The 461373-nt window shown below is 34.3% G+C and carries 414 protein-coding genes, 4 tRNA genes, 1 other RNA gene, 9 pseudogenes, 5 riboswitches and 1 other annotated feature (1 of these 434 cut by a window edge); of the genes and pseudogenes, 332 read left to right on the top strand and 96 right to left on the bottom strand.

Features of this window, described 5'->3' with window-relative positions; all coding sequences use genetic code 11:
- A protein-coding gene (locus AMD00_RS11545) for a YpoC family protein (RefSeq protein ID WP_053417218.1) crosses the window boundary here: on the top strand, positions 1–10 show its final stretch. 344 nt of this gene lie to the left of the window's left edge; only the last 10 of its 354 coding nucleotides appear in the window; its start codon lies beyond the left edge, outside the window; the stop codon is at positions 8–10.
- A gap of 62 nt (positions 11–72) precedes the next feature.
- Here AMD00_RS11545 and AMD00_RS11540 read toward each other — a convergent pair whose 3' ends face one another.
- Together AMD00_RS11540 and recU are read right to left on the bottom strand one after the other, a co-directional pair.
- The gene (locus AMD00_RS11540) at positions 73–2694 is read right to left on the bottom strand and encodes a transglycosylase domain-containing protein (protein ID WP_053417217.1); all 2622 of its coding nucleotides are present in this window, start codon (positions 2692–2694) and stop codon (positions 73–75) included.
- A 35-nt stretch (positions 2695–2729) separates the two neighbouring features.
- Entirely contained in the window at positions 2730–3332 is a 603-nt protein-coding gene (gene recU, locus AMD00_RS11535) for a Holliday junction resolvase RecU (RefSeq protein WP_053417216.1), read from the bottom strand.
- A gap of 160 nt (positions 3333–3492) precedes the next feature.
- Here recU and AMD00_RS23245 point away from each other — a divergent pair, with 160 nt between their 5' ends.
- The 12 genes from AMD00_RS23245 to AMD00_RS11485 all read left to right on the top strand — a co-directional run bounded on the left by AMD00_RS23245 (position 3493) and on the right by AMD00_RS11485 (position 17171).
- Positions 3493–3672 carry a hypothetical protein gene (locus AMD00_RS23245; protein ID WP_157059239.1) on the top strand — a complete coding sequence of 60 codons (180 nt, stop codon included), beginning with the start codon at positions 3493–3495 and terminating at the stop codon, positions 3670–3672.
- A gap of 79 nt (positions 3673–3751) precedes the next feature.
- Positions 3752–4132: a YppE family protein gene (locus AMD00_RS11530; protein ID WP_053417215.1), complete on the top strand. Its 381-nt coding sequence runs from the start codon at positions 3752–3754 to the stop codon at positions 4130–4132.
- Positions 4110–6389 carry a DEAD/DEAH box helicase gene (locus AMD00_RS11525; RefSeq protein WP_053417214.1) on the top strand — a complete coding sequence of 760 codons (2280 nt, stop codon included), beginning with the start codon at positions 4110–4112 and terminating at the stop codon, positions 6387–6389. The genes AMD00_RS11530 and AMD00_RS11525 overlap by 23 nt, the downstream gene beginning before the upstream one ends.
- A gap of 28 nt (positions 6390–6417) precedes the next feature.
- Entirely contained in the window at positions 6418–7635 is a 1218-nt protein-coding gene (locus tag AMD00_RS11520) for a ribonuclease H-like domain-containing protein (RefSeq protein ID WP_245639506.1), read from the top strand.
- A gap of 112 nt (positions 7636–7747) precedes the next feature.
- Positions 7748–8074, top strand: a complete 327-nt coding sequence (gene gpsB / locus AMD00_RS11515; RefSeq protein WP_053417213.1) for a cell division regulator GpsB — start codon at positions 7748–7750, stop codon at positions 8072–8074.
- Positions 8075–8139: 65 nt separating this feature from the next.
- An RNA gene (gene rnpB, locus AMD00_RS22900) (RNase P RNA component class B) lies at positions 8140–8529 on the top strand.
- Between the two features lie 67 nt (positions 8530–8596).
- Positions 8597–10348, top strand: a complete 1752-nt coding sequence (locus AMD00_RS11510; protein ID WP_083446214.1) for an EAL domain-containing protein — start codon at positions 8597–8599, stop codon at positions 10346–10348.
- 2 nt (positions 10349–10350) lie between these two features.
- Entirely contained in the window at positions 10351–11487 is a 1137-nt protein-coding gene (locus tag AMD00_RS11505; protein WP_053417212.1) for a THUMP domain-containing class I SAM-dependent RNA methyltransferase, read from the top strand.
- Positions 11488–11776: 289 nt separating this feature from the next.
- Positions 11777–12832, top strand: coding sequence for an AI-2E family transporter (locus AMD00_RS11500; protein WP_053417211.1), 1056 nt, complete (start codon positions 11777–11779; stop codon positions 12830–12832).
- A gap of 567 nt (positions 12833–13399) precedes the next feature.
- Positions 13400–15298 (top strand): ATP-dependent DNA helicase, encoded by a 1899-nt coding sequence (locus AMD00_RS11495; RefSeq protein ID WP_053417210.1) that lies wholly within the window; start codon positions 13400–13402, stop codon positions 15296–15298.
- A 159-nt stretch (positions 15299–15457) separates the two neighbouring features.
- On the top strand, positions 15458–15640 hold the full coding sequence (locus AMD00_RS11490) for a hypothetical protein (protein WP_053417209.1): 183 nt from the start codon (positions 15458–15460) through the stop codon (positions 15638–15640).
- A gap of 31 nt (positions 15641–15671) precedes the next feature.
- Positions 15672–17171 (top strand): carboxypeptidase M32, encoded by a 1500-nt coding sequence (locus AMD00_RS11485; RefSeq protein ID WP_053417208.1) that lies wholly within the window; start codon positions 15672–15674, stop codon positions 17169–17171.
- A 77-nt stretch (positions 17172–17248) separates the two neighbouring features.
- Here AMD00_RS11485 and AMD00_RS11480 read toward each other — a convergent pair whose 3' ends face one another.
- Entirely contained in the window at positions 17249–17839 is a 591-nt protein-coding gene (locus AMD00_RS11480) for a peroxidase-related enzyme (protein WP_053417207.1), read from the bottom strand.
- Positions 17840–18224: 385 nt separating this feature from the next.
- Here AMD00_RS11480 and AMD00_RS11475 point away from each other — a divergent pair, with 385 nt between their 5' ends.
- The 3 genes from AMD00_RS11475 to AMD00_RS11465 all read left to right on the top strand — a co-directional run bounded on the left by AMD00_RS11475 (position 18225) and on the right by AMD00_RS11465 (position 23255).
- Positions 18225–21023 (top strand): response regulator, encoded by a 2799-nt coding sequence (locus AMD00_RS11475; protein ID WP_053417206.1) that lies wholly within the window; start codon positions 18225–18227, stop codon positions 21021–21023.
- Between the two features lie 27 nt (positions 21024–21050).
- A complete protein-coding gene (locus tag AMD00_RS11470; RefSeq protein WP_053417205.1) occupies positions 21051–21887 on the top strand; it encodes a CheR family methyltransferase in 837 nt (278 codons plus the stop codon).
- 213 nt (positions 21888–22100) lie between these two features.
- Complete coding sequence (locus AMD00_RS11465; protein ID WP_053417204.1) at positions 22101–23255, top strand: PP2C family protein-serine/threonine phosphatase; 1155 nt, start codon at positions 22101–22103, stop codon at positions 23253–23255.
- A 203-nt stretch (positions 23256–23458) separates the two neighbouring features.
- Here AMD00_RS11465 and AMD00_RS11460 read toward each other — a convergent pair whose 3' ends face one another.
- The 4 genes from AMD00_RS11460 to AMD00_RS11450 all read right to left on the bottom strand — a co-directional run bounded on the left by AMD00_RS11460 (position 23459) and on the right by AMD00_RS11450 (position 26491).
- A complete protein-coding gene (locus AMD00_RS11460; protein WP_053418272.1) occupies positions 23459–25093 on the bottom strand; it encodes a b(o/a)3-type cytochrome-c oxidase subunit 1 in 1635 nt (544 codons plus the stop codon).
- 83 nt (positions 25094–25176) lie between these two features.
- Positions 25177–25659: a cupredoxin domain-containing protein gene (locus AMD00_RS11455; RefSeq protein ID WP_053417203.1), complete on the bottom strand. Its 483-nt coding sequence runs from the start codon at positions 25657–25659 to the stop codon at positions 25177–25179.
- Between the two features lie 23 nt (positions 25660–25682).
- Complete coding sequence (locus AMD00_RS24165; protein ID WP_268746475.1) at positions 25683–25805, bottom strand: hypothetical protein; 123 nt, start codon at positions 25803–25805, stop codon at positions 25683–25685.
- Between the two features lie 227 nt (positions 25806–26032).
- On the bottom strand, positions 26033–26491 hold the full coding sequence (locus AMD00_RS11450; protein WP_053417202.1) for a chemotaxis protein CheX: 459 nt from the start codon (positions 26489–26491) through the stop codon (positions 26033–26035).
- Between the two features lie 356 nt (positions 26492–26847).
- Between AMD00_RS11450 and AMD00_RS11445 the strand changes: the two genes are divergently transcribed.
- The 14 genes from AMD00_RS11445 (at position 26848) to AMD00_RS11380 (ending at position 44047) form a co-directional block, all read left to right on the top strand.
- On the top strand, positions 26848–30468 hold the full coding sequence (locus tag AMD00_RS11445) for a dynamin family protein (protein ID WP_053417201.1): 3621 nt from the start codon (positions 26848–26850) through the stop codon (positions 30466–30468).
- The gene (locus tag AMD00_RS11440) at positions 30468–31289 is read left to right on the top strand and encodes a sulfurtransferase (protein WP_053417200.1); all 822 of its coding nucleotides are present in this window, start codon (positions 30468–30470) and stop codon (positions 31287–31289) included. Before AMD00_RS11445 ends, AMD00_RS11440 begins: the two co-directional genes overlap by 1 nt.
- A gap of 189 nt (positions 31290–31478) precedes the next feature.
- Complete coding sequence (locus AMD00_RS11435) at positions 31479–32153, top strand: TerC family protein (RefSeq protein ID WP_053417199.1); 675 nt, start codon at positions 31479–31481, stop codon at positions 32151–32153.
- A 565-nt stretch (positions 32154–32718) separates the two neighbouring features.
- Positions 32719–33351: a sugar transferase gene (locus tag AMD00_RS11430; RefSeq protein ID WP_053417198.1), complete on the top strand. Its 633-nt coding sequence runs from the start codon at positions 32719–32721 to the stop codon at positions 33349–33351.
- 18 nt (positions 33352–33369) lie between these two features.
- Positions 33370–34650 carry a polysaccharide biosynthesis tyrosine autokinase gene (locus tag AMD00_RS11425; RefSeq protein ID WP_053417197.1) on the top strand — a complete coding sequence of 427 codons (1281 nt, stop codon included), beginning with the start codon at positions 33370–33372 and terminating at the stop codon, positions 34648–34650.
- The gene (locus tag AMD00_RS11420; protein WP_053417196.1) at positions 34640–35956 is read left to right on the top strand and encodes a lipopolysaccharide biosynthesis protein; all 1317 of its coding nucleotides are present in this window, start codon (positions 34640–34642) and stop codon (positions 35954–35956) included. The genes AMD00_RS11425 and AMD00_RS11420 overlap by 11 nt, the downstream gene beginning before the upstream one ends.
- A complete protein-coding gene (locus AMD00_RS11415) occupies positions 35949–37091 on the top strand; it encodes an O-antigen ligase family protein (RefSeq protein WP_053417195.1) in 1143 nt (380 codons plus the stop codon). The genes AMD00_RS11420 and AMD00_RS11415 overlap by 8 nt, the downstream gene beginning before the upstream one ends.
- Positions 37092–37095: 4 nt before the next feature.
- Positions 37096–38232 carry a glycosyltransferase family 4 protein gene (locus AMD00_RS11410; protein WP_053417194.1) on the top strand — a complete coding sequence of 379 codons (1137 nt, stop codon included), beginning with the start codon at positions 37096–37098 and terminating at the stop codon, positions 38230–38232.
- Positions 38201–39829: a GNAT family N-acetyltransferase gene (locus AMD00_RS11405; protein ID WP_053417193.1), complete on the top strand. Its 1629-nt coding sequence runs from the start codon at positions 38201–38203 to the stop codon at positions 39827–39829. The genes AMD00_RS11410 and AMD00_RS11405 overlap by 32 nt, the downstream gene beginning before the upstream one ends.
- A 16-nt stretch (positions 39830–39845) precedes the next feature.
- Complete coding sequence (locus AMD00_RS11400; RefSeq protein WP_053417192.1) at positions 39846–40574, top strand: hypothetical protein; 729 nt, start codon at positions 39846–39848, stop codon at positions 40572–40574.
- A complete protein-coding gene (locus AMD00_RS11395) occupies positions 40571–41605 on the top strand; it encodes a polysaccharide deacetylase family protein (RefSeq protein ID WP_083446212.1) in 1035 nt (344 codons plus the stop codon). The genes AMD00_RS11400 and AMD00_RS11395 overlap by 4 nt, the downstream gene beginning before the upstream one ends.
- Positions 41602–42156 carry a hypothetical protein gene (locus AMD00_RS11390; RefSeq protein WP_053417191.1) on the top strand — a complete coding sequence of 185 codons (555 nt, stop codon included), beginning with the start codon at positions 41602–41604 and terminating at the stop codon, positions 42154–42156. Before AMD00_RS11395 ends, AMD00_RS11390 begins: the two co-directional genes overlap by 4 nt.
- Positions 42157–42181: 25 nt before the next feature.
- Positions 42182–43228, top strand: coding sequence for a UDP-glucose 4-epimerase GalE (gene galE, locus AMD00_RS11385; protein ID WP_053417190.1), 1047 nt, complete (start codon positions 42182–42184; stop codon positions 43226–43228).
- A 114-nt stretch (positions 43229–43342) separates the two neighbouring features.
- Positions 43343–44047: a response regulator transcription factor gene (locus AMD00_RS11380; RefSeq protein ID WP_053417189.1), complete on the top strand. Its 705-nt coding sequence runs from the start codon at positions 43343–43345 to the stop codon at positions 44045–44047.
- A 25-nt stretch (positions 44048–44072) separates the two neighbouring features.
- On the opposite strand, the gene AMD00_RS11375 is transcribed toward AMD00_RS11380, so the two are convergent.
- From AMD00_RS11375 to gdhA, 4 genes are all read right to left on the bottom strand, one after another.
- Positions 44073–49232, bottom strand: coding sequence for a sensor histidine kinase (locus AMD00_RS11375; RefSeq protein WP_053417188.1), 5160 nt, complete (start codon positions 49230–49232; stop codon positions 44073–44075).
- A gap of 182 nt (positions 49233–49414) precedes the next feature.
- On the bottom strand, positions 49415–51238 hold the full coding sequence (gene pepF, locus AMD00_RS11370) for an oligoendopeptidase F (protein ID WP_053417187.1): 1824 nt from the start codon (positions 51236–51238) through the stop codon (positions 49415–49417).
- 143 nt (positions 51239–51381) lie between these two features.
- The gene (locus tag AMD00_RS11365; RefSeq protein WP_053417186.1) at positions 51382–52068 is read right to left on the bottom strand and encodes a phosphoribosylaminoimidazolesuccinocarboxamide synthase; all 687 of its coding nucleotides are present in this window, start codon (positions 52066–52068) and stop codon (positions 51382–51384) included.
- Between the two features lie 166 nt (positions 52069–52234).
- The gene (gene gdhA, locus AMD00_RS11360; protein WP_053417185.1) at positions 52235–53608 is read right to left on the bottom strand and encodes an NADP-specific glutamate dehydrogenase; all 1374 of its coding nucleotides are present in this window, start codon (positions 53606–53608) and stop codon (positions 52235–52237) included.
- A gap of 194 nt (positions 53609–53802) precedes the next feature.
- Between gdhA and AMD00_RS11355 the strand changes: the two genes are divergently transcribed.
- From AMD00_RS11355 to AMD00_RS11340, 4 genes are read left to right on the top strand one after another with little or no spacing between them, the layout of a single operon-like run.
- Positions 53803–54252 carry a YaiI/YqxD family protein gene (locus tag AMD00_RS11355; RefSeq protein ID WP_053417184.1) on the top strand — a complete coding sequence of 150 codons (450 nt, stop codon included), beginning with the start codon at positions 53803–53805 and terminating at the stop codon, positions 54250–54252.
- Between the two features lie 40 nt (positions 54253–54292).
- Complete coding sequence (locus AMD00_RS24000; protein ID WP_053417183.1) at positions 54293–54490, top strand: hypothetical protein; 198 nt, start codon at positions 54293–54295, stop codon at positions 54488–54490.
- Positions 54491–54511: 21 nt separating this feature from the next.
- Positions 54512–54958 (top strand): PALP domain-containing protein, encoded by a 447-nt coding sequence (locus AMD00_RS11345; RefSeq protein ID WP_053417182.1) that lies wholly within the window; start codon positions 54512–54514, stop codon positions 54956–54958.
- Positions 54858–55889, top strand: a complete 1032-nt coding sequence (locus tag AMD00_RS11340) for a serine hydrolase domain-containing protein (RefSeq protein WP_053417181.1) — start codon at positions 54858–54860, stop codon at positions 55887–55889. The genes AMD00_RS11345 and AMD00_RS11340 overlap by 101 nt, the downstream gene beginning before the upstream one ends.
- An 84-nt stretch (positions 55890–55973) precedes the next feature.
- On the opposite strand, the gene AMD00_RS11335 is transcribed toward AMD00_RS11340, so the two are convergent.
- On the bottom strand, positions 55974–56795 hold the full coding sequence (locus AMD00_RS11335; protein WP_053417180.1) for a squalene/phytoene synthase family protein: 822 nt from the start codon (positions 56793–56795) through the stop codon (positions 55974–55976).
- 218 nt (positions 56796–57013) lie between these two features.
- On the opposite strand from AMD00_RS11335, the gene AMD00_RS11330 reads away from it, so the two are divergent.
- The 7 genes from AMD00_RS11330 to AMD00_RS11305 all read left to right on the top strand — a co-directional run bounded on the left by AMD00_RS11330 (position 57014) and on the right by AMD00_RS11305 (position 63142).
- Positions 57014–57748 carry an SDR family NAD(P)-dependent oxidoreductase gene (locus tag AMD00_RS11330; protein ID WP_053417179.1) on the top strand — a complete coding sequence of 245 codons (735 nt, stop codon included), beginning with the start codon at positions 57014–57016 and terminating at the stop codon, positions 57746–57748.
- 24 nt (positions 57749–57772) lie between these two features.
- On the top strand, positions 57773–58192 hold the full coding sequence (locus AMD00_RS11325) for a MarR family winged helix-turn-helix transcriptional regulator (protein WP_245639505.1): 420 nt from the start codon (positions 57773–57775) through the stop codon (positions 58190–58192).
- A 285-nt stretch (positions 58193–58477) separates the two neighbouring features.
- Entirely contained in the window at positions 58478–60046 is a 1569-nt protein-coding gene (locus tag AMD00_RS11320; protein ID WP_053417177.1) for an amidohydrolase, read from the top strand.
- Positions 60047–60147: 101 nt separating this feature from the next.
- Positions 60148–60984 (top strand): type II pantothenate kinase, encoded by an 837-nt coding sequence (gene coaW / locus AMD00_RS11315; protein WP_053417176.1) that lies wholly within the window; start codon positions 60148–60150, stop codon positions 60982–60984.
- 168 nt (positions 60985–61152) lie between these two features.
- On the top strand, positions 61153–61317 hold the full coding sequence (locus AMD00_RS23240; RefSeq protein ID WP_157059237.1) for a DUF3309 family protein: 165 nt from the start codon (positions 61153–61155) through the stop codon (positions 61315–61317).
- A gap of 239 nt (positions 61318–61556) precedes the next feature.
- On the top strand, positions 61557–61976 hold the full coding sequence (locus AMD00_RS11310) for a MarR family winged helix-turn-helix transcriptional regulator (protein WP_053417175.1): 420 nt from the start codon (positions 61557–61559) through the stop codon (positions 61974–61976).
- Complete coding sequence (locus AMD00_RS11305) at positions 61964–63142, top strand: MFS transporter (protein ID WP_053417174.1); 1179 nt, start codon at positions 61964–61966, stop codon at positions 63140–63142. Before AMD00_RS11310 ends, AMD00_RS11305 begins: the two co-directional genes overlap by 13 nt.
- 17 nt (positions 63143–63159) lie before the next feature.
- On the opposite strand, the gene AMD00_RS11300 is transcribed toward AMD00_RS11305, so the two are convergent.
- On the bottom strand, positions 63160–63564 hold the full coding sequence (locus AMD00_RS11300) for a ribonuclease HI family protein (RefSeq protein ID WP_053417173.1): 405 nt from the start codon (positions 63562–63564) through the stop codon (positions 63160–63162).
- A 190-nt stretch (positions 63565–63754) separates the two neighbouring features.
- Here AMD00_RS11300 and AMD00_RS11295 point away from each other — a divergent pair, with 190 nt between their 5' ends.
- The 3 genes from AMD00_RS11295 to AMD00_RS11285 all read left to right on the top strand — a co-directional run bounded on the left by AMD00_RS11295 (position 63755) and on the right by AMD00_RS11285 (position 67194).
- Positions 63755–63946: a zinc-finger domain-containing protein gene (locus AMD00_RS11295; RefSeq protein WP_053417172.1), complete on the top strand. Its 192-nt coding sequence runs from the start codon at positions 63755–63757 to the stop codon at positions 63944–63946.
- Positions 63947–64196: 250 nt separating this feature from the next.
- Positions 64197–65576, top strand: coding sequence for an aspartate kinase (locus AMD00_RS11290; protein ID WP_053417171.1), 1380 nt, complete (start codon positions 64197–64199; stop codon positions 65574–65576).
- Positions 65577–65886: 310 nt separating this feature from the next.
- Positions 65887–67194, top strand: a complete 1308-nt coding sequence (locus AMD00_RS11285) for a hemolysin family protein (protein ID WP_053417170.1) — start codon at positions 65887–65889, stop codon at positions 67192–67194.
- A 227-nt stretch (positions 67195–67421) separates the two neighbouring features.
- On the opposite strand, the gene AMD00_RS11280 is transcribed toward AMD00_RS11285, so the two are convergent.
- On the bottom strand, positions 67422–67622 hold the full coding sequence (locus AMD00_RS11280; protein ID WP_053417169.1) for a cold-shock protein: 201 nt from the start codon (positions 67620–67622) through the stop codon (positions 67422–67424).
- Between the two features lie 1318 nt (positions 67623–68940).
- Between AMD00_RS11280 and AMD00_RS11275 the strand changes: the two genes are divergently transcribed.
- Complete coding sequence (locus AMD00_RS11275) at positions 68941–69924, top strand: tRNA dihydrouridine synthase (protein ID WP_053417168.1); 984 nt, start codon at positions 68941–68943, stop codon at positions 69922–69924.
- A gap of 152 nt (positions 69925–70076) precedes the next feature.
- On the opposite strand, the gene AMD00_RS11270 is transcribed toward AMD00_RS11275, so the two are convergent.
- Positions 70077–70415, bottom strand: coding sequence for a tyrosine-type recombinase/integrase (locus AMD00_RS11270; protein WP_053417167.1), 339 nt, complete (start codon positions 70413–70415; stop codon positions 70077–70079).
- A gap of 872 nt (positions 70416–71287) precedes the next feature.
- On the opposite strand from AMD00_RS11270, the gene AMD00_RS11265 reads away from it, so the two are divergent.
- The 7 genes from AMD00_RS11265 (at position 71288) to AMD00_RS11235 (ending at position 80041) form a co-directional block, all read left to right on the top strand.
- Complete coding sequence (locus tag AMD00_RS11265; protein WP_053417166.1) at positions 71288–72931, top strand: type 2 periplasmic-binding domain-containing protein; 1644 nt, start codon at positions 71288–71290, stop codon at positions 72929–72931.
- Between the two features lie 84 nt (positions 72932–73015).
- Positions 73016–73996 carry an ABC transporter permease gene (locus AMD00_RS11260; protein ID WP_245639504.1) on the top strand — a complete coding sequence of 327 codons (981 nt, stop codon included), beginning with the start codon at positions 73016–73018 and terminating at the stop codon, positions 73994–73996.
- Between the two features lie 16 nt (positions 73997–74012).
- Positions 74013–74909, top strand: a complete 897-nt coding sequence (locus tag AMD00_RS11255; RefSeq protein WP_053417165.1) for a carbohydrate ABC transporter permease — start codon at positions 74013–74015, stop codon at positions 74907–74909.
- Positions 74910–74984: 75 nt separating this feature from the next.
- Positions 74985–76751 carry a glycoside hydrolase family 36 protein gene (locus AMD00_RS11250; RefSeq protein WP_053417164.1) on the top strand — a complete coding sequence of 589 codons (1767 nt, stop codon included), beginning with the start codon at positions 74985–74987 and terminating at the stop codon, positions 76749–76751.
- Positions 76752–76843: 92 nt separating this feature from the next.
- Entirely contained in the window at positions 76844–77887 is a 1044-nt protein-coding gene (locus AMD00_RS11245; RefSeq protein ID WP_053417163.1) for a LacI family DNA-binding transcriptional regulator, read from the top strand.
- Positions 77888–77969: 82 nt separating this feature from the next.
- Complete coding sequence (locus AMD00_RS11240) at positions 77970–79340, top strand: MGH1-like glycoside hydrolase domain-containing protein (RefSeq protein ID WP_053417162.1); 1371 nt, start codon at positions 77970–77972, stop codon at positions 79338–79340.
- A gap of 71 nt (positions 79341–79411) precedes the next feature.
- Positions 79412–80041 carry a YesL family protein gene (locus tag AMD00_RS11235; protein ID WP_053417161.1) on the top strand — a complete coding sequence of 210 codons (630 nt, stop codon included), beginning with the start codon at positions 79412–79414 and terminating at the stop codon, positions 80039–80041.
- Positions 80042–80497: 456 nt separating this feature from the next.
- Here AMD00_RS11235 and AMD00_RS11230 read toward each other — a convergent pair whose 3' ends face one another.
- Complete coding sequence (locus AMD00_RS11230) at positions 80498–81403, bottom strand: AraC family transcriptional regulator (protein ID WP_053417160.1); 906 nt, start codon at positions 81401–81403, stop codon at positions 80498–80500.
- 179 nt (positions 81404–81582) lie between these two features.
- Between AMD00_RS11230 and melA the strand changes: the two genes are divergently transcribed.
- Complete coding sequence (gene melA / locus AMD00_RS11225; protein WP_053417159.1) at positions 81583–82908, top strand: alpha-glucosidase/alpha-galactosidase; 1326 nt, start codon at positions 81583–81585, stop codon at positions 82906–82908.
- Positions 82909–83292: 384 nt separating this feature from the next.
- Here the strand turns inward: melA and AMD00_RS23230 are convergent.
- Positions 83293–83361, bottom strand: a pseudogene (locus tag AMD00_RS23230) (YvrJ family protein); the annotation flags it as partial.
- A 565-nt stretch (positions 83362–83926) separates the two neighbouring features.
- Positions 83927–84751, bottom strand: coding sequence for a non-homologous end joining protein Ku (gene ku, locus AMD00_RS11215; RefSeq protein WP_053417157.1), 825 nt, complete (start codon positions 84749–84751; stop codon positions 83927–83929).
- Positions 84752–84842: 91 nt separating this feature from the next.
- Here ku and AMD00_RS11210 point away from each other — a divergent pair, with 91 nt between their 5' ends.
- The 3 genes from AMD00_RS11210 (at position 84843) to AMD00_RS11200 (ending at position 88236) form a co-directional block, all read left to right on the top strand.
- Complete coding sequence (locus AMD00_RS11210) at positions 84843–86699, top strand: DNA ligase D (RefSeq protein ID WP_245639503.1); 1857 nt, start codon at positions 84843–84845, stop codon at positions 86697–86699.
- A 170-nt stretch (positions 86700–86869) separates the two neighbouring features.
- Entirely contained in the window at positions 86870–87532 is a 663-nt protein-coding gene (locus AMD00_RS11205) for a hypothetical protein (RefSeq protein WP_053417156.1), read from the top strand.
- A gap of 197 nt (positions 87533–87729) precedes the next feature.
- The gene (locus AMD00_RS11200; protein WP_053417155.1) at positions 87730–88236 is read left to right on the top strand and encodes a helix-turn-helix domain-containing protein; all 507 of its coding nucleotides are present in this window, start codon (positions 87730–87732) and stop codon (positions 88234–88236) included.
- A gap of 27 nt (positions 88237–88263) precedes the next feature.
- Here the strand turns inward: AMD00_RS11200 and AMD00_RS11195 are convergent, their stop codons facing one another.
- Positions 88264–88686: a helix-turn-helix domain-containing protein gene (locus tag AMD00_RS11195; protein ID WP_053417154.1), complete on the bottom strand. Its 423-nt coding sequence runs from the start codon at positions 88684–88686 to the stop codon at positions 88264–88266.
- 231 nt (positions 88687–88917) lie between these two features.
- Between AMD00_RS11195 and AMD00_RS11190 the strand changes: the two genes are divergently transcribed.
- The 10 genes from AMD00_RS11190 (at position 88918) to AMD00_RS11145 (ending at position 99503) form a co-directional block, all read left to right on the top strand.
- The gene (locus AMD00_RS11190; RefSeq protein WP_083446211.1) at positions 88918–90597 is read left to right on the top strand and encodes a formate--tetrahydrofolate ligase; all 1680 of its coding nucleotides are present in this window, start codon (positions 88918–88920) and stop codon (positions 90595–90597) included.
- Between the two features lie 208 nt (positions 90598–90805).
- Entirely contained in the window at positions 90806–91444 is a 639-nt protein-coding gene (locus AMD00_RS11185; protein WP_053417153.1) for a class I SAM-dependent methyltransferase, read from the top strand.
- Positions 91445–91476: 32 nt separating this feature from the next.
- Positions 91477–92412, top strand: a complete 936-nt coding sequence (locus tag AMD00_RS11180; protein ID WP_053417152.1) for a PLP-dependent cysteine synthase family protein — start codon at positions 91477–91479, stop codon at positions 92410–92412.
- The gene (locus tag AMD00_RS11175; RefSeq protein ID WP_053417151.1) at positions 92413–93543 is read left to right on the top strand and encodes a bifunctional cystathionine gamma-lyase/homocysteine desulfhydrase; all 1131 of its coding nucleotides are present in this window, start codon (positions 92413–92415) and stop codon (positions 93541–93543) included.
- 73 nt (positions 93544–93616) lie between these two features.
- Positions 93617–94246, top strand: a complete 630-nt coding sequence (locus tag AMD00_RS11170; RefSeq protein WP_053417150.1) for an HD domain-containing protein — start codon at positions 93617–93619, stop codon at positions 94244–94246.
- Entirely contained in the window at positions 94243–96126 is a 1884-nt protein-coding gene (locus AMD00_RS11165) for an ABC-F family ATP-binding cassette domain-containing protein (RefSeq protein WP_053417149.1), read from the top strand. The genes AMD00_RS11170 and AMD00_RS11165 overlap by 4 nt, the downstream gene beginning before the upstream one ends.
- Before the next feature lie 14 nt (positions 96127–96140).
- Positions 96141–97265 carry a conserved virulence factor C family protein gene (locus tag AMD00_RS11160; protein WP_053417148.1) on the top strand — a complete coding sequence of 375 codons (1125 nt, stop codon included), beginning with the start codon at positions 96141–96143 and terminating at the stop codon, positions 97263–97265.
- 245 nt (positions 97266–97510) lie between these two features.
- Positions 97511–97726 (top strand): hypothetical protein, encoded by a 216-nt coding sequence (locus AMD00_RS11155; protein ID WP_053417147.1) that lies wholly within the window; start codon positions 97511–97513, stop codon positions 97724–97726.
- A gap of 642 nt (positions 97727–98368) precedes the next feature.
- Positions 98369–98944 (top strand): GNAT family N-acetyltransferase, encoded by a 576-nt coding sequence (locus AMD00_RS11150; protein WP_053417146.1) that lies wholly within the window; start codon positions 98369–98371, stop codon positions 98942–98944.
- Between the two features lie 139 nt (positions 98945–99083).
- Positions 99084–99503, top strand: coding sequence for a PH domain-containing protein (locus AMD00_RS11145; protein WP_053417145.1), 420 nt, complete (start codon positions 99084–99086; stop codon positions 99501–99503).
- A 45-nt stretch (positions 99504–99548) separates the two neighbouring features.
- On the opposite strand, the gene AMD00_RS11140 is transcribed toward AMD00_RS11145, so the two are convergent.
- Complete coding sequence (locus tag AMD00_RS11140) at positions 99549–100517, bottom strand: carbohydrate kinase family protein (RefSeq protein WP_053417144.1); 969 nt, start codon at positions 100515–100517, stop codon at positions 99549–99551.
- Between the two features lie 300 nt (positions 100518–100817).
- Here AMD00_RS11140 and AMD00_RS11135 point away from each other — a divergent pair, with 300 nt between their 5' ends.
- The 3 genes from AMD00_RS11135 to AMD00_RS11125 all read left to right on the top strand — a co-directional run bounded on the left by AMD00_RS11135 (position 100818) and on the right by AMD00_RS11125 (position 103604).
- Entirely contained in the window at positions 100818–102008 is a 1191-nt protein-coding gene (locus tag AMD00_RS11135) for a hypothetical protein (protein WP_053417143.1), read from the top strand.
- 318 nt (positions 102009–102326) lie between these two features.
- Positions 102327–103049: an N-acetylmuramoyl-L-alanine amidase gene (locus AMD00_RS11130; RefSeq protein WP_053417142.1), complete on the top strand. Its 723-nt coding sequence runs from the start codon at positions 102327–102329 to the stop codon at positions 103047–103049.
- A 60-nt stretch (positions 103050–103109) separates the two neighbouring features.
- Positions 103110–103604, top strand: a complete 495-nt coding sequence (locus AMD00_RS11125) for a hypothetical protein (protein WP_053417141.1) — start codon at positions 103110–103112, stop codon at positions 103602–103604.
- 152 nt (positions 103605–103756) lie between these two features.
- Here AMD00_RS11125 and AMD00_RS11120 read toward each other — a convergent pair whose 3' ends face one another.
- Positions 103757–104035 carry a hypothetical protein gene (locus AMD00_RS11120; protein WP_053417140.1) on the bottom strand — a complete coding sequence of 93 codons (279 nt, stop codon included), beginning with the start codon at positions 104033–104035 and terminating at the stop codon, positions 103757–103759.
- Positions 104036–104147: 112 nt separating this feature from the next.
- Positions 104148–104426 carry a hypothetical protein gene (locus tag AMD00_RS11115; RefSeq protein WP_053417139.1) on the bottom strand — a complete coding sequence of 93 codons (279 nt, stop codon included), beginning with the start codon at positions 104424–104426 and terminating at the stop codon, positions 104148–104150.
- Positions 104427–105010: 584 nt separating this feature from the next.
- On the opposite strand from AMD00_RS11115, the gene AMD00_RS11110 reads away from it, so the two are divergent.
- The 8 genes from AMD00_RS11110 (at position 105011) to AMD00_RS24160 (ending at position 111288) form a co-directional block, all read left to right on the top strand.
- The gene (locus tag AMD00_RS11110) at positions 105011–106216 is read left to right on the top strand and encodes an EAL domain-containing protein (RefSeq protein WP_053417138.1); all 1206 of its coding nucleotides are present in this window, start codon (positions 105011–105013) and stop codon (positions 106214–106216) included.
- Positions 106217–106564: 348 nt separating this feature from the next.
- Complete coding sequence (locus AMD00_RS11105) at positions 106565–107359, top strand: VLRF1 family aeRF1-type release factor (protein WP_053417137.1); 795 nt, start codon at positions 106565–106567, stop codon at positions 107357–107359.
- 476 nt (positions 107360–107835) lie between these two features.
- Positions 107836–108867, top strand: a complete 1032-nt coding sequence (locus AMD00_RS11100; RefSeq protein ID WP_053417136.1) for a tRNA dihydrouridine synthase — start codon at positions 107836–107838, stop codon at positions 108865–108867.
- Positions 108868–109349: 482 nt separating this feature from the next.
- Positions 109350–109580 carry a hypothetical protein gene (locus tag AMD00_RS11095; protein ID WP_053417135.1) on the top strand — a complete coding sequence of 77 codons (231 nt, stop codon included), beginning with the start codon at positions 109350–109352 and terminating at the stop codon, positions 109578–109580.
- A gap of 307 nt (positions 109581–109887) precedes the next feature.
- Positions 109888–110286 carry a hypothetical protein gene (locus AMD00_RS11090; protein ID WP_053417134.1) on the top strand — a complete coding sequence of 133 codons (399 nt, stop codon included), beginning with the start codon at positions 109888–109890 and terminating at the stop codon, positions 110284–110286.
- A 12-nt stretch (positions 110287–110298) separates the two neighbouring features.
- A complete protein-coding gene (locus AMD00_RS11085) occupies positions 110299–110502 on the top strand; it encodes a helix-turn-helix transcriptional regulator (RefSeq protein WP_053417133.1) in 204 nt (67 codons plus the stop codon).
- A gap of 48 nt (positions 110503–110550) precedes the next feature.
- A complete protein-coding gene (locus AMD00_RS11080; protein WP_053417132.1) occupies positions 110551–110757 on the top strand; it encodes a hypothetical protein in 207 nt (68 codons plus the stop codon).
- Positions 110758–111159: 402 nt separating this feature from the next.
- Positions 111160–111288: a hypothetical protein gene (locus AMD00_RS24160; protein WP_281173059.1), complete on the top strand. Its 129-nt coding sequence runs from the start codon at positions 111160–111162 to the stop codon at positions 111286–111288.
- A 282-nt stretch (positions 111289–111570) separates the two neighbouring features.
- Here AMD00_RS24160 and AMD00_RS11075 read toward each other — a convergent pair whose 3' ends face one another.
- Positions 111571–111990 (bottom strand): hypothetical protein, encoded by a 420-nt coding sequence (locus tag AMD00_RS11075; protein WP_053417131.1) that lies wholly within the window; start codon positions 111988–111990, stop codon positions 111571–111573.
- Between the two features lie 259 nt (positions 111991–112249).
- On the opposite strand from AMD00_RS11075, the gene AMD00_RS11070 reads away from it, so the two are divergent.
- The 10 genes from AMD00_RS11070 (at position 112250) to AMD00_RS11040 (ending at position 120513) form a co-directional block, all read left to right on the top strand.
- Positions 112250–112855 (top strand): alpha/beta fold hydrolase, encoded by a 606-nt coding sequence (locus AMD00_RS11070; RefSeq protein ID WP_211258644.1) that lies wholly within the window; start codon positions 112250–112252, stop codon positions 112853–112855.
- 113 nt (positions 112856–112968) lie between these two features.
- On the top strand, positions 112969–113154 hold the full coding sequence (locus AMD00_RS23705; RefSeq protein ID WP_211258643.1) for a hypothetical protein: 186 nt from the start codon (positions 112969–112971) through the stop codon (positions 113152–113154).
- A gap of 207 nt (positions 113155–113361) precedes the next feature.
- Positions 113362–113661, top strand: a complete 300-nt coding sequence (locus tag AMD00_RS24300; protein WP_083446210.1) for a TIGR04104 family putative zinc finger protein — start codon at positions 113362–113364, stop codon at positions 113659–113661.
- A 229-nt stretch (positions 113662–113890) separates the two neighbouring features.
- Positions 113891–114061: a hypothetical protein gene (locus tag AMD00_RS22890; RefSeq protein ID WP_245639502.1), complete on the top strand. Its 171-nt coding sequence runs from the start codon at positions 113891–113893 to the stop codon at positions 114059–114061.
- A gap of 532 nt (positions 114062–114593) precedes the next feature.
- Positions 114594–115379: a PhzF family phenazine biosynthesis protein gene (locus AMD00_RS11065; protein WP_053417129.1), complete on the top strand. Its 786-nt coding sequence runs from the start codon at positions 114594–114596 to the stop codon at positions 115377–115379.
- 217 nt (positions 115380–115596) lie between these two features.
- Positions 115597–117570 (top strand): S9 family peptidase, encoded by a 1974-nt coding sequence (locus tag AMD00_RS11060; RefSeq protein ID WP_053417128.1) that lies wholly within the window; start codon positions 115597–115599, stop codon positions 117568–117570.
- A 231-nt stretch (positions 117571–117801) separates the two neighbouring features.
- Positions 117802–117999 carry a helix-turn-helix transcriptional regulator gene (locus tag AMD00_RS11055; protein WP_407701121.1) on the top strand — a complete coding sequence of 66 codons (198 nt, stop codon included), beginning with the start codon at positions 117802–117804 and terminating at the stop codon, positions 117997–117999.
- Positions 117983–118366 carry a hypothetical protein gene (locus AMD00_RS11050; RefSeq protein WP_053417126.1) on the top strand — a complete coding sequence of 128 codons (384 nt, stop codon included), beginning with the start codon at positions 117983–117985 and terminating at the stop codon, positions 118364–118366. The genes AMD00_RS11055 and AMD00_RS11050 overlap by 17 nt, the downstream gene beginning before the upstream one ends.
- A gap of 331 nt (positions 118367–118697) precedes the next feature.
- Complete coding sequence (locus AMD00_RS11045) at positions 118698–119333, top strand: GDSL-type esterase/lipase family protein (RefSeq protein WP_053417125.1); 636 nt, start codon at positions 118698–118700, stop codon at positions 119331–119333.
- Between the two features lie 409 nt (positions 119334–119742).
- Positions 119743–120513, top strand: coding sequence for a sporulation protein (locus AMD00_RS11040; RefSeq protein ID WP_053417124.1), 771 nt, complete (start codon positions 119743–119745; stop codon positions 120511–120513).
- Positions 120514–120735: 222 nt separating this feature from the next.
- Here the strand turns inward: AMD00_RS11040 and AMD00_RS11035 are convergent, their stop codons facing one another.
- The 3 genes from AMD00_RS11035 to AMD00_RS11025 form a co-directional block, all read right to left on the bottom strand.
- Positions 120736–121500 (bottom strand): SDR family NAD(P)-dependent oxidoreductase, encoded by a 765-nt coding sequence (locus AMD00_RS11035; protein WP_053417123.1) that lies wholly within the window; start codon positions 121498–121500, stop codon positions 120736–120738.
- Between the two features lie 116 nt (positions 121501–121616).
- On the bottom strand, positions 121617–122963 hold the full coding sequence (locus tag AMD00_RS11030) for an APC family permease (protein ID WP_245639501.1): 1347 nt from the start codon (positions 122961–122963) through the stop codon (positions 121617–121619).
- 1150 nt (positions 122964–124113) lie between these two features.
- The gene (locus AMD00_RS11025; protein ID WP_053417122.1) at positions 124114–125238 is read right to left on the bottom strand and encodes an amidohydrolase; all 1125 of its coding nucleotides are present in this window, start codon (positions 125236–125238) and stop codon (positions 124114–124116) included.
- Between the two features lie 181 nt (positions 125239–125419).
- Between AMD00_RS11025 and AMD00_RS11020 the strand changes: the two genes are divergently transcribed.
- The 11 genes from AMD00_RS11020 (at position 125420) to AMD00_RS10970 (ending at position 137739) form a co-directional block, all read left to right on the top strand.
- On the top strand, positions 125420–125869 hold the full coding sequence (locus AMD00_RS11020) for an Lrp/AsnC family transcriptional regulator (RefSeq protein WP_053417121.1): 450 nt from the start codon (positions 125420–125422) through the stop codon (positions 125867–125869).
- Between the two features lie 97 nt (positions 125870–125966).
- Complete coding sequence (locus AMD00_RS11015) at positions 125967–126815, top strand: M55 family metallopeptidase (RefSeq protein WP_053417120.1); 849 nt, start codon at positions 125967–125969, stop codon at positions 126813–126815.
- Between the two features lie 36 nt (positions 126816–126851).
- Positions 126852–127778, top strand: coding sequence for an ABC transporter permease (locus AMD00_RS11010; RefSeq protein WP_053417119.1), 927 nt, complete (start codon positions 126852–126854; stop codon positions 127776–127778).
- 3 nt (positions 127779–127781) lie between these two features.
- Positions 127782–128723, top strand: a complete 942-nt coding sequence (locus AMD00_RS11005) for an ABC transporter permease (RefSeq protein ID WP_053417118.1) — start codon at positions 127782–127784, stop codon at positions 128721–128723.
- A 13-nt stretch (positions 128724–128736) separates the two neighbouring features.
- Complete coding sequence (locus tag AMD00_RS11000; RefSeq protein WP_053417117.1) at positions 128737–129783, top strand: ABC transporter ATP-binding protein; 1047 nt, start codon at positions 128737–128739, stop codon at positions 129781–129783.
- Positions 129776–130726, top strand: a complete 951-nt coding sequence (locus AMD00_RS10995) for an ABC transporter ATP-binding protein (RefSeq protein ID WP_053417116.1) — start codon at positions 129776–129778, stop codon at positions 130724–130726. The genes AMD00_RS11000 and AMD00_RS10995 overlap by 8 nt, the downstream gene beginning before the upstream one ends.
- Before the next feature lie 27 nt (positions 130727–130753).
- Complete coding sequence (locus AMD00_RS10990) at positions 130754–132382, top strand: peptide ABC transporter substrate-binding protein (RefSeq protein WP_053417115.1); 1629 nt, start codon at positions 130754–130756, stop codon at positions 132380–132382.
- Between the two features lie 215 nt (positions 132383–132597).
- Complete coding sequence (locus AMD00_RS10985) at positions 132598–132921, top strand: DUF3899 domain-containing protein (protein WP_169786351.1); 324 nt, start codon at positions 132598–132600, stop codon at positions 132919–132921.
- Positions 132922–132970: 49 nt separating this feature from the next.
- Positions 132971–134785, top strand: a complete 1815-nt coding sequence (locus AMD00_RS10980) for a S9 family peptidase (RefSeq protein WP_322787045.1) — start codon at positions 132971–132973, stop codon at positions 134783–134785.
- 38 nt (positions 134786–134823) lie between these two features.
- Positions 134824–136128 (top strand): amidohydrolase, encoded by a 1305-nt coding sequence (locus tag AMD00_RS10975; RefSeq protein WP_053417113.1) that lies wholly within the window; start codon positions 134824–134826, stop codon positions 136126–136128.
- 399 nt (positions 136129–136527) lie between these two features.
- The gene (locus AMD00_RS10970; RefSeq protein ID WP_053417112.1) at positions 136528–137739 is read left to right on the top strand and encodes a NupC/NupG family nucleoside CNT transporter; all 1212 of its coding nucleotides are present in this window, start codon (positions 136528–136530) and stop codon (positions 137737–137739) included.
- 123 nt (positions 137740–137862) lie between these two features.
- Here the strand turns inward: AMD00_RS10970 and AMD00_RS10965 are convergent, their stop codons facing one another.
- The gene (locus tag AMD00_RS10965; RefSeq protein WP_053417111.1) at positions 137863–138651 is read right to left on the bottom strand and encodes an EcsC family protein; all 789 of its coding nucleotides are present in this window, start codon (positions 138649–138651) and stop codon (positions 137863–137865) included.
- 152 nt (positions 138652–138803) lie between these two features.
- Positions 138804–139997, bottom strand: a complete 1194-nt coding sequence (locus tag AMD00_RS10960) for a M20 family metallopeptidase (protein ID WP_053417110.1) — start codon at positions 139995–139997, stop codon at positions 138804–138806.
- Between the two features lie 411 nt (positions 139998–140408).
- Here AMD00_RS10960 and AMD00_RS10955 point away from each other — a divergent pair, with 411 nt between their 5' ends.
- From AMD00_RS10955 to AMD00_RS10885, 15 genes are all read left to right on the top strand, one after another.
- On the top strand, positions 140409–140939 hold the full coding sequence (locus tag AMD00_RS10955) for a PadR family transcriptional regulator (RefSeq protein ID WP_053417109.1): 531 nt from the start codon (positions 140409–140411) through the stop codon (positions 140937–140939).
- A gap of 51 nt (positions 140940–140990) precedes the next feature.
- Positions 140991–142709: an MFS transporter gene (locus AMD00_RS10950; RefSeq protein WP_053417108.1), complete on the top strand. Its 1719-nt coding sequence runs from the start codon at positions 140991–140993 to the stop codon at positions 142707–142709.
- 365 nt (positions 142710–143074) lie between these two features.
- A complete protein-coding gene (locus AMD00_RS10945) occupies positions 143075–144340 on the top strand; it encodes a M48 family metallopeptidase (protein WP_053418266.1) in 1266 nt (421 codons plus the stop codon).
- A gap of 260 nt (positions 144341–144600) precedes the next feature.
- On the top strand, positions 144601–145410 hold the full coding sequence (locus AMD00_RS10940; protein ID WP_053417107.1) for a YitT family protein: 810 nt from the start codon (positions 144601–144603) through the stop codon (positions 145408–145410).
- A 489-nt stretch (positions 145411–145899) separates the two neighbouring features.
- A complete protein-coding gene (locus AMD00_RS10935; protein ID WP_053417106.1) occupies positions 145900–146748 on the top strand; it encodes a MurR/RpiR family transcriptional regulator in 849 nt (282 codons plus the stop codon).
- A gap of 47 nt (positions 146749–146795) precedes the next feature.
- The gene (locus AMD00_RS10930) at positions 146796–147614 is read left to right on the top strand and encodes a GNAT family N-acetyltransferase (protein WP_053417105.1); all 819 of its coding nucleotides are present in this window, start codon (positions 146796–146798) and stop codon (positions 147612–147614) included.
- A gap of 11 nt (positions 147615–147625) precedes the next feature.
- Entirely contained in the window at positions 147626–148774 is a 1149-nt protein-coding gene (menC, locus tag AMD00_RS10925; protein ID WP_245639500.1) for an o-succinylbenzoate synthase, read from the top strand.
- 195 nt (positions 148775–148969) lie between these two features.
- The gene (locus AMD00_RS10920) at positions 148970–149995 is read left to right on the top strand and encodes a dipeptidase (RefSeq protein ID WP_157059236.1); all 1026 of its coding nucleotides are present in this window, start codon (positions 148970–148972) and stop codon (positions 149993–149995) included.
- 111 nt (positions 149996–150106) lie between these two features.
- Positions 150107–151525, top strand: a complete 1419-nt coding sequence (locus tag AMD00_RS10915) for a serine hydrolase domain-containing protein (protein WP_053417103.1) — start codon at positions 150107–150109, stop codon at positions 151523–151525.
- 12 nt (positions 151526–151537) lie between these two features.
- Positions 151538–153175, top strand: a complete 1638-nt coding sequence (locus tag AMD00_RS10910; protein ID WP_053417102.1) for an ABC transporter substrate-binding protein — start codon at positions 151538–151540, stop codon at positions 153173–153175.
- Entirely contained in the window at positions 153175–154110 is a 936-nt protein-coding gene (gene nikB / locus AMD00_RS10905) for a nickel ABC transporter permease (RefSeq protein ID WP_053417101.1), read from the top strand. The genes AMD00_RS10910 and nikB (AMD00_RS10905) overlap by 1 nt, the downstream gene beginning before the upstream one ends.
- Positions 154110–155009, top strand: coding sequence for an ABC transporter permease (locus AMD00_RS10900; protein WP_053417100.1), 900 nt, complete (start codon positions 154110–154112; stop codon positions 155007–155009). Before nikB (AMD00_RS10905) ends, AMD00_RS10900 begins: the two co-directional genes overlap by 1 nt.
- Before the next feature lie 21 nt (positions 155010–155030).
- Positions 155031–156011 carry an ABC transporter ATP-binding protein gene (locus AMD00_RS10895; protein WP_053417099.1) on the top strand — a complete coding sequence of 327 codons (981 nt, stop codon included), beginning with the start codon at positions 155031–155033 and terminating at the stop codon, positions 156009–156011.
- Positions 156008–156967, top strand: a complete 960-nt coding sequence (locus AMD00_RS10890) for an ABC transporter ATP-binding protein (RefSeq protein WP_053417098.1) — start codon at positions 156008–156010, stop codon at positions 156965–156967. Before AMD00_RS10895 ends, AMD00_RS10890 begins: the two co-directional genes overlap by 4 nt.
- A gap of 35 nt (positions 156968–157002) precedes the next feature.
- Entirely contained in the window at positions 157003–159117 is a 2115-nt protein-coding gene (locus AMD00_RS10885; protein ID WP_053417097.1) for a S9 family peptidase, read from the top strand.
- 218 nt (positions 159118–159335) lie between these two features.
- On the opposite strand, the gene AMD00_RS10880 is transcribed toward AMD00_RS10885, so the two are convergent.
- A complete protein-coding gene (locus AMD00_RS10880) occupies positions 159336–159662 on the bottom strand; it encodes a YnfA family protein (protein WP_053417096.1) in 327 nt (108 codons plus the stop codon).
- A 602-nt stretch (positions 159663–160264) separates the two neighbouring features.
- Here AMD00_RS10880 and AMD00_RS10875 point away from each other — a divergent pair.
- Positions 160265–162556 (top strand): bifunctional metallophosphatase/5'-nucleotidase, encoded by a 2292-nt coding sequence (locus AMD00_RS10875; protein ID WP_053417095.1) that lies wholly within the window; start codon positions 160265–160267, stop codon positions 162554–162556.
- Between the two features lie 379 nt (positions 162557–162935).
- On the opposite strand, the gene AMD00_RS10870 is transcribed toward AMD00_RS10875, so the two are convergent.
- Entirely contained in the window at positions 162936–164195 is a 1260-nt protein-coding gene (locus AMD00_RS10870; protein WP_053417094.1) for an MFS transporter, read from the bottom strand.
- A 332-nt stretch (positions 164196–164527) separates the two neighbouring features.
- On the opposite strand from AMD00_RS10870, the gene AMD00_RS10865 reads away from it, so the two are divergent.
- Together AMD00_RS10865 and AMD00_RS10860 are read left to right on the top strand one after the other, a co-directional pair.
- Complete coding sequence (locus AMD00_RS10865) at positions 164528–165136, top strand: histidine phosphatase family protein (RefSeq protein WP_053417093.1); 609 nt, start codon at positions 164528–164530, stop codon at positions 165134–165136.
- A 269-nt stretch (positions 165137–165405) separates the two neighbouring features.
- Complete coding sequence (locus AMD00_RS10860) at positions 165406–166056, top strand: SIMPL domain-containing protein (protein ID WP_053417092.1); 651 nt, start codon at positions 165406–165408, stop codon at positions 166054–166056.
- A 176-nt stretch (positions 166057–166232) separates the two neighbouring features.
- Here AMD00_RS10860 and AMD00_RS10855 read toward each other — a convergent pair whose 3' ends face one another.
- Positions 166233–167066: an aldo/keto reductase gene (locus tag AMD00_RS10855; protein WP_053417091.1), complete on the bottom strand. Its 834-nt coding sequence runs from the start codon at positions 167064–167066 to the stop codon at positions 166233–166235.
- Positions 167038–168255 carry an MFS transporter gene (locus tag AMD00_RS10850; protein WP_053417090.1) on the bottom strand — a complete coding sequence of 406 codons (1218 nt, stop codon included), beginning with the start codon at positions 168253–168255 and terminating at the stop codon, positions 167038–167040. The genes AMD00_RS10855 and AMD00_RS10850 overlap by 29 nt, the downstream gene beginning before the upstream one ends.
- Before the next feature lie 167 nt (positions 168256–168422).
- Here AMD00_RS10850 and AMD00_RS10845 point away from each other — a divergent pair, with 167 nt between their 5' ends.
- The 5 genes from AMD00_RS10845 to AMD00_RS10820 all read left to right on the top strand — a co-directional run bounded on the left by AMD00_RS10845 (position 168423) and on the right by AMD00_RS10820 (position 174466).
- Complete coding sequence (locus AMD00_RS10845; RefSeq protein ID WP_053418264.1) at positions 168423–168788, top strand: winged helix-turn-helix transcriptional regulator; 366 nt, start codon at positions 168423–168425, stop codon at positions 168786–168788.
- Positions 168789–168966: 178 nt separating this feature from the next.
- A riboswitch (ZMP/ZTP riboswitch) is annotated at positions 168967–169044 on the top strand.
- Between the two features lie 65 nt (positions 169045–169109).
- Positions 169110–170165 (top strand): permease family protein, encoded by a 1056-nt coding sequence (locus AMD00_RS10840; RefSeq protein ID WP_053417089.1) that lies wholly within the window; start codon positions 169110–169112, stop codon positions 170163–170165.
- A 17-nt stretch (positions 170166–170182) separates the two neighbouring features.
- Complete coding sequence (locus AMD00_RS10835; RefSeq protein WP_053417088.1) at positions 170183–170722, top strand: phosphoribosyltransferase family protein; 540 nt, start codon at positions 170183–170185, stop codon at positions 170720–170722.
- 89 nt (positions 170723–170811) lie between these two features.
- Positions 170812–171051: a binding site (T-box leader), on the top strand.
- A 612-nt stretch (positions 171052–171663) separates the two neighbouring features.
- Positions 171664–173604 (top strand): threonine--tRNA ligase, encoded by a 1941-nt coding sequence (thrS, locus tag AMD00_RS10825; RefSeq protein ID WP_053417086.1) that lies wholly within the window; start codon positions 171664–171666, stop codon positions 173602–173604.
- Between the two features lie 112 nt (positions 173605–173716).
- On the top strand, positions 173717–174466 hold the full coding sequence (locus tag AMD00_RS10820; RefSeq protein WP_053417085.1) for an amidohydrolase family protein: 750 nt from the start codon (positions 173717–173719) through the stop codon (positions 174464–174466).
- Positions 174467–174597: 131 nt separating this feature from the next.
- Here the strand turns inward: AMD00_RS10820 and AMD00_RS10815 are convergent, their stop codons facing one another.
- Positions 174598–174855, bottom strand: coding sequence for a hypothetical protein (locus tag AMD00_RS10815; RefSeq protein ID WP_053417084.1), 258 nt, complete (start codon positions 174853–174855; stop codon positions 174598–174600).
- A 430-nt stretch (positions 174856–175285) separates the two neighbouring features.
- Here AMD00_RS10815 and AMD00_RS23550 point away from each other — a divergent pair, with 430 nt between their 5' ends.
- The 4 genes from AMD00_RS23550 to AMD00_RS10800 all read left to right on the top strand — a co-directional run bounded on the left by AMD00_RS23550 (position 175286) and on the right by AMD00_RS10800 (position 177086).
- Complete coding sequence (locus AMD00_RS23550) at positions 175286–175456, top strand: hypothetical protein (protein WP_169786350.1); 171 nt, start codon at positions 175286–175288, stop codon at positions 175454–175456.
- 27 nt (positions 175457–175483) lie between these two features.
- Positions 175484–175858: a DUF2178 domain-containing protein gene (locus AMD00_RS10810; protein ID WP_053417083.1), complete on the top strand. Its 375-nt coding sequence runs from the start codon at positions 175484–175486 to the stop codon at positions 175856–175858.
- 118 nt (positions 175859–175976) lie between these two features.
- Entirely contained in the window at positions 175977–176603 is a 627-nt protein-coding gene (locus AMD00_RS10805; protein ID WP_083446209.1) for a DUF2812 domain-containing protein, read from the top strand.
- A 30-nt stretch (positions 176604–176633) separates the two neighbouring features.
- A complete protein-coding gene (locus AMD00_RS10800; RefSeq protein ID WP_053417081.1) occupies positions 176634–177086 on the top strand; it encodes an NUDIX hydrolase in 453 nt (150 codons plus the stop codon).
- Between the two features lie 60 nt (positions 177087–177146).
- Here the strand turns inward: AMD00_RS10800 and AMD00_RS10795 are convergent, their stop codons facing one another.
- Positions 177147–179930 carry a dynamin family protein gene (locus AMD00_RS10795; protein ID WP_053417080.1) on the bottom strand — a complete coding sequence of 928 codons (2784 nt, stop codon included), beginning with the start codon at positions 179928–179930 and terminating at the stop codon, positions 177147–177149.
- Positions 179931–180319: 389 nt separating this feature from the next.
- On the opposite strand from AMD00_RS10795, the gene AMD00_RS10790 reads away from it, so the two are divergent.
- The 4 genes from AMD00_RS10790 (at position 180320) to AMD00_RS10780 (ending at position 186542) form a co-directional block, all read left to right on the top strand.
- On the top strand, positions 180320–181549 hold the full coding sequence (locus tag AMD00_RS10790; protein WP_245639499.1) for a right-handed parallel beta-helix repeat-containing protein: 1230 nt from the start codon (positions 180320–180322) through the stop codon (positions 181547–181549).
- An 864-nt stretch (positions 181550–182413) separates the two neighbouring features.
- Positions 182414–182947 carry a serine/threonine protein kinase gene (locus tag AMD00_RS10785; RefSeq protein ID WP_245639498.1) on the top strand — a complete coding sequence of 178 codons (534 nt, stop codon included), beginning with the start codon at positions 182414–182416 and terminating at the stop codon, positions 182945–182947.
- Entirely contained in the window at positions 182937–183311 is a 375-nt protein-coding gene (locus AMD00_RS23995) for a hypothetical protein (RefSeq protein ID WP_245639497.1), read from the top strand. The genes AMD00_RS10785 and AMD00_RS23995 overlap by 11 nt, the downstream gene beginning before the upstream one ends.
- Before the next feature lie 36 nt (positions 183312–183347).
- Positions 183348–186542, top strand: a complete 3195-nt coding sequence (locus tag AMD00_RS10780) for a BTAD domain-containing putative transcriptional regulator (protein ID WP_053417079.1) — start codon at positions 183348–183350, stop codon at positions 186540–186542.
- Positions 186543–186840: 298 nt separating this feature from the next.
- Here the strand turns inward: AMD00_RS10780 and AMD00_RS10775 are convergent, their stop codons facing one another.
- Positions 186841–187305 (bottom strand): site-2 protease family protein, encoded by a 465-nt coding sequence (locus tag AMD00_RS10775; protein WP_053417078.1) that lies wholly within the window; start codon positions 187303–187305, stop codon positions 186841–186843.
- A 500-nt stretch (positions 187306–187805) separates the two neighbouring features.
- On the opposite strand from AMD00_RS10775, the gene AMD00_RS10765 reads away from it, so the two are divergent.
- The 9 genes from AMD00_RS10765 to AMD00_RS10725 all read left to right on the top strand — a co-directional run bounded on the left by AMD00_RS10765 (position 187806) and on the right by AMD00_RS10725 (position 196648).
- Positions 187806–189026 carry a substrate-binding domain-containing protein gene (locus AMD00_RS10765; protein WP_053417076.1) on the top strand — a complete coding sequence of 407 codons (1221 nt, stop codon included), beginning with the start codon at positions 187806–187808 and terminating at the stop codon, positions 189024–189026.
- Between the two features lie 98 nt (positions 189027–189124).
- Entirely contained in the window at positions 189125–189898 is a 774-nt protein-coding gene (locus AMD00_RS10760; RefSeq protein WP_038190185.1) for an ABC transporter ATP-binding protein, read from the top strand.
- Positions 189876–190583 carry an ABC transporter ATP-binding protein gene (locus AMD00_RS10755; RefSeq protein WP_053417075.1) on the top strand — a complete coding sequence of 236 codons (708 nt, stop codon included), beginning with the start codon at positions 189876–189878 and terminating at the stop codon, positions 190581–190583. Before AMD00_RS10760 ends, AMD00_RS10755 begins: the two co-directional genes overlap by 23 nt.
- A gap of 12 nt (positions 190584–190595) precedes the next feature.
- Positions 190596–191462, top strand: coding sequence for a branched-chain amino acid ABC transporter permease (locus tag AMD00_RS10750; protein ID WP_053417074.1), 867 nt, complete (start codon positions 190596–190598; stop codon positions 191460–191462).
- A gap of 2 nt (positions 191463–191464) precedes the next feature.
- A complete protein-coding gene (locus tag AMD00_RS10745; RefSeq protein ID WP_053417073.1) occupies positions 191465–192496 on the top strand; it encodes a branched-chain amino acid ABC transporter permease in 1032 nt (343 codons plus the stop codon).
- Entirely contained in the window at positions 192493–193518 is a 1026-nt protein-coding gene (locus AMD00_RS10740) for a 3-oxoacyl-ACP synthase (protein ID WP_053417072.1), read from the top strand. Before AMD00_RS10745 ends, AMD00_RS10740 begins: the two co-directional genes overlap by 4 nt.
- Positions 193515–194411, top strand: coding sequence for an intracellular short-chain-length polyhydroxyalkanoate depolymerase (phaZ, locus tag AMD00_RS10735; protein ID WP_053417071.1), 897 nt, complete (start codon positions 193515–193517; stop codon positions 194409–194411). Before AMD00_RS10740 ends, phaZ begins: the two co-directional genes overlap by 4 nt.
- 13 nt (positions 194412–194424) lie before the next feature.
- Positions 194425–195165 (top strand): 3-oxoacyl-ACP reductase FabG, encoded by a 741-nt coding sequence (gene fabG, locus AMD00_RS10730; RefSeq protein ID WP_053417070.1) that lies wholly within the window; start codon positions 194425–194427, stop codon positions 195163–195165.
- A gap of 13 nt (positions 195166–195178) precedes the next feature.
- Positions 195179–196648, top strand: a complete 1470-nt coding sequence (locus AMD00_RS10725; protein WP_053417069.1) for a class I adenylate-forming enzyme family protein — start codon at positions 195179–195181, stop codon at positions 196646–196648.
- Positions 196649–197031: 383 nt separating this feature from the next.
- On the opposite strand, the pseudogene AMD00_RS23990 reads toward AMD00_RS10725, so the two are convergent.
- Positions 197032–197232: pseudogene (locus AMD00_RS23990) on the bottom strand (hypothetical protein).
- Between the two features lie 662 nt (positions 197233–197894).
- Positions 197895–198080, top strand: a riboswitch (cobalamin riboswitch).
- A 153-nt stretch (positions 198081–198233) separates the two neighbouring features.
- Between AMD00_RS23990 and nikA the strand changes: the two are divergent.
- From nikA to AMD00_RS10685, 7 genes are all read left to right on the top strand, one after another.
- Positions 198234–199865, top strand: coding sequence for a nickel ABC transporter substrate-binding protein (gene nikA, locus AMD00_RS10715; protein ID WP_053417067.1), 1632 nt, complete (start codon positions 198234–198236; stop codon positions 199863–199865).
- A 36-nt stretch (positions 199866–199901) separates the two neighbouring features.
- Positions 199902–200840, top strand: coding sequence for a nickel ABC transporter permease (nikB, locus tag AMD00_RS10710; RefSeq protein ID WP_053417066.1), 939 nt, complete (start codon positions 199902–199904; stop codon positions 200838–200840).
- On the top strand, positions 200837–201688 hold the full coding sequence (gene nikC, locus AMD00_RS10705) for a nickel transporter permease (protein WP_053417065.1): 852 nt from the start codon (positions 200837–200839) through the stop codon (positions 201686–201688). Before nikB (AMD00_RS10710) ends, nikC begins: the two co-directional genes overlap by 4 nt.
- The gene (locus AMD00_RS10700; RefSeq protein WP_053417064.1) at positions 201685–202662 is read left to right on the top strand and encodes an ABC transporter ATP-binding protein; all 978 of its coding nucleotides are present in this window, start codon (positions 201685–201687) and stop codon (positions 202660–202662) included. The genes nikC and AMD00_RS10700 overlap by 4 nt, the downstream gene beginning before the upstream one ends.
- Positions 202663–202665: 3 nt before the next feature.
- Positions 202666–203460, top strand: coding sequence for an ABC transporter ATP-binding protein (locus tag AMD00_RS10695; RefSeq protein ID WP_053417063.1), 795 nt, complete (start codon positions 202666–202668; stop codon positions 203458–203460).
- Positions 203461–204077: 617 nt separating this feature from the next.
- Positions 204078–204824, top strand: coding sequence for an SDR family NAD(P)-dependent oxidoreductase (locus tag AMD00_RS10690; RefSeq protein WP_053417062.1), 747 nt, complete (start codon positions 204078–204080; stop codon positions 204822–204824).
- A 93-nt stretch (positions 204825–204917) separates the two neighbouring features.
- On the top strand, positions 204918–205862 hold the full coding sequence (locus AMD00_RS10685; protein ID WP_053417061.1) for a DMT family transporter: 945 nt from the start codon (positions 204918–204920) through the stop codon (positions 205860–205862).
- Between the two features lie 109 nt (positions 205863–205971).
- Here the strand turns inward: AMD00_RS10685 and AMD00_RS10680 are convergent, their stop codons facing one another.
- The gene (locus AMD00_RS10680; RefSeq protein WP_053417060.1) at positions 205972–206289 is read right to left on the bottom strand and encodes a hypothetical protein; all 318 of its coding nucleotides are present in this window, start codon (positions 206287–206289) and stop codon (positions 205972–205974) included.
- 79 nt (positions 206290–206368) lie between these two features.
- Here AMD00_RS10680 and AMD00_RS10675 point away from each other — a divergent pair, with 79 nt between their 5' ends.
- The 18 genes from AMD00_RS10675 (at position 206369) to AMD00_RS10595 (ending at position 219869) form a co-directional block, all read left to right on the top strand.
- The gene (locus tag AMD00_RS10675) at positions 206369–206893 is read left to right on the top strand and encodes a DUF6886 family protein (protein WP_053417059.1); all 525 of its coding nucleotides are present in this window, start codon (positions 206369–206371) and stop codon (positions 206891–206893) included.
- A 26-nt stretch (positions 206894–206919) separates the two neighbouring features.
- Positions 206920–207618, top strand: coding sequence for a Type 1 glutamine amidotransferase-like domain-containing protein (locus AMD00_RS10670; RefSeq protein ID WP_053417058.1), 699 nt, complete (start codon positions 206920–206922; stop codon positions 207616–207618).
- A gap of 35 nt (positions 207619–207653) precedes the next feature.
- Positions 207654–208151, top strand: a complete 498-nt coding sequence (locus tag AMD00_RS10665; RefSeq protein ID WP_053417057.1) for an NUDIX domain-containing protein — start codon at positions 207654–207656, stop codon at positions 208149–208151.
- A 32-nt stretch (positions 208152–208183) separates the two neighbouring features.
- A complete protein-coding gene (locus AMD00_RS10660; protein WP_211258641.1) occupies positions 208184–208666 on the top strand; it encodes a DinB family protein in 483 nt (160 codons plus the stop codon).
- 38 nt (positions 208667–208704) lie between these two features.
- The gene (locus AMD00_RS10655) at positions 208705–209124 is read left to right on the top strand and encodes a GNAT family N-acetyltransferase (protein ID WP_053417055.1); all 420 of its coding nucleotides are present in this window, start codon (positions 208705–208707) and stop codon (positions 209122–209124) included.
- Positions 209125–209191: 67 nt separating this feature from the next.
- Positions 209192–209761, top strand: a complete 570-nt coding sequence (locus AMD00_RS10650; RefSeq protein ID WP_053417054.1) for a DUF1697 domain-containing protein — start codon at positions 209192–209194, stop codon at positions 209759–209761.
- Positions 209762–209795: 34 nt separating this feature from the next.
- On the top strand, positions 209796–210203 hold the full coding sequence (locus AMD00_RS10645) for an NUDIX hydrolase (RefSeq protein WP_053417053.1): 408 nt from the start codon (positions 209796–209798) through the stop codon (positions 210201–210203).
- 452 nt (positions 210204–210655) lie between these two features.
- Entirely contained in the window at positions 210656–212194 is a 1539-nt protein-coding gene (locus AMD00_RS10640; protein ID WP_053417052.1) for a thiol-activated cytolysin family protein, read from the top strand.
- Between the two features lie 110 nt (positions 212195–212304).
- On the top strand, positions 212305–212445 hold the full coding sequence (locus AMD00_RS23225) for a GNAT family N-acetyltransferase (RefSeq protein ID WP_157059235.1): 141 nt from the start codon (positions 212305–212307) through the stop codon (positions 212443–212445).
- Between the two features lie 158 nt (positions 212446–212603).
- The gene (locus AMD00_RS10635) at positions 212604–213491 is read left to right on the top strand and encodes a hypothetical protein (RefSeq protein WP_053417051.1); all 888 of its coding nucleotides are present in this window, start codon (positions 212604–212606) and stop codon (positions 213489–213491) included.
- 92 nt (positions 213492–213583) lie between these two features.
- Positions 213584–214273, top strand: a complete 690-nt coding sequence (locus tag AMD00_RS10630; RefSeq protein WP_053417050.1) for an aspartate/glutamate racemase family protein — start codon at positions 213584–213586, stop codon at positions 214271–214273.
- Positions 214274–214341: 68 nt separating this feature from the next.
- Complete coding sequence (locus AMD00_RS10625) at positions 214342–214872, top strand: GNAT family N-acetyltransferase (protein WP_211258640.1); 531 nt, start codon at positions 214342–214344, stop codon at positions 214870–214872.
- Between the two features lie 182 nt (positions 214873–215054).
- Entirely contained in the window at positions 215055–216194 is a 1140-nt protein-coding gene (locus AMD00_RS10620) for an MFS transporter (protein ID WP_053417049.1), read from the top strand.
- A gap of 358 nt (positions 216195–216552) precedes the next feature.
- The gene (locus AMD00_RS10615) at positions 216553–216918 is read left to right on the top strand and encodes an NAD(P)-binding domain-containing protein (protein ID WP_083446207.1); all 366 of its coding nucleotides are present in this window, start codon (positions 216553–216555) and stop codon (positions 216916–216918) included.
- Positions 216919–217355: 437 nt separating this feature from the next.
- On the top strand, positions 217356–218165 hold the full coding sequence (locus AMD00_RS10610) for a DUF3100 domain-containing protein (RefSeq protein WP_053417047.1): 810 nt from the start codon (positions 217356–217358) through the stop codon (positions 218163–218165).
- 29 nt (positions 218166–218194) lie between these two features.
- Complete coding sequence (locus tag AMD00_RS10605; RefSeq protein ID WP_053418261.1) at positions 218195–218638, top strand: hypothetical protein; 444 nt, start codon at positions 218195–218197, stop codon at positions 218636–218638.
- 146 nt (positions 218639–218784) lie between these two features.
- Positions 218785–219270: a GNAT family N-acetyltransferase gene (locus AMD00_RS10600; protein WP_053417046.1), complete on the top strand. Its 486-nt coding sequence runs from the start codon at positions 218785–218787 to the stop codon at positions 219268–219270.
- A 152-nt stretch (positions 219271–219422) separates the two neighbouring features.
- A complete protein-coding gene (locus AMD00_RS10595) occupies positions 219423–219869 on the top strand; it encodes a hypothetical protein (protein WP_053417045.1) in 447 nt (148 codons plus the stop codon).
- Between the two features lie 136 nt (positions 219870–220005).
- Here AMD00_RS10595 and AMD00_RS10590 read toward each other — a convergent pair whose 3' ends face one another.
- Both AMD00_RS10590 and AMD00_RS10585 read right to left on the bottom strand, forming a co-directional pair.
- Positions 220006–221511, bottom strand: a complete 1506-nt coding sequence (locus tag AMD00_RS10590; protein WP_053417044.1) for a succinate CoA transferase — start codon at positions 221509–221511, stop codon at positions 220006–220008.
- A 593-nt stretch (positions 221512–222104) separates the two neighbouring features.
- A complete protein-coding gene (locus AMD00_RS10585) occupies positions 222105–222356 on the bottom strand; it encodes a GlsB/YeaQ/YmgE family stress response membrane protein (RefSeq protein WP_053417043.1) in 252 nt (83 codons plus the stop codon).
- Positions 222357–222943: 587 nt separating this feature from the next.
- On the opposite strand from AMD00_RS10585, the gene AMD00_RS10580 reads away from it, so the two are divergent.
- The 3 genes from AMD00_RS10580 (at position 222944) to AMD00_RS23220 (ending at position 225356) form a co-directional block, all read left to right on the top strand.
- A complete protein-coding gene (locus AMD00_RS10580; RefSeq protein WP_053417042.1) occupies positions 222944–223525 on the top strand; it encodes a TetR/AcrR family transcriptional regulator in 582 nt (193 codons plus the stop codon).
- Between the two features lie 25 nt (positions 223526–223550).
- The gene (locus AMD00_RS10575; protein WP_053417041.1) at positions 223551–224753 is read left to right on the top strand and encodes an MFS transporter; all 1203 of its coding nucleotides are present in this window, start codon (positions 223551–223553) and stop codon (positions 224751–224753) included.
- A 438-nt stretch (positions 224754–225191) separates the two neighbouring features.
- Positions 225192–225356, top strand: coding sequence for a hypothetical protein (locus tag AMD00_RS23220; protein ID WP_157059234.1), 165 nt, complete (start codon positions 225192–225194; stop codon positions 225354–225356).
- A 465-nt stretch (positions 225357–225821) separates the two neighbouring features.
- On the opposite strand, the gene AMD00_RS10570 is transcribed toward AMD00_RS23220, so the two are convergent.
- Together AMD00_RS10570 and AMD00_RS10565 are read right to left on the bottom strand one after the other, a co-directional pair.
- Positions 225822–227618 (bottom strand): ABC transporter ATP-binding protein/permease, encoded by a 1797-nt coding sequence (locus AMD00_RS10570; RefSeq protein WP_053417040.1) that lies wholly within the window; start codon positions 227616–227618, stop codon positions 225822–225824.
- The gene (locus AMD00_RS10565) at positions 227618–229540 is read right to left on the bottom strand and encodes an ABC transporter ATP-binding protein (protein WP_053417039.1); all 1923 of its coding nucleotides are present in this window, start codon (positions 229538–229540) and stop codon (positions 227618–227620) included. The genes AMD00_RS10570 and AMD00_RS10565 overlap by 1 nt, the downstream gene beginning before the upstream one ends.
- A gap of 208 nt (positions 229541–229748) precedes the next feature.
- Between AMD00_RS10565 and AMD00_RS10560 the strand changes: the two genes are divergently transcribed.
- From AMD00_RS10560 to AMD00_RS10495, 15 genes are all read left to right on the top strand, one after another.
- Positions 229749–230438: a response regulator transcription factor gene (locus AMD00_RS10560; protein WP_053417038.1), complete on the top strand. Its 690-nt coding sequence runs from the start codon at positions 229749–229751 to the stop codon at positions 230436–230438.
- 4 nt (positions 230439–230442) lie between these two features.
- Positions 230443–231606 (top strand): sensor histidine kinase, encoded by a 1164-nt coding sequence (locus AMD00_RS10555; RefSeq protein WP_245639495.1) that lies wholly within the window; start codon positions 230443–230445, stop codon positions 231604–231606.
- A gap of 290 nt (positions 231607–231896) precedes the next feature.
- A complete protein-coding gene (locus tag AMD00_RS23215) occupies positions 231897–232094 on the top strand; it encodes a hypothetical protein (protein ID WP_157059233.1) in 198 nt (65 codons plus the stop codon).
- Positions 232095–232307: a hypothetical protein gene (locus AMD00_RS10550; RefSeq protein ID WP_053417037.1), complete on the top strand. Its 213-nt coding sequence runs from the start codon at positions 232095–232097 to the stop codon at positions 232305–232307.
- Positions 232308–232671: 364 nt separating this feature from the next.
- Positions 232672–232875: a hypothetical protein gene (locus tag AMD00_RS10545; protein ID WP_053417036.1), complete on the top strand. Its 204-nt coding sequence runs from the start codon at positions 232672–232674 to the stop codon at positions 232873–232875.
- A gap of 401 nt (positions 232876–233276) precedes the next feature.
- Positions 233277–233468 carry a hypothetical protein gene (locus AMD00_RS10535; protein ID WP_053417034.1) on the top strand — a complete coding sequence of 64 codons (192 nt, stop codon included), beginning with the start codon at positions 233277–233279 and terminating at the stop codon, positions 233466–233468.
- A 263-nt stretch (positions 233469–233731) separates the two neighbouring features.
- Positions 233732–234028, top strand: coding sequence for a hypothetical protein (locus tag AMD00_RS10530; protein WP_053417033.1), 297 nt, complete (start codon positions 233732–233734; stop codon positions 234026–234028).
- Between the two features lie 493 nt (positions 234029–234521).
- Positions 234522–234959 (top strand): BrxA/BrxB family bacilliredoxin, encoded by a 438-nt coding sequence (locus AMD00_RS10525; protein WP_053417032.1) that lies wholly within the window; start codon positions 234522–234524, stop codon positions 234957–234959.
- Positions 234947–235738, top strand: a complete 792-nt coding sequence (locus AMD00_RS10520; protein WP_053417031.1) for a class I SAM-dependent methyltransferase — start codon at positions 234947–234949, stop codon at positions 235736–235738. Before AMD00_RS10525 ends, AMD00_RS10520 begins: the two co-directional genes overlap by 13 nt.
- Positions 235739–236004: 266 nt before the next feature.
- Positions 236005–237273: a helix-turn-helix domain-containing protein gene (locus AMD00_RS10515; protein WP_169786348.1), complete on the top strand. Its 1269-nt coding sequence runs from the start codon at positions 236005–236007 to the stop codon at positions 237271–237273.
- 2 nt (positions 237274–237275) lie between these two features.
- Complete coding sequence (locus tag AMD00_RS24155) at positions 237276–237407, top strand: hypothetical protein (RefSeq protein ID WP_281173055.1); 132 nt, start codon at positions 237276–237278, stop codon at positions 237405–237407.
- Positions 237408–237480: 73 nt separating this feature from the next.
- A complete protein-coding gene (locus AMD00_RS10510) occupies positions 237481–238278 on the top strand; it encodes a PhzF family phenazine biosynthesis protein (protein WP_053417029.1) in 798 nt (265 codons plus the stop codon).
- Between the two features lie 686 nt (positions 238279–238964).
- Positions 238965–239567, top strand: coding sequence for a YpjP family protein (locus tag AMD00_RS10505; protein WP_053417028.1), 603 nt, complete (start codon positions 238965–238967; stop codon positions 239565–239567).
- 382 nt (positions 239568–239949) lie between these two features.
- Positions 239950–240894 carry a thymidylate synthase gene (locus tag AMD00_RS10500; protein ID WP_053417027.1) on the top strand — a complete coding sequence of 315 codons (945 nt, stop codon included), beginning with the start codon at positions 239950–239952 and terminating at the stop codon, positions 240892–240894.
- Between the two features lie 12 nt (positions 240895–240906).
- On the top strand, positions 240907–241386 hold the full coding sequence (locus AMD00_RS10495; RefSeq protein ID WP_053417026.1) for a dihydrofolate reductase: 480 nt from the start codon (positions 240907–240909) through the stop codon (positions 241384–241386).
- Between the two features lie 115 nt (positions 241387–241501).
- On the opposite strand, the gene trhA is transcribed toward AMD00_RS10495, so the two are convergent.
- Complete coding sequence (gene trhA, locus AMD00_RS10490) at positions 241502–242137, bottom strand: PAQR family membrane homeostasis protein TrhA (RefSeq protein ID WP_053417025.1); 636 nt, start codon at positions 242135–242137, stop codon at positions 241502–241504.
- 191 nt (positions 242138–242328) lie between these two features.
- On the opposite strand from trhA, the gene AMD00_RS10485 reads away from it, so the two are divergent.
- The 6 genes from AMD00_RS10485 to AMD00_RS10460 all read left to right on the top strand — a co-directional run bounded on the left by AMD00_RS10485 (position 242329) and on the right by AMD00_RS10460 (position 246816).
- Positions 242329–243168 (top strand): DegV family protein, encoded by an 840-nt coding sequence (locus tag AMD00_RS10485; RefSeq protein ID WP_053417024.1) that lies wholly within the window; start codon positions 242329–242331, stop codon positions 243166–243168.
- 74 nt (positions 243169–243242) lie between these two features.
- Positions 243243–244013, top strand: a complete 771-nt coding sequence (locus AMD00_RS10480; RefSeq protein ID WP_227752024.1) for a GDSL-type esterase/lipase family protein — start codon at positions 243243–243245, stop codon at positions 244011–244013.
- A 7-nt stretch (positions 244014–244020) separates the two neighbouring features.
- The gene (locus tag AMD00_RS10475) at positions 244021–244596 is read left to right on the top strand and encodes a YpmS family protein (protein ID WP_053417023.1); all 576 of its coding nucleotides are present in this window, start codon (positions 244021–244023) and stop codon (positions 244594–244596) included.
- Between the two features lie 12 nt (positions 244597–244608).
- Entirely contained in the window at positions 244609–245133 is a 525-nt protein-coding gene (msrA, locus tag AMD00_RS10470) for a peptide-methionine (S)-S-oxide reductase MsrA (RefSeq protein ID WP_053417022.1), read from the top strand.
- On the top strand, positions 245130–245555 hold the full coding sequence (gene msrB, locus AMD00_RS10465; RefSeq protein WP_053417021.1) for a peptide-methionine (R)-S-oxide reductase MsrB: 426 nt from the start codon (positions 245130–245132) through the stop codon (positions 245553–245555). The genes msrA and msrB overlap by 4 nt, the downstream gene beginning before the upstream one ends.
- A 286-nt stretch (positions 245556–245841) precedes the next feature.
- Entirely contained in the window at positions 245842–246816 is a 975-nt protein-coding gene (locus AMD00_RS10460) for a hypothetical protein (protein ID WP_053417020.1), read from the top strand.
- 29 nt (positions 246817–246845) lie between these two features.
- On the opposite strand, the gene AMD00_RS10455 is transcribed toward AMD00_RS10460, so the two are convergent.
- The 3 genes from AMD00_RS10455 to AMD00_RS10445 all read right to left on the bottom strand — a co-directional run bounded on the left by AMD00_RS10455 (position 246846) and on the right by AMD00_RS10445 (position 250055).
- Positions 246846–247535, bottom strand: a complete 690-nt coding sequence (locus tag AMD00_RS10455) for a YoaK family protein (protein ID WP_053417019.1) — start codon at positions 247533–247535, stop codon at positions 246846–246848.
- Positions 247536–247750: 215 nt separating this feature from the next.
- Positions 247751–248929 (bottom strand): cystathionine beta-lyase, encoded by a 1179-nt coding sequence (gene metC, locus AMD00_RS10450; protein WP_053418258.1) that lies wholly within the window; start codon positions 248927–248929, stop codon positions 247751–247753.
- Positions 248925–250055 carry a methionine biosynthesis PLP-dependent protein gene (locus AMD00_RS10445; RefSeq protein WP_053417018.1) on the bottom strand — a complete coding sequence of 377 codons (1131 nt, stop codon included), beginning with the start codon at positions 250053–250055 and terminating at the stop codon, positions 248925–248927. Before AMD00_RS10445 ends, metC begins: the two co-directional genes overlap by 5 nt.
- A gap of 71 nt (positions 250056–250126) precedes the next feature.
- Positions 250127–250231: riboswitch (SAM riboswitch) on the bottom strand.
- A gap of 171 nt (positions 250232–250402) precedes the next feature.
- Here AMD00_RS10445 and AMD00_RS10440 point away from each other — a divergent pair.
- Positions 250403–251332, top strand: a complete 930-nt coding sequence (locus AMD00_RS10440; protein WP_053417017.1) for a tetratricopeptide repeat protein — start codon at positions 250403–250405, stop codon at positions 251330–251332.
- A gap of 172 nt (positions 251333–251504) precedes the next feature.
- Here the strand turns inward: AMD00_RS10440 and AMD00_RS10435 are convergent, their stop codons facing one another.
- On the bottom strand, positions 251505–253352 hold the full coding sequence (locus tag AMD00_RS10435) for a methyl-accepting chemotaxis protein (protein ID WP_053417016.1): 1848 nt from the start codon (positions 253350–253352) through the stop codon (positions 251505–251507).
- A gap of 120 nt (positions 253353–253472) precedes the next feature.
- Between AMD00_RS10435 and AMD00_RS10430 the strand changes: the two genes are divergently transcribed.
- From AMD00_RS10430 to AMD00_RS10365, 15 genes are all read left to right on the top strand, one after another.
- Positions 253473–253694 carry a YozE family protein gene (locus AMD00_RS10430; protein ID WP_053417015.1) on the top strand — a complete coding sequence of 74 codons (222 nt, stop codon included), beginning with the start codon at positions 253473–253475 and terminating at the stop codon, positions 253692–253694.
- A gap of 171 nt (positions 253695–253865) precedes the next feature.
- Positions 253866–254570: a purine-nucleoside phosphorylase gene (deoD, locus tag AMD00_RS10425; protein ID WP_053417014.1), complete on the top strand. Its 705-nt coding sequence runs from the start codon at positions 253866–253868 to the stop codon at positions 254568–254570.
- A 576-nt stretch (positions 254571–255146) separates the two neighbouring features.
- Positions 255147–255794 carry a peptidylprolyl isomerase gene (locus tag AMD00_RS10420; protein WP_053417013.1) on the top strand — a complete coding sequence of 216 codons (648 nt, stop codon included), beginning with the start codon at positions 255147–255149 and terminating at the stop codon, positions 255792–255794.
- 59 nt (positions 255795–255853) lie between these two features.
- Complete coding sequence (locus AMD00_RS24150; RefSeq protein WP_281173054.1) at positions 255854–255988, top strand: hypothetical protein; 135 nt, start codon at positions 255854–255856, stop codon at positions 255986–255988.
- A 1386-nt stretch (positions 255989–257374) separates the two neighbouring features.
- Positions 257375–258283 carry an alpha/beta hydrolase gene (locus AMD00_RS10415; RefSeq protein WP_245639494.1) on the top strand — a complete coding sequence of 303 codons (909 nt, stop codon included), beginning with the start codon at positions 257375–257377 and terminating at the stop codon, positions 258281–258283.
- A 158-nt stretch (positions 258284–258441) separates the two neighbouring features.
- Positions 258442–260217 carry an aminopeptidase P family protein gene (locus AMD00_RS10410; protein WP_053417012.1) on the top strand — a complete coding sequence of 592 codons (1776 nt, stop codon included), beginning with the start codon at positions 258442–258444 and terminating at the stop codon, positions 260215–260217.
- Between the two features lie 29 nt (positions 260218–260246).
- Positions 260247–260693 (top strand): YtoQ family protein, encoded by a 447-nt coding sequence (locus AMD00_RS10405; protein WP_053417011.1) that lies wholly within the window; start codon positions 260247–260249, stop codon positions 260691–260693.
- A gap of 667 nt (positions 260694–261360) precedes the next feature.
- A complete protein-coding gene (locus AMD00_RS10400; protein ID WP_053417010.1) occupies positions 261361–262107 on the top strand; it encodes a helix-turn-helix transcriptional regulator in 747 nt (248 codons plus the stop codon).
- 110 nt (positions 262108–262217) lie between these two features.
- Positions 262218–263099, top strand: a complete 882-nt coding sequence (locus AMD00_RS10395) for a DMT family transporter (protein WP_053417009.1) — start codon at positions 262218–262220, stop codon at positions 263097–263099.
- A 275-nt stretch (positions 263100–263374) separates the two neighbouring features.
- The gene (locus AMD00_RS10390; RefSeq protein ID WP_053417008.1) at positions 263375–264886 is read left to right on the top strand and encodes a lmo1851 family serine protease; all 1512 of its coding nucleotides are present in this window, start codon (positions 263375–263377) and stop codon (positions 264884–264886) included.
- 100 nt (positions 264887–264986) lie between these two features.
- The gene (locus AMD00_RS10385) at positions 264987–265880 is read left to right on the top strand and encodes a CobW family GTP-binding protein (RefSeq protein ID WP_053418256.1); all 894 of its coding nucleotides are present in this window, start codon (positions 264987–264989) and stop codon (positions 265878–265880) included.
- Positions 265881–266079: 199 nt separating this feature from the next.
- A complete protein-coding gene (locus AMD00_RS10380) occupies positions 266080–266808 on the top strand; it encodes a CAP domain-containing protein (protein WP_053417007.1) in 729 nt (242 codons plus the stop codon).
- A 122-nt stretch (positions 266809–266930) separates the two neighbouring features.
- Complete coding sequence (locus AMD00_RS10375; RefSeq protein WP_053417006.1) at positions 266931–268349, top strand: spore germination protein; 1419 nt, start codon at positions 266931–266933, stop codon at positions 268347–268349.
- Positions 268346–269398: a GerAB/ArcD/ProY family transporter gene (locus AMD00_RS10370; RefSeq protein ID WP_053417005.1), complete on the top strand. Its 1053-nt coding sequence runs from the start codon at positions 268346–268348 to the stop codon at positions 269396–269398. The genes AMD00_RS10375 and AMD00_RS10370 overlap by 4 nt, the downstream gene beginning before the upstream one ends.
- Positions 269365–270453, top strand: coding sequence for a Ger(x)C family spore germination protein (locus tag AMD00_RS10365; RefSeq protein WP_053417004.1), 1089 nt, complete (start codon positions 269365–269367; stop codon positions 270451–270453). The genes AMD00_RS10370 and AMD00_RS10365 overlap by 34 nt, the downstream gene beginning before the upstream one ends.
- A gap of 30 nt (positions 270454–270483) precedes the next feature.
- Here the strand turns inward: AMD00_RS10365 and AMD00_RS10360 are convergent, their stop codons facing one another.
- Positions 270484–271860 carry an MATE family efflux transporter gene (locus AMD00_RS10360; RefSeq protein WP_053417003.1) on the bottom strand — a complete coding sequence of 459 codons (1377 nt, stop codon included), beginning with the start codon at positions 271858–271860 and terminating at the stop codon, positions 270484–270486.
- 123 nt (positions 271861–271983) lie between these two features.
- Here AMD00_RS10360 and AMD00_RS10355 point away from each other — a divergent pair, with 123 nt between their 5' ends.
- Both AMD00_RS10355 and AMD00_RS10350 read left to right on the top strand, forming a co-directional pair.
- Positions 271984–273060 carry an undecaprenyldiphospho-muramoylpentapeptide beta-N-acetylglucosaminyltransferase gene (locus AMD00_RS10355; RefSeq protein ID WP_053417002.1) on the top strand — a complete coding sequence of 359 codons (1077 nt, stop codon included), beginning with the start codon at positions 271984–271986 and terminating at the stop codon, positions 273058–273060.
- 472 nt (positions 273061–273532) lie between these two features.
- Positions 273533–274102 (top strand): dihydrofolate reductase family protein, encoded by a 570-nt coding sequence (locus AMD00_RS10350; RefSeq protein WP_053417001.1) that lies wholly within the window; start codon positions 273533–273535, stop codon positions 274100–274102.
- Between the two features lie 272 nt (positions 274103–274374).
- On the opposite strand, the gene AMD00_RS23700 is transcribed toward AMD00_RS10350, so the two are convergent.
- The 5 genes and pseudogenes from AMD00_RS23700 to AMD00_RS10335 all read right to left on the bottom strand — a co-directional run bounded on the left by AMD00_RS23700 (position 274375) and on the right by AMD00_RS10335 (position 276717).
- Entirely contained in the window at positions 274375–274584 is a 210-nt protein-coding gene (locus AMD00_RS23700; RefSeq protein WP_053417000.1) for a transposase, read from the bottom strand.
- Positions 274561–274810 (bottom strand): annotated as a pseudogene (locus tag AMD00_RS22870) (transposase); the annotation flags it as partial. The pseudogene AMD00_RS22870 and the gene AMD00_RS23700, both read right to left, overlap by 24 nt.
- On the bottom strand, positions 274785–274958 hold the full coding sequence (locus tag AMD00_RS23540; protein ID WP_169786347.1) for a hypothetical protein: 174 nt from the start codon (positions 274956–274958) through the stop codon (positions 274785–274787). The pseudogene AMD00_RS22870 and the gene AMD00_RS23540, both read right to left, overlap by 26 nt.
- Complete coding sequence (locus AMD00_RS10340; RefSeq protein WP_053416999.1) at positions 274939–275796, bottom strand: PhzF family phenazine biosynthesis protein; 858 nt, start codon at positions 275794–275796, stop codon at positions 274939–274941. The genes AMD00_RS23540 and AMD00_RS10340 overlap by 20 nt, the downstream gene beginning before the upstream one ends.
- Positions 275797–276168: 372 nt before the next feature.
- Entirely contained in the window at positions 276169–276717 is a 549-nt protein-coding gene (locus tag AMD00_RS10335) for a GNAT family N-acetyltransferase (RefSeq protein ID WP_053416998.1), read from the bottom strand.
- Between the two features lie 350 nt (positions 276718–277067).
- On the opposite strand from AMD00_RS10335, the gene dapF reads away from it, so the two are divergent.
- The 6 genes from dapF to odhB all read left to right on the top strand — a co-directional run bounded on the left by dapF (position 277068) and on the right by odhB (position 286499).
- Complete coding sequence (dapF, locus tag AMD00_RS10330; protein WP_053416997.1) at positions 277068–278036, top strand: diaminopimelate epimerase; 969 nt, start codon at positions 277068–277070, stop codon at positions 278034–278036.
- Positions 278037–278121: 85 nt separating this feature from the next.
- Positions 278122–280083, top strand: coding sequence for a PAS domain S-box protein (locus tag AMD00_RS10325; protein WP_211258639.1), 1962 nt, complete (start codon positions 278122–278124; stop codon positions 280081–280083).
- A gap of 19 nt (positions 280084–280102) precedes the next feature.
- Positions 280103–280777, top strand: a complete 675-nt coding sequence (locus tag AMD00_RS10320; protein WP_053416995.1) for a response regulator transcription factor — start codon at positions 280103–280105, stop codon at positions 280775–280777.
- Positions 280774–282180, top strand: coding sequence for a HAMP domain-containing sensor histidine kinase (locus AMD00_RS10315; protein ID WP_053416994.1), 1407 nt, complete (start codon positions 280774–280776; stop codon positions 282178–282180). The genes AMD00_RS10320 and AMD00_RS10315 overlap by 4 nt, the downstream gene beginning before the upstream one ends.
- Before the next feature lie 245 nt (positions 282181–282425).
- Positions 282426–285224: a 2-oxoglutarate dehydrogenase E1 component gene (locus AMD00_RS10310; RefSeq protein WP_053416993.1), complete on the top strand. Its 2799-nt coding sequence runs from the start codon at positions 282426–282428 to the stop codon at positions 285222–285224.
- Between the two features lie 30 nt (positions 285225–285254).
- Positions 285255–286499: a 2-oxoglutarate dehydrogenase complex dihydrolipoyllysine-residue succinyltransferase gene (gene odhB, locus AMD00_RS10305; protein WP_053416992.1), complete on the top strand. Its 1245-nt coding sequence runs from the start codon at positions 285255–285257 to the stop codon at positions 286497–286499.
- A 540-nt stretch (positions 286500–287039) separates the two neighbouring features.
- Here the strand turns inward: odhB and AMD00_RS24145 are convergent.
- Both AMD00_RS24145 and AMD00_RS10295 read right to left on the bottom strand, forming a co-directional pair.
- Positions 287040–287861: a methyl-accepting chemotaxis protein gene (locus AMD00_RS24145; protein WP_053416991.1), complete on the bottom strand. Its 822-nt coding sequence runs from the start codon at positions 287859–287861 to the stop codon at positions 287040–287042.
- Between the two features lie 233 nt (positions 287862–288094).
- On the bottom strand, positions 288095–288457 hold the full coding sequence (locus AMD00_RS10295) for a potassium channel family protein (protein ID WP_053416990.1): 363 nt from the start codon (positions 288455–288457) through the stop codon (positions 288095–288097).
- Positions 288458–288776: 319 nt separating this feature from the next.
- Between AMD00_RS10295 and AMD00_RS10290 the strand changes: the two genes are divergently transcribed.
- Both AMD00_RS10290 and AMD00_RS10285 read left to right on the top strand, forming a co-directional pair.
- Positions 288777–289619 carry a CAP domain-containing protein gene (locus AMD00_RS10290; protein WP_245639548.1) on the top strand — a complete coding sequence of 281 codons (843 nt, stop codon included), beginning with the start codon at positions 288777–288779 and terminating at the stop codon, positions 289617–289619.
- Positions 289620–289757: 138 nt separating this feature from the next.
- Positions 289758–290547, top strand: a pseudogene (locus AMD00_RS10285) (ABC transporter ATP-binding protein).
- 69 nt (positions 290548–290616) lie between these two features.
- Here AMD00_RS10285 and AMD00_RS10280 read toward each other — a convergent pair.
- Positions 290617–290799 (bottom strand): DUF4083 family protein, encoded by a 183-nt coding sequence (locus tag AMD00_RS10280; RefSeq protein ID WP_053416988.1) that lies wholly within the window; start codon positions 290797–290799, stop codon positions 290617–290619.
- A gap of 244 nt (positions 290800–291043) precedes the next feature.
- Positions 291044–291221: riboswitch (cobalamin riboswitch) on the top strand.
- A gap of 221 nt (positions 291222–291442) precedes the next feature.
- Between AMD00_RS10280 and AMD00_RS10275 the strand changes: the two genes are divergently transcribed.
- Positions 291443–293251: an Ig-like domain-containing protein gene (locus tag AMD00_RS10275; protein ID WP_053416987.1), complete on the top strand. Its 1809-nt coding sequence runs from the start codon at positions 291443–291445 to the stop codon at positions 293249–293251.
- A gap of 458 nt (positions 293252–293709) precedes the next feature.
- Positions 293710–294567 carry a patatin-like phospholipase family protein gene (locus tag AMD00_RS10270; RefSeq protein WP_053416986.1) on the top strand — a complete coding sequence of 286 codons (858 nt, stop codon included), beginning with the start codon at positions 293710–293712 and terminating at the stop codon, positions 294565–294567.
- A 134-nt stretch (positions 294568–294701) separates the two neighbouring features.
- On the opposite strand, the gene AMD00_RS10265 is transcribed toward AMD00_RS10270, so the two are convergent.
- Positions 294702–295793 carry a DNA alkylation repair protein gene (locus tag AMD00_RS10265; RefSeq protein WP_053416985.1) on the bottom strand — a complete coding sequence of 364 codons (1092 nt, stop codon included), beginning with the start codon at positions 295791–295793 and terminating at the stop codon, positions 294702–294704.
- A gap of 132 nt (positions 295794–295925) precedes the next feature.
- Positions 295926–297344 carry a GGDEF domain-containing protein gene (locus AMD00_RS10260; protein ID WP_053416984.1) on the bottom strand — a complete coding sequence of 473 codons (1419 nt, stop codon included), beginning with the start codon at positions 297342–297344 and terminating at the stop codon, positions 295926–295928.
- Positions 297345–297587: 243 nt separating this feature from the next.
- Between AMD00_RS10260 and AMD00_RS10255 the strand changes: the two genes are divergently transcribed.
- The 3 genes from AMD00_RS10255 to AMD00_RS10250 all read left to right on the top strand — a co-directional run bounded on the left by AMD00_RS10255 (position 297588) and on the right by AMD00_RS10250 (position 300477).
- A complete protein-coding gene (locus AMD00_RS10255; RefSeq protein WP_053416983.1) occupies positions 297588–299570 on the top strand; it encodes a site-specific DNA-methyltransferase in 1983 nt (660 codons plus the stop codon).
- A 73-nt stretch (positions 299571–299643) separates the two neighbouring features.
- Positions 299644–299799: a hypothetical protein gene (locus AMD00_RS23535; protein ID WP_169786346.1), complete on the top strand. Its 156-nt coding sequence runs from the start codon at positions 299644–299646 to the stop codon at positions 299797–299799.
- A gap of 195 nt (positions 299800–299994) precedes the next feature.
- Entirely contained in the window at positions 299995–300477 is a 483-nt protein-coding gene (locus AMD00_RS10250; RefSeq protein WP_053416982.1) for a GNAT family N-acetyltransferase, read from the top strand.
- A 144-nt stretch (positions 300478–300621) separates the two neighbouring features.
- Here AMD00_RS10250 and AMD00_RS10245 read toward each other — a convergent pair whose 3' ends face one another.
- The 3 genes from AMD00_RS10245 to AMD00_RS10235 all read right to left on the bottom strand — a co-directional run bounded on the left by AMD00_RS10245 (position 300622) and on the right by AMD00_RS10235 (position 302971).
- Complete coding sequence (locus AMD00_RS10245) at positions 300622–301350, bottom strand: amino acid ABC transporter ATP-binding protein (protein ID WP_053416981.1); 729 nt, start codon at positions 301348–301350, stop codon at positions 300622–300624.
- 15 nt (positions 301351–301365) lie between these two features.
- Positions 301366–302028, bottom strand: coding sequence for an amino acid ABC transporter permease (locus tag AMD00_RS10240; protein WP_053416980.1), 663 nt, complete (start codon positions 302026–302028; stop codon positions 301366–301368).
- Between the two features lie 109 nt (positions 302029–302137).
- Positions 302138–302971 carry a transporter substrate-binding domain-containing protein gene (locus tag AMD00_RS10235; protein WP_083446204.1) on the bottom strand — a complete coding sequence of 278 codons (834 nt, stop codon included), beginning with the start codon at positions 302969–302971 and terminating at the stop codon, positions 302138–302140.
- A 235-nt stretch (positions 302972–303206) separates the two neighbouring features.
- Between AMD00_RS10235 and AMD00_RS10230 the strand changes: the two genes are divergently transcribed.
- On the top strand, positions 303207–303941 hold the full coding sequence (locus tag AMD00_RS10230) for an SH3 domain-containing protein (protein WP_053416979.1): 735 nt from the start codon (positions 303207–303209) through the stop codon (positions 303939–303941).
- A gap of 53 nt (positions 303942–303994) precedes the next feature.
- On the opposite strand, the gene AMD00_RS10225 is transcribed toward AMD00_RS10230, so the two are convergent.
- Entirely contained in the window at positions 303995–304489 is a 495-nt protein-coding gene (locus AMD00_RS10225) for a DUF1648 domain-containing protein (RefSeq protein WP_053416978.1), read from the bottom strand.
- Positions 304490–304644: 155 nt separating this feature from the next.
- On the opposite strand from AMD00_RS10225, the gene ade reads away from it, so the two are divergent.
- Together ade and AMD00_RS10215 are read left to right on the top strand one after the other, a co-directional pair.
- The gene (gene ade / locus AMD00_RS10220) at positions 304645–306396 is read left to right on the top strand and encodes an adenine deaminase (protein WP_053416977.1); all 1752 of its coding nucleotides are present in this window, start codon (positions 304645–304647) and stop codon (positions 306394–306396) included.
- Positions 306397–306777: 381 nt separating this feature from the next.
- The gene (locus tag AMD00_RS10215; protein ID WP_053416976.1) at positions 306778–307281 is read left to right on the top strand and encodes a GNAT family N-acetyltransferase; all 504 of its coding nucleotides are present in this window, start codon (positions 306778–306780) and stop codon (positions 307279–307281) included.
- Positions 307282–307401: 120 nt separating this feature from the next.
- Here the strand turns inward: AMD00_RS10215 and AMD00_RS10210 are convergent, their stop codons facing one another.
- Positions 307402–308223: an exonuclease domain-containing protein gene (locus AMD00_RS10210; RefSeq protein WP_053416975.1), complete on the bottom strand. Its 822-nt coding sequence runs from the start codon at positions 308221–308223 to the stop codon at positions 307402–307404.
- Positions 308224–308352: 129 nt separating this feature from the next.
- Positions 308353–308826, bottom strand: a complete 474-nt coding sequence (locus AMD00_RS10205; RefSeq protein ID WP_053416974.1) for a low molecular weight protein-tyrosine-phosphatase — start codon at positions 308824–308826, stop codon at positions 308353–308355.
- Positions 308827–309374: 548 nt separating this feature from the next.
- Between AMD00_RS10205 and AMD00_RS10200 the strand changes: the two genes are divergently transcribed.
- Both AMD00_RS10200 and AMD00_RS10195 read left to right on the top strand, forming a co-directional pair.
- On the top strand, positions 309375–309929 hold the full coding sequence (locus AMD00_RS10200) for a DUF402 domain-containing protein (protein ID WP_053416973.1): 555 nt from the start codon (positions 309375–309377) through the stop codon (positions 309927–309929).
- Positions 309930–310279: 350 nt separating this feature from the next.
- Complete coding sequence (locus tag AMD00_RS10195; protein WP_157059230.1) at positions 310280–310606, top strand: hypothetical protein; 327 nt, start codon at positions 310280–310282, stop codon at positions 310604–310606.
- A 134-nt stretch (positions 310607–310740) separates the two neighbouring features.
- On the opposite strand, the gene AMD00_RS10190 is transcribed toward AMD00_RS10195, so the two are convergent.
- Both AMD00_RS10190 and AMD00_RS10185 read right to left on the bottom strand, forming a co-directional pair.
- Complete coding sequence (locus tag AMD00_RS10190) at positions 310741–311691, bottom strand: MBL fold metallo-hydrolase (protein ID WP_053416971.1); 951 nt, start codon at positions 311689–311691, stop codon at positions 310741–310743.
- Positions 311692–311935: 244 nt separating this feature from the next.
- The gene (locus AMD00_RS10185; protein ID WP_157059229.1) at positions 311936–313621 is read right to left on the bottom strand and encodes a methyl-accepting chemotaxis protein; all 1686 of its coding nucleotides are present in this window, start codon (positions 313619–313621) and stop codon (positions 311936–311938) included.
- Positions 313622–313838: 217 nt separating this feature from the next.
- Between AMD00_RS10185 and AMD00_RS10180 the strand changes: the two genes are divergently transcribed.
- Entirely contained in the window at positions 313839–314318 is a 480-nt protein-coding gene (locus AMD00_RS10180) for a GNAT family N-acetyltransferase (protein ID WP_053416969.1), read from the top strand.
- A gap of 59 nt (positions 314319–314377) precedes the next feature.
- On the opposite strand, the gene AMD00_RS10175 is transcribed toward AMD00_RS10180, so the two are convergent.
- Positions 314378–315145 carry a glucosaminidase domain-containing protein gene (locus tag AMD00_RS10175; protein WP_053416968.1) on the bottom strand — a complete coding sequence of 256 codons (768 nt, stop codon included), beginning with the start codon at positions 315143–315145 and terminating at the stop codon, positions 314378–314380.
- A gap of 546 nt (positions 315146–315691) precedes the next feature.
- A complete protein-coding gene (locus AMD00_RS10170; RefSeq protein ID WP_053416967.1) occupies positions 315692–316657 on the bottom strand; it encodes a DMT family transporter in 966 nt (321 codons plus the stop codon).
- A gap of 170 nt (positions 316658–316827) precedes the next feature.
- Here AMD00_RS10170 and AMD00_RS10165 point away from each other — a divergent pair, with 170 nt between their 5' ends.
- Both AMD00_RS10165 and AMD00_RS10160 read left to right on the top strand, forming a co-directional pair.
- Entirely contained in the window at positions 316828–317394 is a 567-nt protein-coding gene (locus AMD00_RS10165) for a helix-turn-helix domain-containing protein (RefSeq protein ID WP_053416966.1), read from the top strand.
- A gap of 102 nt (positions 317395–317496) precedes the next feature.
- Positions 317497–318189, top strand: coding sequence for a PdaC/SigV domain-containing protein (locus tag AMD00_RS10160; RefSeq protein WP_053416965.1), 693 nt, complete (start codon positions 317497–317499; stop codon positions 318187–318189).
- 83 nt (positions 318190–318272) lie between these two features.
- On the opposite strand, the gene AMD00_RS10155 is transcribed toward AMD00_RS10160, so the two are convergent.
- Positions 318273–319163 (bottom strand): LysR family transcriptional regulator, encoded by an 891-nt coding sequence (locus tag AMD00_RS10155; protein WP_053416964.1) that lies wholly within the window; start codon positions 319161–319163, stop codon positions 318273–318275.
- A 123-nt stretch (positions 319164–319286) separates the two neighbouring features.
- Between AMD00_RS10155 and AMD00_RS10150 the strand changes: the two genes are divergently transcribed.
- Complete coding sequence (locus AMD00_RS10150) at positions 319287–320030, top strand: SDR family NAD(P)-dependent oxidoreductase (protein WP_038189773.1); 744 nt, start codon at positions 319287–319289, stop codon at positions 320028–320030.
- A 746-nt stretch (positions 320031–320776) separates the two neighbouring features.
- A complete protein-coding gene (locus AMD00_RS10140; RefSeq protein WP_245639493.1) occupies positions 320777–322957 on the top strand; it encodes a penicillin-binding protein in 2181 nt (726 codons plus the stop codon).
- A 319-nt stretch (positions 322958–323276) separates the two neighbouring features.
- Here the strand turns inward: AMD00_RS10140 and AMD00_RS10135 are convergent, their stop codons facing one another.
- From AMD00_RS10135 to AMD00_RS10125, 3 genes are all read right to left on the bottom strand, one after another.
- Positions 323277–324446 carry a site-specific integrase gene (locus tag AMD00_RS10135; protein WP_053416961.1) on the bottom strand — a complete coding sequence of 390 codons (1170 nt, stop codon included), beginning with the start codon at positions 324444–324446 and terminating at the stop codon, positions 323277–323279.
- 105 nt (positions 324447–324551) lie between these two features.
- Positions 324552–324773 (bottom strand): helix-turn-helix domain-containing protein, encoded by a 222-nt coding sequence (locus AMD00_RS10130; RefSeq protein WP_245639492.1) that lies wholly within the window; start codon positions 324771–324773, stop codon positions 324552–324554.
- Positions 324763–325182 carry a phage antirepressor KilAC domain-containing protein gene (locus AMD00_RS10125; RefSeq protein WP_053416959.1) on the bottom strand — a complete coding sequence of 140 codons (420 nt, stop codon included), beginning with the start codon at positions 325180–325182 and terminating at the stop codon, positions 324763–324765. The genes AMD00_RS10130 and AMD00_RS10125 overlap by 11 nt, the downstream gene beginning before the upstream one ends.
- Before the next feature lie 199 nt (positions 325183–325381).
- Here AMD00_RS10125 and AMD00_RS10120 point away from each other — a divergent pair, with 199 nt between their 5' ends.
- From AMD00_RS10120 to AMD00_RS10065, 13 genes and pseudogenes are all read left to right on the top strand, one after another.
- A complete protein-coding gene (locus AMD00_RS10120) occupies positions 325382–326917 on the top strand; it encodes a DEAD/DEAH box helicase family protein (protein WP_169786345.1) in 1536 nt (511 codons plus the stop codon).
- An 82-nt stretch (positions 326918–326999) separates the two neighbouring features.
- Positions 327000–327530 (top strand): hypothetical protein, encoded by a 531-nt coding sequence (locus AMD00_RS10115; RefSeq protein ID WP_053416957.1) that lies wholly within the window; start codon positions 327000–327002, stop codon positions 327528–327530.
- 155 nt (positions 327531–327685) lie between these two features.
- Positions 327686–328621: a Kiwa anti-phage protein KwaB-like domain-containing protein gene (locus AMD00_RS10110; protein WP_053416956.1), complete on the top strand. Its 936-nt coding sequence runs from the start codon at positions 327686–327688 to the stop codon at positions 328619–328621.
- 7 nt (positions 328622–328628) lie between these two features.
- Positions 328629–329300 carry a hypothetical protein gene (locus AMD00_RS10105; protein ID WP_211258638.1) on the top strand — a complete coding sequence of 224 codons (672 nt, stop codon included), beginning with the start codon at positions 328629–328631 and terminating at the stop codon, positions 329298–329300.
- 129 nt (positions 329301–329429) lie between these two features.
- The gene (locus tag AMD00_RS10100) at positions 329430–329951 is read left to right on the top strand and encodes a hypothetical protein (RefSeq protein WP_053416954.1); all 522 of its coding nucleotides are present in this window, start codon (positions 329430–329432) and stop codon (positions 329949–329951) included.
- Between the two features lie 6 nt (positions 329952–329957).
- Positions 329958–330806 carry an SEC-C domain-containing protein gene (locus AMD00_RS10095; RefSeq protein WP_053416953.1) on the top strand — a complete coding sequence of 283 codons (849 nt, stop codon included), beginning with the start codon at positions 329958–329960 and terminating at the stop codon, positions 330804–330806.
- Positions 330807–331255: 449 nt separating this feature from the next.
- Positions 331256–331411, top strand: coding sequence for a hypothetical protein (locus AMD00_RS23530; protein WP_169786341.1), 156 nt, complete (start codon positions 331256–331258; stop codon positions 331409–331411).
- Positions 331412–331655: 244 nt separating this feature from the next.
- The gene (locus tag AMD00_RS10090; RefSeq protein WP_053416952.1) at positions 331656–332840 is read left to right on the top strand and encodes a sensor histidine kinase; all 1185 of its coding nucleotides are present in this window, start codon (positions 331656–331658) and stop codon (positions 332838–332840) included.
- On the top strand, positions 332837–333511 hold the full coding sequence (locus AMD00_RS10085; RefSeq protein WP_053416951.1) for a response regulator transcription factor: 675 nt from the start codon (positions 332837–332839) through the stop codon (positions 333509–333511). The genes AMD00_RS10090 and AMD00_RS10085 overlap by 4 nt, the downstream gene beginning before the upstream one ends.
- A gap of 441 nt (positions 333512–333952) precedes the next feature.
- Positions 333953–334984 carry an alpha/beta hydrolase gene (locus AMD00_RS10080; RefSeq protein WP_053416950.1) on the top strand — a complete coding sequence of 344 codons (1032 nt, stop codon included), beginning with the start codon at positions 333953–333955 and terminating at the stop codon, positions 334982–334984.
- A 661-nt stretch (positions 334985–335645) separates the two neighbouring features.
- Entirely contained in the window at positions 335646–335795 is a 150-nt protein-coding gene (locus AMD00_RS23525) for a hypothetical protein (RefSeq protein WP_038189766.1), read from the top strand.
- 751 nt (positions 335796–336546) lie between these two features.
- Positions 336547–336873, top strand: a pseudogene (locus tag AMD00_RS10070) (carbohydrate ABC transporter permease); the annotation flags it as partial.
- Between the two features lie 33 nt (positions 336874–336906).
- Complete coding sequence (locus tag AMD00_RS10065; protein WP_053416949.1) at positions 336907–338523, top strand: extracellular solute-binding protein; 1617 nt, start codon at positions 336907–336909, stop codon at positions 338521–338523.
- A gap of 369 nt (positions 338524–338892) precedes the next feature.
- Here the strand turns inward: AMD00_RS10065 and AMD00_RS23520 are convergent.
- Positions 338893–339021, bottom strand: a pseudogene (locus AMD00_RS23520) (cytochrome aa3 quinol oxidase subunit II); the annotation flags it as partial.
- A gap of 322 nt (positions 339022–339343) precedes the next feature.
- Here AMD00_RS23520 and pdxR point away from each other — a divergent pair.
- The 7 genes from pdxR (at position 339344) to AMD00_RS10030 (ending at position 346939) form a co-directional block, all read left to right on the top strand.
- A complete protein-coding gene (pdxR, locus tag AMD00_RS10060; protein ID WP_053416948.1) occupies positions 339344–340774 on the top strand; it encodes a MocR-like pyridoxine biosynthesis transcription factor PdxR in 1431 nt (476 codons plus the stop codon).
- 298 nt (positions 340775–341072) lie between these two features.
- On the top strand, positions 341073–341501 hold the full coding sequence (locus AMD00_RS10055) for a YfmQ family protein (protein WP_053416947.1): 429 nt from the start codon (positions 341073–341075) through the stop codon (positions 341499–341501).
- Positions 341502–341737: 236 nt separating this feature from the next.
- Positions 341738–341917 (top strand): MarR family transcriptional regulator, encoded by a 180-nt coding sequence (locus AMD00_RS10050; protein ID WP_053416946.1) that lies wholly within the window; start codon positions 341738–341740, stop codon positions 341915–341917.
- A gap of 570 nt (positions 341918–342487) precedes the next feature.
- Positions 342488–342574, top strand: a riboswitch (cyclic di-GMP riboswitch).
- Positions 342575–342702: 128 nt separating this feature from the next.
- A complete protein-coding gene (locus tag AMD00_RS10045; protein ID WP_053416945.1) occupies positions 342703–343071 on the top strand; it encodes a hypothetical protein in 369 nt (122 codons plus the stop codon).
- Positions 343072–343128: 57 nt separating this feature from the next.
- The gene (locus AMD00_RS10040) at positions 343129–343839 is read left to right on the top strand and encodes a hypothetical protein (protein ID WP_053416944.1); all 711 of its coding nucleotides are present in this window, start codon (positions 343129–343131) and stop codon (positions 343837–343839) included.
- Between the two features lie 57 nt (positions 343840–343896).
- Positions 343897–345021, top strand: coding sequence for a methyl-accepting chemotaxis protein (locus tag AMD00_RS10035; protein WP_245639491.1), 1125 nt, complete (start codon positions 343897–343899; stop codon positions 345019–345021).
- A 268-nt stretch (positions 345022–345289) separates the two neighbouring features.
- The gene (locus AMD00_RS10030; protein WP_053416943.1) at positions 345290–346939 is read left to right on the top strand and encodes a pyridoxal phosphate-dependent decarboxylase family protein; all 1650 of its coding nucleotides are present in this window, start codon (positions 345290–345292) and stop codon (positions 346937–346939) included.
- Positions 346940–347706: 767 nt separating this feature from the next.
- On the opposite strand, the pseudogene AMD00_RS22865 reads toward AMD00_RS10030, so the two are convergent.
- Positions 347707–349060 (bottom strand): annotated as a pseudogene (locus AMD00_RS22865) (IS3 family transposase).
- 525 nt (positions 349061–349585) lie between these two features.
- Here AMD00_RS22865 and AMD00_RS10015 point away from each other — a divergent pair.
- The 3 genes from AMD00_RS10015 (at position 349586) to AMD00_RS10005 (ending at position 351682) form a co-directional block, all read left to right on the top strand.
- A complete protein-coding gene (locus AMD00_RS10015) occupies positions 349586–350182 on the top strand; it encodes an AmiS/UreI family transporter (RefSeq protein ID WP_053416940.1) in 597 nt (198 codons plus the stop codon).
- A 206-nt stretch (positions 350183–350388) separates the two neighbouring features.
- A complete protein-coding gene (locus AMD00_RS10010) occupies positions 350389–350715 on the top strand; it encodes a nucleoside triphosphate pyrophosphohydrolase (protein WP_053416939.1) in 327 nt (108 codons plus the stop codon).
- A 322-nt stretch (positions 350716–351037) separates the two neighbouring features.
- Positions 351038–351682, top strand: a complete 645-nt coding sequence (locus AMD00_RS10005) for a copper amine oxidase N-terminal domain-containing protein (protein ID WP_053416938.1) — start codon at positions 351038–351040, stop codon at positions 351680–351682.
- 266 nt (positions 351683–351948) lie between these two features.
- On the opposite strand, the gene AMD00_RS09995 is transcribed toward AMD00_RS10005, so the two are convergent.
- Complete coding sequence (locus tag AMD00_RS09995) at positions 351949–353187, bottom strand: sensor histidine kinase (RefSeq protein WP_053416936.1); 1239 nt, start codon at positions 353185–353187, stop codon at positions 351949–351951.
- On the bottom strand, positions 353180–353857 hold the full coding sequence (locus AMD00_RS09990; RefSeq protein WP_053416935.1) for a response regulator transcription factor: 678 nt from the start codon (positions 353855–353857) through the stop codon (positions 353180–353182). Before AMD00_RS09990 ends, AMD00_RS09995 begins: the two co-directional genes overlap by 8 nt.
- Positions 353858–354178: 321 nt before the next feature.
- On the opposite strand from AMD00_RS09990, the gene AMD00_RS09985 reads away from it, so the two are divergent.
- Both AMD00_RS09985 and AMD00_RS09980 read left to right on the top strand, forming a co-directional pair.
- Positions 354179–354652, top strand: a complete 474-nt coding sequence (locus tag AMD00_RS09985) for a DUF2231 domain-containing protein (RefSeq protein ID WP_053416934.1) — start codon at positions 354179–354181, stop codon at positions 354650–354652.
- Positions 354653–355003: 351 nt separating this feature from the next.
- The gene (locus AMD00_RS09980) at positions 355004–355303 is read left to right on the top strand and encodes a DUF3817 domain-containing protein (RefSeq protein WP_053416933.1); all 300 of its coding nucleotides are present in this window, start codon (positions 355004–355006) and stop codon (positions 355301–355303) included.
- A 101-nt stretch (positions 355304–355404) separates the two neighbouring features.
- Here AMD00_RS09980 and AMD00_RS23980 read toward each other — a convergent pair.
- Positions 355405–355645 (bottom strand): annotated as a pseudogene (locus tag AMD00_RS23980) (transposase); the annotation flags it as partial.
- A 316-nt stretch (positions 355646–355961) separates the two neighbouring features.
- A complete protein-coding gene (locus AMD00_RS09975) occupies positions 355962–356693 on the bottom strand; it encodes an IclR family transcriptional regulator (RefSeq protein WP_053416932.1) in 732 nt (243 codons plus the stop codon).
- Positions 356694–356828: 135 nt separating this feature from the next.
- Between AMD00_RS09975 and AMD00_RS09970 the strand changes: the two genes are divergently transcribed.
- From AMD00_RS09970 to AMD00_RS09935, 8 genes are all read left to right on the top strand, one after another.
- Positions 356829–357698 (top strand): dimethylarginine dimethylaminohydrolase family protein, encoded by an 870-nt coding sequence (locus AMD00_RS09970; RefSeq protein WP_053416931.1) that lies wholly within the window; start codon positions 356829–356831, stop codon positions 357696–357698.
- A gap of 13 nt (positions 357699–357711) precedes the next feature.
- Complete coding sequence (locus AMD00_RS09965) at positions 357712–358473, top strand: dimethylarginine dimethylaminohydrolase family protein (protein ID WP_053416930.1); 762 nt, start codon at positions 357712–357714, stop codon at positions 358471–358473.
- 24 nt (positions 358474–358497) lie between these two features.
- Positions 358498–359928 (top strand): amino acid permease, encoded by a 1431-nt coding sequence (locus tag AMD00_RS09960; protein WP_053416929.1) that lies wholly within the window; start codon positions 358498–358500, stop codon positions 359926–359928.
- Positions 359925–361532 carry a M20/M25/M40 family metallo-hydrolase gene (locus AMD00_RS09955; RefSeq protein ID WP_053416928.1) on the top strand — a complete coding sequence of 536 codons (1608 nt, stop codon included), beginning with the start codon at positions 359925–359927 and terminating at the stop codon, positions 361530–361532. The genes AMD00_RS09960 and AMD00_RS09955 overlap by 4 nt, the downstream gene beginning before the upstream one ends.
- 625 nt (positions 361533–362157) lie before the next feature.
- Positions 362158–362232 (top strand) — tRNA-Gly (locus AMD00_RS09950).
- A gap of 6 nt (positions 362233–362238) precedes the next feature.
- Positions 362239–362331, top strand: a tRNA-Ser gene (locus AMD00_RS09945).
- Positions 362332–362361: 30 nt separating this feature from the next.
- Positions 362362–362438 (top strand) — tRNA-Met (locus AMD00_RS09940).
- A gap of 3 nt (positions 362439–362441) precedes the next feature.
- A tRNA-Phe gene (locus AMD00_RS09935) sits at positions 362442–362514 on the top strand.
- A gap of 175 nt (positions 362515–362689) precedes the next feature.
- Here AMD00_RS09935 and AMD00_RS09930 read toward each other — a convergent pair.
- The gene (locus AMD00_RS09930) at positions 362690–363289 is read right to left on the bottom strand and encodes a TetR family transcriptional regulator (protein ID WP_053416927.1); all 600 of its coding nucleotides are present in this window, start codon (positions 363287–363289) and stop codon (positions 362690–362692) included.
- A 219-nt stretch (positions 363290–363508) separates the two neighbouring features.
- Here AMD00_RS09930 and AMD00_RS09925 point away from each other — a divergent pair, with 219 nt between their 5' ends.
- From AMD00_RS09925 to AMD00_RS09900, 6 genes are all read left to right on the top strand, one after another.
- Positions 363509–365062, top strand: coding sequence for an AMP-binding protein (locus AMD00_RS09925; RefSeq protein WP_245639547.1), 1554 nt, complete (start codon positions 363509–363511; stop codon positions 365060–365062).
- 24 nt (positions 365063–365086) lie between these two features.
- Entirely contained in the window at positions 365087–366424 is a 1338-nt protein-coding gene (locus AMD00_RS09920; RefSeq protein WP_053416925.1) for an MFS transporter, read from the top strand.
- A gap of 211 nt (positions 366425–366635) precedes the next feature.
- On the top strand, positions 366636–368741 hold the full coding sequence (locus AMD00_RS09915; protein ID WP_053416924.1) for a bZIP transcription factor: 2106 nt from the start codon (positions 366636–366638) through the stop codon (positions 368739–368741).
- Between the two features lie 343 nt (positions 368742–369084).
- Positions 369085–370788 (top strand): methyl-accepting chemotaxis protein, encoded by a 1704-nt coding sequence (locus AMD00_RS09910; protein ID WP_245639490.1) that lies wholly within the window; start codon positions 369085–369087, stop codon positions 370786–370788.
- Between the two features lie 531 nt (positions 370789–371319).
- Positions 371320–371865 carry an AbrB/MazE/SpoVT family DNA-binding domain-containing protein gene (locus tag AMD00_RS09905; protein ID WP_053416923.1) on the top strand — a complete coding sequence of 182 codons (546 nt, stop codon included), beginning with the start codon at positions 371320–371322 and terminating at the stop codon, positions 371863–371865.
- Positions 371855–372427, top strand: a complete 573-nt coding sequence (locus tag AMD00_RS09900; RefSeq protein WP_053416922.1) for a hypothetical protein — start codon at positions 371855–371857, stop codon at positions 372425–372427. The genes AMD00_RS09905 and AMD00_RS09900 overlap by 11 nt, the downstream gene beginning before the upstream one ends.
- 314 nt (positions 372428–372741) lie before the next feature.
- Here AMD00_RS09900 and AMD00_RS09895 read toward each other — a convergent pair whose 3' ends face one another.
- Positions 372742–373656 (bottom strand): LysR family transcriptional regulator, encoded by a 915-nt coding sequence (locus tag AMD00_RS09895; RefSeq protein WP_053416921.1) that lies wholly within the window; start codon positions 373654–373656, stop codon positions 372742–372744.
- A gap of 322 nt (positions 373657–373978) precedes the next feature.
- Here AMD00_RS09895 and AMD00_RS09890 point away from each other — a divergent pair, with 322 nt between their 5' ends.
- Together AMD00_RS09890 and AMD00_RS09885 are read left to right on the top strand one after the other, a co-directional pair.
- Positions 373979–374773 carry a MerR family transcriptional regulator gene (locus AMD00_RS09890; RefSeq protein WP_053416920.1) on the top strand — a complete coding sequence of 265 codons (795 nt, stop codon included), beginning with the start codon at positions 373979–373981 and terminating at the stop codon, positions 374771–374773.
- Positions 374774–374882: 109 nt separating this feature from the next.
- Positions 374883–375716 (top strand): CPBP family intramembrane glutamic endopeptidase, encoded by an 834-nt coding sequence (locus AMD00_RS09885; RefSeq protein WP_053416919.1) that lies wholly within the window; start codon positions 374883–374885, stop codon positions 375714–375716.
- 184 nt (positions 375717–375900) lie between these two features.
- Here the strand turns inward: AMD00_RS09885 and AMD00_RS09880 are convergent, their stop codons facing one another.
- The gene (locus AMD00_RS09880; RefSeq protein ID WP_053416918.1) at positions 375901–377136 is read right to left on the bottom strand and encodes a YhgE/Pip domain-containing protein; all 1236 of its coding nucleotides are present in this window, start codon (positions 377134–377136) and stop codon (positions 375901–375903) included.
- A gap of 211 nt (positions 377137–377347) precedes the next feature.
- Between AMD00_RS09880 and AMD00_RS09875 the strand changes: the two genes are divergently transcribed.
- From AMD00_RS09875 to AMD00_RS09825, 11 genes are all read left to right on the top strand, one after another.
- Positions 377348–377998 carry a TetR/AcrR family transcriptional regulator gene (locus AMD00_RS09875; RefSeq protein ID WP_053416917.1) on the top strand — a complete coding sequence of 217 codons (651 nt, stop codon included), beginning with the start codon at positions 377348–377350 and terminating at the stop codon, positions 377996–377998.
- A 300-nt stretch (positions 377999–378298) separates the two neighbouring features.
- Positions 378299–379534 (top strand): M20 family metallopeptidase, encoded by a 1236-nt coding sequence (locus AMD00_RS09870; protein WP_053416916.1) that lies wholly within the window; start codon positions 378299–378301, stop codon positions 379532–379534.
- Positions 379527–380633, top strand: coding sequence for a tartrate dehydrogenase (locus AMD00_RS09865; protein ID WP_053416915.1), 1107 nt, complete (start codon positions 379527–379529; stop codon positions 380631–380633). Before AMD00_RS09870 ends, AMD00_RS09865 begins: the two co-directional genes overlap by 8 nt.
- Positions 380624–381370 carry an SDR family NAD(P)-dependent oxidoreductase gene (locus tag AMD00_RS09860; RefSeq protein WP_053416914.1) on the top strand — a complete coding sequence of 249 codons (747 nt, stop codon included), beginning with the start codon at positions 380624–380626 and terminating at the stop codon, positions 381368–381370. The genes AMD00_RS09865 and AMD00_RS09860 overlap by 10 nt, the downstream gene beginning before the upstream one ends.
- A 21-nt stretch (positions 381371–381391) precedes the next feature.
- Positions 381392–382837, top strand: a complete 1446-nt coding sequence (locus AMD00_RS09855; protein WP_053416913.1) for an aldehyde dehydrogenase family protein — start codon at positions 381392–381394, stop codon at positions 382835–382837.
- Positions 382838–382858: 21 nt separating this feature from the next.
- The gene (locus tag AMD00_RS09850) at positions 382859–383890 is read left to right on the top strand and encodes an ABC transporter ATP-binding protein (RefSeq protein WP_053416912.1); all 1032 of its coding nucleotides are present in this window, start codon (positions 382859–382861) and stop codon (positions 383888–383890) included.
- On the top strand, positions 383887–384924 hold the full coding sequence (locus AMD00_RS09845; RefSeq protein ID WP_053416911.1) for an ABC transporter ATP-binding protein: 1038 nt from the start codon (positions 383887–383889) through the stop codon (positions 384922–384924). The genes AMD00_RS09850 and AMD00_RS09845 overlap by 4 nt, the downstream gene beginning before the upstream one ends.
- Before the next feature lie 31 nt (positions 384925–384955).
- The gene (locus AMD00_RS09840) at positions 384956–385945 is read left to right on the top strand and encodes a P1 family peptidase (protein WP_053416910.1); all 990 of its coding nucleotides are present in this window, start codon (positions 384956–384958) and stop codon (positions 385943–385945) included.
- 34 nt (positions 385946–385979) lie between these two features.
- The gene (locus AMD00_RS09835; RefSeq protein WP_053416909.1) at positions 385980–387518 is read left to right on the top strand and encodes an ABC transporter substrate-binding protein; all 1539 of its coding nucleotides are present in this window, start codon (positions 385980–385982) and stop codon (positions 387516–387518) included.
- 15 nt (positions 387519–387533) lie between these two features.
- A complete protein-coding gene (locus AMD00_RS09830; protein ID WP_053416908.1) occupies positions 387534–388475 on the top strand; it encodes an ABC transporter permease in 942 nt (313 codons plus the stop codon).
- A gap of 10 nt (positions 388476–388485) precedes the next feature.
- On the top strand, positions 388486–389310 hold the full coding sequence (locus AMD00_RS09825) for an ABC transporter permease (RefSeq protein WP_053416907.1): 825 nt from the start codon (positions 388486–388488) through the stop codon (positions 389308–389310).
- A gap of 29 nt (positions 389311–389339) precedes the next feature.
- Here the strand turns inward: AMD00_RS09825 and AMD00_RS09820 are convergent, their stop codons facing one another.
- Positions 389340–390995, bottom strand: a complete 1656-nt coding sequence (locus AMD00_RS09820) for a PucR family transcriptional regulator (RefSeq protein WP_053416906.1) — start codon at positions 390993–390995, stop codon at positions 389340–389342.
- 147 nt (positions 390996–391142) lie between these two features.
- Here AMD00_RS09820 and AMD00_RS09815 point away from each other — a divergent pair, with 147 nt between their 5' ends.
- Together AMD00_RS09815 and AMD00_RS09810 are read left to right on the top strand one after the other, a co-directional pair.
- Positions 391143–392609, top strand: a complete 1467-nt coding sequence (locus tag AMD00_RS09815; protein WP_053416905.1) for a CoA-acylating methylmalonate-semialdehyde dehydrogenase — start codon at positions 391143–391145, stop codon at positions 392607–392609.
- A 20-nt stretch (positions 392610–392629) separates the two neighbouring features.
- Complete coding sequence (locus AMD00_RS09810) at positions 392630–393988, top strand: aspartate aminotransferase family protein (RefSeq protein WP_053416904.1); 1359 nt, start codon at positions 392630–392632, stop codon at positions 393986–393988.
- A 591-nt stretch (positions 393989–394579) separates the two neighbouring features.
- Here the strand turns inward: AMD00_RS09810 and AMD00_RS09800 are convergent.
- A complete protein-coding gene (locus AMD00_RS09800; RefSeq protein WP_053416902.1) occupies positions 394580–395614 on the bottom strand; it encodes a PTS transporter subunit IIC in 1035 nt (344 codons plus the stop codon).
- A 206-nt stretch (positions 395615–395820) separates the two neighbouring features.
- Between AMD00_RS09800 and AMD00_RS09795 the strand changes: the two genes are divergently transcribed.
- A complete protein-coding gene (locus AMD00_RS09795; RefSeq protein WP_053416901.1) occupies positions 395821–396261 on the top strand; it encodes a hypothetical protein in 441 nt (146 codons plus the stop codon).
- Between the two features lie 51 nt (positions 396262–396312).
- On the opposite strand, the gene AMD00_RS09790 is transcribed toward AMD00_RS09795, so the two are convergent.
- A complete protein-coding gene (locus tag AMD00_RS09790) occupies positions 396313–397218 on the bottom strand; it encodes an EamA family transporter (protein WP_053416900.1) in 906 nt (301 codons plus the stop codon).
- 281 nt (positions 397219–397499) lie between these two features.
- Here AMD00_RS09790 and AMD00_RS09785 point away from each other — a divergent pair, with 281 nt between their 5' ends.
- Entirely contained in the window at positions 397500–397832 is a 333-nt protein-coding gene (locus tag AMD00_RS09785; protein ID WP_053416899.1) for a hypothetical protein, read from the top strand.
- Between the two features lie 146 nt (positions 397833–397978).
- On the opposite strand, the gene AMD00_RS09780 is transcribed toward AMD00_RS09785, so the two are convergent.
- Positions 397979–398425, bottom strand: a complete 447-nt coding sequence (locus tag AMD00_RS09780) for a MarR family winged helix-turn-helix transcriptional regulator (RefSeq protein WP_157059281.1) — start codon at positions 398423–398425, stop codon at positions 397979–397981.
- Between the two features lie 190 nt (positions 398426–398615).
- Between AMD00_RS09780 and AMD00_RS09775 the strand changes: the two genes are divergently transcribed.
- The 3 genes from AMD00_RS09775 to AMD00_RS09765 all read left to right on the top strand — a co-directional run bounded on the left by AMD00_RS09775 (position 398616) and on the right by AMD00_RS09765 (position 403310).
- Positions 398616–400139: an MDR family MFS transporter gene (locus AMD00_RS09775; RefSeq protein WP_053416897.1), complete on the top strand. Its 1524-nt coding sequence runs from the start codon at positions 398616–398618 to the stop codon at positions 400137–400139.
- Between the two features lie 100 nt (positions 400140–400239).
- Complete coding sequence (gene uvrA, locus AMD00_RS09770; RefSeq protein ID WP_053416896.1) at positions 400240–402744, top strand: excinuclease ABC subunit UvrA; 2505 nt, start codon at positions 400240–400242, stop codon at positions 402742–402744.
- Positions 402745–403115: 371 nt separating this feature from the next.
- Complete coding sequence (locus AMD00_RS09765; RefSeq protein WP_053416895.1) at positions 403116–403310, top strand: hypothetical protein; 195 nt, start codon at positions 403116–403118, stop codon at positions 403308–403310.
- Between the two features lie 24 nt (positions 403311–403334).
- Here the strand turns inward: AMD00_RS09765 and AMD00_RS09760 are convergent.
- Positions 403335–404346: pseudogene (locus AMD00_RS09760) on the bottom strand (IS1595 family transposase).
- A gap of 22 nt (positions 404347–404368) precedes the next feature.
- Positions 404369–404704 carry a hypothetical protein gene (locus tag AMD00_RS23515; protein ID WP_169786343.1) on the bottom strand — a complete coding sequence of 112 codons (336 nt, stop codon included), beginning with the start codon at positions 404702–404704 and terminating at the stop codon, positions 404369–404371.
- A gap of 29 nt (positions 404705–404733) precedes the next feature.
- On the opposite strand from AMD00_RS23515, the gene AMD00_RS09750 reads away from it, so the two are divergent.
- Positions 404734–405267, top strand: coding sequence for a hypothetical protein (locus tag AMD00_RS09750; RefSeq protein ID WP_053416893.1), 534 nt, complete (start codon positions 404734–404736; stop codon positions 405265–405267).
- A gap of 776 nt (positions 405268–406043) precedes the next feature.
- Here the strand turns inward: AMD00_RS09750 and AMD00_RS09745 are convergent.
- Together AMD00_RS09745 and AMD00_RS09740 are read right to left on the bottom strand one after the other, a co-directional pair.
- Positions 406044–406490, bottom strand: a complete 447-nt coding sequence (locus AMD00_RS09745; RefSeq protein WP_053416892.1) for a DinB family protein — start codon at positions 406488–406490, stop codon at positions 406044–406046.
- 104 nt (positions 406491–406594) lie between these two features.
- On the bottom strand, positions 406595–407110 hold the full coding sequence (locus AMD00_RS09740) for a nucleoside 2-deoxyribosyltransferase (RefSeq protein ID WP_083446201.1): 516 nt from the start codon (positions 407108–407110) through the stop codon (positions 406595–406597).
- Positions 407111–407639: 529 nt separating this feature from the next.
- Here AMD00_RS09740 and AMD00_RS23205 point away from each other — a divergent pair.
- From AMD00_RS23205 to AMD00_RS09660, 16 genes are all read left to right on the top strand, one after another.
- Positions 407640–407795: a hypothetical protein gene (locus AMD00_RS23205; RefSeq protein WP_157059227.1), complete on the top strand. Its 156-nt coding sequence runs from the start codon at positions 407640–407642 to the stop codon at positions 407793–407795.
- 235 nt (positions 407796–408030) lie between these two features.
- The gene (locus tag AMD00_RS09730; protein ID WP_053416890.1) at positions 408031–408465 is read left to right on the top strand and encodes a hypothetical protein; all 435 of its coding nucleotides are present in this window, start codon (positions 408031–408033) and stop codon (positions 408463–408465) included.
- Between the two features lie 122 nt (positions 408466–408587).
- On the top strand, positions 408588–409142 hold the full coding sequence (locus tag AMD00_RS09725; RefSeq protein WP_053416889.1) for a hypothetical protein: 555 nt from the start codon (positions 408588–408590) through the stop codon (positions 409140–409142).
- 155 nt (positions 409143–409297) lie between these two features.
- Positions 409298–409873 carry a DUF3841 domain-containing protein gene (locus AMD00_RS09720; protein WP_322787044.1) on the top strand — a complete coding sequence of 192 codons (576 nt, stop codon included), beginning with the start codon at positions 409298–409300 and terminating at the stop codon, positions 409871–409873.
- Between the two features lie 259 nt (positions 409874–410132).
- Positions 410133–411902, top strand: coding sequence for a DNA helicase RecQ (gene recQ, locus AMD00_RS09715; protein ID WP_053416887.1), 1770 nt, complete (start codon positions 410133–410135; stop codon positions 411900–411902).
- A gap of 239 nt (positions 411903–412141) precedes the next feature.
- Entirely contained in the window at positions 412142–412327 is a 186-nt protein-coding gene (locus AMD00_RS09710) for a hypothetical protein (protein ID WP_053416886.1), read from the top strand.
- Between the two features lie 677 nt (positions 412328–413004).
- Positions 413005–414591 carry a glutathione ABC transporter substrate-binding protein gene (locus tag AMD00_RS09705; protein ID WP_053416885.1) on the top strand — a complete coding sequence of 529 codons (1587 nt, stop codon included), beginning with the start codon at positions 413005–413007 and terminating at the stop codon, positions 414589–414591.
- A 120-nt stretch (positions 414592–414711) separates the two neighbouring features.
- The gene (gene nikB / locus AMD00_RS09700) at positions 414712–415635 is read left to right on the top strand and encodes a nickel ABC transporter permease (protein WP_053416884.1); all 924 of its coding nucleotides are present in this window, start codon (positions 414712–414714) and stop codon (positions 415633–415635) included.
- A 54-nt stretch (positions 415636–415689) separates the two neighbouring features.
- On the top strand, positions 415690–416544 hold the full coding sequence (locus AMD00_RS09695) for an ABC transporter permease (RefSeq protein WP_053418252.1): 855 nt from the start codon (positions 415690–415692) through the stop codon (positions 416542–416544).
- Positions 416545–416557: 13 nt separating this feature from the next.
- Positions 416558–417538: an ABC transporter ATP-binding protein gene (locus tag AMD00_RS09690; protein WP_053416883.1), complete on the top strand. Its 981-nt coding sequence runs from the start codon at positions 416558–416560 to the stop codon at positions 417536–417538.
- A gap of 5 nt (positions 417539–417543) precedes the next feature.
- Positions 417544–418515 (top strand): ABC transporter ATP-binding protein, encoded by a 972-nt coding sequence (locus AMD00_RS09685; RefSeq protein ID WP_053416882.1) that lies wholly within the window; start codon positions 417544–417546, stop codon positions 418513–418515.
- An 18-nt stretch (positions 418516–418533) separates the two neighbouring features.
- The gene (locus tag AMD00_RS09680) at positions 418534–419412 is read left to right on the top strand and encodes a sugar phosphate isomerase/epimerase family protein (protein WP_053416881.1); all 879 of its coding nucleotides are present in this window, start codon (positions 418534–418536) and stop codon (positions 419410–419412) included.
- A 31-nt stretch (positions 419413–419443) separates the two neighbouring features.
- Positions 419444–420502, top strand: a complete 1059-nt coding sequence (locus AMD00_RS09675) for a Gfo/Idh/MocA family protein (protein ID WP_053416880.1) — start codon at positions 419444–419446, stop codon at positions 420500–420502.
- A 1-nt stretch (position 420503) separates the two neighbouring features.
- Entirely contained in the window at positions 420504–421394 is an 891-nt protein-coding gene (locus AMD00_RS09670) for a sugar phosphate isomerase/epimerase family protein (RefSeq protein ID WP_053416879.1), read from the top strand.
- A gap of 87 nt (positions 421395–421481) precedes the next feature.
- Positions 421482–422633: an ROK family transcriptional regulator gene (locus tag AMD00_RS09665; RefSeq protein ID WP_053416878.1), complete on the top strand. Its 1152-nt coding sequence runs from the start codon at positions 421482–421484 to the stop codon at positions 422631–422633.
- 35 nt (positions 422634–422668) lie between these two features.
- Positions 422669–423685 carry an asparaginase gene (locus tag AMD00_RS09660; RefSeq protein WP_053416877.1) on the top strand — a complete coding sequence of 339 codons (1017 nt, stop codon included), beginning with the start codon at positions 422669–422671 and terminating at the stop codon, positions 423683–423685.
- A 320-nt stretch (positions 423686–424005) separates the two neighbouring features.
- Here the strand turns inward: AMD00_RS09660 and AMD00_RS09655 are convergent, their stop codons facing one another.
- Entirely contained in the window at positions 424006–424416 is a 411-nt protein-coding gene (locus AMD00_RS09655; RefSeq protein WP_053416876.1) for a GNAT family N-acetyltransferase, read from the bottom strand.
- A gap of 267 nt (positions 424417–424683) precedes the next feature.
- On the bottom strand, positions 424684–425538 hold the full coding sequence (locus AMD00_RS09650; protein ID WP_053416875.1) for an MraY family glycosyltransferase: 855 nt from the start codon (positions 425536–425538) through the stop codon (positions 424684–424686).
- A gap of 320 nt (positions 425539–425858) precedes the next feature.
- On the opposite strand from AMD00_RS09650, the gene AMD00_RS09645 reads away from it, so the two are divergent.
- From AMD00_RS09645 to AMD00_RS09615, 6 genes are all read left to right on the top strand, one after another.
- The gene (locus tag AMD00_RS09645) at positions 425859–426056 is read left to right on the top strand and encodes a DUF6501 family protein (protein ID WP_053416874.1); all 198 of its coding nucleotides are present in this window, start codon (positions 425859–425861) and stop codon (positions 426054–426056) included.
- 87 nt (positions 426057–426143) lie between these two features.
- Entirely contained in the window at positions 426144–427007 is an 864-nt protein-coding gene (locus tag AMD00_RS09640; RefSeq protein WP_053416873.1) for an ATP-binding protein, read from the top strand.
- A gap of 10 nt (positions 427008–427017) precedes the next feature.
- Positions 427018–428916 (top strand): vWA domain-containing protein, encoded by a 1899-nt coding sequence (locus AMD00_RS09635; protein ID WP_053416872.1) that lies wholly within the window; start codon positions 427018–427020, stop codon positions 428914–428916.
- Positions 428917–428996: 80 nt separating this feature from the next.
- Positions 428997–429308 carry a hypothetical protein gene (locus tag AMD00_RS09630; RefSeq protein WP_053416871.1) on the top strand — a complete coding sequence of 104 codons (312 nt, stop codon included), beginning with the start codon at positions 428997–428999 and terminating at the stop codon, positions 429306–429308.
- A gap of 1344 nt (positions 429309–430652) precedes the next feature.
- Positions 430653–431402, top strand: a complete 750-nt coding sequence (locus AMD00_RS09620; protein WP_053416870.1) for an IclR family transcriptional regulator — start codon at positions 430653–430655, stop codon at positions 431400–431402.
- Positions 431403–431423: 21 nt separating this feature from the next.
- Positions 431424–432356, top strand: a complete 933-nt coding sequence (locus AMD00_RS09615; protein WP_053416869.1) for an aldo/keto reductase — start codon at positions 431424–431426, stop codon at positions 432354–432356.
- Positions 432357–432525: 169 nt separating this feature from the next.
- On the opposite strand, the gene AMD00_RS09610 is transcribed toward AMD00_RS09615, so the two are convergent.
- The gene (locus tag AMD00_RS09610) at positions 432526–432978 is read right to left on the bottom strand and encodes a hypothetical protein (protein WP_053416868.1); all 453 of its coding nucleotides are present in this window, start codon (positions 432976–432978) and stop codon (positions 432526–432528) included.
- A gap of 231 nt (positions 432979–433209) precedes the next feature.
- Between AMD00_RS09610 and AMD00_RS09605 the strand changes: the two genes are divergently transcribed.
- The 9 genes from AMD00_RS09605 to AMD00_RS09565 all read left to right on the top strand — a co-directional run bounded on the left by AMD00_RS09605 (position 433210) and on the right by AMD00_RS09565 (position 441098).
- On the top strand, positions 433210–433590 hold the full coding sequence (locus AMD00_RS09605; protein WP_053416867.1) for a hypothetical protein: 381 nt from the start codon (positions 433210–433212) through the stop codon (positions 433588–433590).
- A 434-nt stretch (positions 433591–434024) separates the two neighbouring features.
- Positions 434025–434720, top strand: coding sequence for a response regulator transcription factor (locus tag AMD00_RS09600; RefSeq protein ID WP_053416866.1), 696 nt, complete (start codon positions 434025–434027; stop codon positions 434718–434720).
- Between the two features lies 1 nt (position 434721).
- A complete protein-coding gene (locus tag AMD00_RS09595) occupies positions 434722–435657 on the top strand; it encodes a sensor histidine kinase (protein WP_053416865.1) in 936 nt (311 codons plus the stop codon).
- 161 nt (positions 435658–435818) lie between these two features.
- A complete protein-coding gene (locus AMD00_RS09590) occupies positions 435819–436742 on the top strand; it encodes an ABC transporter ATP-binding protein (protein WP_053416864.1) in 924 nt (307 codons plus the stop codon).
- The gene (locus AMD00_RS09585) at positions 436735–437427 is read left to right on the top strand and encodes an ABC transporter permease (RefSeq protein ID WP_053416863.1); all 693 of its coding nucleotides are present in this window, start codon (positions 436735–436737) and stop codon (positions 437425–437427) included. Before AMD00_RS09590 ends, AMD00_RS09585 begins: the two co-directional genes overlap by 8 nt.
- A gap of 77 nt (positions 437428–437504) precedes the next feature.
- Positions 437505–438209 (top strand): ABC transporter permease, encoded by a 705-nt coding sequence (locus AMD00_RS09580; protein ID WP_053416862.1) that lies wholly within the window; start codon positions 437505–437507, stop codon positions 438207–438209.
- Positions 438210–438227: 18 nt separating this feature from the next.
- Positions 438228–439097 (top strand): DUF4097 family beta strand repeat-containing protein, encoded by an 870-nt coding sequence (locus AMD00_RS09575; protein ID WP_053416861.1) that lies wholly within the window; start codon positions 438228–438230, stop codon positions 439095–439097.
- A gap of 428 nt (positions 439098–439525) precedes the next feature.
- Positions 439526–439690 carry a hypothetical protein gene (locus tag AMD00_RS09570; RefSeq protein ID WP_245639489.1) on the top strand — a complete coding sequence of 55 codons (165 nt, stop codon included), beginning with the start codon at positions 439526–439528 and terminating at the stop codon, positions 439688–439690.
- Entirely contained in the window at positions 439683–441098 is a 1416-nt protein-coding gene (locus AMD00_RS09565) for an amidase (RefSeq protein ID WP_053418250.1), read from the top strand. The genes AMD00_RS09570 and AMD00_RS09565 overlap by 8 nt, the downstream gene beginning before the upstream one ends.
- Positions 441099–441238: 140 nt before the next feature.
- Here AMD00_RS09565 and AMD00_RS09560 read toward each other — a convergent pair whose 3' ends face one another.
- Positions 441239–442180: a helix-turn-helix transcriptional regulator gene (locus tag AMD00_RS09560; protein ID WP_053416859.1), complete on the bottom strand. Its 942-nt coding sequence runs from the start codon at positions 442178–442180 to the stop codon at positions 441239–441241.
- Positions 442181–442296: 116 nt separating this feature from the next.
- On the opposite strand from AMD00_RS09560, the gene AMD00_RS09555 reads away from it, so the two are divergent.
- Positions 442297–442818, top strand: coding sequence for a dihydrofolate reductase family protein (locus tag AMD00_RS09555; RefSeq protein WP_053416858.1), 522 nt, complete (start codon positions 442297–442299; stop codon positions 442816–442818).
- Between the two features lie 523 nt (positions 442819–443341).
- The gene (locus tag AMD00_RS09550) at positions 443342–443536 is read left to right on the top strand and encodes a YwbE family protein (RefSeq protein ID WP_038189444.1); all 195 of its coding nucleotides are present in this window, start codon (positions 443342–443344) and stop codon (positions 443534–443536) included.
- Positions 443537–443623: 87 nt separating this feature from the next.
- Here the strand turns inward: AMD00_RS09550 and AMD00_RS09545 are convergent, their stop codons facing one another.
- From AMD00_RS09545 to AMD00_RS09530, 4 genes are all read right to left on the bottom strand, one after another.
- The gene (locus AMD00_RS09545) at positions 443624–444622 is read right to left on the bottom strand and encodes a sensor histidine kinase (RefSeq protein ID WP_053416857.1); all 999 of its coding nucleotides are present in this window, start codon (positions 444620–444622) and stop codon (positions 443624–443626) included.
- A complete protein-coding gene (locus AMD00_RS09540; RefSeq protein WP_053416856.1) occupies positions 444619–445290 on the bottom strand; it encodes a response regulator transcription factor in 672 nt (223 codons plus the stop codon). Before AMD00_RS09540 ends, AMD00_RS09545 begins: the two co-directional genes overlap by 4 nt.
- A 33-nt stretch (positions 445291–445323) precedes the next feature.
- Positions 445324–446310, bottom strand: coding sequence for an alpha/beta fold hydrolase (locus AMD00_RS09535; protein WP_053416855.1), 987 nt, complete (start codon positions 446308–446310; stop codon positions 445324–445326).
- 276 nt (positions 446311–446586) lie between these two features.
- Positions 446587–447117 carry a GNAT family N-acetyltransferase gene (locus tag AMD00_RS09530; protein WP_053416854.1) on the bottom strand — a complete coding sequence of 177 codons (531 nt, stop codon included), beginning with the start codon at positions 447115–447117 and terminating at the stop codon, positions 446587–446589.
- A gap of 262 nt (positions 447118–447379) precedes the next feature.
- Here AMD00_RS09530 and AMD00_RS09525 point away from each other — a divergent pair, with 262 nt between their 5' ends.
- The 11 genes from AMD00_RS09525 (at position 447380) to AMD00_RS09475 (ending at position 460680) form a co-directional block, all read left to right on the top strand.
- Positions 447380–448843 carry a UDP-N-acetylmuramoyl-L-alanyl-D-glutamate--2,6-diaminopimelate ligase gene (locus AMD00_RS09525; RefSeq protein WP_053416853.1) on the top strand — a complete coding sequence of 488 codons (1464 nt, stop codon included), beginning with the start codon at positions 447380–447382 and terminating at the stop codon, positions 448841–448843.
- 353 nt (positions 448844–449196) lie between these two features.
- Positions 449197–449631, top strand: a complete 435-nt coding sequence (locus AMD00_RS09520; RefSeq protein WP_053416852.1) for a MarR family winged helix-turn-helix transcriptional regulator — start codon at positions 449197–449199, stop codon at positions 449629–449631.
- Positions 449632–449647: 16 nt separating this feature from the next.
- Complete coding sequence (locus AMD00_RS09515) at positions 449648–451198, top strand: ABC transporter substrate-binding protein (protein WP_053416851.1); 1551 nt, start codon at positions 449648–449650, stop codon at positions 451196–451198.
- A 98-nt stretch (positions 451199–451296) separates the two neighbouring features.
- On the top strand, positions 451297–452214 hold the full coding sequence (locus tag AMD00_RS09510) for an ABC transporter permease (RefSeq protein WP_053416850.1): 918 nt from the start codon (positions 451297–451299) through the stop codon (positions 452212–452214).
- 8 nt (positions 452215–452222) lie between these two features.
- Positions 452223–453131: an ABC transporter permease gene (locus AMD00_RS09505; RefSeq protein ID WP_053416849.1), complete on the top strand. Its 909-nt coding sequence runs from the start codon at positions 452223–452225 to the stop codon at positions 453129–453131.
- Between the two features lie 18 nt (positions 453132–453149).
- On the top strand, positions 453150–454163 hold the full coding sequence (locus AMD00_RS09500; RefSeq protein WP_053416848.1) for an ABC transporter ATP-binding protein: 1014 nt from the start codon (positions 453150–453152) through the stop codon (positions 454161–454163).
- A gap of 34 nt (positions 454164–454197) precedes the next feature.
- Positions 454198–455142 (top strand): ABC transporter ATP-binding protein, encoded by a 945-nt coding sequence (locus AMD00_RS09495; protein WP_053418249.1) that lies wholly within the window; start codon positions 454198–454200, stop codon positions 455140–455142.
- Entirely contained in the window at positions 455123–456301 is a 1179-nt protein-coding gene (locus AMD00_RS09490) for a M24 family metallopeptidase (protein ID WP_053416847.1), read from the top strand. The genes AMD00_RS09495 and AMD00_RS09490 overlap by 20 nt, the downstream gene beginning before the upstream one ends.
- A gap of 593 nt (positions 456302–456894) precedes the next feature.
- On the top strand, positions 456895–457212 hold the full coding sequence (locus tag AMD00_RS09485) for a hypothetical protein (protein ID WP_053416846.1): 318 nt from the start codon (positions 456895–456897) through the stop codon (positions 457210–457212).
- 368 nt (positions 457213–457580) lie between these two features.
- A complete protein-coding gene (locus AMD00_RS09480) occupies positions 457581–458285 on the top strand; it encodes an ABC transporter ATP-binding protein (protein WP_053416845.1) in 705 nt (234 codons plus the stop codon).
- Complete coding sequence (locus AMD00_RS09475) at positions 458254–460680, top strand: ABC transporter permease family protein (protein WP_053416844.1); 2427 nt, start codon at positions 458254–458256, stop codon at positions 460678–460680. The genes AMD00_RS09480 and AMD00_RS09475 overlap by 32 nt, the downstream gene beginning before the upstream one ends.
- The last annotated feature ends 693 nt before the right edge of the window (positions 460681–461373 follow it).

Below are 461373 nucleotides of genomic sequence, written 5' to 3'. Positions count from 1 at the left end.
AAAGGATTGACAGTTAAATTTATATAAAAGAAAGAGCAGCAATCTCAAATGGAGATTGCTGCTCTTTTCATATTATTGATGTTGATCGGTACTGTTGGTAGCTTGTTTATTATCATTACTAGTGTCATCGTTAGTTCCACTCGTATCGACTTCTTCTTGATCTTCATCAGGTTTTATTCCATCGTTATTATCTACAGGTGGTGTACCTGTACCGTTATCAGGATTGTTATTACCATTATCACCTTCATTAGGTTCCTCTGGTTCTACAGGTACTTCAGGCACTTCAGGTTGCTCATTTTCATCAGGAGGTGTTACTTCCTCTTCAGGAGGTGCAGCCTGTATCTGAATAGATGTTGAAGCTGCCTCACTCTTCTCATCATCTGCAATTGCTCTTACATAGAAGACATATGTTTTACCATCCTGAGGTGTGCCATATGTGTACGTCTTTTCACTAGTTTGAGTTAGTTTTTGTTCACCACCGTTATCTACCGACACTGAAACTTCAAAGCTAACACTCTTATCTTTAGGTTCTTTATGTGCCCAAGTTAAGTTAATTGCATTGGCTTCTCCGTCGAATGTTGCTTTTAAGTCAGTAGGAGCATCTAACTTCTCAACTTCTTCTACAGGAGCAGTTTTTGTAGGGAGTGTTCCTTTAACGAATAATTCAGTTGACGTTCTATCTGCTGGTGTACTTGAACTTGCTAATTGTAACGGTTTCGAACCTTTCACAATTTTAGCTTCCACAACTGAATTTGGTTTCTTGAAGTTAGGCGTTGTTGTATTCGCTGAAATTTGACTCATTACAGTTTTAAATAATCTTTGTGGTAATAAACGCTCATCACTTGTAGTAATTGGATCTTTTCGGTTTGTATAGCCACTCCATACAGAAATAGAATACTTACTTGAATATCCTGCGAACCAAGAATCTGGAACTGCCGATTCAGGTAGATTATATTTTTGGAATTCATCTGCACCGTAGTTTGTCGTACCTGTTTTACCGGCAATATCTAAGCCTGGAATAGCTGCTGCAGTTCCAGATGCACCGTATTTTGGACCAAGTACATCACGTAGCATATCAGTAACCATATATGCAGTGTAATCATTCATAGCAGGTGTTGGATCTGGTGTATATGATTTTGCGGTTTTACCATCTCGATAGACAATTTTCTTTATTGAGTGTGGTGTAGTATAAATACCGTTATTCCCAAACGCTGCATATGCTCCTGCCATTTCTATTGGAGATAAGCTGATTTTACCACCACCGATTGCATCAGATTCATAAATTTCGTCTGCTTCAATACCTAGATTATTAATAAATTTCTTCGTTTTTTCTACACCCACTTCTTTAAAAAGTTTTACAGCAGGTACGTTACGAGAATTATAAAGGGCTTCGCGAAGAGTCATATCACCTTTATATAAATTATCAAAGTTATTAATTTGTTTAGAAGTACCCGTGTAGAACATTTTTTCGTCGGTAATAGTTTGTCCTGTCGAGTATTTTAAGTTTTCAATAGCAGGACCATAATCCATAATTGGTTTCATAGTCGAACCTGGTTGGTTTTTAATAGCTTCAGCATAGTTTAAACCGCGTTCAGGTCCATAATTACGGCCACCTCCGATAGCTACAATCGCACCAGTTTCAGTGTCAACTACTGCCATCCCTGATTGAATCTCTTTTGTAGGGAATATATCTGAATTCATAGTAGATTCAACAACTTTTTGAGCAGAAGAATCTAATGTCGTATAGACGTTAATACCTTCTTCTAACGACTTGCCATCCCCATTTTCAGCTAGCTCTTTTAAGACTACATCGATAAACGCATCGTATTTTGACGTTGAGACTGTTTTACGTTTGTTTTCAGGTAATAGTCCAACTTCAACATCGACTTTTTTTGCTTCTTCCATTTGTTCTTTTGTTATCTTTTTGTGTTGATACATTAAACCTAAAACGGTATTACGACGTTTTTCAGCATTTTCTGGATATTTGAACGGATTATACGCGTTCGGTAGCTGTGACATACCCGCTAGAAGAGCCATTTCTTCTAATTTTAGATCTTTTAACTCTTTCCCATAGAAGTACTTTGAGGCAGTTCCGTATCCATAAATACGGCCGGACATTAATACTTTGTTAAAGTACATTTCGAAGATCTCTTCTTTAGTGTACTCACGCTCTAATTGGATAGCTAGATAAGCTTCTTGTGCTTTACGCTTAAGCGTTTTTTCATTTTGTAAAAATGAGTTTTTAATAACTTGTTGTGTTAATGTACTCGCACCCTGTGCACCAAAGCCGTGTCGTAAATTGGCTAAAATAGCACCGCCAAGGCGATAAAAGTCAATTCCGTGGTGACTAAAGAATCGAACATCTTCCGTCGCCAATATAGCATCTCTCATATCTTTAGGAATGTCTTCATAAGCTACATGTTCCCGCTTTTCTAAGCCCATCGTATAAAAGACTTTTCCGTCAGAATCATAGAATTTAGATGATACTGGATCCTTTAGTAACTCTTCATCTAAGTCAGGTGCTGTAGCTGCATAATATGCAAATAGGCCAGCTCCTGCAATAAATAGAACAATACCTACGGATACTATTGCTATTAAAAGACGTTTAAGCCAAACTTTCATTGGTTTTTTTTGCTTTTTTTGTTGTTCTCGTAATTTTCTTCTTTGTCCCCGAGAATTAATTTCTTGCCCCATTAAATTCTCCTCACTTTCTAACAAACATTCAAAATTTATGGCAGCATCTTACGTACTGCTTGTAAATAATCGATACGTGGACTATAAGTTGGTGTTACTTCAATTGCTTGTTCCTCAAATTCTACTAAAGAAATTGATTTGCGACCACCTGTTAGCATTCTAGTCCAAGCATTTTGCAGCATTTCTAAAGGTACTACAAAATAACGTTCCATGGAAGAGAAACGTATTAATAGAAAACAAATACCTCGCTGCTTTGCAACAACTGTCATATGTTCAACCTGATGTGGATGCACGTTTTTTAAAGGGAAAGATGTTTTACTTTCCGTTTCCTTGGCGTCAAAGTCGATGTGGTAACCTTCATATATACCATTGTAGTCCGTCGTAGAAGGTGTTCTAAAATATGCTTCCCGTATAACAGCAGCACTTCTTGAAGGATACTCTACTTTGACGATTTGTATCGGAACAGGTTTCTTATGAATGACTGCTATTTGTCGTTGTAAATAAAAATCATTTGCTTCATCAATTTCATCTTCTAAAGTTTTGCCCCGATTGCTATAGGAATAATCCTTAATACTTCTTTTTTTTACTTCAGAAGTTGGTGGAGTATACTTTTTTCCGTTTGGATAGCGAATTGCCATTTGACCACCTCATCAACAATAATAATAACATATTTTTATGAACAAAAATTATAGCAGAAATGACAGAGATTTTTTCTATTTATATCGAACTCGCACTTGTTTTGTCTTGTGGAAAGGATTATTTCAATTTATAAGGAAATCATAACGCTAGGAGGCGATTATGATGCAAAGAATATCTCATTTACTTACTCAACTTGAATTGATCGATCAGTTACTACAAACACAAATGTCTGTGGAACGTCACACCGGAATTCAAAAACATATGAATGACATTGCAACAGTTCAACACCGCCTAAGCAATCTCGAAAAACTATCTAAAGGAATATTTGTTCGTGCATAAGTAGTTTCTTTTACGATATTTTGATACACTGAATTTATATGAATACTTAATATGAAAATGAAAATGGAGGTGTGTATAAATGCTATTATCTACCACAGAAAAATTATTAGAAGAATGTGATGCATGTTGGCAACGATTTTTACGTATGAGAGAAGAAGACACATCTCCGGATTTCTTTCTTGAAGTGAAGCCGCATGCTGATACTTGGCATGCTATATTAGTAACTTGGCAGTCAGAGTCTGAGAAATGGATACTATTAAATAGACCTAAATATATGCACAAAACACAAATTGATAATGCGCTAGATGCGATGGATCAATTTGTGGTGCAGTCTTTTTATAAAACAACGAGTAAAAAACGATTTTATCAATCAATACAATCGGTGAAATTTACATTAGAGACTTTTTTACGCTATTTGCGTGAGGATGGTGAACAACATGTTGCAGAAAAAAACGATTGATGAGCTTTTAGCAGAGTGGCAACAGTATCCGGAAATGATGGAGAGAATTGAGCACCAACATACAATTGATGCAATGCCAGCAAAGCTCGTTCCTTTTCCCGACAAATTACACCCTTCTTTAGTAAAAGCTTTACAAAAGCGTGGTATTAGTCAGCTTTACTCGCATCAAAGACAAGCATTCGATTATGCGACTACTGGGCAATCTTTTACGGCCGTCACACCAACTGCCTCTGGAAAATCCCTCTGCTATCATTTACCCGTTTTACAAGCTGTTTTAGAAAATAAAACCTCACGTGCCCTGTATCTATTCCCAACCAAAGCTCTTGCACAAGATCAAAAAAGTGATTTGAATGAGTTGATAGAGCAAAGTGGAGAGGAAGTTCTAAGCTACACATATGATGGAGATACTTCACCTGGCATTCGACAGAAGGTTCGTAAGGCTGGTCATATTGTTATGACTAATCCCGATATGTTACATTCAGGGATTTTACCTCATCATACGAAATGGGTTTCGCTATTTGAAAATTTGCAGTATATTGTCCTGGATGAGTTGCATACATATAAAGGAGTATTTGGAAGTCATGTTGCTCATGTTATCCGACGTTTGCAACGTATTTGCCGTTTTTACGGAAGTAATCCCATCTTTATATGTACATCAGCGACAATCAAAAATCCGAAAGAGCTGGCAGAGACTTTAACGAATACAACACACCAACTAATTTCTGATAATGGTGCACCTGTAGGAAAAAAAACATTCTTATTTTATAATCCACCAATTATTCATCCAACTTTCGGTGTTCGAAGAAGTGCTATTTTAGAAGTGAGAGATTTAGCTAGAAAATTATATGAAGCACAAATTCAAACAATTATATTTGCTAAAAGTCGTGTGCGAGTAGAAATGCTTGTTACGTATATGAAGGAATTGACGAAAAAGAAAATCCAAGATGAATCGATTCGAGGTTATCGAGGAGGATATCTACCTTCAGAGCGAAGGTTAATTGAAAAAGGTTTGCGTGATGGCACCATTCAAACAGTTGTGAGTACGAACGCATTAGAACTCGGAGTTGATATTGGTCAATTACAAGCTTGTATTATGACCGGATACCCTGGAAATATTGCGAGTGCATGGCAACAAGCAGGGCGTGCTGGTAGAAGGCAAGATGCAGCGCTAATTATTTATGTGGCACAATCTACAGCATTGGATCAATATATTATAAATCATCCAAATTATTTATTAGGGAGTTCTCCAGAAGAAGCCCGTATTTATCCAGACAATATGCTCATTTTAATGGATCATTTAAAATGTGCTTCTTTTGAGTTGCCTTTTAAAACGACAGATATGTACGGAGAGTTCGAGATTCAAGAGTTATTGGAATACTTACAGCAAGAAGGCGTTCTTATAAAAACGTCTGAGCAGTGGCATTGGATGAGTGATAGTTTCCCAGCGCACGAAATTAGTTTGCGATCAGCATCGCAAGAAAATGTCGTCATCATTGATCAGTCTATTCCTGCAAACACTCGTGTGATTGGGGAAATGGATCGATATAGCGCACTTACATTACTTCATGAAGAAGCTATATATTTACATCAAGGTGTGCAGTTCCAGGTAGAAAAACTTGATTGGGAAGAAAAGAAAGCTTATGTCCGTGAAGTAGATGTTGATTATTTTACAGATGCCAACCTAGCTGTTGAATTAAAAGTTATGAGTGAAGATAAGCAAAAGCATCTCGGCCAAGCAGAAGCAGCATTTGGTGATGTTATGATATTGGCTACTGCAACTATATTTAAGAAAATTAGATTTGATTCACATGATAATATCGGCTCTGGCCCAATACATCTACCACCTGAAGAACTTCATACAAGTTCTACTTGGTTATCATTTGAGCAGCCTGTTAACTGGACAGAAGATGATTTAACAAGTGCTATGACAGGTGTGGCGTTTGCGATGAACAGTTTTATTCCATTATTCATTCAAAGTGACCGAAGTGATGTCCATGTCATCCCTCAAGTGAAGGCGGTGCATTCAGAGAAACCAACATTCTTTGTTTATGATCGTTACCCGGGTGGTATTGGATTGAGCGAAAGAGTGTATGATATTTGGGAACCTCTTATTCAGCATGTGTTTGAACATGTTGATGCATGTCCGTGTCAAAATGGTTGTCCTTCTTGTATTGGGGCGCAAGATATAAGTGATAAAGGTAAAAAACAAGTATTGAATTTTTTGAAATCATTTCTATTAGAAGAGTTGGATGATTAATATGTCGTATGAAAATAAAATACTTCAAATGAAAAAACTATTAAAGAAAAATAATACACAACATGTAATAGAAAAAGAACCAATTCTAAAGCCGGACGTTCCTAATTATGCTGGGATATGGCAAGATGCTGGTTTAAAGATGATAGAAAATGATTTTGGTGTAGTCTTTTTATTAGAGAAACATTATCCTCTTGATTATAAACACGGGGCTATTTATCTAAGGGAGTTGTATGATGCTTTTGAAAAGTGGCAACATACACAAAACTCCCACCCTATATCTTTAACGGACGCTAATAATCTTATATTCTACGATACAGAAACAACAGGATTAAAGGGTGTAGGTACGCATATCTTCTTGAATGGTTTGCTTGAGGAGTCCGAAGATGGCTTTACATTAAAGCAATATGTACTAGCAGATCCGAGTAATGAGGTTGCATTTTTGTTTGAATCGAAATTTTGGCAAGGCAGGAAAACTATTATTACGTATAATGGTAAAAGTTTCGATTGGCCACAGTTACAAACTCGCTGGACATTAAACAAAAAAGACTTACCACCATTAAAAGAGCATGATCATCTAGATTTATTTCATGGCTCAAAACGTATTTGGAAAAATGACATTGCACGTATGAAACTTACTCAAGTAGAAGAAGAAAAATTAGGCTTCACTCGTCTTGACGATGTGCCGGGTTATTTAGCGCCGATTATTTATTTGGACGCGGTCAAAAGTGGACAGCCGGATGCCTTACTAAAAGTACTTAAACATAATGAATGGGATTTATTATCATTATTGACGTTGTATGTACAGGCGACCAATTTACTTTGTGAAGATATTGCAGAAGAATCAGCTACAACGTATACGAACATTGGTAAATGGTATGCTGATTTAAGAGAAATAGATCGTAGTGAGGAACTTTTACAACAAGTAACGAATCAATATACGAGTGAAGAAGCTGCCAATGCGTATTTCCACCTTGGCTTTCAGCAAAAAAAACAACAGAATTATATAGAAGCACGAAAGTCATTTCAGCAAGCCTTGCCGTATTTACAAGGAAGACAGCAAATTATTGCGCTCATTGAGCTAGCGAAAATTTTTGAACACCGTGATAAAAACTATGAGTTTGCACTAGCAATGACAAAGCAAGCATTGAAGCTTGTAACCGAAAGCTCACTGTGGACTAAGGACTCTAAATCTTTAAGACTTGCGGATATACAAAAACGGAAAAATCGGCTTGAAAGAAAGAAATAATTTCCTGGGAAATCACAGTTTTCGACAAAATACGTTAGGAAATGGCTGTAAGTAAGCATTGTCTTTAAGAAATATGCTATACTAAGAACACTTATGTTGCGATGGAAGGGCGATGTATATGGATACAAAATTAACAGCAAAAAAGATTTTAGATAAAGATTTTAAAACTGGTTTAAGAGGTTATAGTCAAGATGATGTAGACCAATTTTTAGATGAAATTATTCAAGATTATGAGAACTTTGAAAAAATTCTAGCTAAGAAGCAAGAAGAGATTAACATGTTGAAACAAGAACTTGAGGCTGCTCAAAATGCTAAGCGCCACTCACCAGCACAAGTTCAAACACAGCAACCACAACATACTGCTAATACAAATTTTGATATTTTGAAAAGAATTTCAAACTTGGAAAAACATGTTTTCGGAGATAAACTATACGACTGAATATAGGTCTTTAGTTATATTGGGTTATATATGTTTTTATATTATAATAAAAAACATCATCATGAATTTTCGGGTAATCGCTGCAATGCTTGACATTGTCGAGGAAAGTCCATGCTCGCACGGTTCTGAGATGACCGTAGTGTTCGTGCTTAGTGAATAAATAAGCTAAGGCAGTCTTTTGGCTGACGGCGGGAGGAAAACCTAAGTCCTTTATAGGATATGGTTGAAACTCTCTGAAAGTGCCACAGTGACGAAGCTGGTGCGGAAACGTAACAGGTGGAACGAGGTAAACCCCACGAGTGAGAAACCCAAATTATGGTAGGGGCACTCTCCTGAAGGAAATGAATGGATGGAGAGACGTGAATGCTTGCATCTCACGTAGATAGATGATTACTACCCGGTTGTACGAGATGAAAATCGTTTGAGTACTCGGGCACAAAACATGGCTTATTGAACTTTCAATGATGTTTAAACATGAACAGTCAGGCTCTCCAGTTCCTGGAGGGCCTTTCTTTTGGGAATATGGTGAAGAATATGGAAAAAATATCTATAAAAGAGATTATTAACCAAAACACTATTTCTAGCTATTCTGATGAATTAATACAAAAAGTATTTGAAACAATTTCTGAAGGAATCATGATAACTGATCCAAAAAAGAAAATAATAAATGTGAATCCAGCTTTTGAGTTTGTTACGGGCTACAAAAAAGAAGAAGTTGTTGGACATAGCCCTGCTATCTTACAATCAGGCATTCATGACAGTGATTTTTATAAAAGCATGTGGAACGAGCTATACTCAAAAGGTGAATGGCAAGGTGAGATATGGAATCGCCGTAAAACCGGTGATGCCTATCCAGAATGGCTATCAATCATGGAAGTTCGTAATAAGCAAGGTGAAGTTACGAATTATTGCGGTGTTTTCTCCGACCTCACAGAACAAAAGGGCGTTGAAGACGAGCTTGAAAAACGTGCAATGACCGATTCATTAACAGGTGTTTCAAATAGATTTGCCTATACTGAGCGCATGAGAGTTTTACTAGAATCATCCTCTACACGCTCATATCAACATGCTGTTTTATTTTTAGATTTAGATCGCTTTAAGCAAATTAATGATACACTTGGTCATGCAGTTGGTGACTATTTGTTAGTGGAAGTAGTAAAAAGGATTCAATCACTATTGAAAAATAAAGATATTTTAGCTAGATATGGCGGTGATGAATTTGTTATTACATTAACAAATATCCATCATCCTAGAGAAGCTGTACATTTGGCTGAAATGATTATCCAATTATTGGAGCAACCTTTTGCGGTTGAAGACCAGAATTTATATGTGTCCACTAGTATAGGAATTAGCATTTATCCGCATGATGGAGATGATACGGAAGTATTATTAACCAAAGCTGATAAGGCAATGTATTTTGCAAAGCAAAATGGAAGAGGTCAATTTTCTTTTTATTTTGACGAACTACAAACAGATAGCAAACGTGTATTGCTCCTAGATAATGAATTACGAAAAGCTATAGAAAATGACAGCTTCGAATTACATTATCAACCGAAAGTTTCCGTTACAACAGGTGCAATTGTAGGAGTAGAAGCTTTAGTACGCTGGCATAATGAAAAGTTAGGCTTCGTCTCACCAGGAGAATTTATCCCCTATGCGGAGGAAACAGGTTTAATTATTCCGATTAGTGAATGTATTATTAATCGTGCTTGCCAGGACTATTTAAAATTAAAATCACTAAATATAAAAAATATGCCTATAGCATTGAATATATCGAGTATTCACTTTCACCAAAGTAATTTCATTGAATCTATTATGCAAATATTGGAAAAAAATAATTGCCCTGCGCATTATTTTGAAATTGAGCTAACAGAGCGCACGGTTATGAACAGTGAAAAAGAAACTATTCGAAAACTAGTACTCTTAAAGCAATTAGGTTTTAAACTTTCAATAGATGATTTTGGGACAGGCTATTCTTCTCTTAGCTATTTAGTGCAGTTTCCATTAAATTATTTAAAAATTGATCGTAGTTTTATACAACATATATGTTCGTTAGATGATAAACAAGCAGTAGTAGATGCCATTATTCAAATGGCGCATCGTTTACATATGAAGGTAATTGCTGAGGGAGTAGAGCAAAGAGAACAGGTTCAGCTATTACGTAAAATGGGCTGTGATATGATCCAAGGATACTATTACTCAAAGCCATTACCTTTAGATGAATTTACCGAGTTCCTAGAATTTTGGGAATTAGAACAGTTAGAAGGGAAATAACAATGACAACATTTCGATTAGTAGCAACCGCAGCAATGGGGTTAGAAGGAATTGTCGCACAAGAGCTTCAGGACCTAGGATTTGAAACAACAACAGAAAACGGGAAAGTTTACTTTGAAGGTGACGAGAAAGCAATTGCAAAAACCAATCTTTGGTTACGCGTAGCGGACCGAGTGAAAATTATTGCAGGTGAGTTTCCGGCTCGCACATTTGATGAATTGTTTGAGGGAGTAAAGGCGATCAATTGGGAGAAATTCTTACCAGTAGATGCAGAATTCCCTGTAACAGGTAAATCCGTTAAATCAAAATTATTCAGTGTACCTGATTGTCAAGCAATTACAAAAAAGGCAATCGTTGAACGTATGAAATACCACTATAAACGTTTAGGTTTCTTAGAAGAAACTGGACCAAAATTTAAAATTGAAATTTCAATTTTAAAAGATGTGGCTACACTTACAATTGACACTAGTGGAGCAGGCCTACACAAACGTGGGTATAGACTAGATCAAGGTGAAGCACCACTAAAAGAAACGTTAGCAGCAGCGCTTGTCCAAATCTCTAAATGGAATCCAAATCGTCCCTTCGTAGATCCTTTCTGTGGTTCAGGTACAATTGCACTTGAAGCGGCAATGATTGGCCAAAATATGGCTCCTGGTTACAACCGTGAGTTCATTTCTGAAGCATGGCCTTGGATGAAACAACAAATTTGGGATGATATTCGTATGGAAGCAGAAGACCTTGCCAACTACGATCAGCCGTTAGAAATCATTGGCTCAGACATTGACCATCGTATGGTTCAAATTGCAAAAAATAATGCTGTTGAAGCAGGTTTTGCGGACTTGATTACTTGGAAACAAATGCAAGTAAAGGACTTTACTACATTATCAACTGATGGCGTAATGATTGGTAACCCTCCTTATGGTGAACGTATTGGTGATATAGAAATGGTAGAACAAATGATCCGTGAGATGGGCGACAATATGGCGAAATATCCATCTTGGTCAGTCTACATGCTATCATCAATGGAAAACTTTGAAACACTTTACGGCAGAAAAGCGACAAAAAAACGCAAATTATTCAACGGATTCATCAGAACGGATTTTTATCAATTCTGGGGTCAACGTACACCGAGAAACTAAATATTAAATGGAATGGGATATCCCATTCCATTTTTTAGGTTTGATTTTGGATAAAAGCAAACTCGTATCTAAAGATTACCCCTATGTAGTAGCACTAGATGTTCAATAGCATATAATATAGAAGGTGCAGATGAGTTTTTCTGTGCTTTTTGTTTTATGCATAAACCAACAAGAAGCCAACTTATATAAATTAATAGAGGTTAAACAGGTTTTGGCTATTAATATTTACATATATGTGTAAGATTAAATATGAATGATTATTTAAAATAACAAACAAAGGAGGAGTTTAATGAATAGATTTAGAGAATTATGGTCACAAATTTGGTTTAAAAAGGTGATAGCGATACTTGTATTTATTATTGTAGTATTTTTAACTAAACCGATTTGGAACATAGTTCTATTAACGTTTATTTTGGGTTATATATTTTACTTAGTAGAACAATGGCTTTATCGTAAAATAAATCCCAAAATACCGATAACTGAAAAAATGTTGTCGATGACATTGTATTTACTGGCTCTAATAGCAATTGTTTTAGCTTCTGTTAAATATGTGCCGGCAATTATTAAGCAATGCCAAATACTATTAAAGCAAATAAGCTCTTTCAATGTTGAAACCTTAATTGGTGACAAGTATCCTCAGATAACATCTCTTTTAGAAAACCTCAATCTTCCAAACTATCTGTCTTCTGCTAGTGAATGGACATTTACTTCTGTGATTAGTTTCAGTGAATACGGTATTCAGTTTGTATTAGCTTTACTATTAAGCTTTTTCTTTAACGTAGAACGTGTTGAAATTAAGAAGTTTATGAATCGTTTAGAAAAAAGTGGTATTTCATGGTTAATTGAGATTTACGCTTATTATGGTAAGAATTTCGTTAATTCATTTGGGAAAGTTCTTCAAGTTCAGATTGTAATTTCAATCATCAATTCATTACTTTCCATGATAATGTTGTACATTATGGGTTTTGATAACCTATTGATTTTAGGGATAATGATATTTGTACTAGGATTGATACCAGTAGCAGGGGTTATTATTTCATTCATTCCATTAAGCATATTAGCTTTCCAATTAGGCGGTATAACACATGTACTGTTGCTTGTAGTTATGGTTCTTATCATTCATGCGCTTGAAAGTTATATATTGAACCCTAAATTAATGAGTTCAAAAACGAATTTACCGGTATTTTTAACATTTGTGACATTGATTGTATCTGAGAAAATAATGGGGTTATGGGGGTTGCTTATCGGTATCCCACTTCTGATGTTCTTCTTGGAAATTATCAAATTACCATCTGAAGAGAATTTAAAGCAAGAGAAAGATTCAGAAGAGTTTAAAAAAGAATGACAGTCTTTAAATAATATAGAGCAACTGTCATTTTACCTCTTTTTTTATTGGTATAGTGGGTGGGTGTAGATATATTTTCTGAAACATGGCTATTCGCCAATTTACTGATTACAGGAAACATCTTGGTTAATTTGTTGAATCATTGTACGAATTTGATGGTAAGTCCTATGATTCAACAATTCGAATTATCACATTACTATTGGAACTACACTGTATTAGCAAATAACGTGCATATAGCAAGCTTTTCTATGCTAGGAATGTTAATAGACCGACTTCAAATAAAACACGCTACAGGCGATTTATATGAGCGCAAATTTCATATACATTTAACAGAGTATCTTCTATTATATAAAGTGCACCAATTACGGTGTGTTTAATTTCCTTTTTTCTGGGTAACACTACGAAAGCCGTGATATGACCACAAATTGAACATATAAACTGAAAAAAAATTAAATCATATACATGCATTTAACAAGGTAGTTAAGAATAATGCTATAATAGCAAAGGTTTCAATTACCGTTTAGTTGTAAATAATTTTATTTTCGTTGACGTACGAGGGGGAACAAGATGAGACAAGCAATACCATTTGCTCTATCAAAAGAAAAATCATTCTTCGACTCGTTGGGTGATTGGATGGGCGATATGCTTTATGATGAATTACCTGAAAAGGGTCTAGAATGTCGTGATGAGCAAATCTTTATGGCTTATCAAATTGAAAAAGTTTTACGCGAAAAATCAGTGCTATTTGCTGAAGCAGGTGTAGGTACAGGGAAAACCATCGCATACTTATTACCAGCTATTTCTTATGCTCGTTATACTGGACGTCCAGCATTGATTGCATGTGCAGACGAAACTTTAATCGACCAGCTCGTTAAAGATGGTGGCGATATTCATAAATTACAGCAATATCTTGATTTAAATATTGATGTGCGTTTAGCAAAATCACGTGATCAATACTTATGTTTAAAACGCTTTGAAGAGGCTGAAAAGTTTCATGACGGCGAATATATAGATGATATCGTAGAAACGATACCAGATGGCGTCTTTGGCCAGGGAACATTATCTTTATATGGTCAACGTAGTGACTATCCAAATGTTAGCGATGCTGATTGGCAAAAGGTCAACTACAACTCGATTCAACAATGCTCGGTTTGCGATCTTCGCAATCGCTGTGGGCAAACGCTACACCGTGCAGATTACCGCCAAGCAACGGATTTAATCATCTGTTCACAAGATTTCTTGATGGAGCATATTGCTACAAAAGAATCACGTGAGCGCGAAGGACAATTAGCACTTCTTCCTGAAGTATCTATGATTGTACTTGATGAAGGTCACTTACTTGAGTACGCAGCACAAAAAGCGATGACTTACAAAGTGCAAGATTATACAATAGTAAAACTTCTAGATATGTTAATGGTTGATGGTTTACGAGAAAAAACGCTTTATACAATGGAAAAATTACAAGATGGTCATGAATTATTCTTTGACCAGCTTCGTGATGATGTCATTGAATCGGATGAAGATCGTAAACGCATTAACAAATCTCCGCTGCTTCTAAAACTTGGTCAAAAAGTAATTGATACAGTGGAATCTTTACTTGAAGAGTTTGTTTTCGAATCAGAAATGTATGTCATTCCTGAATATGAGCTACGTATGGTTGAGGAGTTCTTAGAGCAATACGAAGCTGCAATGCGTATATTTATCGCGCAAGGAGATGCTGTAGACTGGTTAGAGGAAACAGATGGTGAAGAGACACTTGTCATCATGCCACGACTTATTACAGAAGTACTTGAAGAAAAATTGTTCTCGAAAAAAATACCTTATGTATTTTCTTCAGCAACTCTATCAATCAATAAAGACTTCTCATATATCGCAAACAGTTTAGGAATTAACAAATTCCAATCATTCTCTGTCTCTTCTCCATTTGAATATGAAGAAGTTATGAAGATTCAATTGCACAAAGTAGCTCAAGAAGAGAAACTTTCGTCAGTTGAGAAGTTATTACAAGATGACGAAAAAACATTAATCTTATTTAAATCAAAACAAGCAATGCAGAAATTTAAAGGACAATTAGCCGAAGAACTACGTGCAGATGTAGCGTTTGAAGGGGATCGTGAACTATCGTCTCTTATCCGTGATTTCCAAGCGGACGAAGTAAAAGTACTATGCTCATATCATTTATGGGAAGGCTTAGATTTACCTGAGGAATCATTAACGCGTGTGATAATTTTCGATTTACCTTTCCCACCAAATGATCCATTGTTTGATGCAAAACGTTCATTTGCTACTGATGCATTTGAAGAAGTTGATCTACCATTCATGCTGTTAAGATTACAGCAGGGTATGGGTCGATTAATCCGTACTTCAAAAGACCACGGAGACATTCATATTTTATTGAATGAAGAAGAATATAAACATAAAGAGAAAATACAACCTATTTTCGCAGTCGAAGCAACAGAAGTTTAATAAGGAAAAGCCAGTTCACAATATAGTGAGCTGGCTTTTTTCATGTGATAGGAATTATTAGCGCTTTTTATGATTATATGACGTGAATATTCTGCTAAATAACAAACAGTGGAGATAGCGCAACAAACAACCTGCTTAGCGCAACAAAGAGCCAAGATAGTGCAACAAACAACCTGCTTAGCGCAACAAAGAGCCAAGATAGCGCAACAAACAACCGGCTTAGCACAACAAAGAGCCAAGATAGCGCAACAAACAACCAAGTTAACACAACAAACAGCTAAGATAGTGCAACAAACAAATACTAAACAATACCTTTCAACTGATTTACTTCGGTATTCGTGATAAAATAGAAGGAACATAAGGGGGTAATAAAATGTCAGTAGAACAACGCTTTCTAAATTACATAAAAAAAATTGATAATTATGAAGAAGCTCTTTCAGTAATTTATTGGGATATGCGTACTGGAGCACCAAAAAAAGGGCTAGAGCAACGAGCGGAAGTAGTAGGAACGATTTCATCAGAACTTTTCCGTTTGCAAACATCAGATGAATTAGCTGAAATACTTCAAGAGCTTTCAACAAAAAAAGAAGAACTATCAGAAATTGTTCGTCGTTCATATGAAGAAACGCAAAAAGCTTTTGATTTAAATAAGAAAATCCCAGCAGACGAATACAAAGAATATGTTGTACTCCAATCAAAAGCAGAAGCTGTCTGGGAAAAAGCAAAAGATAAATCAGATTTTAGTCTATTCTTACCGTATTTAAAAGGTATTATTGAAGCGCAACAAAAGTTTGTTACGTATTGGGGTATCAAGGACAATAATCCATACAACACATTATTGGACCAATATGAACCTGATATGACAACGGATATATTGGACCGCGTTTTTGGAGAGTTGAAGGAAACCATCGTCCCACTTGTTCAAAGAATTGTTGAATCAAACAATCAACCAGATACGAGCTTCATATTTGATTTCTTTCCAAAAGAAGGGCAAAAGGCAGCTTGTTTAGAAATTTTACAACAACTAGATTACGACTTTGAAGCAGGTCGTTTAGATGAAACAGTTCATCCGTTTATGATCGGATTAAACCGTGGTGATATTCGTGTAACTACAAAATATGACGAACACGATTTCCGATCTGCACTTCTTGGTACAGTGCATGAATGCGGACACGCTTTATATGAACAAAATATTATGCCGGAATTAGATGGTTTACCACTAAGTACAGGAACTTCAATGGGTATTCATGAATCTCAGTCATTGTTTTTCGAGAATTTTGTAGGACGCAATAAAAACTTTTGGTCTCACAATTTTGAGATGTTGAAAAAACACTCTCCGAAACAATTTGAAAATGTTTCATTAGAAATGTTTTTACGTGCGATTAACGCAGCACAACCTTCTTTAATTCGAATTGAAGCTGATGAATTAACATATCCACTTCATATTATGATTCGTTATGAAATTGAAAAAGAATTATTCAATGGAAACTTACAAGCAGAGGACTTACCAAAAGTATGGAATGCAAAATACGAAGAGTATTTAGGTATTACACCAGAAAATGATGCAGAAGGAATCTTACAAGATATGCATTGGTCTGGTGGTAGTTTCGGATATTTCCCATCTTATGCACTTGGTTTTATGTATGCAGCTCAATTTAAACATACGATGGATCAAGATATTCCAAACTTTGATGAACTTCTGGCAGAAGGTAACCTTACACCAATTCGCGAATGGTTAACAGAAAAAGTACATCAATATGGTGCACTTAAAAAACCTTTTGAACTATTAAATGGAGCTACAGGTGAAGGTTTAAATGCCAAATATTTAGCGGATTATTTAAGAGAAAAGTATACACGAATTTATAACTTGTAAAAGGTTCTAGACACCAAGCAATTCAATCTTGATAAAAGCCAAAGGGCGCTTATAATAAGCTGCTCTTTGGCTTTTGATTATCTATTATGATTATAATGCCCTGGATTTGGTATAGCACCAATTGTACTTACCCAACGATTTGTAAAATTAAAGAATCCAGCAATAAATGAAGCTTCCAAAATTTCGTGGTCGTTAAAGCCAGCTAAACGTAACAGGTCTACTTGTTGTTGTGTAGTCTCTTGAGGATAAGTAGTAACATTATATGCATAATCGCATAGAGCGCGTTGTTTCTTTGTTAATGTTGCAGAGCGATAGTTATAAGTGAGCTGGTCAACCCAAGTAGCATCTCCTGTTAAACCACGTAATGCATCACTGTGTGTTGTTAAACAATAAGCGCAGCAATTAGTAGAAGATACAACTAGTCCCATCATTTCCTTATCTATATTATTCAAATAGCATGTGTTTTCGTCAAACATAGTATTTTTGAAATCCAAAAAACCTTTATATTGTAGTGGATTTAATGGAAGTATTTTAAATAAATTATTGATAAAGCCCCAATTCTCTTGTTGAAAATCTACATGTTGGTCAAACTCTGTCTGTAATTCAACAGGAATATTCTTTTCATTAGGCGTTTGTAAATATGATAGTTGTTCGGGATATTTTGTCATAATAATAACACTCCTTTAATTTATTGGAAAAATCAAATTATTCAATATCTATAACTTTACAACTTTTGGAGTTGAAATAACAGTCCCCAAACAATTGAAGGTTCATCAGAAATTTTATAGTTTAAGATTTATACTTTCTGACAAGGGTAAAAGATATAAGCTAACCCTCTTAGTAGATATTTGGTATTATATGCATTAACATTCAATTAAATTAGAAAATATAAGTAGGGTAATTTTGAAACTATTGTAATAGACTTTTAATCTCTCAATTCGCTTAAAAATGATAAAATATTAATAGAGATATTTTGAGGACATTGCTAGAATTCGACAGCTATTTTTTTGTAGCTTCCAGCTTCCTTAATATGATTAAAAGGGGGAAGAGAATATGAGTTTTAAGAAAAGGCAAATTATCGGATTTGGTTTAATCTTGCTTTTTTTAATCGTTTTATTATCAATAATGGTATTTACCTTAAATAAATTAAAAACAAATATGACTGAAATTGTAGAGGATCGTTATTATAAAGTTCAAACTGTGATGGATATCCGTCAGTTATTTTCACGATCAGATAGAGAAATTTTATATGTAGCAATTGATGCAGATGAGAAGGATATTGACACAAGTTTGCAAACGATTAATGACAATCACGCATCTATATCAGAAAATATTATTAAATTATCCACTATTGCAAATCAAACACAGTCACAGCAACTATTAAAAAAATTAGATAAGCAATATACATCATATACCGATACAGAGTCTAAAATCATTCAACTGATTAAGGCAAACGGTTCGAGTGCAGAATTAAATGAATTGATGGAAGAACAAAGAACTAAGAGATTAGAAGTGTTATCTACACTTGATGAATTTAAAGAATATCAAGAGGGTATTATGATTGATACGTTGAAAAGTTCTCAACAAACGTACAATGATATGATTAAATTTACTATATTTGCTGTGTTCTTTAGTATTCTGGTTATTTCTACCATACTTAGTTGGATGATTAGAAGTACGTCCAAGGAGCTTCAATCTATTACAAAAGTGATTCAAAAGATAAATTTTAAAAATTTATCTGCTATTCCTAGAATCACGATTCAGACAAAAGATGAAATTGGAGAAATTGCTAGTTCATTCAATGAAATGGCCGGATCATTAGAAGAGTATAATCAGAAAGAAAAAGATTTCACTCAAAAAATTAGTGAACAGAACTGGATGCAAACAGGTCTTGCAGAAATTGCAACGATGTATCAACGTATAGTGGATATAGAAGAGTTAGGTAAACGATTGATTACAAGACTAGCACCTATGGTCGGCGCATCCTTCGGTGTATTTTATATCCGCCGTGGTCAAGGAGAAGATACACGTTTTGTTAAAACTGCTTCCTACGCTGGTGAAGGCAATGATGCTGGTAGAAGCGAGTTTCAAATTGGTGAAGGTTTAATTGGACAATGTGCCATAGAAAAAAAATCACAGATTATCACTGATATACCAGATAATTATCAATTGATTACAACTGGATTAGGTAATGTAAATCCTAAAAGTATTATTATAATGCCAGTTATTTTTGAAGATGAAGTCGTAGGTATATTGGAAATGGCAAGTATAGTACCGTTCACTAGCCTTCAGCAAAACTTCTTACAACGTGTTTTAGAGACACTTGGTATAACTATTAATAGTGTGCAAGGTCGAATGGAGATTGAGCGATTATTAAAAGAATCACAAGCTCAAACAGAGGAGCTTCAAGCTCAGTCAGAAGAATTGCAATCGCAGTCCGAAGAGTTACAAGCACAATCAGAAGAATTGCAATCTCAAGCAGAAGAATTACGAATGATCAATGAACAGTTATCTGAGAGAACACACGATGCTGAAGAAAAATCTCGGGAGCTTGAAGAAGCAAAAATCAACCTAGAGGAACACGCTGAAGAACTAAGAAAAAGTTCAAAATACAAATCAGAATTTATGGCCAATATGTCGCATGAATTAAGAACACCATTAAATAGTATTTTAATTTTATCTGAAATGTTGGAAACCCCAGATGATAACAGCTTGGATGAGGAAAAACAAGAGTTTGCGCGAATCATCCACTCATCAGGACAAGACCTATTGAAATTAATCAATGATATATTGGATTTATCAAAAGTTGAAGTTGGAAAATTAAAAGTCCAATTTGATGAAATGAATATGAGTGAAGTTCCAGAGTTGCTACATCAAAACTTTGATCATGTAGCACTTAAAAAGGGTTTGAATTTTACCGTTGAAAAGGATGAAAATGTAACAAATATATTCTTTACTGACCAACAGCGTTTTCAACAGATTCTGAAAAACTTATTATCCAATGCCTTTAAATTTACGCATGAAGGTACTATTTCAGTTCATATTAAAAATGCTGAAAAGGAAAATATTAAGAAGTTGGCACATACCGAAATTACGGACGAATGGGTTGAAATTAGTGTAATAGATACCGGAATAGGTATTTCTAATGAAAAACAAAAAATAATTTTTGACGCATTTCAACAAGGTGATGGAGCAACAGAGAGAAAATATGGCGGGACTGGCTTAGGCTTATCTATTAGCCAAGAATTCGCTAAATTACTTGGAGGGTGGGTTTTTGTCGATAGTGAAGAAGGCAAAGGTAGTAACTTTACTTTATTATTACCAAATTTACCCAGTGGCATCGACTTACCTTTAGATGAAGAAGTGGACTCTTCAGTGTTAACTGTAGCAACAAGTGAAAATGTAGTTACAGAAAAAATAGAACCAGATCAAGTAAATCAGGAAATACAACAACTAACACAAGCGAACAAAAATATGTTATCAAATAAAACGGTACTTATTGTGGATGATGACCATCGAAATATCTTTGCTCTAAGAAATGCTCTAGAATCTCAAGGGATGGAGATTATTTCAGCTGAAAATGGATTCGAATGTTTAGAAATTCTAAAAGAAAATAATTCTGTAGATGCTGTATTAATGGATATAATGATGCCTGTTATGGATGGTTATGAAACTATGCGCAATATTCGTAGCCAAGAAATTTATCAAGAGCTTCCAATTATCGCTCTTACTGCAAAAGCGATGAAAGGCGATAGAGAAAAATGCTTAAAAGCCGGTGCATCAGATTACATCAGTAAGCCATTGAAAATAGATCAGTTATTATCTGTTCTTCGTGTATGGTTGGCTAAGTAATTAATCGAACAGGCTTAGAAAGGGATTATTGTGAAAGACTTATTAACTACCGAAGAAAAAGAGAATATTGAAATTGATTTGTTACTTCAAGCTGTTTATAGTGTTTCGGGTTTTGACTTTCAAAAGTATATGCGTTCTTCGATTAAAAGAAGAATTATCAATCGAATGAGACAAGAGAAGATGGAGAAAATTAGCTCTTTGATAGAAAAGGTTTTATATGAAAAAGGGTTTGTCGAAAAGTTAATAGATGACTTTTCTATACATGTTACTGAAATGTTTCGAGACCCAGAATTTTTCAATGCTTTTCGATTAAAAGTTGTACCGTTTCTTAAAGAATTTCCTACAATACGTATTTGGCATGCAGGTTGTTCAACTGGTGAAGAAGTTTTTTCTATGGCCATATTGCTAAAAGAGGAAGGGCTTTATGATCGTACAAAAATATATGCCACAGACATAAATGAAAAAGTGATATTACAAGCTAAAGAAGGCATTTTACCATTAAATCAGATGCAATCATATACCAAAAATTATTTGGCTGCAGGTGGTAAACAAGAGTTTTCGAAGTATTATTCGACTGATTATCAAAATGCCTACTTAGATGCAAATTTATTGAAAAATATTGTATTCTTTCAACATAATTTGGTTACAGACGGCTCATTTAATGAATTTCATGTTATTATTTGCCGTAATGTCATGATATATTTTACGGGTGAACTACAAAATAGTGTGAATCAGTTGTTTTACGATAGCCTTTGCCACGATGGTTTTATCGGTATAGGCAGTAAAGAAACATTACGTTCATCTGTTTTCTCCGAAAAATATAAGGAGATAGCAAGTCAAGAGAATATTTATCGAAAAATATAACAACTCAGGGTCGCAGAAGCGGCCCTTGTTTGTTGAGAAAATGTTTAGCGGAGCCGAATAAAAGGTAAAATATATTATAATTAAAACAATTGATTATAAGTAAACAACAATAGAAACTCCCCCAAACAAAAGCAAGATTTAGATTGATATAAATCATGAATTGTTAAGTACTTATGGGCGGAGTAGGATTCATAAGCTAAAGGGGCTAAAAGAATGACGATTTTAATCGTGGATGATAACCAAGTAAACCTTTTTTTAGTTGAAAATATACTAAAACGCGCAGGGTATAACGATTTCCGTTCACTTTCATCAGCCCAAGAAATGTTTGACTATTTAGGGGCTGATCAAGAATATCCAAAAGAAACAGAAGTAGACATTATACTTCTTGATATAATGATGCCGGAAATGGATGGCATTGAAGCTTGCCGACGCTTGCAGAATATTCCCCATTTGAAGGATATCCCAGTTATTTTTGTGACTGCATTGGAAGACTCGAATAAGGTAGCGGAGGCACTCGGTGTAGGTGGAATAGATTACATAATGAAACCCATCAATAAAATTGATTTACTTGCAAGAATACGAGTTGGTCTTCGTTTAAAGTATGAGAAAGATTGGCATAAAGAACAAGATAAAAAGCTCAGAGACGAACTGGATTTATCGATGCAAGTACAAAGTAGTTTATTAAGTGAGCCAATTATCAATGAACAACTAATGATAAAAGCATCATATCTACCTGCAAACAAGCTTGCAGGTGATATGTATTATTGGCAACGGATAGATGAAAATCGGTATGGGGTAATTATTTTAGATATGATGGGACACGGTATTTCAGCTTCTCTTGTTTGTATGTATATTTCTTCTGTACTACGAGATGCCATTCGTAAGAATACTGATCCAGAAGCAATTATCGTTGAGTTAAACAGGTGGATGAACATACTTAATAAAAAAGAAAACCCTGTGCATTATTATTTTACAGCCATTTATATGATTATTGACACGAAGGAAAAGACAGTAGAGTACGTTAACGCAGGTCACCCACCTGGCTTTGCCTATGTTGATGATGAAAAAGTGGTATCTCTTTCGAAAGGATCTTGTCCAGTTGGTTTTTTTAATGAAATGAAAATAAGTAAAGATATTGTTCATTACAATGAGAGAGTTCAGCTTCTGATTTTTACTGATGGTGTGATGGAATCTCTTGATAATGAAGAGAATGACGGGTTGGATGCAATAAAAGAAGCCATTTCGGAGCGCTGGGTAGATTGTGAAGTAATAGAACCAATTGATATTGTAATGCCTAAAGCATTACAACATGATCAACCGGATGATATGTGTGTTGTTTTAATTCAGGCAGTTAGTCCGTTATGTTAATTTGGTCTTGGTAATATATAAGGGAAAATGGTTTTTATATCTTTGTTAGGTTAAATTAGATTTGCTAATAACTGATTTTATGGATGCTCTAATTATCTGAACTATTTATATAAAAAACATAGAACCCCCGTAAAGTGGACTAGTAAGTGTCCGTTTTACGGGGGTATTTTTTATCCTTATATCGGGTATTGTGATTAATATATTTACCAGAGTTTATATCCCTTAGATCCCAACGGTGCATTTGAGATAATATCAAAGATTGGGAAGCTGTACGCGATTAATACTAGTGCAACAAGAATCACTATCCAAAGTTTAAAGTTCTCTAAAATTGCTGGAGTTTTTTCTGCGTTTGGAGCGACTTCTGCTATCGGGAATTCTTCTTGACCTTTAGGTGCGAACCAGCAAAGTTTCACAAAAATATAAAGGAATAACAGAATACCGATGAATAGAAGCGTGCCACCTACAGCTTGTGCAATTTGATAAGATACCCATGTACTAGCAATATCAGCACCGCCGTAATCAGAGAATGCAGAACGTCGTGGTGCGCCGAGTAAACCAGCTACGTGCATTGCACTTGACATGATACCCATACCAACTACCCAAACGATTGCTTGAATAATACCTAATCTATTCATTTCTTTAGTTAATGTACGACCAGTTAAGTGAGGTACTAACCAATAACAAGCGCCAAAGAAAGTTAATACAACGGCTGTAGCAACTGTTAAATGGAAGTGACCTGTTACCCAAATTGTATTGTGGATTAACTGGTTCATCTGGTAAGAAGCATTGACGATACCGCCTGCTCCTCCTGGGATGAATACTAACATACCTAGGAATGGTACAAAGAATCGAGCATCTCCCCAAGGTAATTGTTTCAACCAACCGAATACGCCTTTACCACCTAATGCTCTACCACGTATTTCAAATGTAGCGAATAGAGAAAAAGCAGTTAATAGTGAAGGGATAACAACCATCATAGTTAAAATTACTTGTAAGAATTTCCATGATCCGTCAACACCAGGTTCAGTTAATTGGTGATGAAGACCTACAGGAACTGAGAACAATACGAACATAATAAATGATAAACGAGATAATGCATCAGAGAAAATTTTGCCACCAATTACTTTAGGAACAACTACATACCAAATCATATAGGCAGGTAATAACCAGAAGTAAACAAGTGCATGACCAAATGACCAGAAAAGAGTACGGGATAAGAGAATATCAACACGTTCTACTAAACCTAATGACCATGGAAGTAGTTGGAATAGTACTTCTGAAGCTACACCAATTGTTGCTACAAACCACATTAAGTTGTTACAAACGACCATAAATGATAGTAAAGGAGAAGTTTGACCTTTGTTTTCTTTTCGCCATTGCATCCATCGTAGTGCTTGGCCAAGACCTCCAATCCAAGAACCTACAACTACTAATGTTAAGCCTAAATAGAAAATCCAGTGCGCTTGCAACGGCGCATAGAACGTATAAAGAACTGATGCTTCATTTAATAGCACCATAGCTGATGCCATTGCAGTACCAGTAGTCATAGTCCAGAAGCCGATCCAGCAAAGTAGACGTTGTTTTGCTGATAATGCACCTGAAGTACGACTAACAGCAGCAATTTGGAATCCATATATGAAGAATGTCGTTAATATTAAGCCCAATAAAACACCGTGGACAGTTAGAACTTGGTAATAACCAATGCCCCATGGTAATTTAAATTCGCCAGATCGAACAAGTACTTGTAAAAGACCAGCAGTTCCACCTAATAAAAGAGCGATCATAGCTACATAAATATGAGCCATGGCTATTTTTGAATCTTTACGATTTACTTGCATTAAATCATTAACTTTATTGGAAACCTTCCCAACAATGTTTTGTTTATTTACAGCTGCTTTGGATTTATTAGCTAATGCTTGACTCATTTTGGTTCCACCACCTTAAGCATAGAATGCATTTGAGCATGACCTACACCACAATACTCATTACAAACGATTAAATACTCGCCAACTTTATCAACGGTTGTTACATATTCTGAAATGTATCCAGGTTCTAACATCATATTAATATTTGTACCAGCAACCTCGAAACCATGTACAACATCCTTTGAAGTTGCGATGAATTTAACTTTAGCGCCAACAGGTACTTCTAAAATAGGAGGATCATAGTAAAATGCTGAAGCAACTACAACGGCTTCATAATCCCAATCTTTTCCCTCCACTTTATGGACACCTGGGTTATTGAATGGAGCGATTTCATCTACTTTTTCGTAATTAATCGTATTTTTTGCACTTGGTGGGTGGCTGCCGTTATGAAAGGCCATGATACCAGTAATTAATAAGAACACTATAAGTGAGCCAACACCGAATGCAAGCCAATACTTTTCGTATTTATGAAGATGCATAATTTTCCCTTCCTTCTTTCAGTTTAAAAGCGATCAAGAAATAGTCCAAAACAAAGACCCCAAACTACAACTATAAAGACCCCTAATGCCATAACTAAGTAAAAAGTTCCTTTTAAATCGCCGTCGGAATGATTTTTGTTAGCCATATTGAACCCTCCCTTATCAATTGAATAAATCTTTAATACCATGTGTTCATCATATAAAAATAAGCTTTAGTGGGATGTGATAAATATCACACTAAAACACGTGAAATGTGAATGAAGTGTGAAAAGACATAAAATATTGTAGAAATTTTGAAGGAAAAATAGGTATGCTAATATATTGGGGCAAAAAAAAGCGTCTAGCTCAATTCATTGAACAAGACACTTAAATACTATTCATTTGTATCTATAGTTAATAAGATGATTAGTTTACCAATGTTATCAATTGTTACAGGTAGCTTAAAAGCATGTTGGAAACCGTATAATTTTGTATGTCCGACCATAACAGTTGGAGGTGTAATATCTAAATCCAATTCTTTTTCTGCAGCAAACGTACATAAGTTACCAGCAATCATATTACCGAATTCACCTGTAAAGGATTCTAGCATGGCGCCTTCTAATGTCATCCCATACATACCTCCGCCGATTGCACTAAATGTTTCAGGTGTTGAATCGATTATGATTCGTCCTTTCAAATCACCAACCATGCCTATTAGCACACCAATTTCATTTTGTTCGTAAGGGTCTGATGTAATAGTTGGAGATGATACTTGAATTTTATAAGGAATAACTGATTTTAGTGCGTTTATAGTACCGTTCAAGACGGCTTGTATTTGAATAGAAGTACTCATTTAAACACTCCCGATACGTGACTTTATTTCTATAATAACATGCGAGTTTAAAAAATTGAATTAATACTTGACGAAGAGGATGATTTTCATTATCATTAAGATAGATGAGAATGATTTTCATATTCATTACATATACTTAACGATCAAATAAAAGGGAGCGGTCAAAGTGATATTTGCATTTATTGGAGCTACAGTATTAATCTACGGTGCAGTTAGTAAATATGTTTTCACTCAAACAACCGCACATTTAAAATAACGACAAAATCCTCCCGTAATTGGGAGGATTTTTTTGTTTGTCGTTTTCCTTCTACATGTTAGAATGAGTTTATTACATATTAAAGGAGTTAAAGCCTTTCATGACAGTATTTGATCAGCAACTTCAACAATTATTAAAGCAAACAGCAATGCAATATTTGATTTACAAAAATAACGCAGATGAGGAGCGTTTGCAAAAAACGACGCTTTTTGCAAATAAACTATTAAATAAAGAATATATGATTGGCTTTGCTGGCCATTTCTCTGCAGGGAAATCGAGCATGATTAACGCATTAACAGGAGATCAGCTATTACCCTCTAGTCCAATACCTACGAGTGCAAACGTTGTTAAAGTACATAAATCTGAAAGCGATTACGCAATTGCCTATTTAACAGGACAAGATCCAGTGAAATTCACTGGGGATTATGATATTAAAACAGTCAAGGCCTTCGCTAAAAATGGAGCGCTCGTATCGCAAATTGAAATCGGCCATTCAAAATCAGTTCTACCTGATGGCGTAACAGTAATGGATACTCCAGGAGTAGACTCGACGGATGATGCTCATCGTATGTCAACTGAATCAGCACTTCATTTAGCAGATATCGTGTTTTATGTTATGGACTATAACCATGTTCAATCTGAGTTGAATTTTCAATTTACAAAACAATTAATGAAATTTAATCCAAATGTTTATCTAATCGTCAATCAAATTGATAAACACAAAGATAATGAACTTGATTTCACAGAATTTGAGCAGTCTGTTCATACTTCTTTTGCAAATTGGGGAGTTGTTCCAAAAGGTATCTTCTTTACTTCTCTACGAGAACTTGAGCATCCACATAATGATTTCCAAACAGTCAAGGGAATTGTCATGAGTAGCATGGATGGTTGGCAAGAGCAGTTAGTTGAGACGGCTAAAAAGACTTTACAACAATTGAATAAAGAGCATGAAGAATATTTACAAGATACAAAACAAGAAATCTTCGATATAAATGAAGAAATTCTGCCATTTTCAGATTGGGAAAATCGCCAAGAGTTAAAAGATCAATACGCCAATATCCAGCGTCAATTAGAACTTTACTCTGTTGAAAAATGGAAAAAATCCTTTGAACAACAACGTGAAGAGTTACTCAATAATGCTGGTATTATGCCTTATGAGCTACGTGATAAGCTAAAACTCTACTTAGAAAGTATGCAAGAGGACTTTAAGGTAGGGATGTTCTTTTCCGCAAAGAAAACTGCTGCTGAAAAAGAATTACGTAAAGAAGAGCTTTACAAACTCTATCAGTCGATTATTACATCACAAATTTCAGGTCATATGCTGTCATTGATGAAAAATTCATTGAAAGACGTTGGCGCATTAACTGATGATGTATCTCTAGAAATTGATACAATTGAATTCAACGTACCTTTTGAAACAATTCAAGATCAAGTAAAAAAAGATGCTTTAGCAACTGGTGACGGGTTGTTGAATTTTGCTAACCGTGTATCAGAAGCAACAAAGCGTTGGTTTATTAGAACAACTGATGAATGGAAAGATGACAAGGCAATTTTTGTAGAGCAATTATCTTTTGGCTCTGTTGAACCGTTGAAGAAAAAACAAGAGGTACTTTCTGAAAAAGTAACAGTTATTAAAGAACTTGAGCATGTTGAAGAGCAGGAGCAGTTTTATGCGAAAAAATCAGCAGCTGCTACAACAGTATTAAATAAGGATGCAGATAATTGTGTTGAAATGTGGACAAAGGAGCATTCAGAAGCTTTTGCGCAAATACGATTATTCGACCCTACGATGTTACAACAAGAGGAAGATATTCTTATAGAAGAAAAACCTACTGAAGATGCAGACAATGTGGAGACTATACAAACAGCTATTGCAGTTAAGCAAGCATTACATACAGCTAATGCTGTGGCGAATGTCCAAGGATTTAAAGAGGTATCAAATTATCTTAAAAATAAAGTAGAACGCCTTAAGAAAAAGGATTTTACAATTGCTTTATTTGGAGCATTTAGTGCTGGTAAATCATCATTTTCTAATGCGCTAATGGGTCAACAAGTTTTACCTGTTTCACCAAATCCAACGACAGCAGCAATTAACAAAATTCGACCTGTCTCACCAGAACATCCTCACGAAACGGCTGATGTTCGATTAAAAACAACTGATCAATTACAAGCTGACATTATCTCGTCTTACGAGGCGATTGGTATGCATGTGACAACTTTAGAAGAAGCATTCAATAAAGCTACTGAAGGATTGCAAATGGAGTTAGAAGATGAGAGATTACATGTCCATAAGTCTTTCATCCGTGCCTTCGCACAAGGATATGAAGAATTTAAAGAGCAGTTAGGAACGACTTTACGTACAAATCGAGAGGATTTTGAAAAATTTGTCGCAGAAGAAAAACGTAGCTGTTTTGTTGATTCCATTGATTTCTATTTTGATTGTGAATTAACAAGAATGGGTGTCACATTAGTAGATACCCCGGGGGCAGACTCTATTAACGCCCGTCATACTGGTGTTGCATTTGATTACATTAGAAATGCTGATGCCATTCTATTTATTACGTATTATAATCATGCATTCGCTCGAGCAGACCGTGAATTCTTGATTCAATTAGGTCGTGTAAAAGATGCTTTTGAGCTTGATAAGATGTTCTTCATCGTAAATGCTATTGATCTTGCATCAAATAAGGAAGAAGAGGGAGAAGTTAAAACTTATGTACAGCAAGAGTTGCAACGCTTCGGTATTCGAAAACCTCGATTATTTGGTGTGTCTAGTTTACTTGCATTAAAAGAAAAAGTAGAAAAAAATGATTTCGAATCAGGAATGCAGCCGTTTGAAGATGCATTCCATCATTTCTTATCTGAAGAGTTGAGCTCTTTAGCAGTTCAAGCTTTAGTAGAAGAAACGGACAAAACACAAAACCGTCTCGCTTCACTTATTAAGCAAACCGAAGACAATATGCAGCGTAAAGACGAACGTCTTGTGGAACTGACGAAACTTGAGCAATTTATTCATACTCGTTTTGAAAAATCAGGTGCAGCCGTTATTAAAAAAGATGTTGAGCAAGAATTATCAGAGCTAATGTACTATGTATTACAGCGAGTTTATTATCGTTTTGCAGATTTTTATAATGAAGCATATAATCCAGCAACATTCGCAGGTAAATCATCAGCAACGGCATTACAATTAGCATTAAAAGAATTATTACAAAGCTTAAGCTTTGATTTAGAACAGGAAATGCGTGTTACAAACTTCCGTATTGCGAAGTTTATCCATAAAAAGGTGACTGAGCGTTATATCGAAGATGTAAGAAAATTAAAAGATGTGAATGATAGCTTCTCATTTACGCCATTTGAACCAGAAGAGCCAGCAATACTTGAATTTGTAGGCCCATTTGAACAAACTGCACCGTATGAATCTGTTAAATCTCATTTTAAAAATAATAAAGCATTTTTTGAAAAAGGCGATCGCTTGAAATTAAGAGAAGCATTAGAACAATTAACAAAACCCGACGCTCAACACTATTTGAACACGGAAGCAAAACGTTTAAATAATTGGTCAGAATCACTTATAACTACTGAAGCGGAAAGTTTACGTCATCATTTAAGTGCTCAAGCAACAGAGCAAATTGCAACAGAACGTGAGCTTTTGCAAGAAGAAAGCAAGCTTGCTGAATGGAAAAAAATCTACGCATCACTATTTGAGGGAGTTGTAAAGTAATGGGAAACGTGTTTATTTCAATTAAGGATATAGACGTGAACAATGTCATTTGGATCGATGCACGATTTAATTTGCAAAATGCCGAAGAAGGGCGAAAACTATATGGTCTAGAGCATATTAAAGGCGCAGTATACTGGGATTTAGAAAAAGACCTTTCAGACATGACAAAAGACGAGGGTCGTCATCCAATGCCTGAAAAAGAACAATTACAGTCTCTGTTTGAAAGAAGCGGTTTACAATACGATACGGACAAAACAATCGCAGTCTACGATCAAGGGGCTTCACCCTTTGCAACACGTGCATGGTGGATGCTTCAATATGGTGGTTTTAAAAATGCCAAAATAGTAAAAGAAGGATACACTGCCATAAAAGAAGCGGGTATTGCTGTTCAATCAGGTGAAGAAGCATTGACAACAACTACTCTTATACCAAGATGGCAAGATGACCTTTATGTAAATCGTACAGGTGTCAAAGAGATAGTTGATGGGAAAGTAAAAAAAGTGCTACTAGATGCGCGTGCTGAAGCGAGATATTTAGGGCAAATAGAGCCGATGGATAAAGTAGCGGGTCATATTCCGGGAGCACGTAATTTTGATTGGGAGCAATTAAAAGCAGATGGAGTATTAACAACAAATCAGAAACTTCATGATGTTGTAAAGCAAGATGAGCAAATAGTTGTTTATTGTGGTAGTGGAGTAACGGCATCACCATTATTCGCTATTTTAAAAGAAGACGGGTATTCAAACGTACAATTGTACACAGGTAGTTATAGTGATTGGATTACAGAATATGCACCTGAAAAAGGAATTTCAAAGAAATAATTGATTCAATTATAAAAGCAAAATAAAAAAGCGAGCAAATGTATGATTTTGCTCGCTTTTTGCGCATTCATAACATAATTTTCTCCATTTTCACATATGCTAGTAGAGTCTGTCCTAAGTTTTTACTTTCCATTTATTTATATAAGAGTAGAATAGTAAACGATATCTAACTAGAAAGAAGGAGAAAAAATGGATGCAGTTTTCATAACAAAAATCTTATCCATTATTTTACTAGACATTGTTTTAAGTGGTGATAACGCTGTCGTCATTGCATTAGCATGTCGAAACTTACCAAAAAGACAACGGAAAAAAGCCATATTCATTGGTACTGCAGGAGCCATTATTTTACGCGTAGTACTTACATTCGCTGCTGTATGGTTATTACAAATTCCATTAGTTAAATTAGTTGGTGGTTTATTATTATTCTATATTGCACTGGATTTATTAAAATCTGAAGGCGAAGATCCTGATTTGAAAAGTGGTAGCTCAATATTTGCAGCTATCCGTACGATTATCATCGCGGATTTCGTTATGAGTTTAGATAATGTATTAGCAGTAGCTGGTGTTGCAGATGGACATATGGGTTTAGTTATACTTGGACTTGCTGTAAGTATTCCACTCATTGTATTTGGTAGTCAGTTAATCATAAAATTAATGGAAAAATTCCCGATACTTATTTGGATAGGTGCTTTAATGATTGCTTATACAGCGGGACATATGATAGTTGCGGACAAGTACGGTGCACAATTTGTAGATCGAACGTTTCCTCAAATGGCCATTATCATCCCAATTATGAGTATGATCTTATTAGTCATTTTGGGCATTTGGATCAAAAACCGACAAACACAATATACTTCTAGATAAGCCTGTATAATAAAATAATTACATAGGCAATAGACGCGACTTTTTAATTTTTATTAAAAAGTCGCGTTTTTATTTGCAGAAATGCTGTCTGTGACATATTACCTGTTTTTGAAAATGGATGAGGATTACAACTTTTATTACATAGTAATATTTTGTTGTAATTCTATTTAGAATAATATAATCGTTACAAAAAAATGAATGAAAAAATGATTTTTTATTAGTGAAATCATTAAAAACGTGTAATTTCTTAAAATATTATAAGTTCTAATATATTAATTTTTATAGATTTTGTCATAATACACATAACTTTTATGCTATTTCCGAAGTGGTTTAAAAGTCATATAAACGGTCGATTTACGGGAGTATATAACTAGTGGGGTGGATTTTGCTTTTTGTAAAAAAACAAAAACGATTTTTTAACCTTTTTTTAACCTTTAACAATTAATCTAATGATGTAAACAGAGTAAACATATTTGTATCATTCAAATTTTTCGACTGATAATTTGAGTAATTAAGTAGAAAATGTTTGCTCATATTGAATGCGTTTTAATATAGGAGGAGTCACATGCAAGTAAATGTAATGGAAAGAACTACTTTTTACTTGAAGTATGGAAAAAGATTGTTGGATTTAATTGTTGCTAGTATTCTTTTACCAATTATTTCAATATTAATTCTGGTTATATCTTTTTTATTGTTAGTTTTCTCAGGAAGACCAATCTTCTTTAAACAGTATCGGTCAGGTGTGCATTTTGAAGAATTTAAAATTTGGAAATTTCGAACGATGAAATGTCATCAATTAGGAAAAGAAGAAAAGGACTGGCAGGAAGGCGTTCCAGATGATTTCATATTTAAAGGTGCTCTAGATTCACGTATCACAACAATTGGAAAGTTATTGAGGAAATGGAGCTTAGATGAATTACCACAAATAATTAATGTATTAAAAGGTGAAATGAGTTTAGTAGGACCAAGACCTGAAGTACCTGATATTACTTCTTTTTATAATGCCGATCAGTCAAGAAGATTATATTTGAAGCCAGGTATTACCGGATTAGCACAAATAAATGGGCGTTCCGATATATCACATGGTCAGAAAGTTGAGTATGACATTGATTATGTAGAAAACTGCTCTTTTGTACTAGATATCAAAATATTAATACGTACAATTCGTGTTGTTTTCAATGGGGAAGGGGCGTATTAAAAATAATCGGAGGATGTCATGAATAAAGAAATCACAATTTACGAATTATGGTATTTAATCGCTCGCTATAAATGGAAAATATTCATTTTCACCTTGTTGGGTCTAATAATAGGAGCAGGAATTTGCATCAATATTCCACAAAAATATGAAGCACGAACAGATTTGTTGATTAAACCGATTACTAATAATTCAAATCAGTCTCTTACTTCTTTAGAAATCGATACAACATTGCGTCTAATGAATACCTATAAAGAACTACTCACAAGTAATCTTATGCTGGATTTATTAAATGAAAAATTAGATAAGAAAATGTCAAAATCTGATTTCATGAATAATATTTCCATAGTTTCAGAAGAAAATTCACAGATTATTTCCATTGTTGTAATGGAAAACCAACCACAAAGAGCAACAATAATTGCAAATACATTTGCTACTCTTTTTAAAGAACAAATAGGTGTTTTATTTCACCTTAATAATATCCAATTGCTTCATATTGCAGCTTTAGGTGAAGCTCCAAATATTGTTTCGCAATATAGTTTGTATAGTGGAATAGGTGCTTTGTTTGGGTTGTTCATTTCATTAATATTGATTTTTATTAGAGAAGTATATAAACCTAAGTTGGATGGGCAAAAGAAACTTGAGAATGTTGAGCAAACGTATTTAAGCGATGTCCCACGAATGAAATGGTGGTGGAAATCAGAACGTAAAAGGGAGGTATTGGCAGACCATATTCACTTTGTTGGTTCGCTTCTGGAAAATCAGATATGTGCTTCAAATACTAAAACGTTCGTTGTCACAAGTAATGGAAAAAAGGAAGGAAAAACACTAATCGCAACCGAGCTTGCCAAACACTTTGCAGATGACAATAAAAAAACAATTTATGTTGATGCGAACTTGCGTCAAGGAGCAAATACGACAAGTTTATGTGCAAGAAGTTCAACGAAAGGTTTAGCGCATTACCTTGCTGAGGACATCGGAATTGAAGAAATAACACAACCAACTGTAAATCAGTATTTACAGGTTATATGTGCAGGGCAACATTTAAAAAATCCAATTGCCCCTTTAAGCTCGAAAAAAATGTCAAACGTAATTGCTAAACTAGAACAAATCTATGATGTCGTTATAATTGATACCGCTTCACTTCAAGTATCTGATGCCTTATTACTCACAAAAATCGTAGATGGTTATGTATATGTAGCAAATACAAGAAAAACATTTGTACGACAAGCATCTACTGATTTTGAAAAGTTGAAAAATTTACAAGGAAGGTTAATAGGGGTTGTCTTGAATGAAGCATGAAAGAGGGGGTTTCATGAAAAAATGGCTTCAAACACAGATACAAAACCGCTTTATTAAAAGCTTGTGGGTACTAATTGCAGGAGCGGCCGTTTCTAATATTGTCGTTTTAATCATGACGCCTATTTTAACAAGAATTTATAAGCCAGAAGATTTTGGCGTATTATCTGTATTCACCGCTTTGTTATATTTGTCCATGATTATTGTATCGATGCGTTATGAAAGTGCATTAATGCTACCAAAAGAGGAAAAAGACGCGCTTCCTTTATTATGTATATCATTATTCTCTGTATTTATCGTTAGTACATTAGTGTGCTTAATTTTACTATTACTACCTATTGCAACATGGTTAAATATTGAAAGTGCGGAGCCGTATTTTTGGATTTTAGCTATAAGCTTACTATTTGTCGGGATTTATCAAGCACTAAATATTTGGGCACTAAGATTAGAAAAGTACAGTGAAATTTCATATGCTAAGCTCGCAATGAATGGTGGACAAGCAAGTAGCCAATTAGGATTTGGTCTAATCAAGTTCGGTGTTGTTGGTTTACTTATTGGTGAGGTTATCGGTCGAGTGATTGGATCAATATATTATATTTGGAAGTTTCGAAAAGATATAATTCATTCATTTCGTAATAACCCAGACACACTTTGGCAAGTGATGAAACGATACAAGAACTTTCCTCTAATTTCAAGTTGGAGTGGATTGATGTATAGCCTAGGTACCCACCTCCCTACTTTATTTTTAGCTGCCTATTTTGATGTTGTCACAGCGGGATATTTCTTTTTAGCTCAAAAATTATTAACAGTACCTGAAAATCTACTTGGTTATTCCGCTTCGCAAGTTTACTTTACACAAGCGGCGCAGATCGTCCGTGTAGGTGAGAGTATCAATCAATATTTTTGGGAAACAATTCGTAAACTATTTATTATAAGTGCCGTATCACTAATCATAATCGATTTTGCTGCACCTTATTTATTTGAGATGATATTTGGTCCTAATTGGATTCTATCGGCCACATTTGTTCAAATATTATCAGTTATGTATTTAACGAAAATAGTCATTGCTCCTTTAAACGGCATTTTCTATATATATGAAGCGTTACTTTTTCAAATGGTAGGTGAATGCATTCGATTTGGTTTAATTGTGCTCGCCATCGGGATTTCATATGTCTACGCATTCACGGATATTGAGGCATTATGGTGTATCAGTCTATTAACAGCTCTTGGCTATATTGTCTGTGGTGTTTTTGCGTGGATTGTTATAAGTAAATCTAGAGAGCCAGAAATGGTGCTTGAAAATGGCTGAACGATTACCAAGTAGTTTACAATGGGGACTATTTCTTGCAGTACTACTCAGTAGTATAGTCATGTTCGAACCAGCCCCTACAGATTTCCTGATGGTCATAGTGACTGTAATAGCAGTAGTTTATGGGGTATTAAGATATAGTGCAAGTCAATCTTTTGGTGTATTTTGTATTCTATTACTTTTGCTTGCGAATATTTTGTCATTGTTCTTTGTGCAAAATGCGGAGGTAGGTCTATTTTATTTTATTGTTACATTGTATTTAAGTGTAATGTGGTTTGGGATCGTTGGTTTAGGTGGGCGTTATTTTGAAAAAGTATTAACTACGGTAATACAGGCCTACGTTTTTACTGCGATTATCTGCTCGATCCTTGGGTTAGGTGTTTATTTCCGAATAATTCCATTTATAAATGATTGGTTACTATTTGGACGAGTAAAGTTGTTTTTTAAAGATCCGAATGTCTATGGACCATTTTTAGTCTTACCTTCTATATATGCCATTCTAAGCTTTGAGCAAACGAAGCGAGTCTTTTGGCTGTGTTGTTTTTTTGTACTCGTAAGTGGTGTGACAATTAGTTTTTCGCGCGCGGCATGGCTTAATTTAGTAATTTCTATAGTCATATATTTAATATTTGCAAAACAAGGAGAGGGAATAAATCGTATTAAATTAGTATTTGCTATGGCTGTGATAAGTATTTTATTACTTATATTTTATATCCAATTCACCGGGCTAGATGATCAACTTAGTGATCGAATGAGTCTGCAACATTATGATAATGACCGATTTGCTATGCAAAAAGAAGCTTTGATAACTGGTTTGAATAACCCGATTGGCGTAGGACCAGGACAATCAGAAATATTATTTCCTTTGGCACCACACAATCTATATGCTCGTATTTTAACAGAAAATGGCTTTTTAGGATTTATATCTTTCAGTGCATTTTTAATTGTTTCATTTATTAAAAGCTTTCAAAGCTCACGGCAATTGGGTAGCTATAGCTCATATTATGTAATGATTAGTGCGGTTATTATCGGACATGTGGCAAATAGTTTTTTTATCGATAGTCTACACTGGAGACATTTATGGCTTATATTAGCACTTGCTTGGATACCAATAAGACTTGAAAAGGAGGAGTAAATCTATGAAAATTGTTCAAATTGTAACGAAGTTGGACACAGTAGGAGGGGCACAGTCCCATGTGCTTGCACTTACAAAACAACTCTGTTTGGATGGACATGAAGTAATTATCATGACTTCACAAGGACAATTGATCGAGGAAGCAATGGCTGGAAAGAGCGTTAAAATTATTCAACTTCGTCATTTGAGGCGAGATATTAGTTTGATGGATGATTACCGTGCGTTTTTAGAACTCCGCTTATACTTACAGCAAATTGGTCCTGAATTAGTAGCGCTTCATTCATCTAAAGCTGGAGTTCTTGGTAGATTAGCAGCCTTTTCATTAAAAATTCCAACAGTTTTTACTGCTCATGGTTGGGCTTTTACCGAAGGAGTACAGCCATTAAAGAAATTATTATATAAACAAATTGAGAAATTACTTGCTCCAAGAACTACTAAGATTATCGCTGTTTCTAATTATGATCATGAACTTGCTGTACAAAAAAGGGTAGTGTCAAAAAATAAGATAACAACTATTCATAACGGTATTCAAAGTAATGACAAACAACCCTATTTTCGAAATAATGTTCCTAAAATAGTGATGGTATCAAGGTTTGAGAAACCAAAAAGACAGGACTTGTTGATTGAAGTGTTGTCTACCATGAAAGAGCTAGAATGGTCATTGGAATTAATCGGTGATGGGGTAGAACTAGCTAACGTAAAAGAATTAGTTAATAATAAGGGACTTTCGCATCGAGTAAGATTCCTCGGGGTTCGAAATGACATTGAAACGCAACTTCAAGATGCGGATATATTTGTACTCTTATCAAATTTTGAAGGACTGCCGCTTTCTATTTTAGAAGCGATGCGTGCAGGTCTACCAGTTATTGCATCAGATGTAGGTGGTATTGAAGAGCTAGTTGTAGAAGGAAAAACAGGATATCTTGTAGACCAAAATGTTTTGAATATACGAAAATGCTTGGTGAGAATGATAGAGGATAGGCCTTTAAGAATAGAACTTGGGCAAGCAGGGCGTAATTTTTTTGAAGATCATTTTTTGTTCCAAAAGATGTACGACAATACAGTGAGCCTTTACAAGGAAGCGCTAAAGGAAAAGAAGGTGAAAAGAAATGTTCAATTACTTGATCATAACCGCGCTTGAACAGTTAAAGAGCTATAAAAAAGCGTGGGATGACATTCTTGAACAAGAGAAGAATACCAATCCGTTTATAGAATATGAGTGGATTTCAACTTGGTGGGCAACAATTGGTCAATCTAGTAATGTTGAGATTTATGTTGTAATGGAAGATAAAGAAGCAATCGCATTTTTCCCTTTAATGAGAAAAGAACATCGAGGTATACAGAATTTGACATTTTTAGCGGATGGTGTTGCTAATTATATGGATATCGTTGTGAAATCGGAAAATAAAAGAAACGTATTAACTTATCTATTGAACGCATTATTTAAAAAAGAGGATGCATTATTACTGCAATTACACGGTATTTCTGAGGAAAGCGCAACAAGTAATATATTAGAGCTATTTTTGGTTGAAAATGGTTTCAAATATAGTTTTCACCGAGTAGTTACACCTTATCTACATTTTGACAAAGTCAATTTCCAGCAATTTATGCATAAACGACGAAAGAAACATGGCGTCGATCGCAGTGAAAAAAAGTTAGAGAGATTGGGAAATGTGCAGTACTATCCACTTCAAAGTAATGAAAAGTCTAAAATATTCGGATTATTTGAAAGTCGCTGGAAAAAAAAGATAGATACAAGTGGATTTGCTAGCACTGAACGCCGCCCATTTTTTGAGGCATTACTACAGATACAAAATCATAACTTTAAAACAGAGGTAGATGCACTTCGTTTTGAACAAGAAATAATTGCATTTGCGTATGGCTTTTCATGTAGAGGTAGGTACGTTGCATATACATTAGGATTCGATTCGGATTTTTCAATGTTTGGACCAGGACGGTTAATTGATCGTAGAAAGCTTTTGCAGAGTTATGAAGAAGGGGAAAAAATATTTGATTTTAGTATAGGATATGAAAAATATAAATTTGATTGGCATACAGATGTCACATTTACTCGAACATTTATAATAGCTGGATCTAACAAAAAAGCTAAACGCCAAAAATTCTTACTCAGTTTGGTAGCGACAGTTAAAGAAAAAATCAAACAACATCAGCCCTTTGTTAAATTTAAGCGTGATATTTTAGGGAAACTAATCTATAATTTGCGATCAAAAAAGGAATGGTTAAAGAGTATTTTTTCTATTTGTCAATGGCGTACGTGGCAACTTTATGAGCTTGAAAAAGGAACTAAACTATATGAAAAATTGCCATTCGAAAAATTGGCTTTGAAGAGTCTTCTAAACTCGCAAAGAAGAGCAGAGGCTATTCTACTTAGTTATCAAGGTTTTGACCTTTATGGCGAAGACGGCATTTGGGAGTTTCAAGTCCATAAATCAATATATAGGAATCAAACATGGCAAAAAGGGTTCGAATTACCGTCAACAAATAGTGTATTTATTGATGGATGGCAAGAGCAAGATTTAGAACTAATATGCCACGCCTTTAACAACGAAACAATATATGTAATATCGAATATGTCAGAATGGAAAAAACGTCGTGCCTTAAAAAAAATAGGATTTAAAAATGTCGGTGTTGTCCATCAGTGGAAGTTCCTACAGTTAGAAGGGTTGAAGAATAAAAAGCTATTACAAAAGGAGGGAGCCCGTTATTCTATCTATTAATAGACAATGGTTAGGCATGGAAATACAGCAAATATATTTTGCGGATTATGAGACACCCCCATCAAAAGCACAATTAGTAGGTTACACGTATGCATTAAAACAACGTCATTTTTTGAAAGAGATAAAAACAGTTTGGATTGATTTAACAGAAAACAAGGAAATGTTATTGGGTCAGTTGTCTAAAAGGGATCAAGCTAAATTAAGAAGAGCAGAAAAAGAGAGATTGAAGGTTATTGTACAAGAAAAACCAAGTGATGCAGAACTATTGGAATTTCAAAAATATTACAATCAATTTGCTCGATCTAAGAACATATATACATGTAACTTCTTTCATTACACAACAATGCAGTTGTTACGAGAACAAGGTGGTCTAACATTAACTAAAATTATCACAGAGCAGGAAGAAACACTTTGTTATCGTTTATATATTGTAGATGGAAAAACAGCAATGAGTTTATATGTTGCAACAGCCCAGCATAACCAAAATATTGGACATAACAGACAAGCTATTAATTATGCTAATCGTTATTTATGGTGGAAGAATATTCTGTATTTTAAGAATCAAGGATATGACATTTATGATGTAGGGGGTTTAACAGATGTTCCATCCATTCAGGAATTTAAGCAATCATTTGGTGGTCAGATAGTTAATGTATATTCAGGCTATATTCCCTACTCGGTAATAAGTAATCTTGTATTGAAAATTCGCGATTTTCGTTTTAATAAGGTGAGGAAAGGTTCATGAAAGAAAAAGGAGGGTTAGTGATTTCATTAGATTTTGAGTTGAATTGGGGAATACATGATGTGTTTACTAAGGGCGAATATGATGAAAATATACGAGGTGTAAGAGAAGTAATTCCAAGACTTTTGAAACTTTTTAAACGTTACGAAATTCATGCAACATGGGCAACAGTTGGTTTTTTATATGCAAAGAATAAGCAAGAGCTTTTAGCAGCACTACCTAAAGAATATCCAATCTATCATCGAACAGAACTATCTCCTTATCCAACTATTCAAACAATTGGAGAAAATGAAGAAACAGATTGTTACCATTATGGTGCTTCATTAATCAAACAAATTGAGCAAACACCCTATCAGGAAATCGGCACTCATACTTTTTCTCATTATTATTGCTTAGAACCAGGTCAAACAGTACGCCAATTTCAAGCGGATATAGAATCGGCAATGACGATTGCCAAACAACATGGTCATCACGTCCAATCTATTGTTTTTCCGCGTAATCAGGTCAATGAGGATTACTTGCGTATCTGTAAGAAAGCTAAAATACGTACTTATCGAGGCAATGAACCACATTGGATGTATACTCCAAGAAAATTCAATAAAGGGCTGCATTTAAACCGATTGCTAAAATGTGGGGATAGCTATTTGAATTTATCGGGGCATCATGTGTACAAGCTTCAAAATCTACAAATGGAGCCTCTTGTGAATATTCCATCTAGTGCCTTTTTAAGACCCTACCATCCGAATTTGCAATGGTTAGAACCATTACGATTTAAACGAATTTTAAATTCGATGCGAAAAGCAGCAAAGGAAAAGGCAATTTATCATCTCTGGTGGCACCCACATAATATGGGAAAGAATATGGATCAAAACTTTGAAATGCTTGAACGTATTTTGGAGGAATACGCTAAGCTCAAACAGAGCGAGCAATTCACAAGTTACTCAATGGGGGAAGTAGCAGATTTGGTTGAAGAAATGAATGCCAGTACAAGTTGCGTAAGTAGACAACAATTCGTTTTGGAGGGTAATGTATGAATCTTAAAGGTGATATATCCACATTTTTCCGCTTTTTAGAAGTAGGAGTTTTTGAAACTGAAAATGAATTTTCTTTACAACACGAATTAGGAATATTCTTGCGAACGATGATTGAATCTCCTTATAAACTTCAATTTGGACGGAGTGTTAATTTTTTTTATCCTAATGAAAAAGGACAAAAAAGTGAAATTGACATTGTAATCTATAATCCAGCAACTGAGGAGCGCTATGGAATTGAATTAAATTTCCCCAATAAAGGCCAACATGTTGAACAAATGTTTCATTTGATAAAGGATATAAAATTTATGGAAGAGGTAAAAAAACTAGGTTTCACAAAAACATATGCTGTGACTTATGTTGAGGATGCTTTATATTACCGTGGCAGTAAAACCGATGGTATATATGCTTACTTTAGAAGTAATAAACCCATACAAGGTGTCATACAGAAACATGGTGGTAAAAAAGAAGAGTCATTGCAAATAGAAAATACGTACAAAGTTAGATGGAACTCACTTGGAAATGGTGGAAAATATTATATCGTTGAAACATAAAAGCTTATAGAATTGGAGAGGTTACATGAACATTCTCGTAACAGGTGGAGCAGGTTATATTGGTTCACATGTTTGCATAGAACTGATAGAAGCGGGACATAATGTCATCATTATTGATAATCTATCAAACAGTAATAGAGAAGTAATAAATCGTATGCAAATGATTACTGGAAAAACAATAACTAGTTTAGTTGCAGATATACGTCATGCTGAAGTATTAGACGTTATTTTCCGAAGTTTTCTAATTGATAGTGTCATTCATCTAGCTGGTTGTAAATCTGTTAACGAATCGATTGAAGATCCAATTAAATACTATACAAATAATTTATCCGGAACGATTCAGTTGGTCGAAACAATGGATAAATATAATGTGCATCAACTAGTTTTCAGCTCATCTGCAACAGTATATGGGGTTCCTGAGCATTGCCCAATTCCAGAAACCGCCCCTTTAAATACTGTTAATCCATATGGACGAACAAAGCTCGCAGTCGAATGCTTTTTAAACGAATTTATCCAATCGAAACCATATTTTTCTATTGCTCTATTAAGATATTTTAATCCTATTGGTGCACACGAAAGTGGCTTAATCGGCGAAGATCCTCAAGCAGTTCCTAATAATTTAATGCCATATATTACACAGGTGGCTACAGGTTTAAGGTCACATTTAAATGTTTTTGGTGATGACTTTGCAACCATTGATGGGACAGGTGTTCGCGATTATATACATGTAGTGGACTTAGCAAAAGGGCATGTAATGGCGCTTGATAGTATGGTTGAAAAAAATGGATTAAACGTATATAACTTGGGAACAGGAAATGGCTATAGTGTATTACAACTCGTTTCAACTTTTGAAAAGGTAACTGGTAAAAGTATTCCATTTAAAATAGTTAATCGACGAGAAGGGGATGTTGCCATTTGTTATGCAGATCCTTCAAAAGCAAATTCGTATCTTCAATGGGAAGCCGAGAGAAGTTTAGAAGATATGTGTCGGGATGCTTGGAGATGGCAAAAAAACAATCCATATGGCTATCGTACGATAGAAAATGAAAGTATGGTAAGTGAATTATACTAGTATCAAGATAAGTGTAATTATAAGAATTTTTAAATAATTAATATGCGTATTATCCATGCTTTTATATATAATAGTAGGGAGATAGATTGTAAAACGTGAAGAAAGGAAAAAAGAATGAAAAATGATGCGAAGATCTTAATAATAGAAGACGACTTCGATATTTTAGAAGTAATGACACTAGCTATAAAAAATGCTGGATATCAAGTAGATAGTGCAATGGATGTTGAAACAGGGTGGGAAAGTATCAAATCCATACAACCAGATTTGGTACTAATGGATGTAAATTTGCCAGATGGTAATGGCTTCGATATAGGCAGGAAGTTTCACGAAATATCTGATGGTGTACTTATATTTGTAACAGCTAATAATGACATCGAACAAAAGCTAGAGGGCTTTGAAATAGGGGCAGATGATTATATTACAAAGCCTTTTGTTTTAAAAGAAGTACTGGCACGAATTCAAGTTCATTTAAAGCACCGAACATCTAAAAGGGTTGAAAAGGCTATTCAATTTGGTGATCTTAACGTTGTTTTAGATGGTAAAACAGTATTTAAAAATGGGTTGCTTCTTCATTTATTTGCGAAAGAAAAAAAACTATTGTTTTATCTAATAGAAAATGTCGACAAAGTTCTGAGTATAGAACAGTTGATTAATCATGTGTGGGGGTATGATGGAGTAGCAGATACAAAAACAGTTTCAGTTCATATTAGCACCTTACGTAGGAAGATAGAAGATAATCCTTCTAAGCCGCAATTCATTAAAACCATGCGAGGATTTGGATATATGTTCTCATCAAAAAATCATAAAGCTCCTCACTGAAATTCTTCAATAGAGGAGCAATTTTTTACTGCATAATTGGTGAACTAACTAGCGGTAGTGTGAAACTAAATGTTGAGCCTTCGTTTTCTACACTTTCTACGCATATTTCGCCTTGATGTTGTAGTATGATTTTTTTGCATATTGCCAAGCCAATACCATGAGAATTAGTACTGTTATTGTTAGATGAACCATAATGTCTATCGAAAATAAAAGCAATCTCATTTGCTGGAATACCAATACCTGTATCTTCCACTGAACAAATAAGGTTATCAGAATCGATTTGCATAGAAAAGTGGATATGCCCTTGCTTTGTATATTTAATGGCATTCTGAATCAAGTTAGTGAGCACCTGTTCAATCCGTTTTATATCAACTTGTATAATAGCATTTGTATTTAAATGGAGTGTACTTGAGTATTGTAAATTTGCGTGCTGTACGTCTAGTTCATATTTTTCAGCAAGCAGCCTAAATAACTGTTCAACTGTTATTCGCTCCATTTGAAATGCCATGCGTCCTGATTCTAAATTGGATAAATCAAATAAGTCTTGAATTAACTCATTTAATGCAAATAATCTCTCTTTGCTTCGATGTAGATATATGGATTGCTGCTCAGCATCTGTAATAACACCATCTAAGATTAGCTCGATATAACCAAGTGCCGATGAAATAGGAGAGCGTAAATCATGCGAAATCATATTAAATAACTGCTTTCTCTCTAATTCATTTTGTTGCAACTTCGAATTTATTTCTATTAAATTATTATTCATTGCGGCTAATTCATGCGTACGTTCTTCTACTCGATCTCCTAACTCCTTATAAACTTCTGCGTTTTCAATAGAAACAGCAATTTGAGCTGATATTATTTTAAGTAGCTCGAGCTTTTCTGATGAAAAAGCATAAGCTACTACACTATTTTCTAAATATAAAATTGCTTTTAGATCACCTTTTGAATGGATAGGCAAACAAAGAACTGACTTTGTGGAAGATTTTCCTTTTGGAAAACGAGAGTCCTCTTTTGCGTCATTAATAATCACATATTCACCACTACGGAATACATAGCGCACGACGGATTGCATGAGCAAGTTTGCCTGAAGTAAAGTGGTATTCTTATACATTTCAAAAGTGGAGCTGGATGTTTCTGATTTTGCTAGTAGTACTATTTCATCCTGTACTATTTTTAGAAAATAGCCACGATTTGCCCCGGCATGCTTAAGTAATGCAAACAATACTTTTTTTAATAATTCATCCATATTAATTTCTTTTGAAAGTGATTGAGTTGTTTCAAAAACTGTTTTCATATCAAGTGTCATTAATTCGGGTGCTTTAGATAATAACTTCTTCTCTATTACATTGGCATATGTTTTCTCCCATTTTTGAGCTATTCTCTCAGAACCCCACCTGCGCATTAGATCAATACCACGCACAATATAGTCGCGAGCTACTGAATATTTTTTTTGTTTTTCGTAATAGCGTGCTACACATTCACAAGCAATTGCTTCATCCCTTATGAATCCGTTTAAACGACTAAGTTGAATCGCTCTATCGTAGAAAAGAATGGCTTCACCATCTAATTTTTTGATTCTACAGTTTTCTGCTTTTAATAATATATATAAATGTTCGAAGTTTTCAGGAGAATGCCGTGACCACTTTCTAAGTTTTGTAATACTTTTGTTTATATCTTTCTTATATTCTCGATAATCTCGGTGTTTGACACGTTTTTCACTTATTCGGCGCATTTGCCATAATGCACGATAGTAATAATATTGAGGTGTAATTGGCAAATCAGGTGTCTCTTTCATTGGCTGCTTTAAAGCATTCATGAGTGTTTGTGCCTGGCTTTCTTCTTGTAATAGATAACTAATATTCAGTCGTAATATTAAATGCATGATTGTCACAGATGTTTCACTTTGAGTAGTAATAGGGTGGTCCCAAATAAGTGGCAACTGAGGTTGACGAAGAACATCTAACCAATAATTAAATTCACTTAAAAACTCTTCAGACAATGTTGATTTAATAGGATTAACAATTTTACGCTGCCGTGTAACTTCAGTTGTCAACTCGTATAGTGAAATGTTGCGAATAAATTGAGTTGAACAAATAAAGCAGGCAGAAGCAGCAACTAAATGATAAATTCCAGTATCGAATGAATATTGCTGTGCTTTTTTTAAATAATATATATTGCCTTCTAATGGTTTTTTCCAATGGTTAACAAATGTGCCGAAAACAAAATATACGCGTGCACGTAGAAAGATATTTGGTAGGCTTTCTACCTGATCTACGGCGAATTGTCCAAAAAGAAAGCCATTTTTATAATCTCCAAATCCTGAACTTAATATTAGTGAATGGTTAATGAAAACAATCGGACTAATATCTGTATCTCCATTTTTTAATAATAACCTTGTCGCTCTAAGCATGAGAATAGCTGCATAACTTTCATTAAATATATATGCTGCGCCAGACATATTAATAAGAATTTGGAGAATTGTCCGCATTTCCTTCTTTTCCATCGGTTTCATATGAAGTAAAGTATCTGGTTTTTTTCCGATTAATTCGAACTTAAGCAAGGAATATTCTTTTAAAACAGCTAACTTTGAAGGTGTTTCTTTTATGTAAATATCATAAAGTGCTAAGCCTTCTTGACCTGATTGGATTGCCTCAAATGATAGGTCAGCTTCGGTATAAAGCATTGTTTTTAGATTATTGATCGATAGTTTCTCGTACTTCGTTTTTGCGTAGCAAAGAACGGTGTTAAAATGCTCATTTGCTAGTTCGAAGTGTGCTGTTAAGTATTCACATTCACCTAAATTTGTGTAAATTTGTATGGATAAATCATGCGCTAAAGACCAATGGTTAGGGGGGAGAAGTTCTAGGCTATTTGTTAGATAGACCAGTGCATTCTCAAATAAGCCAGAATGTCTAGCTTTTATGCCTAATTGTAAATTCCAATTTGCTAAATCAATCTTCTCCTGAATACTTAACAAATTTTTACTATAGTTTAAATGTTTAACGGCTTCAATTAATCGGTCATTTTCTAGTTGTTTGCTATTTAACTCTATTAATATTCTCCCAATGGATAAATGGGTATTTTCTTTATCCTCTTCTGTCAAAGACTTATAAGCTGCCTGTTGAATTCTGTCGTGAACAAATTGATAACTTAGTGAATAGTTCTCTAATACACCTAATTTTTCATATGAATAGGCCCATTTATAATTTGCATTTAATGGTATTATGAAACCTTCTGTTATTAGGTCATTTAAATAGTCAAGTAAATCTTTAGCTGGTACTTCGACTAGTGTTAAAAGTGTATCAAGAGAAAATTGATTTCCAAAACATGCTGCCATCTTTAATATGAAACGTGGCTCCATTTTTAAATGATCAATACGCTGAGTAATTAGATCCAGTACCTCCTCATTCAAAATAGATTGATCCATTTTTTGTAAGGTGAAATGCCACTTCTTTTCTTTCATATCAAAATATATTAATTTTTCCCTTTGAAATGTGAGGAATGTTTCTTTTACGAATAAAGGATTGCCTTTAGTTAAATGATGTAGGATTTGAGTTAAGGAACGTAAAATAGAAAAAGACACATTTAACGAATCTTTGACCCATGTTTCAATTGTTTCAATTGATAAAGGTTGTAAATTTATATAGATTGGATATTCTAAATCTTTTTGCCAACTGAACAGTGGATGAAGAGCAGACATTCCCTTTTCACGGTAAGCTATTATAATGAATAAATAACCATCTGTATGTTGTTTGAACATATATTCTAACATTTCCATAGAATTAGTATCAGCCCACTGTACATCATCGATAAATAAGACAAAAGGTTTCTTTTGTTTAGTAAATGCACTTAATATTTTTTTGATAGAGTTCATAATAAACATATGTAATTGCCTAGTACCATCAACGTGCTCTGCGTGTACTTGAACTTCAGTTTGTATAAACCAACTGAGTTCAGGCAAAAGCATTAATAGACCTGGAGAAAGCTTCAAATCCTCTTGTTCAAATAAGAATCCTAATGTAGCTACAGAACTTTCACCTTCTAGATAGATTTGTTTTAATAATTGACGAAGGGAATTAATTACCGGTATAAATTGAGCTTCTTGGTGTAACTCTTCAAATTTACAAACGGCAAAATATCCTTTGGCAAGTGCTATTGGCTGTTTTAAATCTTGAACGTAAGTAGATTTTCCTATACCTGGACTACCTGTTACGAAGACGATTGATTTTTCACCTTCACAAACAGAGTGGAGTTCTTCTTGTAAAATATTGATTTCCGGAGTACGTTCGTACAATTTATTTAACAATCCAAAAGATGGCTGAATTTCATGTTGACCTAATTGGAAAGGAATAATCATTCTGTCTGTAGTTAGCATATGCCAACATGTGAAGAGATCTTCTTTTAAACCAATGGCACTTTGATAACGATCCTCTTGGTTTTTATTTAATAACTTTTCTACGATTACACAAATAATAGAGGGTAATTCATGTTTTCGTTGTTGTAATGGAATGGGGGACTTTGTCAAAATCTCATATATTAAATCTGAGGAATCTCTAGCTTCTAATGGGGGACAACCTGCTAACATTTCGTAAAAAAGGGCTCCGAGAGCATATAAATCGGAACGATGATCCACTGTCGTATTTATTTGACCTGTTTGTTCAGGGGCTATATAGACAAGTTGGTCACCACGCTCGTATGGATTTTCCGTAGCTGAAGGTGATTCTTTTAATAATTGTGACACATATTCGAATCCGAAAAACTTTATTTGGTACGTTTTAGGATTAATTAAAATATGTTTAGGACTAATATTTTTATAAATTATTTGTTCTTGATGGAAAATGATGAAAATATTCGCTATTTCCATTGCGATTTTTAAAAATTGGTGGAGAGAAGGGCGCTGAACGATAAATTCACTCAATGGTATACCATTAAAGTCTTCATAAATAAGGATGTGAAGATCTCCTGAGTTTTCAATAGTAAGAGGATGAAGTACCCAAGGATAATGTAATTTTGAAGCAATTTCAAATTCATAATGTAGTCTTGCTATTTGTTCATGTGCACTGGATGCAACGCTTTTTAATAATACCTTTTGAGAATGTGGTTTTGAAAGGGCCCTTTGCAACGTCCAAAGATTTGTAGTGACTAGATTATCTACAGTTTCATAGTTTTTTTGAAACGGCATTTAGGAATTCCTCCTTAAAAAGGCTAAAGAATAAGGTATGTCAAAATCTATTTATGAGTAACCTGCTTCAATTGTGTATTCGACAAATTATGTAATAATCCTGTAAATAATTAGAATGTTAGGATAAAAAAACTTCTGAAAGACAGTTGGTACTGCCAATCAGAAGTTGAATGGTGAAGAGATTATTTATCTATAATTACTGAGTCTAGTTCCTCTGTTAGTACTTCTAATTGGTCAATTAAACCACCGATATAAGCGATGGTATTTAAAAGTGGTTCATCAGTCGTAATATCCACACCAGCCATTTGAGCAAGCTCTACAGGTGTCTTTGTACCACCTGCTTGTAATACTTTTAACCAGTCTTCAACAGCGGGCTGACCTTCATTTAATATACGTTGAGATACCTGTGTAGAGATGGTTAATCCGGCACTATAAGTATATGGATATAAGCCCATATAATAGTGAGGTTGACGCATCCAAGTTAATTCTGCTCCCTCAGTGATTTCAACTGCATCACCCCAGAAATCTTCCAATACTTCACGTTTTAATCGATTTAATACATTTGCATTTACGCTCTCACCTGCGTCAACTTTGTCATACACTTTACGTTGATATGCAGCTTCTAATAAATGTGTAACAAAATTATGGTAATAAGTACGTGAGATAATTGATGCAGTAACCCAACGTTTAAAGCGAGTATCTTCTGCTGTTGTCAATAAGTAATTTGCCATCAACATCTCATTCATCGTAGAAGGAGCCTCGATAAAATAAGTTGAAGGACGACTGTTGAATAATGATTGCTTCTTATGTGCATTGACAAAGTGTCCTGCATGGCCAAGTTCATGAGCTAAAACAAATACTTCGTTCATACGACTAGTCCAAGAGATCAAAATATAAGGATGGAATCCATAAGGACTTGAGCAAAATGCTCCTGTTGATTTCCCTTCATTTTGAGCAAAGTCAATCCAGCGTTCACTGTATGACTTCTCAATCATTTCCATATAATCATCACCCATTACTTTAAGGGCATTTTCGATATAATTCTTTGATTCTTCAACTGTAATCATAGGCTCAAACTCTGGATCTAATGGAATTTTCAAATCAGCAAACGTCATTTTTTCTAAACCATGAACTTTTTGTAACAGCTTTGCATAACGGCGCATATGAGGTGCTAATTCTTTAGTAATTAAATCAATTTGTCGGTTATATAATGTACGGTCGACCTCTTGATCAAATAGTAAGTAATCTGTTACGGATTCATATCCTCGCAAATCAGAAAGCGTTTTTTCAGTCGTGACATGCGTATTATATGTTTTGGCAGTTGTATGTTGATACTCACGAAGTTTATTTGAAAAAGCTTCAAAAGCTGCACGACGAATATTAACGTCAGATTCTAATTCCCAGTCGCCTTCAAATAGGCTGTAGTTTAATGGGAAAGATTCTCCGTTAGCTGTAAAGTTGTCGAATTTCATATCAACCAGTTTTGTCGTGTTATATAGCTCGTATGGGGCATCTAAAGAAGAGCTAAGTGCTGCTAATGTTTTTTCGACTTCTGGATGTAACTGATGCGCTTTTTTCTTGATTATTTCTTTAATATAGTTTTCAAATTGAGGAGCAATTGTAGCAGCTTCTTCTAAAATCTCAGTAGATAGTGCTGAAAGATCACTATGTACGAATGATAATTGGCTGCCAATTTTAGATGCTATTGATCCAAACTTACTTGCACGCATCTGCGCTTCGTCATTCGTTTGATCTACTTCTAATGATAGGCTAGCATAAGCACCATAAGGAACGAATTGCTCATTTAATTTCTCATAGTCTGTCAATACTTGTACGACAGACGAAGAATCAATAATATTGCCTGTGTATTTTTGATTAAATAAAAGTGCGTCTTTTTCAATTTGAGCAATTCCAGCGTTGTATGCCTCAATTGAATCAATAAGAGGTGATAAGTCCCAAGTTTGTTCAACAGGTATTAAATGACGTGGTGCAAAACTCTTTTTCATTATTAATCTCTCCTTTAAAATTACGAATCTCGAATTATCTTCATTATATTGAAAATATTCGGTAAAGTAAAACAATTCATTATAAATAGTTTATTTACTATTAAAAAAAGCTAGCCATTAGATAGGCTAGCTTTAAGGATTGCTTATTTTGAAAGCATAATCTTTTCAAGTTGAAGTGGTTCAATATATTCTGAACCTTTGTAAGCGCGCATATTTCCACCAGAAATTTCATCGATTAATAAAATTTCGCCAGTTTCTGCATCGCGACCAAATTCTAATTTTATATCATAAAGTTCCAAACCTTTTTTAGCTAGTTCCGCTTTAACAAAGTTTGAAATTTCTACAGTACGTTGTTTTAAAGTTTCATATTCTTCAAGAGAAAGAATTTGAAGTTCAGTTAATGCATCAGCTGAGATAGGAGGATCTAAACGATCATCATCCTTAATCGTAACTTCAACGAAAGACTCAAGTTTTTGTCCTTCTTCTACATAAGCGCCGTAGCGTCGTAAAAAGCTTCCAACAGCACGGAAACGGCAAATAACTTCAAGTCCTTTACCAAAGACAGTCGCTGGCTTTACAGTCATTGTCGCATTTTCTATATCAGAAGAAATAAAATGAGTAGGGACTTCAATTGCATTTAACTTTTTATAAAAGAATGTAGTGAGACTTAAACCTGCACGACCTGCACCATCAATTGTTAAGCCAACAGTATTCGCACCTGGATCAAACACACCGTTTTCACCCGTTACATCATCTTTGAATTTTAATAATAGAGGACCATCCTCTAATTGATATACATCTTTTGTTTTTCCTTGATATTTAAGTTCCATACATTCAGCCTCCGTTTCATTGTTATTGTAAGCTATTTAGTGTATAAATGGTAGTTTTTTTCATAATATAGGGGAAACTATGTAAAAAAGACGAATATTCATCTAAAAAGCAGCAAACCCATTTCGGATTTACTGCTTTGAAGATTTACTATAGAAAGTGTTAAAATTAAATAACACCTTGAGCGATCATTGCATCAGCTACTTTTAAGAAACCTGCGATATTCGCACCAATTAGTAAATTACCTTCATAACCATATTCTTTTGCAGCATCTACGCTGTTACTATAAATTGACTTCATAATATCATGTAATTTTTCGTCGACTTCTTCAAAAGTCCAGAATATACGCATGCTATTTTGAGCCATTTCAAGAGCTGAAACTGCAACACCGCCTGCATTTGCTGCTTTAGCAGGTGCAAAAAGAACTTTGTTTTCTAGATAAACTTTAATTGCTTTAAGAGTTGAAGGCATGTTTGCACCTTCACCGACAGCTTTTACTCCATTTGAAACGAGTATTTTAGCAGATTTTTCATCAATTTCATTTTGAGTAGCGCACGGTAAAGCAATGTCACATGGAATAGTCCAAATACCAGAACAACCCTCAGTGAAAGTAGCTTCAGGATGATGGTCCACATATTCTTTAATACGGCCTTGTTCAACTTCTTTAATTTGTTTAACAGTATCTAAGTTAATACCGTTTGGATCATATATATATCCGTTTGAGTCGCTACATGCTACAACTTTTGCACCTAGTTGTTGTGCTTTTTCAATAGCGTAAACTGAAACGTTACCAGAACCAGAAACTACAACTGTTGCATCTTGGAATGTAGCATTAATTTCTTTTAGCATTTCTTGAACGAAATAAACTGTACCATAGCCAGTTGCTTCTTTGCGTGCTAAACTACCACCAAAGCGGGGCATTTTACCTGTAATAACACCGGCTTCATAAGCACCGCGAATTCTGTTGTACTGACCAAATAGGAAGCCGATTTCACGAGCTCCTACGCCGATATCACCAGCAGGTACGTCAACGTCTGGTCCGATATATTTGTGTAATTCTGTCATGAAAGCTTGACAGAAGCGCATAATTTCAGCATCTGATTTCCCTTTAGGATCGAAATCTGAACCACCTTTTGCACCCCCAATAGGTTGGCCAGTTAACGAGTTTTTGAAAATTTGTTCAAAACCTAGGAATTTAATAATGCTTTCGTTTACCGATGGATGGAAACGAAGTCCGCCTTTGTAAGGTCCAATTGCACTGCTGTATTGTACACGATAACCACGGTTAACTTGTACCTTACCACTATCGTCTACCCATGAAACACGGAATTTTACTACACGTTCTGGTTCAGTGATGCGCTCTAATAGACTAGCATCCATTAATTCAGGACGTTTAGCAAAAACAGGAGTTAATGAATAAATGATTTCTTTAACAGCTTGTAAAAACTCAGGCTCATGTGAGTGGTGTTTTTTCAAATTGTTAAACACAGCATCGATATACTGTGTTGCAATTTGCTGTGATTCTGTTGTAATTGTGACCATTGTGAATACCCCCAGTAATATTTGACCTATTATAATATAGTAGCGCTCTTTTTCTAATTATTCAATATTGTAATTTTTATAAAAATTCATAAAAAATGAATTATTATACATGTAAATGGTATCAAAAATGATAATTTTGAAATATTATATAAGTGTTAATAGTTTGTAAATAAAACGTAAATGAGGTTATAAATATGACTAGAATCTTGATAGATGCAGATGGCTGTCCTGTTGTAGATTTAATAATAAAAATAGCGAAGGAATTTCAATTGAATGTCACCATTTTTTGTGATACTGCTCATCAAATTGAACGAGAAGGTGCGGATACGGTCATGGTATCGAAAGGGAGCGATGCCGTTGATTTTGTATTAGTTAACCGCTTACAAAAAGGTGACATAGTAGTTACTCAAGATTATGGTTTGGCAGCTATGGTATTGGCTAAATCGGGTTATGCGATTGATCAAAATGGAAGGAATTATACATCGGGTAATATAGAACAATTACTTTACACACGACATTTAGGCCAGAAAATTAGGCAAGCTGGTGGTAGAACGAAGGGGCCAAAAAAACGTTCTAAAGAGGCCAATTTGGAATTTGCCGAAGCTTTCCGCCGTTTATGCAAAGAAATTTTGACGAAATCGTGAACTTGGAGGAAAAAATAGGATTTCAATTGAAATTGATAACTTGGTGAATGTTTTTCCTCAATTAAAGAAAGTTAAAACACTTCAAGAAATACTTTGGTTAAACGAAAAATTCAGCCCACATTCTAAGTTGAGTAATACTGATAATGAAATAGAGAGAGAAGCTATTGATGACGCAGCAGCAAGACTGCAGCGCTTTGCTCCTTTTATAGAAAAAGTTTTTCCTGAAACAACTAGCTAAAAGGGAATTATTGAATCGAAGTTGGTAGAAATAGCTGAAATGAAGAGCTTTTTAAATAACTATTACAAAGTAAATATTGAAGGAAAACTACTATTAAAATGCGATAATGCGTTGCCTTTTTCTGGCTCAATTAAAGCGCGTGGTGGTATATACGAAGTTTTAAAGCATGCAGAAAAAATAGTTTTAGAAGCAGGTTTTCTGACGATAAAAGATTCATATGCATGTCTCACTTCTAAAGAGGCACATAATTTGTTTTCAAAATTTGGATCCACGGGTAATTTAGGGTTGAGTATTGGCATCATGAGTGCAAAACTCGGCTTTCAAGTAACTGTACATATATCAGCTGTTGCAAAAGGGGAAATCATATATGAGAAAAGAAAATCTGTTAAAGAAGATAGAATCTGTTCAAAAAGAGACCCAATTTTCAGGCACCATATTTACGAAGCAGGGAACAGATTTAAGAGCTAGTATGAGTTACGGCTACGCTAATCGCAGTGAAAAAATTGAAAATGAAGTAGATACAAAATACGGTATCGCTTCAGGTTGTAAAGTTTTCACAGCTATCGCCATTTGTCAGCTTATTGAAAAAGGAGAGCTCTCCTTTGAGTCGAAATTACAAGATTGTCTAAAATTTGAATTTCCACATTTTGATGAAAATATTACAGTTCACCATTTGCTTACGCATACTTCTGGTGTTCCGGATTATTTTGATGAAGAAGTAATGAACGATTTTGAAGAATTATGGATTAAGACACCTATGTACCATATAAGAAAATTACAAGATTTCTTACCATTGTTTCAAAATGAGGAAATGAAATATCCTGCAGGAGCAAAATTTCAATATAATAATTCGGGATATATATTGCTAGGTTTAATAATTGAACATGTAAGTGGATTAAGCTTTAGTGATTATGTTGAAACCAATATTTTCCAACGAGCAGGGATGCTTGACTCTGGATATTTTGAAATGGATGCTTTACCTGCAAAAACAGCGATTGGATATATTGATTTTTCTGATGGTACATGGAAAACGAATATCTACTCACTTCCTGTAAAGGGTGGGGCAGATGGGGGAGCTTATGTTACTGCAACAGATATGATGAAATTATGGGAATCGTTAACAAACTATGATCTTTTGAATGAGCACATGACAATGCTAATGTTGACACCACATGCCAATGAAGAGGAAGGATTATCATATGGCTACGGAATTTGGATTGAAATCAACGATGGAGATATATATAAGTATTTATTAATGGGTTACGATCCAGGAGTTAATTTCCATGCTGTATTCAATCCTAAGCAAGATCTCAAAATAGTTGTCTGCGCAAATACTTCAGTAGGTGCGTATAAAATGATTTCAAGGATTGAGGAATTACTTCTTTTCTCTAAATCTTAAACATCTTGAAATAACAAAAGCCGAAGTAGAATAATTATTCTACTCGGCTCATTTTTTTGTATGTGAATTTCTTTTAGGTAGAGGTTAATCTGCCTTTGTTACTTCCTCAACAGTTTGTTCAACTTCTTGACGAGTCATCTTCTCATGACCGTTACGCATAGCTTGTAGTGTTTTATGTGCAAGTGCCAAAGGGATTTTACAGAACATTAAGATGCTACGTTTTTTAATGCTTTTATTGTACAAATCACCTTTTGCTAAGTTTTCCTCAGCATATTTGAATAAATCATCGCGTGTCCAACCCTCAGGCATGAAGCTTACACCACGTTCATCGTCCTCTTCTTGGTTGCGCAAAATGTTAACCGCTTGTAAACCACGTCCGTAGCCGATTGCTAATTCACGGTCTGTTTCAATGCCCGCACCCCAGCGCCAAATATCAGATAGCATTGTCCCAACAAGACCTGCCACATAGTATGTGTAGTCATCTAAATCTTCTCTCGTTTTAACAACCCAATTTTTGTCTGCCCATTTAGCCATTCCTTCAGCCATTTCACTTGTAGATGCAGCGATTGTTTCGCGAATATCTTCAGGACAAAGTGCTAGCCAATCACCAAGTCGTATAGTTACTTCAGGTAGTATATTTTCATATGGTTTAAGTAGTGACAAGTATGCATCATTATCAAATGGTTTTAATAACAAAGCGCTTACTTGACGTAAAAGATCACTTTTAACGGCAATATCTAAATCCTCATGGTCTTCAATTTCATCAATAGCACGCATGCATAAATATGCCGTTGCAACAGTTGTTTTCATTTCTTTTTGTAAAAATGTAATAGGAATAAAAAAAGTACGACTTGTTGCTTTTAAAACGCTCATCGCTTCTTTATAAAGTGCTTTTTGTTCTGACATTTTGTCTTCCTCCGATCAATCAAAAAAACTTCAATACTATCGTATATCAAATTGTGAAAAAGATACAACTAAATCCGTAGAAACAAATAAATCTTATAGAAATAGAATAAATGTTTTGTGTTAAATATTTAAACGTGATAATATTTAGTTGTCTAATAAATATTGTTTTACATAAATCATTAGACATCTAAATATTTTCTTTAAAAGGAGTTTTTATAATGGGTAGATTAGATAATAAAGTAACAATCATAACAGGTGGAGCATCAGGTATTGGAGCAAAAATGGTAGAATTATTTGCTAAAGAAGGCGCAATTGTTATTGCAGCTGATATTAACGATGCTGCAATCGCTGCAATTGACAACGGAAAAAACATTTTCGGAATGAAATTAAATGTTATGGATGATGCAAACTGGAAAGAGCTAGTTGATAATATTGTTGAAAAATTTGGTAAAATTGATGTCCTTGTTAATAACGCTGGAATTTCATCAGAAAAACCAATGGAAGCTATTACAGTTGATGATTGGTCATTAATGCACAATATTAACGCTTTCGGTCCTTTCTTAGGTATGAAACACGTTTCTGCAGTAATGAAAGAAAATGGAAATGGTTCAATCGTTAACATTTCTTCATTCACAGCACAAATTGGTATGGGCTTAAATGCATACTCAGCATCTAAAGGTTCTGTTCGTGCTATCTCTAAAGCTGCTGCAACTGCATTCGGTAAATTCGGCGTGCGCGTAAACGCAGTATTCCCAGGAATTATCGAAACACCAATGACTGCTGTATTAAAAGATTCTGCTGCATACGTAGAAGCTATGGTTAAAGCGACTCCACTTTCTCGTCTTGGACAACCAGCTGATATCGCAAATGCTGCAATCTTCTTAGCATCTGATGAAGCTTCATTTATTACTGGTTCTGAACTTGTAATCGATGGTGGATTCTCAGCACAATAATTTTGTGTATGGAGTTGGATGCCATTGAAAAATAATCCTACCCTATTTGATCTTATACATGTACTTGATAAAGCAAATGAGAACATGATTTTAGCTTGGAAAAAGTTATTTAAAGTTAATATAGGGATATCGCATATATTAGTCTTAAGCTATTTAAAAGAACATGGAAAAAGTAAACCCACAGATATTGCAAAATACCTTGAGTTTGCACCACCTTCTTTAACACATTTAGCAGAAAAACTAATTCACAATCATTATTGTGTTCGATGTCAGGATTCACTTGATAGAAGAATTTCTTATATTCAAATTACACCACTAGGGTTAGAAATCTTAGAGGAAGCTAGTACATTAGGTGCTGAAATGCGACAAGAATATTTCAAGATTCTTTCAGAAGATGAAATCCAAGAACTTTTCTCTATATATACAAAATTAACAAGTCAATAATTAATATTGAATTGTGGTAAGAAGGGCGAACTTTGTTCGTCCTTCTTTTTTATACATAAAAGTAAAAACCCTTGAGTGGAATTTACAATTTTTGAATTCGAGTTAAGATTTATATAATACAGCTTTGAGATTAATAGGGAAAAAAGATTGGTTTATAACCATATATTCAAAATAAGGTAAAAAGTATTGACGTCTGGATTACCTACCTTATTAATATGTCCTTTTTGTTCAAAATGATATAATAAGAATATTTCGAAAAACTGATTTAGGGGAAGGACAGGGGAAATGGGACAATTATGGTTTGGTGGTACAATTTACACGATGCAAAGGGATGGGGAAACAGTTGAAGCGGTACTTGTTGAGGATGGCAAGGTTAAAAAAGTAGGTACGTACGAAGAACTTAAAACCCAGGCTGAAGAGGTTTTTGATTTGCAAGGAGCCGTGATGTATCCAGGTTTTGTTGATAGTCATTTACATATGATTGGTTACGGAGAAAAACTGTTACGACTGGATTTAACAAATGTGAAATCTTCTGATGAATTGCTAGATGTTATTAAACAAGCTGCTGCTAATTGTTCTAGTGATGAATGGTTGATCGCTGAAGGGTGGGATGAAAATCAATTCAATGATATTCGTATCCCAACTGTTCAAGAATTGGATGCTATTCGTCAAGAACCAATCGTCCTAAAACGTATATGCAGACATGTCGTTCTTGCGAATACTTCGGCAATGGCTGCTGGCAATATTACTCAAGAAACACCAAATCCAGAAGGTGGTGAAATTGGTCGAGATGAAAATGGACTATTAACGGGTCTATTATATGACCAAGCGCTTTACGAAGTATTAGATCAAATACCTGTAGAGCAAGAATATTCATTAACAAATACATTAGAGTTAGCAGTCGATCATTTATTGTCACTTGGTTTAACTGGTGGACATACTGAAGATATGAGTTATTATGGTCATTTTTCCAATCCGCTGAATGCTTTTAATGAAATTATCGGTAAAAGGAAAAATTTCAGAGCACATTTATTAAGACATCATCTTGCGTTCGAACAAATGATGACCTCAAATGCAACATACTCTGAGCCATTTGTAGAACCCGGTGCGATGAAGATTTTCTCTGATGGGGCACTTGGTGGTGCAACAGCTGCATTACTTGAACCATATGAAAATCAGCCACAAAATAAAGGGTTATTCATCCATACCTCTAAACAGCTTGATGTGCTTGTAAAATTGGCACGTTCTTATGGTGAAGCGGTGGCAGTTCATATAATTGGCGATGCCGCTCTTGAACAAGTATTAACAGCCATCGAAGCTAATCCTCTAACGAATGGAAAAAAAGATAGACTTATTCATTGTAGTGTTGTTAATGACTTATTGATTGAACGAATGAGTAAATTGCCCGTTATTTTAGATATTCAACCACAATTTATTCTTTCTGATTTCCCGTGGATTATAGATAAAATCGGTCTAGAGCGGGCTAAAATGACATATCCATTTAAACGTTTGACAGAAAAAGGATTGATATGTGCAGGAGGTTCAGATGCACCGATTGAAGATGCGAATCCTTTACTTGGTATCCATGCTGCAATCGCTCGCAAAAAGCATGTGGAAAGCCATGAAGGATATATTCCAATCGAAAAACTTACACGTTTTGAGGCGATTTCTCTTTATACTACCGGTAGCGCAAAGGTAATTGGCAAGGAACAAGTAAGAGGGACCATTCAGCCGGGATACGATGCGGACTTTTCGATTTTCGACAAAGACTTATTTGTTTGCGAATTAGATGAAATTCCAAATGCCATTGCACTTAAGACAGTTGTTGCTGGTAATTTAGTTTTTTCAAAATAAGTGATAGAAAATTAGAAAAAATGATAACATCGTAGGAAATCATTGCACAAAACTGCACATAGCAGTAAAGTTTAGATTGGGCGATCACAAAGGAGAATGGTATGACGAAGGCAATTGGAATAGACGCAGGGGGTACACTAACAAAATTAGCTTACGAAAATGAATTTGGAGAGCTAGTGTTAGAGCATTTCCCTTCGAACGACTTACAAGCTGTAACGGACTGGATTAGCAATCACCCTGAAATTGAAGAGATTGGCTTAACAGGCGGAAGAGCTGAGCAAGTTAAAAATTTACTAAAAGAAGTAAAATCCATCCATTACATAGTTGAATTTGAAGCCACATTAAAAGGGGTTCGATATCAACTAATTCAGCATGGTCATCAATTTGACCGCAGCATCATTACAAATGTTGGTACAGGTACATCCATTCATTTTATGGATGGTGAAACACATAATCGTGTTGGTGGTACTGGTATTGGTGGAGGAACCCTAGTCGGACTGGCAGCATTAACGACGGGAATCTACGATTATCACGAAATTATAAAAAAAGCACAGTATGGTGAAAGACAAGAAATTGATCTTCTAGTACAAGATATATATCAAGGTATGGATACTCCGATTGCAGGCACATTAACTGCAAGTAACTTTGGTAAAATGGGTATTGATGAAACAAAGAATCACCCTATTGAAAATATTTTAGCAACTGTACAAGGTTTAGTAGGGGAAGTCATCACAACATTAAGTATCCAGCTAGCAGAACAAAATCAAGTCGAACATATTATATATATTGGTACAACTCTAAACGAAAACGAAGCATTAAAAAAAGTTATCGCCAACTACACAATTTTAAAAAAGAAAACGCCTATTTTCTTAGAAGACCATGGTTTTAGTGGCGCAATAGGTGCCTTTTTAAATATAACAGTCAATCAAAAGAGTTAAAAAAACTTATAGTTAATTTCTTTAACATTAACTTCAAAATTAATAAACCATAAGAGTGAAATTGCTCTTATGGTTTTTTGTTGTCTTAAATAAGCGGTCTGTAGTAATAATTAGAAAAAAATAATAATTCAAGGTATTCTAAAGATGAGCTAATAAAGGAGGTATTAAATGTCTAAAAAGTATTTTATAAAAATGTTCTTATTGATAAGTTTACCTCTATTCACATGTTCATATTTAGATAATAGAATTGGGTTTATTCCTTCTACTATTGCAGGGTTTGTTTTACTTATTGTTTTAAGTCTACTGTTGTTTTCAAGAAAAGAAAAAGTATAAGAAATTGAATTGTATACTAGGAATCATTTAACTTTCTCTTTACTTCACCACATTATAGAATTTGTATTTTGATTTAATTTATAATTTTAATAATATGAGAGGCTATTTTACGTTGGAAAATCAACAGAAGAGTAGTCTCTTTTTTAAATTTGAATATAAATCCCTCTTTACAAACGATATTAGTAGGAATAAAATTAAATTATTATTTACCTAGGTAAATAAAATACGGAGGTAAGCAAATGAATCCTTTATTTCACGAAATCTTTCAAACTACTAGAGATATTACAAATAAATTAAATAGTTGTTTAAAAGAACATGACCTTTATAGCAGTCAGTGGACGATTCTCTATACAATTAATAAAAATGGACCAATGTCATTAACAGACATCTGGAAGTACTTAAAGGTTGAGGCACCTACTGTGACACGAACTGTTGCAAGATTAGAGCAGCTTGATTGGATTGTGCGAACAGAAGGGGAAGATCGTCGAGAAAAAATAGTATCCTTTTCCGAAGAAGGTAAGAAAAAATTTCCTGCTGTTTTAGCTTCTGTATTGCGATTTGAGGAGGGCTTGATAGAAACATTTAATGATGAAGAACAACAGCAGCTACTAGAGCTGATATGTAAGTTGAAGGGAAGAACGAATCATTGGGAAATTTAGAAAAGATTTGGACGAAACGGTTTATTAGTATTTTTTGTACGAATATGGCCGTGTTTTTTGTTTTTTACGGCTTAGTATCCGTGTTACCACTTTATGCAACAGAAGATTTAAACCGTTCTGATAGTGATGCCGGTTTATTATTATCTATCTTCCTGCTATCCGCAATTATTACACGCCCATTTACGGGGAAAGTCTTAGAGCATTTTGGCAAGCGTAAACTACTTTATATAAGCTTAATCGGTTACTTTGTATGTACCGTATTATATCTATTCTTTAAGCCGTTTGCACTTCTATTATTGCTACGCTTTATACAAGGGATTTTCTTCAGCATATTGACAACAGCGAATAATTCTATTGCTGCAGATATTGTTCCACCATCTCGTAAGGGAGCAGGACTTGGGTATTTTACAATGTCACTAAATTTAGCGGTAGTACTTGGACCATTTGTTGGTCTTTTAGTCATTCAGTATTTAAATTTTGAAATTTTGTTCATTATTATGAGTGCAGTTATTTTAATCGGAGGTATTGCAGCGCTATCGATTAAATTAGATGATATTCCACAAGTTGCTAAACAACAAAAATTCTCGATAGCCCTTTCAGATTTATTCGAGAAGAAGGCATTACCTACAGCTGCTTTAGCATGTTTTGTTGCAATTGCTTATGCTAGTGTATTATCTTTCTTATCTGTTTACGCAAAACAAAAGGGTTTGATGGAAGTTGCTAGTTTATTTTATGCCGTTTACGCAGCAGCTATGCTGTTAACCCGTCCATTTACAGGACGCTTATATGACCAAAAAGGACCTAAATTTGTTATTATTCCAGGCTTTATCCTTTTTATCTTAGGTTTAATTACGCTAGCTTATGTCAATGGACCGGTGTTATTCATGCTCGCGGGTGTGTTAATAGGACTTGGTTACGGAGCACTTGTACCAAGTTTCCAATCAATGACGATTCAATCCACAGATCCTAGACGTACTGCCTATGCTACTGCTACATTCTTCACGTTATTTGATGTAGGGATTGCCTTAGGGTCATGGCTTCTAGGTATTATCGCCACACAGTATGGATATGTAGAGGTTTATCTTGCAGCAGCATTTGTTGTTACCATTGGAGCAATAGCATTTATGGTGACGCAATTGAAAAAGCAAATAACTGATGTGAAGTAGCAAAAAAGCAAACTCAATTAACGAGTTTGCTTTTTTTGATATGAACGCAATGCTTCTCTTGCAAGTGTATCAGCTGCACGATTTTCAGAACTAGGAATCCATTTAATGAAAAATAAATCGAATTTTTTTGTAAGCTCGAGCGCTTCTTCTAAATAAGGTTTATATGCTTCATTTTTCACATATTCCTTTTCAATAGAAGCGACTACTATTTTAGAATCAGAACGAACAGAGATCATACCAGTAGATAATTTTAAAGCTTCTGTTAAACCGCGAACAAGTGCGATGAATTCTGTACTATGATTATCATTTTCCCCTATAGCTTCACCAATTTTAATTAATTGACCTTCACCTTTGATGAATATTCCTATTGCGCTCGGACCGGGGTTTCCAGCAGTTGCTGCATCAATATATAATTCAATCATTTAGTCACCTGCTACATCATATTTATAACCTTAGTATATTTGATGTAGAGAAATATGCAAAGGTCAGAAGAGGAATAGGACTAGTTTGAATAGCGTAAACTAAAATGCAATTGTAGAAAGCTAATAATTGTAACTAAATGCTCCAAGTAGTAAAATAAAAATTATTGAAATTTAGAGGTGAATCGATTTGATGGACAAAGTAACCGTCATAAAAGAAATTGACGAAATGATGGAAAATTATTGTGAAGGTTGCTTCGTTAAAAATCAACTTCGTAAAGACCGAGGGAAGTCTGGTGCCCACCGATTTTGTATCGAGTCATGTACGATTGGGGAGCAATTACACTTTTTAGGCGAAGAACTTTTAAAAGTTTATACAAAATAACCTACTTCAATGTTAAAAACACCTTGAGTTTTGTCTCTTGGTGTTTTTTTGTTGTTGAAATAACAGACAGATGCTAGTAATATGATAACAATTACTGAATAATGATAATAATTGTTCAATTGCAACAACTCTTTGTGTAGAATTGTAAAAATTTATTGACTACTTAAGTTAGTGTTTGTACACTGTGAATAGACAAATGTTTTTATTGAGAATACAAATGAGTAAATAAACAATGTAAGGATATGATGAAATGAAAGTATGTAAATTTGGTGGAACATCTGTTGCAAGTGCAGAACAAATCAAAAAGGTAGCGGCAATCGTACAATCAGATCCTACAAGACGTCTGGTTGTCGTTTCAGCACCAGGTAAACGGTTTAATGATGACATAAAAGTAACAGATTTATTAATTGAGTTGGCGAATGCGGTATTGCAACAACAAGATGCGGTAGAAGAAAAACTAAAAAATGTTGTAAAGCGCTATGAAAGCAATGCAAATGGACTTGGTTTAGATCATGCCATTTGTGAAGTCATTGAGGCAGACTTACGTAAACGTATTGCAGAAGCGGGTTCGGTTACGGATGAACTGTTAATGGATAGCTTAAAGGCGAGTGGAGAAGACAATAATGCGAAAATGATTGCAGCTTACTTCAATAGTATTGGACTTAAAGCAAAATACATGAGTCCACTTGAAGCAGGTTTAATTGTTAATGACCTGCCTGCTCGAGCACAAGCGTTGGCAAAAGCATACGATAATTTGAGTGTCTTAAAAGATTCTCAAGAAATTATCGTGTTCCCTGGGTTCTTTGGTTATACAGAAGAGGGCGTATTACGTACATTTGAACGTGGGGGTTCAGATATTACAGGGTCAATTTTAGCTGCAGCGGTAAAAGCTGAGTTATATGAAAACTTTACTGATGTTGATTCCGTATTCTGTGCAAATCCTAAAGTTGTAAATTGTCCAGTTGAAATACAAGAGATTACATATCGTGAAATGCGTGAATTATCATATGCGGGTTTTTCGGTTTTCCATGATGAAGCACTAATGCCGGTTTATAAAATTGGAATTCCAGTTTGTATCAAAAATACAAATAACCCTTCTGCACCAGGAACGAGAATAGTTTCTGTACGTGAATCAAATCATAGCCCAGTAACTGGTATTTCAGCTGACAGTGGTTTCTCGATTTTATACGTAAGTAAATACTTGATGAACCGTGAAATCGGTTTTGGTCGTAAATTACTTCAAATATTAGAAGATGAGAATATTTCATATGAGCATACACCATCCGGTTTAGATGATATCTCTGTTATTATTCGGAGTCACCAGTTATCTCCTGAAAAAGAAGATCGTATCGTAAAACGTGTTGAAACAGAATTGCAGGCAGACGACGTACATTTCCGTCATGATTTTTCAATGATTGTAATTGTAGGAGAAGGTATGAATAACAATACAGGTCTAGCAGCGCGTGCGGCAACAGCCATTTCAAAAACAGGTGCCAATATTGAAATGATTAATCAAGGGTCATCTGAAGTCAGCCTTGTATTTGGTGTTCGTAAAGAATTTGAGAACAAAATTTTACAAGCATTATACAATGAATTTTTCGCATTATCAGCAACAACCTTAAAACGATAAATAACTGAAGTAGCGCCTTTAAGTCGAAAAAACGATTTAGAGGCGCTCTTTTTTACTTTCTGAGCTAAAACATTTGGCAATTTTAAATATGAAGAAACTTGATGAAAAAAATAGTTTACTAGAAAAATTCTTTAATTTAAATAAATCAGAAAAAAGTTCAGATAAATGAAAAAATTTTAAAAATAATCATCTTCTTAATTGCAATTTACATATACTTTCATATAGATTAGTATTAGTAACTTATTTTACAGGAGGTGAATTCTTTATTCTGAATCTGAAATAAGGATCAGATCAGATATAAAGAACATGATTGGACAATGATATAGCCATTAAGTTAGTTGTTTTCGTAATACTAATTGCACTTACTGCGTTTTTCGTAGCAGCGGAATTTGCTATAGTAAAGGTGAGATCAACTAGAATAGACCAGCTTGTCCTTGAAGGCAATAAAAAGGCTTTAAGAGCAAAAAAGGTTACGAATAATTTAGATGAATATTTATCAGCTTGCCAGCTTGGCATTACGATTACGGCATTAGGGCTTGGATGGTTAGGGAAACCGACTATTGAAGCTATCCTGAGACCATTGTTTGAGATGTTTAGCTTAGATGCTCGTATTTCTTCGGTGGTATCATTTATTATTGCGTTCTCAATCGTAACTTTTTTGCATGTTGTAGTCGGAGAGCTTGCACCAAAAACATTAGCAATTCAACAAGCTGAAACCGTTACACTGCAAACAGCTGGATCACTTATTTTATTCCACAATATTATGTATCCAGTCATTAAACTTTTAAATGGTTCTGCAAGAGGCTTGACCGCATTATTTGGTTTGAAAATGCAGTCAGAATCAGATGTTGCTCATAGTGAAGAAGAGTTGCGGATGATTTTGTCAGATAGTTATAAAAGCGGTGAGATTAATCGCTCTGAATATAGTTTTGTGAACCGTATTTTTGAATTCGATGATCGTATTGCAAAGGAAATTATGGTCCCTAGAACGGAAATTGTTAGCCTTGATCAGCATTTAAGCCTTAAGGAAGTATTTGATGTAATTAATGTGGAGCAATATACACGTTATCCTGTCGTCGATGGGGATAAGGATCATATTATTGGTATTGTTAATATGAAACAGCTGTTAACAGCGTTTATTTTAGATGAAAAGAATGCTTTAAAACAGATAACTCACTTTATGCAACCTGTTATTCGTATTATTGAAACGGTTCCGATTAGTGATTTATTACTTAAATTTCAATTAAAGCGCATTCATATGGCAATTCTTATGGATGAGTATGGTGGTACATCTGGTCTTGTAACAATCGAAGATATTATTGAAGAAATTGTCGGTGATATCAAGGATGAATTTGACTATGATGAGTTGCCTGAAGTACAGAAAATAGCTGAAAATCATTATAATCTTGATGCTAAGCTTAGACTTGAAGAAGTAGAGGCACTCTTAAATATCGATATTAATGATGAAGATATCGATACAATTGGAGGCTGGTTTATGACAAATCATGATCGCATCTTAAAAGGTGAGAAACATGAAGCTGAAGGCTATGAATTTACCATTCAAGACATCAATATGCATCAAATTGTAAGACTTGAAGTAAAAAAAGTAGCTTTATAATTTTAAGGCATATCTAAGTTTTTTAATACTTAGATACGCCTTTTTATTTTGCTTATCGATATTTTAAACCAGTTTATACAGCATAATATCAAATATGGAAATGACATAATAAAGTTACTATTAAATAAATATCAAATTCAAACTTTATGAATGCAATAAGAGGTTCTTAAATTACACACAATAAAAAAAGCTATTCTCAAGTTAAACTTGTAGAATAGCTGTGCTCACTATAGTTTATTTACGTTTGCTGCTTGTGGGCCTCGATTACCTTCAATAATCTCGAAGCTAACATCTTGTCCCTCTTCTAATGTGCGGAAACCTTCCTCTTGGATGCCTGTGAAATGGACGAATACATCTTCACCATCATTGTACTCAATAAAACCATAACCTTTTTCGTTATTGAACCATTTTACTTTTCCTTGTTGCATGTAGGTTCCTCCCAAATGAAACAGAATGTTCAAGCATGAAATCCATCACATATTATATGCGAATTGATGGAAGAGTATTCATAAAACCTTGATATGACAAGGTTTTTAAGAATATTATTAAAGTATTGATGACTATAATGAAAATTATCATGTAGCTTAGAGATTTCTCACTGAATTTTTTTGAAGCTACTTTCTTTTGTAGTTTCATCAGATTCATGCCCTAATTGAGCCATAATTAGGTTGAGTGGAACATTAGCCTTAGCTAATAAAGAAGTGTGAGTATGTCTAAAAGAAGGTGTTATTAAATGCTTATTATTCTAAGTATTGATTGCATTCTAGTATTTACGGTTTTCAAATGATAAGGATAGCCAAAGTATGTTGGACCTAACTTACAAAATCTAATTTGTAATAATTAAATCAATTGTCGATTTCAAGCGATTTTGCACTCCATAATGCTTTTTAATAACACAATAAGTTCTGGCTCAATATCGATAACTCTTATAGATCCTTTGGTGTTTGGTGTCGTAATTTCGTATTTAAGAGTATTTCTATTCGGATTATACAGAGTTTTCTAAATGCTTATTGTAGCATTATTATAATCGATATCGGACCATTTTAAAACTAATAACTCACCTAAGTACATTTCAGGCCATGTAAGCGTGTTGAAACTGAAGAAATATCCTGCTTTTCATAAGATAATGAGTATCTGTAAGGTGAAAGTGAAATGCTAACATTTATTTTTTTGTTTCTCTAGTCGACAAAGATCTTAATGAAACAAATGAAGCAGAAAAATATTTAATAGGCTGTTTAACAGCTACAGGTGTATCAGTTGATAATAATAGAGGAAGAGTGATTATTTCGGAATTTATACTTATTCAGTATTTGATGATTTTATGAAAGATATTGTGAAAGATGGTTTAAGACATCCTTAATTTGACAATAAGGTCAACTTAATAAAAGGTGTAATGTTTAGATATACAAATGGTAAACATTTCTACAATGTGTAAAGTAATATTGTAACACGCTCTACATTCACCACATTGTGAAGTGGTCGCATGGAGTTGGTATAATAGAAAAGCAGATGATATAGAAAAAATCTATATCATCTGCTTTTTTATGATAAGAATACCATTCAGGATCGATTTGCGTTAAAATAAACATTGCCGATTTTCACAAATTTATTAAATTCCAAATGTACTTGTGTTTGATAATAAGTTATTAAACATGATATAAGTGTAAAAGAAGTGGAACATTTGGCTTTATATTTTTTGACCTAGAGTTTGAAGTTGTAGCCATAGTGAGAGGATTTGAGTTTAAAATGATAGATAATTTTTGGCGTGATTTACCACGACCATTTTTTGTACTTGCACCAATGGAAGATGTGACAGATGTTGTTTTTCGTCACGTAGTAAGTGAAGCCGGTCGACCGGATGTATTTTTCACAGAGTTTACAAACTCGGATAGCTATTGTCATCCAGAGGGCATGAAAAGTGTGCAAGGCCGTTTGGTTTTTACAGAAGATGAACAGCCAATGGTGGCACATATATGGGGGGATAATCCCGAATATTTCCGTCAAATGAGTATTGGCATGGCAGAGCTAGGATATAAAGGCATCGATATTAATATGGGCTGCCCTGTACCGAATGTGGCATCGAGAGGAAAAGGTAGTGGTCTTATTTTACGTCCAGACGTTGCGGCAGAACTTATTCAAGCGGCAAAAGCGGGCGGACTGCCTGTAAGCGTGAAGACACGACTAGGCTTTAAGGATATAAATGAGTGGGAGGAGTGGCTAACGCATATTTTTAAACAGGATATTGCGAACCTTTCTATTCATTTACGTACAAGAGAGGAAATGAGCCAAGTAGATGCGCATTGGGAGCTAATTCCGGAGATCAAAAAATTACGTGACCGTATCGCACCAAATACGTTACTAACAATTAATGGAGACATTCCTGACCGTCAAACTGGGCTGCAACTTGCTGAACAATACGGGATTGATGGTGTTATGATCGGGCGAGGTATTTTTAAAAATCCTTTTGCTTTTGAAAAAGAGCCAAAAGAGCATAGCAGTAAAGAATATCTTGATCTATTAAGACTGCAGCTTGACCTTCAAGATCAATATGCGGAAGTATTACCACGTTCAATTACAGGGCTTCATCGCTTTTTCAAAATTTATGTCAAAGGATTCCCTGGAGCTGCTGAATTAAGAAATCAATTGATGAACACGAAATCAACAGATGAAGTGCGTGCATTGCTTGATAACTTTGGAAAGAATATTGATGAGACGGAGATATTGAAATGATGTGAATTTTAAAAAGATAGAGAAAAAATTAATTACATCAACTCATATGTACTTATTTCATTCAGTTTCAAGTTCCTTTGTGGGCGGTATGATGTAATAAGCGGCTTGAACCCTTGCTATATAAAGGTTTTATGTAAGATGAAAGTGAAATGCTAACATTTCTGGACTGAATAGAGGCTTCTCATTAATTGACCAAATTTATGAGAAGCCTCTTTTTTCATTTCTTTCGTTACGTGGAGATAAACGTTCTTCGTTGTTTCATCATCGCAATGCCCTAAACGATCCATAATCTCTTCTAATCCTACTTTAGCCTTTGCTAATAACGACGTATGTGTATGACGAAGGGAATTTGGTGTAAGTTCTTTATTTACTCCGGCTGAAGTTAACAATCGAGCCATTCTGTTTTCAACGGTTTTAATAAAAATCGGATAGACTGGTTGTCTTTCCTTCTTAGCAAAAATAAACCCTTCATCAAGATAATTTTCACCCAAAAGGGAAGCTGATAAACGTTATCATGCTTCCTTTTTAACCCTCAATTTAAATCTTTCCTTTGGCTGAAGATTCATCTTTCCTCCTGCTGTACCTATAATCAAATACCATCGATGAGGGACAGAGCTATGTTTAATCAAACATTTAAATAACTTACAAAATTTTTAGCTGCCAAATGGGTTTATTCCTTTTACTGCACGTTTCCCGACATCTAATCAAACGATTAATTAGTTTTTCTGAAGGATATTTTGTTGGGTTTGTCGGTTTAGGAGTAGTGTAGGTAAAATTGGCTGAGTGGAACCAGATGTAAATTCAATATTAGTAAATTATTTGTTGAAATGAAGAGAAGAAACATTGATATCAATTGGAGATACATCAATTTAATCAAACGTTTAATTAACTTACAAAAATTTTAGCCTCCGAATAGATTAAATAAGTGCCGATTGATGAGGGTTTAGTGTAATTATCAATAGAACAAAAAGTCACCAGAACCGTCCCCTTGGTCCTCCTCCAAAGAATTTAATGGATTGGCAAGAAGAAGTATATTGAAATTTCTGAATATTCCTGATAATATATCCATAGAATATAATTTACTAAAGTTTCCTGAAATTATTTGAATTAGTTTACTAAACATCATGATGGAAATCAGAAATTCTATTTGGGAAATGTAAGCGCTTTTTATTCCTACTAGAGAAAGAAGGTAATTTAAAAATAAAAAATGAATGATTATACTATTTTAATCTAAGCAGGATTTTTCAGGTAAAAAGAGGGAGATAAATTCTTGCTATGATCCACTTTTAGTCGTTGATTACTTTTGCCTATGATAAACGGAAATTTTTAGAGAGATTTTTACTATTACTAAAGAGGTGTAGAAATGAAAAAATACTTTTCTTTGTTTCTTGTTGGTCTATTATTTATTTCAATAGTAGCAGGGTGTAATAATAATGAGACGGCTTCCTCTGGAGAGCCGCATCCAAATGCTGGGAAGGAAAATGAGTTTGGTTGGACTGTGCCAAAGTATACATTAGAATTCTCATATTATGCTGGCCAATTAAATCCTAAAGATGTAGAAAAAAATACAAAACTATTAAATGAATTTCTTCTAGAGCAGTTTAATGTGAAAATTAATAAGAAAGTAACAGAAACAGACCCTAAGGAACGTCTTAATCTCATGCTTGCTTCGAATGATTACCCTGAAGTGATTACCGGATTATCACCTGCAGAGGTTGAAAAATGGAAAAATCAAAAACGGGCGATTGATTTAACAGAATATATTGATAAGTATGCCCCTACTATTAAAGAGAAATTAGGAGATACGTATAAACGTTACTTGGATAAGAATGGTAAATTATATGGACTGCCAAATTACTGGGGTTATCTCCCTATTCCGGATTATTCAGCTAATATTCCATATGCAAAGTGGGTAGAAATAGGAAAGCCTAAAACAATATCTACTGAAGAGTATTTTGATCTACTGAAAGAGATGCAAGCTAAAACACCAGTAAATCAAAATGGACAAAAAACATATGCATTATCTGGTGAGAATTGGAAAACTGGCTATATCTATAAAGTTTTAGCCGGTGCATGGGGCTTAAAAGACGGCTTTAAAGAAGATGAGAATGGTAACTTGACTCACTGGATCAATACACCAGAAGGAATTGAACTAACCAAGTATTTAAACAAATTTCAAGTTGAGGGGTTATTAGACCCTAATAGTTTTATAAATGATTTTGACCAATGGAAAGAAATGTTTTCAAATAAGAGAGTTTTTGGGTCTATTGGACCTTGGTGGCATTCTTGGAATGCAGGACACGAGGTATGGCAGAAAACAGATAAAAATTGGAAACCTGATGACCATTATGTACAAATTGGCCTAAAGGCACCTGGTGTTGATCAAGCCTACCTATCACCAAAGAATACGATTGGTTCTTCTAGAACAATTATTACAGATAAGGCTAAGGATCCTGAAAAAATTATTAAATTCCTTGATTTTGCATTTAGTGATATGGGAAATAAGCTATTGGGTTGGGGTGTTCCGAACGAGGAAATTTCTATTTGGGGCAATAAGTCCGGAGAATGGACCTGGGTAGAAGAGAGAAAGAATGAGCTGATAAACGGAAAATATGATTATGATAAAGGTTTTTTGACTGGTCAAGGTGAATATGCAATAGTTGCCTACCAAGGGATGATGGAAGATGAAACAAACTGGTGGTATGATCAAAACTTTAATAATGAAGCTGAATGGAAAAGGGATTTAAACGAAAACTTAAAAGATACTATTTTCGATAATACGCTAAAAGCAATCAGCGTCCCTCTTAATGATCCGCTTGCAGTGAAAGAAGAACAAATTAATACGTTAATTAACACAGGAATATCAAAGGCAGTTCAGGCGAATAGTCCAGAAATGGCTGAAAAAATATTTATAGATTTACGTGAAAAAGTAAATAAGGCTGGTTTAAATGAGATTGAAGAGTACAAGACAAAAGTTTACAAGGAAAGACTGAAGAATTGGAAGTAAAAATAGAGAGAGAAGGAGGTATTGGCCTCTTTATCTCTCAAACAAAAATTGAGATTGATAAAAAGTGACACCGGGGGGGATAGTATGAACATAATGCCAGAAAAAGGCGAAGTGGTTCCAAAATCCAACATATCTAGTGAAAAAAAGATGGCAGGCGTAAAGAGAATAAAAAACACATTTCTTCGAGAAAAACAGCTCTGGTTGATTTGTATTCCAATTATATTGTGGGTGCTGTTATTTGCCTATTATCCAATGTATGGCTTGATTATGGCATTTATCGATTATGAACCAGGGAGAGCTATTCTTGACAGTGATTGGGTAGGTTTCAAACATTTCATTGAATTTTTCCAATCGCCGGATTTTTGGATGGTGTTAAGAAATACATTAGTTATAAGTGGGCTTGGAATTGTTTTTGGTTTCCCTGCACCGATTTTATTAGCTTTGTTATTACATGAATTAAAATATACTCGGTTTAAAAAATTTGTACAAACCGTATCCTATTTGCCGCACTTTATGTCTTGGGTAGTGGTAGCAAGTATTGTTTTTGTTACATTAGGAAATGAAGGGGTTTTTAACCAATTCCTTATGAGTATAGGAATAATTGATCGTCCTGTCTCTTTTCTTGGAGAAGGAAAATATTTCTGGGGGGTCATTACTGGAGCTGATATATGGAAAGGGATAGGCTGGTCAAGCATTATTTATTTATCTGCCATTGCTGGTGTTGATTCTCAGTTGTACGAGGCGGGAAAAATGGATGGACTTGGGCGGTTTGGTCTGATTTGGCATGTCATTATCCCAGGTATAAGACCTACTATTGTCATTTTGATGATTTTGGGAATTAGTGGAATTTTGAATGCTGGTTTTGAACAGCAATTGTTAATTGGGAATGTTCAAACGAGGGAATATTGGGAAGTTTTTGATACTTATTCCTACCGATATGGAATTCAGTTAGGTAACTATTCCTATGCGACTGCCGTAGGATTATTTAAGTCAATTATCGGGCTTATCTTATTAGTTGGCGCAAATAAATTCTGTAAAAAGTTTTTTGATACTTCAGTGTACTAAGAAAGCTGGTGAGAGCGTGAAGCAAGGGTTTATTAAAGAAAGCGTAGGAAGCAAGATTTTTGATAAGGTGAATCTAGTATTGATGATAGGCTTTGCATCTATAATGTTATTTCCTTTTCTTAATATAATTGCACTATCACTGAACGATGGTGTAGATGCTGCAAGAGGTGGTATTTATTTATGGCCACGAGAATTTTCGTTAGATTCATATAAGGTATTGTTTCAAAATGAAGATTTACTTAAAGGGTTTGGCATATCTATTTTACGTGTTGTAGTGGGGACCGTTACAGGTGTTTTATGTACGGGACTGTTAGCTTATATCGTCTCCGTTAAGCATTTTTCAGGTCGTAAGTTTATGAGACTATTATTTGTTTTCACGATGTTTTTTAGCGGAGGGTTAATCCCAACATATTTACTTTTCATGAAATTAGGCTTATCTAATACATTTACAGTGTATTGGCTGCCAGCTCTTTTTAGTCCATTTTTTATGCTGCTTATGGCTTCGTATATACAAAACCTTCCGGATTCCATCTTTGAGTCTGCAAGAATGGATGGCTGTAGTGAATTGCGGATTTACTTTCAGATTTTGATCCCAATGTCGATTCCCGTTTTTGCTGCCATTGCGGTATTTAGTGCAGTGGGTCATTGGAACTCATGGTTTGATGTTCTTATCTATAACCCAAGTGGAGAATGGGATACCTTACAAGTTTATTTACGTAGATTACTATTAGAGGTAGAAGCCATTCAACAAGTTCAAGATTTACAGTTAGCTTATTCAAAATACCGAAATATCTCTCCGATTACCTTAAGAGCAGCTACTACGGTTCTTGTTACCTTGCCGATTATTTTTGTTTATCCATTTGCACAAAAATATTTCGTTGGAGGCATTACATTAGGGTCAGTAAAAGAATAATCAGATATAGCATAAAAAATATTCTTTGTTTTTTAATTCGTAAAAAAATTAATTTAACAGAAAAGAGGGAGCGCTATGCTTACACAACAAAATATTAAAATAGAAGCAGTTTGTGATCCGATTGTGGATGTAAAACTAGAGGAATATAAAATAAATGATATTACCTATGTGAATGTTCAAATTGATGCAAAGGAATTCATTCATTTTCCGAAAGTCGATCTTATTTGGCATTATCCCATTATAGATATTCAATCGTATTGGCATCCTGGTTCAGGTCGCAGTAAAAGTTTTGGAGTAGATTGGGATGGTGGATTTTCCTCAAAAGGAACCGTTTCTGCACCTGTTGGTTGCTTTTATAGCCAGGATGGGAAAAATCGTCTCTCGGTTGCTTATTCTAAAGCGATGGAAACAGTGGGTTTTAATCTTGGAGTACATGAAGAAAATGGGACAATTAAATGTCAAATTACATTATTCACTGAACAGACAAAAAAAATGAAGCAATATCATGCAACGATTCGAATTGACACAAGGGACATTCCTTATTATGAAGCAATTAAGGAGATGTCCAAATGGTATGAAACGATCGAAAATAATAAACCATCTATTGTTCCGGAAGAATCTAAACTCCCTATGTATTGTACATGGTATAGTTTTCACCAAAATGTAACGGATCATGCAATTGAAGAACAGTCCCGGCTTGCTAAACAGTTTGGATGTGAAGCTGTTATTGTTGATGATGGGTGGCAAACCGAAGACAATCAGCGTGGGTATGCTTATTGTGGTGATTGGGTGGTTGCAGCAAGTAAAATACCTAATATGAAGGAACATGTCGAGAAAGTACATGCTATGGGGATGAAATATTTATTGTGGTATAGTGTTCCATTTGTCGGGAAGCATGCTAAAGTCTGGGATCAGTTTCGCAATAAAATTTTATATTTTCAGGAATCTCTCCAAGCAGGAGTGCTTGATCCTAGATATCCAGAAGTAAGAGAATATCTCATTTCCGTATATGAAACTGCTTTAAAGGAATGGAATATAGACGGGTTTAAATTTGATTTTATAGATAATTTCGACGTAAGAAGAGCAAATGAAAAGGCTTTAGAGCCAGATGAAAATCGGGATTTTGAATCTGTTCAAGAAGCTGTAGATCGGTTGTTAACAGATGTTATGGAAAGGCTTCGAGTCATCAAACCAAGTATTATGATTGAGTTTAGACAAAGATATATTGGCCCACATATGAGAAATTACGGTAATATTTTTCGTGTAAGCGATTGTCCTAATGATGCCCTTACTAATCGTGTTGGTGTTATTGATTTGCGTTTATTCTCAGGTAGTACAGCGGTTCATTCCGACCCGATTATGTGGAATAAAAAAGATACCGTAGAAAGTGCTGCTTTACAGCTAATCAATGTCTTATTCGGTGTACCGCAATTTTCGATGCGCTTTGAAAACTTATCTCATAGTCATTTAGAGATGGCTAAATATTGGTTAGGTTTTTGGAAGGAACACCGAGATGTATTATTGAACGGTAAATTAAAAGCCGAAGCACCAGAACTTTTATATCCTATAGTAAGTGCAGAAAATGATGTGACAAAGATTATTGCAGTCTATGGGGATGTTGTTGTAAAGAGCGGAAAATCAAGTGTGTCAAATTTAATTATTGTGAATGGCACTTTAAAAGAAGAACTTGTACTGGACTTAGAAGAAGACATTATGGATCACACTTTAGAAATATATGATTGCTGTGGTCATTTAGTAAAGAAACAATTCTTATCATTACCCGCTGGTTTAAATCGGTTGCATGTGCAGAAATCAGGCATCCTTATGATAAAAAAAGGATAAAATTGTCGATTCATCAGGTCTTTGCTATGATAGTAATTAATTTAGTAAAGATTAACTGAAAATTTGGGTTATAAAGAGAAAGAGGTTTTTGGATGGCGACAATTAAAGACATTGCTAAGTTATCTAATGTTTCAACATCTACTGTATCACGAGTACTTAACAACGATTCTTCCTTATCAGTAACAGAAGAAACAAGAAAAAAAGTGAACGAAGTTGCAGAAAAGCTTCAATATACTTTACCTCAAAGAAAGAGCGTTAAAAAGCAGCATGAACTTAAAGATATGAAAATTGGTCTGATCATTTATTGTTCAGAAAAGGTAGAAGATGAAGATCCTTATTTCTTATCTATACGTCAAGGTGTTGAGCAGGAATTATATCATTATGGTTTAGAAATTTCAAAAGTTATTCGATGGATTAATTATGATTCATATGAAAGCTTGAATGGTTTAGATTCTTTAATTGTGATTGGAAAAATAGATTTTGATTTTTTAAATCCGTTTTTCGTACAAATACAAAATATCGTATTTGTTGATTATTCCCCAAATGATGAAGTGTTTGATTCTGTGATTGTTGATTTTGAAAAAGCGACATATAAAGCACTGGACCATCTGCTGGAAAATGGCCATGCGTCAATAGGGTTTATCGGGGGAACGGTTTTTTTACATCAATTCGGGTCAAAAGCTGGATCAAAGCAGATGGATAAACGACTAAAAGGTTTCCGGAAATATATGGAAAGCAAAGGGTTGTTTAATGAAGACCATCTTTATATTGGGGACAATTTTACTACACAAACTGGTTATGAGTTAATGAAAAAAGCCATAAGCAATAATTGTCTGCCTACTGCGTTTATTATAGCGAGTGATCCAATGGCTATTGGTGCATACAGAGCTCTTGAGGAGGCTGGCATAAGTATCCCAAATGAAGTGTCCATCGTAGGATTTGATGATATTACAATTGCCCAATATATGACTCCGCCACTAACAACAATAAAAGTGTATTCTAATGAAATGGGAAAAGCCGCAGTTAGACTATTGGATGAAAAGTTAAATGGGAGGGAAGTTTCCATGAAATTAGTCGTCCCTACAAAGCTTATTATTCGGCAAAGCACTGTAAATAAATTTGAAAATAATAGATAGGATTTTTTCTAACCACCCGAATTAGGTTAGGTAGTCAGAAATTTACCGCATTTGACTTCTTACTAAGAAAGTTGGACTATAAATGAATAATATGGAAAAGCCAATAGGAAAGGTAGAATTCGAATCTTCTTCTCTTTTTCTAAATAAAGGATTTACGTGGGCAAAACAAGAAGCGCTTTCCTATGCCCATAATGGTGAAGATACAGTTGGATTGTGGTATGAAGCTGCTTTGCCAGGAAGAGCTGCATTTTGTATGCGTGATGTAGCACATCAAAGTACAGGTGCTTCCATTCTAGGGCTTCAGAATCATACAAAGAATATGTTATCTAAATTTGCAGCGGGAATTTCTAGTGAGAGAGATTGGTGCAGTTACTGGGAAATTTATAAGGAAAATACCCCAGCCTCTGTAGATTATCGATGTGATTCTGACTTTTGGTACAATCTTCCTGCTAATTTTGATGTTTTAGACGCATGTTATCGGCAATTCCTTTGGACAGGCGATACAGAGTACCTCAATAATCCTGAATTCATAACATTTTATGAGAAAACAATTAATGAATATGTACGAGCTTGGGATAAAGACAAGGATGGGTTAATGGAACATTATCCTGAGTATGGAAGACGTGGTATTGCCTCTTATAATGAAGATGGGTTACAGCCGCTTATTGCAGGAGATTTAATTTCTGCACAATATGCAGGTTATAGTGCTTTTGGGAAAATCAATGAGTTAAAAGGCAACCATCAATTGGCAAAAGTTTATAAAGAAAAAGCGACACAGTTGCAAAAAATATATCAGAACGATTGGTGGAATGAAAAATCATCCAGATTCTATGGTGCACTGTTACAAAATGGAGAATTTTATGAGTCTTATTATGATATAGCCAATTTTTTACCGCTTTATTTTGGACTTGTTTCTGATAAGGAAAAATTAAAACTTGCGTTAAAAGACGTAAAACAGAATGGTGTTGTTAATGTAGAAGGAAAATCCTATTTCCCAGAGATTTATTATAAAAATGGGGACAATGAGGAAGCCTATGCTATATTGCTAGAATTAATAGACCCTAGTTTAATTAGAAGAGAATATCCAGAGGTTTCTTATGCCGTGATTGGTTCGATTGCAACAGGGATGATGGGAATTTCAGCAAATGGTGACACTGAAATAACAACTATGTCTCGATTACCGAATGAACTAGAGTGGGCAATAATGAGGAATGTGCCTATTTTAAATAATGTACTTGATATTTCTCATCTCTCTAATCGAGAAACAGGTTTAACGAATCGTTCCGGTAAAGCTTTAAAATGGAAAGTCCAGTTTCCATATAAAAAGGAGCAATGTTTGATTAACAACGTAACGGTTGATCTACAACATGAATATGGTTTGGATGGAGTAGTAACTTCTTTTGCTATCGTAACGGTGAATGAAGGGGAAACGATATGTGCAAGTGCTATATAGGGATGGAGGTGAAAGCTTAGTTATCTATATTTATAAATTCATTATAGTATAGAATTAACTAGGTGGAAGAAATGGGAGTGGAAGGTCTAATAGGAGGGATTTATCGCTATTGTGAATGGATCATGCGATTAGCTTATATAAATATACTTTGGATTTTTTTTACCTTGCTCGGTTTCGTTGTTTTTGGTGCTGCTCCAGCTTCCGCAGCTATGTTTGCAATTTCAAGAAAATGGGTAATGGGCAAAGAAGATACTCCGATTTTTTCTGTTTTTTGGGATACTTATCGGAAGGGATTTATTAAAGCGAATCTAGTGACATTTTTTATGCTTCTCATCGGTTTTTTATTGTATATTGATATTCGATTATTTCAACAAATGGAAAATATCATTTCCTATGTTATTTCTTTTATTCTAATGGGTGTTTTATTGATTTATTTTGCTGCTTGTTTTTATCTTTTTCCATTATTGGTTCATTATGAGATCAAGGTTTTCCAATATATTAAGTATTCATTCCTATATGCCGTGTCTTATCCTATGCACTCGATATTAATGATTGTTGGGACAGGAATTATTTATTTCGTTGTTACATCCATACCAGGGCTACTTCCTGTCCTTAGTGTTGGTCCGCTAAGTGTTTTAATAATCTCAATCAGCTATCGGGTGTTTTCAAAAAAAACGCAACATTTGGGATCGTTAACGTAATGAAGCATGATCGGCATTGAAAAAAGGATCTTCAATCGAAGATCCTTTTTAGCTGCATGTTCAATTATCAATGGCGGTAGTATCCGTGTTTCCGGTGACTATCTTGTAAAGGTTGAATGTACTCAAATCCGCAGGAAATCAAGCAGATTACCGCCAAGATGGGTAAGGTGCTTCAGACTTGCAATCGAAAGAGCAGCAATAAACAATCTTAAATAAAAATAATAATTTTTCGAGGTGTGAGTCCTTCAAACGAAAAGATTTGGAATTGGCCATAAGTGTTGTAGTTTTCATTTTTTTGATAGGTGACAAAAGACCAGCTACTATCTTGTTATGATAGTAGCTGGTCTTTGCGATGAACACATAGATGCGAAACTCTAGAAAAGCGCCTGTTTGTTGAAGAAAATCCATCTAAATTTAACTTTTTTATTGACCTACTTCTGTTGTATTTCCATGAGCCTAATCAATGATCAAATGATTAATCTCGACAAAGTCTTTGCTGGAACGAAATGTCCCGGCGGACACACCGATTGCTTTACGGAACACTTTGTTGAAATAGTTGGCATTTGCATAACCTACCTGATCAGCAATGTCTGTAACAGTGAGGCTCGTTGAACGAAGAAGTTCCGCTGCTTTTTGAAGCCTGATTTTAGTAAGGTATTGAACAGGCGTCATATTCAGTTGATGCTGAAACTGCTTAATAAAATAATATCTTGAGAAACCAGATACGGCAGCTATTTCGTCGAGTGTAAGCGGTTCATGATAATGTGTTTGAATAAAGGATAGGGCTTTTGTAATCTGAGGAGAGAAACCTTTCGATGCTTTTTCGATGTTCCTTGTAAAACGGTAACACTCCATAATAAATTCATAAGCTTTTGCAGAGGCATAATATGCGTCTGTAATCTTTTGGTCATATGTGTCTTGATAGATTTTCAGCAAGAGCTGAATCAGCTTGGAGTCTGGAGGGATTTTTAAGACAGGGCCACTCTGTTCTTTCATAAACCGCCAGCAATCGGCGGCTTCTTTTCCTACTAACGTAATAAATACAAACTCCCATCCTTTGCTATCCTTTGGAAGAAAATAACGATGATCGCTTGGGACCTCGACAATAAATGCGTCCCCCGCCTCCAATGAATAACTGTTACCCCCTATATCAAGCCTTCCCAATCCTGACAGAGTATATTGAAACACATAGGTGCCGACATCTCTCCGCTTTAATCCGTGCCAATCATAGACTTCACCGAGCATTTTCGTTTCCACGCCGAGCACTGAAATGTTTACCACATTGTTGGGGAATGGTTCTTGAAAACGAAAACCGTACGTTCCATAATCCTTCAAATTTTTTCTCTCGTGAGTAAAAGACAATATTATACCCTCCTATCACAATAACTTACCATTGTAGTTAGCATGTAAACGTTTTATCATTATTATAACAACAAATAAATTAAAGTTGAATACAAGACAATCATCTTTTTGAAAAAGCAATTTTTTATCCTCGTTTAAAAAATTGACGGTCTCTGTTTCACTTTTCAGGAGGTAAGTGTATGTCGAAAATTACGTTTATTGGAGCAGGAAGTACTATTTTTGCAAAAAATGTTCTGGGTGACTGCATGTTTGTTCCGGCATTAGCTGGGTTCGAGTTCGCATTATTTGATATTGATGAGCAACGTTTAAAAGATTCCGAAAATATGTTAAACAATTTAAAACAAAGTGTACAGTCAAATGTTGTAGTGAAAGCCTATGCAGATCGCAAAGAAGCTTTAAGAGGTGCAAAATACGTTATAAATGCAATTCAAGTCGGCGGCTATAAACCAAGTACAGTAATAGATTTTGAAATTCCAAAAAAATACGGCCTTCGCCAAACAATTGCCGATACAATCGGGATTGGCGGGATTTTTCGTTCGCTTCGTACCATTCCAGTTTTGTGGGATTTCGCTAAGGATATCGAAGAAGTTTGTCCGGATGCCCTGTTTTTAAACTACACAAATCCGATGGCAACATTAACAGGAGCAATGCTGCGCTATACAAATGTCAAAACAGTCGGATTATGTCATAGCGTACAAGTTTGCAGCGAGCACCTTTTAAAATCTTTAGGAATGGATCATGAGGGTGTCGAAGAAAAAATCGCTGGTATTAACCATATGGCCTGGCTCCTTGAAATCAAGCGTGACGGCAAAGATTTATATCCGGAAATTAAACGTCGTGCAAAAGAAAAACAACAATCAAAACATAATGATATGGTCCGCTTTGAGTTAATGGATAAATTCGGATTTTACGTAACGGAGTCATCTGAGCATAATGCCGAGTACCATCCGTACTTCATTAAACGCAATTATCCGTACCTAATCGAGAAATTCAATATCCCTCTTGATGAGTACCCGCGTCGTTGTGTAGAGCAAATTGAACGCTGGGAAAAAATGCGTAACGAGATTGTTAACGATGCTCAGCTTACCCATACTCGTACTCGTGAATATGGTTCCCATATTATTGAAGCGATTGAGACAAATGTTCCATTCAAATTTGGCGGCAACATTTTAAATACGGGACGTTTAATTAGTAATTTGCCGGAAAAAGCGGTTGTTGAAGTTTCATGTGTTGCTGACCGCAGCGGAATCACTCCTTGCTATGTAGGAGATCTTCCAGAACAATTGGCGGCCCTTAACCGTACAAATATTAATACACAGCTTTTAACAATTGAAGCAGCCGTCAGCGGAAAGAGAGAACACATCTATCAGGCAGCAATGCTTGACCCTCATACGGCCGCTGAATTATCAATAGATGACATCGTTGCGATGTGCGATGATTTAATTGAAGCACACGGTGACTGGATTCCAAAATTCGAAGATTGCAAAACTATTTCGTTCGCATAACAAAAAGAGCTAAAACCCGTCGCCGGTTTTAGCTCTTTTTTTCATTCATTTATGTTTAATTACTCAACTTTCGCACAGTGAAATTGGCAAATATGCCTTGATATAGCTGGTTATACCTGCCATCCATTACTGAAGTTGCTTTTCGATTATGCGGAGAAGATGTCCCGATTGTCATAAAACCTTTTTACTAATGCCTTACTTATCCCACTCATGGGCAAGGTTTGCGAATCATATTATGAATTTTTTTAAGATGGTTGATGGCAGAGCTTTCAATTAGTCAGATGGCTGACCCCGCGCTGGGCGGTCCTCTAATCGGCGAAATGTCAGTTTCTATTTTCACGCCTTCATGCGGTTGGGCAGTTCCTGAATCGATTGGACTACTTAATCCAGCTTGGATTCAATCCGATAGAGCAGATAGAGGGTCACAACTTTTGGGAAACTTGGCTGATGAATGAAATGATTTGATCCAAGAGTATTCGCTCCTTTCTACATTATTTGGGATAGGGAATTGTACGTGAATTACCGGCGTATTTCTTTCGGAAAAACGAACTATGCACCAGGAAAACGTTAATTTTATGCGTTTTCGTAAACTGATGTTAAAGATATTACACACTTTCACCTTACGGGCGGAATGATGTAATAAGTCGCTGAAACCGTTGATATATAAGGGTTTGTATGTAAGGTGAAATTGAAATGCTAACATTTTATTAACATAGAGGATTATAATCGAAGCTTTCAATAGTTCACCATTCAGAGCTATTTAGAAAAATATTAAAAGAGAAAATAAACTATCAGTGGTATGGGATTTCTATATGGAGAAGGTGTCTTATCACATTAGAAAAGAAGAATGGTTCTAATGTTGGATTAATGGAAGAACTGATTTATAATAACTCTATTAGATCAATATCAAAAATTAGAAAGAAATATAAATTTTAATTAGCTAATGATTGGTATTGTAATTTTTCTTCTAATTAATGAAACAAAATTAGCCCCATCCTCCATTGGATAGGGCTTTTTATTATGAAGTTTTTTTAGTAGCTCTCTTTCTCGTAGTTGGTTTTTTCTTTGTAGTCTTAGTCTTATCTAACGAAGCTTGAAGTGCTGTCATTAAATCAGTAACGTTATTTGGAACTGGCTGTTTATCGCTTGCTGTTACAGTATTAGAAGCTTTTTTCTCTTCAATTAATTCCATTAAAGCAGTGCGATACTCGTCGGTATATTTTGTGGGTTCAAATTCTGTTGTTAGTTGGTCAACTAACATTAGAGCTGTATCAAGCTCTTTCTGAACTACTATTTGTTCACTCGGAATATTAGGTACATCAGCAACATCTCTTACCTCATCGGGAAAATGAATTGTTTCCATGACTAACGAATCTTTATATACCCGAACTATTGCCAATTGTTCCTTAGACCTTATAATGATTTTTGCAACGCCTATTTTTCCTGACTCCTCTAATGTTTTTCTTAATAGGGAATACGCTTTACTGCCAGTTGTGTCTGGAGATAAAAAATAAGAACGGTCAAAATAGATGGGATCAATTTCTTCTATCTTCACAAAATCGATTATTTCTACTGCCTTATCTTCATTTTCTTTTCTTAAGTTTTCAAGTTCCTCATCATCTAAGACTACAAACTTATTCTTCGCATATTCATATGCTTTTACAATATCCTCTTCTTTAACTTCTTTATTACAACCTTCGCATACCTTTTTATAGCTAATCGGTGTATTACATTCTTTGTGTAATTGTCTGAGCTTAATATCTTTATTTTCAGTTGCAGTATGGAGCTTAACTGGTATATTAACCAATCCAAAACTAATGCTACCTTTCCAAACTGTATGCATTACTTTCACCTCGTTTTCTTCTTACTATGCAATCAATCGTCTTTTTTTATGTATCAATAGGAGAAATAATCAAAAACTAAATGTAAACCAGATGAAAGTAGGAGAGAAATTGAAACCAATGCTCTTAACTGAAGCAACAGAAATTCCAGTCGGAGATGATTGGTTATATGAAACGAAATATGACGGTTTCAGGTGTATGCTCATTTGGGATGAAGAACCAATTTTAATTAGTAGAAACGGCAATATACTTAATCAAAATTTTCCTGAGATCATTGAATATTGCCTTGAAATTAAAGGACAAATAAATTCGTTTCTACCACTAACTTTAGATGGTGAATTAGTTTATTTAACAAATACCTTTCAAAGTAATTTTAATGTAGTACAAACAAGAGGTCGAATGCGTAGTCAAAATACTATCAAGAAACATTTAGAAAAGTTCTCCTGTCATTTTATCGTGTTTGATTGTTTGAAATATAAAGGTAAGAGTCAGACAAACTCATATTTAATAAAGCGCAAAGAGGTTTTACAAAAGTTATTCGAAACACTCGGTCTTCCAACTTCAATAAATAATGAAGACATAATTAATCGGTTACAGGCAATTGACGTGTTTAATAATAGTATTGAATTGTGGAAGAAAATATTAGTAAGTAACGGAGAGGGGATTATAGCAAAACGAAAGACCAGTAAATGGATTAGTGATAAGCGAACAACTAACTGGTTAAAAATTAAAAATTGGAGATACATTACTACTATTCTTACGAAATACAATAAAAGTAATGGTTTTTTTCATGGTGCTATTTATCAAGATAATCATCTTGTCGAAGTAGTTACTTTTAAACACGGTTTTAAAGAAGAAGAATCAACTACTTTAATAACTTTGTTTCAATCAAAAGGGATAAAAATTTCAGAAAGTATTTGGGAACTGGAACCTTCTATCTGCGTGGAAATAGCGTGTATTGATTTTTTGGGAGAAAAATTAAGAGAACCAAGATTCAATTCTTTTAAGCTGGAGATGAATCCTGATGAATGTACTTGGCAACAAATGTACCTTCAACTTCATCCAATTCCTGAATCAGTTCAGGTTACACATCCGGATAAGCCTATATGGCCTGCGAGCAATATATTAAAAGATGATTACTTGGTGTATCTACAAAATATTTCTTCTTATATGTTACCGTTTTTACGTAACCGAAATTTAACGATTATTCGCTATCCACACGGGGTACCAGGAGAAAGCTTTTACCAGAAAAGTAGTCCAGATAATGTACCTGATTTTGTTACCACCAAACAAATAGGAGATACAAACTTTATTATCTGCAATAACGTCGAAACACTTTTATGGTTGGGAAACCAACTAGCTTTAGAGTTCCACATACCATTTCAACCTATTCAAACAGAAAAACCAACTGAAATTGTATTTGATTTAGATCCACCATCTGTAAATGAATTTCATTTAGCAGTCAAAGCCGCATTGCATATGAAAGCTATCTTTGATCAATTCGAATTAATTTCTTTTGTAAAGACCTCTGGAGGAAAGGGGATGCAAATATATATTCCATTGCCTTTAGATAAATTTTCATATGAAGAGACTGGTATATTCACTAAGTTTGTTTGTGACTTTTTAATTGAACAGAATCCACAATGGTTTACGACTGAGCGCTTAAAGAAAAATAGAAATAATAAATTGTACCTGGACTATGTACAACATCGTGAGGGAAAGACAATAATTGCACCATATTCACCGAGGGGAAATGAAAAAGGGTTCATTGCAACGCCGCTATTCTGGGAGGAAGTTAACGAGACGTTGAATCCGAGTATGTTTACTATCTCTTCTGTTTTAGCTCGTATTAATAAAGTGGGAAATCCTTTTTCTAGTTTTCGTCAAAGTGAAAATGATCAAAAGTTTGCAGTTGTACTTAATCAATTAAAAGGACTCTTAGAAAAATAACATCATAAAGCCATCGTTAGATGCAGATAACTTTAGAGAGCTTGTTTAATTACAGCTCTCTTTTTTAATGCATATCTGAAGTTGTCAGAATACAACGAATTTAAACATCATTAGAGTACAGCTTAGAAGTCGCAAATATCATCCTTAAACAGATTATTGCTCAGGATAGAATGGCACTACCTGCATGGGGAGCAAGAGAATACCTTGTAATAGATAGTGGGTTACAGTTTAGAATCAAAACTTTACTATATAAAAGAGGTGTCAGAGTATTAATAAAGCTAAACAGCTTAGATACATATGATATTGAGATTACTAGAGTCTCAGGTGATTCAATCGAAGTTCTTGATACTGTAAAAGGTGTATATTGCGATATGTTGATTGAGGTTATTAATAGCCTGATTGAGAAAGATGTAAAAGGAAAGGCTAAGAAAACAGTTTTCTCTTTGTATATACATAATACTGATTTTGTTAGAGGGGTATGTATTAAGCGTGATAAGGATTACTTTCTACCAATATCATTGGAGGTCGTTATTTTGGAAGTTATAAGAATGACAGAAATTGAAAAATCAATTGCTAATACACTTTACAATGAGGGGTTCATTGGCGAGATAGATGATGTAATAACATTCATAAGAAATTATGTTCACATATACACTGGATGTCGCTCTAAGACAGACTTAGCAATTCAGGTAGTTGATGAGAGAGGAATCTTCCATGATGCTCCTAGAGTATTAGTTGATAACTTTGATTACTACAGATACTCTCTAGAGCTCGTCTCAGAAAGTACCTATTATCAAGTATCAGGTACTACTTGGATAAGTGTAACTAAATAATTTAGTAGGAGTGCTTAGGCTCTGTCTGATTCTGGCTGTCACTAAGGGAGTCCAGTAAATATTATGCTTTGGAGTTGTATAGTGAAGGAAAACGTACATTAAAAGAGATTACTGAAATCATAGGTGTTAGCTGGGCTACTAGATTAAAGAGGTAGCTCAATGACTAGAGATACAAGGAAAGCTCAGGAGGAATAAATTTGAAACCTACAGAAACAAATAAAATGAAAGCAATCAGGGAATTATGGGATGCAAAAATGACTCCTAAAGAGATTGCAGAGGTCATGGGATTACATGTAGCTACCATCCATAGAATCCTTGTGAGAATTGGAGCAAAAGAAAAGAATGAACAAGTAAGCAAGAGACTTACAGCAGAGCAAAAAGAGGACATTGTTAAGCTGTATCAAGAAGGAATGACAATTGAGGAAATCATGGATACTGTTGGATGTTCAAAACCTACTATATACAGTTATGTGAACAAGGCAGGACTCAGTAGAGACATTCCTAAGGAAACAATAGACACAGCAATTGACTTATACATCAATCAAAAAATGGTAGTACCTGAAATTCTTAAAAAGGTAGGCATCAGCAAGGCTACATTCTATAGAAAGTTAAAAAAATATGAGAAAGAACAGGGGAGCAATAAGCTCCTCCTTTTTAATGATAAAAAACTGACTTCACAAAAAAGACTGCCCTCAAAAGTCTGATTTCACCGACTTTTTAGACAGCCTTTTTTAATATTGATTTCCCAAATTAGCTCTCAATACATTCTCTTTATACATTTCTTTAACTGACTCAGGCATAGTCTTTGAATCTGTCCAATCCTGAGATTCTTCTAAGCATGTAGAGGTCAATGCCTCAGGTAATCTTATCTCTTTTATATCTGAAAGGTTAGTCACTCTAAGCGCAACCATTATAGCCATTATTTGTACTTTATTTATACTAATACCCTTACCGTTTATTATCTCCGATATAGTTCCAATTCTCATACCTGTCATATTAGCTAAATCTTTTTGAGTTAAGTTTCTCTCTTTTAATAGGTCATCTACTTTTATTATAAAATAAGCATCATTTAATTCTCTAGCTGTATTCATTACTACTTCATTCATTAAAGAATGGGAAAACTCTAATACATTTTCAATTCTTATTTTCTTCACAATAATCCTCCTAAGGATGCAGATGGTAAGGTATACCTCTTTTCCGTACCTGTGTGATGAAACATTAAAAATTATATATATATTACGAATAAAATTAAAGTTGTCAATTGATTGTCGAATAAGCAAATGTTTTGTTGGGGAAAGTACTTTATAATAGTCTTAGATAGAAAATTATAAAGATTTCATCTCATTACCTTTAACACTAGAAAATGAACGAAAGAGGGATCTGCTGTGTCTAAAACCGCTCAACCTTTATCAGATTTAGAAATTGCACAAAATGCTACAATGCGTCCTATTACGGAGATTGCAGAAAAAGCAGGTATTCCACAAGAAGCACTGGAACTTTACGGAAACTATAAAGCTAAAATTAACCCATTAAAACTAAACACAAACACATCTTCAGCAAAAGTCGTTCTTGTAACAGCGATCAGCCCTACACCTGCAGGCGAAGGTAAATCAACTGTGACCGTTGGACTTGCTGATGCACTTAACCAACTAAATGAAAAAGTCATTGTTGCATTACGAGAACCTTCGCTTGGCCCGATAATGGGTATGAAGGGCGGAGCAACTGGTGGTGGCTACGCTCAAGTATTGCCGATGGATGACATAAATCTGCATTTTACTGGGGATCTCCACGCAATTACTACTGCAAATAATGCACTTGCTGCATTAATAGATAATCATATCCAGCAAGGTAACGTATTGCAAATAGACCCTCGTCGTATTATTTGGAAAAGATGCTTAGATATGAATGATCGAGCACTTCGTAATATAGTAATTGGTTTAGGTGGACCTGTGCAAGGAACACCACGAGAAGACGGCTTCGATATTACTGTAGCTTCAGAAATTATGGCTATTTTCTGTTTAGCAAAAGATTTACAAGATTTGAAAAAACGTATTTCTGATATTGTCATTGGCTACACGTATCAACGGGAACCAGTGTTTGTTCGAGATTTAGGTGTAGAAGGCGCACTAACACTATTGTTAAGAGATGCGTTTAAGCCTAATTTGGTTCAAACAATAGAAGGAACCCCAGCTATTATTCACGGTGGTCCATTTGCTAATATTGCACACGGATGTAATTCGATAGCGGCAACAAATACAGCTCGTAAGTTAGCGGATATAGTTGTGACGGAAGCGGGATTTGGCGCAGATTTAGGTGCTGAGAAATTTATGAATATTAAAGCAATGCAAGGTGGACTCAAACCTAGTACGGTTGTAATTGTTGCCACAGCTCGCGCATTGAAAATGCACGGAGGAGCACTGAAAACCGAATTGAAAGCAGAAAATGTAGAAGCTATTACTAAAGGAATTGAAAATTTAGCTAAGCATGTGGATACAATTCGTAACTTCGGTGTTGAACCTATCATCGCATTAAATCGCTTTATTACAGATACAGAAGAAGAGCTTTCTGTTATTTTAAATTGGTGTAGAGAAAATAATGTGAAAATAGCACGTACGAATGTCTGGGAAGAAGGCGGTAAAGGTGGTATTGAATTAGCTAAACAAGTACTATCTGTTATTAACGAAGAAAATAACTTCACGCCACTTTACGATATCTCAGAGCCAATTGAAGAAAAAGTTCGTACAATTGTTCAAAAGGTATATGGAGGAATGGATGTTCACTTTACAGATAAAGCACTAAAACAAATAGTACAAATCGAAAAATTCGGTTGGGACGCTCTACCGATTTGTATGGCAAAAACACAGTATTCTTTATCTGACCAACCAAACTTATTAGGTCGTCCAGAAAACTTTACAGTAACAGTAAGAGAAGTTATTCCTAAACTAGGTGCTAAGTTCCTCGTTTGTTTAACAGGAGATATTATGACTATGCCTGGTTTACCAAAAGCTCCAGCAGCATTGAAGATGGATGTCGATGCTGACGGTAATGCTGTTGGACTATTTTAAGATTTGAAGTGAATGAAGAGTTGTCTAACTTTTGATTTAAAATCAACTTTAGACAACTCTTTTTTATTTTTATTCCAATTAAAAAAGTTTTCACCAATAAGAATAGTGAGTCATATAGTGGAGAAAAGTGTTATGACTAATTTTAAAGGCAAACTAAAACCTAATACCAAGTATTTAAATAAGATTAATAAAGATAGGGGCTGTAAGAATGGGGCGGGAATTTATTTATCTTTTCGATGAATGGGCGAAGTCATACGAAGCATCAGTAACTGGTCAGCATAAAGAATATCGTGATGTATTCGAAGGCTATGAAAGTATATTAGATAAAGTTGCAAACGCTTCAACAGGTACAGTGATTGAATTTGGAACTGGCACAGGAAATTTGACGCTTAAGTTGGAGGCTGCTGGAAGAACAGTCATTGGCATTGAACCACATGAGACTATGCTTGAAATTACGAGGGAAAGATGTCCAAATGTACAGCTTATCAACGGTGATTTACAAAATTTCGAGATAGAAATTAAACATATAGATTCAATCGTTAGCACCTACGTGTTCCATCATTTAACGGATGATGAAAAACTAGAAGCTTTAATAACCTATTCTAAGTTATTACAACCTGGAGGGAAAATAATTTTTGCAGATACAGCATTTGCAACTGAAGAGCATATGCAAGCAATGATAACTAAGGAGAGGGCTCGTGGTTTCCATGAAGTCGCTGATGATTTAGAACGGGAGTATTATACAACAATTCCAAAACTACAAATAATGTTTCAACAAGCAAGTTTTGACGTTAAGTTTGAACAATTAAACGATTATGTTTGGTATATGGAAGCAAGCAAAAAATGATTTATAAAAAGTGTTTAAAAGGTGGATTAAATATGGCTTTGTATAACAATGTTCAACAATTAATAGGCAAAACACCTTTAATGGAAATTACCCATATTAAGATTCCTAATAATTGTCGTATATTTGCTAAATTAGAGTATTTAAATCCTGGTGGAAGTGTCAAAGATCGACTTGGCATTTCATTATTGGAGGACGCGGAGAATCGGGGTGTAATACGCCCCGGCAGTACGATAATTGAGGCGACTGCTGGCAATACGGGAATCGGTTTAGCACTTGCTGCAATAGGAAAAAATTATCGTGTGATATTCGTTGTTCCTGAAAAATTCAGTCAAGAAAAACAAACATTAATGAAAGCTTTAGGTGCAGAAATAATCAATACTCCAACAGCATTAGGAATGCAAGGCGCTATAAAAAAGGTTAATGAACTGCTTGAAGACATATCGGATTCTTTTTCACCATCACAGTTCTCCAATCCTGCAAATCCTGCAACATATGAATATACACTTGGTCCTGAGATTTGGAAAGATTTAGATGGGAACCTTGATGTGTTTGTAGCAGGGGCAGGTTCTGGTGGTACTTTCATGGGAACAGCTCGTTACTTAAAAAGACAAAAAGCCACTTTGAAAACAGTTATTGTGGAACCAGTTGGCTCCATATTAAATGGAGGAAAGGCAGCATCCCATGTTACGGAAGGTATTGGAATGGAGTTTTTACCGAATTATATGGAAGAATCGTATTTTGATGCCATCCATACTATACAAGATAAGGATGCTTTCCAAGCTTTAAAAGAGTTAGCTAAGAAAGAAGGCTTGCTTGTAGGGAGTTCAGCTGGGGCCGCTTTCCACGCCTCTCTACTTGAAGCACAAGCGGCAAAACCAGGAAGTAATATTGTTACTGTATTTGCTGATTCGAGTGAACGCTATTTAAGTCAATCTATATACGAATTATTTGAAGAGGGGTCAGTATAAATGAGAGCAAAAACAAAATTTATACATGCTGGTATTGTTGGCGATGAAACAACTGGTGCAGTATCAACTCCTATTTATCAAGTAAGCACCTATAAACAAGATGCTGTTGGTAAATTTCGTGGGTATGAATACTCTCGAACAGGAAATCCAACACGCCATGCATTAGAAGTTTTAATTAGTGAACTTGAAAATGGACATGCTGGATTTGCTTTTAGTTCAGGAATGGCTGCTGTAAGCTCAGTAGTTATGCTTTTAAAACAAGGAGATCATATTATTGTAACTGATGATGTCTACGGAGGAACTTTTAGAGTTTTTACAAAAGTTTTAAATCGTTTCGGTATTGAGGCAACTTTTGTTGATACAGCTAATATTCAAGCTGTAGAAGATGCAATACAACCTAATACAAAAGCTATCTATATTGAAACTCCAACAAACCCATTGTTGAAAATAACAGATATAAAGCTGATAAGTACTTTAGCAAAACAGTACCAACTACTAACAATTGTCGATAACACTTTTTTAACCCCTTATTTGCAACAGCCAATCACACTTGGAGCAGATATTGTTCTGCATAGTGCAACTAAATATATTGGTGGGCATAGTGATGTAATAGCAGGTCTTGTCGTTGTAAGTAATGCAGAACTAGCAGAACAATTACACTTTGTTCAAAACTCTGTAGGCGCAATATTAGGGCCTCAGGATTCCTGGTTACTAATGCGTGGAATAAAAACTTTGCCAATTAGAGTAGAAGAAGTAAATTCAAATACACTAAGGGTAGCAGAGTTTTTGGAACAACACAGTAAGGTAGGCAAAGTATATTACCCAGGATTAATAAATCATCCAGGTCATGAATTACAAAAGAAACAAGCAACTGGCTTTGGTGGTATGATTTCTTTTGATGTAGGAAGTGCAGAAAAAGCAGAAGAAATGCTCTCGAAGTTACGTTATTTTACATTAGCAGAAAGTCTTGGTGCAGTAGAAAGCTTGATATCCATCCCAGCGCGTATGACACATGCTTCTATTCCTGCAAAACGTCGTGCGGAACTGGGGATAGTAGATGGACTTGTTCGCATTTCAGTAGGTATTGAAGATGTAGAAGATTTACTAGAAGACTTAGAACAAGCATTATAATAAAATAAATAGAAACAAAGTGATAGGCTACCTTTATAATAGAAGGTAGCTGTTTTATATAGGAGGAACAAAAATGAAGATAGTAGAACAATGTGAGCAAATGGTAAAAGATATTTATAATCAGTTTGATGCAAGTCATGATTGGCAACATATTGAACGAGTTATGCAAAATGCAAAAGCAATATTAAAAACGGAACCTTCAGCAGATATTGAATTAGTAGAACTTGCAGTTTTATTACACGATGTAAGTGATTCGAAATATACAGATTCAAAAGAAAATGAACTAAGAATATTACAACAGCTTAATATTTCAGAAAAAAGACAACAAACAATTCGAGAAATCATTGCTTCTGTGTCTTACAATGGAGGCAACCAATTAGAAGCCACATCCATTGAAGCGCAAATCGTACGTGATGCAGATCGCTTAGATGCTATCGGAGCGGTTGGTATTGCACGAACATTTGCATTCGGAGGAGCGAAAGGTCGCAAGCTCTATGATGACCAAGAAGAAGCACGCCATAATATGTCGGTTGAAGACTATCGCAATAAACAAACAGCTTCTGTTACACACTTTTATGAAAAGCTATTGTTACTTAAAGATTTAATGACAACAGAAAAAGGTAAGCAGATGGCTAAAGAACGGCATGAATTTATGGTATGCTTTTTAAAACAGCTTAAAAATGAAAGAGACGGGGAATTATGAGCCATTTAATTATATCTAACTTAACAAAAACGGTCGGAGATAAAACTCTATTCAAAAATATTGACTTTACTATTTATAGCGGTGAACGTGCAGGTTTAATTGGCATCAATGGCACCGGTAAATCGACCCTTATGTCTATACTGGCTGGAGATCTTGATGCAGACCAAATTGACAAAGATCACCCAAACAAATACCGCATCGCGCATTTACCTCAAAATCCTGAGTTTGCTCAAGATGAAACAGTATTACAAGCTGTATTCTCAGGAGATTCACCGATTTTAAAATTAAACCGTGATTATGAAGATACACTCTCTTTGCTCGGCAAAAATCCAGAATCATCACAATTACAAACTCAATTATTCCGTTTACAGCAAGAAATGGATACACAGCAAGCATGGGATGTTAATGCATTAGCGAAAACAGCTCTGACAAAGCTTGGCATTGAAATGTTTGATGAACAAGTAACCAATCTATCTGGTGGTCAACAAAAGCGTGTAGCTTTAGCGAAAGTACTAATTGAACCTGCAGATTTATATTTATTAGATGAGCCAACTAACCATTTGGATGTGCAATCAACTGAATGGCTACAAGAGATGGTACTACGTTTAAAAGGTGCAGTCATTTTCATCACCCATGACCGTTATTTCCTAGATGAAATTTCGACGCATATCTATGAACTCGCAGATCAAACATTGTATAAACATAAAGGTAATTATGGTGACTATTTAGAATCCAAAGCAATTCGCGAAGAAATGGCTGTTGCTACTCAAGCGAAAATGCGCAACCGTTATCGATCAGAGTTGAAATGGATTCGTCGCGGAGCACAAGCCCGTTCAACTAAGCAAAAAGCCCGTATCCAGCGCTTTGAAGAACTATCTGATAATATTGACCGTAATTCAGATGATGGTGGTCTTGAGCTTGGTTTAGCAACATCAAGACTAGGTAAAAAAGTATTGGAGGCAGAGAGTGTCACAAAATCTTTTGGTGAACGTCATATCATTAAAGATTTTTCATTCCTTTTACAGCAAGGAGATCGTATCGGTATTATCGGTGCTAATGGAGCAGGGAAAAGTACACTATTGAAAATGCTTGCTGGTGAAATTACACCTGATCAAGGTCGGATCGAAGTGGGTTCAACAGTCCGTATTGCTCATTTTACACAACAACTACCACAAATGAATGACAATCAACGTATGATTGAGTACATTCGTGAGTCAGCTAATGATATTCAAGATTCAGAAGGAGAACATCATTCGGCTGCCTCGATGTTAGAACGCTTTTTATTCCCATTGCATACACATGGAACGCCAATTGGGAAGCTCTCTGGTGGAGAACGTAAACGTCTTTATCTATTGAAATTGTTAATGGAACAACCTAATGTACTTTTACTAGATGAACCTACAAATGATTTAGATATAGAAACGCTTTCTGTTTTAGAAGACTTTATTGAACAATTCCCAGGTGTTGTAGTAACTATCTCCCATGACCGTTTCTTCTTAGATCGTATTGCGAAAAAGCTATGGATATTAGATGGACAAGGTGGAGTTGACGAAAGTCTCGACATCTACAGTGAATATTTAGCAGCACTTGGAGCTACACCGGCACCTGTGAAAGAAGAAAAAGTTGATAAACCAAAAGAACAAAAAGTGAAAACGCAAAAGAAAAAGCTTTCATTTAAAGAGCAAAAAGAATGGGAAACAATAGAAGCTGATATTGCAAAATTAGAAGAAGCGATTATGGATGCAGAAGAAGGTGTATCTGCAGCAGGTTCGGATTTCACAAAACTTCAACAATTAACAGCTGAATTGGAAGAACTAAATGCAAAGTATGAGCACCTTATTGAACGATGGGAATACTTACAGGACATTGTGAACCAATAAGAGGGGGATTATAAATGAAAATTTTAACTATAGAACCAACACCAAGTCCAAATACAATGAAAATCGTTCTAGATCATGAATTGCCATTTGGGAAAGCACATAACTATAACGAAGCCAATAAAATGGATTCGCCTAAAGAAGTACAGGACATACTAGCAATCGAAGGCGTCAAAGGCGTCTATCACGTAGCAGATTTCCTAGCAGTAGAACGTATTGCAAAGTATGACTGGGAAAATATATTAGCAGCTGTTCGCATTGCATTTGGTGAAGATGAACAAGCAAAGAAAAGTGAACAACAATTGGATGAGCATTTTGGAGAAGTGTACGTACATGTTCAAATGTTTAAAGGTATCCCTTTACAAGTCAAAGTGTTTGATAGTATTGCGGAAAAACGTTTTGGACTAGCAGCACTATTTATCAATGCTTTTAATGAAGCGATGAGTACAGATGAGAACTACATTTACGAACGTAAATGGGTAGACTATGGTGTACGTTACGGTGATAAACAGGAGATAGGAGATAGCGTTGTAGCAGAACTTGAAGCTTCATTCCCTCAACAACGTATTGATGAATTGATCTTGGCAAGTAAAGAGAAAAAAGACGTTGTTGAAACGCGTAAACGAAAAGTTTCCTTAGAAGAATTTTTAGTAGATGATTGGGAACTTCGATTCCAACTGTTAGATCAAATGGCAGATCCAGAAATTGAAGATTTACCTTTACTTGAAAAAGCGTTACAAGATGAAAAGATGTCTATTCGTCGTCTAGCAACTATTTATTTAGGTATGATCGAAGATGTGGCAGTTGTACCTTTGTTAGTACAAGCTTTAAACGATAAGAGCTCTTCAGTACGTCGAACTGCAGGGGATTGCATTAGTGATCTAGGTTTTGTAGAGTTTGAATCTGCAATGATGGAATCTCTTAAAGACCGCAACAAGCTTGTCCGTTGGCGTGCTGCTATGTACTTGTATGAAACGGGTACAGAAGCATCTCTAAAAGCTCTTGAAGAAGCAAGTGATGACAATGAATTTGAAGTTAAACTACAAGTGAAAATGGCTATTGCTCGCATTTCACAAGGTGAGGAAGCAAAGGGCTCAGTATGGAAACAGATGACAGAAGCCCGTGCTACAAAAAAAGGATAAAAATATAAATAAAGAAGACAGCTGGGTTTTAAATCCTGCGCTGTCTTTTTTTAACTGTTATTTTTAGATAATTGAAAAATACAATGGAAGTAGTCTTTAACAACAATTATTTTTTAAAATTAGTTCCTTTTTATTTTATTATAAAAATATAGTGTGACTTTTGTCTCTCTATAGTATAATGAGATGATTGTGTAAAAAGAAACAGAAAGGTTTTCGAGTAGTTAAATGATGACAGGAGAGATTGTATGATTTGTGGGAAATGCGATTGTGAAAAAAAACCAGCTTTAGTTGTGCAAAATTTCAAACTTAACGGTGGAGAACTACATATCCAAAATATACCATCATCCCTTTGTGACTGCGATGTATGGATAGCGCCTTCTATTAGAATGGAGCTCCAACGATATGCAACAGAAAACAGTCATTTACAAGGTATACATAATATTTCATTTGAAGAAATTTAATAAGAAAATTCATATGTAAATGTAAAAGGACTTCTGAAACTGGAAGTCCTTTTTAGTATTAATGATATTTAGTTTAATACATTGCGTTTTTTGCGTTCAGTAGTTGAGAATATGCGCAAGCTACGATAGATAAATTGTATACATAACAGAAATAAGATAACTCTAACAACAGAACTCTGAATAGGTGCTACGATAGAAAATATAAAAAGGGAAATACTTAGAACAATAAAGAATACAGCTGTATTGAAATCCTTCATCAAGAAAACTCCTTTTGAATACTGCATATGATTGTTCATTTATTTTTCTCGTATCACAAAAGTTCTATACGTTAAGAATGAAAATTAATTGTCGAAATCTAAATGAATCAAAGAAAAAGAATTATTTAACATCCTACAAGCAGATTTTAAAAATGTTAAGAATGTCTATTAATTGATTGGCGAATGAATTGAATAAGAATATCAATATAAATATCGAAAAAATATTGAAATATTTGTGAACATTTGTTTATAATTGTACTAATAAAAATAATTAGCATTAATTAGAAAAAATAATTCAGCAAACCCAAAAAGATGGTAAATGTAAAGGTTTAAAAAATCTTATATATTATAAATAACAGATGGCATATTAGAAAGGAGATCGTCTATGGACAGAATTAGACTTGTACCACATGATGTCATGTACGCTGAAAAAATATCATCATTAATTAGTTCGGAATTAGTAAAAAATGCACTGGGTATGGATGATTGTCAAACTTCTGTTAATGGAGTACTCAATTTTATACGTGGCATGCAACTTGCGGAAAGAGAGAATCAACAATTATCGCGTGTAATAATAAATGATACTTCTGAAATTGTAGGTGTTACGACACTAAAAGATATAGAGCATGAAAAGAAGTTATGCCATATTGGTACTTGGATTGCGGATCCTTTTTGGGGACTTGGATATAATGAGCAAGCGAAAGAACAGATACTATTTATAGCGTTTACTCAATTTAATTTAGAGTATGTATTTGCCGGTGCTAGAGTAGAAAACATTCGCTCTCAAAAGGCCCAAGCCAAACTCCCTTATATGACATTGTCAGTTGAAGAAGAATTTCCTGAAGAACTAATAAAAATGGAGCGTCAAGAAAAAACACCATGTGTCTTAAATGTCATTAAAAGAGACGATTTCCTAGCATGGTACCAAAAGTGTTATTATGATAAAGTTGTTAATGATTAAAAAAACGATTCCTATATGTAGGAGTCGTTTTTTAATTGAAAAAAGACATAGAATTAGAGTATTAATTGGTGAATTGTAATTATTTGAAACTAATAGTTCATATCACCCGTAGAATAATTAAAGAAGGGTGGTGAGTAGAATGTATTATCCATCTAAAAAAGATGTTTTGGTAGCTGTTGTTAATTGGGCTGTTATATTATCTTGTTTTCTACCCTTAGCAATTCAAAGAGATTACGAAGCTCTATTTTTTACTATTCCACTAGCGTTATTTCTAGGATGGAGTTGGTTTACTACGGGATATAGAATTTCTAACGAACTACTGATAATCCAAAGTGGACCTCTAAAAAAGAGAATTCCTAAAAAGAATATCGAAAAAGTTTCCAGCACTAAAAATCCATTAGCTTCTTCCGCACTGTCATTTGATCGCATTGAAATTAGTTATGGAACCGACTATGGCATGGCAATAGTTTCTCCCAAGAATAAGAGTGCATTTGTAAAGCACTTAAAAAATATTAATCCACAAATTGAGTTAGATAAAAGGTTAAGAGAGGTGATGTAAAAGTGATTTTATGAATCACTGAAATCGCCTCTTTTTACACGATTCTTATTTTTTTATGCGTTTTTGAATGTCCTCTAATGTTGGGAGTGCAGCAAATGCTCCTTTTTTAGTTGTAGTTAAAGCCCCACATTGATTGGCAAAGGACAGTAAGTCGTCAGCGGATTGTATACAATAATTAACTAATTCATTCAACTCAACATTACTTATTAACAGCTTATATAAGATTGCACCAATAAATGCGTCACCAGCCCCAGTAGTATCTTGTACGTTAACATCGCAACCTGGAACGCTGAAGGATGCATCCTTTGTGAAAAGAGTCGCGCCACTAGCCCCTTTTGTATAGATCACAACCTTTACATGACCTATAAACAAAGATGCAATTGCAGTCTCTACTTCATCGATACCAGTAATGAAAGCTAATTCTTCATCTGAAATTTTCACTATATCAGTAGAAGGAAAAAATTTTAATATAGTTTCTCTACAATTTGCTTTTGATTCCCATAGAGGGAGTCGAACATTTGGATCAAAGCTAATCAAAGTACCATGTTCACGTGCAAATGAAATAGCTTTTTTATGGGCTTCTTTCATGGGGCTTTCAACCAAATCAACCGAACAAAAATGCAATAAATCACCAGGTGTGAACCATTCTGATTTTATGTAATCTTCCTTATATAGCAAATCGGCAGAAGGATTTCTATAAAAAGAAAAATCTCTTTCTCCATCGTTAGTTAAAGATATAAATGCAAGGGCTGTGTTTGCCTCCTTTGTTATTTTTATTAAATTTGTGTTTACCTTTAATTGCTGCAAAGCTTCGATTAAGAATCGACCGAAAGCGTCTGCTCCTACTTGGCTAATTAGTGAAGCGTTTCCCCCAAGTTTTGCTACAGTTGCCGCTACATTTGCAGGGGCTCCACCCGCCATTTTTTCAAATGAAGCTACGTCTTTTAAAAGCATTCCTTGTTGTTGAGGGATGAAATCTATTAATACTTCTCCAATTGTATAAAGCGTTTTCATATAGGTTCCTCACTTTCAATATTCCATATATTCACTTTATTTTACATGGAAATGAAAAACAATGTTTAAGGTGATTTCTAATAGGTAAAGAATAGCAAATGTATGTGTTTTTATTCCAATTACTATTGCTGAACTGGTTTGAATAAATTATTATTTCACAGTAGTAAAGATATATAAAACACCCTTAAATTCACTGTTAATAGTAAAACTTGAGAAATTTTAGTATGATAATCTAAGTAAACTACAGTTATTATTTTGTTGCAATTATACGATTCTTACATAGCAAAACAGGAGGTCCCGATGAAAAAGCAATTGATCATAGCCATCACATGTTTAATGGTGATTGGTATAGGGCTATATACATTTATTCATGTATCGGCTACATATCAAAAGAAGTCCATATTTATCAAACAACAAACAATGGAAGAACCAAAATTCTTAACGGATAAAAGAGCCATTCTTTATGCATCATCACCGACAGAACAGCTAGAAAAAGGAACTGGAAAAAGTATGGCAATATTTATCGATAAAAAAGGATCTGCCTCAGCAATGGAAATGGCCGGAATGGAATTTGGAGTGAGTAAGTACAATGGTGAGCAATTGTACTTGGGTGACAGAAAAAGTGTTTATCTATTAGGTAAAAACGCACAGCAGTTTCCGATGAAACGTGATGAAATTCGCAATACGCTATCTGGATATCTTTCTTCAGAAGCAATCTTTTTTAGCTTATATAACACTGGTTTTAGTGAAAATGCAGATTATGATACTGGTGTTCGATATGGCAGTTCATCAGGCTTTAAAACAGCTTCTCTACCGTTTTATGTAGCAACAGCAGGTACTATGAAAAATCAAATAATTGTTTTAACACAAGATCTAGTCAAAGGAAACTTTGATTTGAAATCTATAGCTTTAAAAAACAAGGTCAATATAAAACAATTAGCATCAGTACCTTTACCACATGCTGAAGAATTGGATCCAATCTCATCTATTTTAGAAGATAAGGAAAACTATTATATTGTCCTATCCTATTTTGAAGACGATGCAAAAGAAGATATTTTGCTCGCAACCATCAATAAGCGAACATTCACTTTAGATGTAAAAAACCTGGCTGAGTATCGCAGTGAAGAAATTGTATCGAACTCTTTACCTTTTAACTTTGATAATTCAACGCATCTTCATAATCAGGAATTATATTATATTAACGGGTTAGGGGAAGTATATTCATACAATACTTCAAATGATGTTATACAAAAAAAGTTTCGACTTAACAGACCAACTGGTACGTTCCATCCAAAATTTGAGCAAGTCGATTTTAGAGGACAATCACTATTTTATTTAAATAACCGGAAAAAGGACGTTTATTTTCTAGAAAAATACGATCTTGTAACTGGTGAAATGATAGAAGAGCAAAAGGTAGTTAACTTGGATAAAATATTAAGATCAGATGTGAAAGATCTTACCTTATATAATTTGGAATTATTAAATTTGTAAAGAACACCCAGATGCTTCAATGCATTTGGGTCTTTTTTATGGAAAAATTCTTTCTTTAAGTTTGTAAACTCTATGTAACGAGTAAAGGGGGATAAGAATAAATCGTTACTTGTCATAATTACGTAATAACTGAACGACTAAAATAAGCATGCCGTGTCATGTATGGGAATTTTGGCCACTGTTTTTCAAGTAATTAACGTAGGCTTCAAACTCATATTTTTCACAAAAGTGATAAGTTCAGCATCTAATATGTAGTAACGACACTGCAAATTAATTTTTACTAGGGACAAGAATCCATATCAAAGGAGCTGAAAGATAATGGTCATAATAAGAAAACACTTAGTTTCACAATCAATCGCAAATAAAGTAACAAGTGGGACAGGAAACGGTCGCAAATGGATTACTATTCACGAAACAGATAATACAAGAAAAACTGCTAATGCAAATGCACATGCTCGTTTACAAGCAATGGGAAATAGCCGTGCTGCATCTTGGCACTGGACAGTAGACGATAAGGAAGCGGTACAATCATTTAATCATAGCGTAAAGTGTTGGGCTGCGGGGGATGGAAATGGCGATGGTAATGCAAACTCTATTCACATTGAAATTTGTGTGAATGAAGATGGAAATTACAAAAAAGCAGTAGAAAATACTGCCATTCTAGTTGCTAAAATTATGAAAGACGAAAAAATCTCCATTAGTAATGTTGTACAACACAATCATTGGAGTGGTAAAAACTGTCCATCTAAAATGAGAAGTGGTAAAGCAGCTTATACTTGGGCAACATTTCTTAAATTAGTTTCAAAAACAGAAATTATTACGGTTTCAAAGCCTACAACAAACAAGACTTTCCAAATCCAAGTGTTAGCAAACGTATTGAATTACTATGACGGCCCAAGATGGTCAAAACCAACTGGTACATTAAAAAAAGGAGTAAAGTTAACGATTGAAAAGAAAGTACTTGTAGGTGGTTCTGCAATGTATAAAACAATTAGTGGAACATATGTAACAGCAAACTCTAAATATGTCAAAAAGCTTTAAATCCTCAAATAATAAGTCAATTGATTTTGGCTCATTTTGAATCGGAGGGAGGTAAGTTTTATGGCATTCAATAATCCAAGATGGAGAAGGTTCGTAAGTGCTCACTTACTCAAACGTGTGGAACCTATTGCAGGTAGTATAGTGTATTGTAAATTACTTGGACTTCCAAATAGGATAATTGGTACTCCAGATCATACAGGTATTTATGTTGGTAGAAAAAGAGTAATAGAGTTGAATGGTAACGAAAAAATTATAGAAGTAGATTATTATAATTTTTTAAATGGCTCATCTGTACGCTCTGGAACAGAATTATATGTAGCTTGTGATATGAATGGTAATGTCTTGTATGACCCAGCAATTGCTAGAAGGGCGATAGCTGCAAGAAATACGCACAATGGTTACCATCTTATTAGAAACAATTGCCATATGTTCACATCACGTTGCATCAAAGGTACAAACAATGATCCACTAGATGCAACATTTAAGAATGTGGAGAGAAATATTAAAAAGCATTTTGGCGTTCCTATGATTAGTTGGCGAACTGTAAAACAGTGAATTCTCCTCTGGTTAAATGATTGTTCAGTGAACATTAAGACAAAAAATCACATTAGTGAAAATAGTAAAAGTACCAGGCCAAGATTTACGTCAATCTTGGCGTTTTTTTGTTCAAAGTTTTAGGGAAGTATGTATTTTGTGTAAGGGCATATTTAGTTTCTATCAATCTTTCGCTCTATTCTAGCTAATTGAGCAACTACAAAATCTAATTGTTTTTGCATATTTTTCAATTGGCGGTTATTATTTGATTGGCTCTTTGTATTTTTCTGTTCCTCTTCCTGAACTTCATTTACCTCCTCTACAAGAGCCAGCGCAAATAAAGCATCGGAAATTACTCTAATAGTCGCCGCAAGAATCTCGATTTTGTCGGAATTTTTTGTTCCGGGTATTGCAGAATTTATTATTTCATCTAAATCTATATTATTCTTCAATGTATTACCCTCCTTCATTTTAAAACCATAGTTTCTATTAATTACAGTTGAGATAATTCAATTAAAAAGCCAATTTAATGATAAAGTAACGATCTTCTTATATGGATTTTGGTTATTTACCTGAATTTCTATAACTAATAAAAGCGCTTTTTAAAGCTGCATAATTTCCTACAGCTGCATATCCATAAAACCAGCCCATAAATATACCAGCAAGTAAATCGTGTCGGTGGCTAATGAAAATAGAAATTAATAAACCAAAGAATAACGCAATTGTAGGTACAAATTTTGAAGGAGTATGATAAATGATTTTAATTAGTTGAGTAATAATCATTATTATTGGAATGGCAATAACTGCATCCCAAAAATTTGTATGGATAATAGGGAAATTCATGCGCACACCACTTTCAACTGTTTGATTATATTTTCACCTTAAATTAAGTAAATATTCATGTATTTATCAGAAGTTGAAGTATGAGTGACATGTAAAAAAAGTGTAATGAAGATTTTGTATTAAAGTGGACATTTTAATTTTGACCAAGTTCAATTTTTAATGTTAATTTTTAAATCAAAATGTCTCCAAAAAAATAAAGACTTATTATCGTAAGTGCATAACGAATGCTCTTTTAGAATTTAAAGTCCTTCTATAGTGTATGATAATCTTATGAAGGTGTAACTTGTACAAAATGTACTGTAAATAATGCAAGTGAAAGAAAGTAGTGTAGCTTAACTTCATACGGAATTTAATATACATAGGAGTTAGTATCAAATGTATTTAGCAAATGATCTACCTTTCATTTGTGAAATGATTTTATTTGATTGTGTTCCATTTTATTTTGGTAAAAGTTTCATTGAGTTCATTTGCATAATCATGTATGACGGCATATCATGAAAATAGAGATAATTGTTTTCAAAAAAGATAATTGTTTCATGATTTTAAGATTGTCTTATGGTCAATCGGTTAAGGAGGTCTATGGGATGGACGCAATTGATGTATTAACAAACTTAGAGAAATTGAAGGTATACTACCAGCCCATTTTTAGTGCAGACGAGCATGTTGTTATTGCATATGAAGTCTCTGGCAAGCTTATAGATAATGAAGAGGTTATAAATTTAAATACATTTGCCTACGATGACGATATTCCAGAAGAGTACCGGGTGGAAGTAGAGCATAAAATTTTGCATTTGGCTCTTTCCCAACTAGCGGAAGAATCAAAAGATTTCAATATTTATCTACCGTGTAATGCCAACTTGTTAATACTTGACTATGGGGAAATTTTTTTTGAAATTATAAAAAAATACATACCCGAGGAAGAGCTTAGTCGAATTGTTCTTGTAATTTCAGAGCATAATTTTAATGGTGAATTCAGACAGTTAAATAATATCATTCGTTATTATCAAACTTATGGTATGAAAATTGCAATTAATCAAGTTGGTTCTGAAAGTCATTGGGACTATATTAAAACGCTTTCCCCTAATATTTTGAAGTTGGATATAGAGCAATTGAGTTATCAATCTTGGGGTGAACAAAATGATTTGTTCACATCACTTGGTAAATTAGCGCGTAAAATTGGTGCAAATATGTTATTTGAGGGTATTGATAAAGAATACAAACTTCAATTTGCGTGGAAAAATGGTGGGCGTTATTATCAAGGGAAATATCTAGCTGATGTACATACAGGAACAATTCCACGGGATCAATTAAAGAAAAGTTTTAAAGAGCGATGTCAGCAGTTTATCTCAACAGAAAAGCGCTTGTTAGAAGATAATTATAATGCATTAAAAAATTTGCAAACTACTTTAGAGAAATCCGTACAACGTATAAAGCCTTCGAGCGACAATACGGACCAACTTCTAGCGCTTGCTAAAGAGCTTGATGCATATTCCTTCCGACTTTATATATGTGATGGTGAGGGATTTCAAACATCACCTAATATCATGTGTATCGATAAGAAATGGCATATACAAGAAGAAGCGGTTAATAAAAATTGGAGCTGGCGTCCATACTTCTTAAAAACAATTATTGAAATGCGTAATGACCAAAGTGGTGTTTTATCTGACTTATATAGCGATATTGACACAGGAGAATTGACACGTACTTTCTCAATACCGGTAAATGTGAATGAATACCTATTTATTGATATTTCCTACGATTATTTATACAACCATAATATTTTTAGATGAAAATGGGTACTGCTAAGGGAGAGATTTTCTCAATCTTGCAGTACTTTTTTCATTTTGAAATTAGTTTAAAAAAAATTTATTTACAGCTATTTTTTCTCAGAGGGAATTTTTTGCCTAAATTCATTTGCATACGTACTAAACTGCAACCACCACGAATCATTTACTTTACATCTTCTCTATATTTCAATTTCTGCGTAGTTGAAATGTCTTCATTTAATTTTTCTCATCCTAATTTATTTTTTGCAATTCCTTTAATGTATTTTCTGATTCGTTTTAGAATCAGCGTGTGTGGGTATGTTAATTGGGTAAGCTTATATAGATGTAAAACTTAAGGAGGTTACTGAATTTATGTCAATAAGTAAAGAGCTTCAGACCCTAAAAGAATTTAAGTGTAACGATCGTTGTGTGTTGAGTGTGTATTTAAATACTAATCCAGCTGATCCTGATCAGCTGAAAGGTGCATGGAAAATTCATTTAAAAAGTGGTTTAAAGCGAATGGAAGAGTATATAACAGCTTCTAAAAATGAGGATGAACTAAAAGCATTTAAAACAGTGAAAGATAAAGTCGTTAAAGAAATAGATGACCATTCGAATGAATTGCGAAAAGGAGTCGTAATTTTTGCTTCGGACAATCCAAGTTTGTGGTCGGTCCACTATGTACAAGTACAGGTGAAAACGAGCTTTCACTGGGAGGATCATCCGGTACTTGAAGAGATGGAATACATGTATAAGGCTTACCCAGATGCGGGCATTATCTTACCGAGCTTTGGGGAGGTACGTATTCTGGATACAGCAATGGGCTTCTTAAATGATGAACTTATTTACGATTTCGAACCGAATCTGGAAGAATGGGGAAATCGAAAAAAAGTGACTCCTGACAATCACCCTGGCATTGGAAGCAGCAAAGCAGGTGCTTTAGAACCTCGGCTGAAAGAAAATTTGGGACGATTCTTTAAAGGAATGGGCGAAATTGTAGAACGATTGAAGAAAGAGCGTGGCTGGAAGGAGATACATGTGGCCGGAGAAATTGAAATGGCAAAGGCTTTTGCCGAAACCTTACGCGAAAAACCAGCTAGTTGTATTCACAAAAACATGAACAACAGCAGCGCCAACGAAGTGCTCCACGAAATTTTTGAAAAATAACGATGTATTCCAAAAAACTAACTGACTCATTTCTTAAGAGCCAGTTAGTTTTTTTGCGTTCTAGGTCATGAATTAATTGAACAAGTTAAACCTATAAAGTCTGAAGGCACTAAGTACCTGATTTTGTGACTACGAAAAAATTTGCGGTAAGAATTATGTTATCTCAATGACCTTGAACCGCTATTAAGGCTTGTAATTAACTAGCTATAGAGTTTAACATCCCATTTAATATAGTGATAGAAGCAGCATTACGCTTAAAAACTATCTTTTATCAGTTTGAACTTAAGTCATTCCAAAACTTCAGGAGGTAACGGTACACACGTTTTATACCATTACCCTTAGATAGTCATATGTGAAAATTCAATATTCGGTATAACACAGTGCATCCAACTACAAGAAATGATAATATGTATGATGAGTAAAGGATTTTGCAATAGATAAATATTATTTTATATGTTGCAAAAGGAGGATATAAAATGAATAACGAACATAATTTTTGGCTTGATTTACCGAAGCCATTTTTTATATTAGCACCAATGGAAGATGTTACAGACGTTGTTTTTCGCCACGTCATTAGTGAAGCAGCAAAACCTGACGTATTTTTTACGGAGTTTACAAGTACAGATAGTTATTGCCTTTCTGACGGAAAAGATAGTATGCGTGGGCGTTTAACATTTACGGAAGATGAACAACCTATTGTCGCTCATATTTGGGGCGATAAACCTGAGTATTTTAAACAGATGAGTATCGATATGAAAAAACTTGGTTTTCGTGGGATTGATTTAAATATGGGCTGCCCCGCACCAAACGTTTCATCAAAAGGAAGAGGTGCTGGATTAATTCAACGTCCTGAACTGGCAGCAGAAATTATTCAAGCAGCAAAAGCTGGTGGATTACCAGTTAGCGTTAAAACAAGATTAGGTTATCTCGACATTAACGAATGGCGCGATTGGTTAGGACATGTATTGAAACAAGATATTGCGAACCTTTCTATTCACCTTCGTTCGAAAAAAGAAATGAGTAAGGTAGATGCACATTGGGAACTAATCCCCGAAATAAAAAAACTTCGAGATGAAATTGCTCCAAATACGTTATTAACAATTAACGGAGATATCCCTGACCGAGCAACAGGTTTAAAATTAGTAAATCAATACGGCATTGATGGCGTAATGATTGGCCGCGGCGTTTTCACGAATCCTTTTGCTTTTGAAAAAGAACCTAAAGAACATAGTATGAAAGAGTTTCTCAATTTATTACTTTTACAGTTAGATCTTCACGATAAATATTCAAAAGAAATCGAACCTCGTCCATTTAAGCCACTTCTTCGCTTTTTCAAAATCTATACTCGGGGATTTGAAGGTGCAAGTGAACTGAGAACCCAGTTAATGGATACAAAATCAACGGATGAAGTCCGTCGATTAGTACAACAATTTTTAGAATTAGACTTATGTCAAGCACGGGGGACGGAGATAGGTTCCGCGTCCAACAATAAAATATATAATGACTAACAAAATAGTAGATGGGTAGCTTATGCTGATCTTTTAAGAACTTACATTTTTCATGTAGGCTTAGAATATAGTACAAGCATCACTACTAGGTAATTAATCCGAAAAAAATAAAGCCCGCTTAGTTGAGCTTAATGCTGGAATGAACAGCTACAGTCCCAACTAAGAGGGTTTTTTAAATATATGAATTTAACTACACCAAGCGAGTTACGTTCAAGTCCATTATGTCGTGAACCTTCTAATAGAGAAAGAATATCCTTTATTTTATTATTTCGGGTAAAAAAGTAATAAAGACATGTTGTTATTTTAACTGGAATAAGAGTCTATTATGAAATAAAGACTGTTCAATACATCCCGTTGCCATAGGCCTTTCATTCCTATAAATGTAGAGTATATAACTGGTTTTATTGACATAATTTTACTGAAAATTATATCCTTATTATGAAGTTTGGGAGAGTAAATTAATTTCAAGGGGGATATTTCTAATGTCAAGAGACGACAATGAAGCTGAAAGTTTTTATACAGCAAGAGCTGGAGAAATCTGTTTTTGTTTTTTAATTATCTGTTTATGTATTTGGGGATTATACGATTATATAACAACGGGAGAACTACATTTTCAGTGGGCATTGATGTTTTTATCTATTTTAATATTTTATAGAGTTAAATCTTTTTTATTAAAAAAAAATAAAAAAGAAGATTTACATATAAAACCATAATTATATTTTTTGCAATAACTGATATGGAAATTGTATCCTTCTTACTCGTTTTGTTTTTCTTAATATCTACATCGCTCGTCTTTACTTCAGGTGTGTAGTCTTCAGCTAAGAAATAATGGACATTACCGGAAAAGAGAGCATTTTGATCAATCTTTGTTCAATGTGCTTTCTCTAAGCAAAAATATTTCGTCAATTAATTCACCGTTATTTACCACTTGACGTTTGTCTTGCAAAATAGTAATATGAAACAAACTTCACATGAAGTAAACTTCACTTCAGGGGAATAAGTTGTTTAGGAGAGGAATGTTTGAAAAATCTATTCATACAGCGTTTTTTAGTCTCAACCTTGATAATTATAGTGGGAATCATTCAAATAATACTTGATACATCAGTAGGATTTAATTTTGGCTATATCATAGTATTCCTAGGTGGAATAATTTTGTTGTACTCAATAATTTCTAACATTAAATCCCGAAAGAATAAATCACTAGAAAAAGAATTAGCGAAGGAATATGACGAAAGAGATGCTTTAATTGATGGGAAAGTTGCTCGCTTTTCCATGCATATTCTGATATCCGAAATTTTAATTCTTATGTTTTTAACTAACTTTGTGGTGATTCCAACAAATACTACATTATTAGTTGTCTTAATATCTTTAATAATTATTGAATTTGGGTCTAGAAAGTATTACAATCATTTCCTTTAATCTGGAGGATTTATGAAAAATAGAGTAAAAGAATTGCGAATAGAATACGGTATAACGCAACAAGAATTAGCTGATAAAGTAAGTGTATCTTCTAGAACAATCATCTCATTAGAAAAACAAAAGTATAATCTATCTGTGCTACTTGCATATAAAATAGCTTCAGTTTTTAATTTACCGATCGAAGAAACTTTTGTTTTCGATGAGGATGACAAATAATATATTTCATAAAGATGCACATATTTAACAAACAACGGAGGAATTAAAATGCTTTCTATATTATTTATTTTTGGGGTAGTTTTAGTGATTTGGGGTATTTATCGTATGAAAACAGATGATGGATTATTTGGGAAAAATCGAAAAAGTAAAAACATATTCAATTTATTTCTAATGGGAGAGGCTTCAGGACTAGGGCAATTTTTGAGTGGGATTCTGTGTATTGTTATAGGGATTATCGCATTTTTTGTGAAGTAAAATTTGGGGAGATTGTGTAAATTTCACTTTAACTAATAGGTACTTTAGTAGAAGATCATTGAGCTGTTAAGACAGCTCTTTTTTTATTCAACGAAAAGGCAGTTTAATTGAATAAGGATAGTACGAATAGACATGGCTTTAAATGAACAGGTTTATTCTACTTGTACTTATGTATACCTTGGTTTGTGGAGTATATAACGGAAAAGCATATGCAAACTCTAATTGCCAACCTCAAACAATTGAAGAAAGTTATCTTGCAATTGGATATAAATCTGTCGATGAAGCTTTAAGAGATTTTGAACACCATTACAGGATTTACAGTTACCATTAAGAGTCCCTCCTGTTATCTTCACTCACGTATTTGCACGAACTAATAATGGAGACGGTAGTGACTTTTTTGAAATGGAGTACATTAATGAGCAATCATCTGAGAACAGGTTCCTGATTAATGTAGGAGAAAAGGGTAAATTTAAGCTAATGGAAAAAGAATTAATAAAGGAATTTAGGCTCAAGGGTGGAAACACTGCATAATTCTTGAGTATAAGAGGTCCAGACAGTATAAGAGGTTTAAACTTATTGGTTTTTGAAAAAGGTAATTTGCAATATAGGTTTAGTATAGATAAAAAAATATCCGAAAAGATTACTCCTGAAATTTTAGTTCAGATAGCTAATTCTATTGATTATTGAATCGAATCAAAAATTTCTCTTCTTCAACTAACGGACGCCTTGGTAGAAGATAAGAGAACTGGAGATTTCATTTCTCATTTAAACCAAATTGTGCAGTAGAAAGGAACTTGAAGTTTACGAAGATAATTAAGGACTAGAAAATTTAGATAACTTTTTAAATTCCTCTCCAGTAATACTTCTTATGTTATAAGAAATTAATTTATTCTTATTTAAAAAGTCACCTGCCGGGATACGAAAAGTAATGTTAATTAGTTTATAGGGCGGATTCAAGGGACCTTCGAAACCAACGACTCTTAACGAAACGTCATAATAGTCTTGTTGTATATTTCTTTTAATTTTTTCAATTCTTCCAGAAGTAAATAATTGTTTATTACCGTTTAATAACATTGCTTCATCAATAGATGGACCTAATTCACGTAAAAAGGCTAATTCTAATACACTTGGGGGTTGATCTTGAGGTATAAATTCTATATTTGATTTTGCTAAAACTGAATTTACGGCTAATAGGCTCAATAATAAGAGCGAGATGATTATTAATTTTTTCATATAATATATTTCCTTTTGTTTTTGTATTTGGTTTAGTTATCTGTAGAGATATGAGTTTTATGTATATCATTTAAGTTGCTTATTCAACTAAAGTTACAGTTTGGTTGAATACGGAATTAATGTAAAATAAGGGGTAGGTAATATGTATTTACTATTAATAATGGTACAATTTTAGCTTATAGTTTTTTAGAATATTTAAATAATAGTTGAGCATACCGCCCTCATTAAGAACGAAATATATGAAAATAACTTCGACAAATTGGAGTTAGTAGGGCTTATTTATAAGATAAAAGGAGTGATTCTAGAATTGAAGGAATTCAAAATAACAGTAGATAATCATGTTTTTCACGGTTATGAATTTGGTGAAAACAGCCTTCCTTCACTTGTTTGTCTACATGGAATGACAGGTGATTTAAAAAGTTTTTCTGGACTTATCGAATACCTAATAAATGATTTTCATCTAATTCTTTTAGATAATCCAGGTCATGGAGAAACCGGCCCACTAGAACTGGAGGATGATTACAGATTTTCTGCTTTAGTAAACCGAATTTATCGAGTAATACAAAAGATTACGAATAAACCATTTTACATATTAGGACATTCTTGGGGGGCGGACCTTGCTCTAAATTTCGCGAAAATTCACCCAAATAAGATAATAGGTTTAATTTTAATAGATGGAGGATATGTGTTTCCTGAGCATGTTGGCGGGATGACGAAAGAGAAAGCCTTGCTAGGCTGGAAGAAATATATTGAATCGAGTAAATATAGCTCATGGGATGAAGTGGTCAAAGAATACCAAGATTACACAACAAAACAATGGGATACAAGCCTTGATTCAATAATAATCTCTAATTTAAAAAGGTAAAAGGTAACTATATCTTAAAGGCAGACCTTTTTAGTATTCTAGCAACAATTAAGGCGTTTTATAAAGAACCTTGCTCTACAACTTATGATAATATTCTGTGTCCTGTCTTGTTATTGCATGCAACAATTCCAATTATTGATTCATCTAGAGACAGAGGATTACAACAAATTAAAAAAAACATTAATAAAATAAAGGTAAAAGGCATAGAAAACACCAAACACAATGTCCATTGGGATATTCCTAATTCTGTTGCAAATGAAATTCTATTGTGGAAACAGGAAAATTATAAAGTTTATTAACGACATTTCCTTCTAAATTAAAAAAAATCAATGTTGAAGAATAATGTATGTTTAGTCAGCTTTTTTCTGATTGTGCTAAAGCAATACTTTTTATTCTTCAATTAACGAGGTAGTTTAGTTGAAAAGTAAATTGGATATAAAACCAGCTCTAATCAGAAACATTGATAAGATAGTTGTAATAATTCTTACACAGGAGGAGATGAATATATGAGTTTACAGAAATGTGATAAATGTAATACTCAATTTAAATGGAGTAAAATCATAAAATCTCTTTTTTTATCATACAGACCTATTCAATGTAATCAATGTGGCACGGAGCATAGGATAATATTCTTCTCAAGGATTATATTGTCTTTGTTATCAGTCCTACCATTGTGGTTATTTGGCTTTATCATATCACCTCAATTATCGTTATCCATTTCTTATACTTTTCCGATAATAATTTTATATGTTGTTTTTTTGTTTTTGTTATTTCCTTTTTTCTCGAAGTACAAATCGGAAAACTGAATATATTTATGATGAAATAAGTTTTTTTTCTTATTAAGCTAAGGAGTGCTGTAGTTAAAGATTATTAAGTTGCATAAGCAGGTCTTTTGCTTATTGAACTAATGGAGCAGTTTACTTGAATTTAAGAAAGGGGGATTATTATTTCAATAATATTTGGTTTCTTAATTTCTTTTATTACCCTTATATTATTCTTAATTTTATGTGCTAACATGCAAAAAGTGATTTTTCTATGAAATGGCTAGACGTGGATACACTGTACATTCTAAATGACGAACCTAATTATCCAAATTCAAATAGAAGTATCGAATTAGAAGTTGGTAAAGAGATTTATCACGAAAATGGTTTGGCGTGTATAAGTTTGTTAATGAAAGACGAATATGAGACTTGCTATCAAAACTAATATCTCTTATTGCACTAACGGGATGATGTTAATATAAGCATTTTTTAGAATTTGGAGGGTTTGAAATAATGAAAATTTTAAAATACATATTTAGATTAATATGGACACTTAGCTTATTTCTCCTAGTGGTAAGCTGTATAAATTATTTACTAGGTATTTTTAAAACTAATGAGGGTTTATCTTACACTTTTAACACCAATAATCTATTTCTATATTTAATGACATTTTTAATCTTCTTCATATTAAACGTTATAGTTAAATCTCAGCGTACATAATTAAAACCTAGGTTGTGGATCTAAGACTTATTAAATTTGAAGAATACATGTTCATTATTACTTCCTTGTTTATCTTCTTCGTTTCTCTACAGGGCTTCTTATTGAATTAACAGAATACCTTAGTAGAAAAACTTGGACCTGTTCAGACAGCTCTTTTTTTCTTCAACTAACGGGCCAGGTTAGTTGAAGAAGGAATAAAGTCACTGGTGAGAGAACTTTAAGTATTATAGGTAAAATAATAGAAAGTAGGAATAAGGATGGAATTGTCAATTATAAATACTTTTACAGAACAAGCCTTTAGAGGAAATCCAGCTGCTGTTTGTTTTTTAAGTGACGAAAAAGAAAGTAGCTGGATGCAGATAGTTGCGAAAGAGATTAATTTACCAACCACAGCTTTTATCGGTTTCTTAAATGGTGAATATCATCTACGCTGGTTCACTCCTTCCACCGAAATACCAATATGTGGACACGGAACACTGGCAAGTTCATTCTTTTTATGGGAAAAAGGATTTGTTGATAAAGACAAATCTATTACCTTTCATACAAAAAGTGGCGTTCTTAAAGCGCATTTAATAGATGGTTGGGTTCAATTACAGTTTCCTGCAATTATTGAGGAGAACGTGGTTGCACCTGAATTATTAATCAAAGCTTTAGGTGTTGAACCTGTATATGTAGGTAAGAGCAGACTCGACTACTTAGTTGAAGTGGAATCAGAAGAAATTGTAAGGAATTTGAACCCTAATATAGATTTAATTGCACAATTACCAGTCCGAGGAGTTATTGTTACCAGTCTTTCTAATGCAAATGAATTCGACTTTGTTTCTCGTTTCTTTTCTCCTGCTCAAGGAATAATTGAGGATTATGTAAATGGTTCATCACATTGTTGTTTAGGCCCATATTGGAAAAATAAATTGCATAAAACCGATTTTACAGCTTATCAGGCTTCAGAAAGAGGGGGAATAATAAAAGTCAAAGTATTGGATGATACCATTTTTCTTTCTGGTAAGTCTATAACATTTTTTGAAGGTAAGCTAACAGTATAACAATCTTAGTCAATATTGAACTAACGGGGCAGGTTAGTAGAAGGAACTATCCTGAACAAATGGAGTTAGGGTGAATTAATTTAATAAATGTTCTTGCTATAAATAATAAATTTGACAAAAATAATATTGAGAATTTTATGTTATAAACTAGTTTGCAACAAGAAATGATAGATTATTTTTTTGATTATTCCTATTTGATTATAGTTAGGAGGGCGTTATGAAAATGAATGAAAAAACATATCTAAATATAGAAGAGATTATTTCATTACCAACCTTATCAGATACAAAGATAAGTGATGATGGTAAAAACGTAGCGTTTGTCAAGAAGACAGCTAACTGGAAAGACAATAAATATAGGAATCATGTATGGATATATGAAAAAGATAAGGGGCAGTGTTACCCATTAACAACTAGGGATATAGATTGTACATACCCATTATGGTCTCCAGATTCTAGCAATATCGCATACCTTAGCCCAGTTGGCGACGGGGATAATAAGAAAAATCAGATCTTTGTTAAGTCCATAAATGGTTATAGTGGGGTTCAAATTACTGATGAGAAAGAAGGGGTCAGTAAATTCAAATGGGAGCCTACTGGCAAGGGTTTTTATTATGTTGCACAGTCAAAAGAATTTGAGGCGATAAAGAAACGTAAGGAACTATATGGAGATTTTCATCATATAGGTAAGGAATACCAGAATAATTGTTTATATTACATTGAAATAGAAAAAGTGATACAAAATGATAAATTTGAACACGAAAATAGCGTTGTTTATCAACTAACTGATGGTAAGGATTTTCATATCCATGAATTTGATATTTCAAATGATGGGAAAAAGGTTGTATTTATGGCTACGCCAAGTTCAAATATGCAAGATAATATAAATGGAGATTTATACATATTAGATATTCAAGCTAACGAGCTACAAAAGCTGAATATAGATACGTTGTTGGTAGGGAGCGTTTGCTTCTCTCCTGAAGGCAGCAAGATATGTTACTCAGCATGTATAATGGAGAAGGATTACTATAAGAACCATATACAAGACAGTGCACTAGAGATATATGATCTGAATAATAGAGAGCGAATTCAACCCTTAACAGATTTTGATAGTACAGTTAATCCATTACGGTGGACAGCTAAAGGAATTTTAATTAGATGGCAGAATAAAACGAATTATCTGATTGGTTTGTTATCAGAAGATGGTACTGTGGAAATGTTAAGCGAAGATGTAGATAGCTTTATAATGGACGCCTCTATAACGAGGGATGGAAATTATATATCCTATAATAAGGCTATAACAAATGAAATTTTTGAAATCTATTTAGACGATAAAAAAATAACGAATGAAAATAGCTTTTTCAAAGGAAAGCATAAAAGTAATAGAGAAGTAATCTCATGGCAAAGTAGTGATGGGCTTGAAATAGAGGGAGTTTTATCAACTCCAGTAGAGTTTGACGCAAATAAAAAATATCCATTATTAGTAGTAATCCATGGTGGACCGGCTTGGGCATCCTTTCCAATATTTTCAGACTGTTTTAATGAGAAATATCCTATTGAACAGTTTATCGAAAAAGGCTTTATAGTTTTAGAACCAAACTACAGGGGAAGTTCTGGTTATGGTAATGAATTCTTAAAAGCAAACTACAGAAAACTGGGAATTGCTGACTACGATGATGTTATATCTGGAGTGGATAAACTAGTTGACAAAGGAATTGCAGATAAAGAGAGAGTAGGGGTTATGGGATGGAGCAACGGGGGATATATATCAGCTTTTTGTTCTACATTTAGTAGTAGATTTAAAGCTATTTCAGTTGGAGGTGGAATTACTAATTGGAGTACCCATTATGTAAATACAGATATCCCTTACTTTATTAAGATGTATTTAGGAAATGATCCATGGAATGATCCAGAGATATATACTAAAACATCACCAATGACATATATTAAATACGCCTGTACTCCCACTTTAATCCAACATGGCGAAAAGGATGCAAGAATTCCAACTCCAAATGCATATGAACTATATCAAGGATTAAGGGATATGAAAGTTGATACAGAATTGATTATTTTTAAAGGAATGGCATATAGTTCTGACCAACCAGGAATTAATGTGGCTATTATGAAGCAGAATTTGATGTGGTTTTCACACTATATTCTTGGAGAAAGTATGAAAGATTTTAGGGTTTTATGATTAATTAACGGGGGCTATACTTCAATAAGGAGTAGAGCCTTTTTCTTATTGAACTAACGGGGCAGGTTAGTTGAACAAGAAATGCAGGATATTGCCAAACAGAAAGATTAACTCGATAGTCGATTAGTTAACAATAGGTTCGATTTAGAAGCGTACTAATATACTTTTAAAGTACGCTTGACTTTCGCTATTAAAGTAAAGTTAGCTTTACTAACAGGGTGGTAAGCGATATTGTTAAGAGCAACACATAATTTTACTCAGGACCAATTAGCCGATATGTTAGAGGCAAGGCAAACAATCATTTCGCTAGAAAAAGAGAAATGCAATCCTTTAATTACACTTGCGTTTAAATTAGCGATAGTATTCAAATGTAGAATCGAAGATATTTTTATATACGAGGGGGAGATTCATAATGAAAAAAGCACGTGAAAACCAAATTACTTATTTATTTTTAGGTATAGTAATGGTCCCGTTAAGTATTTATATAAATTACCCTTATATAATGCAACTTACATTTCCAAAAGGCATTATGACATTATTTCTAGGTACTAGTTCTCTAATGATGGCTTATTTATCCCCACATTTATTTCCAAGAGATGAGCGTTCAAAAGAAATTATCGGTAAAAGTATGAGTATAAATTATTTCGTATTATTCAGTTCTATGACGTTATTAATTTTACTTACTGGTTCACTTGGACCATTTGTATTAACATCTACACAAGTTTTGGTTGTTTTATTCTGCATAATGATAACTACAATACCTTTAACAATGATTGTTTATGTAAATAGAATATAGGAGACGATTATCAACTATTCGCCTTTCGAAATTAAACGATTTAATTAACTCCTCTCCGATTAAGCAATTTTATATGTTAGATTGTGAAGCAATGAGCAATGTACTTAAGAGAAGAAATGATAACGCACTAGGGATGAATTTTTCCCCATGGCTTTAGTTAACTAGGAACACAACTCAATTGACATCAATTGCGTGTGAATGAAGTGACATCGCGTATCAGTTCTTCAAGTACATAACGGGGCAGCATTCCTGTCTGAATGACAAACCAATAGTTTCGAATCGTAACTGATTTGAATACTATAAGAGTACAACTAATCATTTGAGGTGAAATATGGATTTCAATCCTTTACGTTATCTAGCGATCGGTGATTCCTTGACTGTAGGTATCGGTGTTCTTTTTTTGGACCCAGGATTTGTTGAATATTATAGAGGCATGAGTCAACAAATTTTAAAAAAGTCTGTTTTTTACAAAAAATACGCAAGGTCAGGTGCAACAACAGAAGATGTATTAAAGATGCTCCATTCCCCAAGTGTTACAGAAGCTGTAAATTGTGCAGATATTATCACGATAACGGCTGGGGGAGATGACTTAATAAATGCTGCTAAAGAATTTTTAATAAATAAAAACGAAGAAAGTGTATCGCATGCTATTAATCAATCCCTGAAGAATTACTCAAAAATAATAGATAGAATCCGTCACCTAGACAAACAAGATCAATACATTTTACGGTTAACGAATTTATATAATCCATTTCCCGGTATACCGATAGCAGATGAGGCAATTAAAGCGTTTAATTCATCAATTAACCGTTTTGGTCTAGAAATGAATGTTAAAGTAGCGGACCTCTATAGCGTATTTAAGGGGAATGAAAGAGCTTTATTATCAAAAAAAGGGGGGATTCATCCTAATAGTGAGGGGTACTATCAAATGGCATTAGCATTAAGTAGGCTCGGTTATTCCCCGTAAGAAGGCTAAATATAATGCTGGTATGTTTCATAACCCCCAAAAAATTATTCTTATAATGCACAATCATTTCCTCTTGGTACGTTAATTGGAAATTTTAATACGCTATTTATATGTTATTTATAAGTGAAATGAATAAAAACCTCGTTTAGATCTACCACAGTTAATCGCACCAGAAGTAATTGTGTTTTTTTCTGAATAGAATATGTAGAAAGGTATGTGAACATTGTTGTTTTGCATACCTTTTTCAATTCGAAGGTATTTCGATGTAATGTATTGAATCCCGACCAGTTTCAGTTCTTGAAGCAAATTACTCTTGAAGGTGTTTGCGGAATAAAATAAAAATTTGAAACTTATTATTTGTAGTATTCGTATAGTATTTGTAATTAATTTGAAGTAGGGGGATTTATAGATGTCATTTTTCAATAAAATACTAGCGAGTTTTGGAGTAGGGGGAGCAAAGGTTGATACGAAGCTGGAAAAAGCGGAGTATGTCGCTGGTGAAACAATGCGGGGAGAAGTTGAAGTGTATGGAGGGAATATTGAGCAACAAATTGATTCCATTTATTTGACTGTGAATACGACTTATATCAGAGAGTCAGATGATAAAAAGTATACAGATAATGCGGCAGTGAAACAGTATAAAATCACTTCTCCGTTTACTATTGGGGTTAATGAAACAAAAGTGATTCCATTTGAAATCAATCTCCCAGCTGACACGCCGATTACATATGGAAATACACAAGTTTGGGTTAGTACAGGATTAGATATAAAAAATAGTGTAGATCCTACAGATAAAGATTTTATAGCTATTCGTCCAACTAGACTTGTGGCGCAAATTTTAGAAGCGATAAATCAAATAGGCTTCAAACTACGAAAAGTGGAATGTGAGCAAGCTTCTTCTAAAATTCATAGTAGTTATCCGTTTGTGCAAGAATTCGAATTTATTCCAACAAATGGAGTCTATAGAGGGAAGCTAGATGAACTAGAAATATTGTTCCTTTCACAAACTGAAAAATCTGCAGAAATTCTTATGCAAGTGGATCGAAAAGCAAGAGGTTTCGGAGGTTTTTTAGCAGAAGCATTGGAAATGGATGAAAGTCATATTAGACTATCAATCACGGCACAAGATTTACCTAATTTACAGGAGAAGTTAAAACAAATTATTTCTAACCATGTTTGATAAGTTATTTAAGCTAATGATAGAGAATGGCACCATTATTGGAAGCCTTTTAGATTAAAGGTTAATACTATAAATAAAATTGTGAGCCTTACCTCAATTATTATCGAGGTAAGGCTCAGTTAGTTTTATTAAGCACTGTTTATAAAAGCAGGTTGACCGTTAGTATAAGTAACTGCCTACCTGCTTATTTTAGGATTGTATGCGTGTTTTTATTATTTAGTACTATGCACCTGCTGTTATGCCACCATCAGCAATTACAGGGGAACCAGTCATACAAGATGAATCATCTGAAGCTAAGAATGTTGCTACTTTAGCGATTTCACTTGGGTTGATTGCACGACCAATTGGTTGAATAGAAGATAAGTCTTGTAATACTACATCTCGACCACCATATAACTCAGCATGTGCATCGTTTAATGTCGTATCTACCCAACCTGGGCAAATACAGTTGACTCGAATGTTGTCTTTTGCGTAATCCAAAGCCATCGCTCTTGTTAGCATTAAGATAGCACCTTTAGAAGCTACATAAGCAGATAAGCGTGGTTCTGCTACGAAACTGTTAGCTGAACCCATGTTGATGATTGAACCTTTACCTTGCTTCTGCATAAGTGGTACAGTATGTTTACCCATTAAGAATTGGGATTTAACATTGACATCCATTGTACGAGTCCATGTGTCTTCTGATAGTTCAGTTACTGCACCTGGAATGTTAATAGCCGCATTGTTACATACTACATCTAGTTTACTAAACGTCCCAAGTGTAAAGTTTCTAAGTGCTTTAATACTATCCTCAGATGATACATCTGTTTTATGGAAGTATACATCATACCCCATTTCTTGTAGTTCAGTTGCAAGTGCATTACCTTCTGTCTCTAGTAGGTCAGCTATTACTACGCTTGCACCTTCTGCTACGAAATCTCGAACGATGGCTTCTCCGATACCTCGTGCTCCGCCTGTTACGATTGCTACTTTTCCTTCTAGTCTCATGATGTTCTACCCCTTTTCAATTTGATATATTTAGAATCTAGATTATAGGAGAAGTGCGTATTTCTACTCCTCCTCTATAAAAATGTACTATTTAGTGTTGTTTTTACTTTTTGGTCTTACATGTTCTTAATCTCAAAACCACTTTCTTTATACCCCTTTGTTTTGATAAAACCAATAATAGCACCTGAGAATAACCAAACGAAACCTATAATTAATGTTGTCTTATCGAAACCTGACCAAACGAATGCGCAAATAGCGAACCCTATGAACGGGAATAAGAAGTGGAAGAAGAATCCTCGGACACCTCTCTCCTTTTTCTTGAAGTAGAAGTATATGACCGTTGATAGATTCAATACCATGAAGGCTGTTACTGCACCGAAGTTTACTAACATTAAAATTGTCATTATATCAACAGTTAGAACCATAATAACTGAGACTATTACAGATAGGATTATAGCATTTATAGGTGTTTTATATTTTGGATGTATTTTTCTCAAGAAAGTTGAGCCTGGAATCATGTTGTCTCTACCCATTGAGTATAATACACGCGATACAGCAGACTGTACGTTTAATGTCACCGCTAATCCTACTGCTATTACGTTAATTATGATCATGGCTACATAGAAGTATTGCCCGCCTATTTCTTTTGCAATATCAAACATTGCCATATCTGGATCTAAATCTTTATACCCTTGATGAGCTAATGAAGCCATGTATGACTGAATCAGGAATAACGCCGCTGTTGTTGCTAATGCTATAATAGTTGCCTTACCTACTACTTTTTGAGGGTTTTCTACCTCTTCTGATAGTGTGCTGATGCCATCAAATCCTACGAAACCTAATAGAATCATAGAAGAAGCTGTTGCTACGAATTTCCAGTCAATATACTCAGGTTGGAAAAATGGTTGAATAGAGAACCCTCCGAAACCTAAACCGTCAATGAATACAAATTTAATCGCAAAACCTATAAACACGATTAACGCTATAATTTGTACGATGAATAAGAATGTATTCACTTTAGCATTTAACTGTATACCCCTAATATTGATTAAACCCGTAATACATATAAAGACGACTGCTAAGACCTTAATGTTTATGTCAGGGAATAAACCTGATAACCACAAGCCTGAGAATAAACACATCAAGGCGGGTGCGAGAATGTAATCAGATAACATAATCCAACCTGCTAAGAAACCAACATGTGGATTGATACCCTTTCCTACATAAGTGTAAACCGAACCTGCAGATGGGAAGTCTTTACTGAATCGAGCGTAACTCAATGCTGTGAAGAACATTAAGACTGCACCGATTAAGTATACAAGAGGAACCATGCCGTAACTTGCCTGTGATACAGAGCCAAACACCTGATATGGTGCGAGTGGCGACATTGTAATCATACCAAATATAACCAAATTTCTCATGGTAAGACTTCTTTTCAACTCCTGCTGTTGTGGTAGTTCCATATGTTTACCTCTTTTCTATTTAGTTTTCTAAGTATCGTATTCCATTTGTACTTTAGTACTGTCACTAATACCAGTAAATACTAAGGTAGACTAGTTAATTTCAATAGGATTGATACTATCTAAAGTACGTATTTGGGGTGTTTATGGAAGACTAGTTTCATTAAAATCAGCGCCTTCAATACCAACACCTTCTTCAGAGACTCCAAGATGAGTACGTACATCTATTAAACCTTGTGTTATAATTTTTCCTTTTCATCAATTACTGTATAGCCTTCTTCTGTTATTTTAGCCTCAGATTCAATTCTTTCAAAAAAACCACTTTTTACGAAAATGATGTGATTTTCCAGAAACTATCCAGTACCATTCCAAATTACTCCGTTTTTGATTGCTAGCATTCTAAAACCCCCATTTTTATAAAAAAGGATTGTAATAATAAAGATAGTTAATACAAATAATCTCTTATATTCCTTTTTCAGATAATATAGTTTTTTCTGAATATTGTAAAGAGGAACCAAATGTTAATATATTACTGATTCCAGTAGTAAAGAGAAAATAGAAAGAGAGAAGGGGTTATTTGAAATAAGAAGTGGATGAGTTAGATCACGGTATTATTAAGCATCTATCTAAAGACAGTTGTTTATCCTTTACTGAATTATTGAATTATCGATACGTCCACAAGTGACAGAAAAAACTATTTGAAAATTTTTATTTCGGAAGATTCGGAGGCTTTTTAGCTGAAGTACTGGAAATGGATGAAAGTCATATTAGACTATCAATCACGGCACAAGATTTACCTAATTTACAGGAGAAGTTAAAACAAATTATTTCTAACCATGTTTGATAAATTATTTAAGCTAATGATAGAGGGGGAATTGGTAACTGCAATGTGTATTCTGAATTGGACCATTATTAGAAACTCCTTTAGATTAAGCTGGAATTAATACGAAAATCAAAATAGTGAGCCTTACCCCAATTATTATTGAAGTAAGGCTCACTTAGTTTTATTAAGTAGCGCTATTCTAACACTAAAGTTCTTAAGTATTATCTCAATTTTTATATTGCAATTAACTTTAGATTATTCAAATAAGATAATGAATAGAAATTTGAAGGACTAAGTGTACTAATTCTACTTAACACAGAATTAGTATAGTCAATTAATAATTTCACCATTAATAAATACTTTTTCAACCTTACTGTTAAGGTCGAATGGATTACCACTCCAGATAACAAAGTCAGCATCTTTATTCGGCAAAATCGACCCTACTCGATCGTCAACTCCAAGATGCTTAGCAGCGTTTAATGTAATGGCTTGTAAAGCTTGTTGTTCGGTTATTCCATTTTTAATTGCGTGTATAGCGCTTGTTACTAGATATTCAATACCAACGACTGGATGATCTGTAGTAAGAGAACACGGAACTCCTGCATCTAAAAGCGTTTTGATTGTAGACCATTTCTTATCTTTTAACTCCACTTTTGAACGTGTGGACATTGTTGGTCCTACAGATACTCGCACATCGTGTTTTGCAATATAATCAGCGATATGATGCCCTTCAGTACAGTGCTCGATCGTTACATTAATATCAAATTCACGTTTAATACGAAGTACTGTTAAAATATCATCTGCTCTATGTGCATGAACGCGTAAAGGAATTTCTTTATTTAAAACCTTAGCCATATTTTCTAAATCTAGCTTTCTATCCTTTTTATCAGAGTTGATATAATTTTGTGCCTCAATTAATTTCTCGCGTATTAAGGCAGCAACTCCCATTCTAGTAACAGGCATTTTTCCTTTAGCTCCATGAAATCTTTTAGGATTTTCCCCAGTTGCTGCTTTCATACCAGAAGGTGATTTAATAACCATCTCATCGACAATAGTACCAACTGTTTTTAATACAGCCATCTCTCCTCCAATTACATTAGCACTTCCGGGCATTACTTGAACTGTTGTTACCCCAGCCTTACGAGCATCTGCAAAGCCAATTTCCATAGGATTAATACCATCTAAAGCACGTATTTGTGGGGTTACCGGATGACTAGTTTCGTTGAAATCGGCGCCTTCAATACCAACCCCTTCTTCAGAAACTCCAAGATGAGTATGTACATCTATTAAACCAGGTGTAATTATTTTTCCTTTTGCATCAATTACTGTATAGGCTTCTGTTATTTCCGCCTCAGACTCAATTTTTTCAAAAACCCCATTTTTTACGAAAATAACGTGATTTTCTAGAGAATCACCATTACCATTCCAAATTATTGCATTCTTAATTGCTATCATTTCAAAACCTCCAGTTTTTATAAAAAAAGGATTGCAATATAAAAATAGTTAATATAAACTAATCTCTAATATTCCTTTTTCAGATAATATAATTTTTTCTGAATATTGTAAAGCGGTACAAAATACAAAAATATTCCTGATTCCAGTAGCAAAAAGAAAATAGAAGGAGAGAAGGGATCACTTGAAATTTGAAGTCGATGAGTTAGATCACGGTATTATTAAGCATTTATCTAAAGACGGTCGTCTATCCTTTACTGAATTAGCGATACGTCTGCAAGTGACAGAAAAAACTATTCGCTTACGTTATAAGAATTTATTAGACAAAGGATTCCTTGAAGTAGTAGGGGTAGTAAATCCTTTAGCAGTAGGACTTAAAGCAGGAGCGATTATTCAAGTCAAGGTGAAATCAAATTCAATCTCAAAAGTAATTGAAGATTTAAAGGAGATTAGAGAGATTCGTTTTATCACTCTAACTTCAGGGGAATTTCCTATTCTTTTTCAAATAACAGTGAAAGATCAAATAAGAATCACGGAAATTTTACGTGAAGTCAATAAAATTGAATGTATTACTGAAGTCAATACAATCATTCAGCTAGAGGTACATAAAAATACATTTGAATATATTTTCTAAAAATCTAAAAAAATTTTTCAGAATAATCTGTATTTTATTTTAGGAGAATAATAAAGCTCTGGCTTTTTTATAGAACAATGCAAGGGGGTAGGCAACAATGAAAATTTTTATTTCAGCTGATATGGAAGGAATCTCAGGTGTAGCAACTAACCAACAATTGAAAACTCCTTCTGAATATCAACGTTTTCGTAAGCTTATGACAGCAGATGTAAATGCAGCGATTGAAGGAGCCATTAATGGAGGAGCTACAGAAGTGGTGGTAGCAGATGGGCACGGTAATATGTCCAATATCATCATCGAAGACTTAGACATTCGGGCTAGACTGGTATCTGGAAACAACAGAGTAATGTGCCAGCTTGAAGGTTTGGATGACTCTTTTGATGGTATTTTGTTTGTCGGTCATCATGGACGCGAAGGGGGCTCTGATGTAGCAGTTATTAGCCATACGCTAGCAGGGATTTGTGTGAATGAAATGACAATCAATGGTCAGGTAGTCGGTGAAACAGAGATGAATACTTTTGTAGCAGGTGCATTCGGTGTGCCACCTTTGTTCATTAGTGGTGATGATGCATATGTGAACGAGGTGTTAGAAACATTGCCTAATATCGAAGCAGCTATTACTAAGCGTGCAGTAGACCGCTTTGCTGCAGAGTTAATTCATCCTGAGTTAGCACGTGAACAAATACGACAAAAAGTTGAGGTTGCAGTGAAAAATGCTGCTAGCCAAAAACCAGTTGTATTATCGGGACCTATTACATTTGAAATCGAATTTAAAGGATCACAACAAGCAAAAATGACAACAACTATTCCTAGTGTCGAATTAATTGGTCCAAAGAAAATAAGCTTTACTTGTGCTGACATGATTACAGCTTATAAACATATGTGGGGCTGTGTAATTATTGCCATGGCAGCAACAAACGGAGTTTTAGGAAGTGTCAATACATAATAAGTTGACGTAATTAGAACGGGGGTGTAGTTAGGTATGTATATTGTAAAAAGATTTATGACAATGATTCTTACCATCTGGGTCATAGCTTCATTAACATTTTTTATCATGAATATGATTCCTGGAGATCCATTTGCATCAGATGCAGATGTACTACCTAAAGAGGTAGTAGAAAATATGAGAGCTAAATATAACTTAGACGAACCGGTACCAGTGCAATATGTCCTGTATTTAAAAAACTTAGTTATGTTGGATTTAGGACCATCCATTAAATCCGAATCACGTACAGTAAATGACATTATAGCATCCGGATTCCCAGCCTCTGCTACGCTCGGAATACAAGCGATAATTGTAGCGCTCTTCTTTGGGCTCTTACTAGGGATCGTCGCAGCATTAAATCATAATAAATTACTCGATAATGCCGCCATGATCTTTGCCATTATCGGTATATCAGTACCTAGTTTTATATTATCGCCATTGCTTATCAACATTTTTGCAGTTAAATTTGGAATTCTTCCCGTAGCTTCTTGGGGCACTTGGCAACATTCTGTCCTCCCCACTTTAGCACTTGCAACAACACCCTTAGCGGTAGTTGCTAGATATATGCGTTCTAGCATGCTGGAGGTAATGAATCAAAACTATATTAAAACGGCAGATGCAAAAGGATTATCTACCTTCAAAATCGTGCTAAGTCACGGAGTTCGAAATGCGATTTTACCAGTTGTATCCTTCATTGGTCCATTATTTGTCTCGTTAATTACAGGTACATTTGTTATCGAAAAAATATTCGCTGTCCCAGGTATAGGTAAATACTTCGTGGATAGTATATTTAATCGTGATTATCCCGTCATCATGGGGACAACCGTGTTCTTCAGTACAATCTTAGTTGTCACTTTATTTTTAATCGATATTTCTTACCGTTTTATTGATCCAAGAATTAAGCTGACTAGCAAGGGGGATTAGCAGATGGTAAAGGTATTGAATGATTCTATGTTTCGTCCAGTAGATCCAAGTAAGCTACAGACAGATGAAATTCAGCGTCCTAGTTTAGGAGTTTTTAAGGAAACACTCTTAAGTATCCTTAAAAATAAATTAGCCATAATAGGACTTTTTCTTTTAGTCGTAATAATCTTTTTAGCACTTTTTGGTCCATCGATGGTTCCATATAGTGGCTCCCAACAAAATCTAACGAATGTCAATAAAGCGCCTTCGGGAGAGCATTGGTTCGGAACTGATAACTTAGGTCGTGATATGTGGAGTAGGACGTGGCAAGGTGCACGTGTATCTTTAACTATTGGCTTTATAGCAGCGATTGTAGATTTAGTTGTAGGCGTAATAGTCGGTGGAGTTTCTGGTTATATGGCTGGAAGAGGGAAATTCGGCGATCGCGTTGACAGCTTGTTAATGAGAATTGTAGAAATTTTATACGGAATCCCTTATTTACTCGTAGTAATCCTTCTAATGGTAATCATGGAACCAGGTATAACCACTATTATTATAGCTTTATCAATTACTGGTTGGGTTGGAATGGCGAGAATTATAAGAGGACAAATTTTACTACTAAAATCCCAGGAATATGTTTTAGCTGCTGAAAAACTAGGTACTTCTCATGTCAAAATTATTATGCGTCACTTATTACCAAATACTATGGGAATTATCATCATTAATTTAACATTTACGATTCCTACAGCTATTTTCGCAGAGGCCTTTTTAAGCTTCTTAGGACTTGGCGTACAAGCTCCTTTTGCTAGCTGGGGAACGATGGCTAATGATTCGCTTGGGGTTATATTAAGTGGACATTGGTGGAGATTGTTTTTCCCTGGATTCATGATCGCATTGACGATGTTTGCATTTAACGCCTTTGGTGATGGAATACAAGATGCACTCGATCCAAGAGCTCGTAAGTAGGAGGTACAAAACTATGAATCATTTACTAGAAGTTAATAATTTAGAAATCAATTTCAAAACATACGGCGGGGAAGTAAAGGCAGTAAGAGACGTCTCCTTCCATGTTGATAAAGGGGAAGTAGTTGCCATTGTTGGTGAAAGTGGTAGTGGAAAGAGTGTCACTGTCCAATCTATCATGGGACTAATTCCAACACCTCCAGGCGTTATTAAAGGTGGCAGTATTAAATTTCAAGGAAAAGAACTACTAAGAGCATCAAAAAGAGAAATGAGAAAAGTAAAAGGGTCTAAAATCGGTATGATATTTCAAGATCCGATGACATCATTGAATCCAACAATGATTGTGGGTAAGCAAATAGCTGAAGGACTCATTACTCATCAAAAATTATCTAAACAAGAGGCCAAAAAGAAAGCGATAGAAATGATTAAGCAAGTAGGGATTCCAAATCCAGAGGAGCGTTACAACCAATTTCCACATGAGTTTAGTGGAGGTATGAGACAACGTGTAATGATTGCAATTGCTCTTGCTTGTAATCCGGAATTACTTATTGCGGATGAGCCAACAACAGCCCTTGATGTAACTATTCAAGCACAAGTTTTAGAGTTAATGAAGAAATTGCAAAAGGACACTCAAACAGCGATTATTCTCATTACTCATGATTTAGGTGTTGTGGCTGAAACTGCTCAACGTGTAATGGTGATGTATGGAGGGATCATGGTTGAAAGTGCAACCGTTTTCGATTTATTCGAAAACCCGAAACACCCGTATACATGGGGATTGTTGAATTCGATTCCAAATTTAGAAGGAACTGAGAAAAAACAATTAATACCTATAGAAGGCTCACCACCAGATCTTTTTTCTCCTCCAAAGGGATGTCCATTTGCACCACGATGCAAGTATGCAATGGATATCTGTTTAGAAGAAATGCCAGGAGACTACCAAATTGATGAATCGCATTCTGCACGATGCTGGCTAAATGATTCTCGAGCACCCAAAGTGGAAATGCCTTTTACTCTAGAAAAGGAAAAAACAGTGACAGTTGGGGGTGAGAGTATTGACTAAGAATTTAGTAGAAGTCCAGTCTTTGAAAAAATATTTTAAAATTAAATCAGATGTTACTGTTAAATCAGTTGATGATATTTCATTCTACATCCGAAAAGGTGAAACGTTTGGTCTTGTTGGAGAGAGTGGGAGTGGTAAGTCTACTTTAGGAAAAACACTTGTTGGAATCCAGGCAGCATCAGATGGGGATATCATTTACAACGGTCAAAATATTAAACAATTAAATAAAGAAATGAAAAGAAATGTGAATAAAGAAATGCAGATTATTTTCCAAGATCCACATGCATCTCTAAACCCTAGAATGCGAGTCGGCGACATTATTGCTGAAGGAATCGATGCCTATAAGCTTTTTAGTGGCAAAGATCGTACAAATCGAATTTATGAATTATTAGAGCGTGTTGGTTTGAGCCCACAACATGCGAAACGCTATCCTCATGAATTTAGCGGTGGGCAAAGACAACGAATTGGCATAGCACGTGCATTGGCAGTAGAACCAAAATTTATCGTCGCGGACGAGCCTATTTCTGCACTCGATGTCTCTATTCAAGCACAAGTTATTAATCTTTTAGAAGATTTAAAGGTATCTGAAGATTTGACGTATCTATTTATTGCGCATGACCTAGGTATGGTAAAACATATTAGTGATCGAATCGGTGTTATGTATTTAGGTAAGATGATGGAATTAAGCAATAGTGATGATATGTTCACGAATCCATTACATCCATATACACAGGCATTATTATCAGCTATACCGAAAACAAATCCACGCGATGCAAAAAGAGAGCGAATTGTCCTTGCTGGTGATCCACCAAGCCCGACTAATCCACCTAGTGGCTGTCGATTCCGAACGAGATGCCCACATGCAATGGAGGTATGCGCATTGCAAGAGCCTCAGTGGAAAGAGGTAGAGAAGGAGCATTGGACGGCTTGTCATTTATATTAATATGAATAGAAAGAAGGGGGAAATAAAATGAAAAAATGGATATTGTCATTACTTTTAGTGCTAGTAACAGGCTCTGCTTTGGCAGGGTGTTATGGTGGAGGAGCAGATGATTCATCAAAGGGCGATAAAGTAGAAAAAGGTAACATTAAACAAGAAATTGTCGTAAATGCGAGTAGCGAACCTCCGGCAATTGACCCTGCTAAGGCAACAGATACAACTTCTGGTTGGGTACTAGATCATATTTTTGAAGGTCTATATACTCGTGATAAAGATGGTAAGCCGGTTTTAGGAGCAGCTAAAGATGTGAAGACATCTGATGACGGAAAGACTTATACGTTTACTCTTCGTGATGATGCAAAATGGTCAGATGGTTCTCAAGTTACTGCAGGTGACTTCGAATATGCTTGGAAAAGGGTTTTAAATCCCGAAACTGGTAGTGCGTTTTCATTTTATCTTTACTATATTAAAGGTGCAGAAGAATACAACAAAGGTAAAGGTAAAGTGGAGAATGTTGGGGTAACAGCTGTTGATGATAAAACTCTTGAGGTAGAATTGAATGCGCCGTTAGGTTACTTTGATAGCTTACTTACATTATGGACTTTCTATCCGGTTCAACAAAAACTGGTTGAAAGTAATGATAACTGGGCTGCAGATGCAAACACATACATTAGTAATGGTCCATTTAAGATGACGGAATGGAAGCATGAAAGTAATGTAGTTATTGAAAAGAACAATGAATACTACGATAAAGACGTAGTGAAATTAGACAAAGTTACTTTCAAAATAGTAAATGAAGCTACAACTTATTATCAAATGTTCAAAACAGGTGAGTTGGATTTAATCAGTACATTACCGAGTGATGTTTTAGCAACTGAAAAAGATAATGAAGATTATCGTGAAGAACCTTACTACGGAACATATATGTACATGTTCAATGTTAAAAAAGAGCCATTTACAAATGCAAAAGTTCGTAAAGCTTTCGCAATGTCAATTGATCGTAAAGCATTGACTGAAAATGTAACGTTAGGTGGAGAAACACCAGCGTATGCAATGGTTCCAGAAGGCGCAGAAACACCAGAAGGAGATTTCCGTAAAGTTGGTGGAGATTACTTTGAAGAAAATGCAACAGAAGCTAAAAAACTATTAGCAGAAGGTATGGCTGAAGAAGGCTGGAGTAAGCTTCCAGAAGTAACATTACTTTATAACACTGCTGAAAATCATAAAAAAATAGCAGAAGCAGTACAAGAAATGATTGATCAAAACTTAGGTGTCAAACTTAAACTAAGTAACCAAGAGTGGGGTACTTATTTAGAAACGACAAAACAAGGAAACTTCCAAATGGCTCGTATGGGATGGATTGGTATTTTCGTTGATCCAGTTGTTAATCTCGACTACTACCTAGGTGATAGCCCTAACAACCGTACAGGATGGGTAAATAAAGAATATGATTCTATTATTGCTAAATCAAAAGTAGAGCAAGATGTAAATAAACGCTACGAACTTTTGCATCAAGCAGAGAAAATTTTGATGACGGATATGCCATTTATGCCTGTTAATTTCTATAAATATAATTACTTAACAAATCCTGACTTTGAAAACATTGCCTATTATGTGAATCGTTACCCTCAATTTAAATGGGCAGAAAAAACGAAATAATACAGTTTATTCATAAATTGTGAGTTGTAAATAGATAGAGTCCCTTCGCCAGCAGTTTACCGAAGAGAGCGTAAGCTTTTCTAAGAAGACATGGAATTGTAAGGGACTTTATCTTTTTTACTTATAACTATAATAGATTCAAATTAATACGAGGTGATAGGATGAAAAGATTTTTTATACTTACAAGTGCTCTGTCCATGCTTTGGGGAGGAATCATGTTGCTTTTAAATTGGACACTAACTGAATGGATTAACTACACATTTCTTTTCGGTTTAGCAGCTGCAATAATATCAGCTTGTATTAACATTTGGCAAACTAGATTTCTTAATATGTTTACGAGGGGATTTCGATCACTTGGGCATTTTATAATTCCTATGAATAAGTCTAGATCACTGGAACGTGCAAATCAGCAGCTCGCTAATGATGCAAATTTAAATCAATTTAAACAAAAGATAGCCCAAGTATTGTTTTTCTCGATTACTAGTTTAGCTGCGTCTTCAATTTTTGTAAGCATTATTGGATTAATTATTTACTATTAGTTGAAATACATGAATATAGATTCTATCTATAAAAAGGAGACTGAAAATAATGATGAATTCGGATCAAATTCTATCTGAGTACTTAAATGTCCGTGGAGGATTCCAGCCTCAAGTGCTCCCAAATCAACAAGCTGTTACCTTTATTTCTAAAGAAACTGGTATTCCACAAGTTTGGAAGTGGGATGTGACAACAGCAGAAATTCAACAATACTCAAACCTACCAGACAGAGTTCTAGCGGCATACCATTCTCCATCAGGAAAGCAAACGATCGTTGGTATAGACGAAAAAGGAAATGAAAAACAGCAATTTCACTTATTGAGAGAAAAAGACCTGTACACAGAGGAACTTGTAGTATCAAAAGAACATTTTCACCAATTTGGTGGCTGGTCTCCTGACGAAAGTAAAATTGCTTTCACAAGTAATCGTCGTCAACCAGGTTACTTTGATGTATCTATCCTGGATGTGGAGACCAAAACAGAGGAAGTCGTTTATCAAGTGGATGGCAATTGTACTCCTATTGCTTGGACAAAGGATGGAGAGCATTTAATTATTAGCATGCCAGAAACAAATATTGATCAATCTTATTACATACTAAATTTAAAAAATAAAGAGCTTTATAAACTCTTTGAAGGAAATCCTTTAGCTAGATATCAATCACTTCAGCAGAGTAATAATGGGGAGAGTGGATTCATTCTTACTGATGTTGGTCAAGATACTTTAGGTATTCACCAATTTAATTTTAAAGAATCTTCTCAACTACAGGAACTTCTAACATTCGACAAATGGGATATTGAAGAAATTAAATTGTCCCCAGACAATTCTATCCTAGCGTTTACTACAAACGAGGGTGGAGTTTCACTTCTTGGGATATATGATTTAACAAAACAAAAGCATCATTATATTGAAGGGGTTCCAAGCGGTGTAGTGGAATCTCTAACTTGGCTAAATGATAATGAACTTTATTTTGGACTAAAAAGTCCAATACTTCCTGGTGATATTTGGAGAGTATCTTTGAATGACAACCAAGTAGAACGTGTCACATTCATAGGCGAGGCTAAGGAAGTACAACACTTGTGGCAGCAACCTGAGCTTTGTACATTCTCTTCTTTTGATGGTTTGGAAGTACCTTACTTTTTATATGGTAAAAAGGAAGAAGCTCAGCCGGTAGTAGTGTATGTTCACGGTGGACCAGAGTATCAAATACGTGCTGAGTATAATCCTGTTATTCAGTATCTAGCAGCTAATGGCTTTGCAGTAGCTGCCCCGAATGTGCGAGGAAGTATGGGGTACGGACGAAAATACGTGAAATTGGATGATGTACGGAAGCGTATGGATTCTGTAGCGGATTTAAAATGGCTAGCTAACGATTTAGTAAATACGCATGGTGTTGACTCTGAACGAATCGGTATTATGGGACGTAGCTATGGTGGTTTTATGGTTTTAGCTGCTCTAACACATTATGCTGATATATGGGCGGCAGGAGTAGATATTGTGGGAATATCCCATTTCAAATCATTCTTAGAAAATACAGGGGCATGGCGCAGAAAATTACGTGAATATGAGTATGGTTCATTAAAAGAAGATGTTGATTTCTTTGAAGAAATCGCACCATTAAATCATTCCGATAAAATAAAAGTACCGTTACTTATTTTCCACGGTAGAAACGATACCCGAGTTCCTGTTAGTGAAGCCGAACAGCTTACGGAAGATTTAAAAGAGCAAGGAAAGCACGTAGAACTTATTATTTTTGAGGACGAAGGTCACCAAACAGAAAAAATCGAAAATCATATTAAAATGAATACTGAAATCGTTCAGTTTATGCAAAAGTTTCTAAAGGTACAGGAAGTCAATATTAAGTCTTAGTAGGACATATCTAATTATTAGCCAGGGGAGTGTGGAAGATGAAACTATTTACAACTACTTCTAATTTAATTGAGCAAATGGTTGCATGGAGAAGGGATTTCCATCAGTACCCTGAGACAGGCTGGACTGAATTTCGAACAGCTTCAATAATCGCACATGAATTGAGCATATTAGGGTTTCAGGTACAGGTAGGAAAAGAGGTTGTGTCAGAAGAAAGAATGGGTGTGCCTTCTGATGACGAGTTAGCAGTTTACTATGAAAATGCCAAAAGTAACGGCGGCTACTTAGAATATATGGAAAAGATGGTTGGGGGATATACAGGCGTTGTTGGTACAATTAAAGGAAAAAAAACTGGCCCAACGATTGCTTTCCGATTTGATATGGATGCGCTAGATATACTGGAAAATGATGAATTGACACATCTTCCGAAACAATTTGGTTTTCGCTCAAAATATGCAGGGAAAATGCATGCTTGTGGACATGATGCCCATAGCGCAATTGGTTTAGGCTTGGCAAAAGTCCTTGCAAATAATGTGGATCAAATTGAAGGTACTATTAAAATTATTTTTCAACCAGCTGAAGAAGGTGTTCGCGGGGCAAATTCGATGGTGGCTGCTGGAGTTGTAGATGATGTTGATTATTTTTTAAGTATGCATGTAGGGATAAACGTACCATTGGGTACAGTAATAGCAGGTGCAGATGGTTTTTTAGCTACAACTAAAATAGATGCAAAGTTTATTGGTAAAGCTGCACATGCAGGGGCTGAACCTGAAAAGGGGAAAAATGCTTTACTTGCTGCAGCTTCGGCAATACTGGGTCTTCATACAATTACTCAGCATAGTGATGGTGCATCACGTATCAATGTTGGAACTTGCATATCAGGAGATGGTCGTAATATTGTACCAGCTCATGCCACATTAAAATTAGAAACACGTGGTGAAAATAACTCGGTTCATACTTATGTACATGAGCAAGCGCTATCAGTTTTAGAAGGAGCTTCTAAAATGTATGGAACTGAGCTTTTTTACGAAATAGTTGGCGAAGCTAAAACATGTGCATCTTCCGAAGAATTAGTTGAATTAGTTGGCCTTGCAGCTAAAGATATTGATGGTGTAGAGGAAGTTCAATTGCGAAGCAAGTTTGCAGGGGGTTCAGAGGATGCAACTTATATGATGGATCAAGTTCAGCGACAAGGTGGACTTGCAACATATGCTATTTTTGGTACAACATTAGCGGCGGGTCATCATCATGAAAAATTTGATATTGATGAAGCAGTATTTCCAATCATTCTAAACACGTGGTTAGAAACAATTGAACGAATTTATGAATATCAACGTAAATAAATTAAAATGGATAATATAATGTTGATGTAGATAAAAATGAAAATCTAACAACGAAAAGTCAAATTCAGTGCAACATTTAAGTCGAAATTTCAATAGTGATTTGATAAAAGTTCTAGTGCTAAGTATGGCACTAGAACTTTTTTTATTGAATTAAATACAGAAAAAACATTTCAACTATAGAATGTGATATTTTTTTTGATTTAGGGAAAGACTATTTCTAGATTAGTTATTCATTAGAAACGGTTGTTTTGAAGTAGTTGAAAAGGTTGAGAAATGAGAACAATGTTCAATTTTCATCCTTTGTACTATTTGTGATGATGCTTTATTGTTTTCTGTTGTTAGATGAGGTATTTGATAAAAGGTATTGTATTTATACTACATAATAAGAAGGTGTCTAATATGAACGTATTATGGGGGATTTGCGGTATTATTGCTATTCTTGGGATAGCTTTTTTATTGTCAAGTTCAAAAAAATCAATCAAATTGCGAACGGTTTTAGGAGGATTAATAATTCAAATTTTGTTTGCTTTTATTGTTTTGAAATGGGAAACAGGGCGTGAAGGTCTCCTAGCTTTTTCTAATGGTATACAAAATTTAATTTCTTATGCAAATGAAGGGATTTCCTTCGTATTTGGTCCCGCAGCAGATACAGAAAATTTCGGTTTTGTTTTTGCTTTTCAAGTATTGACCGTTATCATTTTCTTCTCGTCTCTAATTTCCGTTTTATATTATTTAGGCATTATGCAGTTCTTTATACGAATTCTCGGTGGAGCTCTTTCAAGGCTTTTGGGAACTAGTAAGGCAGAATCTGTTTCGGCTGCAGCTAATATTTTTGTAGGGCAGACGGAGGCACCTCTTGTTATTCGACCGTTTATAGCGAATATGACAAAATCAGAGCTTTTTGCTATTATGACCGGTGGACTTGCTTCGGTTTCTGGATCAGTTTTAGTAGGATATGCATTATTAGGAGTTCCGCTAGAATATTTGGTTGCTGCGAGCTTTATGGCTGCTCCCGCAGGATTAATTTTAGCGAAAATCATGATTCCAGAAACGGAAGTTGTGAATGAAGAAAACTTTACAATGGAAAAAGATGATTCATCTGTCAACGTCGTTGATGCAGCTGCACGAGGTGCTAGTGATGGATTAAAACTTGCGTTAAATGTAGGGGCCATGTTACTTGCTTTTATCGCAATAATAGCACTTCTTAATGGACTATTAGGCGGATTAGGGAGTATTTTTGGATTTAAAGGGCTAACACTTGAGGGGATTTTAGGGTTTATTTTTTCACCACTTGCATTTGTTATCGGTGTCCCTTGGTCAGAAGCAGTTCAAGCTGGATCTTTTATCGGGCAAAAGTTAGTACTAAACGAATTCGTTGCTTATTCTGCTTTTGCACCTGAAATTGCATCATTATCTCCGAAAACAGTAATTGTAGTAAGCTTCGCATTATGTGGATTTGCAAACTTAAGCTCGATGGCGATGTTGTTAGGTGGTTTAGGTTCGATGGCACCGAGCCGTCGCGATGATGTTGCACGCTTAGGATTTAGAGCTGTCGCCTCAGGGATGTTGGCTTCATTATTAAGCGCCGCCATAGCAGGCATGTTTTTATAATTTATAGTACGGATTTAAACGCAAGCAAGGATATTAATTAGAGTGTAAATAATTGTATGCCAGACCTTACCCAATGATAGGTAAGGTATTATTTTTTTCAAAATTGAAGGAGTCAAACTCAATTTAATCCAATTTTTCAATGATCCTTCTCTTTCTGTATAGCATTTTGCTCGCTTCCGCTATATCATGCACTGCTGAACGATTAATGAATGCACCGAATAGGAGACCGGCAATCGGGATCATTTGAAACAGCTTCTTCCAACCAAATTGATCTCGGTAAGAATACACGACTTCACGCCAACCTTGCATTTCAGATAGAACTTCTCGTTTCGCTGATTCATCTTGGTTATCAAACATGGATAATTGGGAAAGGATTGCTTCCTTACCAACAATGTCAGAGGAGATAAATTGAAGACATTTTATGATAAATAAACGTTCCTTTTTATCATTTGGATCATAGCCATAGCAAATTGCGATGTCTTGTATAGTTTTTAACTGTAAACCTAAAAGAAGAGGAATATCAATTGATAATGTGAAAATACCTCCAATGCCGGTTCCAGCTCCTTGCAGGGTGGCTAAGTTTTTTCTGTTTTTAGTTAGCCCATCTACAGCTTGATCCATCTTAGAGATAGGAAGAGTTTTTACATCCTCAATCGTTTGTACCTCTAGTTTAGGATAATACGATGGGATTTTAGATATTGAACTAAGGTAGTTTCCACCTGTTTGAACATATTGTCCAAGCTCGTCCAGTAGAATGCCAATTTTATCTTGAATGAACTTAGGTGTCCATTTATCAATAATCTTAAAGGGCAACCGCCCAATTTTCTCAAAAAACCATAAATCATTTTGATCTTTTTCCCATGCTTCTACCTTTTTCAATTCTTCTGATAACCATTCCCTTGAATCATCCACTCTTAAAATCGCCTCTTTCTGTTGAATACTAGTAATACGTATATGTGGATGCAAAGTTTCACTTCTAGTAAGAGGAACAAAAAGGTATCAGTCTATGAATTTCTTCATAGCTTGATACCTAACATTTATCATTTATGAATTCTACGTTTTTGTTATTTTGTTATACGTTCTTCTTTATTGTTAATAAAATTATAGTCATTTACAAATTTATCTCCAAATGCAATACATAGCTCTGCAACTAGGGCACAACGTTTTGCAAACATATCGAATTGAATATGCTCATTTCTGGCATGGGCTCCATCTCCCGGAATACCTAGTCCATCAATCGTTGGAATACCTAAAGCAGAAGTGAAGTTCCCATCACTTGCTCCTCCTACACTAGATTCATTAACCACAATGTTCAATTTTCTTCCTGCTTCTTGCGCAAGTTTAAATAATTGTTGATTGGCTTCGTTTCTCTCAAGTGGTGGACGGTTCAATTCACCAGTTATACTCAGTTTAGCAAGTGGGTTTTTCGGAGTAAGTTGTTCGATTGCTTGCATAATTCTTTCCGCTTCAAATAATGTAGAAATTCGAAAGTCTACGTCAATGGAAGCGTATTCTGGCACTACATTAATCGTTGTTCCACCACGAATCACACCTACGTTCACCGTAGTCCCTTTAGCATAATCTGTTAGCTCTTGAAGTTGTTGTACTAGGTAAGATATCTCTAATATAGCGTTGACACCATCTTCATGGTTATTTCCTGCGTGTGTACTTATTCCTTGTACTTCTAATTGATACATCCCCATACCTTTTCTAGCTGTTTTTAGGTTACTCGTTTCGGCTTCAGGGGGCTCCATCACAAAAACCGCTTCACATGTTTTTGCCACCTCTTCAATCAAATCTCTTGAAGATAAACTACCTATTTCTTCATCTGAAGAAAGTAAAAATACAGGAGATATCGGTAACGCTTCTAAAGTGTTTTCTAATGAAGAAATCGCCCAAATAGATGACAACAATCCTGCTTTCATATCAAACACTCCTGGCCCATAAAACAATTCATCTTCAAAATGAATTGGTAATTCACCTTTTGGCCAAACCGTGTCAAAGTGACAAAGAAATAAAACACGAGGTTTTGGAGAATGTTCTTTCTGGAATAGGAGGTGATTTCCATATTGGTTATTAATATATTCCGTACAGATGTAATCTTTACCAAGACGCTTTTGGATTATAGTCTTAATCAGATTACCTGTTATATCAACGAGATTCTTTTCGTGACTGGGTGACTCTGCTTGTACGAGATTTAAAAGATCTTCCTTAATAGTCTGTTGATGATGTAATAAAAAGTCGTAATTAACTGTCATTCAGCAACACATCTCCCTATATTTTGTAACTTAATAATAACCTCTAATATTGATATAAATCAAAATAATTTTAATATTTAAAAAACTATAATTTTATAAAAACAAACAGAGTGATTGATGTTAAAACATTATTCGCTCTGTTTTTTAGTTATAAGCATGTAATAAATGCTCTTTAGAAAGTAGAGCAAGAATTGTTATAGAAGTAAAACCAATCCTATAATCCTCGAGTATTCCCTCTTTCCAATGTAGAGAGTAGTACTAAGCCATTTGCATAAGGGAATTAATTTTACTGCAAAATTAAATTATTTTTTTTAGTATCATTTTACAATTGAATCCATATAATGTATTATCATAAATGATATTAACATTGTTAATATGAATAATGAAAATATAAATTGTGAGGGTGTTTGTATGAAGGGGAGAGACGTCGTTTTAGGATTATTGATGGAGAAAGAGCTATCAGGTTATGATATAAAAATGGTTTTTGAAGAAATATTTACGCATTTCTTTGATGGAAGCTTTGGGATGATTTATCCAACTTTAAGACAGTTGGAGAAGGACGGGAAAATTAGAAAAGAAGTAGTGATGCAAGACGGAAAACCAAATAAAAAAATGTTTTTCATAACCGACGAAGGACGAAAAGAGTTCCAACAGTATTTGCAAAGTGATGTAGAAAAGGAAGTATTGCGTTCTGATTTTTTGATGCGCATGTATTTTGGTAAATATAGTGATGTATCAACTATTCAAAAGTGGATGGAAGAAGAAATTAAAAGAAAAGAAGCAGATATCGAAGATCTTTTGTCAAAATACGAAACGTGGAAAAAAGGCATAACATTTGAAGAAGAGGTTTCATTAGAAATCGGGATTGCAACTTATACCGCAGAAGTAGAAACATTAAAGAGAAAGTTAACGCAGCTTAAGAAAAAAGATGCGCTTGAGTAGTAAAATAATTTTGAAAGTGAATTGTTTAGATAATTAAAGGGGGAGATTCACATGGAGCAATCTAAAGGTATTAAAATCGTCTTCTTAATGTGTTTAGGTATTTTCCTTTGTATGATCGATACGACTATTATGAATATAGCTTTACCAGCAATACAATCTAGCCTGGGCACTACATTAGAAAAGATGTCATGGATTTTAAATATATATACAATGTCAATTGCAGTTTTAGCGATTCCGTTAGGACGTATTGCAGATATTTTTGGTAAAGCAAAAATGTACATTATTGGATTATTTGTATTTGGATTTGGCTCAGTATTATGTGCTTTTGCAAATACCGGTGATTTTCTGATTTTATCTCGATTTATTCAAAGTATAGGCGCAGCTATATTATTTCCAACTAGTATGGTAATTGGTGTATCAGCAATGCCATTAGCAAAGAGGAATATTGCTCTTGGAATTTTAGGTGTTACACAAGGTCTATCTGCAGCCCTGGGTCCTGTGATAGGCGGGGTGATTACACAAAATTTAGGATGGAGATGGGTATTCTTTGTTAATATCCCAATTTGTATAATCGGAATTATACTCTGCTTTGTTTTATTACAGGTTAGAAATGAAGAACGTGTCGTATCTAAAATAGATTGGATTGGATGTGTACTATGTAGTTCAACTATTTTCTTATTCACTTTAGTTTTAGTAAAAGGTAATACATGGGGGTGGATGAGTGGGGTTGCATGGGCATGTTACATTTCTAGTATCATTTCTTTCATATTATTTATAGTAGTTGAGAGAAAAGTGGTTTCTCCAATGGTGAATTTACAGCTATTTAAAGATCGAATTTTTGTCGGTGCATCAATTGTTGTTATACTAAGCAATTTGTTTTTAATCGGAGTAACCGTATTACTTCCTACATTCCTTACAAAAATGCAGAATCGAACAGAATTAATAGCATCATTATTAGTAACACCCATTTCAGCTATGATATTCTTGGTTTCTCCATTTGCAGGAATTCTTATCAACAAAATTGGGAAGGTTCCTATAATATTGTTAGGATTTATAGCTATGAGCGTTTCATATTATTGGCTACAAATGATTAGTATTCAGTCGACTAACAAAGAAATTATTTTACCTTGTATGGTTCTTGGAATTGGATACGGTTTAGTTGTAGGACCAATAACAATATTAACTGCATCCTCATTTGAAGGTGAGTTATTAACAGCTTCCCAAAGTGTTGTATCCATGTTACGACAAGTAGGTATAGTATTAGCAGTTGCAATATTTGTATCTAGTTTAACGCATAATCTAACAATTAATAAAAATAAAATTGAACAATACGCAGAAGAAAAAGTACGTGAAATTCATGTAGATAAAAAAGAGCAAGATAAAATATTACATGTAGTTTATGAAAAAATAAATAATAAAGGTTTAGAAGAAACTAAGAAAAATAATCAAAAAGAAAAACTCAATGGCATGACCAAGGAACAAAAAGAAGCTTTAATACAACAAAATGTAATCACAGTACTAAAAGGAGTTCCTGAGGAGTTTAAAGAAATTAAGAAAGCCGAGATAACTAAACAGGTATCAAAAGAAGTTGAAAAGGAATCACAGAAAATAAATACAGAAATTCTAAAATACTCAAAGGATATTGATCAATACGCAGAAAAAGAGTTAGCAAGTAGCTTTACTGATTTATATAAAGTAAGCGCGCCAATAATTTTGGTTTGTGGATTAGTGAGTTTGTTGTTTATTGGGCGAAGACGTGATTTAGTATAGTGTGGAATTATGGTGGATTAGATAGAGTAAAAGCTCTTAAACTACTTTTATTAACTATTTTCCAAAGGATATAAAGTAATATGTAATGGCATTATGTTGGTTTATAAAACACAACATAGTGCTAATGCGTTAACTAATTTAATTTGAATTTTTGTATACATAAACAAATAAAGAAATCATGAATTTGCTCATATTGGGAAAGAATAATCTTATAAATTATTTCAAATGGACAAAGTTTACTTCCAAATTTAATTTGTGTCTGGATTTATCTAATGTTAATAAAGCTTTAACATAGAAATCTGTTCTATCTTTGTCATTTTAGATTACACTTATTGTAGAACGAACTGAACAAGGGAGTGAACGACATAGCAAAAAAGTGGGGAATATCAGCTCTATTGTTATTTGGTGTGTATGCTTTAGCGATGTATTTTTATATTTTTCATAGTGGTGGTAGCAGTATACCAGCTGCTTTAAAGGGAACTGTCGCTGATCCAGCGATGTTTATGAACGAGCACGAATTACTATTAAGTGGAGAGTACTCGAAAATTAGGAATTTCCTCTTTTTTGTAGCGACTCCGTTTGAATGGCTCGTCTACTTCTTAATATTGCTTGTAGGGCTATCTTTTATGTTAGAAAAATGGTCAGCAGCACTTTCCAAATGGACAATCGTAAAAAATGTAATCTATCTATTTTTGTTATCTCTGCTTACGTATATTGTATTATTTCCAATGGACTATTATAGCTTTTCCTTAAGTAAAAAGTATGGAATTAGTACCCAAAGCTTTTCTTCTTGGATGAGGGATGGTGTGATAGACTTTTGGGTTAACTTCGGCATGACAGTAATAGTTGTGTTGGTTCTTTATTGGCTCATAAAAAAAAGTACCAAGAGATGGTGGCTATATGCCTGGCTATTAACGATACCTTTCTCTATTTTTATCATGTTTATCCAACCGGTAGTAATTGCCCCGTTATATAATGATTTTTACCCGTTGAAAAATAAAGAATTAGAGACAAAGATTTTGTCGTTAGCCGAACAGGCAAATATTCCAGCTGAGCATGTGTTTGAAGTGAACATGGCGGAAAAGACGAATGCTTTGAATGCTTATGTTACTGGTGTTGGTAGGAATTCGAGGATTGTGCTGTGGGATACTACATTAAATCGTTTATCAGATAAAGAAATTCTATTCATAATGGCACATGAAATGGGACATTATGTCGAGAAACATATTTATTTTGGCATGGCTGGTTATATTTTTATGACGCTTATTGGACTTTGGCTCACGTCGAGGATTATGACATGGATTATTGCAAGATATGGAAAGGTATTAAAAATAAAGAAAATTAATGATATAAGTTCGCTTCCATTGTTTTTACTGATTACATCGGTTTTATTATTCGCATCAAGTCCGCTCTCGAATTATTTTTCTAGATATCAGGAATCAAGAGCTGACCATTATGCAATAGAGTTAACGGGGGACAAAGAAGCAGCGGTAACGGCGTTTCAAAAACTCACGAAATCTGGATTAAGTGAAGTAAACCCGTCATTGCTTGTGAAATGGTTCCGTTATACGCATCCTCCAATGTTAGAAAGAATTTATAAAGTTGCCGATCAAACAAGTATAGAAGAGTAATGAAGATTGTACATGAATTGTTCATATATTTATACTTGTCAACAATTCATGTTGTTACTGCTTGGTTATAGTTATTCCTATTTTTCAGAAAAAACTATTAAATTTTTTATTCGTTAAAACTCAACTATAATATAATTCAATTGCGCTTATTACATGATTAATGAGTTAAGATTCGGAAGCGCTAGTATGAAATGTTGTGTGATTTTTTTATAAAGAATAAAAAAATGGTGGCACAGGATTATTTGGTAGGGAGAGTAGCTATGCGCAATATTTTTATCATTACAATTGGTTCTATTTTAGTTGGTTTTGCTTATAACTTTTTGTTAATTCCTCATGAAATTCTCAGCAGTGGATTAAGTGGTATTGCAATCATGCTTGGTCTTGTAACGCCTTTAAATACAGGTCTGTTAAACTTTTTATTAAATCTTCCTTTACTAATTATTGGTGTAATGAAATTAGGTAAACGATTTATTGGATATACGATTCTTTCCGTACTAGTACTTTCAGTCAGTTTGTATGTGATTCCGGTTTATCAAGTAACACATGAACCACTACTAGCTTCACTGTTTGGTGGTGTTATTACGGGAATTGGTATTGGAATAATTTTTAAAGCATCTGGTTCATCAGGTGGCTTTGATATTATTGCGATGCTTCTAAATAAGAAAAGAGATTTTCCACTTGGAGCAATGATTTCTGCGATGAACGCGATCGTTGTAATAATTTCAGGTTTTGTATTTAGCTGGGATGCAGCTTTATATACGCTTGTAACTATCTATGCGACTGGGAAAGTTATTGATACGATTCATACGAATCACATCAAACTCACTGTCATGATTATTACCGGTAAAGGTGACGAAGTGAAGGAGAAGTTACTTGCGAATCTTTATCGTGGAGTGACAATTATGGATGGTGAGGGAGCTTATACTGGTGAAGGTAGAAAAGTCCTTATTACTGTTATCACTCGTTATCAATTATCAGAAGTTAAAGAAATGATTACTGAAGTCGATCCAAATGCGTTTGTGAACATCACAGAGACAAAAGAAGTTATAGGGATGTTCCACCGTGGATAAGAGTTATTAAATATAGAAGCAGTTATCTCAATAAATCATGTGAAAATGATAAGAGGTAATTGCTTTTATTTTTTTTATAGAGGAAAAAATACAGAGGTGTCAGATTAGTCAGCAAGATTATTTGGTACCTGTATTCTTTTGGAAAACCTCTACATATTGGAGAACTTAACAAATTGAAGTGTCTTTAGAAGGGGAAGAATTCCTTTTAAAGACACTTTTTTAATGTTCATTAATTGTCTAGTTAATAGTTCTTGTTACTTATATTTGGAGATAAGTCTCTAATATAAATGGAGATTTGAAGGCATCGTACGTTTTATAAAGAATGAAGAAAAATTTGTATACACTTGAAATAAAACTATTCCTAAAACTAAAACAAGGCATAAATTAATTTATAATTTTCTGAATTTATTGTAATTTTCGTTGAAAAAAAGAATAAACTTCATTATAATAAAAAAAAAGGAAATCCTTCGAGAAACAGGAGATAGATAAATGGATGCATTAAAATCAAAAGTTCAATCCAAATATGATGAATTTTCAAAAGGTTTAAAGATGGTAGCAAAACATTTTCTTGCAAATCCAGAGGCGTTTGCGATGAACTCAGGTGTTCAAGTAGGACAGGAGATTAATGTCAGTGAAACTACGGTTATTCGATTTAGTCACGCACTTGGATATAGTGGCTATAGTGCTTTGCAAAAGGATGTTCAAGAACAACTGCTCAATAAGAAAAGTAGTTTGTTTGAATTCCACCATATGAAAAATTCCACTGATATGGATCAAGAATTTTCAAAAAAAATGATGGTAAAGGATGCTGAGGTGATATTGCAAACAGCTGAGAGGCTAAATGTAGAAGATTTTACTAAAGCAGTTGATCATTTAGCACGATCAGAAAGAGTTCTTGTATCAGGTGTTCGATCATCTCATGCAATGGCTCAGTGGTTTTCGTTCACTCTCGATTTAATGCGTGGGAATGTAAGATTATTCAGGCCTGATACAGATGATATTATGTTGCGTATTAGTGAAATGAATGAGGGAAGCACTTTTGTTGCATTTTCATTTCATCGTTATGCTTTGGAAACCATTAACATGGCGAAAGAAGCAAAGCGTCAAGGTGCGTTTGTAATTGGTATTACTGATTCAGAGGTTGCTCCTATTCGAGAACATGCGGATATCTTATTTACTGTACAGCTACCAATTAAATCTACATTAGATGTCGCACCTGCAGTATTTTCGTTGATGAACGCTATAGTCGGTGCTGTAGCAGTGAAAAATTCAGAACAGTTTGCAAAAAGAACAAAAGTATACGAAGAGCTACAATTAAACCGTTTTTTTGGAGAATGAGATAAAACTCTGCTGATGTTTATAAAGAAAAATAGGCGAGGTGTAGAATGTTGCAGATTAAAAGATTAGTAGAAATCGAAGAGATAAGAGCCACGCAGCTTATTGAAGAACAGGTGTGGAACATGCCAGTTACACCTATACACCAAACGTATACAGCATCGAAGAATGGTGGAATGATACTAGGCGCTTATGATAATGATGAACTAGTAGGCTATCAATATAGCTTCCCGGGATTTAAGAATGGCAAAGCATATTTATGTTCTCATATGCTCGGTGTTTTACCAGCTTATCAAAAGGGTGGATTAGGAGAAAAATTAAAAGCTGCTCAGAAGGAATGTGCGCTTGAAATGGGCTATTCATTAATTGTGTGGACATACGACCCTTTAGAAAGCGTTAACGCGTACTTGAATCTACATAAGTTAAAAGGCATTGCCGCCTCCTACTTGGAAAATCATTACGGGGTGATGGAAGATCCTCTGAATAAAGGAATTCCTACTGACAGATTTTTAGTAGAGTGGTGGATTCGTAGTGATCATATCCAGAGTGGACAAAAGAATGATGAAGTCCATAGTTATGAACCATTGATTGAAACAGAGCTCGATAAGAGTCAGTTTCCGGTTTTTAGCACTGAGACAGAGCTAATAATAGATGAAGATGTGGTCTTAATACCAATACCCGAGAATTTCCAACAAATGAAACAGCAACAGCCCAATCTTGCGCTGGAATGGCGTTATAAAACGAGAAAATGGTTTCAAAAATTGTATTTAAATGACTATGTAGCAGTGGATGTAAGACGTAATTCAAAAGAAAAAGTGAGTTATTATGAGTTTCGAAAACGTAATAGTTTAGCTTTAGTCGGAAATTAGGAGGGAAAACTATGACCTATAGTCCAATTGATATTCAAGAAGTAAGCCTACATCGACTTGTAATGAAATTAAAAGAACCATTTACCACAAGCTTCGGTACATTTCAAGAAAGAGAATTTTTTGTCATCGAAATAGTTGATGAAAATGGCCTATCAGGTTTTGGTGAATCCGTCGCTTTTGCAAGTCCTTGGTATAGTGAAGAGACTGTAAAAACGAATGAACACATGATGACAGATATTCTTATTCCCTTGCTAATAAAGGATCCTATCGCTCATCCACAAGAAGTGTCAGAAAGGTTTAGATCTATTCGGAGAAATAATATGGCAAAATCTGCATTAGAGGGAGCGGTTTGGGATTTATTTGCGAAACGTAGCAATCAAACATTGGCGAATGCCCTTGGAGGCGAAAAGAAGCAAATAGAAGTTGGAATTAGTATAGGCATTCAATCATCTGTAAAAGAGCTTTTAGAAATTATAAGTAATCATGTAGATGAAGGTTATAAACGGATCAAAATTAAAATAAAGCCAGGTTGGGATTATGACGTTTTGAAAGAAGTTAGACAACATTTTCCTAATTTAGATATGATGGCAGATGCAAATTCAGCTTATACGTTGAAGGATATAGAACTGTTAAAAAGACTTGATGAATTAGATTTAATGATGATTGAACAGCCGTTAGCGCATGATGACATTATTGATCATGCAAAATTACAAGCACAGTTATCTACTCCCATTTGTTTAGATGAAAGTATTCATTCATTAGAAGATGCTAGAAAAGCTATAGAGTTAGGTAGTTGTAAGATTATTAATATTAAAATCGGTCGTGTTGGAGGATTAACCGAATCGTTAAAAATTCACAACTATTGTCTTGAGAAAGGAATCCCTGTTTGGTGCGGAGGAATGCTTGAATCTGGTATTGGTCGGGCCCATAATATTGCACTAACAAGCCTTTCTCAATTTGTTTTACCAGGTGATACAGCATCTTCAAATAGATATTGGGAAAAGGATATCATTGAGCCAGAGGTCACCGTCAAAAATGGCATGATCACGATACCAGATAGTCCTGGTATAGGTTATGAAATAAACCGTGAAGTACTTGAATTGTACCGAGTAGAAATTAAAACAGTTACGAAAAACAATAAGATTTCTTTGAAGCCATAAATCATTAAAATTGGGCATTAATCCCCCAAAAAACAATTCAATTAAACGATTGTAGATAAATGATGTTTATTCTCTTAATATTTTTCAAAAAGTAAAGAGCTTATGACAAAATAGATTTGGTAGTTTAACTCAATTTTTTAAACAAGAAATATACTTTACGGAAAATAAACCAATAATTATTGGAGGATGAGAAGAATGGAGAATCAGTTTTATAATCAAAAAAACCAGAATAGTCCGTTAGTTATTGACGGGCATTCTGATATATTATCTGATGTACAGATTCAACGTGAAAAAGGCAGAAGAAAGATTATTGAAACGGATTATTATGAACGTTTAGTAGCAGGTGGAGTAAACATCATAGTAGCTGCTCTATATGTTGACAGTAGTTTTCTTCCGGAAATGGGCCTTCGAAAAGCATTGAGTCAGATAAGTTACTTATATGAAGAGGTACAAGAATCTCCAGAAAAATTGATGATTTGCTATAACGGAGAGGATATGGAATGTGCTAAACAATTGGGGAAAATCGGATTCTTATTGTCTATAGAAGGGGCAGAGCCATTAGGAACGGACCTTAGTCTATTAAGAGTATTTTACGAATTAGGTGTACGGAATCTTGGGTTAGTTTGGAGTAGAAGAAATGCCATAGGGGATGGGAGTTTCTTTCAGCCAATTCGTGAAGGAAGAAAAGGGGGCATCACAAGTTTTGGAGTCAAAGTGATTGAAGAAGCTGAGAAACTAGGAATAACAATTGATGTCTCTCATTTGAATGATGAAGGATTCTGGGATGTGATGGAAATAAGCAACAAACCAATCATTGCATCACATTCAAATGCTCGCTCACTTTTTTCGACGATGCGAAATCTAACGGATGAACAGATTCTAGCCATAGCTTCAAAAAATGGTGTGATTGGAGTAAATGCAGCAAGCTTACTAGTTGCTGATGATGATGCTAATTGTAATATAGAGTATCTCATCAATCATGTCGATCATCTAGTAAAAGTTGCAGGTATTCAGCATGTTGGAATCGGGTTAGATCTTTGTGAAGATTTAATTAAATATATGTCACCAGCTGATTTGGCGAATATACCACGTAAGCCATTCGATGTCATTTCAGGTCATCAAGAAATTCCTCTATTTATCGAAGGTCTTATAAATCGAGGCTATAAAGGAAATGAGATTGAAGCGTTATTAGGAGGGAATTTCCTTCGAATCTTTAAGTGATAAAACGAATGTTCAGATTTAACGGGTACAAGTATTTTAGAGATAAATTTTAATAGATATATTTTTTTGTTTAAAAAAATCAGAAAATTCGGAAATGGAGAGATGGATAATATGAAACAAGAAACAATGATGAAAGAATTCGATCAGTATGCCGGTGAGATGACGAAGAAATATCAGATTCCAGGCTTTGCAATGGGCTTAGCGAAGGACGGTCAATTATTTTATGAAAATGATTTTGGCTATCGAAATATAGAAAAGGAGCTTCCTCTATCCTCTAATACTGTATTTGGAATCGGTTCAGTAACGAAATCATTTACATGTGTGGCTATTCTCCAGCTACAAGAGGCTGGAAAACTGTCTGTACACGATGCTGTTGTGAAATATTTACCAGAATTCAAAACTAATAATGAAGATTATACGAAACAAATGACGATTCATCACTTTATGACTCATTCTGCAGGAATACCGCCTTTACCCGCATTAACAGGTGCAATGCGTACGAGTATGTTACTAGATCCAACATTTGAAGAAGAGGGAAAGCCAGACATGGATTTATCAAAGATACCGTCTATTGAAACATATGAGGAACTAATGAAAGATATCGCGAATGCAGATTTTACATTACTAGGTGCTCCAGGTACAGAGTTTAGCTATTCAAATGATTGTTATGCCCTTTTAGGCACTATTATCGAACGAGTCAGTGGAATCAGTTACGAACAGTATATGAAAGATTATATTTTAGACCCAGCAGGTATGCACCAAAGTGTATTTCATTATGAAGAATTAAAAGGACACGAGGATGTTGCAACACTTTATAATTCACGAAAAAAAGATGAAGAAACGATTGTGTTTGAATCCAATAATCCATGGGATGCTCCGGCTATGCGTGCAGCAGGATTTTTGAAATCTACTATAAATGATATGGTTAAATATTCAGAAATCTTTAGAAATAACGGGAAAGTAGATTCAGTACAAATACTGACACCAGAGAGCGTTGAATTAATGACAACACCTTATATCCAATGTGATCATGAGAGATATTACGGATATGGTTTAATGATAACACCTGACTATTTTGGCTATCGATTGATAGAACATGGAGGCTCCATTAAAGGAGTAGCTGCTCAATTGAATATGATTCCAGAATTAGGTTTAGCAGGCGTATCATTTACTAACTTAGCAGGAGTACCTTCTACACAACTTTTATATAGTGCATTTGCAGAACAACTAGGTAAATCTATACATGATTGTCATTTTAGCTTGGAAGAATTTGATATATCACCTGAAAAGTTAAATGAATTCGAGGGTGAATTTGTATCTGGTGAAGGATCGAAAGTGAAACTTCATGTTGAAGCAGAAAAACTTCATATAAATGTAGATGGAATGCAATCGATTATTAAGCCAATTGCTGAAGACACTTTTTTAGTTAACATAAAAGACTCGAATTTGATTCTGCGTTTTAAAAGAGATGAAAAAGGAACAATTGTAAGAATTAAATGTGGATATAGACAAATTCCAAAAGTGAATTAAGGGGGGAGAAATTTGGTTGTTAAACATCTAAAGAAATCTTATCTATTAATTACAGTTTTTATTTTGTCTATGTTTATTTTGGCTGCTTGTAGTTCGGATAAGGAGTCAACCAAAGATCAAGGTGATGATTTAAACCAATCTACTCCTCAATCTGGTGGTACGATTACAATTGCTGCAACTGAAGAACCTGATACACTTGATCCTCATAAGACAGGTATGAATGTTGCTAGTAGGATCACTGGTCTTATGGGAGCTTCACTTCTAACTAATGATCCAGAAACAAATGAGATAAAACCGTTTTTAGCTGATAGTTATACCGTTTCAAAGGATGGGAAAACAATTACCTTGAAAATACGACAAGGAATAGTGTTCCATGACGGGACACCGTTAACAGCGAAAGTCTATAAAGAAACATTTGATCGTATCTTAAACCCCGAAACAGGCGCAAAAGTGGCAGCTAACTTTATAGCGGGGATTAAAACGGTATCAGCACCCGATGATCAGACATTGGTTATTGAGCTAGTAGTACCATCAGCGCCATTCCTAAGCAATTTAGCACTTGAAGGATATTTACAACCATTATCGCTTACAGCTATAGAAAAGCAAGGAGATGATTATGGACGTAATCCAGTAGGAGTAGGACCTTGGAAGTTTAAAGAATGGGTGAACGGACAATCGATTACATTAGTAAGAAATGAAGAATATAAATGGTCACAATCATTTTATGAAAATAAAGAAAAGGCCTATCCGGAAAAACTAGTTTATAAGTTTATCAAAGATACACAGACAATGATTGCAGCATTAGATAGTGGATCCGTTGATATTGTTAATGCAGCTGCAAAAGATGCGCAACGTTACCGTAATAACAAGAAGTTTGAAGTACTCGAGATTGATAGTCAAGGAATTGGGTTATTTCTAGAAATGAATATAGAGAACAAGATATTAAAAGATAAGAATGTTAGAAAAGCAATAAATATGGCGTTAAATAAGGAAACAATTATTAAGGCTGTACTGAATGGAGAGGGAAAACCAGCAAATGGTCCTCTCCCACCAACAATTTTTGGCTATGACCCTAACGTTGAAAGCTATGGTAATAAATACAACCAAGAAAATGCTATTAAATTACTAGAAAGCTCCGGTTGGAGCAAAAATAGTACAGGAATAATGGAGAAGGATGGAGAAGTTCTTCGATTTGAACTTTTGACCGATAGCACGCATAAACAACCTGCCCAAATCGTACAAGCAATGTTTAAAGAAATTGGAATCGATCTAAGCATCCAAACAATAGAAGCTGGTACTTTGATGGAAAAGGTATCAAAAGGAGAATATGAAATCTCCTTCTTAAAATATACTTATAATGATCCTGACGTGTTATATATTTTATTTCACTCAAGTCAAATTGGTGGATTGAATCATGCAAGGGTGCAAAACGCTAAGCTTGATGCGCTTTTAGAACAAGGAAGAACAACGATCGAAACGGAAGAAAGAAAAAAAATATACGCGGAAGCTCAAAAGATTATAGTTGAAGAAGCGTATTGGGCACCTATTTATACTCAAAAGGAATATTATATTGTGAATAAGAGAGTTCGAGGTTTAAAACTTTCTAATTCAAATGGATTGCTAATACATGATAGTTGGGTGAAACAATAATGAAACAGTTTATCATCAATCGAATATTATCAAGTGTTATTGTGATCTTTGGCATTTCAATCTTTTCATTTTTGCTTATTCACTTAATACCAGGTGATCCTGTCAAAATAATGGTAGGTATTAATGCAACCTCAGAGCAAGTGGAAAAACTTACACACCAAATGGGGCTTGATAGGCCTCTTTTGGTGCAATACAGTCACTTTATTTCTAATTTGATTCAAGGTGATTTTGGAACATCATTAAAAACAGGTCGGCCAGTATTAACTGAAATAGTAGAGCGTTTTCCAGAGACGATAAAGCTAGCCTCAGCAGGAATGCTATTTGCTATCATTATTGGTATTTCAATGGGGGTATTGGCTGCTAGATATAAAGATTCACTGATTGATACATTTTGTATGGGAATAGCTACGTTAGGGGTTTCAATTCCAAGTTTTTGGTTAGGGATTTTGTTAGTGATGATTTTTTCGGTTAATTTGAATTGGTTCCCGATTGCTGAAGGAACTGGAATTAGAGATGTTATTCTTCCTGCTGTAACGCTGGGGGTTGTTGGGTCTACTATGATCAGTCGGTTAACGAGAAATGGTATGGTGGAAGTTCTTTCTAATGATTATGTTCGAACGGCAAGAGCTAAAGGTCTTGATGAGAGGTTGATTGTTTTTCGCCATGCATTTAGAAATGTCCTCATTCCAGTCGTTACGGTAATTGGTCTACAAATTGCGGGTTTACTTGGTGGTGCGGTTATTATTGAACAAGTATTTAATTGGCCAGGCATTGGAACACTAGCAATTGGAGCCATTTTGTCAAGAGATTTCCCACTGATCCAAGGAATAGTTCTGTTCATGGGTGTTGTATATGTAACTATTAATATATTAGTAGATATCTTGTATAGCATTATTGATCCTCGTGTTGAGCTGAGTGTAAAGGAGGAGAGCTAATGACCAAATTGAGTGAAGCGTATAAGCCTATTCAAGCTCGTTCTATTCCTAAAGCTCCTTTAAATGTAAAGTTCGATACCTTGAAAAAAATCATGTCCTATAAGCGTGCAAAATATTGCTTGGCATTTCTTTTCCTGATAGTCATTATTGGAGTTTTTGCTCCAATACTTGCACCTTATAATCCAAATAAACTTTTCTACGACGCACTTTTGCAGCCACCAAGTAAAGAGCATTTGCTAGGAACTGATGCAATTGGAAGGGATACTTTATCACGTCTAATATATGGTGTTCGAGTTACTTTGTCTGTTTCTGTTTTCGCACTGGGAATCACTTTTGTAGCGGGAACATTCATTGGATTAATTTGCGCTTACATTGGAGGAGTAGTTGATAACATCCTAATGCGAATCATGGACATATTATTAGCTTTACCCAGTATCATTTTAGCTCTTGCGATTGTAGCGATATTGGGCCCAAGCTTAACAAATGCGATGCTTGCGGTAGGTATAGCCTCCATTCCTGGATTTGCTAGATTAATAAGGGGAGCAGCTTTAACGATTAAATCATCAGGATATGTAGAAGCAAGCCGCTCAATAGGTAGTTCACATAGTTGGATTCTTCGTAGACAGTTTTTACCGAATGTTACTGGCGTATTAATTGTTTATACAACACTTTTTATCGGTGTGGCGATACTAGATACAGCAGCACTTAGTTTTATTGGATTAGGTGCTCAGCCACCAACGTCTGAATGGGGAACAATGCTTAGTGAGGGCAAAGATTATCTTTATGAAGCTTGGTGGTTAGCTACTTTCCCTGGTCTTGCTATTACAGCTGTTGTTTTTTCGGTCAATTTTTTAGGCGATGCTTTAAGAGATGTTTTTGATCCTAAATCAAAAGGTTAATAGTTAGGAGGTGGAAGGAAATTGGAGAATGTGTTAGAAGTTAAGGAACTTACTACGCAGTTTAAAGGGAAAGTGGGTTATCTTACTGTTGTTGATAAGGTTGATTTTACTGTTCGGAAAGGGGAAGTAATGGGAATTGTAGGTGAGTCAGGTTGTGGGAAAAGTGTTACTTCCTTATCTATTCTACAACTGCTTGATAAAAAAGGGAAAGTATCAGGTGGAGAGATTCGATTTAAGGATATTGACTTATTAAAGCAAGGGGAAAAAGAGTTAAGGAAAATTAGAGGAAAAGAAATTTCGATGATTTTCCAAGACCCAATGACGTCCCTCAACCCTGTCTTAACCATTGGTAAGCAAATTGGTGAAATCATTGTGAAGCATGAAAAGCAAAAAGGTTCGAATGTGAAAAGTAAAGTTGTGGAACTTCTTCAGCTTGTAGGCATTCCGCGTGCAAATGAATTATTTCATGAATACCCTCATCGACTTTCTGGAGGGATGAAGCAGCGCGTCATGATTGCAATGGCGATTGCTTGCAATCCATCCTTATTAATAGCTGATGAACCAACAACAGCATTGGATGTAACGATTCAAGCTCAAATTCTCGATTTACTTAGATCCTTAAAAGATGACATGGATATGTCTATCCTACTTATCACACATGATCTTGGTGTTGTGGCAGAAATATGTGATCGTGTTGTTGTCATGTATGCAGGACAGGTGGTAGAAACTACGGATTCTAGAACGCTCCTACGAAATCCAAGACATCCATATACGACTGGTTTAATAGAATCAACACCTCAGCAATCGACTATAGGAAAACGTCTAAAGTCCATTCCTGGCCAAGTTCCAACTCCTGATGAATATGGAATGGGATGTCGATTTGCAGATAGATGCCCAAAAGCTATGGAAATATGTAATCATGGAGTTCCTCCGCTATTGATGATAGATGAAAATACTTCGTGTAGATGCTGGTTATATAAAGAGGAGGAGCATGGGGTATGACTACATCTCTGTTACAAGTGAGAGACTTAGAAAAAAGATTCAGAGCTCAAAAATCCTTTTTCCAAGCAAAGCAATACGTTCATGCAGTGAATGGCGTAAGCTTAGAGCTAAATGATAAGGAGACAATCGGAATAGTTGGCGAATCAGGCTGTGGAAAGTCAACAACTGGTAGATGTCTATTAAGACTTATTGAACCAACCAAAGGAGAAATCCTATTCCAAGGAAGGGATATCACGAAATTAAGCAAAGTGGAAATGAATAAGCTTCGTAAAGAAATACAAATGGTGTTTCAAGATCCCATGGAGTCGATGAATCCCAAACTAACGATTCGAGAAATATTGTCAGAGCCATTAATTGCACATAAAATCCCGAAGGCTCAACACGTTGAATTAATCGTTAAAACACTGGATCTAGTCGGCTTGTCAGAAAAGCATTTATTCCGTTATCCACATGAATTTTCAGGTGGGCAAAGACAAAGGATTGGTATTGCAAGAGCAATCATTCTAAGACCGAAAATTGTTGTTCTCGATGAACCTGTCTCAGCTTTGGATGTTTCCGTACAGTCTCAAATTCTAAACCTTTTACAAGATTTGCAAGAAGAATTAGGGCTATCCTATATTTTTATATCGCATGATCTAGGGGTTGTCCAGCATATTGTTCACCGTATTGGTGTCATGTATCTAGGAGAGATGGTGGAGATTGGAGAGAAGGAGAAAATATTTGATAAACCACTTCATCCTTACACACAAGCACTCATATCAGCTATTCCAAAATCAGACCCTGATGAAGTAAAGGAGAGAATTATACTTACAGGTGAATTACCTTCACCATCTAATCCACCAAGTGGCTGCAAATTCCATCCTCGCTGTATGTACGCGACGGATACTTGTAGGTCTGCCAAACCAGAGATGCGTGAAGTAGAAGGACGGAAGGTTGCTTGTCATTTGTATAATTAAAATCATTAAATATGATCTAAAAGGGAGCGATGAATTTGAGTAATCGAACTACTATACCCGAAGATTTATATAAATTTGAGTGGCCAAGCAGTCCTACGCTTTCGCCTGATGGACAACTTGCTATATATGAAAAAACAATCGCATGTTTAGAAAATAATAACTATGAAACACAATTGTATTTAACAGATACTAAAGGTAATTCAAGAAGAATATTGAAGAACTCTGGAACAAGCAATGTAGAACCTATTTGGTCTCCAGATGGAAAGACGGTTGCTTTTGTTTCCAACGCTGTTTATGGTAGGCAAGTTTGGTTGTTAAATATAAAAGATGATGAAACCTATTGTCTAACAAGATTCCGACATGGAATTAGTTCGATTATTTGGTCCCCTAATGGTAAGAAGATTTATGGAGTAGTTCCAGTAGATGCAGAAAAAGAAGCGGAAGTGTTCACTGAAAACCAATCAGTAGACGATGCTAACAATGAAATTCTGCAAATTCATAAGGAATGGGATGAAAGCGCAAAGCGATTCAATCGCCTTTATTATAAAAATGATGGAATCGGATTACAAACATCTTTAATTCGACAAATTGTCGCAATTGATGTAAGCACAGGTGCATTTGAGCAGTTAACGAGAGGAACAAATGATGTCTTTGAACCTACTGTATCTGCTGATGGTAGATACATCGCATTTAGCTCAAACCGAGAAAATGAAATTAAGCAATTTTGTGGGCAAATTTATCGTGTGCCTACCTCTGGTGGTGAGGTAGATTTGCTATATGATCATCTTCCATCAAGCTCTCCATCCTATTCACCTGATGGTAAGTGGTTAGCTTTTTTTGTTACGGAGTCATGTCAAAAGCGATTGTTAGTAATCAATGCCAATGGAGGAGAAGCTAGGTGCTTAAGTGAACAATATCCTGATACACTGTGCGATATGAATTTTACTGATATGCGCTACCTAAAATCTCCACTGCGCCCTCAATGGTCAAAAAATAGCCAGTATGTCTATGCTCTTGGGACTCGAGAAGGTCGAAATGAAATTATAAGGTTATCTATGGACCCATTCCAAAATCAAGTAGTAGTGATAATTGGAGGAGATAGGACAATTTTTCATTATGCATATGATGGTGATAAAACATTTGTAGTAGCTTACTCTACAGTTAATCATCCAGGAAAGATAGCAGTGATAAAGGTTGATGAAAGCGATACGATTGAGTTTCAACATCGGGATCCGAAGGAAGAATTTTCTATCACGTCTGTTCCGCTCTTTCCAGAGGTTGAAGTCCGATTGGATGATTGTAATGATCAATTACTCACGGAACTGATTGTAGTCGAACCTGAAACTTTTTCTTACCAATCAGAAGATGATTGGCAAATTCAAGGGTTTGTACTAAAACCTGCGAATATGGAGGCAGGTAGAAAATATCCAGTTCTTCTAGATATTCACGGAGGGCCGCATTCTTCGTATGGTTTCAGTTATTTTCATCAAATGCAGCTATTCGCAGCACATGGATATGCAGTAATCTATATTAATCCGAGAGGCAGTTCAGGATTTGGCAAAGAATTTACCAATGCAGTACACGGTGATTACGGTGGTAAGGATATGACAGATATTTTGAATGGACTGGATAAGGCATTGCGACAATTTGATTACCTTGACGGGAATCAGGTAGCTGTTAACGGTATTAGCTATGGAGGGTTTATGGTGAATTGGCTAGTCACTCATACAAATCGATTTTTTGCTGCAGTGTCGGAGGGATGTATTTCTAATTGGGTTTCTATGTATGGCACGAGTGATATTTCACCACTTTTTGTTGAACAAGAATTTCAAGGGAAAACAGATTTTGAAACACTTTTGAAGTTTTCTCCATTATCTTATGTGGATCAAGTAAAAACACCTCTTATGCTGCTGCATAGTGAAAATGACTTAAGATGCCCAATCGAGCAGGCTGAGCAGTTTTACTCGCATATTAAACGTCGCGGAGGAGAGGTAGAATTTGTCCGTATGCCTAATGCTAGTCATGGACTATTGGCATACGGTGAACCGAGGTTAAGAGTAGAGAGATTAAATGCGATGATTAATTTTATAAACACTCGACTATTAGAACCGATTAAAGCTGGTGCTTGTACAAATGAAAGAGGAAGTTAGATCAACCTAAAATATTCACCCAACCAGTTGTCGGTATTATGCCGGCGACTGATTGTTTACTTTCGCTTATATTCGGATATAGTGAAAATTTTTTAGATATTTGTAGTTTGATTCTGCGAACGCCGTCGTACTACTCCTTAAAATGTCTATGTATGCCGTTTTAGCTTATTCAAGTAAAGTCCTAGTTACTTGAATAAGCTATGTGCAGGCACTATTTATTATTGACGTGGTGCTAATAACATTACTGCTACGCCAACTAAGCATATCCCTGCGCCTACCCAATCGTATAAATCGGGTGCTTTTTTATCAACTCCCCATCCCCACAGGACAGAAAGAACGATAAATACTCCTCCATAGGCAGCATACACTCTGCCGAACGATGGAAACGATTGAAATGTAGCAATAACACCGTATAAGGCTAAGGCTATTCCTCCACCTATTCCCCAATAGTATGGTTTACCATCTCTTAACCATAGCCATATCAAATAACCTCCACCAATTTCAGCTAATCCTGCAAGTATAAACAAAACAATTGCATAAAAAATTTAGACCACTTCCTAAACAGTATTGTATAAAACAAATTATAACTTATTCTTATTGAATTAACGTGCCTCTTAACATGAAACTTTCATTAAAGTAATTCTATTAATTCAAAAGCTTGAAGTACTTCATCAATAATTTTAATTAATATACTCTTCAATTCTATCCAACCACTCATTTACTAAAATATTAAAAAGTTTCGGTTGTTTAATTTGTAAATGGTGACCTTCTCTATCTAATACCACAAATGTTCCTCGAGGTTACATTTTATTATATCGAGTGTATCTTAATATCCAACTAAACGAATCTTGTTTTCATAAATGGAGCAGTTAAGCAATCTTTTAAGTAAAAATACTATGTCGCGAATTACTAAAATAATAATCTACTAAAGGGATGCTATTTAGTAACTTATGTATGAACTTATTTGAACAAAGTTGCTATATTAAAGGTCATATTTTGTAGTGAAATGTAAATTTGATAAAAATTTAAGAATATTATGTATTTTAGGTAACAGAATTATATGAATTTATATATAATGATAGAAGGTAGAGTCATCTATTTTGGATTGTACGAAACCAATATAAGGATAATTTAAGGGGATGTTTAAATGGCGAAACATAATTATAAATTTGTAAAACCAGCTGCATCATTAATATTAGGAGCAACAGTTTTAATAGGATCTCTTGCAACATCGGAATCAGTAGATGCTGCTTCTTCAAAATATCAAGTTTCAAATAGTAAATTAGTAGTTAAAGAAACAGGTAAAACTGTAAAAGGATATAAGCAATTTAATAGTAAACTTTACAAAGATGGCAAACTTTATACAGGATTAAAAGGCGGTATGTATTATAAAAACGGTAAGAAGGGCACTGCTAAATACAAAGGTGTCTATTATTCAAAGGGCAAGGCTTTTACAGGGGTAAAAAGCAATACCTATTATAAAAATGGTAAGGTAGCAACAGGGTGGTATGGAAAAGATAGTGCTCAAATCTATTATGTGAAGGGAAAACCATTAACAGGAATCGGTGCTAATTCAGGTCGATACTTTAAAAAAGGTAAACTCAGCACAGGGTGGTATGGTGACGGAGCAAAACGTACTTATTATGTACAAGGAAAACCATTTACAGGTATCGCAGAAAAAACAGGTCGTTACTTTGTAAAAGGTAAGTTAAATGTAGGTTTAGCAATTTTTAATGGAAAATTATTTAACGGTGAAAAGTTAAATACAGGAGTCATTCAATATAAAAACGTTTGGTACAAAGATTCTACAATTGCGAACGGTAAAATCACAACTCCGGATGGCAAAGAAATTAATGTAGTTAATGGCGTAGAGAAGAACTTTGCATTATCAATCATGCACACGAATGATACGCATGCTCATTTAGACAATGCAGCAAAAAGAACAACTGCCATCAAAAATATTAGAGCTAAAAATCCAGATGCATTATTACTAGACGCAGGTGATGTATTTAGTGGAACACTATATTTCAATGAATTCAAAGGACAAGCAGACTTAAAACTGATGAATTTAATGGGCTATGATGCTATGACTTTCGGAAATCATGAGTTCGATTTAGGCTCAAGTCCAGAAGGGCATCAAGCATTAGCAGACTTCATTAAAGGAGCAAACTTCCCATTCATTAGTGCTAACGTAAATTTCTCAGCAGATGCGCGTTTTACAGGTCTCTTTACAGATTTAATTTCAAGTGAACCTGAAAAAGGAAAGATTTACAATGGAATTGTTAAAGAAATAAATGGTGAAAAAGTTGGGATTTTCGGATTAACAACCGAAGAAACAGTAGATATTGCTAGTCCAGGAAGCATAGCGTTTGAAAATTATATAACTGAGGCTGAAAAAGCAGTAAAAGCTTTTGAAGGTCTAGGCGTTGATAAAATTATTGCGTTAACACATATTGGTTTTGATGATAATGCGGAAATAGATAATGATTTAACATTAGCAGCAACAGTAAAAGGCATTGACGTTATTGTTGGTGGACATAGCCATACTGAGTTAAAGAACCCAGTTATTGTAGATCAAGACATCAGTAAGCAGAAAAAAGACCCAACTGTTATCGTTCAAGCCTATCAATATAGTGATTATTTGGGCACTTTAGATGTAGAGTTTGATAGTAAAGGTACAGTAGTCAAATCAAATGGAGAGCTTATTGCATTAAAAACTTTAACAGATGATCCAGAAGCGGTTGCCATATTAAAACCATATTCTGATAAACTTGTAGAAGTGAATAATAAAGCAATTGGAGCAGTAGCAAAAAGTGAACTTGAAAACCCAAGAAAAGATAATTCAGCAACTGACAAGTTAAGTGTACGTAGCAATGAAACAGCACTCGGAAACATCATTACTGACGGTATGCTAAGTAAAGCTAAGACTAAGAATAAAGATGTTATTATGGCGCTTCAAAACGGTGGTGGTATTCGAGCAGGTATTGATGCAGGTGAAATTACTGTCGGCGAAGTGATTACAGTACTACCATTTGGTAATACATTAGCAACAATGACTTTAACAGGTGCTGATTTAAAACAAGGATTCGAAACGAGTTTTAAAGAATATCCTGCAGAAAGCGGCGGCTTCCTTCATGTATCTGGTGCTAAAGTAGAATTTGACTCAAGTAAGCCAGTTGGCCAACGTGTAGTTTCCATTAAATATAAAGACGATAGCGGCAATTACATTGCAATTCAAGACGGTGAAAACTATACAGTAGCAACTAATGCCTTCACTGCAAAAGGTGGAGACGGCTATGATATTTTTGCTAAAGCATATGCAGAAGGCCGTGTAACAGATTTAGGTCTTTCAGATTGGGAAAACTTAGCAGAGCATTTAACATCACTTAAAGAAATCACCCCAACTACAGAAGATCGAATTGTTGATATTGCGAAGTGATTTAATGCCAATCTGCAGAAAAATTATGAATTTCATGTTAGGTTAAATAATTAATAGAATGTATCCCCCTGATAGCTTTAAATTAGGGGGACGCTCTTAAGCTATATAATGTTACTAAATTACAACCAATACAGATAGTGTAGAAACTTGACTATTAGCACACAAGATCAATATCTTACTTTTTAACTTTGCATGGATACTTCACACTTGTGAGCATAGAAAAAGCACCTCCGAATTGAATTTTGGTAATACCAGAATTTAATATCGAAAGATGCTTTTTTTATTTGTCTGTATCTTAGAGGCAGTCTCTATCCTTTTAAGACATTTTTGTGAGTATTGAACTTTAATCGAAATATGAAAAAAGATGATGTATTACGGGTTATATCTCTTCTAATTTAGGTTGATGTTTTTTTAACATGATGACGAATAAACTAGCTAACACACACATGCTACCCGCTAAAATGAAAGCCCATTGATAGGAGCCAAATACTTTGAAAATAACTCCACCACCAAACGCTGCAACGCCGGCTCCAACCTGATGAGCAGCCATGATCCAACCGTACATCAAGGTGCTTTTCTTAAGCCCAAATTCTCTTCTTGCCAATCCAATCGTAGGTGGGACAGTGGCAATCCAATCTAAACCATAGAAAATAGAAAAAATGACTAGCCATACATATGAACCTTGAGCTAAAGCAAACGGTAAAAACAGTAAGGATATTCCTCGGAGTGCGTAATACCAAAATAGCAGCCAACGATTATCAATTCGATCAGATAACCAGCCGGATAATGTTGTTCCCACTAAATCGAATACTCCCATAAATGAGAGCATTGCCGCTGCTGTGACAACAGGAATTCCAAACCCTATGCAATAAGAGATGAAATGAGTTCCAATTAGTCCACTAGTAGATAAACCACAGATGAAGAAACTACCTGCAAGAAGCCAAAATTCTTTTAGTCTCAGGCCTTCCATGAGCGTACCTAGTGCTAATTTAAATGGATTTTGCTTAATAGTAGGTTGTGCAGCAGATTGATCATTATTTTCCTGCCCATACGGTAGAAGTCCCTTGTCTTGAGGAAAGTCCTTCATAAATAGAAGGATTAGTATTAAGATTAATAGACTAAGAATAAAGATAAGTCCGGTTGCATAACGCCAAGAATAGTGATCGATTATTGTAGCTAATACCGGCAATAATATTAATTGTCCAGTTGCTGTACTTGCCGTTAAAATGCCGACTGCGAGGCCTCGCTGCTTCACAAACCAGCGATTCGCAATTTGTGTACTTAATACCGTTAGGAATAAACCAGAACCAACCCCGATCATGACGCCCCAAATCAGTATTAATTGCCATTGTGTTTGCATAACGAAAGTCAATGCAAGACCAGAAGACAATGTTAGCATTGAATAGAGCATCATTCGTTTCAAACCAAAAACCTCTACAAATGCTGCCATAAAAGGTCCCGAGAAACCATATAAAAATAAGCTAACTGCAAAGGCAAAGGAAATGGCAGGGCGACTCCAGCCAAACTCGAGCTCAAAGGGATCTATGAAAACACCTGAGGAGGACCTAATGATACCTGCAACAATAATAGAGAAGAATGTAACCGCTAGAATAATCCAGCTATAGTGAAATTTTTTCATTTAAGCACTTCAACTCGTTTCTAGTTATTAACCATTGAATTACCAGTTTCATATTAAAAAATAGGAAATGCTATATAAAAACAGTGATTGCATTAGTTTGCTAAATAATACGAATTGTCTAATATATTGTCAATAGGTTGAACTCAGTTAATTAGGTTAATATCAATTTAAGATGTTAAATTCATTAGCAAAATGATTTAAAAATAGTCAAAAATTATAGAGAAATATATTTATGGAATACTGAAAAGAGGAGAGTTCTTCCAAATAATAGAACTATCTAGTAGTATATTAATTAAAAATGACAATTATTATAGCTAAGGGGTGACAATACTTTGAATCAAACGATATATTTACTCCGACATGGGGAAACGGTCTTTAATTCGCAAGGCAGGTATCAAGGAGAACTGGATTCACCATTAACAGATGATGGAATTGCACAAGTAAAAAGTATTGCTAGATTGTTAAAGATGTATATTCAAGACCCAAAAGAGTGGGCAATTATTTCAAGCCCATTAGGAAGAGCTATGCAAAGTACTGAGATTATCTGTAATACATTAGGATTAGATGAGGCAAAAGTAGAGAAGGATGATCGCTTAAGTGAAGTATCAGTAGGTTCTTGGGCTGGTTTAACAATGAAAGAAATTGAAGAAAAATGGCCAGAGCTTCTAATGCATACAGATCACTACAATTGGTATTTTAATTCACCTAATGGGGAAAGTTATGCTTCTGTCGAGGAACGAGTAACAGATTGGCTAAAGAGTGTAGAAGGTCGTGAGAAAGTTATCGTTGTCTCACATGGGTTAACAGGTAGAATATTAAGAGGAGTATACAACAATTTAGAGAAAAACCAAGCTTTAAAACTAGAAGTATCTCAAGATACATTCTTTAAATTAGAAAATAATAATGTTGAGAGATTTAGTATAGAATATGATGAATTTTAATTGTATATCGATTCTAAAAGGCCATTTGATAGGGACTATTCAAATGGTCTTTTTTCTACTTCTTAAGTGATTAGTATATTCCTTTAGATTTTTAGATTACAAAATTTCTTGAGTGAAGTGAAATTGGTATTTATAACTACCTTTTACTATCACTATCAAAAAATAGTATAAAACCTCTACTTCAAGTTATCTATTTGACTTCGATTAACAAGTTTTCAATGTACATTGCATAGGATTAGTAATATGAACTAAACGGAAGGTGGAATTCTATGTTTAATCCAAATGCTCATCAACTATCATGTAACTCATTTCGCGTTATAACAGTCACTGGTAACGGGAAAGTTGCCGTTCAACCAAGTTATGTGGAACTTCAATTAGAAGTAATCACAGAAGGAAAAGATGTAAGCAAGGCACAACAGGAAAATGCGAATATCATGAATCGTGTAATACAATCCATTTTGTCACTCAACATTCCAAGGGAGAATATTCAAACTGCTGCCTATAATATTGTGCCAAACTATGATTACATCGAAGGAAAACAAGTTTTTAGAGGTTATGAAGTGACTAATGCTCTTACTGTTAAAGTAAAAGATACAAGTCAAGTAGGCACTGTCATTGATACAGCTGTAAAAAATGGTGCAAATCGCGTTTCAGGACTTCAGTTTAAAATTGAAAATGGAGAATTTTATTATCAACAAGCGCTTAGTATAGCTCTCCATGATGCCCAAATGAAAGCAAAAACAATAGCCGAGACCATGAGATTACCGATGCTTCCACAACCGATAGAGATTGTAGAAGAGAGTAATGCGGGCCCTGTATTATATAAAACTGTTGCCATGGCTGAGCAGAATATCTCCACCCCAATCGAACAAGGGCAAATAACAATTAGTGCGACGTTAAGAGTCAAATTTCAGTACTAGTATTTAGGGGAACTTCTAGTTAGATTGAATAGGGAATAGTGGAAGAAAATAATCTTGTAAAATAAATTGATTAGTAATAAATAATAATAATAAAATCAATAGCCATATTGTTCTTAAATAAAATAACCCCAGATGAGCATAAATACTCGTCTGGGGTTATATATGATTAACCTATATTAAAAATTAAATTCATCTGGGTTTGGACCACAGCGGAAATTCTCATTTAATCCATCAATTTGAGCCATTTCTTCAGTAGTTAGTTCAAAATCAAAGACATTAATATTTTCTTCCATACGTGACTCAGTCATTGTTTTTGGAATTGTTACAACTTGATGTTGTAAATCCCATTTTAAGACGATTTGAGCAGCTGTTTTATTATGTTTAGCAGCAATACTTTGTATAGTTTCATCTTTTAACAGTTCGCCGTTCATTAGTGGAGACCATGCTTCAACTTGAATATCGTGCTCCGTGCAATAATTACGCACCTCTTGTTGTGTAAGACGTGGGTGGAATTCAATTTGATTGATAACTGGTTTGATTTCTGTTTCTTTAAGTAAGTTTTCTAAGTGGTGAACTTGGAAGTTACTTACGCCGATTGAACGAACTCGACCCTCTTTATAGATCGTTTCAAGTGCTTTATATGCATCCAAATATTGATCATGACCAGGCCAGTGGATTAGGTATAAATCTAAATAATCTAATCCCATTTTTGATAAACTGTCATCGTATGCAGCAAGTGCAGCTTCATAATTTAAGCCAGCATTCCAAACTTTTGATGTGATAAATAATTCCTCACGAGTAACTAAACCCTCAGCAATTGCCTCTTTAATACCTTGTCCTACCATTTCTTCATTGCCATAAATTTGTGCAGTATCAATACTACGGTAGCCTTTTTTTATAGATATTTTAACAGCTTCTGCAAGTTCTGCACCATTTTCTACACGAAAAACACCGTAACCTAATACTGGCATTTTGATTCCATTATTTAATGTTGTTGTTTGTAAGTTCATTTTGAACACTCTCCTCAGTTTTTTCTTGTTTGACACAGATTGCTGCTAAAATGACAGCTCCTGTTACCATAATTCCTGCAATCCATGTTGTATGGATTAATCCCATTGACTTGGCGATAACGCCTCCTGCATATGATCCAATCGCAATTCCAGCATTGAAAGCAGCAATATTAATAGCAGAAGCGACATCTACAGCGCTAGGGACAAAACGCTCAGCTAATATCACGACATAAGTTTGAAGCCCTGGGACATTCATAAATGCAAAAAGTCCCATAAATAAAATCGTAATTAGACTAGCTACTTTAAATGGTACGGTGAAGTAAAGAACAAATAACACAATCGCTTGAATCACGAACATATAAAATAATGCACGAATTGGATTGTTATTAGCTAGTTTACCACCAATCGTATTACCAATTGCAACTGTAACACCATAGAATAAGATAATTAGAGTTACGGTTTTTGCCGAAAAACCACTCACTTCTTGCAATAAAGGTGATAGATACGTAAAGACGACAAATGTACCACCATATCCTAGTGCAGTAATGATGAACACTAGCAATAATCGACCGTTTTTTACTAGCTTAAGTTGTTCACCAAAACCGATTTTGGTTCCTTTTTGGATAGAAGAAGGTACTAAAACCATATTGGCAATTAAAGCGAGTATGCCAATCACGACTATAAATGCAAATGCCATGCGCCATCCGAATTGTTGTCCAATTAATGTACCGAAAGGAACACCTGTTATTGTAGCTACAGTTAATCCAGTGAACATAATCGCTATCGCACTTGCTCGACGATTTGCTGGTACAAGACTAGCAGCAATTGTAGATCCAATTGACATAAATACACCATGCGCTAAAGCAGAAACTAGTCTCGCTACAAGTAATATTCCGATAGTTGTAGAGAACATGGCTATACTATTGCCAATGATGAAAATAAGCATAATCCCTAGTAATAGTTTCTTTCGAGGAATATGGGCTAGTAGAGATGTCAGTACAGGCGCCCCGATCATTACACCTATCGCATAAATAGACACGGTCAAACCCGTTACTTGAAGTGAAGTTTGTAAATCGGACGCAATCATTGGTAGTAAACCAACGCTTATAAATTCTGTTGTCCCAATGGCAAAAGCAGTCACTGCCAGTGCAAGCAGAGCCTTTGTATTATTTTGTTGCTGTTTTTTCATAGAATCTCCTTCTTTTAATCAGTGTGCAATTACTTGCCAAATGTTCCGGAACAAATGTTATTATGGAGTATGTAAAACAGAAAGGGAAGTACGTACTTTTTTGTTATATAGGAACCTTTTAGTATCTACAAACGAATGTTCTCATAAATAGAAAGAGGTTATAAATGATGGAAACGAAGAAAAAATACAATATATCGGTAGAAGCAACACTGGAAGTTATCGGAGGAAAATGGAAATGTGTAATTTTATGTCATCTCACTCATGGAAAAAAACGTACAAGCGAATTGAGACGACTGATGCCAAATATTTCGCAAAAAATGTTAACTCAGCAATTACGTGAATTAGAAAATGATGGTGTCATTAACCGTATTCTATATCATGAACTACCACCAAAAGTAGAATATGAGCTAAGCGATTACGGTAAGAGTTTAGAACCTATACTGACTTCACTTTGTAATTGGGGCGAGGAACATATTGTCAAAGTGTATGGTAGTAAAGAGGGTTACTTAGAGGATAATGGATTGAATGATTAGTTCTTATGAAAAATATGGTGAATATCCATATTGTGGATGAATGGATGGTAATGTTCGTGTTTTGATTTATTTAAAATAAGTTTTACGATTAATGTTCGTGATTGTAATGTGAAAACATTTATTTAATAATAAAAAATGTTGTATTATTCGTGTATTAGCGATAAGATAATGTATATTCCAATCTATATGTAACTGGCGTAGCATGGATAACCATGAGGGAGCATATAGAATTTCGTCGTACGTCTGGGCAGGTATTTAGTAAGCGGAATGCTTACTAAATACCTTTTTTGTTGGAAATTTTTATCGGAAAAGGTGAAAAAAGTGGATTTTTTGAAAGACATTCTAGCAGCATTAGGTGTGCTGCTAAACGGCTTACCGCAAGGGTTACTAGCATTATCATTTGGTTTTGCATCTGTACCAACTGCCTTGGCATTCTTTATTGGAGCAATTGGTAACTCAGCTACAGGCTCGATTCCAGTAATATCTTATCAGGCAGAAACGATTACTGTAGCTGGAACTATGGGGAAAAATATGCGCGAGCGTCTATCGATGATTTTCTTCGGGGCAGCATTAATGACTCTTATAGGATTATTTGGTTTTCTAGAAAAGATTGTTGATTTTATCGGACCAGTTATAACAAATGGTATGATGGCTGGTGTTGGCATCATGCTCGTAAAGGTATCCCTTGATATGACAAAAAATCATAAAGCAGTGGGGGTCTCTTCTTTTATCGTTGCAATCATTACATATATGGTTACAAAAGATCTAGTTTATACAATTCTTTTCTCCGTTATTATTTCAAGTATTGTTGGTCATTTCACACAACAGGAGAAGACAACACAAGAACCAGTGAAAGAAAAATTCGTACTACAAAAACTAACGATTAATGCGTCCGTTATTCGTGGTGCACTTGCGATGGTTACATTAAACATTGGCGCCAATATCGCTTTTGGTAAAATTAATGGAGCATTAGCAAATCAAGAGGTTAATGTCGATCATTTAACGGTTATTAGTAGCGTTGCTGATATGGTCTCTGCTTTATTCGGTGGGGCACCGGTTGAAGTAGTTATTTCTGCTACAGCAAGTGCGCCACATGCGGTGTTTGCAGGTGTTTTGATGATGGTTATGATGGGTGTCATTTTATTAAGTGGTTTACTACCGAAAATTGGTCGCTTTATTCCAAGCTCAACAATTGCTGGTTTTTTATTCGTACTCGGTGTAATTGTTACATTACCAGGTAATGCGACAGCTGCATTTGCTGGTGGTGGTGATTCTGCTATTGTGGGTGGTATGACAATGGTTGTAACAGCGATATCTGATCCGTTTTTAGGTATGCTTTCAGGATTGATTATTGAATTTTTATTATCTATTTTTTAATATAAGGAGCTATTAAATTGACGAATACATACACTCTACAAGTAGCAGGTCTAAAAAGAGATTTACCTATCATTCGATTAACAGAAAATTTAAGTATTGCTAGCTTTGTTATTTTAGGGGATGCCGAACTTTTAAGAGAAGCTACACCATTATTAGTGGACAAACTTCCTGAGGTGGATGTAATTGTAACAGCTGAAGCAAAAGGTATCCCGTTAGCTTATGAAGTTACTAACCAATTAGGATTAACTGCATATTATGTTGCAAGAAAAACTGTTAAACCATATATGCAAAACCCATTGATGATTGAAGTACATTCGATTACAACACAAGCAAAGCAAACATTGTGCTTTGATCAAAAAGACGCTCAAGCGATTAAAGGAAAACGCGTTGCGATTATTGATGATGTGATTAGTACCGGGGAGTCTTTAAGAGCATTAGAAGAACTTGTTGAATTAGCTGGAGGAAATGTGGTAGCAAAAGCAGCTATCTTAGCTGAAGGTGATGCGGCTAAGCGCAAGGATATTATTTTCTTAGAAGAACTACCACTATTTGATTGAGTAACCTTTGATTTTAATGCGAATATCGTAAAAAAATCTTTTTATTGACTAATGGAAAAAAATCTTATATAGTGGTAAAAATCATAATAATGAATGCAATGACAAGGATATGAGTAATTCATAACGGTTTACAGAGAGGGAAGGCAAGGCTGAAAACTTCCTAATGCAGATGAATTATTTACCACCTTGGAGCAGTATTGGTGAAATAAGAGTAATCAATACCGTAGAAGCAACGATAAAGCTTACACAAAGCCATCAATAGGAGCTTATTCAGTTATGAGATGGAAATTTGGGTGGAACCACGGGTATTATACACACTCGTCCCTTTATGAGGGATGAGTGTGTTTTTTGTTTTCAAAATTAAATATAGAATGCAATGATAAGGACACGAGTAATTCTAATCGCTTTACAGAGAGGGAAGACAAGGCTGAAAACTTCCTAATGCAGATGAATTATTTACCACCTTGGAGCAGTATTGGTGAAAAAGAGTAATCAATACCGTAGAAGCAACGATAAAGCTTACACAAAGCCATCAATGGGTAACTTATTCAAGTTATGAGATGGAAATTTGGGTGGAACCACGGGTATTATACACACTCGTCCCTTCATGAGGGATGAGTGTGTTTTTTTGTTTTTAAAATTAAATATAGAATGCAATGATAAGGACACGAGTAATTCTAATCGCTTTACAGAGAGGGAAGGCAAGGCTGAAAACTTCCTAATGCAGATGAATTATTTACCACCTTGGAGCAGTATTGGTGAAAAAGAGTAATCAGTACCGTAGAAGCAACGATAAAGCTTACACAAAGCCATCAATATGTAACTTATTGAGTTATGAGATGGGAATTTGGGTGGAACCACGGGTATATGACACGCACTCGTCCCTTTCTATAGGGATGTGTGCGTGTTTTTATTTTATAAAAAAATAGGAGTGAAGTGTTATGAGTCAAAAGGAAGTTTTGATTAAGTTTCCAAATGGACATCAAAAGCAGTATATGCAGGGAGTATCATTAGGTGAAATTGCTAGTTCTATTAGTTCTAGTCTAAAAAAGAAATCGGTGGCGGGAGTAGTCAATGGCATACGATATGATTTGAATCGTAGTATTACTCAGGATGCAGAAGTGGAGTTATATGATATAGCGTCGTCAGCTGGTATAGAGATTATGAGACATACTTCAGCTCATGTATTGGCTCAAGCAATAAGACGATTATATGGTGATGTGAACTTAGGTGTAGGACCAGTGATTGACAATGGTTTCTATTATGATATTGATATGGACAGTACAATAACTGTCCAGGATTTATCGAAAATAGAGAAAGAAATGGCTAAAATAATCGCTGAAAATATAGAGATTGTACGTGTTGAATTGTCACGTGAAGAGGCGAAAAAGCTATTTCAAAAAGATCCATTAAAGCTAGAGCTACTAGAAGACATTCCTCAAGATGAAATAGTAACAGTATATCGCCAAGGAGAATTTGTAGATTTGTGTCGAGGTCCGCATTTGCCAGCAACTCGGTTTATTAAAGCACTTAAATTAACACATATTTCAGGGGCATATTGGCGAGGGGATAGTAACAATAAAGTACTACAACGTATATATGGTGTAGCGTTTGCTACAAAAGAAGAGATGGAAGAATATTTTCATTTTGTAGAGGAAGCGCAAAAAAGAAATCATCGTAAACTAGGGAATGAATTAGAGTTATTTATGTTCTCAGAAGAAGCACCAGGCATGCCATTTTACCTTGCAAATGGGCAAATTATTCGTAATGAATTAGAAGTGTTTTTACGTAAGCTTCAGCATCAATATGATTATCAAGAAGTACGCACACCCTTTATGATGAATAAAAGATTATGGGAGCAATCCGGACACTGGGATCATTACAAAGAAAATATGTATTTCACAGAAGTAGATAATCAAGAATTTGCATTAAAACCAATGAATTGCCCTGGTCATATGCTAATTTTCAAAGATAAACGTCGGTCATATCGTGAGCTTCCGATTCGAATGGCTGAATTTGGTCAAGTGCATCGACATGAATTTAGTGGAGCATTAAATGGTTTATTACGTGTTCGCACATTTTGCCAAGATGATGCACATATTTTTGTCAGACCGGATCAAATTGAAAATGAAATTTTACTAGCCTTACGTTTAATTGATCGTGTATACAATACATTTGGTTTTGAATATGACATTGAATTATCAACACGTCCAGAAGATTTTATGGGAAGTGTGCAATTATGGGATCAGGCAGAAGCATCTCTTGAAAGAGTATTAAAAAACCTTGGTTATCCATACAAAATCAATGAGGGAGACGGTGCATTTTATGGGCCTAAGATTGATATCCATATAAAAGATGCGATTAAACGTAGCCATCAATGTGCAACAGTTCAACTTGATTTTCAACTACCGGAGAAGTTTGACTTAACATATATAGATGAACAAAATCAAAAGGTAAGACCAGTCGTGATACACCGTGCGGTTTTTGGATCAATTGATCGTTTCCTTGGAATATTGATTGAACACTTTGGTGGTGCATTCCCTATTTGGCTATCACCTATTCAAGTTCAAGTGATTCCCGTATCAAATTCAATTCATAAAGAGTATGTTGAAGAAGTTACTAGACGCTTAAAACAAGAGGGTATTAGAGTTCAACTTGATATACGAGAAGAGAAATTAGGATATAAAATACGTGAAGCTCAAATGAAGAAAATTCCATTTATTCTTATTGTCGGGGATAATGAGGTGGAAAATCAATCTGTTAACTTAAGACCATATGGTCAGGAGAATTCATTGGAAGTTCAGCTTGATGATTTTATTTCTAAAGTAAAGAATCTCATTGAAAATAAATCTTTGAATAATAATGAATATGATCTCGGCTAACTAATTACAATTTATTCAAGTGTCATAAGAAAAACCGATAAGTAACATTAGTTTTTTATAAATTTAATTTATTCTTCTCCTTCATTACAATAATAATAAAGGGGGAGAGGGAATGAAAATATTTGATACACATTTGCACATTATCGATTTTGATTTTCCAATTCAAGAAAATCAAGGATATATACCACCATCATTCTTAGTGGAAGACTATCAACATGCGACAAAGGAATTCGAAATTATTGGTGGTGCCATTGTTTCAGGTTCATTTCAAGGATATGATCAAGGTTATTTAATCAAAGCTCTAAAGGAGATGGGCCCTTCTTTTTATGGAGTAACACAGTTGCCATTTAATACAACTGATCAAAATATCCTTCAATTAAATGACCATGGTGTCAGAGCTCTTCGCTTTAACGTCAAACGTGGAGGTTCTGAGGACTTATCTCAGCTAGATTATTTTGCAAGACGCGTATATGATTTAGTCGGCTGGCACAGTGAATTATATATCGATGCCAAAGATTTGATAGAGATTAAAGAAATTATTCGTAAATTACCAGCGATTTCAATAGATCACTTAGGTTTATCAGAGGAAGGGTTACCAATTTTACTCGACCTTGTAGAAAGTGGTGCACATGTAAAAGCGACTGGTTTTGGAAGAGTTGAGTTAGATGTGGTCAAAGCGATGAAAGCTATTCATGAAGTAAATCATGAAGCGTTGATGTTCGGAACTGATTTACCTTCAACTCGTGCAAAACGTCCATTTAATATTAAAGATATTCATGTAATACTTGAGAAATTTGATACAAAAAACGCTAATAAAATTCTTTATGAAAATGCGGTTAAATGGTATTCATGTAAAAAGTGAAAATAATGTGATGTTTAATAATAAAAATACTACAGCCCAATTGTTAAGAAGTACATAACAGTTGGGCTGTAGTTCATTATAAGTTTTTATTCTATATTTCTTCTTCTACTAACTCTCTGTTGTCTAATAACTCACATTTTAGTTATTGGCATGAATTTTGTGAAATAAGCACCAAAAATCAACAGAATTACTGTTATAGACCAATTCAATAACCCCATAAAATCAAACCAGTACGCAAAAAGGTTAGTGATTGCTATAAGATAAAGAAAAATTGGAGTTAGTGCACTTTTTATCCCAGTTATACCTGCATTTTTTCTTTTTCGAATCATAATAGAAATTGAAAAGATAAGAGTGATTAGCAAAACGAAGGATAAAATAATCGGTACCAATATAAATACCTCCTTATTTTTGATTCTTTTCTTTATATTTATGTGTTGCAGTTTGTTCAGTTTTTTACTGTGTCAAAACGCACTATTAATAATGTATTCCATATTAACGATAAAAATCCTTTTTATCAGTAATGAGACTTTAACTTAAAATCTTCGAATAAATGTTACATATTATTATAATTGTGTAAATAGGCTTAATATCTTTAATAAAATGAGTTTTAATTTTAATTTGATGTTTTTATTCCCACAACAGAAATGTATTTGACTAACTAAAAATTGTAAAATATACTTTATGTAAAGTTTGCTTTACAAGGTGGTTATGGATATTATGGGAATATGTTCAATGTTTTAACTGATTCTTATTGAAATACAATTAGTAGAAAAATATATTTAAGGGAGAGTTTGTTATGTCTAATGAAAATTTATTTGTATGAAATGTGGTCATACAGAAACTAAGACAGGGAAAATCGGAAATAGTAATTACGATAAAGTGAAAAAAGTAGGTAAATTAATGACTTTTGGTACTGGGATGTTCATCTCATGTTGTGCAAAATGTGGCGATGTATATTCATTGACTATTGAGAACCCTAATAGACTTTGAGCTCATATTGGAAAGGGGTGAAGACGAATGAAACAAACAAAAATGGGCTACATCATTTTGGGATGTATTTTTGGTGTACTAGCTTTATTTATGAATGGAGTTTCGATAAGTGTAAATAAATTTCCATCATCGTTAATGCTAATTGCTATTTGTATTATGTGTTTCTGCTTATCCTACTTAGTGCAGCATCTTACAGCAAAAGATGAACGAGCACAAAAAATAAGAGAGCGATCCATCTATGTTAATTATTTCATACTTATAGCGGTAGTTTTATTATTAATGATAGTTTTTAACCCAATTAGTAACTTACATATAGAAGCATACAATCTACTCTCAATAATGATGACGGTATATATATCATCGGTATTTTTAACAATGGTTTATTATGCTAAGAAATATTAATGCTAGATGAAAAAAAGAAAAAGGTAAGAGAAAAGTGTAATCAAGTTGTTATTAGTGATCTTGATTAAATATCAAAATATTAATAAGAGCTAATCTTAATTTTAGTAGAAAAGGTGAAATGGTGAGAAAATATCGATGGTTTTTAGATTTTGAAAGAGAGGAAAGTTGGTTGAATGACAATTTACAAAAGGGATATACACTAATCGCAAAGAATATGTTTGGTGTTTATCATTTTGTAGAAATGCAAAATAGTATGAAAATCATACGATTAGACTTCCAAAGAATAAAGTCAGCGCATGATTTTAAAAGTTATAAAAGTCAGTTTGAAGAGGTTGGATGGAAGCATATTGATGGTAAGAAAGGGAATTCGTTTCATTATTGGATCAAGGTAAAAGACAAGAATGAAAAAATCTCATCTGATAAGGAATCATTCAATAATATATATGCAAAGTTATCAAGCTACTACGCTACTTTAATGTTAATACTGTTTTTCACGATTATTTTTGTGAACCAGACAATTGACCCTAATCCGTTTATACTGAATCCTTTAAAAGCCATTAATTATACAAGTTTGCTAAGTATGAATGGATTTGAATTTGTATTTTTCTCAGCCTGGTCGATAGGCATAATGATTTTTCGCGTTGTACCAATATGGTTGCTATTTTTCATAGCATTTAAGTGGTTAATACAGCTTCTGAAGTATAAGAAGATTGAGAAAACATTGATTCTTGATAAAGAAAAATGATAAGTAAATGAAAATATAGGAGTGATAAAATTGGGATACATTATGGATTTGAGGAAGATAGTGGGCACCAGGCCACTATTAATGGTAGGCGCTAGTGTGCTAGTGGTCAATAAAGAGAAACAACTATTACTTCAGTTAAGAACAGATAACCAATGTTGGGGGTTACCTGGGGGGTCATTAGAATTAGGAGAAAAATTAGAAGATGCAGCAAGACGTGAATTAGCAGAGGAAACAGGATTAATTGCAAAAGAACTTCAATTATTTAATGTATATTCAGGAGAAGACTTTTACTATAAATATCCGCATGGTGATGAGGTTTATAATGTTACTAGTACATACATTTGTGATGAATATAGTGGTGAATTAAAAGAGAATCTATCGGAAGTTAAGGAATTGAAATTCTTTAGATTGAATTCATTACCTTCAAGGATTAGTCCTCCGGATAAACAAGCTATTGCAGATTTAAAACTGTGCACTTCATAAAAAAAGTAAAAAATAACTCCAAAATCAACTTTTATTGTTGATTTTGGAGTTATATTATTTTTACTCTATGTTTGTTTCTAAACTTAAATCAGTATAGGAATTATCATCACCTATATTTAAGATTACTTCACATTGACGTAATCTCAATTCAAAGAGCGTTATAGAATCATGATAAACTTCAGGATTTGATTTCATTATAAGAAGTGTATCTTGTTTTTCTTGTATTTCTATATGAATATTTTCTACAGCTTGTTCCAATGCGTTATATGGATTTCTAAAGAACATATTAATATCCCGCTCTTGTGCGTTTTCAAATAGCTCAAATTGCAAGAAGAATTTGTTTATAATAGAAGCTGTTACATCGGTATAATCTTCATTTTCTAAATACTGTTTATATTTGTTATACAGCATCGCATTATTTTTAGGAAGAACTCCAAATAACTTACCTGCACTTTTCAGTAAAAATTGTGCTGGAGTAAATCGGCGCAAAATATTTACTTCTTCCATTTGTATTCTAGTTGTCATTCTATCAGTATCTCTGTGCCAGTCATCAAGCACTTTAAAGTCACATTCTAACTGTATTCGATTTTCTCCACATAAAGAATTAAGTCCTTCACTGATTTCTTCTAAATACGATTGACTTTGAAGGAACTCGTTATTTGAAATTGCAATCCAATTTTGCATAGAGCGAGCCAGGTTAGGTAACACAGTTTGTTCTAGATATTTTTGAACTCTTTCGTTCATCGCTGTATTTAGTTCGATGTCAATTTGCCCGAAATCACTCTCTTCACTAATTAAATCAGAACAACTCTGCAATATTTTTGGAATATTTTCTGTTAGATCATTAGCAATTTCGTATTTCATTGTACGATATGATTCTGTTATTAATTGAATTTTTTCCTTCTCAAGAGCAGTAAGGTTATTAATAAAACCATTTAGTTTCACTAACATATCTTCATTCCACTTAATAGAGTCTACTATGCTATTTTCCATCTCGACGCGTTTATCTAAAAGATATTTAATTGTTTTTCGAATGAAAAACAATAGCTTTTTAGTTCGTTCTGTATCGATATTTTTATGGTTAAAGTTAAAATGAATAAACTCAGTTAAATCGTTTAGTTGTTGACGATTTGTATATAACGAAGAGTAAGGGAAAATGCTCGCATTAGGGAAATATGCGTTTATTCTCATTTGTGTATCATGTAAAACCCTTTTTATTTCAGCTTCACTGTAAATGTTGTCGATTTTATTTAATAAGAAATGAATTTGTAGATTTGGTGTATGTTCTTGAATACTTAATAGAATGTCACGTTCCTTGTCAGTAAAAGGCGAGTCCGCATTCAATACGAATAATAATTCGTCTACAGAATTTAAATATTCGAATGTCTCATCTCGATTGTCGTTGTTTCTATTAAAACTAGGAGTAACAACGAATGTAAGTTTATTTTTATTTAAAAATTTACATGGTAATTTAAATTCAACACATGCTCTATCTCCATATGTTTGGCGGTCTAGAGACATCATGGTTTGGTAATCAGAGAAATCCTCAGTTGTTGTAATTGTTGAATCTGTTATAGCATTAATTTCTGTATGAGCTTCATTTTTAAAGACAACAACATTTGAGGTTGAATTTTCTAATATATTTTCTCCAAGTATAGAGTTAATAAATGAAGCTTTTCCGTTTCCTGAAGTTCCAGTTACTAAAATGCGATTTGTTCTTAAATCTACAAGCTCCTCAACTAACCATCTAAATCGATTACTCATTTCTAAATCATGTTTTTGTGCCCACTGTGTAATAGATTCAAACAGATGTAAACTATACTCTAAGCCATTCACATGATTAATAGAATATATCAGTAGGTTTTCCGCATGTTTTAGATGTTCTGAATCTATTTTGGAAGGGAAAATTTCATTCCATGCCAATACTGCTGATGATGGAAATACCGAATGAGACGGATTGACTACTTTTAACCAATTTGTTAAAAGATTTGGAATGATATCGTGTAATTGATTTAGCATATATTGACCTTGAATTAATTCAAAGTACGTTTCCTCGTAAAGAGAAGAAATTTTGTCCCATATATCGGATGAATGTATTTCAATCTGTAAGAAAAATTCATTTATTGTTTGAAGCCATGATAAGTAATTTTGTTCATTTTTATAGCTGTGCCAAAGTGATGAAACAATTTGCGTGAATTGTACTTGATCTACATTATTTAATGTAACTAATACTTGATAAAAATAGTCTGGTGAAATATTTTTAGTAAATCCTTTATCGATATATTCTTTTAGAACCTCAAACCAGGGTAAAGATTCTGTTCGAATTAACTCATTCACAGCAAGCTCTACTGCACTGTCAAAATCTTGCTGTTCCTCATAAAAGGAACGTGCTATTGTTGTGACGTTTGGATAATCGGGATTTAATGAAACCGCTTCTTTAATAACTGCGAAAGCTGAATTAATGTTATTTTGCTCGATGTAAAGCGACAGTAACTGCAGAATAATTTCGGTCATAAGTATTTTGTTATCAGTAGTAATGGAGGTATATACATTTTCAGCAACTGATAATTGGTTAAGTTCGAAGTAAGCATCCGCAATATTTTTTTGTGCCCATGGTGCTAATTCATTACTAACTTTCTCCCATTTAAAAATAGCTGATTCAAAATCTTGATGGTGATAATAAAATTCACCTTGTGCAAAACGAATATAAGATCCATCAGAAATCTCATTTTTTTGTTCGTTTAAATAAGCTTCTCCAAGTACTTGAAGAGGTGGATGTGTTTCATTCTCTATTAGGAATGTTTCATAATATATCTTTTTAATTAATTGTTTTTCTAATCTCATTTTTTCCTCCACTATATCTTGAAGAATACATTTTCCTCCAAGTGTAAATACTTTTTTGTATTTATGCTCTTTATATTAACAAAGAATTTGTCTTGAAAAATTTCATTTTCCTTTCATTTTTCAAGTAAGATTGTGTTTTAATGAGAAACGTTTCAGTTTTTTTTCAATTTCACTTCCCAGTTGAGAAACAACATGATAACTTAATGCGAATATAATATTCTACATTAAGTTGTAACATTCCATGTAGAGTTCGGTTTAAAAACAATGTATAGTGAATAAGTATTAGGTATTGTGATAGGGTGATACGAGATTTAGTTAGTAAGTATATGGGAATCTGTCGATAATATCCTGAAATATTATTACATTTTTGAGAAGGAGAATTTTACAACATGATTATGCAATTCAAGAGAATGGGTGCGTTAGTGGCGGCTACTGTGTTGATGCTGAGTTTATGGATAGGGGTTACGCCTAATTCTGTAGAAGCTGCCGCAAAGAGCGTTTATACAATTTCACCAAAAACAGTACCGGTGGATAAAACGATGTTGAAATACACTACATATAACAGTAATACCAAGCATTATTATGTTCTACGTTCCTATCTAGAGAAATTGGAGAAAAAAGGTGGCGGAACGCTAGTATTAAAAAAAGGAACTTACACAATTAGTAATACGCTATATGTTCCATCGAATGTAACTATAAAAATGAATGATGGTGTAAGTATTGTCAAAGGTCAGAAAACTGGCACGAGTAAATTTAAAGCTTCAAAATCAATTTTTCAATTCATAAAACCATCAAAAGCCAATAAATCGGGTGTATATGGCAAGTATAATGGTGAAAAGAATATTTCCTTCATAGGAGAAGGTAAAGTAACGATTGATATGAAATACGAGAAAGATAGCATTGCCTTGATCATGGGGCATAACCAAAATATAAAAGTGGAAAACATCCAATTTAAGAATATGTATTCTGGACATTTTATTGAACTAGATGCTTCTAAGAATGTTGTGATACGAAAAAATACGTTTACAAATTCCAAAGCATCAGCAAACAAGAACAAAGAAGCCATTAATATTGATACACCGGATAAAACAACAGCAGGGTGGAGTCAAAAATGGAGCAAGTATGATAAAACGCCAAATCAAAATATAACAATTGAAAACAATAAATTTAAGAATCTTGATAGAGCTATTGGTACCCACAAATATTCAGGTAAAATGTATCATGATAAAGTGATCATTCGTAATAATCAAATTGACAAAACACGCTTGGATGCTATTCGTGTCATGAATTGGACGAATGCTGTTATTGAAAAAAACCTAATCCGGAATGTAGCAAATGGAAATGCTAGTACCCGTGGAATTTTAGCTAGTGGCGCAATCAACCCAACTATTAAAAACAATACTTTTGAGTCAGTAGGAAGAACGATTCAGTTTATGGCTTGGAAGAACAGTGGTCCAGGCTCACAATACGATATTACGTACAATAAGCTAAATGAAGCTAACAAAAAAGCACTTTTAACAAACAAAGCCGTTAATACTTCTGAAACAATTATTCGCATTAACAATACTTACAATGAATTCATAAAAAACACAGAAAAATTACAACTTGCATCAAAGTGATTTACATGGGGAAAAGAGACCTTCTACTCTGTAACACTAAAGACAAGTAATTGTACATGATAATTCATTCATAATATGTTACACATATTATGAATGAATTACATTACTAAGTAATTTCAGTTGCATACATTTTTTTATTTTTGGCTATTTTACTGTTGATTTTCTATAACTTAATAAAATGGGAGTATTCGAAAATCGCCACCTCCTATTAATTAACAATAAAAAGAAAATAATTAATAATTATAGTGATATTTAACAAACTGCTAGCGTATATATTTAAGGTTGTGATGGGGGAAGAATATTAAAAAAGCTTGTTATTAGTTGGAGGATTTTCTTGTTGATTTGTCCTATTCTGTTGTTTGCGATTGGGAAGATTGATATGTTCGTTTGCTCTGCTTTTATTTGTGGAATTATAATCTCTGTTGGTGGTGGATGGCTATTTAAGAAAAAGCTTAATTAATAATATAGTAGTGTTCTTATGCCTTCTTCTCATTTACCTCATGCGAAGCTACGGGAACAAGTAAAGCATTTTCATTTATTGTTTTATGTATTCTCGCAAATTCCTAAACCCCCCCTTTAAATCTCACTGTCCTTTTATTGAATAAAATATAACCAATCTTGCTCACGTCTCCGTAAGTGTGCCAAAAAACTAAACATAAATACTACGTACTCTTGCAAAGAATTTATTAGTGTAGGCTTTTAGTAATTACTGTACAATTAATATAAGAATATTCGGTTTTCGAATACTTTACTAAATGGAAGTATATTGAAAGGTGTGATTTTATATGAAAAATTCGCCAAACATTTTAGAGGTATATCAATTTTGAGTAAACGTATCACCCCTCTATAAACTACGTAAGCTCAATGAAGGAGCAAAATTTGGTTAAAGTATGCATTGGAACCAATAAATTATTATTAGAGTTAAGAGAATATCATGATTTTAATTGGCTTAAAGCAGTAGAAGTATTTACTATTTTTGATCAGCAGGATTCAGGAAACATTTGTTTTGGAATTATAGAAAATGACGAACGTTATTTCATTAAATATGCAGGTGCAAGAAATTTAGAATATACTGGAGATATAAAGTCAGCGATTAAACGCCTAAAAGAAGCAAAGAAAGTTTATCAACATATTGATCACCCTTTATTAATTCAATGCATAGGGACATTTCAGACAGAACAAGGTTACGGATTGAAATTTAAATGGGTAGAAGGAGAATGTATGCATAATCATTGGGATTTTACGCCTTTTGAAAAGTACAATTCTCCTGATTCTCCTTTTGTGAAATTAAGGAGTTTATCTTTAAAAGAACGTATTTCGATATTGAACCAAATATATGAATTTGCGGTTTTTGTAGAAGATAAAGGATTTGTGATGGTTGATTTCTATGATGGTTGATTTCTATGATGGTAGCATACTATATAATTTCAAAAAAAATAAATTGCATATTTGCGACATTGATTTTTTTAAAAAAGCACCTGTCTTTAATTATATTGGTGAGGATTTTTGGGGTTCTAGTCGGTATAAAGCACCTGAAGAATATCGATTAAACGCTGAAATTACAAGTGCTACAAATGTATATACTTTAGCAGGTTTAGCATATGCGTTTATAGGAGGACGAAGTGATAAAAGTTTCGAAATGTGGGAGGCTTCAATAGATCTATATAATATTTGCTCAAAAGCATTAGAAAATAATCCCTCAGATCGTTTTGAAACGATTAGTGTGTTTTATCATCAATGGAGTAAAGCACTTTTAATATAGAAATGTAAATCAATGAGAATGAGAAAGGGGTACAATATGGAAGACAACATATTGATATCTAAGCTTATTCCACCAGAACCTGCTATACATTATATGAGACGAGCAAAGGTCATGAAAAAGTTAGCACGAAGTCATCATACAAAGCTTACTATTTTACATGGTGGAGCAGGTTTTGGTAAAAGTTCCGCATTGGCACAATTTTTAGCAGATCAATCCAATGCTTTCTCTTGGTATCAAGTGACAGAAGATGATGACGATGTTTTGCCATTTTTACGTCACTTGTTTTATAGTGTGCGGAAAGTATATCCTTCTTTTGGAGAAACAATGATTGGTTGGGATCAGCTTTCAATGTTTCCTAAAGTTGAAGAGTTAAATAAGCTTTTTACTATGTTTGTAAATGAGTTTTGCAAGATGCGAGAACCATTTTTTGTAATATTAGATGATTACTATTTAGTGGATCATATTTTTCATATTCATTACATCATGGAGAAACTGATATTACATTTACCACCAAATGTTCATCTAATTATTTCTTCAAGAACATATCCTTCTTGGGGGTGTATACGGAATTTAAGGTTAAATCATCAATTGGTTGAATGCGTAGAAGAAGATTTTGTCTTTTCTGCAGAAGAAATCCAGGTATTCTTTGAAGATTACTTTCAACATTATATAACAAAGGAACAAGTGGACAAAATTCTCCGGACAACAGAAGGTTGGGCTATTGCTATTTTATTTCTCGCCACTCAATCTATTGATTTAGAGAAATCTATAGATAAATTACAGAATCTTTCGTCAAATGACTTTTTTACTTATTTATCGTATGAAGTATTTGAGGGGCTAAATGATTTCGAACAGGATGCAATTATGAAATTCAGCATTTTTGAAACATTTTCGTATGAATTAATAGAAGTATTCTACGGGGAGGTTTTTGAAGAGCAGCTTAAAATTCTAGTCAATAAACATGTTTTTATCCAGCCATTAAGTGGATACACAGAGTTTCGATATCATGTGTTATTTCAGCAATTTTTAGAATTGAAACTGATGGAACAGGATTTAGATACTTATCACTCGTTGCATTTAAAGGCTACAAAATATTTTACTCAACAAAGAAACCCTGTAAAAGCCGTTCATCATGCGATGAAAACAAAAAATGAAGATTTGATTGCATCTACTTTAGCTTATTTTGCAAATCAGTTTATAGAAAAAGGAAAATTCGATTGGTTTATCGAACGTATTCGTGAACTATCAGCTAGTACAATGGCAAACCATTTTCAACTTTATTATTATGAAGGTGAAAGTCAAAGATATCGTGCACAGTATGAAAAAGCAAAAAAAGCGTATGAAAAATGTATTATATGCGCAAAAGAATGCTTGTCTTATGATTATTTATTAAGAGCCAAGGTTGGGATTGCACATATCTATTTGGATACTATTCAACCGTCACTTGCTGAAAATTATTTACAAGAAGCACTTGAATTGGTGGATCAAGCGAAGTTAGAAGAAGATTATCTGCAATTTATACAAAAACAATATGCAGAAAATCTAGTGAACTTAGGCAAACCGTATGAAGCAGAAAAGTGGGTTTCGGATGTGGGTCTTTCTTCTCGTGTAGTTAGGCAAGGAAATTTGGATGCAAGAATATTATTAAGGCAAGGCAAACTTCAGGAAGCAAGAAGCTTATTAGAAAATCGTTTAGATTCATATAGTCTTATTTCAGATACTTATCGTGAGACCGATGTTTTATATTCATTTATTTTAATCTTATTAGGTGATTATGTAACAGCACTAGAATCAGCAAATAAAAGCATCTTGAAAAAGGAAAATGAACATGCACAGTACATTCTAGCAGTAGCCTATCTTCGTAAAGGACATACATTATTGGTTTTGAATCCGGCAGATATTGCTGAAGCGGAACAATATTATGAAAAGACCATCGTAATAATGGATAGTATGGATGTGAAACGTGCAAAAGCCGAGTCCTATATGGGACTAGCAATTGTAAAAAGTAGACAGCAACAACTTGAGCAAGCACTTTTTAATATAAAATTAGGGTTAAAAGAAACGGAGAAAGTGCATGATCATTGGGTTTCGGCTTTACTTTATGTAGCCTTATCAATAGTTTATGTGGAACATGCACATTACCTAGAGGCAAAAGAAGCTATTAAGAGCGCAGAAAGTAAGTTTAAAAACTCAAAAGATTATTTTGGACTGACAATTGTTAGCTTTTGGCGTGCTTATATCGCTTATATGCAAAAAGATGAAGTTGAATTTGCTTCAAATTTTGAATTATGTATGGCAACTATTGTAGAGAAAAAATATGATTTCTTTGTAAGAGACCAACATATCTTTGGTCCTCAGCACAATATAGTATGGTGGCAAATGATGCATCATTGGAATACATTAAAAAAATCAGCTGTTAAAACCACATACTTTTATAAATTGATAGAAATAGATGCTGATATACCTGTACCAGCGCATATGTATACTATTCAGCTATTTGGAGCTATAACTCTATATCGCGATGGTGAAGTAATAGTAGAAAAAGAGTGGCAACGAGAAAAGGCAAAGGAATTATTCATTTACCTATATCTAAATCGTACGAGATTTGTTTCCAAAGAAGAAATAATTAATGTACTATGGCCAAAAGCTACTGAGGAAACGATGACAAGAGATTTCAAAGTTGCCTATAATGCTTTATTAAAAGTGCTAGAACCAAATCGTCTTCCTAGAATAGAAAGTGCATACGTTGTTCGAAAGCAATCAATGTACAAGCTCATTACACAGCATTGTATGAAAAGTGATTTAGATTTTTTTAGACAATTTATATCTTTAGGCATGCAACAGAAAAATCCTAATCTTTCGAATGAATGGCTTTTAAGAGGAATCCGAATATACACAGGTGATTTTATCGCGGATAAGAAACAATCAGAATGGCTTCAAGATATACGAGAAGAATTGAAATATATTTATATGGAAGGAATTGAACGCTTAGCACAGAATTATGTCCGATTAAAAGAATTTAGCAAAACAGTGTTTTGGGCAGAGCACTTGTTGAAGCAAGATAATACTTGGGAAGAAGGATATCGCCTAATCATGTATGGATATTTCCAACTTCAAAATCGTACTCAGGCTGTCAGATGGTTTGAAAAATGTGAACAAGTATTAAAAAACGAATTGAATATTGAACCAATGGAAACAACCATACAGATGTATGAGATGATTATAAAATGACCTTATGTGAAAACGGAGGGCACTGAAAAACTTACGTTTTTAAAATGTAATGTTCTTCAATAGTAAACACCGGCACTTTTTGTTCGATTTTGAACAGAAAGCCGGTGTTTTTTTGGTATTTCCTTATTCTTCATTTAATAACTTATAGATACGTATTGATCTAAAATTTGTAAAATATCTAAAGTGGAATCCCTTGTTATGTTAAATTTCCTCTCTTCTGAAAATATATAAAAGTTTCCTTTTTCTTTATCGAATATATATTGATGTTCTTTTAAATTTAGTAATCCTTGCATTAATATCACGTCCTCACTATAGATTTAATAAGACTTAATATCATTAAACCATCACTTTTCGAGCCACTATTGTATTTAAAAGGAACTAATGAAGCAATCCCAATTAAATATGAGTAGATAATAAATCCTCGATACAAGTTAGCCCATTCTTCATTACCAAATATCCAAATTAAAGTTGCAGAAATAAAATTAATTAAAGATCCTCCACAATATATCAGAATCATTTTTTGAGTAGGAACTTTATTTTCGAAGTCGAAATTAATTTGTCCTGTAAGCCAATCGTTTTTTCCTATTCTGAATTTCTTATATTCAAGCCATGTGTCTCCCTCACCGAATCCGATATAATTAACCTTTCCTCCAAAAATCTTTATAAAAATTGCATGTCCAAATTCATGGATAATAATAACGAAAGGGTAATATATAACGAAATATGTAATGTAAACTAGAAAGTTATTGAATATAACCACCATCCTATACATCTTCTTTGTATAACTAATAAATTACAACTTTAGAACTAAGGAGAGTCATTCTGAAATTCCAATATAATACAAATATTCCTAGTTTTCAACAATTAAATTAAGAAAAATTCATTAAATTAAATAAATTCAATTATCTTTCATTTAAGTATCCTTCACTGACATATAAATTTCAAAAGAGGAGTGCAGGCGGCTACTCCTTGGGGGAACTAGCGTACATCTTGAGACCCCGCAGGAGCGTTAGTGACGAGGAGCCTCAAGGTCCGTCCCCAGGAAAGCGTCCGCCGGAACGGAAATTAACGGCATCGAAGAAAAAGCCATGGCAGAAACGATTAATCGTTTCTGCCATGGCTAAAATTCTTTTAGGGACTTTTCAGTGCCCTCTGTGAAAACGTAGGGTCCTTTTTCTTTGTAACTAATTTGTAACTAGGATTAGTTATGATACTTCTACAGCAAGATGAAAGCGCTTTAAAAAATAAGAGGGAGGTATTTAAATGAAAAAATGGTTGGCGATTCTATTAGTAGCAGTAACGCTTTTACTCGCTGCATGTGGAAGTGACAAAAAAACAAGTGGATCCTCTTCGGAAAAGGATGAAAAAGAAGGAGGGACAATTAAAGTTGGTGTATTGGCCTCTTTATCTGGTGCATTAGAGTCTTATGGAAAACAAACAAAACAAGGCTTTGAACTAGGGCTAGATTATGCAACAAATGGCAAGATGGAAGTTGCAGGTAAGAAAATTGAAGTTGTTTGGGAGGATACTGAAACTAAACCAGAAGTAGCAGTGCAAAAAGCAACAAAGTTATTAGAAGATGATGGGGTAGATTTCTTAGTAGGTTCATCTAGTTCTGGAGATACATTAGCTGTCTTACCACTAGCTGAAGAATACGAGAAAATTATGATTGTAGAACCAGCTGTTGCAGATAGTATTACTGGCGCTGAGTTCAACCCATTTATCTTCCGTACAGCAAGAAATTCTTCTCAAGACGCTTATGCAGCAGCAGCGGCGATTGCTAAAAAAGGAACAAAAATTGCAACATTTGCACCGGATTATTCTTTCGGTTGGGATGGAGTTAAGGCTTTTAAAGCAGCTGCAGAAAAGTTAGGAGCAGAAGTTGTTTTAGAAGAATATGCTGATCCAGCTGCAACAGATTTCACATCTAACTTACAGAAAGTTGTGAAGGCAAAACCTGAATATCTATTTGTTGTATGGGCTGGTACAAATTCACCTTGGAATCAAATTGCAGATCTTAAGTTAACAGAAAAAGGTATAAAAATTTCGACAGGTGCACCTGATATTGCCGCTCTTCAATTGATGAAGCCCCTTGTAGGCATGGAAGGATTCTCAGTATATTATCATACATTACCAAAAAACAAAGTGAATGATTGGTTAGTAGAAGAGCATAAAAAACGTTTTAACAATGAAGTGCCAGACTTATTTACACCAGGTGGGTTTTCATCTGCTGTATCTATTGTTGAGGCGTTAAAAAAATCAGATGGTAATGCAGATGGTAATACGCTTATTCCATTAATGGAAGGTATGTCTTTTGAGACACCGAAAGGAAAAATGACGTTCCGTAAAGAGGATCACCAAGCATTACAACCTATGTATTCTATTAAACTTGAAGAACAAAAAGGTGTTGACTACCCTGTTCCGGTATTAATTCGTGAACTAACACCTGACGAAACAGCTCCGCCAATTCAAAATAAAAAATAAATATACGACGAGAGTTCAGACCATAAATTTGGCCTGGCTCTCTTAAAAACTTTTTACATAAGAAGTTTTTAAGAGAGCTAGACTTAGGAGGAATGAGGATGGAACCTATCATTAGGACAGAAAATTTAAGTATTCAATTTGGGGGGCATCGTGCAGTTGATGGCGTGAATTTTCAAATGCAGGCCAAGCATTTCAAATCTATTATTGGTCCAAATGGTGCAGGAAAGACTACTTTTTTCAACCTACTAAGTGGTGAATTGAAACCAACAGAGGGAGAAATTTTTTTGAAAGGGGAATCGTTAGCAGATGATTCGTCTATCGAACGTACACGAAAAGGACTTGGTCGCTCTTTTCAAATCACAAATGTCTTTCCAAATCTTACAGTCTTGGAGAATGTTAGACTTGCAGTGCAATCTCGTGAAAAGGTAAGGTTTAATTTTTATAAACACTATTTGCAGTATAAATCGATTACCAACGAAGCAGTAGAAATATTGGGTCAAGTATTGCTAGATAACAAAGTGAATGCAGTTGCAAGTCAACTATCTCATGGTGAAAAACGTAAACTAGAAATTGCAATGTTACTAGCTCTAAATACTGAAATTTTACTATTGGATGAACCAACTGCTGGTATGTCTTTAGAGGAAGTACCGGCTATCTTAGAGGTAATACGTTCAATAAAAGAACAAGGAGACAAAACCATACTGCTCATTGAGCATAAGATGGATATGATTTTAGATCTTTCAGATTCAATCATGGTGCTCTTTAATGGGAAGCTTTTAGCAGATGGAACGCCTTCAGAAATTATGGACAATGAAACCGTACAAAACGCGTATTTAGGAGGGCTATATGATGAACAGCTTATTAAACCTTGATCAGCTTCAAACACATATTGGACAATATCATATTTTACAAGGGATTCAATTTGAAGCAATAGAAGGGGAAGTATCGGTATTGCTTGGTAGAAATGGAGCGGGTAAAACAACTACATTAAAAACCATAATGGGTTTGACACCTGCTTCCCACGGAAAAGTTATTTATGATGGGCAAGACATTACAAAACGAAAGCCTTATGATATTGCCAATCTAGGTATTGGTTATGTTCCAGAAGATCAAGGTATTTTTAAGGACTTAACAGTGGAAGAAAATATGAAAGTTGCAATCCGTAAAGAGACAGATGAAGTATATGAAAAACAGGCATATATATTAGAGTTATTTCCCGATTTGAAAAAGTTTTGGAAAAAGGCTGGGGGGCATTTATCTGGGGGGCAGAAGCAAATGCTGTCTATGGCAAGAGCTTTTGTAAATGACAGTAAACTCTTATTGATAGATGAGCCTTCAAAGGGATTAGCTCCAATCGTTGTAGAAAAAGTAATGGAAGCTATTACAGAAATGAAAAAGAAAACAACGATTATTCTTGTTGAACAAAATTTTATTATGGCCAGTCGGATTGGTGATACCTATACATTAATAGATGATGGAAAAACTGTTCATTCAGGATCTATGGCTGAATTGATTGGAGATGAAGAATTGAAACGGAAATACTTAGGAATTGGTTAGGGGGAATCGAGTATGGATTTATTTATCAGTTTATTTATAAATGGTTTAGCCACAGGTATGTTGATTTTTTTATTAGCGGCTGGATTGACACTTATTTTCGGATTAATGGACGTCTTGAACTTTGCCCATGGGGGACTTTTTGTTTGGGGAGCTTATTCTGGAATCTTCGTTTATACATGGTCAGGCAGTTTTATAGTCGGAATACTTGGTGCGATTGTAACAGGGTTTGTCCTAGGGTGGATCACGGAAAAATTAATCATCACACCCGTATATGGCAATCATGTACAACAAATTTTAATAACGCTTGGATTTATGTTAGTACTATCAGAATGTATTAAGGTTGTTTTTGGACCTAATAGTATTCCTGTAGATGTTCCTTCATATTTAGCAGGTAGCTGGGAAATCGGTGAAGTAATTGTGATTAAATATCGTATTTTTATTATCGTTATTGGGCTTGTTATTTTCGGAATATTCCAATATGTATTAAAGAAAACAAAAATCGGTTTAATCGTACGTGCTGGTGTGATGGATAAAGAAATGGTGCAAGTATTGGGTATTAATATTAAACGTGTTTTTTTATTCGTTTTCATGACCGGTTCAGCAATGGCAGCATTCGGCGGAATGCTTATGGCTCCGTACTCGGGCGTAATATACGCAGAGATGGGAATGGAATATGCCATTTTAGGATTTATCGTAGTAGTAATAGGTGGGATGGGAAGTTTCTCTGGTTCATTAATGGCAGCAATTTTAGTGGGGCTTGCGGGTAGTTTCATGGCGTACTATGTTCCATATTTATCATTAGCGGTCAATATGATTTTGATGGCTATTGTATTAATCTTCCGTCCACAAGGCTTATTCACAAATGCGAAGGAGGGCTAAAAATGAGACATGAAAAATACTTTTCTCTTAAAAATTTGACATTTTTGATAATTATAATAGCACTCATTTTCTTTCCCTATGTTGCAGATTCTAGAACGTTAACGATACTAATGACCCAAATATTTATTTTCAGTATATTAGCCATGAGTTATGATATTTTACTCGGTTATACAGGAATTGTGTCGTTTGGGCATGCTATGTTTTTTGGAATAGGCGCTTATACAACGGCCATTTTACTTAGTACTTATAACAATACTATGATGATTTTCCTCATTTCGATTATTGTAGGTATGATTTTTGCTGGTATTGTTAGTTTCCTAGTTGGGCTCCTGACACTGCGTTTAAAGAGCCATTTCTTTGCCATGTTGACATTGGCGATTTCAGGTTTGTTTTTAGTTGTAGCGGAGAAATGGCGTACTGTTACGAAAGGGAATGACGGCTTTACTTTCAGAGCTCCGGATGTATTCAGAGATCGTGTTATCTTTTATTTCTTCGTCTTAGTCTGTCTTGTTGTCGTATTCCTTGTACTTAGGCGATTTGTAAATTCTCCATTAGGAAAAGTACTAATTGCAGTTCGTGAAAACGAACAAAGGACACGATCACTAGGATTTAGAACATTACACTATAAGGTGACGGCTTCAGTTGTAGCTGGTGTTGTTGCTAGTCTATCAGGATCACTCTATGCAATATCTCTCCGCTTCGTCAATACAAGTGTAATGTCAATGGATATAACATTAGATGCATTGTTAATGACGATAATTGGTGGTGTTGGCACACTTATCGGGCCAATTGTTGGCAGTCTAGTGATTGAAACTGCTCAACATTATCTATCAGGTTTAGCTAATGACTATCCAATTTTTGAACGCTGGATTATCTTCTTTGGGATGCTCTATATTTTAGCAGTCATCTTCTTCCCAAAAGGCATTGTTGGTACTGTATATGTGAAATATTTGACTTGGAAATCGAAGAAAGCCAAACCCCAACTGCCTACGCAATCTGTACCTTTGGTCAAAGATAAGGAGCGATTTGAATGAATATAGGGATTGTAAGTACCGGAATCTATTTACCTAAAAATCGTATGACCTTTGAAGAGATTAGTCAAAAATCGAATATTCCAGTTGATATTGTTAAAACAAAATTGGGGATTATTGAAAAGACGATTGCTGGACACGAAGATCATACAGTGCAAATGGCAGTTTGGGCTGCCAAAAGAGCCTTAGAAAAGACAAATTTATCCCCTCGAGATATTGATGTCATTATTTATATCGGTGAGGAGCATAAAGAATATCCACTGTGGACAGCAGCTATTAAAATCCAAGAAGAAATTGGTGCTTTAAATGCATGGTCATTCGATGTACAGCTTCGATGTGGAACGACGATAATGGCGATGAAAGTTGCAAAAAGCTTAATGCTAGCTAATGAAGATGTTCGTACTATCTTACTTGCAGGAGGATATAGAAATCATGATTTCATCGATTATACAAATGATCGAACACGTTTCATGTATAACTTAGGCGCTGGCGGAGGAGCTATGATTCTACAAAAAGATGTGAAAGAAAATATCGTTCTTGAAAGTGATTTGATAACGGACGGATCATTTTCAGAAGATGTTGTTGTACCGGTTGGTGGAACAAAGAAACCATTGACCCCTGAATTACTACAAGCAGGTGCATATAAATTAGATGTGCTAGATCCTGAAGGCATGAAGACACGTCTTGAGCAAAAGTCATTGAGTAACTTTTTAAAGGTAATCCGCCAATCTTTATCGAAGAGTGGATATGACGAATCTCAATTGGATTATATTGCTATGCTTCATATGAAAAAGTCAGCACATGATTATGTACTTCATTCACTAGGGCTAGACGAATCACAGTCAATTTATTTATCACATTACGGACATATTGGTCAGATTGATCAAATTTTATCATTAGAGTTAGCTTTAGAAAAAGGGATAATAAAAAACGGAGATATTATCACGCTTGTTAGCGCAGGTATTGGTTATGCATGGGGGGCAGTAACAATTCAATGGGGAACTCATGAGGAGGAGATTGTATGACATTGCAACAAGACGTATTAAAAAAAGTGCTGTTATCTAACGGAGAAACGATAGCTTATCGTGAAAGAGCTGGTGGAGATGAGCTTATAATTCTTGTTCACGGCAATATGACATCTTCAAAACATTGGGATGTACTAATGGAAGAACTTGATGGACGATTTACAATTCTATCACCAGATTTAAGAGGATTCGGTCAATCATCTTATCATAAACGAGTGTCACATATTCGTGACTTTAGCGAAGACTTAAAGCTATGGGTAGATGCTCTCGGGTTAAAAGATTTTACTTTAGTAGGTTGGTCTACTGGGGGCGCTGTTGCAATGCAATTTTGTGCAGATTATCTCGGATTATGTCATAAATTAGTCCTACTTGCTTCCGCTTCAACAAGAGGTTATGCATTTTATGCGTCGAATCCGGATGGTTCACCTAATCTATTAAAGAGATTACTTACTCTAGAAGAAGTTGAAAAAGATTCTGTAAAAACTGTACCTATGCAAAATTTATATGATAGTGGGAATCGTGAGGGATTAAAAGCAGTTTGGAATGCGCTTATTTATACGCATAAGCAACCATCAGAACTGCAGTATGAAGCCTATATAGATGATATGTTGACACAGCGTAATCTTGCAGATGTATATCATGTGTTAAATACTTTCAATATTAGTTCTAAGAAGAATGAAGTAAGTCATGGACAAAACGAAGTAGCGAAAATCCAAATACCTACACTAATTATTTATGGTGATCGTGATTACGTAGTACCTGAGACTATGACAAAAGAGATAATAGAAGATTTTGAGGGACGTGCAAAAGTAGTAAAACTGAGCGACAGTGGTCATTCACCATTAATAGATGATTTAACACAACTAGTTAATCAGATTGAACTATTTATATAATGGAGGAATTGGAATGAGATTACAAAATAAAGTGGCAATGATTACGGGTGGAGCTAGTGGAATTGGTTTAGCAGCAGTAAAACGATTTGCAGAAGAAGGAGCAATAGTTATTATTGCGGATTACAACGAAGAAGCCGGATATAAAGTTGAAGCGAAATACCTTGAAGATGACTATGATGTAGCTTTCTATCCTATCAATGTAACTAAACGTGAGAGTGTCAATAATGTAATTACAAAAGTGATTAACAAATATAATAAGATTGATATTTTAGTAAATAATGCGGGTATTACAAATGATGCAATGCTTTCAAAAATGACGGAAGAACAGTTTGATCAAGTAATCGATGTAAATTTAAAAGGTGTTTTCAATTGTACTCAAGCAGTTACGCCATCTATGGTAGCACAAGGCTATGGGAAAATTATCAACACATCATCTGTCAGCGGTGTCTACGGCAATGTTGGTCAAACAAATTATGCAGCTACAAAAGCAGCTATTGTTGGGATGACTAAAACTTGGGCAAAAGAACTAGGTAGAAAAGGAATTAATGTCAATGCAGTTGCACCAGGTTTTACTAGAACACCAATGGTTGAAAAAATGCCATCTAAAGTATTAGAGAAAATGGAATCCATCGTTTCTTTACAACGTTTAGCGGCTCCAGAAGATATTGCCAATGCTTACCTATTTTTAGCTTCAGAAGAAGCAAGCTATATTACAGGCCATGTATTACAGGTTGATGGTGGAATTATGATGTAAGGGGGGAGAAGTTATGCATAGTGAGCAATCATGGATATTAAAAAGAGCTGCCATTACCCCCCAAAAAACATCGTTGATTGATATTGCTACCAACAGAAGCTGGTCCTATAAACAATTGGGCTATGAAGTGAAAAAGTGGGCTATGTTTCTAAAAAAATGCAGTCTACAAAAAGGTGATCGGGTCGCCGTGATTGCGGAAAATAGAATTGATCTATTTGCCATTCTTTTTGCATGTGCCATCGGTGGTTACATCTATGTTCCCTTAAACTGGAGATTAAGTCATTCAGAACTTGACTATATTCTTGACGATTGTACACCAGCCTTAATACTATATGAAGATCAATTTATGAAGCTTATTGCTAATAACCCACATATGAAAGCATACCCAATTACAATAGAGATTTTAGCAGAGCACTTCGATGTACCAACAAATAATTGGAATTCGAAAGACGCATGGTTAATGATATATACTGGTGGGACAACTGGAAAGCCAAAGGGTGTAGTCTTATCATATGATGCGATAAATTGGAATGCCTTCAATACTATTATTAGTTGGAATATTAGTAGTGATGATTGCACATTAAATTATATGCCATTATTTCATACGGGAGGCTTGAATGCATTATCAATTCCGATATTAATGGCTGGAGGTACAGTTGTAATAGGAAATAAATTCAATCCCCAAGAAGCAATCCAGTCATTGAATACTTACAGCACAACAATTTCGTTATTTGTCCCGACAATGTATCAATCTATGATTGATACAGAAGAATTCAAGAAAACAAGTTTTCCTAGTATAAAAGTATTTTTATCAGGTGGAGCTCCTTGTCCCATCACTGTGCATAAAACCTTCTTACAAAAGGGAGTACCATTTAAAGAGGGTTATGGATTAACCGAAGCTGGTCCCAATAATTTTGTTATTCAACCAGAGGAGGCCGCAATAAAACTAGGATCTGTCGGAAAGTGTATGCAATTTAATGAAGTTAAAATTCAAGCTCCGAATGGTAGAGAATGCGGACGTGATGAAGTAGGAGAACTATATATTAAAGGAAAGCATATGTTCAGCGAATATTGGAAGAATCCACAAGAGACAGCTAAAACTATTATTAATGGATGGCTTCGTACTGGTGATTTAGCGAAGATGGATCTGGACGGAGATATTTATATCGTAGGACGAGTAAAAGAAATGATTATTTCAGGGGGGGAAAATGTCTATCCTCAAGAGGTGGAACAATGTATTATTACTCATCCAAAGGTGAAAGAGGTCGCAGTTATAGGAATTGCTGATTGTCACTGGGGTGAAATCGTTACGGCTTTTATCGTATCTGATGATGCATTTAATAATGTTAAAGAAATTCAAGACCTTTGTAGAAGTCATCTAGGTAGTTATAAAATCCCTCGGAATATTTATTTTATCCCTGAACTACCAAAAACACATGTAGGGAAAATTGATAAAAAGAAACTTCAAACGATTCAAATGTAAACGGTCTGTTGGGTTATTAACGGGTTCGGAATTGAGGAGCAAAAATGTAAATAACCATTAAAAAAGGGGTGCAATTAGCACCTCTTTATCATCTATTTTAGCGATTAAATTAGACCTAAATTGGTTATCTTTTGATAATCTCATTATTTCACTAAATTGTCTTTAATGCTTCCTGAAGTTTTTCCACTACCCTTGATAAAGCTAATATTGAATTTGTTGTATCGGATTCTTCAATATCCAAGGAATGATTTGCATTTTGGACAATCTCTATCTTTAAATTTGAGTTACTTAATTGTTCAATTTTATTTGAGTTGAAATGATAAAATAAACGAAGTGCTAACTTGACTTTAATAGAAATCGGCACTTCGTTTATTCGCTATACGTTATCGTGTCGCTTTTGATGGTTGGCACACGTCACATTTACGTTGGTTATTGTTTTTAAATTTCGTAAATGTTTTTTCAAAGTTGCTACCACATGCACATTAAAATAGTAACTTTTGAGAAAAACCGTGATATTCCGTCGTTAGCAACTTACTTTCCGAATTGTTCTCAACAAATTCTTTAATTTTACCAATCGTCCATATTTTTCGCTATGCGGAGACTTTTCTTGGCAGCCGTTCAATTATAAGCAAAAGTAGTAATTATCCTAAGTTACTCATTATTACATGAGCTGGTACTCAATTAAACAGATGGAAGGTATCTTATTAAACTAAACTGCCTCGTTCTCGTTAGTTGAATATCGGTAAGTTACAAATATATGTATATAACAAATTCTTCTAAACCCATTATTTAAAATAGTCGAATATGCTACTAATAAAGCATCTGAGGATAGGTATTTTTGTTTCTTCTTAATGATTTTACGATATTAGCTATTGTAAATCTGTTAATTAGTATGTCAATTGCGAAAGCCCCCTTATTTAGTCAACAATAATAAAAGGTTTAAATCAAATGCGATTTGAATCCAAAATTGATACTCTAATTAGTTTTAGTACTCTTAAAGCGAACCAGTTATTTATAATCAGGTTATTTTTTATTGTTAAGCATAAATGTGGAATTTTTCACTTTAGGTGTAAGGCAATGTAACGTTTACAACCAGCAACGATATGTGTAACTGCAAAAAAAAAACGTGCAAATTTTTGTGGTAAAACTTTTGTATATAATTAAGTCTTTAAATTGATATAGCTTTAACTTGTAATAACGAATATACTTTATATTAGGAAAACTTTTATTATTCCCATAAAAAATCACATATAGTATTGGAATAGGTGTATTTGTTTAATAGCGAATACTTAAAAGGGAAGTCGGTGAAAATCCGACATGGTCCCGCCGCTGTAAGGGTGAGCCTCATGCAAATAAGTCACTGGAATATCCGGGAAGACGCATTGGAGCGATGAACCTAAGTCAGAAGACCTGCCTGTTCTAAAAATGCTGTTAACCTACGGGAGATAGGGAGGTGTTGGAGTGCTAGGAGATAAATTCGATCTAAAACTATGAGCATTTCTAACCTTTTTAATTGGGTTAGGAATGCTTTTTTGTATTTCAGTATTTTTAATAGTTTAAATTCTAAAAATGAAGGTGATTAAACATGTTTATTAAACAAAGTAAGATACTACGGAATTTTCTTGTTCTACTAGTAATTCTCGCGAGTTTTATTACTGGGTGTAGTAACAAAGCAACAGAACAAGATAATGCGTCTGTTAAAGATCAATCAAAAGTTGTTACATTTTCCATGACTGGTGATATAGGCGACTTAAATCCACATACATATTTTCCAAATGAGTTTTTCTCCCAAGCTATGGTATATGAATCACTTGTTTACTACGGGAAGGGAGGGGAAATTCAACCCTGGTTAGCAGAAAGCTGGGATATTTCGAAAGATGGCAAAGAATATGTATTCCATCTGAGAAAAGATGTTGAGTTTTCTGATGATTCGAAGTTTAATGCAGCAATTGTAAAGAAAAACTTCGATACAATTTTAGATAATCGTAAACAACATGAATGGGTAGAGTTAATCAACCAAATCAAAAATACAGAAGCATTGGATGAATATACTTTTAAACTTACATTGAACAATTCTTATTATCCAACGCTTCAAGAATTAACTTACATAAGACCTTTGAGGTTTGTTGGAGAAGCTGCTTTTCCTGACAGCCAAGACACATTTAAAGATGGACTTAAATCTCAAATTGGGACAGGTCCATGGGTACTTAGCGAATATAAAAAGAATGAGTTTGCAGTTTTCACAAGAAATGAAAAGTATTGGGGCACTAAACCGAAAGTAGATAAGGTAGTTGTTAAAGTTATTACAGACGGAGAATCTAGAGTATTAGCTTTTGAGAAAAACGAACTCGATTTTATTTTTGGAAATGGTGTAATAAGTCAGGATTCCTTCCAGTTCTTAAAGGATTCAGGGAAATATGAAACTAAATTATCAGAACCTACGGCTACAAGAACATTATTATTTAACACAAACAAAGAAGCAACTAAAGACCATAAAGTACGATTAGCACTCAATTATGCTTTCAATAAACAGGCTGTAATCGATAATATTTTTTATGGTATGGAAAAAAAGGCAGATACTCTTTTCCCACCTGTTTTGGAATACACAAAAATTGATATAAATCCTTATGACTATGACGTTGCGAGAGCAGAACAGTTATTAGATGAAGCAGGGTGGAAAAAGGTAGAGGGTAAACCGTTTAGAGAAAAAGATGGAAAAGAGCTTCAACTAGAGTTCCTATTTAATAGTACGGATAACATCCAAAAGTCGATTGCTGAATTTGTCCAAGGTGATTATAGAAAACTAGGAATTGATATTAAGTTAACTAGTCAGGAAACGAATACTTTCTGGACAACTGCATTCCAAGGAAATTACGATATTTTATTTACATCGACATGGGCAGTGCCTTTTGATCCACATTCTTATTTAGCCTCAATTACAACAGATTCGGAAAATGGTGGTCCAGATTATACTGCATTATTGGGTTTGCCAGAAAAGAAGGAAATTGATGAGAAGATAAAAAAAGTACTTTTAACTACAGATGAAAAAGAAAGAAAAATGCTGTATACAGATATTTTATCAACGTTACATGATCGAGCAGTATACTTACCGATTTCTTACCAATCAAATGTAGCTGTTTATCACAAGAATATTAGCGGTTTAGATTTTTTACCTCAAGAAGCTGAGGTACCTTTAACTACAATTGATGTTGAATGAAGCAAGCTTTATTAATAACAACTTAAGGAGTACTACATGAGTTGGTTTATAGTGAAACGTCTAGCAAGTCTAGTGCCAATATTATTAGGAATCTCCATCATCACTTTTATTTTATTGCACTTAATTCCTGGAGACCCAGCAGTAGCTTATTTAAGATTATCGAATATTCCGCCAACCGATGTGGCTGTGGCTGAGCTGCGACTTAAACTCGGATTAGATAACCCTTTACATATACAGTATTTTGAGTGGTTAGGAAAGGTAATTCAATTGGATTTAGGAATGTCTTATGTATCCAAAAATACTGTATGGGACGAGATATTGTTGCATTTAATACCTACAATTCAGCTTACAATGACTGCGCTTTTCTTTATTGTAGTTATTAGCTTACCAATTGGAGTGATTTCGGCAATATACAAAGGAAAATGGATAGATCAATTTAGTAGAATAATAGCTTATGTTAGTGTTTCAATGCCTACATTTTGGTTTGGTTTTCTCGTGATCTTTTTTTTATCCGTAAAATTAGATTTATTCCCTGTTTTGGGGAGGGGGACACTAGCGCATTTAATACTCCCTTCCTTAACTCTAGCTTTTGGCTACATTGGAACGTATATACGATTACTTCGAGCTAGTATGCTAGAAAATTTGAATGAGCCATTTGTTGTATATGCAAAAGCGAGAGGTTTGCGGCAAAGGCAAATTATTAGTAGACATGTTTTAAAAAAATCTATCCTTCCTGTAGTTACTGGACTTGGTATGAGCTTTGGGAATATGTTGGGCGGAGCAGTAATTGTTGAAACTATTTTTGCTTGGCCAGGTATGGGACAATTGTTTGTCTCCTCTATTTTAAATCAAGATTATCCTATGATTCAGGGCTGTGTATTATTTATGAGTGTAATTTTCGTGATCTGTAATCTCCTTGTGGATGTTACTTATTCCTTCCTGGACCCACGTATACGATTGGAGGGAGGGAAATGAAATTAAAGATCAAGATGAGGCGAATGCTGTTAAAACATAAGCTCATGATAATTAGTAGTATCATTATTTTAGGTATGATTGGGCTGGCACTCTTTGCTTCTTTTTTGGCTCCTAATGACCCTAACTTTGTTGATATTGCTCAGAAACTGCAAGGTCCTTCATCTCAGTTTCCGTTGGGGACAGACCATTTAGGGAGATGTATATTATCGCGTTTAATCTTTGGAACTCAGACCTCACTCGGCACAGCTATCCTTGTTATGGGGCTTATGATGTTCATTAGTATTCCACTTGGCATATTTGCAGGTTTTATAGGTGGTAAGGTAGATTACTTATTTATGAGAATCTGTGACACTCTAATGGCATTTCCAAGTTTTCTGCTTTCACTAGCATTAGTAGGGATTTTGGGACCGGGTCTTTTTAATCTTATTTTAGCGATGGTTCTTGTTCAATGGGTTTATTATGCACGTGTCATTAGAGGCATGGTGCTCGGTGTTAAAGAGCAAAATTTTATAGTAGCTGCAAAAGTGTGCGGTACACCAAAGTTTATCATTATTATGAAACATATTTTACCTGCCATCATTTCTCAAGTTGTTGTATTGGTCTTTATGGACATTGGTGGAGTTATTTTAGCTATTTCTAGCCTTTCATTTTTAGGTCTTGGTATTCAACCACCAGAGGCAGAGTGGGGTATGATGATAAATGATAGTAAGCCATTTTTTAGGAATTATCCTTCCTTGATGTTGTACCCTGGGATAATGATCTTCATTGTAGTTATTGCATTTAATTTGTTCGGTGAAGCTTTGAAAGATGCATTAGATATAAAAAGGGTCGGAGGGGGCGTAGAATGAGGCAGCAACCTATTCTAACTGTAAATAATTTGAATATATCCGTATCTACACCTCTTGCAGTGGCTCAACCAGTACGTGAAGTTAGTTTTACGCTCCAGTCTGGGAAAGTGTTAGGCATTGTTGGAGAAAGTGGATCAGGTAAAACGTTAACGTGCTTGTCTATATTAAGTCTTTTACCTGAAAATGCAAAAGTAGAGCTTGGAAATATTAATTTTAGAAATCAAAACCTTTTAGAATGTTCAGAAGAGGAAATTAGGCAAGTACGTGGCAAGGAAATTGCTATTATCATGCAAAATCCTATGATTGCCTTTAATCCGGTAAGAACAATTGAAAGCCATTTTATTGAAACTATTAGAACTCATTTACCTATTACTAAGCGACAGGCGAAAATAATGGCTGTAGAGTATCTTGAAAAAATGGACCTTCCTAATCCAAGGACAGTATTGAAGCAATATCCATTTCAGCTAAGTGGTGGAATGCTGCAACGAGTAATGATTGCGATTACTATGTCTTTAAACCCTTCTATCATCATTGCTGATGAACCAACTACTGCCTTAGATGCGACAAATCAACTTCAAGTATTGCAACAATTAGATAAGTTAAAGAAAGAATATAATACAGGCATTTTATTAGTATCCCATGATTTAAGGGTGGTGGCTCAATTGGCTGACGAAGTTGCTGTGATGTATGGTGGCTATATTGTGGAGCAGGCACCAGTATTGGAGTTATACAATCATCCGAAGCATCCTTATACTCGAGTTTTGTTCGAATCTAGGTTCGGATTAACACGAAAAAAGATACAGAATGATAGTCCTTCAAGTACTAGTTCAATTAATAAGGAAAATAAATGTCCGTATTTAGATAGATGTGAGGATGCAGACCATACGTGCACAAATTATAATCTTGAGTTTGTTGAGTTTCAAAAAGATCATCTGGTCAGGTGTGTAAAAGTACTAGAAAGCATAGGTGATTAAAGAGTGAGTATACTTGTATTGAAAAATATAAAGAAAACATATTTGCTCAGAAACTCAGTTTTTGAGAAGCGGAAATCGATTGAAGCCGTTAAGAATATCTCCCTAACTTTAGAACATGGAGTTTGCTTAGGCATTGTTGGAGAAAGTGGTTCAGGTAAAAGTACATTAGGCAAAATTATTTTAGGACTTGAAAAGCCTGATCAGGGAGAAGTCTGTTTTTTAGGGAAGAATCTACATAATTTGAACTCCAAAGAATTGAAAGAGTTACGCCAAAATCTCCAGGTTGTCTTTCAGGATTGTTATAGTGCGGTTAATCCACGACTTACTATAGGTGAAATTATTGCTGAACCAATAAGAAATTATAAAAGGCTATCCTCGGTAGAAGAGGAAAATCAAGTGCAGCAGCTATTGAAGAAAGTAGGATTAAGTCCGGAAGATGTGCATAAGTATCCCTCTCAGTTCAGTGGAGGACAGCTACAAAGAATCAATATTGCTAGAGCCATTGCCCTTAAACCAAAGTTAATCATACTTGATGAGGCTGTAAGTGCATTAGATGCTCTCGTTCAAATACAGATTTTAAATCTTTTGGCACAATTAAAGGAAGAATTTCAACTTTCATATCTATTTATTTCTCATGATATACAGGCGGTCAATTACATAGCAGACTGTTTAGTAGTGATGCATCAAGGAGAGGTTGTAGAATCGCTAGATGATATGGAGCAGCTTGAACAATTAGAACATCCTGTTTCTAAAAAGTTGTTATCCTCCATTCTACCTCCTTTTCCGAAGCTTTTTTGATGAGATGAATATATTAGTAAATTGCAATTATAACTCGAATTGAAATCTAATAAGCTATGAAAAAGGGCTATCCCAATAGGGTTAGATCATCCATAAAGAAGAAAATAAAAAACTCAAGAATGTTAGTAAATCAACATTTTTGAGTTTCAAAATGGTGCGTCAATGAGTCAAAAAGAGACTTATTTGACAGCCCATTTTTTATTTGAATTCAGTCTAGGATTTCTTAAAAGCTAAAATGTATTTTAACGAGCGTATTTTGTTAAATTTCAACATTTTAGAAAGTACTTATATATCACTTTATTAATTTCATACTTATGATATTCTAATAATAATAAAATTGAATATTCTGTGTTTTTAAATAGAGATTATTATTTTGAGCATCTTTTACGTACAATATGATATTTGCAGTAAGCAATCGGATTATTTACACAGCCGGTAGTTTTGAATTTATATGTGGCATCCAGTTTTCTGAAAACAAATATTATTGGGATTTTTAGAGTGGGTATACCATTTATCGAAGCAGCAATCATTGTGTTGATGCTGATTACATACGTCCCTGTAATATCGACATTCTTACCAGATTTACTAGGAGTAAAATAGTGAAGGAGGAAGTAGATATGAAAATGAAAGATGAAGTAGCTATTGTAACAGGTGCAGCTAGTGGAATTGGTCAGGAAGTCGCAATACAACTCTCACGTGAAGGTGTGAATGTTGTATTGGTGGATCTAAATGTTTGTGATAAAACGATTCAACAATTAGAAGGAAGTAGTTATTTGGAATGCATAGGTGATATAAGAGATGAGCAATTTGTCAAAGCAACAGTTCAGCGTACGATAGAAAAGTTTGGGGAAATTCAAATATTAGTAAATAATGCAGGCACTTGTTGTCGCTTGGATATAGAGCATATGACAATGGTGGACTGGGACCGAGATTTAGATACGAATCTAAAAGCTGCTTTTCTATTTACTCAAGCATGTATTTATCCTTATATGAAGGAAGCTGGATACGGACGAATTGTAAATATTAGTTCAGTATCAGGCATTAATGGAGGCGTAGTTTCAGGAGATGAAAAGGATGGACGCTCTGGTCCAGCATATGCTGCTTCAAAGGGTGGCGTAATAGCTTTAACGAAATGGGTGGCAAAGGAAGTCGGGAAGTATGGTATTACTTGTAATTCAGTGGCACCTGGAGCAACGGCAACCAGCATTACAGCAGGAGTCGCTTATGATACAAGTAAGCAAGTTATTGATCGAATGGGCCAACCAAGCGATATAGCAAATGCAGTGATGTATTTTGCTTCAAAGGAATCAGGATATACGACTTCTCAAGTATTAAAAGTTGATGGGGGAATTAGTATCGGATAACAGTCGCATTAAATTTTATGTAAGATTATTCCTTTTTTACGAAAAAGGGAGCATCTAGGTGAATAAAAATATTGTCTACAGAAGGGAATCGCTATGGGGAATACCAAAGTATACAGTATTTTAGTAATGATTATGTTGGCGTGGGGCTTAAATGTGACGGCATTAAAAACTTTAGTCGATTATTTAAATCCAATAACGATGAGTGCTGTAAGAATTTTTATCGCTGGAACAACAGTGTTGATTATCTTGGCTCTGTTGAAAAAAACTTTGTTTCAGAGAGATTTTCCATGGAAGTATATAGTGATAATTAGCTTGTTGGGTGTAGTCTGCCACCATTTATTTTTGGCAGTAGGTATACAACGCACTTCAGCTGTAAAAACGAGTATTATCCTTGGTTTCGGCCCTCTATTGACAGCTCTTTTGTCGATGGCTTTTAAGCTATCTCAATTAACATATCAAAAATTTTCTGGTTTTGTATTAGGAACAGTTGGAGTTATTTTAACTGTGTTAAATGGTGCAGAAAAAGTAGGAGAACTTCAACTGGGAGACTTTTATATTTTTTTATCCATATTGTTGCAAGCTTTTAGTTTTATATTTATTAGTAAAGCATCAAAATTGATAAATCCTATGATTTTAACAGGTTATATTTTGATCATTGGATCAATTATTTTATTCGCCATCAGTTTAATTATCGAACCAGGTGGATTTAAAGATTTTCAAACAATAAATTCTAATGTGATACTCGTCTTATTTGCCTCTGCCATTTTTGCTACAGCAATTGGTCATATGCTGTATAATACTTCGATTAAACTAATTGGGGCTGCAGAAGCAGCTATTTTTGTAAACTTCAGCACTATATTTGCATTGATTGGTGCATATTTTTTATTAAATGAGCCGATTACCTTGTTGCAAATGGTAGGTTGCTTACTGATAATGATTGGTGTTGTTGTAGGGACTAGTGGATTGAAATTTAGATACATTCTACAAAGCGTTTTTAGTCGTATGAAATCGTGGGTAGGTACTAACACAATCAAGTAAAAACGTAGCTAGATAGGGATAAATTACTTGCCCATCTAGCTACGTTTTTTGTTGAAATAAGCGATGAAATGAACCGTACTACAAATTAATATAGCTACCTGTTTTTGGTTTATTCTTGCTTTTTAAAATCTGGTTTAACGTTCATGAACAGTGTAAAACCATCATTCACTTGTACTTGCTTTCGTAACTCGTTGAACTTATCCGTTAATTCTTGACCGGTATAACCTGCTTTTGTCAGCTGTTCCATAATGAGCGTTTTATATTTCTCGAAAACAGGATCAATAATTGGCGTAATAATTAGTGCCCCATTTACCTTAGAAATTTGAACCTCATCAATTAATGAAAACTCTTCATAAAACTCTTCTGGAATTTTAATCTCACGCTCTGTGGAAATTTTCACTTTTTTTGACTGGGCTTCATATCCCAACTCGTTCACCCCCGTATTATGATATTCTAATAATAGGTCAAAATAGAATATTCTTACTGAAATTTAATGGGAGGTTAATATGAGACTTTTTCATGTAAGTGAAGAACAAAATATTGAGGTTTTTGAGCCTAGAATACCTTCTCGTCAGGATTTAGATCAGACAAAAAGACTTGTTTGGGCGATTAACGAAAAGTGTTTACCCAATTTTTTGACGCCAAGGAATTGCCCCCGTGTTTGTTTTCATAGTAATGCATTGACATCAAAAGTAGATAAAACTCGATATCTTTCATCAAGCCCAAGTAATCATGTGGTAGTAATTGAAAACAAATGGCTACAAAAGATGAGAAATACAAAGCTATATTTATATGAATTTGATTCAATGGAATTTCACTTATTTGATGAAAATGCGGGATATTATGTTAGCGAAAAGAAACAAGTTCCGATTAGCTGTATAGAAATAAACGATTTGATTGGTGCGCTTTCCAATCGAAATGTAGAACTGAAAACGGTAGATAGCCTCTGGCAACTTCATGATGAGGTACAGCATTCAACTTTAGGTTTCTCAATGTGTCGGATGAAATTTGCTACTCCTAGAGGTTACTAACAATATTAGAATGGAGGATGAAAACTATGAAACAAATTATTGCACTTGGTGGCGGTGGATTTTCAATGGAGCCTGAAAATCCTTTGTTAGATTCATACATTCTTAAGCAATCAAAAGAGATTAACCCTAAAATCTGCTTTATACCTACAGCAAGTGGCGATGCTGATAATTACATAGCACGGTTTTATGATTTTTTTAAGACTCAAAATTGCAGACCAACGCATTTATCATTGTTTAACCCACCAACGAGAGATTTAGAAGAATTCATATTAGAAAAAGATATCATTTACGTAGGTGGAGGGAATACAAAAAATCTATTGGTTTTATGGAGAGAATGGGGGCTAGATACAATCTTAAAAAAAGCATGGGAAAAAGGTATTGTTCTTGCGGGTATTAGTGCGGGGGCTCTTTGCTGGTTTGAAGAGGGCATTACAGATTCGTATGGAGATGGACTCGAACCAATTCAATGTTTAGGGTTTTTAAATGGAAGTCATTGCCCACATTATGATGGAGAAAAAGACAGAAGACCAACTTACCATCAGTTAATTGAATCGCAACGTATCAAAGCAGGAGTAGCAGCTGATGACGGTGTAGCGATACATTACATTGATAACGAGATTGCCAAAATTGTGAGCTCTAGACCGAAAGCAAAAGCGTATAAAGTCTTACTTGAAAATAAAGTTGTAGAGAAGCAATTACCAATCGAATTTCTAGGTGAAATTTAAAAAGTAATATTATCGCAATAACTTAGGAGGCTCATATGAAGACAGTTATAGTTAATTGGAACGAACATAAAGTGAAACTCACATGGAAACCAAATTTTCAACTAGATGAGTTGTGCATCGTAACTAGTGTCCATGCAATCTGTATTCAAGATGACAAAGTGCTACTTACTAAAATAAAAGATAGAGGATTTAACTATCCAGGTGGTCATATTGAAGCTGGTGAATCTGCTGAAGAAGCGATGCATCGTGAAGTGTACGAAGAAGCTTATGTTAAAGGTAATATTACTTACCTAGGTGCAATTGAAGTCAATCATGAAGAGAACCAACTATTTGTCCCAGGTGGTAAATATCCAATGATAGGTTATCAATCCTTTTACCGAATGGATGTTAAAGAATGCTTACCGTTTTTACGTGAAAATGAAGGGACTACACGTATATGGGTAGAACCATCAGAAATACCATTTATCATTGATGATCATGAATTAGCTACCATTATTTTAGATGACGCAATTCAGTTTGAGAGCTCCAAATAGCAATACTTAGTGATAAATATTTTTCTATGGAGATGAGTGCAATAGATTCAAAGAAATTAATTTTGAACCACTATGAAAAATCAATCCAATATATAGAAAGTTTAAAAAGAGTATCTGATGACTGCTGGCTTACACCAATAGAAGAAAATAAATGGTCAGTCTGTGAAATTGTAGGGCATTTAGTACCATGGGATAATTTCGTATTGGAAAATAGACTACCTTACTTGCTAAATCTAAAACAAGAATTAGAAAGTCCAAATGTTAAAGAATTGAATCAAATTGCAGCTTTAGAAAGTCGAAATATAACTAAAGATGAAGGAATTAAAAAATTTAGACTAACAAGAATAAAATTAGTGAATGAGATAACAAAGGTACCTGCAAGTCAATTTAACAGAGAAATGAATATAGGCACGAGTATATTAACTATTACTGAATATTTTAAAGGCTTAATAGAACATGATTTACATCACTTTCAACAAATTGATGAGTTTTTAAATAAATGTAATAAGTATTAATATTGCAGTCATGTGTCTTGTTATAAAGGAGTGATTACTTGAACTCTGTTATCACAGCAAAGGTAGAAGATATAGAGGCAATAGTAAAACTCGATTGCGAAATCATAGGCAATATGAGTAGAAGGAAGCAAATCGAAAAAATAGTTGGAGAAGGCAATTGCTTAATTATTAAAGAAGAAGAGGTAATTAGAGCGTTTTTACTATTTGATAAGAGTTTTTTTGAATGTAGTTTTATATCGTTAATCATAGTTTCAAAGTTAGCAAGACGAAAAGGATATGCAACAGCTTTAATTAACTATTTTGAAAGCATTGCACCAACTAAAAAAATATTTTCCTCCACAAATCAATCGAATATTAATATGCAGAAGGTGTTTGAGTCGCAAGGATTTGTACGTAGTGGCTTCGTAGAAAATTTAGATTACGGGGATCCTGAGATTATTTATTTCAAGTCAATCTAGGTGAATAAAAAAAATGGTGATGAACAGAATTATAATATGTTTATAAGCACGGTAGAGGGGGCTATGGATGACAATTTATATTGCATTGTTAAGGGGTATTAACGTAGGTGGCCACAATAAGATTAAAATGGCAGAACTAAAGCAAATGTTTGAAAGAATAGGATTTACACGAGTAAAAACGTATATACAAAGTGGCAATGTTCTTTTCGAGTCAGATGAGAAAGAACCATTTATAATCAAGCGTGTTGAGCATGAAATTAAGGCAGTTTTTGGGTTTACAATAAGTGTTATTTTAAGAACTTCCAGCGAGTGGGAACGGATTACGGGAGAATGTCCTTATTCGAAAGAAGAGATTTCGGATGCAGAAGCATCGTCAGAAGGAGAGAGCCTTTATGTAGCCTTATTACTCGAAGTTCCTTCACAGGAAAGAATTGAAGGTCTGAGTGCCTTTAGAACTGAATATGAAGACTTTCGATTTGAAGGCCGTGAAGTGTATCTCTTATTCCAAAAAAGCATTCGTAATTCCAAGTTGGCGAACAATGTGCAAAAGCTTGGTGTTCCAGTAACAATACGTAATTGGAAAACGATGAACAAGCTGACGACTTTAGCAAAAGAAATCGAGAGAAAACTGAAGTGAGTACTGTGATTGATGGCGACTAGGGGGGATTTCAATGAAAAGAGTAGATGTTGTATATGCCGCAATCTGTAAAGAGGAAACAGATGAAATATTAATGGTACAAAATGAAAATATGATATGGACATTACCTGGTGGTGCAGTTGAACAAAACGAAACACTTGAGCAGGCACTTATTCGTGAAGTAAATGAAGAAACCAATCTACAGGTTGAAATGGGTACACTCATCGATGTAAGAGAAAAGTTTTTTGAAGATCGGAATCATCATGCATTGTTATTTACGTTTAAAGTTAAAGCATATAGCGGGGAGATAGTGGTGAATTTTCCAGATGAGATACAACAAATTAAATGGATGTCTTTTGAAGAAGCAGATCAACATATGACTTATTATCTAAACGGCATAGCATCTACTTTAGATTTTGATGGGTTATATATTTCTCAATGAGAATGGTAAATCATTTTTATTGAAATTTGTATAAATGTTATTATATGTTATATCGGATTGGTGGTTTAATGGTGGGAATTATAATTTTATCCATGTAATTTAGATTATATGGATAAATTGCGAGACGATTGTGAGAAAAGCATTAATTAGAGAAATAATAAAACGAGGTAATGTAATGATAAAAAAGATTGATATTACTAATCTGAAAATTGCGTTTGAAGTTTTGAACATTCAAATCCCTTCGAATAAGATAGAGGCAGAAATTATTGACTACTATGATATACCAGGGAGGATGAAGCCCCAAAAATGATGGTATAGGCATAAAAATGTTAAGAAGTAAAAAAGGACAGGGTGCATGAAGGTAGCTTAAAAACTATCTAATTTGAGTACGTGAAAAAAATTTATCAATATACAAAAATCTGAATATGATGATATAATTTTTAAGGAAGGAGTTGGTTTTTTTGGGAATTATAAAAAATGCAAAAGGAATAAAATTACTAGCATGTTTATTAGTTGGTTTATGCACTATTAATTATTCATTTATTTCTTTCGCGGAAACACTAACAGATAATTCAGCTGATGCAACAAAAAATCCTAGTGGTATTGATACTGGAATAGCGAATCTAAAGTACAATAATCAAGAGGTTTTAGCAGTAAATGGTGATAAAGTAGAGAGTTTTGTTCCGAAAGAAAGTATAAATTCAAATGGTAAATTTGTAGTTGTTGAACGTGAGAAAAAATCACTTACAACTTCACCAGTCGATATTTCGATTATTGATTCTGTGGCTAATCGTACTTATCCAGGAGCAGTACAACTTGCAAATAAAGCTTTTGCAGATAATCAACCTAGTTTATTAGTGGCTAAGAGAAAACCTTTGAATATTAGTATAGACTTACCTGGCATGAGAAAAGAAAATACAATAACTGTCCAAAATCCAATATATAGTAATGTGTCTGGAGCAGTTGATGATTTAGTATCCACTTGGAATGAAAAGTATTCAACAACACATACGTTACCTGCAAGAATGCAATATACAGAATCTATGGTTTATAGTAAATCTCAAATAGCAAGTACTCTAAATGTTAACACTAAAGTTCTTGATAATTCACTGGGCATTGACTTTAATGCTATTGCAAGTGGAGAGAAAAAAGTGATGGTTGCAGCATATAAGCAAATATTTTATACCGTAAGTGCAGAACTACCTAACAATCCATCAGATCTTTTTGATAATAGTGTTACTTTTGATGAGTTAACTCGTAAAGGGGTAAGTAATGCGGCTCCACCTGTTATGGTGTCAAATGTAGCTTATGGTAGAACAATTTATGTGAAATTAGAAACAACATCTAAGAGCAAAGATGTACAAGCTGCCTTTAAGGCCTTAATTAAGAATAACAGCGTGGAAACGAGTGGACAGTACAAAGATATTTTTGAAGACAGTACTTTTACCGCTGTAGTATTAGGTGGAGATTCAAAAGAGCATAACAAGGTTGTTACAAAAGATTTTAATGAAATACGAAATATCATTAAAGATAATGCAGAATTAAGTCTTAAAAATCCAGCATACCCAATTTCATATACAAGCACTTTCTTAAAAGATAACTCAACTGCTGCTGTGCATAACAATACAGATTATATTGAGACTACAACTACAGAATATTCGAGTGCTAAAATGACGCTTGATCATTCTGGTGCATATGTTGCTCAATTTGATGTATCTTGGGATGAATTCTCATTTGATCAAAATGGAAAAGAAGTACTAACCCATAAAACTTGGGAAGGAAGCGGCAGAAACAATACTGCTCATTTCTCTACAGTCATACCACTTCCAGCGAATTCAAAAAATGTAAAAGTCGTAGCTAGAGAATGTACAGGTCTTGCATGGGAATGGTGGAGAACAATTATTAATGAACAAAATGTTCCATTAACAAATGAAATAAAAGTTTCAATTGGAGGAACAACATTATACCCAACTGCTAATATTAGTCATTAGGTAAAAGTGAAGCGCCCTGTTTACAGGGCGCTTTTCTCGTATGGTGTTGCCAAAAATCTTTATTGTAGATTTAACGGTAGTACCTAATGCATGCATAATAGATGACTTAAATGGATATTCATCGATTAATAGTACACCCAAAATATTTTAGAAAAGGCATTGCTAAGATGTTATTGGATTTCATCGAATGCAATATAGAAGGTATCAAAACAATCATCGTGACAACGGGTTCTAAAATTGCCCAATCGTAAATTTCTATGAAAAAAAGGATTCTCTAAAATTGGAGAAATAAAGGTAAATAAACGTTTATCACTGATACTAACTTTAAAAAGCAACTTTGAAGAACAGATACTTGTAAATGTATTAAATTACAGCTCTTAATTAAACGGTCAAAAAAGGAGAGGAAAAATTGATTATTGTACCTTCAAATGAAATTTTACAGCAGTGGGTTGAAGATTATGTACCTAAAAAAGATTTATTCTTTATAGCAGAAGGTGATACTGAGAAACTCCAAGGACATTTGCGAAATGTACTTATTATGCCATCAACAGAATTTTTCAATCATACGTCATATACACAAATTGAATTAATGAATAGCTATGAATATTGGAACATTAAAAATGCATCACACGTAATTGTGGCTCAGCAAGACTGGATTGTCAGCTTAACTGAAGAGATTTGTACGTTCTTGTTACAATGTCAAGTTAAGACAGAACGGGGAATGGTATTGCCAACAACTTTTATTGCAGATTTATCTGATGTACCTAATGCTTACATAATAGATGATTCAGTCGTTTTACAGCGTAGTATGTGGGAAGGCATGTCTCAAAGTAATAAGAAAATGACAATTAAAAAAATGGTAGCAGAGTGGTGGGAAGATGGCGTTTGTGAAGAGATACCAGAAAAACTACCTCCGCATTTACTACCATATGCCAACACATATGCAACAACTGCAGGAGCCAATTGTTTAGCGGCTACTTTATATGGAGTAAGTGGTGAAGAAAAAAACGATTGGTTATTGCAAGAATGGGTCCACCAGCAGGCTTTATTGAATGGATTGAAGCAATGTGGATATGAGGCGTACGAACAGGATGAAAAGCTAGTTTCAGATGACGTAGTAGTATGGATAGATAATGATGAAGTAATCCAACATGCATCGTATTATGTGGGGAATGGTCTATTTTTCAATAAACAAGGACAAACAATATTCAATGCTTGGAAAATTAGGAAGAAAGCAGATTTGATGAAAGACTGGGAAACTATGCAAATGAAGATATATCGTTATTTAGATAAATAACAACTATAAAACTTGAAGTAGATTCTTAGTAAAGTAATCTGCTTCTTATCTTATTTTTACAAAATAGTTGACTTAGAGAGGGAGCTTAATATATGAAAACAATTGGATTAATAGGCGGCATGAGTTGGGAATCGTCAGCAGAATATTATAAGCTCATCAATGAAGAAGTGAAGCATCAATTAGGTGGTTTGCATTCAGCTAAGTGTATATTATTTAGTGTTGGTTTTGAGGAAATAGAGAGATTTCAATCAATAGGGGATTGGAAAAGTGCAGGGCGTGTTTTAGCAAATGCAGCAATTTCTTTAGAGAAAGCAGGAGCTGACTTTATTGTTATATGTACGAATACAATGCATAAAGTCATTGATTTGATAGAAGAAAAGATTCATATACCAATCTTACATATTGCAGATACAACTGCAAAGCAGATTAAAGCAAATAGTATTCAGAAAGTTGGTTTACTTGGTACTAAATTTACGATGGAACAAGATTTTTATAAGTCACGTGTGGAGACATACAATATTCAGGTCATAGTACCAGAAGAAGCGGAAAGGGCTATTGTCCATCAAATTATTTATGATGAATTATGTTTAGGGATTTTAAAAGAATCCTCAAAGAAAAAGTATTTAGATACCATCGATCGACTTGTCGAAAAAGGAGCAAAAGGTATTATTCTGGGCTGTACAGAAGTAGGTCTACTCATAAAACAGCAGGATACTAAGATACCTTTGTTTGATACTACTAAAATTCATGCTATAGAGTCAGTCAAATTGGCATTGCGATAAGTATGCTCATGAGACTATACGATAATAAAAAAACGTTTAGCACATGACTGAAAGTAAGGAGAAATCGAATGGAAAATAAAGCTATTATTCTAGAAACTGAAAGGCTATATGCCAGAAAGCTAGCCCAAAATGATTTTCAAGATTTGGCGGACATTTTACAAGATGAGAGAGTCATGTATGCATATGAACATACATTTAATGATCAAGATACACAAAACTGGCTGGATAGACAGCTAACAAGATATCAGGAAAATGGATTTGGATTATGGGCAATTATATTAAAAGGAACAGATACAGTGATTGGACAAGCTGGATTAACTATGCAAAAAGTTGGAAATAGAGAAGTGTTAGAAATTGGTTATTTATTTAAATGTGATTTTTGGCATAAAGGGTATGCAACTGAAATTGCAGAAGCTTGTAGAAAATATGCCTTTAATATTTTAAAAGCTCCAGAAGTATATTCAATAATAAAAGACGATAATATTGCTTCTCAAAAAGTAGCTATGAGAATAGGCATGCACATTGAAGACGAGTTTATTAAGCAATATTACAATGGGGATATGGTGCATTATCTTTTTAAAGTTGAAAATAAGTTGTAACTCCTAATTTGTAGATTAGGAGTTTTTCTATTTTTGTATAAAAATGTTTAAAAAGGTATAACTTTGTGACTATAACTATGATATGATAGCATTTCTCGGTAAAAGGAACCTATCTTTTTTACGATAGTGATAAGCCTCAAATACCTAGTAAAACAAAGATTTAATTTGAAAGGATGTTAAATATGCAATTACATCATAGACTAAAAGTATTTAACTTTTTGTTCTTTGGAATGCTTGCGCTATTTGTTCCGTTTTTACCAGTTTATCTAGGTGAGAGGGGGTTATCACCAAGTGAGATAGGACTTGTAGTTGGGACGGGTGGATTTGTAACGATATTTACGCAGCCATTATGGGGGTTCATCAGTGATAAGACGAAGACGATTCGAAAAATATTATTACTGTTACTATTTTTAGCTAGTTTATTTGGCTATTTCTTGTTTAGCGTTGATGGGTTCTTACTATTAGTCGTATTTGCCATGTTCGTCTACTTCTTCTTAATGCCGATCGACCCGTTAATGGAAAGCTTGAATTTTACAGTCGCAGAAGCAGCAAAAATTAGTTACGGTTCAATTCGTACATATGGAGCATTAGGTTATGCGGTATTAGCACTTGTTACCGGATATATTATGTCTTACTTTGGCAATAACAGTGTCGGTATACTTTTTGTCATATTAGGAATTATTGGATTCCTTATTATATGGAAAATGCCCGATGCTCCAACATCTTCAAAACCAGTAACCATTGCAGGTTTGAAGAGTTTTTTAAGTAATAAACAAACATTATCGTTTTTATTATTAGTGTTTATCTGTTCAGTACCTGCTCGTATGAATGAAACGTTTTTAGGCGTTCATATTCTGTCATTAGGTGGAAGTACAAAACTTGTAGGTCAAGCATTTTTCATCTCTGCGGCAAGTGAAATTATCATCTTTGCTCTTAGCTTTTGGTGGCTTCGTAGTGGAAAAGAACTACTGATAATAACTATTGCAGCATTTTTCTTTTTCGTACGATTCTTTGTATCAGCATGGATTACAGACCCGCAAATGTTAGCACTTGTACAATTACTACAAATGCTTACTTTCCCAATTTTTTATACAGCAGCGATTCAGTATTTATATCGTATTGTACCAGTAGAGTGGAGAGCGACAGGGCAAACGGTATTAGCACTATTATTCTTCGGAATATCAAGTATCGTCTCATCATATGCAGGGGGCTTCCTATATAACTCTCTAACAGGGCAACATTACTATCTAGTGATCTCGGGGATATCTTTGATAGGAACGATTTACGGTTTAGTGTCGTTATTTGTTAATCGTAAAAGATAACGCTTGATTAGTGAAATGAAAACCTCCTTTTAACCTTTGATAAAAGGAGGTTTATTGCTGAGGAAATTACTATTTTTAATGTGGTAGTAGAAAGAATAATTTATGGAAGAGGATAGTTCTATCATTCATGAAGCAACTTAGAACTGCATTAAAATATGTGTTTATGAACGAGAGTATTCAGATAGGTAATGTTATAACTAAATAATAATAAAATAATACTGAGGATTGTTTTTACTTTGAAAAATGAAGTAGCTACTCTTCTCGCAGAAGCATAACGGGAAAGGGGATATCCAAAAAAAGTTGAATTAATAGGCTATAGCGATTTGGTCTACTAACCGAACAATCAAGTGTTCTTTTAATTCATAAAATAGGCTTTTTTCACTTTGATACTTTAAAAAGCATTGCCGAAATAGTGAATATTGTGGTATCTTCATTATCTACGACTGATATTGTACGTCAATCATACATAGGGGAAAATGGAGTTTTTAAAATAAGAAAAAAAAGTTCCATTATTATGGATATGAGTACAACAGATGCAGAAACTGCAATCGATTTGGCAATACCAGCTGATGAATTAGGTTTGTTATTTGATGATTGTCCGACTAGTGGCGAACCTGCTGGTGCTGATAACGGTACACTTACTATTATGGTAGGTGATAATATTCAAAAATGCGAGAAAATTCGTTCAATATTAGAAGTGTTAGGCGAAGAAATTTTTACATAGGTGAAAACGGTTTCAGATAAATTGCGAAATTTGTCATAAAATGGCGAATCCTTCGAGTGAAGAAAGTTTAGTAGAAGCTTAGTTTATTACTAAACAAGTTGGGGTCAAACAAGGAAAAGTAGCAAAAGTGTTTATATAAACTAGCTAACCGTGTATTAAATATATTCGAGGAAGATAATTGAACAACCAATATGATAATGCTTTATTTGTATATAACCAAATGTTAGAGGGAATTTGGTTATATGCAAGAACAGTAATATCTGAGGAGTAATATCGTTTATTTGATCTACCGTCTTTCAATTAAATGAATCTACTAAAACAACAGTAAAAAGAGATCTAGATGCAACAGCCGTATGTCAAATACTTGAAGAATTAGCATCTACGGCTATCAGTAGTGGAGATTCAAAGGTGATAAATGAGAAATAGAGGTGGATAACTTGAAAAAATTATTAAGTTGGAAAATACAGTTGATTGTATTAGCACTTGTAGTTGTAGCTGAATTTATTGGGATAAAGAATTTTGACCTTGGTATTGGAGTAGTTGCACTTTTCCCTATGCTTTACGCATTAATAATCGGTGCAGTTATTAGTTTACCTAAATTGAAGTTGTTAAGCGAAAAAGATATGAATATTGCAGCTAACATTTTAGGTATTTCATTTATGTTGTTTGTGGCTAAACTTGGAACTTTGATGGGTCCTTCATTGCCGCAACTAATGGATGCGGGATTGTCGTTAACTTTACAAGAAGTAGGACATTTCTTTGGGACAATCGTGTTTGGTTTACCAATTGCATTGTTAATCGGGATGAAACGTGAAGCAGTAGGTGCTACATTCTCTATTGACCGAGAGCCGAACCTTGCAATTATTGCTGAAAAATATGGTGCAGATTCACCAGAGGGCCGTGGAGCATTAGGCGTTTATGTGTGTGGTACATTATTTGGTGCAATTTATCTAACTATTTTAGCTAGTATTCTAGCTAATTCTGGCTGGTTCCATCCAATTTCACTAGCAATGGGTGCCGGTGTAGGTTCAGGAAGTATGATGGCAGCAATGACAGGAGCGCTTGCTATTATTTTCCCAGAATCCGCTAATGATATTGCGCTATTTGCTGGTGCTGCAAACTTAATTACAACAATTGTTGGAACTTATGTATGTATCTTCTTTTCACTACCAGTTACCAATTATCTATACAGAAAATTGGAACCAGTTTTGGGTAGAAGATCTAGAAAAGCTGAAAACAAAGCTTAAGTTCTTTAGAAGTGGGGGAACGGATGTTCATGTTAGATAAAATATATACATTTATTATCATTGGTGCAATTGCAATTATAGGAAACTGGGTAGGCTATGATGTATCACCGATTGATGCCTTACCTGGTATGCTAATTATTGTTGCAATTACAGTATGTGGTTTTGCAATTGAAAAAGTATTACCAATTAAATTGCCAGTAGTTATTTGGGTTTCATTTCTTGCGTTGTTAGTTACTTCACCAATTTTTCCGGGAAATGAAACGATTGTAAAAGCAACAAGTCAAATTAATTTCATGGCATTAGCAACACCAATTCTAGCTTATGCTGGTTTGTCTTTCGGTAAAGACTTGAAAGAGTTTAAACAGCTTGGTTGGAGAATCGTTGTTATTTCTTTAGTTGTTTATACAGGAACATTCTTATTAGCTACTTTAGTTGCTGAAATCGGCTTTAGAGTTACAGGGAAGTTTCATTAGTAGAAAAAGACCTTACAAATATCGAGTAATCGATAATTTGAAAGGTCTTTTTTTTATGAAAAAGTAAAAAAGAACATCCAAGGATAATGATTTTTTTATAGAAATATATACCAATTGTTGATACTATTTAATTGGGAGGGGTAGAGATGAGTATTCATTTAGAAAGATATAGCGATAGATATGAATCACAAATTGCATGTTATCAATTAACGGATGAACAATTACAATTTACAGGATCACCAGTAGAATCTATCTTACTAGCAAAAAGTGATGAGGATCGTTATCCGATTTTAGTATTAGATGATGAAGAAATAGTGACGTATTTTGTTTTACATAAGAATGAAGGGGTCACGCCTTATTCTAATAATCAAAAGGCTATATTACTTAGAACCTTTTCCACAGATTTTCGCTACCAAGGAAGAGGCTATGCGAAACAGTCATTATTAGAACTACCAAGGTTTGTGAAAATGAATTTCCCGGAAATAACAGAGGTTGTTTTGGCTGTTAATCAAAAGAATATTGCTGCTCAAAGCTTATATCTAAAATGTGGGTTTATTGATGAAGGGGCTAGAACAATGGGGAGTCATGGTGAATTAATTATTATGAGTTTAAAAGTTAATGTATTAATATGAGATAAATACAATTATTTGTCTTATTTCAATTACATTTCTTCTTTTTTATAATTCTCCGCTTAATTATACTGTAGAGTTTGTTTAATAATTTTCTGTGATAGAAAAAGGACCGCTTGCTCTTAGTAAAGAAAAAAGTGGAAAGAGGAATTCGTATGAAAAGAATTATCATTGGGCTCGCTTTAGTATTGCTCATAGCGTATATTAGTCGTGGATTATATGCCACATTCCAAACCAAGTCATTAAATGAAGTAACAGATACACCTGGAATTATAGATAAACAATCTCTAGACTACATGTTACTAATAGAGTATCCAGAAATGGATTTATTTGAAACAAGGGATAAAAAGCAAGTACAAAATTCTCTAGAGCAATTACTACAGATGGAAGTTAGACCTGCGGTGCTAGATATAAAGGAAACGGAAAAACATTACAAACTTGTTTTCAGAAATGATGAAAACGATGAAATAATGTCGTTTATTTTATATGATAATAAATATGCAGAAATGCGAAGTTACATGGGCGCTATCGGAAGTACGGCATATATTCGAACGGTAGATGATACATTTTTCGAACAATTTTATCCGTTAATGTCTAAATGAGACCAATTCCGTATTGAGGGCTATTCTTACTTATTCGCCAATTGAAAAAAAACAAAGAGCATATTTCCAATTACAGGAAAGATGCTCTTGCTTTATTTAAAGGAAAAGCAGATTAAATGTGTACTTAGCAGAACAATTACTCAACCATTGTTCCGTTCTTAGCATAGTTGACGTACCAAGAAAATGCTTTTTCTAGATTATGAGGTGTTTGGCTATTACCTGTTTTTTCTACAGCATCATTATAATACGCCCATAGTTGTTCTTTAAAATCAGGATGTGCACAATTTTCAATGATTAAAGGCACGCGTTCTTTTGGAGCTAAACCGCGTAGATCAGCTACTCCTTGCTCAGTAATCAAAACATCAACATCATGTTCCGTGTGATCTACGTGTGAGACCATTGGAACAATAGATGAGATAGTGCCACCTTTAGCATAAGATTTCGTTACGAAAATACCTAATCTTGCATTTCTGGCAAAGTCACCAGATCCGCCAATACCGTTCATCATACGCGTACCAGAGACGTGTGTTGAATTGACATTACCGTAAATATCAGCCTCTAGTGCCGCATTAACTGAGATTAGACCCAAACGACGGATTATTTCAGGTTGATTAGTAATTTCTTGTGGTCGTAAGCATAGTTTATCAGCATACTTGTCCATATTTTCAAATACTTCATTTCCTAGTTCCTCAGATAATGTAATCGAAGTAGCCGATGCAAATGTTACTTTTCCTGCATCGATTAAATGGAAGACAGCATCTTGTAGTACTTCAGAATATATTTCTAAATCTTCAAATTCTGAATCTTGGAATCCTTGTAAAACAGCATTTGCTACTGAACCAACACCAGATTGTATAGGAGCGAGTTTAGAAGTTAATCTACCTGCCTTAATTTCATCTCGTAAGAAATTAAGTAGATTATTGGCCATAATATCTGTTTCCTCATCAGGAGGCACGATTAAAGAAGGAGCATCAGTATTTTGTGAAATGACAATAGCTTTAATTTTTTTAGGATCAACTTTAATGCCAATTTCTCCAATACGATCAGTAGCACTTATCACTGGGATTGGACCACGCTCACCTTGCTTTTCAGGTACATAAATATCATGAATACCAATGAAAGACTCAGAGCATGAGATGTTTAATTCTACAATAATATTTTCTGCATAATCTGCAAGAATCGGTGAGTTTCCAACCGAGTTTGTAGGAATTAGATAACCATCCTTCGTAATAGCACATGCCTCAATGATAGCAAATTTAATAGGTCCATAAATATTTTGTCGGACTAATTCAGCAACATGAGAAAGGTGACCATCAACATAAAGAACTTCACCTTTATTGATGAGATTTCGTAATGCCGGTTCTCCTTGATATGGTCCACGCTTACGGATAACGCCAGCTTCAGCCAAATAACGGTCTACTTCAGGGCCAAGAGAAGCTCCTGTATAAACATCGATTTGGAATTTTTCGTTTTTAGCACGTTCTACAAGTGCTAGTGGCACAACTTTTGCATCCCCAGCTCGAGTAAACCCACTCATCCCAACTACATCACCGTCTGAAATTAGTGCTGCAGCTTCTTCTGCAGAAACAACTTTGTCCGCTAATTCCTTCAAACCTAAACGTTTCTCAATCGTTGCTTTCATCTTAACTCCTCCTAAGTGCTTCGTTTTCTACAGTCTTTATCCATAGCAAGGATGATTCAAAAACCACCATATGATTCATATATTCGAGACAAAGGGAAAATATGACTAAAAAACAGAAATATTTTAATTTTTTTTAAAATATATTCTTTTTTTGAGAATGTACTTTACTTTAGATGAAAACATAGGGAATATATACGAGATATTAATATAAAGGTTATTGATATATTATTGATATAGTTTATGATAAGTTCGCAAATACTATACTGTAATGGAAGAGGAAAAGATTACAATAGACGTGTTAGAATCTCTCTAATTTCTATTCATAAAAAACTATTTTATTTCGTTAATTTCTATAACATTAGTATTAATAATCCAATCCCTTTATTTGGGTAAATTCAATTTTGAAGTGTTTACATTATTGGTGATTGGTTGGACTGCTGGATATCTTTTTTCTTTCTTTATTGATAAAAAAAGAAAGATTATAACTGAATGATCTTACAATCTAAACATTGAAAATAGCTAAGTCTTAATAATGCTAGAAATGTACCTACTAGTAAAAAAAAACCTGAGCAATGAGCCCAGGTTTTTATTTTTTACTTATTCATTAACCTCATGATGAAACTTACAAAGAAAATTAATATGATAGAACCAATTAAAGCTGGGATAATATAGAAGTCACTTAATGTTGGACCCCATTGTCCTAATAAAGTTCCTCCTATCCAGGCACCAATAATACCTGCGATAATATTACCTATAACTCCTCCTGGAATATCCTTACCAAGAATTAAGCCTGCCAACCAACCTAAAATCCCACCAATAATAAGATACCATATAAAACTAAACATATATAAACCTCCCTATAATCATGGTGTACTTATTCCCGATAAAATAAATATGAAACATAAATTGTAATAGTAAAATAATTTTCAAACTCAACTCTGGTTTCTGTCTAGGTGAGGGCTATAGCTATTTATTTGTTAGAAGATCAAAAAAATAAAAGATTAGTTAACTAGAATATAGAGAGTTAATAACATCATACTTGAAGGAAATATTTTAATAATGAAGTAAAGTTGAAAAAATAAGTGATTTCAGCCATATCCGATAATCTAGGTGAGTATAATTGAATGTTTCTAGATAAATGTTTACTTGCAAAGCCTCTACGAGTTTATCAAGAGTAAGATTTGCAATATTTCATTGTTAAATTCATATATAGGCCATAAGCGACTATTTCTCATGTTGCTACACCTTTTCTTATTCTCTACAGATGCATAAAATGGACCATTTTCCCTCAACAATTTTCCTTTGCTTCATCCTTATAAGATTCACACCAAAACTTCACAATTTATGAGTGTTTTCCACTTGCATTTATTTATTTGATTTGCTAGTATAACTAACGACCGTTCGTTCGGGTAAATTAATTGAGGTGACATTATTGAAAAGCGATGAAATTAAGGAGGCAGCTCTTAAATATTTCACAATTCATGGTTATGAAGGAGCATCCCTTTCTATAATAGCTGAGGAAGTCGGCATGAAAAAACAATCTATTTACTCCCATTTTAAAGGAAAAGATGATCTTTTTTTGCAAGTTTTACGAGATGCGAAAGAGACAGAACTATCTTCAAAACTTCAATATTTCAGTAAAGGTGATAAAAAAAATCCCGAAAAAGTTTTGTACGGATTTCTAAAATTGATCATCAATCTTTTCCAACAAAATGAGCAGTTAAAGTTTTGGCTACGAATGTCTTTTTTTCCACCAGCCCATCTTGAAAAAGTAATCGAACAAGAAGTTATTGACATCGAGGAAAAGGTGCAGAGGGTACTGGAAAGAAATTTTCAGGATTGGATTAATGATAAATTAATCATTGGTGAGTCAGCTGAAACGCCGACTTATGCTTTCTTAGGAGTAGTCGATTCCATTTTGCTGGAACTTGTTTACGGCAATGATGAAAAACGGCTAAATGATAAATTAGAAGCCTCTTGGACAGTGTTTTGGAGGGGAATATCACATCATTGAATCATACAGAAAGAGGTGTTAATACATGAAGAAACCAATAAAAGATCAAAAAGCAGTATTAATAATTCTGCTTAGCAATATATTCATTCCGTTTCTTGGAATAGGGCTTATCATCCCCGTTATGCCGTCCTTTATGAATATCATGCATTTATCAGGAAGTACGATGGGCTATCTTATTGCTGTATTTGCGGTAGCACAACTGATTATGTCACCTTTTGCAGGGCGTTGGGTTGACCGTTACGGCAGAAAGAAAATCATTACACTCGGATTATTCCTTTTTGGTATTTCAGAACTAATCTTTGGTGTAGGTACTCACGTATCGGTACTTTATTTATCAAGAATCTTAGGGGGGATTAGTGCCGCCTTTATTATGCCAGGTGTTACTGCATATGTCGCAGATATTACATCAGTTCAGGAACGGCCAAAAGCAATGGGCTATATTTCTGCCGCTATTAGCACAGGTTTTATTATAGGACCTGGTATTGGTGGTTTCATCGCTGAATATGGTATACGCTTGCCATTCTTCTTTGCGGCCGGCATTGCTTTTTTAGCATGCATTTCATCAATGTTTATTCTGAAAGAGCCGTTAACAAAAGAACAACTTGCTGAAAACTTTGATAATAATAAGCAAACAAACTTTATAGGCGATTTAAAAAAGTCACTTAATCCGGTTTTCTTTATTGCATTTATCATTGTATTTGTGCTGGCGTTCGGTTTATCAGCATATGAAACAGTTTTTAGCTTATTTTCTGATCATAAATTTGGCTTCACGCCGAAAGACATTGCAGCCATTATTACTATAAGCTCAATCTTTGGTGTTGTTGTGCAAGTATTTATGTTCGGAAAATTAGTAGATATTCTTGGTGAAAAGAAATTGATCCAATTATGTTTAATTGTAGGTGCTATATTGGCGGTGGCTTCTACCATGATCTCTAGCTATTTGGCAGTACTGACAGTTACTTGCTTTATCTTCTTAGCATTCGACTTGCTTCGCCCAGCATTGACGACATTTTTATCCAAAGCAGGCGGAAAAGAGCAAGGATTTGTTGCTGGAATGAACTCAACCTATACGAGCTTAGGTAATATTGTCGGACCAGCAATGGCCGGAATACTATTTGACGTAAATATAAACTATCCATATCTTTTCGCAGCTGTTATTTTGGTCATCGGTCTAGGTTTTACATTTATTTGGAAAGAAAATAAATTAGCAGAAAGCTTAGCCGAATAATTAGATAAGCTTGAGGCACCTTCTGAAGATGTGAACTGAACCCCGAATAATGGACACTTAAAAAGTGATCCTATTCGGGGTTTAGTTTATGTCTTTTTTATTTACTTATATGGACAAACTGTACTTGTTGCAGTTGTCTGTATGAAGGCAAATATAGGTTAGACATTATCGATATTAAAAAAGTTTTTGTTATCTTGGAGTTACTACCCAATGAAAAATGAAAACTTTAGATTGCAAAATCAAATAGCAGCTCAAAATTGAGACTGAAGTAAATGCTTGAACAACTAAAACAGAGTACTCACATCTGGCAAGCGATTTAGAGAAGTTACGACATGACATTTTAGTTTTATTTAATGCTACAAAAGGGATTACCAAACGTTAAATTGGCGAAAATAGATATGAATAGCTAAACGATTCTATCTATTAGGAGTGTAGCGTATGACACATGAAGAGCACGAATTTATTGTGGCCCAGCAAGACGAATATTTCAGAAGTATGGAACGCAAGCATGAAAACGGACAGCTAACGTATGAACAATTTGCAAAATTATCGTTGAAAATAGCCGAATGGACTCAGCGGATATATGAATTTGAGCCAGATTGAAAAAGCAGTAAAAATCATATAGGGCACCATTAAACGTTTCGATTTTACGACAAAGTTGGAATCACACCTTGAATCACACTTTGCTGATTTTATTGAAGGCCTTTGTTATATATCTTTCTACATATGTTGCTCGATAAAAAGTATTGTCTCTTTTACTTTATCCATAGCATCTGACTCAATAGAAGTTGCAGCTTTCATAGCGGTTTCTAATTTTTTTAAGACACTGTCGCTAAATTTTTGCTATCTTCCTTTTCCTGTAAATTGAGTAATGCGCTGAATTTTTTGTTGTATGCTCTCTCGCATTACTTTCGTTACATGTAAATATATTTCCGTTTTGGTTTAAGAGATGACATACCATACGTAAAAAATTCGCTGTTATATTCCAACTCAGTCTGTATGTTACTATCTCAGAAAACAAAGAGTACCACAACCAGAAAGGCTGTGGTATTCAATACATAAGATATATTACTTTCTCAACGCGACAGCAGGCTCAGTAGAAATTAACTTGTGGCTTGCTATCATGCTTATTACAATTACAACAACACCTGTGGAAAGTATTGATAGTACTATTTGTACTGGGGTGATGATCATGGCCAAATTGAAAATCATGCCGACTAAATACGTACCGCCAATAAGGACAGCTTGAGAAACAGCTGACATTATTGCTAAAAGTAAATTTTCACTGACAATCATTTTCCTAATTGTTCCTTTATTATATCCCAAAGCGGACAGCAGCCCTATTTCCTTGTATCTTGAATTTTGCAGTTTAATCAGTAATACGGAACTGATAAACAAACCAATTGCTAAGATTAAAATAGAAACGATTAAGAACAAACGGCTAAGATTGTTAAATGTATTTTGCAAAGCTTCTACTTCTTTAGCTGCAGTTTTACTGTCTACTTTTTTGACAGCAAGCATTTGACTGACTGAAACAATATCTTCAAAGTTCTTTACATCATAACTAATTGAGTAGTTTTTTTCTTTCTCAACATTTCTATAAAATTCCTTCTCGATATTGGAGCTTACAAAGAAATCATCGTAGTCTGCGTTAAAGATGCCGCTTATCGTAAGCGTGTATTTTTGATCACCATAATTTAAGGTAACTTCTTTACCAAGCAAACTACTAATATCATTTTCAAATTTTTTAGCGAGGCTTGGGCTAAGGGCTATTTCCTTTTCACCTGTTTTGGGCATAGCACCATATGACATCTTTTCAGTAGCCTTTGCCATTGGATATTTTTCTGCTAAAGCTTCAGTTTTATCATCTATCCTTAAAGTAACATCCGTTAATTTGTATTGATAATACACATTTTCGATACGCTCATCGGATTTCAACAATTCAATGACTGTTCCATCATCCTCACCTTTAATATAACCGTTGTTAAAGGCAGTGTTTTTATCTTGAAAATCCGAAATATTCTTGTCCATTATATTCCCAGAAGATAAAGACAACACAAATACAAGGATACCGATGGAAATTGCCAAACTGACAGCCATATAGCGTGTAATATTCACTTTGAAGTTCTTAAGTCCCCGCTTGAAAGCAGATACTTTACTAGCGTTATTTAAACTGAGTTTATCATCACTAGCAACAGCTTTTTGAGTGTTGGTGTTTTTTGCAATAATTTTGCCTTTCTCAATATGAACGAGCTCATCTGCAAAACTACAAATCTTTTGGTCATGCGTAATCACAATCACCAAACGGTCTTTTGAAATCTCTTTTAAAAGCTCCATAATTTCATTGGAGTTCTTACGGTCTAATGCACCTGTCGGCTCATCCGCCAAGATGATACGAGGATTACTAATCAACGCTCTTGCAATAGCGACTCGTTGCTTTTGACCGCCCGAGAGATTTTCAATTTTTTCATCAGTCTTTTGTGATAATCCCAGTTTATTTAGCAGTTCTTTGGCATTTTTTCTATTTTCCTCTTCACTTGCAGTATTTAGCTCACAAGAAAGCAAGATGTTTTCAAGAACGGTATATCCTCTTAAAAGATGGTAATTTTGAAAGATAAATCCTATATTATCTCTGCGATAGGCACATAATTCATCTGCGTTCATTTTGCTGATAGAAGTACCACAAATCGTAATATCACCACTGTAATCACTGTCGAAGCCTGCAACCATATTAAGCAGCGTGCTTTTACCGGAACCCGATGCACCTAAAAGGCAAACAAGTCCTTGGCTTGGAAAGTTAAAACTTGTATCCTCCAAAATAAGCGAATGATCATATCGTTTTGTAAGGTTGTTTATCTGTATCATTATTTGTCACCTGTCTTTAAAGCTGTTGTTGTCTTGGTCATTATGAAGGCAATAGCAGTTGAAACGTAAGCTGCAACGCCAACTAAAGCAATGAATAGCACGCCCGAAATCAACATCTTAGAATTTAAAATACTTGCGTTGAACAAGCTTTTGGTAGCTATATTGATAAGGGGTGATGTAACAAGCATTAACAGAATTGCTGTCATGATTTCCGTTATCTTTTCCGTCAAGTTAAGCAGACTAAAATGAGCATTATTAAAGCCGCTGACTTTATAAATTGCAAATTCTCTCTTTCTCATAAAACCTGTGATCAGAGAAATAGCAATCACCATAACGACAGCCAAAATCCCTATGAACATACTCGCTGAGCCTGACTGTTCAGTTGTTTGCTCATTTAATCTAACAATATCCTCGACAAGTTCAAATTGACCAAGAGGTACAATGCCTTGTTCGTTAAGCTCATCTTTTATGGAAATCATATCAGTTGGCGTCTTCGCTCGAATAAGAAAATTCATTGCTTCATTCTCAATTCCTGCTTGTCTTCTCAAATCGTGAAGTGCAGCTTTGCTGAAGAAGAAAGAGTCGTCAACAGTAAACTCAGAAGAGATAGTATTATCTGCAACACCTACGATTATTGCGGTAATGGATGCGTCTTTTAAAACAGGCTCACCTGTGTCCCAATTGAAAATACCGCTGCTAAAATCAATTTGTTTGCCGATTGCCTGCTCGTTTGATATGCCCATTGATTTAACAAAACTTTCTGGAACAACAACCTCGTTGTCTTTGCCAGTAGGCATTTTTCCTGCTACTAACTTATTGATTGTCGGAACAGTACCTGATCCTTGTATTTGATATTCTTTCCCGCTAACTTTTACTTTTATATTATCAAACGCTTGTAAAAAAGCAGTAAAATCAACGCGCTTATCGCCTACATATTTATCATATAAGCCATCAATATCCTGTGATACATCTGCGTTCGGCTTTTCTTCCTGATTATCGCCTACGCCTCCTGCACTGGTAAAGCTACTAACTATACTAATATCTTTAAGTCCATCACCATAAGTATCAATCAGCTCATCAAAATCACCTTGGCTGCTGCTCTCCACCGTCCCATTTACAGTTGTAAGCAAAAGGATACCTGCAATCATTAGAGAAAGGGCTGATACAAAAAATCGGCCAAATTTACTTTTAACATTCGATTTGGTCATTGTAAAAGCGTTTTTAATTGATAAGCGATGACTTTCACTGTATGTGAGTTTTTCTGTTTTCGTTACATTATTTTGCGGTAATGATACAAATTCCCCCTCATCTAAATCTATAACGTTTGAGTCATTGTCAATTAAATTGACATCGTGGGTTACAACGATAACTGTCCTGTTTTTAGAAATAGCTTTCAGAATATCCATTGTTGTTTCTGAGTTTTTTTCATCTAATGCACTTGTTGGCTCGTCAGCGATAATCACCTTTGGGTTTTTCATGAGCTCTCTTGCGATGGCAACACGCTGCTTTTGACCGCCGGAAAGAGAGTTCACTTTTCGATGTGCAAGGTCAAATATTTTGAGTTCTTTTAAAATCTTATTTGCGTTCTTTTGATTTTGTTTATTTTTCAAATACTGCGGCAACAGCACATTCTCTAAAACCGATAAATCTTCGAGCAAATTAAAATCCTGCCAAACAAATCCAAAGGTATTATTGTAAAAATAGCTTTTTTCATTAGAGGTTAATTTTTTTATATCTTTTCCGCAATAGTAAACCTCTCCATCAAAATCCTGCTCCATGCCGCTGATGATTTTCAAAAGAGTCGTTTTACCACTACCCGAAGCACCAACGATAAAATTCAGTCCTTGCCCCAATTTAGAAGAAATATTATCCAAGGCAAATTCGCCGTTGTATTGTTTCGATACATTCTTAATTTCAAACATTTGTATACTCCTATCTACTATGTTAGTTAGTTATTAATTAATTAATTACTTTTTTAGAACATACATTTTTTGTTCAACTGAACTTGTGTCACCATTGTATAAAAAACGATGTTAAATCTCCGTTAAGTGGTTTTCTTAGTATTGAAATAAATGCTTAACAGAGATTTAACACACACTTACAGTACAATATAAAGAGAGGTGATATTCGATGAGAATACTTATTGTTGAAGACGAGCTTGATTTGCAAGAAGCGATTGCAGATGGGCTTAGAATAGATGGTTATGCAGTTGATACTTGTGACAATGGTGAAGATGCTTACGAACTTTTATATGAAGTAAATTATGATTTGGTTGTACTTGACTTAAACCTCCCTAAAATGGATGGACTAGAGGTTTTAGGAAAGATACGAGATGAAAAGCCTGAATTAAAGGTACTTATTCTCAGTGCAAGAAGTAGTGTTAATGACAAAGTGAAGGGCTTAGACATAGGAGCTAATGATTATTTGGCGAAGCCATTTGATTTTGCCGAGTTGGAGGCAAGAATACGAAATTTGTTAAGACGAAAATTTGTACAAGAAAGTAGTATGCTTTTATGGGGTGAAATTAAGGTGGATTTATCAAAGCGTATTGCAGTTATTAACGAGAAAGAAATAGCACTTACAAAAAAAGAATTTGCATTGTTTGAGTATCTTTTGCTTAACAAAGACAGGGTGGTTAGCCAAGAAGAACTGATTGAACATGTTTGGGATCAGCATGCAGATAGCTTTAGTGGTGCTATTCGGGTTCATATTGCAACTCTCCGAAAGAAGTTAAAAGCTGTTTTAAACTATGACCCCATTGGAACTAAAATTGGGGAAGGTTACTTTTTATCTGAAAAGAGTGATAATGAAAATGCTTAAAAAAATGCCAATTCGTTTACGACTTACTGTTATGACTGTTGCTCTCCTAACTGTTTGTTGTGTAGGACTTACCTTAATATTAAATTTTTCTGCTATTAGAATGGCTACAATAATTGATGCAGCTGCCGTTTCACCTGCATTAGAGGTCGGCGAAGGAGGATGGATTGAAGAAAGCACTCCAGCAGCGTCGAGCAGCATGACACCTTCTGTTTCATCAGAGGCTTCTCAAAAAGCAAAAATAGATTTTAGAATTCAAAGTATTATTTATATGCTTTTAGTTATTGGTATCGGGGGATTATTAACCTATTATCTTTCGGGGAAGGCATTAAAGCCTCTTAATACGCTAAATGGTCAAGTGAAAAACATAAATGTGCATAATTTATCTGAAACATTATCCGTGCCGCCTACAAAAGATGAAATTGCAGAGCTTTCTCTAACATTCAATGAAATGACGGATAAGTTGAATAATGCTTTTATGATGCAACAGAGATTTTCTGCAAGTGCCGCCCACGAGCTTAAAACACCTCTTGCTGTGTTACAAACAAAAGTTGATGTATTTAAGAAGAAAAAAATACATACAACCGAGGAATACGATGCTCTTATTAACGTTATTGAGAATCAGACAAAACGCTTGAGAGGGCTCGTCGCTAGCCTTTTAGATATGACGAATATGGACGATAATCATGAGCAAAGCAGCATTTGCGTAAAGGATATTTTTGAGGATATTATTTCCGAGCTTTCACACATCGCTAAAGAAAAGAATATTACAATGACCTTAGATTGTGATAATAGCTTTGTTTTTGGAAACACCGACCTATTGTATCGTGCTTTTTACAACCTTGTGGAAAACGGAATTAAGTACAATATTGATGGCGGCAAAGTTGAAGTCATTGTAAACAGATTAAGTATGGAACAGGTTTCAATCAAAGTTAAAGATACAGGAATCGGCATTGCCGACGAATACAAAAAGGAAATATTCGAACCTTTTTATCGAGTTGACAAATCACGCTCCCGTCAAATGGGTGGTAAAGGATTAGGTCTTTCAACTGTTGACAGCATTATCAAAAAGCATAACGGTACGATTACTGTTACTGACAATGAAAGTAACGGAACTTGCTTTAATGTAATATTGAACATAGGGTCTACAGCAAAACAAGTACTTAATTAAAATCACCTCACCTCTAGAGATTTCTAAGAGTGGAGGTGATTTTTAATTGGATATTTGTGTTAATGTCAATAAACAGATTGTGAATTAATTTCCTTACACTACATAGCAGGATAGCTAAAGAGCAAATCAAAAACGGGACTAATGATTAAGTAAGTAGTATTCATTAAGTAGACTGTAATTGCGAAAGAACACGTTATAACTGAGCGAGCAAAGAATGTAGCTGTTTTATTCATAGACGATTTGTTTAATCCGTCTGACGAAAAAAACTTTCATCTTGGCAACAAAAAAAAATGTACGAGATTATCAATCACCGTTATTTAAATTACAAACCAATGCTGATCAGTAGCGAGCTAGGATTCGGTGAATTGGTCACAATTAACGAAGCATTAGGCAGTCGTATTTTTGAAATGTGTGAAGGATTTGCAGTACATGCGAAAAAAGATTTTCGATTAAATCATAGGACTAGAAAGATATTTGGAGGGGTTTAGATGAACGAGAAAACAGTGAAACCATCATACATCGGAATTGACGGACAAACGCCATACAACGTTATCGCATGGTTTGTAGATGGTGTGATTAAGCGTAAAACGGTCTGCTATGAAGAGGAAGAACAACAAGATGTATTAACTATGTATCACAACAAAGTTGGCTTATACGGTAAATGTGACGGTTATGCGGTGCAATATTCTAATGTTGAGTAGCGTGTGGCGTAAAAACAGCTCAAATTATGAGCTGTTGCGGATTTTTCGAAGAACATATAGAAGATTTAGATGATTTGATTGATATGGCTAGATACGAATATTCATACTAAGAATCTTATCAAGATGAAATTGCATGGCAAGCTGAATTGCTGATGGAATAAGCCAGGTATGGGATGTATGATTAAAAGAAACAAGTGAAGAATCTTTTTACATACGATGTATATTCGTTAGTTTTCTTCGGAGAATGTTCAAAATATAATCAATAAGTCACACCTAACCGTGTGGCTTTTTCTATATCAAAAATATATCAATGACATTCATTTCCATTCATACTATGATTGAAGTGGAGGGGAGATATAGCTCGATGAAAAAACTATCAATTATTTACGTTGAAGCAAATGGTGAATGTCTTGTAATGGAAAAAATAAAAGATGCAGTTCCTGTTGTACCTAATGTAGGAGAAAGAGTAGGATTAGGTAGTGCATTTTACGAGGTTGATCGCCGAGATTTTGTGTACATAGAAGAATCCAATGATCTTGAAGTATATATTTATTTAAATGAATATTAGCTATTAAAGTCACATCAATCTGGTGTGGCTTTTTCTTATATCCAGAAAGTGTAATTACAAACGTTTCCAATCGTATTATTATTATTGTAGAAGGGGATGAAATAAGAGTTGAAGATTAAAAATTTAATAACATCACTTATTGTTGCCATAATTACGAACTCAATAATTTCAATTATTACTGGCAAATTTGAATTAAGAGTACTTATAGCAATATTAATCGGTTTAGTTGCAGGGCATATTATTTCCTATTACATTTATAAAAATAAACAAGTTGATAGTAAAAAAAGAAATAATTATAAATATTAAGTCACACATAACCGTGTGGCTTTTTATATATCAAAAATATGTTAATGACAGACATTTCCTTATCACGCTATGCTTGATAGGTGGAGGTGATATTTATGAAGTGTAAGTATTGTAAAGGTTCGATGACGGAACAAGATAACGATAGAATAGGAAATCGTTACTGTAAACAACATGTATGTGTGAATGATGAATGCAAAGCAGTTTTTGAAGAAATTAGAACTATTAGAGGTGTTCGAGTACCTGCTGAAGATCGTTGGCTAAACCAAGAAACAGCTGAAGCTAAATAGTTATAATTAGAGCATCCAATGGGGTGCTTTTTCTTTTGCTCTGACACAAACGAATGCCTAGTTGTCCAAATCCCCTTATTTGATGGCGATCGTTTGTTTGAGGGTGAAATTTTGAAAAATTATTGTTATTAAACATATAAATAATGTACAAACTTCTAATGCTTCACATTCGTATAGGGGGAAAGTGAAATGGATCAAAAAAATTCATATGCAAAAGAAGTAAGTAAGGTTTATGAGATAATAAATCAAATTAGGAAGAAGATATGAACGTTCGTTCAACTAAAGGTATCAAAAAAATCATTGCAAAATATGCTTTAATTTTAGTAGAGGTAAAACAAATAGAGAGCTATTTTAATAGATTGGATTCTCCTTTTTGTTTTGTACATGAGCATCAATTTATGCTTAAAGTACTTTCTGAGTATGTAAAAGCGACCGAGGATATAGTTGCTGCTATTAAAGTGGAATCGCGAGTTTTTACAGAAGAACCATATTTAATTGCTCTTAAGAAACAAAATAATGCGACTGAAAAAATATCTAAAGTTGCAAAGCTTTTAATTTAATTAACCAGATAACTAGCAAGAAATAAAAAAACCACTATAAAGTGGCAAATGATTAAAAACTATTATCTTTAGTATAATTTTAGTAATCGCATGCCCATGCCGTACCTAACCATACACAATTTACTCCTAAAGTAGAGGTATCAGTTGTAGTTGCGGACACATGCAGATGTTGCACCGAAAAGTGCTGCAGCAAATAGAAGCATACCTAATTTCTTTTTCATATTAACCACCTCCCTTGTTAGTTTTATACTTCATTATTTGGAAAAATGTATAACAAATTCGATTATTCTGTTTTTTTAGTTAGCTATCGTTCTTTATAGTTTTCCGTTGCATACTATGCACAAAATTGTAATGTGGTCTTTTTTGAAAAATCACAAAAAAATCACATAAGAAGTGAAAAAGGGTGAAATTATACGTAAGTACATATACAATAAGAAGGTGAAAACACTTATAAATCAAGGAATATAAATAGATTATGAAAGAGGATGAAAATATGAATGCTTACGAAGAATATATGTTAGGTATTGTAAAACCAATGCGTGAGGAGTTAGTTAATGTTGGATTTACAGAGTTAGTGACGCCTGATGAAGTTGCTGATCATGTACAAGAATCTAAAGGAACTTCACTAGTAGTGATTAACTCAGTTTGTGGTTGTGCTGCAGGTTTAGCAAGACCGGCTGTTGCTGCAGCTCTTGAAGCAGCTGAACATAAGCCAGATCATTTAGTGACTGTATTTGCTGGACAAGATAAGGAAGCGACTGCACAAATGCGTAGTTATTTTGAGGAAGTGTTACCAAGCTCTCCTTCTATTGCACTATTAAAAGATGGTCAGTTAGCTTATTTCATCCCACGTGAACAAATCGAAGGATTCGCGATGGAACAAGTACGTGATCATTTAGCAGGTGTGTTAGATCAAGTATGTGCGAAATAACAACGATTGTTACCACTGCAGCAAGACCAGATGCATTATCAAAGCAACTTGCTGAACGAGCATGTACCATGTTAAATGTACGTTTTGTTGAGCGAAAAAAGCGTGGTATTGCGAAAATGGCAACATTATATAATGCCAACGTTATAGTTGCGGGAAAAAATCGCTATGAATATCATGCGTTAGGGGCAGATGCTCCATTCTTTTTCCACCCTAGTTCAGCTGCATTTCGTTTGAAACGTGCAGCTAGGGGGGAAATAGATACCTTTTTAGCAGCATGCCAGTTGAATGAGGGCGATACCTTTCTTGATTGTACATTAGGGATGGCAACAGATAGTATGATGGCGGCCTTTGCGGTCGGTGAATCAGGTAAAGTCATCGGTTGTGAGGGTAATGCAAATGTTGCATTCATCGTAAGCGAAGGGATGAAGCGCTACGATATAACGGATTTGCCACTTCTTTCTTGTATGGAACAAATTGAAGTCGTTCATTCGGTAGCATTGGATTATTTGAAATTACAGCCGGATAATAGCTTTGATGTAGTCTATATGGACCCAATGTTCGAAGAAACGATTGAAGAGTCTACTAGCTTTCAACCTCTTCGACAAGCAGGTCTTCACGAAGGTTTATCAGATGAATGGATGACACAAGCGGAACGTGTTGCTAAAAGAAGAATAGTATTAAAAGCCCACTTCCGTTCTGATTTATTTGAGCAATATGGCTTTGTTCGAGATGCCCGTTTGTCGTCAAAATTTCACTATGGAATTAAGGAAGTAACATAAAATGAGCTGTTATTCACGGAATCAAAATCGGTGAATAGCAGCTTTTTTATAATAAAATATGTCTAATATTTACCTATTAATCATGAATTATTTAAAGAGGAATGTTAATTTTTATATACTAAATGCCTATTAAATAATAAAATGTAAATAGGGAATGGCACTAAAATATCACTATAATTAACTTTTTTGGTATTTTTTTCAATAGAAATCAAAAAACAATATTATCTTTGAAAACACTAGCTCTTTGTGAAGTGGGGGAGAAAGATTTGAAACTTGGCAATAGAATTAAACGAATCAGACTTTTAAAGGGGTTAAAACAGGCAGATATTTGCCACGGAATCATCTCGCCAACCCATTACAGCAATATTGAGAATTGCAGATATACCCCTTCTATTGATACACTCAAGTTACTAGCCGGAAGACTTGAGGTGCCGGAAAGATATTTTCATAATATTTATGAAGATACAACTGAAATGCAAAATATCTTATCCACCCTGGAATCTAAAATTGAAAAGGAGAGTGTTGAAGAGGTCCGGCAATTTTTGGACTTACATCAAGTTCAATTTCAATATATACCTTCCGTTCGACAAGAATATTACTTTATGCTTCTCAAGTTTTTAGCATTAGTAAAGATGGAACAAGATAATTTGGCAATTGAATTATATGAAAATGAAATTTCAACAGTAGAAATTGATGAATCACAATTATTTGTTTCCACAAGGTATCAATATCTGTATGTCACAGCGGTATATCATTATTATGTTGGAGATTATAAGATAAGTGGAGAAATGTTCAAAAGGCTTCTTTTGACGAGTGAAGATCAATTACTAAAAGCTCGTATCTCATATAATATTGCAATGTCACATTATCATCTATGTCAATTTGAATATGCACTATCTTATGCTATAGAAGCAAAGGACTTATATTTAAAGCTACATGAATGGATGAAGGCTGGAGACAGTTATAATTTAATTTCTATTTTATTAATAGAGAAGAATGAATTTAAACAAGCAGTAGAGTTTATCAACAAAGGACTTAATATATGCCGTCCGGAGTTTCATAATTTAAAGGCATTATTGCATCATAATTATGCGTTTATCTTATTTCAGACAAATCAATTAGATGAAGCTTTATCACAAATTGATTTTGCAATTAAATATAAAAAAACAGTTAGCTATGCTGACAAATTTGTTTCTAAGAGATTAAGGTTAGAAATTTTATTGAAACTAAATCAGTTAGAAACTCTTGAATGTGAAATGGATATTTTAGAAAATAGTATCTTAACGAATAAACAGAGAGCAGGATATTATTTTTTAGTAGCAAAGGTAGAATATGAAAAAGGTAATTTTGTAAAATATGAAGATTTTATTCAACAAAGTATCGAAATATTTAAAGAACATATTGATTTAAAAGAATTAAAGCAAGCATCTGAGCATTACGCTACTTATTTAGCAATGAATAAAAAATATAAAAAAGCATTTGAAATGCAATTACTTTGCACTGAATGCTTAAAAAAATATGTAGGGGAGAATTAACTATGAAAAAAACTAAATTTGCTGTAATCAGTCTTTTATCATTATTATCATTTGCGGGGGCTTCTATTGCTACTTTCTCAATGGCTGAACCAGGACGTCTACACTTCATCACAACTATTTTAAACATTTTTTAATTGAACAACTCGCCTTATTGTTCAATCAATAAGGCGGTCTCTTATCTATTACTTGAAGGAAGTGAGCAAGGACATGGTCAAAGTTTATATGTTTGAAGTGAGAAAAAGTGGCCATATGGGTAAGTCAAATATCGGGGTTGTTTTTGACGGAAATGCACTTACAACTTCTGAAATGCATGAAGTGGCAATGAAAACTGGATTCACGCAAACAATTTTTATCGTTAAGTCAAAGTTAGCTGATATTAGACTTCGATACTTTACACCAAATAGAGAAGTGAATGCAGGAATTGATGGTACAATGGCAATTGTTCATGCGTTAGAGAAATCTCCATTTTCTAATAATAAAGAAGTCATTACAACTGAAACAAATGTTGGTATTTTCCCTTTACAGTTATTTAAGCAAGCGAAAAAGGTGAAAAAAGCTAAACAATTAGCTTCACATTCATTCAATGAATGTAAAAGTGCATCGTATTCTTATGGTGCAAGTCGTGACCCAGTTTTACAGGTATTGAATGGCTGTGCAGTAGATGGCGTAACAGAATCTGGGCTCCCGATGAGGAATATGGTTCAAAGTCACGAAAAATCTTATCCTGCTGTGGATCAGTCTGTCCATTATTTTAATATAAAAGAGGCAAAAGTTCCTACTAGCCTTTTTGCATCATCATTTTTCTTAATTACAGCTAATAATATTAGGCGCTATAAAAATGAGATGTTCGCTGAAAAGCTTAATATGAAAGCGGAATGTAAATTGAGAAATGAAAATGTCTCAATTGTCCGCATATTAATGAATGCCCCCCACATTGCTCGTCCTATTGAAACAGAAGGAATGACGTTTTATTTAGGACAGCGTTTAATACCAATATCTAATTAACAAAAAACACGAGTACTTTTTGTACTTGTGTTTTTTGCTTGCAAGAAAGAATATCATTCAAAAATTAATGAAAAACCGCCTTGTTCAAAAAGAACAAAGCGGCTTACTAAATATTAGTCCGTGAAACATAAAGAGCATAAGTATCCTAATAAACATAAAAATCCAATACCAATAGCAACTGAAGACATAATTTTTGTCCCTCCTTTATTACAAAAAGCGAACATGTTTATTCATTATTATTGTACAATGAATAATGCAAAAAATCTATACAATTCCTTATACATCAAGGATTTGTGAACAAATTTTTACAAATACGTCCATATATCTGTTGTAAATGATGATAGTTTATATCAAGCATATCAATATAATAGTGAGACATAAAATTTATGGAGCGTCTTAAGTATGTGTCTAATTGTACTTACAATAAACATAGATTTCCTGAAGATACTTCTGTAATAATGTTTTGGTTCAATAACTATAGTGTATAGTAATAGTATGAACTATTTATATAGTTCAGTTAATTATGAAATAGATTTAATTATAATAGTTTGTATATTCCTAATAGTATCTTTATTGATATGGTTTTTGTACAATTAAACTATAAATGTTGAAACTTTTACTAGTGAGATTCGTATATATATTATAGACATAGAAGATTATAAAATGTTCGAAAGTAGGTAATGATTATGCAAAAGTGGATTCAAAAGTTCCTTGTTGCATCCGTAGCGGTAATCACATTAGGTGTCATTACGCCGAGTCATGCAATATGGGAAGGTTTACTAGATCACAGTTCCAATGCTAAAGCGCAATTTTCAGGAGATACTACTAGTCAACTAACGAAATACATAGAAACGCAGAATGAGTCAGTTATTTCAACAGAAGAGGAACAGACTTTTGAAGAGTATGCCTTTGCAGCAGCAAAGGAACAAGCCTATTTAAAATTCGGTTCACGAGTAGGTCCACAGATTAGTGATGAATTTGATGATGTCATTTTCCCTAAAATGCAAGAAGCAATTGAAATGACAGTAAATCGTCTTGATAACGAAACAACAAATTCATTGGCAATTACTGAAAATCCAAGTGGTGATTATGCAGAGAAGATTTTCCATGTTTATAACACCGGAACTAAACAAGACGTCATACGCTTCCATGTACGTACAGAAAATCGTCCATTTGATGGCTATTACTACAATTTCCATTACCACACTTATGAAGATCAATTTACAGCTCATTATGACCTAGGTGAAATTTACTGGTCTAAAAATACTCCCCCTAAATGGTTGTCTTGATTCTAGATTACCAAAAAGGACTGACCACTTAAGTTGGATAAACAATTTAAATATTTCAAACAACCAATAGATTAGACTCTTCCGCTTAGAAAAGTGCGGGGGAGTCTTTTATTTATTTTCAGGAAATATTTAATGAGATAGTGAAAGAAAAGTTGATGGTATGTTTGTAAACTGTAGGTTGTTTGAAGGTAATAAAGGCCATAATCTATTATTTCCTACAACATGAAATATCTGAATATTACCCAGGAAATATTCAGATATTTACGGGCGTCATTGTAATCATTTCTTTCATCATTTTAACTATTTTCCGTTAGCTTTTAAGATAATAATGGGGAATATTATGATATAGTTAAAACTATATAAATTTCTAGGAGGCAGTTCCGTGCAACAATATTTACAACTTTGCCAACATATTTTAGACGAAGGAAATGATAAAGGAGATCGTACTGGAACAGGTACGCGCAGTGTCTTTGGTTATCAAATGAGATTTGACTTACAAAAGGGTTTTCCTTTATTAACAACAAAAAGAACTGCTTTCCGTCTTATTGCGACTGAATTACTGTGGTTTTTAAAAGGCGATACAAACGTGCGTACACTTATTGCACAGAATAATCATATTTGGGATGAATGGGCTTTTGAAAAATGGGTGAAAAGCGACCAGTATGAAGGACCAGATATGACGAATTTCGGTTTGCGTGTTAATGAGGACCCTGAATTTAAAATTCAATACGAAGAGCAGATGGCTATTTTCCAAGACAAAGTATTAAATGATGATGACTTTGCTCAAGAATTTGGTGACCTTGGACCAGTATACGGTAAACAATGGCGTTCATGGCCGGCAGATAATGGGGAAACAATTGATCAAGTGAAAAATGTCATTGAATCAATTAAAAACAACCCTAATTCACGTCGACATATTGTTAGTGCTTGGAATCCTGCAGAAGTAGATGATATGGCTTTGCCACCATGCCATACACTATTCCAATTCTATGTAGCAGATGGGAAACTCTCTTGCCAACTTTATCAGCGTAGTGCAGATGTATTCCTAGGTGTACCATTCAATATCGCTTCATATGCGTTATTAACGCATCTTATCGCGAAAGAATGTGGCTTAGAAGTGGGTGATTTTGTCCATACTTTAGGTGATGCACATCTGTATAGTAATCATTTTAATCAAGTAAAAGAGCAGCTATCACGATCACCACGTGAATTGCCACAGCTTATTATTAAAACTGAAAAAGAATCCATTTTTGAGTATGAAATAGAGGATTTAGCAATTGACGGATATGATCCTTATCCACGAATTAAAGCGCCAATTGCTGTATAAGGGGGTTAATAAATGATTTCATTAATTGTTGCTCATGATGAAAATAACGTCATTGGCTTAAATAATGCTATGCCATGGCATTTACCAGGGGACTTAGCTTATTTTAAACGTACAACGATGGGAAAACCGATGATTATGGGACGTAAAACATTCGAGTCTATCGGCAAGCCTCTACCAGGGCGTACGAATATCGTTATTACACGTGATGAAGAGTATGCAAGAGAAGGTATTATTATCGTGCATTCTTTAGAAGAAGCATTAGCTCAAGCTGAAAAAGAATCAGAGGAAATAATGATCATTGGTGGCGAGCAAATTTTCCGTATGACATTGCCAATGGCAGATCGTCTTTACGTTACGAAGATTGAAAAACAATACGAGGGCGATACATTTTTCCCATCATATGGGGATGAATGGCAAGTTGTATCCCAGTCTGAAGTGAATGAAACAGAAGATGGCTTGAAGTTTACGTATTTAGTATATGAGCGTAAATAAGCAAATGAAAAGGTTGCCACTGGAAAGTAACTAGTGGCAACCTTTTATTTGGCTTGAATATATTCGTGTTAAATAAGTGACAAACTAATAATGGAAATGGATATAAGAAAGTCAATTATACGTAGAACAATATGCATGAGTACATCATGGCACTACCAGCAATGACGAATAAGTGCCAGATTGCATGATTATAAGGTATTTTCCGATAGGCGTAGAAAAAAGCACCAATCGTATATAAAATCCCGCCACTTAGTAGTAGAGAGAAACCTGCACCAGTAATATGTGCATATAATGGCTTAATAGCGATAATAATAAGCCATCCCATTAAAATGTAGAAAATCACTGAAACAAATTCAAAACGGTGGATAAAGAAGCATTTAAAAAGAATTCCAAGTAACGCTAACGCCCAAATGATACCAAATAAAGTCCATCCTAATGCTCCGTTTAATGCAATTAACAGAAAAGGTGTATATGTACCTGCAATTAAAATGTAGATAGACGAATGGTCTAATATAGCAAAGATTTTTTTATATTTTTCAGGCATGCTGTGAAGTAAAGTTGAAGCTAAAAATAGTATTAACATTGAAACGCCAAAAACGATGAAGCTAACAACATATAGTGTAGATCCTTTATCAATTGCTTTCATAATGAGTAAGACAAGCGCTGGGATACATAATAAGAAAGCTATGCCATGTGTTATGGCATTCCATATTTCTTCTTTCGTGTTTTTATAATCAAAAGCTTGTTGCATATGAATTGCCTCCTTGTTGCGGTAAGTTTTTTGTATATTTCTATTATGCGACTGATTTTAATGCATTTGAACTGACAAATGTCACGTGTATCATGTGACAAAAGCTAGTAAAATAGAATAAATAGCTAACGGTTTACAATGACCTTGCTTTAAATTTATAATAAGAACAATGAAACAAAGGATGTGTCAATGTGAGACGAATTCATATAGTAACGGATTCAACAGCAGATTTAACAAAAGAAGAAATTGAAAAACACGCAATACATATCGTTCCACTATCAATTCATATTGAGGGTCAAACATATACTGATGGTGTCGATATTACTCCAATCGAATTCCTCGATAAAATGAGCAAAGCAAAGGAATTACCAAAAAGTTCTCAACCTGCTGCAGGTGTATTTAAAGAAGTATTTGATGAACTAGGAAAAGATGGCGATGAGATTATTGCTATCATGATGACTGGCGGAATGAGTGGTACTGTAAAATCAGCAGAAGCTGCTGCAAGTATGACGGATTCAAAGGTAACAGTTATTGATTCTCGTTTTACTTCATTTGGTTTAGGGTTCCAAGTACTTGAAGCTTGCCAATTAGCGGAACAAGGTAAATCAGTTGAAGAAATCGTTGAAAGATTAAATATCGTTCGTAAAAATACGAATTTATACGTCGTTGTTGACGTTTTAGATAATTTAATTAAAGGTGGCCGTATCGGTAAAGGAAAAGGTATGATTGGTTCTTTACTTAATATTAAACCAATTGCTTCTCTTGAAGGTGGAGCTTATAACCCAGTGGCAAAAGTACGAAGCCATAAACAAGTAGTTAAATATTTATTTAATCAGTTTATAGAAGATACGCAAGGGAAAGTAATAAAAGGAGTAGGTCTTTCACATGCTGAAGGTTTAGCAATGGCAGAGCCGCTTAAAAAACAACTTGAAGAATCAGGTTATATGGATACGAAATTTGCCTATACTTCACCAATTATTAGTACACATACAGGCCCAGGTGCAATTGGTTTTATGTACTATACTGATTAATATGATGAGCAGGGGATGATTTCATTCCCTGCTTTCTTTCATTAGACGTACTTAACGAAAGGAAGAAATGGAACGTGAAGAAATTAATAATTTTCATGCTTGCACTTCTTTTATTAAGTGCTTGCAGCAAAGAAATAAAAACGCCAGTTACAGAAGAAGTCATCCCTAAAGACATTATGTATGTTGCTTTAGGTGATTCTTTAACAGAAGGTGTTGGTGATGAGCTGAATCAGCAAGGTTATGTCGGTAGATTATCGGATCAGATGCTTGGCTGGGAAGGCGTTAAATACGTCGAAGTTGAAAACACAGCAAAAAAAGGTCGACGCAGTGATCAACTCGTAGCACAGCTTGAAAGCGGTAAAATTGACGAACAATTAAAAAAAGCTGATTTTATAACGCTCACTATGGGTGGAAATGACTTAATGAAAATTGTCAGACGTGATTTGATGAATTTAAATAAAGAAGCATTTGATACGGAACGCATCGAATTTCAAAAGCGTTATGGTAAAATTATGGAGTTAATTCGAAAGAAAAATAAATCTGCGCCCATAATTTTAATAAGCGTTTATAATCCTCTATCCATCTTTACGAAGGAAAAATCGGACTTAAATACGATTTTGTATGAATGGAATACAGATATTCAAGATTTTGCAGAGGCAGATAAAAACGCATGTTTTGTAAATGTAGAGGATTTATTCGATTCGAACGAGAATATGGTTTATCATACGGACTTTTTCCATCCTAATGCAAGAGGCTACGATGAAATGACTGACCGTATAATAGGGACAATCAAGTCATGCGGTTTGAAAAAATTAACCAACGGGGAAATGGACTTCAAGGAGTGATGTGACGGTGAATAAGTGGAAAATAGCTTTTTTCTTTTTAATTGCATTAATGTTATCAGTAATCATTGGTTTGTTTGTGTTCATTACGAAACCGGCAACCGATACGCCAATACCTGAAACAACCGCAATGCCTGATGGTAGTAAACTATCAGTTCAAACTACACCAGCGGATTTTGAAGCCATTGCAAACAAGTACATTCAGGACGCGATGAAATCAAAATCCATCCCTGTACATATGTACATTAATGAGGAAGTTTCTTTAGTAAGTGAGCTTAGTGTTTTTGGTATGGAGCTACCTATTACGATGAAATTTGATCCAACAATTGATGAAGGCGGCAATCTTATATTAAAACAAACAAATGTAGAAGTTGGTATGTTGAATATCCCTCCAAGCACAGCGTTAAAGTTATTAAATGACTCAGTAGATTTACCTTCATGGATGGTTATTCGCCCAAACAAAGAGGAAGTATATATGGGTTTAACAGAGATAGCAGTACTTTCTGGTTCTCGCATGCAAGCAAAAGAATTTAATTTAAAAGAAGGTAAGATTATACTGGAAGTAACAGTACCCGTTCAAGAATAGGAGGAGTAGCATATGGCTGTAGCAACATTTGCAGGTGGATGTTTTTGGTGTATGGTAAAACCATTCGATCAGCAAGAGGGCATTGAGTCTGTTATATCTGGTTACACTGGAGGACATACAGAAAATCCTACTTATGAGGCAGTTTGTAGTGAGACAACGGGACATTTTGAAGCTGTACAGATCACTTTTGATCCAGCGATTTATCCTTATGAAAAGTTAGTAGATCTTTACTGGACTTTAATCGATCCAACAGATGCTGGTGGTCAATTTTATGACCGCGGACAGTCTTATATGACAGCCATTTTCTACCATGACGAAGAGCAGCGTAAAATAGCTGAAGCATCAAAAAATGCATTACAAGAATCAGGTAAATTTAAAGCACCAATCGCTGTACAAATTCTACCAGCAACAACGTTCTACCCAGCAGAATCTTATCATCAACATTATTACAAAAAGAATCCAGCACATTATGAGCGCTATTCAATTGGCTCAGGACGAGTTGCATTCCAACAACAGCATTGGGGGACAAAATCATGAATAAAGAAGAAAAGTTGAAAGCATTAACACCGATGCAATATCATGTCACGCAAGAGCATGGAACAGAACCACCATTCCAAAACGAATACGATAGCCATTTTGAAGAAGGTCTGTACGTTGATATCGTTTCGGGGGAACCCTTATTCCACTCAAAAGACAAATTCAATGCAGGCTGTGGTTGGCCAAGCTTTAGCAAACCTGTAGAAGGTGCTAGCATACAAGAGAACTTCGATACAAGTTTTGGCATGCGTCGTACAGAAGTACGTAGTGGAGAAGCTGATTCACATTTAGGACATGTCTTCCCAGACGGTCCTCAGCCAACAGGATTACGTTATTGTATTAACTCTGCAGCCTTGAAATTTATTCCTAAAGATAAATTACAAGAAGAAGGCTATGGAGAATATTTAAAGTACTTTGAATAAAATAGAAAAATGACAATCCACATTTTGTGGGTTGTCATTTTTTTGTAGAAGACAGTGAATAGACTACAAAGTGTAGTTTATTGCTGGTTAAATACAATGCAAAATTCTTTTATATTAGAAATTTGTCTTTTAAAATAGTTATTTTTTATAGAAAAATGCTTATAATTTCCCCTTATTAAAATAATTGGGCGTATATTAGAAAAATAAGGTAAAATTGTAATGCGGTAATTAAAAATAATTCTATGTTAATAGTATGTGAATCAAAAATTAAATGGGGGATAGTATATTGAATCTAAATGATAATGTTTCATCATTTGACCTTGCACAACAATTTGTTAATTTTGTTATATTATGTCCTTTTAATTTGCCAAATGGCTGTTTTATTAAGAATATTTCTCTAAAAAAAGAATCAAGAAGTACTCGTTCTTCGATACGTTTTGAAATTATAAGTAAAAATAGAGTAGTAAGAGTAAAACAGTTTTATTATGATTGGGGGATTCCTATTGTATATGCGGATACTAATCTAATTTTCCCTGGTAAATCCTTTGAGATTGATGGGATTGTTGGTTTTATTGGTATAGATTACAAAGGGAACCAAGCGGCTTGTTATGCTAGATGGTTCACGAATGTAGAATTATCTGTTTTAAAAGGAAGATTTGGTGAGGATGAGCTAATAAGTATCATTAAATCACTTACTCCACTTAATTCGTTAATTATTGAAAAATGGGGCGAAAAGTCATATACAACAACGAGTTATACAGCAAGATATGGTATAGCTAAGTGGCAAGAAGATGAGATTTCTAGAGTGATATGGTATGAAAATAATTTCGACATCAACAAAAGAATTTCATCGCAAAGCATTTTTATCCCTTCATTTGAGTATCAAGAATTCTTCCTGGACTCAATCGGATTTAATCAAAATAAATTTGGTGTAGAAACTCACTTCCTATATAGGTCAAAGATTAATTATACTGATGGGATTTGGTTTTGGTTAGCTCCAGAAGAAATGATTGAAAATCTCTCTTATAAAGTCGGAGAAAATATTGGAGTAAGACAAAGTTGGAATGTTAAAAAAGAAAGACTCTTGATAGGGAATACAGAAATAACAATGTTAATACATAAACAAAATGCACAATATTATGGTTGGTATGCTCATTGGAAGATTGGAAAATATATTTATCAATTATTTATTCGTCCTTCAGTAAATTTTAATAAAGAAAAGTTAACAGGATTTATAAAAACATTAAATGAAGTGAAATAAGTAAATATCAATTATTATCAAGCGACTGTTCATGATTTCTCAAGAGGTTCTTTCGGATTTTCTTTGCTTCTACGGTATAAGATTACGGTGATCAGTATAATCCCAGCTGCAATCCAGATGGCTGTTTTTCCTATATACGTACAAAAGAAGGTCCCAATTAAAGCACCACAAATAAAGGAAAGAATAATAGCAGTAAAACCTTTAAATTTCCGCATCGATTCTGGATCATTTTTCACGAATGCAGTATAAGAAGCTTGAGCTGCAGTTCGTAAATTCCCTGTTGTTATGGTTGAATTGTAGCTCCATTTTTCCAACTTGTTGAAGGTGGCAATTTGTAAGGAAGATACAAACGCAATGCACATAGTGATCAGCATATTTGGCACACTAGCAGGTAACCATCCGGCTATAAATAAAATCGCGAATTCCAAAAGCAAAACAGCTCGTCCGTGGCTAGTATGCTTATCTTTTATATATTCTGCTACCAAGACTCCAGCTATAAAAGCCAAAAAAGGAGGTATATTTAGGATGGCGCCGTTATATTCCGTACTTGCAGCTCTCACAGCAAATAATACCATATTCCCTGTTTGTGCCGTCGCAAAAACAGCGTCCCTTGTGATATACGTATAAGCATCTAAAAATCCCCCAACTAAAGCTAATATCATGCCCATAATCAATGAATTAGGTGATAAAGCGAGTAAGTTTTTCGTTTTATTTCCCATTTGATTTATCTCCTTATTAACAATACCTTGCTTTCCCAATATGTAAATTCATTTTCTTTTATAGAAAAAAATTCTTTAGAGTTATTATAGCTTTACCTCACAATTCTCATTTATTCTGTTTCAGAAATATTTTCGTTTAAACTGTTGAGTACCCAAAAGGCTTAAAAAAGAAAAAAATCGCTCCACCAAATCAGTGGGGCGACTCATACAATCTTCTATTTATTACCTACAACAGTAAGTTCTTTCGCTTTTGAAAATGCTTGCTCAAAATCAGCTATTAAATCGTCGATATTTTCAAGACCAACAGAGAAGCGTAAAAGACCGTCTGTAATACCACGTTTTTCGCGTTCTTCTTTGGGGATAGCTGCATGACTCATTGTGGCTGGATATGAAAGAATTGATTCCACACCACCAAGACTAACTGCGAAAATTGGAATTTGAACATGTTCAACAAATGCTTTAGTAATTTCGCGATTAGGTAGTGTAAATGACAACACTGCTCCAGCACTTTTTGCCTGTTTTGCATGGATGTCATGTCCTGGATGTGATTTCAAGCCTGGGAAATGAACTTCCTCTACCAGTTCATGAGCTTCTAAATAATGAGCAAGTTTGGATGCTGATGCTGATGATTGTGTTAAACGGGCATTTAATGTTTTGATTCCTTGTATTAATGAGAAGGAATCTTGAGCACCTAAAATGGCACCAAATGAGTTTTGCATGAAGTAGATTCGGTTTCCAAGCTCGACGTCTTTTGTTACTGCAAGCCCTGCAATGATATCGCTATGTCCTCCTAAAAACTTAGTGGCACTGTGTAACACTACATCTACACCAAGGTCTAATGGACGTTGATATAGAGGCGTCATAAATGTGTTATCTAAAAATGTTAGAGCTCCATTTGCCTTTGCAATAGCTACAACGCCTTCAATATCAGTAATACCTAGAAGGGGGTTTGCTGGAGTTTCTATATATAATACCTTTGTATTCGGACGTATTGCCGCTTCTACTGACGCTAAATCCGAAAAGTCAGCAAATGTATGCTCAATCCCAAATTTGGTTAACACTTGGGTCACAAAACGGTATGTTCCTCCGTAAACTTCAGATGTTACAACAATATGGTCACCGGCTTCTAATATCATAAAGGCAGAGGCGATAGCGGCAATGCCTGAAGAGAATGCAAATCCGCGTGTTCCTCCCTCAAGTTCAGCAATCGTTTTTTCTAATGCGTCACGAGTAGGGTTGCCCGAGCGACTATAATCATATGGACCAAAGGAATCGAAATGTTCCTGATCAAATGTAGATGACAAGTATATTGGTACATTAACTGCACCTGTTTTTTGCTCATAATCACCTCGAGTAGAAGCTGTGATTAAACTTGTTTCAATATTTTCATTAATTGAACTCATATGATGACACCTCTTTTTCTAAGATAGAAAAAACTTGTTGTAAATCCGCGATTAAATCTTCCGCTTCCTCGATACCGACAGAGAAACGGAGTAAGGAGTCATCAACACCGCGAGCAATTCGTTCCGCTTCAGGAATATCCGCATGTGTTTGTGTAGTTGGATATGTGATAAAGCTTTCAACACCACCAAGACTTTCGGCGAAAACAATTAATTTCAAGCTTTCTAAAAACTTACCAACCCATTCACCTTTTTGTAAACGGAAAGAAATCATTCCGCCTTTACCAGCGAACAGAACGTCTTTTACTAAAGGTTCTTGCTCTAAATAAGCCGCGATTTGCTTAGCATTTTCGGTATGTTGTTTCATGCGAAGATGTAATGTTTTCAATCCTCGTAGGAGTAACCATGAGTCGATTGGAGCAAGTGTTGCACCTGCAGCATTATGGTTTGTGAATAGTTTTTCGCTAAGCTCTGTACCTTTACTTACTACAAGACCAGCTAGAACATCATTATGACCACCAATGTATTTAGTTGCACTATGTAGAACTATATCAGCCCCAAGCTCGATTGGGCGTTGATAATAAGGTGTTAAGAAAGTATTATCAACGATTAATAATAGACTGTGCTTTTTCGCAAGATTAGCATAAAGTTCAATGTCAAATTCCTGCATTAATGGATTGGTTGGAGTTTCAATGAAAATAGCACGAGTATTTTCATTAATTAAACCTTCAACCTCTGATACAGAAGAGAATTTTGCATAATGAGATTTGATTGCATATTGCTCTTGGTATTGCCCGAGTAGACGGTATGTGCCACCATAGATATCCTCAGGTAAAATAATTTCGTCACCCGACTTAAATAGGGATAGGACTAACTGAACAGCCGCCATCCCGCTACTACAGGCGAAGCCAGCGTCACCCGATTCTAATTTAGCAAAACCTTCTTCTAGAACGGTACGTGTCGGATTTTTGGTACGTGTATAGTCATAACCAGTTGATTGGCCAAGCCCATCATGAGTATAGGCAGTTGAAAGATAGATTGGTGTGTTTACAGCACCTGTTTTGGAATCGGTATGATTTCCTAGCTGAACTAATTGTGTTGCAATGTTTTTGTTTGTCATCATGTCATCATCCTTTATTAAAAAGTAAAAGGCCCTCTAAGGAAGAGGGCCTTCAAAATATGAAGTCAATCTCCTTATCTACAAGACTACGTCTACTGGAATTAGCACCTTGCCCGCATTTAGGGTGGTTGCTGAGATATCAACGGGCCAAGTCCCTCCATCTCTCTTGATAAGTAAGAATATTCAATTGTTTGAAAGTTAATAATAATGAAATTTTACCATGTGAAGATGATAATATCAACCTTATTATGAAGCAAAGATAATTTGAAAAGTTTATAAATTTCTATAAGTGGTATAATTTTATATGAATATGCTATTATTGCATAGTTGAATTGGAAGGTGACAGGATGAATTTAAATAACATAGCTGTTAATCAGTTATTACTAGAATTTAAATTTGACGAAGCTCAATTGATGCTAGAGCAAGCAGTAATGGAAAAAAGAGACATACAATCTCTTCATAACTTAGCATGTTTTTATATAAAAGACACAGAAGAATATTACAAAACTTTACCTCTTTTAGCTGAAGCAATTGAAAAACAGCCAAAGCATTATTTTCCTTTTGCTTTACTTGGCGAAATTTATTTACGAATGGAAAAATACATTTCAGCCATCAGGATTTTAGAATATGCTTTAAAGATGAAAGATACCGAAGTAGTTCATGCGAACTTAGCAGCAGCATATTTTAATATGAACAATTTTGAAAAGGCAGCAGAACATTATAAAAAGTCCGCAACTAATGGCGATTTTTTGAAATATGCAGAAATGGTTTCATATCTACAGTTAGACGATCATGATTCGGTACTTAATACGCTGAAAAAAGTTAATGCAAATGATGAAAATTATATGGGTGAAGTAAATGTGGCTGAAATTTATGCACAAATTAACTATTTTGATGAAGCACTTCCTCTATTTGAAATAGGATGGAGAGAAATTGTTAGGTCGTATGATTGGGTAGAACATTATGTTTATGCACTCACTCAATTAGGTAGAGTAGAAGAAGCCGCAGATATTATATACCAAATGAAAACAGAAACGACTAATGAAATTATAGAAAGTAAAGCGAGGGCAATGGAGGAAGAGTGTATAGAGGAAACTCTAGAAGAATCCATTATGGACTTGCAACATACAAATGAAAAATATAATACACTGATTGGTCGAATTTTGAAGGGTTACCGTCCTAGAATTTTCTTCGAGCCATATTATGTTTCTCAATGTTATCTTTTCGGCTGCAAATTACATGGTAATAAAACGTATGATGAATATGTAAATATGTAAGTGACCGAGAGAAATGATACTATCTCCGGTCATTTTTGTTTATATAAAGTATTTGGTGTAGGGTAGGGAATAACGGAATGAACTTAGTAATTTCTAATTAATCGAAATCAATAGTCGGGAATAAAAAAACTTGCAAACTCATTAGAGTTTGCAAGTCATTTAGTGGAAAAAACTATACTTTGAATTCCCCAACCACTTTTCTTAACTCATCTGCCTGATGAGAAAGTTCTATCGCTGACGCTGTAATTTCTTGCATTGATGCAGAGCCTTCTTCTGCAGAAGCTGCAGAACGCTCTGTACTCATAGCTGTATTTTCAGCAATTTGATTTACTTCTATAAAGGATACAGCCACTTCTTGGCTATAGCTTAAAGTTTGTTCAATTTGACCAACCATCTTGTTAATAATGGCTACAGTTTCGTTTGTTTGTTTGATAATTTTATCTAAAGAAGCATTTGTTTCATTTGTCACTTCAACACCACGGATGACGTTTTGTACACCATCATGGTTTTGTGTGACAATAGCTTGTACTTCTAATTGAATTGATGAAACGATTCCGGTTACTTCACGTGCTGCTTTTTGAGATTGTTCAGCTAGCTTTCGAACCTCATTTGCAACGACAGCGAATCCTTTACCATGTTCACCAGCTCTGGCCGCCTCAATGGCTGCATTAAGAGCAAGTAAGTTTGTTTGTTCCGAGATATCAGTAATTGTACGAATAATGGAAGTAATTTCGGATGATTTTTTGCCTAGTGCTTCAACGGTTTCTGTCGTATTGGCCATAGTTTCTTCTATTAACATCATAACATTTGATGACTGTTCGACAGTTTTACCGCCATGCTCAGCGGCGACCTTCATCTGATCAGTAGCTGTTTTTACATGTTCAGCATCAGTACTTAAATAACGAGCCGCTTCTTCTAATAAATTCATCTTTTGAACTGCATTATTCATCCGTAGCATTGTTTGTTCGCTACCTTCAGCGATTTCGCCTGTTGTATCAGCAATTGATTGTATAATATTCGAATTTTCATCTGCTGAAGCCATTAATTGTTGTCCACTAGCTGAAACATTCTCGGCAAGTGTACTCACGCGTTTTACTAATGCTGAGATAGATGTGATTAACACATTTGTACTATTGGCAATTTCTGCGAATTCATCTTTTGTCTTTACTTTTACGCGTTTTGTCAAGTCACCATTAGCTTGCGCGATATCTAAAATAGATGTATTAATTGCAGATGTATTGCGTTTAATTGAACGGAACAATATGGTACCCGTTACAATAGTCAAAATAATAGATGATATTGTTAAAATTAAGAAAATTATCATTGCAATTTCTGTTTGTTGTTCGAGTGATTTGATTTGTTCGTTGTTTTTCTTAGTTAATACTTCATTAATCATTTCAATATGCACATCTATATAACCCATTGCTGTCTTGCCATTTCCAGCGAGAACAAGTTTTTGAGCATTTTCAAGACCTGATTTTTGACGTGTATCAATCAGTCGCTTCGAATACTGAATATAATTGTCATAAAATTGGTCAATGGAAGTAATTCGGTCTAGCTCTTCTTTACGATCAGAGAATATTTTTTGTAGATCTAATAAATTTGCTTCAATGCGGTCCTTATCCTGACTATATTGTCTTAAGAAATTATCTTTTCCCGTAATAATATAACTTTGTTCAGAGTTTGATAGTTTCGCAATATCCGCTGCTAAACTATTTACTTTCATCTGCTCTACTAGATTTTTCCCTGTGAACACCTTTAATTCGTTTTGGAGGTTAGACATATTTGAATAGGAAACAACAAGCATTGCTGATAGAATAATGATGAGTATAAAGAAGTTAATAATGATGCGGCCACGAATCATTCGGAAAAAGTTCGACTGTATAGGTCCTTGAACTTCAATGTTTTTTTGCTTCTTTTTCAATTTGAAAAATGAAGCCATTGAAACTGATGACTTATTAGCGTTTTGATTTTTACGTCTCTTTACATTTTCATTATCTTTTTTCGATTTTTTAACCAATTTGTCACCAACTTTCCATATTTCTATTGAATTATGTTCATTTTACTTCTTTGTGAGAGAATATTCTATACTTTTTGAAAAATAAATCATTACTAAGTAACTATTAGGAGGGAGATATTTATGAATCAATCGTTCTACAGTTATGTACAAACATTTCGTGGTGGTGGAAAAAATGATGAGAAGTCTATGTTTGCAGAAGCGGCTTTTCACGATCATAGCTTTCCTAAACAGTCAACAGATTTTCATATACTTTCGAGATATATCGAAGAAAAAGTGGATGAAGAAATGAGTGCGCGCGTTTTTGATGAACTTTGGTATTTATATGAGTTAAAATATAACTAAAATAAGTAATAATTAAACAAAAAATGGATAAAATGATAAATATAGGTTTTTCTAATTATATTTAAGATAATATTTGTCAGAGGTCAGACTTTCTTGGTACAATGCTTGTAACATCATAGCTAAATTATTGAAATATGATGAATAACAATACTATTGAAAAGAGTGATACTAATGAGTATTCATATTAATGCAAAACAAGGCGATATCGCAGACATCGTACTACTACCTGGCGATCCACTTCGTGCAAAGTACATTGCAGAAACTTATTTAGAAGATGTTACTTGCTACAATGAAGTACGTAATATGCTAGGATATACAGGTACATATAAAGGTAAACGTGTATCGGTACAAGGTACTGGTATGGGTGTACCTTCAATCTCTATTTATGTAAACGAATTAATGCAAGAATACGGTGTTCAAAAGTTAATCCGTGTAGGTACATGTGGAGCAATTCAAAAAGATGTTAAAGTTCGTGACGTCATTATTGCTCAAAGTGCTTCTACTGATTCTAAAATGAATGAAATCATTTTCAATGGTTTAGATTTTGCGCCAACAGCTGATTTTGATTTACTTTTAAAAGCATATAATGCTGGGAAAGAAGCAGGTCTTAATTTAAAAGTGGGTAACATCTTTACTGCTGATATGTTCTATAGTGAAGAAAACCAAAATGAAAAATTAGCTCGTTACGGAGTTTTAGCAATTGAGATGGAGTCGGCAGCACTTTATACTTTAGCAGCTAAATATGGCCGTCAAGCACTTTCAATCCTAACAGTAAGTGATCATATCATTACTGGTGAAGTAACAACATCGGAAGAACGTCAATTAACATTTAATGACATGATGGTTGTTGCATTAGAAGCAGCTATTCAAGACTAATTGTATCAAAGATTTATAGTTCGGAAGAAATTTGCAAGTGACCAAAAATGACTAATCTAATTTTAGAAGTCATTTTAAAGGTTGCTTGCTTTTTCTTTTTGTCTTAGTTGTTCTTTAAAAATTTTTCAGTACAGAAATACTAATTTTACAATTAATTTTTTGATTAACGTAGTTGCTATCGTAGAAGGTCATTGAGCAATTCAGCCGGCTTTTTTTCTTATTCAACTAAAGGTGTAGATCAGAATAAAAGAGTTCACAATTTCTAAGTCCAAAAGTATAAGCTTTATTTATGTCTTATTATACGATATAAAGGGGTAGGGTTTTTGAACAATCATGTGTTAATAAGTAGAGAGTGAATATGTTGCTAACGGGATCAAATCCCACGGGTACTTACGTTCTACCCCAAAAGATCGGTGAGCAGTTCAGACGGTTTTTCATATATATAGGATTTTAGGTTATACTGAGTCCTTTTCGTGTACCCCAGTTCTTTATTAATTCTAGTTCATGTGTTCTTTTTCTAGTCTCCTATGATATAGTTTTTAAGAAAAGAAACATGTGATTGGGGGATATAAAAAGATGTTTGCAAGATCGAAATTAGTGTTTATAGTGCTTAGCATAATGGCTGTAATTGCTTTAACAGGCTGTGGTACATCAAAAGATGATGAAAAGGTGAAGGATACATCTAGCTATGCTTCTGAGGTAAAGGAAAAACCTGTTGTCACAATTACAATGGAAAATGATCAAAAAATCGTTATGGAATTAGATCCGGAAGTAGCACCAAATACAGTTGCGAATTTTGTATCATTAGTGAAAAAAGGTTTCTATGATGGTTTGATTTTCCATCGTGTTATTCCTGGATTTATGGTACAAGGTGGCGACCCATCTGGGAATGGTATGGGAGGGCCAGATTATGCGATCAAAGGTGAATTCTTATCAAATGGCTTTGAAAATAATTTAAAACATGAGCGTGGTGTCGTATCAATGGCACGTTCACAGGATCCAAACTCTGCAGGCTCACAATTCTTCATCATGGTGGATACTTCTGATCAATTGGATGGTGAGTATGCGGCCTTTGGTAAAGTAACAGAAGGTATGGACGTTGTTGATGAAATCGTTAATGCGGAGCGCAACGATTCAGATAAACCATTGAAGGAACAAAAAATGAAAAAGGTTGAAGTAGATACGAAAGGCTTCGATTATCCAAAGCCAGAAGTACAAAAATAATAAATTCAATAGATTTCCCTCCTTGAAATAGGCCCATAACTTTATGTGAGGGTTTTCTTTTGTGTAAAACAATGAATACGATTATTAGTATAGGGGAAGTAGGAGAACGTATTTTTACTCAGGTATTATATAACGAGCATTGTGATATGGTTGAAACCATTGAAGGGGAAGCTTCGTCCATTGGTTCAATTTAAGTTTCTTATGAGTAGGAGATTTGTCTACGGATGAATCTACTGCTCTTTTTCAGTTTAGGTTGAAATGTAAAAAGGAAACATTAGTTCGTAAGCTTTATTAAAAGATTGTTAAAGGGTGCGTTGATCCAAGAAGGCTAAAGTCACTTAATTAAACTGGTTTAACTCAGTAAATACAGTTCGATTGAGTCTGACGAAGGTTTAAAAGCTGAATACCACGCTTTTTCTAAGGCTCTAGATCCTCTTTGTAATACAATTCACCCTTAAGACAAAACAAAAAGCAACTTTTTTCAGATGCTTTTTAAGCAGATTCAGTGGTTTCATCGCTATGTTGAATGAACATCTGATAAAAAATGTGCAGCAAGAGTAGCTTTAATGAAGAAGTTCAGATATGCACGACAATCTTTCATACACATTTAGCAAGTAGACATATTGCAGTTCATATCACAAAAGATTTTTCGAAAATACTATTGTGTATAGTACGACCAAAGAGCGTAGCAATAGTCACAAAGGATGATAGTTAGAATTATCATCCTTAAAGAAAGGTTAAATCATTTATAAAAAAAATCTAAATAAACAAAGATTTATCGCTTTAATTCAGCCTGAGAATGTCGTTTCGCAAAAAGTAGCTAAAAATATAGGAATGGTAATGGAGAAGAAAATAATATTAGGAGGGAAAAGCGTAAACGTATTTTCAATATCATAACAATGTCTTATTGAACTAACTGTCCCAATCATTAGTGTAGTTCTCCTAATATTTATTACAGATAATACCCTTCTAAAGTGGGGGCTTCTAATAGTTGGAATAGTTCTAGTTAAAAGCTTCAGGTGAGCGTTAATCTATATATTAGGTGTGAATTAATATATAAATTAAAGTTTGTGAAGAATTTCGCTTAAACTAACGGGGGCTTTACTTGAAGATCATTGAGTTGCATATGCAGCTCTTTTTTTTCTTTCTTGAACTAACGGGGCAGGATAGTTGAACATGAGAAAAAGGAAGAGAGTGAAAAAGTTAAATATTATATATTAGATATTTTTTGATAAATGGTAATGTCTGTAATGTTCTTTCCATCTAAGCGTATATATTAGAAAGAATGTTGAAATACGAATTATAAACGTGTGAAAAAAAGGAGGAATAGATTTGAAAAAGATGAGTCTATTAACTAACCTGAATTTACGCTTTTAATAAAACGTCTTAAACCGTTGATATACAAGGGTCTTGGCGTTTTTTTAATGAGTTAATGTCGTTGAAAGAAGGATTAACGCTATTTTTGTTGAACTTATTGTACTAAAGCGCAGTGTAGTGCAAGAAAAAGGGTGTTTATAGTAAACATGCGTTGAGGAGGTTAGTTAAATAAGAAAACTAATTTAAATAGTTTTACGCAAAGGGTGAGTAAAATTCGTCAATTTTTAATAATTAATCAAAAAAAGATTGAGATACTTCAAAAGGGAGAAGCGGGCACACCAATAATTATCCTTACAGGAATGGGTTGCTCATTCGATGAATGGTACGAAGTGACAGAGTCATTAAGTAAAACAAATAGAGTAATAATGTTTCATAGACCAGGGCTAGGCACAAGTGAAATACGTGATGAAGTCCGTAATACACAAACAGTCGTTAACGAATTAAGTAAGATGATACAATTACTTGAAATATCTGAACCAGTCATACTAGTTGGTCATTCCTATTGTGGGTTAAATGTACAGCATTTTGTGAAAGAGTATCCTAAAAAGGTTGCTGGAATAGTATTAGTAGATTCAACTTCTGTTGATTTAAAGGATTTAGATGATTTGGATTTACCTGTTTTAAATGAAGGGTCAACCGATGAATTTTGGATGGAAAAATGTCATGCTTATTCTCAAATGAAAAGTGAAGAATTAAGTAAAGTTATTGAGCCTACTCTAACTGAAAAACAAAAGCTACTACCGAATGATATTCAACAACGCTTAATAAATTTCCAGATAAATCCGTCTTTATACAAAGCAATGCATTCTGAAATTAGTAATTGGAAGAAAGACGGAGATATTATTAAGAAATTGGTATGCTATCCTGATATACCATTAATCGTTATTTGCCGAGATAAAGAGCATAACATTCAGTTAGGCACAATGGATGGTTTACCAGAGTCCGAGTTAAGGTTATTTGAAGAAAAGTGGCAAGAACTTATTATGAACCAAGTTAATCTTACTTCAAATAGTAAATTTATAATCGCAAAAGAAGCAAGTCATTCAATACATTTTGATAGACCCGATATTATAGTTCAATCAATTAAAGAAATAAATTCCATATTCAACTAACGCATTTTGGTAGGCCTCATTTAAGTTAGGACTTTGATCTAATTTAGATGTATGATTATATTTAGTGAATTCTGAAAAATAGAACTACTGAATAGTTTACGAACTACATAGTTATATAATCGTGAAGACACAAAACTAGACTGATGGAGGTATTAGGAATGAATATTAAAGATCGAGTAGCCCTGTTAAGAAAAAAAATGTTGGAACATCAAATAGATGCGTATATCGTCCCGAGTTTTGATGCTCATCTAGGTGAGTATGTAGCAGATCATTGGAAATCTAGAGAATGGATTTCTGGTTTTACAGGTTCAGCGGGTACGGTAGTAATTACTTTAGATGATGCTGGCCTATGGACAGATGGTAGATATTATATTCAAGCTGTGAGCCAATTAGCGGACTCTGGAATCAGATTGTTTAGAATGGCTGATCCTGGTGTACCAGCGTACTCAGAGTGGCTTGCGGACGTTCTAAAAAAAGGAAATACAGTAGGCTTTGATGGCACTGTATTCTCTATTAATATGGTTAGAAAAATGGAAGCTGATTTTAAAGCGAAAAATATCAAATTAAAAATGAATCAAGATTTAGTAGGAGACTTATGGGAAGACAGACCAGAAATTCCTACAGGCGCAATTTTTATGCATGATGTGAAATTTGCCGGTAAAACTCAAATTGAAAAATTAACTGAAGTTCGAAGTGAAATGGCGAAAAAAGATGCAAACTATTATATCTTAACGTCACTTGATGATATTGCATGGCTGTTAAATATAAGAGGCGTAGATGTTCCAAACAATCCAGTAGCCATTGCGAATGTAATTGTAACGGATAAAGATTGTTTCTTATTCATTGAAGCGAGCAAAGTATCTCCAGAGGTTAAAGCAGAACTTGAGGCGCAAGGAATTCAAGTGAAAGCAACGGAAGAAATCCATGCAGTACTAGGTAAACTTTCAAGCGAAGATACAATTATTTTAGATGCAAATAAAACAAATAGTAGCTTCTACTATGCGATTAACAGCGCTACTAAAAAAGTTGAATGTACAGATATTACAACAGATTTAAAAGCTATTAAGAATGATATTGAAATCGAGAACATGAAATGGTCTCAAATTAAAGATGGTGTAGCGATCGTTAGATTTATTAAATGGTTAAAATCTGCGGTTAGTACTGGTGAGGTAACAGAAATTGCTGCAGAGGAAAAACTAGAAGCTTTCAGAAGTGAGCAAGAGGGCTTTGTTGGACCGAGCTTTGATACGATTGCAGGTTATAAAGAACATGCAGCGATGATGCACTATAAAGCGGCTGAAGAAACACAGTTTACGCTTGAAAATGAAGGGCTGTTCTTAATCGATTCAGGTGGCCAGTACTATGATGGAACAACTGATATTACGAGAACAATTGTTTTAGGTAAGCTTACAGAAATACAAAAAAGAGATTTCACATTAGTATTAAAAGGATTTATTGCATTGAGTGCAGTGAAGTTCCTACATGGCTCTTCAGGTGCTAATCTAGACGTTTTAGCGAGACAACCAATATGGCAACATGGTATCGATTATAAATGCGGTACAGGACATGGTGTAGGCTTTTTCTTAAATGTTCATGAAGGACCACATAGCATCCGAAATACGAATCATGTACGTTTAGATAGAGGCATGATTATTACAAATGAACCAGGTATTTATCTTGAAGGTGAATATGGTATTCGTACAGAGAACTTATTAGTCGTTGTTGAAGACGAAAAAACAGAGTTCGGTCAATTTATGAAATTTGATACGATCACATATTGCCCAATCGATTTAGCGGGTGTTAACACAGAACTGTTAGTTGAGAGTGAAAAACAATGGTTAAATGATTACCATGAAGAAGTATATGCAAAACTGTCACCTTACTTAAATGAAGAAGAGTGTGCGTGGCTAAAAGAAGAAACAAAAGCAATCTAAATTAGTTCATATTATGAGGAGGCTTTAACATGGAATTAACAGTCTACTTAGCTGGAGAAATTCATTCTAATTGGCGCCAGGAGTTAAAGGAAAAAGCGGAAGTATTAGGTATTCCTCTAAACTTCGTCGGTCCTATGGAAAATCATGATCGTTCTGATTTTATTGGAGAAGAAATATTAGGTGAACAGCCGAATGCGATTTATCGAGATGAAACTGCATCTAAGATTAATAACTTTAGAACGCAGATTTTAATGCGAAAATCGGATGTCGTAATCGCCTTGTTTGGAGAGAAGTATAAGCAATGGAATACAGCGATGGATGCAAGTGCAGCTGTTGCACTAGACAAACCCTTAATCGTGATTCGCCCAGAGAATCTGCATCATCCATTAAAAGAGCTGTCGAATAAAGCCAATGTTACGGTTGAAACGGTTGATCAAGCAGTAAAAGTATTAGCTTATATTTTTGATGAAAAATAAATAAATCTAAACTGAACCCCGAAATATTTTAATTTTGGGGTTTTTATATTAAATAGAAGACAATCAATTTGTATAACATCTGTTTGACATAATCACTTGTTACGATAAATTACAACAAATGATTAAGGGAGCATGATGGATGAAACTAAAAATGGGTATTGTTATTGGTCTTTTGAGCGCGATTATATTAGAGGTAGGCACGATTATTATTCACTACATGGATTTTTCTCAATATATCCTCATTCCGCTGCTTTATTAAATAGCATATTTAAAAACGAAAACTTCTCAACGATTGACCCTGCCATCAGGATTATATAGTCCTTTTTTTGTTTCTTTTTCAAAGTAGAATCCCATCCCGTTGTTAAGTGGCACAAAGATTATTTATAACAAAAGTGGAATTAGAAATAAAAAAAAGCAAGTAACCTTAAAATGACCATTAAAAAAATGGTATTGAAACGGTCTCTTGCTTTTTTTTATTTATATCAGTAAATTGAACATAAGTAATTCTAGGAATAGGACCATATGAAAAATTGATGGTCTTTTTGTTTAATATGTACAACCCACAATTTAAATCATAATATTTTCGTAGATTGACCATATTATAAGAATCTACTTAATTGCATAAAATCAAAATAATAGAAAACTGGATAAATTGGAGGAATTGACAATGGAACCGATTAGAGAAATAGTAGCAGAGCGAAGAACTTATACTTCAATTCAAGAAAAGCATTCTCATCGTTTTGCTCAGTTGATTCTCCCTCTCCAAGGAGAACTCTCTATAAAAACAGAGTCGAAAAAGCTTTTACTGGATCCTAAAACAATATTTTTTCTTCCTCCTGAATGTCATCATACATTTCATTCCGTTGAACGTAATGAGTTTTTAGTATTAGATATCCCTCATTTTATGCTCAACGAGAGGCAATTGCAAAATGGGGAGTTATCATATGAGCTAAACAATCAATGGAAAGGGATTCGATATCTCTTACTAAATGAGCTTGAACAACAGTCATGGAATGGATCTGCTGTAAAAGAACTGTATCCTTATATTTCTAGATGTTTAATACAAGAACAACAAGCTAAATCCATTACATATATCCATGAACATTATAATGAAAATATCTCAGTGCATGACCTTGCCGCTCTTGAACATTACAACCGTTCATATTATTCTGAATGGTTTCTAAAAGAGACTGGTCAATTACCTACAGCATATATACAAGATGTACGTATGAAAAAAGCTAAAGAATTACTGAGAGATACAAAATTACCTATTTTACATATTGCTATTCAAGTTGGTTTAGAACATCAATCCTCCTTTACACGATTATTCCAAAAACATGAGGGGATAACACCGAGTCAGTATCGAAAAAATCAGAGACAAAAAAATAGAGAATGCTCAGTATACGACATCTAGTTAAAAAAATCTGATATTCAGAAAAAATCGCTCATCAAATGTATGTAAAACTTAGTTATGATCTTGATTTAAGGTCATTTCAAAGATTATTTGTTTTAAGGAGCGAGAAGATGAAAACAGCAGTGGGTTTATTTTTTACATTTTTATGGTCATCTGCAGCTATAGCTACAAAATTTGGTTTATATTCTACAACCCCCATGTTACTGGCTACCAGTAGATTTTTAATCGCAGGCATATTACTATTTCTTTTTGTTTATTTAATTAGTAAAAAGTATCCTTGGCCAACGAAACAGGAATGGAAAACCTTATTTGTTTTAGGACTCTTGAATACTACAATTTATTTAGGCGCATCGTTCTGGGCGTTAAATTATGTATCTGCAGGTTTGTTTAATTTGTTTGTTACTACTAATCCTTTTATCGTTGCTTTTCTTTCCTACATTTGGCTGAAAAGAAAAGTTTCTTTACAAGAATGGATAGGGATGATTGTTGCTGCTGTTGGTTTATTAATAGCTATTTGGCCATCAATCTCACACAGTGAAGTGAAAGGGATAGGCTTACTTATTCTAGGGGTGGGGATGATATCAATGGCAGTGGGGAGTGTTTATTTTAAAAAAGCTAATTTAAACCTACCGAATATTGTAATTAATACATGGCAAGTGCTTATAGGGGGAGTAGTATTAATTCCTATAACATTTATACTAGAAAAAGATACATACTTTTTGAAAGTGGATTATTATTTAGTCGGATCGTTAATATGGTTAGTGTTAGTAATATCAATCGCTACGATGTTGCTATGGTTTTACTTGTTGAAGCAGGATGCAGTTAGGGCAAATAATTGGCTATTTCTTACTCCGATTTTTGGTTATGTACTGGCGGCCATCTTTCTAAATGAAATTATTACATTTTATGATATTATTGCAACTGTATTAGTTCTATCAGGCTTATTACTTTCTGGGAATATTGCAATCAAATCTATCAAAAAATTCAATTAGAATTTAATTAGACCACCTTTTGAAGGTGGTCTTTGTGATTTACTGTCCTGGATGAAGGATATTGAAGGGCACTTAATCAATGTTCATCAGGATCATTAAATCCAAAGCCACAAAATTCACCTGTATACTCAATTTATAGTTCAAATAAGTTAAATGAGTTAATACATATAATGATATTTCAACCTCTATGAAAGGGCTTGATTGACGTTGAAAGAGCCGTACTATATTATGGTATTAGTGTTTAAAACACTTGAAGATTGAAAGTGGTGAAATGAATGGACGAGCAAAACAAAGTGGAACCAGAAAAAAATGAATTACCTACCGATGAACAAGAAAAATTAGAAGATGTAAAGCCTGCTGGTAAATACATACGTATTAAACCTTTTGCGTTAATTATGATGGTAATTGTTTTAATATTATTTACTTCTGGTTTAACAATCTTTGCGCTAACATTTGGAGAGAAAAAAGTTGTAGAAGTCCGTACGCCGACTCATACAGAATTCCAAAAACTATTTAACGCATTTGATGAATTAAAAGCAAACTATTACAAAGACATTGATACAGAAGAAGCAGTAAATGGTGCAATCAACGGTATGATTGAAGCACTTGGGGATCCTTATTCAGATTATATGAATGTTGAGGAAGCTTCCAATTTCAATGAAAGTATCTCTTCTAGCTTCCAAGGTATTGGGGCTGAAATCCAAGAGCAAAGTGGCAATATCGTAGTTGTTTCACCGATTAAAAACTCACCGGCTGAAAAAGCAGGGATTTTACCAAATGATATTATAGCTACAGTTGATGGTAAAAGTATTTCAGGGATGACATCTTCTGAAGCAGTATTATTAATTCGTGGTGAAAAAGGAACATCTGTAACACTTGAAATTGTTCGTGGTGATAGTGAGAAAAAAGTTAAGATGAAAATTGTTCGTGACGATATTCCGATTGAAACAGTTTATAGTGAAATGTTAAGTGGAAAAGTTGCGCATATTCAAATTACAACTTTCTCTGATAACACATATAAAGAACTATTAACAGCACTTGATGACATGGAAGCTAAAGGAATGAAATCACTTGTAGTTGATGTGCGTCAAAATCCAGGTGGTTTACTTGATTCAGCTGTTAATATCGCTAGTTTATTTGTTAAAACAGGTGAACCTGTTATGCAAATAGAGGACAAAACTGGTAAAAAAGAAGTAATTGAAGCACAAGGTGGTCGTAAAGTAACAGTACCAGTGTCATTATTAATCGATGGCGGTAGTGCCTCTGCTTCTGAAATTTTAGCTGGTGCCCTTAGTGAATCTGCTAATATCCCATTAATTGGTGAGAAGTCATTTGGTAAAGGAACAGTTCAAACTGCTAGTAACTTAAAAGACGGTTCAAACTTGAAATTTACAACTGCTAAATGGTTAACACCTGAAGGTAACTGGATTCATGAAAAAGGTATTAAACCAACTATTAAAGTAGATTATCCTTCTTATGCTTCATTACCGTATCTTGATCCTGACAAAGTTATGAAAGAAGGTTCTTTATCAGATCAAGTGAAGGCTGCTGAAAAAATGTTGAAAGCAGTAGGTTACACACCTGGTAAAGTTGATGGGCTATTTGATGCATCTACAAAAGCTGCAGTTATGGCATTCCAAAAAGACCAAAAACTTAAAGAAACTGGCGTTTTAAAAGGTCAATCAACATACGCATTAATGGAAGAGCTTCGTCAGAAAATCAAAAAAGACGATCCACAGTTATTAAAAGCTAAGCAATTAATGAAACAAAAGAGCAGTTCAAAATAATATAAAATCACATTTAGTGACAAAAAGAAATGTATGAAGAGCTGACCGTCTTAGGAGGTCAGCTTTTTCATGCGTTCATATAGAAGAAAGGATGATTTACATGGTTGATGTATATCTATTTAGTGGATTTTTAGGAAGCGGTAAGACATCTATGATGACAGATGTAATCCGTCAATTGAAAGAACAAAATATTAAACCAGCAATTATTATGAATGAACTAGGCAAATTAAATTTTGATTCACAAGCAGTGGAAGAGGATGTTCCATTAAAAGAAATGTTAAATGGCTGTATATGTTGCTCAGGATCAGAAAAGACAGAAGCGCAAATACAAACATTATTAGCAGAATCAGAGTTTGATGTACTCATTATTGAAACAACGGGGGCAGCACATCCAGTGGAGGCATTAGATGCTGTATATTCGCCTCTTTTTGCCGACCAATTGAATATTAAGGGAATCGTTACAGTGGCAGATAGTAAACGCTGGCTAGAACGAGATCAATTATCACCTCAAGTACGGTCACTGTTTTTAGAACAAATCCGACATGCGCATCTTATCCTAGCCAATAAGTCAGATTTACTAACAGAAGAAGAACGAGCAAAAGTAACATTTGAAATTCAATCTTTAAATCCTCATGCGCAGTTATTACAAACAACTAATGGTCGAGTACCTTTAAAGTATTTACAAAGCCTACATGCAACAGCTCGCCCAACTAACATTGAATCAGCACCAATAAGTCAAATGCATTTAAGTTCTCGCTTAGTGACATTCACTGAACCAGTAGAACAAGAAGTTTTTGAAGAGTGGCTTCGAACAATTCCTTCAACTATTTATCGTATGAAGGGGTATGTACCTATTAAAGGTATGAAAAATCCAATGCTCTTTCAATATGCATATGGTTTAACTCAATGGATGCCTGAATATATGCAGATGTCACCTAATATCGTTATCATTGGTGAAAATGTGAATGAACTCGAAGTTGTTGGTACTTTGTAATATAAATGTTCATTATTTTGGGTGTCAACCCAATCCTCCTAGTAATAAAACGATAGATTGCTAAATTTGCACAATTTCATAGCCTGTTCTTGATTGAAATTAAGGCGTTTTTATTCTTAATTGGACAAAGTAGCAATAATTGGACACTTTATTACAAAAATCCCGCGTTACGATATTTGCAGACAAGGAGGAATAAAACATGAAAAAATGGTTATTACCAATGAGTCTCGTTATGCTAATGGGCGTACAGGCGGGAACTGCGGAAGCTTCAGCTTCTACAAACGCATCAGACACAGTGAAGCAAACGCAAACAACATATAAAGGTGCTAAGCCTTGTAAGATAACTTATAAGTATAATAGTAAAACAAATAAATACACTTATAAGGATAATTACAATACAAGTAAACCATCAGGTGGCACTACTTCAAAACCAGAGAACAAACCATCAAATGGTAACACAGGTAACTCAGGCAACGGTTCATCAAACGGCAATACAGGTAATTCAGGTAACAATTCATCAAATTCAAATAACTCTACATCATCAACTGTAGATCAATTCGAACAAAAAGTTATTGAGTTAACTAATGTTGAGCGTCAAAAAGCAGGACTAGCTGCTCTTAAATCAGATAAAGCTTTGATGGGTGCAGCACGAGAGAAATCTCTTGATATGCAAAAAAATAAATATTTCTCACATACAAGTCCTACATTTGGTTCACCATTTGACCGTATGAAAGCACTTGGGATTAAATACAGTGCTGCTGGAGAAAATATTGCTATGGGTCAAAAAACACCAGAAGAAGTTGTAAAAGGTTGGATGAACTCACCAGGTCACCGCGCTAATATCATGAGCACAACATTTACTCATATTGGTGTAGGTTATGCTGCTAATGGTAACTACTGGACACAACAATTTATTAAAGCAAAATAAAGAATAGTATATATAGTAAACCAGCTCTCAATTTTGAGAGCTGGTTTTTTTATTCTAAACTATAAAAGGTCGATTAAATTCATTTGAACTTTCCTATACTAATCCAAAAAGGGGGCGACTTAATGCAGCAAATTGAAACATTTATATCGCAACTACAAAAGACCTTTTATAACTCAGCAGATTTTGTAGCTCGCGAAATTGATTGGCCAGGTGAGCCATTCGCTGTTATTTGTTATTACAGTTCCCTGCTAAATAAAAAAGATGTTCAAGAGCAACTGGATGTTGTTAAATTTCAAGCTGAGCAAGAAGCAGCGAAATGGCCAGACTCCGTTTCTTCCACTATAGAATTATTTGATATGGAAAAGGCAGTTGGTTATGTTTGTGGTGGAGAGACACTTATTATTTTACTTAGCAAAAATAAAGTAGTTCGTATAAACTTACCAGAAATTGCACATCGTACGCCTGATGAACCTGTCAATGAACATATTATTAGAGGATCTCATGAAGGGCTAGTAGAAAACTTTGATACGAATATGGCACTTATTCGAAAGCGTCTACATATTCCAGAATTAGTCGTAAAGCAAATGAAAATTGGTAAAGAAACAAATACAGGAATATATTATTTATATATTAGTAACGTTGTAAAAAAAGAAACACTCATAGAAGTAGAAAAAAGGCTAAATGAAATAGATGCAAAAGTTTTATATAGTGTTGGGTTGATAGGGGACTACTTGGAAGATTCAATATATTCTCCATTTCCACAGCTTCTAAATACTGAAAGACCTGACAGGGTTGTAAGTAATTTAGTAGAAGGAAAAGTAGTTGTTATAAGCGATATTTCACCGACAGCGTTAATTGCCCCTGTTACGTTTTTTTCATTTTATCAATCACCTGATGATTACAATTCACGTGTTTTAGTAGGTTCGTTTTATAGAATAGTACGTTTGATGAGTTTTTTTACAGCGGTTTTTTTGCCTGCTTTTTATATTGCTATCATTAGTTTTCATTTTGAAATACTTCCATTAGAGCTAAGTAAAAAAGTGAAAATGGATGTTAGTGAAATTCCTTATCGTCCTTTAATTGAGGCACTAATATTAGAAATCATAATAGAATTGATTCGAGAGGCCAGTATTCGTTTACCACAATCAGTCGTTCAAACTATTGGGATAGTAGGTGGTCTCGTTGTTGGTGAAGTTATTGTCAATGCAGGGTTAGTTTCCAATATGATGGTTATTATAGTTGCCTTAACGGCTATATCTAGTTTTGTAGTTCCATCAAATGAATTAAATACATCTGTGCGTATATTACGGTTTCCTTTTATGTTTGCAGCATCGTTGTTTGGATTTTTTGGCATCACAATCGGGGTACTCATTTTATTTATTCATTTATTAAACTTAAAATCAATAAATCAGCCATACTTCTCACCTGTTGTACCATTTCAACCCTCAGAATTCAAAAAAATATTCTTTAGAACGCCATTTTATAAAGCGAAAGCCCAACCTACTTCATTCCAACCAAAAGGGTATGAGGAGAAACAATGAAATTACAACTGTCACGTGTTCAATTTTTCTTATTACTTTTCATTGTTGAAACGGGTGTTTCATATATTTCTTTTCAAACAGAACTTATTAATAGTGGCGGAAGAGATTCTTGGTTGATTTTTATAGTATTCACGTTGTTTCATTTCGTTCAATTGCTATTTTATGAAAAATTTTATGAAAAGTTAAAGTTAAACGCTTTTTTTGCTTTACTTTATAAATTATGGTGGATTATTTTGTGCATCAGTTATTTGGCTTATATCGACTATACATTAGCTGTCTGGGGGTTCCCAAGTACTCCGACTTATTTGGTAATTTGCCTCATTGTTTCAGTCTCTCTTTACGCTAATTTAAGTCAACCCGAAACGGCTGTTAATTTAGGTGTTATTCTACTGCCGTTAATTGTGATATTTCTTATTTTTATTTTTATGAGTACTGGTAATTTAGTTTGGACAAATGTTTTCCCGATCGGAACAAGTTCTGGGGAACAATGGCTATTAGGTTTTCAAAAATCTCAAACTGCTTATATGGGTGTTGAACTTTACTTTATCTTCAGAGTATTCGTTAAAAAAGGTCAGATTATTAAATGGAAGCCATTAGTGCTCTATCAATTGATTATAGGAACTTTTTCTATAGCCTCTGTTGTAGGTGCGCAACTTTATTTCTCACTTGAAGAACTTAGAATTATACCTGAACCAATCATGTACATTTTGAAATCCGAAGAAGTTACATTTGTTAAGCGACTTGATATTTTCTTTATTTATATTTGGCTAACTTGGAGTATTATTAATGTTACATTATTAGGTTTATCGATTCGAGTTGTTCATTTTTCAAAAAAGCGAAAACATCCACAATTACAAATCGTTTTATTACATTTGGCATTTGTTATCCTACCGTTACTCTTCTTAAGAGTTAATTTCATTGAAAAAATTCGAGATAATCTTCACTACGGATATATTCCATTCGCTATTGTATTCCCGATTATTATTGTTTTTATGAACAGAAGGAGGAAGCAGCCATGTTTAAACGAGTCTTCATCATCATCGCAGTAAGTACATTGCTCGTTGGTTGTTGGGATGAACGACTGTATAAAAACTTGTCTGTTGTATCTCTTGCTGGCATTGATGGGCATATTGGTGACTTGAAAGGCTACTATGCTTACCCAACCACCCCAAGTGATCCAACAAAATATGTGGTTATTGAAGGATTGGGTACATCAGCAAGAGATGTGCGGAATCATGCGGATTTGAAAGTTGAACAAACTCTTGATTTATCAGAACTATCAACACTTTTAATCAATCAAGAAAGTGCTACAACACCACTTTATGATTATCTTGACATTTATTTTCGTAATCCACAAAGTCCAATAACAGCAAAAGTTGCTTTAACAGATGGTTCTGTAAAAGAATTTGTAGATATAGGACATCAACTACCAAGTGATGTTGGTGAGTATTATCAACGCTTTATTGAAAGTTTTGAAAGAAATAGTATTTTTCCTAAAATGACACTTCAGAAGGTATGCTTGTTAATACTTGAAAAAGGTAAAGATCTAGTATTGCCATATCTTAACAAAGATAAGAAAAGAGGCACTCCTATAGCTGCAGGACTTGCTCTCTTTAAAGAACAAGTTTTTACGGGCACCGTTTTAGATCCGAAAGAATCGTTACTGCTCACTTTGTTAATGGGTGAAAGAGGAACTAATGCGAGAATAACGTATATGTGGGAGAAGGATGGGAAGAAATTACCTGTATCTCTTGATGTGATTAGAGTGAAGAAAAAATGGAAAATAGAGGAGAAGGGAACAACTGCAACAGTGCATTTAAAATACAATTTAAATGTGAATATTGAGGAATATCCTCATGATAGGTTATACAAGAATATTGTAAGGAAAGACGTAGATAAATTTTTGACAAAAAAAGTGCAAGAGGATGTTGAAGGAGTACTAAAAAAACTACAAGATGCTCAGTCAGATCCATTAGGAGTTGGTCTAAAAGTGCGTGCGTTCCACCCAAAAGTATGGGATAAAAATTGGGGTGAGAAATTTGCACAATTAACATTAAAGCCTGAGATGAAAATCACAATTGAAAGAACGGGTATCCTACAGTAATAGCTATACTATTAGAAGAAAAAACCTCCTCTATAAAGCAATAGAGGAGGTTTCTTGGGACTCTTTTTTCGCTTTCCGTTGAACAATAATAAGACGGAAGCTCAATGTAATAGCACCAGCTGTAAGACCACTTATAAGACCGATCCAGTAACCGAATGGACCTAAATCTGTATAATTTGCAATAACATAGCCAAGAGGTAATCCAATTACCCAATAGGATATCATTGCCATTATGAATGTAATCGTCACGTCCTTATACCCACGTAAAGCCCCTTGTACCGGCGCTTGTATTGCATCCGACAATTGAAAGAAAGCTGCGTAGATTAAAAACTGTGTTGCCAGAGAGAGTACTTGTGGATCAGTTGAATATACACCGGCTATTTGTTCCCTGAAAAAGATTAAAATAGTGGCAGAAATGAAACTGAAAATAACTGCCGTCACTACTGATATATAGCTATAAATACGTGCATCTTTGAATCGTTTAGCACCAACCTCAAAACCTACTAAAATAGTTGCACCCATTGCTATACTCAAAGGCATCATATAGGTAAGGCTTGCAAAGTTCATCGCAATTTGATGTGCACCAATTACAGCAGTGCTGTAATTACTCATCATTATTGCAACAACAGAGAATATACTTGTTTCAGCAAAAATAGATAAGCCAATAGGTACCCCGATTTTACATATTTCGAGCCATTTTGCGAAGTGTATTTTTGGCCAACTGGCATATAATTTAAAGTTTTTAAATGGTTGCCCCTTCATCGTAATGACAATAGCCACAGCACAAATTATCCAATAAGTGATGGCTGAAGCAACCCCGGAGCCGACTCCTCCAAGCTCAGGAAAGCCAAATTTACCAAATATTAATAAGTAGTTAAAGAAAATGTTGACAGGTGTAGCTAGTAAAGTTATGAACATCGATATTCTAGTTTTTCCAAGAGCATCGATGAAACATCGTAGTACACTATAAACAAATAAAGGAATTAATCCAAAGCTCATAGCAATCAAATAATCATGTGCAATGCGTTGTACTTCAGGCTCTAAAGTCATCGCATTTAGAAGGGGATTAATGCCGGCCATTAATAGTCCAAAAATAATAATTGCTAATACAATGGCAACATAAAAACCTTGTTGAACTGAAAATGTCGCTTCTTTCTGCCTTTTTGCACCGACAAATTGTGCTACAATAGGTGTTATGGATAACAGAATTCCTGATAAACCTGTATAAACAGGCAACCAAATCGAAGAACCAATGGAAACACCTGCTAAGTCAGCAGTGCTATATTTACTTGACATTAAGACATCGAAAAACGACATTAAATATAAAGCAATTTGGGTGATTAAGATCGGAAACACAATTTTCAGCATGACTGTCCATTTCGCTCTCATCGTAGTTGTTTCATGCATGTAATTCGCCTCCAAGTATTAATTGACATCTTTTCTATTGTGATTTCGTATAGTAAAATAAGTAGCTGTTCTAATAAATCCAAAGCAGTTCATACATTGTTCTAGCAGAATAGGAGAATAATAATGACGAACCAAACAATAATATTAACTGGTGGGGGTACAGCTGGCCACGTTTCACTCAATCAGGCTATAATACCATCTTTCCTTAAAAAAGGCTATGAGGTACACTATATTGGCTCAAAAGAGGGTATTGAAAAAGAAATTATCGGCCAGGCATTTCCTGACCTCCAATATCATGCAATTTCAAGCGGAAAATTAAGACGTTATTTTTCAATGAAGAATTTTACAGACCCGTTCAGAGTTTTAGCAGGTGTTGCACAAGCATTATCGATTATTCGTAAATTAAAACCAGTAGCGATATTTTCTAAAGGCGGCTTTGTATCAGTACCTGTTGTAATGGCAGCAAAAATGGCTGGTGTTCCAGTTATTGCTCATGAATCTGATGTTACACCAGGTCTTGCCAATAAATTATCATTACCATTTGCTTCTCATATTTTCACAGTATTCAAACAAACGCTTAAGCATTTACCAGCAGAAAAAGCTTCTTGCACGGGATCAATTATTCGCCCGGCTTTATTTGAAGGAAGAAAATCAACAGGCTTAGCATTATGTGGATTTAAAGAAAGAAAAGAAGTAATCCTAATTATGGGTGGTAGCCAAGGGTCTAAATTTATTAACGATGCAGTACGCGCTAATATTGTGCAACTTTTAGAAAACCACAATGTTATTCATCTTTGCGGAAAAGGGCATATAGATGAAGCTTTAGTGAATATGCCTGGCTATAAGCAGTTTGAATATGTAACGACAGAATTGCCAGATCTATTACATGCTTCTGATCTAATCGTATCAAGAGCGGGTTCAAACTCTATTTTTGAGTTTTTAGCTTTAGAAAAACCAATGTTATTGATTCCGTTATCCCTTCAAAAATCACGTGGCGATCAAATTCTAAACGCTAAGCTATTTTTTGAACAAGGTTTAGCTGAAGTTTTACAAGAAGATGATTTAACGAATAAAACATTTATGGAAGCTCTACTTAGCCTTAAGCAACATAAAGAAGGTTTAATCAAGCAAATGCGAGAAACCGAATCTCCTAAAACACCAGATGAAATGGTAGAGTTGATATTAAATTATGCTAAATAACGAAAGTATCTCTAACTGAGATAGCTTCATATTAAGGACATTAACTATTAATATAGTTAATGTCCTTTTTACGTAGAAAAAAGAGGGGATTTATGAATTTAATAGCTTATGGAATTTTTAAGAGCAGGGCTCTGAAAAAAGTAAATGTTGATATTTGATACCTCCCTGAATACTTGTTAAAATCAGGATGAGAACGGGTATTCGGGGTGTTAAGGTGAGAAAACTTTTAGACTTGTTAAAGTATATCGACAAGTTACCACATAAAAAAGAACAAGTCTTTCAATGAGTTAAACGCTATGTTGAACATTAAACCTCAATTGTATTGAAATGGTATTGAAATGACAGATGCTTACTATAGCCTGCGAATATCTAAATTAGTTCTGTAATCCTTATTCAAAGGGGCAGATTATTTTGGGGATTTCAGTAACTTGAATATTGGGGCAGAAGAAAAATGATAAAAGGAGAAAAAGTTATGTCAAATAACGTAAAACAGAGAAGAATAATTTTAGATTTAGCAGTTACTTTAGATGGTTTTATTGAAGGGAAAAATGGAGAAGTTGATTGGTGCATTATGGACCCTGATATGGGGTTCACTAATTTCTTGAATCAAATTGATACTATTATTTATGGTAGAAAAAGTTACGATCTATGGGGACAATATATTCCAAAAACTAAAGACTCTGATACCGAAAAAGAAATTTGGGAATTGGTTCATAGTAAAAAGAAATATGTGTTTTCCAGAACGCAAAAAGAAACGGATAATAGAGCAATATTTATAAATGAAAATATTGTTGAAGAAGTAAATAAATTGAAGGATAAGCCTGGTAAAGACATCTGGCTATATGGCGGAGCAAGTCTCATTACAACTTTTATAAATTTAGGGCTTGTTGATGAATTTAGATTATCTATTCACCCAGTTATTTTGGGAGAAGGAAAACCGATGTTTATTGATATAAAACAGAGGTTAAATTTAAAAGTGGTTAATTCAAAAACGTTCTCTTCTGGCGTTGTGCAACTAATTTATCATTTGAAAGGTGATTAATAATTTCGTTCATTACAATGATAAATTGTCATGAACATCAAAAGGTAATACACGATAGTAGATATCACTTATTCTACTAATTTATAGTGTGAGTTATTGCATTATTAAGGGAACCCCTATAAAAATTCTTTTCCCTTAAAAATATAAAATTATTAACATTAAATTTTAACAGAGCTAAGAGAAAAAAGAAGCCTTCACTTTTGTGAAGGCTTCAGATTGAAGACAAACACATTGTTCAATTAAATAATGTGTTTGTTTTTTTATCTATTTCTCTATTTTTGAATTAAAACACAGAAATAGGCAAAAAAAATAGAGTCCTTTTGGTCTCTTAATTTCAGGATTTTTGCTAATTTTTTTATATTTAGACCAGCAAAAGTAAGCCCAATTTTCATGTGCATTTTTTCTTTACCAATCATATTCATATAGCGAAGACCATGAAATTCTTTAGCTGTTCCAAATAATCGTTCTATTGTTTGCCTCATACTCTTAATACCATATAAATATTGAATTAATGGTAACTTGATTAATAAAACTGGATCTAAGCTAGGTCTACCATTATTTTCATCATATTTATCTTCTACTAATTCATAAATAAATTGAAATCAACATACTTATCAATATCTCTTAACAAATGTTCCTGTGGAACTAGATCATCTAAAGAATAAAAACCAATTTGATCTGTTTACTCATATCTTGTTTTTTCAACATCTAAATCAGCTCCTTTTCTCCATTTTACCAAGAAAAAAAGACAAAGTATCGAATAATCAGATACTTTGTCTACAGTCTGAGTTTGAGAAATTATTTTCTCAACCTTTTTATTCGGTGTTTTTTTATTTTCACTCAATATTTTCAACATTTAAACACTTAGTTTCACAGTAATATCCTTTGCCGCCAACATAAACTTTTTCTATTTCATTCTTGCTATTGGTGGCTAATTTAACTAATATTTCGGAAGGGGAGTGTAAAGAATAACCTTGTTCAAATACATAGACTTCTTTTTGCAAGTTGTGCTTTTCATAAAGGTAGCAAGCTAATGCACCGTTTGAAGTTCCAGTTGCTGCTTCTTCATTGATGTCGTATAGTGGAGCAAAATTTCTGCATATAATTCGATTGTCATTAAAAGTATATAGATGCATACCGACAACATTATAATACTTGCTGATTTCTTTAATTTTTTCAAAATTAGGCTGCAGTGTATGTAATCGTGTTTCGCTTTTTATAGGAATTAAAATATCTTTTAAGCCCGTGGAGACAATTTGAATTGGGTATTTATTGTCTATAGCTTTAATGTCAAAACAGTCGATGAACTCGTTTGGAGATACAACATCATAGAATATCGGTTTATTTTGTTCCATGAATATGATGTCATCTTTTATGGTAATAGTAAGAACACCGCTGTTCGTTTCAATCGTATAGCGATTCCTGTAAAGTTTATTTAAATGCATCAGTATCGCGAAAGAGCCAATTGTGGCATGACCACATAAATCAACTTCTTCTTTTGGTGTAAAATACTCAAATTTATAATCAGCAATTTCAGATTCTGATATAAATGCGGTTTCCGCATAGCCCAATTGTTTGGCTATTGCCATTTTTTGAGTAGTGGTCAATGTATTCTCAATAAATACCACTCCTGCTTTATTTCCGCCTTTATGATCCTTGCTAAATGCACTTGCAACATAAACGGATATTTTCATAAGACACCTTCCTTCCTCACTTATAGTAAATTGTAGCATAGAAAGCACTACGTATAAATGTTGTTGGATAAATTTGCCATAAAGCAAGAGACAAACTATTTTTTAGCATCTGAACTCTCCAAAAATAGTTTGTCTACAGTCTGAAGCCTTCACTTTTGTGAAGGCTTCATTTAATGAAAGTACCATTTTGTGATTGGACGTGCGATGGGCCTATAGGATGTTTGGAACTTAGGTTGTCTTCCTAAAGTAGGGTATCCAGCTTCAGGAGCTAGCTGTTCGGGTCGTTTCAGTCGTGCGCTCAAAGTCAAAGAGCGACTTTGGCTTCCGCCTTCCAACGACCTCACAGCTGAACGAGCGCCCTCAGCATTTAGGTTACATCGCTTGTTCTTCTTCTTCTTTGTTCTGACTAGCTGTATATAAATAAAAGAAGTCTTTTTGGATTTTCATTAATTCGAAGTGCTTGTCACCTTGGTTGATTTGTTCGTACAAGGATGGGTGGCTTTCTTTGGCATCCATTATATAGCCAATTTTTTCGGCAGCACGAAGGGATTTAGTGTTTTCGGTGCGAATGCGCAAGAAAACGGTATGAAAATCTAGTTCAAAGAACAGTTCGTTTAAGAAGAGTTCTTTTGATTTCTGGTTGTATCCCTTGCCTTGGTGTGGGGTACCGATCCAAGTGCCTAAAAAGCCTGCGCCGTCTTGCACATCATAGACGGTAATTGTGCCGATGGGTTGTCCCCAGTCATCGGTTATCGTACGAGAAACGGCTTTACCGTTCTCCTCGTCTTCCATTAGTTGGTTAGTCAAAAACCAGTACTCATCGGCACTATTAGCTTTCTGACGCACAAAAGGGAAGACAGATGGGTGTTTTAGTAACTCATAAAGATCGTTACATTCGTGTAATTCACGTCGCTTAATCAAGCGAAACGCCTCCTTTACGGGGGTGAACGTCCAAATTAATGGCAGGTCCTAGCCCCCTCGAAATTTTTCATATAATGTTGCATAAAAAATTTCGGGGTGGGAATCGAACCCACTAGAACCAGCATGACTACTGGTGGCGCACCATTTGCCTTCCCTATTGACTCTATAAAAAATAGGAATCATTTTATGAAATTATTTTGCAATTTAACTATACTAAGTTTTACCTGTTTTGCAAAGAAAAAAACATGAAAAAATAAATTTGTAATATTTACTAGCATTAAATGGAACATATACAGTTGTATGCTTGACAAAATAGAATTATGATATATAGAGAATACGGGGGGTTGCATATGTTAATGCAGTTACATAAAGTTCATGGTTCAGGGAATACTTTTTACATATTTGAAACAAATAATGAAGAAAGTATGGATTGGTCTAAACTTGGCATTTGGCTTTGTCAAAAAGACAATCTTGGAGGAGCAGATGGCCTACTTCTTGTCGCTCCATCTAAAATAGGACTCGCAAAAATGCGTGTCATTAATGCTGATGGATCTGAGGCATCTATGTGTGGCAACGGTTTACGCTGCGTTGCTCGTTATATTTGTGAAAAGCATAATGTTTCAGAGGCACTCATCGAAACAATGAAAGCCGTCCTAAAGGTACAAAAAGAAGCATCAATTTTCGGTAGCATTCCTACATATTCTGTTGAAATTGCACCAGTATCTTTTGATATTACTTCTTTACCGATGTTTTACAAAAACAAACAACAAATTCGCAATGAACTAATTGAAGAATTTGCTGATGATATATCATTCACAGCTGTTTCAGTTCCAAACCCACATTTAATCGGAATTGTACAATCAGATAAAATAATCAATACACAACATCAAGAAAGATTATCTAGTAAATTAAATGGAGATAATGAATATTGTCCAGACGGCGTAAATGTGAGCTACGTATACCCGATGGATGAGGACTCAATTTACGTACGTACATATGAACGCGGAGTTGGTTTTACTAACGCTTGCGGCACGGCGATGACAGCATCTGCATTAGTTTCTTCTATAGAAGGAGTAGTTTCGGCTAGTAAAGTAACAGTCTATAACCCTGGTGGCTTTGTACAATGTCATGTGCAACATAATGAAGAGGATTATGTTTTAAAACTGATTGGTAATGCAACATTTGTAGCTGAATTAGAGTTGAACACCGAGAAAGAATGGTTGTGGCAATCTGTAAAGGAAACAGACGAACAAAAAGCTTATGAATCTCTAATTTCTTATGCAGAGACTAAAACAGCATCTATTTATTTAACTTCTTGAAGAGGTGGCAATATTGAATGGCAATCTGATTACTAAAGAGCAGTTTGACGCGCTTTATCAAAATTGTTTAGATTTTGTTTTTTTAATGGAAAAAGTCAGTGATGAATATCACTACGTATACATAAATCGTGCAGCTGAAGATGTTTTTGACGAGTCGCCAATAGACAAAAGTTTATCTGCTTGTTTAGAAACAGAAGTCGTTGAGATGATAGTTAAATATTACAATGAATCTATCGAGAAACAGCAACTGCTTCAATACCGTGATTTCTATTTATTCTCTGACACTAAACGCACCAATGAAACAACCGTTACGCCAATTTATTATGGCGGAAAGCAATATATACTTGCTGTTACGAAAGAAATTTCACAGCAAAAAGTGATGGAGGAAAAAAACTTATTTCTACAATCACTTTTTGACATGAAAATGGATCCGACTATCGTATTAGCAAATGATTTAACCTTTTTTGATGGTAATCCGAAATTTGAGCAGTATTTTAACTGCAAAATTGAAGACTGGAAAGGGAGGATGTTTTTTGATTTTCAGCTTGTTTCACCAGAAGATCATGAATCATTCGCAGAGCATCTCCAAGACGCATTAAATGGAAGAGGGCATCCATCCGTTTTATATACACATAAAAAAGCGGATGGCATTGAGAGTCAATTCCTTGTCAGTTTTTCGCCAATCACTACTAATAATCAAGTTGTAGCTATTTATATTCAATGGTTAGAATTAACGAAAAATATTCAATTAAAAGAAGATTTACGTCAAGTAAATCACATGCTCAACAGTTATAAAGGTGCTCTGAATTCAGCGGCAAATATTTGTATTACAGATAAAAATGGCGTCATCAAATTTGTAAATGAGCGTTATGCGCAATCAAGTCAATATAGTGCAGATGAGCTAATCGGAAATTCGACTAAGATATTAAATTCACGAACTCAGCCTTCTTCATTTTATGAAGAAATGTGGAAAACGTTACTGAATGGTCAAATTTGGCGCGGGGAAATTTGCAATCACTCTAAATATGGTAACCGGTACTGGATGGATACTACGATTGTTCCAATCTTCAGCGATAATGGAGAAATTGAGAGTTTTCTTTCGGTCTGCTTTGATGTATCTGATAAAAAAATTATGATGACCAACCTTAGGAATATTGAAAAAACATTTCGACTTATAACGGAAAATACGAATGATTTGATTGTCATTACGAACGATGATGGAATAATTATTTATGTTTCCCCTAACCATATAAATCGACTTGGCTTTGAAAAGGACGAACTACTTGGGCGTTTCTATTTTGATATGATGTCTGATGATAGTAAGGAATTGTTAAAGAGTGAATTTTCATCGACTCTATTAGAAGAAGGGGACGTACAGATTGATTTACAAATTAAAACGAAAAATGGAGAAACTTTTTGGGCTGAAACCTATCTTACGGCAGTAAAGGATGCTGAACGTGACGAAGTGTTCCAATATGTAAGTGTCGCTAGGGAAATTACTCATCGTAAGAAAAGGGAAGATCAGTTGCGCTTTATGGCCTATCATGATAGCTTAACGTTGCTACCAAATCGACGTTACTTATTAATGGAATTTACTAAGTTGGTCAAAGAAGCGATCGCTCTCAATTATGCTATTACATTGCTCTATATTGATGGCGATGATTTTAAAAAGGTGAATGATGATTACGGTCATGATGTTGGGGATGATTTTATCCGTAATTTTGGACTTGCGCTTGTTGCCAGTGTTCGCGATTTAGATATAGTTAGTCGAATAGGTGGAGACGAATTTATTGTCGTCTTAACTAATATGTCTAATGACCAATACATTCGAAAACAACAAGTGAAAAATACGATTAAACGTATTCAACAAACATTAAAAGATGGCTGGACAATTAATGAACAACACTTTTCACCTACATCGTCTATTGGAATTGCTTCTTTCCCAGAGAATGGTCATTCAATTGAAGACTTGCTAGATAAAGCAGATGAGGCACTATATATAGCGAAAAAAACCAAAGGGAAAAACTCATATCATTTTTCAAGTTAAAAGATGGAAGGTGTTTTCAATGCAAAAGCATATTCTATTAGTAGAAGATGAAAAAAACATTGCGCGATTTATTGAATTAGAACTGAAGCATGAACAATTTGAAGTGACAGTTTGTTCTGACGGCCGTGTTGGTTTAGAAACGGCTTTAGAGCAAGAATTCGATGTCATTTTACTCGACGTCATGCTTCCTGAATTAAATGGAATTGAAGTTTGTAGACGCATTAGAGCCATATCGGATGTGCCTATTATTTTAATAACCGCTCGAGATGCTGTAATTGATCGTGTGGCGGGTCTAGATGCGGGAGCAGATGATTACATTGTCAAACCTTTTGCTATTGAAGAGTTATTAGCAAGAATTCGCTCTATATTAAGACGATACACTTCGGTCGAATCAACTGGTCAACAATTAAAATATAAAAATATTACTATTGATTCTGCGGCATACACTGCCTATGTCAATGAGGAAATACTTAGTTTGACGAAAACAGAATTTGATTTACTCAGCTTATTAATTGAAAATAAGAATCGTGTTTGTACCCGTGATCAAATTTTAGAGCAGGTATGGGGTTATCAATCCGATGTGGAAACAAATGTTGTCGACGTTTATATTCGTCACCTGCGCTCAAAACTACCTAAAATAGAAAGTGGTTACATTGAAACGGTTCGTGGCGTTGGGTATGTGATGCGAGAATGAATAGAATACAGCATTATTTATCGAACCAGTCGTTAAAGGGGAAATGGGCACTTACATCTGCTGCTGTCATTTTCGTTAGCTTTGCTGTTATTTGTTCAGTCCTTTATATTGCTATTCACTCATGGCTTTTAAATGAGCAGGAACAGTCCGTAAAGCGTACGATGGATGATTTAACAGTGTTCTTTGAATCTCAAGGTAATTTCTTAACCATACATGATATTCAGTCGAATAAGGGGCTTATGAATTCTATTGTAGATAAGAATCAAACAGTCCGTATATTGAATAAAGATAAAATTGAAATATTACGTATTAATGATTCTACTAAAATCATGCCTTCAGTACCAGATAATCTACCAAACCACGGTTATGCTATTTCGAAAGAAAAAGTAGAGAATGTAGATACGTTTTTGGCTGCATCGACAATTAGGATTGGACCTTTTTCAGGATATATACAATTGACGCATCCTTTGACTTCATTTGAATCCCTTATGCGATATATTTTAACGGCTATGTGTATTTTAGGATTAGGGGCACTCATAGCATCAGCAGGAATAGGCTATCTTTTGGCGACTACATTATTGAAACCGCTAGACGACTTAAGACTTGAGATGACAGAAGTAGCAGAACAAGGTTTTACGGCGCCTATTAAACTTCAATACGATGCAAAGGATGAAATTGGTGACTTATTGACCGTATACCGATCGATGATGGGGGAGCTAGAGCAATCATTCCTTAGCCAGCAACAATTCATTTCTGATGCCTCTCATGAGCTGAGAACCCCTATTCAAGTAGTAGAAGGACATTTATCGTTAATCAAAAGATGGGGTAAAGATGATCCATCTGTTTTAGAAGAATCATTAAATACGTCCTTACTTGAAATTACACGCATGAAAAAGCTTATAGAAGAGATGTTAGAACTTGCAAGAAGAGAGCAGAACGATTTACAAAACAATGCTGATATTCTTATGATTACTACCGACATTATGGAGGAAATAAAAGTGCTATCCCCGGATGCAACGATTGACCTAGAAGTTGATCCAGAAATTAGCTACTGGGCAATTATTTCTGACAATGCCTATGGTCAGATTTTACGCAATCTTCTGCAAAACGCTATACGCTATTCGGAAAATAGTCCAAAGATTAAAATCCAACTTTCAAAACAGCATGAAAGTGTGCAAATTGAAGTGTCAGATAAAGGTATTGGTATAGCAGAGGAAGATCAATCACGTATATTTGATCGTTTTTATAGAGTTGACTCATCTCGTTCACGTGATGGTGGGGGTACAGGATTAGGATTAAGTATTGTAAATATGTTGGTAAATAAATACCGTGGAACGATAAAGGTTAAAAGTAAACTTCATTTTGGCAGCACTTTTACTATAGAATTGCCGGCTGAAAAATGATGTTTTTATCAAACTTTATTCTATTATCTGTTCGTTCAAGAAAAAAATTGCTAAATTTGTTGAAAACGATTGTATTTTTTGTGAAGAGTAGTAAGATTGAAGGGGAAAAATGTTCTTCTTGATTTATTAATACAGTTGTTTCCCTTAAGCAGGAAGAATGGTAAGATAGTTAGTGGATTTTCAAATTATTAATTAATTTAATTAATGGAACTGCCACTTGGCAAAAAAGTTGGAGGTAATTCTACATGTCAAACAATGTTTCACCTGTAAGCTCACCATGGGCAGCTTTTTCAGGTCCCAACCTTGGCTATGTGATGGAAATGTACGATTTGTATTTAACATCACCAGAAGAAGTTGATTCAGAACTTGTATCATTATTCGAACAATACGGAGCACCAGTTCAAACTAGTGAAGTATCAAACGTTACAAACGTTGAACCAGGTAACTTTGCAAAGGTTTTAGCTGCCGTTCAATATGCGGATGCCATTCGTGTATATGGTCACTTAGGAGCAGACATTTATCCTTTAAAAGACCATCCACGTGACACTACTCGAATCGAAGCAAAAACTTACGGTTTATCTGATCAAGATCTAATCGAAATCCCTGCTTCGTTATTATTAAAAGACATTCCTGCAAGCGTTAACAATGGATTAGATGCTATTAATTACCTAAAAGCGATTTACACAAATAAAGTTGCTGTAGAAATTGCACACGTTGTTAACAGTGAAGAGAGAGTGTGGCTAGAATCTAAAATTGAAAGTGGCGTATTAAACGCAGGTCTTTCTAATGATGAGAGAAAAGCAGTTTTAAACCAATTAACAAAGGTTGAAGGATTTGAGAAATTCATCCATAAAACATTTGTAGGACAAAAACGTTTTTCTATCGAAGGTTTAGATGCATTAGTTGTTCTAATGGATGAAATTGTTCACCGTTCAGAAGACAAAGGTGTAAAAAATGTTATGATCGGTATGGCTCACCGTGGTCGCTTAAATGTGTTAACACATGTATTACACAAACCATATGATATGATGTTTGCTGATTTTGCGCACGTTCCAAATGAGTTATTTATTCCAAAAGACGGTTCTTTAGAAGTAACTAAAGGCTGGTTTGGCGATGTTAAATATCACATGGGTGCTACATATAACAGCAATAAAGGTACAACAATCAAATTAGCGTATAACCCATCTCATTTAGAAGTAGTTAGTCCAGTTGTTACAGGTCAAGCTCGTGCAGCTCAAGATAATACTTCTAAAGCAGGTGCTCCAACTCAAGATGCTAAATCTGCTCTAGCGATATTAGTTCATGGTGACGCAGCGTTTGCTGGTCAAGGTGTCGTAACTGAAACGATGAATTACTCTCGTACAAAAGGATTTAACACAGGTGGTTCAGTTCATATTATTGCTAATAATATGATTGGATTTACTACTGAGCATTATGATTCACGTTCAACTGTATACTCTTCAGACCCTGCAAAAGGTTATGAAATTCCAATATTACACGTTAATGCGGATGATCCAGAAGCAGTTGTACAAGTGGCTCGTTTTGCAGTAGAATATCGTGAACAATTTGGTAAGGATATTTTAGTAGACTTAGTCGGTTACCGTCGATATGGTCATAATGAAATGGACGAACCAATGATTACAAACCCAACAATGTACACAGGTGTTCATGGACACGATACAGTACGTGCATTGTATGGTAAAGCACTTGCAGACCAAGGCATTATAACAGCAGAAGAAGTCGCAACTTTAGATGCCGATACACAAAAAGAAATGCAAGCAGCTTATGATCATGTGAAAGAAGTTGGCGAAGGGCAACATGTTGAAAACGAAATGCCAGAAGCTGTGAAGAACGGTTATGATATCGTAGAAACTGGTGTTGATCGCGAACGTCTGGAAAAAATGAACAAAGAATTATTAACATGGCCACAAGACTTCAATGTCTTCAAAAAACTAGGCAAAATCCTTAGCCGTCGTGAAGATGCATTTGTAGGTAAAGGTAAAATTGACTGGGGTCATGCTGAAACATTAGCATTCGGAACAATTACACAAGAAGGTAATTCGATCCGTTTAACAGGTCAAGATGCACAACGTGGTACATTCGCACACCGTCACCTAGTGTTACATGACGAAAAAACGGGTGCAGAATTAACACCTTTACACCACATTTCTGGTGCAGATTCTTCATTTGTTGTATATAACAGCCCATTATCTGAAGCCGCTATCGTAGGTTATGAATATGGCTATAATTTAGAAAACGAGAAAAACTTAACTATTTGGGAAGCGCAATACGGTGACTTCGCAAACATGGCTCAAGTAATGTTTGATAACTTCATTTCAGCATCTCGCTCTAAATGGGGTCAAAAATCTGGTCTTGTTATGTTATTACCGCATGCTGCTGAAGGTCAAGGTTCAGAACATACTAGTGCTCGTTTAGAACGCTTCTTACAATTAGCTGGTGAAAACAACTGGACAGTTGCAAACCTATCAAGCGCTGCAAACTACTTCCATTTATTACGCCGTCAAGCTAAGATGTTAGGTACAGAAGCAATTCGTCCATTAGTTCTTGTATCACCAAAATCACTATTACGTAATCAAATCGTAGCTGCAGATGTTGAGGAATTAACAACTGGTCACTTCGAAACTGTTATTGAACATCCAACAACTGGTTCAGCTGCGAAAAAAGTAGAGCGTATTCTATTTGCTTCAGGTAAAGTAGCTATTGATATCGCAGAAAAAGTTGGAGATGGCAAAGATTTCGATCACGTACACTTAGTACGCGTTGAACAACTGTACCCATTCCCATCTGAGAAAATTGCTGCCATCATTAAGCGTTTCCCTAACGCGAAGGAACTTGCTTGGGTACAAGAAGAACCTCAAAACATGGGTTCATGGACATTTGCAGATCCTTATATGCGTGAAGTAGCAGAAGACAAAGACGTTCGTTACATCGGTCGTATCGTACGCTCATCTCCTGCTGAGGGTGATGCAGATTCATACAAAGCTGAACAAGCACGTATTATTGAAGAAGCTGTAACTCGCTAAAAAGCGAATATTTTGAAGGAGGAAATTATAGTGGCTGAAATTATTGTTCCGGAATTAGCAGAATCTATCACAGAAGGTACGATTGCACAATGGGTGAAAAAACCTGGTGATAAAGTAGAAAAAGGCGAGTTCATCGTTGAACTTGAAACTGATAAAGTAAATGCTGAAATTATCTCTGAAGAAGCTGGTATTTTGAAAGAAATCCTTGCTGAAGAAGGCGATACTGTTCTAGTAGGTGCTGTAATCGCAATCGTTGAAGCAGGTGATGCTGCTGCAACTCCAGCACCAACACCAGCAGCTGAAGAGGCTGCACCGGCACCAGCTGTAGAAGCACCAAAAGCTGCACCAGCACCTGTAGTTGTAGAAGAGTCATCATCAACTGAGCGTGTAATTGCTAGCCCAGCTGCTCGCAAATTAGCTCGTGAAAAAGGAATCGACTTAGCATCTGTATCTCCAGTAGATCCTCAAGGTCGAGTTCGCGTACAAGATGTAGCTGCACATGGTACAGCGCCAGCTGCTCCTGCTGCAAAACCAGCTGAAGCACCAAAAGCTGCTACTCCTGCAGTTGATGAATCTCGCGTGACAGTTGAAAAAATGTCTCGTCGTCGTCAAACAATCGCAACTCGTTTACTTGATGTAAAACAAAGTACAGCAATGCTTACTACTTTTAACGAAATCGACATGACAAACGTTATGGCACTTCGTAGCCGTAAAAAAGATCAATTCCAAGAAAAGCATGATGGTACTCGTCTTGGTTTCATGTCATTCTTTACAAAAGCAGTAGTTGCTGCACTTAAAAAATATCCATACGTTAATGCTCAAATCGTAGGTAACGAAATCCACTTAAATAACTTCTATGATGTTGGTGTTGCTGTATCTACTGACGATGGATTAGTAGTACCAGTTGTTCGCGATTGCGACCGTAAAAACTTCGCTGAAATCGAAGATGCAATCGGTGGTCTTGCTAAAAAAGCACGTGACAAAAAATTACAAATCGCTGACCTACAAGGTGGATCATTCACAATCACTAATGGTGGTGTATTCGGATCATTAATGTCTACACCAATCATGAATGGTACTCAAGCTGCTATCTTAGGTATGCATACAATCCAAAAACGTCCAATCGCTGTTGGTGATGAAGTACAAATTCGTCCAATGATGTACGTTGCACTATCTTATGATCACCGTATTATTGATGGTAAAGATTCTGTAGGATTCTTAAAAACTGTAAAAGAATTACTTGAAAACCCTGAAGATTTATTATTAGAATCTTGATTTATATTAACTTAATGTAAGTACTTAATAAGCCCTACACACTTTTTGAGAGTGTGTAGGGCTTATTTTTATTAGGTGTAAAGAGAGTAGAACTGGATGAAAAGAACCTAATGTGGAGTCTTCAATTAAGTTACATTAACATTTTTTTAATGAAGTGCATTGTTGCTTTTGTGAACAGGCGTAGCTAGACAAGGTAGATAGTATGGTTTCCTTTGAAGCAGTACTTAATAGTTCTGTCGCTATACGCTGTAATTGATAGGTTTCAATAGTAGTCAATTTTTGTGGATTAATATGTCGTTCCATGCGATTCACCTCTTATATTCATTATAAGAACATTCGTTCCTTTATTCAAGTGAAATATGACGATAAAATCGGACAAACGTAGTAAATTCTTTTATGTTCAAAGGAAACTATATAGGAGTGAAGGTGAATAAGAAGCAAGGTAAACATGTTAATGGAGGGGACTCAAATAGCCCATTGATTATATAACATCAATGGGCTCAAGTGTATTGATTTCTATTAACTTATGGAGTGATAAAATTATCGTAATGTTTCTTTCATTAATTGCCCCATTTGATTACTGAGTGATCCTAGTTCTTCTATAATTGAGCTGAAGTCTTGTACTAGCTCAGCTTGTTCATTTGAAGCGGAATTGATCTGACTCATGCTGCCCATTAAACCTTGTAAATTTTGTGTGATATTTTTCAGTGAATCTTCAATCTTTTCGGTAGCCGACTTTGTTTCTAGAGATAGTTTTCGTACTTCTTGAGCAACAATATTAAATCCAGCACCATGCTGACCTGCTCGCGCAGCTTCAATAGAAGCGTTTAACCCTAGCAAATTCGTTTGTTGGGAAATTGACTTGATAAAGTCTGTAACGCTATGAGAAGCTTCTGAATCAGCAAGGGCTTGTCGAGATTGAGCAGTAATTTCAGTACTTGTTGCTGCTAGCTCCTCTGAATGAGAAGCAACAAGATGTACTTTATCCTGTAAACCCATGACAGCATTTTGTAGATGATCCATATAAGATTGTAATTTTTCTTGTTTCTCCATAGAAAATACTAAACTAAAAGCTCCAATTACACGGCCATTTTCTTTAATTGGATATATGTTTGTGTGAAGTAAGACTCCATAAAATTCGGCAGGTATATCTCTTTTAACGTTTTTCCCTGTAAAGGCTTGTCGTAATTCTTCAGTATCTTCCATCGTATCACCAGTCTTTACTCCTAGATCAACTTTAGTTCCTGGTGATGCAAAGTAAACTTTGTTTTGGTCTCGCTCAACAATACTTACAAAGATTTCATTATTGAATGCCATTTGTATGTATGGTGTAGCCTGTTTTAAAACTTCTAATAAACTCAAATAAAAAACCTCTCTTCTATATACTAGACGCCAGATATAAGTAATTTGTATCTACAATTAATTTACATATAGATAAAATTAACTATGTTTATCATAGCTTATATTACATATAGAGTAAATATTTTGATTATTTGAAAGGCGAAATTATGAAAATCTACTTTGTATCGACGAAATTTATAGGGGGAAATGAACAAAAATAAAAAGGTCGTCTTTTAAGACAACCTTAAAACTTATTATAATTTTTTACTTTTTTTAATATCAGTAGTCGAATCATCTGTAGACTTAATCATCGTCTTACCAAGAGTCAGTAATGTTAGAAACATAACTCCTACTCCAACGGCTAAATAAAACATCGTAAACACTTTACCCAGATTTGTAGTTGGTGTGAGTGAAGTATCTACACCATTCGGAATCAGGCTGACAACACAAAAGTATATGGCGTCAAGAATAGACCAACCTTCTACCTTTGTATAAAACATCGTGCCTGACAAAAGGATGAAAAATAATGTAGTAAACAATGAAATAAATAACGGTTGCTTAAAAGCACGGATTAAAGCCTTTAAAAGGCGTTTTGTAGTTAATATAAATGAAATCATAGATTCTCTCTTTCTATTGCAATATGAAACTAGTATATAACAGATAGAGGATAAATGAATAGTTTTAAATAGTAGTTCTATGTATCTGTGAGAGGTGAAAAAACTAATAATATAAAACTATTTTTGGACTTTGAGACCATAAAAAATTGATAATATGATATAGTGAGTACGAATTGTAGTCTATACGATTCTTTTTTTATTTATATGAATAAAACGACTATATTTTAATGTCGAACTCTCCGAATAGATTATTGAGAGTGTTAATTTCATTGAAAATATCGTTTTAAAAATTAGATTTGGAGGAATTAAGGTGAATAAAATGCTGAAAAAACTAAGTGTCATTTTCATGGCGATGATCCTATTAGGTAGTTTAGCAAGTCCTATATATGCTAAAGCAAGTACTTCAAAAACAAAACAGGTGACACTAACTGAAAAAAGTAGGTTGTTTACTAAGCAAGGTGGATATGGAAGAAAATCTACAGTCGCTGCAAAAAAGAAAGTAACGATTATAAAAACAACTAAAGACAAATGGATGCAAACAAAAGATAAAAAGTGGATAAAGAACGGTTTCACTGGTGATTATATCTATCTTTCAAAAAAAACAACAACATATAAAAAAGAAAAAGGATCTAAAAAAGCTACAAAGCTTGCAGCTGGAATTTATAAAGTGAGCGTTGCCAATACAAATGGTTGGATTAAAGTTAAAAAAGGTAGCAAGACATACTGGATTAAATCTGGAAAATTTGTCGACAGTTACATTGATTTAGGAAATAAAAAAATGCAAGATCAAATAGTTACTATTTTAAATAAAGAACGTGCAAAAAAGAATTTGAAGCCTTTAAAACAAGATCCAAAACTAACAAAGCTGGCGATAATTCGTTCATTAGATATGGAGAAAAATCGCTATTTCAGCCATACAAGCCCAACTTATGGAAGCTGGTCTAACCTCCTAAAAGGATCAGGTTATAACACAAATGCTTCAGGAGAGAATATTGCAGCAGGTTATCCAACAGCAACAAGTTTCATGAATGGTTGGATGAATTCTCCTGGCCATAAAGCAAATATTCTATCTCCTAATTATCAAAAAGTTGGAATAGGTATTGTGGTCTCTGGTAAGGGCGCTCAATATCCAACATATGGAACTCAAATTTTTGCTAAATAGCTATAAAACCCCCTCTTGTCCAAGAACATGAGGGGGTTTACTATTTTGACAACTTCTGAACCTTATTCTCCTTTACTATCTATTGTTTTGTGAATATTCAGTTATAATAAAGTGAATATATATAAAGGGGTTTTCGATATGGTATTACATATGAAAGAGGTATGTTTAAAAAGAGAAGGACAATGGATTCTAGAAAATATTAATTGGCAAGTAGAAAAAGGAGAGCATTGGGTACTTTACGGTTTAAATGGCGCTGGCAAACGCTGGCAAATCAGCTTTGCTGAATATGCTCTGTTCATATTATTTTCCGACTAAAGGTAATTTAAAAGTAGTAGGAAGAACATTTGGGAAATCCATTTTAGGTGAAGAACTTAGAAGGAAGATTGGCCTCGTATCATCAGGACTTCAACAAAAATTAAATCCCTATGATAGTGCATATGAAATTATTCTTTCAGGTGCGTTTGCTTCAATTGGTTTATACGAAAAGCCAACACCAGCCATTCGAGAAAAGGCAATCAGCATTTTGAAAAAACTAGGTAGTATTGAATATGCTGATCGTGATTATCAAACTTTATCGCAAGGTGAAAAGCAAAGAATATTGATCGGTCGAGCATTAATGGATGATCCTGAACTACTCATATTAGACGAACCTGCGACAGGGTTTGACTTCATTGCAAGAGAACAATTGTTAGAAACAATTGGTGAAATTGCTGCTTTGGAAAACGGACCAACAATAATATATGTCACACATCACATTGAAGAAATTTTACCGGTTTTTCAGAAAACATTATTATTAAAAAAAGGCCAAGTATTTGCTTCTGGAAGTACAGTGGATATGCTAACAAGTGAAAAACTTTCTTCATTTTTCGATATTCCAGTAGAAGTTATTTGGCAAAATAATCGTCCATTATTATCGAAGCAAAATTAAATTAACCAAAAAACTAGCTGTTGAATCTTTTGTAAGATTCGGCAACTAGTTTTTTATAATGAATAATAATTATTTAGATTGTTTTTCCAATAACATGATAATCCTATCCAATTTTTCATTTAGTTCGGTAGATTCATTCTTTGGTGTTGTATTTATTATGATTCTTCTAATAAATAGCATAAAAGAAATCGTACCTAATAAAATTAAAGCAATGACAACGAATAGTATAATTATATCTCCAAAATTAGCCATCTAGTGCCTCCTTTATCCATTTACACTATTAAAATAGTATTATTTTCTATTTTAACATGTTTAATAGGAGTCATGGGGTTCACATACTGATAGATTCATTGAAAAATACAATTTTGAAATTAAGATAAATACATTCTTCCGTTGTTTTATGTAAGTATTTGATGTGAAATGGATAAAATGTCAAAAATAAATCATTCTTCAATAGATTAATTTTTAATATTATGATAAATTAATAGTAAGTGAATATTGTATGCCGGAATTAGGTGTAGTACATACATAAAAGGGAATTCGGTGAAATACCGAAGCTGTATCCGCAACTGTAAATGTTGATGAAATAAGGAAATACCACTGTTTTATACGGGAAGGTCCTTAAAGTAAATTGAAGCATAAGCCAGGAGACCTATCTAATTCAAAGCGTATATCTACTCTTCGGAATAAAGTGAGATTACGGCAAAACAATCTATATTAGACAATACTGTTGTCCTATATTTCTTTGTATTTATGCTATTTCTCTATGGAGAAATAGCTTTTTTCATTGTTAAGAACTTTTAAATTTCATCAATAAGTGAAAGTTATATAAAGATTAGCATGAAAAAGCCGAATTCCGAATCCAACAAACCTTAATAAAATCGGAGGAATTCAAATGTTGAAACGTTCATTCAGTATGATGTTAGCTTTTGTTATGCTACTTTCATTACTATCGCCGTTTACAGCTCAAGCTGAAAATATTACGGTAGTAAACAATGACAATGCATCTCAAACAACATCACCGCAAGTAATCAAAGAAAAACTAGTGAACTCACTAGAAAAGGCAAAACAATATTATATTACTAACAACCAAACTATTAGTTCTAGGGTAATTAGTTCACACAGTGGCTACTGGTCATTATCCGCAATGTATGCATTAGGTATGGATATTAAAAACTACAAATGGGCAGAGGGCTCAGAAGTTACTAGTGAAAAATCTTATTGGGTGAAACCTAAAACGGCTGCTTCAAGCACTTCAAATGAAGATGCAGGTACTATTATAGGCGCCTATATTCTAGGGTTAGATCCAACCAACCTTGGACAACGCAACATTGTTGAAGATTTACAAAACAAACAAAAAGCTGATGGTAGCTTTTTTACTGCATACGGTGAATCTTGGGCATCAATAGCGCTAGGATTAGCAAATGCAAACTATGATAAAGCCAAACATTTAGAAGTGATTTTAAAGAAACAAAATAATTCAGGATTATTCTCTGGATTTGGTTCATCTGATGATTTAGATGTAACAGGTTGGAATTTAACTGCATTAACGTTATTAAATGATGCTGATAAGTCCAATAAAACAATTAACGAGTCAATTAAAAAAGCAGTTGATGGTATTCATGCAAAATATCAAAAAGATGGTTTTGTAGATAATACAAACTCAATGGCAAGTATTATTATGGGACTAGCTACAGCTGGAGAAGATTTAACAGCTGACAAATGGAGCTATGAAAAAAACGGTAAAAAAGTTAACATCCTTGAAAAAATGATTGATGATTATCAATTAGAAGACGGTTCATTTAAATGGATGATCAAAGACACTAAAACCAACTTAATGGCTACTGAACAAGTAATCATTGCGTTAGCAGACGCATTGAATGGAAATTCAACATTTGCAAGATTAGCAGCTGGGGAAATACCGGATACGAATCCACCAGTGGAAAATCCAGATACTGAGGGCCCAACTGAACTTACAGTGGGAACAATTTCAAACAAAACAACTTCCGTAACAGGAACAACAGAAGCAAATGCAACAGTCTCAATATACAATGGAACTAAACTACTTGCATCAACAAAAGCTAACAGTAAAGGAACTTTCACGTTAAAGATTCCAGCACAAAAGGCAAATGTGAATTTAGTAGTAAAGACTGCAGACGAAGCTGGCAATGCTGGAGTAACAAAAACAATAACTGTATTAGATAAAATTGGACCAACAAAACTTACAGTAGGAACAATTTCAAACAAAACAACTTCTGTAAAAGGGACTACAGAAGCTAGAGCAACCGTTTCTATTTATAAAGGCTCTAAACTACTTACATCAACAAAAGCAAGTAGCAAAGGTAACTATGCGCTTAAGATTACAAAACAAAAAGCAAACGTAAAATTAGTCGTAAAAACTAAAGATACAGTAGGTAATAAAGGCGTATCAAAAACAATTATTGTAAAAGATAAAATTGCACCGAAAAAACCAACAGTATCTAAAATCACATCGAAAACTACAAAAGTAAAAGGTAAAACTGAAGCAAAAGCAACAATTACAATCTACAATAGTAAACACAAAAAAATTGGCTCAGCTAAAGCAAGTAGCAAAGGCAATTTCAGTGTGAAAATAAAAAAACAAAAAGCAAATACTAAACTATCAATTTACGCAAAAGATGAAGCAGGAAATAAAAGTAGCAAACTTAGCGTGAAAGTGAAGTAATGGTCATGTAAAAAAGGGCAGTCCAAAAAGTCGGTGAAAACTGGGCTATGAGGGCTACCCTTTTTCTTTTTATTTGGATTTGTCTGAGTTGATTATTGTTTTGAAGAAGCTTAAATTACCTAAATACAAAGGGTTTTGGAAATATTTACAGAATAGTTCTCTTAGTGCAAAACCTAAAAGGAGCTGATTATTTGATTACCATTTTAGAAAACATTAAGGATTTAGCCTTTTTATTAATATTCAAATATGTTGTGCTATCGAATGCGATGATTTCACAATAGGGAAGAGTTGACCGGGGAATTAGTTACATTTCTATTATTCTATCTGCATAATAATAAGCCTAATTTACAGCTGATTAGTCCAATTACATCAAGAAGAGTTTGAATCCAACCTCGTTTAATTTTAAGTGGAAGTGATATGATAAAATAATAATAGAAATATAGTGAAAGAGTGATTCAATGCAGGTCAATGTGAAGGATACAAGTTTAGTGCTTGAGGGTGGAACATTCCGTACGTTATTTACGTCAGGCGTACTCGATGCTTTTTTAGATGAAGAGATTATGATGCCACATGTTGTCGGTATATCGGCAGGGGCTATTAATGCCTGTTCGTATGTGTCAGAGCAAAAAGAGCGTTCACTTCGCGTCCTTGTTAATTATCGTCATGACAAACGCTATATAGGCATTCGTAATTTTTGGCGAGAAAGAAGTTTATTTGGATTAAACTTTGCTTACAATATAATTCCAAATGAGCTAGATAAATTTGACTGGGATAGATTCCAACAATTCGAGGGAACAGTAAAATTTGGTGTAACAAATGCGTATACAGGGGCTATAGAATATATGGACGCACTTGATATGGATAAGGAGTGTACGTTATTGCGCGCAACTTGTGCGATTCCAGTATTGTTCCCAGAGATTAAAATAAATGGTATTCCATACTATGATGGGGGATTAGCAGATCCAATTCCTATTCAGCATTTAGTAGACGAAGGTTTTGGAAAGCATGTGCTTGTGTTAACCCGACCAAAAGGATATCGAAAAGTAATAGATCGTCAAAGTAAATTAGTCATGAAGCTCCTTCGTAAACGATACCCCAATTTAGTAAAAAGCATGGAACAACGTGTGGAGCATTATAATGCCTCGCTCGATTATTGTGAACGCTTGGAAAAAGAGGGAAGAGCCTTTATTTTCAGGCCAGATGCACCGTTAAATAGTTTCGAAAAAGATTTAACTCAGATGCGAGCAAATTATGATATGGGCTATAAGAAAGCCGCAAAACAAATGGATGAATTAAAAGCTTTTTTAAATATATAAATGAGCAAAAAACAGATTCTCAGTTACGAGAATCTGTTTTTTATTAGTAAGAAGTATTAATTAATAGCCTAAAGTATAGTTGGCTGCGCCTCTAAATAATTAACTATGAGCATATGAAAGTATTGAAAATAATCCTAGTTTTTTTCTTCCGTCAATACAAACTCAATTCCAGTCATTTCTACACCATTAATAAAAATTGCTATTCTATGTTCACCTGGATAATGTTTTCTAGTAGATAACTGTTTAAAGGAATGACTTCTAGTATAAGTATATTCACCAGGTAGATACGTATTTTCTGTTATCTTAAAAAGCTTTCTACGAGTTATACCATTTGCTTTCATAAAATCAATGCCATACTCAATCCTAAGTTTTGCTGCATCTGTAGTGGGATTAGTAAACGTAAACTTAAATGTTAATGCTTCCCCAATAGCTAATAGATCTGTTGAAAGGTCAAATTCTTTTAATTCAACAATAGGATTGTTATGGAATCCGAATAATGCGAGTGTAGTTGGGTCTGCTTGTCTAAGAAGTGTTCTACAAGCATGTTTGATAATCCAATCTGTTTTAGGGTTATGACCTATCCAATTCTTACCTAAAGAGTTCACTAATTCTGGATGATCCTTTGTTATATCATTTAAATTATTTGCCACACTTTTCCGGACATATTCACTATCATCTTCCTTTAATAACTCTAAAATAGGAATAATAGGTGTAGGGTCTTTTTTAAACATCTTCAAAGCAGGCCCCCACGGAAGGCGCGGTCGACATCCTTCACTCGCTAATCTACGCACATGCTCATTTTCATCTTTAGCCCATTCTTCCATAATGGACATCATTTTCTTCGGATCTTTTTCAATAAATGGACGTACAGCAAATTCGGAGCTGGATGTTAGTGTAAAGAGTTTTAATGCTTCAATTGAAGTTTCCCAATCCGATAAACCATAAGCTTCTATAAAATCAGGGAAAAATAAGTACTCAAAACCTTTGCATTCAGGAACAAGTCGACTTAAGACAGTGATAGCATCTGGATAAGTTGGGGGTAAGGTAGCCCTTAATGTATGAGTAATATGTCGTGTTCGTTGTTTTAACTCGCGTTGTTCCCATTCTTCATCAAATAAAAGTGTCATGAATTGCTGTTCGTTAAATGATGGATAGACGCTTTTTACTTTCTTACAAAATTGATCGAAAAACGCTTTATTATAAACATCTTTTCGTAGTTCTGCCATAATTTTTTTTACTCCTTTAAAAAAGATAATACGTTCAATAAAAAATAAACTTCTGACCCATTACTGAATTAGAAGTTTAAGTATACCTTATTTTGAAAAGTGGTATGAAGTAGTGATGCCTTTAATAATAGCTCACTCGTACTGTCTAATCTGATTTCGTCCATTTTCTTTTGCGTTATATAATGCGATATCAGCGTTTTTGAAGATTTCATGGAAAGAATTAACCTCGCCTTTAAGGTTGGTTGCCATGCCCATACTAACTGTAAATGTAAGTATAGAGTCTTCTATAGGAATCTTCATGGCAGCTAATGTATGATTAAGAGTATTTGCAAATTCCATTACCTCAGTGGATGTTAGGTGACGGAGTAAAATGACAAATTCATCACCACCAAAACGAGCTGCGAACGTTGTTTCTAGATTGGATAATTCTTTGCAAGTGTTTGCGACTAGCTTAATGACATCATCGCCAATTAAATGGCCATATTGATCATTTATTGATTTGAATTTATCGATATCAAATACTAAACAAGTAACATTCGATTTTTCATTTGCTGCTTCTAATAACCACTTTTTTGCTACGTTTTCTAAATGATAGCGATTATAAATATTCGTTAAACCATCTAAGTTGGAGCGTTCTTGAATAGCTGCCACACGATGTTGAATTTCAAGCTGAAGGGTTGTTTTATAAATAGCGGCTCGTTTTAATTCATGTAAAATATCAACGTATTCTTTGTAATAATAATAACCGTCTTCAAAGTGATTTAACCGTTCACAAAGCTCTATTAACAGTGAGATAATTCTAATTTTAGCGGCTAAATTTCCTGCCTTTGACGTTAGTTCTTTGCAAGTAGTTGCGGCTTTGTAACTTACTTCGAATTGCCCTTTTAAATAATAAAACTCTCCGACATATTGATAATAAAGGATTTGCCACTTGATTGAATTAGAATCGTCTAAACAAGCTGATAATGTGCTTAAATACTTGGTAGCATCATTTACTAGATTTAGTTTTAACGATGCCTCAACAAGGTTACATAATGCTTGGAACGTAAGCTGGGGAATATCGGCATGTTTTGATAATGCTAAATCCAACCCTTGCAAAGCATATTCATGTGCCTCGTTATATTTTTGCTCCGCAATCGCTACCTTGCTTAAATTACAAAAACAATTGCTCATCATATCAGTAGCATATAGCTTTTTTGCTAAATCCATATTTAATATTATTGTTTCCCGTGCCTTTTCCCAGTTTTCATTATATTCATAAAGAAAAAATAGAAGAAGATAAAGGTTTTCTTTCTCCTGATCACTCAGATCCTCTTTGTTTTGTTGACAGTACTCATCGTATAAAAAGGTATAGTGGAATGCATTTTTTAAATCAGCTAATGCATGGTATGAAATTGCAAGGTACATATAGCCATAACGAATACTAATCCGATCTTGTTGTAACATAGCTTTTTCAACAAGCTCATGCCCAAATTTAATAGTCTCTACGAGTTTGCCGGATAGGTAAGTAGCGTGAGTTGTATTTTTTAATTCTTCAATTGTTAAAAGCATTTACACAACCACCTTTATATTAATTCATTAGAAAAATAGAACAAAGGTCAGGGGAAAAAGTACTTAAGAACTATTTTAACCTATATCTTTAAAAAATGTCAGCTGGTAAACGGAAATTGTAACAAATAGGAAAAAACATATGTGAGCTATGATTGAATAGTTAATATAACAATGGGAATATACTGTCAAATGGAGAGTTCTTGTAATCGCAATAGTTGTACATACATAAAGGAGTGCATTTATATGGATAAACTAGATGGCCAATCTTTTCATAATGTACAGGACAATATTGAAAAAATGAAAGAGCTTTTTCCGGAAATTTGTATAGAAAACAAAATAGATTTTGCAAAGCTTCAATTGTTATTAGGTGAACAGATAGAAACTGAAAAAGAACGGTTTGATTTTACATGGAATGGTAAAACTGAGGCGATTCAATTAGCCCAAAAGCAAACGACAGGAACTTTAAGACCTGATATCGCAGGGAGTTTAGATTGGGAAACAACAAAAAACCTTTATATTGAAGGTGATAACTTAGAAGTATTGCGATTACTTCAAACTAGCTATCATAATCGGGTAAAGCTTATCTATATTGATCCGCCATACAATACTGGAAATAATTTTGTTTATAAAGATAACTTCCGTGACCAGATGAAAAACTATAAAGAACATACGAATGGAAGTTTAGAATCGAATGCAGTGACTAGTGGAAGAGTTCATACAGAATGGTTAAATATGATGTATCCGAGGTTGAAAATTGCCCGTAACTTATTGTCTGATGAAGGGGTGATCTTTATCTCCATCGATGATAATGAAGTGGATAATTTAAAACGAATTTGCAATGAAATATTTGGGGAGGAGAATTTTGTCACGACCATCGTTGTCAAAATGTCTGAACCAACAGGTGTAAAAATGACGCATGTTAAAAGAAAAATTCCTAAATTAAAGGAATATGTACTTTGCTATAAAAAAAGAAACGCTACATTTGAAAAAATTAGAATCCCTAAAAGTACATGGGATAATGAATATAAAACAATTCTCACAAATATTAGTAAAAAAGAAATAGAAGAATTAAAAGCTATTCGTGATAATGAAGATAGAACAATAGAAGACATTAAAAGAAGTGATGTCATTTTAGCAAACATACAAATGGTCCCCGTTTCTGAATTTGCTAAAAAGAACAATATTGAAAAAAGAGATCTTGAAGGATTCTTATTTACTAATGCTTGGAGAATTATTAGAACCGTTTCAGTGGCGGCTAGTGTTAAAACTATTGCTGATGAAAAGAGAAAAACAAATCACAATCAAGCATTTGTAATGACTACACCAAACAACAAGCTGTATTTTATAAACAATCACTATAATACAGCTGTAGAGTCACCACGTATTAAAATACTTTTTGCTGATGATTATTTAACCGTACATCCTTGTGATTTTTGGGCAGATATTAAAACAACCGGTTTAGATAAAGAGGGATTCGTAGATTATCGAAACGGTAAAAAACCTTTAAAATTAATTAAAAGAATTTTGAGTATGGTCGCTTTAAAAGACGATGATATAGTGATGGATTTTTTCTCTGGCTCAGGGACGTTTGGTGAAGCGACTGTTCGATATAATATTGAAAGTAATTTATCCCTTCGTTATATACTTGTGCAAATTAATGAAAACCTTGAACAATTACAAGAGAAATTATCAAGTGAAGCTAAAAAAGAAACTAAAAAACTTATAGATTATTTAAAGAGTGTTGGAAGAAAGCCGTTATTATCAGAACTTGGTAAAGAGCGGTTGGTATGTATGAAGAGGGAGATACAACATTCCACTCACCATGATTTAGGTTTTAAAAATTTCAAACTCGATACGACGAATTTAAAAATGTGGGAAGAGTACCTATCAAATGTAGAACCGATGCCTATAAATTTAACTAAACCTTTGAAACAAGGAAGAAGTGAAGAGGACGTATTATTTGAATTGCTTCTCAAGCAAGGAATAGATATAGTACTACCAATTGAACGATTCATATTAGGGGGATGTACCGTTTTTTCAGTCAATGGAGGTACAGTATTCATCTGTCTTGAAAAGGTCCTATCACTAGACCAAATTAATATTTTAGCAAGCAAAAAACCTAGCCGTATGGTATTTTACGAAGATTGTTTTCATAATGAAGCAATACGCAACAAGGCACAGCAAATATTAAAGCGAAATGGTGTAGAAGAAGTTCTAGTAATATAGCTAGGTATTAATCTGAAACTAACAATCCTCTTTATCCGTATAAATAGTAATTAAAAAAGAAAGTCGGGATAAAATGGATAATCAGTATGTAGTCGGTTGGGGTACTCTTATGCTCATAAATGCGGGTATTGCGCAAGGGAAGAATCGCTCAGGATTCAACTGGTTTCTACTATCTTTATTTTTGGGTCCAATAGCTACACTTGCATTAGTACTTGTGGATAAAAAATAAATGAAATGAATAGGTTACTTGTTTAACATGTTGCAGATTTTTCTAGAAAGTACACCACAATACTAGTTGTGGTGTATTTTTTTATTGTCTAAAAATCATTGTTATATTCATCAATAAATATGAAACCGAAATATTGAAACTATTCTATGTGTTAAAATAATAAAAGTTAAAATTAGAAAATAGGAGGATACATAGGTGAGTGAATTAGTTATAAAGACTATTAAAGAAAGTGATTATCCAGCAGTAATTAAATACTGTTTACCTGAAGAGCAAGCAATTTATACTTCGTTACCAATTGATGTTATCGAGGAATTTAAGAAGGATCAATACAATCAGCCATTTATTGTAGTTTATGAGGGGAAATTAGTGGGCTGCTTTGCACTCTATACGAATAAAAGAGGGAATATATATACGAATAATGAAAATAGTATTATTTTTAAATCATTCTCTATTGACTCACGTTTCCAGAGAAAAGGATTTGCTCTAAATGTATTGAAATTATTGCCGACAATAACAAAACAGCACTACCCTGAAAAGAATGAGATTATTTTAACAGTTCATCATACAAATATAGCAGCAATTAATTTATACATAAAAGCTGGATTTAAAGAACAAGAATCAAGATTTGAAGGTGATTACGGAGAAGAATTAATATTCCATTTTGATTTGGCCGTTTAAAAAAATAAGAAATCTTATATCTAAACTGTATTATAAAAAGGATGGATAAAGGTTTTTTGCTTTATCTATCCTTTTGTATCTTTTAATTTAAAGTACAAGATTATTTGGTGTATCGATACTTTAAAAGAAGTTTTTATTTCGTTATTAGTGATTTAAAACTTTTGATAAAAATGTCTTTGCACGTTCAGATTCAGGAGCAGTGAAAAACTTTTCAGGTGAATTAACTTCAACAATTTTTCCTTCAGCCATAAAAACAATTTTGTCGCATATTTCGCGAGCAAATCCCATTTCATGTGTCACAACAATCATCGTCATTCCTTCCTTAGCAAGCTTCCGAATGGCATCCAATACTTCTTTTACCATCTCAGGGTCTAGTGCAGAAGTAGGCTCATCGAAAAGCATGATTTGTGGATCCATTGCCAAAGCTCGTGCAATGGCCACACGTTGTTGTTGTCCACCTGAAAGATGAGAGGGGTGGACGTGTATTTTGTCAGCTAAGCCAAGGGAACTAAGTAACTCAGTACCCATTTTTTCTGCTTCAGATTTTGTCATTCCTTTTACTTTAATAGGAGCTATTGTGACATTTTCAAGCGCTGTTAAAAATGGGTATAAATTAAAGCTTTGAAATACGAAACCGATATTTGTACGGGCTTTATTGATATCCGTTTTTTTATCATGAATCGAAGTCCCATCTACTATAATTGCCCCACTATCAATTTCTTCAAGAGCATTGATCACTCGGATGAGCGTGGATTTTCCTGCACCACTTGGTCCGATTAATGCAATCACATTTGATTTTTCTACCTCTAAGTTAATATCTGCTAAAACTTGATTGTTGCCAAAGCTTTTATTGACACTGTTAATAGAAATCATGCAATCAGTCCTTTCTTAATACTCGCTTTTTAACCAATGTTTTTCAAACTGTCGTATGATTAGAGATAATGTAAATGTCATTGCAAAATATAACAGAGCAACGAATGTCCATATTTCAATATAACGATAAGAGATAGCGGCTAGATTTGTCGCTTTTAATGTTAAGTCTACAGCTGAAATGGTTGAAACGAGAGATGAGTCTTTTATAAGAATGATGAATTGCGATGCCATAGGAGGTAATGTTTTTCTAAAAGCTTGAGGCAATATAATTAAACGCATAGCTTGAAAATTGGACATGCCTGATGAACGTGCAGCTTCCATTTGTCCTTTTGGAACAGATTGAATTCCCCCACGAACAATTTCTGCTATAAATGAACCTGAGAAAATAGCGAGAGAAACAATAGATCCCCAAAAAGCCCCAAGCTTTAAAAACTGACCAAGAACGAGATGAATCCAAATCAATATAACGAGCAGGGGAACACCACGCATAACTTCTACATAGACGGAAGAAATAAAACGAATGATAGGATTTTTCGATATCCGACCAACTCCGAAAAGAATCCCAATAGGAATAGCAAATAGTAAAGATAGTGCTGAAATCTCGAGCGTCAAATACATCCCTTTAAAAAAGATATCGAGATTATTTGTAATAACACTCCAATCAGGTTGATATCTCATAGTGTAGGAACTCCTCCATTGATATGACTTATATAAGAGCATTAAAATGATTGAAGACCTTATACGTACAAAGATAAAATAAGATCTTCAAAGTATCAGACTTAACCGGTCATTCTGCCTCTATTTTTGTATTAATATCTCCGTACCAATCATCACTTTCAAACCAGTAAGAACGTGAAGCTAACTCCTGTGGTCCACCTAAATAACTATAGAGGAATGAATTTAGCCATTGGACTGTTACTAAATCATTATGAGCTACGGCAATCCCTAAATTTTCAGCCGAAATATTCTCATCTAAAATATGAGATTTCCCATTCTGCTTTTGCCAAATTCGTACTGAAGACTCGTCATAGATTACGGCATCTAACTGACCTGATAACATCGCTAAAGCTGCAGCCGGCATTTCTCTGTAATCTTTGAATTCTGCATTTTTGAAGTTTGCTTTAGCAAAAATTTGACCAGTGGTCCCAATAATAGTTGCAATTTTCTTTCCTTTTTTATCGAGCTCTTTCCAAGACTTTGTTGTCTTATCTGTATCAGGTAATAACATAACTTGCTTTGTTTGATAATATGGATTCGGGAAACTAACAGACAATGCACGGGGGCCAGTAATTGTCATACCTGAAACGATCATATCAATTTCACCAACTTGCAAGGCAGCTATTAATCCATCAAATGAATATTCTTTAAATTCTACTTTTACATCTAACGCCTTCCCAATTGCTTTCGCGGTATCGATATCATAGCCGACAAACTCGTCTTTCAAATTGACCATTTCAAAAGGTGCATATCCTGTAGCCGTACCAACAACCAATTTTCCAGCCTTCTTTACACGATCAATTGTGGACTCACCTGCATTCCCAGCCTTATCACTGTCACCCCCCCCACATGCTGTTAAGATCATACTCGTTATCAATAGCAATATTATTAAACTTTTTTTCATCCTTTCTCCTCCTTTCAATTAAATAAGTGAAACTATTAAATCTTTAAAATCAATATATGGAGAGCAAGGTAGTAAATATACCAATTAAAATAGTGAATTTAATAGTTAGTTGAAAATTCTGTTTATTTAAGGTTTAAAAAAATGATTAAATTGGATATTTTCGGGTACTTAGTTTTATATAATGGATTGTATAGAATTAATAGGTTTTTGATCTGAATAGGAGGAGAGTTCCAAAATGAAGCGATCTAGATATATTTTGGCTATTGTGATTTTAATCAGTAGTGTAAGTTTCATTAACCTACCGAAGATAGAAGCAAAAACGAGTTTCACGACACAATATGTACAAGCAGATGTATTAAACGTTCGTATGAAAGCTACAACAAATTCAAAAAAGTTGGGTCATTTAAAGAAAAATGAGACAGTGAAAGTGATTAGCACCTCAAAAGGTTGGTCAAAAATTCAATATAAAAAAGGAACAGCATATGTTTCTGCCACTTATCTAAACTCTAAAAAAGCTTTGCAAAAAGTGACGGGGAATTTGCTACCTAAAATAGGGAAGTATACTTACAAAAATTACGAAGAAGACATATATTATGGTAATAGTACCGAATCCTATGTAAAAGTAAAAGGCGGTGTTAAAGCAAAGTCTAAAAATGGATTGGATACGTCGTATTTGGAAAATAGTAAGTACTTCACATATCTATCTCCAACCGGGCATACAAGTTTTCGACTGAACTACCCATTAACAAAGGGTAAGAAATGGAAAAATGAGCAAGATGAAGTGCAAATCCAAGATATAAATATGTCAGTTAAAACTGCAGCGGGTTCTTTTAATGAAGTTGTCAAAGTTCGAATAGATCACAAAATCTATGATACGTATTCCCATTACTACATTGCTCCAGGGAAAGGGATTGTCTTGTGGAAACTAAACGGTAAGAAAAAATTCCAATTGGAGAAGTATACAAAGTGAAGAAAATACAAAAAATCTCAAGCCAAATTTGTATGGCTTGAGCTTTTAATCTATTATCTGAGCTTGAAAAATCGTACGACAAAGAAAATGATCGTACCGAATAGGATAGCAAGGAAAAGTGGCATCTCATAGACTCCAAGAAAACTTTCACCACCACGGGCTACATGCACATCAGTCCACATATTAAAGGCGAAAAACAATAGAATTTCATTTTTTACAAAATTTAATAGTAACATAGAATTCTTATAAAGCCTTTCTGTATTGTCAGCTGTTAATGTACTATAGTTATGCAAATGTGGTTTTTGCTCTAGTACATGACAGAATAACCATAATACTACTCCTATAATTGGTGGTAAAAAGAACATCCATCTCGGGCCCCAGTCATCTGGTACACCCAATGCATTATAATGTGTTGGAACTTCAGAAGGTAGATTAGACCATTGTGTAATTCCATAAATAATTGCTACTACAAATATTCCGATAGCCAAAATATCAAATGTCGTTCTCACAGCAGAACGGGGAATAACTAACTTAGGTTGATTGAACATGTGATAACCCCCTTTATTTGTTTACGAACGAAGAAAGAGAAAGTTTCATAATAATTACTAAAATACTCCATTTTTAACATTAGTAATTATTGTTGCAAGTATATTTATGGTATAAATATAAAAAGGTTACTACAGAACAATTAGGAGGTATCTTGATGAATCCCCAAATAACTAGTAGGCAACGCAGAATTTTATGTTCACAAAAGAAAGTAAAAGCTGATTTTATATTACGAAATGCTCAGGTAGCTGATGTATTCAACTTACAATGGAGAATGGCTGATGTTGTTGTCTCAGAAGAATACATTGTGGCAATTGATCCTGATGGTCAATTTGAAGCAGAGCATGAAGAAGATGCGCAAGGAAGATATGTTATTCCAGGCCTTATTGACGGTCATATCCATATTGAATCATCGATGTTAACGCCATCTGAATTTAGCTGTATTTTACTACCACATGGAATTACGACGGTGATTACAGATCCACATGAAATTGCTAACGTCTCTGGGGTAAATGGGATTCAATACATGTTAGATAATGCTAAAAATGCAGCGATGGATATTCATGTAATGCTACCATCGAGTGTCCCTTCAACATCATTTGAAAATTCTGGAGCAGTGTTAGAAGCTAAGAATTTAGCGCCATTCTTAACTCATCCAGATGTACTTGGTTTAGCTGAAGTTATGGATTTTCCAGCCGTATTAGAAGCTAATGAAAAGATGCTTGCAAAAATTGAACAAACTGAATCTACTAAGAGAATTATCGATGGCCATGGTGCGGGATTATCCCCTCAGCAAATACGAGGATATCGTGCCGCTGGTATTCAAACCGATCATGAATGTGTAACGGCAGATGAGGCTAGAAATCGTGTGAAGCAAGGTATGTATGTACTCATTCGTGAAGGTTCTGCAGCCAAAAATCTTCGTGCATTACTACCTGCAGTAACACCGACAAATGCACATCGCTTCTTATTTTGTACAGATGATAAACATCTTGACGAACTCATGCAAGAGGGTAGTATTAATTATGACATTGCACTCGCAATTGAAGAGGGAATGGAACCGCTACAAGCAATCCAATTAGCCACACTTAATGCAGCCAATTGCTATCAACTACTACATAAGGGTGCTTTAGCGGAAGGATTTATTGCAGACTTTATTCTACTCGAAGATCTCAATAGTTGTGAGCCAAAAACTGTATGGAAAAATGGCAAAAAGGTTGCCGAACATGGTCAGATACTACAAAAGAAGCAAAGAGAAAATTATGTTCCAACTGCTATTCTGCAATCTGTTAATATTCCCGCATTGACTGAATCCGATCTGGCGATTCCTTTTATTAAAGGCTCAAAAGCGAATGTTATTGAAATTCAACCAAATCAGATTATGACGACGAAGTTGATAGCTGATGTTACTGTTGAAGATGGTGTTTTCATACCCTCAGTAGAAAATGATATGTTGAAGTTGGCTGTTATTGAACGTCATCATCAACTTGGGAATATTGGTCTTGGTATCACACATGGCTTTGGACTTCGAAAGGGAGCTGTTGCGACTACTGTTGCTCACGATTCTCACAATGCACTTGTGCTAGGAACAAATGACGAGGATATGTTACTTGCTGTTGAAGCATTGCAGAATATGCAAGGAGGCTATGTTGTTGTAGCAGAAGGACAAATATTAAGTGCTCTTCCTTTGCCAGTTGCAGGGCTAATGACAGATCAACCAGCTCCTATTGCCAAAAAACAACTGTACGAATTGCATGAAGCATTATTACAGCTCAACCCAGATTTAGACTTTCATCTATTTCTGACACTATCGTTCATTAGCTTACCTGTAATACCAGACATAAAACTAACAGATACCGGATTATTTGATGTAGTAAATTTCAAACACATTGCTGTTGAAGTAGAGTAGACTATCAAAAAAGCTAGTTTGAATAATAATTTGTTTTATTACATGAGTAGTTGATTGGAACGGAGGTGGCGACTCCTGCGGGAAAAGCGGGACAGTCCAAGACCCTGCAGGAGCGTAGCGACGAAGCGACTTGGCGCCCGCCCGCGGAAAGCGTCCACCGTAGCGGAAATCAACGGTCTTATCTATTGATTATTCAATATGTATTTGGTATTTGTTCAATGTGTCAAATGATTTAAGTTTGAAAATATTGTAAAGTAATTCTTCCGATGATAGAATAAATAAACAATTATACTGGAGGTTGCTGCCAATAATAAATACCTATTTATAATTTTGCTTATGAGTTTATATAAGTGACGTGAAAATTATGATAGGAGTGGAAGAATGGTTGAATTAAATACAGAAAGACTAAAACTAATCCCATTAAATCCAGAAAACTTGAAATTACTAATTGATAATCAAAAAGAAATGGAAAGAAGTTTATCTTTAAATGAATCAAATGAATTCTTGAATGAAGAGCTTAAACTAGCTCTGAAATTCAGGCTATCAAAAGTAATGGAGAATCAGCAAGATTATATATGGTGCACCAATTGGCTAATTATATCGAGAGATAAAAACTGTACAGTTGGTGGTATCATGTTAAAAGGTCGCCCAAATGAAGATGGTGAAGTAATTATTGGTTATTACACTCTTCCTCAATATCAGGGAAAAGGCTATATGACTGAAGCCGTTAATAATATTAAAAGTTGGTTGTTAAATCAGCCTGATGTTAGGTTTGTTATAGCAGATACTGATAAAACCAATATTGCATCACACAGGGTGTTAGAAAAATCAGGAGCAGAAATCTATAAAGAAACGGAAGACCTCTACTTCTGGAGGTTTTTCTAAAATTTATTGCAAAATCAAGAAGCTAAGAGCCAGCATTTTTATGCTGGCTCTTTTATATTGGGAAATAACAGATATTACGTTCGTTAGATTAAATTTGTTCAGTAGTGCTTATTCCAAACTCTATTTCAATTTTTCAATAAAAAGTTCTTCATGCATAAGTTGAATCGAGTGTCCTGTAGCAATAAGATGTTCAGCTTTCTGAAATTTACTACTTTTATGACCGGACTCTGAGTGTTCAATACTATTACGACTAATGACTAAATAATTGGTCTGTTTAGATACTATATTGCTAAATATACCGCCAGCTTGCCGTAATTTTTGTGCAGCAGAGGAACGAGTCATACCTTGTAAGCCACCTGTAAAGACAACCGTTTTTCCTTTGAAAAAAGGCGCATTCATACTTAAAGTTACATTTTGACTATTTTCGAAAGTAGAATTAAATAATCTATTTATTTGTTGAATATTTTTCATTTTACTAATTGTAAGTACAATGCTAGCAATCAAGTCAGCATTCTCCATAGATAATGGGATTGATAAATTAGATGCAACAGAGGTTAATTTATAATTTGATAGATTTGGGAATGCTTTTTGTGCTAACTCGAATGAACATCCGTATCGACAATAAGGGGAAAGTTGTTGAATACTCTCGCATGATTCTTGAATGACATTTTCATCATATTTGACATAATGCGCAACAACAAATTGATTGTTTAACCAACGACATAATGTTGGATAGAATTCTTTAAAGGTCGGCGCATGTTGTACCATTTCCGCTGTTAAGCCATGTTGATGTGTATGATATTCATCAAATGGTTGTTCTGGATTGATATATGTATATAGGGTGTCTTGTATTTCTCCATTCACCACTTTTACTAATCCGATCGAACAAATACTGTCGCGCCATTGGTTGGCAGTTTCTATATCAATGGCTACAAAATCCATATGTGGTCCTCCTAAGTTGAAAAAAATATAAATCTATTATAACAATTAATTTTGAAAGATTGGTTGTTCTTTATTTCTCAATTGTTATAAAAATGAAATCCCGCCAAATGATATATTGGCGGGATTTTCTTATGAATTAGTTAAATTGTGTTCACTACGAATTTTTTCAAGTAATGCGTGGCAACCGTCAGTAACAAGGTCATATGTCTCCTGGAAGTCTCCAGTGAAATATGGATCAGGGACATCTTTTTTATGATCAGTTAAATCGAGTAGACGTATGATTTTCGGATGATTAGGTTGGCCTGTCATTTCGTAAATATTCATGATATTACTATTATCCATACCTACTATATATTCAAATTGCTCGAAATCTTCTTTTTTCAATTGACGACCAGCCATACCAGCAGAAGAAATATTGTTTTTCTCCAAAATAGCAAGCGTACCTTCATGGGGGCGTTCTCCAATATGCCATGATCCAGTAGCCGCAGAATCAACTGTCACTTTGTCATCTAAGTTTTCTTTCTTTAATAAGTCACGGAATAATGCTTCGGCCATCGGTGAGCGACAAATGTTCCCAAGGCAGACAAATAAAACGTTAATCATAACTATATCTCCTATACAAAAGAATATTTTTGATACTTCGATAACTAATGAGCTTATATTATCAATTTTACGACGATTATAGTTTGAAGACAAGTTTATAGTTTATTTATAGTTAAAAAGGTGAAAAATGTTCATAGAATACTAATGGTTCAATAGAACTGCTTCAGTGGTGTGTCTAAGAGATATTTTATGATATCATAAAAATGTTGAAGGGAAAGTTAAAAAATCCAAATGAAATGTAGTAAATCAATTGAAAATAAATTCCAAAGTTAATTAAAAAACAGCACAGATTCATTTGTTTTTTAGAAGTTATTATAAAAGGGGTAGTAATTATGCTTCAATCGATTTTATTGAATCTATCGGTTGGTTTTGCCGAATTGAAAAAAAGATAGAACTATATAAGAAGCGGTGAAACGAGCAGATCAAAACTTGTATATCGCAATGGAAAAAGAGAGAGATCAGATCGAAGTAACAGAGATCCATGTTAAGCGAAGTTCGATGACTATAGGTGTGGAATAGAGTATTTAATGAGAGGGGAAACTTAAGTTATGACCAATTTAAGAATACCAACAATTCAACGTGGGGATAAAATAATAGAAAGAAAAATACGGTATGACTCCACAGTTGTAGAGTATAGTTGTATGCTGTTAAAAGCACAAAATCAAAATTTCGTACTTTTTCATGAAATATTGGATTCCTTTACGATGATAGCAAATCAACAAACAAAGTTAACTATATCTAAAGGTAGTTATACAATTGCGTATTACTGGAAGGATCGTCCATATAATTTATATATCTGGAGAGATAATAAGGGAAATTATATAGGTTCCTATTTTAATATCGTAAAAAACACATATATGATTGATAATTTGGTATCGTTTGAGGACTTGATAATTGATATTTTGGTCCTTCCGAATGGAGATTACTTTATTTTAGACGAAGATGAGTTACCTAAGCCGTTAGATCAATTTGAGGATGGTTTTGTCCAACAAACCATAAATTCATTAACGGATTCCCTTGATATTCTCCTTGCTCAAATTATTTCAGAAACTGAGAATCACTATAAACATGAAGAACTCCTTCTTTGGTTGAACAACAGATAATATTAGCTGATTATTTTTAAAATCCACAAACTAACGTGTAAATTAATAAAATGCTGTTTCTATTTGTTCATTAATAGGAGTCCCTGTATTAATTTGATTAAAATTTATTTCAAAGGTACAACTTCATAGAGAGTTAAACGGTATATTTACGTCTTATTCATCATAAATATAAATAGATTATATTCACTATTAATTAATTTACTATTCAGAAAATAAGTGATAAAATATAGTAACACTAAAAACTAAAATTATCCGCTAAGCTTATTGAAATCATTTTAGAAGGTAAAAATTCTGAATATGAAGTCATGTACATGCAAGCGGATTTTTTTGTATTTTCTAGAAGCCAGCAAATGAATCTACACAAATTCGAGCTAGTGAAAGGAATGATGCAGATGGAATTAATGAAAAAGGATATTGGTAAATGGGTGATTTCTCAAAACCTTGATGGTTATATTTTATCTATCGATCCAGAGGGAAGAGCAGCAGTTGTTAAATTTTTTGATGGTGTACAGCAAAAAGATCGCATTGTTCAATTCGAAAATTTAATCCTAAATGACGAAGACAAATTGCAACTACAAGATTTACTAGCACTACAAGAATTAGCATTAGATACTAATGATAAAAATTGGTTCGTTGAATTAAGTGATCAAATAGCGAAATTTAAAGTAGAGTTTTAGATGAATATCTTGAGCAATCGTTATTTAATAGTGAAAATTAGAATACTAGGAAACATCGAACTAAAAGTAAACAAATATATACAGATAAAGAAGCAGGACTGCAACTTAAATTGCAAACCTGCTTCTTTATTATCTTATCCTTCTAATTTTACCAAATAATCAATGATTCCCATAGCAGAGACTGCTGTATCTAGAGGTACCACTTTGAAAACAGGATGACTGAGCAATAAACCACGTTGTAACACATAATCATTTACAAGTGCATTCAAACGTTTTTCTAAATCGCGTGATCTAGCATAAAACTCCTCTTTTGCCGCCATTGCTTTTTTACCTTCTTCTAAGAAGATTGGTAACCAGTAGCGAACTTGCTCATATGCCATATCTGGCTCATAGTAAACACCATAATGGCCAAAGTATAGCTGGCTTGGCGCAAGTTTTTCATAAAACTGAATTGACTGTTCCATTGCATCAGGGTCGAATTGATTTGGTGACGTAGAAGGAAGGATTAAGTCGAAGTCTTCTTCCAAAAGTTCCGGATAATAAACTCCAGTCGTATCTCCAACAAAAATCCCATTGCTCTTACTATCATGGATAGAGATATGGTGATTCGCATGACCTTTTGTATGATAGAAAGCTAAAGTTGTTTCACCGAGTACGAGTTGATCCCCATTTTCAACGGTTCTCATTCGTGCCTCTTCTACAGGTAAAATAGGGTCAAATAGAGTTTCAAATTGATCCCCATAAACAGACTTTGCACTGGCGATGAGGCGACTAGGATCCACTAAATGACGTGCTCCTTTTGGATGCACAATTAGTTCTGCATTTTTACATTTCTCCATAAATAACCCAGCACCACCTGCATGATCCAAATGGATATGTGTCAATATTAAATAGTCTACATCTTCAGGGGTCACTCCTAGCGCCTGAAGTCCCTTCATAATATAAGGTACAGAAGGACTAGCAGATGTTTCGATTAATGCAATTTTTTTATCTTTTAACAAATAAGAACTAGTCCGATTTGGTCGTCCTAAATCATACGTATCGATGCAGTACAACCCTTCGCTAATTTGTTCGATCTTTTCCATCTGACTCTCCTCCAATATATGTAGTTTATACTAAGTGTAAATAGATTGAGAGAAAATGTAAAAGAAAAAGATTGATACTAAAGAATTAATGGAGTTATAGACACATATAAAGATCTACTAAGACGTAGACATTCATGTAAATTACAATAAAGTGAGTTTAAGTAAAAGGCTTTAAACTATTTACATAGTATTAGCAAGAATCAAAAAAGCCCATGGAAAATTACGATTTCCATGGGCCCTATTATCACAACTTAAATTGTTGAATTTCTTTTTGAAGAGATACCGATTTTGCATTTAAATCTTGAGCAATGCTATGGACTTCCTGCATTGAAGCTACTTGTTCTTCAATTGAGCTAGATACTGCCTCAATTTGAACTGAAGTACCATCTGAGTGGTTCGCGATTTCTGATATAGAAGCGGCTACTTCTTCAGCGCTTGCGGAAATTTCTTCGGAAGCAGCAGAAATGTCCTCGATTTGGGATGTCATTGAACGTACAGCACCTGTGATTGAGTGGAATGAGACATCAGCTTGCTCAATGATTTTGACACCTTCTTCAACAGTCTTCAAACCTTGTGAAACACCGGTTTCCACATTTTTTGTATCTCGTTGAATAGTGGCTGTTAAGTTAACTATCTTGTTGGCTGATAATTTCGATTCCTCTGCTAATTTCCGTACCTCATCTGCTACAACAGCAAAACCTTTACCATGTTCTCCAGCACGTGCAGCTTCGATAGCTGCATTTAAAGCTAGTAAATTCGTTTGCTCAGTTATTCCTGTTATAACTTTTGTAATATTTTCAATTTCTGCAGTTTGTAAACCGAGTTGTTTAGTTAATTCTGTTACTAGTACAGTTGCATCGTAAATATTTTGCATTTGTTCTTTAGCATCAATCAGTTTATTTTGACCTTCTTCTGCAATAGAAAGTGTATCAATTGCGGTTGTGTGTAAAGTTTGCGTTGATTCAGTAATACGCTGAACCCCAGAAGCTGTTTCGTCCATAGCAATAACACTTTCTTTAGCTGCAGCAGATGACATAGAAGCATTTAACGAAGTTGTTTCTATACTAGTCGAAACATTTTCTGAAGTTTGTGATACTTCTTCTGTACTTGCGGATAATTCTGCTGCAGAAGTGGATAAATGTTCTGCACTATTATTCGTTGCCAGAATTAGATGACGTAAGTTCTGCTTCATCTCGTTAAACGAATCAGCTAGTTCACGAAGTTCATCTTTCGTACGAATCATGATCTCAGGCTGTGATAAATCGCCTTTTGCTATTAGCTTAACCCCTTCATTTAACTTACGAACAGGGGTAGAAATCATTCGTGTAATAATGATACAGATGACCGTTGCAACAACTAGATTTACTATGAAATTAATAATTGCCGAAAGAGTTGCGTAATTTGTTTTATCTATAGCATTAAGTTGAATTTTCTCTAATTGTTCGTTTTGGTATGTAAGCATATCTTCAGCATTGCTTAAAATTTTGTCATTTATAGGCTGTATTTGTTCATTCATCAATTGGGTTGCTTTAATTGCGTTTCCTGTTTGATGTGCATAGATTGTTTCTTTTGTATAACGATCGAACTCTTGTTTAGCAGTGATTGAATCTGCTACCAATTCCTTCATCGTATTAGATTGGGCTATTGATTCTAGTTCGGCTAATTTTTCATCAAAAATGACTTGATGATCTCGTAATGATTCCAATGATTTACTATGTTTTTGCAATAAATATCCACGTAAATATGACCCTTGTAGAGCCATTTCATATTGAATATCATCCACTAACCTAATTTGAACAAATCGTCTATCTACCAATTCATCTAAACTTTGATTTATTTCACGAGTATGTTTTACTGTAAAAATAGAAGAGATCCCAATCAGAATAACCATCAAAGTAAATCCTAATAATATTTTTTTCCCTATCTTCAATACTATCACTACTTTCTATTTGTATTTAATGATAACAGTTTACAATAATACTTTTAACTTACATCTCTTTACATATTATAAGGAATATTGATATAAATTTCACCTAATTTATTTCGGTTTATGAATCTTTTTACCTGAACTATTGTAACTACTTATATGGATTAAGCCTTTTATCGCCAGAATAACATAATTTTAAATAATATAAGAAAGTGATTTAATGTCGATTAATAAGAGAAAATACAAGATTTATAAGGTTTCTATAGAGAATATTGATAGTGTAATTAGTTTGCGTTTAGCTTTGTTAAAGGAATTAGGTGAGATCAAATCTCATGAAGAGGAGCTAATTATTGTAAATTCTACAAGGGATTACTTAGAAGAAGCGCTTGTTAATAATGAGTTTATATCTTATATTGCTGAAATAAATGGGGAAGTAGTGAGTATCGGTAGCATGGTCATATTTAGAAGACCATCATATTTAGAAAATCTTCAAGGAATAGAAGCATATATTTTGAATATGTATACTCTGTCTGAACATCGTGGAAATGGATTAGGAAGAAGAATTCTTGAAAATATTACTGAAGAAAGTAAGATCAATGGGGCTAAAAGGATATGGCTGCATGCTTCAGAAGACGACAAATATCTATATGAGAAAATGGGATTTACAATGAAAAATAATGAGATGGAGTTATTTTTATAAATATTTCTTCTTAAATAAGAAAAAAGAAGGTGATCCACATAATTCGGGATCATCTTCTTTTAATATTGAAAAATTTCTAGTTGTTGTCCAGGTTCAATATTTTCTGTGTTTAATTTATTCCATTGCTTAATGGAAGTAACATTAACATTAACATTATAGGTTTCTGCAATATGATTTAGTGAGTCACCGTCTGCTACTTTAATGGTAGTTTTATTTTTTACTGGTTTATCATATTGAGTAAGATCATATTCAGCGATTAGTTTGTTTAGTTTTTTGTTATATTTTGAATCAGTCGCGTAAGATCCAGTTAAATGCTTTGTGGCATCTTTATAGGATTTTGTATTACTTTTAAAAACGCCTGTGTAAAACTTTTTGTTCCAAGAAAGACCATTACGTAGTAAACGTACATAATCCTTCAATGATTCTTCATAGGAAGGATATTTGCGGAATTCAGCCATTACTGTTGTCATATTACCTTTGCCATCATCTTCAGACGTTGCAAGTTTCACTGAGTCGTTTTTATATTTTCCCTTAATGCCAAATAAATTATTGTTAGGCGAGGAACCGAGGCCGCTTTGCCCATATTGGCTCTCTAAAGTTGCTTGAGCAATCATGACAGAAGCGTATAGGTCATTTTCTGCTGCAAGTGTACGAGCAGTTTCTGAAATGGAACCGATAAACTCTTCGACACTTTTTGTTTCTTCAACGTATTCCGGCTCAGAATCGTCATTTGAATTTTCAAATTGCTGCACTAGTACATATATACCTATGCCGATAATCGCGAAAAATACAATCATACCTGTTAGTAATTTTGCTAGTAGTTTCATTCATTTAATGGTATTGCAAATCTGCAAAACCTTCCTCCTTCCATATAATATCAAAAAATATTAAAGTCTTACTATTCCTAACTATTGTAAAGCAATTAGATAAAGGAAAGCAAAGATATCTTTCCATAGAGCATGTAATTAATAGGACGCATCAGGAAATTAATAGTTCCTATAGTAAATTTATTTAAGTACTAAGTAATAGCGTTTTATAGAGGCTATTTAAATATATAACTTTTCATTTAAATACAATTTGTAAATAACCTTCTTTATTCAAAATACATTCTGTTGTTTCAGTAGGGAAAATGATTTTTTTATTCTGCCAGTTATATATAAAATGCAATTCTTTAAAGCGATTACTTTAGTTCTATTTTTATCACCTCTCATTTTCCATCGAATTTAACGGTAAATTATAAAGAAAGCGACCAACTCAATATAGAGTCGATCGCTCATTAGTATAAACATTATTTACTTCCAATAATTCCATCCAATTTGAATCTTATCAATCAACAAAATAGATAGAGAGAATAGTATAAAGGAGGGCAATCACTATCCAAGTTTTCTTTTACTAATGCTTCTCTGCTTGCCATTGACTAAACTATTTACAACCATACCGACTATAACAAGAAACATACCGAACAATGAAAGACCTTTCGGGAAAGATCCATTTAATAATATCACTTCACCTATAACAGTAAAGATCATTGCACCAGCTTGCGTTGATTCAACAGCTGCAAGTAAGCCCATATTGTTTTTTGCCATATCTGTAGCTAAGAAGAAAAGAAGACTTGCAATCACACCGGAAGATAAAGCTAATAGTAATGCTTGTCCAAATTGTGAGCCAGTCGGTAATCCAACTGTAACAGTTCCATAAATACCAAATATAATAGCAACTGGTAAACTACTAATGGCCATACCTAATGTACGTTGGAAGGTATCGATTCTTCCTTGACACATCTCCATCATTTTTCGATTGCCTAATGGATATAAAAAGGCGGCAATGACAACAGGTATAAATCCTAAAATAAATTCTTTAACACTTATATGCCCCGCTTGATTTACTTGCATTAAAATTACACCAATTAAAATAATGACAGTTACTCGTAAACTTTTAAAAGGAATCTTTTGTCGGACTTTTTTATCTCCATCAACGCTCGGTACCATTACAAAGAATAACGGAGAAAGTAATGCACCTGCTAAAATAGTAACTTGCCAAGTACCCGATGTTAACCACGATGGACCATAAACTGCAGCAAAACTTAATAATGAATAAAAACCTACGCCACCGATTGTTCCCCATAATAACCATTGAAAAGGGTTCTTTCCCATTTCACGAAATAATTGTCTTAAATTTTTTCTGAATACTACGATGAGAAGAAGGAATGGAATGGCCAATATAAAGCGTAAAGAAGCTGTCCATGCCCAACTTGTTCCATCAAGATTCATTGCTCGATTTATGATAAATGTAGCTGAAAAAAATAGGGAAGATAATATCCCAACTACTACTGCTTTCATAAATTATCACCTCATTTTGATTTCTTTCACGGTGATAAATAATATACCTATCTTAAAATAAAGTAAAGTATAATATACTAAAACACACTTTATTTTAATTCGAAAAGATATGTTATAATTTATTAAATATTATAAAAAGTTAAGTATATATAAATAAGGAGTGAAGAAATATGGGTTCAAATAAGGATGAAACACAACAATTGATCCAATTTGTAGGAACTAAACTTCGTGAACTAAGAAAGGAACAAAAATTAAGTTTAGAGGACTTGGCAGCTAAAACTGGGGTAAGTAAATTAACATTAGGTAACATTGAACGTGGTGAAACAAATCCAACATTAGGAATGATTTGGAAAGTTGCGAATGGTCTTTCAGTACCTTTAATGGCACTTTTAAAACCGGAAAATAATATCAATATTTTACGTGCTGGACAAGGACCAAAATTATTCGGAAACGATCAGGAGTGGGTTATTGAGCCCTTATATAATGATCTTCGAGGAAGTACGGAAATGTATCGTGCATACTTGCAACCTCGTTGTAAATATGAACCAGAAGCCCATCATCCAGGTGCTGTAGAAATTGCGACGGTTATGGCAGGAGAAGTTGAAATAACGATAGGAGAGTCATCTTATACACTTAACAAGTTCGACTCAATTCAATTTGTTGCGAGCGAACAGCACTCTTACACAAACTTAACAGATGAACAGGCAGTACTCCATTTAGCGATAAATTATAAATGATTGATGTACATAATTGTATAGAAAAACTTGGCTGTATGAATGTCATCGTAAAAATAAATAAGGGTATACTGTGAGTACATTAAACGTGAGAGGATGTGACGTATGAAAAGATCACTTACTATGGTGTGTAGTTTACTAATGGCGATGGTACTAATATTTACATTGAGCCCTTTAACAATGCATGCTGAAACGAAAAAAGCAGTGACGGTAAAAACTCACAAATTTATGTTTAATAGCAATATAAAATACCCGCAAATCAGTGGTATGAAGAATAAACTAAGACAAGAAAAAATTAATTCGAATTTTAAAAAGTTAGCCCAGCAAGACTATAAAGACCGAAAGAAAATACTAAAGAGATATGACAAAGATCGAAAAGAACTTGGTTTATCAAAAAAAGATTATGCTTCATATGAGTATAAAACCTTTTTCACAGTCAAATACAACCAAAATAACAAAGTTAGTATTGTGAGAACAAAGTATTACTATACTGGCGGTGCGCACGGTGAGTATTACAGCGAAAGCTATAACTATAATACGAACTCTGGTAAAGAAGTAACACTGAAACAAAATTTTAAAACTACTGCTGCATATAATAATGCTGCAACCTGCACAGTTAATAAAATCCTTGCCGATAAAGAAAAATACCCTTTAGCTGATAAAAATTTGGATTTAAATTTGACGCCATATTACTGGACGAATTCAAAATCAGGGATTAATCTTATTTTCCAAATTTACGAAATCGCTCCTTATTCATCTGGTCAAATAGAATTGCCAATGGAAACAACATGTGAATAAATCTATATTGATACGGAACTTAAAAGCCATTCAATCATTATATATGATTAAATGGCTTTAAAATTATTTTCAATAAATGCACATCATATTTTTTCTTGGAGCAATTTGATAAATTTACTCACTGCTGGAGACATATAACGATTCTTCATATGAACAATACCTAATTGAATGAAGGAAAAGTTTGCAATATCCAAATCAATTGTCACCATAGAAGATTCGTTCATTCCACCATGGTCTTGAAAAGAGTAATCCAAGCCAAAAGTTAGTGCACCATCTCTAACAGCATTGTGAATTGCAACGGTATTATTCGTATTAAATAGAATATCAGGTTTACCATAACGGGCAATGATGTTGTTTAAATACCATAAGATAAAATCATCTCGATAAACAACGAGTGGATATTGAAGCAGCTGCTCAGGGGTGATGCTTTTTTGCGTTGCTAATGGTGAATTAGAAGGTACACCTACAACCATTTTACAATCACGAAGCTTTTCAATGGTTAGACCATTTAGTTTGTCGAGTACTTTTTCATACAAAATCAGGACGCCAATATCAATTCGATCTTGTAGTAAATCTGACAGAATATCCTTTGAACCACCTTCGAAAATATCTATGTCTACTTTTGGGTACACCTTCTTAAAATCAGAAACAGCACTTACAAATAGGTGCATAGGGCTTGGAATTGTCGCAATTCGCAATTGTCCCGTAAGCTCGTTTTGTATATTTTCCACTTCTGATTCCATTTCTTTCATAAGTTGAATAATTTGGTTCGCTTTTTCTAGTATCTTTTTTCCTTCCTCAGTCGGGACAGTACCTTGACGAGAACGGTGGAAAATAGTGATTTGTAGCTCATTCTCTAATGTAGATAACGACTGACTTACTGCAGAAAGCGTCACATGTAGTTTTTCTGAAGCCTTAGTTAAAGATCCACAGTTTGCAATTTCCACTATGTATTCCAATTGCTCTAATTTCAAATTCCACACATCCTTAAGTAATATTAAAGATAGATTAAATATAATTAAATTTTACTAAAACAATTCAAGTGTTACAATAATGCCATATTACACAAGTACAAATTGAGGAAGAGGGTAAAAACAATGAAATTAGAAAATAAAGTAGCAGTAGTGACTGGTGGAGCAAGTGGTATTGGTGAAGCAACTGTCCGTTTATTTGCACAAGAAGGCGCTAAAGTAGTCATTGCCGATTTCTCTGAACGTGGCGAAGAAGTAGTTGCCGATTTAAAAGCACAAGGTTTTGAAGCTTTATTTGTAAAAACAGATGTGACAAGTGAAGAAGACGTCAAAAACATGGTAGCTAAAACGGTTGAAACTTTTGGTTCATTAGATGTCATGTATGCAAACGCAGGTATTGCTCAAGATGGACCGATTCACGAATTATCAGTAGAAAAATGGCAAAAAACAATCGACATCAACTTATCAGGTATTTTCTTAAGTGATAAATTTGCTATTGAACAAATGCTAAAACAAGAAAATCGAGGCGTAATCGTCAACTGTGGATCGATTCATAGCCATGCCGGTAAAGCCGGCGTAACAGCATATGCATCAGCAAAAGGTGGCGTTAAACTGTTAACTCAATCTCTTAGCCTAGATTACGCTAAAGAAGGTATCCGCGTAAATGCAGTATGCCCAGGTTACATCGATACGCCACTTATTAAAGGCCGTAACGAAGCAACTAACCAACATTTAATCGCTCTACATCCAATGGGCCGCCTTGGCACACCAGAAGAAGTAGCAAAAGCAGTACTATTCCTAGCAAGTGAAGATTCTTCATTTGTAACAGGTACAACATTATTAGTTGATGGTGGATATACTGCTCAATAACAATCGATGATATAAATATTAAAAACGTAGTTAAAAAGACAAGATTTAATGTCTTTTTTGACTACGTTTTTTTGTGTGCATATATGAAAAGAGGCGTCTATTAGTACTTTAACTCTGAAAAAAAGAGTTATTATATAAATTAAGATTTAAATGATAAATGAGAAAAGAATGATCGTTTATTATGAAATTTATGAAAATCACCTCTTTAGTTTTTCTAAGAGGTGATTTTTTTATTGGATATATATGTTAATATAATATATTATAACCAAATGAAAAAGAGGGAACTGTAATTAAACATTTTCAAAATAAGCGTTAACCATTCTTAATAACTACAATACTACTAATTGCTTTTCTTCCAAATGAATATAGACACTATTCACTATTAGTAGTCATTATTTTTTGGGCGGTATTTAAAATCGTGGAGAAGAATAACAATAATAAAAAAGAGAAGTAGTCTTTAAATACTAGGAGCGTTTCTACGCTTCAACCAAGATGGAGTGTTTATCGAGCTCGCTCTGCAAAAATAAGAATAGCAGAAAAAATCAAAGAAAAGGTGATTAAATGGCATTACATAATCAGTATCAACAAAAGTATATCCAGCAGTCAACACATAGACCTTCTAAAAGAATAATGTCAAAGGGAAAAAGTGTTCTCTATGCCATAGTGCTCTTAATTGAATTATTGTCAGTTTCGAACTCATTTGGCTTGAAGCGAAACGAAAAAAACGTAAAAGTAGTGTTTGGACAATGAAGAGAAAGTTTCGATTTCAATGGGGAGCCTTTTTAATGTTAATCCTTTATGGAGGACTATTTTTCGCTATGTTTTTCCGTATCTTTTTTATTCAAGCTTCAGGACAGGTAGAGGGGGAAGCTTTGGCGGCGAAAGCGGCCGCAAAATACGAAAGATCAAAAGTAATTTCAGCCAATAGAGGTAAAATACTAGATCGGCAAGGACAAGTGATAGCAGAAGATACTATTAACTATCGCTTAGTAGCAGTAATTAGTCCAAAGGCTTCTAAGGGAACTAAAAGAATTATGCATGTTTCAGATAAAGAGCAAACCGCCAAAGTTTTAGCGAAATATCTTACTATTAGTGAAAAAGATATATTTGATAAATTAAATACAAAAGCGAAGAATGCGCAAGGTAATGAAATTCGCCAAGTAGAATTTGGTGCTGCAGGCCGTAATATTAGCCATGGCGTAATGGTGAAAATTAGTAATGAAAAGTTACCAGGTATCATTTTTATGGAAGAATCAAAGAGATTTTATCCAAACGGTATCTTTGCATCGAATTTAATAGGCTTAGCTCAAAGGGATACTCTAGAAGGTGGACAATCTAGAACGGTAGGTAAAATGGGTTTAGAATCCATCTATAACAAAGAATTATCCGGTACTGATGGATGGGTCCAATATAAGAGTGATTTATGGGGTTATTTACTACCTAATAGCGATAAGATGGTAGAACCTGCAAAAGATGGAGCGGATGTGTATCTAACGATTGATAAAACTATACAAAACTTTTTAGAGGATTCAATTTCTAAAGTTTATAAAGAATATAATCCTGAATCGATGGTAGCAGTCGTTGCCAATCCGAAGACGGGAGAAATACTTGCGGTATCACAAAGGCCAACATATAACCCGCAAGACGGTACTGGACTTGAAAATAGTTGGTTAAACCAGTTAACAGAGTTGACGATAGAGCCAGGTTCTACAATGAAAACTTTTACATTAGCAGCTGCAATTGAAGAAGGGAAATGGTTTCCAAACGCTAAGTTTCAATCTGGTCAATACATGGTAGGAAATGTACCAATTGGAGATCATAATGACAGAAAAGGTTGGGGAACGATCACCTACTTAGAAGGAATTCAGCGCTCCTCCAATGTAGGGATGGCGCATCTTTTGAAATTAATAGGCGATGACAAATTCAATTCTTATGTAGAAAAATTTGGTTTTGGTGAAAAAACAGGAATAGATTTACCAAATGAAGCTACAGGTCAAATCTTAGATAAATATCCTATTAACCGTGTAACAACAACTTATGGACAAGGCTCTACAGTCACACCGATACAATTAATACAAGCTGTTTCAGCTATTGCGAACGATGGGAAAATGATGCAACCATATGTTATTGAGAAAATTGTGAATCCAAATACGAAGAAAATTGTCAAAGAAAACAAGCCGACTATTATAGGAAAACCCATTTCTAAGCGAACGTCAAAAGAAGTTAGAGAGATTTTGACTACTACTATTACTTCTGAATTTGGAACCGCTAAAGATTTTGAAAGTAAGGAATATGAAGTATCAGGTAAAACTGGTACTGCGCAAATGCCAGACCCATCAACGGGCGAATACGATAAAAGAGGGAAAAATTATTTTCTGTATTCGTTTTTAGGTATGGCTCCTGCAGACGATCCTCAGTTAGTGATGTACATTGCAGTAGGAAAACCTAAACTTGGCCCAACAGAAGTGGGTTCTGAGCCAACATCAAAAGTATTTAATACAGTTATGGGAAGTAGTTTAAAGTACTTAAATATTAAACCTCAAAAAAATAAAAAAACGAAATCTCAAACGATGGAAAACTTAAAAGGTAAACTCGTTGAAGATATTGAAAAAGAATTTGAAGGAAATGGCATCAAAACAATTATTATAGGTAATGGTGATACAATTACGGATCAATATCCTAAAGAAAAATCAGAAGTCTTATCTGGTGGTTTTGTATTTTTGAAGACAGATGGAGATTCAATAGTACCTGATTTTACAGATTGGTCACTCCGTAACGTATTAACGTATCAAACAATGGCTAGTGCAAATATAGAGATTATCGGCGAAGGCTATGTACAAAAACAAAGTGTTAAAGCTGGTACTATACTTAATGGAAACAAAAAGATTATTCTGAACATGAAAAAACCGGAGGAAAATTACAAATAGTTAAAAAATTATTGAGGATAGGACGATTATATTCAATAGAGTAGATAGAGGCAGGAACAAACCATAGGCTCATGTTAGTGAAATGTCGGATATTGGTGTGTGAATTCTAAATAGGCAAGATATTCACGTAGAAGCTTGAGTATTGGAGTTTCTGGACGCGGGTTCGACTCCCGCCGTCTCCATAAGATGAAATCATACGGTTTCAATGAGTGTCAAAATCCTTGATAAATAAGGGTTTTGGCACTTTTTTTATTTCATTGGATTTCAATAAATATCAATCACTCGGAGTTAAATCCGATGTTAGTCCAATATTAAAAACTTAGATATTTAAATAATTTTCAAATTTTTGAATAGCTGATTCTCTAGCTTTTTCAGTAACATGGGCATAGATGTTCATTGTTGTCTGAATGTCAGAGTGTCCTAATCGATCTTGGACTTCTTTAATCTTTGCTCCCGCTTCAAATAAAAGAGAGCAATGTGTGTGGCGTAAACCATGTGTAGAAACTTCTTTTAGATTATATTTCTTTTGAATTTGGATGATCCACTTTCTAGTTTTTGTAGGCTGTAGGAAATCATTATATTCATTACTGAAAACTAATTGATTAGCAGCCATCGTATTGAATCCTAATTTGAAGTAATCTAATTTTTGTTTTTTACGCCATTCTTTCAAAATCGCCATTGTACGCTCGTCCATTTTAATTGTGCGAGCAATACCTGTTTTTGTTGATTTAACATACAATTGATTGTCCTTACCACGTGAAATCGCCGTATTAATGTGAATTTCATTTTCATTAAAGTTAATATTTTTCCAAGTAAGTGCGAGTGCTTCACCTTTGCGCATACCGCTAAAAGCTAGTAAACGGAATAGGGTATAGGCTTTCACATTATTTTCTTTTTCAAAGCAATTAAGAAATTCGATTAATTCCTCACGTGTATAGAAGTTTTCTTTCTTTTCTTCCGTGCTTGCTTGTTTTTTCTTTAATGCAACAGGCATATCAACGTGATTGAATGGGTTTGTTTGAATGTAGCCACGTTTGATAGCAAAATCTAACACTTTAGCTGCGTATGATTTAACGGTACGGAACTTTTTCAATTTATTTGACCATTCGTCAACGTGTTTTTGGCATACATCAATGTTAATCTTTTCTATTTTGTAATCACTCATAGCAGGTAAGATATGATTTCTAAAAATACCGCTAGTCTTAACGAATGTACTTTCCTCCACAGTCTTTTCATATTGCTTAATCCAAAGGTAATAAACATCTAAATATTTTTCTGGTGTTTGCTTTTGAAATGTACCATTCGCAATTTCTAGTTTGATTCGAGAAAGAGCAAATTTGGCTTCTTTTTGAGACTTGAAGTTTGATCGAGTTGTTCGTTTTTCATTACCTGTTAGTGGATCAAGTCCAATGTAAATTTTGAAGCGGTAACGCTTTTCGCCATTCTTTAGTTGATAGCTTTCGATAGTTGTTGTCAATCTTCTTGTCATGATAATTCTCCCTCTAGTTGCGTTGTAAGAGCAATAAAAAGAAGAGGAATTACCTCCAATATCCATTATACGCTCGTAGATAATAAAGACAATTCCTCTTAAGTTTTAATAACTGTGATTTTCAAAAAATGTATCAATTTCTTTACGTGATACTCGCTTGATCCCTTCAATTTCTGCTACTCGTAATCCCATCTCACGAAACTTGATAAATGTGTTATATGAAACACCCGCATATGTAGCAGCTTCTTTGAGTGAGAGCCATTCTTTAGGTGACATAATCAGTTCTTTAATTTTATTTAATAATTCATCAGTCTCTTTAGATTTCATTATTTAATACCTCTTCCATTGTTATTTGATGAGATTTAATAGGTTTATTTAAAAATTCTTTCTTACCATCCATTGCGTCATGTATGAACTTTCTTCCTTTTTGAGTCCATAAATACTCAATTTGTGAATTATAAGTCGTATGAGATATTTGATAGCCTAAATCTTGATATTTTGCGTATAGTACCCATGCTTTATCAGTTTTATAAATAATACCTAAACTATGTAATATGCTATGCATTTCAGAAGCACTTTTACCAAATTCTTTTGCAATAACCGACATACGTATTCCTTTTTTAGAACTTAAAACAATGTCATAATATTGAGCTTTAGGTTTCATAGATTCAATTTTTTCGCTAGCTTTTTCAAGAAGTTTTCTTAGTTTTTGGATTTCTCCATACTTTTTCTCCATGGTCAGTACCTCAATTTCACCTGTAATTTTTCTTTCTATAGAAGTTATATGGTGGTGAAAAATTTTTGACAAATAGAATTTAAATTTTTATTTTTTATTTTTTATTTTTTTGTCAAATAAATTATTTGCCATATAACTATTAGAAAAAGGGACAAATTTCGTGCAGCTATATATAGAATTTGTCCGAGATTTGTCCCATATGAAAGGTGAAAAGGAAATGAGCAATTATGTAACAGAGGATTTCACAGAAGAATTTATGGAATCATTGAGTAATGAGTGGCTTTATTTAATAGGGGGAGAATGTGGAAGCGGTAAGACAACAGCGATAATGGAAAAACTTGTTCCATATGCTGCTAAAAATAATAAAAGTGTTTTATATGTATGCAATCGTACTGCATTAAAAGATCAATTAAAGCAAAAATATAAACATGAGGATACATTGTTACATGAAAACCCACTAAAAGAAGTAAATGATAATTTAACTATAGGAATGTATCAATCAATTACAACTTCGTTAGAACATCGTAATATGTTTTTATACGCGCAGCATTATGATTATGTGATTTTAGATGAAGCACACCTGATTTATGATGCAAGTGACTATGATATTAATGCGTTTATGTTCCTTGAATATCTAAATCAATTAGAAAGCGTAATAATCGCTTTAAGTGGTACACCTAAAAGTGTAATAAAGATGAAAGAGTATTTATCACGAAATATTAATGTAATAAGAGAAGTAGATAAAACAAATAATCCTATTAGAAATATTTATCTAGTAGAAAATAGAGATGAATTTGAAACATTGAGAAAGAAATATTTAGATAATGGTTATAAATGGTTTGAATTAGTTTCTAAAAGTAATCAATTTATAGGATTTAAAAACTCCTTAAAAAACTATGAAGCAGCAACTATACTTTCTAATTCTAATCCTAAGAAAAATATTTATATGACAGACTATGATGAGTTGATTTTGAATTTTATTGTAGAGGAAGAAGAACTGATGTGTGATGCACTTGCAGCAACTAAAGTTTTAGATGTGGGAGTAAATATTAATGCACATGAAAATTTTGTAGTGGCATTTGATTGTGTAGAGATACCGAATACTTTAGAGCAGTTCAGGAGCAGGATTCGAGTGAATAAAAATAAACATTATCACGTTGACTTGATTTTTTATGTTCAAAAACCTCCATTATGGATAATTAAGCAATTAAAAGAAAAAATAAACGATATAGAACAAGTCTATAAGTCATTGGGAGATTACGAAACTATAGTGAGAGAACATAAACAGGTTATTGGAGAACGGTTTAGAGAGTCTGGAGTAATTAGTGAACGAAAATATAATCCGATTACTAAGAAATTACTAAATGAAAAACTGACTTTTTATAAGGCAATATATGATTCAAAAAATGTACTAGAATATTATCGAGAAATGCTAAAGGAAATGTATCCATGTGCAACAGTGACGAATATTAGTGCTGTGAAAGTGGTTGAATTTTTTGAGGAATTGTTCCAGGGGAAAAATGTGTATACATTAGATGAAGAGCAAAAGGACTTGTTAAAAGCAAAGATGAAAGAAATTCAAATTGATCGTAGACATTCAAATGAAGTTCCGTCGTTATTAAGAATAAATAATTATTTGAAGAAAGAACAATTACCTTATGTAATTAAGAGTAAAAAAACAAGAATAAATGGTAATCAAAAAAGAGTTTGGCAACTTCTAAAGTACATCATTTAGATAATAAACTTTATAATATATATATTCTGTTTAAAAAGAACTTTTATGGTAAAATATATATAAAAAATAGGAGATATGATATATGGATAATAATTTACCTACAATAATTAGAGTTGTAACAATTGAGGAAAATATAGATGGAGAAATTAAAGAATATAAGTGTTTAGCTGATGGAAGTACGGGAAGATACCTTTCTAGAGAAGAAGCATTACAGGTTTTTGGAGAAATAAAAGAATACTATAGTAAAAGTAACTATATCGAGACTAATGATGATTTAGAAAAAAAAGAGAGTCTAGATTATTTTTTAGCGGCAATGAATGGTTCATACGATATTAATTTTAAAAAAAATTTAAATGGAAAATATGATATTCCTAAAATAAAACATATATTTAAAACATTTAAGCCTAATAAGCGCAAATGGAGTTGTAAATGTGAATGGTGTGGACAGAAAATATCTAATACAGAAGATGAAGGATATTACAGAGTGCATCAACAACAAATTTCATGGGAATTTGAAAAAGCATGTTCTGTAGAATGTGGCGATTTAATTTGGAAAGAGACTATTAAAAATTGGATTAAATCTGAAGGATATACAAAGTTTTTCAATTTATAAATAAAATAAGATGGTTCACAACACACTACTTAGGCGGTGTGTTTTTTAATTAAAATGAGTATTTTAATTTATTTAAAATGGAAAATATATAGGAATATTCATAAAATAGGATTATGATGGTATTAATAATAAATATAGTGAAGGGTGATTACTAAATGGAATTATTTATTTTTTTTAAATCAAAAAACTTGAAAAATGACCCCTTATTTGATATTGAATTTTTCAGATACAATACATTAAGTAAGGAAGTAGTGGAAGAAATAACAAAGGGAATAGATAATTATACTGAAAAATGCGATGAAAATAATACAAAGCCTTATAATCCACTGTCACTAGAAAGAGGTAATGGAAAATTAGAGAAGATTACGATCAAAGATGGTGAGATTGATTCAGATATTTTTAAAGCATATAGAAATATAATTGTTAAAAGCCAGCTAAAAGATATTGATGTAACAATGGCAGAGAAAAAATATAGGCTTAAAAGCCTGAAAAAATATAACGATGCAACTTGTCCGGTTTTTTATTATGCAATAAAAGAAGGAGAAAATGTATTTTTTAAAAAAACTAGTGAATCTCATTTACTTTTGAAAAACGAAAATAAAATATTTATTAGAAAAGATAATGCTAAAGAAGTTGATATCGATGATTTGATGGTAATTGATACAAGATTTGATTTTCATATAAATAATAATGATATATTTATAAAAAATGGTACTTCATTTGAAAGTATATTAGAGTATGAAAATGTATTTAAAGTACATAAGAATAAAATAATAAGCAAAATTGAAGAAGCAAAAATAATTGATGATTTTGATGCATTTAAAGTAGCGTGTAGTAAAGCAAATTATTTTAGAGCATTTAAAGTAGTTTCTGAGTCGACTGACTTTAAAAAAGCTTTTAGTAATGGAGCATTTTTGAAAAAATTAGAAACTGATACTAAAGGTAAAATTAAATGGAATCGAAGAACAAAGAAAATAGAATTAGAAGATGTCCACATCCAAACAGTTTTACACATGTTTAGTGGACTAATTGGCGTAGATATTTATAATGAAATTGTGATTTTTAATGAAAAACATGCCATTCCTGCATAATATATTAATGGTAGTAGAAAAATGGTTAGAAATCAAAGATATGAATTTTGCTTTATTTGCATGTACAATTGTTGCTATTCTAATCGTTATTTTTTATTTCCTACCAATTTTAAGGGATGTTTCGAATAAGCTGTTATGGATTTATTCATGTATTTTACCATCTATAATATTAGTTATACTTAGATATCAACAGGAAGATGACGAGATGCAATACAATATTATTAATATAACACTATTAATAATCCTGTTATTCTTTTTACTTTTACCATGGCTTTTTCAAGTATGTATTATTCGGTTGTTTATTAATAATAAAAGGGCTGATCATATAGCACGCTTGAGTATAGAGGAAATTATATCAGAGGGTGTAAGTTCTAAGAAAGTAATGGAATATTTTGTTGTATTAATATTGCCGTTTATTACAATTGGTTCAAAAACAATCGATACTTTAACTATGTGCTATGTGCTTTTTATTTTAATTGCAATTTTTTTAAGACTAAAACTCTTTCATTTTAATTTACCTTTAATGTTATTTTATGATATTTGTGAAGTAAGATTATCTGATGGACAAATTTATTATCTTATCTCCCAAAGAAATATAACATTACAAGCTGATTCTGAATTACCTAGAGAGATTATTACATTATCTGATGAATTGAAAATAGCTATTTTGCATAAATAATAAAGATTTCACCAATAATACTAGTTTTGGGATGTTGTGTGTATAAGTTGTGAGGCTTGCTATTGGACATTTATTTTAAAATTTTTTAAAGCGATGAGGGGCATGTGAAAGAAGTGGAGGAAAGTAATAATGAAACATGAAAGTGATAAATTAAATGAAGTAAAGGTTTTAGACAGTAATATTACTTTTGAGCAAATTTATAAGAGTGAATATTTCCCAATAGAATTAGAAGAAGAATTAAAAAAATGTGATGTACTTTTAATACCTACTCTTGTGGAAAGAAATGAAGATGAACATTATGTTTTTCCAGAACAAACCATGAATTTTTATGATTATGCAAAAGGCTTTTTAGAGAAAGAACATATTTCAGCGGATATTTGTATATCAGATAAGGATTATAAAGAATTCGAGTTACATTCAATCGTAGAAACAATTGCCACTATTATTGTTAATAATGTGGCATTCCCATTTACCATTAATATGATTTCTTCTTATTTATATGAAAAAATTACAAACAGAAATAATATAAATAAGAAAATAAAAGTAAATTTCGAAGTAGTAGACGGCAAAAAAGCTAAAAAAATAGCATACGAAGGAGATGCTTCAAGTTTTAAAGAAACTATGGAAGCAATTAAAATATTTGAGGAATGAAGTTAAATGAATTTTATCAATGAGACAATGATTGAAGAATATTTATCTGATTTTAATGAGCTTTATTTAAATAAAGAAGTTATAAGTAAACTGAAAAGTTATAAAGAAGAATATGTTAATCATAATGACCAAAATACTGCAAAAAATATCTGGATTTTAGAACAAGTTTATAAAGTTATAGCTCATTATATAAAAGCTTTTAGATATCTAAAGCAAAAAAAACATTATGAAGCTTGGTGTGAGCTTGATAGATCTGATATTGAGCTATCGTTTTTATATAATCATATTGATAGGACAAATGATAAATTTAAACTAGAATTTATTAGTCAAAAAACAAAAGATTTACAATTGTTATTTCCATACACACATTTTTTAAGTAGAGAAGCAATTGTTCAAAACTGGAAATGTTCAATTTGTGGTAATAGTATAACTTTACGAAATAGATGTAGTCATCAATTAGGAGAAATTTATAATGGAGAAATGTGTTGTAGAATAGCACAAGATATGAAATTTGAAGCATTTGCCATTGTGACAGATCCTTTCGATAAATACTCAGTTTTAATGCTTGGAAACCAAGAATATAACTACGCTATATTAGATAGATTAATGGAAGTTTGGGAAAATCCTTTTGAAAATTGGAGATTAGAAAAGAATTATGTTATAAAAACAGAGTATCTAAATTTAAAAAGAAATGATACTTGTCCTTGTTTATCTATGAAAAAATATAAAAAATGTTGTATGGATACTCCAAAAGTTTACGATTCTAATCCATTTTATAAAGTCATATTTAATAATAAACAAATACCTAAAGAGTATAATGAAAATATAACAGCGGGAACTTGGAAAAATAATTAAGCTCTTACAACGCATATTTTTAGTGACTCGTAGTTAAATCCGATGTTAGTAATTCACAGTAACAACGAAAAACGTTGCTAATCTTTGATATAACAACATTACTATAAGAAGTGGGTTCGACTCCCGCCGTTTCCATACAAAAAATTTAGCAGTAGAAATGCTGTTAAATTGTGAAATGAACCATAAAATTTCCGTTTGGAAACTTTATGGTTCATTTTATTTTAGGGATTTTTATGGTTCATTTAATATTAAATAGTCTAAACACTGTTTTATTATCTGGAATAGTATTGATTAATGTCCATTTCCATACAAGTTTCTCTATTTTTGTAGTTTTTTGTGACAAATACCTTTTATAATTTAATAAAAAGAGGCGCTTCTTTTACTATCGGGGCGTTTTTTAAAGATTATTGAGTTACATAGGCAGCTCTTTTTTTCTTTATTGAACTAACGTGGCAGATTATTTTAATGAAAAAGAAGTGGATAAGAAGGGAGACACCATTACTGGTGGTTTACTTAGATGGACGCAAGATGGAACGTATGTAGAAATGAATAGTTCAAGATTACCGAAAGAAAAAATGTTAGAAATTGCAAGATCAATGAATTAACGTTCTTCAACTATAGGGGACTTTAATAGAAATATTAATATTATTGCTAAATCTCTCAAAAAAAGTATTGAAGTGATTACATTTTGAATGGAAAAATATTATTATCATGCATGGAAGATTTAAAGAAAAACTATACAAGTTTCTCCCTTGAAGATAAACTAAACATAATCAATTATACGAACGAGAATGGCAAAGTAATTTTAGGAATGATGGTATAGACGCGGAAGTTGAGGGATATAAAAGTATGAAAGCAGTAAGGGATCAAAGGAAATGGCATTGGTTGGACTATGTTCTTTTTCTTATTCGTACAATATGGATTACGAATATTGGCTACTTGATATTCATAGGTACAACAGGTTTGAACAAGTGGATTTTACTTTTGTGGGCTATTAGTTTATACATAATACCTCACCTATTTTATAGGCCCGGACTTATAAAATTCCCAAAGTATGTATTTGCCGAGGTATTGCTAACGGGTTCTGCGTTTATTTACCTATCGATTCAATATGAAATATCAGAGACTTACGGTTTTCTATTCTGGCCTATGCTTACTGTAGCTTATGCTTGTCAAGTGAAGCCGTTAATTTGGTTAGGACCTTTCTTATATATTTCTATTTTTTTTGCTGGCACATTGGCAGGCGATCTCTTCGCTGATGAGGGTTTCTTTGCTCGCTTCATTGATACAACTATTTTTTATGGTATCGGGTTATGTTTAGGAAGGATGACCATTGTCAATAACGCCAATAAAACGTTAATTGCTTCTATTGAGGAAAAAAACGAGGACTTGGAATATTACTCAAAAAAGATTGAGGAACTGACGATTAAGGAAGAGCGAAATAGAGTTTCACAAGATTTGCATGATACAGTAGGCCATATTTTCACATCAGTCATAACGAGTTTAGATGCCCTTCCTTTTCTATATCGGGCAGATAAAAAAGAAGCAGAAAAAAGTATAAAAGAGATTTCGGATTTAGCACGAGATGGATTGCATGATGTGAGAAAGACAATTCACCAAATGTCGCCCATGACTCATCAAACACTTATTGAATCTGTGCAAGAATTGATTGTTGATTTTATGAAACATACATCAACGGATATAAAACTGATTGTCGAAGGAGAAGCGACCAAAGTCGGCGAAAGGATAAAGTTTGCCATTATTCGTTGTATACAAGAAGGGCTTACAAATGCGAAAAAACATGGGCAGGCCACCATTATTAATGTAACTATTTCGTTTAATCAAGAAGAATTGATTGTTCTTATTGAAGATAATGGAATGGGCTTTAGTGAATTGCATTTAGGGTTTGGCTTACGTTCAATGAAAGATCGAATATCGGCATTGGCAGGAACAGTGGAATTTTATTCGAAATTGAATGCTGGTATGAGGATAACGTGTCACATACCTACGGCAAAGGAAGTGTCATTATCATGATAAAAGCGGCAATCGTCGAAGATCAAGAGATTTTAAGAAAGAGCTTAAAAATTGTGATTGAAAGCATTTCTGACATTGAGATTATTGGAACTGCGGAAAATGGAGAGAAGGCCATTGCTTTATGTGAAAGGAAAAATATTGATATTCTTCTAATGGATATTCAAATGCCGGTGATGGATGGTGTAAAGGCGACAGAAGAAATTAAAAAACGATGGCCGAATATAAAAATTATTATACTTACTACTTTTCAAGATGTTACATACGTTTTGAATGCCTTAAATGCTGGTGCAGAGGGTTACATATTAAAGGCTGTTGATCCTGAATTTTTGGTTCAGGGAATTAAAATGGTGTATCACGGAGGTTCCCTCATTCCTCAACAATTAGCAAAAGAGGTGTTTGGTCAGATACAATCAACTAAAAACGAACACTCGGAACAACTTGACCATAACTCTATGAAAAATCCATATGAATTAAATAATCAAGAATTAAAAGTATTAAAATGTTTAACTCAAAGATTATCCAATAATGACATTTCAGAAAAGATGTTTCTTTCAGTAGGAACTGTGAAAAATTATGTCTCTAACATTTATTCGAAATTAAATGTTAAAAACAGATCCTCTGCTATCATGAAAGCAATGGAAGAGAGTCTTATAGAAGATAAGAAATATTGAAGTAAGAGAGTGTGGACAAAGTCAAATTAACTTTGTCTTCACTCTCTTTTAATTGCAACGAACTGGAATGTTATTTTGAATTTGTTTACTTTATGGGCAATTCATAAGGTCCACCATTCAAAAAATCTTACGTGGATCGCCTATTAGATTATAGCCAATCGTCATAATTAGTCATTTTTTCAAAATAGTTATGACTTATTAATGACTTATTGGCACTACAGTATATGACCTTTCATCTGTAGAATAGAAATATGAAATGAAATAGGCATGTTAGTTAGGGAAATCAAGAAATCAACTTTCTACTTTAATAGTAATGGTAAAAATCATTTAATCATGGAAATGAAATTAATTACAGTATGTATTTTTGATGAAGTTGGAGAAGTCGTAAATAAAGATTCGAGAATTCAACTTACAAAAAAATGAGAAGAAAGGGAAGAACAGATGAAAACCATAAAGAAATTAATAAAATATATCGGAGCCATTATTATAATAGGACTAATCATAGCACTTTTTTGCCCTAATTGGACTTCGCATATAAAAGGTGATAACAGTATAAGTGCATTAGAACAAGTAGAGATAAATGGAAGTAATCATGAAATAATGATACGTGGCACTGATAAGGATAATCCTGTTATTGTTTTTGTACATGGAGGACCTGGATGCTCGGAAATACCATATGCAGAAAAATACCAAGACTTACTGGAAACTAAATTTACGGTTGTTAATTACGATCAGCGAGCAAGTGGAAAATCCTATCATTTTTTTGAGGACTATTCTAATCTTTCGTCAGACTTACTGGTGGAGGACTTATTGGCTTTGACGGATTATATATCAAAACGGCTCGGCAAAGAAAAAGTAATACTAATTGGTCATTCTTATGGTACATATATTGGCACGCAGGCTGCCCATAAAGCTCCTGAGAAGTATGAAGCATATATTGGTATTGGACAAATGAGTAATCAAGTAGAAAGTGAGATTGAAAGTTTAAACTACGTTATTAAGCAGGCTCAAAAAGCTGGTAATACGGATGATGTTTTATATTTACAAGGGTTAACTGAAAAAATTAAAAATGGCGATATGTTTACCCCACGGAATTATGTTATGAAATATGGCGGAAGTGTCAGACTCATTGATAACCCCGATGGAGATAACTTAGGTATATTACTCAGTAGTGAGTATAACTTATTAGATCTAATCCGTTATAATCGTGGGTTGGCCTATTCTCAGAAGTTTTTGTTAGAGGACATATTAAAAAATTCATTACCTACTAACGAAACGAAACTTGAATTACCGGTTTATTTTGTTATGGGTAAATATGATTATATGACTACATCAAATGTAGCAAAGAAATATTTTGATATGATTGAAGCTAATAAAAAAGAATTTATTTCTTTTAAGCAATCTGCGCATTATCCACAATTTGAAGAGAAGGAAAAATTTTATGAATGGATGTGCGATACATTTTTAAAATAAATAGGGTAGTTTTTTTCTTATCTTGAAAGAGAGAGTGTGAAGAATTGTACTTAAACTAACGGGGAGCTTTACTTGAAAATCGTTGAGTTGTATATGTAGCTCTTTTTTCTACGGGGCAGCATTCCTGTTTGAAAGATGTTCAAGGTTTTGAAAGAAAAAGAGTCCTCTAGTATGATGCTGAGTGTCAACGACCATTGACCCATCATATACAAGGAGGACTCCTAAATGCATTTTAAAATGAATTACAAAATTAATCAAGCGACTGATAATACACTCATACACTAAACAGGTAATAAACGCAGTCATATCAATGTCTAACGTAGTTTGTTAAGAACTAAATCAATGATTAACGTACAACTATTTATATTTCAAAAATTAAACTCTCTTTTAGTTATTTATAACAAATAACTGGAAGAGGTTTTTTGTTTTAGTTAAAATTAGCGACTTGATTGATGACTTTAAAATGAATCAGCAAATTTAAGGTCGTAAAGATAAGTATAATGAATACCATTTGGCTATGAATTATTTTACTAAGTTTTTACTGATATATGCAAGGTTAGGCAGTATACTAATAAAGTAAAAAGGTTTACTTCAGTAAAATAAGGTATATTATATTTGTTGAATAGATTCTCTTTAAAGACAAGAAAAGTAGGTGAACAAAGTGGGGAAATATCAATTGGATACCAAAGGTCAGGTGGCTGTGGCAAAGTATCATGAAAAACTTAAACCTGCCAAATTTGATAAAAAGCAGCAACTTGAAAAAATACGTGCGGAGTATTTGAAAAAAAAGCAAAAACAAACAGATAAATAATATGAATGAAAACATAGGGAGACTAAAATCTCCCTATGTTTTTTTATTCGAAGTTCTTTTTTTCAATTGATGAAAGAGTTTATTATTCTCCTAAATTTCAGATTCGGTGACAAAAAACTCGTCATCAGATATCCATTCCTTACTAAAGGAGGAAACAATCTATCAAAAGAGACGTGGTAACAACACGTACATGGATAGTCATTGTAAGGTTTGCGGATGTTTCGAGTGGCAAAACAGAGCGATTGAAAACGAAGCAAAGAAATGGGCAGAGTATAATTTAGACAAAGGAATAAGAGTTTAAGTTTTCTTCAAAAGCTTTGAAGGCTTTTGAAGCCAATTGAATTTTTCTAGGATGTAATAGTTGGATTAATAACTAACAAATTGATTCTGATAAAAGGTATACGCTGGTTGTTGCGTTCATTATACTTCTTTATTTTATAAGGAGGTAGCTAGCTTATGACTATACAGTAATATTAACACTAGAATTCTACAAATAAATATAATAGGATAAATGCAATTATTATTATTGACTTTATAAAGTGAACTTAGTAAAGTATATACAAATAGCGGAATAGTCTGATTTTTCAATAATTTAATTTTCAAGGTTGGTTGCTGTTGTAGACTATTCCTTCTTGAAATTAAAGAATAGCCTTCTGATTTATTATCCAAAAAACGTGAATCTACTATTCGTACACTTAATTTGTTTGTAAGAAAAGGGGTGTGACCATAACTAAACTGGATGAAGATGTATATTGTACTTCCTTTATCGTCCCCTGTAATCGCAGTAATGGTACTTTTTTATTCAGTAGGGCATTGGAATGCATACTTCAAAGCATTAATTTATTTGCAGGATCAAGATAAGTTCCCACTTCAATTGATTCTTCGACAAATACTGATTCAAAATCAAACTGATGACATGATTAAAACAACTTCTGAAAGCTTTTTAGCTCAACAACTTAGTGTTGAAGGGTTGAAATATGCAGTACTGATTGTGGCAAACTTGCCGATGCTTATGCTTTATCCGTTTTTACAACGGTATTTTGTAAAAGGGGTTATGATCGGCTCACATAAGGGGTAGCAAAGAAAAGAGATATACGAGGGGGAGATTGAATTGAAGAAGAGATATTTTGCTGGTATTGTAACTAGTCTATTACTAACATCTAGTATTTTAGGAGCTTGTTCTAGTGATGAAGGGACTACTGGAAAAAGTGAAAATGTAGATAATGTTAATAAAATGGGAATGCCTATAGTAAAAGAGAAAATCAAAGTTGACGGCTTTGGAGCAAAATTCTTTGCTTCGCAAGATTGGAACAAGCTAATGCTTTGGGATGAGTATGAGAAAATGACAAATGTTGATGTGAACTGGAAAACAACGCAAATTGAGGGTTTAGTAGAAAAGCGAAACCTAATGCTTGCATCAGGAGACTATCCAGAAGTATTTTATGCTTCGGCTTTTCCAAAGACAGATTTAATTAAATACGGAAAACAAGGTGTTTTCCTTCCATTGAATGATTACATCGATGAATATGCACCGAATTTTAAAAAGCTCTTGGAAGAGAATCCTTCAGTGAAAAAAGGTGTCACTATGGCAGATGGAAATATTTATGGTTTCCCTGCATTTTTTGACCCGAAATTTGACGCTTTTCATGCAGGAACACCTTGGATCAAAGAAGATTGGTTGAAAAAATTAGGATTAAAAGAACCAGAAACTACAGATGAATTGTATACAGTATTGAAAGCATTCAAAGAGAAAGACCCAAATGGTAATGGAAAAGCTGATGAAATTCCATGGGGTACTGGATACGGCATTAACATGTTCATCAATTATTTACGCGGGTCATTTGATCTAAACAAGCAAGGGGTTATGAATTCAAATCTTGACTTTAAAGAAGGTACTGAAGAATTCCGCTTTGTTCCTGCTACCGATGAATACAAAGAATTACTTAAGTATTTAAATAAGCTGTATACAGAAGGTTTGATTAACCAAGATGTGTTCACAGTTGAACCACAACAGTTTCATGCAGAAGCGTCTAAAGGTAATGTTGGGATGATAGACGATGTTGACCCAAAAGAATTATTTAAACTTGATGGATATGTAGGTGTACCAGTTCTTGAAGGTCCTACTGGAGAGCGTTCTTACAATGCAGTTACAAATGGACTTGGTAACATGGGAATGTTCGTAATAACGGATAAGGCAAAAAGCCCTGAAGCAATGGTTCGCTGGATGGACTATTTCTATAGTGATGAAGGTTCCAAGATGTTCTTTATGGGCTTCGAAGGCGTAACTTATGAGGAAGATAAGGAAGGTAACTTCAAGTATTTAGATACAATTACAGATAATCCCGATGGGAAAAATCTAGACCAGGCAGTCAGTGACTACTTAACTTGGCCAGGTGGATATTACCCTGGAATAGTTAAGCAAAAATACTTCCAAGGTGCTGAAGGAACAGAAGCTTCTGCACAAAATGCTAAGAAAGTAAAACCATACGTTGCTAAAGATGAAGACATCATTCCTGGTTTGAACTATACTCTTGAAGAAAATGATGAAGTTAGTGCGATTATGACAGATGTACAGACATATATTAATGAAATGACTGCAGGATTTATTACTGGTAAACAGGACTTTAGCAAGTGGGATGACTATAATAAAACACTTGATAAAATGAAAGTACAAGACTATCTTAAAATTGCTCAAGCGGCATATGATCGCACTAAAAGTGAAAAGTAAATTTAAAATTGCTCATACAAGGATCTCCTTGTATGAGTTTTACTTTTTAAGGTTCCTCGCAACTTCTGAGGAGGATTTAAATTTCTATTTGAAACAACCAACGGTATGTCTTTTTATAATTGCCTTAAACGGGCCCGATTGTGGAATAAACTTTACTTTTATTCTTCAACTAACCAGCTAATAGAATATCAAGTTAAACATTTTAAATCGAAAAACACTTCATGTTATACTAAAAATGCACAACACAAATAACCCTCCTCATTGGAACTGCACCCCAATTGTTAGACACAATCTAACAATTGGAGGTGCAGTTTTTGTATGACTAAATTTAGTGAAGAAATGAAATTAGGGAATTTAATTAACATTTTATAAAATTACGAAAACAATAAGAACGATAAAGGCCATAATCCCTATCGATAGCATAATGTCTTTAGCTTGTCTTTGAGCTTGAGGTTCTTTTGGATCCAATATTAATAATGGATAACATCCAGTTAGCATAGTGTAAAAATCGATTAAAATGTTTTCATAAACAACCCCTAATAATTATCCTTTGAACTATTTTAGGCTACTATAGGTTTGTATGGGTTTTGATTCACAATTGATTTTTATACTAATTGCACAAAATTTGAAACAGTAGAAGTTTTGAAAGATAACACAAAATGTACTAAAACTGTACTAAAACTAGAAAAATAATTTTAGTATAATTTAATTGATATAAATAGGCGTCAAATTAGTGTTCTTAGGGTTCTTATATGAAAACGAGTAAAAGATAAATGGGGAATTTTAAGAAAATTTAATAGAAATAATGAGGTGAGTATATATGGATTGGAAACCTGATAGAAAAGCAAAAAAAGCTATCTATAAACAACTCGCAGAATATATTGAAAAGGGAATTGCAGATGGTACATTTCCACCTGATAAACCATTGCCATCAGAGAGAAATTTAGCAAACATTCTAGAAATAAATAGAAGTACTGTGGTTAATGCATATGACGAATTAGAATCGATTGGGCTAATTGAAAGAAATAGAGGAAGTGGTACTACCATTAGTAAAGATATATGGGGGATAACAAAAAAAAGGATTCCTAGCTGGAATAGGTATATTGGGGCGGGTTCTTTTTTACCTAATCTACCTGTAACACAAAAAATAAGAAAAGAAGCTGTTGAACATAATTTAATAAATTTAGCTACCGGTGAATTGTCAGAAGAACTTTTCCCAAAAAGCTTTTTAAGTGAGATAACCTCAACACGTTCTTTTATTGGAAGCTTAGGATACGATCATCCACAGGGGAGTGAAATCCTCAGAAAAACCCTTACAAAACACATAAAAAAAAGTCGGGGAATCGAAACTAATCCTTCTTCAATACTTATAACATCAGGAGCGCAACAAGCATTACATTTAATTGTACAATGTTTGTTAAAACCTGGAGATGCAATAGCAATAGAAGATCCTTCTTACAATTATAATCTTCCTATTTTTAAATCAGCAGGTATACAAATACATTATCTACCTGTCGATAGGGATGGAATTAACCTTGAAGATTTGCAGTCATTATATAAAAAACACCGTATTAAAATGCTTTTTTTAAATCCAGATTTTCAAAATCCAACGGGTTCCTTAATGAATCTAAAAAAAAGAGAAGCTATTTTAGATATAACCTCAAAGTTTGGGATTCCAGTAGTAGAAGACGATCCGTATAGTTTAACAGCTTTTTCAGGTGATAAAATATCTACCCTTAAATCAATAGATAAGAACGGAAACGTATTATACATTAGTTCATTATCCAAAATTGTTGCCTCGGGGTTAAGAATAGGGTGGATTATTGGCCCGACATCGGTGATTGAAAGATTATCCGATGCAAAGCAGCAAATTGATTTTGGACATTCTAGCTATACACAATGGATAGCAAATGATTTTATAGAATCAGAAAATTTCAATTTTCATATCAAAAGTTTAATAAAGGAATTAGAAAAAAGGAGAGATAAAATAATAAAAAGCCTTGATGATTATTTAAGAGGCCAGGTGGAATATTCTATTCCTCAAGGTGGTATTCATATTTGGTGTAAAATCCTTAAAAATTTCAATGAAATCCAATTACTTGAAGAATCAATTAAAAGAGGCGTCATTTATGTTCCTGGTTCTACAATGGGATCTAAAAATGGATTTGTTCGTTTTACTTTCGCAAGAGAAGATGAAGATTCGATTGATGAAGGAATCAAAAGGTTTGCAGAAGCTCTTAATTGTTTGTAAACACCTAATATAAATGGATGGTCAAAAAACAATCCAATTGGATGGTTATTTAAAAAATAAATCCTTTATTATTGAGAGGTAGTTAATAAAACATTTTAAAGGATATTTAATAATTATTTTTGGCTATGTATGTGAATTGATTTACAATTTAACATTTGTATACAAAGGAATACCTTATGTTTTTAACGTTGTCTTACTAAAAATAGCCCTTGTTTGAAAATTACTATTTTGTGATAGTATACTATTAAAATAAGGGCCTATAGTAACCAGATATTATTATTGAAGGAGTTGATATAATATGACATGGACAGTTGCTATCATGATAGTTATTGGGATTTTTTTCAAATTGTTAATGAGTCCTCCAAATGCACTTGTGGCATGGTTTTTAGATAAATTCGAACTTCATCAAAAACTCGATTCAGAAGATGTTACTGTAACATTTAACGGAAAGAATTTAGAAGAGGAAGAAAAAATTAGATTTATTGAGTATTTTAATGAAGCTAACTTTTTAAAAAAACATTATATATTTCCAGGTAATGAAAAATTATTTCTACATCCAGAGACAAATGTAACTCCATTTGTCATCAACTTAAAAAAGGGTAAAAAAGATGTTAATTTCTTTGTTTATAATCCCGATAATCACGTTGATGTAGTTAAGCAGTGGAAGAAGAAAGTTGTTTCTTATAGTCTTAGATCTGATGATCTACAAAAATTTAATGTCAACTAGAAGAACATTGGAGTAAGTATACTTTTAAAGGTAAGTACAATATTTCATGAATTGTATTTTCCAAATTGGGGTCGCCATTATAAAGAAATTAAATCACTTCCTTGTAATTTTGATTTCAGAAACACCCCCCACTGCATTTCCAATGCAATGGACACCCCAAACTATGAAGGTTTTTATCTGACTTAAATTGAAAAAGCATATGATTATTTATAACCAGTCCATTAAAGGAGCAAATTATGTTCAACGATAAAGATTTACTTAGTGTAAATGTAGCAAAGATGTATTACGATTTAGATAAGACTCAAGGTGAAATTGCTAAAGCTCTCGATCTATCTAGACCTACTGTTTCGAAGTTATTGAAGTACGCCAAAGAAAAAAATTACGTGAACATCGTTATTAACGATCCTAGAGATTAGTCTTTTAACCTTGAATTAGCAATACAAAAAAATATCAATTGAATGCTGTCTCCATAGCATTCGCTCCAATAGATGGAGAACAGCAAATTAAATAGTACATGGTAAAACAACAGATTAATAACATCTCGACTTTATTTCAAACAGTTCAAATTTGTTTTAACAGACCTTAAAGTGATAATAAATTTATTTAATTTTGATATAAAAATATAAGAGCCTTACTACATTTTATTGTAGTAAGGCTCTTATAAGTTGTTTAATTCTTATTTAACTAACGTACCTGTAAGTTGAAAAAGGCAATAATAATATTTTCTTTATTATAGTCATAACAAAATCTGTTTTATTATCTGCATATTTCCCTTTTAGTTATTAACGAAAGTTAATTCTATAATATAAATTATGATGTTAATTTCCATTTAACATCATTTATTTGATTACAGTTTAGAAATCGGGCCTTACTGTGGAGCAGACTCTTTCGTAAGTAAAGCAAGAAAAATTCTAGTTCGACAAAAAATGACAAGTAATATATAATGTTATAGTAATATATGAGCATGATATTAGTACTATCTTTTACAAGTGAAAAGGCAAACTTATCGAAAGGTAAGGACGCAAAGCTACGAGTCTAAAATCCTCTTGGATAATGATAGTCGGGTTGCCAAGAATAAAACGTTTTTTTGGCTATCCCTATCTATATCTGGGATAGCTTTTATTTATAACATTCATACGAAAGAACGTGCAAATGTCAACAATGAAGTATTACAGATTATAGAGAATAGGGAGGTTAAAAGATGATAGTCGTAGATAAAAAGAAATATAAAATGGCAATTAATAAGGACTCGAAGGAAGTTCATGTACAGGTGCATGGATTAATGAAAGAGGAAGATGCAGAAGGTTATATGATAGATTTACAGGATACGATTAATAAAGTATCAAGACAAGAATATACGTTTGTTGTCGATGGAACTCACCAAACAACTGTCCCATCAAAAGTTGTACCGCAGTTGGAGCAAACGATGCAATTTTATTCTAGCTTAGGATTTAAGGATATCCTTGTAGTAAAACCTTCATCTAAAATTGCTCAAGTACAAATTAGGAATGCACTTGAAAGAATTAAGTTCACAGGTACATTTATCGATAAAGTAAATCATCCTATGTAATGTTAGGTCAAATAGAAATGGGATTTTTATTTTTTAATTCGAAAGGGAGATTAATAAATGCTAATAACACAAGAATTGTATACATATGAAATTATAACGAAGGATCAAACAGCATTAATTCAGAAAGCAGCTGAGTGTCTAGCTCGCTCATTTATTGGACTGGATGTTTCAGGAAAATGGGTTCAGGAACCGATGGTAGGTCAATTAAATATCAGTTATGAAGATTTTTATCATTTTACCAAAGATTATTTAGACTCCACAATAGAGCAGGGTTATTGCGCTGTCGCTCTGGATATTAATAATAATGTTGTTGGTGCGCTTGCTGGAGATACAAATGCACCAGAGATTATCGGAGAAGATATATTTGAAGGTTCTTTTTCTGATATGAATGTAATTCTGCGTGTTCTGGAGGATGTAGATAAACGTTTCATGGAAGATTATAAAAAACGAAACGGAAAAGAAATTAAAGACGGAGAGTTTTTACACCTATTCATGTTAGGAGTGACAGCTGAACATGGCCGTCACGAAATTATTCAGCAATTAGGAAATAGTTTGTTAACAAAGGCATCATCACAAGGGGTGAAGGCTGTTTTAGGTGAAGCAACAAACCCGAAGTCAATACGTGTAATGGAAAAATATCATAATATGAAAAAATATGAAGATATAGAAGGAAATTATATTGTTCATAAATATAGCGATAATAGTAAGTTGAATGGTATTCCTGCAAATGTAGCGGATGGAACATATATCCTTATAAAGGAGCTTTAAAATATTCATAATTAAGTCTAATTCAATAATTAATAGGAGTTAGGAGATATATTTATCATGGATGCTATTATGCTAGGAATAATTGTTATCTTAGTGGGGGTAGCGGTGTATTTTGCTTACCGTTATATTTCACTAAAACATCATCTTCATATTAATAACGAAATAATAAATGGAATGAAAGAAATATCAGCAGGTAATATTACAAACAAAGTTGATGAAAGAAGTTCTAATCATGCTGTGTTTAACCAACTAATTGATTTTTTCAGCAGTACAAGGAAAAGAATTTTGTCATTTTCAAAAAATGTACATGAAAAAGGAGAAAATCTCGCTGAAATCGGTGAATATGCTTCTGAGAAAGGCGATATTGTTAGAGCGGCTATTGATGAGGTAGGTAGAGGATTACAGAAACAATTAGTAGCCACAGAAGAAAGTGCTGAATCTATGGAAGAAATGGCACAGGCTGTCGAAGATCTTTCAGTGAGATCAAGTCAAATTTCAGAACAATCGAATACAACTTTAGAATTGACACAAGAAGGAAACGAGAAGTTAAAAGATTCCTTAGAAAAAATGGAACAGTTTAATCAAACGGTAAATACAACATTTGATGCAATAAATAAACTCGGAGAAAAATCTCACGAAATCGGCACTATTGTAAAAGTGATTTCAGGGATTGCAGAACAAATTAATTTATTGGCATTGAATGCAGCAATAGAAGCTGCGCGAGCGGGGGAACATGGTAAAGGATTTGCGGTTGTTGCTGATGAGGTTAGAAAATTGGCCGAACAATCACGCCAGTCTTCTTCTGAAGTATCAAATATTGTAAAGAATATACAAGAAGAAACTGAAAAAGTTGTCAAGTCAATGCAACAGGGAACAGAAGAATTTAAAGATACAAATGCGAACATTGTAGAGGTTGGAACCATGTTTGATGAGATTCTATCTACTACAAAGATCATTGCTGAAAATAATGAATATTCTTCTGCAAGTACAGAAGAATTATCTTCTGCTTCTCAGCAGATAATGGCAACAATTGTTGAGATTGCTTCTATCTCTCGAGAATCTGTTGAAATGTTTGAGGAACTAATAGAGATTAGTGATGATGAACTGCAAACAATGGAAAAACTTGTTCAAGAAGCAAAAAATCTTGTAGAGTTAAAAAATGATTTAGACAAATTATTATAACCGTGAAATCATGGTTTAGAAACTGCGGAAGCTAATGTGGGTCAAGATGATGAAAATAAGGTTAGTGTAGCAGTATAAAGATATTCATCTTGCTGGCAGATAAATAAAAGGGTGCTTCTCACAGGTTGATCCAACTTGTGGAAAGCTTCTTTTTTATACCAGTCAAGTATCGAATGTAGGATACATATTATTTTACAGTTGTTATTTTCTATTAAAATATTTAGATCTAATTGCTAACTTCTAGCAAAAACACCAAGGAGCTAAAATGATGAAGAAATTACAAAAATTGTTTCCTAGTATGGACGGGAATGAATTTCAAAGAGAGGAAACATTGTCTTACTTTAGGACGGTTTTAACGAAAATAGATGAATTAAAGGATCCTAACAAACTAACGCTAGGTGAAATGCCCGAATACACAGAGGGTTACTATAATCGTATCATTCAAAATGCAGATGTTCCGAAAACGGGTGTGCCGATGGAGGAAGTGATTCAAGAGCTTCTAAAATTGGTAGAAGGACACCGGTTCGTCAATCGAAATTATGTAGCCAACGCAGCACCCCTACCGAATATCGCTAGTATTATCGGAAATTTAGTAATGGTGCTAGTTAATGGGAACAATATTTGGGATGTGGAAGGCCCAGCAGCAGCTACAGCAGAAGTCGAAATAACTAGTATGCTATCCAAACTTATAGGATACGACGAAAGCATCAGTGCTGGATATACAACTTGGGGAGGACAAGGGGCTGTCTTTAACTCTTTACGTCTTGCCATTGCCCGTTACGCGCCGTCGTCTAATCAAAATGGTGTACCGCAAAATCTCTATTGCTTCTGTTCGGAGCTATCACACTACAGTCTGTATAAATCTGTAGAAGCAACTGGGATTGGCGTAGAAAATATGATTCGCGTGAAAGCTAATGCTGATCATTCTATGAATCTAGAAGATTTAAAAGAAAAAATGGAGTATGTTATTGCAAAAGGAGGCATCCCTCTTTATGTCCTTGCCACAATGGGAACTACTGATACATTTGGGGTTGATGACCTCGAGGGAATTAAGCGTATAGCGGAAGAATTAGAACGCACAAATGGTATATATCCAATCTATATCCATGCAGACTCTGCTATGGGAGGCATGTATACTTTCTTTAATAATTACGACTTTGAAAGTAATCCTTTGCGATTTGAAGACAATGTTAATGAGGTATTGAAATCCTATCAACAGAAGTTCAAACATATCAAGCTTGCAGATAGTATGGTCTTTGATTTTCATAAGCTTGGACAAACGCCATATATCACGAGTTTATTTTTAATTAAAAATAGAGAATATCTTAAGTATGTTGATTTAGATGCAGAGGAAACGCCATATGTAGGGAATCGTGGTTATGGTAGCTATCATACAGGCTACACGCTCGAATGCTCGCGAATGGGAAGTGCTTTGACGATTTATGCGTCTTTATTAGCATTTGGAATTGAAGGCTATCAAGAGCTTTTAGCCAACTATATTCGTGTCAATATTACATTTAGAGAGATGTTAATAAAAGAAGTTCCGAATATGGTGATCACGAATGAAGTTTCGCCGATTACAACATTCCGTTTTTATCCTGAAAATACAAAATGGAATGATGAATTGAACGGACTTTTAACCTTAGAAGAAATAATGGAAATCAATCAATTTAATGACGAGTTTGCAGAGGTAATTGGTGAAGAACGAGATACTGTCTTCTTTGGAAATACAAAAAAGCAGCGTCTCGTGGAAGTAGTAAACTCAAACAAGCGTATATCCGTATATGCACATAAATTTTTTGCAATCTCGCCATACACAACAATAGAAGAAGTCGAACGTTATGTTGGATTTCTAAAAGAACACCAAGAATATTTTATTAAAACAAGAAGTAGTGAAAATATACTTATTAGAGCCTAAAGAGGTAAGCTGAAAGGTTTAGGACAAGGTTTCTGATCATGTAGTAGATAATGTTAGAAAATTGTTTCGCCATAAACTTCTAATGGTATCTACAAATAACTAAATAAATGTCTACTTATAAAGACACTTAAATGTTTATTGATTTACGTTATTACTAAACATGGAGGTGTCTTTTTTGCATTCAGAATTTGAATTACAGGCAGATTCATTAATGTTGCATTACGAATCTAAGCAATTATTCTATTGTATGATGCAAGAAGATTTGAATTTTGAATAAAATCGATTTTGATAAAGAACCTTAGTTCCTAATAATGCAAAGATAGGTATGTGTTTTTCGGTCACAAATTAGCAGAAGACTTTTTAGATTGGTTGAAGTATAGGGACTTTAGCAATATATGTGGTTCAATATGAATTGAGAAAGTGAAAAGTATAAGTGGAAAATAAAAACTTATCTCTATGTACTTTAATAATATTAAGGATTATTCAGGATTTTTCCTACTGTTTCTTTAGGTTGGCACCACCTATGTAATCAGACTATATAACGTCAGTAGCTCAACCTGAAGAAGTTGATAAGTTAGTTGCTGTTTATTAAACAACGGTCGATACGGCCGTGTTGACAACAAAGAGCAGTTTTGAGGAGCTATTGCTAGAAGTACTATATTGACATAGGAGAAAAAAGATATATAAATAACGGGCATATTAGTTGAAAAACAGGGTGGATACTACATGTATGAAGTGACCCCTAAAAGTTAGACACGGTTATTTCATTAGGCAGCTTTGATAAAATGAGTTCGGTATTGCACTGGACTCATTTTTAATTTTGCCTTCATCCGTTTCGTGTTGTAATAATTGATATATTTATCTAATTCCTTTTTAAATTGCTCGGCGCTTTCAAATTCCTTGAAGTAGAGGAATTCAGACTTCATAATCCCGAAAAAATTCTCCATAACTGAGTTATCGTAACAGTTTCCTTTACGAGACATACTCTGCACAATACCTCTCGATTCTATGATCTCTCGATACTGTTTCATTTGGTAATGCCAACCTTGATCTGAATGCATTAATAACTGGTGCTCAACTGGTAAGCGTTCTAAAGCCTTATCCAACATCTCTGAAACAAGCGAATACGTTGGTCTTGAATCAATAGTATACGTAATAATTTCACCATTAAATAAATCTAATACAGGTGATAAATACAGCTTCTCGCCAAATAATTTAAATTCCGTGATATCTGTCACCCATTTTTCATTTGGCGCATCAGCTGTAAAGTTCCGATTCAAAATATTCGGCGCAATTTTACCGACCGTTCCCTTATATGATTTATATTTTTTCATTCGTACCACACACTTTAAATCTAGTTCTTTCATAATTCGTTGTACTTTCTTATGATTTACCTTTTGCCCACGATTCGCAAGTTCATCACGAATACGACGGTAGCCATAACGGCCTTCATGTTCTTCGTAAATGGCTTTGATTTTAACTTTTAAATCGGCATCTGGATCTGGACGATTCATCTTATTTACTAAATGTAATAAGTGCTACGTGGAATTTCTGCGAATGCCACGAGCGCCTTCACTGAGTATTTATGCCTTAATTCACAAATGACCTTTACTTTGTCTTCCTTGGTGATTTTTCCTTGTTTTGAACTAAGGCATTCAACTTTTTTAAATACTCGTTTTCCATACGTAAACGTTCGATTTCTGCTTGAAGTGCTTCTGTAGATCCTTCGACTGGTGCTTGTTTTAATTGTTTATTTGATTCTTTTTTCATTGAGGGACGCCCCTTTTTCTTTGATTGAAGGGCATCCATTCCTTGTGTTTCAAGTTGTCTTCTCCAAACAAGAATCGTTGAAGGAGCCGCTATTTTAAAGATAGCTGCCGTTTCATTTAAGGACGTACCGTATTCAATCATAAAATTTAGTACGTTTAGTTTAAACTGTTGTGTGTAATTTGTATATTGTTTAATAAATGCTTCAACACCATTGTGCTCATATTGTTTCACCCATTTATGAATCGCTGTATCATCTACACCAATAGATTTTGCGATAACCATGTAACTTTCTTTTCCTTTTAAAGCTCGTTCAACTGCATTTAATTTTTCTTCTGCCGTAAATTTAGCCATAGAAAAACTGCACCTCCAATTGTGAGATTGTGTCTAACAATTGGGGTGCAGTTCAATATTGTAGATCAAGCTCTGTTTTTTTTGACTGTTTTCTCAAGGATTGTTGTTGTTCAACTCCCATTAAAGAACGTAAACATCATTCAATTCTGTGGTGTAGTGTTAATTTTACACAACATGGATGGCTAACGGAGTAGTTTAGTTTAATAAGTACAAACTGAACTTGTATATGTAAATTTTAAAAGTAAATGCAGTTCCACAGGAATTGAAAGTGAGAAGCATAAGTGAAAAAAACTTATCACTATGAACTTAAAAAACCTAAGGATTCTCAAGGGTTTTTTCTACTGTTTCTTTAGGTTTAAAGTGTATTCTAAAATCGTAGAAAAAATTCAAACCTATGGAGTGATAGAGTGCATGAAACCTTTCATCCTTACTTGTAAATATCTATAAAATTCAAAGAAAAAAGAAGATAAAACGTAATGACAACAAACGTTCAACATGTACATTACAGCAAAGGAGATTTTTATTATGAGTAATGTTGGATTACTTTACGTTGGAGCTGTCTTATTTCTCAATGGAAATATGTTACTAGGAAAAATTGATGGAAAAAGCGCTGGTATTTTTAATTTATTTGTAGGTACTCTTCAAGTATTTACACCAATTTACTTGATCGTAACAGCAAATGGAGACACTAATACGATTCTTTCAGCGTCTGGCCTCTTTTTATTTGGATTCACGTATTTGTATGTTGGTATTACTAATTTAACCAATATCCGTAACATCGGAATTGGCTATTATTCACTTTGGGTTGCTATTCTAGCCATAGGGTTTGCTGGTATTAACTACTTTCACTTTCATGACATCCCTTTCACGATCATATGGCTTATGTGGTCCTTCCTATGGACATTATTTTATCTAAATATGGCAAAAGGAAAAGACATCGAAACATATATCGGTTGGGTTGCCATTATGCAATCATGGGTGACCGCAACTATCCCTGCCTTCTTAAGCCTAACTGGCATATGGCAAGAAATCAATACAGCTGTTATTGTTATCGTGCAAATAGGATTCTTTCTCTTCTTTATCGTCCTATATTTTATCCTGCGTAGAAAAAAAGAACAATGAATTAAGACACCACCAATATGATATTGGTGGTGTTTTTTTATTATGTAGGTAGTTCACCAATAAAGGTATACTTATTTAATACTGGTACTGAAGGTTTTATTTAAGTGTTCGAAATGTGAACGATTAAAGAAGAGTTATCAAACACTGTGCATCAAGTACTATTGGAGAAGCAAGATTCTATACCGACATAGAAGGAGTTACTAAAAATGCCCACATACAACAAACTAGTACGAGATTTAATCCCTCAAATAATTGAAATGTCTGGAAAAGAATGTACAAGTCGTGCTCTAGCACCAAAAGAGTATTTAGCAGAAATCAAATTAAAAATGCTAGAAGAAGCGCTTGAATTTAAAGAAGCAGAAAAACCAAAAGACGCTATTGAGGAGCTCGCAGATATATTAGAGTTAGTTCATGCTTCGTTAGCTGTTTATGAGATTTCTTATGAGGAATTGGAACAGATTCGTTTATCAAAAAAAGAAGAACGCGGTGGATTCTCAGAGGGTATCTATTTACTAGAGGTTGAGGGTGACTGACCTATAATACTTAATACTTTTAACATTTTATGTTTCAAAAGAAGCCCAAGAACTCGGACTTTACAGACCTGTAACTGTCGATTGCATACATACTTTGAAAAGAAGATGAAGAAGATGAAGAAGATGAAGAAGTTGAAGGAGTGTTAACGTACAACTTATTGATATTGAAGTACAGCCTATCCCCAAATGCATAACCTGTTTTTTTATATAAATCAATCTTTACTCCACTTGTAAAGAAAAAACTACCTTCCCCCTCATATTTTCAGTTGAATTTCATAATAATCAATTAAAATGAAATCAAATAAATAGTGAAGGTGATCAAATGTATAAAAAAATTCGCTTAGCTGTAATGCTTTTCTTTTGTGGGACATTAGTAGACGGGGGCATAGTGAAAGCTAATGATGACCACAAAAATAAGTATGAAGATGCATACGAAGATGATGAGGAAGAGTATGAATACGATGATGAAGATTACTATTCTGAAGATTTGTATGAAGATGAATACGATGAATCAAGTAATAACGATAAATTAATGACCAGTGAAAAAGGTACTTGGAATATATGGACAAGAAACTTAGCAAAAAGTAAAGAGGACTTACCTTTTACAGATTCTAAAACAGTCCAGTTAAAAGTTAGTGCAGAGAAAACTGTTAGGGATATTTACGTAATTCCAAAAGAAGGGGAGTTTTTTGTTCAAGGGAAATTAGTTTCAGAGTTTTTAGGCGCAAAAGCATCATTTTATAAAACTAGTAGAATTTTAGAGGTGATTTCTAAAGAAACAAAATTAATATTCCGTGCGAATACTAACGTGGTCTATGAAAACAATGTTAAAAAGCCTTTGCCAGCAATTTCTTTTTATATAAACGAAGAAATTTATTTGCCATTAAGTACAATTGCAAATGGCTTAGGTTATGAAGTTGAATGGCAAGAAAATGACAATATGTTTTTATGCCAAAAATTATCGTAAAAACATAAGGGAATGGATTAGCAATTTTGGATTTCTCTCCTACTTTTATTTTACGATAGCAGTTATATTTGGTTTGTTAAGAAAGTCTTCGTATGTTAGGCAAAATAAAAATATCTTCTATCAAATCCATCAAAGTGAAGGGGGAAGGGCTTACTCATTTTGCGCGGGTAAAAAAAGGCGGAACTCCAATGATAATTGAATATAGAAACTATAAAAAGCGCTTTGTAAAATCTCTCGTGAAAGAATACAAAGCGCTCGATTTTTATCTATAGAGTGGGAAAAGTAATAGTGAATGTTGTACCTTGTCCAATTTGACTAGTTACATTAATTGTTCCATTATGTTGTTCGACAATCGCTTTTGCGATAGAAAGTCCTAAACCTGTACCATTGCTTTCGCGAGCAGAATCACTACGATAGAAGCGATTAAAAATTAACGGAAGATCCTCTGGATGAATGCCTGTTCCAGTATCTTGTACAAGGATTTTAATTGAAGATTCTTCTTGTACAAGAGTTAATGAAATAGTCCCTTCACCTGTATATTGAACGGCGTTATCTAGCAAAATATAGATTAATTCTTGAATTCTTGTAGAATCACAGTAAAATTTGATGTTCTTATCTATATTTTGGGTAAATGTTACGGATGAATTAATAGTTCTTTCAAATTTATTCCCCAAATTTGTTAGTAACTCAGAAAGAGGAGTAACTTCCATGTTTAAAGGGAATTGATTTTGATCATGACGTGCTAGGAATAATAATTTTTCCAAAAGGTCTTTCATTAATTGGGATTCTTCTTTCAAATCAACTATTAATTCTTTTCCAAATGGACTCAATTTCTTGGCTTCATCTGTCTCTAACAAATCCAACGAGCTATAAAAAACGCTTAGAGGTGTTCTTAATTCATGCGATGCATCAGAGACGAATTTCTTCTGCTTATCGAATGATTGTTTAATAGGAATCATGGCTTTTCCAGCTAAATAGTTACTAAGTAATCCGATGAATAATGAGAAAATACAAGTTAAAACAATTAGCAACCAACTCATCTTTTGGAAAAAGTGATATTGTGTTGTAATAGATTTCCCTAAAATGATATAACCTTCAACTTTATTTGAATTTTTTATAGGTTTTTTTAATAATAGAAAATGTTGTTCATGCCACTCTAAATGACGTTTAGTACTCTTTGAGGTCTTCTCTTGTTGGAACATATTCTCAAGTTCTTTATACAATTCTTTATATGACTCGTTCCCGTGTACTAATACATGATCTTTTGTATAGATATAATAGAAGAAATCACGATTTGGGTCATAGGACAAGTGTTTTACTTTATCATTTTTGTGTTCGAAAAAGTCGTGCTGTTCTTTTAAATAATAGGATTCGAGTTCTTTTATTTGCTCATTTTCCATCAGCTTTGTAAGTGAAAAATAGAGCACAACAATAAAAACGAGGATAAATAGAAAATAACAAGCAGCATATAACATCGTTAATTTCTTTCTTATACGATTAAACATAAGAATCTCTCAATTTGTAGCCAATTCCTCTTACATTTTGAATAATTGATTGTCGTTCATTTTCATCTATTTTTTTTCGGACAAGCTTGACTAGAGCATCGAGTGCATTATTTGAGATATCTTGATCATATCCCCATATATGTAAAGAAATTTGATCACGCGTTAATACTCGACCTTTATTAATAAATAAATATTCTAATAGGAGAAACTCTTTCTTTGTCAATTCAATTTCTTCATTGTTTCGTAATAGTTTCCGTGAGTCTAACTGCAATAGGAAGTTATCTGCTTTTACAACTTGTTCAATAGGCTTATCTTTTCTTCGTAATAATGCCCGAATTCTTGCAAGTAGTTCTTCCATTTTAACTGGTTTTACTAAATAATCATCTGCCCCCATATCTAACCCTTGAATAATATCGGCTGTGTCATCTTTTGCTGTCAGTATTAATATGCCCCCTGTGTATCCCTTACGCCTTACTTCCTGACAGACTTCAAGACCACTGAGTTTTGGCATCATCCAATCTAAAATAAGCAGGTCATACTCATTATACATAGCATAATTTACTGCATCTTGCCCATTACCCACTGCATCAACTTGGTGAATTTCACGTTTTATTATTTGAACCAAATTCTTTCTTAATCTGGCATCATCTTCTGCTAAAAGTATTTTCACAACTATTACACCTCTTTAAAGTCATACATAATGTTTAAAATTGTACACGTCATTAATGAAAAGAAACTGAAAAAACGTTTCGATTGATAATTACTTAACATTATAATGGAAAATGGTTAAAACAAGTAAAGGAGTTTACTCCATATACTGCTAGCTTTACTATTAAAAATAATTCGCATGTCCAAGCAGATTTTTCAAAACCTTAATAAAGCTTTAACTAATAGAAGCTAAACAAATTGAATAACTAAAAAGTATATGAAAATTTCAGGCGTTTTTCAGTTTAAATGAGTACGATTTAAAAAAGAGAGGAGATTGATCTTAATGCCATTACATCCACTGATAGTCCATTTTCCTATAGCACTACTTGTATTTGGAGCAGTTATTGAAATTGTTAATGTTGTTTTCAAAAAAGAAACGCTCAACCAATTCGGAACGCTTTTAATAACCTTTGGAGTTATTTTGGGAATATTTGCACTTTTAAGTGGGGAGGGAGCAGAAGAGTTTGCTTTTCAAAACTGGGGACAGGGTTTACATAATCAAGTAGATTTACATTCGTTTTTCGCCAATGTATCCATTATTTTATTTGGTATATTAGCTATTATCAAACTCTTGTTCAAGCACTCCATTCTGAGCTGGAGTGGCTCTGGATATAAACAAATAAATAAAGGAATTATTTCAATAGTTATTGTATTTCTAAGTATCTCAGGTATAGTATCTCTAGCAATTACAGGTGATTTAGGTGGAAAACTGGTTTATGAAAACGACAACATCTTAATGGATAAAACTACTAAATAATTGTTTTTAAATAAAATGAATAGTTATGTTACACAAACAAGTTAAGACTCTTACGTCTAACACCTCCAATTTAAAGCCTTATGAGATGAATTTTAGTTGTCGCACGGAAAAAGATTCATAATCCGTGGATATTCAATATATTATTAGAGTGGAAAATTATGGTTAAATATTTCGAGTCCTTTGGAAATTATCGCATCTTCATTTTGACACAAGATTCCACAGGCTTTAGTCAATAATCAGACACAACCTACTTTCTTTTTAAATAAACAATATTGTACGGTAATGTAAAATTCGATAAGCTAGTAATAACTTCTGATTTTATCGTAGTAAATTGTTTGTAGGAGAGAAATTATGCTAAAAAATCCTGTTGGTCAGCTGAGATTAGCTGGCTATTTTGACGGCATTTCGCTATTAATATTATTATTTATTGCGATGCCGATGAAGTATATGTTAGATATTCCGATGGCTGTTCGTATTGCTGGTGCGGCACATGGTTTCATTTTCGTCGCTTACGTTTTAGTTATTTTATATGTAGCAATTCGTGTTCGCTGGAATGTTATTTGGTCATTGCTAGCATTTGCTGTAGCATTTATCCCATTTGGAAATTTCATTTATGATATCAAATTAAAAAAACTTGAACAGCGTTATTAAAAGAGGCTGGGACATAAATAGTTTCAGTTCACGTAAAATATCGAGACTGCATGTTGCAATCTCGATTTTTGCGTTTGATTTTGACAATATGTGATGGAAAATTATCCTCGTACCGCATATTTTCTTAAGTTTACGGCCATTAATGAGAGACCAATATCGTTTTCAACTTTCTATTTTCCAAGAACAGAAAATTACTGTTTTTTCTTCTGAAAGCTTTGCTCTTATATAATCTTTTTGTTGCTCCCACTTTTCATTAAACATGGGCTTACGATTTGTACCTTCTCTCGCTTTTGTACATAACTCATGCAATGGACAACCCGTACAGTCTTCACATTCATAGATTTAATTAAAATAGATGTGTTTCATTAGTTGTTTGAAGCGAAGGAGAAGGCTGGAGCCGTGCCCGCGGAAAGCGTCCGCCGTAGCGGAGAACAACGGCTACGAAGTAGACTAAAAAACAAAGCCTCGAAGATTTTACTGATCGTAAAATTTTCGAGGCTTTTCATTTTTGAGGTTAGTTGTTTTGTCCCAGCCTCTACTTGGTTATTTTTAAATAATATGAATTCGAGAGACTTTAAAAAACTTAAACGAAATGTCTTCTGTTAACTCAATTGTGTAAGAAAAGGGGAGCATAAGGTTTATTTCTTAAATTTAATTCTTATAAAAAACCAAGTTGTTGTGAAATTCTCGCTGTAGTTTGCAACAATTCCTGTTTTAAAAACTCAATACGTTCCTCATTAAGTGTAAATTGTAGAACGCCTATACTTACAGCGCCTAGTACTTCACTATTTCTTTGGAGGATAGGTGCTGCGATGGAAGCTGTACCTTCTGTTTTCTCCTCATAACTGATTGCATAACCATTAGCCTGAATTACTAATAATTTTTCAAACAATCCTTCCATTTCCTTTGGTGTTAATGCTTTCTTTACACAGTCATGTATTTGCGCTTTTGACATACAGGCAAGCATTGATTTGTTAGCGGCTCCAATATGCATCGGTATTCGCATTCCCAATTGATCGACAATTCGTATTCGGTTATTTGGCGCATCAATCCGTTCGATCACCATTGCTTCAGTTCCAATTGGTTTACTTAAATAAACGCTTTCATTGACGATATTGGCCAATCGATCTAATTCAGGACGAATGGTCGCTACATAATCGAAACGGTCATATAGTTGAAGACCAAATTCTAGCCAAACATTACCTAGTTGGTATTTTTTTGTTTCGTTATCTTGAACTATAAGTCTATGTTCAATTAGTGAAGAGAGCATACGGTGCAAAGTCGCCAGCGGTAATTTTGTTTGTTGTGTTAATTCGGTAATAGTAATGCCGTCTTCTTTTACATTAGAAACTATTTCAATTACTTGCATAATCCGATCAATCGTTTGCATAAAAGTCACCTCTAGTAATATTTTCAGATTTATTAAAATATATTGACATTATAATATATTTTTCATATATTCTAAATATATAGTTTCCTTTTAACGGAAAATTTTTCCGTTCATCGGAAAGGAGGAGGGGTAAGTATGTTTTGTGATTCAATGTACGCACCTTTGAAAAGGGTTATTGTGAAAAGTCCCGAGGCCGCTTTTATTAACCAACAGCATCTTCAAGAGAATTGGGAGAAATATTTTTATCTTAGTGAACCAAATCTTAAAGAAGCTATAAATGAGTACGAATCGTTTCTAGATATTTTAAAAAAGCATGTTGAAACGATTGATTTCTTGCCACAAAACGAATCTGTCGGTTTGGATTCTTTATATGCACATGATCCGGTGAAATTCACACCGCACGGAGCTATCATCTTACGTTCGGGAAAAGAATTACGACAGCCTGAAGCAGATGTATTTAAAGAGTTTTTGACAGAAAAGGATATACCGATCATCGGTAGCTTAAAAGGGGAAGCTATTTCAGATGGTGGAGATATCGTCTGGTTAAATGAGCGGACAGTAGCAATTGGGAGAGGTTACCGTACGAATGATGAAGCGATTCGTCAGCTTACAGAAATCTTCAAGCCTTTTGTAGATGAAGTGATGATTGTTCCTTTACCACATGATTTAGGTGAAGAAGCTTGCTTACATTTAATGTCTTTCATCAGTATTGTGGACAAGGATTTAGCGGTTGTACATTCAAGATTAATGCCAGTCTTCTTGCGCCAATGGCTTTTAGAAAAAGGCTTTACTCTACTTGAGGTGCCAAATGATGAATACGATACACTTGGTTGTAATGTTTTAGCAATAGCACCAAGAGTATGTGTATTACCAGAAGGCAATCCGATTACAGAACACCTATTGAAAGAAGCAGGCGCTACAGTTTATACGTATAAAGGCGATGAAATCACAGTAAAAGGGACAGGCGGGCCAACGTGTTTAACTTGTCCAGTTGAAAGATACTAAGGGGGAAAATGAAATGTTTTCAAATGTTATTGTAAAAAAACCAGGTAAAAGTTATGTAGAGGGATTAACAACTTCTGATTTAGGTACTCCAAATTACGAAGAGTTATTAGTACAACATGAAGCTTATGTTGAAGCGTTAAAAACTTGTGGCGTAGAGGTTACTTATTTAGAAGCAGATGAAGCATTCCCAGATTCTACTTTTGTAGAGGATACTGCTGTCTTAACAAAAGATTTTGCAGTTGTATCAAACCCGGGTGCAGCTAGTCGTAATGGTGAAATTGTCGAAATGGAACAAGTTTTAAAAGGCTTATATGAAAAAATCTATTACATCGAGAGTCCAGGCACATTAGATGGTGGCGATGTATTGCAAGCAGATAATACTTTTTACATTGGTATTTCAGAGCGTACAAATCAACAAGGTGCGGAACAATTAAAAGCTATTTTAGAAAAAGAAGATTACGTGGCTCATATTGTACCACTTAAAGAATTCTTCCATTTGAAAACAGGAATTGCTTATTTAGGTGACAACAAAATGGTTTTAGCTGGCGAATTTGTAGAGGATGAATTATTTTCTTCATACGACAAAATCGTTATTCCGAAAGAAGATGAATATTCAGCGAACTGTATTTTAGTCAATGATTTTGTCATTATTCCTGCAGGGTACCCAGCAACAAAACAAAAAATTGAACAAGCTGGATATAGCGTTATTGAATTACCAATGAGTGAGTTCCAAAAACAAGATGGTGGCTTAAGCTGCTTGTCACTTCGCTTTTAAAAACTTACATGGGGTGGGATGGGTATGAATGATCAACAAGGGGTGAATGATTCAAACCAATTAAAGAGATCCATGAAAAGCCGTCACTTATTGATGCTATCACTTGGGGGAGTGATTGGTACAGGCTTGTTTTTAAACGTTGGTTATACGATTAATCAAGCAGGTGCTGGTGGTGCAATTATTGGTTACTTAATTGGTGGATTTATTTTGTATATGGTGATGACTTGTTTAGGTGAGCTTGCCGTGCATATGCCTGTAACTGGCTCATTCCAAACGTATGCAACAAAATATATACATCCATCTGCAGGTTTTTCCCTTGGCTGGATGTACTTTGTAGGTTCAGCTGCTACCGCAGGTGTTGAATTTACAGCTGCGGGAATATTAATGCAACATTGGTTTCCAGATGTAGCAGTTTGGATATGGTGTGCACTCTTTATGTTACTGCTGTTTTCATTGAATGCTTTGTCTACAAGAGGATTTGCTGAAACAGAATTTTGGTTCTCTGGTATTAAAGTAGTGGCAGTTGTGATCTTTATTATTATTGGCATAGCCGTCATTGTAGGCTGGGTTCCTATTGCAGACCGTCCAGCACCGCATTTAACAAATTTAGCGCCAACTCAGTTATTCCCAGCTGGGATTGCTATTATTTTTGTCACGATGATGAATGTTATATTCTCATATCAAGGTTCTGAATTAGTAGGAATTGCGGCAGGGGAAACAGAAAACCCCCAAAAGAATATTCCGAGAGCTATACGTACGATTTTAGTTCGAATCATTCTTTTCTATATTGCTTCAATTATTGTACTATCTGCTATTTTCCCATCTAGTGAACTTGGTTTATTAGAGAGCCCGTTTGTAACTCTATTAGATTTAGTAGGGATTCCATTTGCAGCAGATATTATGAATTTCATTATATTAACAGCTATTTTATCCGTCGGGAATTCATGTCTCTATGCTTCAACTCGATTATTATGGGCAATGTCAAAAGAAGGAATGGCACCAAGAATTTTTGGAAAAGTCAATAAAAACAAAATTCCTTTTAACGCTCTTGTATTCACAATGGTATTTTCATTGTTATCACTTTTAACGAGTGTTATGGAAGCAGATACAGTGTTTGTATTGCTTATGTCTATTGCTGGAATTTCAGTTACGATTTCTTGGATGGGTATCGCATTATCGCAGTTAATGTTTAGAAAACATTATTTAAAAAACGGTGGGCAACTGAAGGATTTAGGTTATCGAGTAAAGTATTATCCGTTTATTCCTCTTTTTTGTATCGCATTTTGCGCGTTGATTTTAGGGTTTCTTGCATGGGATTCCACGCAAAGAGTGGGCTTAGCTTATGGGGTAGGGTTTTTCATAGCTTGTTTAATCTTTTATCAAGTAAGGCTAAAAGGGAAGTCCTTTGCACCTGAAGATCAAAAAGTGATTGTTGAAAAAGGGAGCGAGATATGATGTGGGGTACATCCAAGCAGTTACGAGAATTAATATGTGAACTAGTCAGCTGGGAAAGTCAAACATTGACTACTGGAGAACAGCAATTTTCAAGGAAGTTACAAGCTAAATTACAGCAGCTAACTTATTTTGAACAGCATCCACATAATATTGAATTATGTGATGTTGATAAAGGGCGCCAAGTTGTATCTGCTTTATATAAGCATCCTGATGTACAAGAAACGGTAGTTTTAATCAGCCATTTTGATACGGTACAAATCGAAGAGTACGGTTCATTAATGCCACTTGCAACAATGCCTGAAGAGCTTACAAAAGCCTTTTTAGCAGATCCAAATTTATTACCTAAATCCGCACAGAAAGATTTACGATCAGGTGATTATTTATTTGGTCGAGGCGTAATGGATATGAAGATGGGACTAGCACTTCATATGCAATTGATTGAGCGTGCAATTGAAGAAAAATGGAAATTGAATTTACTGTTAATAACAGTACCTGATGAGGAAGTAAACTCTGCTGGTATGCGACAAGCGGTAAAACATATTACACATTTACAAGAAAAAGAGAATTTAGAAATAGTCTTATTTTTAAATAGCGAGCCATCATTTTCACAAGGACCAGCAGATTTACAGGAATATATTTATTCTGGAACGATTGGTAAAATCATGCCTTCAGCCCTTTTCTATGGTAAAGAGACACATGTTGGAGAACCATTAAAGGGTATTACAGCCCCTTATATGAGTTCTTTCTTAACACAGGAAATGGAATGGAATGATCGATTCTGTGAAGAAGATTACGGTGAAAAAACACCACTCCCAGTTTCGTTACAGCTAAAAGATTTAAAAACGCAGTATTCAACGCAAACACCTTATCGGGCTGTAGCTATGTATAACGTTTTCTTATTGAAACGTAGTGCGGGTGAAATCATGTCGATCTTTGAATCTGTTGCAAATGAAGCGATGGCTAATTGTCAGAAGAGATATGATGAACTTTGTCAAAAACAAGGTATTGACGGTGTAGGTAACATACGTGTGATTAAATTTGAGGAATTGCAAAGCCATGCACTTGAAAAGCTGGGTGAAGCAAAGGTGAATTCAATAATCGAGAAAGTAATTGGGCAAGAAGAGTGGGATGATCGTGAGAAATCATTGCGCATTGCAGATCAATTAATGATTCACTGTCAAGAACTTGCACCAGCAGTTGTATTGCTGTTTGCACCACCATATTATCCGCCGGCGAATTCTTCTGAAAATCCGTTGATTAATGGTGCAATTTCATTATTGCTAGGAGAAGCCAAGAAATATGAAATTCCATTAGAACATATTCATTATTTCAATGGAATTTGTGACTTGAGTTATTGTCAATTTACAGCGGATAAAGATTGGAAAACGTATGAAAAAAACACACCAGTTTGGGGACAAACATATTCAATACCATTTAAAGAAATGGAACAATTCACTGCACCCGTATTAAATGTAGGACCTTTTGGAAAAGATGCACATCAAATTTCAGAGCGTCTACATGTGAAAAGTGCTTTTGAAGAAATGCCAGAATTGTTATACAAATTATTACAATATGTCAGTTCAAGCAATAAGATAAAAAGTTAAAGAATCCAATTAGATACATTAATTAGTATTGAGGATTTTGCCGTCTATTCTGAAGTGGCTCCTGCATCACCTTAAATTTAAAATCGATGAAGAAGCGCTAATCTATGGCGTAAAGTATTTTGAGGAACTTGCAAATCGCTTATGTCCTTAAAGTAATAGCATAATAAAAGATACGTCTCGTCATCAGAAAATTGATGTATGAGACGTTTTTTTGTGGGTAAAATAAATGAAAGCTATTTTGAAAGCTATGTAGTGATAAGTTGAAATTCAATGCATTTAATGACGCATGCAAAGTAATTTATTCAGAAATTGATATAGGTACATTTAGAGGTTTTGCTATATAACAATAATGCAGTTATGAGTAGAGGTCTTAAAATCAGACTAAAAAGTATAGTCGAGAAGAATAAAATAGAGATTTAGAATAAAAGAAAACCCATCTAGAACTACAGTAAACATGACGATACTCTAGATGAAAATAGGTATGTGGTGGCACAAATGGAAACGCTGTATATTTGTTATTTTAGTATACCTTAAAAATTAAATATTCTAACATATTATTTATGTGTTGACGGATAAATGTATTATGTGTTAAATTAATTTATGTACTAAAGAGCACATAACAAATGCGGAAGTAGTTCAGTGGTAGAACACCACCTTGCCAAGGTGGGGGTCGCGAGTTCGAACCTCGTCTTCCGCTCCAAAGTACGGAGGAATACCCAAGTCTGGCTGAAGGGATCGGTCTTGAAAACCGACAGGCGGGTCATACCGCGCGGGGGTTCGAATCCCTCTTCCTCCTCCATTTTTTAAATAGGGCTTTCAATAATATTATCGCGGGGTGGAGCAGTTCGGTAGCTCGTCGGGCTCATAACCCGAAGGTCACAGGTTCAAATCCTGTCCCCGCAACCAATCGGGTCAGTAGCTCAGTTGGTAGAGCATTAGATTGAAGCTCTAAGTGTCGGCGGTTCGATTCCGTCCTGACCCATACATAATTAAGAGTTATCCTACTAGTCTAATTGACTTGTAGGGTAGCTCTTTTTTGTTGTCTAATTTTGAGAGTGATAGCTACCTATGTAATGAACAATAGGGAGTAGTAGTTACAAACAGTGATGTTGATGAAAAAATCCATGATTAGATCCCAATATCCTTATCTCTTCTATTTACTTTTTTAATCCATTTAAGAAAATCCGAATAAATTGATCACTCTCTTGAACAAGGTCGTAATCTTCTCCGAATAGCAACCAGTCGTATAGTGTACCACGCATACATCTACTTATTAGTAAGGATGTTCTTCTAATTTGGAGGTTGCTAGAGAGCTCATTTTGCTCAATTCCTTCTTGTATGTAACCCTCAATAATTTTGTAAAGTGTACGTTCCATATTTACAAAAAAGTTGTGTTCGTTTTCAATAAGGCCACTCATATAAACTGTACGCATTAAATCTTTACCAAGTGATTCTTGTAAGTAAATCATTTGACCCTCGAAAAGCCTTAGAATTTTTTCGTTAAAAGAAATGTTTGATGGAAGTGACTTCGTAAATTCCTCATAAAATTGATCAATTTCTTTAAATTTCTCCAAAAAAACACCGTATTTAGAATCGAAATGAACATAAAACGCACCTTTGGATGTGCCACTATTTTTAGCAATTTCATCGATTGTTACATTGTTAAAACCGTTTTTGCTAAATAACTCTAGGGCTGATTTTAGAATTTTTTTCTTCGTTTTAAGTGCTTGATATTGCCTTTGTGTTAGTTGGTTCATAGTTTTCTCCCTTCTTTGTCTGGTATGAAAGTATATAACCTCAATTTACCCTATTCAAAAATTAAAATAAAGTTTAATTAGAAAATTCAGAAAATTATTGACATTGCAAATATATGTAATTAATATAAAAACTATAGTCAGTGACCGTAGTCTGTGAAATTCTAACTTACAAATGAAAACGCTTTAAATATATATAGGGAGGTAAATGTTTTGGATATTATGGGTCATATCACATTAAGAAGTTTACTAGAAGAAAGAACGCAGATGTATCCCGAAAAGACCTTTTTATTATTTGAAAATGCTAGTGGAGAGCAAGAAGAGCTTAGTTACATGGATTTTCAAAAAAGGGTGACGAAACTCGAAAATGTATTTCTAGATTTAGGTATTCAAAAAGGTGATCATATTACATTACATTTGCCAAATAGTATTGATTTTATGGTTGCATGGTTTGCAATCGGAGGGATTGGTGCCATTATGGTACCAACAAATATTCTATCCACAAGTGATGAAATGGAATACATACTGAGCCATTCTGAATCAGTACTTCTCATGACTGAAATGGAATATATACAAAAGTTTGAAGCGGTTAGAAAGAAGTTACCTTTATTACAAAACATATTGTTAACCCGATTTGAAGGAAATCATGAGCATGCTCTTAATGCTACTGCATTAATGGAACAGGCTTCTGAAAAAATGGAACGGGAAATTGAAATCTTTTCTGGTGATATAGCTGGAATGCTATATACATCGGGTACGACTTCAAAGCCAAAAGGCGTTCAAGTGACGCACGCTAATTATATTTATGCAGGAGAGATGATAGCGCAATCAATTTCCTTGCGTCCAGAAGATCGTCAGTTCGTTGTGTTACCACTTTTCCACGGTAACGCTCAGTATTATTCGACAATGTCGGCTCTAATTGTTGGGGCAAGTGTGGCATTAACAGAAAAATTTAGCGCATCGAGATATTTCAAGCAGGCTAAAAGGCTGGGTGCTACGGTTGGCTCACTGTTTGCAGCTCCAATTAGAATGATTTTAGCACAGCAATATGATTTAGAAGACCAAAAAAATAGTTTACGTTTAATCATGTTTGCGCAGTCTGTTGCTGAGCATCAGCTTGATGAATTTGAGCAGAAATTTGATATTCAATTACTTCAAATGTACGGTATGACAGAGACTATTGGGGTACCTTTGATCAATCCGGTACATGGCATAAGAAAAAATATGAGTATTGGTAAGCCGAGTATTGGGTATGAAGTGAAAATTGTAGATGAAAACGGTGTGGATTTACCTGAAGGTACTGTTGGACAAATTGCTGTTAGGGGAGTACCCGGTAGAACGTTGATGAAGGGTTATTTTAAAAATGAAGAGGCAACAAAAGAAGCGCTACAAAATAACTGGCTACTGACTGGAGATAATGCTCGAATAGCGCAGGATGGTTATTTTTACTTTATCGATCGTATGAAGGATATGATTAAGCGTTCAGGAGAAAATGTTGCTGCAAATGAAGTGGAGAGCGTACTAGTGGAACATTCCGATGTATATGAAGTGGCGGTCATTGGTGTTCCAGATGATATACGTGATGAGGCAATTAAAGCCTTTGTTATTTTGAACGAGGGTGCACAGGTGAGCGAGCAGATGCTCATAGAATTTTGTAAATTAAAGCTAGCGAAATTTAAAGTGCCAGATGAAATTGAGTTTGTGACAGCTTTTCCAAGAACACCTGTTGGAAAAATTCAAAAGCATATCTTAAGACAATCAATACGTACGAGCTAATCAACTATTAGAGGGAGGCTTTATATGAAAAAGAGACGATTACTTTTTGCAAGTCTAGCAGGGTCTGTAATAGAGTGGTATGATTTCTATCTTTATGGGACGGCAACAGGGTTAGTGTTTTCAACATTATTTTTTCCAACGGGTGATCCAGCAGTTTCCATTTTGATTGCCTTCGCAACATTTGGAGCAGGTTATGCAGCCCGTCCTATCGGTAGTGTTATTTTTGGACATATGGGAGATAAAATAGGTCGGAAAGCTTCTCTAATGTTGACCTTAATAGGTATGGGAGGGAGTTCGTTTTTAATTGGTTTATTACCGACTTATGCGCAGGTAGGGGTATTAGCACCGCTACTATTGGTTGCATTACGATTGATACAGGGAATTGCCCTTGGTGGTGAATGGGGTGGAGCTGTATTATTAGCGACTGAATCTGCTCCAAAAGGTGTGCGTGGTTTATTCGGCTCGATTCCACAATTAGGTGTTCCTTTAGGTTTAGTTGCAGGGACATTTAGTTTTACATTAATCAGTTCGTTAACGACAGAGACGCAGTTTATGGCTTGGGGCTGGAGGTTACCGTTCTTGTTCAGCGCAGTATTAATAGTATTAGCGATTTGGATTCGAAGTGGTATTGAGGAAACACCAGAGTTTCAACGTCAAAAGGATCAGGGCGAATTGGCGAAGGTGCCGATTGTTGAAACATTCAAATACAACTGGCGTGATGTGTTACGCATTATTGGCTTAAAGCTAGGTGATGGCTTTTTCAATGTATTCTTAATGTCCTTTATATTAGTATATGCGACATCTTATTTGGGCTATTCTAGAGATACAGCATTAATGGCATTAACAATTAGTTGTGCAACGATGATAATAACGATTCCTATTGTCGGTTATTTATCTGATTATATTGGTAGAAAGACTATTTATATCGTTGGCCTAGTTGGCATGCTTGTACTATCGATTCCGTATTTCATCATGATTCCTCAAAGTGTAACGATGTTCTACTTTATGCAGGTTGTACTGTTAGGAATTCTTTGGGCTACAATTTTTTCAACTCAAGGAACACTATTTTCAGAGCTATTTCCAGCTAAAGTCCGTTATACGGGTTTGTCTGTCGGTTATCAAATTGCAGCTGCCATCGTTGGCTTCGGGCCAATGCTATGGGCTTCAATGAGTGCAAAATACGGAGCTGCTCCTTATATATTTGGAAGCTTTATGATAGGTGGTTTATTATTATCACTAATTCTAGCGATTTTCGCACCTGATACGAGGAAGGTCACACAATATGAGGATCATGTAGAAGATGATGTAGATAGTGATGAAAGAATAATTTTAACTTCTGCAAAGCCATTAGAAATTGACTAAAAGAAAATCCAATATTTATTTTATTTCGAAAAGCTTCCGATATAACGTCGGAAGCTTTTTCATATGTTAAGAAGAGGTTTTAATTAAGCTTGGAATTGATATATCACTTTTTATAAAAAGTGTAATTTTACATCTTTTTTAACTATAATTATTGTTTTGTGTAAAAACAATGTGTATAATGACGTATATATTAAGTAGGAGGTGAGTGTAAATGCATTCAAATAATTTAGAGAAACGGCTAATTGAATTAGAGCAGGAAGTTTCCATATTAAAGAGGGAAATGGCTCAGCTACAAAATCAAATCGATCCACGGACCAAAAGAGTAGAAAAAGCTGAAATCATACATACTGAAATGAAAACTGTTATTAAGAACGAGCTGCTCAAACAGCAGCCAGTGCAGAAAGTGGAAGTAAATAAAACACCACTTCAAGAACCTAAAAAAGAAATGTCTATAGAAGAGATGCTAGTTTGGTCATTACCAAAAGTTTTTATGATTATGATTGTATTTGGTGTCTTATGGGGACTAAAGTTAATTAGTGATTATGGCATTTTAGCTAATGGTTTTAAAATTGCATTAGCGTATGTATTCTCTCTTGTTTTGGTTGGGCTAGCATACTTTATGGAATATAAAAAGAAACGTCAAAAAGCACTGTACATTACGCTTTACGGCGGTGCATTTATCATCGGTATTTTGACGACGGCTGCTGGAGCCATCTTGTATGATGTTTTACCTTTATTTATTGCTCTAATCGTTGCAATACTATATATTGCATACGGAATTGTTATTAGTTATATGAAAAAGAGTGAAGTACTGACTGTTTTTGTAGCATTCACATCTTTACTTCTTCCGTATTTACTTGAGTATATGGCATTTGGTGAGACTATTATATTAGGCTTTATTGTTTTATTATTTGCATGTTTACAAATTGTTATTTGGAAGCATCGACAAATAATTGCACTATATACAGGGTTACTCTTTTCGCAAATGGCAGTATTAATTGTTGGTTTTATGAATAATTATCAAGAGATTGCATTTGGCTGTACATTTTTAATTGTATTAGGAATTTTCTTGTACAGTTGGATTCGGTTTTATGAAGCTGAACAAAAAATATCAACGCTATATGAGAGTCTACTCTTTAGTATTGGTATGATTAGTTTATTTTTCATTAATTTAATAGCTGTTAATTATACTAGCTTTTTCTTACTAGTTTACATGATTGGTTTCATCGCTCTTGGGAGTTATGCTTATTTAAAAAAGCAGAGAAGACTTATAGATGTTTTCAGTACAGTGGCATTAGTAGCTGTGATGAATTTCTTCGTTCAGTTAGAAGTAGCAACTAATTTGAAAGAGTTCTTATTACCATTCACTGCATTTATCAGTTTGCTATTAGCCCTACGTTTACGTGCTAGCATGATGAAAGTAACAAATTCGCTTATATTCACAATTATTGTTTTGTTTGTCTTTTTAGATAGTTCAGTCGAGCCATTTTGGCGCTTTGAAAATATCAATCAATTACTCATGATTGTATACATGCTTGTCTTATTTAAAATTGCAAATCGTCCAAAAACTAAATTGGGGCGTTTTGAAAAAGCAATGCAAGAGTTTGCAATATTAGAGATTGTGCCGATATTAATTAGCTTCTATGTATTCGCCTATATTGCTAAGGTAGATTATGGATATTTTCATATAGAAGGTGAGTTACCATACTTCTTATTAATTGTCTTAGCTGTTACAACTATTACAGTACTATTAATAAAGGAGAAATTTATCGGAAGATTTTTACCGGTAGTATTCCTATTTAGCTTCTGCTACTCAATGGTCTATGTTTTACCCGTATATGATATATCTGACCAGGTAGTTGCCAAAAATATCTTCTTGAGAATAGTTTATGTAGTTATATTTAGTTACATACTATACTCAAATTATAAAGGGAAAAATTACTTTGGAAAATGGCAAGAAATATTAAGGAAATCCGTGGAACCAATTATTTCTATTGGACTTCTTGTAAATATGATTGCAGTTATTACATTGCTATCACAAATTCATACAGTACATTATTTCGGTGAAAGATTCCTATATACAGGGCATACGATTATTATTCTTATTACTGCATGTATTGCCCTATGGATTAGTTCGAAAGGACAGCAAAAATTCATCCGTTATACAGGATATAGTTTATTAGTTTTCGGAATAGCGAAATTAATATTCTTTGATCTTTCGTATTTAGATTTACTTATTCGTGCAATTCTCTTTATTAGCATTGGTGGATTTGGCTTATGGTTGTCGAATAAGTTATTACAGAAAGAAGATTTGTAGTAGTTGATTTGTTTCATTAAGTAACATATTTATACTAAAAATTAGGCTAACGCATGATATGTAATCATGTGTTAGTTTTTTTAGTTTTCGCAACTTTATATTCATGTTTGTCGCAATGTGATAGGGTTAATGATGTGTTAATTTCTGAATAAACTGTATTTTGTAAGTATAAAGTTGTGGTAAAATAATACTATTATTTTTGATATTATAATGTATAATGCTAGATGGAGGTTATTTGACGAAAATTGATTTAATATCATATATTTACTTATTTTGTATTTTTTAATAAGAAGGTAAACTTTTAATAGAATTACATAAAATAAACTAAAGGGTGAGAGTGAAGTTGGGGAAAATACTAGAGTTTAAAAACTTCAAAACAGTAAGAGCGAAAATATCAATTGGCTTTATGATCGTAGTACTTATAATGACAGGGTATAATGTGTATAGTTATATAATGCAGCAAAACTCCACGAAATCAACGAAGGAGATTGTTGATTTTGAGTTAGAAATATTAGCAGCAGATGATGAGTTGGCTACTTCATTTGCAAATCGAACGGCAGCAGCTAGAGGTTATATTATTTCCGGTGATAAAAAATATAAGGAAAAATTTGATGAATATACGGATATCGCTGAAGAAAATGCAGCAATTGTTGAAGGATTAACTTCTTCGATAAAATTAGATGAAATAGTAGAAAAAGCAAGAGTGTGGCGTACATATATAAAAGAAGATGTATTTGAAGAATATGATCGTGGAAATAAGCAACTAGCTGCAGATAACCTGAAGTCGGTGGATGAACAAGCCAGTGAAATACAGGAAGGTTATGAAGAGTTAGCGAACACTCGAGAAGAGGCTATTAAGAAAATAGGTAAAGAGATGATTGAGAATGGAGAAAATAATCAATTAATAAGTATTATTTCAACTATATTACTTACTATCCTTTCAGTGGTTGTAGCTTATATAACTGCTCGAATGATCGTAAAACCAATCAAACTCGTGGCAAAACGTATGACGGAGATTTCGCAAGGTGATATAAGTCAGCCAGACCTTCCAAAAACGTCTGAAGACGAGATTGGACAATTAATTGAAGCGACCAATTTAATGAGTAAAAATGTTCATGAAATTTTGAGTAATATTAAAGATGTGTCCAATCAAGTTGCTTCAAATAGTGAAGAACTTGCACAATCTGCATTAGAAGTAAAAACGGGTAGTACACAAATAGCGTTAACAATGCAAGAAATTGCTGAAGGAACTGAATCCCAAGCAAGTAACACAAGTGATTTAGCGACAGTAATGGACTCATTTACTCAAAAAGTAAAAGAAGCAAATTATGAGGGTGAGAAAATGAACAATCATACTTCGAATGTTCAAAGTCTTACATATGAAGGCAGTAAACTAATGATAGCTTCTACTGAACAAATGCGAAAAATTGATGGAATCGTTCAAGAATCAGTGCAAAAAGTAGAAAATTTAGCCGTGCAATCTTTAGAAATTTCAAAATTGGTATCTGTCATTACAAGTATTGCAGATCAAACAAATTTACTTGCTTTAAACGCAGCAATTGAAGCAGCCCGTGCTGGCGAACAAGGAAAAGGTTTTGCTGTAGTAGCTGATGAAGTACGAAAGTTAGCTGAACAAGTAACTTTCTCAGTAACTGATATAGCTGGTATTGTTCAAAAGATACAACAAGAAACAAAAAATGTAACAACTTCACTCCAAAGTGGTTATGAGGAAGTGATTCAAGGAACAGAACAAATCGCCTCTACAGGTGAGACATTCAACAATATTTCAAATGCGATTGGTAATATGATTGATAATATTAATGTCATATCAAATAATTTAAGTGGTATTTCTCAAACAACTTTGCAAATTAATCAGTCAATTGATGATATTGCTGCTGTCTCTCAGGAATCTGCAGCAGGAGTAGAAGAAACTACTGCAACTGTTCAACAAACAACAAGTTCGATGGAGGAAATTTCTAATAGCTCAGATCATCTAGCTGAACTTGCAGAAGAACTTAATTTACAAGTACAGAAATTTAAATTGTAAAGCACATAAAAACCAGTTTCTCCATCGAGAAGCTGGTTTTTTAAGGTGTGTAAAAGGAATAAGTTACGTTGTTAGAATTGTAGTAAGACATTTATAGAACAAACTATTGCACCTATTAAACATGCAAGAAAACCTACAAATGAAACAAACGCAACAATTCCATTAAGAAAAATGATAGCATAATAACGTTCAGGATATAAATAGCCTAACGAAAGAACTCTTCCTGAATTTGTAAAACTAAGCTTATGTGAATTTGCATAACTTTAAGGTGCTGTGTTTTAATATTCGCTTTCATAACAAGGAGCATAATCGATCTATTAATTCTAATACACTTTAAATTTGATAAAAACACAATCAAGTTAAACAGAGCCTTGTGATTAGAGAACTGTATTATTATTGACAAAGTGAAAGTTCCTAGTTAGTCTAAAAAGTAAGGAATTTTATTATAAAAGTAAGGAGATTAAACGGCTTCAAAGGAAAAACAGATTCAATATAGTGCTTGCTGAGTCCAATAAGCATAGGGGGAGAACGATGAAGCTAGAAGAAGTAAGTACGGTTACATCTAAAGGTCAAGTAACAATACCCAAAAAAATTCGGTCATTTCTTAAGATAAAAGAAAAAGATAAATTAAAATTCACAATAGATCTCTCTACGAAAAGAGTCTATTTAACCAATGATAATCAGGTAAATATTTGTCCTCTATGTGAAGGTGAAAAGGTAGTAGATTTAAACCAACCTTGCTTTATTTGTTGCGAGGAGGGGCGTATTGATTTAGAAATTAATCCTTACTCAATATTTAGAATATGGTTTGAAAAGTACTTAGTTTCGATTACATATATACAAACAAATGCAAATGGGACTTTACAGCCGAAAGTTGAAGTATTATCTCCTAATTATCGTGAAGAAACACTACGTAAAGCCGCAGGGATATTAGCATTATGGCTGTTAAATCAATCTTCTTTTGAAAAGAAACTCATTACTAATATTGAAGGAATCAATGAATTAGAAGAGCAACTTCCATATTTTAAGCAACTAGTAGAAAAAATAATTAATGAAGGAGAAATAAATGAACTATAAAGAGATAGCACAAGCGTTACAGGCTCCTTTTCCAAATGGTACAGTGCAATTCTCATCATCTAATCAGAGACAAGCACATATTCCAGTACAAGTTTATATTAGTCGACTGGAAAAGGTAGCAGGAGAGCATTGGTCTTGGTCTATAATAGGAGAACCTATAATTGTAGAAGCTGATAGTGCAGTAATTGTAAGAGGTGAGTTATCTATACTTGGAGCAAAAAGAAGCGGTATGGGGTTTAGTCATTATGTCAGAGGTAAGGATATCAAAAATGTTTCAGCATTTAAAAATGCAGTAAATGCTGCTGAATCAGATGCGATACGTAGCGCTTGTGATAAATTCCTTATCGGATGGTCTGACCTAGCACCATATCGTGATTGTGAGAGTGACGAAAGTATAGAAATAAATAGAAGTGAAGCTGTACGAGAAACGGATGTAGAACGAGTGTGCCAGCGTTGTGCTAAGAAACTAACTGATGTTGATCAATTATTCTTAGAAGTTAATAGGATAAAATTACCTTACTGTACTGAGCATGTACCTAAACACTTAATCAAGAAAATATAAAAATAAGAGAAAATCTATTAAGATTTATTTAACGTATTCAATTTGTAAGCATTTTTATAGTAATAGAGAGTTCTATTTCTTAGCATTACTTTTTAAGGGAATCAACTATATTAACTCTACATAAAATCTCCCCATAACTTAATTAGAAAAAAAGAAAACATATAAACTAAAACTCTTACTCAATTATGAGTAAGAGTTTTAAAGCATTTATTTAAGAAATCTATACCAAGATTTCATCATCAATTTCTTTGCTTTAAATCAATATGGTAGTTAAACTATAACAACTAAAACCTATCACTTGCTATAGTTAAAAGCTATACCGTTTTCATTTCTGTTGCGATACTTTCTTTTAAATAATCCAAGTAGACATGTGCGAGTGGACTTAGATCCAAATGTTTGTGTGTAATATAACCGACATGCATTTTTTCATCGACAAGTAGGGGAACGGCTACAATATCGTTATTGAGTTCTTCATTTATGACTCCACTTGAAATGGTATAGCCATTTAAGCCAATTAATAAATTAAATAGTGTGGCACGGTCACTGACACGTATATTTTTTGGACGTGATAATGTACTCAAAATTTCCTCTGAGAAATGGAAGGAGTTATAATCTCCTTGCTCAAATGACAAGTATGGGTACGGCAATAAATCCTCGAGCGTTACAAATGGTTTTTCCGCAAGTGGATTTTGGCGGTAAATAAACACGTGTGCATCTGCTTGAAATAACTCATTAAACTTCAAATTACCTTCGCGTAAAAACTTCTCAATGACTTGTTTGTTAAATTCATTTAAATACAAAATACCAATTTCGCTTCGTAGTGTTTTGACGTCCTCAATAATTTCATATGTTTTCGTTTCACGTAGCATGAAATCATACTCATTACGGTCATAGTTTTCGAGTAGGCGTACAAAAGCGCTTACCGCAAAGGCATAGTGCTGAGTAGAGACCGAGAATTGCTGTTGCTTTACTTTTGTTGATAAATAGCGATTTTCTAATAGTTCCATTTGCTCTACAACTTGGCGGGCATATTGTAAAAATTCCGTTCCTTCCTTCGTAATAATAATTCCTTTATTGGTTCGTGAAAAAATCGTGATGCCCATTTCATTTTCGAGTTCCTTTAGCGCTTTTGAAAGACTCGGCTGGCTAATGAATAATTCTTGTGCAGCTTTGTTAATGGAGCGATTACGTGCAACTGCAAGTACATATTTTATTTGTTGGATCGTCATACAATCCACCTTTCCTTTTCTGAAAATTATAACGTTTTTCTTTTGTAAAAAGTGCCTTTTAACGGAAATATAGGATTTTATCAATAAAACTATTAATAAAATGACGAGTTCTATTAAATTGATATAATATCTAGTTGCATATTCAATAGTGAACTGCCATTTTATATATTTTAAATTTTTTATCTCGTATTCTAATTTTGTTAGTTATTTACTTATTGTTCATTAACTTTGTTATTATTATAAAACCTATATTGTTATTTTTTGATGTACTGAAAATGTGAAATATCATAAAGAATATGTTGCAATAATAAAGGAGAATATTATGTACACTATTGGACAAGTTGCTCAATTTTTAGGTGTATCTAGAGATACCTTGAAATTTTATGAAGAAAAGGAATTAGTAAAGCCGAAGCAAAATATTGAGAATGGGTATAGAAAATATAATCGTTTTGATATATATGATATAACAACAGTAAATTTCTATAGAGAAATGGATATTGAGATTAAAAAAATCCAGGATTTAAGAAAAAGCAAGAGTATAGAGGGGATAAAATCAATATTAGAAGAGAAAGAACGAGATGTTTTAGAGGAAATAGAATATAAACAGCTTCTTTTAAAAAAGCTTCAGATCGTAAAAGAAGATTGCGAAAAAATTAAACAATTCTTAGGGAAATACACAGTAAAAGAAATGAAGCCTTTAGAAATAAAAGGAGAAATAGAGCATTTCACTGCGTATGATGAATATGAAACTCTTAAAGAGAACACAGACAACTTGAAAAAAGCAGTTACTCTAACCTCTTTAAGAAGAGTCATAAGATTCAATGACGAAGGTATTCTAGAAGATAAGTTTATCATTGTAAGAAAAGTAGAAGACTTTCATAAAGAAATTGAAGGTGAGATTCTATCTCATCCAAAATGTATGTATACCGTTATTGAAGATGGAAGATGGTCAACCGGTGGAAAAAATATTGACCATAACGTGGAAGCTAGTTTAAGAAAAGCAGCCATAGAAAATGGGTATGAACCGTTGGGGCTAGTTTATATAAATCTATTACTTACCACTTATGAAGATGGACTTGAACGTGTATTTTTAGAAATGTATGTACCTATAAAATAATGCAGACATGTATTGACCTGTGAGTAACCCCTAGGTTTAAGCTGAATATATTCGTAAATATGAGCGTTATGATATTTACGAAATACTTAGTTTGAAAAGGGGATTTCACATGAATAGAGAAAAGAAACTAAAAAAACCAGTAGCAAGTTTTATTCTACTAACCAATATCATTTTTTTACCACTTTTTTGTCTTGTAGGAGCCATAAAGTTGTTAGGATTTCCTGAATGGTTCTTTAATGTAATGCTCTGTATATCAGCTTGGTCCTCAACATTTGCTTTTGCAGCTTTATTTAAAAAAATCTATCCTGGGCAAAGTTTTATACAATTTGTAAAAGATAAATTCAAGAATAAACTTAAATTCTCTATGATTCTTACTGTAATTATGATTCAAGCCTTCATATTTTTCATGATTATGTTTCTCGTATCTAATAACAGTGAAACAGACTCAATTTTTACGATATCTTCATGGGGAATGTTGATCTATTTATTTTTGAAAAATCTTCTGTCAGGGCCACTAGGAGAAGAAATAGGGTGGAGAGGTTTCGCTCTAATGGAGCTCCAAAAGAACCATTCGCCATTAAAAGCTTCGATTATCGTCGGATTTTGGTGGGGGATGTGGCATCTACCAATATGGTTTACTACAGGATTTATGGGCATTGAATTAATCAAATACATTCTATTCTTTATGATTTCAATCATGTCCACTACGATCATCATGACAGCATTTTATAACTTAAATCAGAATTTAATCATCCCAATCATCATCCACCAATTCTTTAATTTTTTTATTGGCATAATAAACGGAAACTTAATCGATTTAATCATGTATAATGCAATTTTTTATTTAGTAGTAGCACTTTTAATCATCGTTATAAATCCAAAGAAAGTATTGTATGGAAGGGAAGATACAAACATTATTAATGGAAAGTATTTCATGACTTAGTGATTGTTTGTCCAACAATACACTTAAACTATCGGGAATGTTAGTTGATTAAGGCTTAATAAAATTTCAAACTTTTTATAAAGAAATGAATCCATTACATTAAAAAAGAGCATGTTTTGAACAGATTTGACGTTCACAACATGCTCTTTTTTAGCTTAGAGGTTCCCCAGACCTATTACATAAATTACTCTGCAGTAGACACCGCGGATTGATTACGATTATCTTTATTGAATTTTATTCGACTAATGATATAACAAAGTACAACACTAACTACAAAGAAGATTGATAAGGCTATTAGTGAGGAAGACAGGCCAGATTCCATTCTTCCATCGTAATAAATCAGTGAACGCATACCGTCTACTAAATGATGCGTTGGTAAAATGTTACTAAAGATTTGGTGAACAGACGGTAAAATATTTACTGGAATTGGCCCGCCACTAGCGAATATTCCCATTATATTGATTGGAAAGGCGATTAATAAACTCCATCTTCCAAAGAATAGATTGAATACTTGGAAGAACATGAACATCGTCATAGATCCGAAAATAAGGAATCCTAATATAGCCAATAAATTTGCCGTATGCCCAACTTTATAAACTGCAAATGTACAAATTACTAATAAAATTGACATGAGTGCAGTCATACAAATCCCAAATATTATTTCTGCATTTAAGACCGCATGTTTTTTCATTTTCAAGCCATGTGTCTTTAATGCTGTATACATAGAGTCTACATAACCATTTACCATTTGAGATCCCATCATACCTGTAATCATGCATAATAATGCCATTATAAAAGGCGTCATCCCATTATCGTTTTTGACTACAGAGATATTCTTCTCATTGATTTGAATAGGATTTGCTAAGACGAGTGCATTTTCTGGCGAGAGGGTAGATTTTGAGCTATCCAATGTTCCTGAAATTTGCTCAGTTACACTTTTGGAAATGCTCGTTGCCACTGCTTGTAAAGAAGATTGTGCAATCCCAGAAGCAAATTGACCTCCTGCTTTATTAACGATTAATTCAAGTTTTGCTTGTTTTGTATTCACTTTGTTTTGTAATAAATGGTCTTGTAACTTTAGCATTGATGTTGTGTAATTTTCAGGAATGATTAATGCAGCATAGGCTTTATTATTTTTTAAAATTTTTAAGCCGTCAGCACGGGTAGATGCTGTTTGCCACTTAATAGCCGTACTTTCTTTTGAATTAGCAATATTTGTACTAATGATTTTGCCCATATCTACTTGCTGCCCGTTCACTTTACTCCCTGTATCTTCGTTAATAATAACGATAGGAAAATTGTGAACATTTGGCGTGGCTTTAGAAAAAATTGGGATGTAGATGATGGCCATAACAATCATCAAAATAGATACCATCCAGACAGGCGTCCACATACTTTTAGTCTTTAAAAATCTTTTCATACTTAGACTCCTCGATTTCAAGTTAAAATAATTTTGTTACTGATACTATGAATATCGTAATGATAGTATCACTATCAATGTGATAAATACAATATCATGATAGTTAAAATATTACAATGAAAAAGTTAAAAATGACGGTTTTGACTTTCATCATCCTATTTGATAGAATCACAAGCGTCTAGAAGAACGGTAAAAAGGAGTGTGTACTACTATGGATCCCAAATCTCGATTAGAAAAAGAACGATTAGAAGGGAAACAAAAAAGAATTATTGAAATGGTAGAAGCAGCTGATCGAGTATTTGCAAGAAAGGGTCTTGAAAAGACTACTATGCAAGACATTGCAGATGAAGCAAGTATTGGCATAGCTACTTTGTTTCGATATTTTCCAAAAAAAGATAGGATTATTGTCGCGGTAGCTGCAAAAGCACTTGAAGCGAATATAGTTATTTTTCAAGAAGTGTTGGAAAAACCTGGTACTTGTTATGAGAAGATAGAGCATTTATTTGATACATTTATATCTTTTAATGAACAAAAAGAGAGTCGCATTAAATTTCTTGAAAGTTTTGAAACCTATGTAGCTCAATCTATTGAGCCGTTTGAAGGTATGGAAGTATATAATGCCACCTCCAGACAACTTGTAGATATTTACTATAAAATTATCGAGACGGGTAAAACAGATGGCTCTATTCGAACAGATATACCGATTTCGGATACTCTATCAACTTTGTCGAATGTGTTCGGTATTTTCTCTAAGAAATTATCCCTACATAAAAGCATAGTATTACTCGAATCAAATGTACCTGCTGAGACACAATTAATTATTCTGAAAAATATTTTCCTTAGTTATATTAAAAATGATTAAGCAATCATGAATACTTCAAACCTACTTCGGATTCCTTCATTTTGAAGGTTTCTTTTTTTTGTACAGAATGTTCCTTTCCTCAGAAAACCACTTAAATTCCTTCATATTTGAAATTCCTAATTATAGACAAGTGGAGATAAGACATCTTGTCTAATCTTGTATAAGAAGTACACACATATTGTCCAATTAATAGAAAACGTTTTCAAAATATAATTAATATCAGAATATTCATAACTATTGTTTAGTTTATATTCGCTTTCCTTATGAACATTTGAAAAACAATAAAGAAGGGGAGATTACATGAATTTAAAATTAGAAAATGAGACGTATTTACGAGATCGAGAAGCTGTCATTCAATTAACACGGGAGCTAGTCAAAATTCCAAGTGTATATAGAGAAGGTATTGCAGATGCAAATGAAACAAAAGTAGCGTTATATGTAGCCGAATATTTAAAGAATATAGGCATTCAAACACATATTGAAGAAGTAGTACCTGGTAGACCAAATGTTATTGGCATCATTGATTCAGGTAAACCTGGTAAAACACTTCTTTTTGAAGGGCATACGGATGTAGTAACAGAAGGAAATGTTGATGCTTGGACTTACGGTCCTTTCAGTGCTGAAATTGTTGATGGGCGAATGTACGGAAGAGGAACGAATGATACAAAAGGTAACTTGGCATGTATGATCACGGCTGTTCAATCAATTTTAAAAGATAAAGAAGAGTTTTGTGGAAAGATCATTTTGTGCATTCCTGTTGATGAAGAAGGAATGATGCTCGGCATTAAGCACTTCATCAAACAAGGTTGGGCAGACGGTGTAGACGGGGCTATCATTTGTGAACCTGAAGAAAATAATGTCTGTATCGCTCAGCGAGGAGCAATGCGCATTAGAGTTGACGTATACGGTAAGATGGCGCACGGGGCAATATCGTGGAGTGGCATTAATCCAAATTGGCGAATGGCGAGACTAATTGTAGAACTCGAAAAACTTGAGAAGGAAGAGCAAGAGAGATTAGGGGAGGACCCTTACTTAAAATGGCCTTCTATAACGCCAACTATTTTACAAGCACCTGTAAAAGGAGATGCTCAGATCAATGTAATTCCTGATCACTGTATGATGACACTCGACATTCGAACCGTTCCACAACAAGATCATGATGAATTATTAAATAAAATTAATGCAATTATTGCAAGATTAAAAAATGATGACGCCGATTTTAATGTAGAATTAACGATTTTAGATAACCGTCCATCTACATTTACAGATAAAGATCACCCTGTTGTTCATGCAGTTTATGATGCTGTCAAGGAAGTAACAGCAGAAGAACCAATTTATAATGGGGTACCTGGAGCGACAGATGGTACGTTTTTACACATGCATGGTGTACCGATTGTCACAATTGGGGCAGGAGATAGAGAAATTCCACACCAAATCAATGAGTATGTAGATATTGAAGAATTAGCGGTTACAACGGCTATTTTTAGAGATGCAGCATTACGCTTTTTAAAGGATGGGAGTAATGTAAATGACTGAATTTAAAATTGCGGTAATTCCTGGAGATGGTATCGGTGTCGAAGTAATGGCGGAAGCATTAAAAGTGTTGTCTGTCCTCGAAGAACATGAACAGGATTTTGTGTTGCATAAGGAAAATTTCGAGTGGAGTTCGGATTATTATTTGGAACATGGCAGAATGATGCCGGAGGATGGGCTTGTCACACTACAAAGCTATGACGCTATTTTATTTGGTGCTATTGGTGATGCTAGAGTACCAGATGACGTGACAATATGGGAATTAATAATGCCAATTCGTAAGCAATTCCAACAATATGTAAACTTTAGACCTGTAAAATCATTACCTGGCATTACATCACCACTTAGCAATGGGGATGATATTGATTTTGTCATTTTCCGTGAAAATGCAGAAGGTGAATATTCAAATAGTGGTGGTCGTATGTTTGAGACTCAACATTCAGAGATGGCCATTCAAAATACCATTATGACTACAGCAGGTATTGAAAGAATCGTTAAAGCTGCTTGTGAATATGCAGAGAAAAATGGTAAGAAGAAAGTTACGAGTGCTACGAAGTCTAACGCAATCATCCACTCTATGAAACTATGGGATGAACATGTTAAGAGAATAATAAAAAACGAATATCCAAACCTTGCATTAGAATCGATTTATATTGATGCTCTTGTTGCTTATTTTGTACAAAGACCACAATCATTTGAAGTCGTTGTTGCTTCCAATTTATTTGGTGATATATTATCAGATCTTGGCTCTGGAATTGTGGGTGGCTTGGGTCTTTCCCCTTCTGCAAACATTAATCCAGAAAAACAGTTTCCTTCTATGTTTGAACCTGTTCACGGCTCTGCACCGGATATTGCGGGAAAAGAAATCGCTAATCCAATTGCACAGATTTGGTCAGCAGCTTTAATGCTTGACCATCTAGGGAGAGCAGATCTTTCAGCAAAAATTATTAATGCGATTGAATCGGTACTCCTTGAAGGGAAGATAAAAACAGCAGATATTGGTGGAAATGCAACTACTGAACAAATGGGGGCAGCCATCTCAGATAAAATTATAGAACAGTACGCAATTAAAGAAGATGAGGAGTCGAAAATATGGACTTAAACAATAAAGTAATAGTTGTGACAGGTGCTGGTGGAGGAATGGGGAAAGCAATTGTATCTCAACTGCTCGAGCTAGGAGCTTACGTTATTGGGATTGATTTATCTACGGATTCATTACAATCAATCCAACATCCCAACCTTCACACGCATGCAGCCAGTGTCTTAGATGAAGAACAGATTGCTGAAATTTTCTTTCAAGTTCACAAGGACTTCGGCAAAATAGATGGTTTGGTAAATGCAATAGGCATTGCTCAAGCAGCAACGCCTATTGAAGAAGTCACATTGAGTCAATGGCATAAACTCATGGATATTAATGCGACTAGTCTTTTCATTTCATGTAAAGAAGCAGTCAAATATATGAAACCGAATCGCCAAGGTTCAATTGTCATTATTGCTTCGATTTCAGCTGTCAGACCACGACCTGGTTTACAGTCATATATTGCTTCAAAAGGAGCAGCAGAAAGTTTTTCAAGAGCGATGGCAATTGAATTGGCGCCTTATTCAATAAGAGTAAATACGATTAATCCAGGGCCAGCTGATACTAATATGTTAGGTCAATTTGCTGCCAAAGATGCTGATATCAGCACTGTAAAAGAGGAAGTATTTAGAAAAAGTGTTCCTCTTGGTGAATTAATCGAACCTGAAGATATCGCTAATGCAGTGACTTATTTATTATCCGATCGCGCGAAAATTGTAACAGGAGCTACATTGAATGTTGATGGTGGCAGAGGCCTGTAAAGAAGAGAGGTTGTGAAGAAGATGAAACGGATACCAATGTTAATTAATGGGGAATGGGTTGGTAACGATTCTAATGAGTGGTTACCAGTCTTCAATCCATCAAATGGAGAATTGATTGCTGAGATAGTAAAAGGTCAAAAAGAACATGTTGATGAAGCAGTACACGCAGCCCAAGTGGCATTCGAAAGTGATGAATGGAAAAAGGTAAAGCCTTATGAACGAGGGCAACTGTTAGTTAGGCTTGCTGCGCATATTAGAAATAATGCTGAGCAATGGAGTAAGTGGGAATGTGAAGATGTAGGTAAACCTATTTCACAAGCCAAAGCTGATGTAGAAGCTGCCGCTAGATATTTTGAATTTTACGGTGGAGCAGCAGACAAAGTGATGGGAGACACGATACCGATTGAAGAGGGGATATTAAATGCGACTGTTTTAGAGCCTGTTGGTGTGACAGCACATATTGTCCCTTGGAATTACCCTCTTCAAATCACTGCGAGAAGTGTTGCTGCAGCAATTGCTACAGGGAATGCTGTCATTGTAAAAAGTGCAGAAGATACGCCTCTTACTACTCATGCTATCGCAGAGTGGTTTGCAGTAAGTGAGCTACCTAAAGGGATCTTTCAACATGTAACAGGTCTAGGTGCCGATGTCGGTGGTCCATTAGCTGGACATCCTGGCATTCATCATATTACTTTTACTGGCTCCGTTAACACTGGTATTTCTGTAATGAAAGCTGCTGCAGACAACGTCGTACCCGTGACGCTAGAGCTTGGCGGTAAATCTCCAAACATCGTATTTTCTGATGCAAATGAAGAATTAGCGCTAGAAGGCGTAGTTAGAGCTATTATTCAAAATGCTGGGCAAACATGTTCAGCGGGTTCTCGATTACTTATTGAAGAGAAATATAAAGAGCGTTTTTTACATGAATTAACAGCGAAGTTTAATGAATTGACGATTGGTCCTGGTGTCGACGACAAAGAGATTGGACCAATTTTAAATAAAAAACAATTCGATCAAATTATTAACAAGATACAGGATGCAAAATCAGCAGGGAAAATAATCGTAGGTGGAGAAACAGTTACTATTAGTGGTTCTGAAGGTGGCTATTATATCCAACCAACAATTATTGACGGGCTAGACAATACACATGCATTAGCGAAGGAAGAGATATTTGGACCAGTATTAACAGTTTTCACTTTTGAAACAATTGAAGAAGCAATAGAGTTGGCGAATAGCACTGATTATGGATTGGTCGCTGGTATTTGGACTCGAAATATCGACGTCGCTCATTTTGTCGCATCCAAGGTGAAATCAGGGCAAGTATTTATTAATAATTACGGTGCTGCAGGTGGAGTACAGATGCCTTTTGGTGGTTATAAAAAAAGTGGAATTGGAAGAGAGAAAGGTTTCATCGCATTAAGAAACTACACTCAAGTGAAAAACATAGCAGTGAAGTTTTCTATTTGAACTTAAAATTGAGGTGAACTTATGGAAAGTCCACAACTGCACTTAGAGCCTTCAAAAAGTACTAACGATCTACTATTAGAAGTCAAAGGGTTAAAAACGTATTTCCACATAGGTAAAGGTAAAATAGCTAAAGCTGTAGATAATGTAAGTTTCGCTATAAAAAAAGGTGAAACTGTTGCGTTAGTTGGTGAATCTGGCAGCGGAAAAAGTATCACGTCCTTGTCCATTATGAGGCTTATTCCTAGTCCTCCAGGTGAGATTGTAGAAGGTTCTATATCCCTTGAAGGAAGAGATTTACTTACATTGTCAGAAGATGACATGACGAAAGTTCGAGGGAATGAGATAGGAATGATTTTCCAAGAACCGATGACCTCTTTAGATCCAGTTTTTACGATAGGAAATCAAATCGTCGAATCGTTAATGAAGCATCAAAAAATGAAGAAAAAAGAAGCTTATGAAAAAGCTGTGGATTTATTGAAAATCGTTGGATTTGCTAGAGCAGAAAAAATTATAAAAGAATATCCGCATCAATTATCAGGTGGAATGAGACAACGGGTTATGATTGCCATTGCAATGTCCAATAACCCGAAGTTACTTATTGCAGATGAACCGACAACAGCTCTGGATGTTACGGTTCAAGCTCAAATACTTAACTTAATGATTGATATGAAAGAACAATTTGGATCCTCAATATTACTCATTACACATGATATGGGTGTTGTAGCCGAAACAGCAGATCGAGTGCTTGTCATGTACGGAGGGCAAATTGTTGAAGAGGCACCGGTAAGAGATCTCTTCTTGAAAACGAAGCATCCCTATACAACAGCATTATTAAGGACTATTCCAAATATTGATGTGGACTTAAAACGGTTAGAATCAATACCTGGGAATGTACCACCTGCACATTTATTCCCAAAAGGTTGTCGCTTTGCAGCGAGATGTACACATGCTATGACAAAATGCCAAGAAGAAATGCCTCAACTTATAGAGTTTGAGAATAACCATAAAGTTAGATGCCACCTCTATGCCAGTGAAGGGGGAGCTATAGAATGAGCGAGAGAGAAAAAATACTTGAAATTAAGCATTTAAAAACCTATTTCCCGATTAAAGGCACTCTTTTTAAAGGGAAAGCAGGGCTTGTAAAAGCAGTTGATGACATTAGTTTTGATGTATTCAAAGGGGAAACTTTAGGAATTGTAGGAGAGTCAGGGTCGGGTAAATCGACTTTAGGAAGAACCATTCTACGTTTAACTGAACCAACTGATGGCGAAATTATTTTTGAAGGAAATCATCTAGAACATTTAGGGAATCGTCAACTACAGAAGCATCGCCAACATATGCAAATGGTTTTTCAGGACCCATTCGCTTCATTGAACCCTAGAATGCGTGTAGGGCAACTTGTAGGAGAGCCTATTGCTGTTCAGAAAATCTTATCAAAAGCTGAAAGAACTAGAAAAATAGAGAGCTTAATTGAAAAGGTTGGCTTACCAAAAGAAGCGCTCGCAAAATTCCCACATGAATTTTCTGGAGGACAAAGACAGCGTATTGGCATTGCGAGAGCATTATCGATGAATCCGAAATTTATTATTGCAGATGAGCCTGTATCAGCACTCGATGTATCTGTGCAATCGCAAGTGTTGAATTTAATGTTGGATCTACAAGAAGAATTCAATTTGACTTATTTATTTATTTCTCATGACTTAAGTGTAGTGAAACACATTAGTGACCGTGTAGGTGTTATGTATTTAGGAAGAATTGTTGAAATTGGACCTAAACATGATATTTATAATAATCCGCTTCATCCATATACTCAGGCATTATTATCTGCAATTCCAATAGTTAATTTCGAAAAGAAAAGGGAGAAAATTCAGCTGAGCGGGGAGCCACCAAGTCCTTCAGATCCTCCGACGGGATGTGCGTTTCATACGAGATGTCCAAAGGCGTTTGATCGTTGTAAAGTAGAACGTCCTGAACTTATTCATAACGAAAGCGGACAGCAAGTTGCCTGTCATCTATATTCACAAGAAGATAATAAAAAGATCTTGAATGCAGAAAGTAAAATTCTCCAATTAACTAAACAAAGTTAATTGAATGTTTTGAAAATAAGGAGGCGTGTACATGAGCTTTGGCAATATAACAGATGTACCAGGTATTAAGGTTGGTAACGTAGAAAATGTAGAAGCATTAACAGGTTGCACAGTTATCCTTGCAGAAGGTGGGGCTGTTTGTGGGGTAGACGTGCGAGGCTCAGCCCCAGGTACTCGAGAAACGGATTTGCTTGATCCCATTAATAGAATTGAAGAGGTACATGGTATTTGTTTATCAGGAGGAAGTGCATATGGTTTAGATGCTGCATCAGGTGCTATGCAATACCTTGAAGAACAAGGGGTTGGACTTGATGTAGGTGTCGCTAAAGTTCCAATTGTACCGGGTGCAGTGCTTTTTGATCTACAAATAGGTAGTCCAAATATTCGCCCAGATAAGCAAATGGGTTACGAAGCGGCCTCGCAAGCCAAGAAGGGAACGTTCACCTTTGGAAATGTGGGAGCAGGTTGTGGTGCCACAGTAGGGAAAATTACAGGACCGGAACATTGCATGAAAGGTGGTTTAGGTAGTGCTTCAATAGAATTAGAAAATGGTTTCGTTGCAGGTGCACTAGTCGCTGTTAATGCAGTTGGAGATGTCAGGGATCCACTGACAAGAGAAATACTAGCGGGTCCAATCGATGCTAATACTGGGCTTATTATAGATAGCCTTAAGTTTATAGAAGAAAATTTATCAGGTAATGCCCTACCTGGATCTAATACAACAATTGGGTTAGTGGCAGTCAATGCAAAATTGACAAAAGCAGAAGCAAAAAAGGTTGCTCAAATTACTCAAAATGCCTTAGCAAGAACCATTTTCCCAGTACATACTATGCTGGATGGGGATACGGTTTTTGTGTTAGCTACTGGAGGAAAGTCTTATCCTGTAGATTTCGTGGGAAATATGGCAGCAAAAGCGATGGAAGAAGCGATAATCGTCGCTATTAAAGAAGCAAATGAAGTTGAAGGAGCACCAAGCTATAAAAGCTACAACAGCAAAAAGAAATTAGAAATGCCGACATAAAAATATCTTTATTCAAAGAGGGGGCTATTTGAACATGAAGAGTACAAAGAGGCTAATGATTGTCGCAATGATTGTTGTTTGTATGTTTTTAATCAGTGCTTGTTCGGGTGGAAAAGAAAGTGGAGGGGGTAGTTCAGGCAACGGGAAAACACAAGAAATTAAAGTAAGGGTAAATGATGATCCTGACTTTCTTGACCCGCATTTAGCGACGGCATCTATTTCATTTCAAATGATATTAAATATGTTCGAAGGGTTATTTGCTCCAGAAACGGACGGATCATTAAAACCCGCAATTGCTGAAAGCTATGAATTATCAAAAGATGGTTTGACTTATACATTCAAAATTAGGCAAAATGTGAAATTCCATAATGGTAACTCCTTAAAAGTAGATGATATTCTCTATACATTTGAGCACTTAATGGGAACAAAAAATGGCAAGCCTCTTTCAGGTAACTTTGGCAATGTAGAATCTGTTAAAGCTCCTGATGAGTCTACAGTTGTTATTAAGCTAAAAGAGCCAAACTCTAATTTCCTTTATTCTTTAACAGCTTTACAATCTGCAATCGTACCTAAGGATAATGATGGCAAACAAAATGAAAATCCAATTGGAACAGGACCATTCAAATTTGTAAAGTACACACCAGGTTCTAATTTAGTATTAGAAAAAAATCCGGATTATTGGCAAGAAAACATACCTTATTTAGATAAGGTAACGTTCGCATTCCAATCGGATGATAACTCTGCAGTAATGAGTTTGATAGCTAAAGAAGTAGATTTAACAGGAGTTCGTGGGCACCGACTATCTGAGGTTGAAAATGATTTTAACATCAGTCACCAAAATAACAACTCAGCATTAATCATTACATTTAATGAAGAAAAAAAGCCATTTAATGATTTAAAAGTTCGTCAAGCTATCAATATTGCGATTAATAAACAGGATGTTATTGATTCTGTATATTCTGGATACGCTACTCGCCTTGGTTCTAATATGAGTCCAGCAATGGGAGATTACTATCTTGATGGATTACAAGATGTCTATGCACGCGACATAAACAAAGCTAAAAAGTTATTGTCTGAAGCAGGCTATCCAAAAGGTTTTAAAACAAAAATAACAGTATCTTCTCATAATGATATGTACTCTAATATCGCTCAAATTGCTGCAGAGAACTTAAAAGAAATAGGCATCGATGTTGAGATTGAAGTAGTAGAGTGGGGAATTTGGCTAGAGAGTGTTTACTTTGGAAGAGATTATGAAATGACTACTATTGATTTAACGGGAAAACCGTCAGCATATGAAATATTAAATGATTATATTTCTACAAATGACAAAGAAAACTTCTTCCGATTCAACAATAAAGAGTTTGATAAAGTCATGGCCGATGTATTAAAAGAAACGGATCAGAAAAAACAAATTGAGATGTATAAACGTGCACAAGAAATATTAAGTGAACAATCTGCTGCAGTATATATTGCTGACTATCAAGTACTATGGGCTGCAAATAAAAAAATTGAAGGACTAAAAAGTTACCCATTCTGGTTCCACGACATGTCAGAAGTAAAGTTTACTGAATAGAGGGGAAGAAGAGATATGGCCTATATCATCCGAAGAATTATATTATTTGTTGTGACAATGGCAATTGTATCTTTTATCACTTTTGCAGTTTTTCAAATTTTACCGGGTGATCCGATTCGTACAATGTTAGGAACAGAGGCAGATGAAGTGCAAGTAGAGACACTAAGAAAAGAACTCGGCTTGGACCAACCGCTATATGTTCAATACTTTGACTGGGCGAAAGGTTTAGTTACAGGTGATTTAGGAGAATCCATCAGATTTTCTATGCCAGTAAAAGAATTGCTCATGGATCGCTTACCGGTCACGATTTCATTAGCTGTGATTACACTGCTCATTGTAATAATTGTGGCTATTCCTTTAGGTATTTTTGTTGCAAAAAGACAAAATAAAATGAGTGATGTTGTGTTCTCCTCCATCACTCAAGTAGGGATGGCTATCCCTTCTTTCTGGTTGGGAATGTTATTAATCTTATACCTAGGAATGAATTTTAGTTTCTTTTCAATCAGTGGATATGTTCCTTGGACTGAGAGTATAGCAGGAGCGTTAGGTGCAATATTATTACCTGCTCTGACAATTGCTATTCCTCAAATCGCTGTAAAGTTCCGCTATGTTAGGAATGCGATATTGGAACAGTTAAGGTTGGATTATGTCCGAACAATACGTAGTAAGGGAATTACAGAGAAGTTTGTGATGTATAAACATGTTTTAAGAAATTCGATGATTCCAATATTAACGATATTCGGATTAATAACAGCTGAAGTTGTAGCAGGAACAATTATTGTAGAACAGGTTTTTGCTCTTCCGGGAATTGGCCAATTATTAATTACTTCAATTGGCTATCGTGATTTTCCGTTAGTACAAGGAATTGTTATGTATATTACATTTGCCGTAGTATTTATCAATTTCTTAGTAGATATTTTATATTCTGTCTTAGACCCAAGAATACGGTTAAATTAAGGAGGTCCATATGAAAACATTAATGGGTAATGCAAAAAATATTAATTTAATAATTGGCCTCCTCATTTTGATATCTTTTTTACTATTAATGATCGTCAGTTTTTTCTATACGCCACATGATGTGACTGCTATGAATGTTGCCAATAAGTTAAAGGGACCAAATAGTGAGAATTGGTTTGGAACCGATGAATTCGGCAGAGATATCTTCAGTCGTATTATGAAAGGTACTCAAACAGCCTTTTTTGTAGGTACTTTAACGGTAACGATCGGTGTTGTCTTTGGAACACTTATTGGTGGGATAGCTGGATATGTTGGTGGCTGGATAGATGAGGTTTTCATGAGAATCATGGATGCTTTGATGGCTTTTCCAGGTATTATCCTAGCACTAATGCTAGTAGCTGTGTTTGGTTCAGGTATTGTCAATACATCAATTGCACTTGGATTAATCGCCATTCCTAGTATCGCCCGAATTGCTCGTAGTGGTTTTGTACAACACAAAGAATACGAGTATGTTTTATCAGCAAAATTAATCGGGGTAAAACCATTCAAAATCATGTTCCGTCATATACTACCTAATGTTTCGTCACCTTTAATAGTAGCGGCATCTGTTAGCTTTGGTGTAGCCATGTTGGCTGAAGCTGCACTAAGTTATTTAGGGCTGGGGGTTAAACCGCCAGATCCTAGTTGGGGCAGGATGTTAAAAGACTCTCAAGCTTTTCTTAAAAGTGCACCATGGTACACATATGCACCTGGCATCGCCATTACATTCATGGTATTAGGATTTTATATGTTAAGTAATGCAATCCGAGATATTTTAGATCCAAGGTCAAACTAATCTACCGAAAATAAAAAAACCGGTTTTCTCTATACGAGAAAAACCGGTTTTCCTTCGTTATTATTTTGTTTAAGTAGTAACTGATAGGCTTTAATAGCAACTTCAAGTGCAAGACGGTTGGATGGTTCCATAAAATTTGAACCAAGAAGTGTTTCTAGTTTTTCTAACCTATTATATAACGTTTGCCTAACAATAAAGAGACGATCAGCTGTTTCATTCTTAACCCCGTTACATTCTAAATAAATGCAAAGTGTTGTAAATAAATCACTTTCATACTTTTGGTCATAGCTTAAAATAACGTCTAAATAATCGTGAACGTAGTTTTCAAGTTGTTTACTCTCAATTAACAATAATAGCAGTCTGTTTATACCAAGATCATTGTAGAAATAAGTGTTGACGATATCAGATTTTTTCAATGTAATGGCTTTCTTTGCTTCTACATAACCTTCTCTTACTTGAGCTATGTCCTTATATACTCTACTCACGCCAAATTTACATTCATCTCCGCAAAATGTACTTGTATCTTTCATATCCTCGATACTTTGTATGATTTGTTCAAATCTATCAGTTTTCTCTTTCAAATGATCTGCTGCAATAAACGATGCAATGACCGTTATTTCAGTCCTTTTAGAAGAAACAGCTGGAAAAAATCCAAGCCTTTTGAAAATGGATCGAACTAACATTGAGCGTTGTAACTTCATTTCTTCCCAGTCTTCTTCGACAATATTGACTTCTGAGGAATCTAACTGCATAACAAAAATCCTAAAGTACATATTGCGACTTGCGGCTGGTAAATAAGTTTGAACGTCATCTTGTTCATAGTCTCTGCCTTTTATAAGGTTTTGAACAAGTTCATCCTCCATATTTTGTTTTCGTTCTTGAATTGTTCGATTGCGTAAAAGGATTTGTGCAATGGCAAGGGCTGCTCGATCTAAAATAAGAAAGAAGAACTCATTAGACATCGGTTGTTGTACTTGTAAGCAGAGATGCCCCCAAACTTGTCCGAGTCCTTTAACCGGCATAAGGGCAAATGTTTCATTGGAAAGAGTGAAATTTCTTTGTACTGTCATATCAGATTGTGATTTTTCTATAAAAGAACGAATAGAAGATTCTAACTCTTTTATTTCAGATGGGTAATAATATGATTTTGAATGTTCCGTTATAAACAAAACTCCTTGTCGGAAGTAATGATTCAATTCTTGAAGAATTTTCAGTATTCCGTTAGGGCTTAATGAAAGATCGATAAATTTTGTGGACAGCGTATCAAGTTGGGAAAGCCATTGGTGATGTTGATTAATAATTAACGTATGTAAATCTTGAGTAATGTCGACAAAACGTACAACCTCTTCAAAGATAATCAGAGGAAAATCATGCTCATCCGCTAATGTTATAAGCTCATTAGGAATCTCTTTAAAATAAGGACCGATTTCAATACACATACCAGCGGCGTTTTTTTCTATTAAATTTTCTAAATACCTGAGTTGAGTTGTGAGGTCGAGTTGAAGTCCTACACCAGTTGTTAATATTAATTCTCCACCATTAATCAGTGTTTCAAATTCTTTTATTTCTAAAATATGAGACCACTTCACTTGATTATTTAAGCCTTTTGAACCTGCTATAACTTTTGCTGATTTAAACGATTTTCTTTCTAATATGTCTTGTATGGTTAAAACAAATTCAATCATTCCAATAGCCCCCCAATAAGTTAAAAAAAATCTAACATGAGTGTACTTTATGTAAAGTGTAACTATTCTAAATAATCTGTAAAATAAATTATGAGGTTAATTGTTAATAACGTCAACTTTAAAGAAAAGTAGAATAGGAGGACGTATATGAATAAGGTAATCACTGAAAAGAAAACGCTTTCAAATTTTATTAATGGACAATGGGTAAAATCGTCCACAGAAAACTACATTGAAGTGCCAAATCCTGCAACTGGAGAAATATTAGCCGAAGTTCCAATTTCAACTCAACAAGATTTGGAAAAAGCTGTAGAGGCTGCAAAGCAAGCTTTCACTTCATGGAAGAAAGTTGCTGTTCCTCAGCGTGCTAGAATCTTATTTAAATATCAGCAATTATTAATAGAGAACTGGGATGAACTAGCGAAAATTATAACGGTTGAAAATGGTAAAAACTATACTGAAGCATATGGCGAAGTCCAACGAGGGATCGAGTGCGTAGAATTTGCAGCAGGTGCTCCTACACTTATGATGGGCCATCAGTTACCTGATATCGCAACAAATATTGAATCTGGTATGTATCGCTATCCGCTTGGAGTAGTAGGGGGAATTACACCATTTAATTTCCCAATGATGGTACCATGCTGGATGTTCCCTTTAGCAATTGCGAGTGGTAACACGTTCATCTTGAAACCTTCTGAGAGAACGCCACTTCTAGCTAATTTCCTTGCAGAATTGTTACATGAAGCAGGTCTGCCAGCAGGCGTATTTAATCTTGTCCACGGTGCTCATGACATCGTGAATGGCATTCTTAGTCATCCAGATATTCCAGCCGTGTCATTTGTTGGATCACAACCGGTTGCAGAATATGTCTATAAAACGGGTACATCAAATGGTAAGCGAGTTCAAGCACTAGCTGGAGCCAAAAATCATACAATTGTTTTGCCAGATGCAGATATGGACTTAACAGTAACGAACATTATTAACGCAGCATTTGGATCAGCAGGAGAAAGATGTATGGCTTGTGCAGTTGTTGTAGCAGTAGGTGACATTGCAGACGAACTAGTAACAAGATTAGTAGAGGAATCAAATAAGTTAACAATAGGTGACGGCTTGAAAGAGGGGATTTTCCTTGGTCCGGTCATTCGAGATTCCCATAAGGATCGAACAATCCAATACATTGAATCTGGCATAGAAGAAGGTGCAACGCTATTACGAGATGGTCGCAATGATCAACCTACTGAAGGTGGTTATTTTGTTGGTCCAACTATTTTCGATCATGTAACACAAGAGATGAAAATCTGGAAGGAAGAAATCTTCGCTCCTGTTTTATCAATTGTTCGAGTAGATACATTAGATGATGCAATCTCATTTGCAAACAAATCTGACTTCGCAAATGGAGCATGTATTTTCACTGATAGTGCAAAAGCTATTCGTCAGTTTAGAGAAGAAATCGATGCAGGGATGTTAGGTGTTAACCTTGGTGTTCCAGCTCCAATGGCATTCTTCCCATTCTCAGGTTACAAAAAATCATTTTATGGAGACCTACATGCGAATGGGCGAGATGGAATTGAGTTTTATACACGTAAAAAGATGCTAACAGCTCGTCATGAATTCTAATATAGAAGGGAAGCGAAAGCATGGAAACTGTAAAACAACCAACTCAATCTTTAGTTGAAAAAGATCTTCAAAATGTTTGGCACCATATCTCAGCTTACAATGAAAAAAGTCAGCCTATGATCGTCGATAGAGGTGAAGGTGCATGGATCATCGACCACAATGGCAATAAATATCTCGATGGTATGTCCGGGTTATGGGCTGTAAATGTAGGGTATGGACGTGAAGAATTGGCACAAGTGGCATATGATCAAATGAAAAAATTAGCCTATGTGCCGATGACGCAAAGCCATGAACCAGCAATCGAGCTGGCAGCAAAGTTAAATGACATGCTTGGTGGAGACTATATGTTCTTTTATTCGAACAGTGGCTCTGATGCAAATGAGGTAGCATTTAAAATTGCTCGTCAATATCACCAGCAAAACGGTAAAGGAGCTCGCTTTAAATTCATCTCTCGTTACCGAGCTTATCATGGCAGTTCAATGGGGGCATTGTCAGCTACAGGGCAAGCGATTAGAAAATATAAATATGAACCACTTTCACACGGTTTTTTACATGTAGCACCACCAGATAATTATCGCCGACCAAAAGGGCAATCGATTAAAGAATACAATCTCCAACGTGCCCAAGAACTTGAAGATAAAATTATTTGGGAGCAAAAAGAGACAATTGCAGGAATTATTATGGAGCCGCTTATTACAGGTGGTGGTATTTTAATCCCTCATCCTGTCTATCTCGAGAAGGTTCAAGAAATTTGCAACAAACATGGGGTACTCCTCATTATAGATGAAGTAATCTGCGGATTTGGAAGAACGGGTAAAGCGTTCGGACATCAGCATTTTAATTTAAAACCGGATATTATTACAATGGCAAAGGGACTGACTAGCGCCTATTTACCACTCTCAGTGACAGCCGTTCGAAAAGAAATTTATGAAAAGTTCAACACGGGAGAAGAAAATAGCCATTTACGTCACCTCAATACATTTGGAGGAAATCCAGCGGCATGTGCAGTGGCGTTAAAAAATATCGAAATCATGGAGAGAGAAAACTTATTCGATCGTTCCGCAGAACTAGGTGATAGACTTCAAAAAGAGCTGAAAGAATTAAGTAACCATCCTTATGTAGGCGATATTCGCGGCCTTGGATTCCTATTAGGAATTGAAATGGTAGAAGATAAAATAACGATGGAACCAGCATCTAACGAACGTGTATTGAAAATTGTATCTGATTGTAAGGCAAACGGCTTAATCATTGGTAAGAACGGAGATACAGTAGCAGGCTATAACAACATCCTAACGATTAGCCCACCTCTATCATGCACAGATGAGGATCTTGAGTTTATGATAGCCGTTCTTAAAAAAGTTTTTAAAGAGAATGAATAAAATATAACGATAGAAAGCCACTCCGCTTATTTTTGGAGTGGTTTTTTTTGTGGTTTGATGGGGGGAGGAGTGTGAGTTTGGGGATTGTCGCTACTGGGAGGTGGATTGGCGCTGCTCGGGGAAGAATTGGCGCTACTGGGAGGTGGATTGGCGCTACTCGGGGGTGATTGGCGCTACTCGGGGGAGGATTGGCGCTACTCGGGGGAGGATTATCGCTACTCGGGGAAGAATTGGCGCTACTCGAGGAAGGATTGGCGCTACTCAGGGAGATTAGCGCTACTGGGAGAGGGATTGTCGCTACTCGGGGGAGGATTATCGCTACTGGGAGAGGAATTGTCGCTACTCAGGAAGAATAGCGCTACTCGAGGAAGGATAGGCGCTACTCAAGGAAGGATTAGCGATACTGGGAGAGAGATTAGCGTTACTCAGGAAAGGATTATCGCTACTCAGAGTAAAATTATCCATACTCACCACTACCAACAACCCGAAATCACATATAACAAATACCAACACCCTATTTATTCACAAAATAACTAATCTTATCAATCTAACAAAATGCCATGTGAGAAATATTCTTCACATGGCATCAAATTATTCAATATGGATTTTATAATCTTCTGATTTAATCATTTTAAGATTCGTTGAGAAGATGCGAAGTAAGATAATGTTTAAAACGGTTGGTATGACGAAGAACATGGCAATCATGACTGTAATATTCGAAGTTGTCCAGCCATCTGGTGTTAAGTTGATATAGTTTAATGGTCCAATAAGTCCAGATAGACCAAACCCGGCGCTCATAGACGTACCTTGTACATTAAGTACACCAGCAAGTGCACCTAAAATGGCAGCTGTAATTAGCATGGGAAAAGCTATTTTAGGTTTCATAAAGAAATTACGCATTTGAATTTTGGGTGAACCAAGTACGTGAGCTAGTGCTGTGCCCAATGAATTTGATTTATAGCTAGCGATACATAAACCAATACCTGCTGAAACAATACCTAAATTGGCTGCACCAGCACCAATACCAGAAAGCATAATGACCGTTGCTACTCCTACAGTCGAGAGAGGGGATAAAATGAGTACGCAGAAAATAACAGCGATAATTGCTCCCATTAGAATAGGTTGAAAATCTGTTACTTGTTGAATTCCTACCCCAATAATGCCTGTACCATTTTTTACATAAGGTAAGATCAAGTAACCAAATAATCCAGGGAAGAAAATAGTTAAAGTTGGTAGTAAAAGAATCGTGTAATCTTTTAATTTTGCACCAATATATTTAACGAAAAGTACAGCTAAGCCGGCTGTAATACCTGTATTTAAAACGACACCAATACCTTGTAATGTCATAACACTTTCATTTATTTGCACTACTCCACTACCGACAACAGCTGCTAATCCAATACTAGCTGTCTGAATAGGTGTTAATTTAAATGTCATACCAACAGTAACACCAATCATTATTGGTAACATACTCATCACTAAAATGGATATATCTAGTATTTGTTGTAAAGCTGGAAAATGTGGAATGAGTAGTTTTAATAGTTCACCTACAAGAGCGTTTGGTATCAAAGATACAACAATCCCAATACTCATTCCTGTTAACAGCTTATTAATGAATTCTTTCAAGAAAATCTTCCTCCAGTAAAATCATGATATCAATAGAGTTTATCGCTTTAAAGTAACGAAGTAAATAGAAAATTCTATATTGTTACTTAAATTGTTTTGGAAATATAGTTAAATGAAGTTTTGTAAGACGTAATATTTTTAGTGGAATTGGGAACCATAATACAACTACGGAAAAACTTTTCAGACCTTTAAAAGGGGATAGTGTGATGAAGAAATTTTTAATGTTGTGTTGTATTATGTTTGTTCTAACTGGTTGTATGAAATCAAATAATGTAATTGAGCTAGGTAATATCACTGAGGAAGGCGATGTATTTGTAAAAAAATCGATTGAAACCGAACCAAAATACAATGAATTAATGGAGATCTTCAATAATGGTACAAATTTGAAATTAAGCGATGAAGAAGTGAATCGTTTACCATATCAATATATTCAATTTAAGGATAGAACGCAGAATCTAATTGTAGTGAATTATAATATGTGGTTAGATGAGGAAAATGAGCGCATTTTATATTCTGATTATATAGCGAAAGTGCCTCTTTATTATGTAATCGAAGATGAAGAGTACAACAAGCTATTAGATGTATTTGAAAAAGATAAGATGCAAACCTTTGCCGACCAATATGAAAATTTTGATCAAACGAATTAAAAAAGTACATCACTTTTAAGAAGTGATGTACTTTTTTTGGCAGATTATACTTTATGCGTCGGCAATTCCTAATAAAACAATCCCCAACATTACAACCGTAATAACAATATATTGTTTTGGCGATAGTTTCTCTTTTAAGAAAATACGTGAAAGAATGATAGAGAAAATGCTATAAGAAGCGATCATTGGAGCGGCAATAATCGCATATGATGACATGGCAAATACATAAAAGAATTGACCGATAGTTTCTAAAATTCCTGCACATGCTTTGTCACGTTCTTTGAAAATTGAGAAAGTCTCTTTTTTTATTATTTTTAAATAAATATAAGAGATAACTGCACAGATGAAAAATGTATATTCATAAGCAAGTAATGCAGCATCTTCAGTCATTAATTTGAGCTCATCTAAATAGACTGCATCAGCAAATGTACCAGCACCATCGATCAACGCATAGGCAATAGGGAACATAATCGCCATAAATCCAAGCTGATATTTTTTGTCGATTTCGGTATTGTTTAATCGCAAAGTTGCATTTTCGATTTGTTTTTCAACTACTGCGATACCAATAACGCCAAGTGAAATAATGATTATTCCAATAATATGTAATGTATCAACTGGCTGAGGGAAGAAAATGAAGACAAGAACGGCTGTAATAGCACCAGATGAATTTTGTACAGGAGAGGCGATTGATAATTCTAAGTAACGTAACCCAATATAACCAATTGTCATAGATAAAATATAAAGAGAAGAAACAGGTAAATATTTTAACATGTCGGAAGGACGGAAAGTTAAACCCTCATACAGCATATAGCCAGTTGCATGGATTCCCATCACAAGACCGACCATGACGACAATTTTTAAATGACTGTATTTATCCTTGCTGTCTGAACCTTTTTTATAAAATAAATCTGCACCACCCCAAGCTAAGGCAGTTAGTAAAGCAAATAAAAACCACATAAGAGTGCTCCTTTAAACGGGATTTATTGGACGGGTTCGTAATAATAATTTCCTATACAAATATATATGGATGATCTTTGTGAAAAATACCGGTTCATCTATATTGATAAAATTTATACATTTATACAAAGTATGTTAAAATTATCCAAACTATTTCGTGAGGGTCAATATACTGCTCTTACAGTCAAAATAGAATCTAGTTATGTGGAGTTTAATAGTAATGCAGAATAAACAGAGAGTGTGGTTACATGAGGACTCTAATAAAATATTGTATCTTTTTGATGAGCATTTTTGTTGTATTAGTAGGTTGTTCAACAGCTACACATAATCCAACCGCAATAGAGCTATTGAAAGAGCATCCAGATATAGATATTTTGCAATATCAAGATATTATTTATTCGAAAACAGAAATGATTGAGTTTGAAGCTGGGAAGGGCGATTTTTTAGGTGAAATCAAAAAGCGCAAAACTACTGGTTCTATGTTTAAAGATTTCTATGCAAGTAAATTAGCTAAAGGAACTAAGATATTTGCGGTAGGGGATGACGATACCTTCATGCTGATTGCAGAAGTAGATGGCGAATTGATTTATTATAAAGCGTTATTGGAAGGGTAAAGTAGATTGGCATTAACGTAAGGTTTGTGAACTGGAGTTAATGAATCAAGAATGTATATTTGGATTACTTTCCCTTGTGATTAACTAAAAGTAAAAAGGACGGTATTCCTTAGCCAATTGACTATAAGGAAACTGTCCTTTTCTTTTTAGCGTGTTGTTTTAGAAGATTTGCTACGTGTAGTGGAGCTGAGATGTTGAATCTGCTCTTCTAATACAGTGCTCGCGTTGCCTATAAACTGCGAAATGAGAGCAAGTTCTTCCGGTGTATAGGAGGAAGCTAGATTAAGCATTGCTTTATGAAGCGGTTCGTACGTATTACGGATTTCTTCTTTAGATTCATACTCAGGGACTATGATGACTCTGCGACGGTCATTGGGATCATTTTGTCTCCGAACATAACCGATTTTTTCAAGTCGGTCTACTAAGGAAGTTATGCTACCCGTAGCGAGCCCAGTTTTTTTGGATAGCTCGCCAGCAGTAATTGGACCTGTTTCACGTAGGATATCTAATGAAATAAAATCATTATTGTATAACCCTAAAGAGGCAGCAACATTTTGCTGATGTAATATCGTACGTGTTCCTAAACCGCGCATTAGCGAAGTGAACTGTTCTTGAGGATCTAGAGTTGGATCATCTTGATGACTTGACAAAGGATAAACCTCCTTTTAAAATAAGAAAATATCTTGAAGGTCGAGATATTAGTTTATCGAGATATTTGATGAGCGTGATATTATACAAGTTCATTCTATCGAAATCATTAATAATTTGCAAAGGGGTTTATAAATGGAAGCTTCAAAAAGTAACATAAAGCTAGTTGTAACGGGCTTATTACTAGCGATTTTTATGTCGGCAATTGACAATACAATTGTTGCGACAGCTATGGGAACCATCGTTTCTCAACTAGGAGGGATGGACAAATTTGTTTGGGTTACATCCGCTTATATGGTTACAACAATGGCAGGTATGCCGATTTTCGGGAAATTATCCGATATGTATGGCAGAAAGAGATTCTTTATTTTTGGATTAACGGTATTCGTAATTGGTTCTGCACTTTGTGGCTTTGCTCAAACGATTGAGCAACTTAGTATATACAGAGCTATTCAGGGAATTGGTGCCGGCGCTTTAATGCCAATCGCATTTACTATTGTATTTGACATATTCCCACCACAAAAACGAGGAAAAATGACGGGTCTTTTGGGCGCGGTATTTGGTATTGCTAGTGTTGTTGGACCGCTTTTAGGTGCCTATATTACAGATAATATTGGTTGGGAATGGGTATTTTATATTAATTTGCCAATCGGTATCGTTTCATTCTTATTAATTATGAAGAATTATAAGGAATCTCCAGTACATACGAAGCAAAAGATCGATTGGTGGGGAGCGGCAACGCTTGTGCTTGCGGTCATCAGCCTTATGTTTGCACTAGAACTGGGCGGTAAACAGTATGATTGGAACTCAGCACCGATTATTTCATTGTTCGTTAGTTTTGCTATTTTCTTTATTGTGTTCTTTTTCGTGGAGCTAAAAGCAGAAGAACCAATACTTCCGTTCTTCTTATTTAAGCGTCGTCTATTTGCTTCTTCGCAAATTTTGGCATTCTTATATGGTGGTACCTTTATTATTTTGACAGTATATATTCCTATTTATGTTCAGGCTGTATATGGTGCTTCAGCAACAAATGCTGGTCTTATCCTCATGCCTATGATGTTGGGTTCCGTTGCAGGAAGCGCATTTGGTGGTATTTTCTTAACGAAAATAAGCTACCGTAACTTAATGATTATTTCTGTTATTTCGTATTTTGCAGGTATGTTCCTACTTAGTACACTCACACCAGATACTGCTCGAGTTCTTCTTACGCTGTATATGATTCTCGTAGGTTTTGGCATGGGCTTCTCATTCTCATTGTTACCGACGGCTTCTCAGCATAATCTAGATGCTCGTTATCGTGGAACTGCGAATTCAACTAATTCATTCCTTCGCACGCTAGGAATGACGATGGGAATCACGATTTTTGGAACGATCCAAAATAATGTATTTACAAATAAATTAGCTGAAGGATTCAAAAGTTTAGGTGAAAGTGCCAATTCAGCAATGTTTAATGTTGGTGATATAAGACAAATTTTTGAACCAAGTGTACGCGAGAAAATACCTGCAGAGATTCTTGATGTCATTGTTAATGCAATGTCCAACTCAGTTACGCACGTCTTTCTCCTTGCACTTGTTCCAATTGTCATAGCAGTGGTTTTCGTCTTCATGATGGGGAATTCAAGAGTAATTGTTACAGAAAAAGATGAACCAGAAATTTAATCAAAGTATAGTACGTATACATTTCAGTTAGAAATAATCGAAATGTATTAGATTGTCTCGGCATTTACCGAGTGGATGTACTATAGTGAGGAGGATATTCATGAAAGATACCATTTTTATTAAAGGTGCTTGGGAAAACAATCTAAAGAATGTGTCTCTTTCGATTCCAAAATACAAACTAGTTGTTCTAACAGGACCTTCTGGATCAGGAAAGTCAACATTAGCTATGGATACTCTTCAAAGGGAATGTCAGAGACAGTATTTAGACTCCATGGGAATGATGGCTGACACAATCAGCAAGCCAAAAGTCGAGTCCATTCGAGGACTGTCTCCGTCCATCAGTGTTGGACAGCATGTTACGAATCGTAATCCACGCTCGACGGTTGGTACCGTGACGGACATTTATATGTATATTCGATTTATCTTTGCCAGACTGGGAGAGCAAGTTTGTTCTTCTTGTAATGGCAGTATTCCTCCTTCTTTTGAACTAACAGGAGAGTTGACAGAGGAAGACCAGGAGATGGAAGCACAAACAATCAGCTGTCCGCATTGTGGAGAAATGCAAGAGAAGCTTGGCATGTTACACTTTTCTTTTAACAAGCCGGAGGGTGCATGCGAAACTTGTAGTGGACTTGGTCATGTGGCAAGTATAAACGAGGCGATGGTTTTCAATCCGGAGCTTAGCTTGCGTGATGGGGGTGTTGCTTCACTAAAAGGTGTTCATCGTGACATTCAAATGCGTATTTTAGTAGCGGCAGGGAAGCATTATGGCTTTGATTTCGACCCAGATCTCCCTTTGAAAAATTACAGTGATGTTCAGCATGATTTGTTATTCTACGGAGTCGAGAGTGATGAATTTAAACGTCATTATCCAAATGTTAAGCCTGCTGCAGGGACGAAATTTGAAGGAGTAATCCCAGGCTTATGGAGACGTTATAAAGAGAAAGAAGGCGACTCAGGTTCTAAAGAAAAAGAAGGCAGCTTCTTTCATGAACAACTTTGCCCGGATTGTCACGGAGCTCGTCTAAAAAAAGAAGTTCTTCTAGTGCAAGTAGCAAATGCAACTATCTCAGATGTTTCTGAGTGGTCGCTCGAAGATGTATTCGAATGGACGAAAAGTTTGCAAACGGAGCTACCGCAGGATGGTCTACATTTGGTCGAGCCCATTCTTCAAGATATGCTCACAAGGCTTCAACGGCTTATTGATGTAGGACTCGGCTATCTTTCATTAAACCGTCAGACAGTTTCACTTTCTGGAGGCGAAACACAACGACTTCGACTTGCAACGCTGCTTGGTTCAGCTTTAACTGGAGTACTATATATTCTGGATGAACCCACAACGGGTCTTCATGCGAAGGATACAATCGGCCTAATCCGAGTACTTCATGAATTGCGTGATTTGGGTAATACAGTACTTGTTATAGAACATGATGTAGAGATGATGCGTGCAGCGGATCATATCATTGATATCGGTCCAGGAGCAGGAGTACATGGCGGTACTGTTGTAGGCGAAGGGAGTCTGGAGGACTTGATGTCTAGTGAGCTGTCGGTTACTGGAACCTATTTGAGAGAAGAGAGTTTCCCACCTCCAACTCGCGTTCGTAGAAAAGGGAACGGACAGAGTATCGTTATTCAACAAGCACAGCTTAGAAATGTCGATATCCCGACTGTTTCCATTCCGCTTGGCTGTCTAGTGTCTGTCACAGGTGTTTCGGGTTCTGGAAAATCAACTCTTGTATTTGATATTCTTGCACAAGGAAGTCCTAAAGCACATGAACAAACTGGATGCAAGGAAATAACTGGATTAGAACATGTCGACGATATAGTTATTTTTGACCAATCGCCAATGGGAAGAGTACAGCGCTCTAATGTGGCAACTTATACTGATATGTTTACACATTTACGTAAGCTATTTGCAGGATTGCCAGAAGCAAAGGAAAGAAAATTTACTACGAAGCATTTCTCATTTAACTCCCCGGGTGGGCGTTGTGAAACATGTCAGGGGTTAGGCGTGCTGTCTGTTGACATGAACTTCCTACCCGATTTAGAAGTGAAGTGTACTGACTGCAAAGGGAAAAGGTTTACTGATGAGGTATTGCAAGTTAAATATGAAGGTTACTCCATTTCTGATTTGCTGAATATGTCGGTTGAGGAGAGCTTACCTATTTTCAAATCGGAGAAAAAGATTTCGGTCATGATAGAGATGCTATGTGAAGTTGGACTTGGCTATTTACAATGGGGGCAATCGGTTAAAACTTTATCTGGCGGAGAAGGGCAACGTATTAGGCTGGCAAAAGAATTAAGTAAGCCATATAAAAATCATACATTGTACCTGTTGGATGAGCCGACGACTGGCCTCCATCCAACTGACATTAAACAGCTGCATTCTTTATTAAATAGACTTGTCGATGCTGGAAATACTGTTATCGTTGTAGAGCATAGTTTGGAACTGATACGTGAATCTGACTGGGTTATCGATATCGGTCCAGAAGGTGGATCATCAGGCGGTAAACTTGTAGCTGAGGGCACACCTGAGCAAGTAGCCGAAGTTCCAACTTCTCATACAGGGAAGTTTTTGAAACGAATTTTGACTGAAGGACTGTAAATAGAAAATCACAAGTTATCATTTAACTTAAAAGGTGCTTTAAAAGCCAGTTAGTTGGCTATTAAAGCACCTATTTTTTATGTATTATTTGAAAATTTGTTTCTTAAGATGATGTTCCATATGATCGTAATGATCTTGAATGAGCCTATCTAATGTTTTAAGTTCCTTATTTCCAATTTTACATAAGTTTGATAATGACGATGATTTGTCTATTTAAAAGGCTGTTTTTGTAAACTTTGTTGCTTTTAGGATGAATGTGATTAATATGATATGATTAGATTATAGAAGGAGTTATATAGTAATTGTTTAAAGATTTGAATATGATAAATTAGAAATAGAAGTCAAATTAATTTTTAGGAGGTGAAGCACCTATGAATAACAAGATTTTAAACTTCGTTGTTTTTGCTCTAATATTGTCTATGTTAGTAATTAGTAGTTTAGAAGGGCTTTACACCTTCAAAACGGTATTCTACGATGTTACATTGGCTGTGTTCGTTTTGATTGTCTGTGTGAATCTATTTAGGTATAAAAAAGAAACAAAAAGGAAGTTTAAGCAAAAAGGGTAGCATACGCTATCCTTCTTTTATTACTTACGAAACTCTCCTTAAAGAATTGACGGTGGTGTAATTCGATTTTTGACACGCCGAAATAAGCATTTGCTCAACACGTTTTTCAAATGCTAAATTTTTTCCCTATATCGAGCCAACGGAACCAATAGAGATAGTTGTCCAAATATTTCGTTGCAACTCCTTGAAACCGTTCCATCCAACCTTTTAAGCGATTATGAAAGTTATTAACGTGTTGAATGTGGTAAATTCCTTTCTTTACACGCTGTTTTTGTCGCTCATTGACTGTTTCGTGTTGCAATCCCTTTATCTTGGCAAACTTTTTATAATTCGTTGCTGTATCCGTACATAACAAAGCAGATGGGTGAATATACTCACCTATCACATTGTCAATCTCTTCGGCTTTTACACGACCTGTTCCTGCTTTACGAGCAACGACACTACCATTGCGGTCTTGTGCTACTACAACAGCAACTTTAAGGTTAGAAATCCCTCTTTTTTCGTCTTTTTCCCCACGTTTCTTGGTTTTCCTATGGGTGATTTCACTACCTTTCATAGACTCACGAAAAAAGGTTTCGTCACTTTCAACGATACCTTGTAGTTGATTAAAGCCGAGACTTCCCAATGCGTTCAAGATTTTATGTCTCCAATAAAATGCGGTAGAGATATGAATGTTCAAGCGTTCAGCAATTTTTGGTAAAGTATAACCTTCAACCATTAGTTCAATGTACTTTACCCACTTTTCGGGGTAGCGAGAGCCTGAAAATGGCGTATTCGTCATATCATTGAAAGATTTTCCACAATCATTACACAGATAGCGTTGTCTTGAACGATATTTACCGTTGCGTTTAACCGATGTGCTACCACAATGAACACAACCCAAACCAGAAGAAAATCGGGCTTCACGAATACTTTTAAGTAGTTTCGTAATTTTATCTGGTTCATCGGGAAATAAGTCTTGTTTCATTGCATTAAACAACGCTAACTGCTCAGATTTAGTTAATTCGCTGAAATCTTCATATACATTTAACCACATAATTGAACGCCTCCTAACCACATTATATCAACAACCTTTTAATAGTATGGTCAAGAAAGCAACAATCTATACGAAAACAGCCATTTAAAAAGTAAAATAAAGTCAAAATCTCTTCGATAGGAGTATCTTGATAATTTGGCTTAGCTACCCATTCACCTTGATTGTAAGTGGGAAGTGCATAAGGCTGTTTTTCATATTGAATTTTAATGAAACGTTCAATGTTCATAATAGCTGAATCACAAAGGTGACCTAATATTTCTTTTTTTGACCATTTAGTTGGAGATGGTCTGTTAGTTACATCTATTCCTCCATTTCGTACAAACGCCCATACAAGCAAAAAAATATAATTTGTATACATTATTAGAAAATATATTAGGGGGTTCATTTGTGAATTCATGTGAAAAAAATTGTTCGTGTGAAGGTTGTAAACCTTGTAATGTTCCCGTATCAGGTGTAATGAAAGCAATAGATATATGTAATATCCAACCAGTTCCACGTCCGTCCACTGTTGAGAATTTTGTCTTTAACATACAAGAAGAATTTGTAGAAACAGACTTTTATACTTTAACATTGCCATCTATAGCCCTGACAGGAAATCAAAAAGTGCGTTTAGTTGTAACATCAACAGTAGGTGGTTTAACAACAAGTGGTCCTACATTTTATATAGAAGACATATATCTGACGCTACAAAGAAACGCTCTTCCAATTGGCCATAACGCCGAATCAAGGGTATCTAGTTCAATGGTAAAAGTAGACCCAACGTTTAATCAATACTACTCTACGCTAATTACGCTATTATATGTCGATAATCCAGGCCCTGGTATATATACCTACTCTGTTGATGTCAAAAATGAAAGTCAGAATGTAGAGGATCCATTCATTATTGCAACTGTCATTACAGCAACTATATATAATGCATGACCTCATTTCCTCCACCTCATATAAACGCATATGAACTGTATAAGAAGTTTAAAGTTTGTATTTCTTAAAACCCCTTAGACACTATTCTGAGAGGTCTCAGACAAATTGGGCTTCAAAGATAAAATGAACTTAAATGGTAAAGAGTATACACTTCAAGAGGGTAGCAAAGAGCCTTTGGACGCGGGTTAATCGCTCAACTTTCTGGGAAATCAGAGGTAAGGCTTTTTTGGGATAAGCACTTACTAAAGAGCATAAATAAATGATTCGTCAGATTTTTATTTAAGTGTGATGAATAAAAAACACTCGTAACATTGGTCTGGAAAAATGGGACTAAGTGAAGAATCAGTAATACCAAGGTTCCAGGCGAATGTTTGATTCCCTCCTGGGACGTACTAAAGAAACAAACATTAAATTGTTTGCTTCTTTTTTTGTTTTATAAAACTTCAGTGAAAGCAAAATATAGTTATTATCATTGACCAATTTAGATTGAAGATTGCAGTTGGTGAAGGTTTTGAATCGGATAAAGTATCTACCATCCAAAATAGTTGAAGTTGCAGGAGATCAATAGGAGATATACATAAATGAATAATTTAAAATTGATAACCTGCGTACAGATGAAGTAGAGACGAGTGGGGCAGGTAATTTCTTGGCATATGGAAACTAAGGGTTGAAATGAATGTTTAAATCATGAGTTATCTTTTAACATAAAAGGTGCTTCAAGAGCCAGATATTTGGCTTTGAAGCACCTTTTTAATGTATATAACTTACTATTAGTTTTACTTGAAAATTTGTTTCTTAAGATGATGTTCCATATGATCGTAATAATCTTGAATAAGCCAATCTAATGTTCTAAGTTCCTTATTTCCAATGTCACATAAGTAAGAGCGTTTTTCATCAGGAATATTATTGATAATGGCGATGATTTGTTTATTTAAAACGTAAAATAAAGTCAAAATCTCTTCGATAGGAGTATCTTGATAATTTTGCTTAGCTACCCATTCATCTTGATTGTAAGTGGGAAGTACATATGGCTGTTTTTCATATTGAATTTTAATGAATCGTTCAATATTCATAATAGCTGAATCACAAAGGTGTCCTAATATTTCTTTTTTTGACCATTTTGTTGGAGATGGTCTTTTAGTCACATCAATCTCTGACATACTTTTGATTTCTTTAGGAACGTAATAAATCCAATAATTGATACCATCTATCACATTTTTCACCTCTATCATCCTCCGTAATGAATCTTTCTATGTATATTCAATAGAATGATGGATATTCCTGTAATAGATTGAATTTTTTATTTATGTGAAAGTATCCAGTCCAGTTACTTGTTAACTGGTTGAACTTCTTTTATTGCTACGTTTCTTTCTAGCATACCTTCAATCAAATCTTCAATCGAAGCAGCAATTATGCCGTTTTGTTTGATTAAACCAATGACAAACAGATTACGGTAAGCAAACTGGTTTTCTGTTCCATCTGCGATTAAAGCATCGATTTTCTTTGTATTATCTCTGCCTTGTTGGCGTGTATCAGAGTATAGTGCGAAAATAGGGCGGTCTAGCATCGAAAATGCACCAATTTCAGCAGCAACACCAGAATCAATTTCAACACCATCAATGACAGCGATTAAGAAATCACTTGCTTTTAGAGCCTCAATATCAGCACCTGCAATTGCTAAACTATTAGCATATGATGACTTATCATTGATCGCCATATTTTCTTGAGGTACATATAAATCCACACCTGGCACTGCCTCGCGTACTGCTTTTGCAACCATTTCATTTACTAAGCGGTCTCCTAATCCAAATAATCCATTTGCTAAATAACCTTTTGTAGTCAAAGTAATTCCTCCTATAAATCATTTCATTCTAATATAGTATAACCATTTGAAGGAGAGATACATATTGTTAATATGAATATACGTACTGCAAGTAGTTTTCTATTGGTAAATTGTCATTGATTCAGTTAAGAATGAGGGCTTTCAAATTTGAGAACTCACAGGAATAGAAAGCGAGATAAAAGAATATGACAAGTGTAATTTCATACTCTAGAAAAGTAAATTAAGAAAAATGATTAAAACGGCACTGATTAGAGTTTTATTTAGAGCTAAGCAAGTGAAGTAAGTTATGGAGCTTTTGTTATGGTGTTGATTTATCAGTACAGCATACCTACAGCTTATTCCGTTCGTTTTACAAAAAGTGCATATAAATGTAAAATAATAGATATAATAGTTGGTCTCTTATTGAGGAATTCGGTTTTCTTTATGGAGAAGATTATGTACACCCTTGATGAGAAAATAAATGGTTATGTAAGTACCCTTGTCCAAAAGTTGATATTTGCAAGATTTAGAAGAACAGGAGTAGAGTATAATGAATAATTTGAAAAACAATGAAACGAGGAAAAGATCACGTATAAGAAATTTATGGCCATTTCTTGCGGGAGTTTTTGTTGCGGTGTTTATCATTAATCCTCTTACTGGTGTTGATAATTTAGTTGCAAAATTTTTAACGATGATTTTTGGTTAACAATTGAATTAATATTTTTAGTGGTTAAAGGAGAGTGGTTTATAACACTCTTTTTTTGTTTTGCAATGCTCTTTTAACTGCCATTGTCGATATCTTTTCAAGTGGGTATATAGTGAGTAGATTAGGATAACAGTAAAAATTATATATAAGGCTATTCAGTGAACCCTATTACGAAAATGAGCTATCTGTACTACAATTGTGTAAGCGGTTAGAATTTGAAAAGGGAGATACAAAAATGCCTACTCAACTCGAAACAATTCTTGCAGGTAATGATATAACCGAAATTCAACATCAATTACGGATTTATTTAATGAATCATCCACAAGATAATGACGGAGAATTAGCAAAAGCGATTACCAAAATCAACGAACAACAGTTAGGTGTTTGGATGATTCATGATGGCAAAGTGTTTATACAGGATGAAACTAAATGGAATCAAAGCTATTTAGCAGAACAGCAAATTGAATTACATAATAATTTTTCGCAAGAACGCTTTTTACATATGATGACAGTAGCTGATTTTTTAGCGAGTGATCCGTCTAATGAGGCGCCACCAGAACCTTTTAAATTGTACGGTGCGTCTATGGGAACGATTATGACTGTGGGTGTTATTATATTCTGTATCATTGCTATTACAATGGTCGTTGTCATACGGAATCAATTTATTTAATGAAAACTTTTAACTATTATTGAGTCTACTCTATTAGGGTAGACTTTTTATTTTCAACTGATAGGATAAAAGTATGGTATTTCTGTATTTATAAAAAGAACAAGCAAGGAGAGAGTAAAAGAGTGAAAAAACTAGTAGGATTTTTAATAGCATTAGTCATTATTTTAGGAGGACTATGGAGTTTTAACCTTCGTGATGACAGCAAAGGAGTTATGGAAAATAATAAAGATTATAAAGAAAGCGTGTTAAATACATTAGAAAATCATGAGCAGCCTGATTTTGAATCTTATCAATTTAAAGATATAGAAAGCATGGAGAAGGCTGAAACGTTAGAGGAAGCCTTTGACAAAATTTTTGGTAATGAACGGTTGTTTGATGGAGACATGGATGGTGGTGTAATTACTATTGAAATGAAACCGGGCTATGATACTCGAAGGGAAATGATAGACTTTTTACATTACATTCAGTATAGCGATTTAATCGGAAGTGAACTCGATGAAAAAACAGATATAGTAAATATGCAAGTTGTTCAGCCGATTAAACCGGGGATGAATCGCCCAGAAGCTCATCAAAAATGGGCTATACATGTGAATAAAGTGAAAATTATGGATTTTAGCGACAAGGAAACGATGCTGGATGAAATAAGTTTATACGGTAAATATGAAGTTGTAAATTAGTCTGGGATGAACTAATTTTAACAGGAGATACATGAAGATGATGGGCAATGCCTAGATAAAACTATTTATACTTTGAACAATACATAGAAGAGATTGAACGCAGTACAGCATTAAAAGAAAAACAGAATTAACGTATGCCCAGTAAAGGAGAATAAATGATGATAGTTTATACCGTACATCCAGAATCAATATACAAGATGATGCGAGAGCAAGGGTACTACGAAGGGTCTAGGACGCATTCTGATCACGCGGATTGGTTTGAGAGACAATATAACTGGATGGTAGCGCAAATGAAAAAACGATTACCTAACTATGAAGGCGATGAATATCCTGTTTGGGTATGGAAACGCCATCCCGACAGAAATGGACCAGCTAATTTACGTAGAGGAACTCGTGGGGTTATTCTTAAATTAATTCCAGATGAAGATATTCTTTGGTCTGATTTTGAGTCCTGGCACTTTCCATTAAACGAAGGTCCTTGTACGTCTAGTGAAGAAGAGTGGAAAGAGGCTGAGAATTGGTCTACTAAGGAAATTGAAAAATCATGGGAAATGATCTTTGATTTTGAAAAACTTTCGAATCGAGACCCTGATTGGAGCGGTACATTTGATCCAGAATGGATACAAGGTGTGACACCACGAATTACCATGGATCAAGTGAAAAAAGTAACTCGCTTTATTGCGAAAGGACCAAAGAGAAAAACTTACGGTCCACCTAAGAAAAAGAAATAGCTCAAGTTGAAATATAAAACGGCTGAGGGTTTTATTGAAGATATACAGATGCAAGTCTAGTAATGTTCTATCATATCTTATTACATTTAACCCTCGAACTTTTTTTCTCGCACAGTAATCTCCTAAATAAAGTATATTTTAGTATAACAGAAAATTAAAAAATCTTTCTTACCTGCTTATCTTCGACTAATTAAAAGCCTTTCAATCTATTAAATGTTACAATGGAAGGACATATATACGTATTGAAGGGGGTAGGTGAATGTTTGAAGAAGCACAACATCTGCTAGGGAAATATTTTGGTTATGATGATTTTCGCGAGGGACAAGCACAAATAGTTTCGAATGTTTTAGAACAGAAATCGAGCTTGTGTGTAATGCCAACAGGTGGAGGGAAGTCAATATGTTATCAAATTCCTGCACTGTTACTTGAGGGTACAACGATTGTTGTTTCACCCCTTATTTCCCTTATGCAAGACCAAGTGGACACGTTACTTGAAGTTGGTATTTCGGCGGCATTTATTAATAGTACATTGTCTGCAAGTGAATTACGTGAAACAATGGAAAACTTACATGAAGGAAGATACCAGCTATTATATATCGCTCCTGAACGACTAGAATCGCCTCAGTTTTTGTCTGAGTTAAAGAATATAAAAGTACCATTGATTGCTGTAGATGAAGCGCATTGTATTTCACAATGGGGGCATGATTTCCGTCCTAGCTATCGTGCTATTAATCGATTGATGACTGTATTTGAAGAGAAACCCGTTGTCTTAGCACTAACAGCGACTGCAACACCGGAAGTAAGGGAAGACATTTGCCACATTTTACAAATAACTGATGATAATACAGTTATTACTGGGTTTGCTCGTAGTAATCTATCTTTTTCAGTTGTTCTAGGACAAGACAAAGACCGTTACATTAAAGATTTTGTAAAGAAAAACATTAATGAAGTCGGTATTATATACGCTGCAACAAGAAAAGCAGTGGATCATGTATATGATGTGTTGATGAAAGCTGGAATTTCAGTCGCAAAATATCATGCAGGTTTACCAGAGGCTTTCCGTCAACAGGAGCAAACACGTTTCCTAAAAGATGAAGCACAAGTAATGGTTGCAACAAATGCTTTTGGTATGGGTATCGATAAATCCAACGTCAGATACGTTATTCATTACCAATTGCCAAAGAATATGGAAAGTTATTATCAGGAAGCAGGGAGAGCAGGTCGTGATGGGTTACCGAGTGAATGTGTTGTTTTGTATGCCTCTCAAGATGTGCAAACACAACGCTTTTTAATCGACCAATCACAGGACCGTGAACGTATTCCTGGAGAACTCGCTAAATTGCAAGGAATGGCAGATTATTGCCATACCGAACAATGCTTACAGCAATATATTGTGAAATATTTCGGTGAAGAAAATGCGGAAGTTTGTGGGAAGTGTGCAAATTGCAAGGACGATCGAGAGATTTTTGATGTTACCGAAGATGTACAAAAGGTACTGAGTTGTGTAATCCGCATGGGTCAGAAATTCGGTAAAACAATGATTGCTCAAGTATTAATCGGATCTCAAAATCAAAAGGTCATCAGCTTCGGCTTAAATAGACTTTCCACATACGGCATTATGAAAAATATGACTGTCAAAGAAGTATCCAATTTCATAGAATTCATGATTGCTGAAGATTTATTATCAGTGAAACAGGGGAATATGCCAACTATTTTTGTTTCAGAAAAGGGTAAAGATGTACTCCTCGGTAAAGTGAAGGTGCAACGTAAAGGTGTTGTTGTCACTAGACAAATTGCTGAAAACGACCCATTATTTGAAGAACTACGTACTATTCGAAAACAATTGGCAGATGAAGCGAATGTACCTCCATTTGTTATCTTCTCTGATAAATCATTACAAGATATGTGTGCAAAACGTCCAAAAACAGCAAACGAGTTTTTAGAAGTAAACGGCGTAGGAGTAAATAAGCTAGAGAAATACGGTGCTGCTTTTATGGATGTCATTATCAATTTTGAAGTAAATGTATAATGATTTAGAAAAAGAAGTGTCCTGAAAAAGGACACTTCTTTTTTGCGTTTTAATGCAAGCGCATCCATTATGAAGGAATAATTTGCTTTCAATTAATAGACAAATTATGAGTTGAAATTGAATTAAAATAGTGGAAGTAGGATGTCTGACGTTATAAAATAAATAAAGATAATACATCAATAGCCCATACACATCTTTCGCTTGGGTAGTGCATTTAATATAATAAAAGGAGTTTTTTCATGATGGATCAGAAAATCATATTTTACGTTGAAAAACTTCAAGAGGAAGTAATGTATGCTGTTGCTTCTGGAGCAGATTCAAATTTATACGATTTTACATGTGAAATGCTAGTAAGTGAATCTGCAGATAACAAAAATGCAATTTGCCAAGCTTATGAAGTAGTGAAACATGCTTTAATTGGTTAAAATACTGCCTATTGCAAAGGCATTTAATATAGATTAAAACAGATTCTTTTAGAATGAAAGAATCTGTTTTTTTGTTGTATTAGTAATCAATCAACAGAAAATAATTATGGAATATAGTTTGATGAATAAATCCAAATTAGTGTAAAAAAAGTTAATATAATCTGTTAAATCATTTTATTTAAGTCATATAAGCGTGTTTTTTTTGATAAATCGATAGATATTTACTATAATAATAGAGAAAACATAGTTATAAATCCTTGTCTTTATCGGATCAGTTTTATGCAGAAAAAGAGGAGGGTTACTATAATGGGAATCACAATTTTAGCAATCATTTCGTTAGTAGTTATTAATACTGTTATCTCTATTATTATGAGTAATACAATTTCAGATTAATTTATGTAATCATTTTTGCGGGCTCTTCTTTCAAAAGAAGAGCCCGCTTTTTGTTTTTTTCACCATTGGAGTAACTAATATGAAAATCTATATAAATATGCTCGGAAATAACTGAATTATATAATATTTATTTTCATGGTGTTAAAATCATTTTTCCATGCATAAGCTTTGTTAAGAAATTATTTTATAAAATTTCTCACATATTCAAGGCTATTCATTTCGAAATCGTTCATCTTTTTAATAGACATAGTCTTTGAATTAGTGAGAACAAGGGGGATGGGTTAATGCTGCAAAGGAAAGGTTGGAAAATTCTGTTGTTAGTCGTTTTTTGCGCCATTTTTATGGTTGCATGTTCTGATGACAAGAAAGAAACAAATAGTAGTGAAGGCAAAGGAGAGAAAGAGCCGACTACTGAAAAGAAAGAAGAACTGGTTGTCGCAGTAAATGAAAACTTCATTTCAATGGATCCTCATAATACAGGAGATACAAATTCTAACTCAGTACAATCGGCTATGTTAGAAGGCCTGCTTGGGTTCGATGATGAAGGTCAAATAATAAATGTTCTAGCTGAAGACTATTCAGTAAGTGAAGACGCACTTGTTTATACATTTAAATTACATCAAGGTATTAAATTCCATGATGGAGAAGACTTTAATGCTGAAGCAGTAAAAGTGAATTTTGAACGGATAATGAAAGACAAGAGCTTACGATTAAATTCACGTGGTTTTAGCTTAATTAAAAAAATAGAAACTCCAAGTGAATACGAAATAAAAATCACTTTAAAGGAAACATATAGCCCAATGCTAACTCGTTTTGGAGTAGCTAAAATTATTAGCCCTAAATCAGTGAAGGAAAATCCAGCAGATATTCCAAAAAAACCTGTAGGTACGGGCGCTTATAAATTTGGTGAATGGGTTCAAGGTGATCATTTAACAATCGAGCGTTTCGATGATTATTGGGGTAAAGGTGACCGTGTCAAGAAAATTACATTCAAGCCCGTACCAGAGAGTGGTTCGCGTGTAGCGATGTTAAAAACAGGAGAAGCAGGAGTTATCTATCCTGTTCCATCTCAAAATATAGCCCAAGTGGAAGGCGATAAGAATATTCAAGTATTTAAAGTCCCATCAACAATCGCTCATTATGTATCGATTAATACGTACAAAAAACCATTTAATGATCCAAAAGTGCGTCAAGCATTTAACTACGCTGTCGACAAAGATGCTTTTATTAAAGTAGTGAATTTTGGTTTAGGAGTACCACTTGATTCTATCATTTCTTCGAAAACGATTTATTATAAAAAACAAGAGGCTTATGCGCAAAATATCGAAAAGGCAAAACAATTATTAAAAGAAGCTGGATATCCAGATGGCTTTGAAACTGAGATTTGGGGTAATACAAACTCTGATACGATGAAGGGTATGCAATTTATCCAACAACAGTTAAAACAAATTGGCGTAAAAGTAGAAATTAAATCAATGGAGGAAGGTACTCTTTCTGATGAAATTTATGGTGCCCAAACGCCTGATGATGCAAAACTACAAATGTGGTATGTAAGTTGGTCTTCCTATGCTTCAGATGTTACAAATGCAACAAAACCATTATTCCATAGTGAATCATTCCCTCCAAATGGTGCAAATACAGCTTATTACAATAACAAAGAAGTAGATAAATGGATGGATGAAGCAAATTCAATTTCTGACAAAGCAAAACAAGAAGAATTATACGGGAAAATTCAAGAAACTGTTTATAAAGACGCACCTTGGATTTTCTTAGGTGTTGATGAAATTGTCTATGGTGTTCGTTCAGATGTAGAGGGAGTTGTCGTTGAACCAACAGGTGGATTGGATGTAAAAGATGCTAATTTTAAATAATCTCTAGCGGATTATCGGCAAGAGGCTGAAATTTTTATCAGCTTCTTGCTTTCTAAAAAGTAATGCAAAACGGCACTAATAAAAGTTTCTCGTATCCACCTTTTGAAGGAGGGAGTATATTTGCTTCGATATATCATAAAACGAGTGTTAGAAATATTGCCAATAATTTTTGTAGTTTCGATACTGTCATTCTTGTTTATTCACTTTATTCCTGGTGATCCTGCACGGTTAGTTGCGGGTAAAGATGCGACTTTACAAGATGTCCAAAATGTAAGAGAAGAGTTAGGTTTAAATGATCCTATATGGAAACAATACATTTCTTATATGGGGAATTTGTTGCAAGGTAATTTAGGCACATCTTTAAAGACGGGTTTACCAGTCTCCGATATGTTTTCATCGCGTTTCATGCCATCTATCTATTTAACATTTTTTGCGATGATTTGGGCGACAATTATTGGTTTATTGATAGGAGCTATATCAGCTGTATTTAAAAACAAATGGCCTGATTATTTAGGTATGGTAACAGCAGTATCTGGTATTTCATTACCGGGGTTTTGGTTAGGATTACTGTTGATTCAACTGTTTTCTGTACAACTAGGTATGCTTCCAACTGGTGGATCGGAGGGCTTCAAAAGCTATATTCTGCCTTCATTGACGTTAGGAGCAGGTATTATGTCAATGATTGCAAGGTTTACAAGGTCATCTTTATTAGAAACATTGCAGACAGACTATATACGAACGGGTCGTGCGAAAGGATTGAAGGAATCAGTTGTTATTATACAACATGCTTTGAGAAATTCTTTAATACCTGTTGTAACGATTGCAGGCTTACAATTTGGATTCCTTTTAGGTGGATCAGTTGTTGTTGAGACAGTTTTTAGTTTCCCTGGAATGGGCCGTTTACTCATTGATTCAATTGCATTTCGGGATTATCCAGTAATTCAGTCAGCACTTCTACTGTTTGCGATTGAATTCATTATCGTCAATTTAGTAGTAGATATTTTATACAGCGTTCTAAATCCAAAAATTCAAATTCAGTCCTAAAGGAGGGTATTTATGAATAGTGTTTCAATAGACAAAAATGAGAAAACAGTATCCATGCAACCAAAATACTCTCCAGTGAAAGAGTTTTGGAAAAATTTTAGAAAGCAAAAAGTAGCATTTATCGCTAGTGTGTTTGTTTTATTACTAATCTTAGTAGCTATCTTAGCGCCTTATATCGCACCATTCGATCCATATAAACCAAATTACGATGCTTTATTAGAACCTCCTAGTAAATCACATTTAGCAGGAACTGATGAATATGGCCGAGATATATTAAGTCGACTAATCATGGGGACAAGAATTTCGTTGAGCGTTAGCTTCGCTTCAGTTTTTTTAGGAATGATCCTAGGCACCATTTTAGGCTTAATGAGCGGTTACTTTGGCGGATGGTTGGATCGTATAATAATGCGTTCAAGTGATGTCTTGTTTTCTTTTCCAGACTTACTTTTAGCAATTGCTATTGTGGCAATTCTAGGACCTGGTTTAAATAATGTGATTATCGCAGTAACGGTATTTGGGATACCTTCATTTGCTAGACTCGTCCGTGGGGCCACTTTAGAAGCCAAAGAGAACACCTATGTAGAAGCAGCAAAATCAATGGGGGCACCACATCGTCGCATTATGTATAAACATATTTTCCCGGAAACAGTAAGTAGCCTTATTATTTTCGTAACAATGCGAATAGGGACAGCGATTTTAGCAGCTTCAAGTTTAAGTTTTTTAGGCTTAGGTGCTAGTCCTGAAACACCTGAGTGGGGAGTAATGTTAAGTACCGGTAGAGATTATTTAGGCACAGCTTCACATGTAGTAATTGTACCTGGGATTGCCATCTTTTTAACTGTTCTTGCTTTTAATTTAATAGGTGATGGATTACGAGATGTATTAGATCCGAAAACGAAGAACGATTAAGGGGAATCAGGATATGACTAAAAAACTACTTCAGGTTGAAGAATTACAAACGGAATTTACAAGGGATAAACAGAAGACGAGAATATTGCATGGAGTTAACTTTCATATCAATGAAGGTGAAGTGTTAGGTCTTGTTGGTGAATCTGGCTGTGGGAAAAGTTTAACATCATTATCCATTATGCGTTTGTTTCAAGGAACTACTGGTGAAATCACAAATGGAAATATCTATTTCAATGACTCGAATTTAGTCAATCTATCAGACTATGAAATGCGTAAATTGCGTGGCAAGCAAATGGCTATGATTTTCCAAGATCCGATGACTTCATTAAATCCAGTTATGAAAATAGGAAAGCAGCTCACTGAACCAATCCGAGTGCACTTAAAGCTAAATAAAAGTGAAGCAAGAGAACATGCAATTGCGATGCTCACGAAAGTAGGGATTGCAAGGCCAGATGAAATTGTAGATGAGTATCCTCATCAACTTTCTGGAGGAATGCGACAACGTGTAATGATTGCTATGGCGATGTCATGTAATCCAAATTTACTTATTGCAGACGAACCTACAACTGCTCTCGATGTAACAATACAAGCGCAAATATTAGAGCTTATGAAAAAACTTCAAAAAGAAGAAAAAATGTCAATTCTATTAATCACACATGATTTAGGTGTAGTAGCTGAGATGTGTGACAGAGTAGTTGTTATGTATGCAGGCAAAGTTGTTGAAGAGGCATCTGTTTACGATTTATTCGAAAATCCGAAGCATCCATACAGTAAAGGCTTGATCGCTTCTGTTCCAAAATTAGGCGAGAAAAAAGATAAATTAGATTCCATAAAAGGAAATGTACCCAATCCATCTAATATGCCAAAAGGTTGTAAATTTGCTCCTAGATGCAATATGGCGATGCCAATTTGCCATGAGCAAGAACCTGCTTGTCTAGCAATAGAGAATGATAGGTTATGCAGTTGTTGGCTATATGAACTAGAAACGAGGTGAGGCGAATGTCAAATACAATATTAAGAGTTGAAAAGCTCAAAAAATCATTCGAGTTGTCAAATGGCTTTTTTGAGAAGAAAAAAACAATTCAAGCAGTAAGCGATGTGTCATTTGAAATCCAAAAAGGCGAGACATTTAGTCTTGTTGGCGAAAGTGGCTGTGGTAAATCGACAACTGGTCGTCTCATCTCTAGATTATTAGAACCTACTGAAGGATCTATTTGGATTGATGGAATGGAAGTTTCTAATAAAAAAGAATCGCAATTAAAGCAGATGAGGCAATCGGTTCAAATGATTTTCCAAGACCCTTATGCATCATTGAATCCACGTATGAAAGTAAAAGAAATTATTGCTGAGCCGCTGACTATTCATACGAATCTATCGACTAGTGAGCGTCAGAAAAAGGTGTTAGAAATCCTAGAAGTTGTAGGGTTAAGTGAGTATCACTCAGAAAGGTATGCTCATGAGTTTAGTGGTGGACAAAGACAAAGAATTGGTATTGCACGTGCTTTAATTATGAAACCACAGCTTATTATTGCAGACGAACCTGTTTCTGCACTGGACGTTTCTATCCAATCTCAAATATTAAATCTATTAAAAGATTTACAAAGAGAGTATGGTATTTCCTATTTATTTATCTCACACGATTTAAGTGTTGTTGAGCATATAAGTGACAATATAGGTGTTATGTATTTAGGCGCAATCGTTGAATCGGGGCCTAAAGACACTGTTTTTGCTAATCCGCAACACCCGTATACGAAAGCATTATTATCATCTGTACCAGTTGCAAACCCTAGATTAAGAAAAGAGAAAATCATTCTAAAAGGGGATATACCGAGTCCGAAAAATCCTCCATCAGGGTGTACATTTCATACAAGATGTCCTTTTGCTATGGATATTTGTAAAAAAGAGAAGCCAAAAAGACAACAGCTTCAAGAAGAAAATCATTTTGCATCTTGCCATTTGTTAGACCAATAAATCGAAGAGGTGATCGCTATGAAAGTTGGATTAAGTACGTATAGCTTAGTAAAGAAAATGAGAGCAGGACATATGGATGTATTAGATGTCATTCAATGGGTTGCAGATAATGGTGGAGAGCACGTCGAACTTGTACCTTATGAATTCACAGTTGTAGATAACCCGGAACTTGCCGATCAAATTAAAGAAAAAGCCCAACAACTTGGACTTGAATTATCAGCATATTCTTTACCAGCAAATTTTGTTCAAGAGACAGATGAGGCATTTTATGCAGAGGTAGAACGATTAAAGCAACATGTTGATATTGTGAATCGAATGGGCATTAAAATTATGCGACATGATGTTACTGCCTTTACGTTACCAAAAGAGGATATGACAATACATTATTTTAACGAACACTTCGATCAACTTGTAAAAGGAAGCCAACTCCTCGCAGATTATGCAGCACAGTTTGGTATTACAACAACAATTGAAAACCATGGTTTTAATGTTCAAACGAGCGATCGCGTACAACAAGTTATTCACGCTGTAAATAGACCGAATTTTAAAACAACATTAGATGTAGGGAATTTCCTATGTATAGATGAAGAACCTTTAGTCGGTGTAAAGAAAAATATCCTGTACGCTGCAACAGTGCATTTTAAAGATTTTTATACTAGACCTTATTTTGAAAATCCAGGAGCAGGTGAATGGTTTAGAACAGTAAATGATAATTATATTCGCGGTGCAATTGTAGGACACGGCGACATTAATATTCGTGAAATCATGAAAACTGTTAAATCCTCGGGATATGACGGATATCTCACAATAGAATTTGAAGGCATGGAAGATTGCGAAGTTGGCTCAAAAATCGGGATGGATAATGTCAGACGCTTATGGCATGAGACGAACTGTTAACAGATAAACCTCATCAAAAGGAGCTGGAATTATGTCGAAAATAAATGTTTGTGTTATAGGAACAGGAACAATTTCTGACCATCATTTTAAAGCTTATGCTAATAATCCAGATGTCACTATATATGGTGTATATGATTATGTGTATGAAAGAGCGCAGAAAAAAGCTGAACAATATGGTGCGAAAAAGGTATTTAAAAGTTTAGAAGAGTTATTTTTAGACACGAATGTTGACGCGGTCAGCATCTGTACTTGGAACAAAACGCATGCAGAAATTGCGATCGAAGCATTAAAGCATGATTTACACATCCTAGTTGAGAAGCCATTATGTATGACAGTAGAAGAAGCTTATGCGATTCAAGAAGAGGCAGATAAGCATAATAAAGTATTCCAAGTAGGATTTGTGAGACGATTTGGTACGAACACAAAAGTATTAAAGTCCTTTATTGATGCTGGAAAGCTAGGAAATATCTATTATGCTAAGGCTACTTATACGAGACGCCTAGGAAACCCAGGAGGTTGGTTTGTAGATGTCAATAAGTCCGGTGGTGGCCCTTTAATTGATATTGGGGTGCACATCATCGATATTTGCTGGTATTTGATGGGTAGACCAAAAGTAAAATCAATCTCAGGCAATACGTATAACCATCTAGGAAATCGAAAAAACGTAAAGAATCTAAGTTTTTATAAAACAGCGGATTATGATCAAACAGAAAATACTGTGGAAGATTTAGCAAATGCCTTAATTACATTTGAAAATGGTGCCTCTTTATTAGTCGATGTGTCGTATACACTACATGCCAAAGAGGATGAGTTAGGTGTCAAACTATATGGCACAAAAGGCGGAGCTGAATTAGAACCAGAACTAGTTATTATTAGCGAAGAAAACGATACTATTTTGAATATGCAGCCTCAAATCGATCATTTAACTTTTGATTTCCAAAATGCTTTTCAAAATGAGATCAATTCCTTTATTGAATGCTGCGTAACAGGCGTAGTTTCACAAGCACCAGTTGAAGATGGAGTTGAAATTATGAAAATCCTAGAAGGTATTTATAAAGCAGCAGAAACAAAAAGCGAGGTGCGCTACTAAAATGACATCAACCTTACAACTATCCAATAAAATTGGTGTTATAGTGGATAGCCTTGGATTACCCCTTTATGAAGGTTTAAAAAAAGCGAAAGACATTGGAGCGGACGGTGTTCAAATCTATGCCGTTTCGGGTGAAATGGCACCTGAGAATATGTCTACATCAGCTCGAAAAGAATTAAGAGATTACTTAACATCAATAGATTTAGATATTTCCGCTTTATGTGGTGATTTAGGAGGGCATGGTTTTCAAAACAAACATGACAATGCACTCAAAGTCGAAAAATCAAAAAGAATACTAGATATGGCAGTCGAACTTGGTACCAATATTGTGACAACACATATTGGTATCATTCCAGAAGATCAAAATAGTGAAATTTACTATGCATTACAGCAAGCATGTGAGGAGCTAGGGCAATACGCGAAAGGTCTAGATGCTTACTTTGCTATTGAAACTGGACCTGAAAAAGCTGAAACTTTAAAGCAGTTTTTAGATAGTCTAAGTACCAATGGTGTGTCAGTAAATTTTGACCCAGCCAATATGGTTATGGTAACAGGAGATGACCCAGTTACAGGAGTGGAAATTTTACAAGACTATATTGTTCATACTCATGTGAAAGATGGAGTGCAGTTAAAAAAGACGGATCCAAGAGATGTCTATGGCTTTATAGGATACGGAGAAGGGGTAGATCATCGTAAAATTGCTGAAATGGTAGCTGCTGGAGAATATTTCAGGGAGCTTCCATTAGGCCAGGGAGATGTTAACTTTGACCGCTATTTTAAAGCATTACAAAGCATTAACTACACAGGATATTTAACTATTGAAAGAGAAGTAAAGGATGCTCCTGAAGCGGACATTTCTCAAGCTGTAGAATTTATCCGAAAATATAAGTAATAAAGTGATTTTTCTAGTAATTTCCATTATTATGAACATAAGGAATGATTCTCAAGAATTTTACTTATGAACAGGGAAGTGTGTCTTATGGAAAAGCAAGACCAATTATTGATGAAAAAACAAAATAGATTATTAGTTTTAGAATTAATAAGAACAATGTCACCAATTTCTCGGATACAACTGTCCAAAGTAACGAAAATGAGTCCAACTTCAATTACGAGAATTGTTCAAGAGCTACAAGAAGAAGGGTTTGTCCGGGAATCACTTATTGAATCAACAAGTATCGGAAGAAGGCCAACATTGTTGGAATTATGTCCAGATGTCTTATATACAGTAGGTGTGGAACTAGATCGTCGAATAGTTAGAGTTGGCTTAGTCGATTTTCTAGGGGAGCTTGTGGACTTTAAAATTTTCCAGAGAAAATCACAAGAGAGTTATAGAGAAACGTTAAATAATATTCATGAAAAAACTTTACAAATCATTAATGAAAACCAGATTGAGATGAAAAAAGTAATCGGTTTAGGGGTAGGATTACCAGGTTCTATTGATTATGAAAAAGGCATCGTTAAAATTTCCGAACAACTGCAGTGGGGAAATATCCCACTGGCAGATGATTTAAAGGAATTAACGACTCATAACGTCATCATTGATAATGAACTTAAGATGAAAATAATAGCTGAAAATACAATAGGGCAATCAATAGACTCTGATAATTGTATTTTACTAGGCATTGGATCAGGCATAGGTGCAGCCATATTACTTCATGGTGAAGTACACCGTGGCACTTCAAATAACGCTGGAGAAATTGGTCATACAGTGATCGATCCTAATGGCTTAATATGCCATTGTGGAAAAGTAGGTTGCTTATCAACGTATATTTCTGAAAGTGCCATTATTGCTGATGCCAATAAAGTAAAGCCAATCCATTCTATAGAAGAAGTGTATGATGCCTATCGTTCAAAGGAGACATGGGCATGTAATATAATGGACCGTGTAACTACGTATATAGCGCTTGCTGTTAGTAATATGGCTTGTTTGTATGAACCAGAGTATATCATTTTAAGTGGGCATTTAATTGATGAGCTACCGGGGATAGGCAAATTTATAGAAGAAAAATGTGACCGTTATATATGGCAGTCCATTCGTCAAAATCTTAAAATTGTATACTCAAAGCTTGGTAGTGAAGGTGTCGTAAGAGGAGCTGCTATTCAAGCTCAAAAGGTCTTACTAGATTTATGAGTTAAAGAATACCTTTGTAAGGTGGATGATTGCTAATGACATATGATATTTTGATAAAAGAATATCGAGCAAATATGCTTGAAAATACTCATACAGGTATAATTTGTGGCGTAAATGAGCAGCTACAAACTGCGTTTCATGTCGGTGATACAGAGCAATATGTTTTCTTACGTTCGGCAGCTAAACCGATACAAGCAATTCCTGTATTTATGACGAATATTATTGAAAAGTATCAATTGACTGAACAAGAAAGTGCTTTGTTTATGGCCTCTCATCGAGGAGAATCCTATCAAGTAGATGCATTAGAGAGTATGCTGTCAAAACTACCTGTAGAAGAAGAGGAGCTTTATTGTGCTCCCTCTTATCCATTAAATAAAAGTCCACAACATCAAGTTATAAGAGAAGGTAAAGTAAAGCGTAAATTGTATCACAATTGTGCTGGCAAACATATGGGCTTTATCACGGTTTGTCGTGAATTAGGTTACTCTGTTGATGAGTATTGGAAGCCAGAGCATCCTCTACAACAGCAAATTCTACATATACTTGCCAAACTATCAAATATGGCAGTTGATCAAATTAAAATCGGTATTGATGGTTGTGGAGTTCCGGTATTTGCAATTCCACTTGAAAATATGGCCATTTGTTTCCTTAAACTAGGTTGTCCAGATTTAATTGAAGATATCGAAATAAGAAAAGCGGTAGTTAAACTAACCGCAGCTATGAACCGACATAATAATATGATTGCATCAGACAATTTCATATGCAGCACTCTATTGCAAAGTTCAAATATTGTAGCAAAAGGAGGAGCGCAAGGAGTTTATTGCTTCGCTTTGAAAGAAGAAAGAATAGGTATTGCACTAAAGGTGATGAATGGTTCAGAAGATGTGTGGCCAAATATAATTGCTTCAATTTTAGAACAGATAAATTATAAAGATAAGAACATGATCCAGTACTTAAAAGAATTGCGACCACCTTTCATTAAGAATGATGCAGGGGATATTGTAGGACATATCGAAGATTCATTTGTAGTTAACCAATTCAAGTTAATATAACTGTTAAATAAAAAGCGATAGGAGACAGCATCTCCTATCGCTTTTAGTCATGTTATTTTCGTGTTTTCCATTCTGCAACGATAAAGAAGATAATGAAGAAGGCAAATGCGATGACGAAAAACCATCCCGGTAAGCTACCAAAGGACATGAGGACACCTCCAAGTGCGAAAAGTACAATTATATAGTATTAGCATACCACAAATCGGCTGAATATCACTTCGCAGCAGTCCATCTTGATTAAATTCAAAAGAGGTAGAGTTATAAAATCAACTCTACCTCTTGTGTAACATTTCTATTTATAAATACTAGACAAGTACCATCTAATTTAACTTAGCAAACGATACTAAATCGCCTTTATCACAAGATTGAAAGCCTTGTTTTTCATAAAAATGTCTTACATCTGGAGCTTCTTCAGTTAATAGTACTTTTTGTCGAACACTCTCATATCTGCTCATAACATCTTGTATTAATTGGGAAGCAATTCCTTTGTTTTGATATTCATTTAATACAAGTATGTCTTGGATATAAATTATCGTTAAACCATCACCAACAATACGAATTAACCCTACTAAGTTGTGATCATCCCAAGCAGAGACGACCTCTAAAGATTGAAGTAATGCTTGTTGAAGCAATTCTATATCTTTTGTATAAGCAGTCCAACCAACATCGTTATATAAATTTTTTAATTGTTCACTATCGATAGTTTTACTATTTTTATATGTTAATTCCATTTATTATCCTCCTCAAATTTTTATTTTGAAGAGTTAATTCTTAATTTATCCACTGTCTTATACCTCCTTTTGAGTTTACATGCTCCTAGTAATTGGTGAATAAATACAAATATTTTTATACAATGTTTTCCATATTAATTAACTATATCAGATTATTTTGAATTAGCATATATTCAAAGTTAAGTAAATTTGTTCTATTATAGTTCCAACTAATAAATATTTTTTAAAACCTACAATAGTTTTAAGAAAGCATTTCTAAATTTTCTTCTAAATAAATCTGTATTTATGGGAAAATTGAGAAATAACGATGATCATTGTTAATCCGATTATGAAGCACCACAATGCTAAATTTGAAAAGAGAAATACAGGTATACAAAGTAGAATGGCGACTGTACAACAAATAATCGTAGATTGTTTATTTGTAAATTTGTATTGAATGAAATAGTAATACAGAGCTATAGGTACAGCTAAAGTAAATAGTGGAACATAAATTGCTAAGATGCTTGTTTTAACAAGGAATAATGAAAGTATAGCTATCATAAAACCTAATAAAATAGTTCCAGTTTTACCTATGTCGACTTTTGATGAAATGGAGCTATGCAGAAGAAAGCCTAAAGTAGATACAATAAGTAGCAATCCTGTTGTTGCAGCAAACGAATCCCCTTGTAAAAATGCGATTATTGAAAGAGTAAGTAAAGTAATTATTGAGAGCGATGTTAGTAAGCCATCTGGACTCTTTTCAATGTTAGTTGTATTTGTAAAACAAACTATAAATAGTAATGTGAAAGGAATTGTTAAATAGCCTAATTCGATATGATTAATAAAGCTGATTTCTACGCGACCTATTAAAATAACTACTAGTGCGGCAAGAATTTGGGTTAATAAAGTCCAAATATTAGATAATTTAAAATTTTGAACGAGTATTGATGTAATAACGATTAAGGAAGCGCTAATAATTATTGGAATTGTATAGTTTACTTGCTCATTTACGATAATCATTCCAATTATAAAACTAACAAAAATAGCCAAACCTCCTGTATGTTTATTAAGGTTGAATTTCTTTGATATTGTAGGCAATATGATAGATAAAATAATGCTAGTAAGCAAAGCTATGTATAACAATTTGTTTCCCTCCTAAATCTTCTTTTTCAAATATAATCCATTTTAACATAAAATATCTTACGATGGTTTTGCTTACAATTTGTGAGTTGCTAAAAATGATGGGTTTTTGTATGTGGATTTTATAGTAATTATGAAAAGCTTTAATTAATAAAAGTCGTTAAGATTGGCTAAGTTTATAAATCACTTTACTATTCAGTTACAATTTCTCAAAAAAATATGCGCTTTTCTCGCACTTTCCAGTGAAAATCGTTTAAAATAGGAGAATGTAATCTATTTACGTATTTATTAAGGATTTTCTAATAAGAGAGGTTGTTTATACCATGTTACATTTAAAATGGAAAGACGCACCAACGATTAAAATAGTTACTTGTAAACAAACAGATGCAAAGAAATACCTTGTATCAAATGTACTAACTGTTGGGAAAGAATATGAAGTGAAAAATGAAACAGAAGAATTCATTTTTGTTATCGATAATTCAGGAAATATTGGTGGCTTCTACAAAGAATACTTCGAATAAGTAGTAGTATTAAACAAAAACGGCTTCCGCAAAAATATGCGAAAGCCGTTTTTTATCATATGTAAGCTCAACAAGGAGGAACTAGACATGCATGATTTAGTTAAAAAGATTAAGAATGAGCGTCTTGCTCGTGTATATAGCGAAGAACAGGCATTACTTATTGGAAATGGTGGCTACATTTCACCAGACCCGACGTTGTGGCAAGATGTATTGATCAGTGTTGCTTTGCAAAAACCAGTGCTATTAAAAGGGCCAGCGGGTTCAGGTAAAACGAAGTTAGCTGAATCGGTGTCTGCTTATTTTGGACAGCCTATGCATAGTATCAACTGCTCGGTTGATTTAGATGCTGAAAGCTTACTTGGCTTTAAGACAATCGTGCAAAAGGATGGAGAAACAGTAATTGAGTTTGTGGAAGGACCTGTTGTTAAGGCGATGAAGGAAGGGCACTTACTATATATTGATGAAATCAATATGGCAAAGGCGGAGACATTACCGATTTTACACAGTGTTCTTGATTATCGACGTATGTTAACAAATCCGTTTACGGGAGAAGTAATTGAAGCTCATCCACATTTTAATGTAATATCGGCTATTAACGAAGGCTATATCGGAACAGCACCGATGAATGAGGCACTGAAGAACCGTTTTATTTCCTACAGCATTCCATACTTGGCTGGTGAGCAGCTTAAGAATTTATGGGAAAGTGCTTTTCCAAATGCACCACAAAGTTTGAAAAACGTCATGTACAATTTAGCTGAGGATTTGAAGTTGCAGGTGCAAAATGGCTTGCTAAGTGAAGAAGCCGCATCTATCCGTAGTTTAATGGACGCTACTGAGTTAGCTCAATATATTGAACCACTGCGCGCAATTCGCTATGCAGTTGCAGAGAAATTGGACGATGTTGGAGAACGTGAGCTCGTAATGGAATTAGCTAAAACGTGGGTGAAGTGAGGTTGATTGCATGTCACAGATGAATCGCTTTATTCAATTTAATAATGAACAGATTAATGCACGCCAGATGCTTCATTATGAGCAATTAACGCGAGCGTTATCTCATGCCCCATACTTATCTTTAACAGAAAGACAAGTACTAGAGTTACGTCCAAAGGAGCAGGCACTGTCAATTAGTGTTTTTTGGCGTCATCGTGATCGGGCAATCATGCATGCTGGGCGATTATCGGATATCTATTTGCTAGCGGCTGGCTTTTGGCGCTATTTTTCAGTGGAGCCCTTTTTAGAATTACTTGAGGATTTACAAGGGGAACCTAATGCCCATTTATTTGAGCAACTTGTATTAATGGCAGAAGAATTCCGTTTAATGGATGCGGTTGAGAAGGAACGCCCAGGTACTGGTGAGGCATTTAACGTAAGACGTAGAGTGTATTTGGAATTTCATAAGCAGCAACTTCAAGTTAATTTACAAAAGGGCTTTTTAGCAGATGCTACTTTGAATTATTTATTCGTCATGGCACATGAAGGCTCTATGCAATTAGATACATCTAGTATGCCTGACTTTTTTGAACTATTACAATTCACTTGGCAGTCTCTTTATGATACTCGTTCAACTGAAGATAGCATTGAGGTTGTTTATCGCGTAATGGCTATGATTGCAGAACATATGGAAAAAGACTTAATGCACACTTACTATGCAATTATGGATTCTATAGCAGAAGCAGCAAAGTTCAATGAACATAAAGGTGTTACAGAACAAGAACAAGGTAACAAAGAAGAGGCAAAAGAAACGATTGAAGAGCTATTCCGCACTTGGCATCGCGAGTCACAGTCTGACGATGGCGTCCATATGCGTTATGAACTAGAGCATGGTAATGAAGGAAAGGCAATGTCAACAGAAGCGGAAGAAGGACGAGAAGGAGCAGAGATTTCCGAAGTCGGTATTGGTGGAGCACAAGATCAAAAGGATTCTGTACAACAAGATGATACTGACGATGTAAAAAAATTGCCTCCTGAGAAAAAGCGAGCAGGCAAATATTTTGGTGAAGAACATCGAAATGTCGTCTATGAAGAGAGAAGAATTGAAACGGTCCGAGAAACTGGTTCAATGGATGATTTAGTCACTTGGCGTACTACGCAAGAACCTTATGTGAAGGCATTAATGGCTGAATTCAGAAAGCGTATGGCTCAAAAGGAAATTGCCAGACGTGACCATTTAACAAAAGGTCGACTTTCCTCCAAACTAACAACCTTTTTAATCGATGAAAGACCAAAGCCATTTTATAAGAAAAATTCACCAGCGAAGCCTCTAGATGCAGTGTTTGGTTTATTAGTTGATGGCTCGGCTTCTATGATTGATAAAATGGACGAAACAAAGCAGGCAGTTCTACTTTTTCATGATGTTTTGCGTAAAATGGGTATAACACATGAAATCGTCTCTTTTTATGAAGATGCCTACGAAGCAACGGAAGAAAAACAACCGAATACATTTGAATGGGTGCATAAATTAGAGGACGGTGCAAAGGATAGTGGCTCTGCCATTATGGCATTAGAAGCACATGAAGATAATCGAGATGGCTTTGCAATTCGCTGGATGACGAAGCGATTAGCAGCTCGTGATGAAAAGCATCGATTTCTACTTGTATTCTCCGACGGGGAACCCTCAGCATTTGGATATGCGCAAAATGGGATTGTTGATACAGCAGAAGCAGTAATGGATGCAGAGAAGAAGGGCATTCATGTCATGCATTTATTCTTGAATACTGATATGCCAAGTGAGGAGCAGTTGCAGTTATTCAGAATGATTTATGGACCTCAATCTGTTGCAGCGGATAGTGTGGAGAAGTTTACCGATGTGACCTTGAGGTTGTTAAGAAAGATGATTGGGCTGGTGATACAGTCAGGGTGATAAATGATGATGGTTGGTTAAGGAATTAAATATAAAAAATTCGGTGTTTAAACAGCAGAGTATATAAAAGGGGAAATAGAATGAAATGTAATTGTAATTCACAGATTTCTAACAATTTGATTGTAGAGGCGGATTTTACAGATCCAATTTGGTGTGGAAAGTGTCGTGCTAATTTTGAGATTGAAGAGTTTGATTTATCGATAAATTTACTTGATTCATTCTCTAGTTGGTCTGAAAATTACGGGGAATGGATAGATTGGGATACTGACAAGAGATTACCTAATGCTGATGAATTAATCTCTAAATTTAATAAAGAGGGCTTAAGACTAACAGAACAGTTACGGGATGAGTTAGGAGAAAGCTATACAATTACATTTTCTCCATCTAAGTAAAACATATTAAGAGTATTGACGATAGAATGCTTAAGGTTATTAGGGAAAATTCATTTCGAACTGGTATTTTCCCTATATACGAAAGGAAAATCATAATTTCAAGTGAATCAGGCATTTTTTCAAACGGTCACTCTCCTTTGATGTATTTGCAATTAGTAAACTTCAAAAACAATATGGTGGAATGTGATTCAAAAAAACAGTGAAAATAAGCGCACACTCTTTTTGTTTATGAAGTTGTTTTTTACGTTATTTCCCACATGAAAAAACCCTGAATTAGACCGGTTTTGGTCGGATTCAAGGGTTTTTTCGATTTTTGACTGCCTCTAAAATCTAGTATATAAAATAGGGGTGAATATAATTTACGTCTTCTATAAACAATTTAATTAGTTTGTTTGTACCGAGAAAAAAGCTTTTCTGATCCTAATTAAATTTATGTATGTAATTACAATTAAGCTTAAGCTAATTAAGAAAGGTACTACGTAATAATGGCTGTTAAACAATTTATTATATCGATCAAGAGGAGTAAAATAAATTGCTGCAATAAGACTCATCAAAGCTAATATAATTGTAGTAGTTAAATTATTATTTAGACCTTTTATATTTCTATAAATAAAAATAGAGTAGGTAGTTAGCATCCAAATACTTAATAAAAGCAATGCGTGAGACATTCTTTCTTCATATAGAGAATGAAAATTGTATATAACAATTGAAAGTATAAGTAAGGCAATTATAGGTATTGTCATGAGTATTTTAGTTTGCAAATTTAATTGCCTTGTTGATGAATAATTTTTTAAACAGATAAGCTTATTGGTATTTAAAACTGATAGTATAGGAAAAATAATAGCTAGAAATATTGTAAAAAACAAGAAATCACTTCCTAATCCTGGTATGAAAATATCATACAATAAAATAATATATAAGAAAATACTTTCTGCAAATAAAGTCAATTATTTTAACTATTCTTCAATAATAATTAGCTTAAAAAGAGTGTATGTAAAGTGGGTGTATGGAGTCTAAATCGACATACAACTGTGAGTGGCTAAATCGAGTAACTGTTGATTATAAATCCGTTTGGTAGCATAGCTAAAGACTATTACTGATTTCAACAGCCACACTATTAAATCTTCATTCAGTCCTTATTGTGATATATTTTATGGAGAGAAAAAGGCATCATAATGTACACAATAAAAAAGAATTAAGTGATAGTCTTTCAGTTTAGTCAAGTTGTTGAGAGTCAAAAAAAGCAATTCATCATTGTATTTTCCCAATATATGAAAATAAAGCATAATTATTTTCTATTTCCTCAATCCATCTTTATGCTAAATATGTAGTGAGGTGAGTGAGTTGAAGGCAACAGAACAGAGAACATTGCAAAACGGGCTTAGGATGCTGGAGTTATTAAAACGGCATCCAAAACTGAAAGCGACTGAGATTGGGGATGAACTTGGATTAAGTTCTACTTCAACTTATCGGATTTTAGCGATTTTACAAGAATACAAGTTAATCACGAAAGAAAAATCCTATTTTCAAGTGAATCAGGCATTTTTCCAAACAGTCATTGTGAACCTTAAAAAGATTCCTTGGCATGAATTAAAAACGCCATTTGAAGTCGTAAAAGAAATACAAGAAAATGTCTATCTTGCAGTGATCGAAGATGAACAACTTGTCACGAAACGAATTGTGAATAGGGAAGGAATTGAGATTGATGTGCAGTCAAGGAAGAGAGAATCAAAGGTACATCATTCTGCCATAGGTAAAGTATTACTTTCTTTTTCATCCGATGAAGATCAAAAAGCCTTAATTAATAACATCGACTTTACGCCAATGACTGCTCAGACTTTTCAGGAAAAGGATCTATTTCTAAGACATATTCAAGAGATTAACAAACGTGGTTATGCTATAGATGATGAGGAAACTGAAATCGGTATGCGCTGTATCGCAGCACCGATTTTGATCAATCATGAAGTAGTAGCGGCCTTTGCAGTCTCGGGTTCAACTGAGAATCTATCACGTCGGAAATTTAATCAGCTATCAAAAAAAATCATTAGTTTTAGTCACCTAGTTGCTGAGGAACTCATTCACTTATCACGCTAAATATAAAAGGAGGAATCTTGGATGAACTATACGACAATTGAAAAACAGGATATTTCCATTTCAACAATTGGTTTAGGCACGAATGCGGTCGGAGGTCATAACTTGTTCGAAAATTTGAATGAGGAAGTTGGAAAAGAATTAGTGAAAGTAGCATTAAACAATGGAGTTACTCTCATTGATACGGCAGATATATATGGGCCTGGTCGTTCAGAAGAATTAGTTGGAGAAGTACTTCAAAGTTTCCCACGTGAGCAATACATATTAGCTACAAAGGGTGCGAGAATGCAGAATGAAAAAGGAGAAATAGTCACAAATAACGAACCTGACTATTTACGAAGTGCATGTGAAGCTAGCTTACAACGTTTAGGTTTAGACTATATTGATATTTACTTTATCCATTTTCCTGAACAAGGTGCTTCGCTTGAATTAGCAGTTGCTGAATTGGTGAAGTTGAAGCAAGAGGGCAAAATTAGGGCAATTGGTATTTCAAATGTAACGCTTGAGCAGTTAGAAGAAGCTAATAGTACAGGAGATATTGATGTTGTCCAGTTGGAGTACAATATGCTAAACCGTGCTATTGAAGAAGATATTTTGCCATATTGCATCGAGCAACAAATTGCTGTTGTTGCATATGGACCTCTTGCTTTTGGTATTCTAGGAGGGAAATATACAAAAGATTTGAAATTAGATAGCGGTGACTGGCGAAATCGTGTAGATTTTTTTAAAGCTGGAAATTTTGAAGTAAACTTATCAAAAGTTGAAAAATTAAAAGAAATAGCTGTTAAGAAAGATACTTCAATTGGTAACTTAGCAATTGCGTGGTTACTAGCACAAAAAGGTATAACAGCAGTTATACCTGGTGGGAAAAAGACAGATCAATTATTAGAAAACTTAAAAGCAAGTGAGATCAAACTTACAGCCGAAGATTTAGCTAATATTGAAGCGATTATTTAAGACAATACTCAATGCCATAAAAGCCAGGAATGACAACGTTTTGTCATCCCGGCTTTTATTTATTTCTCTGTTTATCATTACACATGAATAATAAAATAATCTGCTTTTTTTCAGTAGAATCATAAAATATTACGAATTATCTACTTTGTTTTTAGATGTTTATTAAAGGTTATTTTACTTCAATTGAGAAGGCGTGATTTCCACTTCCATTTTTCCAATTAGCTATAACGAGATAAAAGTACACACCCTTTTCTTTGGGTGCTGAAATTTTGGCGTTTTTAACTTTTATATTTTTAATACTGTTTTCATTTCTCAATTCTTCCACTATTAAAGTTCCGGCAAGAGGTTCATTTTTAAATTTAATCTTAATTTCTTGATTAGGAGAGACTTTCATTGGTTTATGTGCTTTTGCCATTTCTAAAGGGGAAGAATAAATCTTATCTACACATCTAGCAAATAAAGGTCCATCCCAACAAAATGAACCTTGTGTAGCAGGAATGACAGTTTTTCCAGTCGTTATTTTTGGTGTAGGTGGTTCTGAACGAAAAGGTTCAAAAATAAATGTACAAATTACAATCAATCCAATAATAATGAATACATAAAATTTTTTAATTCTATTCACCTTCTTCTACCGTAGTAACTATAATTTCCTGAAATGCATTTTTGAAAATAGCTATTACTCCAACTAATTAACTTATTGAATTGAAGCATGAGTAGTACTTTTTCTATTTTAATAATAAATTCTACAAATATAACGGAGTACCTTTTAATTAGTGATTTCAATTTTTTTGTATATAATTTTGATATAGTTATTTCTACCAATATAAGGTAAAATAATAAATTAAGAGGTATTATGAAGAAGGAGAAATTGATGAAAATTGATGCCATTATACAATTACTATTATTTATTATGATACCAACTTTTTTGATGAGAAGGTCTTTAATGAAAATGTCAGAAGAAGATCGAAAACGGTTTGTGGGTGAGTTGACGAAAAAAAGTGTTCTCTCTACTTACGGTTTGATAGCACTTAGTATTCTACTTTTAATGATTGGACGAATCGTTGACATAGTTTTTTTGAAAATAATTAGCGGTTTGCTATTTTCAATTGGAGTAATTGTACATAGCGTTCTAATATGGTTTCATGTTTCATCTAAATATAAAGCATTACTAAGTAACACCTTAGGAATTATCGGTTTAATAATTTTTTTATGGTCGTTATGGAAAATTTACTGAAGAAAATATCGAAGAAGTTATCTGGTAATAATCAATTAAGTCTATTCAAGAGGTATGTTTGTATAAAAATAGTACATAGAATGGAAGTGCCGAGCTTATGAAATCTATTAAAAAGTATATTTTTATATTCTTGGTTGCCATTATTACATGGAATATTATCGATTACTTCACTCATAAAAATGAGCCTTTTATGAAAGGATTCCTCTTCTGTTTGGCATTAGCACTAATGCAAATAGTTGTAGATTGGGTATGGGACACTAAAGAAGAAAAGTAGAGGAACATTTCAGTATCACTTTCTATTTTTTCCATAATTAATCATAGCCTTATATTATTTAGCTTCCACTCTAAACAAAATTTAACCTTTTATTATCAGTAAATCCATATTGAGGTATAATTACTTGTGTGAATATGTAAAAGCTAGGAGCGATAAGTGCATGCAATCTAATATTTTGCTAGTTGAGGATGATATATCTATTCAAGAAATGGTCGAAAGCTACTTAACAAAAGAGGGGTTTGTTGTAGCGACGGCTTCTGATGGAGAAGATGGGCTAGCGAAGTTTATGCAAGGTTCATTTGATCTAGTGATTCTTGATATTATGATGCCGAAGATAGATGGTTTAGAAGTTGTGAGATTGATTCGCGAAAAAAGTGCCGTGCCAATTTTAATGATGTCTGCTAAGGATACTGATGTTGATAAGGCGATTGGGTTAGGTCTTGGAGCAGATGATTACATTTGCAAACCCTTTTCAATGATTGAGTTGTCTGCAAGAGTAAAGGCAGGGATTCGTCGTTCGACAAAATATTCAGTTCCTCCAAAAGTAGATGATAAGAATATACAAATTGGTGACTTGAAAATAGATACAATCAATTATACAGCTTGGAAGAAAGGTGAAGTCATTAAACTCACATCTAAAGAGTTTGAGCTATTAAAGTTATTTGCAAAAAATTGTAATCGTGTATTTTCGAAAGCTCAAATTTATAATCTCATTTGGAATGAAGAATATTATGGTGATGAAAATGTTATTAATGTTCATATGAGAAGACTGCGAGAGAAGATTGAGGACGATCCATCAAACCCAGTGTATATTAAAACGTTATGGGGAATCGGATACAAATTGGAAGTGATGTAAAATGGTGTTTTTTTTAATATTGATAATTATCGTATTAATAGGATTTATCGTTTTCCAATACAATATGCAGAAAAATAAAGATAAGGATTTAAGATACATTTATGAAAAGCTACAGAGTAACTTAGAAAAGCAAACAACTGAAAAGTTATTAGTAGTAACTGATGATAAAGAACTGCAAAAGTTATTAGTGGTTATTAATCAATTCTTAGTTGCAAAGCATACAACAAATGCAAATCAAGCAAAGGTAGAAATATCAATGCGTAAAATGCTCTCTAATATATCGCATGATTTGAAAACACCGCTTACGGTTGTTCTAGGCTATATAGAGATATTACATACAGATCCAACAATGAACGAGGATGAACGACAAGTTTTGTTAGAAAAGGTACATATAAAAACAATTGAAGTAATGGATCTTATTCAAAAATTCTTTGATTTATCCAAACTGGAGTCAGGAGATAAGGAAATCGAGTTAACGAGAGTTAATATGAACGAAGTATGTCAGGAAAATATTTTATCGTTCTATGATTTACTTATGGCGAAGGGCTTTTCGGTTGAAATTGATATTCCGAATGAACAACTATATGCACATGGAAATACGGACGTGTTAAGTAGAATTTTAAATAATTTAATATCGAATGCAATTACGTATGGTGATGATGGAAAAACACTAGGAATAACTTTAAGAAGTGATGACAAGACAGTGTACATTGATATTTGGGATAAAGGAAAAGGTATTTCGGAGTCACATATCGATAAAGTTTTTGAGCGAATGTATACATTAGAAGATTCAAGAAATCGTTTATATCAAGGTAGTGGACTTGGGCTGACAATCACAAAACGGCTTGTCGAAGCTTTAGGTGGGGAAATTCATCTTTCAAGTAAGCCTTATGATAAAACAGTATTTACAATTATGTTAAAAAGAATGAAATATTAGCTTGTAGAAAGATTCTACAAGCTTTTTGTTTTGTTTCATGCCAGAAAAAATGAATATCTCCTTTCGCTTTTGAAGGGCTTAAGAAATTTGTAAGAATCGAGTAAGAAAAAAGAGATGTTCGTTCCGTACAATAAAAATAGACAGCGAAAGGGGAAGACAAAATGTCATATATATTAAAAACAAATCAACTAACAAAAGTATTTGAAGGAAAAGAGGTTGTTTCCGGGGTCAATATGCATGTGAAGCAAGGTGAAATATACGGATTTTTGGGTCCAAACGGGGCCGGTAAAACTACGATTATGAAAATGATTACAAATTTAATAAAACCGACGAGCGGTGATATTGAAATTTTTGGTCAAAAGTTAACGAATACATCATACGAAGTCTTAAAAAGAATGGGGACAATTATTGAATATCCTATTTTTTATGAGAAGCTAACAGCTCGAGAAAATCTTTACTTACATTGTGAATACATGGGCTATTATGACAAGAAGTCAATTGACCATGCTTTAGATCTTGTGAAGTTAAATAATGTAGAAGACAAAAAGGTGAAAGATTTTTCACTTGGAATGAAACAAAGATTAGGAATAGCTAGAGCGATTACTACAAAACCAGAACTGTTAATTTTAGATGAACCTATCAATGGTTTAGACCCAATCGGTATTAAAGAATTGCGAGAGCTATTTAAAATGCTTTGCAAAGAATATGGCACTACTTTATTAGTTTCTAGCCACATATTAGCCGAAATGGAACAAATGGCAGACACTATTGGAGTCATTCAAAATGGAAAATTGATAAAAGAAGTTTCTATGAAGAGTATCAAAGGAGAACAGACAGATTTTATTGAGGTGAAGGTTCAAAATATCAAAAAAGCTGCTTTCATTTTAGATAATCAGCTAGGATTAAAAAATTATAAAATCGTGAGTGATCAAACAATTCGCATATACGAGATGACCGCAACACAGCAAGAGATTTCAAAAGCCCTTATTATGAATGATATTGAGATCGAAAGTATCAACAAAAAGCATAGCTCTTTGGAGGAATATTTCATGAATTTAATGAACGGAGAGGGGATTAATGCTTAAATTAATGCAATTAGAACTTGTGAAAAATAAATTTGGCTGGTATTTCAGAGGAGCAATAATAGCTAACATCCTCATGATTGCCTTACTTTGGTTCATAATGTACATCTCTCAAATTGAAAATGACATAATTGCTACGACGCATCTAGACTTTTTCGTATTGATTGGTGCAATGGTCAGAGCTACATTTATTGTGTTTGCCTCTGTATTAATCGCGAAAATAGTGATTGGGGAATATAAAAGCAAAACCATACTGATCATGTTTTCATATCCAATTAATCGTAAGAAATTAATTGCTAGTAAATTGCTTTTTATAGCTGCTATAACTTTTATAACCATGTTATTGAGTAATATCGTAGTTGCGGGTTTATTTTCTATCATTAGTAATGTTTTTAACATTGTTCCATTTTCAATAACTGCAAGTCAATACATTGCTGAAGTTTTGAAAATGATCCCATATTCATTTGCCTCTGCAGGAATCAGCTTGATCCCATTGTATTTTGGAATGCGTAAACATTCTGTTCCTACAACTATATTGTCATCTCTCTTAGTAGTGTCAATTGTTTGCTCATCTAATCCAGTATTCTCAATGGTTACTTTTATTCCGGTTCAATTAGGCCTTGCAGTTGTAGGAGTTATCATTGCTTTCTTATCGATTCGAAATATTGAGATAGAGGATGCAATTTAATTTTAAAAGAGGTATTTAAAGAACGTTGCAGGATAGAAAAAATAGTATTTCTTAAATCTTTCTTGGAGGTAATCGTCATGTTGAAACTTATGAAACTGGAATGGAAAAAAAATCAGTTATCCAGTTATTTTAAAGGGTTAGTATTTTGTATATTGGGGATCTTAGCTGCTGTTTGTTTAATGGCGTGGGGATCTAAAGTAGAAGATGATCTTATGTTTCGAAATTATGCTGAATTCATGTCTTTAACAAATATTTTCATTAGAATCGTATTTATAATTTTTTCGAGTGTCATTTTATCACGATTAGTAATAGATGAATACAGGAATAAAACGATTCAATTATTGTTTAGCTACCCGCTAAAACGAAAAAGATTAATGCAAGCAAAGCTATCAATTGTCTTTGGATTCTGTTTTTTTAGTATTATCATCGCTACTTTAATCATTAGTGTGATAATTTATTTTTTAAATCCAATTTTAGGATTCTTTGCAACACCAATGAGTTTGAGTGAAATAGTTGCAACAGTTCCAACAACTTTTATTAGCGCTTTTATGATTGCTGGAGTAAGCCTGATTCCTCTGTACTTTGGAATGAGAAAAAAATCAACTGCTACAACCATTACCTCGGCCGTAATAATTAGCTTCTTAATAAATGGAAATGTATCAAGTGGTGGAACTCAGGTTAGTCTTATACAATTCATTGTTGTTCCAATTACACTATGTCTTCTAGGCCTTTTAATCGGCTATCTCTCTTATCATAAAGTTGAAAAAATAGATTTGGTTTAAAAGGAATGAGGAAAAGAAGTGAAAAAATTCATTATAACATCTATTATGTTAATCGCTATTTTTGGATTTCTCTTAAGTGTCATGGATAAAAGAGGGGATAAATTTCAAGAAGAAAAATCATTTGATATTGAGGGCATAAAAGAAGTAGTTATTAACAATGAATCTTGGGATCTTGAGTTGGAAAACAGTGAAACAAACAAACTAACTGTCACAGTTGAAGGTAAACAAAAAGACAAAAAGAAAAATCCTGTCACAATCAAAAACAAAGGCATGAGGATAATAATTAGTCAGCAAGATGAAGAGGGTGGGTTTACTGATAACTTCAGCTTTGGAAAAAAAGGAATTATTCATCTTTCAATCCCACGGAACGCTTTAGATACGCTCACAGTAAATAATAACTTTGGTGATATAAAAATGAATGATATTAAGACTAAAAACATTGTGATATCAAACGACTCAGGTACGGAAAAAATTGAAGGACTGTCAGCGGAGAAAGGAAGATTTACGTCAAAAGAAGGTGAACTAAGTTTGAAAGAAAGTTCGTTAAAGAATTTATCAGTAGCTTCTACTTCGGGTGATAACTATCTAATGAATGTGAATAGCCTAAATATGAATATTACTTCAGTAGATGGTGAAGTGTCAGTGAAAGATGCAATAGAAGGAAAGACATTACTCGTAGAAACAAAGTCAGGAGATATTACTGTGGCTTATAAAGAAGTTCCGACCTCTTTGAAACTTTCCTTAAATAGTAATTCATCTGATATAACACTAAATTTAGATAGTTTGAAATTAGACAGGGATACTGAAAAATCAAAAGTAGGCACAATTGGTGACGGGTCTAATCAATTGGAGCTCTTAAGTGAGTATGGCACGATCAATGTAAAATAAATAGAAAACGGCATTATATTAAATGAACTATTAATGCTATCTTCAATAAACCACTAAAGTAGACTAAAAGCTGTGTCAGCTCTTAGTTTATTTTTTTGTAATCATTAGTTAATGTAATAACGATGAATAGTTTTATGTATTAGGTGAGTAAAAAAATTTTTATCCAATTGACAATAATCTACCATTCATGTAATGTTTAATTTGATTTAGAAAATTGTGAATTATTTGATTTAAAGGTAATGAATTGATTTTATCATAGCGTATTTTTAATAAAATAATCCTTATTTGAGGTTACTATTCTATTGTTAATCGTATATTTTCTTTCTACATTAAAGAAACTTTGGTCCAATCTTATTAGGTCATAGACTTATTGAGATAGATGAATAATTTTGAGGAGAGTGATTCATTTGTCATTGTCGATTCAAGAATTGTTAGAGAACAAGGGTATTCCAGTAAAGAAAGACCATGTTGAAAGTTTGCAAGTGAAATGGGAAGGTATACAAGCGCTAAGAGGGAGCTTAGAGGGAGTTAATATTGACGATGCTGATATTAGCCTGAAGAATATTCCTGGAGGTGACCACATTGATGAATGATCTAATTTTGAAGTCAGTTGATGAACTTGCACCGTTAATTAAAAATAAAACATTATCGCCAGTTGAGCTAACAAAAGCTGTTCTAGATCATGCTGAAAAAAGTCAGGACAAGATTAACTCATATATGGCTTTTTATAGAGAAGAAGCAGTAGAAGCTGCTAAAAAAGCAGAACAAGAAATTGTGCAAGGTAATTATCGTGGGATGTATCATGGTATGCCAATTGCTCTTAAAGATAATTTATATTTTAAAGATAAAGTAACGACAATGTCTTCAAAAATTCATAAGGATTTTGTTTCTGATTACGACGCTACGGTAGTTAGAAAATTAAGAGAAGCAGGTGTTATTTTTACTGGGAAACTCAGCATGCACGAATATGCATGGGGGATAACAAATAATAATCCACACTATGGTCCTGTAAGAAATCCTTGGAATTTAGACAAAATTCCTGGGGGGTCAAGTGGTGGTTCAGGAGCTGCTGTAGCAGTAGGTGCTAGTATTGCCTCGTTAGGGACTGATACTGCGGGGTCTATACGTATTCCTTCATCTGCATGTGGTATTGTAGGTCTTAAGCCAACACATGGACGAGTTAGTAAGTATGGATGCTATCCACTTGCTTGGTCACTGGATCATATTGGACCAATGACAAAAACAGTTAAAGATGCAGCGGGGATGCTAGAAATCATTTCTGGTTATGACAGAAATGACCCTACTTCTGTAAATGTCGCTATTGATAATTATCTAGGACAAGTTACAGGAGATGTGAAGGATTTAGTAATCGGAGTTAATGAAGATTACTTCTTTAATGAAGTAGATGAGGATATTAATAAACTAGTTCGTGCAAGTATTCAAAAACTAGTAGATCAAGGAGCTAAAGTAGAAACGGTTAAAATTCCTACTCTTCAACATTCTGAATGGGCTGAATTAGTTACTTCTTTATCAGAAGCTTCAGCTATACATCACTCAGATTTAATGAACCGACCAGATGATTTTGGTGATGATATTCGATTCTTATTTGAATTAGGAGAGCTTCCTTCGGCTGTGGATTATTTACAAGCACAGCAAGTTAGAAGACAGTTAAAACAGGAATTTAATGATGTTTTTGAAAAGGTTGATGTATTAATATCACCAACACTGCCAATTATTGCGCCAACTATCGGTGAAAATTTTGCAGATTTGAATGGTAAAAAAGTAGATTTAATAGATAATATTATTCGCTTCACTGGTCCAGGGAATTTAACGGGTTTACCTGCATTATCAGTACCTTGTGGTTTTAAAGGTGATATGCCAGTAGGATTACAAATCATGGGACCAGCTTTCAGTGAAGGTAGAGTATTAAATGTAGGCTATGCTATTGAGCAAACTCAACCTTTAAAGGGAAGAAAACCGCTTATTTTTACTAACGCATAATGCAAAACACAAATTGATCTTTAATAATAAATAGAAAAAGCAGGAGCATTTTAGCTTCTGCTTTTTTGTTGTTTGATAAGGTTAGTTGCTAATTATTTGAAGAAAGGGTCATTGAATAGGGAATAATAAGACAAATGATATTAATTATTTCCTTGATACATTGTTAAAATTTCTTCAGCTTTTAAACGCAATCCATCTATTAATTCCTTTGGTTCTAATACTCGCGCATCTTTTCCAAGTCTAAAAAATAGCGGGGTAATAAAAGGAATTTCACCTTGGTCAATGTCAGAATCGATATATCCAGTGCCATCTTCTTTAGTTTCTACAAGCCCTTCAAAACTAGGTACACTTTTACATTGACGTACACCCTCTATAGATAAAAGAACATGCAATTGAATTGGTCTTTTTACTTCATTTGAGCTAAACCATTCTTCTAAATTCATGAACTCATCTTCATTATTTTCAGTGGATAAAATTGAAAGAATACGATCTACACGATGCAGTAAAATTTTCTGCTTACTAAAATCATAAGCAGGCAAATACCATAGTCCATCATGAGCATACACACCGATAGGGCGAATATGTTTTGCTTTCATTCCTGACTTAGACTCATATTGAATATGTAAATTTCTATTTTCAATAGAAGCTTCTAATACATCCTTTAATAATGGTGTATCAATTGTCCTTTTAGGGTTCCAAAAAGCGATATAAGAACGAATCTTATCGACTTTCACTTTGGCATCATTCGGTAGTGAACTATATAATTTATGTTCGACTGAGCTGATTTCTGTATCAAATGGCAAGTTGCGATAATAATTTAGAGACTGAAAAGCAAAGAATATTGAAACAGCTTCTTCCTCTGTAAATAAAATCGGAGGGAGCAGTCTGTTTGATAAAACTGTATAGCCTCCGTTCCGACCTTGCTCAGCATAAATTGGTAAACCCATATCGCTCAAATCCAATATATATCGATGAACTGTACGAATGGAAATCTTAAATTCATCCGCTATTTCTTGTGCAGTGAACTTTCGCTTTGCATTGGCAAACATAAGAATATCTAGTAGACGCTTCGCTTTTGACATTTTTTCACCTTTTCTTTTTAACCATGCCATTACTTGTCATGTTTTAACGTTAGTATAGTTTATACCTAATGATATTATCAAAAAGGGACAAACTAAAAATAAAAGGAGACAAGATTATGGCACGAGAAGTTATATTATATATTGGCGTTAGTTTAGATGGGTTTATTGCTAAGGAAGATGATGATTTGCAGTGGTTAGAAGAAGTTGAAGGAGAGGGTGACAATGGATATGCAGCGATGTATGAAACAATTGATACAACGATTATGGGTAAAAGAACATATGACTACGTTATGGAACACGCTGATGCATTTCCATATCCTGATAAGAAAAACTATGTATTTACTACCTCTGAACAAGGTTCAACTGAATATGTAGATTTTGTAAAAGAAGATGTAGTTGAGTTTACTAAAAAATTAAAACAACAAGAAGGCGCTAAAATTTGGATGGTTGGTGGTTCGGGTATACTCGATGCTTTTATTAAAGAAAATCTAATAGACGAATATATTATAACTGTCACACCCCATATATTAGGGTCTGGCATTCCATTATTTAAAGAAAATAACCCACAAATCAATTTAACTTTAATAGATACCAAGCGTTTTGGACAATTTGTCCATTTACATTATAAAGTGAAATAACTAGTATTTATTCGTTTGCTATTTTAAAATATTATTAAGAACAGGGCACTTCTATCAATTATAGAAAGTGTCCTATCGTATTTTGAGCAATATGCATAAATATACACAATCAGTAATAAATGGTTTTATTTAGAGCTTTTCTATTAATATCTATTATCAAACAAAATGTCGAAATAAGCAATAAACAATAACTTTAAAACAAGCGGATGTAGAATACATGATTTCAAGTACAGAATTTATAATATAGCGTTCTTTTTTGTTTAATTATGGAGTAATTTCGATATTTATAGATGTTGTTGTAATCGCAGTCCTTTTGGAATTCAGTTTATGTGAATGGGTATCTAGCTTAGTCACTTTTCGTAAGCTCTTTTTTTGGGGGGGCATTAAGATTAATCTTGCTAATTGATGTGACTTACATGTGAAATAAAACTCTACATAGTATATAGCAGCCTGTTATCCATCCTTTTAAAACGTTATGCTATACTAGATGAATCATCAAAGCAGTAGAGAAGGGAATTTTCAAATGAACGGACAAAACCGAAGTGACGTAAAACCTGGACTTGTCGTAGATATTATCTTGAAGAAAGATCAACGTACAGGTATTAAAACGAGAGGTGTCGTAAAGGATTTATTGACGAATTCTTCTTTCCATCCTCATGGTATTAAAGTTCGTCTTACAGATGGTCAAATTGGCCGTGTATGTGACATCATCGAATAAAAATAAAAAGCTGGGAATGACTGATTTGGTCATCCCAGCTTTTTATCTTGAATTAGTTTTGAAAACAAATGCTATATTGTCATGGCTTTATTCATTGTATTCTGTTGTAAAACTGTATAACGTTCCATTTTGATTTGACTGTAAAGTATAATTTATATTCAATGACCTAGCTATATCTTCAATTATTTTTAAACCTAGCCCTGTATTATTACCATCGATATTGAAACCAATTCCATTATCTTGGAATGAAATAATATTATTGTCTACGATAATTTCTAGTTTTGTTGCATTTGAATGTTTTAATGTATTTTGGAAAATATTATCGAACAATCTTTGAAGCCACAAATCATTACTTACCCATGTTAAATCTATAATTTGTGAGCTATAAATTAAATCAATATCATGAATGCTATACAAATAACCCCACTTTTTGCACATGATTTCTAATAAATTATTCATATCCACTTCATCATTTAGGATATAAGAATTCTCCAACGATTCAGTAGAATTAATATTCAGTTCATTTGTTAAATCAGAAATGTATTGTATTTGTTGGTAGAGTGATTCTAGTATAGGTACTTGATCAGTAAATTGGTCTTCTAGATAAAACAATTGTAATCTAACAGTAGTTAGCGGTGTATTAATATCATGCCTTAATTTATTTAAAAGTTCTTTTTTTGTTTCTTCTTTTTGCTTTAGTTCTAATTCTCTATACGTTGTTCTTTCGATTAATATATTTACAGACTTGATTAGTTCACCTATTTCATCATCTCTATTAACTACTATTTTTTCAGGGATTTTTTCATTACTAGCTAATTCTCGAATGGTTTTATTCAAAATATTAATTTTATTTAATAATGAGTTAATAGATCTCGAAAATAAAAAGGCAAGCAAAAATAAGGAGATCAAAAATACGAACAGCATTGTTGGATATGCAAAAGATTCATGAAAAGGGATGTCTTGATGTTTTGATTTAAAGATAGCGTTATAAATTATTGACATAAGCACACTAATCACCAGTAACAAAAAGGGCACACTAATAATTGCAGAAAAAAGTAATATCTGATATTTCTTTTTTAATTTCATTTTTTTATATAGGTATTTAATCTATACCCTTCTCCATATATATTTTGTATAATCTCACCATTTATATCATTAATCTTTGTTCTGATTTTTTTCATGTGTACGTTTATGATATTTTGATTTCTATCATCAAGTGGCCATAAATAATTAAAGAAATGTTCTTTTGTCAAAATGCGATCTCTATTATCATATAAATAAAAGAATATTTTTCTTTCAATAGAAGTAAAAGAAACCTCGTTTGTTAAGTTTTTATTAAAAACCCTAGTAAGATCCGCATCAATATATAAATGTTTGATTTGTGTAAAAGTACCGTACTGATTCTCTAGCATTTTTTTCATTCTTAGTAACAACTCTCTAGGATCAAATGGCTTTATCATATAATCTTCTCCAACTGCCAATCCTTGAAGTTTGCTATCAATATCCTGTCTTGCTGATAAAAAAATAATTGGGATATTTAAGCCTAAGTTTTTTATTTTTTTGGTGATTTGATAACCGTCTTCACCGGGTAACATGACATCCATTATAACTAAGTCTATTTTATGGATTACATCTAGTACTTCTTTACTGTCTGTTTTCCAACAAACTTTATACTCTTCGCGAAGTAAAATCTTCTGTAGTAAATGACCAATCATAAGATCGTCTTCAACAATTAATATGTTATATTCTTTCATTATTTTACCTTCCACTATCAAAATTTAAATCAGCTAATTTTTCTCAACTTTATTATTAATAAAATCCTTAGCAAGGTTATATATCTCATCCGGAGAATATAAATAAATGCTGTGTTTTCCTTCTATAGTTATCACATCTGATATTAAAAGTTGTTCTGCAAACTCCTCATAATCTTTATTTTTCTGCTTTGTATATTTCGAGTTTTTATTTTCTTCAGTAATCGCATCTAAAAATAAAATAGGTGTTTCTGTTGGTATCGGTAGGGCAACTGATTTTTTACCATTTTCGTATACTTGTAAAAGTTCTTGTTTCATATTGTTATTAAAAAACTGTTTATATGAAATGGCTTTAAATACTTCTTTTTCATGTTCAGTTAAAAAAGACTGTTTAATTACTTCGGGATTAAATGTTAAAGAAGGAAAGAGTCGATGAAAACCCATTTTCGATAAAAGATTCATTCCTCTTACTGTTAATGAATCAACTAGGCTCATTTTATGAGTTACATATTGTTTTGGTAAACCAATATCTAAAGCAATGATTCCTTTCACTTCATTTGGGTATTTTTGTGCCCAGTAAATAGCTTCTAATCCAGATAAAGAGTGTGGGACTAATATATATGGAGGTTTATTTCCACTCTGAATAAGTGAGCTTCTAGTTTGTTCTAATATAGTATCAATATTTCTGTTATCGTTAAAAACATCGCTGTGACCATATCCAGCTCTATTAATTACAGCAATTTTATTTTCTTTTGAGAATTTACTGTAAAGACCTTTCATTTCATATACAGGAGCAGCTACCCCGGAGCCGGGCATAAATACATACGTATCCTCACCTCTACCTTCGATGTAAACATTAATTTTTTTACTATTAAAATCGACTAACGTACCTGCATTTTTAATTAGTGCCGACTCTTTCTTTAATAAATAATTATGATAGGTAAAGATCGATACGGTTACTAGTATCATAAGGATAATGAACAGAACAAATAGTTTTTTTAATACTTTAAATATTTTTCGCATAGAATTCTCCTTTCGACTTATATTGAAAGGATATAATATAAAAATAAATTTCTAATAAATTTTCTAGTAATTAATTTTCATGATTTACCAAAGAGAAACTAGGTGAGATGATTATTGGATTGCTCACTGGAAAAATACAATATGAAAAATAGAACAATGTTGTAATTACATTACCACAATAATACAATTTCTAATGGATTTTTTTCACAAAAAAACCCATTAGATAATAAAAATCCAATGGGGGATAGCTATACAATGTTTATTCTGTTTGATATCTTATCCAAAAAATGCACTTGAGTATTCAACTACACCTGAAACATTACTAAGAGCATCATCACTTAATTTTAACGCCATAAATGCATCATCTGGCACTTCAAAAGGTGCTTTAATTTTCCATGTTGATGCTTTTTTAAATCCGAATTTCGGATAATAGTCTGGGTGTCCTAATACGACAACGGAATTGTAGCCAAGTTCTCTTGCTTTTTCTAGTGAAGTGTTTATTAAAAGCTTGCCAATGCCTTTATTTTGATATTCAGGTAATACTGAAACTGGGGCAAGTGCAAGAGATTCTGTAGATTGATCCTCATTGATTATATTAATTTTTGTTAAAAGAATATGCCCAATAACTTCATCATTATCAAGAGCGACTATAGATAATTGTGGGATAAAGGCATCCGATTTTCTTAAACGACCCACTAGCTCATGTTCTGTTTTATCACTAAATTCCATGTTCGCAAATGCTTTTTGTACAACATCTTCTGTAACTTTATAATCTGAAGGTTGTTCTTGTCTAATTGTTATGTTCATTTTTACAACTCCTAAATACATAGCTTTTCTTATATAGACCTTTAGTTTAGCATAATTCTTATGTGTTCAATCTGTTTGTAAGTAGTCTTGTTTATAAAACACATTGTATTTAATGAAGTTTTTTATCAGGAAAAAAATTAATATTTTTCAGTAAAAAGGTGCTCACTATCAGAGCGCCTTTTTAGTATAATTATTTCACAATAGGTCATAAATAAAATGCGTGGATTAAATGACTCGTTTTGCAACCTAGGAGTGAGCCGTAATGAAATTAAACATACTTTTGGAACATGTAGATAAAGCTGTGAATTCGCAGCTTCTTGATATTGATGTAGATATTGAAGGAATCGCCACAAATTCTTCTTTAGTACGTCCTAACGACATTTTTGTTGCAATTCCAGGTTTTCGTGTAGACGGTCATCAGTTTATTGATGCCGCTATTCAAGCGGGAGCGAGTGTAGTGGTTGGAGAGAAAGACTTGAAAGATTTGATTGTACCTTATGTTCGAGTATCAAACAGTCGTTTAGCTCTTGCACAAATGGCGTGTCAGTTTTATGGTAACCCTTCACGAAATAAAATTGTAATTGGAATTACTGGTACGAATGGAAAAACCACAACTACCTATATGCTTAAGTATATTTTGGAAACCTGCGGAAGATCGTGTTCTTTATTTGGTACCGTCCAGAATGTTGTTAATGGACAAACCTTACCCTCAGTAAATACTACCCCCGATGCACTAGAACTTCAAAAACAAATTTCCTTAAGTGAAGATGAATTTATCATAATGGAAGTTTCATCACACGGTCTTTCTCAATATCGAGTAGAAGGTGTGGAGTTTGATTATTGTTTATTTACGAATTTAGATAAAGAACACCTTGATTATCATAAAGATATGGAAGCTTACTTCTCTGTAAAAGCAAGCTTGTTTGATCAATTAAAGCCAAATGGATTAGCTATTATAAACCATATGGACAGTTGGGGAAAAAGGCTAGCAGATATCTTAACTTCAAAAGGGATATTTTTGGTAGGCGACCAAAGTTACCATGACCTACAAATCATTCATTTAAAGTCAGGTATATCGACAGTTTCCTTTAAAGGAAATCAAAGTGTGGAATTAAGCCTCAACATATTAGGCAAACATAATATCCTAAATGCTTCTATGGCTTTTTTAACTGCTTTATTGATAGGTATTCCACAACAAAAAGTTGTTTATGCATTAGAAAAATTTCCGGGAGTACCCGGTAGATTTGAAATGCTACAACACCCTAATGGAGCTACGGTTGTAATAGATTATGCTCATACAGCAGATGCTTTTTATCAATGTCTTCAAACGGCAAGAGAGGAAGGAGCCAATCGTGTATTTCACGTCTTTGGATTTAGAGGAGATAGAGATAAAGAAAAAAGACGGGATATGGTTAGTGTTTCCAAAGAAATAAGCGATGTTCATATTCTTACATTGGATGATTTGAATGATGTCCCTTATGAAGAAATGGAGCAGACTCTATATGAATTAAGTGATGGAGGGTACGTCATTTCAGATCGAACTATAGCGATTAAAGAGGTATTAGAGCATGCCCATAAAGGAGATTGGGTTTGTATAACAGGCAAAGGGGCAGAAGATTACCAACAAAAATTTCGTTTGCCAACTGCCTCTGATAAAGAAACAGTCCAGTTTCTTTTTCAACAAATTGATCAAGAAACAAATGGAGGATTTGAGCCGCTTCATTAATGAAGAATCCACAACGTGAAAGAAATTGATATGTTAAATGCAATTGGAATTTGAGGTATAAAACGAGATGCAATTTTCCTAAACGATGTAAATATAAGCTTTCTCAAAAATTAAATAATTTTAAAATATTTTGTCCAAAAATGTATAACGCATCAACTGAAATAAATAAACATATTAAATTTAATTAGGGCATGTCAAAAACTCCTTTTGATTGAAATTTAATCAAAAGGGGTTTTTATTTATGAAAATAATTATAACGTGTATTTGCTAGTTTTAATATAAATAATAGTTGACTAAAGCCACTTTCTAATTTAAAGTAAATTTAAAATTCAGAATAGGATGAAAATTTAGAAATGACAGAAAAAATAATACAAGATATAAAAAAGTTCAATCGTTTTTACACGCGTCATATGGGACTTTTTAACATTTACACAGATGAAAGTCCTTATTCAGCAACGGAAGCATTAATTCTATTTGAAATCTCCAACAAGAAAGACTGTACAGCAGCATATTTATCAAATTATTTTCTATTAGACAAAAGTTATATTAGTAGAATTCTTAAACATTTTGAACGAGATGGTCTTATAGCAAAGAAGCTTTCTGAATTGGATCGTCGTATTCAACATATAGAGCTCACAGATATAGGAGAGGAGGCATTAAAAACACTTGCTGATAAAGCTAGTAACACTGTTCAAAGTATGATTGATAAAATTTCTGAAGAAGAAATCGAAATCGTAGTTGAATCGATGAAAAAAATCGAGGAAATATTATATTCAAAAACTCAATAAGGGGGAGCATCGTTATATGAAAAAAAGCATCTTTGTTTTATTAGCATTAAGTTTATTGTTAATGTTATCTGCTTGTACTGAGGGTACTGCAGGCACGAGTAATTCAGGTAAAGAAGGTAACACTTCCTCATCAAAAAAAGATAGCCTTGTCATTGCATTTGAAGCTGATGCTGGAACTTTAATGGCAAATACAGACGTTAATTATGTAACTGACACACAAATTCGTAATGTCTATGATGCCCTTATTGGTCGGGATGGTCAATCTGGGGAATTCGTCCCTGAGCTTGCTGAAAAATGGGAAAACGTAGATGAATTGACTTGGAGATTGAATTTAAAAGAAGGAGTCAAATTTCATAATGGAGCTGATTTCGATGCCAATTCAGTCAAATTCAGCATTGACTACATCTTGGACGATGCGAATAAATCATTTTATAAATCTCGATGGGTGGACGTGAAAGAAGTGAAAGTTATTTCACCGTTGGAAGTTGAGATTAAAACAAGTAAGCCTTTCCCAGGCATAATTCAACGTATTGCTGAAGATTTACTAATAATGGAACCAGGCTATGTTAACGAAGTAGGAACGGAAATAGCAGCAAAAAAACCAGTAGGAACTGGAGCCTATAAATTTGTTGAATGGTCTAGAGATAACTACTTGAAATTAGAAGCTTTTGAGGATTATTGGCAAGGGAAACCACAAATTAAGACATTGGAGTTCCGGTATATCCCAGAATATAGTTCTCGTTTATCGGCTTTCTTAAGTGGAGAAGTAGATTTGTTTAAAAATATACCAGTGGATTCGGTTGCGAAAATTAAAGGTGACGATAAATCGAAAGTAGAAGAAGTTGCATCAGCACGTATTAATTACCTTGCTTTAAACACATTTTTTGATGGTCCACTAAAAAATGAAAAAGTTCGTCAAGCATTAAATTATGCGGTGGATGTAGATGAATTACTCAATTCGGTTTTGAATGGCCATGGGACAAAAATGACAGGTCCGCTTTCAGAAATCAATTCAGCCTACGTTGAAACCAAAGGCTATGATTACGATAAAGAAAAGGCAAAAAGCTTATTGAAAGAAGCAGGATATGAATCTGAATCTTTAACTTTAACGTTGGATACACCAAATGGTCGTTATCCCATGGACTCCCAAGTTGCTCAAGCTATTGCTGCTCAATTACAGCGAATTGGTGTGAAGGTCAATGTTCAAGTGAACGAGTGGGGAGCACATTTGGAAAAAATAAGAAATAGAGAAATGGGTGACATGTTTATTCTAGGATGGGGTCCAGCATTCGATCCGCAATCTACAATTGAAGATCTCTTCACAAAAGTTGCGCCGTACAGCAGTTTTTATGACAAAGATATTGAAACAAAAATTTATAAAACAACCGCTTTGTTTAATGAAGAGGAAAGACTTGCTGGATTTGCTGAACTTCAAAATAGTTTAGTTAAAAAAGCTGCTTGGGTTCCTTTATGGCAACAGGCAGACTTATATGCTGTCCGAAAAGACTTGAATTTCAAAGCACGAGTGGATGAGAAAATGCAAGCGTATGAGATGTCATGGAATTGAAAATTTTATATAAAATTGGACGAAAAAGAGGGATTTGTTGTTTCCCTCTCTTTTAATAAATAGGTAATAAATATTTAGCTGATTTAAGGGGGTCGAGTATGCTTGATTTTATAATCAAAAGACTGATTCAAGTAGTGGTTGTTGTCTTATTAGCACTTACAGTTGTATTTTTTCTAATACGTTTATCTGGTGACCCAACAGCTTTGTTCTTACCCCCAGATGCTTCAAGGGAACAAATTGAGGAATATAGAGAAATGTTGGGGTTTGATCGTCCAATATATATTCAATATGGGGAATTTATGGTGAATGCGGTTCAAGGTGATTTTGGCCAATCTTTACGTAGTAAAGAAGATGCTTTACCACTCGTATTGAGTCGTTTACCGGCTACATTTCAGTTAGCAATATCAGCATTAATTCTTTCCTTATTGATTGCCATTCCGCTAGGAGTACTTTCTGCTTATAAAAGAAATTCAGTTTTTGACAGAATTAGTGTCGCTTTAACTGTACTAGGTCAAGCTGTCCCAAGCTTTTGGCTAGGTCTAATACTCATTTACTTTTTTGCTGCTCAACTTAACATACTCCCTTCAGGTGGTGCAGGTTCAATAGTACATTTAATTCTTCCGATGATAACTCTAGCGGCTTATAGCGTAGCAAGATTTACTCGCTTCACTAGATCCACTATGTTGGATGTGTTAAGAAAAGATTATATTCGAACCGCGAAGGCTTCCGGTGTGCCGACTATTCGATTAGTGGGGCGATACGCACTTAAAAATTCACTAATTCCAATTATCACGTTGGTAGCACTTGATTTAGGTACCTTACTTGGAGGAGCTGTTATTACAGAAGTCGTTTTTGCATGGCCAGGGGTTGGCAGGTTATTAATGCAATCCCTTATGAATAGAGATTTTCCAATCGTACTTGCTGGGGTATTTATCGTAGCCCTAATTTATGCAGTGATTAATTTCATTGCGGATATATTGTACGCATATGTTAATCCGCAAATTCGAGTGAAGTAGGTGAGTGAATGACAGTAGATTTTCCAAAAGTACCTCATACAACAAAGATACGGAATGTTAGAAAAAATAGACAATCGGCAATAACTACGTTTTTCTTAAATCTAATGAGAAGTTGGACAGGAATTATTGGGTTTATCATCATACTAATCTTGCTATTAATAAGCATTTTCGGTCAGTGGATTGTTCCTTTTGATCCTCTTCTTGCAGATTTCAGTAAAAAGTTGTTACCTCCTATGACTGGAGGACATCTGTTAGGAACGGATCAGTTAGGAAGAGATATATTTTCTAGAATAATTATGGGAGCAAAAATATCCGTAATTATAGGTTTAAGTACTGTGCTTATTGCTGGTACATTTGGAACAATTGTTGGAATCATCTCAGGCTACTTTAGAGGATGGGTTGATGTTGTATTAATGCGTATTGTTGATGTCCAATTAAGTTTTCCTTTTATTCTATTGGTTTTAGTAATTAACGCCATTATAGGATCAGGTCTTCGAAATATCATTATCTCACTAGCAATTGGAGGCTGGGTTATTTTTGCCCGTGTCATTCGGAGCGAAGTTCTTGCATTACGTGAACAAGAATTTATAACTGCATGTGTGGCAACCGGTGTTTCAAAATTTGGGATATTGTTCAAACACATTCTTCCTAACTTATTTACACCAATTATTATCCTGTCTTCCCTTCAAATTGGGACTTACATTATTGCAGAAGCCTCTGTAAGTTTCTTGGGTTTTGGTGTTCAACCTCCAGAACCAGCATGGGGCAATATGTTGAATGAAGGTAAGGATTATATTTTCAGTTCGTGGTGGCTAATCACATTTCCGGGAATCGCCATTATGATTACTGCTCTGGGTGTTAACCTTTTTGGAGATTGGCTCCGTGATACATTGGATACGGAATTGAAGGGTGAATAGCAAGGAGGGATGATTGTGATGGAAAAAATCTTGCAAGTAAAAGACTTACGTATTCAATTTAATAATGGCAAAGAAAATATCCAACCTATAAGAGGTGTATATTTTCATGTGAATAAAGGAGAAACCCTCGGCATTGTGGGTGAGTCAGGATGCGGGAAAAGTGTGACATCCCTATCTGTTATGGGACTTCTCCCGCAAAAAACTAGCGAAATTGTATCTGGAGAAATTCTATTCAATGATAGAGATTTATCGAGATTAACTGAAAGAGAGTTTCGCAAACTACGTGGGAATGAGATTTCAATGATATTCCAAGAACCCATGACTTCCTTGAATCCTGTATTTACTATTGGTAAACAACTGAGCGAACCTTTAAGGCAACATAAGAAGATGTCTAAATCTAAAATACGGGAAACGATTATTGCAGTTTTAAAGCAGGTGGGTCTTCCGAGAGCTGAGCAGATTATCGATGAATATCCACATCAATTGTCTGGAGGGATGAGACAAAGGGTGATGATCTCACTTGCTTTGTTGTGTCAGCCTAAGCTCATGATTGCAGATGAACCTACAACAGCCTTAGATGTTACGATACAAGCCCAGATATTAGAGTTGCTGAAAAATATTAAAAGAAAGAATGATATGAGTTTAATACTGATTACCCATGATTTAAGTGTTGTTGCAGAAATGTGTGATCGTGTAGTCGTAATGTATGCTGGTGAAGTGGTAGAGGAGGCAGAAGTAAATGAATTATTTGATCAACCTTTGCATCCATATACCCAAGGACTTATACAATCATTGCCGTCAAATAATAAAAGAAAGAGTAAACTATTTTCCATCCAAGGACAAGTACCAAAACCTTCTGAAATTAAAGAAGGTTGCGTTTTCGCAAATAGATGTCCATTTGTATTTGGAAAATGTTTGACAGAAACTCCTCCATCTTTTCAAAAGGGAAAGCATATTAGCAAATGTTGGCTTCAGGATCCAGAGGAAATGGAGGTGAAGCGTATTGGAGAATCAAGTACTGTTATCAGTTAAAAATTTAAAAAAGTATTATGAAATTTCCCAAGGAATGTTCAAGGAAAAGATTGTAGTAAGAGCTGTGGATGATGTGAACTTTACAGTAATGAAAGGGGAAACCTTTGCATTGGTTGGGGAGTCTGGATGTGGTAAATCGACAACAGGCAGGGCGATATTAAGATTGACTGAACCAACTGATGGAGAAGTCATATTCAACGGAACAAATCTAGCGTTATTACCATATGAGAAAATGCGTTCTCTTCGCAAACATATGCAAATGGTATTTCAAGACCCATATGCATCACTTAATCCGAAAAAAAGTATCCGTCAAATATTGATGGAACCATTAAAGGTTCATAGCAAATTTGACAAAAAAGAATCTTTACAAAAAGTTATTTCGATACTTCAGATAGTTGGATTATCAGAGTATCATTTGGACCGGTATCCTCATGAATTTTCTGGTGGTCAAAGACAGCGAATCGGGATTGCACGTGCGATGATACTTCAGCCAGATTTTATTATTGCAGATGAACCAGTATCTGCTTTAGATGTATCAGTACAATCACAAGTAATTAATCTGATGCTCGAACTACAGAAAGAATTTGGCTTAACTTATTTGTTTATTTCACACGATTTAAGCGTTATTCAGCATATGACTGACCGTGTAGCAGTAATGTACTTGGGTAAAATCGTGGAGATTGCGAAAACAGAAGATTTGTTTAATAACCCGAAGCATCCATATACTCAAGCCCTACTATCTGCAGTTCCGATAACTCATCCAAAAGAAAAGAAAGAAAGAATTATTTTGAAAGGGGATGTACCTAGTCCCGCAAACCCGCCATCTGGATGTACGTTTCATCCAAGGTGCCCATTCGCAATGGAGATATGCAAATCAGAGTTACCAGATCAAGCTAGATTTGAAGAAGGTCACACGGTAAATTGCCATTTATATAGCCAAAACAAGGAGGAAATTAATTATGCTATTAGCCATTCCTAAGTATGAATTTAAGGACCGCCAACAAAAGTTTTTTGGGAAATTAATTGAAAAAAATTGTGATGCTGCGATCGTGTTTTCAGTAACAGATATCTTTTATTTAACTGGTTTTCATTTCCATCCAACTGAGAGACCAATCGGGGTATTTATAGATCCTAACCAAAATGTACACTTATTTGTACCTGCTTTGGAGCATGAACATGCTGAAGAATACGGAGTTGTAGATTTTGTTCACTCCTATCCGGAATATCCAGGAATTAAACATCCAATGGAGTACTTAAAGGAACTATTAAAGGAGTATGGATTTGAAAATAAAACAGTAGGCTATGATGCTATTGGGTATGGCTCCTCAATGGGCTATCGTGGTCAGTCGGTTGATGCAATAATTACCGTCAAAGAATTTGTAACATTAAAAGGTGTAATAGAGGAAATGCGTTATATTAAATCTAAAAATGAAATTGAGCTAATTAAAGAATCTTGTCGTTGGGGTAATTTAGCACATCGATTATTACAAAAGTATACTAAAGCCGGATTGAGCGAGATTGAGATTACTAGCAGAGCTTCTATGGAAGCTACTATGGCAATGATTGAAACATTAGGGCAAGAATATAAGCCTCACGGAAATACTGCTTATGCTATTTTCAGAGGCCAAATTGGACCACAATCCGCATTTCCGCATGCTGTAACTCAAAATATTGTGCTGAAAAAAGGTGATACTTTAGTAACTGGAGCTGCTTCAGACGTCTTTGGTTATACGAGTGAATTGGAGAGAGTTATGTTTGTAGAAGAAGCAAACAAAGAGCAAGAGAGATATTTCCAATACATGTATGAAGCACAAGAAGTAGCGTTTTCAGCAATAAAACCTGGTATACCATGCTCTGCAGTTGAAGAGTCGGTTCAAAAATATTTTAAAGAAGCTGGCATAACAGAATTAACCAGCCATCATACAGGTCACAATATTGGATTACTTGGTCATGAAGCACCATTCTTTGATTTAGGAGATCACACGGAAATAAAACCTGGAATGATATTTACTGTGGAACCTGGAATTTATGTAAAGGGACTAGGAGGATTCAGACATTCAGATACGGTTCTTGTCACTGACGAAGGTATCGAAATGTTAACATATTATCCTAGAGATTTGCAGTCTCTAATTTGTTGAAATTACTTTACACTTGGCCATGTTCTGGTCAAGTGTTTTTTTAATTATCTATATTTAAAATACTGAAAATACGTCCATTAATCATTTGAATAACTGACGGTGAACATTTGCAAGGTGCTATTCACTCAATTTTCATGGTACAAAACAAGAAGTGATACATGAGCGATATACATGTCATTCCTATGCAACTTCTAACCTGATAAATTCCATCTCAAACAGAAATAAACTAGCAATTTCTCCGATTCCACTAAACACTTATCTACTGTGATTTCATTATAATTCTATAGAATTTTTATGTTTTTTCTACAAACTTTTATTATTATCTGTTTAATTACCATTATTGAAATACTTCCAAAAACATATTTTTTTATAAAAATAGGGATAAATTACACTGAAAAAGGTGTATAATGATAAATATTTACTACATAAATAAAAATTTAACAAAGTATACTTATTTTTGTAATAAAAAGTGGAGTATATTTAATTATAAAGAATAAGTATTTATATTTGTTAGAGTGTAAGTTTACTTCAATTCTATTTTTGGGGGAAAAGAAAGATTATAAATATATTTAATTTTATTAAGGATGAAATAAATGAGTGAAGTTTTATTATATACGAGTGTAACCCTTTCGATAATCATTACGATTGCTTTTGGATTTGAAAAAGTCTTTGAGAATAGACTTTTTCAGATGTTATGCTTAGGTTTAATTTTTATTATAGGAATTCTGGTGTTGATTAATTTTTTTATAGCTAAACAAGAAGGATTATCGAATTTACTTCGTAGTTACTTTGTATTAATGCTAGCTTTTTTATTACTGAATTTTATGTCTGCACTAGTAAGTGTGAAGCGTGCAATCATTTGGGGAACCTTATGGATCTTCATTAGTTTTGTTTTATTAATATCTTCATAGAATAAATAATGCAAAGATTACTCTATAACAGTAAAGACAAGCAATTGAACATGATGATTTATTTCATCATAACTTGTTTATAATGTTGAAAATATTGTGGAAATGTACATTACTAAATTCAATTTTAGTGGTGTACATTTTTTTTGCTTATTTTTCAATCTTTGAATTATTAGACACTGAACACCTGATTGGTCCAGCACTTTTTAGAGGCTACCAAAAAACTGAATATTCATTTATAATTGACAATATGAAAATATTGTAAAATTATACAATATTTGTTTTGATAGTGCCTATTAGATAAAGTGTATTAAATACTGATTGGCCTTGTAATAATTTTAGAAACACAAAGAAATTGGAGGGGAAATACCATGATAGAAATCAGAGACTTAAGTAAAACTTATAACCACTTTTCGGATAAAGTGAAAATACTTAATAACATATCATTAAGTATTGATAAAGGTCAGTGGTGTACGATAATTGGTCCTTCCGGCACCGGAAAATCGACATTTTTAAATTGTGTCGCGGGACTCTTACAACCCGATGATGGTGAAATTATTTACGAAGGAGTAAATATTTATAGTCTAAAGGATAAAGTGAAAAGTGAGTATAGGAGATTTAATATTGGGTTTATATTTCAAGATTTCAAACTATTACCACATTACTCAGTATTGGATAATGTAGCATTACCGTTAATATATGATGAGCCAAAAAAACCCCTCTACACTAAAGCAAAGAGTCTATTAGAAATGGTGGGAATTAAAGAACAAATTTTTAATAGATTACCTGAAGCCTTATCTGGAGGTGAAAAGCAAAGAATTGCGATAGCACGGGCGCTAATTGCCAATCCCAAAGTGCTTATTTGTGATGAACCAACAGGGAATTTAGATATTAATAATCGTAATATAATTCTAGACTTATTAAGTGAATTTAAAAATTCTGGTAAGACAATCATAATGGTGACGCATGATGAAGAGGTGGCAAATCGAGGAGATATAATCTACAAGTTATCTAATGGGATTTTGGAAGAGAGGATGAAAAAAAATGATGCGTTTAGTTTGGAATCGAATAATTAGTAGGAAGTTGGTTTCCTTTACAATCATTTTAGCTCTTTTTGGGATTTTCCTACTGATACCAATAGGCTTTCAAAACACTAATGAAACAAAATTAGCTGTTGATAATTCAATTGCAGAACAAGGTAGAGGCACTTATGATATTTTAGTAAGACCAAGTCATTCAAGAACAAAAGTAGAAAAAGAAGTTGGTATGGTAGAAGAAAATTACATAGGGGATAGCGAAGGTGGTATATCCATTCAGGAATGGGAAAAAATCAAACAGAACCCCACCATTGAAGTTGCAGCACCTGTCGCATCAATCGGATATTTTAGCGGTAAAAAAACATCAGTCGAACTACCACAATTAGATGAATCCACTAGATTTACATGGGAATTTTATACTTCAGATGGACAAAAAGAATATTCACTTAGTGAACCTCAAAGCTTAGTATACTTCAAAGAATCGGAACCAGGGAATACTCAGTATTTAAAGGTTCTTCATAATGAAACTGCGTCAGGCGCTACGCTGGATGTTATGCTTCCCCAAACTTATCATTTATTAGCAGCCATTGATATTGAAAGTGAGCAGAAGCTAACGAATGTTGACTACTCAGAATTGAAAAATGAGTTTGATTCATTTTCACTTGATGTAATAATTAAAACCTTTGGAAATATTCCCATTATTAAAGTCATTCAAAGAGAAGATATTAATATTCCAATAAAGATGAAATTAAAAGCAGATACTCTTACTCTTGATATTTCTGACTATCGTAAAAAACTTTCATTAACAGAAAAAGATTGGCTTATGTCAGCTGATAGAAATAAGATTAAACAGGTAATCGGAGAATTAAATACGAAAAAACCCGCCTCTACTTCTGAACATGAAATTGATCTTACTTCTTTTCAAAAACCATTTGATGGAACTGCTGTTAAAATAAATAATCAATTTAAAGTAGATTTGGCTTCTGACTTTGCTTCAGATAGAGGAGAAACTACTGTTTATTATACGGCTGAAAAACTGGATTATAATAGTGAAAATGATATTTTAAACATAAAAATAATTGAAAATGGGCAACCTCCATCCTATAAAAAGATAGTGAAAAAAGGAGAAAGTTTATACAATGGGGTGAAACCGAAATTCCTTATTGAGCAAGTAGGGATATTTTCACCAAAAGTTGATAAAGAAAGTAAACTCTCTTCAAGTCCTTTGGGAATTTATGCAACTTCTGAAATAAAGATGGAGAAAGGACAAGTACTAAAACCTACTACTGTACCTGGAAGCTTTATTCCTCAACCAGCAGGGGGATTAATTACTCTTGAATCTGCTGAAATAATAAAAGGATCAAAGCCTATAGACGCAATAAGAGTTAGAGTCGCGGGAATTTCCAAATATAATAAATTGGCACAGCAAAAAATTGAAAAAGTAGCAACCAAACTTCTTCAAGACGGTTATGAAGTAGATATTGTCGCAGGGTCTTCTTTTAAAAATGCGACTTTAGAAGTTGAAGGGATAGGAAAAGTAATAGCTCCTTGGACAACTTTAGGGGTTGCACAAGAATTAGAAGAAAGTTGGAATGGTTTAACACTACTAACTACGATATTATTTGTTACTTTTGTTTTTGTATGGTTTGTATCTAGATTACTATTTGAAAAGGGCACGTTAGAAAAAGAAGATGAACTATTGACTATATTAGGATGGCCACGTAAAAAAATTATCAGAAGAAATTATCTTGAACAATACTTTTTATTATTCATAGCATATATATTAAGTATTTTATTTATCGCTATATTAAATCTGGAGATAAATTACTATCTCATTTCTTCATGCATTTTAATAATAGCAATTCTCATGATAAATATCATATTTTCAATTAAGAGAAAAAAATCAGACCGTGTGATAGCTTATAAACATTCACCATCTCTTGTCTATCATAGTCGTATTATTATGCCTACTATGTTAATTCTTTTTACTTCTACAATCTTATTAGTTGTTCAAATAGCAAGTTTTGGAAATACACTATTCATGTCTCAACAATCTACATTAGGGCAATTTACAGTAGATGTAATTTTGGGGTTTCAATTATTCATTTTAATTTCTACCTTCATTTTATCAACTTTTGGCTTAACTGAATGCTTAAATACTTTGTTTTATGCTAGAAGAGAGGAATTTAATATGTATCATATTATTGGGTGGACTAAAAAGAGAATACTAATTCATTTATCTAAGGAAATCTTTATATGGACGTCTTTCTCAATTTGTTTAGGATTAATTACGAGCTACCTAATCTTATTGAAGATGGGAGTTAGGATTGATTGGATTATAGTGGGGATAATATCTTCAGCATCAATATTATGTATTGTAGTGGGTTTCGTTACAATTGCAAAAAATTTATTTATGCAAAGTCGTGAAAATTAACAACTTTTAATTCTATCTAAGTATATAAAACAAAAGAAGTGCAATTGCTTATTATTAACGACTGCACTTCTTCTATATAACCTTAGACTCTATTTAATTTACTAACTAATTTTACCCAACCAGTAGCAGTATTACCATCTGATACTCTTAGGGGATTATCCCAAGATTTTAGTCTATATTTTTTGACTATCTGCATTGGCCATATTTGTAATATCATTATGACCGAGTTAATCACGAAGAAGAATATTAACTTGATATTTTCAATTGAAGATAATGCGCCTAAACTCATGTATATCAAGGGTTTAGACGCTTTTTGTTTTTTTGTAATGACAATGAACGTGTTATTAACGAAACTACAATCACAATTTCAGGTGTTGACCTTGGCAAAATTAGATATGTAAGTAAATCACGATAAAGATTGTGAAAAAATGTACTTAAACTAACGGGGCAGGTTAGTTGAAGAAGGATTAATAATTCTTTTCTAATTGGAGATAGTAATTAGAAAAGAGGTGAATTTATCTTGAAAAAAATGTATGTACTGATTTTAATCATATCTTTATTTACTTTGATATCATTTGAAGCTTATGCACAGCCTAAAAATTGTCCTGTATTAAGAGAATTAGAGAAAACATCGCTTAAGGATAAAAAAGAGGTAATAGAAGCGTTAAATACTTTAATACCAAAAACTTATGG

Origin of the sequence: Viridibacillus arvi (genome assembly GCF_001274945.1) — a bacterium.
GTDB classification, from domain to species: Bacteria; Bacillota; Bacilli; order Bacillales_A; family Planococcaceae; genus Viridibacillus; species Viridibacillus arvi.
This window is presented reverse-complemented; position numbering and strand designations above follow the sequence as displayed.

What these genes read in the sequence shown, in the direction of transcription:
- AMD00_RS11540 (WP_053417217.1), bottom strand. Translation starts at nt 2,694, where the DNA reads ATGGGGCAAGAAATTAATTCTCGGGGACAAAGAAGAAAATTACGAGAA.
- recU (WP_053417216.1), bottom strand. Translation starts at nt 3,332, where the DNA reads ATGGCAATTCGCTATCCAAACGGAAAAAAGTATACTCCACCAACTTCT.
- AMD00_RS23245 (WP_157059239.1), top strand. Translation starts at nt 3,493, where the DNA reads ATGATGCAAAGAATATCTCATTTACTTACTCAACTTGAATTGATCGAT.
- AMD00_RS11530 (WP_053417215.1), top strand. Translation starts at nt 3,752, where the DNA reads ATGCTATTATCTACCACAGAAAAATTATTAGAAGAATGTGATGCATGT.
- AMD00_RS11525 (WP_053417214.1), top strand. Translation starts at nt 4,110, where the DNA reads ATGTTGCAGAAAAAAACGATTGATGAGCTTTTAGCAGAGTGGCAACAG.
- AMD00_RS11520 (WP_245639506.1), top strand. Translation starts at nt 6,418, where the DNA reads ATGAAAAAACTATTAAAGAAAAATAATACACAACATGTAATAGAAAAA.
- gpsB (WP_053417213.1), top strand. Translation starts at nt 7,748, where the DNA reads ATGTATATGGATACAAAATTAACAGCAAAAAAGATTTTAGATAAAGAT.
- AMD00_RS11510 (WP_083446214.1), top strand. Translation starts at nt 8,597, where the DNA reads ATGGTGAAGAATATGGAAAAAATATCTATAAAAGAGATTATTAACCAA.
- AMD00_RS11505 (WP_053417212.1), top strand. Translation starts at nt 10,351, where the DNA reads ATGACAACATTTCGATTAGTAGCAACCGCAGCAATGGGGTTAGAAGGA.
- AMD00_RS11500 (WP_053417211.1), top strand. Translation starts at nt 11,777, where the DNA reads ATGAATAGATTTAGAGAATTATGGTCACAAATTTGGTTTAAAAAGGTG.
- AMD00_RS11495 (WP_053417210.1), top strand. Translation starts at nt 13,400, where the DNA reads ATGAGACAAGCAATACCATTTGCTCTATCAAAAGAAAAATCATTCTTC.
- AMD00_RS11485 (WP_053417208.1), top strand. Translation starts at nt 15,672, where the DNA reads ATGTCAGTAGAACAACGCTTTCTAAATTACATAAAAAAAATTGATAAT.
- AMD00_RS11480 (WP_053417207.1), bottom strand. Translation starts at nt 17,839, where the DNA reads ATGACAAAATATCCCGAACAACTATCATATTTACAAACGCCTAATGAA.
- AMD00_RS11475 (WP_053417206.1), top strand. Translation starts at nt 18,225, where the DNA reads ATGAGTTTTAAGAAAAGGCAAATTATCGGATTTGGTTTAATCTTGCTT.
- AMD00_RS11465 (WP_053417204.1), top strand. Translation starts at nt 22,101, where the DNA reads ATGACGATTTTAATCGTGGATGATAACCAAGTAAACCTTTTTTTAGTT.
- AMD00_RS11460 (WP_053418272.1), bottom strand. Translation starts at nt 25,093, where the DNA reads ATGCAAGTAAATCGTAAAGATTCAAAAATAGCCATGGCTCATATTTAT.
- AMD00_RS11455 (WP_053417203.1), bottom strand. Translation starts at nt 25,659, where the DNA reads ATGCATCTTCATAAATACGAAAAGTATTGGCTTGCATTCGGTGTTGGC.
- AMD00_RS24165 (WP_268746475.1), bottom strand. Translation starts at nt 25,805, where the DNA reads ATGGCTAACAAAAATCATTCCGACGGCGATTTAAAAGGAACTTTTTAC.
- AMD00_RS11450 (WP_053417202.1), bottom strand. Translation starts at nt 26,491, where the DNA reads ATGAGTACTTCTATTCAAATACAAGCCGTCTTGAACGGTACTATAAAC.
- AMD00_RS11445 (WP_053417201.1), top strand. Translation starts at nt 26,848, where the DNA reads ATGACAGTATTTGATCAGCAACTTCAACAATTATTAAAGCAAACAGCA.
- AMD00_RS11440 (WP_053417200.1), top strand. Translation starts at nt 30,468, where the DNA reads ATGGGAAACGTGTTTATTTCAATTAAGGATATAGACGTGAACAATGTC.
- AMD00_RS11435 (WP_053417199.1), top strand. Translation starts at nt 31,479, where the DNA reads ATGGATGCAGTTTTCATAACAAAAATCTTATCCATTATTTTACTAGAC.
- AMD00_RS11430 (WP_053417198.1), top strand. Translation starts at nt 32,719, where the DNA reads ATGCAAGTAAATGTAATGGAAAGAACTACTTTTTACTTGAAGTATGGA.
- AMD00_RS11425 (WP_053417197.1), top strand. Translation starts at nt 33,370, where the DNA reads ATGAATAAAGAAATCACAATTTACGAATTATGGTATTTAATCGCTCGC.
- AMD00_RS11420 (WP_053417196.1), top strand. Translation starts at nt 34,640, where the DNA reads ATGAAGCATGAAAGAGGGGGTTTCATGAAAAAATGGCTTCAAACACAG.
- AMD00_RS11415 (WP_053417195.1), top strand. Translation starts at nt 35,949, where the DNA reads ATGGCTGAACGATTACCAAGTAGTTTACAATGGGGACTATTTCTTGCA.
- AMD00_RS11410 (WP_053417194.1), top strand. Translation starts at nt 37,096, where the DNA reads ATGAAAATTGTTCAAATTGTAACGAAGTTGGACACAGTAGGAGGGGCA.
- AMD00_RS11405 (WP_053417193.1), top strand. Translation starts at nt 38,201, where the DNA reads ATGTTCAATTACTTGATCATAACCGCGCTTGAACAGTTAAAGAGCTAT.
- AMD00_RS11400 (WP_053417192.1), top strand. Translation starts at nt 39,846, where the DNA reads ATGGAAATACAGCAAATATATTTTGCGGATTATGAGACACCCCCATCA.
- AMD00_RS11395 (WP_083446212.1), top strand. Translation starts at nt 40,571, where the DNA reads ATGAAAGAAAAAGGAGGGTTAGTGATTTCATTAGATTTTGAGTTGAAT.
- AMD00_RS11390 (WP_053417191.1), top strand. Translation starts at nt 41,602, where the DNA reads ATGAATCTTAAAGGTGATATATCCACATTTTTCCGCTTTTTAGAAGTA.
- galE (WP_053417190.1), top strand. Translation starts at nt 42,182, where the DNA reads ATGAACATTCTCGTAACAGGTGGAGCAGGTTATATTGGTTCACATGTT.
- AMD00_RS11380 (WP_053417189.1), top strand. Translation starts at nt 43,343, where the DNA reads ATGAAAAATGATGCGAAGATCTTAATAATAGAAGACGACTTCGATATT.
- AMD00_RS11375 (WP_053417188.1), bottom strand. Translation starts at nt 49,232, where the DNA reads ATGCCGTTTCAAAAAAACTATGAAACTGTAGATAATCTAGTCACTACA.
- pepF (WP_053417187.1), bottom strand. Translation starts at nt 51,238, where the DNA reads ATGAAAAAGAGTTTTGCACCACGTCATTTAATACCTGTTGAACAAACT.
- AMD00_RS11365 (WP_053417186.1), bottom strand. Translation starts at nt 52,068, where the DNA reads ATGGAACTTAAATATCAAGGAAAAACAAAAGATGTATATCAATTAGAG.
- gdhA (WP_053417185.1), bottom strand. Translation starts at nt 53,608, where the DNA reads ATGGTCACAATTACAACAGAATCACAGCAAATTGCAACACAGTATATC.
- AMD00_RS11355 (WP_053417184.1), top strand. Translation starts at nt 53,803, where the DNA reads ATGACTAGAATCTTGATAGATGCAGATGGCTGTCCTGTTGTAGATTTA.
- AMD00_RS11340 (WP_053417181.1), top strand. Translation starts at nt 54,858, where the DNA reads ATGAGAAAAGAAAATCTGTTAAAGAAGATAGAATCTGTTCAAAAAGAG.
- AMD00_RS11335 (WP_053417180.1), bottom strand. Translation starts at nt 56,795, where the DNA reads ATGTCAGAACAAAAAGCACTTTATAAAGAAGCGATGAGCGTTTTAAAA.
- AMD00_RS11330 (WP_053417179.1), top strand. Translation starts at nt 57,014, where the DNA reads ATGGGTAGATTAGATAATAAAGTAACAATCATAACAGGTGGAGCATCA.
- AMD00_RS11320 (WP_053417177.1), top strand. Translation starts at nt 58,478, where the DNA reads ATGGGACAATTATGGTTTGGTGGTACAATTTACACGATGCAAAGGGAT.
- coaW (WP_053417176.1), top strand. Translation starts at nt 60,148, where the DNA reads ATGACGAAGGCAATTGGAATAGACGCAGGGGGTACACTAACAAAATTA.
- AMD00_RS23240 (WP_157059237.1), top strand. Translation starts at nt 61,153, where the DNA reads ATGTCTAAAAAGTATTTTATAAAAATGTTCTTATTGATAAGTTTACCT.
- AMD00_RS11310 (WP_053417175.1), top strand. Translation starts at nt 61,557, where the DNA reads ATGAATCCTTTATTTCACGAAATCTTTCAAACTACTAGAGATATTACA.
- AMD00_RS11300 (WP_053417173.1), bottom strand. Translation starts at nt 63,564, where the DNA reads ATGATTGAATTATATATTGATGCAGCAACTGCTGGAAACCCCGGTCCG.
- AMD00_RS11295 (WP_053417172.1), top strand. Translation starts at nt 63,755, where the DNA reads ATGGACAAAGTAACCGTCATAAAAGAAATTGACGAAATGATGGAAAAT.
- AMD00_RS11290 (WP_053417171.1), top strand. Translation starts at nt 64,197, where the DNA reads ATGAAAGTATGTAAATTTGGTGGAACATCTGTTGCAAGTGCAGAACAA.
- AMD00_RS11280 (WP_053417169.1), bottom strand. Translation starts at nt 67,622, where the DNA reads ATGCAACAAGGAAAAGTAAAATGGTTCAATAACGAAAAAGGTTATGGT.
- AMD00_RS11275 (WP_053417168.1), top strand. Translation starts at nt 68,941, where the DNA reads ATGATAGATAATTTTTGGCGTGATTTACCACGACCATTTTTTGTACTT.
- AMD00_RS11265 (WP_053417166.1), top strand. Translation starts at nt 71,288, where the DNA reads ATGAAAAAATACTTTTCTTTGTTTCTTGTTGGTCTATTATTTATTTCA.
- AMD00_RS11260 (WP_245639504.1), top strand. Translation starts at nt 73,016, where the DNA reads ATGAACATAATGCCAGAAAAAGGCGAAGTGGTTCCAAAATCCAACATA.
- AMD00_RS11250 (WP_053417164.1), top strand. Translation starts at nt 74,985, where the DNA reads ATGCTTACACAACAAAATATTAAAATAGAAGCAGTTTGTGATCCGATT.
- AMD00_RS11245 (WP_053417163.1), top strand. Translation starts at nt 76,844, where the DNA reads ATGGCGACAATTAAAGACATTGCTAAGTTATCTAATGTTTCAACATCT.
- AMD00_RS11240 (WP_053417162.1), top strand. Translation starts at nt 77,970, where the DNA reads ATGAATAATATGGAAAAGCCAATAGGAAAGGTAGAATTCGAATCTTCT.
- AMD00_RS11235 (WP_053417161.1), top strand. Translation starts at nt 79,412, where the DNA reads ATGGGAGTGGAAGGTCTAATAGGAGGGATTTATCGCTATTGTGAATGG.
- melA (WP_053417159.1), top strand. Translation starts at nt 81,583, where the DNA reads ATGTCGAAAATTACGTTTATTGGAGCAGGAAGTACTATTTTTGCAAAA.
- ku (WP_053417157.1), bottom strand. Translation starts at nt 84,751, where the DNA reads ATGCATACAGTTTGGAAAGGTAGCATTAGTTTTGGATTGGTTAATATA.
- AMD00_RS11210 (WP_245639503.1), top strand. Translation starts at nt 84,843, where the DNA reads ATGAAAGTAGGAGAGAAATTGAAACCAATGCTCTTAACTGAAGCAACA.
- AMD00_RS11205 (WP_053417156.1), top strand. Translation starts at nt 86,870, where the DNA reads ATGGCACTACCTGCATGGGGAGCAAGAGAATACCTTGTAATAGATAGT.
- AMD00_RS11185 (WP_053417153.1), top strand. Translation starts at nt 90,806, where the DNA reads ATGGGGCGGGAATTTATTTATCTTTTCGATGAATGGGCGAAGTCATAC.
- AMD00_RS11180 (WP_053417152.1), top strand. Translation starts at nt 91,477, where the DNA reads ATGGCTTTGTATAACAATGTTCAACAATTAATAGGCAAAACACCTTTA.
- AMD00_RS11175 (WP_053417151.1), top strand. Translation starts at nt 92,413, where the DNA reads ATGAGAGCAAAAACAAAATTTATACATGCTGGTATTGTTGGCGATGAA.
- AMD00_RS11170 (WP_053417150.1), top strand. Translation starts at nt 93,617, where the DNA reads ATGAAGATAGTAGAACAATGTGAGCAAATGGTAAAAGATATTTATAAT.
- AMD00_RS11165 (WP_053417149.1), top strand. Translation starts at nt 94,243, where the DNA reads ATGAGCCATTTAATTATATCTAACTTAACAAAAACGGTCGGAGATAAA.
- AMD00_RS11160 (WP_053417148.1), top strand. Translation starts at nt 96,141, where the DNA reads ATGAAAATTTTAACTATAGAACCAACACCAAGTCCAAATACAATGAAA.
- AMD00_RS11155 (WP_053417147.1), top strand. Translation starts at nt 97,511, where the DNA reads ATGATTTGTGGGAAATGCGATTGTGAAAAAAAACCAGCTTTAGTTGTG.
- AMD00_RS11150 (WP_053417146.1), top strand. Translation starts at nt 98,369, where the DNA reads ATGGACAGAATTAGACTTGTACCACATGATGTCATGTACGCTGAAAAA.
- AMD00_RS11145 (WP_053417145.1), top strand. Translation starts at nt 99,084, where the DNA reads ATGTATTATCCATCTAAAAAAGATGTTTTGGTAGCTGTTGTTAATTGG.
- AMD00_RS11140 (WP_053417144.1), bottom strand. Translation starts at nt 100,517, where the DNA reads ATGAAAACGCTTTATACAATTGGAGAAGTATTAATAGATTTCATCCCT.
- AMD00_RS11135 (WP_053417143.1), top strand. Translation starts at nt 100,818, where the DNA reads ATGAAAAAGCAATTGATCATAGCCATCACATGTTTAATGGTGATTGGT.
- AMD00_RS11130 (WP_053417142.1), top strand. Translation starts at nt 102,327, where the DNA reads ATGGTCATAATAAGAAAACACTTAGTTTCACAATCAATCGCAAATAAA.
- AMD00_RS11125 (WP_053417141.1), top strand. Translation starts at nt 103,110, where the DNA reads ATGGCATTCAATAATCCAAGATGGAGAAGGTTCGTAAGTGCTCACTTA.
- AMD00_RS11115 (WP_053417139.1), bottom strand. Translation starts at nt 104,426, where the DNA reads ATGAATTTCCCTATTATCCATACAAATTTTTGGGATGCAGTTATTGCC.
- AMD00_RS11110 (WP_053417138.1), top strand. Translation starts at nt 105,011, where the DNA reads ATGGACGCAATTGATGTATTAACAAACTTAGAGAAATTGAAGGTATAC.
- AMD00_RS11105 (WP_053417137.1), top strand. Translation starts at nt 106,565, where the DNA reads ATGTCAATAAGTAAAGAGCTTCAGACCCTAAAAGAATTTAAGTGTAAC.
- AMD00_RS11100 (WP_053417136.1), top strand. Translation starts at nt 107,836, where the DNA reads ATGAATAACGAACATAATTTTTGGCTTGATTTACCGAAGCCATTTTTT.
- AMD00_RS11095 (WP_053417135.1), top strand. Translation starts at nt 109,350, where the DNA reads ATGTCAAGAGACGACAATGAAGCTGAAAGTTTTTATACAGCAAGAGCT.
- AMD00_RS11085 (WP_053417133.1), top strand. Translation starts at nt 110,299, where the DNA reads ATGAAAAATAGAGTAAAAGAATTGCGAATAGAATACGGTATAACGCAA.
- AMD00_RS11080 (WP_053417132.1), top strand. Translation starts at nt 110,551, where the DNA reads ATGCTTTCTATATTATTTATTTTTGGGGTAGTTTTAGTGATTTGGGGT.
- AMD00_RS24160 (WP_281173059.1), top strand. Translation starts at nt 111,160, where the DNA reads ATGGAGTACATTAATGAGCAATCATCTGAGAACAGGTTCCTGATTAAT.
- AMD00_RS11075 (WP_053417131.1), bottom strand. Translation starts at nt 111,990, where the DNA reads ATGAAAAAATTAATAATCATCTCGCTCTTATTATTGAGCCTATTAGCC.
- AMD00_RS24300 (WP_083446210.1), top strand. Translation starts at nt 113,362, where the DNA reads ATGAGTTTACAGAAATGTGATAAATGTAATACTCAATTTAAATGGAGT.
- AMD00_RS22890 (WP_245639502.1), top strand. Translation starts at nt 113,891, where the DNA reads ATGAAATGGCTAGACGTGGATACACTGTACATTCTAAATGACGAACCT.
- AMD00_RS11065 (WP_053417129.1), top strand. Translation starts at nt 114,594, where the DNA reads ATGGAATTGTCAATTATAAATACTTTTACAGAACAAGCCTTTAGAGGA.
- AMD00_RS11060 (WP_053417128.1), top strand. Translation starts at nt 115,597, where the DNA reads ATGAAAATGAATGAAAAAACATATCTAAATATAGAAGAGATTATTTCA.
- AMD00_RS11050 (WP_053417126.1), top strand. Translation starts at nt 117,983, where the DNA reads ATGAAAAAAGCACGTGAAAACCAAATTACTTATTTATTTTTAGGTATA.
- AMD00_RS11045 (WP_053417125.1), top strand. Translation starts at nt 118,698, where the DNA reads ATGGATTTCAATCCTTTACGTTATCTAGCGATCGGTGATTCCTTGACT.
- AMD00_RS11040 (WP_053417124.1), top strand. Translation starts at nt 119,743, where the DNA reads ATGTCATTTTTCAATAAAATACTAGCGAGTTTTGGAGTAGGGGGAGCA.
- AMD00_RS11035 (WP_053417123.1), bottom strand. Translation starts at nt 121,500, where the DNA reads ATGAGACTAGAAGGAAAAGTAGCAATCGTAACAGGCGGAGCACGAGGT.
- AMD00_RS11030 (WP_245639501.1), bottom strand. Translation starts at nt 122,963, where the DNA reads ATGGAACTACCACAACAGCAGGAGTTGAAAAGAAGTCTTACCATGAGA.
- AMD00_RS11025 (WP_053417122.1), bottom strand. Translation starts at nt 125,238, where the DNA reads ATGATAGCAATTAAGAATGCAATAATTTGGAATGGTAATGGTGATTCT.
- AMD00_RS11015 (WP_053417120.1), top strand. Translation starts at nt 125,967, where the DNA reads ATGAAAATTTTTATTTCAGCTGATATGGAAGGAATCTCAGGTGTAGCA.
- AMD00_RS11010 (WP_053417119.1), top strand. Translation starts at nt 126,852, where the DNA reads ATGTATATTGTAAAAAGATTTATGACAATGATTCTTACCATCTGGGTC.
- AMD00_RS11005 (WP_053417118.1), top strand. Translation starts at nt 127,782, where the DNA reads ATGGTAAAGGTATTGAATGATTCTATGTTTCGTCCAGTAGATCCAAGT.
- AMD00_RS11000 (WP_053417117.1), top strand. Translation starts at nt 128,737, where the DNA reads ATGAATCATTTACTAGAAGTTAATAATTTAGAAATCAATTTCAAAACA.
- AMD00_RS10990 (WP_053417115.1), top strand. Translation starts at nt 130,754, where the DNA reads ATGAAAAAATGGATATTGTCATTACTTTTAGTGCTAGTAACAGGCTCT.
- AMD00_RS10985 (WP_169786351.1), top strand. Translation starts at nt 132,598, where the DNA reads ATGTTGCTTTTAAATTGGACACTAACTGAATGGATTAACTACACATTT.
- AMD00_RS10980 (WP_322787045.1), top strand. Translation starts at nt 132,971, where the DNA reads ATGATGAATTCGGATCAAATTCTATCTGAGTACTTAAATGTCCGTGGA.
- AMD00_RS10975 (WP_053417113.1), top strand. Translation starts at nt 134,824, where the DNA reads ATGAAACTATTTACAACTACTTCTAATTTAATTGAGCAAATGGTTGCA.
- AMD00_RS10970 (WP_053417112.1), top strand. Translation starts at nt 136,528, where the DNA reads ATGAACGTATTATGGGGGATTTGCGGTATTATTGCTATTCTTGGGATA.
- AMD00_RS10960 (WP_053417110.1), bottom strand. Translation starts at nt 139,997, where the DNA reads ATGACAGTTAATTACGACTTTTTATTACATCATCAACAGACTATTAAG.
- AMD00_RS10955 (WP_053417109.1), top strand. Translation starts at nt 140,409, where the DNA reads ATGAAGGGGAGAGACGTCGTTTTAGGATTATTGATGGAGAAAGAGCTA.
- AMD00_RS10950 (WP_053417108.1), top strand. Translation starts at nt 140,991, where the DNA reads ATGGAGCAATCTAAAGGTATTAAAATCGTCTTCTTAATGTGTTTAGGT.
- AMD00_RS10940 (WP_053417107.1), top strand. Translation starts at nt 144,601, where the DNA reads ATGCGCAATATTTTTATCATTACAATTGGTTCTATTTTAGTTGGTTTT.
- AMD00_RS10935 (WP_053417106.1), top strand. Translation starts at nt 145,900, where the DNA reads ATGGATGCATTAAAATCAAAAGTTCAATCCAAATATGATGAATTTTCA.
- AMD00_RS10930 (WP_053417105.1), top strand. Translation starts at nt 146,796, where the DNA reads ATGTTGCAGATTAAAAGATTAGTAGAAATCGAAGAGATAAGAGCCACG.
- menC (WP_245639500.1), top strand. Translation starts at nt 147,626, where the DNA reads ATGACCTATAGTCCAATTGATATTCAAGAAGTAAGCCTACATCGACTT.
- AMD00_RS10920 (WP_157059236.1), top strand. Translation starts at nt 148,970, where the DNA reads ATGGAGAATCAGTTTTATAATCAAAAAAACCAGAATAGTCCGTTAGTT.
- AMD00_RS10915 (WP_053417103.1), top strand. Translation starts at nt 150,107, where the DNA reads ATGAAACAAGAAACAATGATGAAAGAATTCGATCAGTATGCCGGTGAG.
- nikB (WP_053417101.1), top strand. Translation starts at nt 153,175, where the DNA reads ATGAAACAGTTTATCATCAATCGAATATTATCAAGTGTTATTGTGATC.
- AMD00_RS10900 (WP_053417100.1), top strand. Translation starts at nt 154,110, where the DNA reads ATGACCAAATTGAGTGAAGCGTATAAGCCTATTCAAGCTCGTTCTATT.
- AMD00_RS10890 (WP_053417098.1), top strand. Translation starts at nt 156,008, where the DNA reads ATGACTACATCTCTGTTACAAGTGAGAGACTTAGAAAAAAGATTCAGA.
- AMD00_RS10875 (WP_053417095.1), top strand. Translation starts at nt 160,265, where the DNA reads ATGGCGAAACATAATTATAAATTTGTAAAACCAGCTGCATCATTAATA.
- AMD00_RS10870 (WP_053417094.1), bottom strand. Translation starts at nt 164,195, where the DNA reads ATGAAAAAATTTCACTATAGCTGGATTATTCTAGCGGTTACATTCTTC.
- AMD00_RS10860 (WP_053417092.1), top strand. Translation starts at nt 165,406, where the DNA reads ATGTTTAATCCAAATGCTCATCAACTATCATGTAACTCATTTCGCGTT.
- AMD00_RS10855 (WP_053417091.1), bottom strand. Translation starts at nt 167,066, where the DNA reads ATGAACTTACAAACAACAACATTAAATAATGGAATCAAAATGCCAGTA.
- AMD00_RS10850 (WP_053417090.1), bottom strand. Translation starts at nt 168,255, where the DNA reads ATGAAAAAACAGCAACAAAATAATACAAAGGCTCTGCTTGCACTGGCA.
- AMD00_RS10845 (WP_053418264.1), top strand. Translation starts at nt 168,423, where the DNA reads ATGGAAACGAAGAAAAAATACAATATATCGGTAGAAGCAACACTGGAA.
- thrS (WP_053417086.1), top strand. Translation starts at nt 171,664, where the DNA reads ATGAGTCAAAAGGAAGTTTTGATTAAGTTTCCAAATGGACATCAAAAG.
- AMD00_RS10820 (WP_053417085.1), top strand. Translation starts at nt 173,717, where the DNA reads ATGAAAATATTTGATACACATTTGCACATTATCGATTTTGATTTTCCA.
- AMD00_RS23550 (WP_169786350.1), top strand. Translation starts at nt 175,286, where the DNA reads ATGAAATGTGGTCATACAGAAACTAAGACAGGGAAAATCGGAAATAGT.
- AMD00_RS10810 (WP_053417083.1), top strand. Translation starts at nt 175,484, where the DNA reads ATGAAACAAACAAAAATGGGCTACATCATTTTGGGATGTATTTTTGGT.
- AMD00_RS10805 (WP_083446209.1), top strand. Translation starts at nt 175,977, where the DNA reads ATGGTGAGAAAATATCGATGGTTTTTAGATTTTGAAAGAGAGGAAAGT.
- AMD00_RS10795 (WP_053417080.1), bottom strand. Translation starts at nt 179,930, where the DNA reads ATGAGATTAGAAAAACAATTAATTAAAAAGATATATTATGAAACATTC.
- AMD00_RS10790 (WP_245639499.1), top strand. Translation starts at nt 180,320, where the DNA reads ATGATTATGCAATTCAAGAGAATGGGTGCGTTAGTGGCGGCTACTGTG.
- AMD00_RS10785 (WP_245639498.1), top strand. Translation starts at nt 182,414, where the DNA reads ATGAAGGAGCAAAATTTGGTTAAAGTATGCATTGGAACCAATAAATTA.
- AMD00_RS23995 (WP_245639497.1), top strand. Translation starts at nt 182,937, where the DNA reads ATGATGGTTGATTTCTATGATGGTAGCATACTATATAATTTCAAAAAA.
- AMD00_RS10780 (WP_053417079.1), top strand. Translation starts at nt 183,348, where the DNA reads ATGGAAGACAACATATTGATATCTAAGCTTATTCCACCAGAACCTGCT.
- AMD00_RS10775 (WP_053417078.1), bottom strand. Translation starts at nt 187,305, where the DNA reads ATGGTGGTTATATTCAATAACTTTCTAGTTTACATTACATATTTCGTT.
- AMD00_RS10765 (WP_053417076.1), top strand. Translation starts at nt 187,806, where the DNA reads ATGAAAAAATGGTTGGCGATTCTATTAGTAGCAGTAACGCTTTTACTC.
- AMD00_RS10760 (WP_038190185.1), top strand. Translation starts at nt 189,125, where the DNA reads ATGGAACCTATCATTAGGACAGAAAATTTAAGTATTCAATTTGGGGGG.
- AMD00_RS10755 (WP_053417075.1), top strand. Translation starts at nt 189,876, where the DNA reads ATGAACAGCTTATTAAACCTTGATCAGCTTCAAACACATATTGGACAA.
- AMD00_RS10750 (WP_053417074.1), top strand. Translation starts at nt 190,596, where the DNA reads ATGGATTTATTTATCAGTTTATTTATAAATGGTTTAGCCACAGGTATG.
- AMD00_RS10745 (WP_053417073.1), top strand. Translation starts at nt 191,465, where the DNA reads ATGAGACATGAAAAATACTTTTCTCTTAAAAATTTGACATTTTTGATA.
- AMD00_RS10740 (WP_053417072.1), top strand. Translation starts at nt 192,493, where the DNA reads ATGAATATAGGGATTGTAAGTACCGGAATCTATTTACCTAAAAATCGT.
- phaZ (WP_053417071.1), top strand. Translation starts at nt 193,515, where the DNA reads ATGACATTGCAACAAGACGTATTAAAAAAAGTGCTGTTATCTAACGGA.
- fabG (WP_053417070.1), top strand. Translation starts at nt 194,425, where the DNA reads ATGAGATTACAAAATAAAGTGGCAATGATTACGGGTGGAGCTAGTGGA.
- AMD00_RS10725 (WP_053417069.1), top strand. Translation starts at nt 195,179, where the DNA reads ATGCATAGTGAGCAATCATGGATATTAAAAAGAGCTGCCATTACCCCC.
- nikA (WP_053417067.1), top strand. Translation starts at nt 198,234, where the DNA reads ATGTTTATTAAACAAAGTAAGATACTACGGAATTTTCTTGTTCTACTA.
- nikB (WP_053417066.1), top strand. Translation starts at nt 199,902, where the DNA reads ATGAGTTGGTTTATAGTGAAACGTCTAGCAAGTCTAGTGCCAATATTA.
- nikC (WP_053417065.1), top strand. Translation starts at nt 200,837, where the DNA reads ATGAAATTAAAGATCAAGATGAGGCGAATGCTGTTAAAACATAAGCTC.
- AMD00_RS10700 (WP_053417064.1), top strand. Translation starts at nt 201,685, where the DNA reads ATGAGGCAGCAACCTATTCTAACTGTAAATAATTTGAATATATCCGTA.
- AMD00_RS10690 (WP_053417062.1), top strand. Translation starts at nt 204,078, where the DNA reads ATGAAAATGAAAGATGAAGTAGCTATTGTAACAGGTGCAGCTAGTGGA.
- AMD00_RS10685 (WP_053417061.1), top strand. Translation starts at nt 204,918, where the DNA reads ATGGGGAATACCAAAGTATACAGTATTTTAGTAATGATTATGTTGGCG.
- AMD00_RS10675 (WP_053417059.1), top strand. Translation starts at nt 206,369, where the DNA reads ATGAGACTTTTTCATGTAAGTGAAGAACAAAATATTGAGGTTTTTGAG.
- AMD00_RS10670 (WP_053417058.1), top strand. Translation starts at nt 206,920, where the DNA reads ATGAAACAAATTATTGCACTTGGTGGCGGTGGATTTTCAATGGAGCCT.
- AMD00_RS10665 (WP_053417057.1), top strand. Translation starts at nt 207,654, where the DNA reads ATGAAGACAGTTATAGTTAATTGGAACGAACATAAAGTGAAACTCACA.
- AMD00_RS10660 (WP_211258641.1), top strand. Translation starts at nt 208,184, where the DNA reads ATGAGTGCAATAGATTCAAAGAAATTAATTTTGAACCACTATGAAAAA.
- AMD00_RS10650 (WP_053417054.1), top strand. Translation starts at nt 209,192, where the DNA reads ATGACAATTTATATTGCATTGTTAAGGGGTATTAACGTAGGTGGCCAC.
- AMD00_RS10645 (WP_053417053.1), top strand. Translation starts at nt 209,796, where the DNA reads ATGAAAAGAGTAGATGTTGTATATGCCGCAATCTGTAAAGAGGAAACA.
- AMD00_RS23225 (WP_157059235.1), top strand. Translation starts at nt 212,305, where the DNA reads ATGGATATTCATCGATTAATAGTACACCCAAAATATTTTAGAAAAGGC.
- AMD00_RS10630 (WP_053417050.1), top strand. Translation starts at nt 213,584, where the DNA reads ATGAAAACAATTGGATTAATAGGCGGCATGAGTTGGGAATCGTCAGCA.
- AMD00_RS10625 (WP_211258640.1), top strand. Translation starts at nt 214,342, where the DNA reads ATGGAAAATAAAGCTATTATTCTAGAAACTGAAAGGCTATATGCCAGA.
- AMD00_RS10620 (WP_053417049.1), top strand. Translation starts at nt 215,055, where the DNA reads ATGCAATTACATCATAGACTAAAAGTATTTAACTTTTTGTTCTTTGGA.
- AMD00_RS10605 (WP_053418261.1), top strand. Translation starts at nt 218,195, where the DNA reads ATGTTAGATAAAATATATACATTTATTATCATTGGTGCAATTGCAATT.
- AMD00_RS10600 (WP_053417046.1), top strand. Translation starts at nt 218,785, where the DNA reads ATGAGTATTCATTTAGAAAGATATAGCGATAGATATGAATCACAAATT.
- AMD00_RS10595 (WP_053417045.1), top strand. Translation starts at nt 219,423, where the DNA reads ATGAAAAGAATTATCATTGGGCTCGCTTTAGTATTGCTCATAGCGTAT.
- AMD00_RS10590 (WP_053417044.1), bottom strand. Translation starts at nt 221,511, where the DNA reads ATGAAAGCAACGATTGAGAAACGTTTAGGTTTGAAGGAATTAGCGGAC.
- AMD00_RS10585 (WP_053417043.1), bottom strand. Translation starts at nt 222,356, where the DNA reads ATGTTTAGTTTTATATGGTATCTTATTATTGGTGGGATTTTAGGTTGG.
- AMD00_RS10575 (WP_053417041.1), top strand. Translation starts at nt 223,551, where the DNA reads ATGAAGAAACCAATAAAAGATCAAAAAGCAGTATTAATAATTCTGCTT.
- AMD00_RS23220 (WP_157059234.1), top strand. Translation starts at nt 225,192, where the DNA reads ATGACACATGAAGAGCACGAATTTATTGTGGCCCAGCAAGACGAATAT.
- AMD00_RS10570 (WP_053417040.1), bottom strand. Translation starts at nt 227,618, where the DNA reads ATGATACAGATAAACAACCTTACAAAACGATATGATCATTCGCTTATT.
- AMD00_RS10565 (WP_053417039.1), bottom strand. Translation starts at nt 229,540, where the DNA reads ATGTTTGAAATTAAGAATGTATCGAAACAATACAACGGCGAATTTGCC.
- AMD00_RS10560 (WP_053417038.1), top strand. Translation starts at nt 229,749, where the DNA reads ATGAGAATACTTATTGTTGAAGACGAGCTTGATTTGCAAGAAGCGATT.
- AMD00_RS10555 (WP_245639495.1), top strand. Translation starts at nt 230,443, where the DNA reads ATGCCAATTCGTTTACGACTTACTGTTATGACTGTTGCTCTCCTAACT.
- AMD00_RS23215 (WP_157059233.1), top strand. Translation starts at nt 231,897, where the DNA reads ATGTACGAGATTATCAATCACCGTTATTTAAATTACAAACCAATGCTG.
- AMD00_RS10550 (WP_053417037.1), top strand. Translation starts at nt 232,095, where the DNA reads ATGAACGAGAAAACAGTGAAACCATCATACATCGGAATTGACGGACAA.
- AMD00_RS10545 (WP_053417036.1), top strand. Translation starts at nt 232,672, where the DNA reads ATGAAAAAACTATCAATTATTTACGTTGAAGCAAATGGTGAATGTCTT.
- AMD00_RS10535 (WP_053417034.1), top strand. Translation starts at nt 233,277, where the DNA reads ATGAAGTGTAAGTATTGTAAAGGTTCGATGACGGAACAAGATAACGAT.
- AMD00_RS10530 (WP_053417033.1), top strand. Translation starts at nt 233,732, where the DNA reads ATGAACGTTCGTTCAACTAAAGGTATCAAAAAAATCATTGCAAAATAT.
- AMD00_RS10525 (WP_053417032.1), top strand. Translation starts at nt 234,522, where the DNA reads ATGAATGCTTACGAAGAATATATGTTAGGTATTGTAAAACCAATGCGT.
- AMD00_RS10520 (WP_053417031.1), top strand. Translation starts at nt 234,947, where the DNA reads ATGTGCGAAATAACAACGATTGTTACCACTGCAGCAAGACCAGATGCA.
- AMD00_RS24155 (WP_281173055.1), top strand. Translation starts at nt 237,276, where the DNA reads ATGAAAAAAACTAAATTTGCTGTAATCAGTCTTTTATCATTATTATCA.
- AMD00_RS10510 (WP_053417029.1), top strand. Translation starts at nt 237,481, where the DNA reads ATGGTCAAAGTTTATATGTTTGAAGTGAGAAAAAGTGGCCATATGGGT.
- AMD00_RS10505 (WP_053417028.1), top strand. Translation starts at nt 238,965, where the DNA reads ATGCAAAAGTGGATTCAAAAGTTCCTTGTTGCATCCGTAGCGGTAATC.
- AMD00_RS10495 (WP_053417026.1), top strand. Translation starts at nt 240,907, where the DNA reads ATGATTTCATTAATTGTTGCTCATGATGAAAATAACGTCATTGGCTTA.
- trhA (WP_053417025.1), bottom strand. Translation starts at nt 242,137, where the DNA reads ATGCAACAAGCTTTTGATTATAAAAACACGAAAGAAGAAATATGGAAT.
- msrA (WP_053417022.1), top strand. Translation starts at nt 244,609, where the DNA reads ATGGCTGTAGCAACATTTGCAGGTGGATGTTTTTGGTGTATGGTAAAA.
- msrB (WP_053417021.1), top strand. Translation starts at nt 245,130, where the DNA reads ATGAATAAAGAAGAAAAGTTGAAAGCATTAACACCGATGCAATATCAT.
- AMD00_RS10455 (WP_053417019.1), bottom strand. Translation starts at nt 247,535, where the DNA reads ATGGGAAATAAAACGAAAAACTTACTCGCTTTATCACCTAATTCATTG.
- AMD00_RS10445 (WP_053417018.1), bottom strand. Translation starts at nt 250,055, where the DNA reads ATGACAAACAAAAACATTGCAACACAATTAGTTCAGCTAGGAAATCAT.
- AMD00_RS10440 (WP_053417017.1), top strand. Translation starts at nt 250,403, where the DNA reads ATGAATTTAAATAACATAGCTGTTAATCAGTTATTACTAGAATTTAAA.
- AMD00_RS10430 (WP_053417015.1), top strand. Translation starts at nt 253,473, where the DNA reads ATGAATCAATCGTTCTACAGTTATGTACAAACATTTCGTGGTGGTGGA.
- deoD (WP_053417014.1), top strand. Translation starts at nt 253,866, where the DNA reads ATGAGTATTCATATTAATGCAAAACAAGGCGATATCGCAGACATCGTA.
- AMD00_RS10420 (WP_053417013.1), top strand. Translation starts at nt 255,147, where the DNA reads ATGTTTGCAAGATCGAAATTAGTGTTTATAGTGCTTAGCATAATGGCT.
- AMD00_RS10410 (WP_053417012.1), top strand. Translation starts at nt 258,442, where the DNA reads ATGAATATTAAAGATCGAGTAGCCCTGTTAAGAAAAAAAATGTTGGAA.
- AMD00_RS10405 (WP_053417011.1), top strand. Translation starts at nt 260,247, where the DNA reads ATGGAATTAACAGTCTACTTAGCTGGAGAAATTCATTCTAATTGGCGC.
- AMD00_RS10400 (WP_053417010.1), top strand. Translation starts at nt 261,361, where the DNA reads ATGGAACCGATTAGAGAAATAGTAGCAGAGCGAAGAACTTATACTTCA.
- AMD00_RS10395 (WP_053417009.1), top strand. Translation starts at nt 262,218, where the DNA reads ATGAAAACAGCAGTGGGTTTATTTTTTACATTTTTATGGTCATCTGCA.
- AMD00_RS10390 (WP_053417008.1), top strand. Translation starts at nt 263,375, where the DNA reads ATGGACGAGCAAAACAAAGTGGAACCAGAAAAAAATGAATTACCTACC.
- AMD00_RS10385 (WP_053418256.1), top strand. Translation starts at nt 264,987, where the DNA reads ATGGTTGATGTATATCTATTTAGTGGATTTTTAGGAAGCGGTAAGACA.
- AMD00_RS10380 (WP_053417007.1), top strand. Translation starts at nt 266,080, where the DNA reads ATGAAAAAATGGTTATTACCAATGAGTCTCGTTATGCTAATGGGCGTA.
- AMD00_RS10375 (WP_053417006.1), top strand. Translation starts at nt 266,931, where the DNA reads ATGCAGCAAATTGAAACATTTATATCGCAACTACAAAAGACCTTTTAT.
- AMD00_RS10370 (WP_053417005.1), top strand. Translation starts at nt 268,346, where the DNA reads ATGAAATTACAACTGTCACGTGTTCAATTTTTCTTATTACTTTTCATT.
- AMD00_RS10365 (WP_053417004.1), top strand. Translation starts at nt 269,365, where the DNA reads ATGTTTAAACGAGTCTTCATCATCATCGCAGTAAGTACATTGCTCGTT.
- AMD00_RS10360 (WP_053417003.1), bottom strand. Translation starts at nt 271,860, where the DNA reads ATGCATGAAACAACTACGATGAGAGCGAAATGGACAGTCATGCTGAAA.
- AMD00_RS10355 (WP_053417002.1), top strand. Translation starts at nt 271,984, where the DNA reads ATGACGAACCAAACAATAATATTAACTGGTGGGGGTACAGCTGGCCAC.
- AMD00_RS10350 (WP_053417001.1), top strand. Translation starts at nt 273,533, where the DNA reads ATGTCAAATAACGTAAAACAGAGAAGAATAATTTTAGATTTAGCAGTT.
- AMD00_RS23700 (WP_053417000.1), bottom strand. Translation starts at nt 274,584, where the DNA reads ATGAGGCAAACAATAGAACGATTATTTGGAACAGCTAAAGAATTTCAT.
- AMD00_RS23540 (WP_169786347.1), bottom strand. Translation starts at nt 274,958, where the DNA reads ATGTTGAAAATATTGAGTGAAAATAAAAAAACACCGAATAAAAAGGTT.
- AMD00_RS10340 (WP_053416999.1), bottom strand. Translation starts at nt 275,796, where the DNA reads ATGAAAATATCCGTTTATGTTGCAAGTGCATTTAGCAAGGATCATAAA.
- dapF (WP_053416997.1), top strand. Translation starts at nt 277,068, where the DNA reads ATGTTAATGCAGTTACATAAAGTTCATGGTTCAGGGAATACTTTTTAC.
- AMD00_RS10325 (WP_211258639.1), top strand. Translation starts at nt 278,122, where the DNA reads ATGGAAAAAGTCAGTGATGAATATCACTACGTATACATAAATCGTGCA.
- AMD00_RS10320 (WP_053416995.1), top strand. Translation starts at nt 280,103, where the DNA reads ATGCAAAAGCATATTCTATTAGTAGAAGATGAAAAAAACATTGCGCGA.
- AMD00_RS10315 (WP_053416994.1), top strand. Translation starts at nt 280,774, where the DNA reads ATGAATAGAATACAGCATTATTTATCGAACCAGTCGTTAAAGGGGAAA.
- AMD00_RS10310 (WP_053416993.1), top strand. Translation starts at nt 282,426, where the DNA reads ATGTCAAACAATGTTTCACCTGTAAGCTCACCATGGGCAGCTTTTTCA.
- AMD00_RS10295 (WP_053416990.1), bottom strand. Translation starts at nt 288,457, where the DNA reads ATGATTTCATTTATATTAACTACAAAACGCCTTTTAAAGGCTTTAATC.
- AMD00_RS10290 (WP_245639548.1), top strand. Translation starts at nt 288,777, where the DNA reads ATGCTGAAAAAACTAAGTGTCATTTTCATGGCGATGATCCTATTAGGT.
- AMD00_RS10280 (WP_053416988.1), bottom strand. Translation starts at nt 290,799, where the DNA reads ATGGCTAATTTTGGAGATATAATTATACTATTCGTTGTCATTGCTTTA.
- AMD00_RS10275 (WP_053416987.1), top strand. Translation starts at nt 291,443, where the DNA reads ATGTTGAAACGTTCATTCAGTATGATGTTAGCTTTTGTTATGCTACTT.
- AMD00_RS10270 (WP_053416986.1), top strand. Translation starts at nt 293,710, where the DNA reads ATGCAGGTCAATGTGAAGGATACAAGTTTAGTGCTTGAGGGTGGAACA.
- AMD00_RS10265 (WP_053416985.1), bottom strand. Translation starts at nt 295,793, where the DNA reads ATGGCAGAACTACGAAAAGATGTTTATAATAAAGCGTTTTTCGATCAA.
- AMD00_RS10260 (WP_053416984.1), bottom strand. Translation starts at nt 297,344, where the DNA reads ATGCTTTTAACAATTGAAGAATTAAAAAATACAACTCACGCTACTTAC.
- AMD00_RS10255 (WP_053416983.1), top strand. Translation starts at nt 297,588, where the DNA reads ATGGATAAACTAGATGGCCAATCTTTTCATAATGTACAGGACAATATT.
- AMD00_RS23535 (WP_169786346.1), top strand. Translation starts at nt 299,644, where the DNA reads ATGGATAATCAGTATGTAGTCGGTTGGGGTACTCTTATGCTCATAAAT.
- AMD00_RS10245 (WP_053416981.1), bottom strand. Translation starts at nt 301,350, where the DNA reads ATGATTTCTATTAACAGTGTCAATAAAAGCTTTGGCAACAATCAAGTT.
- AMD00_RS10240 (WP_053416980.1), bottom strand. Translation starts at nt 302,028, where the DNA reads ATGAGATATCAACCTGATTGGAGTGTTATTACAAATAATCTCGATATC.
- AMD00_RS10235 (WP_083446204.1), bottom strand. Translation starts at nt 302,971, where the DNA reads ATGAAAAAAAGTTTAATAATATTGCTATTGATAACGAGTATGATCTTA.
- AMD00_RS10230 (WP_053416979.1), top strand. Translation starts at nt 303,207, where the DNA reads ATGAAGCGATCTAGATATATTTTGGCTATTGTGATTTTAATCAGTAGT.
- AMD00_RS10225 (WP_053416978.1), bottom strand. Translation starts at nt 304,489, where the DNA reads ATGTTCAATCAACCTAAGTTAGTTATTCCCCGTTCTGCTGTGAGAACG.
- ade (WP_053416977.1), top strand. Translation starts at nt 304,645, where the DNA reads ATGAATCCCCAAATAACTAGTAGGCAACGCAGAATTTTATGTTCACAA.
- AMD00_RS10215 (WP_053416976.1), top strand. Translation starts at nt 306,778, where the DNA reads ATGGTTGAATTAAATACAGAAAGACTAAAACTAATCCCATTAAATCCA.
- AMD00_RS10210 (WP_053416975.1), bottom strand. Translation starts at nt 308,223, where the DNA reads ATGGATTTTGTAGCCATTGATATAGAAACTGCCAACCAATGGCGCGAC.
- AMD00_RS10205 (WP_053416974.1), bottom strand. Translation starts at nt 308,826, where the DNA reads ATGATTAACGTTTTATTTGTCTGCCTTGGGAACATTTGTCGCTCACCG.
- AMD00_RS10200 (WP_053416973.1), top strand. Translation starts at nt 309,375, where the DNA reads ATGACCAATTTAAGAATACCAACAATTCAACGTGGGGATAAAATAATA.
- AMD00_RS10195 (WP_157059230.1), top strand. Translation starts at nt 310,280, where the DNA reads ATGAATCTACACAAATTCGAGCTAGTGAAAGGAATGATGCAGATGGAA.
- AMD00_RS10190 (WP_053416971.1), bottom strand. Translation starts at nt 311,691, where the DNA reads ATGGAAAAGATCGAACAAATTAGCGAAGGGTTGTACTGCATCGATACG.
- AMD00_RS10180 (WP_053416969.1), top strand. Translation starts at nt 313,839, where the DNA reads ATGTCGATTAATAAGAGAAAATACAAGATTTATAAGGTTTCTATAGAG.
- AMD00_RS10175 (WP_053416968.1), bottom strand. Translation starts at nt 315,145, where the DNA reads ATGAAACTACTAGCAAAATTACTAACAGGTATGATTGTATTTTTCGCG.
- AMD00_RS10170 (WP_053416967.1), bottom strand. Translation starts at nt 316,657, where the DNA reads ATGAAAGCAGTAGTAGTTGGGATATTATCTTCCCTATTTTTTTCAGCT.
- AMD00_RS10165 (WP_053416966.1), top strand. Translation starts at nt 316,828, where the DNA reads ATGGGTTCAAATAAGGATGAAACACAACAATTGATCCAATTTGTAGGA.
- AMD00_RS10160 (WP_053416965.1), top strand. Translation starts at nt 317,497, where the DNA reads ATGAAAAGATCACTTACTATGGTGTGTAGTTTACTAATGGCGATGGTA.
- AMD00_RS10150 (WP_038189773.1), top strand. Translation starts at nt 319,287, where the DNA reads ATGAAATTAGAAAATAAAGTAGCAGTAGTGACTGGTGGAGCAAGTGGT.
- AMD00_RS10140 (WP_245639493.1), top strand. Translation starts at nt 320,777, where the DNA reads ATGAAGAGAAAGTTTCGATTTCAATGGGGAGCCTTTTTAATGTTAATC.
- AMD00_RS10135 (WP_053416961.1), bottom strand. Translation starts at nt 324,446, where the DNA reads ATGACAAGAAGATTGACAACAACTATCGAAAGCTATCAACTAAAGAAT.
- AMD00_RS10130 (WP_245639492.1), bottom strand. Translation starts at nt 324,773, where the DNA reads ATGAAATCTAAAGAGACTGATGAATTATTAAATAAAATTAAAGAACTG.
- AMD00_RS10125 (WP_053416959.1), bottom strand. Translation starts at nt 325,182, where the DNA reads ATGGAGAAAAAGTATGGAGAAATCCAAAAACTAAGAAAACTTCTTGAA.
- AMD00_RS10120 (WP_169786345.1), top strand. Translation starts at nt 325,382, where the DNA reads ATGAAAGGTGAAAAGGAAATGAGCAATTATGTAACAGAGGATTTCACA.
- AMD00_RS10115 (WP_053416957.1), top strand. Translation starts at nt 327,000, where the DNA reads ATGGATAATAATTTACCTACAATAATTAGAGTTGTAACAATTGAGGAA.
- AMD00_RS10110 (WP_053416956.1), top strand. Translation starts at nt 327,686, where the DNA reads ATGGAATTATTTATTTTTTTTAAATCAAAAAACTTGAAAAATGACCCC.
- AMD00_RS10105 (WP_211258638.1), top strand. Translation starts at nt 328,629, where the DNA reads ATGGTAGTAGAAAAATGGTTAGAAATCAAAGATATGAATTTTGCTTTA.
- AMD00_RS10100 (WP_053416954.1), top strand. Translation starts at nt 329,430, where the DNA reads ATGAAACATGAAAGTGATAAATTAAATGAAGTAAAGGTTTTAGACAGT.
- AMD00_RS10095 (WP_053416953.1), top strand. Translation starts at nt 329,958, where the DNA reads ATGAATTTTATCAATGAGACAATGATTGAAGAATATTTATCTGATTTT.
- AMD00_RS10090 (WP_053416952.1), top strand. Translation starts at nt 331,656, where the DNA reads ATGAAAGCAGTAAGGGATCAAAGGAAATGGCATTGGTTGGACTATGTT.
- AMD00_RS10085 (WP_053416951.1), top strand. Translation starts at nt 332,837, where the DNA reads ATGATAAAAGCGGCAATCGTCGAAGATCAAGAGATTTTAAGAAAGAGC.
- AMD00_RS10080 (WP_053416950.1), top strand. Translation starts at nt 333,953, where the DNA reads ATGAAAACCATAAAGAAATTAATAAAATATATCGGAGCCATTATTATA.
- pdxR (WP_053416948.1), top strand. Translation starts at nt 339,344, where the DNA reads ATGGATTGGAAACCTGATAGAAAAGCAAAAAAAGCTATCTATAAACAA.
- AMD00_RS10055 (WP_053416947.1), top strand. Translation starts at nt 341,073, where the DNA reads ATGACATGGACAGTTGCTATCATGATAGTTATTGGGATTTTTTTCAAA.
- AMD00_RS10050 (WP_053416946.1), top strand. Translation starts at nt 341,738, where the DNA reads ATGTTCAACGATAAAGATTTACTTAGTGTAAATGTAGCAAAGATGTAT.
- AMD00_RS10045 (WP_053416945.1), top strand. Translation starts at nt 342,703, where the DNA reads ATGATAGTCGTAGATAAAAAGAAATATAAAATGGCAATTAATAAGGAC.
- AMD00_RS10040 (WP_053416944.1), top strand. Translation starts at nt 343,129, where the DNA reads ATGCTAATAACACAAGAATTGTATACATATGAAATTATAACGAAGGAT.
- AMD00_RS10035 (WP_245639491.1), top strand. Translation starts at nt 343,897, where the DNA reads ATGGATGCTATTATGCTAGGAATAATTGTTATCTTAGTGGGGGTAGCG.
- AMD00_RS10030 (WP_053416943.1), top strand. Translation starts at nt 345,290, where the DNA reads ATGAAGAAATTACAAAAATTGTTTCCTAGTATGGACGGGAATGAATTT.
- AMD00_RS10015 (WP_053416940.1), top strand. Translation starts at nt 349,586, where the DNA reads ATGAGTAATGTTGGATTACTTTACGTTGGAGCTGTCTTATTTCTCAAT.
- AMD00_RS10010 (WP_053416939.1), top strand. Translation starts at nt 350,389, where the DNA reads ATGCCCACATACAACAAACTAGTACGAGATTTAATCCCTCAAATAATT.
- AMD00_RS10005 (WP_053416938.1), top strand. Translation starts at nt 351,038, where the DNA reads ATGTATAAAAAAATTCGCTTAGCTGTAATGCTTTTCTTTTGTGGGACA.
- AMD00_RS09995 (WP_053416936.1), bottom strand. Translation starts at nt 353,187, where the DNA reads ATGTTTAATCGTATAAGAAAGAAATTAACGATGTTATATGCTGCTTGT.
- AMD00_RS09985 (WP_053416934.1), top strand. Translation starts at nt 354,179, where the DNA reads ATGCCATTACATCCACTGATAGTCCATTTTCCTATAGCACTACTTGTA.
- AMD00_RS09980 (WP_053416933.1), top strand. Translation starts at nt 355,004, where the DNA reads ATGCTAAAAAATCCTGTTGGTCAGCTGAGATTAGCTGGCTATTTTGAC.
- AMD00_RS09975 (WP_053416932.1), bottom strand. Translation starts at nt 356,693, where the DNA reads ATGCAAACGATTGATCGGATTATGCAAGTAATTGAAATAGTTTCTAAT.
- AMD00_RS09970 (WP_053416931.1), top strand. Translation starts at nt 356,829, where the DNA reads ATGTTTTGTGATTCAATGTACGCACCTTTGAAAAGGGTTATTGTGAAA.
- AMD00_RS09965 (WP_053416930.1), top strand. Translation starts at nt 357,712, where the DNA reads ATGTTTTCAAATGTTATTGTAAAAAAACCAGGTAAAAGTTATGTAGAG.
- AMD00_RS09960 (WP_053416929.1), top strand. Translation starts at nt 358,498, where the DNA reads ATGAATGATCAACAAGGGGTGAATGATTCAAACCAATTAAAGAGATCC.
- AMD00_RS09955 (WP_053416928.1), top strand. Translation starts at nt 359,925, where the DNA reads ATGATGTGGGGTACATCCAAGCAGTTACGAGAATTAATATGTGAACTA.
- AMD00_RS09930 (WP_053416927.1), bottom strand. Translation starts at nt 363,289, where the DNA reads ATGAACCAACTAACACAAAGGCAATATCAAGCACTTAAAACGAAGAAA.
- AMD00_RS09925 (WP_245639547.1), top strand. Translation starts at nt 363,509, where the DNA reads ATGGGTCATATCACATTAAGAAGTTTACTAGAAGAAAGAACGCAGATG.
- AMD00_RS09920 (WP_053416925.1), top strand. Translation starts at nt 365,087, where the DNA reads ATGAAAAAGAGACGATTACTTTTTGCAAGTCTAGCAGGGTCTGTAATA.
- AMD00_RS09915 (WP_053416924.1), top strand. Translation starts at nt 366,636, where the DNA reads ATGCATTCAAATAATTTAGAGAAACGGCTAATTGAATTAGAGCAGGAA.
- AMD00_RS09905 (WP_053416923.1), top strand. Translation starts at nt 371,320, where the DNA reads ATGAAGCTAGAAGAAGTAAGTACGGTTACATCTAAAGGTCAAGTAACA.
- AMD00_RS09900 (WP_053416922.1), top strand. Translation starts at nt 371,855, where the DNA reads ATGAACTATAAAGAGATAGCACAAGCGTTACAGGCTCCTTTTCCAAAT.
- AMD00_RS09895 (WP_053416921.1), bottom strand. Translation starts at nt 373,656, where the DNA reads ATGACGATCCAACAAATAAAATATGTACTTGCAGTTGCACGTAATCGC.
- AMD00_RS09890 (WP_053416920.1), top strand. Translation starts at nt 373,979, where the DNA reads ATGTACACTATTGGACAAGTTGCTCAATTTTTAGGTGTATCTAGAGAT.
- AMD00_RS09885 (WP_053416919.1), top strand. Translation starts at nt 374,883, where the DNA reads ATGAATAGAGAAAAGAAACTAAAAAAACCAGTAGCAAGTTTTATTCTA.
- AMD00_RS09880 (WP_053416918.1), bottom strand. Translation starts at nt 377,136, where the DNA reads ATGAAAAGATTTTTAAAGACTAAAAGTATGTGGACGCCTGTCTGGATG.
- AMD00_RS09875 (WP_053416917.1), top strand. Translation starts at nt 377,348, where the DNA reads ATGGATCCCAAATCTCGATTAGAAAAAGAACGATTAGAAGGGAAACAA.
- AMD00_RS09870 (WP_053416916.1), top strand. Translation starts at nt 378,299, where the DNA reads ATGAATTTAAAATTAGAAAATGAGACGTATTTACGAGATCGAGAAGCT.
- AMD00_RS09865 (WP_053416915.1), top strand. Translation starts at nt 379,527, where the DNA reads ATGACTGAATTTAAAATTGCGGTAATTCCTGGAGATGGTATCGGTGTC.
- AMD00_RS09860 (WP_053416914.1), top strand. Translation starts at nt 380,624, where the DNA reads ATGGACTTAAACAATAAAGTAATAGTTGTGACAGGTGCTGGTGGAGGA.
- AMD00_RS09855 (WP_053416913.1), top strand. Translation starts at nt 381,392, where the DNA reads ATGAAACGGATACCAATGTTAATTAATGGGGAATGGGTTGGTAACGAT.
- AMD00_RS09850 (WP_053416912.1), top strand. Translation starts at nt 382,859, where the DNA reads ATGGAAAGTCCACAACTGCACTTAGAGCCTTCAAAAAGTACTAACGAT.
- AMD00_RS09845 (WP_053416911.1), top strand. Translation starts at nt 383,887, where the DNA reads ATGAGCGAGAGAGAAAAAATACTTGAAATTAAGCATTTAAAAACCTAT.
- AMD00_RS09840 (WP_053416910.1), top strand. Translation starts at nt 384,956, where the DNA reads ATGAGCTTTGGCAATATAACAGATGTACCAGGTATTAAGGTTGGTAAC.
- AMD00_RS09835 (WP_053416909.1), top strand. Translation starts at nt 385,980, where the DNA reads ATGAAGAGTACAAAGAGGCTAATGATTGTCGCAATGATTGTTGTTTGT.
- AMD00_RS09830 (WP_053416908.1), top strand. Translation starts at nt 387,534, where the DNA reads ATGGCCTATATCATCCGAAGAATTATATTATTTGTTGTGACAATGGCA.
- AMD00_RS09825 (WP_053416907.1), top strand. Translation starts at nt 388,486, where the DNA reads ATGAAAACATTAATGGGTAATGCAAAAAATATTAATTTAATAATTGGC.
- AMD00_RS09820 (WP_053416906.1), bottom strand. Translation starts at nt 390,995, where the DNA reads ATGATTGAATTTGTTTTAACCATACAAGACATATTAGAAAGAAAATCG.
- AMD00_RS09815 (WP_053416905.1), top strand. Translation starts at nt 391,143, where the DNA reads ATGAATAAGGTAATCACTGAAAAGAAAACGCTTTCAAATTTTATTAAT.
- AMD00_RS09810 (WP_053416904.1), top strand. Translation starts at nt 392,630, where the DNA reads ATGGAAACTGTAAAACAACCAACTCAATCTTTAGTTGAAAAAGATCTT.
- AMD00_RS09795 (WP_053416901.1), top strand. Translation starts at nt 395,821, where the DNA reads ATGAAGAAATTTTTAATGTTGTGTTGTATTATGTTTGTTCTAACTGGT.
- AMD00_RS09790 (WP_053416900.1), bottom strand. Translation starts at nt 397,218, where the DNA reads ATGTGGTTTTTATTTGCTTTACTAACTGCCTTAGCTTGGGGTGGTGCA.
- AMD00_RS09785 (WP_053416899.1), top strand. Translation starts at nt 397,500, where the DNA reads ATGAGCATTTTTGTTGTATTAGTAGGTTGTTCAACAGCTACACATAAT.
- AMD00_RS09780 (WP_157059281.1), bottom strand. Translation starts at nt 398,425, where the DNA reads ATGCGCGGTTTAGGAACACGTACGATATTACATCAGCAAAATGTTGCT.
- AMD00_RS09775 (WP_053416897.1), top strand. Translation starts at nt 398,616, where the DNA reads ATGGAAGCTTCAAAAAGTAACATAAAGCTAGTTGTAACGGGCTTATTA.
- uvrA (WP_053416896.1), top strand. Translation starts at nt 400,240, where the DNA reads ATGAAAGATACCATTTTTATTAAAGGTGCTTGGGAAAACAATCTAAAG.
- AMD00_RS09765 (WP_053416895.1), top strand. Translation starts at nt 403,116, where the DNA reads ATGAATAACAAGATTTTAAACTTCGTTGTTTTTGCTCTAATATTGTCT.
- AMD00_RS23515 (WP_169786343.1), bottom strand. Translation starts at nt 404,704, where the DNA reads ATGTATACAAATTATATTTTTTTGCTTGTATGGGCGTTTGTACGAAAT.
- AMD00_RS23205 (WP_157059227.1), top strand. Translation starts at nt 407,640, where the DNA reads ATGAATAATTTGAAAAACAATGAAACGAGGAAAAGATCACGTATAAGA.
- AMD00_RS09730 (WP_053416890.1), top strand. Translation starts at nt 408,031, where the DNA reads ATGCCTACTCAACTCGAAACAATTCTTGCAGGTAATGATATAACCGAA.
- AMD00_RS09720 (WP_322787044.1), top strand. Translation starts at nt 409,298, where the DNA reads ATGATGATAGTTTATACCGTACATCCAGAATCAATATACAAGATGATG.
- recQ (WP_053416887.1), top strand. Translation starts at nt 410,133, where the DNA reads ATGTTTGAAGAAGCACAACATCTGCTAGGGAAATATTTTGGTTATGAT.
- AMD00_RS09710 (WP_053416886.1), top strand. Translation starts at nt 412,142, where the DNA reads ATGATGGATCAGAAAATCATATTTTACGTTGAAAAACTTCAAGAGGAA.
- AMD00_RS09705 (WP_053416885.1), top strand. Translation starts at nt 413,005, where the DNA reads ATGCTGCAAAGGAAAGGTTGGAAAATTCTGTTGTTAGTCGTTTTTTGC.
- AMD00_RS09695 (WP_053418252.1), top strand. Translation starts at nt 415,690, where the DNA reads ATGCAACCAAAATACTCTCCAGTGAAAGAGTTTTGGAAAAATTTTAGA.
- AMD00_RS09690 (WP_053416883.1), top strand. Translation starts at nt 416,558, where the DNA reads ATGACTAAAAAACTACTTCAGGTTGAAGAATTACAAACGGAATTTACA.
- AMD00_RS09685 (WP_053416882.1), top strand. Translation starts at nt 417,544, where the DNA reads ATGTCAAATACAATATTAAGAGTTGAAAAGCTCAAAAAATCATTCGAG.
- AMD00_RS09680 (WP_053416881.1), top strand. Translation starts at nt 418,534, where the DNA reads ATGAAAGTTGGATTAAGTACGTATAGCTTAGTAAAGAAAATGAGAGCA.
- AMD00_RS09675 (WP_053416880.1), top strand. Translation starts at nt 419,444, where the DNA reads ATGTCGAAAATAAATGTTTGTGTTATAGGAACAGGAACAATTTCTGAC.
- AMD00_RS09670 (WP_053416879.1), top strand. Translation starts at nt 420,504, where the DNA reads ATGACATCAACCTTACAACTATCCAATAAAATTGGTGTTATAGTGGAT.
- AMD00_RS09665 (WP_053416878.1), top strand. Translation starts at nt 421,482, where the DNA reads ATGGAAAAGCAAGACCAATTATTGATGAAAAAACAAAATAGATTATTA.
- AMD00_RS09660 (WP_053416877.1), top strand. Translation starts at nt 422,669, where the DNA reads ATGACATATGATATTTTGATAAAAGAATATCGAGCAAATATGCTTGAA.
- AMD00_RS09655 (WP_053416876.1), bottom strand. Translation starts at nt 424,416, where the DNA reads ATGGAATTAACATATAAAAATAGTAAAACTATCGATAGTGAACAATTA.
- AMD00_RS09645 (WP_053416874.1), top strand. Translation starts at nt 425,859, where the DNA reads ATGTTACATTTAAAATGGAAAGACGCACCAACGATTAAAATAGTTACT.
- AMD00_RS09640 (WP_053416873.1), top strand. Translation starts at nt 426,144, where the DNA reads ATGCATGATTTAGTTAAAAAGATTAAGAATGAGCGTCTTGCTCGTGTA.
- AMD00_RS09635 (WP_053416872.1), top strand. Translation starts at nt 427,018, where the DNA reads ATGTCACAGATGAATCGCTTTATTCAATTTAATAATGAACAGATTAAT.
- AMD00_RS09630 (WP_053416871.1), top strand. Translation starts at nt 428,997, where the DNA reads ATGAAATGTAATTGTAATTCACAGATTTCTAACAATTTGATTGTAGAG.
- AMD00_RS09615 (WP_053416869.1), top strand. Translation starts at nt 431,424, where the DNA reads ATGAACTATACGACAATTGAAAAACAGGATATTTCCATTTCAACAATT.
- AMD00_RS09605 (WP_053416867.1), top strand. Translation starts at nt 433,210, where the DNA reads ATGAAGAAGGAGAAATTGATGAAAATTGATGCCATTATACAATTACTA.
- AMD00_RS09600 (WP_053416866.1), top strand. Translation starts at nt 434,025, where the DNA reads ATGCAATCTAATATTTTGCTAGTTGAGGATGATATATCTATTCAAGAA.
- AMD00_RS09595 (WP_053416865.1), top strand. Translation starts at nt 434,722, where the DNA reads ATGGTGTTTTTTTTAATATTGATAATTATCGTATTAATAGGATTTATC.
- AMD00_RS09590 (WP_053416864.1), top strand. Translation starts at nt 435,819, where the DNA reads ATGTCATATATATTAAAAACAAATCAACTAACAAAAGTATTTGAAGGA.
- AMD00_RS09585 (WP_053416863.1), top strand. Translation starts at nt 436,735, where the DNA reads ATGCTTAAATTAATGCAATTAGAACTTGTGAAAAATAAATTTGGCTGG.
- AMD00_RS09580 (WP_053416862.1), top strand. Translation starts at nt 437,505, where the DNA reads ATGTTGAAACTTATGAAACTGGAATGGAAAAAAAATCAGTTATCCAGT.
- AMD00_RS09565 (WP_053418250.1), top strand. Translation starts at nt 439,683, where the DNA reads ATGAATGATCTAATTTTGAAGTCAGTTGATGAACTTGCACCGTTAATT.
- AMD00_RS09560 (WP_053416859.1), bottom strand. Translation starts at nt 442,180, where the DNA reads ATGTCAAAAGCGAAGCGTCTACTAGATATTCTTATGTTTGCCAATGCA.
- AMD00_RS09555 (WP_053416858.1), top strand. Translation starts at nt 442,297, where the DNA reads ATGGCACGAGAAGTTATATTATATATTGGCGTTAGTTTAGATGGGTTT.
- AMD00_RS09550 (WP_038189444.1), top strand. Translation starts at nt 443,342, where the DNA reads ATGAACGGACAAAACCGAAGTGACGTAAAACCTGGACTTGTCGTAGAT.
- AMD00_RS09545 (WP_053416857.1), bottom strand. Translation starts at nt 444,622, where the DNA reads ATGAAATTAAAAAAGAAATATCAGATATTACTTTTTTCTGCAATTATT.
- AMD00_RS09540 (WP_053416856.1), bottom strand. Translation starts at nt 445,290, where the DNA reads ATGAAAGAATATAACATATTAATTGTTGAAGACGATCTTATGATTGGT.
- AMD00_RS09535 (WP_053416855.1), bottom strand. Translation starts at nt 446,310, where the DNA reads ATGCGAAAAATATTTAAAGTATTAAAAAAACTATTTGTTCTGTTCATT.
- AMD00_RS09530 (WP_053416854.1), bottom strand. Translation starts at nt 447,117, where the DNA reads ATGAACATAACAATTAGACAAGAACAACCTTCAGATTATAAAGTTACA.
- AMD00_RS09525 (WP_053416853.1), top strand. Translation starts at nt 447,380, where the DNA reads ATGAAATTAAACATACTTTTGGAACATGTAGATAAAGCTGTGAATTCG.
- AMD00_RS09520 (WP_053416852.1), top strand. Translation starts at nt 449,197, where the DNA reads ATGACAGAAAAAATAATACAAGATATAAAAAAGTTCAATCGTTTTTAC.
- AMD00_RS09515 (WP_053416851.1), top strand. Translation starts at nt 449,648, where the DNA reads ATGAAAAAAAGCATCTTTGTTTTATTAGCATTAAGTTTATTGTTAATG.
- AMD00_RS09510 (WP_053416850.1), top strand. Translation starts at nt 451,297, where the DNA reads ATGCTTGATTTTATAATCAAAAGACTGATTCAAGTAGTGGTTGTTGTC.
- AMD00_RS09505 (WP_053416849.1), top strand. Translation starts at nt 452,223, where the DNA reads ATGACAGTAGATTTTCCAAAAGTACCTCATACAACAAAGATACGGAAT.
- AMD00_RS09500 (WP_053416848.1), top strand. Translation starts at nt 453,150, where the DNA reads ATGGAAAAAATCTTGCAAGTAAAAGACTTACGTATTCAATTTAATAAT.
- AMD00_RS09495 (WP_053418249.1), top strand. Translation starts at nt 454,198, where the DNA reads ATGTTCAAGGAAAAGATTGTAGTAAGAGCTGTGGATGATGTGAACTTT.
- AMD00_RS09490 (WP_053416847.1), top strand. Translation starts at nt 455,123, where the DNA reads ATGCTATTAGCCATTCCTAAGTATGAATTTAAGGACCGCCAACAAAAG.
- AMD00_RS09485 (WP_053416846.1), top strand. Translation starts at nt 456,895, where the DNA reads ATGAGTGAAGTTTTATTATATACGAGTGTAACCCTTTCGATAATCATT.
- AMD00_RS09480 (WP_053416845.1), top strand. Translation starts at nt 457,581, where the DNA reads ATGATAGAAATCAGAGACTTAAGTAAAACTTATAACCACTTTTCGGAT.
- AMD00_RS09475 (WP_053416844.1), top strand. Translation starts at nt 458,254, where the DNA reads ATGATGCGTTTAGTTTGGAATCGAATAATTAGTAGGAAGTTGGTTTCC.